This window comes from Salmonella sp. NW177 (genome assembly GCF_051811585.1).
In the GTDB taxonomy this organism is placed as follows: Bacteria; Pseudomonadota; Gammaproteobacteria; order Enterobacterales; family Enterobacteriaceae; genus Salmonella; species Salmonella enterica.
This window is the reverse complement of the sequence record NZ_JAMMZV010000001.1, coordinates 550,314-976,433: the sequence shown is the minus strand read 5'-3', so window position 1 is coordinate 976,433 and position 426,120 is coordinate 550,314. Positions and strand designations below refer to the sequence as shown.

Genomic DNA, 426,120 nt, shown 5'->3' with positions numbered 1-426,120 from the left:
CTGAACGTCGGAACGCATTGCATTTACGTCATTACTCAGTTGCTCAACTTTAGCGCTCAGCGTCTGTACATCGGAAGATAACTGATCGATTTTAGCGTTGCTGGAACAACCTGCCAGTAACGTGGAACTCAGAACTACTGCACCTAAGATCAGTTTGTTAGTACGGGTCATAATAATATCCTTATATTATGAGTGGTTATGTGGGTAAAGAAAAGGCGCACGATGTGCGCCATTTTATATCGTGCGTCAAATTACTTACGGACGTGGGATACTACTTTGTTGTCCAGACGCTGGTTCGCGCGAGCAGCATCGTCTTTAGCAGCCTGAACGTCGGAACGCATTGCATTTACGTCATTACTCAGTTGCTCAACTTTAGCGCTCAGCGTCTGTACATCGGAAGACAACTGATCGATTTTAGCGTTGCTGGAACAACCTGCCAGTAACGTGGAACCCAGAACTACTGCACCTAAGATCAGTTTGTTAGTGCGGTTCATAACAATAACCTTGTATTTTGTGTGGTTATATAGGTAAAAAAAATGGCGCACGATGTGCGCCATTTTTATTACGCAGGTACTATTACTTACGGTATTTAGTAGCCTGGTTGTCCAGACGCTGGTTAGCGCGAGCTGCGTCGTCTTTAGCAGCCTGAACGTCGGAACGCATTGCGTTCACGTCGTTGCTCAGCTGGTCAACTTTAGCGTTCAGAGTCTGAACGTCAGAAGACAGCTGATCGATTTTAGCGTTGCTGGAGCAACCAGCCAGCAGAGTAGAACCCAGGATTACCGCGCCCAGTACCAGTTTAGTACGATTCATTATTAATACCCTCTAGATTGAGTTAATCTCCATGTAGCGTTACAAGTATTACACAAACTTTTTTATGTTGAGAATATTTTTTTGATGGGAATGCACTTATTTTTGATCGTTCGCTCAAAGAAGCATCGAAATGCATGAAAGTCCCTAAAAAACCGAAAGAAAACAGGGGGCTTCCATCGGATTCTTCTTAGATAATCCGCAATTAGATAGTAAAATCCGATTTGATTTTTTTATTAATAGTGGCTATCGATTAAATAAAAAAAGCGCCGGAAGGGCGCTTTTTTAAACAAATTAATTCACACAACAATTATTACAGTACGTGAACAGAGGCGGTGTTAGTGGTGCCGCTTGGAACCAGCGCGCCGGAGACCATCACTACGACGTCGCCTTTCTGGGCGAGGCCGCTTTGCAGGGCGACATCTTTGCCCAGACGGTAGAAATCATCAGTAGAATTGATTTCTTTCACCAGCTGCGATACCACGCCTTTGCTCAGTACTAACTGACGGGCGGTCACTTCATTGGTGGTCAATGCCAGGATGGTGGCGTCCGGGAAGTATTTACGCACGGCGCGAGCGGATTTACCGCCCTGGGTCGCTACCACGATCAGCGGCGCTTCCAGTTTTTCGGCGGTTTCTACCGCGCCGCGGCATACTGCTTCCGTAATGCGCAGTTTACGGCTGTCGTTGTTGTAGTCCAGACGGCTGTTCATGACGCGGTCGGTACGTTCGCAGATGGTCGCCATGATAGAAACGGCTTCCAGCGGGTATTTCCCTTTTGCGGATTCGCCGGACAGCATAACCGCATCCGTACCGTCGAGGATGGCGTTCGCAACGTCGCCTGCTTCTGCGCGGGTCGGACGCGGGTTTTTGATCATAGAATCCAGCATCTGAGTCGCGGTGATCACGACTTTACGTGCGCGGATACATTTTTCGATCATCATTTTCTGCGCAAAAATCACTTCTTCAACCGGGATTTCTACGCCCAGGTCGCCACGCGCAACCATGATGCCGTCAGAAGCTTCGAGAATTTCATCGAAGTTGTTCAGGCCTTCCTGGTTTTCGATCTTAGAGATAATCTGGATGTTTTCGCCGCCGTGGGCTTTCAGATGCTCGCGAATTTCGACAACGTCAGAACGTTTACGGATAAAGGACGCCGCAACAAAGTCAACGCCCTGTTCGCAACCGAAGATCAGGTCCTGTTTGTCTTTTTCAGCCAGCGCCGGCAGAGCAATAGAAACGCCCGGCAGGTTAACGCCTTTGTTCTCGCCCAGATCGCCGTTGTTCAGCACCTTACAAATGACTTTATTGCCTTCGATGGCGGTCACTTCCATACCGATCAGACCATCGTCAACCAGGACGGTGTTGCCAACGCTCAGGTCGCTGGTGAAGCCTTCATAGGTGACGGCAACGATTTCATTATTACCGACCACGGATTTGTCGGTGGTAAAAGTAAAGGTTTGGCCCGCTTTCAGCGAAACGTCGTTACCGCCTTCCAGTTTAATGGTGCGGATTTCTGGTCCTTTAGTATCAAGCAGAATAGCGGCTTTTTTACCAGTTTTGCTCATCACGTTGCGCAAATTCTGGATACGCTGACCGTGTTCTGCATAATCGCCATGAGAGAAGTTCAGACGCATCACGTTCATGCCCGCGTCCAGCATTTTGCTTAACATCTCTTCGGATTCGGTTTTCGGACCGATAGTACAAACAATTTTCGTCTTTTTCATGACAGTCTTAGTCTTTAAGTTGAGGAGGATATGGAAATCTGGCTTCGGGCGCGCACGGCCCGGAAGCTAAGCCTGTGTTGCTAAAGTGATGATGCCTCGCTCTAAGGATAGGTGACATCGAAAGAGCGTGCAGAGGAATGTGTGCTCGCGTTTCAGCCCAACGGGAAGGGGATAATTTTAGTCGTTGAGTTTTACAGTCCAATGCGCTGAAACCATTCAAGAGACAATTGGCGCGCATTATACGCTGAAATTTACAAAAAAGGAAAATGAAAACCCTGTTTCAAAAGACATCTGTGCAGATCCACAACGGTTTGTTATTACGCTGTTTACGATGTCGCTGGCGATGACGCCGCCCGAACAGGGGCGGCGTTGCGCAACAGTGGGTGTTGTTGCGCATAACATCAATCGAGCAACTTTTTGCCTTCCAGGTCGATGGCGATGTTTTGGTTGTGTGCTTTTCGATAGCACAGAATCGCTATCCCGATCGCCGCCCAGCTAATTCCGAGTATCAGAGCGTGAATGTTCATGTTTAAACAGACGTAGCCGATGACGATCATCCCCATGATTGGCGAAATGACATGGGCGAAAATGCGCCGCTGGGCTTTCATCCGGAAATTGAACAGGATAAACACACACAGGTTCACGACAAAAAAAGCGAAAAGCGCGCCAAAGTTCACCAGCGTGGAGATAGATTCAATCTTGCCGGAAAACAGGTAGCTGAGCAGCAGGGTGACGCCGCCGGTAAACAGAATGGCATAATCCGGCGTTTTACGCGTGGTATGGACGTGAGCGAGGAAGGCGGGCAACATTCGGTCGCGCCCCATTGAAAATAGCACTCTGGACACCGCCGTTTGCGCGGTAATAATGTTGCCGACGGCGCACACAAACGCCACAATGATGGAAAATGCCACTTTGAGCCAGATACCGCCAACGTTGCCGGCAATGGTGAAAAATGCTTCATTCGTCGCATTACCTTCCGCGAAGCGGTCGACATTACCGGTGGCGAAAGCCGCAAACGCTACAACGATAATAAACAGTACCGTCGCCAAAACTAACGCCAACAGCGTTGCTTTACTGACGGCGCGTCCCCCGCCTTCGCTTTCTTCACTTAATGTACTGATAGCGTCAAAGCCGAGAAAGTTCAGCGCAGCCACCGAAATCGCCGTCGCGATGAGCCCTGGGGTGAACCACTGTGAATCGAAAAAAGGCCGGAAGGAAAGCGTTATCTGACTACTGTCCTGCATCATCAGACGGATAATGAGTAGCACGAAAATCGCCAGAATACCGAGTTGAATAAAGACCAGTAACTTATCGAATTTCGCCGTTTGCTGTATCCCGAGATAGTTGACTCCGGTGCCAATAGCCACATAAATCAACGGCCAGACCCAGACCGGGATTTGCGGTAAAATAGCGTGGACCGCGACACCGCCCAGCACCGCTACGAGCGTAGGGAACAAAAGATAATCCAGCAGTAATATCCATCCGGTCAGAAACCCTACGGCGGGATTAATGCATACGCCAGCATACGCATAGGCCGAACCCGACGAGGAGATATGCTGCGATAAGGTAGAGTAGCTGTACGCGGTAAAAAACATCGCGATCGCGCCAATAATATAAACCAGCGCAACCATACCGTGCGAAAGATTATAAACGACGCCATAAAGAGAGACTGGCGCGATAGGCACCATAAACACCAGACCATAAAGCACTAAATCGGTAAGAGACAATTTTTTGACTTTTTTCATGATAAATACCTTAATGGCTTTTTATGCCAGATCGCGTAAAAACGCGCTTACCGCTGCGAGGCAGGGCGCGATATTTTCTTCATGCGGGTTATGGCTGCTGCCGGGAATAGTGACCGCGCGGCAGTCTGAAATGTGAGAGAGCAGCGGAGAGACGACGCGCTCGGTTGCCTGATCGTTTTCGCCGCGTAGTACCAGAACAGGACAGCGTATCTGGCACAAATGGGGCGTAATATCCCAGTCGGCAAGTTTGCCATTTGCCGCCAGTTCATTGGTTCCCCATAAAATGTGATAACCCGTAGGGTCGGCGGCGAACTGCGCATTAGATCGCTGAACATGAACGGCTTCTTCCGCGAGGGTATAAACGTGTCTGGCATAATAAGCGACCAGCTGTTCCGGTGGGTTTTGATAAATGACGGCGGGCATAATGACGTTTTTGATATCGTCATCGGACATTGGCGTCAGAGCGTTAAAGAGCCGTATGGCTTCCTGTTGCCACAGGGCGATACTGGCCGGCGAACTGGCCAGTATCGCCCCGCGAAGCCCGGCAGGCTGTAAGCAGGCGTGCTCTGCGGCAAGCATTCCGCCCCAGGAATGTCCCAGTATCGAATACCCTTGTCCGATACCCAGGTGATTAATTAATTGGGTTAATTGACGGAGATAACGCGCAATAGTCCAGAAAGACGCGTCGGCATGAGGAAAATGCGTTGAACGACCGCAGCCATATTGATCGTAAAATATTACCATGCGCCCGTCATCAGCCAGATGGCGATAATTTAATAAATAATCAAAGCCGCCAGAAGGGCCGCCGTGAAGGATAATGAGCGGCGTGAGTAATGATTTTCTGTCTCCATAAATCCGATAGCTTGTCAATATGTTTTCAGAAAACATTTCGCCATAGAGATAAGTATCATTCATATTCTTAATGACTCAGTGTGTGGCAGGGCAGGCGAAATTTATATTCGCCTGGGTAATATTATTTTTTTATTGTGTGTAAAACATTACACCAGAAGGTGGCGTAATGTTCCCATTGCAGAAACTGCGGGCTTCCCCAGTGCGGTGAACAATCACTGGCAAAGCAACATACTTTCCCTTTATGGTAAGTACCCATAACTAACAGTGGATCGCCATTAATTTCAGCAAGGACCTGACTATTTTCTTTGGCGATAAGCTTGTTATAGCCCAATAGCGGCGGCCATTCGCTAAATGGCTGGGTAATAACATGCTCTACCGCAGTATTTACTGCTTTACATCCTTGCGGTAGTTCTACGCGGTCATCTACATCCAGCATATCAACCGGCAATACCTCCGCCAGAACCGTATTTTTATAATTGGCTTTTGCTTCTATTCCCGTAAAGGATAAATACCCGCCGATCATTAACAGACCGCCGCCCTCAGCAACATAATCGGCGATAAGTTGTAATGCATCAGGAATAATGTCCATATTATAAAAGGTTCTGTTTTGTAGCAGGAACGTATTGCTACCGATATCACTGATGACGATCGCATCATAGCAGGCTAATGCTTCGGCGGTTTGTGGAAAACGAGTTTGCACAATATGGGCAGGCATGTAGTCCACATCGATATTACCCTGGCGTAAGCAGGATAATAAATAGTCTGCGCCTTCTTCATATTTGCTCGATGTAAAGCTATCAAAACCTTTAGAGTGAATCATATGAATGTGCCAGGATTCGCCAATAAATAAAATTTTCATTATGTCACCTGTTAATTAATGTTAATGACTTTATTAGATTGGGTACGCATTCGATGTAAAACCTGCAAGTGCTGAGGCATACTCGACGCACCGACTTGTTCCACCGCCAGAGAAGCGAAAGCGGAGGCATATTGAATGGCTGCGACCATATCTGCTTGTCGCGCCAGCGCGGCGGCTAAGGCGCCATTAAAAGCGTCACCGGCTCCAGCGGCATCTTTTACCACGGCGCTCCATGCAGGAATATACAACGTGCGGGCGTGCTCACAGAGCAGAGAGCCACGGGCGCCAAGGGTAATGATGACTTTTTTCACCCCGGATTGCAGAATAATATTCCCGGCTTTTTTCGCATCATTAATATCAGTAATGGTTACGCCGGATAAAAAAGAGGCTTCAGTTTCATTCGGCGTGATGATGTCAATATCAGATAATAAATGCGTCACCTGTTTCGTATAGGGGGCAGGATTCAGCATGATCATTTTATTTTCTTGTTTGCCCAGGCGAATAAATTCAGTCAACGCTTCAATGTTCGTTTCGAGCTGCATTAACATAACGTCAGACTCGGCGATATAACGGTGTTGCTCGTTAATCTCTTGCGTGGTGAGCATCATATTGGCGCCAGGGTAGATGGCGATAATATTATCGCCATCCACGGCGGAGACATAGATCAATGCGCTACCGGTGGGCGCTTTATCTGTTTGATACGCGCTGTATGAGGTGATGCCTGATTGAATAATATGATTCATAGCAAATGCGCTGAACTGATCTTTACCCACTTTAAAAATAAAATGCGCCGCAGCGCCGGCATTGTTTGCCGCTAAAGCCTGGTTGGCTCCTTTACCGCCAGGATAGAATCCAAATTGACTGGCCAGAATGGATTCTCCGCTTTGTGGAAACCACGGCACGGTTGCTGAAACATCAATATTGAAGGAGCCTAAAACACACACCTTGCCTGCTTTTTTTGTGTTTTCCCGGCGCAGTTTTGCATCCTGATGGATTGGCGTGGCGATAGTGCTGGAGATATCAATCTTATTTTCAGTGATAAGCTTACTCAGCGCGTCACGGTTTAAAATCCCTCCGCCATAGCAACGCTGAAGCATACCTGATTTCTGGAAATAGCGTAGATCGGAACGAATAGTCTCCTGGCTAACCTTATAAAGGTCTGAAAGTTTACTGACGCTAACACTATTATCCTTTATCAGTAAATTAATGATGGCATGACGTCTTTCTTCTTTAAACATATTGCCTCCGGGTAGTGAGTTGAATTGTATTTATGGCAATGTTGTCATGCGGTGAATTCAATCACAGATTATGCGGTCAACCGGAAGTAACCCCAAATGAATGTCAATAATCAGAAGCGCAGTCAATGTGTTAAATATTAATTGCTTACAGAAGGGGAAAATAGTTTTGTGAGTGTTGTCATATATTTTCTATGTAATATGACGAGGTGAACGTAAAATAGTTGGGCTTGCACGATTCAGTGAGTATATGCAGCCGGACAGCGTTCGCTTATCAGTCGCTACCCTCGACGAAATAAGACGATATCGCTCTCCGGCCCTGGGGTTATATACGCTCGATTTTTGCCGGCAGCCCCTGACGTACCGCCGCGCCAGAAACCCAGTCGAGCCAGGTGTTGGTAATGGTTCTTGTCGGATCGGCAAAGCCCAGATCGTTAAGATTTATGCCTGCCCTGATTTGTGGATCATACGGCATAGGCACGCCGTCCAGAGAGTGCTGCGTTGCGCCCATCTCGCGGTGGCCATATCCGTGTTCGATGGCGATGACGCCTGGCATCACGCCATTTAACAAACTGATTTGCGCCACGACCTGACCGCCCGGCGTAATGATCCGTACCCGATCGCCATGTTGCAGTCCATAACGCTCGCCGTCTTGCGGATTCAGCGCCACCAGGTTTGCTGGCTTCACATGGTGTAAGCGCGGGATGACGGCTGTTGAGCTGGACATGGTATTTGATTTAAATGAAATCAGTTTCAGCGGCCATTGCCCAATGGGAAACTGGTCGTCAATCGCACGACCATCTGACAAACGCGCCGGATACCAGACCGGGCAACCGCTGAAACGCTCCCCGGTGATGGCGTGACGGTGGGCGGCGACATCTGCATTCCAGATCTGTAAGGGTTTTTTCCACGCGTTACCTAACCGTTGCTCCGTATAGCCGCTATCCTCGGGCGCAAACCGGCCGCCACGCGAGTAGATAAACGCCACGCGACCGACCTCATCAGCTTTAAGCGTGTGCTGAATTGCTGGCAGAATGCGGCTGACGCCGGTAAGCGAAATATCTTCCTGATTTGCCAGCGCGACCGGCGTCTTGCCCATAAAGGCGATATTAGCGGCTACGCGCAGATAGAAATCTTCCGCCCGGTTCAGTGGAAAAGTATTGCCCTGCGGATCGGTTATCGCCCGGTCGCCGAAGCCAGGCAGACGGAGCCGTTTTGCTACCGCAATACAAAATGCTTCCATTGAGACAGGTTGCCCGTCCGCCGTTCGGTGAGTGGCGGGGGCGACAACCGGCCAGCGGGCGGTAGTGGCTTTACTGGCTACGCCGCCCCAGGGTGCCGTAAAGCCCCAGCTCTCAAAATTGTGCGTATCCGGCACAATGTAATCCGCCAGCGCCGTCGTTTCATTCATAAAGGCGTCAATCGCGATAAAGAGCGGCAGTCGGCGAGGGTCTTTTAGCTTTTCTTCCGCCACGGCGCGTAGACCGGGAACACCGTAAAACGGGTTGCTCATATTGGAAATCCAGGCTTTAAGCGGATAAGGATAGCCTTCGAGCGCGGAGGTCAACAGTTCGGTAAGCTGGCCTGCCACAAAGGGATACCACGGCGCTTTGGCTGGATAAGGGGATTGCCCGCCGGCAATTTTGTCGCGGTATTCTTCCGATGCTTCATAAGCGGTTTTGCTACGGGCAATACTTAACCCTGACGGTTTCACTTTTCCGGCAAAACTGTTCATGTTGTAGCGGGGGCCGTCGCTAACGCCGTTGAATTTGCCGCCGCCGACAAAGACGCCGCCGGACAAGCTGAGGTTGCCGATCAGCGCGTTAAGCATCATGACCGACCAGGCGTTATAAAACCCATTGCCGGCCATCATGCCGCCGTGACTGATGACCGCAGCTTTACGTCCGTGACTGGTAAAGGTTTCCGCCAGCGCGATAATTTGCGCTTCCGGCACGCCGCACTGTTCGCTGTATTGCGCCAACGAGAGCTTTTCTGCCGCCTCTTTCAGGCGTTGCAACCCGCTCTTCACCGTGACCCGCTGGCCGTCGGCGAGCGTAACGTACTGCGTCACGAAAAGCCGTGCCTGTCGGCAAGTGGATGCATCGACCAACTCGCCGTCGGTATTCAGTACGACAGGGGTCTCTTTGCCATCGGGCGTAAGATGGCGCAGCGTCAGGTGTTGTCCGGCAAGCGTCGGCAGTTCATCCGCAATGACCAGGTGCGTGGCGTTGGTCCAACTTTGCTCGCCGGCCTGCTGCATCGCCTGTACGCCGGGAATCGCCAGATAATCAGCATTATAACGTTGATTATCCATGATCCAGCGGATCATCCCCATTGCCAGCGCCGAATCGCTGCCGGGCATGACCGGTTGCCAGCGACCGCGAGGATCGGCGAGCACCGTTGATAAGGGGAGGGCGGGGGCGACCACGACGTATTGAAAATTCTCACGCAGCCGGGCGCTCGCCAACTGACGCGCCTGGCGTTTAAAGGGATTACCGGACTGTGCCGGGGAGGTGCCCATAAAGAGCGCAAACTCCACGTTTTCCCAGTCGGGTTTGACATGCGGGTTTTTATCCAGATCGCCCATCAGCGCCCCGGAGCCGGCCCGGTAAGCCAGTCCACAGTAGGCGCCATGCGCGCCGAAATTCTTGCTGCCGAAGCTATTTAGCGCAAAACGACGCAGAAACGCATCGCGGCCTTCGTCGCTGGTATTCGTGACCAGTAACTGATTGGTTTTGGGCCCGAAACTGGGGTGCTTTGCGTCAATTGGCGTATCCGGCGCATGAATAGCGCGCAGTCCGTCCACATGACCTTCGCCAAACAGATCGCCGCCTTCCACGACTTCTTCAATAAGCTGCTCAAAGCTGATGCGCTGCCATTTCCCTTCGCCGCGTTTACCCACGCGTTTCATTGGTTCAAGCAGTCGCAGCGGACTGTACAGGCTTTCCAGCAGCGTGGCGCCGCGCGCGCAGGCGGTTGAGCGGGCGTCAAGACCGCTTTCTCCCGCCAGTTGCTCCATGGCTTCGCTAAAAGGGACGGACGAGTCAATCGGGTGTTCCTGCGACAAGGGGTGATAGGGATTGCCGGCGATGCGTATCACTTTGCCATCGGCATTAACCCGGGCGCGGATACCGCACTGTGTCCAACAGCCGAAGCATTGCGTCATGGCGATGGTTTGTTGTGGATTTTGCTGCCAGTGCGTTTGCGCCTGCGCCTCCGGAATTAACGCATTGCCAAAGATGCGGTCGCGCGTTACCTTGCCGGACGTCCCGTTTAACAGGCCATCAATTGCGCGTTTCGCCACATCACGGTAGCTCAGACCAAAAGTGACCATCCCACCGACGGCGAGACCGACTTTTAGCCACTGACGACGGGTTAAATTAGCCATGTTGTAATCTCCTGGTGAGTCCGTTCAGCGTTTCACGAATAATAATCAGTAGCGCTATCCACAGGCCAAAGGTGCCGAGAATAGCCAGCCAGCCATCCGTTCCGCCTGGTAACGAGTAAGGGTTAAATTGCGCGTTAAACTTGGGTACGGTTTGTACCTGAATCAACAATGTCCAGCGCATCAGCCAACATAGCGCCAGCGCGCTCAGAACCAGCAGGACGCGTCTTAGCTGCGATAACGGATGACGTAGCGCCAGGCTACAGAACAGTAGTGTGAATACCCACAGCGCTAGCCAGCCGACAGCGTAATATTTGGCTGACAGGGCGACAGTAATCCACTGACGGATTGCCGTGCCGGAAAGCGTATCGCCGCTAACCCACATGGCCACAACCAGCCCCAGCGCCGCCAGCGTCCAGAGTTGTCCCCACAATATTTTTGGCAGCCTTACCGAGTCGCGTCGGGCGGCGACAATCATCAGCGCGAAGAACGCCTGTAAGGCGCTAAGAAACATCGCCACGGGGAAGGCGTAGCTAAACCAGATTGGACGCGCCAGCACAACGGAGACTTCGCGGCCGGTATAAATCAACAGGCCCACCGCGCAAAGTGCGCTGGCTAACGCCAACCATTTAGTGACGTTGTAACTTTTATTGAGTAATCGTTTTATCTGCTGCGCCAGGAACCACAGAGCGAGAAACCCGGTAAACAGCGGCAGGAACAACGCTCCCCAGGGCATCCACGACCAGGGCGTCGGCCAGGCATAGAAATGCCAGACGCGGGCGGTCTGGTGCAGATCCGCCGTCAACGCCAGCGGTGCGGTAATCGCACAGGTAATGGCAATCAGTAATGCCCGATTTTCTTCTGTTGCGGCGTCTTTTTTCCGCCAGTGAAGATAACAGGCAAACAGTGCGGCGCAGGCGGCAATGCCAATAAAAAAGAAATATTGTACCGCCCACGGCAGCCAGCTAATGTCCTGCGGGTGAGCCAGCACTTCTTCAATGATGAGTGAATGCGTCATTCAGACCTCCTGCCAAAGCGCGGGCTGCGCACGGCCCATTAATGGGGTGACAAAGGCGTCGTCCAGACCCAGATAGAAAACATGGGGCGACGTGCCGTTTTCCGGCTTTAATACCTTGATAGCGTCGCGATGTTGATGAAGCATGGTGGCGATGCGGCTATGGGGATCTTTGATATCGCCAATAATACGCGCGCCGCCGACGCAGGACTCTACGCAAGCGGGTAACAGCCCGGCTTCCAGACGATGGACGCAAAACGTGCATTTATCGGCAGTTTGCGTTTCATGATTGATAAATCGAGCGTCGTAAGGACACGCCTGGACACAATAGGCGCAGCCGACGCAGCGTTTGTTATCCACCACCACAATGCCGTCTTCCCGCTGAAAGGTGGCTTGTACCGGGCAGACCGGCACACAGGGGGGGTTATCGCAATGGTTGCACAGACGCGGCAATAGCACATTCGTGACTTCCTGACTACCTTCACGCTGGACCTGGTATTGGTTCACCGTCGTACGAAATGCGCCCTGCGGCGTTTGGTTTTCAATAGTGCAACTTACGGTACAGGACTGACAGCCGATACAACGCCGCAGGTCGATAAGCATGGCGTAACGGTGTCGGGGAGAGCCTTCATGCCGCTCCGGCGAAAAAGGAAATTTCGCTTCAGCCAGCGGAACCAGCGAGGCGCCAGCGGTCAGGACGCCGAGTTGCTGGAGAAATAGCCGTTTACTGCTGTCCATATTGACTCCCGTCCACATTGCCAACAATGAAACATTTGTCACGATGTTGGTTCATGTGTAATGAATAAAAAATGTTGATGATTTACAGTGTAAAAATCGAGACGGGGTGCACTCTATTGTGGTTAACCACATACCCGGCTTGTTGTTGATCTAAAACAACATAATTGACAGGGATATTGGGGTGAGAGGTAAAACCGTAAGGCGCCTGGCGGTGTTGGCGGCAGTAGGGCTACTTTGTCATGGCGCGTGGGCAGGGACGTGGAATATCGGTATTTTGGCTATGCGCGGCGAGGCGTCTACGCGTAGCCACTGGCAACCGTTGGCAAAGACATTAAGCCAACAGCTTCCAGGCGAAACCTTTCACATCCAGCCGCTGGATCTGCATCAAATGCAGGAGGCCGTTAACCAGGGAACCGTGCAGTTTGTGATAACCAACCCGGCGCAATTTGTCCAACTGAACAGCCATGCGCCGCTGCGCTGGTTAGCTTCCCTGCGCTCCACGCGCGATGGGAAAGCGGTGAGTAATGTTATTGGCAGCGTGATTTTGACCCGGCGCGATAGCGGCATCACCACGGCGCATGATCTCATCGGTAAGACCGTCGGCGCGATTGATGCTCAGGCATTTGGCGGCTATTTATTAGGCTATAAAGCGCTCAGCGACGCGGGCTTACGCCCGGAGCGCGACTTTCATCTTCGTTTTACCGGATTTCCTGGCGATGCCTTAGTCTATATGCTGCGCGAAAAAGCGGTGCAGGCGGCAATTGTGCCAGTGTGTCTGTTAGAAAATATGGATCAGGAAGGATTGATTAATAAAAAGGACTTTATCGCGCTGCTTGCCCGACCGACGCCCCTGCCTTGCTTAACCAGTACGCCGTTATATCCTGACTGGTCGTTCGCGGCGCTACCTGCGGTAAGCGATGCGCTGGCGGATCGCGTAACGCGAGCGCTATTCAACGCGCCCGCCGCCGCGTCATTTCACTGGGGCGCGCCAGCGTCGACCAGTCAGGTGGAAGCGTTGCTGCGTGATGTTCGTCAGCACCCTCAGCAGCGTCGACTGTGGCTGGATGTCAAAAGTTGGTTAATCCAGCACCAGCTAATGGTCGGCGGCGTGATTCTGGCGTTCCTGTTGCTCACGCTCAATTATATTTGGGTCATGCTGCTGGTGCGTCGACGTGGAAAGCAACTGGAACGTAATAGCGTAGTTCTTCATCAGCATGAGCGGGCGCTGGAAACCGCCCGGCAAATGAGCGTGTTGGGTGAAATGACCTCCGGGTTTGCCCATGAGCTTAATCAGCCGCTTTCCGCGATTCGACATTATGCCCAGGGGTGCCTGATTCGACTGCGCGCTGCAGATGAACAGCATCCCTTGCTGCCGGCGCTGGAGCAGATTGACCAGCAGGCGCAACGCGGTGCGGATACTCTGCGTAACCTGCGTCACTGGGTCAGCCAGGCGCAGGGCAACCCGGTGCTAACCGAAGCGTGGAAGGCCATAGCCATTCGGGAGGCGATAGATCATGTTTGGCAATTGTTGCGTATGGCGCAACAGTTTCCGACAGTGACTCTGCATACCGAGGTTAGCGCTGCGCTGCGCGTAACGCTGCCGTCAGTGCTGCTGGAACAGGTGCTGGCGAATATCATTCTTAATGCGGCTCAGGCGGGCGCCACCCATTTATGGATCGTTGCTGAACGCACTGAAAACGGCATCAGCATCGTTTTACAGGATAACGCCGGGGGAATCGATGAGGCGCTATTACGTCAGGCGTTTCAGCCGTTTATGACCACCCGCAAAGAGGGGATGGGCTTAGGGCTGGCGATTTGCCAGCGGCTGGTGCGGTATGGGCGGGGCGATATCAGCATCAGGAACCAGACCGCGCCGGACGGTCTGTCGGGAACGGTGGTCACGATACATTTCTTACATGAACATGGGGGCAGGGATGGCGACAATTCATCTACTGGATGATGATACGGCGGTCACTAACGCGTGCGCGTTTTTACTGGAAAGTCTGGGGTATGACGTAAAATGCTGGACGCAGGGGGCGGATTTTTTGGCGCAGGCCAGTCTGTATCAGGCCGGAGTCGTATTACTGGATATGCGAATGCCGGTACTGGATGGGCAGGGCGTTCATGATGCGTTGCGCCAGTGCGGAAGTACCCTGGCGGTTGTTTTTCTTACCGGGCATGGCGATGTACCGATGGCCGTGGAGCAGATGAAACGCGGCGCCGTCGATTTTCTGCAAAAACCGGTATCGGTAAAACCGCTACAGGCGGCGCTGGAGCGTGCGCTGACGGTTTCATCGGCAGCGGTGGCGCGCCGTGAGATTATACTGTGTTACCAGCAGTTGACGCCGAAAGAGCGTGAGCTGGCCAGCCTGGTGGCAAAAGGATTTATGAACCGTGAAATTGCGGAAGCGATGAATATCGCGGTGCGTACCGTAGAGGTGCACCGCGCCAGAGTCATGGAAAAAATGCAGGCCGGTAGCCTGGCGGAACTGATTAGGCGTTTCGAAAAAATGGCCTCGCCAGAGACCAGAATACGAACAACGTATGAGCCATGAATAATAAACTGCGTTATTTCTTTGATTTGCATCAAATTTTGTTTAATTGAGAAGACTGTTATATTCTGTTGGTTTGAGCTGGCGACGAGTAAAACGTATGACAAAACCGACAAAAGATGACGAACTGTACCGCGAGATGTGCCGGGTGGTGGGCAAGGTCGTGCTGGAAATGCGCGATTTGGGGCAGGAGCCTAAATATATTGTTATTGCGGGCGTGTTAAGAACCGCGCTGGCGAATCAACGCATCCAACGTAGCGCGTTAGAAAAACAGGCTATGGAAACCGTGATTAACGCTCTGGCGCGGTCATAGCCGCTATCAGGGTGGAAACAGTCTGTTGGCAATAACGACATCGCCTTTGAATTGTCGCGATTGTCACCATGGCGGGCAGGTTGCCCGCCGTTAGCGATGCGCAGGGTTATCAGGTGATGGCTAAGCGCAGCCCTAATGTATCAGGGTACGGCTCAAAATAATTCTGGCTGCGTAGATAGTCATCCGGATGTTCCGCCAGATAGTGCTTCAGCAGCGTTAACGGTGCCAGGATAGGTAGTCGGCCCGCCCGGTAGCCGAGAATCACCTCGCGTAATTCCGCGCGTTGCCTGCTGTTCAACGCGCGGTGAAAATAGCCCTGGATATGCATCAGCACATTGGTGTGATTTTTACGTGAAGCGGGGTGGCGCAGGATAGCCATCAGTTTTTCTCTGTATCGGACAAAGAAGGCATCCAGATCGTCCCACTCATGCAGACGCGCGACGAAAGGGCCAATTTCGCGGTAGCCGGCCTGGTGGTGGGCGAGAAGCTGAAGTTTATATCGGCTATGAAACGCGAGCAAACTGTGACGACTCAAGCCCAGCGCGCGTAGCGCATTTAATTCATGTAGCGCGAAAATACGTGCGATGAAATTCTCGCGTAGTACCGGATCGTGCAGGCGACCATCTTCCTCTATCGGCAGCCAGGGATATTTGTCCATCATCGCAGCGGTAAACAGCCCCGTGCCAGCTTTGCGGCCCCTGTTACCCTTTTCATCATACAGGCGAACGCGCTCCATTCCGCAACTGGGCGATTTTGCACACACAATAAACCCCGCCAGTTCGCCTATTGTTGGCAGAAACCGATCGGCAAAGGCATTCATTCGCTCGGTAACGTCATCGTGCGGGGCATGGCTATAGCGCATCCGAATGTCGCCACAGGTCGTCTGGATAAGACGCAGCGCAGGGCGAGGAACGGGCAGGCCGATCGCCACCTCCGGACAGATCGGTTTGTAGGTCACCCACGGCGCCAGAGAGTTCATGACAAAATCCATACGCTTATGTCCGCCATCAAAGCGTACCGCGGCGCCAGTCAGACATCCGCTAATGCCGACTACGGGTTTGTTATTCATGATTCCCCCTTATTGAAAGTACGACGACTGACGCCGATGGCGCAAAATGTTATCTCACGCTGATCTAAAACTTACACAACTTTGTTTTTTTGTCTAAGTTTTCGCGGAGATTTTTTTTGACGTAGCTAAATATCAATAAGATAGAATGAGGGGAAGAAATCTATTTCAGCGCTTATAGTGTGATAACCTCCAGCGAAGCGACCACGTTGCGCCACTGGGCAAGCTGTTTTTTCTGCCCGGCAGTGAGCTTGCCGGTGGTCACCAGGAACCATTTTCTCTGGGCGAACAGCTCGGGCGCCAGAACGGCTGGTGGAGAGGGAAGCACATTGAGCCGCAGCTCTTGTCCGGTACGAGTCAACGCTTCCAGCCAGATTTCACAGTGATCCGAGAGATGCCATCCGCTAATAAAGGCATTGTTGCCAGGCGCTTTTCTGTCGCCTTCAAGGCAAAAAGAGGTGTAGGCAATAATGATGCCATCCAGTATTTCGCGCAGCGTCATCACGGCGGGAAGATGCGCGGACACTTTGCTGCGCAACGGACGCAATAAATGGGTCACCAGTTCTGCGCGGGGATATTCCCGGCCACAGTCATAAATCAACTGCCGCAGCGCGTCAATTCGCCCTTCGTGGAGATGTTGAAGCATCGTCTCCTGAATCGTTATCCAGTTATCGCCCAGGCGAATGACCGGACGCGACAGTAAGGGTTTGACCTGACTTATCGGTACGCCTTTTCTCACCCAGTCGAGGATGCTAAGCGCTTGTCGAATATCGTCATCGCTGTATAAGCGATGCCCGCCATCAGTACGCTGCGGTTTCAATAAACCATAGCGTCGCTGCCATGCCCTTAGCGTGGCGGCATTGATACCGCATAGTCTGGCAAATTCGCCGATAGAATACGACATGGTAAAGCCCGTTAAATAAGGGGATTCTACTATATCATGATTAAATGAAGACTAAGGTAGTGATAAATGGTGCGGCATACCAGGGCATCCGTATGGATTTTGTCGATGATGAGCAATACTGCGTGGCGTAAGGCTCATCAAAATATGACCAATGCTTAATACCATCGGATGCCCCTGGTTAATACTCTATTAACCTCATTCTTCGGGCGCAGTTAAGTAACTCTGTCACTTTATGAACCTGTAGCTTTCTCATCATATTCATCCGATGTGTTTCGACGGTTTTTATACTGATATGTAGTTTTTCGCTGATCCCATGATTGGTATACCCCTCGTCAATAAGTTTAAGAACCTGACGCTCGCGCAAAGTAAGCAGTTGATGATTGGTCGTGTCAGCCTTTAATTCAGCCAGGATAGCTTCCCGATTCAACGTCGGGTCAATGTAACGCTTGTTTACTGCTACTGTTTGCAATGCCGCTAACAGAACTTGCTGACTACTGCTTTTTAAAACATAGCCATTAGCACCTGCGGCTAAAGTTTTAATGGTCATATACTCTTGTTGGTATGCTGTGTAAACCAGAATATTCATTGCTGGCCAACGCTGATGTAATTGAGGAATGATATCCAGGCCATTGATGCCAGGTAAGCTAAGATCAAGGATAAGTATGTCAGGCTCGTATGCGCAACAGGCATTATAAACCTCAAGACCATTTTTAACATGCTCTACAATTTTAAAATGAGGCCAGGGTAATAAGGCATTCATAATGCCGTTAATGATGATTTCATGATCGTCTACTAATAAGATCTTATATTCTTTCATTTTGCTGCCCTCGCGAAAATTAAGATAATATTAAGTAATGGTGTAGTTTTTGAAGATCATACGTATTTTCTGGCGTAAGTCGGTTAGTTCCTCCAGCGCGATGATTTTCCCCATTTTTACGCGATTCTCAATGTCTATGACATAGCATACCAATTCAGTCTGCCCTATTTGACCTAAACAGCCTTTTAATGTGTGAATTAACTGATCGATTTTTTGTCCAGCCGATACGGCATTTTCAATATCAGCCAGCAAGAGGTCCAGTGATTGGAAAATCTTGCTATTAATGACCATATCATCTGTCGCCAGTAGCGCTGAGCAGCGACTTGGATCCTGCTCCTGTAGCTCTATATTTCGTAAAAGTTGGTATTCTGCGGCAATACTGATATAGCGAGCTAAGGTAGCCAATGTCACTGGTTTGGTAATGTAATGATGAATCCCATTTTTTTTACAACGATGAATATCTTCTGTCGCTACGCTAGCGGATAGCGCCACAAACATGCAGTCAGGATCTAAATTATTCGGCTCATCGTGCCATAATTGTACACATTCAATACCATCTATTTCTGGCATTCTAATGTCAATCAGTACTAAATCGAATCGCTGCTGTTGTGATAAAGTCAGAGCCTCGTTACTACTGGCGGCAATAGTGACGTGTTGGCCCAGGCTGACAAGCATTTTGCCGATGATATCCCGATTAATATCGGCATCATCAACCAAAAGAATCTGCAACTGCCAGGGAGGTAACAAATTATTTATTACTGGTATATTTGGTGTACACAATATTAACTGTTGCGCCAGGTCGTAGAGTTTTCCGGGGAAATACAAAAGCTCAGCGTTGAGAAGCGCATTTTGCTGGTGGGGTGGTTCACCGCGTATTCCCCAGCAAGCCAGTTGCCGATGCAGGCAGAAAGGCGCTGACAGCGTCCCTTTAATTGGTTGAGGCGGCTGGTATTCTTGTAAGGGTAATACTAGCGAGACACAGGTTCCAACCCCGGGGACACTTTTTAGTGTCAGATTACCGCCCATCATTTTAGCCAGGCTTGACGCAATAGTCAGTCCAATTCCTGTACCTTGCGAATTTGTGTCTGCTTGATAAAAAGCAGTAAAGATTTGAGACTGCTGCTGTATTTCAATCCCTTTACCGCTATCGCTAACCAGAAATATTAATTGTTCCTCATGACGCTTGACCGTCAGACGTATCCCTCCGGTTTCGGTAAATTTTACCGCGTTCCCGAGTAAATTAACCAAAATTTGCCGTAAACGGATACTGTCGGTATGAAAATAGAGAGGGACATGTTGACCGACAAAAGTACGTAATGACAGTTTTTTGCTTTGCGCCGGCCCCTGGATGGTTTGCATAGCCTGGTCCAGTAACGGCAGTAACGCTGTTTCTTCCATATGTAATGTGAAATGACCAGACTCGATGCGTGAAAAATCCAGCAGATTATTAATAATAGCTAACAAAGACAGTGTACAATTCCTGGCGGTATCAGCTAATCCTTGCTGCTCTATGTTTAAAGGGGTGGTTTGTAATAATTCAATCGCACCGAGTACGCCATTCATCGGAGTACGTAACTCATGACTTATTACCGTAAGATGAATGCTTTTACGTTTGTTAGCTTGCTCAGCGCGTTTTTTTGCTTCATTTAGCGCCTGGGTGCGCTCTGCGACTTTGTTTTCCAGATTGTCGTATTGGACTTGTAGAGTATCAAGCAGTTGGTTAAAAGCACCGGCAATACTATCTAATTCATCCAGTCGTTGTGCTGGTAAACGTGTGCTCAGCGGTGAAGTTGCGGTTTTATTAATGACATCGACAAAACGCCATAACGGTTTGGCCAGTGAGCGATGTAGTAACCAGCAAAAAGCCGACGTCATCAACACCAATGCTGTTAATGTAAAGGGGATTTGTTGAAGGATAATTTTTAAGATGCGATTATGTAGATTACCGTATGGGTACAGCGTAACCAGACTCCATCCGGGGCCATGCAAGGTTGTGCGTAATATCAGAAATCCGGGAATTTGCTGCCATCCATCATGCAGCGTTACATTTTCTAACTGTGTACGTATTTTTTGCGGGATGTATGAAAACGGCAATAAGTGGTTGTTTTGATCCAGCCATACTCGAATACTATCATCTAATGGTAGGTGGCTCTTGGTAATGAGATCGGGAAGTTTAACCGTCACCCCAAAAAATACGCCTTGCTGATCGGCAACCACAACGGAAGCGTGCCATCCTTTGCCGTTTATGTATTCTGGTTCACTCCAGTAAAACCCGGCATGGGTTGGGTATAAAGGAAAGCTTTTTCGCGTTAAAGGCTGTAGAGTTGAATAATCTGAAGGGTTATCAGTAGATAATAACGAAATCTCATTTTTATGGTTAAGAATAAAACTATCGCGACGAAAGCTTTTTTCATCGATATCAGAGGACTGCAGAAAGAGACGGTGCTTCTCTCCGTTTAGCGTCGGCGTGCAATTTGAAGGACCGACAGAAAGATGCCGGCTCACCTCAGGGAAAATATCGTTATGATGAATCTCAGTCGCTAATGAGCATTGATACATTAAATTTTTAGCGTCACGTTCAGCCTCTTCAAACCGTTGATTGCTTAGTACAATATTCATCTCGGATAGAACGGATAAGTCCTCTATTATATGCTGCCGTTTCTGAACCATTGATATATAAGCTGCGGTAAGCACAGATAGCAGCCAAATAATTATTGTTGTTAATAAAAATAAAAAAGTTAGCCTGATTACTAAAGATGTTTGCAGCGTATTCTTGAGATTGAGCAAATTCATAATGCTTTCCTCCAGTTGCCTGTTGCAAAATCTTTGGCACTTGATCACTATCGCAGTACATATAGTTTCATCAGAAGATTAATCGATGGTGTTATCATTAGGAAGATAAATTTCTTCATATATAACCCAGTCGATGACTACAATTACTTTTTAATAAGGTGGCGATGTAAAAACATCGTAACAGTTTATTTAATAAATAATTTTTCAAATTGTAATTTTTTATGTCAATGCTGAAAGTGTAATTGTGAATTTATCGGAAAATCCGAATGATAGAATCGCCTGTGACAAGGTATATGTAGACAGCATCCTGATATTGTACAAGAAGAGTATAGTCGAAATAAATGTGAATCAGGCTTTTTACGGATGTGGTTGTGAGCGAATTTGATAGAAACTCCCATTTATGTCTGAGGAGGGATTCATGCTGGCAGTTTTAAAAGGCATTCCATTAATTCAGGATATCAAGGCCGAAGGTAATAGCCGATCCTGGATAATGACTATTGATGGGCATCCTGCCAGAGGAGAAATTTTCTCAGAAGCATTTTCTATTTCTTTGTTCTTAAATGACCTGGAAAGCTTACCTAAGCCTTGTCTTGCCTATGTGACACTACTGCTTGCAGCACACCCGGACGTCCATGATTATGCTATACAGCTCACAGCGGATGGGGGATGGTTAAACGGTTATTATACCACAAGTAGTAGCTCTGAGCTTATTGCTATTGAGATAGAAAAACACCTGGCTTTAACTTGCATTTTAAAAAATGTAATACGCAATCACCATAAACTTTATTCGGGTGGGGTATAAAATGGTAGTAAATAAACGTTTAATCTTAATTTTACTATTTATACTCAATACAGCAAAGAGTGATGAGTTATCATGGAAAGGTAATGACTTCACCCTTTATGCCAGACAAATGCCATTAGCAGAGGTTTTACATCTGCTCTCAGAGAACTATGATACGGCTATTACTATTAGCCCATTGATAACAGCTACATTTAGTGGAAAAATTCCGCCTGGACCACCGGTCGATATTTTGAATAACCTGGCAGCACAATATGATTTGCTTACCTGGTTTGATGGCAGCATGTTATATGTATATCCTGCATCGTTATTAAAACATCAGGTTATCACTTTCAATATTTTATCTACTGGACGGTTCATTCATTACTTACGCAGCCAGAATATCCTTTCATCACCGGGATGTGAGGTTAAAGAAATTACCGGTACCAGAGCTGTGGAGGTGAGCGGTGTTCCCAGCTGTCTGACTCGTATTAGTCAATTAGCTTCAGTGCTGGATAATGCGTTAATCAAACGAAAAGACAGTGCGGTGAGTGTAAGTATATACACGCTTAAGTATGCCACTGCGATGGATACCCAATACCAATATCGCGATCAGTCCGTCGTGGTTCCAGGGGTCGTGAGTGTATTGCGTGAGATGAGTAAAACCAGCGTACCGGCGTCATCGACGACCAATGGTTCACCCGCTACACAGGCATTGCCCATGTTTGCTGCCGACCCACGCCAGAATGCAGTGATCGTTCGTGATTATGCGGCCAATATGGCCGGGTATCGGAAACTCATCACAGAATTAGATCAACGCCAGCAGATGATAGAGATTTCGGTGAAAATTATCGATGTTAATGCTGGAGATATTAACCAGTTAGGCATCGACTGGGGAACGGCAGTGTCGCTGGGTGGCAAGAAAATTGCGTTCAATACAGGTTTGAATGACGGCGGTGCTAGCGGTTTTTCAACGGTAATCAGCGATACCTCAAACTTTATGGTGCGTTTGAATGCCCTGGAAAAAAGCTCTCAGGCTTATGTACTTTCCCAGCCATCTGTGGTGACTTTAAATAATATCCAGGCTGTGCTGGATAAAAATATTACTTTCTATACCAAACTGCAGGGAGAAAAAGTGGCTAAACTTGAATCCATCACTACGGGTTCTTTGTTGCGCGTTACACCTCGCTTGTTAAATGACAATGGCACGCAAAAAATAATGCTTAATCTTAATATTCAGGATGGACAACAAAGTGATACGCAAAGCGAAACAGATCCGCTACCCGAAGTGCAAAATTCTGAAATTGCTTCGCAAGCCACATTATTAGCCGGACAAAGTCTATTGCTGGGAGGGTTTAAACAAGGTAAACAAATCCACTCGCAAAACAAAATCCCTTTATTGGGCGATATCCCTGTCGTAGGTCATTTGTTTCGCAATGATACGACTCAAGTACATAGTGTAATCAGGCTTTTTTTGATTAAAGCCTCAGTAGTAAATAATGGCATATCTCATGGTTAATCCAAAGAGTTCCTGGAAAATACGTTTTTTAGGTCACGTTTTACAAGGCCGGGAAGTATGGCTGAATGAAGGTAACCTGTCACTGGGGGAGAAAGGATGCGATATTTGTATTCCGCTTACTATAAATGAAAAAATTATTCTGAGAGAACAGGCAGATAGTTTATTTGTTGATGCCGGGAAAGCCAGAGTTAGAGTTAATGGCCGCAGATTTAATCCAAATAAGCCGCTACCATCCAGTGGGGTTTTGCAGGTTGCGGGAGTGGCTATCGCCTTTGGTAAACAGGATTGTGAACTTGCTGATTATCAAATACCCGTTTCCAGATCGGGGTACTGGTGGTTGGCTGGCGTATTCTTGATTTTCATCGGTGGAATGGGGGTCCTGTTAAGTATTGGCGGTCAGCCTGAAACGGTAAATGACTTACCTTTGCGGGTTAAGTTTTTATTAGACAAAAGCAATATTCATTATGTGCGGGCGCAATGGAAAGAAGATGGAAGCCTGCAGTTGTCCGGTTATTGCTCGTCAAGCGAACAGATGCAAAAGGTGAGAGCGACTCTCGAATCATGGGGGGTCATGTATCGGGATGATGTAATCTGTGATGACTTATTGATACGAGAAGTGCAGGATGTTTTGATAAAAATGGGTTACCCGCATGCTGAAGTATCCAGCGAAGGGCCGGGAAGCGTGTTAATTCATGATGATATACAAATGGATCAGCAATGGCGTAAGGTTCAACCATTACTTGCAGATATTCCCGGGTTATTGCACTGGCAGATTAGTCATTCTCATCAGTCTCAGGGGGATGATATTATTTCTGCGATAATAGAGAACGGTTTAGTGGGGCTTGTCAATGTTACGCCAATGCGGCGCTCTTTTGTTATCAGTGGTGTACTGGATGAATCTCATCAACGCATTTTGCAAGAAACGTTAGCAGCATTAAAGAAAAAGGACCCCGCTCTTTCTTTAATTTATCAGGATATTGCGCCTTCTCATGATGAAAGCAAGTATCTGCCTGCGCCAGTGGCTGGCTTTGTACAGAGTCGCCATGGTAATTACTTATTACTGACGAATAAAGAGCGTTTACGTGTAGGGGCATTGTTACCCAATGGGGGAGAAATTGTCCATCTGAGTGCCGATGTGGTAACGATTAAACATTATGATACTTTGATTAACTATCCATTAGATTTTAAGTGAGTGGAAAATGACAACTCTGACCCGGTTAGAAGATTTGCTGCTTCATTCGCGTGAAGAGGCCAAAGGCATAATTTTACAATTAAGGGCTGCCCGGAAACAGTTAGAAGAGAACAACGGTAGGTTACAGGATCCGCAGCAATATCAGCAAAACACCTTATTGCTTGAAGCGATCGAGCAGGCCGAAAATATCATCAACATTATTTATTATCGTTACCATAACAGCGCACTTGTAGTGAGTGAGCAAGAGTAAAGTAAAAATATCTTAGAGCCTATCCCACCAGGCGTTATTGGCGCAGCCAGCCTGGACACGGACAGCGCGCAAAAACCGGAGCGTACACGTAGCACGTGAGGTTTGACTCGCTACGCTCGCCCTTCGGGCCGCCGCAAGCGGCGTTCAAAACGCTAACGCGTTTTGGCGAGCACTGCCCAGGACCAAAATGGCAAGTAAAATAGCCCTAATGGGATAGGCTCTTAGTTAGCACGTTAATTATCTATCGTGTATATGGAGGGGAATGATGATAAAGAAAAAGGCTGCGTTTAGTGAATATCGTGATTTAGAGCAAAGTTACATGCAGCTAAATCACTGTCTTAAAAAATTTCACCAAATCCGGGCTAAGGTGAGTCAACAGCTTGCTGAAAGGGCAGAGAGCCCCAAAAAGAGCAGAGAGACAGAGAGTATTCTTCATAACCTATTTCCACAAGGCGTTGCCGGGGTTAACCAGGAGGCCGAGAAGGATTTAAAGAAAATAGTAAGTTTGTTTAAACAACTTGAAGTACGACTGAAACAACTTAATGCTCAAGCCCCGGTGGAGATACCGTCAGGAAAAACAAAAAGGTAAAGCATAATGTCTTCAGGAAACATCTTATGGGGAAATCAAAACCCTATTGTGTTTAAAAATAGCTTCGGCGTCAGTAACACTGATACCGGGGGGCAGGATGACTTATCCCAGCAAAATCCGTTTGCCGAAGGGTATGGTGTTTTGCTTATTCTCCTTATGGTTATTCAGGCTATCGCAAACGATAAATTTATTGAAGTCCAGCAGAACGCTGAACGTGCCAGAAATACCCAGGAAAAGTCAAATGAGATGGATGAGGTGATTGCTAAAGCAGCCAAGGGAGATGCTAAAACCAAAGAGGAGGTGCCTGAGGACGTAATTATATACATGCGTGAACACGGTATTCTCATCGATGGTCTGACCATTGATGAATATATGGCTAAATATGGCGATCATGGGAAGCTGGATAAAGGTGGTCTACAGGCGGTCAAAGCGGCTTTGGATAACGATGCCAACCGGAATACCGATCTTATGAGTCAGGGGCAGATAATAATTCAAAAAATGTCTCAGGAGCTTAACGCTGTCCTTACCCAACTGACGGGGCTTATCAGTAAGTGGGGGGAGATTTCCAGTATGATAGCGCAGAAAACGTACTCATGAAAAAAGACCCGACCCTACAACAGGCACATGACACGATGCGGTTTTTCCGGCGTGGCGGCTCGCTGCGTATGTTGTTGGATGACGATGTTACACAGCCGCTTAATACGCTGTATCGCTATGCCATGCAGCTTATGGAGGTAAAAGAGTTCGCCGGCGCAGCGCGACTTTTTCAATTGTTGACGATATATGATGCCTGGTCATTTGACTATTGGTTTCGGTTAGGGGAATGCTGCCAGGCTCAAAAACATTGGGGGGAAGCGATATACGCTTATGGACGCGCGGCACAAATTAAGATTGATGCGCCGCAGGCGCCATGGGCCGCAGCGGAATGCTACCTCGCGTGTGATAACGTTTGTTATGCAATAAAAGCGTTAAAGGCCGTGGTGCGTATTTGCGGCGAGGTCAGTGAACATCAAATCCTCCGATTGCGTGCAGAAAAGATGTTACAGCAACTTTCTGACAGGAGCTAAAAATGAATCGAATTCACAGTAATAGCGATAGCGCCGCAGGAGTAACCGCCTTAACACATCATCACTTAAGCAATGTCAGTTGCGTTTCCTCGGGTTCGCTGGGAAAGCGCCAGCATCGTGTGAATTCTACTTTTGGCGATGGCAACGCCACGTCTCTGCTATTAGGGAAAATTAGTCTTCAGGAGGCAAGCAATGCGTTGAAGCAACTGCTTGATGCCGTACCCGGAAATCATAAGCGTCCATCATTGCCTGACTTTTTGCATATCAATCCCACTGTTTTATCAATGATGATGACGACATTAATACTCAACGTCTTTGGTAATAACGCTCAATCGTTATGCCAACAGCTTGAGCGGGCAACTGAGGTGCAAAATGCATTACGTAATAAGCAGGTAAAGGAGTATCAGGAGCAGATCCAGAAAGCGATAGAGCAGGAGGATAAAGCGCGTAAAGCGGGCATTTTTGGCGCTATTTTTGACTGGATTACCGGCATATTTGAAACCGTGATTGGCGCCTTAAAAGTTGTGGAGGGTTTTCTGTCCGGTAATCCCGCAGAAATGGCTAGCGGCGTAGCTTATATGGCCGCAGGTTGTGCAGGAATGGTTAAAGCCGGAGCCGAAACGGCAATGATGTGCGGTGCTGACCACGATACCTGTCAGGCGATTATTGACGTGGCAAGTAAAATTCAAGTTGGTTGTGAAGTCGTCGCGATGGCACTGGATGTTTTCCAGATTGGTCGTGCTTTTATGGCGACGAGAGGCTTATCTGGCGCAGCTGAAAAAGTGCTTGGCTCCAGTTTAGGCGAAGAAATGGTTGAGCGTATGGTTGGTGCAGGGGAAGCAGAAATAGAGGAGTTGGCTGAAAAATTTGGCGAAGAGGTGAGCGAAAATTTTTCCAAACAATTTGAGGCGATTGAGCGTGAAATGGTTTCGCCGGGCGAGATGGAAGAGGAGTCTGCTGAGTTTTCTCGTAAGGTAGAAAATAATATGACGCGAAGCGCGGGAAAAAGCTTTACGAAAGAGGGGGTGAAAGCCATGGCAAAAGAAGCGGCAAAAGAAGCCCTGGAAAAATATGCGCAAGAAGGGGGAAAGTTTCTGTTAAAAAATTTTCGTAATAAAGTTCTCTGGAATATGTTCAAAAAAATCCTGTATGCCTTACTGAGGGATTGTTCATTTAAAGGCTTACAGGCTATCAGATGTGCAACCGAGGGCGCCAATCAGATGAATACTGGCATGGTTAACGCAGATAAAGCGAAGCTCGAAAAGAAAATAGAGCAATTAATAACTCAGCAACGGTTTCTGGATTTCATAATGCAACAAACGGAAGACCAAAAAAAGATAGAACAAAAACGCTTAGAGGAGCTTTATAAGAGTAGTGGTGCCGCGCTTAGAGATGCATTAGATACCATTGATCACTATAGTAGCGTTCAGGCGAGAATAGCTGGCTGTCGCGCTTAATCTGAGGATAAAAATATGGAAGCGAGTAACGTAGCACTGGTATTACCAGCGCCTTCCTTGTTAACGCCTTCTTCCACTCCATCTCCCTCCGGGGAGGGAATGGGTACTGAATCAATGCTTCTGTTATTTGATAATATCTGGATGAAGCTAATGGAGCTTGCCAAAAAGCTGCGCAATATCATGCGCGACTATAACGTAGTAAAACAACAGCTGGCCTGGGGGCTACAGGTCAATGTTTTACAGACGCAAATGAAAACAATTGATGAAGCGTTTAGAGCATCAATGATTACTGCGGGTGGCGCAATATTGTCGGGCGTGCTGACGATAGGATTAGGGGCCGTAGGCGGGGAAACCGGCCTTATAGCGGGTCAAGCCGTAGGCCACACTGCTGGAGGCGTCATGGGCCTGGGGGCCGGTGCAGCGCAACGTCAAAGTGATCAAGATAAAGCGATTGCCGACCTGCAACAAAATGGGGCCCAATCCTATAATAAATCCCTGACGGAAATTATGGAGAAAGCAGCTGAAATTATGCAACAAATCATGGGCGTGGGGTCGTCACTGGTCGCGGTTCTTGCTGAAATACTCCGGGCATTAACGAGGTAAACATGGTGCAAGAAATAGAGCAATGGTTGCGTCGGCATCAGGTGTTTACTGAGCCTGCATATTTAGGGGAGACCGCCATATTACTTGGGCAGCAGTTTATATTATCGCCTTACCTGGTGATCTATCGTATTGAGGCAAAAGAAATGATTATTTGTGAGTTCAGGCGCCTGACGCCCGGGCAACCTCGACCACAGCAATTGTTTCACTTACTGGGACTTTTACGCGGGATATTTGTGCATCACCCGCAGTTAACATGTTTAAAGATGTTGATAATCACCGACGTTCTGGATGAAAAAAAAGCCATGCTACGCAGGAAATTATTGCGCATCCTGACAGTAATGGGAGCGACCTTTACACAGCTTGATGGCGATAACTGGACAATTTTATCCGCCGAGCATCTTATCCAGCGACGTTTTTAAATGACCTTCCTGACGTAAATCATTATCACGTGAAAATAACAATCAATAGGTATGATGATGAAAGAAGATCAGAAAAATAAAATACCCGAAGACATTCTGAAACAGCTATTATCCGTTGATCCGGAAACCGTTTATGCCAGTGGTTACGCCTCATGGCAGGAGGGGGATTATTCGCGCGCCGTAATCGATTTTAGCTGGCTGGTGATGGCCCAGCCATGGAGTTGGCGTGCCCATATTGCATTGGCTGGCACCTGGATGATGCTTAAAGAATACACGACGGCCATTAATTTCTATGGACATGCCTTGATGCTGGATGCCAGCCATCCAGAACCGGTTTACCAAACGGGCGTCTGTCTCAAAATGATGGGGGAACCCGGGTTGGCGAGAGAGGCTTTTCAAACCGCAATCAAGATGAGTTATGCGGATGCCTCATGGAGTGAGATTCGCCAGAATGCGCAAATAATGGTTGATACTCTTATTGCTTAAATAACAGAACGAAATATGAAAATTCATATTCCGTCAGCGGCAAGCAATATAGTCGATGGTAATAGTCCTCCTTCCGATATACAAGCGAAGGAGGCATCGTTTCCTCCCCCTGAAATTCCAGCCCCTGGCACCCCCGCAGCCCCTGTGCTGCTTACGCCTGAACAAATAAGGCAGCAGAGGGATTATGCTATACATTTTATGCAATACACTATTCGTGCGCTGGGCGCGACAGTCGTGTTTGGATTATCGGTTGCTGCAGCGGTAATTTCTGGCGGGGCAGGATTACCCATTGCTATTCTTGCGGGGGCGGCGCTCGTGATTGCTATTGGGGATGCTTGCTGTGCGTATCATAATTATCAATTGATATGTCAGCAAAAGGAGCCGTTACAAACCGCCAGTGATAGCGTTGCTCTTGTGGTCAGTGCGCTGGCCTTAAAATGTGGGGCAAGTCTTAACTGCGCTAACACCCTTGCTAATTGTCTTTCATTATTAATACGTTCAGGAATCGCTATTTCTTCGTTGGTTATACAACTACAGTTTCCACTGCCCGCCGCTGAAAATATAGCGGCCTCTTTGGACATGGGGAGTGTAATTACCTCCGTTAGCCTGACGGCGATAGGTGCGGTACTGGATTATTGCCTTGCCCGCCCCTCTGGCGACGATCAGGAAAATTCTGTTGATGAACTTTATGCCGATCCCAGTGCGTTATTGGCGGAACAAATGGCATCGCTCTGTCAATCTGCTACTGCACCTGCATTAATGGACAGTTCTGGTCATACATCTCGGGGAGAACCATGAAACCTGTTAGCCCAAATGCTCAGGTAGCAGGGCAACGTCCTGTTAACGCGCCTGAGGAATCACCTCCATGTCCCTCATTGCCACATCCGGAAACCAATATGGAGAGTGGTAGAGTAGGTCCTCAACAAGGAAATGAGCGGTTATTGGCCGGACTTGCGAAACGAGTGATAGAGTGTTTTCCAAAAGAAATTTTTAGTTGGCAAACGGTCATTTTGGGCGGACAGATTTTATGCTGTTCCGCTGGAATAGCATTAACAGTGCTAAGTGGTGGAGGCGCACCGCTCTTAGCCCTGGCGGGAATTGGCCTTGCTATTGCCATCGCGGATGTCGCCTGTCTTATCTACCATCATAAACATCATTTACCTATGGCTCACGACAGTATAGGCAATGCCGTTTTTTATATTGCTAATTGTTTCGCCAATCAACGCAAAAGTATGGCGATTGCTAAAGCCGTCTCCCTGGGCGGTAGATTAGTCTTAACCGCGACGGTAATGACGCATTCATACTGGAGTGGTAGTTTGGGACTACAGCCTCATTTATTAGAGCGTCTTAATGATATTACCTACGGACTAATGGGTTTTACTCGCTTCGGTATGGATGGGATGGCAATGACCGGTATGCAGGTCAGCAGCCCATTATATCGTTTGCTGGCTCAGGTGACGCCAGAACAACGTGCGCCGGAGTAATCGTTTTCAGGTATATACCGGATGTTCATTGCTTTCTAAATTTTGCTATGTTGCCAGTATCCTTACGATGTTTTTATTTTAAGGAAAAGCATTATGGATATTGCACAATTAGTGGATATGCTCTCCCACCTGGCGCACCAGGCAGGTCAGGCCATTAATGACAAAATGAATGGTAATGATTTGCTCAACCCAGAATCGATGATTAAAGCGCAATTTGCCTTACAGCAGTATTCTACATTTATTAATTACGAAAGTTCACTGATCAAAATGATCAAGGATATGCTTAGTGGAATCATTGCTAAAATCTGAAGTTATTAGCGACGATGTTCGACGGTTGCTGCTGGAAATCATGTTTGCGGGCGTTAACCATAGCCTGATTTCCCAGGTACATGCGATGTTACCAGCGCTAACGGTTATTGTTCCGGATAAAAAATTACAGTTGGTATGTCTGGCATTATTATTGGCGGGTTTAAATGAGCCGCTAAAAGCCGCGAAAATTTTATCGGATATTGATTTGCCAGAGGCTATGGCGCTGCGTCTGTTATTTCCTGCACCAAATGAGGGGTTTGAAAATTGAATATTTCTGATATGAGCGTAGTGCCTGTAAGCACTCAATCTTATGTAAAGTCCTCTGCAGAACCGAGCCAGGAGCAAATTAACTTTTTTGAACAATTGCTGAAAGATGATGCATCCACCAGTAACGCCAGTGCTTTATTACCGCAGGTTATGTTGACCAGACAAATGGATTATATGCAGTTAACGGTAGGCGTCGATTATCTTGCCAGAATATCAGGCGCAGCATCGCAAGCGCTTAATAAGCTGGATAGCATGACATGAAGGTTCAGCGTATAGTATTTCTTACTGTCCTTACGTTCTTTCTTACGGCATGTGATGTGGATCTTTATCGCTCATTGCCAGAAGATGAGGCGAATCAAATGCTGGCATTACTTATGCAGCATCATATTGATGCGGAAAAAAAACAGGAAGAGGATGGTGTAACCTTACGTGTCGAGCAGTCGCAGTTTATTAATGCGGTTGAGCTACTTAGACTTAACGGTTATCCGCATAGGCAGTTTACAACGGCGGATAAGATGTTTCCGGCTAATCAGTTAGTGGTATCACCCCAGGAAGAACAGCAGAAGATTAATTTTTTAAAAGAACAAAGAATTGAAGGAATGCTGAGTCAGATGGAGGGCGTGATTAATGCAAAAGTGACCATTGCGCTACCGACTTATGATGAGGGAAGTAACGCTTCTCCGAGCTCAGTTGCCGTATTTATAAAATATTCACCTCAGGTCAATATGGAGGCCTTTCGGGTAAAAATTAAAGATTTAATAGAGATGTCAATCCCTGGGTTGCAATACAGTAAGATTAGTATCTTGATGCAGCCTGCTGAATTCAGAATGGTACCTGATGTACCCGCGAGACAAACATTCTGGATTATGGACGTGATCAACGCCAATAAAGGGAAGGTGGAGAAGTGGTTGATGAAATACCCTTATCAGTTGATGTTATCGTTGACAGGACTGTTATTAGGAGTGGGCATCCTGATCGGCTATTTTTGCCTGAGACGCCGTTTTTGAGCCGACCTGATCCCGAGGTGTTGCAACTTTATCGTTATTTCTGGCAACCTGCTCGTTACGCTGTACCGGAATGGCTGGATAAGCTGGGTTTTCATCCTTCAAACTGCTGGCGTTATGGCGATCGGCCCGAGTTGGATCGTCTTCTTGACAGAGCGTTAAATAGACTAAGAGGAAGCTCTGTTATTCCAGCCTGTTTAAATGACAGGCAAAAACGGCAGGTTCGTCTTGCGCCGCGTATATCGGCATTTGCCTTTGGGCTGGGATTATTCAAACTCAGGTGTAGTGACTATTTTATGCTACCAGAGTATCGGCAATTGCTTCTACAGTGGTTTAGCGAGGATGAGATCTGGCAGCTATATGGTTGGTTGGGGCAAAGAGATGGCAAATTACTTCCTCCGCAAGTGATGCAACAAACTGCATTGCAGATCGGTACCGCTATTCTTAATCGGGAAGCGCATGACGATGCGGTTTTACATGCGCTATTAGTATTATTACCCCCTCCGCAGCGTATACTTTGGCCGAAGACTTCTCTTACCGAGATTATCTTCATGGAGCATTTGCTATGAGTTTTACTTCACTTCCTCTGACGGAAATTAACCATAAGCTACCCGCTCGAAATATTATTGAGTCACCGTGGATAACATTACAATTAACTTTATTTGCACAAGAACAACAAGCTAAGAGAGTTTCACATGCTATTGTGAGCTCCGCTTACCGTAAAGCTGAAAAAATCATCCGAGACGCCTATCGTTATCAGCGTGAACAGAAAGTTGAGCAGCAACAAGAACTAGCGTGGTTGCGTAAAAATACGCTGGAAAAAATGGAAGTGGAATGGCTGGAACAGCATGTAAAACATTTACAAGAAGATGAAAATCAATTTCGTTCATTGGTCGATCAAGCAGCGCATCATATTAAAAATAGTATAGAACAGGTTTTGTTGGCCTGGTTCGACCAACAGTCGGTAGACAGTGTTATGTGCCATCGTCTGGCACGCCAGGCCACGGCTATGGCGGAAGAAGGAGCGCTTTATTTGCGTATTCATCCTGAAAAAGAGGCATTGATGCGTGAAACTTTTGGCAAGCGGTTTACGTTGATTATCGAGCCTGGTTTCTCTCCCGATCAGGCTGAACTTTCCTCAACACGATATGCCGTTGAATTTTCACTTTCTCGTCATTTCAACGCGTTACTGAAATGGTTACGTAATGGTGAAGATAAAAGAGGTAGTGATGAATATTAAAATTAATGAGATAAAAATGACGCCCCCTACAGCATTTATCCCTGGTCAGGTTATAGAGGAACAAGAGGTTATTTCGCCTTCAATGTTAGCTCTCCAGGAGTTACAGGAAACGACGGGGGCAGCGCTCTATGAGACGATGGAAGAAATAGGAATGGCGCTGAGTGGTAAACTGCGCGAAAGTTATAAATTCACGGATGCTGAGAAACTGGAGCGCAGACAGCAGGCTTTGCTGCGTTTGATAAAACAAATACAGGAGGATAATGGGGCAACGTTGCGTCCGCTTACTGAAGAGAATAGTGATCCTGATTTACAGAATGCGTATCAAATTATCGCTCTTGCAATGGCGCTTACTGCCGGCGGGTTGTCAAAAAAGAAAAAACGCGATTTGCAATCGCAACTGGATACGCTTACAGCGGAGGAGGGATGGGAACTTGCCGTTTTTAGTTTACTGGAACTTGGCGAAGTGGATACCGCTACGCTGTCCTCGCTGAAGCGTTTTATGCAACAAGCGATAGACAACGATGAAATGCCCTTATCGCAGTGGTTCAGACGCGTGGCAGACTGGCCGGATCGCTGTGAGCGGGTCCGTATTTTGCTAAGAGCAATAGCCTTTGAACTTAGCATATGCATCGAACCCTCGGAGCAAAGTCGTTTGGCCGCAGCATTAGTACGTTTGCGTCGTTTGTTGTTATTCCTTGGCCTTGAAAAAGAGTGCCAGCGTGAGGAGTGGATTTGCCAGTTGCCGCCTAATACATTACTGCCGCTACTACTCGATATCATTTGTGAGCGTTGGCTTTTCAGTGATTGGTTGCTTGATAGACTTACCGCTATAGTTTCTTCATCGAAGATGTTCAATCGGTTACTCCAACAACTTGATGCGCAGTTTATGCTGATACCCGATAACTGTTTTAACGACGAAGATCAACGTGAACAAATTCTCGAAACGCTTCGTGAAGTAAAGGTAAATCAGGTTTTATTCTGATACCTGGCTTTCAATATTTAGGTAAATTGGCGTTCTGGCTCATCATGAGGCGGCAGGATGGATTGGGATCTCATTACTGAACGTAATATTCAGCTTTTTATTCAATTAGCAGGATTAGCTCAACGGCCTTTAGCAACCAATATGTTCTGGCGGCAAGGACAATATGAAACCTATCTAAACTATCATAACGGTCGTATTCACTTATGTCAGATACTCAAGCAAACCTTCTTAGACGAAGATCTGCTTTTTAAAGCCTTAACTCACTGGAAACCTGCAGCGTTCCAGGGTATTCCTCAGCGATTATTTTTGTTGCGCGATGGGCTTGCAATGAGCTGTTCTCCTCCTCTTTCCAGCTCCGCCGAGCTCTGGTTACGATTACATCATCGACAAATAAAATTTCTGGAGTCGCAATGCGTTCATGGTTAGGTGAGGGAATCAGGGCGCAACAGTGGCTCAGTGTATGCGCGGGTCGGCAGGATATGGTTCTGGCGACGGTGTTATTAATCGCTATTGTGATGATGCTGTTACCTTTACCGACCTGGATGGTTGATATCCTGATTACTATCAACCTTATGTTTTCAGTGATCCTGCTCTTAATTGCTATTTATCTTAGTGACCCTCTCGATTTATCGGTATTTCCGTCTTTATTACTTATTACTACATTATATCGTTTGTCACTCACAATCAGCACATCACGGCTGGTACTGTTACAACATAATGCCGGTAATATTGTGGATGCTTTCGGTAAGTTTGTCGTAGGAGGAAATCTCACCGTTGGGTTGGTCGTATTTACCATCATTACTATCGTGCAGTTTATTGTCATTACAAAAGGTATCGAGAGGGTGGCGGAAGTTAGCGCACGTTTCTCGCTTGATGGGATGCCAGGCAAACAAATGAGTATCGATGGCGATTTGCGTGCCGGAGTTATCGATGCAGACCATGCCCGTACATTAAGACAGCACGTCCAGCAGGAAAGCCGCTTTCTCGGTGCGATGGACGGTGCGATGAAATTCGTTAAAGGCGATACGATTGCCGGTATTATTGTTGTTCTGGTGAACATTATCGGCGGTATCATTATCGCTATCGTGCAATATGATATGTCGATGAGTGAGGCTGTTCACACTTATAGCGTACTGTCAATCGGAGATGGTTTATGTGGGCAAATTCCATCGCTGCTGATTTCCCTTAGCGCGGGAATTATTGTCACCCGTGTTCCGGGTGAGAAACGCCAGAACCTGGCGACAGAGTTGAGTTCTCAAATTGCCAGACAACCTCAGTCGCTCATATTAACCGCTGTTGTTTTAATGCTCCTCGCTTTAATTCCTGGCTTTCCTTTTATCACTCTCGCTTTCTTTTCAGCGTTGTTAGCATTGCCAATTATCCTCATTCGCCGCAAAAAGTCTGTGGTTTCCGCAAATGGCGTCGAAGCACCGGAAAAAGATAGTATGGTTCCCGGCGCATGTCCTCTAATCTTACGTCTTACCCCGACGTTACATTCTGCCGACCTGATTCGTGATATTGACGCCATGAGATGGTTTTTATTTGAGGATACCGGCGTCCCTCTCCCTGAGGTGAATATTGAAGTTTTGCCTGAACCCACCGAAAAATTGACGGTACTGCTATATCAGGAACCCGTATTTAGTTTATCTATCCCCGCCCAGGCGGATTATTTATTGATAGGCGCGGACGCTAGTGTGGTGGGTGACAGCCAGACGTTACCGAACGGGATGGGGCAGATCTGTTGGCTTACAAAAGAGATGGCCCATAAGGCGCAAGGTTTTGGACTGGACGTTTTCGCGGGCAGCCAACGTATCTCTGCCTTATTAAAATGTGTCCTGCTTCGCCATATGGGAGAGTTTATTGGTGTTCAGGAAACGCGTTATCTAATGAATGCGATGGAAAAAAACTACTCTGAGCTGGTGAAAGAGCTTCAGCGCCAGTTACCCATTAATAAAATCGCTGAAACTTTGCAGCGGCTTGTATCAGAACGGGTTTCTATTAGAGATTTACGTCTTATTTTCGGCACCTTAATTGACTGGGCGCCACGTGAAAAAGATGTCCTGATGTTGACAGAATATGTCCGTATCGCGCTTCGCCGTCATATTCTGCGTCGTCTTAATCCGGAAGGAAAACCGCTGCCGATTTTGCGGATCGGCGAAGGTATTGAGAACCTCGTGCGTGAATCCATTCGCCAGACGGCAATGGGGACCTATACTGCGCTGTCGTCTCGTCATAAGACGCAGATTCTGCAACTTATCGAGCAGGCGCTGAAGCAGTCAACCAAATTATTCATTGTCACTTCTGTCGACACCCGACGTTTCTTGCGAAAAATTACAGAAGCCACCTTGTTCGACGTACCGATTTTGTCATGGCAGGAATTAGGAGAGGAGAGCCTTATACAAGTGGTAGAAAGTATTGACCTTAGCGAAGAGGAGTTGGCGGACAATGAAGAATGAATTGATGCAACGTCTGAGGATGAAATATCCGCCCCCCGATGGTTATTGTCGATGGGGCCGAATTCAGGATGTCAGCGCAACGTTGTTAAATGCGTGGTTGCCTGGGGTATTTATGGGCGAGTTGTGCTGTATAAAGCCTGGAGAAGAACTTGCTGAAGTCGTGGGGATTAATGGCAACAAAGCTTTGCTATCTCCTTTTACGAGTACTATCGGACTTCACTGCGGGCAGCAAGTGATGGCCTTAAGGCGACGCCATCAGGTTCCCGTGGGCGAAGCGTTATTAGGGCGAGTCATTGATGGCTTTGGTCGTCCCCTTGATGGCCGCGAACTGCCCGACGTCTGCTGGAAAGACTATGATGCAATGCCTCCTCCCGCAATGGTTCGACAGCCTATCACTCAACCATTAATGACGGGGATTCGCGCTATTGATAGCGTTGCGACCTGTGGTGAAGGGCAACGAGTGGGTATTTTTTCTGCTCCTGGCGTGGGGAAAAGCACGCTTCTGGCGATGCTGTGTAATGCGCCAGACGCAGACTGCAATGTTCTGGTGTTAATTGGTGAACGTGGACGAGAAGTCCGCGAGTTCATCGATTTTACACTGTCTGAAGAGACCCGAAAACGTTGTGTCATTGTTGTCGCAACCTCTGACAGACCCGCCTTAGAGCGCGTGAGGGCGCTGTTTGTGGCCACCACGATAGCAGAATTTTTTCGCGATAATGGAAAGCGAGTCGTCTTGCTTGCCGACTCACTGACGCGTTATGCCAGGGCCGCGCGGGAAATCGCTCTGGCCGCCGGAGAGACCGCAGTTTCTGGAGAATATCCGCCAGGCGTATTTAGTGCATTGCCACGACTTTTAGAACGTACAGGAATGGGAGAAAAAGGCAGTATTACCGCATTTTATACGGTACTGGTGGAAGGCGATGATATGAATGAGCCGTTGGCGGATGAAGTCCGTTCACTGCTTGACGGACATATTGTGCTATCCCGACGGCTTGCAGAGAGGGGGCATTATCCTGCCATTGACGTGTTGGCAACGCTCAGCCGCGTTTTTCCAGTCGTTACCAGCCATGAGCATCGTCAACTGGCGGCGATATTGCGACGGTGCCTGGCGCTTTACCAGGAGGTTGAACTATTAATACGCATTGGGGAATACCAGCGAGGAGTTGATACAGATACTGACAAAGCCATTGATACCTATCCGGATATTTGCACATTTTTGCGACAAAGTAAGGATGAAGTATGCGGACCCGAGCTACTCATAGAAAAATTACACCAAATACTCACCGAGTGATCATGGAAACTTTGCTGGAGATAATCGCGCGGCGTGAAAAGCAATTACGCGGCAAACTTACCGTACTTGATCAGCAGCAACAGGCGATTATTACTGAACAGCAGATTTGCCAGACGCGCGCTTTAGCAGTGTCTACCAGACTGAAAGAATTAATGGGCTGGCAAGGTACGTTATCTTGTCATTTATTGTTGGATAAGAAACAACAAATGGCCGGGTTATTCACTCAGGCGCAGAGCTTTTTGACGCAACGGCAGCAGTTAGAGAATCAGTATCAGCAGCTTGTCTCCCGGCGAAGCGAATTACAGAAGAATTTTAATGCGCTTATGAAAAAGAAAGAAAAAATTACTATGGTATTAAGCGATGCGTATTACCAAAGTTGAGGGAAGTCTTGGGTTGCCATGCCAGTCTTATCAGGATGATAACGAGGCGGAGGCGGAACGTATGGACTTTGAACAACTCATGCACCAGGCATTACCCATTGGTGAGAATAATCCTCCTGTAGCATTGAACAAGAACGTGGTTTTCACGCAACGTTATCGTGTTAGTGGTGGTTATCTTGACGGTGTAGAGTGTGAAGTATGTGAATCAGGGGGGCTAATCCAGTTAAGAGTCAATGTCCCTCATCATGAAATTTACCATTCGATGAAAGCGCTAAAGCAGTGGCTGGAGTCTCAGTTGCTGCATATGGGGTATATAATTTCCCTGGAGATATTCTATGTTAAGAATAGCGAATGAAGAGCGTCCGTGGATGGAGATGCTTCCAACGCAAGGCGCTACCATTGGTGAGCTGACATTGAGTATGCAACAATATCCAGTACAGCAAGGGACGTTATTTACCATACATTATCATAATGAGCTGGGTAGGGTGTGGATTGCAGAACAATGCTGGCAGCGCTGGTGTGAAGGGTTAATTGGTACCGCTAATCGATCGGTTATCGATCCTGAATTGCTATATGGAATAGCTGAATGGGGGCTGGCGCCGTTATTGCAAGCCAGTGATGCAACCCTCTGTCAGAACGAACCGCCAACATCCTGCAGTAATCTACCACATCAGCTAGCGTTGCATATTAAATGGACAGTTGAAGAACATGAGTTCCATAGCATTATTTTTACATGGCCAACGGGTTTTCTGCGCAATATAGTCGGAGAGCTTTCTGCTGAGCGTCAACAGATTTATCCTGCCCCTCCTGTGGTAGTCCCTGTATATTCAGGCTGGTGCCAGCTTACATTAATTGAACTTGAGTCTATCGAAATCGGCATGGGCGTTCGGATTCATTGCTTCGGCGACATCAGACTCGGTTTTTTTGCTATTCAACTACCTGGGGGAATCTACGCAAGGGTGTTGCTGACAGAGGATAACACGATGAAATTTGACGAATTAGTCCAGGATATCGAAACGCTACTTGCGTCAGGGAGCCCAATGTCAAAGAGTGACGGAACGTCTTCAGTCGAACTTGAGCAGATACCACAACAGGTGCTCTTTGAGATCGGACGTGCGAGTCTGGAAATTGGACAATTACGACAACTTAAAACGGGGGACGTTTTGCCTGTAGGTGGATGTTTTGCGCCAGAGGTGACGATAAGAGTAAATGACCGTATTATTGGGCAAGGTGAGTTGATTGCCTGTGGCAATGAATTTATGGTGCGTATTACACGTTGGTATCTTTCCAAAAATACAGCGTAAACCTGATAAGAAAAATAATATGCGAACAATATAATAGCGTTCCAGGTCGTGTCATGAGAGATACAGTATGTCTTTACCCGATTCGCCTTTGCAACTGATTGGTATATTGTTTCTGCTTTCAATACTGCCTCTCATTATCGTCATGGGAACCTCTTTCCTTAAACTGGCGGTGGTATTTTCGATTTTACGAAATGCTCTGGGTATTCAACAAGTTCCCCCAAATATCGCACTGTATGGCCTTGCGCTTGTACTTTCCTTATTCATTATGGGGCCGACGCTATTGGCTGTAAAAGAGCGCTGGCATCCGGTTCAGGTTGCTGGCGCTCCTTTCTGGACGTCTGAGTGGGACAGTAAAGCATTAGCGCCTTATCGACAGTTTTTGCAAAAAAACTCTGAAGAAAAGGAAGCCAATTATTTTCGGAATTTGATAAAACGAACCTGGCCTGAAGACATAAAAAGAAAGATAAAACCTGATTCTTTGCTCATATTAATTCCGGCATTTACGGTGAGTCAGTTGACGCAGGCATTTCGGATTGGATTACTTATTTATCTTCCCTTTCTGGCTATTGACCTGCTTATTTCAAATATACTGCTGGCTATGGGGATGATGATGGTGTCGCCGATGACCATTTCATTACCGTTTAAGCTGCTAATATTTTTACTGGCAGGCGGTTGGGATCTGACACTGGCGCAATTGGTACAGAGCTTTTCATGAATGATTCTGAATTGACGCAATTTGTAACGCAACTTTTATGGATCGTCCTTTTTACGTCTATGCCGGTAGTGTTGGTGGCATCGGTAGTTGGTGTCATCGTAAGCCTTGTTCAGGCCTTGACTCAAATACAGGACCAAACGCTACAGTTCATGATTAAATTATTGGCAATTGCAATAACCTTAATGGTCAGCTACCCATGGCTTAGCGGTATCCTGTTGAATTATACCCGGCAGATAATGTTACGAATTGGAGAGCATGGTTGAATGGCACAACAGGTAAATGAGTGGCTTATTTCATTGGCTGTGGCTTTTATTCGACCATTGAGCCTTTCTTTATTACTTCCCTTATTAAAAAGTGGCAGTTTAGGGGCCGCACTTTTACGTAATGGCGTGCTTATGTCACTTACCTTTCCGATATTACCAATCATTTACCAGCAGAAGATTATGATGCATATTGGTAAAGATTACAGTTGGTTAGGGTTAGTCACCGGAGAGGTGATTATTGGTTTTTTAATTGGGTTTTGTGCGGCGGTTCCCTTTTGGGCCGTTGATATGGCGGGGTTTCTGCTTGATACTTTACGTGGCGCGACAATGGGTACGATATTCAATTCTACAATGGAAGCTGAAACCTCACTTTTTGGCTTGCTTTTCAGCCAGTTTTTGTGTGTTATTTTCTTTATAAGCGGCGGCATGGAGTTTATATTAAATATTCTGTATGAGTCATATCAATATTTACCACCAGGGCGTACTTTATTATTTGACCGGCAATTTTTAAAATATATCCAGGCAGAGTGGAGAACGCTTTATCAATTATGTATCAGTTTCTCTGTTCCTGCCATAATATGTATGGTATTAGCCGATCTGGCTTTAGGTCTTTTAAATCGGTCGGCACAACAATTGAATGTGTTTTTCTTCTCAATGCCGCTCAAAAGTATATTAGTTCTACTCACGCTCCTGATCTCATTCCCTTATGCTCTTCATCACTATTTGGTTGAAAGTGATAAGTTTTATATTTATCTGAAAGACTGGTTCCCATCTGTATGAGCGAGAAAACAGAACAGCCTACAGAAAAGAAATTACGTGATGGTCGTAAGGAAGGGCAGGTCGTCAAAAGTATCGAAATAACATCATTATTTCAGCTGATTGCGCTTTATTTGTATTTTCATTTCTTTACTGAAAAGATGATTTTGATACTGATTGAGTCAATAACTTTCACATTACAATTAGTAAATAAACCATTTTCTTATGCATTAACGCAATTGAGTCATGCTTTAATAGAGTCATTGACTTCTGCACTGCTGTTTCTGGGCGCTGGGGTAATAGTTGCTACTGTGGGTAGCGTGTTTCTTCAGGTGGGGGTGGTTATTGCCAGCAAGGCCATTGGTTTTAAAAGCGAGCACATAAATCCGGTAAGTAATTTTAAGCAGATATTCTCTTTACATAGCGTAGTAGAATTATGTAAATCCAGCCTGAAAGTTATCATGTTATCTCTTATCTTTGCCTTTTTCTTTTATTATTATGCCAGTACTTTTCGGGCGCTACCGTACTGTGGGTTAGTCTGTGGTCTGCTTGTGGTTTCTTCTTTAATAAAATGGTTATGGGTAGGGGTAATGGCTTTTTATATCGTCGTTGGCATACTGGACTATTCTTTTCAATATTATAAGATTAGAAAAGATCTAAAAATGAGTAAAGATGACGTAAAACAGGAGCATAAAGATCTGGAGGGCGATCCTCAAATGAAGACACGGCGTCGGGAAATGCAGAGTGAAATACAGAGTGGGAGTTTAGCTCAATCTGTTAAACAATCTGTTGCGGTAGTGCGTAATCCAACGCATATTGCGGTTTGTCTCGGCTATCATCCCACCGATATGCCAATACCACGCGTTCTGGAAAAAGGCAGTGATGCTCAAGCTAACTATATCGTTAACATCGCTGAACGCAACTGCATCCCCGTTGTTGAAAATGTTGAGCTGGCCCGCTCATTATTTTTTGAAGTGGAACGCGGAGATAAAATTCCTGAAACGTTATTTGAACCCGTTGCAGCCTTGTTACGTATGGTGATGAAGATAGATTATGCGCATTCTACCGAAACACCATAAATGCCTTTGGTATGCTTCTTCAGGCCACTGCGAAGGTTAAGAGGGGTAATACAGTATAGAGCAGCGCTTGACGATAAAGATGAGAGACTGAAAATAATCGCTTTTAGCCTGGCACAAGCACCAGATAGCGTATTTTAAAATTAAACAAGATAATGGATTGGTGCGTCTGAATGGACTCGAACCATCGACCCCCACCATGTCAAGGTGGTGCTCTAACCAACTGAGCTACAGACGCATTAAAATGATGGTGCGTTCAATTGGACTCGAACCAACGACCCCCACCATGTCAAGGTGGTGCTCTAACCAACTGAGCTATGAACGCAACGTTGTAGGTGACAACGGGGACGAATATTAGCGTCACAACTGCAATGAGGCAAGAGGGAAATCGCAATTTTCTTCCTGAAATCACCTGATTGCGGTGGAAATATGCAACATGTCGAGAAAATAGCCGCCATGCGACGGCTATCGTCGTATTATCGCGCAGCGCGCTGCAAAATGATGGCGGACGGCTGACGTTGTAGATAGCGCATCCGTAGCATCATTAACACCGCCGCCGAGGTCAGGCCGATGATGAACCCCATCCAGAAGCCTGCCGGTCCCATACGATCCACCACCAGATCCGTTAACGCCAGGATATAACCGCTGGGTAAACCTAACACCCAGTAGGCGGTAAAGGTGATAAAAAAGATGGAACGCGTATCTTTATAACCGCGCAGAATACCGCTGCCGATAACCTGTATAGAGTCGGAAATCTGGTAAACCGCAGCGAGCAGCATTAATTGTGCGGCAAGCGCCACGACCTCGGGGTTGTCATTGTAGAGCAAAGCAATATGCTTACGCAGAGTCACGGTAAAGATCGCGGTAACCACAGCCATACAAATGCCGACGCCTAAACCGGTACGCGCTGCGGTTTGCGCATCCAGCGTTGAGCCCTGGCCCAGACGATAACCCACTCGAATTGTTACCGCCGCAGCCAGCGACATCGGCAGTACGAACATCAGCGAGCTAAAGTTAAGCGCAATCTGATGGCCCGCGACATCCACAATACCTAATGGCGAAACCAGCAGCGCAACGACCGCAAACAACGTCACTTCAAAGAACAGCGCCAGCGCAATCGGCAACCCCAGTTGAATCAGGCGCTTCATGACGACGCTATCAGGTTTGCCAAAGCCTTTTTCATTACGAATATCACGCATTGAACGCGCGTGTTTAATGTAAGAAAGCATGGCGATAAACATCACCCAATAGACCGCCGCAGTCGCAACGCCGCAGCCGATACCGCCGAGTTCCGGCATACCAAAATGGCCATAGATAAAAATATAGTTCACCGGAATATTCACCAGCAGGCCCAAAAATCCCATCACCATACCCGGTTTGGTTTTGGCCAGACCTTCGCACTGGTTTCGCGCTACCTGAAAGAAAAGGTATCCTGGCGCGCCCCACAGCAGCGCGCGAAGATAACCCACGGCTTTATCGGCCAGCGCCGGATCAATATTATGCATAGAGCGGATAATGTATCCGGCATTCCACAGGACGATCATCACCAGCACGGAGACAAAGCCCGCCAGCCAGAACCCTTGTCGAACCTGATGCGCGATACGCTCACGACGGCCGGAGCCATTGAGTTGCGCAATCACAGGCGTCAAGGCCAGCAGTAAGCCGTGACCAAACAAAATGGCGGGAAGCCAGATAGAGGTGCCGATAGCGACGGCAGCCATGTCCGTAGCGCTATAGCCTCCCGCCATGACGGTATCGACGAATCCCATTGCGGTCTGTGCCACTTGCGCAAGGATCACCGGTATCGCTAACGCTAATAACTGACGCGCTTCACTGGTATACTTCTGCACGTATTCACCTTTTATTTTGTTGTTATATGAAAGACTAAAAAGCCGCCGTAGTGGCAGCCAAAAGAAATAGCAGGGGAAATTTCAGTCTATTGTAGCGGGGTATTACTATTTCTCCAGCGAAAAAACAGTTGTTAACGGCGCATTGCTGGCAAGCTGTTTTTCCACCTGCTATTGTGCTGAACAGTTCTGCTTTTATTTATTTCAGGAGTTGAAGATATGTTTACGGGGATCGTACAGGGTACCGCGAAACTGGTATCGATTGATGAAAAACCCAACTTTCGCACCCATGTGGTGACGTTACCGGACTACATGCTGGAGGGGCTGGAGACGGGGGCGTCGGTAGCGCATAACGGATGCTGTTTGACGGTGACTGAAATAAACGGCAACCAGATAAGCTTTGATCTGATGAAAGAAACGTTGCGCATCACCAATCTGGGCGCGTTGAGGGTAGGTGATGAGGTCAACGTAGAGCGCGCCGCCAAATTCAGCGATGAAATCGGTGGACATCTGATGTCGGGGCATATTATTACGACGGCGGAGATCGCGAAAATCCTGACCTCCGAAAATAACCATCAGGTGTGGTTTAAAGTGCAGGATGCGTCCCTGATGAAGTATATCCTGTACAAAGGCTTTATCGGCGTCGACGGCATCAGTTTGACTGTCGGCGAGGTAACGCCAACGCGCTTCTGCGTGCATCTCATTCCGGAAACGCTGGAACGTACTACGCTTGGCAGAAAAAAACTGGGTGAGCGTGTGAATATCGAGATCGATCCGCAAACGCAGGCGGTTGTCGATACCGTAGAACGCGTACTGGCTGCGCGAGAAAATGCGGTCAGAAATCAGGCCAACATTGGCTAACGGAAAATAAGATTCCCCCGCATGAAATGCGGGGGTGATGATTAGCGAGGAACGCGCAGACCGTTTTCAACGCCGCGCGTAAATACCACCTGCCAAAGCTGGATATCACGCGCGCGAAACGCACCCGCGCAGGCATTGAGATAATAGCTGAACATACGTTTAAAGCGCTCGTTATAATTGCCCGCAATCTCTGGCCAGGCATTGATAAAGCGCTCATGCCACGCCATCAGCGTCGTGTCATAGTCGGCGCCAAAGTTATGCCAGTCTTCCATTACAAAGTGTGATTCGCTGGCCTCGGCGATTTGACGAACAGACGGCAAACAACCGTTGGGGAAAATATACTTATTGATCCACGGATCGACATTATGATCGGTTTTTTTAGAACCAATAGTATGGAGCAGGAAAAGACCATCCGGTTTTAAATTCCTGTCAACGACCTCAAAATAGGTGTTGTAGTTTTTTGGCCCGACATGTTCGAACATGCCGACAGAGACGATTCGGTCAAACTGATCGTTAAGGTCGCGATAATCTTCCAGGAGAATGGAGACATCCAGACCTTCGCAACGCGTCTGCGCCATTTTTTGTTGTTCAGCGGAGATCGTTACGCCCACCACGCTAACGCCATAATGGGTCGCCATATATTGCGACAGGCCGCCCCAGCCGCAGCCGATATCCAGCACACGCATCCCCGGTTGTAGCTGTAGCTTTTCGCAAATTAATTTCAGCTTGGCTTGCTGTGCCGCTTCCAGCGTATCGGCATCTTTCCAGTAGGCGCAAGAATATTGCATATAGGGATCGAGCATACGGGAAAAAAGGTCATTACCAAGATCGTAATGTTCCTTGCCGACAATCCAGGCGCGTTTTTTACTTTGTAGATTAATCAGACGCGCGCCGAGGATACGGAGCGTATCTTTAACATGGTGGGGGAGTTGATTTTCAAGACCGGCACGTAAGACTTTGCTGAAGAAAATATCCAGACGCTCGCATTCCCACCAGCCATCCATGTAACTCTCACCTAACCCCAACGATCCTTCCTGAAGGACGCGTTTAAAAAAATCGGGATTCTTAACACGAATGTCAGACGGGGCGGAACCATTAATTGTAATATCCGCACGACTTAACAATTCGTTGGCGATTCGGTACCAGTTATCATCCGGTACGCTGACTTCTTCTATACACGATGAACTCATAGTTTCTCCATCACTGGACGGTGATCAGAACCTTAAAACAGCGTAGACGCTTTTTTGGCTTTGTGAGAAATCCCACGGACAATTCCGTGAGCCAGTTATCCGACGTAGAACAGAGGAAGGGAGGAACCCTTGCCGAAAAGGCCATCCATGGTGAATCGGGAACGCTCCGGTTCCCGTTAATGCCTAATAATTATCGTAATATAAACAACCGTGAATCAGTATAGGCCGCAATTTTTGATGATTCAACCGAAAATTGTTAGCGTGCTAATTACCAGCGGTTAACAAGCTTTTAGTGAGACTTGTCGTGGGCGACATTGGCATGAGGAAACCCGGTCTCAGCGCAATCTGCATGAGACTGCATTTTGTAACCTAACGCCGCCAGAACAACGGTAGAGAGCATTACGCTGGTGGTGGTCAGCAGCGGCGTGCTGATGAGCCATGAAACCACCAGGCTTGCCAGGAAACATAACCCCAGTTGCAGCGTATTTTGTAGCGCCGCAGCGCGCCCCGTGGCTTGAGGGAAAGGGCGTAACGCTTGCGCGACGACGATAGGGTAGATGGCGCCATTAGCAATCGCCATTACGCAGAAAGGAATCAGGATCTCCACCAGTGAGGCATTATTCAGAAGGCCCGCTCCCCATGTGGCGATAACGCTCAGCGCATACAGCCCTAACAGCCACGGAAGCAATTGGTAGCCCTGCCATTTTTGTAGCGCCGCGCGGCAACCATATCCGCCAATCAGAAAAGCGATGGTTTGCGGAACATAGCTCAGGCCAATCACTGCCGGGCTGTAACCCATCGCGCTGAGAATAAACGGGGACCCTGTTAGCCACGCAAAAAAGCTGGCGGAACAGGCGGCATAAATCAGCACATTACCGCGATAGGTTTTAGAGCGTAACAACGTCGCGAAAGTGAGTTTATCCTGTCCTTCGGTACGCGCTTTTACCGATGGTTTTAAGCGCAGCGCCGGCAACATCAGCAACAACGTAATCACGAACAGGGTGGCGAAAATCGCCTGCCATGAGAAATGCGTCAGTATCCAGCTTCCCAGTAAGGGCGCAAGCGCCGGGGATAATCCCACCAGTGGCATGATAGTGGCGAAGATACGATTAATTTTTTGCGAAGGATAATAATCGGTCACCAGCGCTTGCCAGATTACCGTTGCCGCACAAACGCCGACGGCCTGCACAAAGCGCAGCGTCAGCAGTGCTGCCGCGCTTTCTACCCACAGCATCCCCAGACTTCCGAGTGCAAAGATAGATAACCCCAGCAGTAAAATCGGTTTACGGCCATAACGATCCGATAGCGGTCCCCAGAGGAGTTGCGCGACGGCAAAGCCAGCTAAAAACAGGCTGAGGCTGGCGCTGACCGCGGCGGCAGGCGTTTGTAAATCCGCCTGTATGGCGGCAAACGCGGGCAGGTACATGTCCGTAGCCAGAAATCCCAGCACGCTAAGACCGGCTAACCAGACTAAAAAACCTTTTCCAGGTTGCATATTTGTTTCTCTTTCTTATCAGACAGACATTGTCGCAGAGTGTAGGGAGTGAAATTACGGTTGTGAAACGTTAATATTTGTCCAGTGAATTCAAAATTTTTGTAGGCAAATTATGTGGTCGGAATACTCGCTTGAAGTGGTTGACGCCGTGGCGCGCAATGGCAGTTTTAGCGCGGCGGCGCAAGAACTGCACCGTGTACCTTCAGCAGTCAGTTACACCGTTCGTCAGTTAGAGGAGTGGCTGGCCGTACCGCTTTTTGTACGACGTCACCGTGATGTTGAACTAACGCCTGCTGGCATCTGGTTTTTAAAAGAAGGGCGTTCTGTTATCAAAAAAATGCAGATCACTCGCCAGCAGTGTCAGCAAATTGCTAATGGCTGGCGTGGGCAGTTAGCTATTGCGGTGGACAATATCGTCAGACCAGAACGTACCCGGCAGATGATCGTCGATTTCTATCGTCATTTTGACGATGTTGAACTGCTGGTTTTTCAGGAGGTGTTTAACGGCGTCTGGGACGCGCTCTCCGACGGGCGTGTCGAACTGGCGATTGGGGCGACGCAGGCGATTCCGGTAGGGGGGCGTTACGCTTTTCGGGATATGGGGACCCTGAGCTGGAGCTGCGTAGTGGCAAGCGATCACCCGCTGGCGTCGATGCCTGGGCCGTTAAGCGATGATACCCTGCGCAACTGGCCGTCGCTGGTCAGGGAAGACACTTCGCGAACCTTACCGAAACGGATTACCTGGCTGCTGGATAACCAAAAAAGGGTCGTCGTACCGGACTGGGAGTCATCGGCAACCTGCCTGTCGGCAGGACTATGCGTGGGAATGGTGCCGACGCATTTTGCCCGACAGTGGATAGACAGCGGAAAATGGGTGGCGCTGACGTTAGAGAATCCGTTTCCCGATGCGGCCTGTTGCGTGACGTGGCAGCAAAACGAAGCCTCGCCCGCGCTGGCATGGCTGCTGGACTATTTGGGCGATAGCGAAACGTTGAATCGGGAGTGGCTGCGGGAGCCAGAAGAGGCTCCCGACAGCGGGGATTAACGCCGATAGTCGCGAAACGGGCCGTCAGCGACCGAGCGACGCTCAACCAGGCGTGGATGAACTTCAATAGACTGTGACTCTTCACGCTTATTGACGATGCGATCCAATAGCATATTAAATGCGGTTTCGCCTAAAGAGTCTTTGGGCTGGTGAATCGTCGTCAGCGCCGGGGTAAAGTAACGGGCGTTACGCACATTGTCATAACCGATCACCGAAACGTCCTGCGGTACGCGAAGCCCCATTTCGTCAGCCGCGCAAAGCGCGCCCATCGCCATAATATCGCCGCCGCAGAAAACGGCGGTAGGGCGATGTGACTGCGATAAAATTTGCTGCATCGCGTGGTAACCGGATTCCGGCTCGAAGTCGCCCTGAACAATCCAGTTGTCCGGCACGTTGATCAGCGCCTCCTCCATGGCTTTCATAAAGCCTGCCAGCCGGCCCGCGCCGGTGTTGCGCTCCAGCGGGCCGGGAATAACGCCGATATCCCGGTGGCCGCGCTCAACCAGATAACGACCCGCCATATAGCCGCCTGCAAAGGCGTTATCAATCACCGTGTCGGTAAAATCGGCCTTCGCTTCACCCCAGTCCATCACCACCATCGGAATATGGCGATACTCTTCCAGCATGGAAAGCAGAGGTTCTGGATACTCAGAACACATCACCAGCAGGCCATCCACGCGCTTTTGCGCCATCATGGACAGGTAGGCGCGCTGTTTTTCCAGGTTATTCCAGGCGTTGCCTAAAATCAGCGTATAGCCTTTCTGGAAACAGTTTTTTTCAACTGCCTCGATAATTTCGGCAAAATAGGCCGCTTCGCTGCTGGTCGCCAGTAAGCCTATCGACTTGGTATGGTTAACCTTCAGGCTACGCGCGACGGCGCTGGGAGAGTAGTGCAGCTCTTTAATTGCCGCCCAGACCGCGTTACGCGTTTCTTCAGCGACAAAACGCGTTTTGTTGATTACGTGTGATACAGTTGTAGTGGAAACGTTTGCTCGTTTCGCTACATCTTTAATTGTTGCCATTACATTTCACTCCAGACCCTCGCTAAGCTCCTGAGAAACGCCAGGTAAACGTTTGCCTACACACACCCTAATCGCAACATCAGGGTTGCGGCACGCCGGAAAAACGACACGGAACGTCAGGAAGGGGTCAATGGCCGTTACGCTAATTCAGTAAGCCTGGAATTTTGTCTGATCTTGAGGAAAAGGGGAAGCGTTAAAAACAGTTATCAATATAAAACATGAGAGATTTTTGTGCGGGAATGTGCAAAAATGCGCTATATCACTTTTTGTGTGGGAATAAAAAGGAGAAAACTTGATGAGTACCGACCTGAAATTTTCGTTGATTACTACGCTGATTGTTCTGGGCGTGATTGTCGCAGGTGGATTAACGGCCGCTCTGCACTGATTTCCTCTCTTCTGAGGGTGGGCGTCTCCTCTATTCTATCCCTCTCTAAAACGCAGAAGGCGTACCTTCTGCGTACTCAGACTTATGCGGCGAGATTTTTCGCAACAAATTCCCAGTTAACCAGCGCCCAGAAATGCTCCAGATAGTTTGGACGGGCGTTGCGGTAGTCGATGTAATACGCGTGTTCCCACACATCAACCGTCAGCAACGGCGTTGCATCCGTAGTCAGCGGCGTACCGGCATTTGAGGTAGAAACGATAGCCAGTTTGCCATCAGCGCTTTTTACCAGCCATGTCCATCCGGAACCAAAGTTTTTGATAGCGGCATCGGTGAACTGCGCTTTAAATTCCGCGAAGCTGCCAAAAGATGCCGCGATAGCATCAGCCAGTTTCCCGGTCGGTTCGCCACCGGCGTTTGGCGCCAGGCAGTTCCAGTAGAAGGTGTGGTTCCACACCTGAGCGGCGTTATTAAAGATGCCGCCTTCGGAAGTGCGCACGATCTCTTCCAGCGATTTGCCTTCAAACGCCGTGCCTTTGATCAAATTGTTAAGATTGGTCACGTAAGTCTGATGATGTTTGCCATAGTGATATTCCAGCGTCTCAGCAGAAATATGCGGCGCCAGAGCATCTTTGGCATACGGTAATGCAGGTAATTCGAACGACATTGCTTCTCTCCTTATTATTAATATTGCGCACGCACAATAACCCTGGTGCGCGTAAGGATAGGGTAGCAAATTGAGAGGTGGCGCAAAAGAAGAAGTTATCCTGTCGTTAAACGACAGGATAAAATATTAGCGAATTGTTTTAGGCGTCATCACCCGGCGGGCGCCGACATAATGACGCTGCCAGTACTCTTCGTTCAGTGAGGTGATCTTAATTTCCTGACCGCTGCGCGGGGACTGAATAAACTTACCGTTGCCGACATAGACGCCAACGTGATCGGCGGTGCCGCGCCCCTGCGTACGAAAGAACACCAGATCGCCGTTTTTCAACTCGCTACGCTCAATGGGCGCCGCGTCACGCAGGTGATACATCTCATTCGCCGTTCGGGGGATACGGATCTTCACTAAATCTTTATAGGCATAATAAACCAGACCGCTGCAATCAAAACCGGTGCGCGGCGATGCGCCTCCCCAGTGATACGGTTTACCAATCTGATTCATGAGCTTGGACATCGCGGTTTTCGTCGCTTTTTGTACTTTTGCACGATGCGCATCGGCAATAGAGACCGGCAATGTTCCTTTCCCCTTCACGCAGTGCGGCTTACGGCCTTTACGCGTCGTGCATTTTTCCGTTACGTCGAGGGCGGCGATTGACGTGGGCGCGGTTCTGTTACGACGATGCGTCGTATGACGAGATTTTGTGGAGGCGGTGGTACGTTTTGGCGTAGAAGCGGAAGAAGAACGGCTGGTTTTTGAGGTTTTTTTTACGTTTTTTTTGCTGGTTTTACTGATCTTTTTCGTTGTGCTTTTCTTTTTATCTGCCGTTTTCGTGACATGAGAAACAGCAGGCGTCGCTTTGGCTTGCCTGGAAGCATGGGCCATTGGCGTAAAGGGGAGAGTAGTAAAAAGTAAAGCACAGAGCGTGATCGAGATTTTGTTTATCCGCGCCACTGAGCAATCCTCTGTTAAAGGCAGGCGATTCATGCCTGCGTATGATTTACAAAACCTGATAATTCTAATCTACAAAAGCACAGATTGGTAATTGCTTTTGGTTTCTGAAGCTGTGTTTCGTTAACAGATGTAAAAAAATAGCAATTAATGCTAAACACGAACGCGTTATCTACAAATCACTGCGCGGCAACCCGCTTAAAAGATATTTTGTATACAACTTATTCCCGCAGACGGTAAAATAATAAGGCATGATGAAAATGTTATTTTCCGTTGCCAGCCTGACCCGTTACAATGACAGGCTTCGGTCGTAAAAGTAGTTTAAGGAAGCGAGACAATGAGCACCACTATCGAAAAAATTCAGCGCCAGATCGCTGAAAACCCGATTCTCCTGTATATGAAAGGTTCACCGAAACTGCCAAGCTGTGGTTTCTCTGCGCAGGCCGTTCAGGCGCTTTCAGCCTGCGGGGAACGTTTTGCCTATGTTGATATCCTGCAAAACCCGGATATTCGCGCTGAATTACCGAAATACGCCAACTGGCCGACATTCCCACAACTGTGGGTGGACGGCGAGCTGGTCGGCGGGTGTGATATTGTGATTGAAATGTATCAGCGTGGTGAGTTGCAGCAGCTTATTAAAGAAACTGCGGCAAAATATAAAACTCAGGAGCCGGACGCAGAGTAATCTGTGAAAGGGGAAAGCGACCTGTAAAGGTCGCTTTTTTACCGCCATCGTGAGCAAGAGTGGCGTTGTTAGCCTCGTTATTTGTCCGTCGGCAAAGGTAACGGCCAGCCGCCCAGGCGCTTCCAGCGATTGACGATTTCACAAAACAGCACCGCTGTCCGCTCGGTATCATACAAAGCGGAATGTGCCTTTTCACCGTCAAACTCCATACCTGCCGCCAGGCACGCTTTTGATAACACCGTTTGTCCCAGCGCCAGTCCGCTCAATGCCGCAGTATCAAAGGTGACGAACGGATGAAACGGGTTACGTTTCAGCGAGGCGCGCTCTGCGGCGGCCATCATAAAACTGTGATCAAAAGTGGCGTTATGCGCGACCATAATGGCGCGGCTACAACCGCTGTCTTTGATACCTTTACGCACCATTTTGAAAATAGCGTGTAGCGCCTCATATTCACTCACCGCGCCGCGTAGCGGGTTAGAGGGATCGATACCGTTAAACGCAAGCGCTTCCGGCTGTAAGTTGGCTCCAGCGAACGGCTCCACATGGAAATGCAGCGTCGTGTCCGGCATCAGCCAGCCTTGTTCATCCATTTTCAGCGTGATGGCGGCGATTTCGAGCAGCGCATCGGTTTTAGCGTTAAATCCTGCAGTTTCAACGTCGATGACGACAGGATAAAAACCACGAAAACGGTCGCACAGACCGGAAAGTTGAGCGTTATCGGACATCTGAGTCTCTTAATACGAAAAAATGCAGCGCGTATTATGGCAAATTTTACGCCGGGATGCAGTAAAACAACGGGCGCAGTGACCTGCGCCCGGCGGGGGATCAGTTACCCAGACCGCGGCCTGCGTCTTTAGCTTCAATCAATTCGATTTTATAGCCATCCGGATCTTCAACGAAGGCGATGATGGTCGAACCGCCTTTTACCGGCCCCGCTTCACGGGTCACGTTGCCGCCGTTCTGACGAATACGTTCACAGGCTTCAGCGGCATTATCAACGCTCAGCGCGATGTGCCCGTACGCATTGCCCATGTCATAGCTCTCAACGCCCCAGTTATAGGTTAGTTCGATGACCGCTTCTTCCGTTTCCGGACCATATCCCACAAAGGCCAGCGAGTATTTGTATTCCGGATTCTCACTGGTACGCAGCAATTTCATGCCCAGAACGTTGGTGTAAAAAGCGATGGAACGCTGCAAATCGCCGACACGCAGCATAGTATGCAATAAACGCATTTTCGTTGTCCTTAAAATAGTCAAGATATTCAAAGTATAGCGGCGATGTGCGGCCGCTATCAATGAAATTACAGAGTAGGGTAGTCAGTGTAGCCTTCCGCGCCGCCGCCATAAAAACTTTCGGGACGCTGTGGATTAAGTTCCGCTTTACGTTGCAGACGCGCCACCAGATCCGGGTTAGCGATGTAATCGCGACCAAACGCCACGGCGTCAATCAGCCCTTTTTCGATCAGATCTTCCGCTTTTTCTGGCGTATAGGCGCCAGCGCCGATGATGGGACCGTGGAAACGCGCGCGCACTTTTTCACGGAACGCGTCGCTGTACGGTTCGCCGCCCGCCCAGTCTGGTTCAGACATATGCAGATAAGCGATGCCGCGTTTGCCTAACGCTTCAATCAGATAAAGGGCGTCAGCTTCTTCATTCGGGCCGTTATCGACATTCTGGAAAGTGCCGACAGGAGAAAGGCGGATGCCGATACGGTCCGCGCCCCATTCCTTAATGCCGGCATCAACCACCTCCAGCACCAGACGGGCGCGATTCTCTACGCTGCCGCCGTACTGATCGGTACGGTGATTAGAAGACGGTGAGAGGAACTGGTGCAGCAGATAACCGTGCGCGGAGTGCAGCTCCACCAGATCGAAGCCTGCCTCTCGGGCATTGGCGATAGCCTGGCGGAAATCGTTGACGATCCCGGGGATCTCGTGAGTATCCAGCGCGCGCGGCGTGGAAGTCTCTACGCGGATGGCCTGGCCGTTTTCGTCACGCAAAGAGGTGCGGGTTCCCGCATTGATAGCGGATGGCGCGACGGGCGCTTGTCCGCCTGGTTGCAGGCTGGCGTGTGAAATACGGCCCGTATGCCACAGTTGCACCGCCATATGGCCGCCCTGGGTATGGACTCCCTGAGTGATTTTTTTCCAGGCGGCGATCTGCTCATCGCTGTGTAATCCCGGTGCGCCGGCATAGCCTTTCGCCTGTGCGGAGATTTGTGTGGCTTCGCTGATGATCAATCCGGCGCTGGCGCGTTGACGGTAATATTCCGCCATTAACGGCGTAGGAATGTCGCCCGGTTCAATACTCCGCAAACGCGTCAAAGGCGCCATAAATACGCGATTTGTCGCCGTGATGGCACCCACCTTGAGGGGGGTAAACAGTTTTGCTGATGACATAGTGGCTCCTGATGTAAGTAGACCGGTCGTCTTGTAATAAAGGAAATAAAAACGCCTGTTACTGCTCAGGCGTTGCAATGATGGTCTTAACATGCGCCAACGCATTTTCCAGCGGCGCGGCGCTACGGGATATTTTGGCCTGCAAATTGGCGCCCAGCCACAGGGCATAAAGTACCTGCGCCTGTGGCAACGGCTGGCCGGTGAAATGTAAACAGTGGCTATTACGGCCATCTTCCAGCGCGCGTGCAAGCAGTGCCATGATCTCCTGCGCCCCTTTATCCATCGTAGAGCGCATATCCTCCGACAGATCGCAGACTTCCGCTGACAGTTTCACCGTCAGGCAACCGCTGATGGCGCCTTGCTGGCAAAACTGCTTTAACGTTTCCTGATACCAGGCGAGAAGACGATCGCGATGATTACCGGGACCGGAGGTGAAGTGCGCCATAAGACGCTGATGATAGCAGGCATAATGTCGCTCAAGCATGGCGACGCCGAAGGCTTCTTTCGAGCGAAAGTAGTGATAAAACGACCCTTTAGGCACCTGGGCGGTTTTGAGCAACTCGCTAAGCCCCATGCCGGTAAAACCCCGTTGCATACAAAGCTGCTCGCCGGTGGCCAGCAGATGTTCGCGGGTATCGTGTTCGGTTTGCTTATTCATAGCAGGCAGTATAGTAGACCAGTCGGTCTACTGCAAGCAGAGTTGCCATAATGTCAGTTAGCGTCTTCAATAGTCATAAGCGCCAAACGTTGAGGAGGGGATGTGGCCGAGCAGTTGGAGTTTTTTCCTGTAGCAAGCCCATGTCGCGGTATCTGCCAGTCTGATGAGCGTGGCTTTTGTCGGGGCTGTATGCGCAGCCGCGACGAACGGTTTAACTGGCAAAAAATGAGCGATGCCGAGAAACAAAATGTACTGCGGCTTTGTCGCCAGCGTTTCTTGCGTAAAATACGCGCAAACAAGCCTCTCCCATCGGAAGATCCTCAACAACCTTCACTCTTTTAAACGCGGAATTGCGTATACTCAACCTCATTATTCTCTATGAGGAATCTGTTATGGTTCAGCGTGTCACCATCGCTCCACAAGGCCCGGAGTTTTCGCGTTTTGTCATGGGTTACTGGCGTTTGATGGACTGGAATATGTCCGCGCGTCAGTTAGTGAGTTTTATCGAAGAACATCTGGATTTGGGCGTCACTACCGTTGACCATGCGGACATTTATGGCGGTTATCAATGCGAAGCGGCGTTTGGCGAGGCGCTAACGTTGGCGCCGCATTTGCGGGAAAAACTGCAAATCGTTACCAAATGCGGTATTGCGACCACCGCCAGAGCGGAAAATAGGCTCGGTCATTATATTACCGATCGCCGCCATATTATTCTGAGCGCCGAACAGTCATTAAAAAATCTGGCGACAGATTATCTGGATATGTTGTTAATTCACCGTCCCGATCCGTTAATGGATGCGGATGACGTCGCCGAGGCGTTTCAACATCTGCACCAAAGCGGCAAAGTGCGCCATTTTGGCGTTTCTAATTTTACGCCAGCGCAATTTACGTTACTGCAATCGCGCCTGCCGTTCACCCTGGCGACCAACCAGGTGGAGATCTCGCCGGTTCACCAGCCTTTGTTGCTGGACGGCACATTAGATCAATTACAGCAACTGCGTATTCGTCCGATGGCCTGGTCATGTCTTGGCGGCGGTCGTCTGTTTAATGATGAGGCTTATCAGCCGTTGCGCCAGGAACTTTCCGTTATCGCGCAAGAACTCAACGCCAGTTCTATTGAACAGGTGGTCTATGCCTGGATTTTACGTTTGCCGTCGCAGCCGCTGCCGATTATTGGCTCGGGTAAAATCGAACGCGTACGCGCCGCACTAGAAGCGGAAACGCTGTCATTGTCGCGTCAACAGTGGTTCCGAATCCGCAAGGCGGCACTGGGTTATGACGTGCCGTAATCGCCAACTCGTTGACTTTCCGTTCATGTTTTCGCCAGTGGTTTACACTTAACAGGCGACCACATGTAACGGAGGTTTTATGAAGCGATTAAGTTTAGCGATGGTGACGCTGTTGGCCTGTGCGGGTGCGCAGGCCGCCAGCGAGAAAGTAGAGATGAACCTGGTGACGGCGCAAGGCGTAGGACAGTCTATCGGCACCGTCGTCATCGATGAAACCGAAGGCGGCTTAAAATTTACCCCACACCTTAAAGCGTTGCCGCCGGGCGAGCATGGTTTTCACATTCATGCCAACGGTAGCTGCCAGCCCGCGATTAAAGACGGCAAAGCGGTTGCCGCAGAAGCCGCTGGTGGTCATCTGGACCCACAAAATACCGGCAAGCATGAAGGACCGGAAGGCCAGGGGCATCTGGGCGACCTCCCGGTGTTAGTCGTTAATAATGATGGTATCGCCACCGAACCGGTTACTGCGCCACGTCTGAAGTCTCTTGATGAAGTGAAAGATAAAGCGCTCATGATCCATGTGGGCGGCGATAACATGTCCGATCAGCCGAAACCGCTCGGCGGCGGCGGAATGCGTTACGCCTGCGGCGTCATTAAATAACCCGGAGACAGTGTTCCCTGCGCTGGAGCCTGTTCCAGCTGCGACAGCGAACAGTGTAAACGCCAGATAATCGCCGCCAGCTCATGCGCGGCGGGTTGATGATGATGTGCGAGCGTGTCGCAGATACGCTGTAGTTCCTGTAGCGTGACGGCAAGCGGGCGTTGCTGCACGCCGCGCTCGCTCATCACATCGCGCAGCAGGGATATACAAATATCCCGCACCCGGGAAAGCGGATCGGAACGCGACTCCCAGGCGCGCAGCTGCCATACCACATGCGAGCAGTTCAGCAGTACCACTCCCCAACGTAATAACCACCGGCGCGCCAGCGCATCCTGGCTATTGCTGAGCTGACTGACGTGATGATAGGTCAGCGATTCAAACTCGCTTTCGCTATGGGAAGGGTGACGGCTAAGCTGATCGACGAAATCCCGGCGTAGCGCGCGGATATGACGGCGGCTTTTTACGGCATCGGAACCGGGGCGCAAAATCGCAAACGCCAGCCAGGAAATCGCGACGCCGACGATCTTGGCGGTATTATCGTTAAGGAAGTCGGCGAAGTCGTACACCGGCGGATTGGTCACGGCGATGAATGAGCCCATAAAAACGATAAGCTGCCCCCACAGTCCCGCCAGCTTAGGCATCTGCAGTTTAAGCAGTTGCATCGTGACGAACAGCGGGAAAAGGAAAAGTAAGAATTGCCACAGATCGGTGATTTGCACCATCAGGCCAAATTTCACCACGAAGCTGAATAAGGACAGCAGCACTAAAGTACGCATCAATAAGGTGAGCGACTTAAACGGCGTGGCGACGATGGAGTAGAGGACGCAACTGATCGCCGCCAGGGTTAATGCCCCGGGCCCTGATTCCCATTGCGCGCCAATACTCCAGGCGCCAATTACCGTGAGCGTGCAAAAGGTACGCACGCCGCTCCAGATGGCCTCTGCGTTATCCGTATGCCGCGCAAGGCCGGGAGTGCGGCGGATATGGATTTGATCCACCGGCGCGCCGCTTTCGATCAGATATAACTGACGGCTGCTGCGCAGATATAAGTGGCAAAAATAGCGTAATCGCTGCCAGAACGCGAGGTGACGATAATCCTGTTCATCCTGCGGGCGTAGCGGCGCAATAATCCGCGCCACGGTGTAGCTGTCCGCGCGCGGTTTCGCTAGCGCGGCTAAGAGTTGTTCAATAACTTCGCGGCTGTTTTCCGGCGGCGTCGGCCAGTTTAAAAGCATTCTACGCAGACTGGAGATCACGCTGGTTAGCCGTAATTGCTGGTGTAACAATGCATTTAGCAATGCATTCTGGCGGCGAAAACGGTAGTGACTCCAGAAGGCCTGAATACGCAGCAGGTTCATGGTCAGGATTTGCCCAATGACGCCCTCATGCGCGGAGCGGATGGCGTCGGTAGTCTCCGGCTGCCACAGTAGACTGGCATGTTCCAGCAAGCGCGCATGCATGTTTTTCAACGCGGTGAGCAGGGCAGTGCCATCCGATGTGCTGGGCAGGATCATCATCATCATGCCGCCACAGAGGATGCCGACGATAACTTCACATACGCGCGTTTGGGCGATATCCCACAACTGCGTGATTTCTACAATATTAACCATCGGGAACGCGATGATCGCCGCCGTGTAGCCGGACAACTGGAAAGCATAAGCGGCATTATTGGTAAAATGCGCGCAGGCCCAGGTACAAAAACCGATCCAGGCGGCCATGCTAAACAAGAACAACCAGGGTTCATTCAGCGTATGGCCAGCAATAATTAACGCGGCGGTTGCGCCGAGTAAACTCCCGGCAATACGCCCCAGACTTTTACTGATTACGCCGCCTACGGTCGGAAAGCTCACCACTGCGGCTGAAGTCATCGCCCAGTAGGGCTCATCCAGATTGAGATAATAAGCGAATGTCAGCGCGAGACACATGGCAATGGTATTGCGCAACGCGTAACGCCATTGGCCGGAGGTCGCTTTAAACCAGGGCGTATTTCGCAGTGCCGGCAGGGAGAGTTTCATTACCGCTGCCCAATGGCTACGCTGCAGGTAGTGCCGGAGACGAGCGTGATATCCTGCGGCAAAGCGTCAAATTCGATACGTACCGGTACGCGTTGCGCCAGCCGTACCCACGGTACGTTGGGTTTGATATCGGGCACTAAACCGGAGTCACTTTCTACGCTTTGGTCGTAAATAGCGCGCCCGATACTGCCAACGTGACCCTGTAACTTAACATTGCCACTATACAGTGTTATTAATGCAGGCTCACCTTCGCGGATGTGGCGTAGTTTGGTTTCTTCGAAATATCCCATTACATAAAATGAATGGCTATCTACCAGGGCGAAAAGCGGCTTACCGGTACTGGCATAATCACCGGTACGCGTAGAAAGGTTGGTCACCCAGCCGGATACCGGCGCTTTTACTTCCGTCTGGCTAAGCTGCCACTGCGCCTGTTTTAACGTTGCCAGTGCGACATCTACGCTGGCCTGCATCGCTTTAACATTCAGATTGGCGCTATCCAGATCTTCAGCAGAGATGTAGTTACGCGATAAATGTCGACGTCGATCGGCTTCATTATTCGCTTTTGCCAGATCGGACTGCGCTTTGGCCAACTGCGCCTGCGCGTTAAGTTCTGCAATATGGAAGGGCGTTTTATCAATGACAAAGAGAACGTCCCCGGCGTTGACGAACTGATTATCTTTGATATTGAGTTGGGTAATGCTGCCAGAAACCTGCGGCGTTACGCTGACCTGTTCCGCGCGGATTTTACCATCGCGCGTCCAAGGCGATTGCATATAGTAATTCCATAACCACCACGCGGCCAGAACGGCGACGACGGCGACAATGAGAGTAGAAAAATATTTTATTGTTTTTAACGACATATTTACCACGCGATCAGTAAAACGAGGCCCAGACATACGCAAAGCGTAAAGAGGGAGAGATCCATTAACAGGGGATGCCAGATTTCATCAGAGTATATCCGGTCACGCAGGAGTCGGTGAATAAACAACCAGATAACGAACCCAAGCGCAAAGGCTTTAAAGAATGGCGGAAAGTAAACAGATGCTCCCAACATGAGATCTTGTAAGGGCAATCCTGTGGCGTTGAGTATACACTTCACAAGCAATGTTCCTTTGCGTCAGACGTTGATGCTTTAGTTTTAGCCAAAACTGAAGCTACAGGTGCCAGGTGCGCACTATGTCTGAAAAAATGTCTATTGGTAAGCAAATTTAGCAATACATTTGTTTTGAGAATACAAATACTGCACACTATTCTAAAATCAGCATAATAACTTAGCAAGCTAATTATAAGGAGATGAAATTGGAATCGCCACTAGGTTCTGATCTGGCACGGTTGGTGCGCATTTGGCGTGCTCTGATTGACCATCGCCTCAAGCCTCTGGAATTGACGCAGACACATTGGGTCACGTTGCACAATATTCATCAATTGCCGCCTGACCAGTCGCAGATTCAATTGGCTAAAGCGATAGGCATTGAGCAGCCATCGCTGGTACGCACGTTGGATCAACTTGAAGACAAGGGGCTAATTTCGCGGCAAACCTGCGCCAGCGATCGTCGCGCTAAGCGCATTAAACTGACCGAGAAAGCGGAGCCGCTGATCGCTGAGATGGAAGCGGTCATTCATAAAACGCGCGGTGAAATTTTGGCTGGGATTTCTTCAGAGGAGATTGAGCTTCTGATTAAACTTGTCGCTAAACTTGAACACAACATTATGGAATTGCACTCTCACGATTGAGGTGCAGGGGCATACGTGTGGCCATGTGACCACACGTAAAGCCTGGTTTAGCGTGGAGAGACAGTAACCTGGCTGCCGTTGCTGGCCAGTACGACACGCTGACCTGCCGAGAAACGCGTATTTCCTTGTTTCTGCACAACCATAATGGTGTTGCCATCGTCTTTACGAATTTCCAGTTCCACACCCTGGGTTTTATTCATTGCGCTCTGGACGCCCTGGCCCGCTACGCCACCAGCCACCGCGCCTGCCGCGGTCGCCAGTGAACGACCCGTACCGCCGCCGATAGTGTTGCCGAGGAATCCGCCCAACACCGCGCCGCCGATAGCGCCAATCACGTTAGAATCATCACCGCCCTGAATTTGAACCGGACGAACGTTAACGATAGTACCGTACGTTACATTCTGAACTTGTTTAGCCTCGGATGCGGTATAAACATCACCCGAAAGGCTATCATTGTTAACACACCCAGCTAAGGATAACCCCATCAGTGAAACGGCCAGTACACGTTTAATCATTTACCCATCTCCTGTTCTTCACGAAACGCTATTTCAGCATCCCTATAGCTAAATTATATGGCATTTATGCAGTTAAGGTCATATCTTCTGCCGAAAGAATGTAAAAATCATAATCAGAAGTTAATTAACTAATCTTAAACGAAGTGGGAAGCAAGAAAAGATAGGTTATTGATATCCGTGGACGGCACGGCAAAAAACGTGACGCGGGCATCGCATTGCAAAATACGTTATGCCGAGTGTTAAGGCTTAACCCAGCTTAATAAGGAAGAGGTATGAAATCGGGCCGTTTTATTGGCGTTATGTCCGGGACCAGCCTTGATGGCGTGGATGTTGTACTGGCGGCAATTGATGAAACCATGGTTGCGCAACAGGCAAGTCTCACCTGGCCCATTCCCGTTCATCTGAAAAAAGGCATTCTCGATATTTGCCAGGGACAACCGCTTACGCTCTCGCAACTCGGCCAGCTGGATACCCAGTTAGGCCGACTTTTTGCACAGGCGGTTAATGCGCTGTTAGCGCAACAACGTTTGCAGCCGCGGGATATCGTCGCCATTGGTTGTCATGGGCAAACGGTCTGGCATGAGCCGACCGGCGAGGCCCCGCATACGCTGCAAATTGGCGATAATAATCACATCGTCGCCCATACGGGGATTACAGTGGTCGGCGATTTTCGGCGGCGGGATATTGCGCTGGGCGGACAAGGCGCGCCGCTGGTGCCCGCTTTCCATCACGCGCTGTTGGGACATCCGACGGAAAAACGTATGGTCCTGAATATCGGCGGCATCGCCAATTTATCTCTGCTTTTCCCCGGACAGGCGGTGCGCGGGTACGACACGGGGCCGGGTAATATGTTGATGGATGCGTGGATTTGGCGACAATGCGCGCAGCCCTACGACAAAGACGCGGCATGGGCGAAAGAAGGTCAGGTTATTCTTCCATTGCTGCAAAAGATGTTGCGCGATCCGTACTTTGCTGCGTCGGCGCCCAAAAGTACAGGACGCGAATATTTCAACTATGGCTGGTTAGAGCGTCATCTTACGGCTTTCCCTGGCGCAGACGCGCGCGATGTACAGGCCACGCTGGCGGAGCTGACGGCGGTCTCCATCGCCCAACAGGTGCTGCTCAATGGCGGCTGCGAGCGGCTGATGGTCTGTGGCGGCGGAAGCCGGAATCCGTTAGTGATGGCCCGTCTGGCGGCGCTGTTGCCCGGTATCGAGGTTTCGACCACCGATAAGGCGGGGATCAGCGGCGATGATATGGAAGCGCTGGCCTTTGCATGGCTTGCCTGGCGAACGCTCGCGGGCCTGCCGGGAAATTTACCTTCCGTGACGGGGGCTACAGAAGCCAGTGTTTTAGGCGCTATTTACCCGGCTAACCCAATAACTCAGAGTTAACTGAATTTTTCCCGGACCCTATATCGGTAAACTAGCAAGGTCAGGAAGGGGCGTTTGCCTTCCAGAAGCAGGAGAGCTTTCGGGATATGCCTATGAAAAAGATCGCAATAATGTGTTTACCTGTGCTGCTGACCGGCTGTAGCGTTTATCAACAATTTGTTGAACGTATGCAAACGGATACGCTGGAATACCAGTGTGATGAGAAGCCGCTTACCGTTAAAGTCAATAACCCGCGTGAAGAGGTCAGTTTTGTTTATGACAATAAGCTGCTGACCCTGAAGCAAGGAATCTCGGCCTCGGGCGCGCGTTATACCGACGGGATTTATGTTTTCTGGTCGCAAGGCGAGAGCGCCACGGTCTATAAACGAGACAGAATTGTGCTTAATAACTGTCAGTTACAAAATCCGAAGCGTTGAGATTTTCAGTATGGGGGCGCACAATAGCGCCACCCACTGATTATTTCTGATCAACGCCATGTCTGATAACGACCAATTGCAGCAGATCGCGCATCTGCGCCGTGAATACACGAAAGGCGGCTTGCGTCGCCGCGATTTACCCGCTGAACCGTTAACCTTATTTGAGCGCTGGCTTGGGCAAGCGTGCGACGCCAGACTGGCCGATCCGACGGCAATGGTCGTGGCGACCGTAGATGACAAGGGGCAACCGTACCAGCGTATTGTATTGCTCAAGCATTATGATGAAAAAGGCCTGGTCTTTTATACCAACCTGGGAAGCCGCAAGGCGCATCAAATTGAGCACAATCCGCGTATCAGCCTGTTATTTCCCTGGCATATGCTTGAACGCCAGGTGATGGTGACAGGCAAAGCCGAGCGTCTCTCCACTCTTGAGGTGGTGAGGTATTTCCACAGCCGTCCGCGCGACAGCCAGATCGGCGCATGGGTCTCTAAACAATCCAGCCGCATTTCCGCGCGCGGTATCCTCGAAAGCAAATTCCTGGAGCTCAAGCAGAAGTTTCAACAGGGCGAAGTGCCGTTACCCAGCTTCTGGGGCGGTTTTCGCGTGAGTATCGAACAGATGGAGTTCTGGCAGGGCGGCGAACATCGTCTGCACGATCGCTTTTTATACCAACGCGACGACGGCGCATGGAAAATCGACCGTCTTGCGCCCTAAAGATGCAAAAATCTTGTTTTAAGCACTGGTGCGGATGAATCCGCCGTTTTATGCTATGTCTCTTTCGCGTCTGGCGAAAAGTCGTGTACCGGCAAAGGTGCAGTCGTTTTATACATGGAGATTTTGATGGCAAGCAGTAACTTGATTAAACAATTGCAAGAGCGGGGGCTGGTAGCCCAGGTGACGGACGAAGACGCGTTGGCAGAGCGACTGGCGCAAGGCCCGATCGCGCTCTATTGCGGCTTCGATCCTACCGCTGACAGCTTGCATTTGGGGCATCTGGTTCCATTGTTATGCCTGAAACGCTTCCAGCAGGCAGGGCACAAACCTGTTGCGCTGGTAGGCGGCGCGACCGGTCTGATTGGCGACCCGAGCTTCAAAGCCGCCGAGCGTAAACTGAACACTGAAGAGACCGTTCAGGAGTGGGTGGCGAAAATTCGTAAACAGGTTGCCCCATTCCTGGACTTTGATTGCGGCGAAAACTCCGCCATCGCGGCCAATAACTATGACTGGTTCGGCAGCATGAATGTGCTGACTTTCCTGCGCGATATCGGTAAACATTTTTCCGTTAATCAGATGATCAACAAAGAAGCGGTGAAGCAGCGTCTGAACCGTGACGATCAGGGTATCTCTTTCACGGAGTTCTCTTATAACCTGCTACAGGGGTACGACTTCGCTTGTCTGAATAAACTGCACGGCGTTGCCTTACAGATTGGCGGTTCTGACCAGTGGGGGAACATCACTTCCGGTATCGACCTGACCCGTCGCCTGCACCAGAATCAGGTATTTGGTTTGACCGTTCCGCTGATCACCAAAGCTGACGGCACGAAATTCGGTAAAACCGAAGGCGGCGCTGTCTGGCTGGATCCGAAGAAAACCAGTCCGTACAAATTCTACCAGTTCTGGATTAACACCGCAGATGCCGATGTTTATCGCTTCCTGAAATTCTTCACTTTTATGGATATTGAAGAGATCAATGCCCTGGAAGAAGAAGATAAAAACAGCGGTAAAGCGCCGCGCGCGCAGTATGTGCTGGCCGAGCAGGTGACGCGCCTGGTTCATGGTGAAGAGGGGCTGGTCGCGGCGAAACGGATCACTGAATGTCTGTTCAGCGGTTCACTGAGCGCGCTGAGCGAAGCTGACTTTGAGCAGTTGGCGCAGGACGGCGTACCGATGGTTGAAATGGAAAAAGGCGCCGACCTGATGCAGGCGCTGGTAGACGCCGAACTCCAGCCATCACGTGGTCAGGCGCGTAAGACTATCGCCTCCAACGCTGTCACTATCAATGGTGAAAAACAATCCGATCCTGAATACATCTTTAACGATGAGGACCGTCTGTTTGGCCGCTATACCTTATTACGTCGCGGCAAAAAGAACTATTGTCTGATTTGCTGGAAATAAGGCATTAAGTAACAGGGAGTGAGAAATCACTCCCTTATTTTTGATGTTCAGGTAAAAAAATGAAGAATATCCTCGCTATCCAGTCCCATGTTGTTTTCGGACATGCGGGCAACAGCGCCGCCGAATTTCCCATGCGCCGTCTTGGCGCGAATGTTTGGCCGCTGAATACCGTTCAGTTTTCTAACCACACGCAATATGGTAAATGGACTGGCTGTGTCATGCCGCCCAGCCATCTGACTGAGATTGTCCAGGGGATTGCGGACATTGGCCAGTTAGCGCACTGCGACGCCGTACTTAGCGGTTACCTGGGATCTGCCGAGCAGGGAGAACACATTCTCGGTATTGTGCGCCAGGTTAAAGCGGCAAATCCGCAGGCAAAATATTTCTGCGATCCCGTGATGGGGCATCCGGAAAAGGGCTGTATCGTGGCGCCTGGCGTCGCAGAGTTCCATGTGCGTTATGCGCTACCCGCCAGCGATATTATCGCGCCTAACCTGATTGAACTGGAAATTCTCAGCAAACATAGCGTGAATAGTGTGGATGACGCCGTGCAGGCGGCGCGCGAACTGATTGCTCAGGGGCCAGAAATTGTACTGGTAAAACATCTCGCCCGCGCCGGTTACAGTTCAGAACGCTTTGAAATGCTGCTGGTGACAGCGCAGGAAGCCTGGCATATTAGCCGTCCGCTGGTGGATTTCGGCTCACGTCAGCCGGTTGGCGTTGGCGATGTCACCAGTGGTTTATTGCTGGTCAAACTTTTGCAGGGCGCGACGTTGCAGCAGGCGCTGGAGCACGTTACGGCGGCAGTCTATGAGATTATGATCGCCACCAAAACGATGCAGGAGTACGAACTGCAGGTCGTGGCGGCCCAGGACAGGATCGCTAACCCTGAACATTACTTCAGCGCAACGCGGCTGTAAGCATTGCTGCTAAAAAGAGGCCGGATGGCGGTACAGCGAGCTATCCGGCAACATGACATTAATTCAGTCCTTCCGCTTTAAGCGCTGCCGCAACGGTCGGTCTTTTTGCGACACGCTGCATATAACTTTCAATATGCGTTAACCCGTCCATATTCAGTTTTACGCCATAGGCCCAACGCAATACGGTAAACAGATAAGCGTCTGCAATGGTAAAACGCTGGCCGCAAATCCACTGGTCGTCTGAAAGCGACTCATCCACATACTGCAATTTCTTTTCCAGACCGGCGCGAACGGCGGGTTTAAGTGTTTCCGGCGTGTCAGGGCGGAACAGCGGGGTAAAGCCTTTATGCAGTTCCGTTGCAATATAGTTGAGCCATTCCAGCGTATGATAGCGAGCAAGACTACTTACCGGCGCCAGAAGCTGGCGGTCGGGAACGCTGTCGGCGAGGTACTGCATAATGGCGACGCCTTCAGTCAACAGTGTGCCGTCATCCAGCAGCAGAGCCGGAACCTGTCCTTTAGGGTTGACTGCCAGGTAATCATCACCGTTTTCCAGGCGTTTTTTTGCGAGATCGACGCCATCAAGCGTAAAGTCTTTGCCAATTTCGCGCAGGGTAATATGGGAAGCAAGAGAGCAGGCACCCGGTTTGTAGAACAGTTTCATCGGTAACTCCTTTTTGCTGAGGTTTAAAGTATGGTAGTGCGGGGACGAGCAAAAAAAAAGCCGCTAACGCACAGTTAGCGGCCTGAATGTTGTTTCCCGGAAAATTAAACTGTAGCGGCTTTAGAGCCTTTTTCAGCGGTATCATCGTCCTGGGTCATACGGTTCAGCTTAGGCGCTGTCAGCAGCATCAGGACGGCGATAACGGCGGTTGCTATGCCAATCTGCATAAATACGCGACCATAGACTTCCAGGGACATCAGTGGGTCAGTCACGTCGCTCGGCACAGCCATCAGGTTGGCGACATAACCGCCGATGATGTTAGCGCCTGCCGTTGTCAGGAACCAGCTACCCATGATGAAGCCCATCAGACGCTGCGGAACCAACTGTGCGACCATTGCCAGTCCCAGACCGGAGATCATCAGCTCACCGATACTTTGCAGGCCGTAGCTTGCGATCAGCCAGTTTACGGATACGATGCCGGCATCGTTCGCAAATTTGGCGCCCAGCGGCAGAATCAGGAACGCGCCGGAACACAGCACCATACCAATGGCGAATTTCATCGGCATCGGCAGCGTATCGCCCATCCTGTTATAGATAGCGGCCAGAATCGGGCTGCCGATAATGATCCAGAATGGGTTCAGCGCCTGATACTGTTCCGGTTCGAACGCGATACCGAGAATAGAGTGCTCGACGTTACGAATGGCAAAGAAGTTCAGCGACGTCGGCATCTGGCTGTACAGTACGAAGAAGATAATCGCCTGCAGCATCAAAATAAAGGCGACGATCATTTTACGGCGAGCCGCGCCGTGCATGGAAAACGCTTCTTTACCGAAGATAATGACGATGCCAAGAGCGATTACGCCCAGCACCATACGCGCGATATCCTGGTTGTGCAGCAGCCAGGTGGCGACCGCAATCAGAACGACAATACCCACGATTGTCAGCAGCAGATTACGGAAGTTGATCGGTTCAAAGTCGGGTTTGGAACCGTAGCTTTTCACCCAGCGCTGGCAGAAAGCAAAGTTAACGACGGTTATCAGCATACCGACGACGCTAAGCGCAAACGCGGTGCTCCAGCCATAACGCGCCGCCAGCCACGGCGTCGCCAGCATAGAGAAGAAGGAGCCGATGTTGACGGACATATAATACATCGTAAATGCGCCGTCGAGACGCGGATCGTCCTTCGCGTAACAGGTAGACAGCAGGGAAGACGGGTTAGCTTTAAACAGACCGTTACCCACAGCGATAGCCGCCATGCCCATATAGACGATGCCAGCGTCATGACCAGACCATGCGACCAGCGCATAACCGATAGCCAGCACCACGGCACCCAGCATAATAACGCGTTTGGTGCCCAGAATTTTATCACCTAACCAACCGCCAATGGCGACCAGGCCGTACACCAGCGCACTGAAGGAAGAGAAAAGGGTGATGGAATCCGCTTCTGACATACCCAGTTGTTTTACCAGGTAGACGGCCATAATGCCTTGCAGGCCGTAATAACCAAAACGCTCCCATAACTCTATCGAGAAGATGAGATAGAACGCCTTCGGTTGTTTGAAAGCGTTCAAACTGACGCTTTCAGTTGGTTTTTTGTTTGCAGTAGACACTTTTACCTCTTTTTTACGCCCCGTATTAACAGGGATTGTCTGGCGCGTGATGAGTCAGACTCATCCGTCCGATTGTTATATTGGAGGGGAAACGGCAGGTAATGTTCACTATCTTTCCTCTCCAGACAAGAGCTTTGTAATAATCTGTTACATATAACTCTTCTGGTTGAATCGTCCGATGTCAGAAATGTTATCCAGCGTTAAATTTCTTCATTTGAAGAATGGCAGATTTTTACACTGCAAAAAGGCCATTAGTTTGGGTGAAAGGCGATATCTTCTGCTATTTAAGGTGAAAAGCAGTGATATAGGCCATTATCTGAAAAAATGGCAGAGTAATGTTTTGTAGTGAAAACGGGGCGTCAGTCTATCCGGTTGTAAATGTAACCTTAGGTGTCATTAAATTTTACATGAAGTTATCAAAGTGATCCTGATCACGGATAGATAGAAATTTTTGCGATTAAAAAAATGATTAACCTGACGTGAAGGGAAAACGAAAGCACATTACATCAGAAAAAGGACAGAGACTGGAATGATTGATGGCTAAAATAGATCCAGGCCGAAGGTGGGAGCGCGCTGGCGTGACGGACGCACTCCGACCATATCAAATATCGACTTTTTCTTTGTATTCGCAAAGGTCTTCAATGAGGCAGGAGCCGCAGCGGGGTTTTCGGGCGATACAGGTATAGCGGCCATGCAAAATTAACCAGTGATGGCAGTCCACTTTGAACTCATTCGGCACCACTTTCAGCAACTTCTCTTCTACCTGTTCGACATTTTTACCCGGCGCGAACTGTGTTCGGTTGCATACACGAAATATATGCGTATCAACGGCGATGGTCGGCCAGCCGAAGGCGGTATTTAGCACCACGTTAGCGGTTTTACGCCCCACGCCGGGAAGCGCTTCCAGCGCCGCCCGATCCTCCGGCACTTCGCCATTATGCTTGTCCAGTAAAATACGGCAGGTCTTAATCACGTTTTCCGCTTTACTGTTAAATAAGCCGATAGTTTTGATATAGGATTTCACGCCCTCTACGCCCAGCTCCAGCATCGCGGCTGGCGTATTGGCGACCGGGTAAAGTTTGGCGGTAGCCTTGTTCACGCTGACGTCGGTTGCCTGCGCGGAAAGCAACACGGCAATCAGCAACTCAAACGGCGACGTGAAATTGAGTTCCGTTGTGGGGTGCGGATTGTTGTCGCGCAGGCGCGTCAGAATTTCCAGCCTTTTTGCTTTGTTCATCAGACTTTCCCTGTTTCACCTGCCGGAACAGCGGAAGGCGCGGTTTCGGCGCGGCGTTTCTTCATTTTTTCATCAATAAGATATTTTACCGCCAGCATGAGCCCCAGGCCGATAAACGCGCCTGGCGGCAGCATCGCCAGCAGGAAAGGCGAGTCGGTGTGAAATATCTCGACCCGTAATACTTTTGCCCAGCCTCCCAGCAGGCTATCCGCGCCATCGAAAAGCGTACCATTCCCGAGGATCTCGCGCAGTGAGCCCAGCACGAACATTGCGCCTGTCGCGCCCATGCCGATGGAAAAACCGTCCAACGCGGAAAGCCACGGTCCTTTTTTCGCGGCAAACGCTTCGGCGCGACCAACAACAATGCAGTTCGTTACAATCAACGGAATAAAAATCCCTAAAGACTGATACAAACCGAACGCATACGCATTGATCAGCATCTGTACTGCGCTTACCACCGAAGCAATGATCATAACGTAAATTGGGATACGGATTTCTGCCGGCGTCCAGCGACGTAGTGCGGACACCGTAAGGTTGGTCAGCGTTAATACCAGCGTCGTGGCCAGACCCAGACCCAGAGCGTTGGTTGCCGTAGACGTCACCGCCAGTAAAGGGCACAGGCCAAGTAGCTGCACCAGAGCAGAGTTATTTTTCCATAACCCCTGAACAACAATGTCTTTTATTTCGCTCATGGTTATTCTCCACAGGCGGTTAAATGGGGGAGCTGAGCGGGCAGTGATTCGGCGTACAGCCCGGCGCGTTTAACCGCATTCACCACGGCGCGCGGCGTTATTGTCGCCCCGGTAAATTGATCAAAATCACCGCCATCTTTTTTCACCGCCCAGTGCGTATCATTTTCACCGCTGATGGTTTTACCGCTAAAGTGGGTAATCCAGTCAGACAAACGGCGCTCAATTTTATCACCTAACCCTGGCGTCTCATGATGTTCCGTCACGCGCGTCCCCAGGACGGTACCGCTGAAATCTGCGCCAACAATAAGCTGGATAGCGCCGGAATAGCCATCTGGCGCGGTGGCCTCAATGATGGCCGCTACGGGTTTATCATCCTTGCGAGCGATAAAAACACGGTGTGTGCCTTTGCCGAGGGCGGGCGCATCGACCAGATAACAACTCTCTTGCAGATTATTATTGTAACGATCTGGCGGCAATACCTGATCAAACAAGGCATGTTGTTGTTGCAGCGCTTGTTCGTGGATGGTTGATTTTGTCATCTGATTAATCACCGCGGTCAATCCCGTAGAGCCTGCGGCAAAAAGCGCCAGCGTAATACCGTGTTTACGAATCGTTTTCAGCATGGTTTATCCTTTGCGATGTCCATAGACGCGGGGGCGCGTGTAGTAGTCGATCAGAGGAACCGTGATATTCGCCAACAGGACAGCAAAAGCAACGCCGTCCGGGTAGCCGCCGAAGCTACGAATCAGCCACACTAATACCCCAGCCAGCGCGCCGAAAATTAAACGTCCACGGTTGGTCGTGGAGGCGGTAACCGGATCCGTTAAGATAAAAAATGCGCCCAGCATGGTGGCGCCTGACAGCAGATGAAGCTGCGGCGAGGCCAGCGTAGCGGGCGACAAAAGCCAACCTAACGCGGCGCATAGCGCCAGCGTGAGCAGAAAACTGACCGGGATATGCCAGCGGATGGCTTTTTGCCACAGCAGGAATACGCCGCCGACAAGCCAGGCGAGGTTAACCCACTGCCAGCCCACGCCAGCCAGCGCGCCGCTGTATATCGGGTACTGCATGATTTGCTCAACGGAGTGCCCGGCGCGCAAGGACGTTTTAAACGTATCCAGCGGCGTCGCCTGGCTGATACCGTCAATACCGATACGTAGCAGCGTCATATCGCCGCCGCTGGCGGTATGCCCGGTAAAAATCATCCGCAACGTGTCCAGCATATCGGGCGTTGTTGCGGCTATTTCATAAGGCGGCAACCAGCTTGTCATTTGCACCGGAAAGGAAATTAATAGCACCACGTAACCGATCATGGCCGGATTAAAGGGGTTTTGTCCCAGCCCGCCATATAACTGTTTAGCGATAATAATGGCGAATCCGGTTCCCAGCACGACCATCCACCAGGGCGCGAGCGGAGGGATGCTGACCGCCAGCAAAAGCCCCGTCAATAACGCGGAATAATCCTGCAGGTGACTGGCGACCGATTGTCTGCGCAGCCTGAGGACAATGGCTTCCGCGACGAGCGCCGTGATAGCAGCCAGAACGATCTGGAAAAGCGTTCCCCAACCAAAAAACCACGTCTGCGCGGCAATCCCCGGCAGAGCGGCGATTACTACCAGCAACATGATTCGCGATGTCTGACGCTGGTTATGGGTATAAGGCGAGCTTGCGATTCTGAATACCATTTAATCCTCGTTAACAACCTGCTGCTGTGCTGCTTTTTTTGCCTGAACGCGGGCGATAGCCGCAGCAACCGCGGCTTTACGCGGGTCGGCCGGTTCGGCAGGTTCGCTTCCGGCCTGCTGCTCCTGCTTACGGGCTTTGGCGCGGGCGATGGCCGCTTCCACCGCGGCTTTACGCGGGTCGACCGCTTCGGCAGGTTCGCCTCCGGCCTGCTGCTCCTGCTTGCGGGCTTTGGCGCGGGCGATAGCCGCTTCCACCGCGGCTTTGCGCGGGTCGACCGCTTCGGCAGGTTCGCTTCCGGCCTGCTGCTCCTGTTTGCGGGCTTTGGCGCGGGCGATGGCCGCCTCCACCGCGGCTTTGCGCGGATCGACCGGTTCGGCAGGTTCGCTTCCGGCCTGCTGCTCCTGTTTGCGGGCTTTGGCGCGAGCGATAGCCGCCTCCACTGCGGCTTTACGCGGGTCGTCGCCGGGTATCGCGCTGTCAGCCACCGGATGAGCGGCTTGTTTAGCGCGCGCTTGCGCTTTACGCGCTTCACGGGCCGCGATGACGGCGCTATTGTCTGGCAGACTACCCGCCTGAATAACCACCGGTTGCGTGGCCTGCGCCTGTTTCTCTTTTACCCGCGCCAGCGCAGCGGCAATGGCGTCCTGATCTTTTGCCGCTGGTTGTACCGCCGCGCTCTTATGACGTGCAAGGCGGGCGACTTTTTCGCGCTCCAGTCTTGCCTGACGAGCCTCAAAACGCGCTTTTGCTTCAGCGGCGCGTTTTTCTTCAAGCCTGATCGCATTAATCTCCGCTTTTTCCTGACGGAAATATTGGACGAGCGGAATATTACTCGGGCAGACCCAGGCGCAGGCGCCGCATTCTATACAATCAGCAATATGGTGAGCGGTAGCCTTGTCATGCTGCTGCCCTTTGCTGAACCAATAAAGCTGCTGCGGTAAAAGGTCGGCAGGGCAGGCGTCAGCGCAAGCGCTGCAACGAATACAGCTTTTCTCTTCCTGAGGCGCTCCCATTTCAGTCACGGATGGCGCCAGCAGGCAGTTAGTGATTTTTACGACCGGTACGTCAAGCCAGGGAAGGGTGAATCCCATCAACGGGCCGCCCATGATGACCATCTGGTCAGCGGAAGGGCAGAACCCGGCATCGTTAAGCAAATGACGAACGGGAGTGCCGAGCCGCGCCCAGACGTTACCCGGACGGCTTACCGCTTCACCCGTTAAGGTGACGACGCGTTCTGTGATCGGTTCGCCGTCAATCACGGCGCGTTTAACGGCATACGCCGTACCGACGTTTTGCATCAGCACGCCAATATCAGAGGAGCGCCCGCCGTGGGGAACCTGTTTTCCCGTCAGTATTTGGGTGAGCTGTTTTGCGCCGCCGGAAGGGTATTTGGTTGGGATAACACGTAACGAAATGTCGTGAGCGTCAGCCAGTACGGCGCGCAGCATGGAAATAGCCTGCGGTTTGTTATCTTCAATGCCGATTAATACCTCACGCGGTTGCAGAATATGCGCCAGGATGCGAATACCTTCCACAATCTGCGCGGCGCAGTCCTGCATCAAACGATCGTCCGCCGTAATGTAAGGTTCGCACTCTGCGGCATTGATAATAAGCGTGGTGATTTTATCGCCGCCACCCTGCAATTTAACGCCGGTGGGAAACCCTGCGCCGCCAAGCCCGGCAACGCCATACTGATGAATGCGTTCAATGAGCGCTTCACGGCTGTGGGCGCGGTAATCAGACCAGCCATCACGCTCAATCCAGCGGTCCTCGCCGTCGGCATCAATGATGACGCTTAACTCCGCCAGCGCCGAAGGATGTGCCGTCGAGTGGGGGGCAATAGCGATAACCGTCCCGGAGGTGGGCGCGTGTACCGGCAGCATTCTCCCACGTCCACGGGTAAGCGCCTGGCCGCGTAGCACGCGATCGCCGACGCTAACGCACAGCTCGCCCTCAGCGCCAATGTGCTGTTTTAAAGGGATAACAAAGCGCGGCGCCAAAGGCACCTGGCGCAGCGGCGTGCCGTTTGACTGGGACTTCATTTCGGGCGGATGAATACCACCGTCGAAATCCCAGATTTTATCTTTTCTGAAAGCGGAAAATAGTTTAAGCATGTTGTTCCACGGGAATGATGCGAACGGGAATGGTGTTCAAATCCCATTTCCAACTGTCGGGCGTCTCATTCACCGGACGTAATTTGATGCAGTGCGTCGGACACGGATCGACGCACAGATTACAGCCAGTACAGAGATCGCTCATGACCGTGTGCATGGCGCGCGTTGCGCCAACGATGGCGTCAACCGGGCAGGCCTGAATGCATTTTGTGCAGCCAATGCAGTTATTTTCATCAATAACTGCCAGCATACGTACTGGCGCAGCCTGCTGTTCTTCACCATCGCATGGTTGCGGCTCTACGTTTAGCAACTCTGCCATTTTCAGCATGACGGTTTCGCCGCCGGGCGCGCAACGATTGATTTTCTCGCCCTGAAGACCCACGGCTTCGGCGTAGGGGCGACAGCCGGGATAGCCGCACTGACCACACTGACTCTGCGGCAAAATCGCATCGATTTTTTCAACAACCGGATCATCTTCAACCGCGAATCGGCGGGAGGCATAACCCAGAATGGCGCCGAACACCAGGCCCAGAAGGGTCAGGGCGCCAACGGCAATCCAGATAGTATTCATTACAACTTCACCAAACCACTAAAGCCCATAAAGGCCAAAGACATTAATCCTGCGGTAATCAATGCTATCGCGTTACCACGAAAAGGGGCGGGCACATCCGCCACGGCAAGGCGTTCGCGGATGGCGGCAAACAGAACCATCACTAATGAAAAACCGACGGCGGCGGAAAATCCGTACAGCGCCGACTGAAGAAAGTGATGACCGAGATTAATATTCAGTAACGCTACGCCCAGAACCGCACAGTTAGTGGTAATCAGTGGTAAGAAGATGCCTAACAAGCGGTATAACGCCGGGCTGGTTTTCCGCACAACCATTTCGGTAAATTGCACGACCACAGCAATGACGAGGATAAAGGCTAGCGTCCGCAGATAAATCAGATCCAGCGGAATAAGTATCCAGGTGTCGATAAGCCAGGCGCATATCGACGCCAGCGTCATGACAAAGGTCGTCGCGAGGCCCATCCCCATGGCGGTTTCCAGTTTTTTGGATACGCCCATAAAGGGACAAAGGCCCAGGAATTTGACCAGTACAAAGTTATTGACCAGTACAGTTCCGACAAAGAGCAGCAGGTAATCAGTCATGTTTCGGCCTGAAATAAAAAAGCCGCCTATTATCTGTCAAACTACCACAGGCGACAACAGGTTAACTGTAGGGTTATTACGGATTAACAAACGTTGTTTTAACGCGCGTTGAACGTTTGAGATAAGGCACAATGAGCGCCGTCGCCAACAGTGGGAAGAGTAACTGACGCACGGCAAAGGCATCTGAGACGGGCGAAAAGGCAAATGCTTTAACCGCCAGTAACACCGACACCAGCAGCCAGATAATGTAATGCTTCGGCACGCAGCGTCTGCGTTTGAAGAATGCGATTGTCAACCACAGGGTATAGTACCACATGGCGATAGCGGTAATAAATGAAATGCCCCATAGCAGTAAATTACCGGTTTCCTGTCCGCTAAGCGTCTTGAACGTTTGCGGTGTGGCAAGCGCCATAACGTAGAGTAATAACGCCAGCGAGGCGCTCAACAACGCGACTAACAGCCAGGCTAACGGGCCAAGAAGCCAGCCTCCAATTCGTTGTGGCGGTGTTGTAGTCATATCTTCTCCGGGGTTACGCGCGTTAACGGTCATGCCGCTCATTTTGGGGCAAATATTATAAGGTTTTTGATGTTAAACGCTACTTTCTTTATTGCACATAGCGCCAGACGGATTGCGGAACCTGACCTACATCAAACAGGCGTCCTCCGGAAACCAGTTCGGCACGGCGGTGATCTGCAGCGCGATACATATTAACAATATCCATGTCATCAGTAAGGGTATAGTTAAGGTGGTCGAACAGTTTTTCCAGACTTTCGAGCGAACTAATTTTGCGGAATTTTAATAGATAATCCTGAACAGTCATATAAAGTTGATCCATATTAAATATAATGCCAACGGAGTAGTCACTGATAAAAAATAAACAAAACCGCACCAGTGAGAGGTCAGGGGTGCAGGTAAAAAGGGAATATTCTTACCGGTAAAGAGTCAGGCGCCACATGGCGCCTGGGGCGAAAGGTTAACGCGCTTTCCTACAACAGGCAATAAACGTCAGACCAGATAGGACATATTTCGTTTTTTTTGCCGGTTTTTGACTTTTCATTGCACCCCCGGGGCGCCGCTTACCGTACCACGCGAAAATGCCTTTACATTATCTGACGCTTACTTCTTCTGAACGGAAGCCGTGGGCTCTGGTGGTTGGTAATTGTCAATATGGTTGGCAATACCTAAAAGAATGACTGAGATAACGAGAACTATCCACCCAGTTAATTCAATAAGACGATTCATTATTGACGACATTTGCTTTGATTTATCCATAAACACAGGGGGTAAATGTTACTTTCCTGGCGAACGGTCGGCAAGAGGGAGGGAAACGTTTTCAGCCTCTGTTCTGTAACAAGTTAATCATTTGATGCTACGTTGATGGTCAGGACGCTATTGCGGCTAATCGCACGATGGTGTGGAATAGCGATATCTAAAACCGGAGGCAGTGAGATGAATGACAAAATCCGCGTTGGGTTAATCGGTTATGGCTACGCCAGTAAAACCTTTCATGCGCCATTAATTATGGGAACGCCAGGGCTAGAGCTTGCGGCGGTGTCCAGCAGCGATGAAACAAAAGTGAAAGCAGACTGGCCGGCGGTTTCCGTGGTCTCTGAGCCCCGACATTTATTTAACGATCCGCATATCGACCTGATCGTGATCCCGACGCCCAACGATACCCATTTCCCGCTGGCGAAAGCTGCGCTGGAAGCCGGTAAGCATGTGGTGGTTGATAAACCCTTTACCGTGACACTGTCACAGGCGCGAGAGTTGGATGCGCTTGCGCGGAGCACTGGCCGGGTACTTTCCGTCTTCCACAACCGACGCTGGGACAGCGATTTTTTGACGCTGAAGGCCTTGCTGGCGGATGGCGTGCTCGGCGAGGTGTCCTTGTTTGAATCCCACTTTGATCGTTTCCGTCCCCAGGTGCGCGACCGCTGGCGCGAGCAAGGCGGGCCAGGAAGTGGTATCTGGTACGATCTGGCGCCGCACTTGTTGGATCAGGCCATTCAACTTTTTGGCCTGCCGGTCAGCATGACGGTGGATTTAGCGCAACTGCGTCCGGGCGCGCAGTCTACAGATTATTTCCACGCGATTTTATCCTACCCCCAGCGCCGCGTGATTTTGCACGGTACGATGCTGGCCGCGGCGGAATCCGCGCGATACATCGTTCATGGTTCGCGCGGTAGCTATGTAAAATATGGCCTCGATCCCCAGGAAGAACGGTTAAAAAACGGCGAGCGTTTACCGCAGGAAGACTGGGGATACGACATGCGTGACGGCGTATTGACCCTGGTTGAGGGAGAGACGCGCAAAGAAGAAAACTGGCTTACGTTGCCGGGTAACTATCCGGCATATTATGCCGCCATCCGCGATGCGTTAAACGGTAACGGTGAAAATCCCGTGCCGGCAAGTCAGGCGATTCAAATTATGGAGTTGATTGAACTGGGCATGGAATCGGCAAAACATCGCGCGACGCTGTGTCTTGCCTGAGATGTCGCATTTCTCCGCCTGGGATAGCATTAAACCGCAGGCGGAGAGAGGGCGTTAGCATCAATAAAGCAATCTTACGCCGCGGCCACTTTTTCGCGCAGCGCACGTTTTTCGCTATCGCTCAGAAAGGCGATTTCCAGACCGTTAATCTGCGCCTGGCGAATCTGCTCGCGGCTCAATCCTGCCGCTGGCGCGGCGACATGATATTCATGGATAATATCTACGCCCTGAACAGCCGGATCGTCCGTATTAAGACTGGCGAGAACGCCATGCTCAAGGAAGGTTTTGAGCGGATGATCTGCCAGCGATGCGACGGTACTGGTCTGAATATTCGAGGTCAGACAGGATTCAATACCGATACGCTGCTGTGCAAGAAAATCCATTAACGCGCGATCTTCGACAGCTTTTACGCCATGTCCGATACGTTCGGCCCCCAGTTCGCGAATCGCCTGCCAGATACTTTCCGGCCCTGCGGCTTCGCCAGCGTGAACGGTAATATGCCAGCCCGCATCGCGCGCCCGATTAAAGTGCGACAAAAACAGACTGCCGGGAAAGCCCAGCTCATCACCGGCTAAATCCAGCGCGGTGATTTTCTCTCTGTGCGCCAGCAGCGCATCAAGCTCCTGTAAACATGCCGCCTCGCCGAAGGTACGGCTCATAATGCCAATGAGTCGTGCCTCGACGCCAAACGTGTTACAGCCGTCGCGTACACCGTCGATAACGGCTTCAACCACGCCTGCGATCGGTAACTGATGCGCCATCGCCATATAGCCGGGCGAAAAGCGAAGCTCGACGTAATGCAGGCCGTTACGTGCGGCATCTTCAATATTTTCAAAGGCCACACGGCGGCAGGCGTCAAGCGATGCCAGGACTTTTACCCCCCAATCGAGCTTCGTGAGAAAGCTTACTAAATCAGGTTCGGTTGAGGTGACCTGGACATGCGGAATCAGCGTTTCCAGCGTTTGGGCGGGAAGGGCGATGTTGAACTGCCGACCAAGATCCAGAATTGTTTGGGCGCGAATGTTGCCATCAAGGTGGCGGTGGATGTCAGTCAAAGGAAGCGTAATATCAATCATGGGCGCACTCAATTTTTAATAAAAGTGCGCACCATTATACTACAGATCGATAATGCTCTGGAAATTTTGCAAAAACGGAGTCATTACGTTGCAACTTCGCGAGAGCGCGGGAGAAATTTTGTATCATTCTCTTTAACGCGCCCCCGGTCAGCTCACGGGGGCCGTCTCTGTTATCGCCTCTCAGGATAAAGGGGCAACCCCCCGCCTGTAGACAGTATCAGTGAACGGTGCGGATAGCGTTAATCAATCCGTTGACGCCTTTTTCAAGTTTCAGGCGAGGGCATCCGGCATTCAGACGCACAAATCCCCGGCCTTCTGCGCCATAGGTATCGCCGGACATAATGGCGACTTTCTCCTGATGAATGAGCGTGTGCTGTAATTTTTGATCGTCAATGCCGAGTGGACGGAGATCAATCCATGCCAGATAGGTCGATGGCGGCGCTTGCCAGTTCAACGTCGGAAAGGCGCCATTCAGCGCCTGCTCAATATAGCGCATATTAGCCGCCAGCGAGGCGCGTAACGCATCCAGCCACGGCGCGCCGTGCTGATACGCGGCAATATGCGCCGTGAGCGAGAGCACCGCTGGCGAAGAAGAGCGCAGGCCGACGCACAAGGTATTCCTGTCGTGTTTGCGTCACGCGCCAGCTATCTTGATGATGCGGATACCGTTCGGCCTGACAACATGCAGGCGGCGCAACTCCTGACGGAGTACCTTATTCGTCAGGGCCATCAGCGCATCGCCTGGCTGGGAGGACAAAGCGCATCTTTAACCCGCGCGGAGCGCGTGGGCGGCTATTGCGCGACGTTGTTAAAATACGGTCTACCGTTTCACAGCGAGTGGATCGTGGAATGCGCTTCCAGTCAGAAATAGGCGGCAGAAAGCATTACCGCGCTGTTGCGATACAATCCGACCATTAGCGCTGTCGTTTGTTACAACGAAACCATTGCGATGGGGGCGTGGTTTGGCCTGCTGAGAGCCGGACGACAGAGTGGCGAGAGCGGTGTCGATCGTTATTTCGAGCAGCAGGTGTCGCTGGCGGCGTTTGCTGATGTGGCGGAGAACGCCCTCGACGACCTGCCGATTATCTGGGCCAGTACGCCGGCGCGAGAAATAGGCTATACCCTGGCCGAACGAATATTGCAGCGTATTGCTCACGACGAGCACCATGTGCGGAGTCAAACGATAGCCGCTCGCCTGGTAACGCAAAAGTAGAGGCTGCGCGTCGTTCGGCGCAGACCGGGTGCAGCGTCGCGACACCCGGCAAGGCGATTATTGTTGAGGCAGCGCCGGAACGTCCGGAACGGAAAGCGCCGGCATCCCAAACAGGCCGACAAAGTCTTCCAACGGCATTTTTTGTCCGTTGAGCGTGATCTGGCCATTGGCGTACTGCAAACTGGAGGCGATAGTATTATCCTTCAGCGTTGTCAGTCGGAACATCTGACCCATTGCGGACAGCCCCTGCACCTGCTGTTTTGCCAGTTTTTCCGCATCATCCTGCTGATAGCCTTCCAGCTTTGCTATCTGCGTCATAAACTCGACCGCCATGTCCATTGGAATTGCCAGTTTCGCATCCAGCGATTTCACGGAGCGGTCGACTTCCTGCGCCAGCGTTTGCGGTTGTGCCGTTGTGGTTGCCGGATCTTTGAGGAACAGCGACAGATTCAGCGTGGTTTCCCCTTTGGCGTTTTTCCAGCTAAGCGGCGCCAGGGTCAGTACCGGATCGCCTTTTAACAGCACGGGGAGAGCGCTAAAGAACGCTTCAGTGACTTTTTGCTGATAAAGCTCAGGATTCTGCGCCACGTCCGGCTGATTCAACAGCGCCTGCGTTTGCGCATGATATTGCTGACTAAACTGGTGCCAGGCTTCGCCGTCGATTTGACCGACTTTCAGCGTTAATTTACCGCTGCCCAAATCCTGATTCTGCACTTTCAGGCTGTTAAGCGAGTAATCCAACTGGCTGTTAATGGTTTTTCCGTCGTTGACGAGATCGGACTTGCCGGCAATTTCCATCCCTTCCAGCACCGCCATCTCTTTACCCTCAATGGCGATGGACAGTTTATCCAGCGTTAACTTTTGGTCGCCTACACGCTCGCCAAAGCTTGCCAGCTTACTGGTACCGTCGGTTTTCAAATTATTAAAGGTGAGTTGGACCTTCTGATTATATTCGTTAACGGCATCGACCAGGCCGCTCTGCGCTTCGCCCGACAGCGAAACCACATTACCGTCTTTATCGGCGTTAAGCTGGAACTCGCCGCCGCTAAAGGCGACCTTTTCACCGGCATTCTCGTAGTTTAACGGCTTGAGAGAGATATCGGAGCGGGTATCGCCGCCATAACCAATGCGGGTATTGATAACAAAGGGCGTGTCGCCTTTCGCGATATCAAAGAGGGGTTTTGCCGCATCGTTATTCACCAGGGTGGTTTTTACCGACGCCATAGAAGGGAGCAGATTGAGCGTTTTGAGCTGGGCGAGCGGGAAGGGACCATGTGAAACGGACTCGTCCAGCACAATGCTTTGCCCGGGTTTCAACCAGGTAGTGTCTGCGCCGGCAACCGGTTTGACAACCAGTTGCAGATGGCTACTGAACACGCCACGCTGGTAGTTTTGATAACTTAATTCGACACCGGCCTCCGGCGCAGTACGCTTGAGCTGTTCATTGGCCTGAGTCACCATTTCTGAAAGATGGTTCTCCAGCTTTTTCCCCGTATACCAGGCGCCGCCTGTCCAGACGATGCCAAGTGCAATTACTACACCTGCAGCTACCAGTGTTTTTTTCATATCAATTGTCCATAAAAATGAAACCAGGCGGATTAAACCGCCTGGAGGAGTTTTACGTCTGTTATAAGCTTAGCAAGAGTTGTTAAAAAATTCAGTACGTTGCTACAGCTTGTTATAAACACGCGCTAAACGGCCTGTGCCGCTGGCGTTAACCGGAGACTCATCCGCGCCGATAAAGGCAGATTCACCCGGCTTCAGTACCAGACGCTGTTCATCTTTACGTAACACCGCCTCACCCTCAACGCAGAACAGAATCGCGGCGCTGTGTTGGCCGATGCTCGTCTCCTGAAGCGCCAGGTCGTGCAGTGAAAAAGCAAAATCGTCAACCGGAATTGGGAAGTCCAGCTCCGCGCCGCTTTTTACCGGGGCAGTCAGCAACTCGCTGGCAGGCTTAGGTTCGAACTTCACGTTCGCGACCAGCTCAGGGATGTCGATATATTTTGGCGTAAGGCCAGCGCGCAGAACGTTATCGGAGTTCGCCATGACTTCCAGCGCAACGCCCTGCAGATAAGCATGAGGCGTTTCGGCAAACAGGAACATCGCCTCGCCGGGATTCAGTTTGACCACATTCAGCAACAAAGGAGAGAAAAGCCCGCTGTCGTCAGGATAATACTCTGAAATCACGCGGATCGTTTGCCACGGTTCGCCTTGCTGGCTGTTAAGCGCCGCTTTGAGTACGGCTAACGCGCGGGATTTTTCTTCGCCTTGCATATTCAACAGGCTGGCGAAAAGCTGGCTCAGACGTTCAGCATTCGGCGCCTGCAAAAAGTGGGCGATAGCGGAATGCGCGCCGGCGACAGGTTGCAGTAAAGAGACAATGTCAGAAAATTCGCGGAACGCGTTCATCGCCAGGAAAGGCGTCAGGGCAAAAACCAGCTCTGGTTTATGATTCGGATCTTTATAGTTCCGCTCTGCGGCATCCATGGGGATACCCGCCGCATTTTCTTTCGCGAAACCGATTTCGGAGTTGCGTTTATTCGGGTGCACCTGAATAGAGAGCGGCTGCGCGGCGCACAGTACTTTAAACAGAAACGGCAGTTCGCCGAAACGGTTGGCTACCGCTTCGCCCAGCATGGCGGTTTTATTCTTTTCGATGGCGTCACGCAGGGAGACGGTTTCGCCGTTGGCGGTGGTGATTCGCGAGCTGCTTTTGGGATGCGCGCCCATCCAGAGTTCAGCCATTGGCTGCTGCTGCGGATTGGCGATGCCATAAAGTTCTGTTAACGCAGTTTTACTTCCCCAGGCATAGTTTTGCACTGAGTTAATGAGTTTTTGCATTATCAAGCCCTGTTTCAATGTGGAGATCAATGGGAGGTATTAAACCAAGAAACCCGCATGAAGTAACCTCCGGGCGTAAAAAGTCGTACTTGTCTCAGTTTTTGTTAAAAAATTGTGTAGGATAGTGTTACTCGCTTTGAGTCGGGCAATGGAACACCTGCCCAGAGAATAACCATACCGAGCGGTAAGTGAGAGCACAATGTCAAACAAACCCTTCTTTTATCAAGACCCTTTTCCCCTCAAAAAGGACGATACCGAGTACTACTTGTTGACCAGCGAACATGTTTCCGTCGCCGAATTTGAAGGACAAGAGATCCTGAAAGTCGCGCCGGAAGCGCTAACGCTGTTGGCGCGTCAGGCCTTCCACGATGCGTCTTTTATGTTACGTCCCGCGCATCAGCAGCAGGTGGCGGATATTCTGCGCGATCCGCAGGCCAGTGAAAACGACAAATATGTCGCGCTGCAATTCCTGCGAAACTCCGATATTGCGGCCAAGGGCGTGTTGCCCACCTGCCAGGATACCGGTACGGCCATTATTGTCGGCAAAAAAGGCCAACGCGTCTGGACTGGCGGAGGTGATGAAGCGGCGCTGGCTCGCGGCGTATATAACACCTATATCGAAGATAACCTGCGCTATTCGCAAAACGCGGCGCTGGATATGTACAAAGAGGTCAATACCGGTACTAACCTGCCAGCGCAGATCGATCTCTACAGCGTCGATGGCGATGAATATAAATTCCTCTGTATCGCTAAAGGCGGCGGATCGGCGAATAAAACCTACCTCTATCAGGAGACAAAAGCGCTTCTGACGCCGGGTAAGCTCAAAAATTATCTCGTTGATAAAATGCGTACGCTGGGCACCGCCGCCTGTCCGCCGTATCACATTGCGTTTGTCATTGGCGGCACCTCGGCGGAAGCGAACCTGAAGACCGTTAAGCTGGCCTCGGCAAAATACTATGATGCGCTACCAACCGAAGGCAATGAACACGGGCAGGCCTTCCGCGATATTGAGCTGGAAAAAGAATTGTTGCTTGAGGCGCAAAATCTTGGCTTGGGCGCGCAGTTCGGCGGCAAATATTTCGCTCACGATATTCGTGTCATCCGATTGCCGCGCCACGGGGCATCGTGTCCGGTAGGTATGGGCGTGTCCTGCTCCGCGGATCGAAACATTAAAGCGAAGATCAACCGGGAAGGGATCTGGATCGAGAAGCTGGAGCGCAATCCCGGTAAATATATTCCAGAGGCGCTGCGCCAGGCGGGAGAGGGCGAGGCGGTGCGCGTTGATCTTAACCGTCCCATGAGCGAGATACTGCAACAACTGTCGCAGTATCCGGTATCAACGCGCCTGTCGCTGAACGGCACAATTATTGTGGGCCGCGACATCGCGCACGCTAAACTGAAAGAACGGATGGACAGCGGCGAAGGTTTGCCGCAGTACATCAAAGATCATCCTATCTATTATGCGGGGCCGGCAAAAACGCCGGAAGGGTACGCCTCCGGGTCGCTTGGGCCGACTACCGCAGGACGGATGGACTCTTATGTTGATCAGCTCCAGTCGCAGGGCGGCAGTATGATCATGTTGGCGAAAGGCAACCGCAGCCAGCAGGTGACCGATGCCTGTAAGAAACATGGCGGCTTCTACCTGGGCAGTATCGGCGGCCCGGCAGCCGTTCTGGCGCAGGGCAGTATCAAGCGCCTGGAGTGCGTGGAATATCCTGAACTGGGTATGGAGGCTATCTGGAAAATTGAAGTGGAGGATTTTCCGGCCTTTATTCTGGTGGATGATAAAGGCAACGATTTCTTCCAGCAGATTCAGTCATCGCAGTGCGCACGCTGCGTTAAGTAATGTCGCCGCCCTGCGGGGCGGTAACATGATTCGCTATTTTGCCGGAGAACGGCGCAAGCGCCTTATCCGGTCTACACCGTTGTGTTGTTATCGTTAATACTCATAAGACCGCAAACATGTGAGCAATGTCGACACATGATCTCATCAACTTGAGTAAGGAGCAGGTAATGGTAACGGTACGCCGCGAGAAAGATTCAATGGGCGCGATTGAAGTCCCGGCAGATAAACTGTGGGGGGCGCAGACTCAACGTTCGCTGGAGCATTTTCGGATTTCCACGGAGAAAATGCCCGTCTCGCTCATTCACGCTCTGGCGTTGACCAAGCGCGCCGCTGCGAAGGTCAACCAGGACTTAGGGTTGTTGGCGGCGGAAAAAGCCAGCGCGATTATCCAGGCGGCTGATGAAGTGCTGGCGGGAAAACATGCTGATGAGTTTCCGCTGGCGATTTGGCAGACCGGGTCCGGTACGCAAAGCAACATGAATATGAATGAGGTGTTAGCGAACCGCGCCAGTGAAATTTTGGGCGGCGTTCGCGGTATGGAACGCAAGGTGCATCCCAATGATGACGTCAATAAGAGTCAAAGCTCAAACGATGTGTTCCCAACCGCCATGCACGTGGCGGCGTTACTGGCGTTACGCGAACACCTCATCCCGCAATTATCCGCATTAACGGATACGCTTCGCGATAAATCCCACGCTTTCGCCGATATTGTCAAAATTGGCCGTACTCACCTGCAGGACGCGACGCCGCTCACCTTAGGCCAGGAGATTTCCGGTTGGGTAGCCATGCTGGAACATAACCTCAGACACATTGAGCACAGTTTACCGCACGTCGCGGAACTGGCGCTCGGCGGAACCGCAGTAGGGACAGGGCTTAATACCCACCCGGAATATGCCCGGCGCGTGGCCGAGGAACTGGCGACGATTACCGCGGCGCCGTTTGTTACCGCCCCGAATAAATTCGAAGCGCTGGCGACCTGTGACGCGTTGGTACAGGCGCATGGCGCATTAAAAGGACTGGCGGCCTCGCTGATGAAAATCGCCAACGATGTTCGCTGGCTGGCGTCCGGCCCGCGCTGCGGCATTGGCGAGATTGCTATCCCGGAGAATGAGCCAGGCAGTTCCATTATGCCTGGTAAAGTGAACCCGACCCAGTGTGAAGCGGTAACGATGCTATGTTGCCAGGTAATGGGTAACGATGTGGCCATCAATATGGGGGGCGCATCGGGCAACTTTGAGCTCAACGTCTATCGTCCGATGGTTATTCATAATTTTCTGCAAACGGTGCGCCTGCTGGCCGATGGCATGGAGAGTTTTAATAAACACTGTGCGTCAGGAATCGAGCCAAACCGCGAGCGTATTACGCAGTTGCTGAATGAGTCGCTGATGCTGGTCACTGCGCTGAATACGCACATCGGTTACGATAAAGCGGCGGAGATTGCGAAGAAGGCGCATAAAGAAGGGCTGACGCTCAAAGCCTCAGCCGTGGCATTAGGATACCTTAGCGACGAGGAGTTCGACGCCTGGGTACGTCCGGAGTTAATGGTTGGCAGTATGACGCCGGGACGTTAATCCGCCACATACAGGTGCAGTCGCGGAATAATCAGTCGCAGCGGCTGCGCCTGTGGTTTAAAACGGTGCTGAATATTATCGGCGTCATAGTTTTCCAGCCCGCCAATATCCGGCACGCCTGCGCCGTTGTCCGTGTTGATTAATGCGATAATCGGCGTGGGGCAGGCGTGTTGTACCTGTTTTTGCTGGCCTTTATACCAGATGCGGGCGATCGGCTGTACTTTAACCGGACGCTTAATCTTGAGTCGGGCCTGCTGCGGTAAGGCAGCGATATCCTGATATTCCCGTTCCAGCTTGAATTGCCATTGTTCGCGCGTCCACGGCGGGACGCTGCGCGGCGACGCGAGGCTTTTTTTCAACTGGCTCAGAACCTCATCCCGGCTTAAATTTTTAATAATATGTTTATTTGCCCAGCCGAAACGTATGGTAGCGGGGTTATTGATAAGCGTCAGCGTGCGGTAAGCGTTCAGCGTAATTAAGCCGGGTAGATGCCGATGCACCCACTCAAAACGTGCCGCTGAGGGAAGACCGGACTCTACCGTAACCATCTGCTCGAAGGTGGTTTTCAACTGGTTAATGCGCTGTATCTGATTTTCCAGATCTAACTGTGTCGCATTATCCACTTGATAGCATAAGACGCCAGGCAGGCGGACGGCGGCTTTACTGCTGCGGTTTTCGGACTGCTGTTGAATAAACAAATGGCGATAGTGACGTAGCGCCAGCGTTTCGGCCTCTTTCCCCAGATGTTGCGTTACCTCGATAGTATCCAGCGGCGCATGTTCCGCCTCTTTGGTCACCTGCGGCAGTGAAAAGACACGGGCGATAAGTAGCGAATGCTGCTGTAGATTATCCGTCAGCGCCGCCAGGTGTTGTTCTATCTGGCGAAAAGTGCCATTCAGGCGTTCAACGAGATCGTAGCGGGACATGGTATCACTCACTTTAGTTACAACATACTATCTGTATAGCACAGTTCCCGCCGCTCAACCAGCGTGCAAAATACGTCAGGCAGCGGTCACGTTGGGCATCGCGTGCCAGACCGGCCAGTGAAAGCTAAATTTTGCGCCGCCCAGTTCGCTCTCGTCACAGACGACGCTACCGCCCATCGCCAGGGCGATAGAGTGTACGATGGCGAGTCCAAGCCCGCAGCCGCCTGTCGCCCGGTCTCTACTGGGGTCGAGTCTGACAAAAGGTTCAAATATGCGCTCACGCGCATCCGCTTCAATGCCGGGGCCATCATCTTCGACTATCAACGCTGCCTGACTGCCGTCGAGTAACAGACTGACCTGAACGGTGGTACGACTGTAGCGCAACGCATTATTCAGCAGGTTATCCAGCACTCGCGACATTAACCGCATATCAAGCGCGCCATAATCGCCGATTACACATGTGAGAAGGTTTACGGCACGTTCCGGGGTCACGCTCTGCACATCCTGCAAATGCGCGAGCAACCAGGCGGGGAGGTCGGGTTCGGTCAACATCAGTTCATTTTGTGGTCGGTCAAGGCGCGCATAGGTGAGCAGTTCTTCAATCAGCGCTTCCAGCTGACCAATATCGCGATTGAGCGCCTGTGATTCCGGCGGTGTCAGATTTTCACTCATTTCAAGCCGATAGCGTAAACGTACCAGCGGCGTGCGAAGCTCATGGGCGATACCGTCAATCAGCTGTTTTTTACTGGCGATCAGAGCATTAATGTTATCCGCCATCTGGTTGAACGCGACGCCCAGACGTTCGAAACTGGAGCCATTATCGAAGTGCAGGCGTTCAGTCAAATGACCCTCGCCAAAGCGCTGCGCGGCGGATTCGAGCCTGAGCATTTCTTGCCAGTGCGGGCGCATCCAGATAAACACAGGAAAGGCGAGAGAAAAGGCAATGAGCGCCATTAAGGCGATATCCAGCAGTCGCATTTGATGCAGGAAATAGAGATAGGGAACCGGGCCAACCGCCAGGACGTAATGACTGCGCGGGATACGCTGAATAAAGGTGTATTGATCGTCAAGCGCGACAATATCGCCTTCACGCAGTCGCTGCGTGGTGGCGGCATCAAGCTTATAGTGATTTAACGGTTCAACGCGTAAATCGAAAGAGAGGTTCAGGTCCATCTCTTTTAACGTTTTCCCCCATTCACGCGGCGGAATTTCCCGCAGTTCGCTGCGCATCAGATAGAGCGAACTTTTCATCAGATCGTCGAGCGATTGTCTGCCCGCGCGTTCGGCGGTGAATTTGTACACCAGTCCGACCAATAAGGTCATGACCAGAAAACAGACGAACAGCAAAAGGTAAAACTGCACAAACAGCTTTTTCATCAACGCCCACCGGATATCAACACATTAACTCTATCGCGGCGCTGGCGGAAAAGATTTCTCGTCAGCGCCGCTGGTGGGTTATAAAAGCAGGCTTTGCGTCAACTGACAACCTCATTGTCCGGCGTTAAGGTCCGGACTTTCGTGAACAATGCGTCCATCGACAAGCGTCAAAACAGCGCGAATGGTATCAATTCTGTCTTCGGGCATCGTCATAAATGGCTGATTGAGTACCGCCAGATCGGCCTGTTTTCCGACGCTAAGCTGGCCCCGGTGTTGTTCGGCAAAGGCGAGCCAGGCGGCATGACGTGTATATAACGCTAGCGCTTCCAGACGCGTGAGCCGCTCGCTGGCGGGTTTACGCACGGAACCGCCTGACGCTATACCGGTGATATGATATTCGATAGCGTGCCAGACACCGGCAATGCCAATACGCGTCGAATCGGTGCCGCCAGCTACGACAAGCCCTTTATCCAGCGCCAGTCGAACCGGCGGCGAATTGTCCGTCGCGCCGGATGGATTGGCGTCACGGATGGCAAGCCCCTCAAAGTAAGGCCCCATTTGCACAGTGTATGCCAGACCCAGCTTACGCATTCGCTCAAGCGTCTGTGGCGAACCGGTATTCAGGTGCGCAATAGACCAGCGGAGAGGGCGCAGATCGTACTGCTGCGCTACCTGCTCAAAAATCGTCAATATCGCGTCGGCGCTGTCATCGGTATAGGCGTGGATCTCAAGCGGTATTCCCCGTTTTGCCGCAAGCGTCGCGACCTGGCGAAGCGCGGTTTTGTCTTGCTCTGAGGAAGAAAAACCTGGGGCCATCCGCACGCCGTCATTCATTCCGGCCACCAGGCTTTCCCCCAGACCCAGAAAAGCCAGTTGCCCGTCATCGGCACGCGCCGGGCGAAAGGCCATCAGGTTGCTGAACCACTGCGCTTCATGACCTTTCGCTTCTGGCTGTACCGGAATGCGATACCCCACGCGCAGCGGTAAATCCCCCTGGTTTCGCATTGCAAATAAAGGCTCATAAGCGGCGGCAGGCCCGGCAGAGGGGTCAATGATGCCGGTCACGCCGCGAGCGTTCATATCAGCGAAAAATTGTCGCAGACCGCCCTCGCGATCGGCGTTACTACTTATGCTGGCAAAAAGCTGGTTAAACGCGGCGATGTCACCAAATAATTTCCCCGTGGCGCTACCTTTTGCGTCGCGCTCTACGCGGATTCCCGCTAAATCAGGAGGAGGGGTGTTGTTAAGGCCAAGTACGTCTATACCGCGCTGATTCACTAACGCATAGTCGTAAAGATACTGAATATAAGCCGGATGATCGGGAAGGGCGTGGCTCAGTTCGGCTACCGTCGGCGCCCGGTTTTCTGCAAATTGCGCCGGTATCCACGATCCCACTACGGCTACCCATTGATCGTGGGGACGACGGTTAGCGTCGGCGCGTAATTTATCCAGCGCGTCTTTAAGCGAAGGGCTGTCGTACCAGTAGGTTTCGAATGTCCAGGTTTGTCCGCCGCGAATGGCGTGGATATGGGTATCGGTCAGACCGGGTATCACGGTTTTACCCTGTAAATCGATGGTACGGGTATGGTCGCCGCGCCATTCATCTGTCGCCGTATCATCGCCAATCGCCACAATCCGCGAGCCGGAAATCGCCAGCGCGCTGGCCTGCGGCTGGGCATCATTCAGAGTGATGATATTACCGTTATGCAAAATAATATCCGCTGCCGGGCGGGCGGCGGTGGCTGCGCCTGTGGCCGTGAGCAGAAAGAGAAGCGCGGTTCTGGAAAGCAGAGGCGGGACGAGACTGATCATTAGCATGTTCCTTTTGTCGGGCGATAAGCAAACCATAGAGAGCGAACAAGAATTGTTCAATCTGTGCCCAGGGAACAGTGCGTTCTGTTTTTAGAACGGTGGTGATAAAAAAAGAAAAGCCCGCCGAAACGGCGGGCTTGAGAAGAATTAATGAATAATTAGAACTGGTAAACCATACCCAGCGCGACGATATCATCAGTGCTGATACCGGCATCTTTATAGAACTGGTCGTCATCATCCAGCAGGTTGATTTTATAATCAACATAGGTGGAGAAGTTTTTGTTGAAATAGTAGGTAGCACCTACATCAGCATATTTAACCAGGTCTTTATCATCGCCATTAACGTTGTTATAGGTCAGATCTTTACCTTTAGACATCAGGAAAGAAACCGCCGGGCGCAGACCGAAATCAAATTGATATTGGGCTGTAACTTCGAAGTTTTGCGTTTTGTTTGCTACGCCGCCAGCATAACCCGCATCCGTTTTACCATAAGGCGTCATATTACGGGTTTCAGAATACATAGTCGCTAAATAGATGTTGTTGGCATCATATTTCAAGCCAGCTGTCCATGCATCCGCTTTGTCGCCGCCAGCAATCGTGCCGCCAGCATTGACTTGCTCATTAGTACGATCGGAAGTGGTATACGCAGCGCCTGCGCTGAAGCCCATGCCAATATCATAGGTAGTAGAAATACCGAAGCCATCACCGTTATCGTAACGAATATCGTCGCCATTATTACGGTTATTGGTACCGATATTTACATCGTCAGCGCTTTGGCTTTCATTTTTACCCTGATATTGCAACGCGAAGTTCAGACCGTCTACCAGACCGAAGAAATCAGTGTTACGGTAGGTGGCCACGCCGTTAGCACGACCGGTCATGTAGTTGTCAGCGTAAGTATAGGAGTCGCCGCCGAACTCAGGCAGCATATCGGTCCAGCCTTCCACGTCGTACAGGACGCCGTAGTTACGACCATAGTCGAATGAGCCGTAGTCGCCGAATTTCAGGCCGGCGAATGCCAGACGAGTCCAGGAATTAGCGCCTTCGCCTTCGGTAGTGTTAGCCTGAACGTTATATTCCCACTGGCCGTAACCGGTCAGTTGGTCGTTAATCTGTGTTTCGCCTTTAAAGCCGACACGCATATAGGTCTGATCGCCATCTTTAGAAGAGTCATCAGAGAAATAGTGCAGGCCGTCTACTTTCCCGTAAAGGTCCAGTTTGTTGCCGTCTTTGTTATAAATTTCAGCGGCGTGTGCTGCGCCAGCAGCCAGCAGAGCCGGGATGACAAGTGCCAATACTTTTCTTTTCATTTTTTTATCCTTAAAAACTTAACTTATTTGCAAAAGATTGAACTTCTACAGATTCGTTGAATCAAAGGCATCCTAATCTGAATAATATTATTTCAGCAAATGCTAACTTTTCTTATATGTTATTAATTAATACAAAAGTTACTATCGGAAACGCATATATTTATGGTGAATATATTTGTTATTATATATTCATGGTTGTGATTTGTTTTATTTCACAATTTGCGAAAAAAGATGGCAATATAGCGGCGGGCAGATATTCTGTTATCAATTTTGTGAACTGGCTTCGAGTTTTTTTAATTTAATTTTCTTGAGCGAAAAAGACGTAATGATGAACCACAACGCAGAGAAAACGGTAATAAAGGGGCTGTTCCGACTAATAAAAATAGCATCCATGTATGCAATGCCTGTTTTTTGAACAGTGGCGGTGATGAGCATCGCCACTATGACTTGATAAAGGCAGGTAAAATCTGTCGGCTAACTTATCCCGTCGTTTCGTCCCAGGCATGAGGGGCAAAAAGATAGCCTTTATTGCGAATGGTCTTTATACGATAGGGCTCAGCAGCGCTATCCAGCAGTTTCTTACGCAGGCGGGAAATCGCCACATCCACGCTGCGATCCAGACCATCATAATTGACGCCGCGCAGCGTTTTTAGCAACGCGTCGCGATCCATAATTTGTCCGGCGTGTGTCGCCAGTTCCCAGAGCAATTCAAAATCGGCGGTGGAGAGCGATATGAAATCGCCATTGAGCTGGACCGCCCGGTTAAGGGGATCGATGGTTAACGCGCCAAAACGCAGCGCTTTATGCGGCGTAAGCGCGCTCTCCTGAAGACTTTTTGCCTGTTGCGTTTGTTCGCTTTGCCGCAGGTGTAAGCGCAGACGCGCCAGCAAAACGGCCGGAGGCGTGGTTTTGAGGATGTAGTCGCAAGCGCCCATCTCCAGCGCCAGAATATGATTCATATCACTGTCCAGCGAGGTGAGCAGGACAATCGGGCCTTGCCAGCGGTGGCGCAGATCGCGGCATATCGTCATGCCATCTTTACCTGGAAGCATAATATCCAGTAAAACCAGATCGGGCTGAGTGGTGAGGATAAGATCCTCCGCCCGGTCACCACGCGGCTCAACAATGACATCAATATCATGTTTCGCCAGATAAGCGGCAATGAGAGAACCCACTTCAGCGTCGTCTTCAACAAATACAATGCGGTTCATATTATAAATGGAGAATAGAAAACGCCAACATACACCGCCTCTGTTTTCCCTTCCATAAATCTTTTCTAAACGAGAGCGGTTCCGTTATGCTACACGCTGTTGTTATTAGCATGTTAAGGCAAGGTAATGGGACTCGTGATTAAAGCTGCCCTGGGGGCGCTGGTCGTCGTATTGATTGGTCTGCTGTCAAAAACGAAAAATTATTATATCGCCGGATTAATTCCTCTGTTTCCAACGTTTGCGCTTATCGCGCACTATATCGTGGCCAGCGAGCGGGGCATCGACGCGATGCGTACCACCATCGTCTTTAGCATGTGGTCGATCATTCCTTATTTCATTTATCTTGCAACGCTATGGTATTTCAGCGGCGTGATGCGCCTGCCCGTCGCGCTTGGCGGTGCGGTGGTCTGCTGGGGGCTAAGCGCGTGGCTGCTGATTTTTTGCTGGATTAAATGGCATTAATATTGGCAAAGACCGTGGTTTCCCCATCGTAATGCAGACGGATATTACGATGGGGAGGTTGTTAACCCACCAGCATCCACGTAGCCGGAACCGCCGCGACCAGCAATAAACCAATCAGCACGACTTCCTGACGATTTAACACGTTGTCATGCTTGTGCGTCCGACGCGCATACAGGAAAACCAGTAATCCAGGCGCGTACAGCACGACGGACAGCAGCAGGTGCATGGGACCCGACGCATATAATAACCATAAGCCATAAATACAGGCTCCGATACCGACCGCCCGATGGAGGGGACGTGTTGCAATCTTCAGCAGAAATGCGCCGACCAGAAAGTAGGGCACCAGAATCATTTCTGACGCAATCGTCAATAGCGTGTTGTAGTCCGAACCGGTCAGCCAGATCAGCACCAGACAGATTTGCACACAGATATTGGTGAGCCATAACGATGCAGAAGGCGCGCCTTGCGCATTTTGTCGCGCGAAGATGCCCGGGAAGGATTTATAGGCTGCCGCCAGAAACGGCACCTCCGCCGCCATGATAGTCCAGCTTAGATAAGCCCCGCAGACAGACACAATCAGTCCCGCTGCAATAATAATTTCTCCCCACGGCCCCATCATTTTCACCATCAGACCGGCCATCGACGGGTTGCGCATCTCCGCCAGTTCCGGACGCGCAAGAACGCCAAGAGAAAGCAGCGTGACCAGGAGATATATTCCCAGCGCTGCGAGTACCGCCAGTAGCGTGGCGCGGCCTACATCGCGTTTATTTTTCGCTCGGGCCGAGACGACGACGGCGCCTTCAACGCCAATAAACACCCACAGCGTAATAAGCATGGTGTTCTTGACCTGTTCCCATACGGGAATACCGAGTTCAACACCGGTGAAGTCCAGTGTGAAGGTATCCAGTTTGAACATCATGATAGCCAGCACAATAAACGCGCCGAGCGGCAACAGTTTCGCCAGAGTCGCGACCAGATTGATGCTGGCTGCCGTTTGTACGCCGCGCAGGATGAGGAAATGGACAATCCAGAGCAGGACTGAAGCGCCGACAATAGCCTGCCAGGTATTACCGTCGCCAAACAGACGCAGCGCAGGCGTATCGGTAAAGAAACTTAGCGCTGAAAAGACGATAACCAAATAGGATACGTTGGCGATGACCGCGCACAGCCAATAGCCCCAGGCAGAACAAAAGCCAATCAGTTCGCCGAAGCCTTCGCGGGCGTAAGTAAAGATACCGCCGTCAAGCTCGGAGCGAATGCGTGTAAGGATTAACATGGCGAATGCCAGTAAGAGTATCCCCACGCCGGTAATGGCCCAGCCAATTAACAACGCAGCCGGACTGGCAACGGCGGCCATATTCTGGGGCAGACTGAAAACACCTGCGCCAAGCATTGAGCTTAAAACCAGCGCGGTCAGCGCGCTCAGTCCCAGTTTTTTTTCCATTGGTATCCAGCTATAAAAATGAAATTGGAAGAATAATTATTATGGCAAAACGCATAAAAATGGTGAAAGCCACTAAGGCGCGGGATTTTACGGAGAGAAGGGACCGCATGCAACGGCCTGGATAAGATTTATCGCCAAAAAAGCGAAAAGTGAGATTCATCGCGATATTTGACGGAACTGGCATCCCGCGAGAAAGTGCCGGATGGTGGCTTATCAGGCCTGCCGTTGAACGATCGTGTAGGCCTGATAAGGCAGGTATGCCGCCATCCGGCGAGAAAGCCTGATGGCGACGCGCGCCTTATTTATAGAGGTCGGCGCTGATGGTGATGTTATTGCCGCGCTCCTGCCACTGACGCGTAATATGATAATACTTAGCGCCTTTCTTCGCCGCGCGTTTGGCGACCTGATAGGAGATTTCTGTCATATTGCCGTAGTTGCCGGTGAACTTAACGCTGTCGAAAGGCACCATCATCGCAGCCGTCGCTTTATTCAGCTCCTCAACTTTTGTGCCATCCGGAAGTGTGACAGTGTAACGTCCGCCTTTGGAGGATTGCGTTTCGAAGAAACGGCCTACTTCGGCGCTCGGCGAGGCTGACGTGGCGACGCCTGGAATTTCGACTTTCTTCGCAGCTTCGCCGCCCTGAGCCAGCGCGGCGCGGCCAGCTTCAGAGTCTGCCGGAATAGCGTCCGGGCTCTGGACGATGCGTTTTTTCGCATCTTGTTTATAGATAAATGCAGTGATGCGCTGGTTTCCGCCCTGATTCGCATCTATCTGACGAACAATATAGAAAGCGTATGCGCCTTTTTGTTTCGCCGCTTTCGTAATGGCATCGTTAACTTCCGGCTGGCTACGGTAGAAGCCCTGAACGGTGACGGTGTCATACGGTTCTAATTGTACGGCCTGGTCTTTCGGTAATTCCACGATGCCATTAATGACACGATTTTTGGGCGCGTCGGCTTTCGGCGCGTCGGCTTTATACACGTCCGCCACAACACGCCAGTTACCACTGTTGCCGAACTCCGAGGTGTCGACAACATAGAAGGAGGCTGCGCCTTCTTTATCTGCGCGGCGGGACACGGCGGAGACCGCATCGCCAATAGCATTAAAACGACCGGTAATAACGATGCGGTCATAAGGTTTTAGTGCAGCCGCTTGCTCCGGCGTCAGTTCTGTTGCTGCATGGACAGAAAAAGCAGCCGCAGAAAGCAGAGCCGACGCCAGGAGAGTGTTCTTAAGCTTCATAAAAATAATCCTTCGCCTTGCGCAAACCAGGTACTGGTATTGTTATTGACTAGAAACGTGGCTGATTATTGCATTTAAACCATATGGATGTCTGCGGGATTTTTCACGCATCGTGTCATGTATCCTATCTTTGATGATAACATTTACCGATATGTCGAAAAAAACGGCGTCCGGGCGGCTAAGCTAATGAAGCGCATAAATTTAATAAGTTAATTTAATGTTAATTTCTTGATCTCGCCAGGGGTTTAATGATGTTTTGCTGTCAAATTTGAGCGAATTATCAGCCCTCGCAGGCCATTTTCAAGGCATTATGGCTGCTTAGCGGCTGAATCGTTCATGTTTTGCAAATTTGATAAAAAATTCTGTTTTTTGGCGCTAGATCACAGGCGTTATTTTCAGTAGGTTATAGAGAGTTTGTAACGGTTTTATTCTGCTGGGGTAACATTTACCTCAAACGCGGGCAGGCGTACGCTTCTCGCGCTTACTGACAAACCATCATCAAAAATACCGATGGAAGGGAACATTTATGCGAATTGGCATACCAAAAGAGCGGTTACCCAATGAAACCCGTGTCGCTGCGACGCCGAAAACGGTAGAGCAGCTACTGAAGCTGGGGTTTAGCGTCGCTATCGAAAGCGGGGCGGGTCAACTGGCAAGTTTTGACGACAAAGCGTTTGCGCAGGCTGGCGCGGATATTGTAGACGGCAATGCTATCTGGCAGTCGGAAATTATTCTCAAGGTTAATGCGCCTGAAGAAGAGGAAATCGCTTTACTGAACCCCGGGACTACGCTGGTCAGTTTTATCTGGCCTGCGCAAAATCCTGGGTTAATGGAGAAACTTGCCGAACGTAAGGTCACGGTGATGGCGATGGACTCCGTGCCGCGTATTTCCCGCGCGCAGTCGCTCGACGCGTTAAGCTCAATGGCGAATATCGCGGGTTATCGCGCCATTGTGGAGGCCGCGCATGAATTTGGGCGCTTCTTTACTGGGCAAATCACCGCCGCCGGGAAAGTGCCGCCGGCGAAGGTGATGGTGATTGGCGCGGGCGTTGCCGGTCTTGCGGCTATCGGCGCGGCAAACAGCCTGGGGGCGATTGTCCGCGCGTTTGACACTCGTCCTGAAGTCAAAGAGCAGGTCCAGAGTATGGGGGCTGAGTTCCTCGAACTGGATTTTAAAGAGGAAGCCGGTAGCGGCGATGGTTACGCCAAAGTGATGTCCGAGGCGTTTATCAAAGCGGAAATGGCGCTCTTTGCCGCCCAGGCCAAAGAGGTCGATATCATCGTTACCACCGCGTTGATTCCGGGCAAACCAGCGCCGAAGCTGATTACCCGCGATATGGTCGATTCTATGAAGGCCGGCAGCGTGATTGTCGACCTGGCCGCGCAGAATGGCGGTAACTGCGAATATACCGTCGCCAATCAGGTTGTGACGACGGACAATGGCGTGAAAGTAATTGGCTACACCGATCTACCGGGGCGTTTGCCGACGCAGTCATCCCAACTTTATGGCACCAACCTGGTTAATCTGCTGAAGCTGCTGTGCAAAGAGAAAGACGGCAATATTGACGTGGATTTTGACGATGTCGTGATCCGTGGCGTGACGGTTATTCGCGACGGCGACATTACCTGGCCTGCGCCGCCAATCCAGGTTTCCGCGCAGCCACAGGCCGCGCCTAAAGCAGCACCTGCGCCAAAAGAGCCGGAAAAGCCCGCTTCACCCTGGCGGAAGTATGCGTTAATGGCGCTGGCGATCATTCTTTTTGGCTGGCTGGCCGATGTCGCGCCAAAGGAGTTCCTCGGCCATTTTACCGTGTTTGCGCTCGCCTGCGTGGTTGGTTATTACGTGGTGTGGAACGTGTCTCATGCGCTTCATACGCCATTAATGTCGGTGACCAACGCAATTTCAGGGATTATTGTTGTCGGGGCATTATTGCAAATTGGTCAGGGCGGCTGGGTCAGCTTCCTGAGCTTTATCGCGGTGCTTATCGCCAGCATTAATATTTTCGGTGGCTTCACCGTGACTCAGCGTATGCTGAAAATGTTCCGGAAAAACTAAGGGGTAACACATGTCTGGAGGATTAGTTACAGCTGCATACATTGTTGCCGCGATCCTGTTTATTTTCAGTCTTGCCGGGCTTTCAAAGCATGAAACGTCCCGCCAGGGGAATAACTTCGGTATTGCCGGGATGGCGATCGCGTTGCTGGCGACCATTTTCGGGCCGGATACCGGCAACGTGGCATGGATTCTGGTCGCCATGATTATTGGCGGCGCGATTGGCATCCGCATGGCGAAAAAAGTTGAGATGACCGAGATGCCGGAGCTGGTCGCGATTCTGCACAGTTTCGTGGGCCTGGCGGCGGTACTGGTTGGCTTTAACAGCTATCTGTACCATGACGCCAGTTTGGCGCCGGTGCTGGTGAATATCCATCTGACCGAAGTCTTCCTCGGTATCTTTATTGGCGCAGTCACTTTCACTGGATCGATCGTAGCGTTTGGTAAACTGCGCGGCAAAATCTCTTCTAAGCCGTTGATGTTGCCTAACCGTCACAAAATGAACCTGGCGGCGCTGGTTGTTTCTTTCCTGTTGCTGCTGGTTTTTGTTCGTACCGAAAGCGTGGGTCTACAGGTTCTGGCGCTACTGCTGATGACCATTATCGCGCTGGCGTTTGGTTGGCATCTGGTCGCTTCTATCGGTGGGGCGGACATGCCGGTGGTTGTTTCAATGCTGAACTCCTATTCCGGTTGGGCTGCCGCGGCGGCTGGCTTCATGTTGAGCAACGATTTGCTGATTGTGACCGGCGCGCTGGTCGGTTCGTCAGGTGCGATCCTGTCTTACATTATGTGTAAAGCGATGAACCGCTCTTTCATCAGCGTTATTGCTGGTGGGTTCGGTACTGACGGCTCCTCAACGGGCGACGATCAGGAAGCTGGCGAACATCGCGAAATCACGGCGGAAGAGACCGCTGAGATGCTGAAAAACTCCCACTCCGTCATTATTACGCCGGGGTACGGGATGGCGGTGGCGCAGGCGCAGTATCCGGTGGCGGAAATCACCGAAAAACTGCGTGCGCGCGGTATCAACGTGCGTTTCGGCATTCATCCGGTGGCGGGTCGCCTGCCGGGGCATATGAACGTGCTGTTGGCGGAGGCGAAAGTGCCTTATGACATCGTGCTGGAAATGGACGAAATCAATGATGATTTCGCCGATACCGATACCGTGCTGGTGATTGGTGCGAACGATACGGTGAACCCGGCGGCGCAAGACGATCCCCGCAGCCCGATCGCCGGTATGCCGGTTCTCGAAGTGTGGAAAGCACAGAATGTCGTGGTCTTTAAGCGTTCAATGAATACTGGTTATGCTGGTGTGCAGAACCCGCTGTTCTTTAAAGAGAATACGCAAATGCTGTTTGGCGATGCCAAAGCCAGCGTGGATGCAATTCTGAAAGCGCTTTAATCTTTTAAACGTGCGGCGGCCTCTTCGGAGGCCGTTTTTATACACTTCATCCTTTAAGCTGCCTCTTTGTTGGCTGCGCTCAGAAAACCCGGTCACATCGTTATCTATGCTCCCGGGGATTTCTTCCCTTGCCGCCGCGAGGCATCTTGAATGATTTTGTGTATGTATTGCATTTTATCTTTTGTTTAAATCGCTAAGCAGAACGGCGATACTCTGCCCGCCGGTGGTCTGTTCGAGGGCGATTTTGACAATGATGGTTAACGGAACGGAGAGCAACATACCCACCGGACCTAATAGCCAGCCCCAGAAAATTAACGACAAAAATACCACTAAGGTTGAAAGGCCTAAACCACGTCCCATGATTCGTGGCTCAAGGATATTGCCGAAGACCAGATTAATCAGCAGATAGCCTGCCAGCACCAGCAGCGCATCATAAAACCCGTTAAATACCAGCACCTGAATAATGGGCGGCAGGGCAGCGAGCACCGATCCAATATTAGGAATATAGTTCAGCGCGAAGGCCAGTAGACCCCAGACAAAGGCGAAGCGGACATCCAGCGCGGCCAGCATGCCCCATGCGACCAGCCCCGTCACGATACTGATCGCTGTTTTTAACACCAGATAATGGGAAACGCTATCAAGCGCGCGTTGAATTGCCGCCATGCCTTCCACCGGACGGCTCATCATCTGCTGCAGTTTTTCAGGCAATTGTGGAACCTCCAGCAGCATAAATACCACGGTCAATAACAATAAAAAGATGGACGACATGGCATTGGACAGCTGGGTGAGCAGGTTCGTTACCAGAGTCATGGCGGCGTTTGGATCGATATATTTCGCCAGCTCATCAACCGACACGCCAATGCCTGCTCGCTGTAACCACGGTTCAATACGTTGCAACGGTATCACCAATGAGGAGCGATATTGCGGTAGGGTACGAGCCAGTTCATTTAATGATGTCCCCAAATAGGCCAGTAGCAGTACCATTAACATAACAATAATCACAATGAGCAATGATACGGCGATAACGCGCGGAATTCGGCATCGGGTCATCCGTTGCACAACGGGATTGAGAACGACTGCAATAAATAACGCCAAAATAAAGGGAACAATGATATCTGCGGCGAAGCGGATACCGCTCAGAATAACCACCAGCATTCCCAGCATAATGACGATTTTTAGACCATTGAGCGTGATGATCGGTTTTGCCATATCAGTCCCTGTTTTCTGATGCCGACACGAATAATAATGTGATGTCGGTCGACCTGTTCTGGTTAAAATCAAACACTTCAGGTAAAGAAGTGAAAATATTTTGAGTTAATTCCTGGCTTATGATACAAATCAGGCGTGTTCAACTACCGAGGACAATTATCATCCGCGATGACGAGAAGCAACACTGCGGATAATTGTAATATTATGGACAATATGTTCAGCGCTTTTTTCTCCACGCAAACGCATCTTCACTCTACCTCCTTTTTCCTGCTTATCGGCGAGCAGCACTGGCGTAACGCACTTTAGTCTCTCACTTCTGCCTGAGCTGGCGCAATGCGCTGTGCTAACTGATTTTATTTTTTAGTTTGCTGCGTGCAGCAGACTCGAAAGAGTATATTCTCATGCAGGAGAAGTGTCATGTTTTACTGGATTTTATTAGCTCTGGCTATCGCGACTGAAATTACCGGCACGCTCTCAATGAAATGGGCTAGCGTGGGTAATGGCAATGCGGGTTTTATTTTAATGCTGGTGATGATCACGCTGTCATATATATTTCTTTCTTTTGCGGTAAAAAAGATTGCCCTGGGTGTAGCGTATGCCTTATGGGAAGGGATCGGCATTTTATTTATTACCATTTTTAGCGTGCTGCTATTTGATGAAGCATTATCAACCATGAAGATTGCCGGCTTGCTGACGCTGGTCGCCGGCATCGTATTGATCAAATCAGGGACGCGTAAACCCGGCAAACCGGTGAAGGAGGCGGCTCGTGCAACAATTTGAATGGATACACGGCGCCTGGCTTGGGCTGGCAATAATGCTGGAAATCGCGGCTAACGTACTGTTGAAATTTTCGGACGGCTTTCGCCGTAAATGCTATGGCATCTTATCGCTTGCCGCTGTTCTGGCCGCCTTCAGCGCGCTTTCCCAGGCGGTAAAAGGGATAGACCTGTCGGTGGCGTATGCGTTATGGGGCGGTTTTGGTATTGCCGTCACGCTGGCGGCGGGCTGGGTGCTCTTCGGCCAGCGCTTAAACCCCAAAGGCTGGGTTGGCGTGATATTGCTGCTCGCCGGAATGGTCATGATCAAATTTGCCTGAGACGATCGCTGCCTGTCGGTTCAGGCAGCGATTCCCGCATTAATCCTGCGCCAGAGCTTTCAGCTTATCGCGAAAGCCGGTGACGGATATAGCGCGGTTATCGGCGCGCCAGCGATCTTTAGCCGCAGGGGCGGAGCTTTGTACGCCAATGAGCTGCCATCCGCTATCCGTGTGCAATAATAACGGCGAGCCGCTGTCGCCAGGTAACGTGTCGCACTGGTGTGAGAGTACGGCATTCTGCGCCCAGCCGGTCACGACGCAATCCTGATGGGAATAGAGCGCATTCAGATGATCTTCCGGATAACCGGACTGCGTGACTTTTCGGTCTGCGGCTTTCAACGCCGCAGTGAGCGCCGCTTTATCGCCGGTAAATAAAGGCACTGGCGTGATACCGGAAGGTGGGTAGCGCAATATTATCAGACCAAAATCCCAGCTTGCCGCGGCAGGCGGCACAATCCAGCCATCGCCATCCGCTTTCAGGCGTCGGCCCAGCGACGGTTCAACGCGGCCTTCAATGCCGTGGATTTCATAGCGCCATACTCCTTTTCGCGCCACAAAACGCAGCGCAACCGCCTTGTCTGGTTTTCCTTTCGGTGGCGTTAGCAGGCAGTGACCTGCTGTCAGGGCGATATGCGGGGAGATAAGCGTTGCCGTACACAAATTACCGCTGGCGGTCTCTAGTTGCCCGATGGCATCCCACGGCGATTGGGTAGGATCGGCGACGGGCACCCGATCGTCATGGTTAAAAAAAAGCGTTTTGACGTCGCTGGCATCCGTGGCGTCTGTTTCAGCCCCCCTGGCTTTCGCCATAACCGGTAAAAAACACACTATGCCCAGTAATACAGCAATGGTTTTATGCATATCACACTCTGGTGGGTAATTATGATTATTAACAACAAACCCTCAGTACTACTATAGACGTGACGGTAAGAAAGTGGGAGTAAAATCAGATAACTACACTCAGGAAAGATAGAAATGCGTGGCAATAACGGCGCATAAAATAAGCACGATAAGAATGAGCTCAAAGCGGTAGCGAGACACTTTTTTGCCCTCCCGGAAGGCGGCGCTAAACCAGAACAATTTAGCGCCGTAAAAACGGGCGCGGGGGCGCGCCGCAGCATGTTACGACTTACGCAGCCGGTTGAGTAGTTGGTTTTGACGTGGTTTTGGCTGGCGCTTTACCACCTTTTTTCTGGTGCTTTTTAGCTGCCTGCGCTTTTTGCTCAACGGTTTTTTTATGCTGTTTTTTGTGGTGCTGGGTGGTCTGGGTTGTTTTGGCAGGCGCTGCGGTTTTCGCAGGCGTTGCAGTCTCAGCCGCGAATGCTGCGGAAGAGAGACCCATTGCAGCGGCAACAACCAGAGCTAATACTTTTTTCATTTTGATACCCTCGATTTGGTTTTCATTCAACCCCACTGCGGGGCCGGTGAAATGACTATATCGCTGTTATCAAAAGGCTTCCGTGAGTGATTGGTTTCGGCATGTAACGCTATGTACAATCCCCCGGTAACGCGATGTAAGCCCCCACCATAATAGGTAGCTTTACGTTACCGGCCGTTATTTTTGGTCGCAGAGTCGGTAATATCCGCCCTCCAGAATAACAGGCACACCGTATATGAATCCGATAATCTGGGTGGTATTTACGCTTCTGGCGCTGGATGCAATCAGAGAAGTTATGGGCGTATCAAGCCTGACAGGTCTATGGTGAACAGTGAGTCGTGGCGTGAAACCAGCCCGGCGATAGCGCACGTTGCTATCGCCGGATTATTTCTTTTCAGGCGTGAAGACGATGATGTAACCGCGTCCCGACCAGGATGGCCAGCACCAGCATTAGCGCGATAAAACCGCCTACGCCGTTCCAGCCGTAGCTATGCCAGAATACGCCGCCTAGCGTCCCGGCGATACTGGACCCCAGATAATAGCTGAAAAGATAAAGTGACGAGGCCTGTCCCTTCGCCCGGCGCGCACGCGGGCCAATCCAACTACTGGCCACGGAGTGCGCGGCGAAAAAGCCGGCGGAAAAAAGCAGCATCCCGGCAAAAATCAGCCAAAGCGAGGTAAAAAGCGTCAGTAAAAGCCCGCCCAGCATTACTGCGGTAGAGAACAGCATCACCGGCCCCCGGCCATAGCGTGAGGTCATGGCGCCAGCTTTCGGCGAGCTCCATGTGCCGGTGAGATAGGCTACGGATAACAGTCCGACCACGGCCTGGCTTAATTCCCAGGGGGAGAGCATCAGGCGATAACCAATGTAGTTAAACAGGGTGACGAACGCGCCCATCAGTAAAAAACCTTCTGCAAACAGCAGAGGTAACCCCCGATCGCGCCAGTGGAGACGGAAATTAATAAATAGCGTTTTAGGCCGTAGCGACGTGGGACGGAAATGTTGCGAGGCGGGTAAAATCTTCCAGAACATCAGCGCGGACGCAAGCGCAAAGCATCCGATGGCCGCCAGCGCGATGCGCCAGTTAAAAAAGTCGGTCATGACGCCGCTTAATAAACGCCCGCTCATCCCGCCGATGGAATTACCGCTAATATAGAGCCCCATGGAGAAAGCGACAAAGCTGGGATGGATTTCTTCACTCAGGTAGGTCATTCCCACCGCGGCGACGCCGCTTAACGACAGACCGATCAGCGCACGCATAATCAGAATACCATGCCAGCTGGTCATCATGGTTGATAACAATGTGCAGCAGGAAGCTAATAACAACGCGGTGACCATCACCGGTTTACGGCCTATCGCATCAGAAAGCGGGCCGGTAAAAAGTAAGCCGATAGCCAGCATGGCGGTAGAAATAGAAAGTGAAACGCTGCTGCTGGCGGGGGAGACGCCAAACTCCTGGGAAAGTACCGGTAGTATAGGCTGAACGCAATAAAGGAGCGCGAAAGTCGCCAGGCCCGCGGAAAAAAGGGCCAGCGTGACGCGCATGAAAGGCGCTGTACCGCGTTTAATAAATTGAACCGGCTGAGAATGGCGTTGTTCGTCGATATCGCTCGCCGTGGCGTCATCGAGAATAGTTGTACGACTCACGTTAAATCCTTGCTTTACATCTCCGTCAACAGGAGACGGGTATAACCGACATGTAAAGCATAGAAAAAGCAAAATATTCTGTCTAATATATTAATTGTCTCAAATAAGACGTTAAAAATATGAATATCGAATTACGTCATTTACGTTACTTTGTGGCGGTAGCAGAAGAGCTGCATTTTGGTCGCGCCGCCGCGCGCCTCAATATCTCGCAGCCGCCGTTGAGTCAGCAGATACAAATTCTGGAGCAGCAGGTCGGCGCGCGATTACTGGCGCGGACCAACCGCAGCGTAGCGTTAACCGCCGCCGGGCGACAGTTTCTGGTGGATAGCCGACACATCCTGAGTCTGGTAAACGACGCCGCCGCTCGCGCCGAGCGGCTGCATCAGGGCGAAGCGGGAGAAATCCGTATTGGCTTTACGTCTTCAGCGCCTTTTATTCGGGCGGTATCGCATACCTTTTCGCTGTTCCGCCAGTCCTATCCGGGAGTGCATATGCAAACGCGTGAAATGAATACACGTGAGCAAATCGCGCCGCTCAACGAAGGCGTACTGGATATTGGCTTGCTGCGGAATACGCCGCTGCCCGACACACTTAATCGCGAGGTGATTTTGCATGAGCCGCTTATGGCCATGATCCCGCGCGAACATCGGCTGGCGCAAAAGCCGGTCGTCAGTCTGACAGAACTGGCGGAAGAACCTTTCGTCTTTTTCGATCCACATGTCGGGACGGGCCTCTACGACGATATTCTCGGCCTGATGCGGCGCTATAACCTGTCGCCGACCATCACGCAGGAGGTTGGCGAGGCAATGACTATTATCGGTCTGGTGGCGGCGGGACTGGGCGTCTCGATTCTGCCGGCATCCTTTAAGCGTGTACAGATGAGCGAGATGCGCTGGGTTCCCCTGGCAGAAGAGGACGCCGTATCTGAAATGTGGCTGGTATGGCCAAAGCATCATGAACAGAGTCATGCCGTACAGCGGTTTTGCCAACTGCTATTACTGGCTGCCCGACGGGATTAATTACGCTTAAAAAGGGTGAAAATGTGCAGTTAATCACACGGCTAAGCAAAAAGTTGACGGCGAGTATTGAAGTGTTTCACCATAGCACACAGATTATTTCGGAGCGCGAAAATAAAGGGAGTGAGCGGTGGTTGCTGATAGTCAGCCTGGGCATATCGATCAAATTAAGCAGACCAATGCTGGCGCAGTGTATCGCCTGATTGATCAGCTCGGACCGGTATCGCGAATTGACCTGTCTCGTCTGGCGCAGTTGGCGCCTGCCAGTATTACGAAAATTGTTCGCGAAATGCTGGAAGCGCATTTGGTTCAGGAACTTGAAATTAAAGAGGCGGGCAGTCGTGGACGTCCCGCCGTCGGGCTGATGGTGGAAACGGAAGCCTGGCACTATTTATCTATTCGTATTAGCCGTGGCGAAATTTTCCTTGCGCTACGCGATCTTAGCAGCAAACTGGTGGTAGAAGAGTGTCTGCCGCTGCCGTTAACCGAAGCCACGCCGTTGCTTGAGCGAATTATTACGCACGTTGATCGGTTTTTTACCCGCCATCAGCAGAAACTGGAGCGTCTGACCTCTATTGCCATTACGTTACCGGGCATTATCGATACCGAAAACGGCGTTGTGCACCGGATGCCGTATTACGAAGATGTCAAAGAGATGCCTTTGGGAGATGCGCTGGAGCGGCACACTGGCGTACCGGTTTACATTCAGCATGATATTAGCGCCTGGACGATGGCAGAGGCGCTTTTTGGCGCCTCACGCGGCGCGCGCGACGTTATCCAGGTGGTGATTGATCATAATGTGGGGGCGGGCGTTATCACCGACGGTCATTTGCTTCATGCGGGCAGTAGCAGTCTGGTAGAGATTGGGCATACCCAGGTCGATCCTTATGGTAAGCGCTGTTATTGCGGTAATCATGGCTGTCTGGAGACCATCGCCAGCGTCGATAGCGTGCTGGAACTTACGCAGCTTCGGCTTAATCAGTCGATGAGTTCAATGTTGCACGGCCAGCCGTTAACGGTTGATTCACTGTGTCAGGCGGCGATGCAGGGAGATCTATTAGCAAAAGATATTATTAGCGGCGTTGGCGCGCATGTCGGACGCATTCTGGCTATCATGGTGAATTTATTTAATCCGCAAAAAATTCTTATTGGTTCGCCGCTAAGTAAAGCGGCTGATATCCTTTTTCCGGCCATTGCTGACAGTATCCGTCAGCAGGCGCTGCCCGCCTACAGCAGGAATACGGTAGTGGAAAGCACGCAGTTTACCAACCAGGGCACGATGGCCGGGGCGGCGTTGGTAAAAGACGCGATGTATAACGGCTCTTTGTTGATTCGTCTATTACAGGGTTAACATTTTTTAACTGTTGTACAAAAATTTGCGCTAACTCAAGCTGATTGCCCTTGCCATATCTTAGACTTTCTCCACTGTATTATTTTCCTGGCTTATATTTTCGAAGCATAACGGTGGAGTTAGTGATGCTGAAGCGTTTCTTTATTACAGGTACAGACACTTCTGTTGGGAAGACGGTGGTTTCCCGCGCATTACTACAAGCGTTAGCGTCGAGTGGTAAGAGCGTTGCAGGGTATAAACCTGTCGCTAAAGGGAGCAAAGAGACTGCAGAAGGGATGCGCAACAAAGATGCGCTGGTATTGCAAAGCGTCTCTTCGCTGGAGTTGCCGTATGAGGCGATTAATCCGATCGCGTTAAGCGAAGAAGAAAGCAGCGTCGCGCATAGCTGTCCTATAAATTACACCTTGCTGTCCAACGGTCTGGCGAACCTGAGCGATAAAGTGGACCACGTGGTTGTGGAGGGCACTGGCGGCTGGCGTAGTTTGATGAATGATTTACGTCCATTGTCCGAATGGGTGGTACAGGAACAGTTACCGGTATTGATGGTGGTAGGGATTCAGGAGGGGTGCATTAATCATGCGCTACTGACTGCGCAAGCTGTCGCTAACGATGGACTGCCATTAATTGGCTGGGTGGCGAATCGTATCAATCCTGGGCTGGCGCATTATGCTGAAATTATTGATGTGCTTGGGAAAAAACTGCCAGCGCCGCTGATTGGCGAGTTACCGTACCTGCCGCGCGCCGAGCAGCGTGAGCTGGGGCAGTATATTCGTTTGTCAATGCTCGGCAGCGTGCTGGCGGTAGATAGAATCATGGCGTAACGTTCGCGAGAGCACTGACGCGACTACACAGGCAATCAGCAGACCGGGGAGTAACTGATACTCGCCGGTCATTTCACAAATCATCAGGGTGGACATTATCGGCGCATGGGTTGTCGCCGCCAGTAGCGTCGCCATACCCGCCAGCCCCAATAAAATCGCTATTTCATCCGAGCCTGGCAGCCAGAATCCCCATATCCGACCCAGAAACATTCCAATGGATAATCCGACAAATAATGTTGGCGTAAAGACGCCGCCCGGCGCGCCAGACCCGCTGCTGGCGAGCACCGCCAGGATTTTGCACGCAAAAATTCCGCCAATCAGCGAGAATAGCGGTGGGGAGAGCAGAAATGATTGTACGACGCTATAGCCGTTTCCCCATACCGTGGGCGTGAGTAACGACAGTAATCCGACAATAAGCCCGCCCAACGCTAGTTGCCAGGGCGGCGACAGTTTTAAACGTAAGAAACTATTATGGCTGGCTGTCATCAGCCACATCAGCAACGGGCCGCACAGACCGGCGACCAGGCCGGTACTGACTATCATGACGTACTCCCGCGCGTGGAGATCAACGGTCAGATGTACGGTATAGAGTAGTGAATCGCTACCGTTTAATACATGGGTGGTTAGCAGGGCGACGACGGCGGAAACGACAACCGGGCCGAGGGAAGCCAGCATTAAGGTACCGAACAGGATTTCCGCGATAAACACGCTGCCCGCCAGCGGCGCATGGTAAGCGCCCGCCATGCCCGCAGCGGCGCCGCTGGCGATCCATAATTTCCATTCCTCACGCGGCGTGAAGCGTCGGGCAAAGCTGGATGCCGCCAGCGCGGCGAGGAGGATCATTGCGCCTTCGCGACCAATTGCGCTGCCGCTGACCACGACCAGCAGCGAGGCCAGCGATTTCACCAGACTGGCGCCAACGTCAAATTGCCCGTCGGTTTGCAATGCTTCCATATAGTCAGTGGGCGCATGGGGGCGCTGTTGGTTCATTTTTTGCCACCCCCACAGCAACAGACCAGCGGCCAGGCCGCCAAGCGCCGGCGTAATCAGCCTTCGCCAGGGCGAAAGCCCCTCAGCCGCATTCACCAGACTGCCGGTGTCATTACTCAGGAAAATCCACTCCAGCAATTGCATCGCATGACGGAAGGCGGCGACAGCCAGCGCCGCGAGAATACCGATGAGCGTAGCGATCAGCAGGCGACGAAACATCGCGCGCAGATCCGGGTAAGCGTGTAAACGATGCATGAGCGGGTAAACAGGGAGTTTCAGGATAGCCTATTCTGCGGGGAAATGGCGTCAGACGCAAAAGCACTATGTGCGATATAATATTGCGTACAATAATGATACTGCCGGATAGCGAGAGGCCATCCGGCGGTAGCGTTAGCTGTTTTCGTGAATATTTAGCGCCCGACGCGTGCGGCCTGAGCTGAGATAGTCGGCGATGTAATCCTGAGAGATTTCACCATTATAGCGCCCGTCTTCATCAACGATCGGCATCCAGCTGGTATTACTTTCGTACAATCTGGACAGCACAATACGCAGATTATCTTCCGCTTTGCCCGTAATACGGAAAGGATGGGTGATATCGGCGCAGATTCCGCTGGCGTTCCGAGCCTCCCGGCGCTTCACAAATCCCAGTGGCTTACCGTCGTTGTCAATGACGGTAATGGCGCGAATATCGTGATCATCCATAATGCCGAACGCCTCGCTTAACGGCGTGGAAGGCCGCGCGGTAATGGTTGGCTGTTGGTCGGTAACATCGCCTGCGGAGACCAGTAGCAAACGCTTTAACGTTCTGTCCTGACCGACAAACGACCCGACAAACTCGTTAGCCGGTTTGGCCAGCAGTTCATCAGGACTGGCGCACTGTACAATTCGCCCCTGACGGAACACGGCGATACGGTCGCCGAGTTTTAGCGCTTCGTCGATATCATGGCTGACCAGCATCACGGTCTTTTTTAGCTTACGCTGCATATCCAGAAACTGGTTCTGGATCACTTCGCGGTTAATGGGGTCCACCGCGCCGAAGGGCTCATCCATCAGCAGTACCGGCGGATCGGCGGCCAGAGCGCGGATCACGCCAATACGCTGTTGCTGTCCCCCGGACATCTCCTTTGGATAGCGATGCAGAAATTTTCTGGCATCCAGCGCCACCATGTCCATCAACTCTTCGGCGCGTTGCTTGCAGCGCGCTTTGTCCCAACCCAACATGCGCGGCACAACGGTAATATTTTCTTCAATCGTCATATTAGGAAACAGGCCGATTTGTTGGATAACATACCCAATATTGCGGCGTAGCGTTACCGTATCCATATCGTTGGTATTCTCGCCGTTGATAAGAATATTACCGCTGCTGGGCGCGATCAGCCGATTGATCATCTTTAACGTGGTGGTTTTGCCGCAGCCGGAGGGACCGAGCAAGACGCACATTTCGCCTTCCGGCACGTTCAGGTTGACGTTGTCGACGGCTTTTAGCGGCTGACCCTTTTTCTGTACAAATTGTTTGGTGAGATTTTCCAGTTTTATCATTATCGTATCCCCTTAGGTGTCAGTACGACTTGCAGACGATGCAACAGCCAGTCAAGCACAATCGCTAGTAGACAGATCATCAGCGCGCCGGCAATTAACATGCGAATATCGCTGCCGCTAATGCCGTTTAACAGTAGCAGTCCCAGACCGCCGGCGCCGATCACCGCGGCAATCGCCATCACGCCGATATTCATCACTACCGCGGTGCGGATACCCCCGAAAATAACCGGTAGGGCCATTGGGATTTCGACCCAGCGCAGCCGTTGCCAGAAAGTCATACCGATGCCGCGTCCCGCTTCACGCAGACCGGGCGGCAAACTATCAAGCGCAGTATGGGTATTACGGACAATCGGCAGTAAAGAGTAGAGAAAAACGGCCGTCACAGCGGGCAGAACGCCAATACCATGTCCGATCAGCGAAAAGAGCGGGATCATTAATCCAAACAGCGCGATAGACGGAATGGTAAGAAGTAGCGTGGCGGCGCCCAATACCGGCGTTGCCAGCCATTTGTGGCGTACAATCAAAACGCCTAACGGTACGCCGATGATAATCGCCAGACCGACGGCCAGCGCGACCAGCCAGAGATGCTGAAAGGTAAGGCTGGCGAGATAGCCTGCGTTATCCAGCATATAATGTATCGTATCCATAGGCGCTCCTTACAGCAGACCTTTGTCCTGCAAAAATTGATGGGCTACCTGTTGCGGCGTGCGATGCTCGATATCGACCTGGGCGTTTAGGGTCGATATCACATCGTTATTGAGCAGGCCGGAAAGGGTGTTTAAGGCGTCATCAAGGCCAGGATTGGCCTCCAGCACCTCTTTACGCACCACGGGCGTGACAGCGTAACTTGGAAAGAAGCCTTTATCATCTTCCAGCACTTTCAGATCAAACCCTTTCACCCGTCCGTCGGTGGTATAGACCAGCCCGGCGTCAACCAGCCCATCCCGAACGGCGTTATAGACCAGCCCTGGGTCCATCTGTCGTATTTGCGGGCGATCGAGCTGCATTTGGTAGGCTTGCTGAAGGGGCTTCATCCCATCGCTGCGCCCGGCAAATTCCAGATCGAGACCGAGCATCCAGTTGTGGTCAGGATCGTTCTGCCGGACCTGTTCGATTTTTGCCACCATTTGCGAGATGGTGGTGATATTTTCCGACTCGGCGCGTTTGCGCTGCATCGCGAACGCGTAAGTATTGTTCATGTCAGCCGGTTTGAGCCATACCAGGCCCAGCTTCGCATCCAGGCGTTTTACCGTGTCGTAGGTTTCCTGTGGACTCATGCGCTTATCGATACGGTTGAAAATAATCAGCGATGTACCGGTGTATTCCCAGGTAATATCAATTTGTTTATTCACCATCGCATTACGTGAAATCACCGCGGCGATATTGGTTTGCGGCTGAACCTGAAAGCCTTTTTTCTGCAAATACTGAACGGTCATAGCGGAAAGAATATGCTGCTCGGTAAAGCTTTTGGTAGCGAGAACCAGCGGCGCGGCCTGCGTCTGGCTACTGAACAACAGCGTTGCGGCAAGCCATCCTAACAGGTGTTTTTTGAATCTCATTTAACGCTCCTTATTGTTATTTATGCGTTCAGACGGTATGAGGGCTAAGGCGTCGCCCAAACCAGGCAAGCAGAGTGTCAAGAATCAGCGCGAATAACGCCGTGGCCGTTGCGCCGAGGATCAACGTCGGAAAATCGTTGAGATAAATTCCCGGGAAAATCAGCTCGCCGTAGCTGCTGGCGCCAATCAGAAAGGCCAGCGGCGCGGTGCCGACATTGATGGCGGTCGCGATGCGAATACCGGACAGCATCACTGGCCACGCATTAGGTAGCTCTACCTGGCGAAGTCGCTGCCATTTTGTCATCCCAATCCCGTTCGCCGCTTCAATCAGTGAGGCGGGAACGGAACAGAGGCCCGCATAGGTATTGCGGACGATAGGCAGAAGGGAGGCCAGAAATAGCGCGACAATGGCGGGCGTATCGCCGATCCCGATAATCACCATCGCTAAGGCCAGGACGGCCAGCGGCGGCAAGGTATTACCAACATTAAAGATTTGCATGACATATTCAGCAAATCCCTTTGCCGCAGGACGGCTGAGTAAAATCCCACTCGGGATACCGACCAGTAAAGCAAAAAACATGGACGTAAATACCAGCATCAAATGCCGTTGTCCGAGATACAGCAGATCGACCTGACGCGCTTTCAGCGTCTCCAGACCGATTCCCCAGATAAACAGCGCCAGTAACAGCAAAATGACGATAGTGAACCCAAGTACACGTTTTAGGGTGAGGGTGTGCATTGCGGTGTGTCTCCCTGTTTGCATGTGTTATGGCGACGTTAAGAGTCGCGTGTTGTTATGCCATGTTCCGGCAGGGTGCTTTGAGCTATAGCAACAGGTTGGGAAGGATTCCAGCGAAGCGTGATGTTTAACACTATTAAACATCTATTAACAATTATGGTTTGCCCTTATGCGGCTTAGCGTGAACATTCACGATAAAGAATTATCTTAAAAATAGAAGCGTAGTGTGACGTTGTCACTTTTTGTAGATAAAAATAGGCCGCAATGGGAGAAAAGGCAGGTAAAATCCTGCCTTTTGTGGGGATTAACGGAATAACGGTTTTACAGCGACGGGAATAATGAGTTGAGCTTGCCATTGCGCCAGCGTCAGACGCGCCAGTTGCCCCAACGCCTGATAAAACGGATGCCCGGCATGATCGATAAATACGTCCAGAAAGCGGGACGACCACGGAAACAGATGCCAGGCCAGGAGTTGTTCGCATTCATGATGACGGTCGTTCTCGGCAAGCCAGGCCGCCAGTAGCAACAGCGACCCAAAATGATCTTCTGGCTCGTTTTGCTGCATTTCAAACTGAATTCCGTTTTCGCGCATCCACTGACGTAGCGCCAATGTAGAATCGCCAAATAATACGCTCTCACGATCCAGCCAGACGGAACCCCACGGCGGAGACGGCAGAGCGTAAGGGCCGATAAACAGACGCTGCCAGGCCTGTGGCAACGACTCTTCGCTGTGGGACTTAAACATAGCCGCCACAGGCGCAAGCGCCTCGGCATCAAGCGGCCACTGCGCCTGCCAGTCGTCGGTTAATAGCGCCTGAACCAGAGGAGCGGTTTCGTGGCTTTCCGGCGAATAATAAAACAACGCGCCGAGAACACGCGCCGTTACTGCAAAATCATCACGTTGTAAAAAAGTGGTCATTCAAACAATCCCGAAAGGTGCGGGTCGCCCCGCACGCATAAATTAACCTGCGACGGCCATACCTACAGTCATATGCAGGCCATAAAAAAGTCCGCGGCCAATAATTTCGCCTGCCAGCACCAGCACGACACCGAGCAGCAAACCAACGGTATGCGGTTCGCGGCGACGGATTAGCGGACATAGCCAGCAGCCTAATCCGGCAGCAAGCAAGACAATGCGCCAGACCTGTAGCATACCGTAATCCGGTGCGAGATGGCTGGCCTGTTGCACGGAACTGTGAATGGTTGAGAGAGACAGTCCTTGTAGTACGATGACCGTCACGCACACCACCAATGCCAGGCCGCTAATACTGGCAAACGTCACGCTGCAAAATGGGACGCGCGCGATGCGTAGCAGTAACGCCGCAAACACCGGGCCGCACAGGAATGCCGTGAGGAAAAAGGCCAGCGTGGTGTAGCCATTATACCAGGTTGGCACGGTATCTATCTGATAAACGAGCGTCATTGCCCAGATGAATGCAACGCCGAGCGCCATACTGATCAGCAGCCACACTTTACCCAGCACCGGGGGCATTTTACCGAGTACCGCCACCAGCCACCAGATGCCGCCTACGGCAAAGAACACCGATCCTGCGGCGATTTCATTACTCAGTGCGGAAGCGCCTACGCGGTTAAGCGAGTTAAACGCGCGCATCGGCGAGCCGAGATGCATAATCGACGCGAGGAATCCCAGTCCCATCACCAGCCACAGAAAAAACATGCTACGCACGATGCGCTGACGGGCGATGGTATCGTCTTTTGCCGTCAGCCAGCCCAGTCCGCTAACGATTAACGCGCCGACCACGCACTGACCAAAGACCGTGAAGATCATCAACGGCCATTCATGCCATCCACTTCCCATCTTATACTTCCTTCGGATTGGCCAGATAACCGGTAGTGTCCCCGGTCGGGCGGCTGTTGGCGTTGGGTTTAATCACAATATTCGGCTTCGTGAAATGCGCGCGCGGCAGCGGCGCGACGGCAGCCAGCTCACCGTGTTTTTTGCGCAGTTCGTCTATCGGGCCGAAATCCAGCGCCCGCAGCGGGCAGGATTCCACGCAAATTGGTTTCTTGCCTTCCGCCACCCGGTCATAACAGCCATCGCACTTGGTCATATGACCTTTGGCCGCGTTGTACTGCGGCGCGCCGTACGGGCAGGCCATGTGGCAGTAGCGGCAGCCGATACAGACCTCTTCGTTCACCACCACAAAACCGTCATCGCGCTTGTGCATCGCGCCGCTCGGGCAGACTTTGGTACAGGCCGGGTCTTCGCAGTGGTTACAGGAGATGGAGAGATAATAGGCAAAGACGTTCTGGTGCCAGACACCGTTATCCTCCTGCCAGTCACCGCCAGCGTATTCATAAATGCGGCGGAAGCTGACATCCGGGGTCAAATCTTTGTAGTCCTTGCAGGCCAGTTCGCAGGTTTTGCAACCGGTGCAACGACTGGAATCAATAAAAAATCCATACTGGGTTGTCATCGGTTACTCCTTACGCCTTTTCAACCTGAACAAGATTACTGTGTGACGGATTACCTTTCGCCAGTGGGGAAGGCCGGTGCGACGTCAGAATGTTAATGGAGCCGCCGCGATCGACTTTGTCGCCAAACATGTCGGCATTTAACCAGGCGCCCTGGCCGATAGCGGTGACGCCAGGCAATATGCGCGGCGTGACTTTTGCCGGAATGAGCATCTCTCCATTCTGGTTAAAGACCCGCACGGTGTCGCCGTGCTGAATGCCTCGCGCTTGCGCATCAATCGGGTTGATCCAGATCTCCTGCGGACACGCCTGTTGCAGGACGTCGATATTGCCGTAGCTGGAGTGGGTACGCGCTTTATAGTGGAAGCCGGTTAGCTGTAGCGGGTAGCGCTGACGAAGCGGATCGTCCCAACCGTCAAAGCCTGGCGTATAGGCGGGTAAAGGATGGATAATCTCATCTTTCTTCAGCTCCCACGTGTTGGCGAGGGTTGCCAGACGCTCGGAATAGATTTCGATTTTACCGGACGGCGTTTTCAGTGGGTTGGCGGCAGGGTCTTCGCGGAAGGCGCGGAAAGCGACGTAGTGCTCCTCCGGGCATTTTTTCTTGAAAATTCCTGTCTGTTTCATCTCTTCGTAATCCGGCATTTCCGGGTTACGCGCTTTGGTTTTTGCGTGCAGGTATTTGACCCACTCATGCTGCGTGCGGCCTTCTGTGAAGGTCTGGTATACGTCCGGACCAAGCCGTTTAGCCACTTCACTGAGCGTCCAGTAAATGGGCTTTCTTTCAAATTTCGGCGAGGTGGCGGGCTGACCAAGAATGACATAGCCCATATTGCCTGCGGATTCGTGGGAAATCAGATCTTCCTGCTCGGTCGGCATTAAATCAGGCAGCAGAATGTCGCAATATTTTGCCGACGCGGTCATAAAGTGCTCGATGCCGACGATCATTTCACATTTACTGTCGTCCTGAAGCACCTCGTGGGTGTGGGCGATGTCGCCATGCTGATTGATCAGCGTATTACTGGCGTAGCACCACAAAAATTTGATCGGCACGTCGAGCTTGTCTTTTCCCCGCACGCCGTCGCGTGTGGCGGTCATTTCCGCGCCATGATCGATAGCGTCGGTCCAGGTAAAGACCGAAATCTGGGTTTTTACCGGGTTCTCCAGCATAGAAAACCATTCGACGCCCAGATCCCAGGTGCCTTCGCGCACGCCGGAATTACCGCCATTTATGCCGACGTTACCGGTGAGTACAGACAGCATGGCGATTGCGCGTGCGGTCTGCTCCCCGTTAGAGTGGCGTTGCGGTCCCCAGCCCTGGCAAATGTAAGCCGGTTTCGCCGAGCCGATTTCCCGCGCCAGTTGAATGATTTTTTCCGCCGGAATACTGGTAATCTGCGCGGCCCATTGCGGCGTTTTAGCGATACCGTCGCCGCCCTGACCCAAAATATAGGCTTTATAGTGCGCGTTACGCGGGGCCGAGGCGGGCAGAGTGGTTTCGTCGTAGCCGATGCAGTATTTATCCAGAAACGGTTTATCAATAAGATCTTCGGTAATCAGCACCCAGCCGATTGCCGCCGCCAGCGCGCCATCGGTACCCGGGCGAATCGGCAGCCACTCGTCTTCGCGGCCGGCGGCAGTGTCGTTATAACGCGGGTCAATGACGATCATCCGGGCGTTGGAGCGTTCGCGCGCCTGTTCGACATAGTATGTCACGCCGCCGCCGCTCATACGTGTTTCCGCGGGGTTATTGCCAAACATCACCACCAGTTTTGTATTGGCGATATCATCCGGACTGTTGCCGTCGTTGCCGCCGAACATATAGCTCATGGCCGCGCTGATTTGGGCGGTGCTGTAGCTACCGTAACGGCTGAGATAGCCGCCGCAGGCGTTCATCAGGCGATACGGTACGTTAGAATTGGTAATATTGCCGCCGTCCACGCCGGTACCGTAAAGGACATGTACCGCTTCGTTGCCGTAATCCTTGAGGATACGTTTCAGGTTATCGCCGATGGTATCCAACGCTTCATCCCAACTGATACGTTCGAATTTGCCTTCTCCTCGTTTACCAACGCGTTTCATCGGATATTTCAGGCGATCGGGATGATTCATCCGGCGACGAATAGAACGACCGCGCAGGCAGGCGCGTACCTGATGGTTGCCATATTCATCGTTGCCCGTGGTATCTGATTCAACCCAATATACGGTGTCATCTTTTACGTGCAGGCGCAGCAGGCAGCGGCTGCCGCAGTTAACGGTACATGAACTCCAGACCGCTTTTTCTGCCACATTGCCAGATGCGAGGTCTGCTGCGGCGTGGGCGATGCGGGAGAACGGAAGGGTGAAAGCGCTACTGGCAAGCGCAAGGCTACCGATAGCGGAGGTTTTCACCAGGCTTCGTCGGCTGATACTGGCCGCCATTAATGCCTCAGGGTTGGTGATTTTCATAACAGCTCACTATGCTCATCCAAAAAAGAGTTTTAAATGTTGTTGTGTTCGCAAAACGGGGAGCTCCGGGCGCGTAAAAACGTCCCGGAGCAGGCGGCTTAGATTTTTTCGATTTCCACCAGATTTGTATGTTGAGGATTCCCTTTTGCCAGGGGGGAAGGACGCAGCGTCGTGAGCGTATTGATGCAGGCGCCGTGGTCAATTTTATCGCCAGCCATATCCGCATTATGCCATGCGCCCTGACCCATCGCGCTGACGCCCGGCAGAATACGCGGCGTGACCTTGGCGGGTAGACGCACCTCTCCACGATCGTTAAAGACGCGAACCCTATCGCCATTCGCGATACCGCGTTTTTGCGCATCGAGCGGATTTATCCACACCTCCTGGCGACAGGCGGCCTGCAGAACATCAATATTGCCGTAGCTTGAATGGGTACGGGATTTATAGTGAAAGCCAAACAGCTGTAGCGGGAAGGTGCTCCGCTTCGGATCGTCCCATCCTTCAAAAGTAGGGGTATAAATCGGCAGTGGGCTTATCACGTCGCCTTCCGCCAGCTCCCAGGTACTGGCGATGTGAGCGAGTTTGCTTGAGTAGATTTCGATTTTACCGGACGGCGTTTTTAACGGATTGGCCTGCGGATCTTCACGAAATTTTTTATAGGCGACAAAATGGCCGTTGGGATCTTTACGTTTATAGATGCCCATTTTTTTTAGCTCGTCATACGCGGGCAATGCCGGATCTCTTGCCTGCATTTTAGCGTACAGATATTGCAGCCATTGCGCCTGTGTACGGCCTTCGGTAAACCGCTGATACACATCGTCGCCGAGGCGTCTGGCGATTTCGCTGAGTACCCAGTAGATGGGCTTACGCTCGAACTTAGGCGTCGTCGCCGGTTGGATAAAAATCAGATATCCCATATTGCCGGCGTAATCATTGGGGATGATATCTTCCTGTTCGACGGTCATGAGATCCGGCAGTAAAATATCGGCGTACTTCGCGGAAGAGGTCATAAAATTGTCGATGACCACAATCATTTCGCATTTCGCTTCATCCTGAAGAATTTCATGGGTTTTATTAATATCCGAATGCTGATTAATCAGGGTGTTGCCAGCGTAGTTCCATAGAAATTTGATCGGGACATCCAGCTTATCTTTGCCGCGTACGCCGTCGCGCAGGGCGGTCATTTCCGGGCCGCGCGCAATGGCGTCCGTCCAGCTAAAGCAGGAGATGGCGGTTTTAACGGGATTCTCCAGGACCGGCAGACGTTCAATGGTAATGGTGTAAGTGGATTCGCGTGCGCCGCTATTACCGCCATGAATGCCGACGTTGCCGGTCAGAATCGGTAACATGGCGATGGCGCGAGCGGTTTGTTCGCCGTTCGCCTGACGCTGCGGTCCCCAACCCTGACAGATGTAGGTCGGCTTGACGCTGCCTATCTCGCGCGCCAGTTTGATAATTCGATCGGCGGGGATGCCGGTAATGTGTGACGCCCACTGCGGCGTTTTGGCGATACCGTCCTCGCCCTGGCCCAAAATATAAGCCTTATAATGGCCATTGGGGGGCGCGTCAGCCGGAAGGGTCTTTTCATCGTAGCCGATGCAATAGTTGTCGAGAAAAGGCTGGTCAACGAGATTTTCGTTAATCAATACCCAGGCAATTCCCGCCACCAGCGCGGCGTCGGTGCCGGGGCGAATAGGTATCCACTCGTCTTCACGTCCGGCAGCGGTATCGGTATAGCGCGGATCTATCACGATCATGCGCGCATTTGAGCGTTCACGCGCTTGCTCCAGAAACCAGGTAATGCCGCCGCCGCTCATGCGTGTTTCAGCCGGATTATTGCCGAACATGACCACCAGTTTACTGTTTTCGATATCAGACGTGCTGTTGCCGTCGTTGGAGCCATAGGTGTAGGGCATGGCGCAAGAAATTTGCGCGGTACTGTATGAGCCGTATTGATTCAACGAACCGCCGTAGCAGTTCATCAAACGCTTCACCGGCGAGGCGGCAGGCGACGAGCGGGTTATGTTGCCGCCTACGATGCCGGATGAATAGTGGATATAAACGGCTTCATTGCCGTAGGTCTCTACGGTCTTTTTCAGGCTGGCGCTAATGGTGTCCAGCGCTTCCTGCCAGCTAATGCGTTCAAATTTGCCTTCGCCGCGGCGGCCAACGCGTTTCATGGGATAGTTAAGGCGATCCGGATGGTTAATGCGCCGACGGATTGAACGGCCCCGCAGACAGGCGCGAACCTGATGATTGCCGTAGACATCGTCGCCAGTGTTATCAGTTTCAACCCACCAGACTTCATTATCTTTTACATGCAGACGCAGGGCGCAGCGACTGCCGCAGTTGACCGAACAGGCGCCCCAGACGATTTTATCTTCTTCGTTGCGCATAGCCTGCTGCACCGCCGCGGCCGCGGTACGCATCCCAAACGGTAAAGATACGCCTCCGGCAGCCAGCGCCAGTGAGCCAAGCGCCGCTGATTTCACTAACGTCCTGCGGCTAACGCCTGTTTGTTGCTTTTCTCCGGGCATCACTCACTCCATTGTCGTTATTATTTCGCTATATATTGATAACTATAACGAAATTATTAACATGCTAATGATGTAATGAGTTTACCCCTTTGGGAGTAAGGATTATTAATCCATGTCAAAGAGCGTTACCCTCCGGACCCGGAGGGCAGGAGGAGGTTATTGCGGTTCGGCGGATGAACCGTCCTGAGCGGGAGAGGTATTGGCTGGCGCATTGCCGCTGCTGGTGCGGGTATAAAGAATTTTATGCGTGTCGTTCGCGCAATGGCCCACCACCTGTGAGTCCGGCTGATCGGCCTGGTCGTTAGGAACGATAGTGAGCGTAAAATTATCCGCCGGCACGCCGTTATTGATGATACGTTGTTCAATATCGCTTTTTACTCTCTCGCACGATCCCGGTGCCGCCATTACTAGCGAGGGGGCGCTGACTAACGCCAGAGCGGCTATTGCAGTTGCGATTTTCATCATGAACTCCTGTGATTAATGACGATGTTCTAAGCTTAGCATTTTTCGTGTAAATAACTGTATTTGCTAATATGATGATAAATATCTTTTCATCCTGGTGATACGTGTGAAGAAACCCCTTTTACTGACGTTATTGTGCATGATACTGGCAGGTTGTGATAACCCGAAATCCCTTGAGTCTTTTACGCCGGAAATGGCCAGTTTTTCGAACGAATTTGATTTTGATCCATTACGTGGTCCGGTAAAGGATTTCAGCCAGACATTGATGAGTGAGAATGGCGAAGTGGCGAAGCAGGTCACCGGTACGCTTTCACAGGAAGGCTGCTTTGATACGCTTGAGTTACACGATCTGGAGAATAATACGGGGCTGGCGCTCGTGCTGGATGCCAATTATTACCGGGATGCTCAGACGCTGGAAAAAAAGGTGCAGTTACAGGGTAAGTGCCAGCTGGCGGCGTTGCCTTCGGCGGGCGTGACCTGGGAAACGGACGACAACGGTTTTGTGGTATCGGCGACGGGCAAAGAGATGAAAGTCGAGTATCGCTATGATAGCGAAGGTTATCCGCTAGGTAAGACAACCATAAACTCGCAGAATACGCTCTCTGTGACGGCAAAACCCTCCGCGGACCCGCGTAAAAAGCTGGATTACACGGCAGTCAGCCGGGTGGATGATCGACAGGTCGGCAACGTCACACAGAGCTGCGAATATGATGCGTACGCGAACCCTGTTGACTGCCGGCTTGTTATCGTCGATGAGAGCGTTAAGCCGGCAGTGTCCCACCATTACACCATTAAAAATCGTATCGATTACTACTAAACCGGGCGCGGTGCGACTCTCCGTGACTACCGCGCCGCGTTTACTGCGCGGTGGGTTTCAGGAGCGTAGAACCGGACGTTTTATGTTCATCCAGATACTGCTGCTGGAAGATACACATGCGGATGGTGTTACGGTATTCGCCGTTAATGAAGAACTCATGAATCAGCTCGCCTTCTACTCTAAACCCGAGTTTACGGTAGATGTGAATCGCTTTTTCATTCTCTTTATCGACGATCAAATACAATTTATAGAGATTGAGTACGGTAAATCCGTAATCCATCGCCAGTTTGGCCGCGCGTGACGCCAGGCCTTTTCCCTGGTACTCCGGCGAAATAATAATCTGAAATTCCGCCCGCCGATGCACATGGTTAATTTCCACCAGTTCTACCAGCCCGGCGTTTTCACCATCGCATTCGACGACAAAGCGCCGTTCGCTTTGGTCGTGGATGTGTTTGTCGTAGAGATCCGACAGTTCGACAAAAGCCTCATACGGCTCTTCAAACCAGTAACGCATAACGCTGGCATTATTATCAAGCTGGTGGACAAATCGTAAATCTTCACGCTCAAGCGGGCGCAGTCTGACCTTGTAGTCACTTGTCATACTGTATCTTTACACTTCCTTTTAGTTATCCTGCATCAGGGCGTAATAACGCGACCTGTACGACGATCCAGACACCGCAGCGTATTGGGTTCCCAATAGGCGTTGATGTTGGCGCTTTGCTCGCATTTATCGCGGTTATCAAAGGCGGCATCGGCTTTGTCCCACTCTTTTTCTGCGCGGGTATTCACTTTCTGACGCAGACTGCGAGTGTCGTTCCATTGTTCCTTTTCCATCGCCGCTTCCTGACGACTTTGTGCGCTATCTCCCGATTCAATCACCAGTTTACTGGTTTCAGCGAATGCGGAAGTAGTATATACAACGGCCGCCAACGTAAGCATTGCCGTCAGGCACAGGCGTTTGCTCAGCGTATTGTTCATCACAACATCCTTTCATTAGAGGGGAAAAAGCGGTAAACCACCTGTAAATTCTACACCAATCCTTATGCCTGGCATATACACAAGAATGGCCGGATAACTGTAACGATATTCTGTTGTATTATCACTTATCATTTCGTAACCAAATGAATCTCATGCTAAAGACGACTCTGCTTTTCTTTGTCACCGCCCTCTGTGAAATCATTGGATGTTTTCTTCCCTGGCTATGGATTAAGCGCGGCGCCAGCGTGTGGTGGCTTCTGCCTGCTGCCGCGTCACTCGCGTTATTCGTCTGGCTTTTGACCTTGCATCCGGCGGCGAGTGGGCGGGTTTATGCGGCTTACGGTGGGGTATATGTCTGTACTGCGCTCCTGTGGTTACGTGTTGTCGATGGCGTCCGGCTCACGGTTTATGACTGGTGCGGCGCGCTGATCGCGCTGTGTGGAATGCTGATTATCGTCGTCGGATGGGGACGTACGTAACATTGCCGCGCGACCAGAACATTTTGTGATCTGGCAGCGCTTTTTACATCAATATACTTGTATGGTAGTAGCTCAGTTGGGTAAATTTCCTGCATCCCATAATGCGATGTAAGGAATAAAAATGAAGATTGTAGGGGCTGAAGTTTTTGTTACGTGTCCAGGGCGTAACTTCGTCACCTTAAAGATAACCACGGAAGACGGGATCACCGGTCTGGGGGATGCCACCCTGAACGGACGCGAGCTCCCGGTGGCCTCGTACCTTACCGATCACCTGTGCCCACAGCTCATCGGGCGGGATGCTCGCCGCATCGAAGATATCTGGCAGTTCTTCTACAAAGGCGCGTACTGGCGCCGTGGCCCTGTCACCATGTCCGCCATTTCCGCGGTTGATATGGCGCTATGGGATATTAAAGCCAAAGCCGCCAATATGCCGTTGTATCAGTTACTCGGCGGCGCTTCGCGTGAAGGCGTCATGGTGTATTGCCATACCACAGGCCACACCATCGACGATGTGCTGGAAGACTACGCGCGTCATAAAGAGCAAGGGTTCAAAGCAATCCGCGTGCAGTGCGGCGTTCCGGGGATGAAAACCACCTACGGCATGGCGAAAGGCAAGGGGCTGGCCTATGAGCCCGCGACAAAAGGCCAGTGGCCGGAAGAACAATTGTGGTCAACGGAAAAGTATCTCGATTTTACGCCAAAGCTGTTTGACGCCGTGCGTAATACGTTCGGGTTTAATGAACATCTTCTGCACGATATGCATCACCGACTGACGCCTATTGAGGCTGCCCGCTTTGGCAAAAGTATTGAAGACTATCGTTTGTTCTGGATGGAAGACCCGACGCCGGCTGAAAATCAGGCGTGCTTCCGCCTCATCCGCCAGCATACGGTCACGCCGATTGCCGTAGGCGAAGTCTTTAACAGTATCTGGGATTGCAAACAGCTCATTGAAGAGCAATTGATTGACTATATCCGCACCACGCTTACCCATGCCGGTGGTATTACCGGGATGCGCCGCATTGCCGATTTTGCCTCGCTCTACCAGGTGCGTACCGGTTCGCATGGGCCGTCCGATCTGTCGCCGGTTTGTATGGCCGCTGCATTACATTTCGACCTGTGGGTGCCTAACTTTGGTGTGCAGGAGTTTATGGGCTACTCCGAACAGATGCTGGAGGTTTTCCCGCATAACTGGACGTTCGAGGGCGGCTATATGCATCCGGGCGACAAGCCAGGACTGGGCATTGAGTTCGATGAAAAACTGGCGGCGAAATATCCGTACGATCCAGCCTATTTGCCGGTGGCCCGCCTGGAAGACGGCACACTGTGGAACTGGTAAGGAGCGAAAAATGAAAAGCATCGTAATCGAAAAACCGAATACATTAACTATCGAAACGCGCGCGCTTCCGCAGCCTGCGCCGGGCGAAGTTCGTATTAAAGTGAAACTGGCGGGTATCTGCGGTTCCGACAGTCATATTTATCGGGGACATAATCCCTTTGCAAAATATCCCCGTGTCATAGGCCATGAATTTTTCGGTGTCATCGACGCGGTAGGCGACAACGTCAATCGCGACCGGATAGGAGAACGGGTATCCGTCGATCCGGTGATCAGTTGCGGGCATTGTTACCCTTGTTCAGTCGGTAAACCCAATGTGTGTACCTCGCTGGTGGTGCTGGGCGTGCATCGTGACGGCGGTTTCAGCGAGTATGCGGTGGCGCCGGCCCGTAATGCTCATCGCATACCGGACAACATCGCAGATCATCATGCCGTCATGGTTGAGCCGTTTACCATTGCGGCAAATGTGACGGGGCAGGTGAATCCAACCGAGCAGGACGTGGCGCTTATCTATGGCGCTGGCCCGATGGGACTGACGACCGTACAGGCGCTGAAGGGGGTTTATCAGGTTAAAACGGTCATAGCCGTTGATCGCATTGAAGAGCGTTTAGCGATGGCGAAGCAGAGCGGCGCTGACTGGACCCTCAATAATGGTCAACATTCACTGGCGGAATTTCTACAGCAGAAGGCGCTAAAGCCGACCTTGATTGTCGATGCCGCCTGTCATCCCGCTATCCTGCAAGAGGCGATTACACTTGCATCGCCTGCGGCACGCATTGTCCTGATGGGATTTTCCAGTGACCCGTGTGAGATTGTACAGCAGGGTATTACCGGAAAAGAGCTGGCTATTTATTCATCGCGTCTTAATGCCAATAAATTCCCGGTCGTGATTGACTGGCTGAATAAAGGGCTTATTGATCCGGATAAGCTGATAACGCATACATTTGATTATCAACATGTCACCGACGCGATTGAGCTTTTCGAGAAAGACCAGCGTCAATGCTGCAAAGTCTTACTCACGTTTGCGAAATAATATAAATAATTGCGAGTAAGTGGTACGCATCTTACCTCTTAGAGATTGCCTATATGACACAAATAAAGCATGAACGATCGACTCAGGATTTAGTGCGCGCTGCCGTATCTGGCTGGTTAGGCACCGCGCTTGAATTTATGGATTTTCAGTTATATTCACTAGGCGCGGCTCTGGTCTTCCATGAGATATTTTTCCCGGAACAGTCTGCCGCGATGGCGCTTATTCTGGCAATGGGCACCTATGGTGCAGGTTATATAGCCAGAATTATCGGCGCCTTTGTTTTTGGTAAAATGGGCGACCGCATCGGACGAAAAAAAGTATTGTTTATTACCATCACCATGATGGGGATCTGCACCACGCTGATTGGCGTACTGCCGACGTATGCGCAAATCGGCATTTTTGCGCCAGTATTACTGGTAACATTGCGAATTATACAGGGGCTGGGCGCCGGGGCGGAAATTTCCGGCGCGGGTACCATGCTGGCCGAGTATGCGCCGAAAGGAAAGCGTGGCATCATTTCCTCGCTGGTCGCGATGGGCACCAACTGCGGTACGTTGAGCGCGACGGCGATCTGGGCGGTGATGTTCTTTGCGCTTGAACGCGAACAACTGATCGCCTGGGGATGGCGTATTCCTTTCCTGGCGAGCGTCGTTGTCATGATATTCGCGATCTGGCTGCGAATGAATTTGAAAGAAAGTCCGGTATTCGAAAAAGTAAGCGAAGGCGAAAAATCGCCAGCGTTAACGCCTGCGTCAGAAAATACATTGGGCGCGATGTTTACCAGCAAATCTTTCTGGCTGGCCACCGGTTTACGTTTTGGGCAGGCGGGGAATTCTGGGCTTATTCAAACCTTCCTTGCCGGATATTTAGTTCAGACGTTATTATTTAACAAATCTATCCCAACCGATGCGTTAATGATAAGTTCCGTAATTGGTTTTATCACTATCCCACTCTTGGGGTGGTTGTCCGATAAATACGGTCGTCGGCTGCCGTATATAATATTGAATATCTCCGCGATTATTCTCGCCTGGCCGATGCTGTCTATTGTGGTAGATAAAACGTATAGCCCTGGCGTAATTATGGCGGCGCTCATTGTTATTCATAACTTTGCCGTGCTGGGATTATTTGCGCTGGAAAACATCACCATGGCGGAAATTTTCGGATCGCGTAATCGCTTCACCCGGATGGCGATTTCAAAAGAGGCAGGGGGGCTGGTGGCGGTCGGTTTTGGCCCCGTCCTCGCAGGGATCTTTTGTAACATGACCGATTCCTGGCTGCCCATCTTAATTATGCTGGTGCTCTACTCGTGTATTGGTCTGATTTCTGCGTTGTTGATGCCGGAGGTCAGAGATCGCGATCTGAGCTTGCCTGAGGATGCGGCGGAAGCGACAGCGGCAGAGAAGTTACGCCACTCCGCAACTCAGACGAGTTAAATCGTGTTGGCGGTATGGCCGGAACGCTAATGCGGTTTCGGCCATGCTGTCCGGTCACTTTTGTTTAATTAGCGTAAATCCAAATGCACCAGGGCAGGCGTTACTCTGCGACTGTTCCGCTTTCAGAATATAGAGGTTATAAAATGCAAAACAGGCTTTTATCGGCAAAGGCGACGCTTCCTGATTACGATCGCGCGGCGCTGGCGGCGCGGATGGTCCATCTCGGTTTTGGCGCGTTTCATCGCGCGCATCAGGGGGTTTATACAGATATTCTGGCTGCGGAGCAGCATAGCGACTGGGGCTATTATGAGGTTAATCTTATTGGCGGCGAACAGCAGATTGCCGATCTAAAGCAGCAGGATAACCTCTATACCGTGGCGGAGATGTCGGCGGATGCCTGGACGGCGCGTGTGGTGGGCGTCGTCAAAGCGGCGTTGCATGTTCAGGTTGATGGTCTGGAACGTGTGTTGGCGGCGATGTGCGAACCGCAAATAGCGATTGTGTCTCTGACCATTACCGAGAAAGGGTATTGTCATTCGCCAGCCACGGGCCAACTTCTGCTGGAACATCCCATGATTGCCGCCGACCTGCAAAATCCGCATCAACCGCTAACGGCACCGGGTATTATTGTCGAAGCGTTAGCGCGTCGTAAAGCCGCAGGCTTACCGGCATTTACCGTGATGTCCTGCGACAACATGCCGGAAAATGGGCATGTGACGCGTCAGGTTGTGACGGCTTACGCCCGGGAGGTGGATGCGGAACTGGCGATATGGATCGAGCAAAACGTGACATTTCCGTCAACCATGGTTGATCGGATTGTCCCTGCGGTCACGCCGGAGACGCTGGATAAAATCGAACAACTGACCGGCGTGCGCGATCCGGCGGGCGTCGCCTGCGAACCGTTTCGTCAGTGGGTGATAGAAGATACGTTTGTGGCGGGGCGTCCGCAGTGGGAAAACGCGGGCGCGACGTTGGTCGCCGACGTGGTTCCGTTTGAAGAGATGAAACTGCGAATGCTTAACGGCAGTCATTCATTCCTGGCTTATCTGGGGTATCTTGCCGGCTATCAGCATATTAATGACTGCATGGCTGACGACAACTATCGTCTGACCGCGCAGGCGTTAATGTTACGCGAGCAGGCGCCAACGCTGAAAGTCCAGGGGGTAGATTTACAGCGTTATGCCGATCAGTTGATTGCGCGTTACTGTAACCCGGCGCTGCGTCATCGTACCTGGCAGATTGCGATGGATGGTAGCCAGAAACTTCCGCAGCGTATGCTGGACTCCGTTCGCTGGCATCTTGCTAATCATAGCGATTTTGATTTGCTGGCGCTGGGCGTAGCGGGGTGGATGCGTTACGTTGGCGGCGTGGATGAGCAGGGTAAGGCGATCGACGTCAGCGATCCGCTATTACCGGTTATTCAGCGCGCCGTGGCAAACAGTGAAGAAGGCGCCAGTCGTGTTAAGGCGCTGCTGGGAATGGCTGAAATTTTCGGCAACGATTTGCCGCAGGCGGCGCGGTTTACGCAAAAAGTGCAAGAAGCCTATGACAGTTTACTGACATATGGCGCGAAAGCGAGCGTGGCGAAATATGCCGAGCGGTTGAAGTAGCGCAACAGAGACCCGGTAGCATTATGCTACCGGGAAGGCCGGAGCGGTTCTTAGCGGCCAGTGGTATCAGTTCATGCCAAGACGAATCAGTTCGACCGGCGCGAATTTACCTTCACAACCTTCGACAATCACCGTTTTGCCGCGGCGAATTTGACCTGCATCCAGACCTTCGCTCTCAATGGCTTTGATAATCCCGGTATGACCCGTGCCGCTTATCATGACCCGGCTACCGGTAGTGATTGCGTTACGGTTACGATCGTATGTCATCATGGTGTTTTCTCCTTTCAAACTTACAGCCAAAGCCCGCAGGTTTCCCCGCATGACGGGCGTCATATAAATACGCTTATCGTTGCGAATTTTTTTTGTTTTTGATCAAGCTCACGGCTTTTTAGGCGGGAATGTGCAGGGTGAGAAAGCGGAGAAGGCGTCTCACCCCGACGTTAAAGGGGGGTTAGTCTTCGCTAAACCAGCCGCTGTTTTCCTGACGGATAAGCTGGACGGATTCGCTAATTTCCTGCAAATGCTGGGTCATTGCGCTCTCAACCGCATTGCCGTCACGATTTTCCAGCGCGGAGAAAATATCATGGTGCTGGCGCAACAACATCTCCGGCGGAGAAACATGATCCAGACTCATATAGCGAACCCGGTCGATTGTCGCTTTGATATTTTCAATGGTATCCCACGCTAACTGGCAATCGGCGATCTGCGCCAGCTTTTGGTGGAAATCGTCATCAAGCTGGAAAAAATCATCAATCTGTTTGCGCTCGATGGCAATATGTTGCAGGTGCAGGTTTTGCGCCAGTTGATAGCACTGGTTGTCGGTGATCATCGCCGCAGCACGGCGGACCACCGCGCATTCGATCGCCTGCCGTACAAAACAGCCATTCTGTACCTGAGAAAGCGAAATCTTATTCACATAACTACCGCGCTGAGGGCGGATCTGAATCAACCCATTTTCCGCCAGCTTTATAAAAGCCTCGCGCACCGGTTGACGCGAAACGTTAAAACGGGTTGAGACCTCTTTTTCTGATAGCGGCGTGCCAGGCGGGATAAGACAATGCACGATATCACGCCGAAGAATACGGTAAATTTGCTGGTTGACAGGCTGTGTAGGGTTAAGCTGCGTTTCGACGGTCATTCATTCTTACTTTTTAGGCGGTTGACCCGGATACTCTACCACTTTTCCGTGGCGGTCTATACCGATCATGTTTCTGGTTGCAGATACGTTTGCCAGGGATTACCCGGCCCGCAGACCGGGTATAACCCCTTAGCTACGGTGGACGCTGAGCCCTGCGAAGGATTGGGTAACAGGCATCATTTCAACGGTATTAATATTCACATGCGCGGGGAGCGTGGCCACCCACCATACCGCTTCGGTAATGTCTTCTGGCGTGAGCGCGGTGGTATTTTCGTAAGTTTTACCCGCTTTCTCATCGTCGCCTTTGAAACGGACGCTGGAAAACTCGGTACCGCCAACCAGACCCGGTTCAATGTCGGTCACGCGAACCGCCGTGCCGTGTAAATCCGTGCGCAAATTCAGGCTAAACTGGCGCACAAAGGCTTTCGTCGCGCCATAGACGTTGCCACCAGCATAAGGCCAACTGCCGGCGGTTGAACCGATGTTAATGATATGACCGCGATTACGTTCGACCATTCCTGGCAGCACGGCGCGGGTCATATAAATTAAGCCTTTATTATTAGTATCGATCATAGTTTCCCAGTCTTCTACGCTGGCTTTATGCGCCGGTTCAAGACCCAGCGCCAGACCGGCGTTATTGACCAGCACATCAATATCGCGCCACTGCGCAGGCAGAGAGGCCATCATCTCTTCGATGGCCGCGCGGTTGCGCACGTCCAGTTGGGCGGTCAATACGTTCTCGCCAAGCTCATCTTTTAACGCTTGCAGGCGTTCATGACGACGTCCCGTGGCAATGACTTTATGTCCATTCTCAACAAAACGGCGTGCAATGCACTCGCCAAACCCTGCGGTTGCTCCAGTTACTAAAACGATCATCACACAGTTCCTCAACGCTTTTTGTGTTGTATTACCATAGCACGCGGCGTTTATGAAAGGGTAATCCTGGTTAACACGGTTGCGGTCAGCATAGGGGGAAGCTTACTCTTATGATCAACCTATTTTCAGGAGTGAAAAATGTCGACGAATCCTTTGTTAGACCAGAGTATGTTGCCCTATCAGGCACCGCGTTTTGATCGGATCAAAGATTGCCATTATCGTCCTGCTTTTGATGAGGGCGTGCGGCAAAAACGCGTGGAAATCGAGGCCATCGTCAATCATCCGGCGGCCCCTGACTTTACGAATACGCTTCTGGCGCTGGAGCAAAGCGGGGCGCTTCTGTCACGCGTCACCAGCGTTTTTTTCGCGATGACGGCCGCGCACACTAACGATGAACTCCAGCGGTTGGATGAGGCCTTTTCTGCCGAGCTGGCGGCGCTCTCCAACGATATTTATCTGAATAGCGCGTTATTCGCTCGCGTGGACGCCGTCTGGCAACAGCGTCACTCACTGGGGCTGGATGATGAGTCGCTACGGTTGGTCGATGTGATCCATCAGCGTTTTGTGTTGGCAGGCGCGCAGCTTGTCGAAGAGGATAAAGCGCGACTGAAGGTATTGAATACTGAATCCGCGACCTTAATGAGTCAGTTTAATCAGCGTCTGCTGGCGGCAAGTAAAGCGGGCGGGCTGGCGGTCGATGACGCGCATTGCCTGGCAGGATTAAGCCCGGAAGAAATGACCGTCGCTGCTGAAGCGGCGCGTGAAAAAGGCCTGGAGGAGCGCTGGTTCATTCCGCTCCTTAATACGACGCAACAGCCTGCGCTTGCTACGCTGCGCGATCGCCAGACCCGCGAAAATTTATTCGCAGCGTCATGGACTCGGGCGGAAAAAGGAGATGCCCACGATACCCGCGCTATCGTTCAGCGTCTGGTAGAGATTCGTCGCTGTCAGGCAAAACTGCTGGGTTTCCCCAATTATGCCGCATGGAAAATGGCCGATCAGATGGCGAAAACGCCGCAAGCCGCACTGAGCTTTATGCGTGGCATTGTGCCGCCAGCGCGTCAGCGTGTACTCAATGAACAGGCGGAAATTCAGAACGTCATTGATGGTGAGCAGGGCGGCTACACCGTTCAGGCCTGGGACTGGATGTTCTATGCCGAACAGGTACGGCGGGAAAAATATGCGTTAGATGAAGCGCAACTGAAGCCCTATTTTGCCTTAAATACGGTGTTGCAAGAGGGGGTTTTCTGGACCGCCAACCAGCTATTCGGCATCACCTTCGTCGAGCGTTTTGACATTCCGGTGTATCACCCTGATGTTCGGGTGTGGGAGATTTTCGATTCCGATGGTGTCGGCATGGCGTTATTTTATGGCGACTTCTTCGCGCGGGACTCGAAAAGCGGCGGCGCGTGGATGGGGAATTTTGTCGAGCAATCCACACTCAATGAAACCCGGCCCGTTATATACAATGTATGTAACTATCAGAAACCGGTTGATGGGCAGCCTGCATTACTGCTTTGGGACGACGTTATTACGCTCTTCCATGAGTTTGGTCATACGTTACATGGTTTGTTTGCCGTTCAGCGCTATGCTACGCTTTCAGGTACCAATACGCCCCGCGACTTTGTCGAGTTTCCCTCCCAGATTAATGAGCATTGGGCGAGCCATCCACGTGTGTTCGAACGCTACGCGCGTCATGTCGACAGCGGTGAAAAAATGCCTGCTGATTTACAGGAAAGAATGCGCAAGGCGAGTTTATTTAATAAAGGTTACGATATGACTGAATTGCTCGGCGCCGCATTGCTGGATATGCGCTGGCATATGCTGGAGGAGAGCGTAGCAGAGCAGTCTGTCGCTGAGTTCGAGCAGCAGGCGCTGGCCGCCGAGCATCTTGATTTACCGGCAGTGCCGCCCCGCTATCGCAGCAGTTATTTTGCCCATATCTTCGGCGGCGGCTACGCAGCGGGATACTACGCCTACCTGTGGACGCAAATGTTAGCGGATGACGGTTATCAATGGTTTGTAGAGCAGGGCGGCCTGACGCGTGAAAACGGGCAGCGTTTTCGTGATGCTATCCTTTCCCGGGGGAATAGTACTGATTTAGAAACGCTTTATTCAGCCTGGCGGGGACATGAACCGCATATTGACCCCATGTTGCAATATCGTGGGCTCGATCGCTAAGCTGATACGGTTGTTCGGCACTGTCGAACAACCGCCTGAAAATGAATCCTGCACTTCTGATGACAGCCAGTTAAATTTATGGGGTTAAATTGTCTGAATATAAAGAGGGCGTGCATTCGGATTTTTCTACTTATTTTCCCGTGGTGGCTTGATTGCCAAAGATTTATTACCGCTTCGCTGTTGATGTTTTCAAAAAATATATTTTCCGCCATGTATCGGCGTTATGTAAATAATGCAGAAATGAATTTGACACTGCGCACAGGGCGACTAGATTTAGAACTGTATCACATGATATGAGAAGACATATCATATTTAAAACGCAACATCATCATGAGGATTATATTATGGCAGAACATCGCGGCGGTTCCGGTAATTTTGCAGAAGATAAAGAGAAAGCCTCAGAAGCAGGTCGTAAAGGCGGCCAGCATAGCGGTGGGAACTTTAAAAACGACCCACAGCGTGCATCTGAAGCGGGTAAAAAAGGTGGCCAGAATAGCCACAGTGGCGGACGGAAATCCGGCAATTAATTTTACTGCTGATATTTCGTAAATATATTCTGAAATATTGCGCATACGATGCGGGCCATAGGCTCGCATTTTTTTATTCTGACCGGGAGTTATTCTGACCGGTCAGATGAAATTATTTTTTATGCTTTCTTCGTTAACAGAAAAAGCAATTCAGCGAGGGCGAAGCGTACGCATTTTTCCAATACTTCCTGACAATCTCCGTTGAAATGTTGTCGGCTTGTAAAAGTTGTATTGTTAATATTCCAGGCAAACCAAACTGTGCCCGCCGGCGTGCCATCTTCGCCGCCTTCCGGACCGCCATAGCCGCTGATTGCTATGCTGATATTGACCTCAGCCTGATCCTTAGCGCCCTGTGCCATTTCAGTAACGACCGCTTCGCTGACGGCGGTATGTTCGGCAAGACTGTGGCGTTGTACGCGTAAGATTTTTGCTTTGGCTTCATCAGTAAAGGTGACATAACCCACACCGTAAAATGAGGGCGTATCTTCTGCTGCGCACAATGCTGAAGCCAGTTTCCCGCCAGTGCAGGATTCTGCAGTGGTCAGACGGAGTTTCTGGTTAACCAGTAAATCACCAAGTTTTTTTGTCAGGCTATCGACGGATTCGGCTTCATCAAGGGTGACAATATCGTGCTGTTCTAATCTCATCGTTTATTTTTCCGTTACAGAGACAAATGAAATCTGTTCGTTCTTCTCAAGTATGGCATATTTATTTTATGACATTGTCAGTGAATGATTATTTTATCCAGTTACCAACAAACCCGCTGTTGCATAACTTGCTTACTTTCCTGCGGCGATGACTGTCATTGATTATGCGTAAGGCCATTATCCTCAAAAAATAAAGCCGATTATTCTGAATTGCTATCCAGACGTTGATGCATATGACTTCAGCGATGTGGCAAGTTAACTATTACGCCGTTACGCTTTCGCGCTCACCGGCGCTGATGTCGGTTGCATATTAATCCGGATGGGTTGATTTTATTGCTTAATATTCTGCGGGTAAATTCATGTTTGTAAAAATTAAAAATAGCGGCCAGACTTAATACGTCAAATAGACGTTATTAAGGAGAGAGCATGAAACTACAGGTGGCTGCATTTCTAAGTTTTCTGATAATGCCTTACGCGCTAGCGGATGATCAAGGGGGATTAAAAAAAGACGTGGCACCGCCGCCGCCTCATGCTATTGAGGATGGTTATCGCGGTACGGATGATGCAGAAAAAATGACCATCGAACAGGCAAAAACCCTGCATGATGGCGCGACCGTTTCGCTGCGCGGCAACCTTATTGATCATAAAGGCGACGATCGCTATGTATTTCGTGATAAATCCGGCGAGATTAACGTGATAATTCCTTCCGCCGTATTTGATGGGCGGGAAGTTCAGCCGGATCAAATGATCAACATTAACGGTAGTCTGGACAAGAAAGCGAAGGAACCGCTTGTTCGCGTGAATCGATTGCAAAAATAACGCGCGCTAACCGGCAATCTCCAGGTCAGCCATACGGGGCACGCGGCTGGCCTGATACCATGGGTCTTGTAAAAGCGCCTGGGGGACAAAAGGTCCCATAATGTCTTATTCAGGTCTGGTTGCGTATCGTTTAAGCTTCATTGATATTGACGGTGCTACAGTCGTTAGCGATCCGTTATCCTCGCAAGAATTTGCCCGGTAGCGTATAAGCAAAACACAAATCTATCCATGCAAGCATTTACCGCTGGTGAACCGGCGGTTTTTTTTGCCTGCCATCCAGACAAAAGCGGCCCCTTGCGCAACGATGCAGCAAGGGGCCGGCTCTGCGAGGGATTATCTCCGTTCATTAATCATCCCATTTGTGACTGAACCAGGCGGCCAGAAATCCGGAAAATAAAATAATTCCTAATACAACGATAAAAAGGTTAATACTGCCTAACATCTCGTTTCTCCTTATTTTAGCGTGCATCCTCTTTTTTAAAAAACCTCGTACAGACTATAGTACTAATTTATACTTAAGCAAAGTCTGAATTGCGTATTTATTTTACTGGAAGGGTAAAGCATTAGAATATTTTCGTCAGCGCCCAGGAATATTCCTGAATTACCGCAGTGACAGCAGATAATTAGCCTGCAATATATAGGGTTAACCCGGTGCGCCAGAAACTGCGCACATCACTGGCTGCAGATAATTAACAGGTGATAGCCTGTTGCGTAGGGGTAATCCGCATTCCTTTTAACATCAGTGCCCAGGCGAACACAATGGCGATTATCAGGACAACGAAAAGCGACCAGGCGGGAAGCGTCGTCAGGATGACGCCGCTGGCCAGCGGGTTTACCGCCGCACCCAGCCAGCCCAGCGATTGCGCTGAAAAATAGCTGGCTTTCATCCCGGCAGGCGCAATGTTGTCAATTAACATATATTCGCCGGGGGCATAAATAATTTCGCCAATCGTGAATACTGCCGCTGAAAGTCCCCAAAAAAACAGATTGTCGCCTGAAAAAATAAATCCGATGAGCCCGGCGATAAAAAAGACGGTGCCGGTCGTCATCATTGGTCGAATATTGACGGCGGTAAGTCGACGGCCCACGGCGTATTGCAAACTGACCACAATAACCGCATTAACCGGCAGGACGACGGCTACCACTTTTTCCGCGAAGCCGCTATCGGCAACGACCATAACGTACTGTGAAATACAGGACGCAAAGGCGCCCCCCACAAAGGAGGCCAGAAATGCCGAAAGCGTAAACCACAATAATGCTTTGTCGCGCAGCAGAACGGAGGGAGACCAGATAGCGGCATTTTTCCCCTCGCTGGCGGCAACCGAACGTGTCACCCATACCTGAATAAAGACCAGCGGAAATGCGGAGCAGATGGCGGCAAGCCAGAAGGGTAAATTGATGCTTTGCATCACCAGCAGCGTGCCGAGCGGCGGGCCAACCGTCCAGCCGATATTGAGTACGGTATAGTTGAGCGAAAAAATCCGTGTTTTTGTTGTCGCGGTGAGATTATCGGCGAACCAGGCCTTCAGGACGGTAGAAAAAACCGAATAGGCGCAGTTAATAAGCGCAAAAAGCAGGACAACCAGTACGACATTATGCACCATTGGGATGGCGATAAATCCACAGGCGAAGGCGATAATCGCGAGTAACATGTAGCGCTTTTTATCAAACTTGTCCGCCAGAATCCCAAAGCCAAGACTAAAGACGACGCCAATCGTTAACGCGCTGGTCAGCGCGTAGCCAATCAGATCCACGCCTAAACCGTACTGACGGTTAAGATAGATGGTCATAAAGGGGAGCGTGGCCCCGCGTCCAATTGTCAATAACAGCGATGAGGCGAGTAGAGCCAACGTCGAACGTCTCAATCCTGGATTCATTTTTCCTGCCTGAAATGGAGGTTACGTATCGGGACGTTTTAATCTACCGTGCCCGCAAAAGCATGATGTCTGTACGCTATAGCGTAGTCTTAACATACCATAACGCAGGATTTTGCCCATCGTGTGTTGTTCAATGCCATGCTCACGGTAAAAAGAAAAGTCCTGTTATGGCGCACTGATTTCCGATAACTTACCTTTTTACAAAATTTTAATAATGACAGGGGCCGATGATGTCGCGTAAAGACGGTTTTTTGGCGTTACTGGTGGTTGTCGTATGGGGGCTCAATTTTGTTGTCATTAAAGTAGGCCTGCACCATATGCCGCCATTATTGCTGGCAGGATTACGATTTTTACTGGTGGCGTTTCCGGCAATTTTCTTTGTCGCCCGGCCTAAAGTCCCGCTTACGCTGTTGCTGGGCTATGGGCTAACGATAAGCTTTGGGCAGTTCGCCTTTCTCTTTTGCGCGATAAAGTTTGGTATGCCCGCAGGACTGGCGTCGTTGGTATTACAGGCGCAGGCCTTTTTTACCATGGCATTGGGGGCGTTTGTTTTTAGCGAGCGGTTACAACGTAAGCAGTTGGCGGGGATCGCCCTGGCGATTATAGGTGTACTGGTATTGATTGAAGCCAGTCTCAACGGACAACATATAGCGATGTCGGGATTTATGCTGACTCTGGCGGCGGCATTTAGCTGGGCCTGCGGCAATATCTTTAATAAAAAAATTATGCAACATAGTCCGCGCCCGGCGGTGATGTCGCTGGTGGTCTGGAGCGCGCTGATCCCGATCCTGCCGTTCCTGCTGTCATCGCTGCTACTGGAGGGGGCGGATCACATTACGCAAAGCCTTATTACCATCGATATGACGACGATATTGTCGCTGCTTTATCTGGCTTTTGTCGCCACTATACTTGGCTACGGCATCTGGGGCACGTTACTGGGGCGCTATGAGACCTGGCGCGTGGCGCCGTTATCATTGCTGGTGCCGGTAGTCGGGCTGGCGAGCGCTGCGGTGTTACTCGGGGAAACGTTGACCGGGATGCAGCTTGCGGGCGCAGTACTGATTATGGCTGGACTCTATATCAATATGTTTGGATTTCGTGTGCGCCGTACTGCGCGCGTCAGGGGATGAGGCATTATGTTACTAAGAAGACAAACGCTAATTTCAGACCATGCCGCGAGGTAATAGCGGCGGACTTGTCATCGCCAGACAGTACTAAAAAAATGCCCCGCAAAACGGGGCAAAGAGGTTAAAGGTGTTGGTCGTTATAATAGGGCACGCCTAATTCATCTGACTTATCGCTGTTCACGCTCACGGGGTGAAGGTCATTTGGCGGATCGCCCACACAGGGCAGAAGCATCACATCGCGGCTATTTTGCGCCACAGGTAACAAAGTTTGTTCTGCAATGCCATATCCGGAGGCGATAAGTAACAGACCCGGCAGGGCGGGAAACAGCATTTTCATGGTGCTCTTCGCGTGGCGCATAAACAAACTAGTAGTTGCCATGGTTCAGCGGCAGCATATACCGTGATTCGCCATGCATATTGGTGATCCGGTATTTGTGTGGCGGCACATCAAAATAGTTTTTGAACGTCCGGGTCAATGTTTGCTGTGACTCAAAGCCATAGCGTTCCGCCAGATAGAGAATGGGCTCGTTGCTCTCTTTTAATTTTTGCGCGATTTCCGTCATCTTACGGCTGCGGATGTATTGACCTAATGAATGACCGGTCTCTTTTTTAAACATCCGTTGCAGGTGCCATTTGGAATATCCTGAACGCTCAGACACTTTTTCCAGTGAGAGCGGCGACTCCAGGTTATCCTCGATCCAGTCCAAAATGCTATGAATAGTAATAGCGTCAGTGTTGCGTCTGGACATCGTCATACCTCTTTTTTGTCTACGGCAGAATTTTCTTGAGCAAATACTCAAGCGTTGCCACTTCGTCCGCCGTTAAGTTTTTTGTTAATTCCTGATGCAGGTCTTGCCCTGGTCGTTGATGACATTGCTCACAAATTGCCGCGCCGTCCGGCGTTAGCTTCACCAGTACGCCGCGTTTGTCATTAGGATTCGGCAGTCTTTCGATCCAGCCTTTGCACAGCAGGCGGTCGAGCATCCGCGTCAATGCGCCGAGATCGACAGACAGCACTTTTTTAAGTTCAACCGGGGTAATACATCCCGCGCAGCGTATCGAGCACAGCACTTTAAACTGTGTTGCGGTGATATCCAGCGGGGATAAATAGTTATTTAACAGGCGATCTTTTTTTTGATTTACCATGTAGATCAAGCGACCCAGCGGAATGATTTCATTGAACAGATCACTGGTGCTTTTCAAAATGGTTGCCCCGGCAAGTAATTAATTTCGTCAGATACTATTGCCCAGGCAAGTATAAGTCAACTAAATGAATTGGCCGATGCCACGATTTGCTAAAAGGCGTCCGGAGTATTGTGCTGTGATAACTTGTAACTAATTGATAATTACAGGTTATAGGTTGTAGAGGATATTAATTTGCACACTGGCGAAATGGCGCGCCTGGGCAATTTCACTTTATACTTCCGGTTCATGAAACGCTGATGGGTAAGAGATAGTATTATGATGGATTTGTTTAAAGCGATTGGATTGGGGCTGGTCGTACTGCTCCCGTTAGCCAATCCGCTAACCACCGTGGCGCTGTTTCTTGGCCTTGCGGGCAATATGAATAGTGCGGAACGCAACCGGCAGTCCTATATGGCTTCGGTTTATGTCTTCGCTATTATGATGGTGGCGTACTACGCCGGGCAGTTAGTTATGAACACCTTCGGTATTTCGATTCCAGGGCTACGGATCGCCGGGGGGTTAATCGTGGCGTTTATCGGCTTCAGAATGCTTTTCCCGCAGCAGAAGGCGCATGAGTCGCCGGAAGCGAAAAGCAAATCGGAGGAGCTGGCAGACGAACCGACGGCCAATATTGCGTTTGTTCCACTGGCTATGCCAAGCACCGCAGGACCGGGGACCATCGCAATGATCATCAGTTCCGCTTCCACGGTGCGTCATGGCGGCGAGTTTCCCGACTGGGTCATTATGGTCGCGCCGCCGATTATTTTTCTTGCCGTGGCGGTGATCCTGTGGGGATGCTTACGCAGTTCTGGCGCTATTATGCGGCTGGTGGGTAAAGGGGGGATTGAAGCGATCTCCCGCTTAATGGGATTCCTGCTGGTGTGTATGGGCGTGCAATTTATTATCAACGGCGTGTTGGAAATTATTAAAACGTACCACTAAGGCGCATTGTCGTCTGCCGGAAACCTGTTCCCGGCAGACGAATGTCTTAATGCGGTTGTTCTTCCAGCGTCACTGGCCATTTGCGGAATATGAGCACAGCCCATACCAGCGCGGCACAGGCGGGTATGGCGCCAATATAGCCGATGGCCGACATTGACCAGTGCAAACTCACCTGATTACCTACCAGCGCGCCAGCGCCAATACCAATATTAAAGATGCCTGAAAATAGCGCCATTGCGACATCGGTCGCGTCCGGGGCCAGCGCCAGTACTTTCACCTGCATACCGAGCCCTATCACCATAATCGCGATGCCCCAGAAAATGCTCAGTATGGCCAGATGCGCTTCGCTATCCGCCGCAGGCAGCAGCAGAAGCAGACAGACAACCAGCAGGGCAATAGCGATACTGACGAGCGACGAGGCATGACGATTACCCAGTTTACCAAACACAAGGCTGCCGATGATCCCGGCGCCGCCGAGGATCAGTAACAGGACGGTAGCAAAATTCGCACTGAGCCCGGCGACATTCTGAACGAACGGTTCAATATAGCTATAAGCTGTGTAATGCGCAGTCACCACAACGACGGTCAGTACATAGAGGCTCATCAGCGCCGGGCGTCGGAATAGCAAAGGTAAACTTTTTAGTGAGCCGGAATGCTCGCTCGGCAATTTCGGTAGAAGCTTAATCAGACATAGCAGCGTAATTAATGCGCCCATGCCGATGGCAAAAAAGGTGGTGCGCCAGCCAAAATACTGACCAACAACGCGACCTATGGGCAGCCCAAGCACCATGGCCAACGCGGTGCCGGTCGCTATCAGACTTAATGCCTGCGCGCGTTTCCCGGCAGGGGCCAGGCGGATCGCCAGCGAGGCGGTTATCGACCAGAAAATAGCGTGGGCGAAAGCGATACCAATACGGCTAATGACCAGCACGGTAAAGTTCCATGCCAGAAAGGAGAGCACATGGCTGGCAATAAACAAAACAAACAGACAAATGAGTAGCTTACGGCGCTCCATTTGACTGGTAAGAAGCATAAAAGGCAGCGACATGACGGCAACTACCCAGGCGTAAATGGTTAGCATGATGCCGACCTGCGCGGTTTGCATATGAAAGCTTTCAGCAATGTCTGATAGCAAACCAACCGGCACAAATTCTGTGGTATTGAAAATAAAAGCGGCAATAGCAAGCGTAACTACCCGTAGCCACGCGACCTTGCGGGAAACTGGATTGATTGTCATAAAAATATTTCGGGTTAGTTGCGAGAAGGTGAGACCGCGATCTTAAAACGTTTACTGGCGAAAAGACAATCATTTTGTGACCTGCTTCTCATTTACTTCCCAGGCCGTTTCGTCTTCAGTCGACGCTCGCCAGTTGGGCGTTAAGTAACTCGATAAAGGCCTCAAGCTGACGCGTCATCGCCCCGCGCCGCCACATTAGCCATGTGTTAAGCCAGCGCCACTTCTCCGCCAACGGCCAGGCTTCCACCTGATGATGTCCTGGCATACTGTTGAGCATACTTGCTGGCATCAGCGCAATACCTGCGCCGGCAATTACGCACGCCAACATTCCATGATATGACTCCATTTCGTGAATCGTACCGGGGGTCGCGCCATCGGCATGAAACCAGCTTTCGAAATGCCGTCGGTAAGAACAGTTGGCGCGAAAAGCATAGATGTTATAACCATTCACCTCGCTGGCCCGCGAAACGACGGAATGGCCGTGTGGCGCGACGATCATCATCTCTTCCTGGTAAGCCGGTATACCTTCCAGCCCCGGATGCATTAGCGGGCCATCAATAAAGGCGGCGTTCAGCTTTCCTTCGAGCACGCCATCCAGCATGGCGCCGGAAGGACCGGTCGTTAACGCGAACTGAATTTTAGGGTAACGCTGGTTATAACCCGCCAGCAGCGCGGGGATACGTACGGCGGCAGTACTTTCTAACGCGCCGAGTGAAAACAGTCCTTGCGGTTCCTCTCCGGCAACCACCATGCGGGCTTCATCAACCAGCGCCAGGATCTGCTGGCTGTAACGTAAAAAGTTATGCCCGGCTGGTGACAGCCTGAGTCGCTGGTTTTCGCGAATAAACAGAGAGACGCCCAGGTCGGCTTCAAGCTGACGGATACGCGTGGTCAGGTTGGACGGAACGCGGTGCACTTTTGCCGCCGCCTGCGTAATGCTGCCCGTCAGAGCGACAGCGTTAAACATTTCCAGTTGCGTCAGGTCCATGGTTTTCTCAATTCGTGAATAGTCTGGTTAATATTATTCATTTTTCAGAAAGGGTAAAGGGCGTCATGATGGTACAACTCCCCTGATAACGAGAGAAAGAACATGACCATGATGACTGCAACACAGGCGTTATCCGTGAATCCTGCGACCGGCCAGACGCTGGCGGCAATGCCCTGGGCTAACGCGCAAGAGATTGAACATGCGCTGAGTCTGGCGGCGAGCGGTTTCAAAAAGTGGAAAATGACATCGGTAGCGCAACGGGCGCAAACATTACGCGATATTGGTCAGGCGCTTCGCGCTCATGCAGAAGAGATGGCGCAATGTATTACGCGTGAAATGGGTAAACCCATAAAGCAGGCGCGTGCGGAAGTGACGAAATCCGCCGCGTTATGCGACTGGTATGCGGAACATGGCCCGGCAATGCTGAATCCTGAGCCTACGCTGGTAGAAAATCAGCAGGCGGTGATTGAATACCGTCCGCTGGGCGTCATCCTGGCGATAATGCCGTGGAATTTTCCTTTATGGCAGGTGTTACGCGGGGCAGTGCCGATACTGTTGGCGGGGAATAGCTACTTGTTAAAACATGCGCCCAATGTCACGGGGTGCGCGCAGATGATAGCCCGAATCTTGACGGAAGCCGGTACTCCCGCTGGCGTCTATGGATGGGTGAACGCCAATAATGAGGGCGTGAGTCAGATGATTAACGATCCGCGAATCGCGGCGGTGACGGTGACCGGTAGCGTGCGCGCCGGCGCGGCGATTGGCGCTCAGGTTGGGGCGGCGCTGAAAAAGTGCGTACTGGAACTGGGTGGCTCGGATCCGTTTATTGTACTCAATGATGCCGATCTCGAACTGGCGGTAAAAGCCGCAGTTGCCGGACGCTATCAAAACACCGGACAAGTCTGCGCCGCCGCCAAACGTTTTATTGTCGAAGAGGGCATTGCGCAGGCGTTTACCGATCGTTTTGTGGCGGCTGCCGCAGCATTAAAGATGGGTGATCCTCTGGTTGAAGAGAATGACCTGGGGCCGATGGCGCGCTTTGATTTGCGTGATGAACTCCATCAACAGGTGCAGGCTTCCGTCGCCGAAGGCGCACGGCTACTGTTGGGCGGGGAGAAAATCGCCGGGGAGGGCAACTATTATGCCGCGACCGTTTTGGCGGATGTCACACCTGACATGACGGCATTTCGTCAGGAACTTTTTGGGCCTGTTGCCGCCATTACCGTTGCAAGAGATGCGGCGCACGCCCTCGCGCTGGCGAATGACAGTGAGTTTGGCCTGTCGGCGACGATCTTTACCGCCGACGATACGCTGGCCGCGGAGATGGCGGCGCGTCTTGAGTGCGGCGGGGTATTCATTAATGGGTACAGCGCCAGCGATGCGCGTGTGGCATTCGGCGGGGTGAAGAAAAGCGGCTTCGGTCGCGAGCTTTCGCACTTTGGTTTACACGAATTTTGTAATGTGCAGACCGTCTGGAAGAACCGCGTCTAATCGCCCTGACGTCGCGTGGCGCCCTCTGCTATACTCGCAGGCCTTTTCAGACCTGCGAGCAAGGAGCATGTTGTGGCCAGGGCCATGGATAATGCAATTTTAGAGACGATTTTACAGCGCGTTCGCCCCCTCATTGGCCAGGGCAAAGTCGCTGACTATATTCCGGCATTAGCGTCCGTCGAAGGTTCAAAGCTGGGGATAGCGATTTGTACCGTGGACGGGCAGCATTATCAGGCGGGCGATGCGCACGAACGCTTCTCTATTCAGTCTATTTCGAAAGTGCTCAGTCTGGTGGTGGCGATGCGTCATTATCCGGAAGAGGAGATCTGGCAGCGCGTCGGAAAAGATCCTTCCGGCTCGCCATTCAATTCGTTGGTTCAGTTAGAGATGGAACAAGGCATCCCGCGTAATCCATTTATTAATGCGGGCGCGCTGGTGGTATGCGACATGTTGCAAGGGCGGCTTAGCGCGCCGCGTCAGCGAATGCTGGAAGTTGTGCGCGCGCTTTGCGGCGTATCGGATATTACGTATGACGCTACGGTCGCGCGCTCTGAATTTGAGCATTCCGCCCGTAACGCCGCTATTGCCTGGCTGATGAAATCATTCGGTAATTTTCATCATGATGTGCCTACCGTGTTGCAAAATTACTTCCACTACTGTGCGTTGAAAATGAGCTGCATGGAACTGGCGAGGACGTTTGTCTTTCTGGCGAATCAGGGCGAGGCGTTTCATCTCGACGAGCCGGTAGTTACCCCCATGCAGGCCCGGCAGATTAATGCGCTAATGGCGACCAGCGGTATGTATCAGAATGCCGGAGAGTTTGCCTGGCGGGTGGGATTGCCCGCTAAATCCGGCGTGGGCGGCGGTATTGTCGCCATAGTGCCGCATGAAATGGCGATTGCCGTCTGGAGTCCGGAGCTGGATCCTGCGGGAAACTCTCTGGCAGGTATCGCCGCGCTTGAGCAATTAACACAAACGTTAGGACGTTCGGTATACTGATGAATGCGCTTGAACCGCTCTTTGCCCGCCTGGCGCGATCGACATTTCGTTCGCGTTTTCGTCTCGGGATAAAAGAAAGACAATATTGCTGGGATAAAGGCGCGGAGGTAATTGATAAACACGCCGCCGATTTTATCGCCCAGCGACTGGCTCCAGCTCACCCGGCGAATGATGGTAAGCAAACGCCGATGCGGGGCCATCCGGTATTTATCGCGCAACATGCGACGGCAACCTGCTGTCGCGGGTGCCTGGCGAAGTGGCACCAGATACCTCAGGGAGAACCGCTGAGCGAAGCGCAGCAACAGTATATTGTCAGCGTTATCCATTACTGGCTGGTCATACAAATGAATCAGCGGTAGAGCAGCGCGTCGTTGCTGACGCTTTCCCCGATAAATCACCCTATACCACTGATAGCAGCCGTTGACCGTCATATATCTCATGTGCTGAAGTGTCTTTTTAGTTACAACATACATTTGGTTGTTTTTTTTCAACGCCTGTCAGCACTGTGCAAAAAAATGTTCTACAGGGCAGGGGATCCGTGTATCACCAGAAGCTTGCAACCTTGATCTGGATCACGTTTAATGACAGTGCTTTTTTACCTGCTGAAGATAATCATGATCGTTAGACCACAACAGCACTGGATTCGCCTGATATTTGTCTGGCATGGTTCCGTGTTATCTAAAATCTTTTCACGACTGCTCCTTAACTTTCTTCTTTCTATCGCCGTTATTATCATGCTGCCCTGGTACACAATGCTGGGTATTAAGTTTACCCTTGCGCCGTTTAGCATACTGGGCGTCGCTATCGCCATTTTTCTGGGGTTTCGCAATAATGCCTGTTATGCGCGTTACGTCGAAGCGCGACATTTGTGGGGGCAGTTGATGATCGCTTCACGCTCAATACTGCGAGAGGTGAAAACAACCTTGCCTGATGAACGCGGTATCGAGGATTTTGTTCGGTTACAAATCGCTTTTGCCCACTGTTTGCGTATGACATTGCGTCGACAGCCTCAGGCGCAAGTTTTGGGCAACTATCTTGACCAGGACACGTTACAGAAAGTTGTCGCTTCCCATTCCCCCGCTAACCGTATCTTATTGCTGATGGGAGAGTGGCTGGCGATTCGCCGCCGCAGCGGAAAGCTTTCCGATATTTTATTTCATAGCCTCAACAACCGCTTAAATGATATGTCGTCAGTGTTGGCCGGCTGTGAACGCATCGCCAACACACCGGTGCCTTTTGCCTATACGTTAATTTTGCATCGTACGGTTTATCTTTTCTGCATTATGTTGCCGTTTGCACTGGTGGTTGATCTGCACTATATGACGCCGTTTATTTCGGTGCTGATTTCTTATACGTTTATCGCGCTGGATACGTTAGCAGAAGAGTTGGAAGATCCGTTCGGTACTGAAAATAATGATTTACCGCTGGATGCGATATGCAATGCGATAGAAATCGATTTACTGCAAATGAATGATGAAAGGGATATTCCGGCAAAACGGATACCAGATAAGCGCTATCAACTGACCTGAGATCGTCTTAACTGGCGCAGAATGTTCATCTGCGCCATAACCTGAAGAGCAAAGCTTAATAGCCTTCTCCAACGCCGGTTTTGGCTGGACCGGAGTAGTGGACATGAACGATTCGCCATCCTGTGTTTGGTATCTTCGCCCACACCTGGCTTTCGCGGCCTGCCGTGTGTTGAGTCTGCCCATTATCACGGCGTACCGCGGTAAAATGCCAGTCGAACTCTGCAACGGCGGCATTGCCATACACATGAATAGCAGGGGGAGCGTCCAGTTTTAATGTGCGTTTGCTGAAGGTTTTACCCATAGTGGTGCCATAAAAATTTTCAGCGATCTGCGACCATCCGCGTTCGTGACCGCGTGGATGAATAAAACTGGTTTCCGGTGAAACATAAAAGAGCTGCTTGCCTAACGTTGGGTCTGCCTTATCTATTGAATAAAGGTAGCGGTTAATACCTTCTGTAATTTCTTGTTTAACGGTCGACGTAGCTTCATTTTGTGCGGCGGTTGGCGTTGCCGCTGATGCCGATGACGCCATCAGAGTTAACGTTATCGCGGCGGCCGAAAACAATAGTGACGTTTTTTGCATAATAGTTATACCCATATGGTCTGTTTTTGAGACGCTTTATCTTTCCTGTTACGTTCACCTTTATACTAAAGGAGCATGGCTCACGAACAAAAAAAAACATCCTTCTATAAAATTACCCCGAAAAGGGAGTAGTGCAATTAAGAATATCGTATTTGTTTGTAACGGCATGACTCAAAATATCAACATTTAGAGTTTCAGTATTGTTGTTGTCCTTTGACTTATTTTTATGTTTATTACCACTGGTAAATAGTTAATCTTATGAATAGTGATACACAAATGACCGTTTGCGCTATGTGATAATTAACCATAGTAAAAATACACGAAGCGAAGAAGTGCTATTTCAGTAGTACTGATATTTTCATAACGCTAATTTAAAAATAAATGTAAACGTAACAAATTATACACAAAAATAAGAAGGGCTGTGGTCTCAACTGACTTGATTATGATTCCGTCTTAACGAATGTCAGCCGAGTGTTCAGTGCCATTCTCGCCCTGGCATCCCCGACCGTAAGCCAGTTCTCTAAGGGTAACCCCCTTGTTATTACAGCAGAAAACAGGGCATATCATTGATGTAGCTATGCTTAACTTGCATTTTAACATCACTAATATATAGCAAGCTAATATTACACTTTGAAACTTAACGCACGGTAATTGTTAGTGATATTGTCCTGGACAGTTCCGCGAGCAGGTTTTGCGGAAAGTCCAAAAATAAGACAAACAAGGCATATAAAATGAAAAAAGTAGTGGTGTTATCTGCGGTAGCCGCAGCCGTGATGATGGCTGGAGCCGCCAACGCAGCAGAAATCTATAACAAGGATGGCAATAAACTGGATTTGTATGGCAAGGTCGACGGCCTGCATTATTTTTCCAGTAATCATAGTACGGATGGCGATCAATCTTATATCCGTATGGGTATTAAAGGCGAGACTCAAATTACCGATCAACTAACCGGTTTTGGACAGTGGGAGTATCAGGTCAACGCCAATCGTCCGGAAGATGGTGACTCCAGTGGTTCCCCGCAAAGCTGGACGCGTCTCGGTTTTGCTGGTTTGGCATTTGCCGATATGGGGTCTGTTGATTATGGTCGTAACTATGGCGTGTTATACGACATTGGTTCATGGACTGACGTACTGCCTGAATTTGGTAATGATTCGTATGAAGCTTCCGATAATTTTATGACCGGACGCGCGAATGGCGTTCTGACTTATCGCAATAATGATTTCTTTGGTCTGGTTGATGGTCTGAATATTGCGTTGCAGTATCAGGGTAAAAATGACGGCCTGTCGAAAGAAGGCGATCCTTTAAGTAATAATGCCAGAAAAAGTATCGCGTACCAGAATGGCGATGGTTTCGGGGCATCAGCGACATATGATTTGGGCATGGGGGTGAGCCTGGGGGCAGCCTATACCAGTTCCAAACGCACGCTTGATCAGATGACGCAAGATAAATACGACAATGGCGACCGTGCTGAAGCCTGGACTGGCGGCGTGAAGTATGATGCCAATAATATTTACCTGGCGGCAAACTATACCCGTACTTATGATATGACCTATATGGGTGATACATTGGGCGGCTTTGCACATAAAACCGATAACTGGGAAATGGTAGGGCAATATCAATTTGATAATGGCTTACGCCCGTCACTGGCGTTCCTGCAATCCAGAGCCAATGATGTTAATGGACTGGGTTCGTTCGACCTTGTGAAATATATTGATGTGGGTTCCTATTACTACTTCAATAAAAATATGTCCGCGTATGTTGACTACAAAATCAATCTGCTAAAAGATGGCAACCCATCGAATCCTAATACAGACAACACCGTGGCGCTCGGCTTAGTCTACGAGTTTTGATAAAACTTGCTGATTAAGACAGTTTAGGGATACCCTCCTTTTCCCAAAACTGTGTCACTGCTTAACCTTTATTATTGTTAATTTATTCTTTTATTATTTCAGGACGCTTCTGGCGTCCTTTTTTATTGACTATTCGTTGACTATTCGACTTCGATCTCGCGAATGCGCATTCTGCTACTGTCATCTATCTGCACTTTGCCTGAATGACAAAAGGGACAACAGAGTGTGGATGTTTGAGAGGTGAAGGGTTGATTACAGGACAGACACCAACCTTGCGCCGGTGCGATAGTGATGTGGAAACGCGCATTGTCAGCAAGGGTATGACGAGCGGCGACGTCCAGGCCAAAATGCAGCGCCGGCACCTCAACACAGGCCATAACGCCAATCTCCAGCCAGACTTGCTTTACCTTGCTGAACTGGTGATTTACTGCCTGTTCCTCCAGCAATTCGATAATATTTTGCGCCAGGGCTAATTCATGCATGGGCCAGCTCCTTCATTCAACAATATTTACGGCGACACAAGGATCAATTACCTGTAACTGTTGCGACCACAATGAGAGCGGAATAGTGGCCAGTTCGCGAGCAATGACGCCGTCAGATTGGGCGTGACGTGTGGTAGGCGAGATAATACGGTAATCAAGAATATTGCCTGACGTCGTCAGTCTGGCCTGATGAACTAACCATCCTCGCGCGGTTTCCACTACCGCTATTTTCCATTCGCCATCATCAAAACGATTCCAGCGCAGGGTAGGAAGGGCGCTCAAACTTCGGGCGAGCGTAATGCAGCGGGCCAGCAGACGTAGCGCAGTCGTTTTTCCGCTAAGACAACAGGCTGACAGTAGCGGATATTCGATAGCCAGAGGCGAGACATCCAGGGGACCATGGGTTATTAACGTATGGTCCGGGGACGACGCCATCGGTAGTGTAGGTGTAATGATATTCTGTACTGCCGCCAGCCAGCGGGCGGTTTCAGAACGCTCTTGCAAAAACCAGGCTTCCCAGCCCTTTACGCCAGCGGCAAGCCAGGCCTGAGGATCATCGTCAAAAAAGATTGTGCTTGCCAGCGGGGATAACTCTCCGCGACGTAACAACGCCCATTCTTCAGCGGTTGCCTGTCGGTGGCTAAACAGGGGGAGCCAGTCGGTCAACGCGCGACGGAGCGTTTCTCGCGCCAGCTCTTGTTGTGCGGCCTGCATATCTGGCTTCTCTTCAGGAAACAACAGTAAAGCCGCCGCTGCGCTGTGCGCCTGAGCGCACAACGTAAACAAACGTGAAATAAGCGTTTTTGCGTATACCGGCGTTGCGCCCTGTAGCAAACGACCGATCGGCGCCTCCTGCCAGATAATCCGTAGCGGGTGAGAATAGACGGTCAATCTTTGCACGAATTATTACCTTCATCGATCACCATAAACCCGGACTTACTGGTTTCGCAAACCGGACAGCACCAGTAATCAGGTAACTGATTGAAGGGCACGCCGGGTGGAATTTGCCATACGTCATCGCCCAGCGCAGGGTCGTAAACCCACCAACATACTTTGCACTCCATGCGCACCACTGGCTCATTTTCTGTGACCGGGTATTCTTTCAACCATTCCAACGTATTTTTTAGCCCCGCGTAGGCATCTTCGATATCATCGATGCCTGCAACGGCGATATCAGGAATGTCCGCTATCTCAATCATATCTTGCAGTAATGTGTTCATATCATTGAAATAATTGACCCGCCATACGCCGGGAAAATGCGTGCTTACAATCCGGCATTTACCATATCCGCGTGAAAAAATAGCGCTACAGCCTTCGCCTAAAAAATGATCCAGATACTCGCGGTCGGCATCGTTTACTGGCAACAGCGTTAAATTAATGATGTGCGGCTCTTTTACCGGCTGTTTTACGCGCTCGGCTATTTCATGCGCGATAAAGGCGCCATTCATCAATCCCGCCGGTTGCGGCGGCAATTCTGGCGTAATCGGCGGCTGCGGATGCGTCTGCCAGATGCTCTCCGGGATCGGGCCAATGATAATTTCATCGGCAACCCGTTGCTGGTCAGCGTTATATTCACGCACACGCCAGACGCCCGTAAAAACCGTCTCCTGAATACGCTGTTCTTTTCCATCGGGTAATAGTACCCGGGCGGATATTTCACCTTCGCCGAGCAGTTGATCCAACAAACCGCTATTCTGTTGCTCAGTGGCATTCAGCTTATAGCTCAGGGGAAAGGGGAGCGTTGCCACCGGGTTATCCATATCGCGAATAAGCGTAGTCAGGATGTGTCTGGCAACACGAAGCTCAGCGGGCAGCACCTGTTCCGGTAAAACCGGCGTCAGTGGGAGATTAATGCCGGCGGGGATAGGAAGAAAGTTAAAGTCTTCCTCTTCTGGCTGCGAGCCTGGTCCGGCAATATTAACGACTGGAATAGTTCTGGAATGATTCACGTGTGTTACCTTTCATTCTATTGCGTGATAACGGGAATATCCTGACGATAGCCCGGTGTGGTCAGCAATGCGGCCACCCGCTGAGAGTATTCTTGCCAGCTATATAATCCCGCCAGACTGCCGACAAAACGGTGCTGGCGAAAGAAAAGCAGCGCCGGATATTTCAGAATGCGATACTCCCGGGCGATCAGTTCACTCTGTTCGCTATCCGCAAATGCCGCGGTATAAGACGTCGCCGGAAATTGCTTGAGGATCTCCGGGATAATGACCCAACTGTCGGCGACTTCCGGATGTTTGTTGGGGTCGCTTTGCAGCAAAACCAGCAGAGTCGGATGCGCATTAATCAACGACGGGAGCGTTTGCGCATCGGTAACCAGAAAGCCTTTATCCGCCAGTGGACAAACAGGATTTTGGGGTGAGATAGTCATTTTTTTAAATGCTCCGGTAATTCAGGCGAGCGAGACAATAAATCGGCAAAACCGGTCAGCGGATCGCTTTGCGTGAGCATGGCCTGTTCCAGCGAGTCCAGCGCCGCCAGTACCTCAACGGCTTCCGCTTCGTCCATTTCTCGTCGTGCTGCGCCGCCAAATGTCAGCAGCCATGCGCCTGCTAAGGGGGGAGCCACAAGCCGAATATCAACGTCGATAAGCTCGCCGTGTCGGTCGCGGCATTTGGCGAACCACTGACCGGGTGAAATAACCTGCACAGGAACGCCAATACACATTATGATTTCTCTCTCTGTAGCACCCGAATATCGCCGACCCGGCAAGCGCTTTGCGCATCTGGCCGTTCATCTTCGTAGCGTTCCATACACAGGCTGTAATGATTGAGTCTTTCAGTGGGCAAGGCCGCTGAAGAGGCGGTGATACCCCATTGCGCCAGCACTTCCTGCGCGAGATAGACCGCAGGCATCAGTTGCGCCTTTACCTGCGGCGTGAGACTTCCACCATAGTCATCCAGACATTCCGGCTGCACGCCAATCAGCACAATCTCCGATAACTGGCCGCCGGTTAATTGCAGCAATGCCAGCACTTCAGAAAAACTGGTCTGATGTAAACTGAGTTTTTTCGCCGTCAGATAGGCGGGAACCTGTTCATCACGAAACATCGCCAGCGAACCTGGCGCCATACCAAAATCGATAGCATCCATGATTAACAGTTTTTCGGTTTGTTGCAGCCAGGGCAGCAGCGCCAGCCCCTGCGTACCGCCATCAACAACGTCAACTTTCTCGTTATCGGCATACTGTTCAAACAGCTTTTCCGCCGCTCTGACGCCAAACCCTTCATCTGCCCAAAGCAGGTTGCCAAGCCCTAAGATTGTTACTTCTGCCATTGTTATCACCTGAACCAGCGCCAGCCGCTTATCATGACGGAAATCACGCTTTGTCGGCTCATAATGTCTTCACGGATAGCGGTATAAACATGCGCAATGACGAAGGCGATAATGAACCACATGCCCAGCCGGTGCCAGAAATGTAGCGCGAGGCTATCGTTGCCAGTCAGGCGAATCATCCAGCCAAACCATTGATACGCCCAACTGTCTGTTCCAAGTCCTTCGCCATAGAGCGCAAAGCCGCTACACACCATCAGTACGGACATCCAGAAATAGAACATTACCGCCAGTCCCGCTACCGGATTATGTCCATAGTAACGATGGGCCTCTTTTTCGAGGAAAAAATACCAGCGGATTTCGCTGATAACGCCTTTACGCCAGGCGCGGCGCCAGAACGGAACCAGAAACATCTCCCTGGCGTACTCATTGCCGACACATGCCCAGTAAATACGAAACAGCAGCGCGACAGTAAAAATATACGCCGTGGTAAAATGGATCAGTCGTATCCAGCCCATCCAAAACATAAAGGTCGCTTCACCTTGAATCGATGGCAGGGGGCGGCCAATGAAATATCCTGTAACAGCCAGGACGACAATGGATAACGCCGTGATCCAGTGCCATAAACGGACCGGCGCTTCATAGATATAGTACCCCTGCCTGGTTATTTCTTTGAGATGCATTGAGACCTCCGAATCGTCGTCATCGTACCTGAACCCTGACCAGCTCCCCTCCATGATTATCAATAACATGGGTGGAGCAGGCCAGGCAGGGATCGAAGCTGTGCAGAGTACGTAAAATCTCCAATGGTTGATCGGGAACGGCGAGTTTAGTCCCCATTAACGCCGCTTCGTACGCGCCAATTTGACCTTTATCGTCACGTGGCCCGGCATTCCAGGTTGTCGGTACCACACACTGATAGCTGTCGATTTTCTGATTTTCAATTTTTATCCAGTGCCCCAGCGCGCCACGCGGCGCCTCGCTGAAACCAACGCCTTTTGCCGATGTAGGCCAGGTATCGGGTTCCCAGAGCGTGACGTTTGCCGTCGCCGTATCGCCGGACTTGAGGTTACGCATCAGACGATCGAAGAAATATTGCAGCGTATTGCCTGCCCATACGGATTCCAGCGCACGCGCGGCAGTACGTCCTAATGTAGAAAAGAGCGCTTCTTTAGGCAGCTTTAATACACTCAGCAGTTGATCCACGGGCTCTTTAAATTCCGGTTTATTTTGATGATATCCAATCAGATAACGCGCCAGCGGACCTACCTCCATCGCATGTCCCTTCCAGCGCGGCGATTTAATCCATGAATATTTAGCGGACTCATCCACCTGTTCGATAAAAGTTTTTGTGCCTTTATAGTGTTCGCCCATGACCAGTTGCGGTTCGGTCAGACCATCCCAGGGATGCAGGCCCTTATCGTTATTGCCGTTACCATAGGTATACCAGGAGTGAGTGACAAACTCCTGAATCTCATCGGGGGCGGTTAAATCGACAGGATGAATTTCGTCGAAACGACCGTTAATGATAGCCCCACGCGGAAGCAGAAGATTACTGGCGGAATAATCGTTAGGGTTATCCGGAAACTCGCCATAAGCCAGCAGGTTCATGCTCGATAACCCGCCGCCGATTTTTGCCCAGTCTTTGTAATAACTGGCAATCAGCAAGACGTCCGGAAGATAAACCTGTTCGCAGAACTGGCGAGCTTTTTGGATGATGGAACTGACAAGGTTCAGGCGTTCCATATTCACTGCGCCGACCGCGCCCGTTTCGTCAAGGTTGATGGCGCAAGGAACGCCGCCCACCAGCCAGTTAGGATGCGGGTTTTTACCACCGAAAACGGTGTGAATTTTTACGATCTCTTTTTGAAAATCGAGCGCTTCAAGATAGTGGGCGACCGCCAGCAAATTGGCTTCCGGCGGAAGTTTCATCGCCGGATGTCCCCAGTAGCCATTACGGAAAGGGCCAAGTTGACCGGACTCGATAAACCGCTTCAGTCGATTTTGCAAATCGCGGAAATATCCCGGCGAGGATAGCGGCCATGCGGAAAGGCTTTGCGCGATGGCGGAGGTCTGATGCGGGTCGGCTTTCAGGGCCGCAACCACATCAACCCAGTCCAGCGCGTGCAGATGATAAAAATGCACCAGGTGATCGTGAACGTGTAGCGTAGCCTGCATCATATTACGGATACAGTTTGCGTTGTCAGGAATCGCGATTCCCAGCGCATTTTCTACGGCACGGATTGAGGTCAGAGCGTGTGTACCGGTGCAGACGCCGCAAATGCGTTCAACGAATGCCCAGGCGTCTCGCGGATCGCGACCTTTCAGGATAACCTCCAGGCCGCGCCACATGGTGCCGGTCGACACGGCGTTAGTAATAACATTATTACTGTCGATATTCACTTCGCAGCGCATATGCCCTTCGATGCGAGTAACCGGATCGACCACAATTCGCCGTCCGCTATTGTCCAGCGTAAAACCCTGAGTCTGATAAGGATATGCCATAATTATTTTTTCTCTTCCGGAGCGTTTTCTGATGACGTGTTGTTTTTATTGCGGGCATGTTTTATGGCGCTCACCGTGGCGTGAGCGATGGCGGCAGCGCCCGCGACGCCAGCAACGCCCAGTCCGATTTTATCGGCGGTAGCCTCAATGCCGGTTTGCGGAATGCCCGTTGCCCGGCTGTAAAAAGAACCGTAATCCCAGAATCCATCTTCCGAACATCCGAGGCATCCATGACCCGACTGGATAGGAAAAGACACGCCATCATTCCAGCGAACGGTTGAACAGGCGTTATAGGTGGTCGGGCCTTTACAGCCCATCTTGTACAGGCAATACCCTTTTCTGGCGCCTTCGTCATCCCACGCTTCCACAAACTGACCGGCATCGAAATGCGCGCGTCGGTAACATTTGTCATGAATTCGCTGGCCATAAAACATTTTTGGTCGTCCAAGACGATCAAGGGGAGGGATGCGATCAAATGCCAGCATATAGGTGATAACGGCGGACATCACTTCAGGTATAGGCGGGCAGCCTGGCACTTTAATAATGGGTTTATCGGTAATTAATTTGTGAACCGGCGTGGCTTTAGTTGGGTTGGGACGGGCTGCCTGCACGCAGCCCCATGATGCGCAGGACCCCCAGGCGATAATCGCTTTAGCATCCGCGCTGACGCGTTTTAACTTCTCCAGGAACGGCTCGCCAGCCAGTATGCAAAACATCCCATCTTCATTCAGCGGCGCGTTACCTTCCACGGCAACGATATAATTTCCTTTGTACTCACGCATCACATCCGCCAACGCCTGCTCGGCTTGTTGCCCTGCGGCGGCCATAATGGTGTCGTCATAATCCAGGGAAATGAGCGACAAAATGGCATCTTTTGCCAACGGGTGCGCAGAGCGAATGAAAGATTCGGTACAACAGGTACATTCAAGACCATGCAGCCATATCACTGGCGTACGCGGTTTATTCTCCAGGGCATAAGCTATTTGAGGAATCATCGAACTGCTCAGGCCTAAAGACGTTGCGGTAAGGCTGCAAAACTTGAGGAAGCTACGCCTTGTCACGCCGTGTCTACGCATAACTTGATAAAATGTATCTTGTGTTTGCATAACGTTTATCCCAAACCACTATAGTTAGTGTGGGCATCATATGTTGCATTTCTTGTCTTTCTCAACGTGTTTTAGTAGCAATTATGTTTCTAATTCGTAACAACCGATTACATGTGTGCTACTCACATTACTCAAAAACATAAATTAATTTAATGTTATTGGTGTTGTAGAGTAAATATAGCGTTGTGAAGATATCTCTTAATGTTGATAAGAAACCGTGTTTTTTATTTATAACATGGTGGGATTTTTTAAAATGGTCACACGAATAACGCGTTTCATGTTAGTTCGCTGTGTTTAACTCTCCTTTAAACCCGTCAGTTAAATTTATTAGCTTGTAAAATAAGATCACAATTAATTACGTGCCGCATAACCATTGATAGGTTTAATTTAATATATTCATCCAATCCATTTTACAAACAAGGAGAGCATGATGAAAAAAAGTAAAGCAATGTTATTTATCGCTCCGGCGCTGTTTTCATACGCCCTGGCTGCACAGGCCTGCACAACCCTTGCTATTCAGGATAAACAAGGCGATATTTTTCATGGGCGTACGCTGGAATATATGCAGGATTTACCCTCATGGTTAACGTATTACCCGGCGGGAACACAGTTTGATAAAAAAACGCCGGATGGCAGCCAGGGGATAAGCTATCAGGCGAAGTATCCGATACTGGCCATTACTTCCACCATTACTGATGGCGATAGCAGAGACATACTTGAAGGCATGAATAGCGCGGGATTGTCATTTAGTGAAAACATGATCATGAATGCGCAGTTGCCGCCATTGCCCGCGAGTGAATATAAACAGGCAATTCCTGTCACCTCGTTGGGAGAATGGGCGCTGGCCCGTTTTGCTACTGTCGGCGAGGTAAAACAGGCAATAAAAGAGGGCAAATTCTGGTCACCGGAACTGCATCGGTTTGGCGATCTGAAATCGCCATTTCATTATGCGTTTTACGACAAGAAAGGAGGAAGCATTGTCGTTGAAGTGGAAAATGGCAAATTCCATGTCTATGACAATCCCACTCGCGTGATGACAAATGGTCCCGCATTCCCCTGGCATCTGACAAATCTGAATAATTATACGCAATTAACCAATGTGGACCGCTCTTCAGGCACACTGGGCGGGATAAAAGTGATGCAGCCTGATAGCGGGATTGCTATTGCAGACTTGCCATCGTCCGATACGTCGGTTTCCCGTTTTATACGCGGCGTTTATTACACCACATATGCGCCGCAAGCGACATCTGCCCACGATGCAATGAATACGCTTGCGCATATTATGAGCCGTTTCGATCGTCCGAAAAATATTACGGTTGACTATATGGGGAGTGAAGGGGAAGGCAACGCCACCCGCAAACCGGTCTCAGAATATACGGTCTGGACAACGCTGTCTGACTTAACGCACGGTGAGATGATGGTGCGCGGCTACAATGATATCAACTATAAAACCTGGTCTCTTTCTCAGTTTAAGAACGCGACAGCGCCCGTGTTCGAGAAAATCAACGTCAAAGGATAAATAGCTCATCTCGGTTTAGTTTCCCCGGTAGTCTCGGCGAAGGTAATGGAGGCTACCGGCGGTTGCTTCTCTTTATCATGCACGGTAATTAATTATCACGATCACCAGCGCCAGGATGGTATGCTAAATCCATTCAAAATCCCCTGGATATGGATTGGAGGGCGCATGGTTATACCTGAGGTCAGGCAGGAGAGGCTCTATCAGAAGATAGCCAACCTCATCATTAAGCTGATCAATGATAATATTTTTCCACCGGGAACTTTTTTACCGCCAGAACGCGAACTGGCAAAACAGCTTGGCGTGAGCCGCGCCTCCTTGCGAGAAGCCCTTATTGTACTGGAGATCTCCGGATGGATCGTGATTCAGTCCGGTAATGGGGTTATCGTTTCAGATAAAAAACACCTTGCCAGCGACTATACCATCGAAGAAATTCTCTCTACTCGCGAGCTGGTCGATAGCCATTGTGCGCGCTTAGCCGCACAAAACGATAACGTTGACGTCATCAATCAAATAGAGGCGATTTATCATCGTATGGATCAAGCCATTAACGATAATAACGTCCACGGCTTTTACTCGCTGGATAAAGAGTTTCACCTTGCGATCTCTGAGGCCAGCCGTAACCGGGTGTTGTTCGATATGTCCCGTATGTTATGGGAACAACGGATTAATATCCCTTATGCCGGGCTCGATGAGCAGTCTGGAGACAGAAATGTTTTACTTAATCTCAACAAACAACATAAAGCGATAGTGGATGCGATGCGCCAGTCTGATGCTGACAGCGCCTATGAGGGATCTCTGGAACATTTACGCTATGTGAGAAAGATTGTCGGCGGCTAAGTTTGTCGGTAAATAACACCGCATGGCGGATATGCCATGCGGTAGAACTCGCCGTAAATCAATGGAAAACAGCATTAATCTTTAAGTAGCGCTCCGGATAGCGATCAAGTTCTTTAACTGCATCAGGGATCTCATCAAGATTGACGACCTTACTGACAATATCTTGCGGATTAATCTCCAGCGTTGACAGCATGCGTAATGCCTCATCAAATTCACCGGCACTGGTGCGGGAACCGCGTAAATCCAGTTCTTTGTAGGTGATCAGGTTCGTCGGCAGCGACGTTTCCTGTTTTGGCCATCCGGTAAACGAAATACGACCAGCAAACGATGCTAAATCAAGCGTATTTCGAATAGCGCTATTTGCGCCGGAGGCTTCTATCACGACCTGCGCCATGGTGCCGTGGGTGATATTTTTAATAGCGTCGATAACCTGATCGTCAGCGGCGTTCAGCACATAGGGAACGCCAAGCTTTTGCGCATAGCGTAACCTTTCTTCCACAATATCGATCAGAATAGGCGTTGCCTTGTAATGTCGCGCGCTTAATGCCGCCATAAGACCAATGGCCCCCGCGCCGATGATGGCAACATATTCCCCAGCCTTAACGTTTGCCCGGTGCAGCGCGTGCAGAGCGATGGTCAGCGGTTCTGCCAGCGGCGCCATTTCAGAAGGCACATTATCTGGTATTTTATGAATTAAATGTGCGGGATGAGTAACCACCTCCTGCATTGCGCCATCGACATGCACGCCAATGACGTTTAAATTTTCACAACAGTTAGTTCTGCCGACAGAGCAAGGGTAGCAGTGACCACAATAAATATAGGGGTCAACAATCACGCGGTCGCCTTTTTTAATATTGTCCGGCATTCCGGTACCTTCCTGAAGAACAATTCCGGTCACTTCATGCCCAATAATTCTTGGGTAAGTAACCAGTGGGTTCGTTCCACGAAAAGCCCCGATATCCGATCCGCAAATGCCTGCGGCATCAACCTTAATTAATACTTCATTTTCTTTCTTATGGGGATAATCCACCCAGCGGGTTTCAACTTCACCAGGCTTATTAATGAACACAGCTTTGACTTTCATTGGCTTTGAATCCTTTACTTTTTACAAACACGAAGACCAACAGGCTTGAAACGATAGCGATAGCACCAGCCAGATAGAACGCATAGTCATATTTACCGCTAAATTGAACGATAAAACCGGTGACAAGCGGACCGATAATGCCAGATATATTAGCCAGGCCATGCATGGCTCCGCCGACGCTCCCTACCTTATCTTTATGAACAACATCCTGAATAACCGCCCAATAAATTGGGCCCGTTAAATAGAGCAGGAAGAGTGAAACTGACATGAGCGTAATTGCGCTGCCGATAGTGCTAACAGTACCGGAAACGGCAACACATACCGCCGCGCCTGCCAGACATACGCCCAGAATAAGTCGACGTGAGAGCAGAGCATTACCGGTAATCCGATAAATTACATCAGAACAGACGCCGCCGAGCACCATACCAATGGCACCGATGACCCAGGGAATTACCGTGGCGATACTAATTTCTTTAATATCGAGATGTAACGAATGGTTCAGGTAACTTGGGAACCAGGTCAGGAAGAAAAAAAGAATATAGTTGTAGCTGAAAAAAGCCAGAGTTGTCGCCCATACCATTGGTTGTTTCATGTAATAGCCGAGTGAAGGCGTAGCCCGGCCATCATCAGATAAAATAACGTCCTCATGATTTTCAAAATCAATGCGTTCTTCCGGCGCCAGGCGTTTACTCATTGTTGGCTTATCGCTAACGATAAAGTACCACAGCAGTACCCAGACCAGGCCAAATAAGAAAATAATGCCAAATGCGGGGCGCCAGCCTAAGGATAACGCCAGCAGGCCCACTATCGGCCCGGACACCGCGCCGCCGAGCGGGGAACCGGCGCTAAAAATTCCGATCGCCGTGGCAGACTCCTTTCGGGAAATCCAGTTATTGATGATTTTATTTCCGGCAGCGCTGACCGGTCCTTCAGCCATACCGAAAAGAACGCGCACGATAAGCATTGTCCACAATCCGGTGACCAAACCAGTTAAGCCACAAAATACAGACCATAGTAACGCTGCGATGAGAAAAACCGTTTTTGGCCCAACTTTATCGCTGGCCCAGCCACCAATAAAATTAAACAGGGCGTATCCGATAAAAAATGCGCTGAAGATCATTCCCATCTCCGCGGCGTTAAATCCTAACTCCTTTTCGATCAAGGGGGCAGTTATCGACAATGCTGAACGATCCATATAGTTGAGCATGTAAACTATAAATAGAAGAAAAACGATAAGCCATCCCATTGTTTTTCTTTTCATGATTAATCCTCTTATTGTGGTCTAGCGGCCTGACCACAATATTTTAAGGTTATTTTCAAATCACCTCTCTTGTGGTTAGAACGTGATCAATATAACAAAAATTTATCGCAGAGGATTTTTATCCATCGCAAGCGTGATGGATAAAATTCTTTAAAATCAGACAATTACTTGAAAATTCAATCGGGGCTATCGTTTTCCCCTAATCCACGCCCCGGTAACGTTTGACATGCGGCGTTAACAGAAGGTGGCGCTGTCTGTGGGTATTTTTCATCGGGCGTAATATAAACCTGACTCGTGGCGACATAGCCATCATTAAAAGTGGCTTCGATATAGGTAGCTTCCCAACCTGTCTTCGGTTCATTTAACGTAATACTGATCTTATTGTTGGCGGGAATATCTATTGTAAGCGGCTGATAGCGGATGCCACAGGCATAACGGAAATCACGCGCATTTGGATTGTTGGCTGTCCAGCGAACGACTTTTACCGGCGCTTCTGAGAAATAGACCGTAAGAAGATGGTGGTGAATAAGGCCGATCAACTGTGGTAATGTTTTTTTACTTTGAAGCCTATTAATAAATGGAACGAGGCTTTCTTCAGCGAACTGGTTAATTGAGTAGTGGTTCATATTAGGCACTATACGTAATGATTTTACGCCAGGAAGTTTGCTATAATAAAAACGAGTATTATCTGGTACGAAAAAATCATCGCCACTTGCATTAATAATATATTTCGGTATTGCAAGGCGGGGTTGATAAATAGTGTTGAGATATCTTAGCGGATCTATTATTTGCCTTAGCTGGGTAAATGTGGGGGATTTTATTTTCTCATCTATGCCTTGCTGGTAGTAGGGGTAGAATGTAATGGGCCAATTTCCACCGTATGATTGATAAATATGCTCAAGTGAAGCATCAATATCAAGTAGATCAATGGCGAAGGGAACAATTGCTTCAACATCAGGATCGGCAATAGCTGACAACCAGGTGGTCCACCCACGCTTTGAAATACCTGTAATGATAAAGGAATTTATATTCCATTGCGTTAACTCCTTTTTTGCTAATCTCATCGCTTGCGATATGGCAGTGACCATAGGAATATTTAAAGGCATTAACTCACGTTGCTCCGGCGCTTCCATAAATAATGCCCAGCTTCGGGAAACGCTCTCGTCCTCTTTCAGTGGTTTTTTATCATCCTGAAAGGTTAAATATTGGTTAGGTATATCACTCACTGATATTACGATGGTATTCGTATCACGGGCGATGCTTGCCAGTGTTTCCTGAGGGAAATCACCGGGTTTACCAGTGATTTGTACGCCTTTATCATAATTAATTCCGTTGTTTACAACCACCAAAGCATGGTGCTCTTTTGCCGTTTCAGGGATATAAATATCAACGTTATGTCGCCATTGCGCAGGGGTTACCATGTCATCTGGCGACCAGTGTTGCGATAGTAATTCATAGTGTCTGACTACCACCTGTGCTAATGGAGTTGTATTAATCAAGGTATATTTTAGCGGTGTGCCTGAAATCTGCTCCCGGTAGTCGGGGAGAACATGAGACAAATCACACTCCGGGCTGTTTCGACAAAAGAAGATGTTGTTATGAAGTAGTGTATAAACTTTTGTAGAAATGAAAAACAGTACGATAACAACGAGATATATTTTTTTCATGCTTTCCCCGCGCGTTACAAGGGCAAATGCCAGCCAGCATAATTTCCATAAATACCTCCTAAACATTCAATATAAGCACAATACTTTTGATAAATAAGGGGAGAAGGGAGTAATAATATTTGTGACGTTGTCACATTATTTTGTTTCTGGTTTCACTATTAGCGGTGAACTTTTTGAAAGGTAAATCATTGCCGTCACCAGACCAATAATGGCGACAGCGATAGCTATACCGATCCAGACGCCATACAGGGCATAACCCAGGACCAATCCGCCCAATACGGGGGATATAAAATCAGCGATTGCGATTAATGCCTGTGCCGTTCCGATGACGATACCTTGTCGGGCAGGCGATACATGGACGGACAAGGCGGCAAGATAAGTGGGTTTGGCTAGCGCATCAGCGATGCTAATACAAACGATAGCAAAAATAAGCACTGGTATGGTCGTGGCGATACCCGCAGTGAGAAATCCAGTACAAAGAAGGGCGAAGATGAGGATAATTAGCTTTCGCTCCGAAAAATATTGGCTCACCCAACCTAACAGAAATAGCTGAACGAAAATATTAATAACCCCGTCCGCCATTAACAGGTAGCTTAACGCTTTTGGCCCAAAGGGAAGCCCATTCCAGATGAAGGTGTCAGAAAGAAAAACAGGTAATTGTGAAGAGTACATGCCATAGGCGAAGAAATGACAAAGCATTACGATGATTAAGACGCGAAGGACTGGCATCTTTAAAATAGCGCGGGCAGAGAACGACGCTATTTTATCTGTGGTACGTGATGTTGTGGAAGGGTCTTTTAACCCCCAAATCGCGACCAGGGCAGACCCAAGGACAAGTATAAAGGCGGCGTAGATCGGCGCGCTCAGACTGATACGCGATAGCCACCCGGAAACGCCTGCCCCGACAATACCGCCTAAACCAATGCAGCCTGTGAGGATACCGATTGCCTGGCGCCGATTTCTGACGTGCGTACAATCGGCAATATAGGCTGCGGCGGCTGACAAATTCCCGGCGCTAATGCCAAAAAGCGTGCGGGCGAGCAGGATAAACAGGATACATTGCGCGTTGGCGAGTAATAGTAGACTTATCGCCGCAATAGCCAGCGTGACAATCAGTATTCGCTTGCGGCCAACGCGATCGGAAAGGTGGCCAATCAGGGGCGCCGCACAAAATTGGCTAAAAGCTTCAGTGGCGATGATGATTCCAATGATAAGCGGCGAACCGCCCATCTCGCGGATATAAAAAGGCAGTACCGACATCACAGCCGCTGTACTGGCGGCGTAAAGGCCGACAAGCAGGAAAACAGGCAAAATATGACGCTTGTTGAGCGAGGTGATAGTTTCGCTGTCGGTGTTCTCATAGACATTAGTATTCATCTTTAATCCCTATGGCAAAACGAGAGAGATAATTTTCAATATCGTTGCTCTGTTTGCCGTGAAAGAATGCGCCGACATAGCCATCGGGTCGGATCAGCACGCATTGACCCGGGGCCAGATGATAGGACTCCCGGAAGTGCCCCAGGGTATCGATGAGCTCGTCCTGCTCGCCAATGTGATGAATACGCAGACCTCGCCGCGCATCGATGACCTTACCGTGGGTTTCGTAGGCCAACAGATTCCAGTCCGGACCCTGGAGTAACTGAAATAATCGTAATGATTGGCCGCCGGCGCCCAAAAGAGGAGCATCCGGAGCTCTTTCTCCCGCTTGTAACCCATGCTGACGTTCGGGCAACGTGTGGGCTAAGGGGGAGTTGGTATACTGGATGTCAAGTTGTTGAACGTCGCGTTCTCGTTTGATGCCACCCTGTTTTTGAGAGTCAAGTAATCGGGTAGAAAGGTGGAGCAGTGATTCGGCTACCGGGCGGCGTTCCTGTTCATAGCTATCGAGAAGCTCTTCTCCTGCGCCCCGCAGCGAGGCTGCCATTTTCCATCCCAGGTTATAGGCATCCTGGATGCTGGTATTTAACCCTTGCCCACCCGTCGGCGGATGCACATGAGCGGCATCACCGGCTAAAAATACCTTACCCACACGGTAATGTTCCGCTATGCGCGCATTCATCTGGTACTTCGATACCCAGGGAATCGAATGGATGCGAACATCCGTCCGCCCGATTCGCTCAGTAAGAAAAGCCGTGAGCACGTCGGCTGAGAAATTCTGCGAGTCGTCCGGGGCCAACAACGCCTGGATTTGAAAGAGCTGCGTGCCGGCGAGAGGGCAAATCGTTATCATCCGCGCCATATCGCCATCGTTAAAATGGTGCCATACATCCCGGTTCAGACCGGAAAGTGAAGCGTCAGCCACAAGCGCATGGATTCCCAACGTACGGCCGGGAAAGCTGACGCCTAATTTTTTTCTGACAAAGCTTCCGCCGCCATCCGCGCCTATCAAATAATGCGCGATGATGACCTCTTCTCCAGCCGGCCCGGCAACATACGCGGTGACCGTGCGTGGGGTTTGCGCAAAATGTCGTAACTCGCAGCCGAACTCCACCCGATGTCCCCATGCTTTTAATTGCTCCCGCATAATCGTTTCTGTCACGTTCTGTGGAACCATCAATGGCAGGTGGTAGGGTTCGGCGTGGGTCGGTTTTGTATGATGCGCAATATCTGAATCTACGTAGCTTCCGTCGTGACGGTAGGTTCGTAATCGGGGATAGAGCCCGCCGGCAGCGACCACTTTATTGAGTATCCCAAGATCCTCGAAGATTTCTTGCGTTCGCGGCTGAATACCTTTACCGCGGGAGCCGATAAAAGGCGTCGTTCTTTTCTCAATCAGGCGAAATGAGACCCCGTGACGCGCCAGTTCGATGGCTAAAGTAAGCCCGGTAACGCCAGCGCCGCAGATCAGTACATCTGTAGTGGTGTATCTTGTCATCGTCTCTCCGATATGTGTATTATGCACATAAGAGGAGACATGCTATGTCAGAAAATAAAAATGTGCAAGATACACATATTTCCGAGCAAATGAAGGCGCTTCACGGTGCGTTGATTCGCGTGGTGAGCGCGCTTAACCGGCCTCGTAATGATGAGAAATTAATTGCAGAGGCGGGGATTCAACTCGATCGCGCGCTATTTTCGATCCTTATTAGTATCGAACGTTTAGGGCCGATTGGCGTTGTTGAGTTAGCCGAACGTGCCGGTCGTGATTATACGACGGTAAGCCGACAGGTCGCCAAACTGGAGAAGCTGGGATTGATAATACGGCAGCATAATGCCATCGATCGTCGTATACGCGAGGCCGTTATCTCCCGGACAGGAAAGGCGATGACGGAGCGTATAGACGCTGCTCGAGAGCAAATGGGCAAAGTTGTTTTTAAAGACTGGCCTCAGGATGAACTTGATGTCTTTGTTCGGTTAATGCAAAAGTTTGCCGATGCAATGGATAGCGATGCTTCAATGCCGGAATAAGCAAAAGAAAAGGGCGGTCAAATCCGATCGTCCAGCTTAATATCGGTATCTGACATTGATTAAATAGCCAGCAAAGTAAATATAACAACAACATTTATTGAGTTAATTTTCACCCTTTGAAAGGCCAACGTATAATGCAGAATACGGCTATATAACAATCGCCGTATCAATGGTTTTTCAAAGGGTAAATATATGCTTACCGAAAAATATGATTTTCGCATTACCGATCAGATGACTATCCCACTCAGACCTCATTGGATAGCCAATGATTCATACAGGGAAAAGTGTAAAATGCTTGTCCTCAACCGGAGTAAAGGGGAAATTCATAAGGTAGACTTTAGTAAATTAACAGATTATATCAAAGAAGGTGATGTAATCTGTTTTAACGACAGTACTATAATAAACCATATGTTTATCTGTAAAACAAGACAGAATAGGTTAATTAAAATTGTTTTAGAGGGATTTTTACCAAATAATAGAGTAATTATTTCCGGACTTTTAAAAGAAAGGCTTAACGCGAATGATGTTTTCTATTTGGTTGATAATCCTGAAATTTCCATTAAGGTAGAGCAAAAGTTTAGCGAAGAGAGCCGGTACCGGGCCGTCGTAGAAAATCATGATGCCTTAATTTGCTATTTAGCCAGTCATGGTGAGCGTCTTGATGAGTATGTGGATTCCAGCTTATTTTATAAATATCCAGATGCTTACCGTTCCGTTTTTTCTAAAAAGTATGGCTCTTTGGAAATACCTTCTGCCGGCATTCATTTTACCTGGGATCTTATCCAAAGAATCAAAGATAAAGGTGGGTTAATATCCTTCATCACTTTACATGTTGCATCAACAGAAATGTTGTCCAATAGAAAAATACAAACAAAATGTGTAGAGGAAGTGACTATCAACGAAGAATACTACGAGGTTCCGCAAGCAACAGCGGATATCATTAATACTGCGAAGCAAAATGGCGGACGTATTTTTGCCGTAGGAACTACCGTTACACGATGTCTGGAATCCGCGTATTCGAGAGAGCACAATTGCCTAAAAGCAAGTTCTGGCTGGACTGCGCTTTATATACATCCAGGTTATCAACTGAAAGTGGTTGACTGCCTGCTAACGAACTTACATCAGCCAAAAACGACGCATATGGTGTTAACTGGTCAGTTTGCTGGGGTTGATCTACTCATGAAGGCCTATGCCTCAGAAGATATCCAGTCATGTCAGTTCGATATGTTTGGTGATTGCATGTTAATCATACAGGATGAAGGGCAGGGATGAATAAAATAAAACCGGTACAATGCTACCGGTTTTACCGAGAATAAGCATCAGGGGATTCGGGCAATAACCTTTATTTCGAAATCAAAGCCGGCCAGCCAGGTAACGCCAACAGCGGTCCAGTTAGGATAAGGGGGATGGGCAAATATCTCCTGTTTCACCGCCATCACGTCGTTAAGTTGTTGCTCTGGATCGGTATGGAAGGTGGTGACATCCACTATGTCATCGAATGTGCATCCTGCTGCAGTCAGTGTTGCTTTCAGGTTTTCAAAAGCAAGCCTCACTTGTTTTTGAAAATCAGGCTCCGGCGTTCCGTCTGTGTGACTGCCTACCTGGCCTGAAACAAACAGTAAATCACCAGAACGGATGGCTGCGGAATACCCATGTTCCTCATACAGAGAATGGCGGTCAGCAGGAAAAACCGCGATACGTTGCGTCATAATGTTATCCTCAGATAGCGTAAACACTTCGGGCGGGAATAAAATGAATGTCACATACACAACGTAGGCCATAGTTTCATATACGTGGCATATGTCAAGGTGCCGTCACATAAAAGAACTGAGCCTGTTTGTCGTATCGTTTGACGGGAAAGAGAGCATTTTCTGAGTGATTAGCTTCTGTGTCGTGTCATTTTGTAGACGGCATCATTTTCACGCTTTCCAACACCAATGACAGTTACCGTGATAATTTCATCTTCGACGCTGTACACCAGTCTGTATCCTGCACCACGCAGCTTAATTTTGTACTGATCCTTTCTTCCATGTAATTGAGAAGCCGGAACCCAAGGGTTTTCAAGCCGTTCCCTTAGCTTTTTTTTAAACTGTTCCTGTATGGTATGACCCAGTTTTTTCCACTCTTTTAGTGCTGATTCGTTAAATGCCAGCTTATAAGTCATCAATGTTGACCTCAATGACGCGTTCATTCGCACGCTCATCGATAATACGACCGAGTTCTTCATCCTCAAGAATATCCATAAGATGAGCATAAAGTGCCGGAGGCACACAGTAGAAAGCCGGTTCATTACGGTTAAGAATGGCAACTGGAGCGCCATCTCCGGCATTGAAAGTTCCCATTGGATCACGTTTCAGTTCTGTAATGCTTGCTGCAGTAGTCGTTAAAATTTGAAATGCCATAATTTACCTCCTGGTTGATGACTAAATATAGCACCTTTAATAGTACTAATAAAAGCATCCTTCACGAAGGGGATTCAGCTCCAGCCCGGTCAGTGATGCGGGCAGCTGACGGTTTTTTCAAGGCTAATTTCAGATGTCCAGAACCTCGCTTAGAGCGTCCACATTATGTGAGTAAGATCACACTCGGAAGTGACGGACAGAGATACCCAGGCGCAGCGCGGCCATCTGGGTGCTCAGGACACTGGTCGACAAACCTGGACAAAAATGGCTACAAATAGGCATTAGCATTGGGCCTCTACAATTTAAATGCGCATAATGTACGGCTGTTGAAAAGGCCGCTGCGAAAATCGGATCCCGCAACGGCCTTTTTAGCATAACGTCATTGGGCGAACCAATTGCTATTTTCCAATACCTAATCACCCCTAGAATGATAATAATAAAGATATGCCAATCCAACTGGAGCGATAAATATTGAAAATATCCAACATAAGCACATTGTGATGACCTTAGCCATTAACATCACTATCGCATTGATGAAGAAGACATTTTCACCCATTATGAACGAAACAACCTGCTCATATACGAATCTTGCATATGGATAAAGTAACGCATTGATAACAAAGAATATTACATTGCCCACCTTCATCCCAGAAGGATTCTGCATAGAGATGTAAATAAAGAATGTTGAAATTATCGCGCCAAAAATGAAATGGCGAATATAATAACTTGCTTTTAAACCCCCTAAAGTTTTTCGGAATAACTCCATATTTAATAAGCTCCCTTTTCCTTTGTGAGGATTAAAACACCTTCGGTATAAGAGTAACCATATCCGTAACCATATCCACCTCTGCCGGTTCCATTGTTGATAGACCCTGAGTCATATTTAAATCCCCAGTTTCCGGACGTTACTGGCGTTATGCTAATAACTTCAAATCCGTCTTGGTTGAGCTTATCTACTGTGCGTGTAATATCTTCATTCAATCTTTCACCATCAACCTGGCAATCTGACCATCCTTCCTGCACTACCTCTTTTTTGCGGATTTTTTCCTCAATATCAATAAATCCAAGAAATCGTTTTGTATTTCCGGTGGGAACTTTGACCGTTACCTCTTTGTAGATAGGTTGGAAGTAGCTTGGTACATACACGGTTTTGTTCATAATTTACCCTTTCCTTGTGTTTAAAAATCACCCAACCAAGAACATTCAGTGTTGGTAATACTGCACGTTTGTCTCATTCCTGAGGCTGTTAATTTTTTTACACCTCTCCAGACATCGCTTTTTTCATAAATCTTTTGTACTAGTGGTGTATGATTCTCGTGTATCAGGTGCAGATTTACCAATAGCAGCAGGATGATATAGTGAAGTGGCGAATATAATAACTTGTTTTTAAACTCCCTAAGGTTTTTCGGAAAAACTCCATGTTTAATAGTTATCTACTGCGCGTGTAATATCTTCATTCAATCTTTCGCCATCAACCTGGCAATCTGACCATTCATCCTCAATATCAATAAATCCAGGAAATCATTTCGTTGCCATCAAAACAGTTGAGCAGCAGGATATGGATATGAAGGCTCTTCGAAGCACTCGTCAGTTGATGGTGGAGCAGCGGACTGCACTGGCAAACTTCAGAGGAGTGCGGGGAGTGGGAGGGGGCTAACATTTAAGGCTGGTTCTGAACTCTTCAGGATTCACTGGCCCAGGATTAATGGTTCTCAATTACTTCTGAAACACCTTTGGCGTACAGAGACAAAATCTGGCTGTCCATCTGCGTAAATTGCATCGTCCTGACCAGGATCGGTATCAAAGTAGTCATACGTATGACGAAGACATGTTAAAAGATCCTTTTTTGCCTTTTTTGGTCCTGCCGTAAAAAGAGAGAAGAAGGGATAGGTAACACATATCCATATGTCCTGCAAACTGGGAAGCAATGCAAGTGCGTGTTGATCCTGTCTATCTGGACTTTTGCCAAAACATTTTATTGTCATCAGATGATGAACTAGTCCGCACCGGATTGATTACGCTATGCGATAAGCATCTTGAGTGGACTGATTTTCATAATAGCGATAAGCGTTGTTGCTTGACTGGCTATGAAATTCAGCGTCAGGATCTATTACTCTGGCCATTTGAATATCAGGCGGTAAAAAACTGGCGAGCACGTCAAGGGTTAAGTACACCAATGATTGAACATCCATTGATGAATAGTCCGATGACGACAGCGAATTGTCCTGACTTTTCGCAGTGGCAGCGTCCAGAGTGGTTCAATCCGTTAGTTGATTTTTTGGCGCAGCGCAGGCCTGAGCTGGCATTTTTACGACATCTCTTTATTTAAGTGAGCGATTATTGTCCCGTTTTCTCTGGACCTGGCGCGCAACTTCAAGCACATGACCCAGTCTTTTATTATCAATAATTGCGACGGGGTCCACCTCCGATAACAGGTCGAAGGTGGAATAGGGGAGCAGAACGTCATTCAGCCGCAGCTCCTTATGCTCGTCAGTATAATGCCAGACTTCGATATATTTACCGATGGCCCGGCGACTGTGCTCGCTGTCCTCAATCTGTGGATTCAGATTTCACAAACAGCAGGTGCATCAGGCGACTGGTGGCATCGTCAACATAGACAAGAGCAGTACAGGGTCGCCCCCGGTTTTCAAACCAGTGATGGTCACAGCCATCAATTTGTATCAGTTAGCCAGTACAAGACCGCCGGTAACGAGGCTGATGAATTTTCGGCGCACGTTGTCTGCGAGGGATCCAGATTCCGGCTTTTATCATGAGGCGTCGGATAGTTTCCTTGCCAAGAACCAGACCGTGAACTTCCTCCAGATTTTCCCGCGCCAGCGTGGGGTCAAAATCACGGTAGTGCTCCCGGATTATACGGAGTGCCTGATCTATCAGTGAAGTTGGCAACAGACGGTTACCAGCGCGGCCACGACTATGGTTGCTCATGCCAAGTGGTCCGAGTTGACGATAACGTTTCAGCAGCCGGCTGCAATGGCGTGGCGTAATGCCGGGCATCTCAGCAGCCTGACCGGGACGTAAATTGCGGTCGATGACATCCTGCAGGATTTTGAGGCGGTTGATTTCTTTCACTGGTGAACATCCCGGCGTCATGTATAGCCATAGAAAACGTCTCATCAGGAAAATGCGAGTCGTTGTTTAGATATACAGATCTGAGAACTATAGCCTGGACATTCCTATAAAATGAGCCACAAATAGACATTAGCATTGAGCCTCTACAAGATTAGTGCGCATAATGTATATTATGTTAAATGCACCAGAACATTTAAAAGACATGTTAAGGCGGCTGGATTCGTGCATGCCAAAAAACTTCTGGCCCATAAGTTTGCTCCCTTCCCTGCCGTGACGCTGCGCGAATTCTGTTGATTTGCACCCGCTATCCTGCACACGATTTCACGCAGCACACGCCGCGCAGGCATAAAAAAACCGGCCATTGTGACCGATTCGTCACTGTCAGTATGTCAGTCCAGGATGAAATCGTCGCGCAGCGTATCAGCGAGCGCGGTTGCAGATAACACGGCATCGCCTAGGACTCAACAGCCATTTCCGACAGTTCCCGTTTTAATGACGGGCTTTTTTCCAGATGACGGGCAATTTTCCTGCGCTGCGCTGACATGGACTAAAAAATCAATGGGAACCTCATTTCATGAGGTTTGATTATTCACTGTCTGCCATTGTCTTGCATTCATACTCGCCACCTACACTGGCGGCGGTCAAACATAATTCATCGGTTATCAGTTCGTATTTTAACGTCGCGCCTGGCATGACCTGCACATGCGTAACCGTATCGCCTGGCCTGTTTGTTTTTGTATACGACGCCGCCGAACATCCAAAAAAGTTGCGAAGAATTGGTAGCGATTCTACAAATGACATGTCTTACCTCAACCACCCGGTAAAAGTCATATATCGATAGCAGTATGTTACTCCAGATGAAACAATCGGTTCAGAAAGGGATATGTTCCAGCAGACAGGAATGTTATAAGGAGCTTCCCCCTTCGACACAAATAATGGTTGAGGACTGAGAACAGATGCAGCTGAATATGCTGGAAGCCATGAATATTTATGTCAATGTGGTAGAGCAAGGGAGCTTTATCCGCGCGGCGGAAGTGCTTGAGCTGCACCGCCCTGCTGTTACCCGCGCCGTTCAGAATCTGGAACATGATCTGGGCGTTAAGCTCCTGCACCGTACAACACGACAGGTCAGTATGACGGATGAAGGGGAAGAGTTTTACCAGCGTTGCCTGTCGCTCTTAAGCGAGCTGGACGACGTCCGGCGATTATTTTCCAGCACGCAACCGCCGAAAGGCCGCCTGCGCCTTGACGTCCCTATTACGCTCGCCCGGGCAGTCATCATTCCGGCTCTTGGAGATTTTCAGAACCGATACCCGGATATTGAGATTGTACTTGGCACGTCCGATCGCAAGATTGATTTGATTGCCGAGCGTGTGGACTGCGTCATACGACTTGGTGAGCTTAATGACTCCAGTTTTGTTGCCAGACGTCTGGGTACGGCAGCCATGGTGACTTGTGCTGCGCCATCTTATCTTGCGAAGCATGGCACGCCGCACTCTATCGATGAGCTGATGAAGTCCCACCGGGCTGTAAATTTTTTCAGTAATCACAGCCTGCAGATAATGGAGTGGAAATTCACGGTTGATGGCAGTATCGCGTCAATAAAAATTCCCTCCAGCATCCTGGTAGACAATTCAGAAGCGTTTCTTTCATGCGGGCTGGCGGGGTTGGGTGTTCTACACGGATTGCGTCCGTCTCTTGCACCCTTTATTGCCAGTGGAGAGCTGACAGAGATCCTCACTGATTTCCCGCCCCCGCCAAAACCGGTTTCACTGCTTTACCCGGATCGTCGGTATCTGGCACCTAAAGTCCGCGTATTCATCGACTGGCTGTGCGAGGTTTTTGGTCCGGATGCACATCTCTGATAACGCTCTTTCGTGCATATCCGACCTGACTATTGTTACTTTATCAGTAATTCTGTTTTAAAGATTGGATGGTTTTTCGTAACAATAAAGAGGCTTAAGATCTTCTTCAGATTAATTAACTACCACAGCTGCCTAAAAGGCTGGCTGAAAATTTGTTCGAAGGAGATCACGTCATGAAGTACAACCGTATCTGCCAGATCCTGGGTATCGAAAAACCTGTTATACAAGGCCCACTGTCCTGGCTTACCGATGCAAGACTGGTTGCAGCCGTAAGCAACGCCGGTGGTTTGGGTGTGCTTGGCCCAAATGCGGGCTTAACAGCGGAAACTGCTGTATCAACGCCTGAAGAAACAGCAGAAAAAATGCGTGAAGAAATTCGTAAAACCAAAAAACTTACCGAAAAACCATTCGGGGTGAACCTTATTCCAACCCCTGAAAACGACATCTGGACTCCGCCTATCCTACAGGTAATAAAGGAAGAGGGAGTAAAAGCTGTTGTTTATACCGGTTACGGAGAAGGAGCTATTATCACTTCGCTGTTTAATGAACTAAAAGAGTCGGGTATTGCAATTATTTACCGCGATATTAATCCGACACCTGAAAATACACGTTTAGCGGAAAAAGCCGGCGCCGACATTATTGTTGCAACAGGTTTTGATGAAGGTGGCACATTGCCTGGCACCGCGCTTGGCACCTTTTCGATCGTGCCGCTGATTGCGGACTCGGTGCAAAGTGTTCCCGTCATGGCTGCAGGCGGGATTGCCGATAGCCGTACCGCCCGTGCTGCCCATGCGCTGGGAGCAGAGGGTGTCTTTGCTGGTTCGGTGTTTATTGGGACAGAAGAAAGCCGTGTGCCGCAGTCAGTAAAGGATAAAATCATTAATGCTAACGGCCTGGATTTGCTGCTTTTCCGTACCCTGCCAGATTACTACCGCTCACTTCCTGGCAAGCTGGCTGACAAGCTCGTGTCGATGGATAAAGCTGGTGCAAGCAATGAAGAACTGGCCCAGACGATGGGAGGTTTACGAGGGTTGCGTATCGGCATGCTGGAAGGTAATACAGATGAAGGATACATTGCGCTGGGCACGGGCATTGGAAATATCCGCAGCATCAAGAGCGTAGCTGAGGTCGTGAACGAGCTGGCTATTTGTTAAGGGCAGTACTGACTGCAAAAGCAATCGAACTTTGCGAAACGGCCTGGCGCGCAGCGGCCCTCTGACACAAGATGTGGTAGTGTTTTCAGACATTGAAACGCCATAGGATGTATTCCTCCCCTACCCTGTGACTACCGGCTCACCACCGGACAAGCCGCTGTGCTTATCAGCAAAGCCGAAATGATTGTTTGAGTAACTTTACGACAATTGCTTCAAAAACTGACTTCCGCTACCAGACGGTATACACAGTATGACTATTTCTTTTTATATGCCCCATACAAAAGCGATACGGGTGTTTTTTCTAATATCTGGATTTCATTTTTATGTGCTTTATGTTCACTAAAAATATCTGCCAGACTTTTACCTCCAAAGGCCAGGCCAATTCCCGTTGCTGCTGCTGAAAGTAATGTCAATTGCGGCATGGCAAGTGAAGCTATACCTAACGTGGCTGTTCCTGCAAAAATTAATCCAGATGAGATCTTTTTTTTCTTTGAATTTTTAATGGCTGATTCATGCGACTTTCCATACTCTTCGACCACATTGATTAAATGTTTTGAAAAATTATTTGCCGCATCTTGCATTTGATCTGGTGTTTTTCCTTGCAAGTCATGCCTTGAGATTCTTAGTTCATGCCTTAAGGATTCCAGTTGACCTCTTTCTCTAATCTTTTTTAATTCCAGATCGGAAAGCGCAGTAAGGAATTTTACTTCCGCGGCTGAAAGACCCATTGTAATCGCTTGCTCTTCAGAAGAAAGAGGATTTAATTTACCATAATCCTTGACCAACTGCTCCGTAGTCCATTCATGTAAAAACATATGGTTACTATAAATAACCGGATCAATGCCTAATAGTGTTGCCGATAATTGAGTTGATCGTTGTGCATAAATTGCACCTTCAACCTTACCCAGTAAGGTTGCTATAGCTGACGGCAGATCGTAATCCAGAAGATCTACCTCTCTTGTTGTAAAACTCTTTAAATCTGTATCGTAAACCCAGACTTCTTTTTCGATGTTATTGAAATTATTAAGCAATGTTTTTAATAATTCTTTATTTGTTAGGATCTTCTGGAATGTTTCTTCATTTCTCCCAAAGTGCTCAAGAAACGCTAAATAAGTAGCGTAATCCATTTTTCTATCTTTAAAAAAGAGCTGGCTTAGAAAAGCGGCAGATTGTTCATGATTGCGTTCTTTATCAAAATCCAGTAATTCAGGAACGATTAGAAAAATTGGATAATCATCATCAATAGTCATAAACGGGATGGCGCGAAATAGATTAGAAACATGTTCAAGTAATACCAACCTGCGCATGCGGACATAACTATTATCTGGTGGCAATGACAAAAATGAATGCAGAGAGCTAAGAGAAGGAAAATGTAATGGATCAACCATTATGATGCTATCAAAATAAATTCCAAGAGATCTAAGATGATTAGATATGTTATAACCAAAGCGTTGAATCGGAAGTAATAATCGATAACTTTTAGACGCCCGAACTTCTGTTATAAGCGCCGCGGCGTGAGTATCCCAAAATTTATTTAGCAACACAATTAGGTTTGTAAGTTGATTATCTAACTCGGGAGAGCTAATTAGCTCTTTCAGGATGAATCTACGTAATTCTTTTAGTTCTAAATTTCTGAATGCATATTTATATTTTTCAGAAAAAGCGTTTTCCATCAATAAAACATATTCATTCTGTATGCTTTTTGTAATACTACTCATCATCTATCTCCGAACCACCACGCAACGATTTCCCAGTGTAGTGGTTCTTATCATGTGTATATTGTTAGTCATGTTATCGTAGAAAATTCAGTGGTCAATAACTCATTGAGGTAGCTACTAAAATTTGCAGTTACCAGGATTTAGGATGATTTTAAAAATGTTTATAAATTCAGGCTGCGCCGCAGTGATTGCACTGATTTCCACGTAACATGATAATCAATGGCTTTGATACCCTTTAAACGAACAAATATGAGCTTAACATGGCGACAATAAAGGATGTTGCATCTTTGGCCGGTGTATCAACCGCGACTGTATCACGTGTCATTAACCAGACCGCGTGGGTTGAACCCGTCACGCGCGAACGTGTAGAGAAAGCCATGCGCGATCTCAATTATCGCCGGAATGCCGCCGCTATCGCGCTGGCGAAACGTAGCGGCGATATGCTCGGATTGTTAACCGGCAATCTGGCTGATCCTTTTTTTGCCCACCTTGCTCGCGGCGTAGAAGATGTTTCTCGTAAGCAGCAGTATCGCTTGATGGTATGTAGCGGCGGCCACGACGAAGAAATGGAAAAAGCGGGACTGGATTTTCTGGTTAATCAAGGCTGTGAGGCTATTGTTGTACACGCCAGCCGATTACCGGATAAAGAGCTGCTGCGCTACGCAGCCCACTTTCCAGCGCTGGTTGTTGTTAATCGTTATATCGCCGGTATGGCCAACCGGTGTATCTGGCTGGAAAATCGCAGCGCCGCCAGGGAAGCGACCCGATATCTCCTGGCGAACGGGCATCGGCGCATTGCCTGTGTGACATCTGACTTGCCAATTATCGATCGTCAGGAACGCCTTGATGGTTACCGTGAGGCGCTGGAAGAATATGGTATTTCTCCAGACCCTCGCTGGGTGATTAGCGTTCCGTTTAACGAAGAAGGCGGCGAGCGGGCCGCGCATCAACTTATTAATAGCGGGCTTCCCCTTACGGCAGCGGTCACGTTTAACGATGTGATGGCCGCTGGCATTATGCGTATTCTTCATCAACGCGGCGTTCAGCTTCCGCAACAGCTCTCTATTGTCGGCTTTGATGATGTGGTGCTGGCCCGGTATCTTTATCCGGCGTTAACAACAATGCATTATCCGGTCGAACAAATGGCGCGTTGTGCCGCGCAACTGGCGATACAGTTATACCAGGGCATTACGCCGCCGCCCAGCAGCAATCATTTCAATGCCGAACTGGTGATCCGCGATTCTGTCGCGCCCTATTTTTCACGATGAATGCGTCGTCAACAGTAAAAACTGTGATGACTATCAAATTAACCCTTCTCATGTAATCGGTTACATGGACGAAAGTAATGGATCACAGTAGTGAGAAGCGTATCCCCCTACCCTTGAGCTACCTTACTGACCGGAGCTCCATTATGAGTGCATCACAAAACAAGAAGAAAACGCTGTCATTGGGTTTAGCGCTAATCCCAGTCATCTCCATGTTGTTATTGTTGATTATCGGTTACGGCATCATGGGGCTACGTATCGAACCGCTCCTTCTGTGCTCTGCGGCGGTAGCGGCAGGCATTGCATGGTGGCAAGGATACTGTTGGGAAGACATCATCAACTCAGTGGTGGATAAGCTGGCTAAAGCAATGCCGGTTATCATGATCCTGATCTGCGTGGGTGGTTTGATTGGCACCTGGATGTTTAGCGGCACCATTCCCTACATGGTGTACTGGGGGCTAAAACTCATAAGCCCGGAATATATTTTGATTGCAGCCTTCTTTTTAACCAGCGTGGTCTCCGTCTGTACCGGTACATCGTGGGGGTCCGCCGGGACGGTTGGCGTTGCGTTAATGGGGGTTGCCGCCGGGCTGGACGTGTCTCTTGCAGCAGCAGCTGGCGCCGTCGTTTCTGGCGCTTATTTCGGCGACAAAATCTCACCGTTGTCCGACTCGACTAACTTTGCCGCGATTGTCGCAGACACTACTCTGTTTGAGCATATTCAGCATTTACTTTGGACGACCCTGCCAAGTTTCCTGCTTGCCGCCGTGGTTTATCTTATCGCCGGACACAGTAATATGCTGGGCGAGGTGGCCACGCCGCAGCGCGTTACGGACATCATCCACTCGCTGGAGTCGCTATACCATTTTAATATTGTTCTTATTTTGCCGCCGGTGATCGTACTGTGGGGCGCAATTCGCAAGAAGCCTGTCATCCCATTAATGTTAAGCGCCTGCGTACTTGCCTTGTTCCTCGGCGTCATCATGCAGGGACTGAGCATCAAACAGGGACTGGACGCTTTCATTGATGGATTTGATATCGCCATGTTCCCACAAGGCGCAGAAGGTGTCGTGGCCGATGTTCCGCGCCTGCTAAACCGGGGCGGAATGTTCTCGATGATGGGAACAATACTGTTAGTTTTCTGCGCTTTTTCATTTGCCGGAGCGCTAACGTTAACCGGCGCGTTAACGATCATCATTAACCGACTGCTGACCATTATTCATAGCGTTGGTCAACTCATTGCCGCCACTATCGGCACCACAATTTTGGTCACAGGAGCGACCAGCGACGGTAAACTGGCATTGTTAGTTCCCGCCGAACTGTTTAAAGATGCCTATCGTCGTATGGGGCTGGATACTAAAAACCTTTCACGGACGATAGAAGATGCCGGTACCGTTATCGAACCTCTCCTGCCGTGGACCTCGGCTGGCGTCTACATGGCAACCACGCTGGGCGTTAGCACGCTTGATCTTCTGCCCTGGGCTATCCAGTGCTATGCGGCAATCTTCTTCGCATTAATTTATGGTTTTAGCGGAATTGGTATTGCCAGAACCGCCCCCGCCTCAGAAAAGTCGCCGCAATCGTCAGTGACGGAATAATAAGGAAACAAGATGGATTTTAACCAGATTATCAATCGCAACAATACTGGTTCGGTAAAGTGGGATTTTATTGAGCGCCACTTTGGCGACGGCGCTGGAAAACTGCTGCCGATGTGGGTTTCTGATTTCGATTTTGCCTGCCCGCCTGAGGTTCAGGCGGCATTACATCAGCGAATCGAGCACGGCGTATTTGGCTATAGCGAACGCGATGAGGCCTATTTTAACGCCCTGCTTCACTGGTTTTCGTCACGCCACCAGCTCACGTTAAAACAGGAATGGGTATGCAGCGTGGAAGGCGTCGTACCAGGGTTGGCGCTCTTAGTGCAAATGTTGACGCATCCAGGCGACGGCGTAGTGGTACAGGGGCCATACTATGGCTCCTTCGCCAAAGTAATCACGCTTAATGGTAGAAAACTGCTGGAGAATCCCCTTAGCGAGTCGCCGGACGACGGCTACCAGATGGATTTTTGCCAACTGGAAAGGCTGTTTCGCCATGAGCGCCCTCCGCTGATGATTTTGTGTAATCCACATAATCCAACCGGGCGTTGCTGGTCGGCCAACGAGCTGGAGCAACTGCTTTTATTATGTGAAGCTTATGATGTCACTCTCATCTCGGATGAAATATGGGCCGATCTATTGCTGCCCGGCGAAACCTTTACCTCGGTACTGCATTTAGGGGAGCGCTGGCATAAACGGGTCATCTCCGCCACTGCGGCCAGCAAAACGTTTGGCTTATCGTCGTTGCGAATTTCTAATTTTCTCATTCCCGAGCCTACGCTTCGCCAGCGTTTCCTGTCTCGTCTGGACGCTCATGGGTTGGACGTCTTTAACGCTCTCTCCGTTCAGGCGGCGACTACCGCATGGAATGAAAGCAGACAGTGGCTGGATTCGCTACTGGATTACCTGGCGGAAAACCGCCGCTGGTTTGTTGAACAGGCGACAGAGCACCTTCCCTGGGCAAGAATTGTCCCGGCGCAGGGAACCTATTTATTATGGATGGATTGTAAAAAACTGGGACTGGATGACGAACAGCTAAAATGGGTGATGGCGGATGTCGCGGGTATTGCTCCTTCAATGGGCAGCGGCTTTGGCCCGGCGGGCAGCGGTTTTATCCGTTTAAATCTGGGATGTCCACGTACCTACCTTGAAATGGCAATAGACGGCCTGAAGCGAATATCGGTGAAGACAATCAAAGGAATACCAACAGGCGGATGAATTTTTCGGGCGGTAAACTGACAACGGTGTTATTTCTGCGGCATGATATCGCCTGAGCGCCAGTAAAAAACCGGCCATCAAGGCCGGTTGGGTCCGGAGCGCGGTTTCACTATCAGGGGCGTCTGAATAACACGATGCTGCGCCCGGCCAGATCGAAATCCATTTCTTCGGTAATCCGCATTCCCTGCTGCGCGTTATCGGCAGTCGTCAGTTCAAGTACCCAGCCGCCTTCTCCCCACATCGGAATACGGAACGGTACGCTGCCTTCAAACGGATTGAAAAGCAGTAAGGCGTCATGCCAGATCCCCGCTTCCGGCTGGAGATCGGGACGACTAATGCATACGCCTATGGTCGATCCCTCATCCCATTGTTCGGATTGCTGCGCCCCTCCGCCGGCGTTAAACCAGCGGATCTCCAGACCGTCACGCCAGCTCTCCCGGCGCAGCAACGGTTGCGTGGCGCGCAGTTGAATCAGATGACGGGTAAACTCTCGTAGCGCATTGGCGGTTTCCGGCAAATTATCCCAGTGGACCCACGATATTTCACTGTCCTGACAGTAGCCATTATTATTGCCCATCTGACTGCGGCCAAACTCATCGCCCGCTAATAACATCGGCGTGCCGTGCGAGAAAAGCAAGGTGGTCAGGAAATTGCGTTTCTGTTGCTCGCGTATCGCATTGATGCCCTCGTCGTCGGTTGGCCCTTCTGCGCCATAGTTACAGGAGCGGTTATCATTATGCCCGTCATTATTATCTTCGCCATTGGCTTCATTATGTTTGTCGTTATAAGACACCAGATCGTTCAGCGTGAAGCCGTCATGGGCAGTAATAAAGTTAACGCTTGACCAGGGGCGACGGCCGCGCAAATCATAGAGATCGCCGGAACCCAGCAGGCGTGCGGCGAAATCATTTGTGACGTTGTCACCTTTCCAGTATTCGCGTACCGTATCGCGGTATTTATCATTCCATTCGCCCCACCCTGGTGGAAAGCCGCCAACCTGATAGCCGCCCGGTCCGATATCCCAGGGTTCGCCAATCAGTTTCAGTTTTGCCAGCACCGGGTCTTGCGTTACCGCATCAAAAAAGCCGCCTCTCTGATCAAAGCCTTCCGGCTCACGACCAAGAATGGTGCCCAAATCAAAACGAAAGCCGTCGACATGCATTGACTCCGCCCAATAGCGAAGGGAATCCATCACCATTTGCAGTACCCGTGGATGAGAGGTATTGACGGTATTACCTGTCCCTGTATCGTTAATGTAATAGCGATGCTGATCGGGCATCGTGCGATAGTAAGAGAAGTTATCGATACCTTTAAATGACAGCGTGGGGCCAAGTTCATTCCCTTCTGCCGTATGGTTATAGACCACGTCCAGTATCACTTCGATGCCGGCATCATGGAAAGCGCGCACCATATCGCGGAATCCCTGAATACCTTTTGGACCATAGTAGCGCGTCGCTGGCGCAAAAAAGCCCAGCGAGTTGTATCCCCAGAAATTTTTCAGCCCTTTATCGAGCAGATGCTGATCGTCCGGGAACCAGTGAACGGGTAAAAGCTCGACGGAGGTAATCCCCAGACTTTTAATGTAATCCACGCTGGCTTTATGCCCCATGCCCTCAAACGTACCGCGTAGAGGCTCAGGGATCGCGGAATTAAGCTGGGTAAAGCCTTTTACATGCGTTTCATAAATAATGGCGTTCGACCACGGTATGGAAGGCCGTTGTCTATCCTCCCAATTCGCCTCAGCCGGATCAATCACCCGGCATTTAGGCGTAAATGGCGCGCTATCCTGGTCATCAAAGGTCAAATCTTTATCGTCATGAAGTAATTGATACGCGAAATGCGCATCGTTCCACTGAATATCGCCCACCAGCTCACGGGCATAAGGGTCAATAAGCAGCTTGTTGGGGTTAAAACGATGACCATTTTCCGGGTCATAAGGACCGTAAACGCGGTACCCATACAGCGCGCCGGGCTGCAACTTCGGGACATAGCCGTGCCATATTTCGTCGGTATATTCCGGTAACTCCAGACGAGCGATTTCATGCTCCCCGCTCGGATCGTAAAGGCAAAGCTCGACGCGTTCCGCATGGGCGGAAAAAATAGCGAAATTCACGCCTTCGCCGTCATAATTTGCGCCAAGCGTATGGCTGTATCCTGATCTGATTTCAAAAGCCCTGTTTGTTGTCATTCTCTTTCTCCACCCACGGTAAACGTTGTCCTGTCACGGCACATCAACACATAAACTCAGTCGCTCATTAAAACCAGTACGCCGCCCTGATGTGAGGCCAACGACAGGCGTTCACCAGGCATTAACCTCTCCTGGGTAAGCACATTGCGATAATGATGCTGATTAAGCTGTCCGGGTATAATAATGTCGGTTCCTGCCCAGAAACCGCTATGCGATTGTGACAATAAGCCGTCACATTCGGCGAACACTAGTCGGGGCGCAACAACAATCAGCGCATCATCATGATTGACTCTGGCGTAAGCGATGACCTTGTCGGCACGCTGACCAACAGCCCGCAGCGGTATATAGTCGCCAAAACGGAAGAGCTCATGATTCTGCTGACGCAAACGCAGTAATGCAGCTGTGACATACTGATTCACCTGCCCGTTCAGCCAACTCTCTTCGCGCGAGAAAACTCCCGGCGTTAGTTGGTCTAACTGCTGCGCCAGCATGGCGAAATCCGGTTCGCGGCGGTTGTCGGGATCGACAAGACTAAAATTCAACGCCTCGCTCCCCTGATAGATATCAGGTACCCCCGGCGCGGTTAATTTGATAACGGTCTGCGTCAGGCTGTTAACCAGCCCTGCGCGGATGAAGGGTTGCAAGGAACGATAAAAATCCTGCAAAAATGTCTGATTATCCGGTGCCAGTAAATAACGGGCGTAATCAAGCATTGCCGTTTCGTAAGCCTCATTACTGTCCACCCAATCGGTACGCAGCTTCGCTTCGCGTAGCGCTTTCTCCACAAAGGCTTCAAAGCGTGTTTTCAGCGCGTTTAGGCCTGTTTCGTCCTGTGGTTGTAGCACCGGGGGCCAGACGCCGGTCAGCGCCTGATATAACATCCACGTATCCGCCGATTTTGGCGCAGTGCCATCATTCAAAAATTTGACATGGGTCTGGTTCATCTGCCGCCAGCGGGCAAGGCATTCGCTCCACTGCTCCGGCGCTTCGGTAAGCGTATACAGCCGTGCTCGCGCATCCTCGCCTCGCTTGGTATCGTGGGTCGACGTACCGGATAACGCATCAGGCTGTCGCGCCTGTCGGGTTTTCATCTCATGGTGAAAGCGTTCGATGGAGAAGTGATGCGTGACGGGCTCGGCGCCGACTTCATTTAACGCCAGTCCCATGTTTTGACGAAAGAAAAGCGTATCCTCTACCGATTTCGCCATCAGCGGACCGGTGAGTTGTTGGAATCGAACGCGAAACTGTGTCGCCTCCTCCTGGCTGGAGGCGGGAACATCGCCGGTAAGAAGGTGGCTCAGAAATGTAAGCGCTTCTGGCTGCGGAGGATTTTCAAGCGTCTTTACCCGTTCCACAATACGGTGTAACAGGCAAATATCGGTCGGCGGTAGCCCTTCTGCCGTGCCGTAAGTGCGATATACGGGAAAGGCAATTAATAACTCGCGTAACGCCTGCCGAACGACGCTCTCTTCCTGTGCGATCTGTAGCTCGCTGGCAATCGACAGCGCAAGCGCGAGCAGCCGGGTAAATTCCCCCTCGAAATTGCGATCGACCATCAGCAATTTAGCCGCCCGTAATTCCGCCCGCATATCCACTGGCGTGCCTTTAACGGTCTCGTAAGCCTGGCGCAGATTGTCTATCTGCTCATCGTCAACCAGCACCTCCGCCAGAGAGGCGATAAATTCATAGCCTGTGGTGCCGGAAACCGGCCAGTCATCAGGAAGTTGCTCGCCTTTAGCGAGAATTTTTTCCACGGTGATATAGCACGCCGGCCCCACTTCCTGACGTAAACGCGCAAGATAGGCTTTCGGATCGGCAAGGCCGTCGATATGATCGATACGTAAACCGTCAACCGCCCCTGTTCTGACCAGCTCCAGAATCAGCCGATGTGTATCGTCGAAAACGGTTTTATCTTCCACCCGCATTCCTACCAGCCCTGTGACCTCAAAGAAACGCCGATATGAAAGCGAGCGAGCGGCATCGCGCCAGGACATTAATTTCCACGGCTGGCGCTCATGCAAATCAGCAATAGCGGCTTTATCGGTAAGCGCCAGTATTTCGGCCTCGCGCCCCTGCCATGTCGCCGGCGCAAGCGGATAATAGTTATCATAATAGGCGAACGCGGGTTTACCCGTAGCGGGATCGGGCTTGATCGCAATTTCTCCGTTTTCCAGCACGGCGTCAAACGTGTCGCCTAAAAAAGGCAGCGTCAGTCGGCGCGACCAGTCAATATCGAAATGGCGCGCGTAACGGCTCTCCTTGCCATATTCAAGCACGTCGCGCCACCAGGCGTTTTCCAGCGAGCTGGCCATGTGATTAGGCACAATATCGATGATCAATCCCAGCCCTTGCGCTTTAAGTTCGGCCACCAGTCTTTCAAATCCTTCGCGCCCGCCAATAGAGGGCTCAATCTCATTCGCATCGGTGACATCATAACCATGCGTTGACGCTTTGGTGGCGGTAAAGATGGGTGAGGCATAAAGATGGCTGATACCCAGATTTTTAAGGTAAGGCACCAGCGCCGCAGCGCGGTCGAAGGTCATGCCATTGCGAAACTGAAGACGATACGTTGCAGTTGGGATCATGATGCAGACTCTCCCTGGGCTAAGCGGACAATAAGAGAATGTTGGGAAAGCGACCCGGTGGATTCATTCGGCCAGGCGAAGAGGGTCTTACCCGGTAAATCGGGCAGCAATACCGTCGTGGCGCTAATATTCAGCGCCAGTGACAGTGTTCCTCCCGGAAAACGCCAGCTAACGGCAATAAACCCGGGCGCGGTTTGCAATACCGTTCCTGAGCTCTCACGGGCAGCGGACAACAGCGGCACGATATGCTTCTGGCGCAAAAGCAGTAGTTCGCGGGTAAACGCCAGCCACGCTTTACCCTCTTCACTGTGCTGTTGCTTCCAGTTAAGTTTTGAGCGTTGAAAGGTCTCTGGCGCATTCGGGTCCGGAACATTTTCCCCTGCATGATCGGCAAACTCTTTTGCGCGACCTTCACGAACGGCGCGGGCTAAATCCCCATGGAAATCGGTAAAAAAAAGAAAAGGACGGCTTTCGCCATACTCTTCGCCCATAAAAAGCAGCGGAATATGCGGTGAAAGCAGCAACGTGGCGAGCAATACTTTTGTTCGTTCAGCGCCCGCCAGGGTTATCAGTCTGTCGCCCTGGGCGCGGTTACCGACCTGATCGTGGTTCTGAATAAAATCCACAAAGGCGACCGGGGGTTGTCCGGTACTTTTTACGCCGCGAGGTTCGCCGGTTTGCGGTGAAATTTCTCCCTGATAAGCGAATCCTTCGGCCAGCGCTCTTGCGAGGTGTTTTTCCGGGGCATCAGCAAAATCATTGTAGTAGGCCTGGGTCTCTCCGGTCGCAAAAACGTGGACGGCATTATGAAAATCGTCATTCCATTCGGCGGTAAACAGCGGCGCATTGCCATCCTGATCACGGGGATGCAGAGAAATAATATTGCGGCTATCTTCGGTAGTCAGATGAATGGGTCTGTCGGTAATGTCTTCCCGAATACGTTGTGCGATTTCAACCAGCACATGCCTGGCGCTACTGTCCTCAATCTGATCGATAGCGTCAAAGCGTAAGCCGTCGAGATGGTATTCTGTCAGCCAGTATAACGGCGCCTCGATGATATAGCGCCGCACGGCGTCGACATCATAGGCGATACCATTTCCCCACGGTGTCATGCGCTCTTTGTGGAAAAACGCCGGCGCCAATAGCGGTAAATAATTTCCCTCCGGGCCGAAATGGTTCAGCACAATATCCAGGACGACGGAAAGACCATACCCATGCGCGGCGTCAATAAACGCTTTGAAATCATCCGGCGTCCCATAGGCAGAATGCGGCGCGTAAAGCAGTACGCCGTCATAGCCCCAGCCGCGCTCGCCGCCAAATTGCGCAACGGGCATCACTTCAATAACGGTAACGCCGAGTTCAGCGAGATAAGGCAGCTTCGCTATTGCGGCGCGGAAGGTGCCTTCCGGAGTGAACGTGCCTGTATGCATCTCATACACCACGGCCTGCTCCCAACGGCTACCTTTCCACCCGGTGTTGCGCCACGCGTAGCTGCCTGGATCAACCACATATGACGGACCGTTGACGTCAGTTTTTTGGGCGCGGGAAGCCGGATCGGGGACCACCATGCCATCGCTGAGTACAAAGTTATACTCCGTACCTGGCGTCACCCCGGAGACGTCCAGCGTAAACCAGCCGTCACCACTCGCCTGCATTTCCTGGTCTTTACCCGCAAGCCTGAGCATAACCTTTTGCTGACCGGTGGCCCAAAGACGAAAGCGGACGACATCAGCGGCGATATATTCAGCTCCCCAGCTTTTGCAAAAAATTTTTGAACTCATTTGTCGCTCCGTTTAACCCATAACCTCTACAGCATCCGAAAAACAAGCATAGACTATGGGGCTAATTTTTACGTGACACTGTCACTTAACAGGCATTCTTTTTCCTATCTGCGTGTAAAACCGTGGAATTATTGTCGGGATTGCTCAGATGTACCGAAGTGCGCGGTATCGCCTCGCCCGTGTTCGCCAGAGCCCTGAACACGCTGTAGCTGGATAACCTCTCCCTGCTCCCAGGCGTTAGCCCCTTTAACAACGGGATGTTCAGGCAGATCCTGCCGCTCGCGTTTAATGGCCTGGGTATCAATTCCCAGACGGCGATCCCGATCGGCCAGCAGCGCGGGGTCAAGCTGCCCGTCGCCAGTAAAGCCCATCATCAGCGCAGGGATACCCATTGGCAGGGTTTTATCCCGGTCGGTATGCCAGGTGTGCCAGGTCTTGCCATAAGTATTAACAATCTTACTCATCAAGGCCTTATCAGCGACCTGCGGTAAGCCAGGCGCCACCAGGCTACCGGATTTCACCTCGTACTGGTGGCTGTGCCACAGTTTTTTCTCCTCGGGAGGAAGCGTTTTAAATAAACGTTCGCTGATAATGTACTCCACCCCCATCAGGCGCGCGTTTTTCGTGTTGCCGTCGTAAATCACCGCCTGCATGACATCTTCGTTCAGGACGGTAACGTAATGGTGCGCTTCCATCTGTCCGTTTTTATCACCGCTATAAAAATGGAACCCGTCAAGGTAGGTACTGATGGCATCGACAGGTGGTCTGGATTGAATAGCCGCCGCGCCTGTTTCCAGGGTACGTAATTTGGCAGAGGTTTTTTCCCCGGGAATAGGCGTTTGCGGCGGCGTATTATTGGCGCCGCATCCGGCCAGAAAAGGAATGATAAAGAGTGCCAGCGGTAAAATTTTCATTAGGTCTCCATATAGTGAAAGGGCTCTAATGAAAATAGTGCAATACCACGTGATTGGTAGAAGAAATGGAAGATGTTATTTGTGACGGTGTCACAAATAGTAAAACCCGACACACAGGCCGGGTTTTGATATCAGTTTACTCTTATTTTGAGAGTTCTTTCTTGATTTCGTCTTTTATTTTGCTTAATTCACTCTGCGGGTTTTTCTTACAAAGCTCAACGGCTAGCGGCACTGCTGTCGTCTCAGTTTCCTGGAAATCTACGTAGTCCCCGCCTTTAAAATCTTCATCTTCATTCAGCACCCAGAAAGCGACTGGCGCCATCGTCTGCGGATTGAGGTCAACAAACTCCTGGCAGCTCATACCTTTAGGCGTAACGTTTGTTTTAGTAGTATCTGTTGCCGCATTCACGCTAACACTGGTTACCAGCGCTGCCACGATAATACCTGCTGTAGCAAGGGAGAATTTATTCATTGTTGTTGCTCCAATAATTATATAAATAACCTCTACATCTGCGCGTTAACCCGTTAATGTAGAACGCAGAAAATAATACCCCTCCTCTCTCAGGAATAAAGATCACCCTCCGCGATATGGCTATTATTGATATTTACGTTGACTGATTTTGATGTTTGATGAATAAAGCAACATGGCGAGCAGATTTTAAGGCGAAAAAGTAGACCACGACAATAGCCACAGACGTGGTCTACGGCACGTTGAGGTGATAGAAATACGGCAGGATCTCAGATAGACCGGGAGCGAGCCCTCCGCCTGAAGGTATATTCATCAGCCCGATAAACAAGAGTCGTTACCGGGCTGGCGAGGTTATCAGGCGTTAAGCTGGTAGTCGAGGGTGATTTCCGCATTCAGAACCTGCGATACCGGGCACCCGGCTTTTGCTTTCTGGATGATTTGATCGAAAGTTGAAGCATCAATATCTGCTACCGCAACTTTGCTTTGTAGCGCAATTTTGGTAATGGCGAAGCCCGCCTCCACCTTATCAAGCGATACGTCGGCGGTTGTGTCAATGGATGTCGGCGTAAATCCAGCCTCTCCCAGCATGAGTGATAGCGCCATGGAGAAACAGGCCGCATGTGCGGCGCCAATTAGCTCTTCCGGGTTGGTTCCCTGCGCGCCTTCGAACCGGGTATTGAATCCATACGGTTGTTGATTAAGCACGCCGCTTTCTGTTGATACAGTACCTTTACCTCGTTTGATGTCGCCTTCCCAGTGTGCCTGACCTTTCTTATGGATTGTCATTTTTGCTCTCCTGTTGGCTCAAAAAATAAAGTATAGACCATGCTGCTAATCTGCGTTGTCCATGCCGATGGAGGTAGCATGTTGTCGATTACCCGTATTTCAGATATAGAAAATAGTTGTATGCTTTTTCAGTGATGAATATTAAACCAACAGGCCTCCCTTTCTTTAAAGAATATATCCTTCTTTTTATCCTTACTTTTTCTTTCGGAGGCGTATTCCATTATGTATATTTTTATTCAAATTAAGATTTGTCTTATCTCGTTGTAATAAAGGATAAAAATCGCAATAAGTAGCCTTTTAAATGTATATTAATTGACCGCCACTAGTATGAGGATATGTAATTGGCAAACGTAATATATTTTCTTGTGGGGTAAGCAATTAGAGTTCCGCCTTGCGTTAAAATAACTCCAGGACTAATCTTAACCACAGCCGCAAAAATATTTGCCATGCTGAATACGAATTAATTTTCTGCGAGCCGTACTAAATAAATACATGTTCACGGAGGCATTATATGTTTACTTATCACTCAGCAAATACCTCAGCAGCACAACCGGCCCTGGTCAACGCGATTGAACAAGGATTACGCGCGGAGTTAGGCGTTGTCACTGAAGATGATATTTTAATGGAGCTGACCAAATGGGTTGAGGCTTCCGACAATGACATCCTCAGTGACATCTACCAGCAGACCATCAACTATGTGGTAAGCGGGCAGCACCCGACTCTGTAAAACCTGCTATGCTGTATCGGCAACCTTAGGGGTTACGTTTCTTTCGCGTAAGCGAATTTGTCCTTAAAACTAGCAACAGGATTGAGGAGTTAACATGAAATCGAACCGTCAGGCTCGTCATATACTTGGACTGGATTACAGAATTTCCAACCAGCGTAAGGTTGTTACTGAAGGCGACACCAGCAGCGTGGTGAATAACCCAACCGGCAGAAAGCGCCGCGCCGACAGCCAAAAGTAATCGTACAGTCCTGAAATGACGTTAAACACCATTGCATCTGCAATGGTGTTTTTGTTTATAGGAATGACCTTAACGTCTCACAATGCTTTATACTCAGGGTCGGTTCCCTGGTGGAAGGCAATATATGATGATAAACGACGGTGCCAGGGACAGTTATTCGAAAAAGAGTGAGTAACATGGAAACTACAACCAAGAAAGCACGTTCCCTTTATATCCCTTACGCTGGCCCTGTATTGCTGGAATTCCCCCTGTTAAACAAAGGCAGCGCTTTTAGCGTAGAAGAGCGCCGCAACTTCAATTTGTCAGGGCTGCTGCCGGAGGTCGTCGAGTCGATTGAAGAACAGGCCGAACGCGCCTGGCTCCAGTATCAGGGGTTTAAAACAGAAATCGATAAGCATATTTACCTGCGTAACATCCAGGATACCAACGAAACGCTCTTTTATCGACTGGTGCAAAACCATCTTGAAGAGATGATGCCGGTTATCTATACCCCGACCGTGGGCGCGGCCTGTGAGCGCTTCTCTGAGATTTATCGCCGGGCGCGCGGCGTATTTATCTCTTATCCGAACCGTCACAATATGGACGACATTTTGCAGAATGTGCCTAACCACAACATTAAAGTTATTGTGGTGACGGATGGCGAACGGATTCTGGGGCTTGGCGATCAGGGCATCGGCGGGATGGGGATCCCTATCGGTAAGCTGTCATTATACACCGCCTGCGGCGGCATTAGTCCGGCCTATACCCTTCCCGTTGTGCTGGATGTCGGCACCAACAATCAACAGTTACTCAACGATCCGCTTTACATGGGCTGGCGTCATCCGCGCATTACCGACGATGAGTATTATGCGTTTGTCGATGAGTTTATTCAGGCCGTTAAGCAGCGCTGGCCAGATATCCTGCTACAGTTCGAAGATTTCGCGCAGAAAAACGCAATGCCGCTGTTGACGCGCTATCGTGATGAGATTTGCTCCTTTAACGATGATATTCAGGGCACCGCAGCCGTGACCGTCGGTACGTTGATCGCCGCCAGCCGCGCTGCCGGCAGTCAGCTTAGCGAGCAGAAAATCGTTTTCCTCGGCGCGGGTTCCGCCGGATGTGGGATTGCTGAACAAATCATCGCGCAGACTCAGCGTGAAGGTTTAAGCGAAGATGCCGCCCGACAGAACGTTTTTATGGTCGATCGCTTCGGCCTGTTGACGGACCGGATGCCTAATTTATTGCCGTTCCAGGCAAAACTGGTGCAGAAATGCGACAATCTCCAGCACTGGGATACCGAAAATGACGTGCTGTCGCTGCTGGATGTGGTGCGTAACGTGAAGCCGGATATTCTGATCGGGGTTTCCGGCCAGACCGGGCTCTTTACTGAAGAGATCATCCGCGAGATGCATAAGCATTGCCCTCGCCCGATCGTCATGCCGCTCTCTAATCCCACCTCTCGCGTGGAGGCCACGCCACAGGACATTATCGCCTGGACGGAAGGCAACGCGCTGGTGGCAACCGGCAGCCCATTCTCGCCGGTCATCTGGAAAGATAAGGTTTATCCGATCGCACAATGTAATAACGCCTATATTTTCCCCGGCATCGGACTTGGGGTTATCGCTTCCGGCGCATCGCGCATTACTGATGAAATGCTGATGTCAGCCAGTGAGACGCTGGCGAAACATTCTCCGCTGGTGAATAACGGCGAAGGATTAGTGTTGCCAGCGCTTAAAGACATCCAGGTCGTGTCGCGCGCTATCGCTTTTGCCGTAGGTAAAATGGCGCAGCAACAAGGCGTAGCGGTGAAAACCTCTGCGGAAGCGCTGCAACAGGCGATTGACGATAACTTCTGGAAACCGGAATACCGCGACTACCGTCGGACTTCCATTTAATACGTACCCGGCGGTGAATGCCGCCGGATATCACTTTCTTCTTTAGTTTTGGTGAGTCTGTCGACACACCTGAATTCCTTTCCCTGCTTATTTGTCAAGCTACTAATATTAGCCACCTTTATGTATTGAACGGGGATTTATCAGGATAATCCTGGCTAAACTATTACATTGTATTTCTGCCGCCTTGCATAACTCATCAGAAATATTAATCCTAAAGAGGTAATAGCGCCTTACCTGCTATTACTTACCTGCTATGCAGTTCACTATTAATAAAAGGAGAAGGTTATGAAAGCTGCTGTTGTCACACAAGATCATCAGGTTGATGTTACTGAGAAAACGCTGCGTCCCCTTCGCCACGGTGAAGCTTTGCTAAAAATGGAGTGCTGCGGCGTATGCCATACCGATCTACACGTGAAAAACGGCGATTTCGGTGACAAAACCGGCGTTATTCTGGGACACGAAGGCATTGGCGTCGTGGCGGAAGTCGGTCCTGGTGTCACCTCGCTGAAACCCGGCGATCGCGCGAGTGTCGCGTGGTTTTATGAAGGATGCGGACACTGTGAGTATTGCAATACGGGCAATGAAACCTTATGCCGCAACGTGAAAAATGCCGGTTACACGGTAGATGGCGGCATGGCCGAAGAGTGTATTGTCGTCGCGGATTATGCGGTGAAAGTACCGGAAGGTCTGGACTCTGCAGCGGCAAGTAGTATTACCTGCGCGGGCGTTACCACCTATAAAGCGGTGAAGATTTCTCATATTAAACCTGGCCAGTGGATTGCCATCTACGGTCTGGGCGGTCTGGGTAATCTGGCCTTGCAGTACGCGAAAAACGTCTTCAATGCGAAAGTGATCGCCATTGATGTCAATGATGGACAACTGAAACTGGCCGAGGAAATGGGCGCAGATCTGACCATTAATTCACGCACGGAAGATGCGGCTAAAATTGTGCAGGAAAAAACCGGTGGCGCGCACGCAGCGGTGGTTACCGCGGTCGCTAAGGCGGCGTTTAATTCCGCAGTAGATGCCGTTCGCGCCGGAGGTCGCGTGGTGGCAGTCGGGCTGCCGCCAGAAGCCATGAACCTTGATATCCCTCGCCTGGTACTGGATGGCATTCAGGTTGTCGGTTCGTTGGTGGGGACACGTCAGGATCTGACCGAAGCCTTCCAGTTCGCGGCGGAAGGAAAAGTCGTACCAAAAGTCGCTCTACGTCCGCTTGAAGATATCAACGTTATTTTTAAAGAGATGGAACAGGGACAAATTCGTGGCCGTATGGTCATCGATTTCCGTCGTTAAACGATTTGCTGTGGTCGTCTGAGTATACAGACAGCAGATGAAAACAAGGCGCTACCAGGATAGCGCCTTGTTTATCAGATCGCGAAAGAATTACTGAATACCTTTTTCGCTCTCTTTTTTTGCTTCCGCCTTCTCGATTTCACGATACCAGCGTGGATGATGTTTCTTCGCCCAGCGACGGCTGACCTTCCCTTCGATCATGCCTTTAATCGAGCCTTTCACCCAAAATGCCATATACATATGGATGAGGATCGCGTGCATTAAAATAATGCCCGCCGCCGCATGAATTAACAGGCTATAACGCACCACCTGCATGGGGAAATACTGCGCGAAATACGGACGCCAGATAATCACGCCAGTCACCAGCAGCACAAAAATCATGCTCATAATGGACCAGAACATCATCTTCTGTCCGGCATTGTATTTGCCGACATCCGCCACCTTATGCTCATTGCCTTTCAATACTTCGACAATATTTTTCAGCCACGGAATGTCTTTTTTATCCGGGATGTTGTGGTGGACGAAACGCACGAACATAAACATCAGCGCGATGAAAATGGCAATACCGAAGAACGGGTGCAAAATACGTCCCATCTGCGGCGTGCCGAAGGTTTGCGTCAGCCATTGTAGCGTCGGGAAGAAAAACGAAATCCCCGACAGCGCTACCAGGAAGAAACAGATCACCACCGTCCAGTGACAGGCGCGGTCGACAAATTTCGTGCGCACAATCATTTTCGACTTACTCATGATGATCCTCCTCATCGTCGTCCGTTTCTTTATTCGGGCCAATACCGATGTAGTGGTAAATCAGACCGGCGAAAGTGGCGATAAAGCCCGCTGCGGCCAGCGGTTTTAGCGCCCCTTTCCACAGATTGATTGAGGTATCGATCTGCGGATCTTTCGGCAAGCCGTGGTACAACTCCGGCTGATTGGCATGGTGCAGCACATACATGACGTGCGTACCGCCGACGCCCTGCGGGTTGTAGATACCGGCATGTTCAAAGCCGCGCGCTTTTAACTTCTCCACGCGTTGCTCACCCAGTTCCAGCATCTCTTTTTTGGTGCCGAAGTGAATAGCCCCGGTCGGACAAGTTTTGACGCAGGCCGGTTCCTGGCCCACGCTGACGCGATCGACGCAGAGCGTACATTTATAAACGCGGTTGTCCTCTTTGTTGAGGCGCGGAATATTAAACGGACACCCGGCGATACAGTAACCACAGCCGATACAGTGTTCAGATTGAAAATCAACAATCCCGTTCGCGTACTGGATGATAGCCCCGGCAGATGGACAGGCTTTAAGACAGCCTGGATCTTCACAGTGCATACAACCATCTTTACGAATCAGCCACTCCAGCTTGCCGTTCTGCTCGGTTTCGGTAAAGCGCATCACCGTCCAGGACTTGGCGCTGAGATCGGCAGGGTTATCGTACACCCCGACACAATGACCAACGTTATCGCGAATATCGTTCCATTCAGAACAGGCTACCTGGCAGGCTTTACAGCCGACACAGGAGGAGACGTCGATCAGTTTTGCGACTTCGGCTTTGTAATCACGCGCCTGCGGAGGCGGCGTGATGGCGTTTGTTGCGGACCGTTTAATAATGTCCTGCGTTTCCATAGACATATGTTCGCCTCCCTTACGCCTTCTCGATGTTAACTAAAAACGCTTTGTATTCCGGCGTTTGCGAGTTGGCATCACCGACATTTGGCGTCAGAGTATTGGCGATATAGCCTTTGCGCGCGACACCCTCAAAGCCCCAGTGAATCGGGATCCCCACCGTTTCAACCTGCTGACCGTTGACATGCAGGGTGCGAAGACGACGAGTTACCACCGCGACCGCGCGAATAAACCCGCGTTTACTGCTCACCTTCACATAGTCGCCGTTAGCAATACCTTTCGCTGCCGCCAGCGTCTCACTGATCTCCACAAACTGTTCCGGCTGAGCGATAGCGTTAAGTAGCGCATGTTTGGTCCAGGTATGGAAATGCTCTGTGAGACGGTAAGTCGTGCCCACGTACGGAAACTGCTCCTTCTTACCCATGCGCAGCGCATCTTCTTCATACAGACGCGCCGCCGGGTTCGAGACCACATTCGGGTGCAGCGGGTTAGTGCCCAGCGGCGTTTCCATCGGCTCGTAGTGTTCAGGGAACGGCCCTTCCGCCATTTTATCAATAGCAAACAGACGTCCCAGCCCTTCCGGCTGCATGATAAACGGATTGGTCCCGCTCCCCGGCGCCGCGTTGTTAAAGTCCGGAATATCGTTCCCTGTCCACTTCGCGCCGTTCCACTGGATCAGCATCCGTTTTGGATCCCACGGTTTACCCTGCGGATCCGCCGAAGCGCGGTTATACAATACGCGACGGTTTAGCGGCCACGCCCACGCCCAACCCAGTGTATTGCCAAGCCCTGACGGGTCGGCGTTATCACGTCTGGACATCTGGTTGCCCTGCTCCGTCCAGCTACCGGTATAAATCCAGCAGGAGGAGGATGTCGTACCGTCATCGCGCAGTAATGCAAAACTGCTCAACAACTGGCCTTTCCTGGCAAGCAGTGTACCGTTGGCGTCATAGAGATCTTCCAGCGCATAGCCGTTGTTCTCTTTCGCCACTTCTTCCGAATGCGGTTCATCCGGCTGCTTGTAGTTCCAGCTCATCTTCAATAGTGGTTCGGCGCCTTTACCGCCTTCTGCGCGATACATTTCACGCAGACGATGGTAAATACCGGCCAGAATCTCGCCGTCGTTACGCGCTTCGCCCGGCGCGTCCTGACCTTTCCAGTGCCACTGTAACCAGCGACCGGAGTTAGCGATAGAGCCATCCTCTTCCGCAAAACAGGTAGACGGCAGACGGAAGACTTCGGTCTGAATCGTTGTCGGATCAACATCATTAGATTCGCCGTGGTTCTGCCAGAACGTTGACGTTTCAGTCACCAGCGGATCGATAACGACCAGATACTTCAGTTTGCTTAAGCTTTGCACCACTTTGTTTTTGTCCGGGAAGGACGCCACCGGGTTAAAGCCCTGACAGAAATAGCCGGTGACTTTCCCGCTATCCATCATGTTGAAATATTTGATCACGTCATAGGACTGATCCCACTTAGGCAGCCAGGCAAAGCCCCAGTCATTCTCTTTCTGCGCCGCATCGCCATAGAAAGATTTCATCAGGCTGACGAAGAACTTAGGATAATTACCCCAGTAGTTGACCTGATCGGCCAGCGTCGCTTTGGGGGTATTCGCGGCCAGATAAGTTTGCAGATCGGCCTGTTTTTCCGATGGCAGCGTCAGGTAGCCCGGCAGGCTGGTGGAGAGCAGTCCTAAATCCGTTAAGCCCTGAATATTAGAGTGGCCGCGCAAGGCGTTCACACCGCCGCCAGCCATCCCCATATTGCCGAGCAGCAACTGGATCATCGCCATAGTACGGATGTTCTGCGCCCCGACGGTATGTTGCGTCCAGCCCAGCGCATACAGGAAGGTGGTAGTGCGATCCGGAACGCTGGTAGAGGCCAACACCTCACACACCTTCAGGAAGTCTGCTTTCGGCGTACCGCAAATGTTTTCCACGACGTCCGGCGTATAGCGCGAAACGTGCTGCTTCAGCAGATTCCACACACAGCGTGGGTGCGTCAACGTTTCATCACGTTTGGCATAGCCGTTTTCATCGAACTGGTAGTTCCAGGAGGATTTATCGTACTGACGCTTTTGGGCGTCATAGCCGCTGAAAAGACCGTCATCAAAGGCAAAATCATCCCGCACCAGCAGGCTGGCGTTGGTGTAATGCTTAACGTATTCAGCGTTGATTTTGTTATTTTCGATCAGGTACAGCAAAACGCCGGACAGAAAGGTAATGTCTGTACCGGAACGTATTGGCGCATAGATATCCGCCACCGACGCCGTACGCGTAAAGCGTGGATCAACGACAATCAGCGTCGCATCGTTATTGTTTTTCGCTTCCATCGCCCAGCGGAAACCCACCGGATGCGCTTCTGCGGCATTGCCGCCCATCACCATCACGACGTTGGCGTTTTTAATATCCACCCAGTGGTTGGTCATCGCACCGCGACCAAATGTTGGAGCAAGACTTGCTACCGTTGGTCCGTGTCAGACGCGCGCCTGGTTATCTACCGCCAGCATACCGAGAGAACGCGCAAACTTCTGCGTCAGCATACCCGTTTCATTGCTGGCCGCCGAGGCGCACAGCATTCCGGTAGAGAGCCAGCGGTTAACCGTGACGCCCTGCTCATTCTTTTCAATAAAGTTGGCGTCGCGGTCGGCTTTCATTAATTTAGCAATACGAGTGAAAGCGTCATCCCAGCTAATGCGCTGCCACTTGTCGGAACCCGGCGCGCGGTATTCCGGATAGCGTAGGCGATCTTCACTGTGAACATAGTCCAGCAAACCGGCCCCTTTCGGGCACAGCGCGCCACGGCTTACCGGATGATCCGGGTCGCCTTCAATATGGTAAATCGCTTCTTTCGCGTTTTTTGCCCCATCTCCCAGGCTATACATTAATAGCCCGCAACCTACGGAACAGTATGTGCAGGAGTTACGGATCTCTTTTGCGCGCAACAGCTTATAGTTTCGCGCCTGAGCCAGGGCCATTTTAGGGGTAAAACCCAGTGCGGCCACCGTTGTTCCCGCCATACCGCCCGCGCAGATTTTAAAAAATTGTCTGCGGCTGACGTCCATTGCTTTCCTCTTTTTTCCACGGATGCACGCCTCCTTCGAACTGCAGCAAAACCTCAGTCCAGGATGCGTGTATAACTTCGCGAGGAAACTAACAGCAAAATCGATAACTTTTTTGCGTCAAATCAATATTGAAACGGTTCCGCTACTAAATAGCCCTATTTTTAAACTGCAATAACTCCAGGGAGGTACTAAAAAATGACACTGCATGGCATCGCCCTCGGAAAAAGTGCTATAAGTGGCAGTTTATTTTGCGCGGTATTCAGGACAGTCACAAAGCATGACATCACAAAAAGCAACGCTAATAGGGCTTGTTGCCATCGTTCTGTGGAGCACGATGGTTGGGTTAATTCGCGGCGTCAGCGAAGGTCTCGGACCGGTAGGCGGCGCAGCCATGATCTATTCATTAAGCGGCCTGCTGCTGATTTTTACCGTCGGATTACCTGATATCCGTCGTTTCCCGGGGCGATACCTCATCGCAGGCAGCGTACTGTTTGTCAGTTATGAAATATGCCTGGCGCTTTCTCTCGGTTATGCCGCCACTCGCCATCAGGCTATCGAAGTCGGCATGGTTAACTATTTATGGCCCAGCCTGACCATTCTGTTTGCCATTCTTTTTAACGGGCAAAAAACTAACTGGCTTATTGTTCCTGGATTGCTTATTGCACTTACTGGCGTTTGCTGGGTTCTGGGGGGCGAGAATGGTCTTAATGCCGGAGAAATTATCAACAATGTCGCCACCAGTCCGCTAAGTTATTTACTGGCATTTCTTGGGGCGTTTATATGGGCGACATACTGCACCGTCACAAATAAATATGCGCGTGGTTTTAACGGTATCACCGTCTTTGTGTTACTCACCGCCGTGGCGCTGTGGTTCCACTATTTTCTTACACCGCAACCTGCCATGATATTTAGCCTACCGGTGATTGCTAAACTTTTTACCGCGGCATTAACGTTGGGGTTTGCCTACGCCGCATGGAATGTAGGCATACTTCATGGCAATGTGACTATCATGGCCGTAGGGTCTTATTTTACACCCGTCATGTCCTCTGCTCTGGCAGCGCTGTTACTCAGCTCGCCACTGTCATTCTCCTTCTGGCAAGGCGCAGTCATGGTTTGCGTAGGCTCGCTACTTTGTTGGCTGGCAACGCGGCGGCGCTAATAGCGACGGGCGGGCCGATGTTGATATTAAATCGACCCGCTGCACCTTGACACTCTTCATAACACAACTACGCTTTTATCTATCGCCTGTGTGTATTTGACGATTTTCCATTTTCACGTGCTCCTCCTGCGCCATACCAGGATTGCGCTGGTAAAAATGAATTTTATAAAACCGTTAAATATGTTAATGCAATGATGCAATTATATTAATAAATATATAATTAACGTTAGCTCGCAACTGTTATTAGTGCATATAATAATCAGTAGTTACTACCAAAAATAAAACCATAAACAGCCCAATAGTCCCCTCTGAAAATATATCTTATTAGACAGTCCCTATTTGAATTAATACTCTCAAATGTATTAAGGAGATCTCGATCACACAAATTAAAATAATTTGTAATCTTATGAAACTTATTATTGAACTTATGCCACTCCGTCATTTAAAAATAGTCTGCCATTGACAAACGCCTCGTTTAACAATGGTTGAGGAAACACGCTAAGAAAATTATAAGGATTATTAAAATGAAACTTAAGTTAGTGGCAGTGGCAGTGACTTCCCTGTTGGCAGCAGGCGTTGTAAATGCAGCCGAGGTATATAACAAAGACGGCAATAAACTGGATCTGTACGGTAAAGTTCACGCTCAGCATTATTTCTCTGATGATAACGGAAGTGATGGTGACAAAACTTACGCGCGTCTGGGCTTTAAAGGCGAAACGCAGATCAATGACCAACTGGTTGGTTTTGGCCAGTGGGAATATGAATTCAAAGGCAACCGTACTGAATCTGAAGGTTCCGACAAAGACAAAACCCGTCTGGCATTCGCTGGTCTGAAATTCGCTGAATACGGTTCTTTCGACTACGGTCGTAACTACGGCGTTGCTTACGACATCGGCGCATGGACCGACGTTCTGCCAGAGTTCGGTGGCGATACCTGGACCCAGACTGACGTATTCATGACCCAGCGTGCTACCGGCGTTGCCACCTACCGTAACACCGATTTCTTCGGTCTGGTTGAAGGTCTGAACTTTGCCGCGCAGTATCAGGGCAAAAACGATCGTGACAATGAAGTAGAAGCAAACGGCGACGGTTTCGGTCTGTCCGCAACGTATGAGTACGAAGGTTTTGGCGTGGGTGCGGCCTATGCGAAGTCTGACCGTACTGACCGTCAGGTGCGCAACGGCACCAATGGCCTGTATGCTTCTGGCCAGAATGCGGAAGTGTGGGCTGCTGGTCTGAAATATGATGCGAACAATATCTATCTGGCGACCACCTACTCCGAAACGCTGAATATGACCACATTCGGTAAAATCGACGGTATTGCTAACAAAACTCAGAACTTTGAAGCTGTTGCTCAGTACCAGTTCGACTTCGGTCTGCGTCCGTCCATTGCTTACCTGAAATCCAAAGGTAAAGATCTGGGTGCTTACGGCGACCAGGATCTGGTTGAGTACATCGATGTCGGTGCTACCTACTACTTCAACAAAAACATGTCCACCTTCGTTGATTACAAAATCAACCTGCTGGATGACACCAACTTCACTAAAAATGTTGCGCAGATCAGCACTGACAACATCGTTGCTGTTGGTCTGAACTACCAGTTCTAATTTTGTTGTAGTCTGAATACAAAGCCAGTCCTTTCAGGGCTGGCTTTTTCTCTTGATGTAGACTCGGTCATAAGGAGTATGCCGTGCAGACGTTCACTGGTCGTTGTCTTTGCGGACAGAGCCATTTTACCGTTGACGTCGAAATGCTGGATGTCTATGCCTGCCATTGTACGCTGTGTCAAAAATGGTCGGGTGGAATAGCCATGTATCTGGAAGCCTGCGGGCAACCACAGCTAGCCCCCCTTTCCCCGGAACCGCCATACTTTTCATCCTCTTCGCGCGGCGAACGCTACTTCTGTTCCGGCTGCGGGTGTCCGCTGTGGTTTCGGCTTACCGATACCGATCGCTATTTTATTCCCTGGACCTTACTGGAACTGAACGAAGTTGATCGCCGTCGGCTGATTCTGGCTGCGGAAATCTATACCGAAACCCAGCCTGCCTTCTGGCGACTGACGGGGCAATACGCACGCCTCAGCGGTAAAGAGGTTGAGGAAATGGACTCCCCCTGCCAGCTAGCGCATTAAGCGCTTATCTCACCAGGCGTTATGTTATCGGCGTTGGGCTTTTGCCAGGCTGAACCACATCCCTACCGCCAGCAAAAGAAGCATACTCCCGGCGCTGCTTAACGCCACGCTATGCGACCAGATAAAGGCATGTCTGGCGGCGTCCAGTATTGCCTGCCCCTGCGTGGGCGGTAGGCTATTCGCCAACTGCACGGCTTCTCCCATTGAAGATGACGCTCTGGCAATCTCTTGCGCCTCAAGCCCGGCAGGCAGACGGATAGACGCGGAGAAGCTACGGCTTAACAACAGACCGAAAATGGCAATGCCCAGTCCCGCGCCCAGTTCATAAGCCATCGTTTCTATCGCGCCGGCCGCCGCCGCTTTTTCTGCCGGCGCAGCGGCCATAATTGCCGACGTGGAAGCCAGCAATGCGCTGGCGGCGCTAAATCCCAGCAGCGCCATCAGCCCCCAGGCCTGCCATTGTTGGGTGCTGAAATCCGTCATCGCCAGGCCATAAAAACTCAGCGAGCTTAACGCCATGCCGCCCGTCGCGACCAGCCGTAGTCCCAGACGCGAGACCAGCACGCCCGCAATCGGCCCGCTGAATCCACTGGCGACCATCACCGGCAGCATAAATACCCCGGCCTCATAAGGTGATAGCCCGTGAACAAACTGTAGCTCTTGCGCCATCAGCAGCTCAAAGCCCACCAGAGTGATCATCGCGGTCATCGCCATCACGACGCCGCTCAGGATAATGCGATGGGTAAATAGTCGCATATCAATCATCGGACGCGATGTCGCAAGCTGTGTGCGGATAAAGAGTCCCAGGAGCAGCGCGCCGGTAAGCAGGGTAAGCGAGATGACCCACAGCGACAGATGCCCTTTCAGCGCGGTTTTAGCGCTATAGACCAACAGCAAAATGGCAATAATCAGCATCACCGCATGGCCAAGATTGAGCGGTTGATCGCGACGGCCCGCCTGGCGAGGAACATAGCGGGCGGTTAAGCCCATGACGACCAGCACAATCGGCACGTTGATCAGGAAAACCGATCCCCAGTAAAAATGCTCTAATAATATGCCGCCGATGAGCGGCCCAAACGCCGCTCCGCCCGAACCTACCGCTGCCCAGACGCCCAGCGCCATGTTGCGATGCTTCTCTTCACAAAAGGTGGCGCGTATCCCGGCCAGCGTCGCCGGTACAATCATCGCCGCGCCAATAGCCAGTAATACCCTGGTGGCGATAAGCCAACTGGCGGTATGCGAAAACGCCGCCGCCAGTGACGCCAGGCCAAAGAGCGTCCCGCCCAGCATCAGCAGGCGTTTAAAACCGATACGATCGCCAAGCGCGCCCATCGGCAACACCATGCCAGCCATGACCAAAGAATAAATATCAATGATCCACAGCAGCTCGTTGCCGCTGGCCCCCAGTGTCATACTCAGTGTCGGCGCGGCGACATGCAAGACCGTGGCATCAATGGCGACAGGAATATAGACCAGCACAATAATGACTAACGTTAACCACTGACGAAACATAACTCTCCCTTCAAAAACTCAAATTTGGACGCTTGTCCAGCTTCAGGATCCTACGGTAAGTTGAACGAATGTCCAGCTTTTTGTTACACTGCGCGCATTGGCTAATGTGGGGAAAATATGAGTTACCTTAACCGGGATGAACGCCGCGAAGTGATCCTGCAAGCGGCGATGCGCGTGGCGCTGGCAGAGGGGTTTGCCGCCATGACGGTGCGACGAATCGCATCAGAAGCCGATGTCGCCGCCGGCCAGGTGCATCACCACTTCAGCTCGGCGGGCGAGCTCAAAGCGCTGGCCTTTGTCCATTTGATCCGCACCCTGCTTGATGCCGGGCAAGTTCCGCCGCCCGCCACCTGGCGTGCACGGCTTCACGCTATGTTGGGTAGCGAAGACGGCGGCTTTGAGCCTTACATAAAATTGTGGCGAGAGGCGCAAATTCTGGCCGATCGGGATCCGCACATCAGAGATGCTTATCTCCTCACGATGCAGATGTGGCATGAGGAAACGGTCACAATTATCGAGCAGGGCAAACAGGCAGGAGAATTTACGTTTACTGCTAACGCCACGGATATCGCCTGGCGGCTTATCGCACTGGTGTGCGGGCTGGACGGTATGTATGTGCTGGGTATTCCGGAAATGGCCGATCCCGCGTTTAAATACCATCTGGATCGTATGATTACGCTTGAACTCTTTGCGTAAAGTTACAAATAATTTAATAAAAATCACTTTTAATTTACAAATAGTAACAATTAAGAAACATCATATCTCCTCATCGCGCCGCGCTGGCCTGGTTTTTTATCTATTCTTTCACTCAATATTCTAAAAAAACTTCAATAAGTTCTCAAAAGAGCGCGTGACGCTCTGTCTCTTTTTTGTGTTTTTCTTCAAATGATATGCGCATGTGAGGGGTAAAATGACACGACAAAACGAGAATTATAACCGTTATCTCTTGAGTGACTGGCGACCCGAAAATCCAGCCTTCTGGGAGAATAAAGGGAAAAGCATCGCCAGAAGAAACTTATGGATTTCAGTAAGTTGTTTGCTCCTGGCATTTTGCGTCTGGATGTTGTTTAGCGCTGTTGCCGTCAACCTCAATAAAATTGGATTTAATTTTACCACCGACCAACTCTTTTTATTAACCGCATTACCTTCTCTTTCCGGCGCAATATTACGCGTCCCCTACTCCTTTATGGTGCCACTGTTTGGTGGCCGTAAATGGACCGTATTAAGTACCGTAATATTGATTATTCCCTGCGCCTGGCTGGGATTCGCCGTGCAAAATCCCGCCACCCCTTTCGGGGTATTTATGCTCATCGCTCTGTTGTGCGGTTTTGCGGGGGCAAACTTCGCGTCCAGTATGGGCAACATCAGTTTTTTCTTTCCAAAAGCCAGACAAGGTAGCGCGTTGGGTATTAACGGCGGCCTGGGAAATCTTGGCGTCAGTGTGATGCAGTTGATTGCGCCGCTGGTTATTTTTCTGCCGATATTTACTTTTTTAGGCGTCCAGGGCGTGCCGCAACCTGATGGCTCCCTGCTCGCCCTCACTAACGCCGCCTGGATCTGGGTGCCGTTACTGGCTGTCGCGACGCTTGCCGCCTGGTTTGGTATGAACGATATCGGCAGTTCAAAAGCGTCTGTCGCTTCGCAATTGCCGGTGCTAAAACGTCTGCACCTGTGGCTGCTTAGCCTGCTGTACCTGGCGACATTCGGGTCATTCATCGGCTTTTCCGCAGGTTTCGCCATGCTCGCCAAAACGCAATTTCCCGACGTAAACATTCTGCAACTGGCGTTCTTTGGCCCTTTTATCGGCGCGCTGGCGCGATCGGCAGGCGGCGTGATCTCCGATAAATTCGGCGGCGTTCGCGTAACGCTCATTAATTTTATCTTTATGGCGCTGTTTACCGCCCTGCTATTCCTCACGCTGCCAGGCTCCGGCGCAGGCAGCTTTAGCGCGTTCTATCTTGTTTTTATGGGCCTGTTTTTGACAGCGGGTCTCGGCAGCGGTTCTACCTTCCAGATGATTGCGGTGATCTTCCGTCAGATCACGCTCTACAACGTCAAACTGCGCGGCGGGAGCGATGAGCAGGCGCAGCGCGAAGCGGTGACGGATACCGCCGCCGCACTCGGTTTTATCTCCGCTATTGGCGCTGTGGGCGGCTTCTTTATTCCAAAAGCGTTTGGCACCTCTTTGGCCTTGACCGGCTCGCCGGTGGGCGCCATGAAAATCTTTTTGCTGTTTTACATCGCTTGCGTCCTGCTGACCTGGCTGGTCTACGGGCGTCGTAAGCCTAAACAACAATAACAACATACGCACCTGTAGGACGGCCATCCGGCAATGGTTTAACGCCAAATCGACAGGATGGCGGAAAATTTATCGAAGCAGGAGAAATGTCATGAGTAAACTGTTGGATCGCTTTCGTTACTTTAAACAAAAAGGCGATACCTTTGCCGACGGCCATGGTCAGGTGATGCATACCAACCGCGACTGGGAAGACAGTTATCGCCAGCGCTGGCAGTTTGATAAGATCGTGCGCTCAACCCACGGCGTCAACTGCACGGGCTCCTGTAGTTGGAAAATTTATGTCAAAAACGGTCTGGTGACGTGGGAAACCCAGCAAACCGACTACCCGCGCACGCGTCCCGATTTACCGAACCATGAACCGCGCGGCTGCCCGCGCGGCGCCAGCTACTCCTGGTATCTCTATAGCGCCAATCGTTTGAAATACCCTCTGGTACGTAAGCGGCTGATAGAACTGTGGCGCGAGGCCCTTTCCCGGCACAGCGATCCGGTGCTGGCATGGGAATCTATAATGAACGACCCGCAAAAATGCCAAAGTTACAAACAGGTGCGCGGACATGGCGGCTTTATTCGTTCGAACTGGAAAGAGCTGAATCAGCTCATTGCCGCTGCTAACGTCTGGACAATCAAAACCTATGGTCCGGATCGTGTGGCGGGGTTTTCACCTATTCCGGCAATGTCGATGGTTTCTTACGCCGCCGGAACACGTTATCTGTCATTGCTTGGCGGTACTTGTCTGAGCTTCTATGACTGGTATTGCGATCTTCCACCCGCGTCGCCAATGACCTGGGGCGAGCAGACTGACGTGCCGGAGTCCGCCGACTGGTATAACTCAGCCTACATTATTGCCTGGGGCTCTAACGTGCCGCAGACGCGTACCCCGGACGCCCACTTCTTTACCGAAGTGCGCTACAAAGGCACTAAGACGATCGCCATCACCCCGGACTATTCCGAAGTCGCTAAACTGTGCGATCAGTGGCTGGCGCCAAAGCAAGGTACCGACAGCGCGCTGGCGATGGCCATGGGTCACGTTATTTTAAAAGAGTTTCATCTCGATAATCCCAGCGACTATTTTCTTAACTATTGCCGCCGTTATACCGACATGCCAATGCTGGTCCTGTTGGATGAGCGCGCAGACGGTAGTTATGTACCGGGGCGTATGATGCGCGCGTCGGATCTGGTGGATGGACTGGGAGAAGCCAATAATCCGGAATGGAAAACCGTCGCGTTCAACAGTACGGGCGAACTGGTCGCGCCCAACGGTTCTATCGGTTTTCGCTGGGGAGAAAAGGGAAAATGGAACCTGGAACCGGTGGCGGCAGGCGTCGAAACTGAACTGTCGCTCTCTTTACTTGGTCAGCATGATGACGTGGCGGGTGTCGCCTTCCCCTATTTTGGCGGTAACGGAAACCCACATTTCCGCAGCGTGCGGCAGGAACCGGTGCTGGTACGTCAGTTACCGGTGAAACGCCTGGCTCTGGCGGACGGTAGCGAGCGGATGGTCGTCAGCGTTTACGATCTGGTGCTGGCTAATTATGGGCTGGATCGTGGTCTGGATAACTGCCATAGCGCCAATAATTATAACGACGTAAAAGCCTACACGCCGGCCTGGGGCGAACAGATTACCGGCGTGCCGCGTCGACATATCGAAACTATTGCGCGTGAATTTGCCGAGACCGCCCATAAAACTCACGGTCGCTCGATGATCATCCTCGGCGCGGGAGTGAATCACTGGTATCACATGGATATGAATTACCGTGGGATGATTAACATGCTGGTGTTCTGCGGCTGTGTTGGACAAACCGGCGGCGGCTGGGCGCACTATGTCGGCCAGGAGAAGCTGCGGCCGCAAACCGGCTGGCTGCCGCTGGCCTTCGCGCTGGACTGGAATCGCCCGCCGCGTCAGATGAACAGTACCTCGTTTTTCTACAACCATGCCAGCCAGTGGCGCTATGAAAAACTGACTGCGCAAGAGTTGCTGTCGCCGCTGGCCGATCCGGCTAAATTTTCCGGACACCTGATCGATTTCAACGTGCGCGCGGAACGTATGGGCTGGCTACCCTCGGCGCCGCAGCTTAATCTTAACCCGCTCAGCGTGAAAGCGAGCGCCGATAAAGCCGGGCTGTCTGTGGCGGATTATACCGTGCAGGCGTTGAAATCAGGCGCTATCCGTTTTGCCTGCGAACAGCCTGACAGTGGTCATAATCACCCGCGAAATTTATTTGTCTGGCGCTCTAACCTGCTCGGCTCCTCCGGGAAAGGTCATGAGTACATGCTCAAATATCTGCTGGGCACCGACAGCGGTATCCAGGGCGAAGCGCTGGGTTCCAGCGAAGGAATTAAGCCTGAAGAGGTGGAATGGCAGTCCGCCGCGATTGAGGGCAAGCTCGATCTGTTGGTCACGCTTGATTTCCGTATGTCCAGTACCTGTCTGTTTTCCGATATCGTTTTGCCGACCGCCACCTGGTATGAAAAAGACGATATGAATACCTCGGATATGCATCCGTTTATCCACCCCCTTTCCGCTGCGGTCGATCCTGCCTGGGAATCCAAAAGCGACTGGGAGATCTACAAAGGTATCGCCAGCGTCTTTTCTGAAGTGTGTGTCGGACACCTCGGACAGGAAACCGATGTGGTGCTACACCCGCTCCAGCATGATTCCCCGGCGGAACTGGCGCAGCCATTTGATATTCTTGACTGGCGTAAAGGCGAGTGCGAACTTATTCCGGGCAAAACCGCCCCCAATATCGTCGTGGTTGAACGCGATTATCCGGCCACCTATGAACGTTTTACCTCGCTGGGTCCCCTGCTGGATAAATTAGGCAACGGCGGTAAGGGGATTGCCTGGAATACGCAAGATGAAGTCGATTTCCTCGGTAAGCTCAATTACACCAAACACGATGGCCCGGCGAAAGGACGTCCGCGAATAGACACCGCGCTGGATGCTTCGGAAGTGATTCTTGCCTTAGCGCCGGAAACTAACGGTCAGGTGGCGGTGAAAGCCTGGCAGGCGTTGGGCGAGATGACCGGGCGCGAGCACACCCATCTGGCCATCAATAAAGAAGATGAGAAAATTCGCTTTCGTGATATCCAGGCGCAACCGCGCAAAATTATCTCCAGCCCGACCTGGTCAGGGCTGGAAAGCGAGCATGTCTCTTATAACGCCGGCTATACCAACGTACATGAACTGATCCCGTGGCGCACGTTGTCGGGGCGGCAACAACTCTATCAGGATCATGCGTGGATGCGCGCTTTTGGCGAAAGCCTGGTGGCATATCGTCCGCCGATTGATACCCGCAGCGTCAGCGAAATGCGAGAAATTCCGCCCAACGGTTTCCCGGAAAAAGCGCTTAACTTCCTGACGCCGCACCAGAAATGGGGAATTCACTCCACCTACAGCGAAAACCTGCTGATGCTGACCTTGTCGCGCGGCGGGCCGATTGTCTGGATCAGCGAAGCCGATGCCCGTGAATTGGGTATTGAAGATAACGACTGGATTGAAGCCTTCAACGCTAATGGCGCCCTTACCGCTCGTGCGGTGGTCAGCCAGCGCGTTCCGCCGGGTATGACCATGATGTACCACGCCCAGGAGCGAATTATGAATATTCCGGGCTCGGAAGTGACCGGGATGCGCGGCGGGATCCATAACTCCGTGACCCGGGTCTGTCCAAAACCGACGCATATGATCGGCGGCTATGCGCAACTGGCTTACGGCTTCAACTATTACGGAACCGTGGGTTCGAATCGCGATGAATTCATCATGATCAGGAAAATGAAAAACATTAACTGGCTGGATGATGAGGGCCGGGATCAGGTACAGGAGGCGAAAAAATGAAAATACGCTCACAGGTTGGGATGGTACTGAATCTCGATAAATGTATTGGCTGTCACACCTGCTCCGTCACCTGTAAAAACGTCTGGACCGGACGTGAAGGGATGGAATACGCATGGTTCAATAACGTCGAAACTAAACCGGGCATCGGCTATCCCAAAAACTGGGAAGACCAGCAGGAGTGGCAAGGCGGTTGGGTTCGTGATGTTAATGGCAAGATAAGGCCCCGTCTGGGCGGCAAAATGGGGGTAATTAGCAAAATTTTCGCCAACCCGGTGATTCCGCAAATCGATGATTACTATGAACCCTTTACCTTCGATTATCAGCATTTACATCATGCGCCGGAGAGTAAGCATCAGCCCACTGCCCGCCCTCGTTCACTGATTGACGGAAAACGGATGGACAAGGTGATCTGGGGGCCAAACTGGGAAGAGCTGCTCGGCGGCGAGTTTGAAAAACGCGCCCGCGACCGTAACTTCGACAACATACAAAAGGAGATGTACGGTCAGTTCGAAAACACCTTCATGATGTACCTGCCGCGTCTGTGCGAACACTGCCTGAACCCCAGTTGTGTTGCCACCTGCCCAAGTGGCGCTATTTATAAGCGTGAAGAAGACGGCATCGTGCTAATCGACCAGGATAAATGCCGGGGCTGGCGTTTGTGTATCAGCGGCTGCCCGTACAAAAAAATCTACTTTAACTGGAAGAGCGGCAAGTCTGAGAAATGCATATTTTGCTATCCGCGTATTGAATCCGGCCAGCCGACCGTTTGCTCGGAAACCTGCGTCGGGCGCATCCGTTATCTTGGCGTTCTGCTCTACGACGCCGACAGGATTGAAGACGCGGCCAGTACCGAACACGAAACAGATTTGTATGAACGTCAGTGCGATGTGTTTCTCAATCCGCACGATCCGGCGGTCATCGAAGAGGCGCTTAAACAGGGCATCCCGCAAAACGTCATCGACGCCGCCCAACGGTCGCCGGTGTACAAAATGGCGATGGACTGGAAGCTGGCGCTTCCGCTGCACCCGGAATACCGTACCCTGCCGATGGTCTGGTACGTACCGCCGCTATCGCCCATCCAGTCATACGCCGACGCGGGCGGGTTGCCGCACAATGGCAATATTCTGCCGGCGGTGGAGACGCTGCGTATTCCGGTCCAGTACCTGGCCAATATGCTCAGCGCGGGCGATACCGGTCCGGTCATTCGGGCTCTAAAGCGGATGATGGCGATGCGCCACTACATGCGCTCGCAGACGGTTGAAGGCGTGACGGATACCCGCGCCATTGAGGAAGTCGGTCTGAGCGTACAACAGGTTGAAGAGATGTATCGCTACCTGGCGATTGCCAATTATGAAGATCGTTTTGTCATTCCCACCAGCCACCGGGAAATGGCGCGCGATGCCTTTCCGGAGCGCAACGGCTGCGGCTTTACTTTTGGCGACGGTTGCCACGGGTCGGATACCAAATTCAACCTGTTCAACAGTAGCCGTATTGATGCCATCAATATCACCGAAGTACGTGATAAAGCGGAGGGGGAATAATGCAAATCCTCAAAGCGATTGGCCTGTTGATGGAATATCCGGACGACGAGTTGTGGGAATGTCGGGATGAAGCGCTTGCCCTTATCCAACACGATGCGCCAATGCTGGCCGACTTCACTCGCGAGCTGCTTTATGCGCCGTTACTGGATAAACAAGCAGAATGGTGTGAAGTGTTTGACCGAGGGCGCGCCACTTCATTGCTGTTATTCGAGCATGTTCATGCGGAGTCCCGCGATCGCGGCCAGGCGATGGTCAATTTGTTAAGCCAGTATGAAACCGTGGGCCTCCAGCTCAACTGCCGCGAACTGCCGGATCACCTGCCGCTCTATCTGGAGTACTTAAGCGTGTTGCCGGAAGTGGAAGCTCGCGAGGGATTACAGAATATTGCCCCTATTCTGGCGCTGCTGGGCGGTCGTCTGAAACAGCGAGGAGCGCCGTGGTATCAACTGTTTGACGCCCTGCTGACGCTGGCGGGTAGTACGCTTACAAGTGACAGTGTCACCAAGCAAATTATTCAGGAATCGCGGGATGATACCCGTCAGGCACTGGATGCCGTCTGGGAAGAAGAACAGGTGAAGTTTATCGAAGATAACGCCACGACCTGTGACAGTTCACCGTTACACCATTATCAACGACGCTTTAGCCAGGACGCGGCGCCGCAGTACGTCGACGTCAGCGCGGGAGGCCCGAAATGATACAGTACCTGAACGTCTTTTTTTACGACATCTACCCCTATATTTGCGCCACGGTATTCTTCCTTGGCAGTTGGCTGCGCTATGACTACGGACAATATACCTGGCGCGCGTCGTCCAGCCAGATGCTGGATAAGCGTGGGATGGTGATATGGTCGAATCTGTTCCATATTGGCATTCTGGGGATCTTTTTTGGCCATCTGTTCGGGATGCTGACGCCACACTGGATGTATGCCTGGTTCCTGCCGATTGCGGTAAAACAGCAGATGGCGATGATCCTCGGCGGCGTGTGCGGCGTATTAACGTTGATCGGCGGCGCGGGATTACTGTGGCGTCGTCTGACCAATCAGCGTGTGCGGGCGACATCCACTACACCAGATATTATCATCATGAGCATTTTGCTGATTCAGTGCCTGCTTGGCCTGAGCACCATTCCGTTTTCGGCGCAATATCCGGATGGCAGCGAAATGATGAAGTTGGTGGGCTGGGCGCAAAGTATTGTCACCTTCCGCGGCGGGTCTTCGGAAATGCTGAGCGGTGTGGCGTTTGTTTTCCGCGTTCATCTGGTGCTGGGAATGACTATTTTCCTGCTCTTCCCGTTCACCCGTCTGGTTCATGTCTGGAGCGCGCCGTTTGAGTATTTCACCCGTCGCTACCAGATTGTTCGTACCCGCCGCTAATTCTCTTTGCCCGGGGGTACGCTTACCGGGCAAAGAAAAACGCCTGGGCGTCGTCATTCGGCAACGCACAGGCTATGATGATTCTTCAGTCAAAGGAGAACATCAATGAAACCGCAGATTTACCATGTTGACGCCTTCACCAGCGAACCCTTTCGCGGCAACTCTGCTGGCGTTGTCTTACATGCGGATACGCTAAGCGACGCGCAGATGCAGCTGATTGCCCGTGAACTTCGTCACTCGGAAACCGCCTTTTTGCTAAAAAGCGAAGAGAGTGATGTGCGCATACGCTATTTTACACCGACAGTAGAAGTCCCCATCTGTGGTCATGCCACCGTGGCCGCGCATTATGTTCGGGCAACGGTACTGGGGTTGGGAAACACCACCGTCTGGCAAACCTCGTTAGCGGGCCGTCATCGCGTTGAAATTCATGCCGAACACAACGACTATCGCATCACGCTGGAACAAGGTCAGCCCTCTTTTGAACCACCGCTAGTCGGAGAAATTCGGGCTGCCATCATCACCGCGTTGAACCTGACTGAAGATGATATCGTGCCGGGAGCGCCAATTCAGGTGGCTTCAACAGGACATGCAAAAGTGATGATCCTACTCAAACCAGACGTTGATATTGATGCCCTTTCTCCGAATCTGGCAGCCCTGACGGCAATCAGCCAGCAAATTGGCTGTAACGGCTTTTTTCCTTTCCAGATTCGTCCGGGAAAAAACGAAACCGATGGGCGAATGTTTTCTCCGGCGATAGGGATTGTGGAAGATCCGGTAACGGGAAACGCCAATGGCCCGATGGGTGCATGGCTCGTCCATCATGGTCTGATGGCGCATGACGGTAAAACGCTGCAGATTCAAGGCCATCAGGGGCGCGCTTTAGGCAAAGAAGGTACTGTTGATGTTACCGTCACCATTCGCGATAACCAGCCGGAAAACGTCACCATCTCCGGCCAAGCGGTCATTCTGTTTCATGCCGAATGGGCCATTACTTTTTAATCTTTGTCAGGCCCGCAAATCCTCGCGGCAAAAAATTATTTTCCCGCCTCCGGATGGGTATCAAATGCAGCCATTACCGCGGCCAGCTCCGCCTCGGTAAAACCGTGCTTTACATCATTTACGCCGAGACCAAACTGCTGCTGAAGTAACTGATACAACGACGGTACATCCGGTACATTGACCTGTTCAACGGCATGTCCCTGGTGGTAACGCGTGAAGTGGAAATTCGTTAATGTCAGCTTGCCGCCATCAGGCAAATGGCGGCACATCAACAAATGATGACGAAAATGGGATTGCGGCCAGTGAGCCGACCAGAAATTGCCCATCACATGATCGCTCTGCTGCTGCACCCCCAGATCAAAACAGTACATCGACTGCCAGTGCTCATGGTGGCGGAATTGTAAAATCCATGTGCTCCCCTCCTGCATCAGGCGGTATTCGCCATGCGGCGTTTGCTGAGCAATTTCAGCCTGCAGACGAAGCGGCGCGGTTAGCGTTTGGCCGCCAAACCCCACGTCAGCGATCCACTGCTCATCCTCAACATCAACCAGCAGCAAACGGTGCGTGCGTGGCGGTAAACTGGCGGGATGAGACAGAATGACCCGCCCCAATAAGCTTCGGACGTTAAAACCGATGTCGCGTAACGCACGTTCAAACAGGCCATTCAGTTCAAAACAGTATCCACCGCGTCGGGCATAAAGCAGTTTCTCCTCTAATGCCGTCTCATCGAGCTGTATTTCACGAGGCAGTAGCACATCCAGATTTTCAAAAGGAATCGCGCAGTTGTGCGCTAAGTGAAGCGTTCTGAGCGCTTCAACCGTAGGAACCCCCAACGGCTGACAATGTAATCGCGTAAAATAAGCATGTAAAAAAGGGGTCATCTGAGGCTTCCATTAACATTAATGCTTGCGTTCGGCACACAGGCTGAGGCGGATATCGCTGCGCAACAGGATACCCTATCCGTGGAATAGCGTTGGATACTTTTGAAAAAAATAAGACAGGCCAGCTACAGCGCCGGAGGTACGTGGGATTTTGGCCTACAAACGGAAATCGGTTCTGAGAATCTCTTTGCGGCACGCCGCCAAAATAGCGGCGTGTTAAAATTTTTAACGCCAGCTCAGCGAATCTGATTTCTAACAAAACTGGCTAAACATAAACGCTTTTTAATACTTGTCCAAATAGTTATGGTAACGATCTTTTATGTCGGCCGCCCATTGCACTTTCGCCTCCTGCATGTCGCTGGCCCGAGCGATATAATGTTCTAAACTCGGAATGGCGCCTAATGCCTGAGGTAAGGCATTATATTCTGCTATTCGCTCTCTGACGGTTTTATATTTTTCATCAATATCATAATGATAGTACGCTGGCGCTTCAAAAAAGCCCTCTTCCAGTCTCATACAGATCTCTTCAAAGGACCCCTTAACCTCAACGGTATGTTCGCCATCCGATATCCTGACGATTGGCTCACGTCCAGCCATCAGCGAGAGTTGTTCGAATGTTAACATCCGACCATCAGAAAGCTCGACATCTATAATAAATTGTTCATCACGTACAGCATCTGCAAGGTGATTATGGATAGTCCCTGCATTGGCACAGAACTCCGCAACTTTAGGCGTAACATTGCAATAATGTTCAATTACTCTTGTAAATCCGTAGGCTAATCCTGCTGTAAGCACATACAAGATGCCTTTCATGATTTTTGTTGATAATTTATTTTCGTAATCTCCTGCAGCAACATGAGGTAGCTTATTTCCTGATAAAGCTCTGGCATAGGTAGAAACTGATGTATGTGGCATATCCTGCTCCTTCAAATTTTGCTCAATAGCTTTATATGTCCTACTCCTCTCTCATTATGTCGATATGTCAATCAACAAAATTGCTCAAAAGCATACATTTTCAGGAGAAAATGAGAATAACAGGCGCAACGGCCTGATCTTATGCTGCTTCAATATCGTCAGGTGGTTTATCGTTCGAGGTCATATCTATGACCATAAATCCCTGCAGGGATTAACCCTGATTAATTATTGCGCAACGCAATCACTGCGGATTTGTGCTGAAAGCTTATCTGGCTGAATCGTGACCACACCGCACCACATCTGACCGCACAAATAAACACGACATCCTCATTTTCTTCTTTCCGTATGTTTTGCGTCATTTAACAATTGCAGGTAGGATGCTCCGCCGGCGGTTTTATCCCTGTCACAGAATCAGGGAAAAGCGGCATTCGCCATTGCAGGCAATCGATTGGTGAGCGCCCGTCGCGGCATAAGGAATTTTTCTGTCAGGACAGGCTATAACAGGTAACGTAATGAAAACACAGACTACGCACGCCGCAGAACAACATGCGGCGAAACGACGCTGGCTGAACGCCCATGAAGAGGGGTATCACAAAGCGATGGGGAATCGTCAGGTTCAGATGATTGCTATCGGCGGCGCGATTGGCACCGGTTTATTTTTAGGTGCAGGCGCCCGATTGCAAATGGCCGGACCGGCACTGGCGCTGGTCTATCTGATATGCGGCATTTTTTCTTTTTTCATTTTACGCGCGCTGGGCGAACTGGTATTGCATCGCCCTTCCAGCGGGAGTTTCGTCTCCTACGCCCGTGAATTTTTGGGTGAAAAAGCGGCCTACGTCGCAGGCTGGATGTACTTTATTAACTGGGCGATGACCGGGATCGTCGATATCACCGCAGTGGCGTTATATATGCACTACTGGGGCGCATTTGGCGACGTTCCGCAATGGGTGTTCGCGCTCGGCGCGTTAACCATTGTCGGTACCATGAACATGATCGGCGTAAAATGGTTTGCCGAAATGGAGTTCTGGTTCGCGCTGATAAAAGTACTCGCCATTGTTATCTTCCTGGTGGTAGGCACGATTTTTCTCGGTACCGGTCAACCGCTTGAGGGTAATGCCACCGGTTTTCACCTGATTACAGATAATGGCGGCTTTTTCCCGCACGGCCTGTTGCCCGCGCTGGTACTGATTCAGGGCGTGGTGTTCGCTTTTGCGTCGATTGAACTGGTCGGTACCGCCGCTGGGGAGTGCAAAGATCCACAGACGATGGTGCCAAAAGCCATCAATAGCGTGATCTGGCGTATTGGTCTTTTCTATGTAGGATCGGTCGTATTGCTGGTTTTGCTGCTGCCGTGGAACGCCTACCAGGCGGGGCAAAGTCCGTTTGTCACCTTCTTTTCTAAACTTGGCGTGCCTTATATCGGCAGTATTATGAATATCGTGGTGTTAACCGCCGCGCTTTCCAGCCTGAACTCCGGGCTTTACTGTACGGGGAGAATTTTACGTTCAATGTCGATGGGGGGTTCCGCGCCGAAATTCATGGCGAAAATGAGCCGTCAGCATGTGCCCTATGCGGGTATTCTGGCGACTCTGGTGGTTTACGTGGTCGGCGTGTTCCTGAATTACCTGGTCCCCTCCCGCGTGTTTGAGATCGTTCTTAATTTTGCCTCGCTCGGCATTATCGCGTCGTGGGCGTTTATCATGGTGTGCCAAATGCGTTTACGCCAGGCGATAAAAGAAGGCAAAGCCGCAGACGTCAGTTTTAAACTGCCCGGCGCGCCTTTTACCTCCTGGCTAACGCTGCTGTTTTTACTAAGCGTGCTGGTACTCATGGCGTTTGACTACCCGAATGGAACTTACACTATCGCCTCGTTGCCGCTGATCGCCATTCTGCTGGTCGCCGGCTGGTTTGGCGTGCGACGTCGTGTGGCGGAGATCCATCGCACTGCGCCAGTGACGGCGGATTCGACAGAGAGTGTCGTATTGAAAGAAGAAGCAGCGACATAACATTCCCCTTCCCCGGCAGCCCCAGGCCTGCCGGGTTTAATGCGCGTTGCCGCCAACACCGCATCGCGCCCAATACTTAGTCAGCCTTAATCAACTGCGCCACATCATTGCTGTTAATTTCCCGCTGGTTGCCTTCCTGATCGGTATAACTGGTCATCCCCGTCTCTTTATCTAACTGCGGCTTACCCTGAGTTACGATCGTTTGCCCATTCTTCGTCGTCATCACATAGTTGGTTGTACAACCCGCAAGCATAAAAAACATCATGCCCAAACCTGAGCATATAAATAACTTTTTCATATTTTCCTCGTGAATATAATGAGTTAACTACAGCAAAAAGGCAGTGTAATTCTCACAGAATCATCAGGCTATCGGCGGGGTGTAACGAGGCGTATCGGTGCGTTTAAAGAGATGACTGGAGGGGTTTCCCCCTCCATACCCTATTTACAGAGCAATGCGAATAACATCATCCGGCTGCGTCGCTTCCTGTTCACGTGTCGATTTCTGCTTCACGCTGACGTAGAGCGTTTTACCGTCTGCCGATAGCGCCAGGCTATTCGGGTACGTCGGCGTATCGAACGTTTTAACAACGTTATAGGTCTTCGCATCGATCACGCTGACCTGACCTGCCTGACGATGTGTCACATACGCCTCGTTACGTGTCGGGTTAAACAGGACGGCCAAAGAAGCAGGCGCCGCGATTTTGGCAAGAATATTGCCATTACGGGTATCGACAACCAGAACCTCAGTCGCCTTCGAGTCGGTGATAAACGCGCGATGACCTGCGGTATCGAGACTCAGGTTAATAAAGAAGTGTTCTTTACCGTCATCCAGCAACTTCTTACGACTGAGAATTTTATTGCTGGCGGTATCGATGGTGATAAATTCGCCATCCGCATTGGTGGTGTACAGGCGTTGCGCTTTACTGTCGAGCGCCAGACCCGTACTCATTTTGCCGGTATTTTCGATCGTCGTTTTCAGTTTGATGGTTTCGCCATCCACTACCCAAATAGCACTCTCTTTACCAACACCGCTAATGTAGATCGTGTTGGTAGACGCATCGGCAACCAGCTCACGGGGCTGTAACGGACGAACCTCTTCAGTACGTTTGCGCGCATCAAGTACCAGACGACCTTTTACATCACCCGTTTTGGCATCAATCGCGGTAACAGCGCTGTTAATGGTATTGCCAAACCACAGCGTTTGGGTCGCGGCATTGATGGTGGCGCCGAACGGCTTGAGATCGTTATGAATCGCTTGCGTGATTTCCAGCGTCACCGGGTCGAGACGATAAACTACGCCGCCTTTATCCAGTTTACGGCTTTGCGATGTAGCCAGCCAGAGCGCGTTTTCTTGCTGACTCCAGGCCATCTCATAAGCGCCTTTGCCTACCGCTTTACGCAGCATGTCTTCCGCCGCCAGCGTGCTAAATGAGGATGCGACGAGGAGCGAACCTAACAATAAAGAACCACGCAGGCGCGGCGAAAAAAGATGACGTAAGTGCATGACGACTCCCTTTGATAAAAACGTGTATAGCTGCTTCACACTACTTCACTGCGCGGGATCTTCGTTCCGCACTTATTATAAGTTGAGAATAATAATCATTATTTATCAGAAAGTGGAGCTTTTCCTCGCCTGCGAATGTCATGGCTCTTAAATAACGCACATTTTCTTAACTTAATGTGCGATTAAAATTTCAAAACTTTACATATTGACTACCCTTAATGTCACGTTTTCCGTTGATACGCTTACAATTATCCGGCATTTTCATGAAAATTATTTCCGTTAGACTGCGACTTTATCCCGCCCTCTTATTGCCTCTGACCTTCTCCCCGGTCCTTCAGGCCGCCAGCGCGTCCAATGAACAAACCATGATAGTCACCGCAACGCCGCAAACCGTATCCGAACTGGATACACCTGCCGCCGTTAGCGTCATTGAGGGAGAAGACATGCGTCTGGCGACGCCGCGCGTCAATTTATCTGAGTCTTTAACCAGCGTCCCGGGATTGCAGGTGCAGAACCGGCAGAACTACGCGCAGGATCTGCAAATCTCTATCCGTGGATTTGGCTCGCGTTCCGCCTTTGGCGTGCGCGGCATTCGTCTGTATGTTGATGGCATTCCCGCCACCATGCCGGATGGACAAGGCCAGATTTCGAATATTGATATTAACAGCATACAAGACGTTGAAGTGTTACGCGGCCCCTTCTCAGCGCTATACGGCAATGCTTCCGGCGGCGTGATAAATGTCACCACCGAAACCGGGAGACAGCCGCCCACCCTTGAGGCCAGCAGCTACTACGGCAGTTATGGAAGCTGGCGCTATGGGCTAAAAGCCACGGGCGCGATGGGTGACGGCACACAGCCAGGCGACGTGGATTACACGGTATCGACTACCCGTTTCACCACCCACGGCTACCGCGATCACAGCGGCGCGCGAAAAAATCTGGCTAATGCCAAACTGGGCGTGCGCCTTGACGATGTCAGTAAACTCTCGCTGATTTTTAATAGTGTGGACATTAAGGCGGACGATCCCGGCGGACTTACCGAATCTGAATGGAAAGCCGATCCGCAACAGGCGCCCCGCGCTGAACAGTACAATACGCGTAAAACCATCAAACAAACTCAGGCAGGATTGCGTTATGAACGTCAGCTCAGCGCGCAGGATGATATCAGCGTGATGGCCTACGCCGGAGAGCGGGAAACCACGCAATACCAGTCTATTCCCCTGGTGGCACAGCTAAAACCTGCTCAGGCTGGCGGCGTAATTACACTGCAACGCCACTATCAGGGCATTGATTCCCGCTGGACTCACCGGGGAGAATTAGGTGTGCCGGTCACCTTCACTGGCGGAGTAAACTATGAAAATATGAGCGAAAACCGCAAGGGTTACAATAATTTCCGTCTCAACAACGGCACCCCTGAGTTTGGGCATAAAGGCGATTTACGGCGGGATGAGCGTAACCTGATGTGGAATGTCGATCCTTATCTGCAAACCCAGTGGCAGCTTACGCAAAAACTCTCGCTGGATGCTGGCGTGCGCTACAGTTCCGTGTGGTTCGATTCTAACGATCACTATATCGCGCCCGGCAATGGCGATGACAGCGGCGACGCCAGCTATCACCACTGGCTACCCGCCGGATCGCTAAAATATGCGTTAACTGACGCCTGGAATCTCTATCTTGCTGCCGGTCGCGGATTTGAAACTCCCACTATCAATGAGCTTTCTTATCGCGCTGACGGCCAAAGTGGGTTCAACTTTGACCTCCAACCGTCGACCAATGATACGGTGGAAGTCGGCAGTAAAACGCGGATTGGCAATGGCTTGTTGACCGCCGCGTTATTTCAAACCGATACCGATGATGAAATTGTTGTCGCCAGTAGTATGGGAGGACGCACTACCTACAAAAACGCGGGCAAAACGCGCCGCCAGGGCGCAGAACTCTCGTTGGACCAGCGCTTCGCCGGCGACTGGCGGGTGAAAGCATCATGGACCTGGCTGGATGCGACCTATCGCAGTAACGTTTGTCAGGGGCAAAACTGTGATGGAAACCGGATGCCCGGCATCGCCCGTAATATGGGATTCGCCTCATTAGGTTTTATCCCGGATGAGGGGTGGTACGCCGGAACAGACGTTCGGTATATGGGCGATATCATGGCCAATGATGAAAATACCGCCAAAGCGCCTTCGTATACCGTTGTTGGACTAAATACAGGGTATAAATTTAATTACAGCCAGCTTACCGTCGATATTTTTGGGCGGGTAGATAATCTATTTGATAAAGAATATATCGGTTCGGTGATCGTTAATGAATCTAATGGCCGATATTATGAGCCAGCGCCAGGGCGTAACTATGGCGTGGGGATTAATCTGGCATGGCAATTTGAATAAATATCCGGCAAATATCCGGCAATAGCGGGGAATCCCCGCTATTGATAAGTCATAGTTTCATGAAGGTTACATGAAGTACTGATTTTTAATCGTCGCTACGTTTTGTTGCAAAACGTTCTGTAGGCAGTGGCGACTGGCTTCTTTATCACCAGTCACTAACGCATTAAGCAATTTTCTGTACAGATTAACGCCGTTTTGATAATCATCAAGTTTAAAATTATCATATAAAAAATGCAGGCTTGGCCCCAGGCGTACCCATAATTGCTCGATCATGGCATACAGCGTTGGCATATCCGCGTAGTGGTAGATCTCAAAGCGGAATGCGCGGTTGGCCAAAAGAATTTTCTCCATAACGCCACTTTCCAGCGCCTGTTGAAATTCATCTAATAGCGCATTCAGCGTCTGCTCGCGATCCGGGGTAATCTTACCCGCAGCGGCGACCACCGCCATCTCCTCCAGGGCAGTACGAATCGTATTAATTTCCAGCAAACTTTCCAGCGAGATCTCCGGCACCATAAACGCCTGTGCTGGCGCCACCGCCAAAGCACTGGAAGAGACCAGCCTTAACAGGGCCTCACGCACCGGCGTAATACTGACGCCTAACTCTTGAGCGATATTTTTAGTGATAAGCCTTGCGCCTGGTTTTAATGCGCCAATAGACAATTGATGCTTTAACCGATTTTCAACCTGTGTGGTCAGGCTTATATGTTGTGTTTTTTCCGTACCCGGCATTTTCCTTCCTTCACCTCTTGGCAGAACAACATCGCAATCGAGTCCCGAAGAAGTTTCGAAACTTAATTGTAAAAAAGATAATCCAGGCCTGAACGGCCAAATAAATAAAAGTGATAATTTACTTGCGTGATATTCTCATCTTTTACAACAATACAGGTTTCTTTATGGCAACCGTTTTATCTCCGTCATTCCTTCATGTATCGAGATTTTTGACCGGTTCAGGCCGCTGAGGAAGATAAGCTGCCCCACCGCGATCTGAATGATGAATATAAGTAAAGCCGCAATTTTAAAATTTGCACATTTTTATGGCGACATAATGCCGCCATTTTTTCTTTACGCATCGTCCGCTAAACGTATCACGACTTTGCCAAAGTTCTTCCCCGCCAGCAGCCCCATAAACGCTTCTGGCGCATTTTCCAGCCCATCAGTAATCTGCTCCCGGTAATGTATTTTCCCTTCTTTGATCCAACGCCCCATTTCTTGCTGAAACTCATGTATCCGGTGACCATAGTCCTGGTTGATGATAAAGCCTTGCAGACGAATACGCTTTTTAAGTAATGTCGCCATCAGCAGAGGCAGTCTGTCTGGACCGTCCGGCAACGCTGTCGCATTGTAGCCGCTGACCAGACCGCAGAGCGGAATCCGCGCCGATGTATTCAGTAGCGGTAAGACGGCGTCAAAGACTTTACCGCCGACATTCTCATAATAGATATCGATTCCCTGCGGGCAGGCCTGCGCAAGCTGTTGTGGGAAATTATCAGCGTGATGATCAAGGCACAGATCAAATCCCAAAACGTCTGTCGCATGACGGCATTTTTCCGCGCCGCCGGCAATACCCACGACCCGGCAGCCCTTCAGCTTGCCAATTTGTCCAACCGTTGCGCCTACGGGGCCAGTGGCGGCGGCGACAACCAGCGTTTCGCCCTCTTTCGGCTGGCCGATATCCAGTAACCCCATATAGGCGGTAAACCCCGGCATTCCTAAAATCCCCAACGACCAGGAAGGATGTTGCGGATTATCACCCAGCTTTACCAACCCTTCGCCATCTGAAATGTCATAATCCTGCCAACCATTGTAACTCAATACCCATTCGTCTGGTCGGTAATCAGGATGGTTTGACGCGACAACGCGACTGACCGTACCGCCAACCATAACGCAGCCAGGTTCAACAGGCGGCGCATAAGAGGGTTCATCGCTCATGCGGCCACGCATATAAGGGTCGAGTGATAAAAAAACGGTACGCAATAGCACCTGCCCTTCACCGGGCGTCGCGACGTCATCTTCTTCGAGGCGGAAGTTATCCATCTGCGGCGCGCCGTGGGGACGCGAGGCCAAAACCCAACGACGATTTCGGTTGGTCTGTTGCTTCATTCTATTCTCCTCATGCCTGGCATAATCCATCAATAATAGTCGAACATTCGCTATCTGAGGGAGTTAAACACTCTCAGATATCAGGCTGTGCGCTTTTATGAACGACTTTCTTTCCCCTCTCGCTAAATATGAATTCTTGCGCTAATTCGTTGATTTATGCCGCCTTCAATAGTATTTCTAACACTATCGTAAACATTCCCTGGGGTTCCCTATGACGATTCGCTTTGCCGATAAAGCAGACTGCGCCGCGATTACCGAAATCTATAACCATGCGGTATTACATACTGCGGCCATCTGGAACGATCGGACGGTCGATACGGATAATCGCCTTGCCTGGTATGAGGCCCGTCAATTACTGGGCTATCCGGTGCTGGTAAGCGAAGAAAATGGCGTGGTGACTGGCTATGCATCATTTGGCGATTGGCGCAGTTTCGACGGTTTTCGCTATACCGTCGAGCACTCGGTTTATGTTCATCCGGCGCACCAGGGGAAAGGACTGGGGCGAAAGCTGCTCAGCAGACTGATCGACGAAGCCCGACGCTGCGGCAAGCATGTGATGGTGGCCGGTATTGAGTCACAGAATGCCGCCTCGATACGCCTGCATCATTCGCTGGGATTTACCGTTACCGCGCAAATGCCGCAGGTCGGCGTAAAATTTGGCCGTTGGTTAGATCTTACGTTTATGCAGCTCCAGCTTGATGAACACGCCGCGCCGGACGCCTGCTGATGAACCAGTCTTTGACGCTTATCTTTTTGATCGCCGCCGGCGTCGGGCTGGTGGTACAAAACAGTATTATGGTGCGTATTACGCAGACATCATCGACGATTCTGATCGCTATGCTGTTGAACTCGCTGGTAGGGATCGTTTTATTTGTGACGATATTGTGGTTTAAGCAAGGCGCTGCGGGTTTCGGCGAGCTGGTCGCCAGCGTTCGCTGGTGGACATTGATCCCCGGTCTGCTGGGGTCATTTTTTGTATTTGCCAGCATTAGCGGGTATCAGAACGTTGGCGCCGCGACGACTATCGCGGTACTGGTCGCCAGCCAGTTAATCGGCGGACTGGCGCTGGATATCGCGCGTAGCCACGGCGTCACGTTACGCGCAATGGTCGGGCCGGCGTTTGGCGCGCTGTTGCTGGTCATTGGCGCATGGCTGATTGCGAAGCGCCAGTTTTAATGGGTTACAGGATCGTGCCGCCTTTGGTGAGCTGCTCGCGGCGCGCGTCCCGATCTTCTTGATATTGTCTGCCGTGATGCGCGATAGCCGTGCGCAAACGCTGCTGCTGCACATAACGATCTTCACGACGTAATTCAGCGTCATCGCTCAAGGCAATCAGCAATTCATTCATATGGGCAATTACGCTCTCCGCGATGGCGGCATCCACGCGGGCGCTCACTTCCTCCAGGTGCGACATAAGCTCTCCTACTCTTTATTCTGTAATAGCATGATTCGCCTATTATACGCGTTATTGTCGCCCGATGCGGTCATTCGCCGCCGCCATCCTGATTTAACTTACGTCAAGTGAAAACACGGGGCTTAATAGACCGAGAATTCGCGCCTTTTTGCCTTTCTTCCGCCGTTTGCTTGCGTATAGACCCCGTAAAGTAGACGCGTGAAGAAGTCTAAGGGATAACAACGTGGCAAAATCTCTCTTGCGCAGCGGCAATCTGGATGATTATCAGGCCGTGGGCGGCGGCGGTCAGGCCGTATTTGAATCAGCATTGCAAATTCGCGAAACGCTTCGTCTGCGTAAACAGCAGGCGATGGTTGACTGTCTGGCGATTCCGCAACTTAACGATAATGGCGATCGGGTTGACTGGTATTCGCCGATTGAAGGTCAGGCGATAGCGTGGAAAGCGGCTGACGAAGAGACACGTTCTCGGGCTTTACGTTATTTAGCCAGCACTTTTGAAAGCGCGGCTGCACTCAGTCGCAAAAGTCTGCAATCCGGTAAAACAGCGCTCCAGCTATTTGGGTCGCTACTTGAGAAAGCGACGCAATTTCCCGGCGAAAATCATGTTTTCCTGGTTAACGGCAAACCGGTTATCACCTTCTGGGGATTCGTTAATCTCAACGAAAATACACGCGATGATGTGCTGGACTGCCTGCGGGTAACCGAGGCGATCCCCAACATCCCTCTGGTCGAGCCGGAGCCGGAGCCCGAAGAAAAGCCGCTGGTAGAGGCGGCATTTAGTCAGGCGGATGAACCTTTGTTAACGTCTGTCATTGAGCCGCCGAAAATGCCGGAGGAACCTGCTGCGCCGCCCGTTATCGTTAGCGAGCCGAAGCCTGCCGCACCTATCCCGGTTGCTGAGGCGAAAAGAGCTCGCCGTCTACCGCTGTGGAGCTTACCTGTCGCTGCCGTGGTTATCGCCGCCGTCGCCACGCCTTTTTTCTGGCCATCTTCATCCGTTGACGGGGCCTCTCCTGTTCGCGCCGCGCCTGTCGCTACCGCGAAAACTGACGTTACCCCCTTGCCTGAACTCACCGCGCATTTGCCGCTGCATCGCGCTGAGGTGACGCCCGCCCCCAAAGCGGCGCCGCTGCCGGAAGCGCCTGTTATCATTGCCGCTATCCCCAAAGACGCGCTGGTGATGGACAGTACGCAGATGAAGCTTGGAACCACGCGCTTTTTAAACGGTAGCTGGCGGGTCAGCGTGGATGTCAAAGATCCGATTACCGGCAAGCCGCCCTCTCTGCGTTATCAGATCCAAAATAACAAAGGTATCGCGCGCGTAGTACATGGCGATAACGTGGTTTGTCGGGCGGAAATTTTCTCTGGTCTGCATCAAACGGGCGAGCTGATGATTAAAAGTCGCGGCAATGCGCGCTGCACCGACGGCTCACGTTATCCGATGCCGGAAATTACCTGTAAAGCTGGCGTCAATGACGTCGCAACCTGTACCGCCCGTTATGGCGACCACGCGGCAATTCCGTTGACGTTTAAAAAGATAGGTGCCTGATTTTATGTTGGTCAATCTGTGTGATTACAAACAGAGCGTCACGCTCATTGCAAACAGCGGCGTCCAGTTTCTTGATTTTGGCTTAACGCCGCAAGAGTCGGCCCACTACGGACGTTTTGTGCGCAAAACGGCAAACGGCCCGCTACTGCGCCTCGATTTTGATCTGACCAGCGGGCGCTACACGTTGCCTGGACGTGCTGGCGGCCAACCCGAAGTCGTGAAACCGGAAAGCACTCAGACTCTGCACTATTCTCTGGATGTACTCGACGGAATCTGGCTCCCCCTGCCGTTCCTGCGTTTTAATCCGCCGCGTACCTTTATTGACGGGCCGGATAACTGGGCGCGCATTCAGGTACGTAAACTCAGCGAGCCAGATAGCGCCGGAAACACACACCGCATCACCCTCGCCTTCGACAGTCAACTGGCCAAAAATATGCCTGCGGCGTTGGCGCCTTGCGAAAACGATCTGCTCAATGGCACACGTTTTGCGCTCGCCTGGCGCGATGAAGAAGTTGCCGATTTTCTTGACCAGACATGGATTGACGGCTGGCTGCGCGAGTCGTTTCTTCAGTATGCCTCACAGGTGGAAAACCGTCCGGAACAGGCCATACAACAAGCGCTGCGTAGCTTTGAGTATCAGGCGCACTGGTTGAATTTACTGACGCTGTTAGGCGAACAGCTTACGGTGCCGGAAGTGAAGTTTGTGACACATACGTTAAGCACGCCCGCAATCCCGGTCGATCTGATTCTGGATGTCGGCAATACGCATACCTGCGGCGTCTTGATCGAGGATCATGGCGATGCGAATGACGGGTTACGCCAGACGGCAGAGCTTCAGGTACGTTCTTTAAGCGAGCCGCAGTATCTGAACGATCCTTTATTTACCAGCCGGGTAGAATTCTCGGAAGCGCGCTTTGGCAAGCAGCACTTTTCTGTCGAAAGCGGACGAGACGACGCTTTTGTCTGGCCTTCCATTGTGCGTGTGGGCGACGAGGCTCGCGCCCTTGCTATGCAGCGTGTGGGCACCGAAGGCAGCAGCGGTATCTCCAGCCCGCGCCGCTACCTGTGGGATGAAACCCCCGCCTTGCAAGACTGGCGTTTTAGCCAGATCCACGGTAAAACGCAGCGCGAACCGCTTGCCACCGCGTTTCCGCTGATGAATCTGATGAACGATGACGGACAGCCGTTATTCCGCCTGCCGCATGAAGAAAGGCTACCGGTTTTTTCGCCGCAATACAGTCGTAGCACCTTGATGACGCATATGTTGTGCGAAATTCTGGCTCAGGCGCTGGGGCAAATTAACAGCGTCGCCACCCGGCTGCGGCTCGGCTTTCCCGCCTCGCCGCGCCAGCTACGCACCCTGATTTTAACGCTGCCTTCCGCCATGCCGAAACAGGAGCGAGAAATTTTCCGCCAGCGAATGTTTGAAGCGCTGGCGCTGGTCTGGAAAGCCATGGGCTGGCATCCGCAGGATGAGGATTTCACCACGCCTAAGCAACGTGAAAAAAGCGTGGTGCCGGTACCAGAAATACAGATGGAATGGGACGAAGCAAGTTGCGGCCAACTGGTATGGCTTTATAACGAAGCCATTTCGCATTACGCCGGGCGTACCGAATCCTTTTTTAATGCGCTGGCCAGACCGGATCGCCAGCCTGAACCCGGCGTCGTCCCCGGGCGCGCGTTGCGCGTGGCATCGATTGATATCGGCGGCGGCACGACGGATATGGCGATCGTTCACTATCAGTTAGATGACGGCGTGGGGGCCAATGTAAAAATTACGCCTCATCTCCTGTTTCGCGAAGGTTTTAAAGTCGCCGGGGACGATCTGCTATTGGATATCATTCAGCGCTGTGTACTCCCTTCCCTGCAAACGGCGTTGCAACGGGCAGGCGTTACGGATGCCGCCGCCCTGCTGGCGACCTTATTTGGCGATTCGGGACGAATTGATACTCAGGCCATTTTGCGCCAGCAAACGGCGCTGCAATTATTTATGCCGCTGGGCCATGCGGTACTTTCCGCCTGGGAGCAAAGCGACATTAACGATCCGTTTGCTGGTTTACATGCAACATTTGGCGATCTGCTGATCCGCCGCCCAACGAGCAACGTGATGAACTATATCCAGCAGGCGATCGATCATGCCTTACCGTCTGGTTCGCCGACATTTGATATATTCAATGTGCCGTTGCAAATCCAGTTTAGCCAGCTTCAGGAGGCTCTGCTGGCCGGTCAGTTTACGCTGACAACGCCGCTTCATGCGGTCTGCGAAGCGATATCCCACTATCACTGCGATATCTTGCTGGTGACGGGGAGACCGACCTGCTTACCCGGCGTACAGGCGCTCATCCGGCACTTACAACCGGTGCCGGTTAATCGCATTGTGTGGATGGATAAGTATCAGGTACATGAATGGTATCCCTTCAGTCAACAAGGGCGTATCGGTAATCCAAAATCCACTGCCGCGGTGGGCGCGATGTTATGCAGCCTGGCGCTGGACTTACGTCTACCGCGTTTCAATTTTAAAGCGGCTGATATCGGCGCGTATTCGACTGTGCGTTATCTTGGCGTACTGGATAATACCGTTAATACCCTTCGCGATGAAAACATCTGGTATCACGAGATCGATTTGGATAAACCCGGCGCGACGCTGGACGCTCGCCTGCATTTTCCGCTACGCGGCAACGTGACGTTGGGCTTTCGTCAACTGGCGAACAGTCGCTGGCCGGCAACCCCACTCTATTGCCTGAGCATTAATTCCGCCGAACTGGCGAAAACCATCGCTGGCGACGGCGTACTGAATGTGCGACTGAAATTACGCGGCAGTAGTAAAGATAGCGCCCCGGAATCGTTCATATTAAGTGATGCCTGGCTCCAGGACGGGACGCCGGTCGCCGCCGATGCGCTGACATTAAAATTGAATACGCTGGCTGACCGTCGCCACAGCGGCAGCCACTACTGGATAGATAGCGGGAGTGTATACCTGAAATGACAAAACCGTTAAACGCCACCCAGGCTGTTATCGAGTGGGTTAACAACACGCGCCGTTACGCAACGCGACTGGATGACGAAGCCGACGCTCTGCTGGCGCAACTTACGCTTGCCGCGGCGGATGAGTCAGCGCTCAACGCCGCCTGCGCATCACATGGCTGCGTCGGTCTGTACGGGTATGCGCAATCCGCAAAAGCGCATCTGTTAACGACGCTATGCGGTAACGAGAATGGCAAGCTGGAAATTATCACGCCGGACCGTGACTATGATTATTTCAGCCACATCAATCCGGGTCATGCGCCAGCGAATATGGCTATTCGCTTTACGCGCGACATTTTTTCAAACGAGAGCGGCTGGCCGTTGCGCCTGCGCTTGATCAGTGAAGCCGAACTGGTGCAGATCTTTATTGCCTGGACCAGCTCGTCCCCCGTTTGTCGCCAGGTCGAAAAATCCATTATCACATCACGCCTGGAGAAATGGCAATCGCTTCGCCAACCGCAGCCCGTCCCCGGCGTTACCGCTGAAGAGGTAGCGACCATCGCGAGTTTCTGGCGCTCTTGTCTTCCGTCCGCCAGACAACATATTGATGATGCGACATGGCAACACTTTGCCTCGCTCTTGCCTGCGCTGGATCTCACGACACGGGCGCACGCCTGGGCATTACTGTGGGGAGAGCAGCCGGAGATCACCCAGCAATGGCTGGCGCTGGCGCATATGTTGCAACAAACCGGCCATGCCGGGGAACTGGCGGCGCCGCTCAGCCTGCTGGTCGATCATTTTGGCTTACCGGCGGAAAACTTCCTGACGCAAATGGCGCTAACCGCCAGCGATACGCAAAGCGATGTGGTGGTGCATCCGGTTAAGGAAGGCCGACTGCTCAATGCGGTCAGCCTTTCGCTTGATTCTCTGGCGCTGCTTACCCGCGAACTGGTGCTAACCGTTGAAAACAGCGTACTGGATAACGTTGATTTACTGGATATTCCGGTCGCGCCAGACAGTCATCCTCATCCGTTATGGCGGGCGAAATTAGGCTGGATGCTGGCCCATTACCGTCAGCAGGTACAGCCCGATGTTCTGGTGATTTGCAATGCTCTGGCATCTCGCTCGCAAACATCCGCCGCCGCCCGTCACTTACTGGAGTGGGTTAACGCCACGCAGCCGCAGCATGAATCAGCGTTACCCGGCGTCGTCTGGGCTATTACTCCACAGGATGCCCGTTTTGCCACCCAGCAAAATCTGGATGAAGCCGTCCAGCAGTTGATGGGTAAACCTGGCGTGCATTGGGGAACGTTGCAGGCGCTGGATAAACACAGTATGCAGCGTTTGGTGGAGTGGTTATCGCAGGCGACATCGGCACCACAGCGACAGGCGCGCTTACAGGCGTTACGCGAACAACTGCGAGGCCGCGTGCGCGATCTGTTACCGATGTTTGATGACGCGCGGCTACCGGTTGAAACCGTGATCCGGCGTCTTCAGGCCCAGGCCGCCAGACATGGCGACCTGCTGGCCGGGCTGTTACCGCCGGTACAGAATTTCGAAGCGTTGCTGCGCACCCGACAGTCGCGAGAAGAACAGGTCAGCGGTTTATTTAATGACGCGATCGATCTCTTTGCCGACGAACCAACGCGCGCTTCAGCGTCAGAAGGTCATGAAACAGGCTACCAGGCGCACAAAATGTGGATCAATCATCTGCGCCAGTGGGCCCACTGCCGGGATAATGCGCAGCGTCTGGGACTGGAACCGCAGATGCTCAACGCCGTGGCGGAGATTTTAATTACCGCCAGCTATCGCCTCGGTTTACCTCAGCAGTTACAGAAAACCATGCAGCGCGAGGAGGTTAGCGGCGCGCAGCTTCATGCCATCATTGGTAACTTCATCGCCTGGCTCGGCTACGCCAATATCGAGGAGGCCCAACGCCCGGCCAGCCGCGTTCAGAAAGGCGCAGCCATTTTCGCCGCAACACCGCGTTCGACAATGTTGCGTCTAACAAAGCTTGACGAACAGCCCGTTCACGCCGCCAGCCGCTATGTCTATGACTGGCTTGTTGCGCTGTATACCCTGGCCAATGAGAACGCAGGATATCGGCATCCGCAGGACGTTACCGACGTAGACAGAGCGCAATTAATTGCCCTGATAGCCTGACCTGGCGGAAAAACCATGCCCGGTAACCTGTATCGGGCTTGAGGTCAGAAAAGCGAAAACAGCAATGCGACGGGGAAACTTATCGGCCATGTCGCGCCAACCAAAAAGGCGCTCAGGAAACGAATTCGTTTTTTGTCATGAGTCAAAAACCAGGTGATCAGGGATGATATCACCGCCATGACGGCGTAAAAAATTAATATCTTTTGAAAGAGGGTCATATCAGGCATCCGCGCCAACCAGAGGAAAAAACGCGCGCAATATGCTCTTTTTATTTGACACACATCAAGGTTTATCAGCCTTGACAGCAAAACGTTCTCAATGCACGGCTCCGCTCACAGAATATCCTGTTTACGTATTATTGCGGATCTCGCCAACCCGTACTATACCCATAGGGGTTATGATGAAAGGTGGCGAAAATGAATGTTTCCAGTAAAACCGTCGTGCTGATTAATGTCTTTGCTGCTGCAGGACTTTTGGGTCTGATCTCGTTGAGATTCGGCTGGTTTGCTTGAGGTGTTCAACCTTTGAGTACTTGCTGCGCATGTTGGCGGGGAGGTCCCCCTCTCCGCCGACACCCGCCTATTTTTTCACGATTTTTCTGAACAGTAAATGATCCTTAATGCTTAACCATGATGTGGCGGACAAGGGTGTAGTCTTCCAGACCATACAATGACATATCTTTGCCGTATCCCGACTGTTTTTGCCCTCCATGCGGCATTTCGCTAACCAACATGAAATGGGTATTAATCCAGGTACAGCCATACTGCAATCTGGCGCTAAGCCGGTGCGCCCGCCCGACGTCCTGAGTCCAGACGGAGGATGCCAGACCATAGCGAGAATCGTTGGCCCACCTCAGAACCTGATCTTCATCATCAAAGACGGTTATACTGACCACCGGGCCGAACACCTCGCGTTGCACGATGGCATCTTCCTGTTTTGCGTCTGCCAGCAACGTCGGAGCGAAATAGTAACCTTTACCTTCCGTTTGACTTCCACCAGTAATCACACGGATATGGCTGAGGGCCTTCGCCTCCTCTACAGCCGCTGTGACGCGCTTCAGGTGCGCCAGCGAACTTAACGGCCCCAGCTCTGTCGACTCATCCTCCGGCGCGCCCATTTTCAGGTTGCTCACCGCGTTCCCCAGCTTTTCGACCAGCGCATCATAGATACCGCGCTGCGCGTATATACGGCACGCCGCAGTACAATCCTGTCCGGCATTATAGAAACCAAAAGTCCGGACGCCCTGCGCCACCGCATCCAGATCGGCGTCATCAAAAACAATCACCGGGGCTTTACCACCGAGTTCCATATGCGTACGTTTTATCGCTGGCGCAGTATGGCGCAGAATATGCTCCCCGGTCACGATAGAACCGGTTAAAGAGACCATGCGTACTTTTTCATGACCGGTCAATACATCGCCAACAGTCTGCCCTCGTCCGAACAGGACATTGAGCACCCCCGGCGGAAAGATATCCTTCGCCAGCGCGGCAAGTTTAAGCGCCGTCAGCGGCGTGATTTCAGAAGGCTTAATCACCACGCAGTTACCTGCCGCCAGCGCTGGCGCCAGCTTCCAGGCCGCCATCATGAGCGGATAATTCCACGGCGCGATAGAGGCAACCACGCCAATCGGGTCCCGGCGGATCATCGACGTATGTCCTTCCAGATATTCGCCCGCCGCCAGCCCACTCAAACAACGGGCCGCGCCGGCAAAAAAGCGAAAGACATCCACGATTGCCGGAATTTCATCATTAATTACGCAGTGCAAAGGCTTACCGCAGTTTTGCGATTCAAGCCGGGCGAACTCAAGGGCGTTTTGCTCGATGCTGTCCGCCAGTTTTAACAGACATTCCGCCCGTGCTTTGGGTGTGGTCTGCCCCCATTCGGCAAACGCGCTATCGGCGGCCAGCACTGCGGCGTCAACCTGCGCGGGCGACGCTTCCGCAATCTCAAGTATGACCTCGCCTGTCGCCGGGTTATAAACAGACTGCCTTTCTCCCTCGCCGTCCACCAGCACGCCATTAATCAGTAATTGATATTGCATAGCATTTTCCCATATCGTCATTAATCGATTTCCGGCGAACGGGCCGCCGCTTTCCTAAAAATAGACGGCGCGCCAGATGCTCACCCGGCACACTCGGGAAATTTAGTCAGGTTGTGAGCTGACACGCATTCCACCTCACACAAGGCTTTTAGCGCTCAGCATCTCGCGAATCAGGCTGCCAAGCTGTTTTACGGCCTGTTCTTCCCGTTCTCCCCAATGCCATGCGGTGTTAAAACGAAAGAAACGCGTCCAGGCGCCGGACGTTGAAAACATTTTCCCCGGCGCGATACTGATAAGGTGTTCAAGCGCTTTGGCGCTAAGTTCACCGGCATCAAGCTGCTCAGGTAGCTCCAGCCAAAGAAAATAACCGCTATCGTTATGGTGAATTTTTACTTCCGCCGGGAGATGGCGCAAAAGGGTTTGCCAGGCTTGCTGTTTACGTTCGGCAAGCTGCCTTCGCAATCGGCGCAGATGCGCGTCATATCTACGTGTCGAGAGATAATCCACTAACGCCAATTGCATGGGGGAACTGGTGGATAATGTGCTCATTAACTGCAAACGCTGAATTTGTCTGGCATGGCTTCCTCCCGCAACCCAGCCAATGCGAAAACCGGGAACCAGACATTTGGAAAAAGACGAACAATGCAACACGGTATCGTCGCGGTCCCATGCTTTGGCGGGCAGTGGTTTCTCGCGGCCAAAGTAGAGTTCGCTATAAACATCGTCTTCAATTAGCGTCACGTTATGGTGCGTGAGTAACGCGACCAGCCGCGCTTTTTTCTCAGCACTCAGCGTGAACCCTAACGGATTCTGGCTGTTGGTCATTAACCAGCACGCTTTCACCGGATATTCCTGTAACGCTTGTTCCAGCGCCATAAGATCGATACCTTCTTTGACATCGGTGGGTATCGACAACGCTTTCAGGCGCAATCGCTCCAGGGCCTGTAGCGCACCGTAGAAACAGGGGTTCTCCACCACCACCCAGTCTCCCGGCGCCGTCACCGCCTGTAAACTAAGATTCAACGCTTCCAGCGCGCCAGCGGTAATGACAATCTCGTCAGGAGAAACGGTAATCCCCTGCTGCGCGTAACGGCGTGCTATCGCATAGCGCAATTCTGCATTACCTGGCGGCAAGTTTTCGATGACGCTCATTGCCGTCGCGGTTTTACTGACCTGCGCCAGAGAGCGATTCAATTGCGGCAAGGGAAACAGGCGCGGATCGGGAAACGCTGAAGCAAAGGGCACCACTGAGGTATCACGGCTGGCCTGCAGCATCTCAAAAATATAGGTATTGATATCTACGGCTTCATCCCGAATAACGTGCGCTGCCGTCGCGACTGACCGACAAACCGGATGCGGCGCGACATAATAACCGGATTGCGGACGGGCGATAATCCGTCCCTGACTTTCCAGCAACTGGTACGCATGACCGACAGTCATAAAACTCATGCCGCTACTGGCGACCTGCTCCCTCAGCGAGGGTAATCGATCGCCGGGCTGCCAAACGCCAGAGGCGATTTGTTCTCTAATTTGCTCCGCCAGACGTTGATATTTTTTCATTATTCGTTCTCATTGAGCGCTGCTTGCAGGTGGCAACCGCAGTGTATATCAGTTGTTAAAATTAACAATGATTTGCTAACTGTTATGGTGCTTTCCAACAGGCGTAATGATTAGATTTCGCAACAAAACGCCGTTTCAGGGTCTCTGCTTAACGGGAAAGTCAAACCAGGTGTTCGGGTATGGTTCATGAGTAAGGGAGAAGTGCCACCATTCAGTATCCAGTGGCGTAAAGCCCGCATCACGCATCAATGTTTGTAATAACAACCTATTTGCGCGTTGCTGAGCGGTAAGCATGGCATTATCGGGATGGGATAACGGACTAAAACAGTCAAAGCCGGTACCAAAATCCAGACTATTATCTGGCGAACGTTGCGCCGCGGACGCAGTACAATTCACCAGTGGTCGTCCGGGATGGTATATCGGTATTTTACTGTCGAGTGGAACAATTGTTAGATCAAGCGTACTTCCCCGACTGTGGCCGGATCTGGCGGCAAGATAACCTTCCTCAAACAGACGATTTTTCTCTACCTGCGGATAAAATTCGTTTTTCATTTGGTTTTGAGAAGGATCTTTGGCCCACGCGATAAAGTCGTTCACTGCGCTTTGCGGACGGTAGCAATCATATATTTTCAAGGTAAGTCCGAAGGGGCGTAAACGATCGGCGACCTGCTTCACTGCGTTCGCGGCTGGTTGTGTTAACAGGCAAACAGGCGCGTTATAGCCTTTAATGGGGCGACCAATAAAGTTATGGGAAGTGAAGTATCGCATGTCTACCTGTACGTCGGGGGCGACCGTAGTAATATCGACAAAGTCTTTTGGCTGGTGGAGATCAATATGGTTTTCAGCTGACATTGCCTGAACGGACAACAGGCTGAACAGGAGGAAAGAAGATACGCATTTTACCATATGTTACACCTCGCGAGAGTCACAGGGGTGATTATGTATTTGAGCAGGTAAAGATTAGCGGACAGCGCTTAAACAGATGGTTAAAATAAACATCATTCCCCCCTGTAATCTGTGCCTTATCACAAACGGAGAGGTTATATTTTGCTTATACGACCATGACGCCGCCTGTTCTATACCCAAAATAATTCGAGTTGCTTAAAGGCGGCAAGGGAGTGAGTCCCAGGAGCACAGATAACGATGTGTTTTCACAAAGGCGAGTCTACCTGACCAGAAAGGTCATTTGATAATCAGTAGTACAGTTGTTGTCGCCTTCCATAACTAAATAACATTGTTTTGTCAAAGATAAGACCACTATATAGTCAGGAAGGCAATTAGTGAGGAACGCGTCAATTGTCGGCGATAATGCATCTGAAATTACGATTCACCGCAGTTGTGCAAACACATAGAATCCCCCTCGAACCGAGATAATTCGGTCTGCTGATCATAGCCATTATTCAGTAAGAACGCAGGTTGCAGCGGCGGATCACGGGCGTGAAGAAAAATCCTGCGCCCCAAACTTTTTGGACAAGCGCTGAACCTGCCGTATACTTTTACTTAACGTACACTCCGCCATAAAAATAAACCCTGCGATGATACCGTAATGCCACAGGCATAACTTAAGGATATGCCATAAATCAAGCGAAGCATGATTTAACTTCTCAGTGATTGCGATAGTCTGTACAAATATTATGGGATGAAATAATAATACGCCTAACAAAAATATCCCTGCCACAATCATGGCGAGTAACTGAAAAAAAGCCCATCCGATAACGAAGCGGTAAAGTAACAGCAATAATAGCCGTCCACATTTTTTTAGCCATTCTGACTGCAAAATGCCCCAGGATGCTGTCTTTTCGTGAATTTCACCATCTGATTTCTTCATTTTGAGCCTCCTCGCAGGTTTTTATAGTCTTATCACCCAACTGGAAATAAACCCGTCAGCTAATCGTTACAACAAATATAATTAAGACAAAAACTAAAGAGTAAGGTATTTATATCATAAGTGCTATCAGTATTGGCCTTCTGCCCTGCCGCTAAATATCTCATTGTTGTTAGCCTAATAATACTTTTAGTTTAACTTCTTATAAGACAATTTCTACACGGTTGAGCAACTATTTACTTTCTCTAAAAATAATATAGCGCGTAATTAATCATTACTCATGGTACATGATGATGTGAGAATTAATAAAACCGTTTTACTTTCATTCGTTTTACCTGACATATTTCATGGCCAGGAGGCGTGGGCATAACTAAATCTACGGGTCGATTTGAACAATTGAACAATAATGTTGACGGTTCAGGACAAAGCAAAAATCAGGTGTTTCACCGATAGGCAAACCGATGGCAACATGGGATAATATTTCGAATACCACCTATTCCAGTAATGAAGTCTCATATAATCACTTGTGGTCTACATTATGCCAATTACTATCGGGAGAGGGTTTCTAAAAAGTGAGATGTTTTCCCAAAGTGCCATCTCTCAACGCTCCTTCTTTACGTTACTATGGGAAAAGATTAAAGATTTTTTTTGTGACACGCAAAGATCCACTGCCGATCAATATATAAAGGAATTATGTGATGTTGCCTCTCCGCCTGACGCGCAACGTTTATTTGATTTATTTTGTGCGTTATATGAATTATCATCGCCGTCATGCAGAGGAAATTTCCATTTTCAGCACTATAAAGATGCTGAGTGTCAATATACAAATCTCTGTATTAAAGATGGCGAAGATATTCCGTTATGCATTATGATACGTCAGGATCACTACTATTATGAGATAATGAATAGAACAGTTCTCTGTGTTGATACTCAGTCTGCCCACCTGAAAAGATATTCTGATATTAATATAAAAGCTAGCACTTATGTTTGTGAACCGCTATGTTGCTTGTTCCCTGAACGGTTACTACTCTCGCTATCCGGCGGTATAACATTTCCCGTTGACCTAAAAAATATAGAAGAGACGCTTATCGCCATGGCAGAAAAGGGTAATTTATGTGACTGGAAGGAACAGGAAAGAAAAGCCGCTATCTCCTCCAGGATTAATCTGGGCATCGCCCAGGCAGGTGTAACAGCTATTGACGACGCTATCAAAAATAAAATAGCCGCAAAGGTTATTGAGAATACTAACTTAACGAACGCAATATTTGAGCCAAATCATACACAAAGTTCAGTTACTCAACTAGTTTATTCATGTTTGTTTAAGAATGAGATATTAATGAATATGCTTGAGGAAAATTCCTCTCATGACCTGCTATGTTTAAACGATCTTGCTGAATATGTAGCGCTACAAGTTCATAACAGCCTTTTTTCTGAAGATTTATCTTCACTCGTTGAAACAACAAAAAATGAGGCTCATCACCAGAGTTGACCACACCATAAATTATTATGGCTTACAATCCCCTGGCAATACCAAAACCATCTAATACAATACCTTTAAAATATACTTCCAGGAAATAATGAATTTCGCATGGAACGAATTGGCTCGTTATTTTTATAATTGAGATACTGATTATAAGTATATTTTCTCATACAACTTATCGCACTTATTGACAAACCGTTTTCGCTAATTTGAAGTGTTGAATAATAACTCAAAGAAATTATTGGCATCATAGCCTCACGACGTAACTGGAAGGTGGCATGATGCTTACAAAAACGTTATCAGTAGTTTTACTGACCTGTGCGCTGTTTTCAGGCCAGTTACTGGCGAAACAGCAAGACCACGCATTCGTATGGTTTGCGACGGGAGGGCACCAGCTTAGACACGAACCCGACAGTGATGAATTACGGGCGGCAGCGGAAGAATCCGCGGAAGGCTTGCGCGAGCACCACAACTGGCAGAAATCGCGCAAACCAGAGAGCTATTTTCGTTAATTAAACGCCCCTACGCTTCGGCAGCGTTTTCATCAGCGCTTCAGGGCTCACTGAAGCGACAACGCTGCCGGGCTGGGGCATTTTTAAGATGTGGTTTTTAATTTTGCCAATGACATGCATTTCGCAAGGGCGGCAGTCGAATTTTAGCGTCAGTACTTCATCGCCATGCACCAACTGCATCGGCGTGGCTTTCCAGCTCTTAATATTTCCTTTCGCCTGCTTAGGACAAAGGTTGAACGCAAAACGCAGGCAGTGTTTGGTGATCATGACCGGTACCTCGCCCTTCTCCTGATGCGCCTCATAGGCCGCATCAATCAATTGTACGCCGTAACGGTGATAAAATTCCCGCGCTTTGTGGTTGTAGACATTAGCGAGAAAGCTGAGATGCGTTTGCGGATAGACCGGCGCAGGCTGCGCCACGGGTTTCCGACGACCTCGTTGATAATGGGCCAGCCGCGCCGCGTCAAGCATATCAATCGCCTCCCGACGGAACTGATTGAGCAGGCTATTTGGCACGAACAACGCCGCCGGTAATGTCACCTGCATATCACGCGCGTAGTAAGGCGTCTGTCCCAGCTTCGCCAGTCCGGCTGTTAGGTTATTCAACGCTTTTTCAGAGTTATTGGCTTCCTCAAATACCCCGTCAAGCGTATGCGTGATGCAGACACCGTCTTCACTGGTCAGCGTCAGAATAAGCTGTTCCTGCCAGCCGCCCAGCATGATATCAACCGCCACACGGCGCGCACTGGAGGTTTTTGTCAGCGCTTGCTGCCAGTTATGGTCCAGATTACGATTCAACGGATGATGCGGACGGACTTTATGCAGGTCGGCAGGCATATCATTTGGCCAAACGCGGTAGCGGTTATGACCGGTTTTCTCCACCGTATTGGCGCGAAAACCTACCACTTCACGCTTAATCAACACGTTCAGACCATCGCCATTCGCCAACGGCTCCGTAGCTTCTACGTCAAGATAATCCTTCGCCACATTCAGCACCTCGCCTACCGGCAAGCCAATAAATTTTGGTGAATCAAATGCGCCAATATCACCTTTACGCGCGTTAACAAAATAGTCGGTGCTGCCGCGATGGAAGGTTTTCTCCGTGGAGGGAACAAAAAAATGCTCGGTCCGACCAACCGATGCACGCGCCAGATCGCCACGTTGCTCGATAATCGCGTCCAGCATCTGACGATAATGCGCGGTGATGTTTTTGACATAGCTCATGTCTTTGTAGCGCCCTTCAATCTTGAAGGAACGTACGCCTGCATCGATCAACGCGCCGAGGTTAGCCGTTTGGTCGTTATCTTTCATCGATAGCAAATGTTTTTCGTAAGAGACCACCCGCCCCTGATCGTCTTTTAACGTATACGGTAAACGACAGGCCTGCGAACAGTCGCCCCGATTGGCGCTGCGCCCGGTTTGCGCATGAGAGATATAACACTGTCCAGAATAAGCGACACACAGCGCGCCATGAATGAAGAACTCAATCGTGGCGTCAGTAGCCTGATGAATAGCCGCTATCTGACTCAAATTAAGCTCGCGCGCCAGTACAATCTGTGAAAAACCGACATCGGCAAGAAACTTCGCTTTTTCCACGCTGCGAATATCACACTGTGTACTGGCGTGAAGCTCAATCGGCGGGATATCCAGTTCCAGAATGCCCATATCCTGCACAATCAGCGCATCCACCCCGGTGTTGTACAAATCGGTGATTAACCGCTGCGCGGGCTCCAGCTCATCATCATGCAGAATAGTATTCAGCGTGACAAAAATCCTGGCGCCGTAACGGTGAGCAAACGGGACCAGATCGGCGATATCGCGCAGACTGTTACTGGCGTTATGACGTGCGCCAAAACCGGGTCCGCCGATGTAGACGGCATCTGCGCCATGCAAAATCGCTTCGCGAGCAATTGCGGCGTCACGGGCCGGACTTAACAATTCGAGATAGTGAGGTTGCTGGCGCATACAGTCTTTCTTATCCAATAGCAGCGAAATGGCGGCTATTGTAGTCAGAAGCGCAAACTAACGAAATAGTTTTCCCGCTTAATCACGCGGGTAATGGATCAGCGAGTGAAAATGAACCGTCTGGTCACTGCTGTTGCGATAGGTATGCGCCGTATCGCCGGCAAAACGCAAACCTTTACCGGCGTCTATGGTTTGCCATACCCCACCAGTACACATGTCCAGCCGACCCTGAATCACCACCACATGTTCGATAACGCCGGCTTTATGCGGCGCTGATTCGCTGACCGCGCCAGGCGCCAGCAATAGGGAAAAATAGTCAAAACAGAGTTCAGGGTCCCACGGAAACAGCGGTGTAATTACCATCGCTTGCTGCTGGGGATCGAAGGTTGGCGGAAATTCGGCCTGCGGCGGCGAAATAAACATTGAGAATGGAACGTTCAGGCCCGTCGCAATTTTCCACAGCGTTGCGACTGTCGGGCTGGATTCATTACGCTCTATCTGCCCCAACATGGCTTTTGAGACGCCGGAGATCTCTGCCAGACGCGATAAACTCCAGCCTCGCTGATGGCGTAACGTTCTTAACGTGGTCGCCAGATAGTGTGTCAGGTTATCCATTTTCCCCCCCTGTAAGACCATAGCGTATCACTTGTACGCTATAACGCACAATGCTACATTGACTGACCGTTATAACGCACAAGAGGCGATCATGCGTCTGTTATCACTCCCGTTACCTACTGTATTATCTGGTCTGGTCGCCGTTCTGGTCGGCTATGCGAGTTCCGCCGCCATTATCTGGCAGGCGGCGCTTGCCGCTGGCGCAACACCCGCAGAGATCGCCGGCTGGATGACCGCCCTCGGTATAGCCATGGGCATAAGCACACTAACGTTAACCTTGTGGTATCGTGCGCCGGTTTTAACCGCCTGGTCAACGCCTGGCGCCGCCCTTTTGGTGACAGGGCTTCAGGGATTATCGTTGCCAGATGCCGTGGGCATATTCATTGTCGCCAATGCCCTGATTGTGCTGTGCGGCGTCACGGGATTGTTTGCGCGTTTGATGCGGATAATCCCCCATTCTCTTGCCGCCGCAATGCTGGCGGGAATACTGCTACGCTTCGGCCTGCAGGCGTTCGGGACACTCAATGGAGAATTTGTCATGTGCGGCGGTATGCTATTGGCGTGGCTACTCTTTAAAGTATTCGCGCCCCGCTATGCCGTTATTGCTGCCATGGTGATGGGAATAACGGTGGCGCTCATCCAGGGTAAGGTGGCGATGAGCGGTATTCATTTCGCGCCGGTGTGGCCCACCGTCGTTCCCCCCCACTTTTCATTCGCTCAAAGCCTGAGCGTCGCGGTACCGCTCTTCCTGGTGACGATGGCATCGCAAAACGCCCCCGGCGTCGCCACAATGAAGGCGTCTGGCTATCAGCTTCCTGTCTCTCCGTTAATGATTTTTACCGGATTGCTGGCGCTGCTGCTTTCGCCATTTGGCGTTTATTCTATCTGCATTGCCGCCATTACAGCCGCCATTTGTCAAAGCCCGGACGCGCACCCCGATCCAACGCGTCGCTGGTTAGCGGCCGCCGCCGCAGGCGTTTTTTATTTACTTGCCGGGTGGTTTGGCGGTTCGATAACCGCGCTGATGGTCGCCCTGCCGGTTAGCTGGGTGCAAATGCTGGCTGGTCTGGCACTGTTAAGTACGATTAGCGGTAGCCTGTATCAGGCGCTTACTCACGAAAGTGAGCGTGACGCGGCAGTTATCGCATTTCTCGTCACCGCCAGCGGGCTAACGCTGATGGGCATCGGATCGGCATTCTGGGGGTTGATCGCTGGCGGGATAGGCTACGCAGTATTAACGAGAACGCGCCGCCCATCGTTGTCTGGCTGATGGCGACCGCTAATCTGCCGGGGTTTGCGCCATCTTGCGATGGCGCCGGAGAATTATTTTTTGTTAACGTCAAACATAGAGGTATCCGTCGCCATATCATCCACGACCTGTTTCAACGTCTCAAACGCCATTGGCGTACTGGAATTGCTCAGGTCTTTACCTTCACCCTGACGTACTACCTTGACGACCGGCTTGTTGGTCGCGGCATCTATCAGCTCACCCTCAAAATAGAGGTGGGTATCCATGGTCCGGTGGCCTGTCGCCATTTGCGTGCCCGCCACAATCAGCGCTACAGGGATCACCTCATAGAATTGCAGCCCTTCTTTGCTGGTATCCACGCCCGTAATCGCCCCGCGGAAAATCAAACTGCGCGGCCCTGGCGTCGTGACCAGCGGTTTGCGCTGTTCAATTGCTGATTTTACTTTAGTGTTCGTATAAGCCAGCAGTTTATCAAGAACTTGCTGCCCGACCTGGGTCGTTGGTTTGGGGACGGGATAGTATGTTATCGGATTGTAAACAATACTGTCATAGTTAGAGTCATTGAAATGTGGATCTACCCAGCGCAACACCGGTTTCCCCGTGGCGGAGGTAGTTTCCTGCAGGTCCGAATAATTTTTTAAGAATCCAGAATACTTATCCGGCTGTGTGACTTTAGACGCACAGCCGGATAACGCCAGCAAGCCAGTAAGCACTGCAACTTTAAATAAAGTATGAGTACGCATGAAACGATCCCTTTAGTCTTCGCAATGATGCAAAGGAAATAATAGCAAAACGAAATCATTCTGGATGCACTAAAAATGGTAACGACAGCACAATTTGAACGCGGCGCCCGACAAAAAAATGCCGAACGCTGCGAGACTTACAGAACTTGCATCGCTCAGGCCGTTTTTCTCGCCAGCATCGTAGAAAAGCGCAGTTTGATACGGTTGCCGTTTTCGTCCGTGCGGTGAAGCTCGCCGACATCTTCGTTGTATTTCAGCATGTCCCATCCTTCGTAATAGCGGCGTAATTCGCCTTCTTTAAAAGCGAACGGGAATCCCACCGTACAGGGAAAGTCCAGCGTATCCATTGCCGCAACAATCAAATTATACCCGCCGGGTTTTGTGCAGCGTTGCATATTGGCAATTAAACCGGGAATGGTTTGCGCCTCAAGAAACATCATAACCACCGTCGAGAGAATAAAATCGTACTCGCCGTCAAAGGTCAATGTATTCAGATCGACCAGGTCGGTTTGCAGATTATCCAGCCCCTCTGCCGCTTTAATACGCTCAAGGTTAGCCATACTGGCCGGATTTTTATCCCACGCGGTAACGTCATAACCGTTCGCGGCCAGATACAGACTATTGCGGCCATTGCCACATCCCAAATCCAGCGTTCGGCCCGGCGCGACAACCTTTGCCGCCGCCAGCACATCCGAATGCGTGCGGGTTAATCCGTATTTCTCAGTAAAATAATTTTCGTCACGAACGGTCATTTTTTTCCTCCGTTTTCAACAGTGCAGCGCGCTCAGTGCGAATAAGCAACGTCCCCTGCACCAGCAATAGAAATGTACGAACCAGCAATAAGGCGATAATAGCGTTAGTGAAAATAAACAGCGGGACGGCCAGAATATGGAAAAGCCCTGATTCACTACCGTGACCAAGATGTAACCCCGTGGTCGCCAGCGCGGAAACGCCGAACGAAAAACTCCAGAAGGAAGCATTAAACGGTTGTGATAAATACCAGGGCATTAATCGCAGCATAAATAAAAGCTGTAACAGACCGTAGCCGAATAGCATTTTCGCCAGCGTGTCGCCCTCCCCGCCATTGACGCTCAGCCAGGCGCTACAGGCGACCAGCGCGGGCGCCAGTTGGATACCCAGCGACGTACGCAGCACCGCCGGTAATTCGCCGCAGCTACGCAGTCGCTGCAAAATAACCGGCTCCAGACTTAACCACGAAAAGACGCCTGCGCCTAAAAACACCAGTCCGGCATCATTGTAACCGAGCGCTCCACAGGCCATAGCGCTGATAAAATTATTCGCTACCGTGGGCAGATAAAGTCCTGGGGTTGTCGCTTCTTCCGGATGCGCTCCGCGCCAAAGTCCCGCCGTCTGCCAGGCGGCATACGCCAGTTGTATGACGACCCCCACGCTGAATAGCGCAACGGCCAACGGGCGATACCAGGGAACGAAACCGATCGCGACCAGCATCGTGGTGGCGGGAAACAGGCTGACAAAACTGCTCATTACCGGATGTCGCACTTCAGCCATCACGCTATGGGGAAAGCGCACCAGACGGCTAAGGAACGCCAGGGTCAAGAGTGCCCAAATAATCATCGCCAGGATCACCATGATGTCGCCGGGCCAGTGGCTTATTCCCCATATCTGGCTGGCATAACGCCAGGCGAATCCCATACCGATAGTGCCAAGGACGATGCCAAAATAGCCCGCAGGCAGATTGAGCACGCGATCGCTCTGCTTGTGATTACGCATTTTGTTTAATTTATAAAGTATATTTGAAATGCATTTTATGGAATTTCTGGTTGTTTCGCCAGTACCTTTGCTACGGTTATCTTAATCGTTCACACGGAATTTCCCTATGATCAAATATCGACTGAGTGAAGAACCTCGTGCTTTTACTTATCAGGTAGACGGTGAGAAGAAAAGCGTCTTATTACGACAAGTTATTGCCGTAACGGATTTTAACGATGTTAAAGCCGGAACCTCCGGCGGCTGGGTTGATGCCGATAATGTGCTGTCACAACAGGGGGATTGCTGGATTTATGATGAAAACGCGATGGCCTTTGCGGGCACGGAAATTACGGGTAACGCGCGTATCACGCAGCCGTGCACGCTCTACAATAACGTGCGAATAGGCGATAACGTCTGGATTGATCGCGCTGATATCAGCGATGGTGCGCGGATAAGTGACAACGTCACCATTCAGTCCTCTTCCGTGCGCGGAGGGTGTGCGATTTATGGCGATGCCCGCGTGTTAAACCAGTCAGAAATTCTCGCCGTTCAGGGACTAACGCATGAACATGCGCAGATTTTACAAATTTACGATCGCGCCACTGTGAACCATTCGCGGATTGTCCATCAGGTACAGCTTTATGGCGACGCCACTATCACACACGCTTTTATTGAGCACCGGGCGGAGGTCTTTGATTTCGCGCTCATCGAAGGCAACAAAGACAATAATGTCTGGATCTGTGACTGCGCCAAAGTCTATGGCCATGCGCGGGTTATCGCCGGTACAGAGGAAGATGCGATCCCTACCCTTCGCTACAGCTCGCAGGTAGCGGAACATGCGTTAATCGAAGGCAACTGTGTGTTAAAACATCATGTGCTGGTAGGCGGACATGCTGAGGTACGCGGAGGCCCGATTTTACTGGACGACCGCGTGCTGATTGAAGGCCATGCCTGTATACAGGGCGAAATTCTGATTGAGCGCCAGGTCGAGATTAGCGGACGGGCGGCGGTGATAGCCTTTGACGACAATACTATTCACCTGCGCGGCCCAAAAGTGATCAATGGCGAGGATCGTATTACGCGTACCCCCTTAGTCGGTTCCCTTTAATTCGCATCAATAATGCGGGCATACATATTAACGTCGTGATAGTCGCCGTTAAGATACTCTGCCTGTTTCATACAGCCCTCCAGCGTAAAATGGTTGCGCCGTGCGACTGCGTTACTGGCCTGATTATCAACGCGGCATTTAATGACGAAGCGCCGAATATCGCCGCGCCGGGCATAATGTGTCATCAGCGCCTGTAATGATTGCGACATTATCCCTTGTCCCTGGAGGGACTCATCCAGCCAGTAACCGATATAGGCGGCTTTGTTTATCGGTTCGATGGCATTAAATGAGAGTACGCCCGCCATCTCATTCTGGCAGAAAATCAGGTACATTTTGGCGTAACCACGCTGGTGCAACAGTATATTACCCTGCACATGCTTACGCGTTTCCTCCTGCGACGTGACATATTGCGGCCAGTCGAGCGACTGTTGTAGCCACGCTTTGTTTTTGAGTACCAGTTGGTGCAGCGCCGGAACATGACTTTCATCTGCCGCTTGTAGTTCCAGCGTCGTGCTAACAGGAATAATTTCCACCATCGCGTTGCCCTTCTTCGTTGTTGGTCGTGATCACATAAATAGCCTGATTTACCGATAACCCGCAGGTGATATGAGCGTTTTTATTGTATCGCCATCACATTATTTTTTATTGGCCATATTTAGCGTATTTCCGCGTGACACATTTCACACTTATCCAACCATTCTCCGCCTATAAAACGCTCAACGACTGATTGTTTTATCACCACGGAGACGCCAATGACCTTTTCTGTGCAGGAAACGCTTTTTTCTTTACTGCGGCTAAACGGGATTTCAGGACATGAAAGCAGTATTGCAAACGTTATGCAGCACGCGTTTGAACAGCAGGCCAAAGACGTCTGGCGGGATCGCCTGGGCAATGTCGTCGCCCGTTATGGCAGCGACAAATCCGACGCGCTTCGCCTGATGATTTTTGCGCATATGGATGAAGTGGGTTTTATGGTACGCAAGATCGAACCCTCCGGTTTTTTACGTTTTGAACGCGTGGGCGGTCCGGCGCAAATTACTATGCCCGGTTCGGTTGTGACGCTTGCCGGACGTTCAGGCGATATCATGGGCTGTATCGGTATTAAAGCATATCACTTCGCGAAGGGTGACGAGCGAACCCAACCTCCCGCGCTCGATAAACTCTGGATTGATATCGGCGCAAAAGATAAAGCGGATGCCGAACGAATGGGTATTCAGGTGGGGACGCCAGTAACCCTTTACAACCCGCCGCACTGTCTGGGCAACGATCTGGTATGCAGTAAGGCGCTGGATGACAGGCTGGGGTGTACGGCGCTACTGGGCGTCGCCGAGGCCCTCGCCTCCACACCGCTCGATATCGCGGTATTCCTGGTCGCGTCGGTACAGGAAGAGTTCAATATTCGCGGCATTATTCCCGTTTTACGACGCGTGCGCCCCGACCTGGCGATTGGTATTGATATCACCCCATCCTGCGACACGCCTGACCTGCAGGATTACTCAGATGTGCGGGTCAACCACGGCGTCGGCATCACCTGTCTGAACTATCACGGACGCGGTACGTTGGCGGGACTGATTACGCCGCCGCGTTTGCTGCGGATGCTGGAGACCACCGCGCACGAAAATAATATTCCCGTACAGCGAGAAGTCGCGCCAGGCGTCATCACCGAAACCGGCTACATTCAGGTTGAACTGGACGGTATTCCCTGCGCCAGTCTTTCTATTCCCTGCCGCTATACCCATTCGCCAGCCGAAGTCGCCAGCCTGCGCGACCTGGCTGATTGTATCCGTTTACTGACTGCGCTGGCCAATATGTCGCCAGAACAGTTTCCCATTGAGCCTGAAACAGGCGCTACACAAGAGGCACGACCATGATGAAAAAGATCCTTGTGGCATGTGGTACCGGCATGTCGACATCAACCATGATTGCACAAAAACTGCAGAACTTTCTTGCGGAGCAAGGCATTGCGGCAACCACGGCGCAATGTTGTCTGAATGAGATCCCGTTGAACTGTAACGGTATGGATCTCATCGTAACGTCCATGCGTACGCACAGTGACTATGGCATCCCGACGCTCAACGGCGCCGCCCTGCTGACAGGCATCAACGACGACGCATTAAAACAAGAAATCAAGGCGCTGTTAACACAATAAAGGGGGCATTATGTTTGATTACATCCTGTCTCTCGGCGGCACCGTTTTTGTGCCCATCATTATGATTATCATCGGCTTAATCTTTCGTATTCCCTGGCTGCAGGCGGTGAAAGCCGGGGTGACGGTCGGCATCGGTTTTGTCGGCATGGGGTTAGTGATCGTCATGGCGATCGACAGTCTCAGTCCGCCGATTAAAGTGATGATTGAGCGTTTTGGCCTGACGCTGCATGTGTTTGACGTCGGCGCCGGGCCCGCATCCGGCGTCGGCTATGCGACGGCCATCGGCGCGATGATCATTCCCGTTATCTTTCTGCTCAACGTCGGTATGCTGGTGACTCGTCTGACCAAAACCATGAACGTTGATATTTATAACTACTGGCACTACGCCATTACCGGAACGGTCGTCCAGTTGATGACCGGCAGTCTGATTTATGGCGTACTGGGCGCGATTTGCCACGCCGCCTTGTCGTTGAAAATGGCCGACTGGACGGCGAAACGAGTACAGAACATTGTGGGTCTGGAAGGGATTTCTATTCCGCAAGGGTATGGCTCCAGTTCCGTGCCGTTGTTCGTATTACTGGATGCGATATATGAAAAAATACCGTTTATGAAAGGACGCAATATTGATGCTCAGGAGATCCAAAAACGGTATGGGATGGTCGGCGACCCGGTGATCATTGGCGTTGTTCTCGGGCTGATCTTCGGACTTGCCGCAGGCGAAGGCTTTAAAGGGTGCGCAACCTTAATGATTACCGTGGCGGCGATTATGGTGCTGTTTCCGCGCATGATTCGCCTTATCGTTGAGGGATTAATGCCCATTTCCGACGGCGCGCGTAAGTTCTTCCAGAAACACTTTAAAGGGCGCGAAGTCTTTATCGGTCTGGATACCGCAGTGACGTTAGGCCACCCGACCACCATCGCGGTTGGACTGCTGTTAATTCCCATCATGTTAATTCTGGCGAGCATACTGCCGGGCAATAAAGTCCTGCCGCTGGCTGATTTACCGGTTGCGCCGTTTTTTATCTGCATGGCCACGGTTATTCATCGCGGCGATCTGATTCGTACTCTGCTCAGCGGCATCATTGTCATGATTACCGTTTTGCTGATCGCCACCCAGTTCGCGCCGTACTTTACCGATATGGCGCTCAAAGGCGGCTTTAGCTTCGCCGCTGAAAACGCGCAAATTACTGCGCTGTCGGTGGGAAATATGTTTGGCTGGTCAATATCTGAATTGATGTCGCTGGGCATGATTGGCGTGGTTATTGTGGTCGGCATTGTCGCCAGCATCATACTTGTCTTACGTAAACGTGAACTACCGGAATAAGGAGCAACCCAGAATGAGTTGGCTAAAAGAGGTAATAGGAACAGAAAAAGCCGTTATCGCCATGTGCCATTTACGGGCGTTGCCGGGCGATCCCGGGTTCGATACCAGGAAAGGCATGAACTGGGTAATTGACCGCGCCCATGACGATTTAATGGCGCTACAAAATGGCGGCGTGGATGCGGTGATGTTCTCCAACGAATTTAGTCTGCCTTATTTAACGAAAGTCAGACCGGAAACGACCGCCGCGATGGCAAGAATCATCGGTCAGTTAATGAGTGAAATCCGCGTACCGTTTGGAGTAAACGTGTTGTGGGACCCTGTGGCCTCGTTTGATTTGGCGATGGCGACCGACGCAAAATTTATCCGCGAAATTTTCACCGGCGCTTACGCCAGCGATTTTGGCGTCTGGGATACGAATGTCGGCGAAACCATTCGCCATCAGCATCGCATCGGCGCAGGCCACGTGAAAACGCTGTTTAACATCGTGCCGGAAGCGGCGGTGTATCTGGGAAACCGCGATGTCTGTTCAATTGCGAAATCGACCGTATTTAACAATAACCCCGATGCCCTGTGCGTCTCGGGGCTGACGGCGGGCGCTCGCACGGATAGCGCCATACTGAAGCGGGTAAAAGAGACCGTCCCCGACACGGTCGTGCTGGCGAATACCGGGGTGTGTCTGGAAAACGTCGAGGAGCAGCTCTGCATTGCCGACGGATGCGTAACGGCAACCACGTTTAAAAAAGACGGCGTCTTCGCCAACTTTGTCGACCAGGCGCGCGTGGCGAAGTTTATGGAGAAAGTACGCCATATCCGACAATAAAATGGGGATAAGCAAAACGCTTATCCCCTGCAGAGAGCGATAACTCTTCTGCCGATCTCCGTCGCCTTCGCCAAAAGACACGCCGGGGATCGGTTTCAGAGTAACCCGAACCGGCAAGGAGTCAACGATCGATGATTAATGATGTTAAGTGGGTTCAGGCGCAACGCCATGCCAGCGACTGGCGACACGCGCTGGATATCGCCGTTCGTCCGCTGATTACCTTCGGCGCGGCGGCCCCCTGCTACCTGGATGGTATTATTGAGAACACCCTTAAATGGGGGCCATATTATCTTATCGCGCCGGGGATTGCGCTGCCCCATGCCAGACCAGAGCAAGGCGCCAACCATAATCAAATCAGCGTCACTACGCTATCAACGCCGGTCGCTTTCGGCAATGCGGATTGCGATCCCATCTGGCTGTTGCTTTGCGCCAGCGCCACGGATGCCGAAGCACATATTCGCACCATTCAACGCATCAGCCAGTGGCTCGACTCGCCGGAAAGCGTCGCGATGCTGCAAGATGCGCCAAATGACGCCGCGCTTTTCGCGCAATTAACCGCATTGCGCTGATGGAGGTTTCGATGATCCTGCACCCTTCACTGGCCTCCGCCGATCCGCTGCGCTATGCCGAGGCGTTGACCGCTTTACACGATACGCCTCTCGGCTCACTGCATCTGGATATCGAAGATACCAGTTTCATCAACAATATTACCTTCGGTATGAAAACCATTCAGGCAGTCGCACAACACACTCGCCATCCGCTCTCATTGCACCTGATGGTCTCATCACCGCAACGCTGGTTACCCTGGCTTGCAGCTATCCGCCCCGGCTGGATTTTCATTCATGCCGAAAGCGTGCAAAACCCCCCGGAGATTCTGGCGGATATTCGCGCTATCGGGGCGAAAGCAGGACTGGCGCTTAACCCGGCAACGCCGCTATTGCCTTATCGTTATCTGGCATTGCAACTGGATGCGCTGATGATCATGACCAGCGAACCCGACGGGCGCGGACAGCAATTTATCGCCGCGATGTGTGAAAAAGTGAGCCAGAGCAGAGAGCATTTCCCTGCTGCGGAATGCTGGGCGGACGGCGGTATTACACTTCGCGCCGCACGGCTGCTTACCGCCGCAGGCGCACAGCATCTGGTGATTGGCCGGGCGTTGTTCACGACGGCGAACTATGATGTGACGTTGTCACAATTCACCGCGCTATAAAGGAGTCATATGCTGATGAGCCAACAGCGCCCCGACCGTATCAAGCAGATGTTGCATTACCTTTGGCAACACAGGCACCTCTCAACACAGCAAGCTATTGAGCTTTTTGGCTATGCAGAGGCAACCGTGCGCCGGGATTTTCACTATATTGCCAGCCGTTATCCCGGTATGGTTCGCGGCCATGGTTGTATTGACTTCGACGACAGTACGGAAGATAAAGAATATGTTTTCGACGTTAAGCGAACGTTACAAAGTGAGGCGAAACGCGAAATCGCCGCCCTCGCCCGCACGTTCATCAAGGATGGAGACTGCTTTTTTATCGACTCCGGCTCCACCTGTCTGGAACTGGCAAAATGTCTGGTCGACGCCAAAGTAAAAGTCATTTGCAATGACATCAAAATCGCTAATGAACTGGGTGGCTTCCCACACGTAGAGAGTTACATTATCGGCGGACTGATTCGCCCCGGTTACTTTTCGGTGGGCGAGAGTCTGGCGCTGGAGATGATTAACGCCTTTGCCGTTGAACGCGCCTTTATCTCCTGCGATGCGCTGTCGATAGAAACGGGTATCACCAACGCTACCATGTTTGAAGTGGGCGTTAAAACGCGCATTATTCAGCGCTCACGCGAGGTCATATTGATGGCCGATCACTCAAAGTTTGATACTGTAGAACCCCATGCGGTGGCGACGCTGTCCTGTATTACTACCATTCTTAGCGACAGTGCGCTCCCGTCTGCTATCGCCCGACGTTATCAGCAGGCGGGATGCCGTCTCATCATGTCAGACCCCTCATCAGGAGCGCGCTAATGGACATCAGGCAAATGAACAGAACCCATCTGGAGCACTGGCGCGGATTGCGAAAACAGCTCTGGCCTGGTCACCCGGATGACGCCCATCTGGCGGACGGCGAAGAAATTCTGCAAGCCGATCATCTGGCATCATTTATTGCGATGGCAGACGGGGTGGCGATTGGCTTTGCGGATGCCTCAATCCGCCACGATTATGTCAATGGCTGTGACAGTTCGCCCGTGGTTTTCCTTGAAGGTATTTTTGTTCTCCCCTCGTTCCGTCAACGCGGCGTAGCGAAACAATTGATTGCAGCGGTGCAACGATGGGGAGCGAATAAAGGGTGTCGGGAAATGGCTTCCGATACCTCGCCGGAAAATACAATTTCCCAGAAAGTTCACCAGGCGTTAGGATTTGAGGAAACAGAGCGCGTCATTTTCTACCGAAAGCGTTGTTGAGGGAAATCATACAGGAAAAGGTCGGGTATAGTACCCGACCTTTATATTACTGGGGCAGATCTTTTTCAGTTAACAAGCGTGTCGTTTTCACTTGTTCAATATTTCTGGCGCCACCCAACATCATGTTAATTGTCAGCTCTTTGTTTAGCTGTTCAATCACTGATGCCACACCCTGAGCGCCGCCAAGATTAAGACCGTATAATACAGGCCGGCCAACCGCCACAATATCCGCCCCGCTGGCTAACGCTTTGAATACGTGCGAACCACGGCGTACTCCACTGTCAAAAATAACAGGCACTCGCTTGTTGACGACTTTTGCAATCGCAGGAAGCATATCGAATGAGGACGGCCCGCTGTCTAATTGACGGCCACCATGGTTAGAAACCCATATTCCTGCGGCCCCGGCCTGGATAGCAATTTCAGCATCCTCCGGCGACTGAATGCCTTTTACGATAACCGGCAGACCGGAAATACGATGTACATAGGCAATATCCTCCGGCGTAAAGGCTTGTTTAGCCTGCGCGTAAATTTCACTTATCCCTGCCCCTTTGCCGGTTTTTGAACCATCGTCATTTTTTCTGGCGAACATTTCCAGGTTTGCAAAGCCCAACGGGAACTGGAAGTTATTTTTAATATCTTCTTCCCGATAACCACCGACAGGCGAATCTACGGTCAGAATAATCGCTTTAGCGCCATGCTTTACCGCTTGTGCAAGAATAAATTCGTTAAATTGATTATTCTTACTCATATAAAGCTGGAAGAAGAACGGATTTTTCCCGGAAACGTTAGCCACCTCTTCGATGGTCTTGTTGCCATAAGTGCTCAACGAGAAAATCGAACCGACCTGCGCCATGCCTTTCGCCGTCGCCAACTCTCCGGAGGCGTGGGCCAGGCCCTGTGCTGCCATCGGTGCCTGGATTATAGGCGTTTTAAGCGGAATACCCAGTAGCTGCGTTGATAAATCGATCTCTTTTAACTCAATGCCCTGTAATACGCGCGGCATAATATATTTTTTGTCAAAGCTTTCGGTGTTGCTGCGAAGGTTATTCTCATCTTCGGCTCCACCGCGAATATAACCAAATGCCCCTTTCTCCATTCTGGCTTGAACGCGCGCTTCCAGAGAGGCTACGTTCGTCATTTTTATTGCTTTTTCGTCCGTGCTGGCTTTGTACTCTTCTGCATAAGCCAGGCCTGACGTTGCCAACATCGCCAGCGAGGCTACTACCCGAATGAGGTGATGAGTTTTCATCATTATTCCCTTTATTGCTTAACCGCTTCTGCCTGGATTTTTATATCGACAACTTTCGTCATCCCCATATCGACCAGATAATCTACACCCCACTGGGTGCGATCTATTTGCGTGACAAAATCACCACCGCAAACCTGCGCCTTGAATATCGGGCTCATATAACAGCCAAACTTGGTGGTGGTTAAGGTAACGGGCTTAGTTACTCCCTTCATTGTTAGCAAACCGTCAATAGAAACTGGTTTATTATCGTCAAAATGCCATTTTGTTGATTTAAATACTATTTTTGGATATTTTTCCGCATCCAGAATATCACTACTGCGGATATGGTTATCAAACGCATCCACCCCGGTATTTAAGGCGCTCACGGGAATCGTCACACGCATCTCTGCGACTTGCTTTTCCGGCTGATATTTCAGTTCGCCGCTAATAGTATAAAACCCGCCATGATTGGTTGAGGTCTGGAAATGATCGATATTAAATACCGCATTGGTATGCGTATTATCAAATTTATATACATCTGCATGAGCAGCACTTAATAAACCCAGAGACAGGACAGCACCAAGAAAACTCTTTTTCATTATATTCACTTTATATCTTAAATAAGGTGAAGCTATCTTAATGTTCCCTGTCCGTAGGATCGAGAGGGATAAACAGGAAGGACTGTTGCAAAAATAGAACGATGAAAAGGCCGCGTCACAAAAACAGCAGCTCACGAATGAGTTTATGCCAGGGCAATTTCCGCAACCTGTACCGCCTTTGTGGCGGTACAGAAGGCAAACTGACTAACGCATGATACGATCGTCGACATAACGGCGCTTATCCGGCGCGGGCGGGAAATACTGATACAGCCAGGTTTCGCTGATAGCCTCCCCCTGGCAGCGCAGGAACATTCGCATATCCACCGGTGCCGTAGAATCCGAGGTCGGATACCAGTCAAACTGGATACGATAACCGTCGAAAGGCTCTACGTAGAGGATCTCAATCTGCTTCGCCTCGCCACTGGAGAGTGTAATTACCGGCTCAATGCCTTTTGGCGCGGCCGCTTTCAGATCGCCGCCGACAAAATCAATAGCAAAACGGCGCGCCCATTTATCCGGGTAATGTTCGCCCGGCGCCCAACCTTCGGGAAATCCGCCCATCCCTGTACGGGTCGCCATGACCCGCGCAAGCGGCGATCGTACCGGCGGCTGCGCGCTCCAGTACAAACGATAATTGAATGCCAGCGTATCCCCGGCTTTGATCGCTTTTTCCGGCTGCCAGAAACAGACCACATTATCCAGAGTTTCACCAGTGGTTGGGATCTCCATCAGGCTAACTGCACCTTTCCCCCACTTACTGCGTGGCTCCACCCACAGGCTCGGACGTTTGTTGTACCAGCCCATCACATCCTGATAATGCGAGAAATCGCGATCGAGTTGCAGCAGGCCGAACCCTTTTGGGTTATCGTCCATATATGCATTGAACTGCAATTTCTGCGGATTATTCAGCGGGCGGCAAATCCACTCGCCGTTACCCCGCCACATCGCCAGCCGATCGGAATCGTGAATTTGCGGATGAATGGTGTCGCATACCCGGCGTTCATTATTCCCACAGCTAAACATACTGGTCATCGGCGCAATGCCAAGTTGCTTTATATCTTTACGGGCGTAGAGATAGTTTTCTACATCCATGATCACCTGCGTTTTTTCGCAATGGATCACAAACTTATACGCGCCCGTCACGCTGGCGCTGTCCAGCAGAGCGTAAACGGTAAACGTAGTATCGCCCGGCTTCGCGGTGTCAAACCAGAAGGCGGTGAAGTCAGGGAACTCTTCCTGACCGTCAGTATAGGTATCTATCGCCAGCCCGCGAGCCGACAGGCCATACTGATAAGTATCATCTACCGCCCGGAAATAACTGGCGCCCAGGAAGGAGACAACATCGCGCCGCGCCAGTTCCGGCGCTTTAAAGACACGGAAACCGGCGAAACCGAGATCGCTCTGCCCTTCCAGTTGCGTCGTGTCGACGCCGGCATCGTTGTATTTAAACAGTTCCGGGCGAAAATGGATCTCGCGAGCAAGATGCGTCGTCGTATCAACGGAAAACATGCGTACGCGACGACGGAAGCCCATCCCTACGTGGAAAAACTGAATATCGAGCTGCCGGTTGGCAACACCGTTCCAGAGTGAATGCGCCGCGTCATACTGAATGCTGTTATAGGCCTGCGGCGTCAGATTGGCGAGCGTATCCGGCAAGGGTCCCGGCGCGCCACCCCAGGGCTTTTTCGCTAACGCCTGGGCCATTGATTGCAGACCAGCAAAATCAAAACGGACAATTTTACCATCCGCAATATCGGATTCCGCGGCAAACGCCGCCTGAGAAAAGAGTGAAGCAATACCGCTGGAACCGCACACGGCGGCCATTGCCATTGAACCTTTAATAAATCGTCTACGATTCATACCTGAAAATGAGTCCTTCTGGTCTTGTGAATGGTCCCGCGCTGGTTTTTTCAGCAGCAAGAATGTGCCCGTTTCTGACCGCTCACTCTAGACAAAATTCATTAATAATCCAATTGTTGGTCGCCTGGAAACTGTGCAAAAGCGTAAATATTTTATGTCGATAAGAACCGACCGAATCGGATGTAAACCTCACGCAGCATTCTTCAGGTTATGAAAAGTTTATTCCAGACTAACGTGATGTTTCATGACTCGTTTAAACAGCGCCAGACGCGCACGCATAAAGCGGTTTTCCACTTTAAAACCGGCAAGTTTGTTCAGCCCAATCCGCAACAGACGATCTCGCCCCCGAATGCTGGCGGGCCAGCGAACCGGGCCGTGCAGCACGTCGCGCGTGCGGCTGGCATGACGAGCGAAATTCACCCAGTAATCCGCCACCTGCGAGGCAAAGGCCAGGTCATTCTCATTCACATAATGGCATGTGGGCTCAGCCCGCGTTAACGTATCGAATACATACGGTATTTCATTGCCATGACAGGCGCCATTCGCGTAGGTGTTATGCTCCGCTTCGGCGACATAATCAAACCAGTAACGCCAGCACGGTTCGCCGATCCGCTGCTGCGCTTGCATGACGACATAACCCAACGTGGTAAATACCATATCCCGACAGACCTGCCGCCCTAGCGCTTCGTCGCCTTTCACTCCAGGATAAAGCAGCCGGATTAACCCCAGGCCAACACGCCGCTCACGGCGCATTTTTTGAATTTGACCGGCAATATCGACGCCAAAAACTGCCAATACGCTGGCTTCATCGCTATTCGAGCCGATCATCACCGGTATCGGATGCTGTTTCGCCGCAAAGAAGGTTTCCAGCATCGGATGCGGCAGCACGACGTCGCCGGAAATCGGCGTCGGCGCAATTTTAAAAGGCGCGTCCAGCGGCCAAAACGTCTCTGCCGGTAAAGCGCGTAGCTGTTCGGCAGTGGCATGGGCTAAGCCAAGATGTTCTGCCAGCGCAACGCCTTTTTTTAGCGCCACCTCGCGGGGCGTATCCGGCAGCGTATAACCACTCTGAATAATCGCTTTATGAAAAAGCCCCTTCGCCAACGGCGAAGCCATCAACGACAGCACGCTGCGGGCGCCGGCGGATTCGCCAAATAACGTCACATTCTGCGTATCGCCGCCAAACGCGGCAATATTGTCCTGCACCCAACGCAGCGCAGCGATTTGATCGAGTAAAGCGAAATTATGAATACACTCCGCCCCTTCGCCTTCCAGCGCCGGATGCGCGAAAAAGCCCAGATGGCCAAGCCGATAATTGACCGTCACCACGATCGCGCCGCGCTTCGCCAGCGCTTGACCGTCATAGGGCGGCAAACTTCCCGCGCCAATAGTGTAACCGCCGCCGTGTAGCCAGACCATGACCGGCAACGGTTCATGACGTACGGCGGGAGCCCAGACGTTCAGGTAGAGACAGTCTTCGGAAAAATTTCCCGGATCGCCGCCGCCGAGTTCGCGACACCAGGTAATATCCTGCCAACTGGCGCAGGAGAAACAATCCGCCTGGCGCACATCCTGCCAGGGCGTAACAGGCTGCGGCGCACGCCAGCGTAGCTCCCCTGTTGGCGGCGCGGCATAAGGTATACCGCGCCAGATATGGATTTCTTCCTGTACGACGCCCACGATTTTACCGTGACGCGTCGCCACCAGCGGGATGGAGGGATTCAACATAACGCCTTCCTTTTACAGTATCCTCACAGCCTGTGAAGCTTACCGCTTTTAAAGCAGACCGCAACGGCGTTTACTGCGTTCTTCCGCTTCCTGATATAACGAAAATTCATCCCGTACAGCACATCCCAGCGCCTGTTCAAAGGCGTCGCGGCTGGCATTGCCGTGGCTTCTGGCCAGCGTTTCATTTCCCAAATTCGACTGAAAAATGCCGGCTGCGCTGACCGGAAGAAAATCTTCATAGGTAATCGGCTGCGCGATCACCCAACCGCGCTCAATAAGCGGCTGCGGATCGTCGCCAGGATGGATCGCCTGACGATGCGCCTCGCCGGATGGCGTTAAGCGATAGCGGAACCAGGCAAGCCCCTGCTGGCGAAGCAGAAATTCGCTATCCGGAAAGGCGTTAAAGACCTCCCGCAAATGGAGTTGATGCGTGAAGTTATCCTTACCCGTTCCCGCCTTGTGCAACAGTTCGTCATATAATCGACGACCTTTTGGCGTCAGCGCGACGCCACGTTGCTCAATTTCGCCGAAGCGCGCCGTGTGCGTACCCTGCTTTTCATCAACGAAGAGCACCTGCTCTTCCAGGGCTTTGAAACTGGTTTGCCGCAACAGAATAGGCACTTCGCGGCGAGGCGGACCTTCGATAAGAGTTTTAGGCGTAATGCCGCACTCCGGCATCATGGCCTGTACCCGGTCGATATCCAGAGTACGCGGCGTCAGATGGTTAATGTGACATCCCGGGAAACAGACCACGTCGGCAATTAAACGATGCTCACGATGCAGGCTGCGGTACGTTTCTTCATCAACGGTAGCCTGACGATGCCAGCGAAAAGTCTCCAGCGTTTCACGGACGAACTCTTCGGCCTGAGCAGCACTAAAACCGCCCTGCTCGTCGTACTCATCCAGCAATTGTCGGCAGCGCGATGTAAAAATATCCCGCTGCGATAAGATTTCCGCCGCCCGCTGGCGTAATGCCGCGTTTTCAATGAGCTCCAGGCGTAATAACGAAGTGAACATGCGAAAGGGATTACGCGAGAGCGAAGCCTCGTCAATGGGACGAAATGCCGTGGAGTGCACAGGCACGCCCGCCTGAGAGAGATCGTAATAACTTACTGGGTACATCCCCATGATGGCGAATATCCGACGCAAGGTAGAAAGTTCTTCTGCGGTGCCAACACGAATGGCGCCATGTCGTTCCACGTTCAATCGCGCCAGTTCATCGGCATTAGCCAACTGCTCATGCAGTTTGGGATTATTTTCCAGCACCGCCAGATTCACGTCAGCCACAAGTTCCAGTAACGTACCGTACTGCGGAACTTCCTGCTGGTACATTGCCGACATTGCCTGCGAAAAGTGTTCCCGAATCTCATCTGCCGTGATGGTGTTCGCCATAATGTCATGCCTCCAGTGAATGTTACCTGGAGTGTAGAAAACCTCATCCATTCCGGGGAGAAGAATTTATAAAGTGTGATCCGACCTGAATTCATTATGCAGAACGGATTGACATGAGCTGCATATCCCCGACCAGATCGCGGCTTAACACGCTTAACGGCAGTTGAATCATCAGTAAAATAAAACAGTTGTAACTTGAAATGGTAAAATGTTAATAATATTTTGCTATCAGGTTATCAAAAACAAACAACTTTACTTGTCACCCGCACGGCTCTGTTTTTAACATCGCTTATGGAAAAAAATGGTCTGTTTAGTCAGCGCATTCGGTTGCGCCACCTTCATACATTTGTCGCCGTTGCACAACAGGGAACTCTGGGGCGCGCGGCTGAAACCCTTAACCTGAGCCAGCCAGCGCTTTCTAAAACGCTGAACGAACTGGAACAACTCACCGGAACCCGTCTGTTCGAACGCGGGCGACTGGGCGCGCAATTAACGGTTCCTGGCGAACAATTTTTGACTCATGCGGTAAAAGTATTAGATGCATTGAATACCGCCGGGCAGGCGCTGAATCGCAAAGAGGACGCCAGCGCCGATGTGGTGCGTGTTGGCGCGCTCCCCACCGCTGCGCTGGGTATACTCCCGGCGGCTATTGGGCGGTTCCATCAACAGCAAAAATCGACCTCGTTACAGGTCGCGACCATGAACAATACGATGTTGCTTGCAGGTCTGAAATCAGGCGAGATCGATCTGGGTATTGGCCGCATGTCAGACCCGGAATTAATGGGCGGTTTAAATTACGAACTGCTGTTTTTAGAATCGCTTAAATTAGTGGTACGCCCCGGTCATCCCCTGTTACAGGAGACGATCACGCTCAGTCGGGTTATGGAGTGGCCGGTAGTCGTCTCGCCAAAAGGCACGGTACCGCGCCAGAATGCGGAAGCCCTGTTGCAAAGCCAGGGGTGTAAAATGCCTGCCGGATGTATCGAAACGCTATCCGCATCGTTATCACGACAACTGACCGTAGATTACGATTACGTCTGGTTCGTCCCCTCTGGCGCGGTTAAAGAAGATCTTCGCCAGGCGACGCTGGTCTCATTACCCGTGCCGACCCAGAGCGCAGGCGAACCGATAGGTATTCTTACGCGAGTTGATATCCCGCTCTCAACCGGGGCGCAAATGCTGATTGCGGCAATCCGTAAATCGATGCCGCTGTGATAGCGGCTGTCGGACATTAAACGCGCCCGCGGCTAAAATAGCCCGCTGGCGCGACGCTTATTAAAGGAAGGATGATCGCATCGTCGCGCCAGTATCCTGTAAATGAAACGCATCAACGGCTTGCGTCAAGCGGGCGGCCTGTTCTTCAAGCGAAGCCGCCGCCGCGGACGCCTCTTCGACCAGCGACGCGTTTTGTTGCGTAACCTTGTCCATCTCAGAAATCGCCTGACTGACCTGAACAATACCGCGACTTTGCTCATCAGAGGCTGCCGCGATATCGAGCATAATATCGGTGACGCGTTTGACGGCATCCACAATCTCATTCATGGTGCTCCCCGCAGCGATAACCTCTTCAGATCCTTGTTCAATCAGGCTGACCGATGCGCCGATCAAGCCTTCAATCTCTTTTGCCGCCTGCGCGCTGCGACTGGCGAGGGTACGAACCTCACTGGCGACCACCGCAAAACCGCGTCCTTGTTCCCCGGCGCGTGCCGCCTCGACCGCCGCGTTTAGCGCCAGGATGTTGGTCTGGAAAGCGATACTGTTAATGACGGCGGTAATTTCCGAGATTTTTTTCGAGCTGGTGGAAATATTCCCCATCGTTTGTACGACCCCGGAAACCATCTGGCCTCCGCGACTGGCTTTACCGGAAGCATCTTCCGCCAGTTTGCTGGCGTGATGCGCATTATCCGCATTCTGTTTAACGGTTGCCGTCAACTGTTCCATACTGGCCGCAGTTTGTTCAATGGCGGCAGCCTGCTGTTCAGTACGAGAAGATAAATCCGTATTACCAGCAGTAATTTCGCTGGTGCCTCGATAAATTTCCTCCGCCCCCTGACGCACCGCCCCTACCGTTTGTTGCAACGCATGCTGCATCTGCTGAAGATGATGACTCAGGCGACCAATTTCACTGCGTCCTGTGGGCTCGTCAGCCATGGTCAGATCGCCCGCCGCAATGCGTTCGATACGTGACGCAGACTGCTGCAAGGGTTGTATCACCGTGCGACGCAGCACCATGAAGGTCATTAACGTCAATACCAGCGCCAACGTAAATGCGCCAATCATAAACATCACACCGAGCCGGGTACGTTGGTAAGCCTGTTCGCTAAGTAGTCTTGCCCGCTCGGTGCGCAGTTCAATCGCTTTCAACAGGACATGGTTATATGCGGCATCCAGTTGTTTTGCCTGCTCGTTTTCATGATTAATGATCGCTTCGAACATGCCATTTTTGGCAAATTTCAGCATCGGTTGCAGGCCGTTGATATAGGCGGTGTAGCGGGCGTTTAACTCGTTATCCAATGCGTCATCGGCGGGTGTTTTCACCGCTCTGGACATATAAGCGTTAAAGCCGTCCTGAGACTGCTTGATCCGCGTTTCCGCAGCGGCAATATTGGCTTTCATTTCATCCATTTCAGCAATCCGGCTCGCCGCGCCAGCGTGGATCATATTGATACGTGCGGTACGTAAGTGGTTAGCGCTGTTGGATAATCCCATCCGTACCTGAATCTCGTCCGTGACATCACGCTGATCGCGATCGGCCTGTAACAGAAAATAGCCTGCCAGCCCGGCGCTCAAAGCAAAAAGAAGAAGGATGCCACCGAGAATGGAGGAAAACAGCGGAACCAGCCGAATATGATGCAGGAAGCCCAGTTTATGCGAGGCTTGCATCGAGAATGTGTTGCCCATGACCGTCGACTCTCTTGTAGGTTTTATGCGTAAAACACGCCCGTTAGATAGTCATCGGCACTTCGTGACGTTTGCTTACCGCGAAAAGCATCGCCTTCGTCACATTTTCACAACATTCATTCCAGAAAATTCAGAAAAGCGCCAGCGGAAAATCCGCTGGCGGATGAATCAGTTATCGCTAAAGTGGATAACAGTACGGATGGATTTACCCTGATGCATCAGTTCAAAGGCATCGTTAATCTGCTCCAGCGGCAGGCGGTGAGTAATAAAAGGATCTAAATGGATTTTACCGTTCATCGCATCTTCTACCATCCCTGGCAGCTGCGTGCGCCCTTTCACGCCGCCAAAGGCGGAGCCACGCCAGACGCGACCGGTCACTAGCTGGAAGGGACGGGTTTTGATTTCCTGCCCTGCCCCCGCTACGCCAATAATAATGCTTTCGCCCCAGCCTTTATGACAACATTCCAGCGCTGCTCGCATCACGTTAACGTTGCCGATACATTCAAAACTGAAATCTACGCCGCCATCAGTAAGCTCAACAATAACGTCCTGGATCGGTTTGTCGTAATCATTCGGATTAATAAAGTCCGTGGCCCCCATTTCGCCCGCCAGCGTAAATTTTTCCGGATTCGTGTCGACAGCTAAAATACGCCCGGCTTTAGCCTGAACCGCGCCCTGAATAACCGCCAGCCCAATACCGCCTAAACCAAAAACGGCAACGGTGTCGCCCGCTTTCACTTTAGCGGTGTTATGGACGGCGCCAATACCCGTCGTCACGCCGCAGCCCAACAAACACACTTTATCCAGCGGCGCCTGCGGGTTCACTTTCGCCAGAGAAATTTCCGCGCAAACAGTATATTCGCTGAACGTGCTGGTTCCCATATAGTGATAAACGGGTTCGCCGTTATAAGAAAAGCGGGTAGTGCCATCCGGCATCAGCCCTTTTCCCTGAGTGGCGCGTACGGCCTGACAAAGGTTAGTTTTACCGGACTTACAGAACTTACACTCGCCGCATTCCGCCGTGTACAGTGGAATAACATGGTCGCCGGGTTTCAGGCTGGTGACCCCCTCGCCGACCTCGACTACCACGCCGCCGCCTTCGTGCCCCAGGACTGCCGGGAATACGCCTTCCGGATCATCGCCGGAAAGAGTAAATGCATCGGTATGGCAAACGCCGGTATGGGTGATTTTGACCAGAACTTCGCCTTTTTTCGGCGGCGCAACGTCAATCTCGACAATTTTTAGCGGCTGACCGGGACCAAAAGCAACTGCTGCACGTGATTTCATATATCTCTTCCTGTTACGGTGAGGGAAATTGTTATTTTAGATAAGCGCGAAGAAGATGGCCGATTTCCGCCATCCGAACCGCGCGCTGATCTGGCGTAGTCTCCCCGCTGACCAGCTCATCTTTCAGATGGATCTCAACCATTTCACTCATCAGGCCATTAGACGCGCCGCGCACGGCGGCAATCTGTTGCAGAATCGCCAGACAAGGTTCGTCAGACTCAAGCGCCCGCTCCAGCGCTTCGACCTGCCCGCGTATGCGACGAACACGGGTAAGGATACGTTTTTTATCTTCAGGTGAATGCGGCATTCGACCTCCATATACTATAGGGGGGTATACTATCAGAATTTTTACGTAATTGTAAAACTAAACACACTATAAAAATCAACCTCTTATAACTTGTCGGCATAGGCCATCAAAAATCAGTTCACATTCAGCATATCCAGCTCACGGGAACTTTTTCTGGCCATAGACAATAAACGCCAAAGCTTCCTTTCTTAGCTGCAATGTTCTGCCCGACTGGGGCATCGAGGTAATGCCGTGTGAATCCAGTCCCATTACCCAGAAGTAAATATTTGCTCAATAGTTTTTACTTACTCACCAGGTGGTAATGAATAAAGGTTATGATATGCAGATGTCAGTCTTGTAAGAACGTAACATCACAACTGCGATACACCGCCGACGGGTAGCAGAAATATCTCAACCCTGTGTCTTTCCAGGCTTAGTCAATGTGGACAAAAAATCAAATGAGCGTTATTTGAAAGATTTTTAATACCCAAAAGCGTCATCATTATTGTTAATTTGAAATCAATCTCAGGTAATAATCCATGCCTATTTCGATTTGTAAACATGGTGCTCCTTTTGTTGTTCAACATGAAAATCGGTACGGTTCCGGGGCAAGTCAGTCATCATTACTTTCAAAATCAATCCACCATATTAGCAACTCTCATGAGGCAATAAACTTTATAAGTTGCTATAGTGCAAATGGAAGCTGTTTTTCCAATGCACAGATGCTAGCCAATGCCTCAGGAAGCCCTGTTATAGGTTACTATGGGAAGGTAAATAAGTTAACAGCCAGTCTGGCTAATAGCGGTCGTATATTTCGCCCACAGCATAAGCTTGCGGCCAATATTTGTTATGTAGGTAATCGGCTTCTGAGCGGTCCAATTCAACTTGGGTTTGGCCTGAAACATCTGCTAACCTGTCACTCAAATGGTAATGTCAGATAAAGTGTCATGCCATGCCCTTCCCGGCATTGCTATTCCACAGCTTACAGATATGGGCGCTCAGTTCTTTCCTCAATCGCTGCTATGGGAAGCTCTGGCGTCATTTCACGCTCTTGCCAACCAGTATTTTATTAAAGCCTGACTTTTACCAGAGTAATCTCATAAGAGTGCCCATCTTCTGGTCTAAAAATAATAAATCTATTGTTATTTTTAGTAAAGGATTTCGACAAAATAAAACTATCATGATATCTGGCCAGGACGTAGTACCAGCCTCCATCATACAATATCATTTCGTATTCTTTCTTTAATTGTGGCTTATAGATCCCAACAAAAAAAGAAAATATAAAAAAATATATAATAAAACCAAGCATAACTATAGTGAAACAATGCCTTCGCACCCAACTGAGTTGCGTAAAACAAATCACTGGCATCAATTTACTATAAAAACGCATCCCCACCGATAGGCATAAAGCCACCAGTAAAATGATAAAAAAAAGCTCCCACAAAAACGATTCTGTTAAGAGAGAAAACTCGATAACAATTGGAATAAAGAACAAAACCGCTGCCAAAAAAAGGCGTAAGAAGCTAAGGTCGTGGATACGTGCTTTTTGCTTTACTAGAAAAAACAATAGAATACCCACTCCCCATGCTATTATGAATATAGCCATCAGACTAATCGCATGGAATAGACTTCGGGCAATGTTGTCAGGGCCGACGCCTACATACCACCACGGGAAACCATAGTACGCGGAGACGCCCCAGCCATAAAAATAGGCGCTCCCCCATCCCAGACCACCTAAATAGGCCAAAAGCATTGAAGAGTTTTTAATAATTGAATCATCACTCATTATAGTTAACTCACTTAAGAAATATTTAATATGAAAATAGAAATCAACACGTTATATAAAACACCAACCCCTTGGAAATAATAGTTGGATGATAAGTTCACCTAATTTTCCTGAATATCAAGCCAGCTCATACCCACGCCAGCACACTAAAATCAGGAGTGGCTACTTTTTTTAGAGGTTTGCCTTAGCCAGGCGCATGCTCAATAATGATAGCAGTCAGATAATATGTATCCGACATTAACTTCACGTTGTTGATGATATATTTACTTAGTTGAAAAATAATAAACATTGTATATATTTTATTGACGGTGACAAACTGTTAAAGAAACGCCATTCTATATACACCATTTACCTGATTACTTTTCTTGCTAATATTTGCTAATTAATGCTTTGCTAAAGCGCGTTTAATAGAGTAAGGAGGACACTATGCCATTGAATGTTGGACAGGGGTATTTCACATCATCTATCAGTGCTGAAAGATTTAATGTGATAAAAGAAAGCGCACGCCCTCCGGAATTAAGTTTATGGGAGAAAATCAAAGCATATTTTTTCACCACCTACCATGCAGAAGCGCTCGAATGTATCTTTAAACTTTACCACTATCAGGAACTGAATCTAACACCGGTACAAGTTCGCGGAGCCTACATCAAACTTCGAGCCTTAGCGTCTCAGGGATGTAAAGAACAATTTATTATAGAATCACAGGAACAGGCCGATAAGTTGATTATTAAAGATGATAATGGTGAAAATATTTTATCTATTGAGGTTGAATGTCATCCGGAAGCTTTTGGTCTTGCCAAAGAAATCAATAAATTACATCCCAAGCCAAAAAATATTTCTTTAGGTGATATTACCAGACTGGTATTTTTTGGCGACAGTTTATCTGACTCCATGGGGCGTATGTTTGAAAAAACACATCATATTTTACCTTCCTATGGTCAATACTTTGGCGGAAGGTTTACTAATGGATTTACCTGGACTGAGTTTTTATCATCTCCACACTTCTTAGGTAAAGAGATGCTTAATTTTGCTGAAGGGGGAAGTACATCGGCAAGCTATTCCTGCTTTAATTGCCTCGGTGACTTTGTATCAAATACGGACAGACAAGTCGCATCTTACACCCCTTCTCACCAGGACCTGGCGATATTTTTATTGGGGGCTAATGACTATATGACACTACACAAAGATAATGTAATGATGGTCGTTGAGCAACAAATTGATGATATTGAAAAAATAATTTCCGGTGGAGTTAATAATATTTTAGTCATGGGGATTCCCGATTTGTCTTTGACGCCCTATGGCAAATATTCTGATGAAAAAAGAAAACTTAAGGATGAAAGCACCGCTCACAATGCCCTGCTAAAAACTAATGTTGAAGAATTAAAAGAAAAATACCCCCAGCACAAAATATGCTATTTCGAGACTGCCGATGCATTTAAGATGATAATGGAGGTGGCCAGTAACATTGGTTATGATACGGAAAACCCTTATACTCACCACGGCTATGTACATCTTCCCGGGGCTAAAGACCCTCAACTGGATATATGTCCGCAATACGTCTTCAATGACTTTGTCCATCCAACCCAGGAAGTCCATCATTGTTTTGCCACAATGTTAGAAAGTTTTATAGCTCATCATTATTCCACTGAATAATGTTCCATCGGCTGCGGTATGCCTTGAGCAAAACACCGCTCAATATCATAGTGCCGGTGGCATGAAAATATGAGGTTGTCTTTGCTGCCGGTTGGTCAATAAGTGATCCATACTCTATGTTCAGTAGGACAAAAATGGATAGAGTCGATAGATCGCCACCGTAACTACGGTACTCACTATCACACTGACGATAAAGTATGTTTTGAATGGCTGCTTTTGCGTTTTATGACGGAAAAGTTGTTGACCAACAATCGCACCAGGCCACCCACCGACAACCCCAAACACCAACAAAGTGGATTCCGGCACTCTGCGCCAGGTTTTACGTGCCGCCGTTTTATCTACACCGTAGATCGCCAGCGTTAGCACATTGGCGAGCAGGAACCACATCGCGACGGGATGCGATGTAAAAATGCTTCCGACCGCAGCGGAGATCAGGAGTAAATAACAAAAGCGGTTAAGATACATATTATTATGTCATAGCAATGATTAGGGTCATCGGAGCCCATTATACGCGATACATGCGCCTATGTGATGCAGAATTTTCTTTTCATTCAGCCAACGAGTCATCGAGTCATCGAGTCATCGAGTCATCGAGTCATCGAGGATTCATTTTTAATTACCATGGTAATCATAAGGTAATTAACGTGTTGTGAACACGATTAAAATGGGTAAAGCCACCAAAAATGTTACCACCTTAACCATTGCCAGGATAACTTAATGGAGAGCCCTCTTTATTGCTGTTTGTTATCCGGTTGGCAGTCTCAGTTTTGGATTTATTTATCGTATTTATATTTATTACATAAGATGTACGATGTTAATTTGAGAATTTTATCTCGACAACCGCATATATTAAGATATTTCTGAATTAAGATTATTATCGATTAAAACAAGTTAACGTTTTGATAAACATAACAACATCGTCAGAACTCCTGATCTGTTGTCGTTTGTTCATAGGATAAATAATTTATATGCTTGCAAATATAGATAGCACGCAAATCAACTTAGCTCAGAAAATGTATTTGACAAGCAAAGATAAGTCTTTATATTGGCCCTGGATAGAGTGGTAAGATGATACTTAGAGACATTAAATACACCGTCACTGAAGCATTTATCTGCTTATCATGTAAATATGTATGCGTAAATGGAGCATAAACTATGTCCAGTATACTAATGTCTATGGTATCTTTACATTGTCACCTTTCATGGGGCCGCTGCACTCATATCCAGTTGATATCTCATGGTATATTCAATCCATTCCCTTTGATGATTCCTGTCAAACCTCCTGATTAAATTAGTTAACAGCGATGGAATACATAACGTTAAGTACTTTACGCCTGCAAATGTCAGGTTCACGCCCTAATGCTTAATTTATAATACGCATTACCTTACCACAGGAAATAGATAGCATGTTATCCAAAAAAATTGGCTTATCGATGATAGTGTTGGGAATAATGTCGTCTTCAGCTTTTGCTGATAGCATCGTTGAAGGGAGAACACTCAATGTCGCAGTATCACCGGCCTCTCCCCCTATGTTATTTAAAAGTGCTGATGGCAAATTGCAGGGGATAGATCTGGAGCTTTTTTCGTCTTACTGTCAGTCACGGCATTGTAAGCTAAACATCACCGAATATGCCTGGGATGGAATGCTTGGCGCAGTGGCGAGTGGTCAAGCAGATGTCGCATTTTCGGGAATTTCAATCACAGATAAACGTAAGAAAGTTATTGATTTTTCTGAACCTTATTACATCAACTCTTTTTATCTGGTCAGTATGGCCAATCATAAAATAACGCTCAATAACCTCAATGAATTAAATCAATATTCTATTGGATACCCTCGAGGAATGGCTTACTCCGACCTTATCAAAAACGATCTGGAGCCCAAAGGATACTACTCGTTAAGTAAAGTAAAATTGTATCCAACCTATAATGAGACGATGGCTGATCTAAAAAATGGCAATCTTGATCTGGCTTTTATAGAAGAGCCGGTTTATTTTACCTTCAAAAATAAGAAAAAGATGCCGATAGAAAGCCGTTATGTTTTCAAGAATGTTGATCAGCTTGGCATTGCCTTTAAGAAAGGCTCGCCCGTGCGCGATGATTTCAACTTATGGCTTAAAGAGCAAGGGCCACAAAAAATATCTGACATCGTCGATAACTGGATGAAATAGTAAGCTATGTCATCAGGTAATATGCTGGCTATCTTTTATTTCCTATTGGAAGGGATTGGTAATACGCTGCTTGTAACCTTTACCTGTTTTCTCTCAGCGTTTTGGTTCGGGCTTACAGTCGCCGTATTACGGCGACTATCCCCCCTTCCACTACAGAAGATGCTCGACGTACTGGTTTTTATTCTTCGGGGAATTCCAATACTTATTGCTGTTTTTCTTGTTTATTTTGGATTGCCATCGATTGGCATATATGTTTCACCTCTGGTGGCCATGAACCTCAGCGTCGGCTTAATCAGTGGGAGCTATCTTGCCGAGGTGTTCAGAGGGGCGCTTAAATTAGTTGAGCCATACGAAATTACGGTAGCGAAAGTAGCAGGAATGCGTCAATTACAGGTTATAATAAATATTGAACTGCCACAGATGTTGCGATTTTCTGTGCCCGGTATTATCAACGAGTTTTCTTCTGTATTAAAAGCGACGCCCTTTGCTTATACTGTAGGTATCGCTGAAATAACGAAGCAGGCAATGTCACTGACAGCCATCACGCTGAACGGGTTACAGATCTATACTCTTGCCGGGGTATTATATTTCATTATTTATAAAGTTTTTACTCTTCTGGCCGGAGTGTTTGAGAAAAAATATCGCATCAGTTGAAGCATAAAAATAGAGGTGATACTCATGGCTTTACTGACACTAAAAGAGATAAGTAAGGAATATTCAGGAAAAAAGGTTCTTGATACGGTTAGTCTGAAAATTCAATCGGGAGACATGAAAGTAGTCATGGGGCCATCGGGTTGTGGAAAAACGACGCTTTTACGCTGTCTGCTTCGATTAGAAGAGCCTGATTATGGTGATATTTATTTTCACGGGAGAAATATTTATGACAAGGAATTTACTATTCTTGAGTTCAGAAAAAAAGTCGGTTGTGTCTTCCAGAATTACGCTTTGTATCGCCATCTTAACGTCATGGATAACATTACCCTTGCCCTATGTAAAGTGTTTGGCATGCCGGGACAACTAGCTCGGGAGAAAGCCTTACATGAGCTACAAAAACTTGATATGGTCTCGCATAGCGCGAAGTACCCTTCGCAATTATCGGGCGGCCAGCAACAGCGCGTCGCCCTGGCCCGTACAATGGTCACCGACCCAGAACTCATTATTTTTGATGAGCCGACGTCTGCGCTTGATCCGCTCATGACTCGTGAAGTCGGAATGTTGATTAAGCAACTTCACGACAATGGCGTCACTATATTATGCGTCACTCATGATATTCGCCTCGCCAGATTACTAAGCGATAACGTAACGTTTCTTAATCATGGCAAGATTCGTGCAGAAGGCGCTTTTACCGATCTTGCCTTACGAGAAACGGATCCAGATATCCACTGTTTTTTTAGCGAGGCACAACGATGATCGCTGGCTGGTCTCTCTTCTTTAATGACCTGACTGAACAACTACCACTTGTTGTGGACGGTATTAAAGAAACCTGTAAACTTGCGCTGATTGTTTCCATCACCGGTTTTTTGTGGGGAATTATTATTTTCTTTCTGAGCCTGAGCCATCGCCCCGTGGTAAAAGCCATAACTCGGCTGTACATGGATTTTTTTATCGGTACGCCACTCATTCTTATTCTGTTTGTTATCTATTATGGTTTACCTCAATCTGGCATTCACCTGTCCTCTTTTACCGTGGCGGTTACAGGGTTTACCTTAAATGTCGGCGCATATAATGCCGCGTACATGACAACGGCCTATAACGCATTGAATAAATATGAAACGGAGGCAGCAGTCGTTCAGGGGTTGAACAAACGGCAGGTCTTTTTGTGGATTATACTGCCTCAGGTATTGCTGTCTTCCATTCCAGCCTTAACGAATCAGGTGATTAATAACCTTAAAGACAGCACCATCGTTTTTCTTATCCAATATACTGAGTTTTTCGCGCGAATTCAGGAGGTTGCTGCAACTAGCTTTAAATTCTTCCATGCTTACCTTTTTGCCGCCATAGTGTATCTTATTGGCGTTACCTTTATCGTCGGTTTGACCCGGTTTTTAGAGCATAGACTGCTTCGCCATTACGGTCAGGATGACTGAGTTGCACTACACTATTCTGATTAATTCACCGCTGACATTATCAAAGTTATTTTTATTTAGTGTTGGTTAAGATTTTAACCTTCATTATTGCGTTAGGTGTCCATTCGGGTCTAAGTCTTACTCCATTGAGGATATTATGGCGCTACCACAACTATCAATATGGCAGCCCGGCGATGGGTTAAGAAAAATAAAGTATAAATATCATGTTTGTCTCATTGTTATATTCTCCGTCCTTATACGGTTGCTGTTTTTAACTGACCGCTACCTTTGGTGTGACGAAGCGTCCAGCGTGCTGATTAGTCGACATAGCGTAGATAATCTGCTCTTCCATGCCGCTTTTGACGTGCATCCCCCGCTTTATTATCTGTTACTGCATGACTGGATGATATTATGGGGTGATAGCATTGCAGCGGTACGCTCTCTCAGTCTACTCTTTGGGATCCTGACAGTTGTGCTGGTTATCGCGCTTACGCGATGGTTGGCAAATGAACGTACAGCCTTATTGGCGGGATGGTTTGCCGCCCTGATGCCGATGGCAGTTCATTACAGTCAAGAAACGCGCATGTACGCGTTAATGGGAATGCTAACGCTCGCTGCCGCGTTAGCATTGATGATGTGGATAAAAACACCCACCCATAATCGCTATCTTGTCGCGTATGCTTTACTTATGACGTTCAGCTTTTATACCCATTATTTCACCCTATTTGCACTTATTGCCCACTGGATCGCAGTAACAATATTATCCTGCCAAAGCCATAAAACGGCCTGCTACCTTAAACTTCCTGGCTGGTGGTTTGCTAACCTGGCAATTGCTGTCGCTTATCTCCCCTGGTTACCCGTATTGTTTAATTTACTGACTCATCTGGCGCAGTTGAGAGCCGGTAATGATATCGGTTGGATTCCCCCTGTAACCTGGCGTGATCTGCCTGTAATGTACTGGCATTTCTTTACCGGAAACAACGGACAGAGTTTTCCGTCGATCATTCTGTGGCTGGCTGTGGGAAGTTTTATCGGTACTGTAGGGCGAATATCTTTATGCAACGGAGAATATGAAAGATATCAGCTGATATTATTTTGTAATCTGGTCATCCCTGTAATGCTGGTCTTCATCATTTCCTGGTGGATGCCGTTATTTATCGATCGTTATTTCTTCTTCTCATCGCTGAGCATTCCTCCCCTGCTCGCGGTATTACTTACCCGCGCAAAAAAAGCGGTTTGTGGCTTCGGTTTTATCTTATTCACCTTATTATTCGGCTATGGTTCATATCATAATAATCCTGAGCACATAGACGAGTTTAAACCATTGGTAAACTATATTAATACCCGTCACCAGCCTAATGATGCCGTGGTAGTCAGTAAAATGTTCGATTATTTAAGTTATGTGTATTATAATAAGCGAGATTATCGTGCGTTTCTTTATACACCACCTAACGCACACGGAACATCAGGCAGACCGAATGCCTATGGCTTTGGTTCACTGTTTTATGCGCAAGCCGATCAGACATATATTGATACTCTGGCAACGCTTTCAAAAAGTTACCATCGTGTCTGGTTGGTAAGCGGCGGTAACTTCAGTCAGGATTATCCCTTGCCGTCAGAATGGCAAAATATCGCAAACTTCAGAAGTGGTAGATTTCAGGTACAATTATTTGTAATACCAACTCAACAGGCGTGTCAAATGCAATGATTACCGTTTTCTATCCAGTGCAGTGATAAACAGTACTGCCACTGCCAGACTGCCTAAAAGTAAGGTCCAGCCAAACGCTTCAAAAACCTCAATCATATCGCCTCCAGGTAGGTGATATTAAATAAAGATGGCTATCTCAGCGTAACATTTAAAATATCAATTAATGTGCAATAATCGCTTTATGTGTATGAATAAATATTGTTCCTCATGCATTTAATTACATTGCTATTATCATAAGGCTTAATATATTTATATTAACGATTATTAATTATCAGCTTATAACAATATGACTGTCCAATTCATTTATCAGCTATTATTATCCTCTATCTTCTTTAAGATAACCGCTTAATTCATAATATCGCCTTTATTCGTCGCATTAAATTACTCACTTACCTGATTAATGCTTGCCTAACGATTGCTTCGTTGTTTTAATTCCAGCGCGAAATTATTTAGTGAGAGAACAATGAAGCATACACAACAATCAAGCGCAAAAGTCTATAACCCATTCACGCTTAGCTTATATGACTGGTGGGTACTCAATATCTCAAACAAATATGCCTGGAAGTGTCCTACTGATACGCGACTACTTCCTTTCTTCCTGCATCACATGGGCGAGACTCACCTGGATATTGGCGTAGGTACAGGTTATTACCTGAAACATGCACCTGCGACTCATGCCATTTCGCTGATGGATTTAAATCCGGATAGCCTGAAAATAGCCGCCAGCCGAGTGGGTAATACGAAAATCCGCGCCACACTACAACACGATGTTTTCGACACGTTCCCGGCGGACTGGCACGGGCGCTTCGATTCCGTTTCGATGTACTATCTTCTGCACTGCTTACCTGGTGAGATGACAACAAAAGCGAAGGCAATTAAAAATGCCGGTATGGCGCTTAAACCCGGCGGCACACTTTTTGGCGCCACGATTCTGGGCAAAGAGGTTCCTCACAATGCTTTTGGTAAGAAATTAATGGCTGTTTATAACAAGAAAGGAATATTCAGTAATACCAATGATTCAGCCGATACGTTACGCAGCGTGTTGGACGAACATTTCGCTAAGGTGACTTTGGATCAACATGGCGCCGTTGCGCTATTTTCCGCCACTACGCCACGCTCATCGTAAGTACAGGCACTTCCGAGCGGTCGGCAGCGCGATCATGTGGGTTTAACCCGTTGATTAAACATTGGATTACGGAATAGCAATTGCTTATTTTATTTGTCATACAAATAAGTATAATACCCGCTTCCGATGTAGACCCGTCCTCCTTCGCCTGCGTCACGGGTCCTGGTTAGACGCAGGCGTTTTCTGTATGGAATACGCAATCCCCTCTGATAGATGCCTTGTTTACCTGAAGCAGTTAACCCCACCTGCGACAAACGTCATGCAGGACGGTCAGTCACGCTTACGCGGCATCATCCGTAACAGCGTATTGTCTTTCCAGAAATAGTGATGCATCAAAGCAGCGATGGCATGAAGTCCAATAACAAAATAGCCCAGATTCGCCAGCGTGACGTGCCAGGATTTCAGCATATCTACGCGTTCAAAGTTAGCTTCGGCGGCATGTGGCATAGTAATGCCAAATGCGACCCAGGGATTGCCGCGGTTATACATCATGACCAGACCAATAACAGGCAGCGCGATAAATAACAGGTAAATCACCAGATGTCCCAAATGCGCCATTCCGGTCATCATCGGTTTTGGACGAGGAACAATGGGCGGCGTGGGATATTTCAGCCGAATAATCAAGCGCGCCACCATTAAAAGCAAAATAGTGATGCCACATGAAACATGCGTCATATTAAACCAGGGCCGATAACTACGCGGCGCAAAACCGCGTAGCTCCATCGCGGCGTAAGCCACAATAACCAGAAAAAAGACTAACCAGTGAATACCAATTTGCAGGCCGGAATACTTATTGCCCATAGCGCGTCCTGAATGAAAACCGTAAAGCGACAACATAACCAGCTTTTATAAATAATTCATCAAATTTATGAAATGGTGGTCGCACTTGCCCGTTCACCCTCGCAAACGGGCGATTTTTAGCGTAAAGCTCTCTGTTCTAACGCACTGCGCAGCGTCGTATCTGCCTGCAATACCTGCCATGCCTTTTCAATATCGCGTGGGATATCAACGTGAATGATAAAATCTTTACCACGCGGTCCATACCCTGTTTCATCGTCACGCAAACGTGGCAGCTCGCCGGCAATCAGAGACAGATAACGCTCCACCGTCCAGATGCCCTCTTCAACGTTGGCAAAACGTGTACCGCCGTTAAGGTGGCGCAGTACCGGAACAAAACCAGGAAAACTCAGCCAGCGCGGCGCATCGGTGTCGTCGTTTGTCACGCGCCGAAACGCCGCGATAGTGCGCCGCTGCATGGTGGGGTCTTGCACAACGATAGCCGTGTTAATGTTTTCTTTCGCCTGACGGATCAGTACGCAGGAGAAACGGGCATTTTCGCCGCAATTAGTTGACCGATCTTCCAGCCAAATTTTCTCAGCCGGAATATGCCAGAACTGGTTCGCGATATCCGCGAGGATAGCGGCTTCAGCGCGTCCGGTTGTGCGAATAGTATGGTAGCGCGGATGCCGGGCAATCACGGCGTACAAAAACGGCGTCGAATGACCTATACCGCCGCTAATCAGTAAAGGAACGCCTTGCGCTTTGGCGATGCGACAGGCCGCGTCGATAGTGGGGATCACCGCATTGCCCGCCAGGACGACGCAATCCGACGAATAAGGTTGTTCGCCGGAAAAATCATTTTGCGCCAGCCACTGTCCGACGGTATTCACCGCCAGCAATGTTTCCGCAGAGAGCGCCGGAAATGGCGTTGTATTCATAATTCCTCCTTTTTGTTCCGAACTTGTACCGGATCGCTTTGAAAGACATCGTCGCCTGGCTTTTTAGGCCGTAATCTGATCCATGGCCTGTAAAATACGCTTATCGGAAATAGGATAAGGCGTACCGAGCTGTTGGGCGAAATAACTGACACGCAGTTCTTCAATCATCCAACGGATCTCTTTAACATCATCATCTTCGCGACGCGCTGGAGGCAATTTATTTATCCATTGTTGCCACGCCTGCTGGACGCTTTCGACTTTCAGCATTTGCGCCCGATCGCGGTGCGGATCGACAGCCAGTTTCTCCAGCCGCTTTTCAATTGCCTGCAGATAACGCAGCGTATCGCCGAGACGTTTAAAGCCGTTGCCAGTCACAAAACCACGGTATACCAGACCGCTCATCTGCGCCTTGATATCGGAAAGCCCCAACGCCATGCTCATATCCACCCGCCCTTTCAGACGCTTATTGATATTGAATACGGTCGTCAGGATGCGCTCAACCTGCTTCGCGATATCCACCACAGTATCATTCAGCTCGGCGCGTACCTTTTCGTGCAGCGCGGTGAAACCTGCTTCGCTCCACACCGGTCCGCCGTTGGCATCTATCAGCTTATCTACCCCGCAGGCGATACAGTCATCAATCAACTCCAGTACTTTGCCGTACGGGTTAAAGTACAGTCCCAGCTTGGCTTTATTCGGCAATTTCTCATGCAGATACTTAATCGGTGAAGGAATATTGAGCAACAGCAGACGGCGTAAACCGCACCACATCGCCTGTTGTTGTTCCAGCGGATTATCAAACAATTTGATAGCGACGCTGTCACGCTCATCCACTAACGCCGGCCACGCCTTCACTTTATAATTACCGCGTTTCTGTTCGTAGCTTTCCGGCAGCTCGCCGAAACTCCAGATATGCAGCCCGCTCTGCTCGATGCCGTCATCCGCCACCGCCGAGAGCGTCTCCTGCACTTTGCCTTTCAGCGCATTTTTAAGCTCGGCGAGCGAACGCCCTTCCTGCAGTTTCTTGTTTTTGTCATTCACCACGCGAAACGTGATTTTCAGATGCTCGGGCACCTGATCCCAATGCCAGTCTTCCCGATCGACCGTGACGCCGGTCATCCGGCGCAGTTCACGCTCCAGAGCGTCCAGCAGCGGCAGCTCCAGCGGCGTTACGCGACCTAAAAAAGCTTCAGCATAGTTTGGCGCCGGAACAAAGTTGCGACGTACCGGTTTTGGCAACGATTTAATCAGCGCAATCACTAATTCACGGCGCAGCCCTGGGATCTGCCATTCAAAACCGCTCTCGTCAACCTGGTTAAGTAGCGGCAACGGAATATGGACGGTCACGCCGTCAGCATCCGCGCCCGGTTCAAACTGATAGCTCAAACGCAGCTTGAGATTGCCCTGGTGCCAGAAATTCGGGTAATCCAGTTTGCTGATTTTTTCCGCGCCTTCTTTAATCAGCATACTTTTTTCAAAGTTGAGCAGATCCGGCGTCTCGCGGCTGATTTTTTTCCACCAACTATCAAAGTGGCGGGCGGAAATAACGTCATGGCTAATACGCTGGTCATAAAACTCAAACAGGGTATCGTCATCCACCAGGATATCGCGGCGGCGAGATTTGTGCTCAAGTTCCTCGACTTCCGCACGCAATTTTAGATTCTCACGGAAGAAGGCGTGACGGGTTTGCCAGTCCCCCTCCACCAGCGCATGGCGGATGAACAACTCGCGACACAACGCCGGGTCAATCTGGCTGTAATTCACCTTGCGCGCGGCGACAATCGGCAGACCGTAGACAGTAACCTTTTCCGTCGCCATCACCGCGCCTTGCGCCCGCTCCCAGTGCGGTTCGCTATATGAACGTTTAATCAGGTGCTGGGCTACCGGTTCCACCCATTCTGGCTCAATGCGGGCAGCGATGCGCCCCCACAGGCGGCTGGTCTCCACCAGTTCGGCGACCATTGTCCATTTCGGCGGTTTTTTGAATAAACCGGATCCGGGGAAAATAGAGAATCGGGCGTTACGCGCGCCGGTGTACTCTTGTTTATCGGCATCTTTCATCCCGATATGCGACAACAGCCCCGTTAACAACGCAACGTGAATTTCCCGGTATTCTGCGGGTTCGCTGTTTACCGGAATCCCCAGTTCTTTTACCACCTGACGCAGTTGGGTATAGATATCCTGCCACTCACGCACGCGTAAATAGTTCAGATAGTCGGTGCGACACAGACGGCGGAATTGATTCGACGACAGGGCCTTTTGTTGCTCGCCGAGGTAATTCCACAGGTTAACAAACGCCAGAAAATCGGACTCCTTATCATGGAAGCGCCGGTGTTTCTCATCGGAAGCCTGCTGCTTATCCACTGGGCGCTCGCGCGGATCCTGAATAGAGAGTGCGGAAGTAATGATCATCGCTTCGCGCACACAGCCATGTTTTTGCGCTTCCAGAACCATACGCGCCAGGCGCGGGTCGACCGGCAGCTGGGATAATTGTCGGCCCAGCGGCGTCAGCTTATATGCCGTTTGCTGTTCGTCGGCAGTAATCGCCCCCAGCTCTTCCAACAAACGTACGCCATCCTGAATATTGCGCTTATCCGGCGCTTCGACAAACGGGAAGGCGGCGATGTCACCCAGCCCCAGGGCGGTCATCTGCAAAATAACCGACGCCAGGTTGGTACGTAGAATTTCCGGGTCGGTAAATTCCGGACGTGACAAAAAGTCATCTTCCGAATACAGACGAATGCAAATCCCTTCCGATACGCGCCCGCAACGCCCTTTACGCTGGTTGGCGGAAGCCTGTGAGATCGGTTCAATCGGCAGGCGCTGCACTTTAGTGCGGTAGCTGTAGCGGCTGATGCGCGCAGTGCCAGGATCGATCACATACTTGATACCCGGCACCGTCAGCGACGTTTCCGCCACGTTAGTCGCCAGCACGATACGGCGTCCGCTGTGCGACTGGAAAACGCGGTTCTGTTCGCTGTTCGACAAGCGTGCATACAGCGGCAACACTTCGGTATGCCGTAAGTTCAGCTTGTTCAGGGCGTCGGCGGTATCGCGGATTTCCCGCTCTCCGCTCATAAAAATCAGGATATCGCCGGGACTTTCACGCCCCAGTTCATCAACAGCGTCGAAAATTGCCTGTAGCTGATCGCGTTCAGTGTCGTCAGCCTCTTCCACAATGGGGCGATAACGAACTTCTACGGGATACGTTCGGCCAGAGACTTCGATAATCGGCGCGTTATTAAAGTGGCGCGAGAAGCGTTCCGGGTCGATGGTCGCAGAGGTAATAATCACTTTCAGATCGGGGCGACGCGGCAGAAGCTCTTTCAGATAGCCGAGCAAGAAGTCAATATTCAGGCTGCGTTCATGCGCTTCATCAATAATGATGGTGTCATACTGCATCAATAGCCTGTCCTGCTGGATTTCCGCCAGCAGGATACCGTCCGTCATCAGTTTGACCATGGTGTTGCTACTGACATGATCGCTGAAACGAACTTTATAGCCGATGCAGCCGCCAGGCTCCGTTTGCAACTCTTCGGCAATACGGTTAGCGACGGTGCGCGCCGCCAGGCGACGCGGCTGAGTATGTCCAATAAGTCCTTTAATTCCGCGTCCCAGTTCCATACAAATTTTCGGCAACTGGGTGGTTTTACCGGAACCGGTTTCCCCTGCCACGATCACTACCTGATGATCGCGGATCGCTTCCAGAATGTCCTGTTTCTTCTGGCTAACAGGCAGATTTTGCGGATAAGTGATTGAGGGGCGCGCCGCTTCGCGGAGGGCGACCTGCGCCGCAGCCTGTTCAATTTCTTTCGCCATCGTCTGGAAAATGGCCTGTTGCGCATCAGGATTTTTTACTTTCTTTACGCCATGCAGGCGGCGCGAAAAGCGCTGTTTGTCGCGCAGCATCAGTGCATCCAGCCGCTGCTGTAACACCTGAAGCGTCAACGTAGATTGTTCAGTCATAAAGCTCTTGGGCAGCATTCTGCCTGTTTAAAATCGTTTTAAATGATAGGTATAGAGTACCACATTGGGGCTTTTTTTGTGTTGTTCAATAATTTCGAACAAAGGGTTCGATATATTGCGCTATCCCTGCGACATATTTGTGAATAAAGTGTCAACAAGCAACGGGGCACGCCCCTTCAAACACATAAAAGGAAACACCCATGAGCAAGGTATTAGTTCTTAAATCCAGTATTCTGGCAGGGTACTCTCAGTCTGGTCAGTTGACTGACTATTTTATTGAACAATGGCGCGAAAAACACGTCGCAGATGAAATTACTGTCCGCGATCTGGCGGCCAACCCTGTTCCGGTGCTGGATGGCGAGCTGGTGGGCGCGATGCGTCCGGGCGATGCGCCTTTAACGCCACGTCAACAGGACGCTCTGGCGCTGTCTGATGAACTCATTGCTGAACTGAAAGCCCACGACATCATCGTTATTGCGGCGCCGATGTACAATTTCAATATCCCGACGCAGCTGAAAAACTACTTTGATCTGATTGCCCGCGCCGGTATCACTTTCCGCTATACCGAAAAAGGCCCGGAAGGTCTGGTAACCGGTAAACGCGCGGTGGTTCTCTCCAGCCGCGGCGGTATCCATAAAGACACCCCGACGGATTTGATTGCGCCTTACCTGAAAGTGTTCCTTGGTTTTATCGGTATTACCGACCTGAATTTTGTCTTTGCCGAAGGCATCGCCTACGGGCCGGAAGTGGCGGCTAAAGCCCAGGCCGATGCAAAAGCCGCGATTGACAGCGTAGTGGCTGCCTGATAGCTCAAACTGCCCCGAAAGTTGGCTCTCAGCGAGTAGGGGTCGTGTCTCGCGATAATCAAAGAGCAAGCGCGAATAGCCATATCCCCCAAAGCGCGACTATCGTAACCAGCGTGCGGCGAAATTGTTTGAGCGCCCCCTGCTGACGTTCGCTTAGTGTTAGCGTTTGCACTCTTTCGCGCCGCCAGATAATAAAAAGCCCTTCCCCAGCTTGCTGGTTATTCTCATGCGTAATCAGCACAAAATAGCGCTTATCTAACCAGATCCGCCAACAGCCGAAACAGGCCGTGCCGCACAACAATGCGATAACCACGCGCAGCGCCCCTGGCGGGGAGATAAATATCACCCATACACCAGGAAGGAGAGTAAAAAGTAGAAAAAATCGCCAACTCGCTAACGTCTGCGACAATAACTCGCGCTGAAGTATATCTCCATTTGTTACAGTGTCATTTTTTATTGCCATTGCCGCAGTTCGTCCAGATGTTCATCCGTTAGCACAATTTGTAACCGACACGCACGAATATATGCTACCGCCTGTTCTACCGTTGCGGCATGGCCATAGCATAATAGCCATGCCGCAACCACCATCGCGCTACGAGACAACCCCAGCGAGCAATGTACCAACACCGTTTCCTGTTCCTCACGCAGCGCCTCCAGCATAGCCACCGCCTGCCGTAACTGCGCATCGTCCGGCGTAACCAGATCCAACATCGGTACGCAATAATAGGTCTTCAACCTTGTTGCCTGGCCACGAGGAAACTCGCAGGTTACATCCAGCACCGCGTTTTGCATGGGGGTGTGGCGCGGATAACTACCAAGATAAACGCCGGCGGCGATGTGATTGACCGGGGGCAGACGATGCGTAAACCAACGCATCGATAACCACATCACACAGCGCCACGGAAGCGTTAGCCAATAGACGGAAGGCGATAACCGCCCCTCTTTGTCTTTACACAACGCTGCAGCGCCGAATCCGCCATAGCCGCGTCCCACAATCAACAAGGATAATGCTGGCCAGCACAGACACACCGACGGCCAGAATGACCATGGCGCCAGCAATACCCCCACAATAATGCATAAGGACATCCCGAATACGTAACGCCGCACCAACCGGAACCGAACCGCGTTGGGTGCCTGCCAGTGCCAACGACTCTGGGCCGGCACCATCCAGTCGATCAACATCCCCACCATCAGACCGGTAATAATATCAATAAAATGATGTTGCCAGGTTGTCAAAACCGAAATGGCAATCAGCAGGAACCAGCCATCGCACAGCCTGCGCCAACCACCGGAAAGATGGCGGCTGAAATGCCTCCACAGCAGCCAACAAAGAATAATATGTAGCGACGGCGACTGGTTATATGGCAAGTCGAACTGTTCAAGTTGCGTAAACAACCACCCCGCAACGCCGGAAACAGGCGGACGCGTAAAACTAAACTGTAAAGGGAAAAGTAGAAATCCAACGCAGGCTATAACTGACGCCAGTACCAGACGGCGCACCAGCCGACATTGTTCAAAGCTTGTCGCGCAGATAAATAGTGACAGCCCATAGAGCAAATCCAGACTCCAGTAAGGAACAATACTCCACGGAATAAAGGGAATGGCAGATTCCCAGCCAAGTACCACGCTCCCAATATCATGGGATTGGGTATCTCGCCAGGCGGTAAATTGATTTACTTTTGCGTAGGTGACAAAGAAAAACGGCGCCAGTAGCAGCAGCCAACCAGCACCCTGTATGAATACCTTGCGACGCTCAGTTTCCACGGCGCACCGCCATCGAAACGGTAAAAATCCCGAATTCATCAATTAGCTGCGCGCATTTATCAAATCCCGCCTCATGCACTAAAGCATCCATCTCACCCTGCGTGCGTATACGCATAACCCATGCTTTATTATCTTTGTGGCTCGTAAGCGACCAGGCGATAGTTTTCAACTGAGGATGCCAGGGTTGTCCGGTATATAACAACATGCCCCCAGGTTCGATAGCGGCAGCCAGCCCAGCAAGCGAACGTCGAACCAAAGCGTTATCCGGAAAAAGTTCATAAAGACCAGAGACAATACCTAATGTCGGACGTGGTTTCAGCGCCGCCAGTTCGTCATTATTGAAGGCGTCACCGCGTTCAAAACGCACTCTGCTGGACATTCCTCGGCTCGCAATCATCTCCTGCCCTCGTGCGACGTTTAATTCGCTGAAATCACGCAATAATATATCGCTAACCGTCACCTCATCTTCCAGCGCATCAAGGATGTAACGCCCGTGTCCTGCGGCAATATCTACTACCCGGACCGGTTTTCCCTGCTCTATCAGCTTTTGAACCGCCTGACGGATAAGGTTTTGCAAATGAATCTTACGCTGACGAATACCTTTCCAGCCGACACTATTAAGATAATTTTTATCGATTAAACGTCCCACTATATTGCCTCCCTGCGGCTGATTACGGTAGACATAATCCAGCGTACTACCGGAATCAAATCCCGTCTCAAACCCCAGGCGTATACCCGCCGATTGAGCGCCCCATCTTTTCATTACATAACGCAAACTACGATAAGCGATATCATCCCATGAACAGGGAGCAGCCCCTCCACTGAGTACACGCCAGGTATCCGCGCCCGGACTCCAGCGGTCTTTATGCTGGTAGTCAAAACGCTGCGGCGGCAAGTTATACAGCGTCTCAATAAAACAACGCATTTTCTCAAATGCCAGATGTCTGTTTTTTTCGCCAAGCGTATCGTGAAAAAAACCTGCAAAAACATGAAGCTCTTTCAGTCGACTACGTAGCCCCTGATAAAAATCCACCTGCGGCTGGCGGTGAACGACATAATCCTTACCGGATACCAGTAGCAGTGTGGGTAAAGTAATCGCACTGGCATCGGCGATAATACGTACCGATGTTTTATACAAATCAAGGAGGATATTCACCGCAATAGCGCGGGTAATCTGTGGATCATGATTAAAACTTGTCACGCGTTCAGGGTCATGCGTCAGATATTTACCTTTTACATAGGAATTAACGTAGAACAGACCTCGCAAACGATGCCACAAGGCTAACCCTGCCCGTGCAAACGGTACATACAGTTTCACTTTAAATGCCGGAGAAGCCAGTATCAGACCACGAATGTTTGGCGCGTAATCATGCGCCCAGGTTGCCGCTAACACCGCGCCGACGCTCTGCGCCACTACAACGATATTTTCCAACGGAGTCTGGCTATCAGCGGCGACAAAACGAATAAACTCGTCCATATCTTGTACCGAGCGGGCGAGCGACGGGCTATAGCCGCGTTGGCCAGGAGAATATCCATGTCCTCTGGCATCCCATGCGTAAAATATCATCTCTGGCATCGCCAGCTCATCGACAATATGTTGCAGGCGCCCCGAATGTTCATGGCCGCGATGAAATAAAACAATAACTTTCGGCGTTGTGCTTACCGACATTGCAGGCCAGTGACGGTAGAAGAGTTCAGTGTTGTCACTCGTCAAAAAACACCGTTTATTCGGCGTGCGAAGGTGAGGCATGAGTAATATTCCCTGACGTCTGTTGCTGAAGCTCAAGCAGTCTGTGCCTGAGATCGTCCATAAATTGCTTTTTTTCGGGGTGTGAATGCAACGCATCGCCAATCGTGACATCAATAAAGAGCGGGAGCGGGATGCGGTTCCCCTTCGCCATGATTCGCTCTGTGCCGCATAGCCAGACGGGGACCACGCTCGCCTCCGGCACGCGCTGGCTCAAATGCCAGATTCCTGATTTCAGCGGCGATAATATTCCCGGTTCGCCGCGCGTTCCTTCGGGAAAAAAAATCAGGATTTTATTATCACGCAACGCTTGCTCGCACCGCGTCAGCGGGTTTGCCTCTCCGCCTTTGCGGGTTACAGGAACAATATTAAGAATGTTAATCGCAAACCAGCCCATCCACTTGTTACGCAAAAAATAGTCAGCGGCAGCGACCGGATGAACATAACCCTGTTGACGTAGTGAAAACAGCGACAAAAGCGCAAACACATCCATGTGGCTATTATGATTGGCCACCACGATCAGCGGGCCGCGATGGGGAAGTCGCTCCCGGTGCTTCACCCGCAGCCCAAGCCACAACCGGATTACGGGCCAGACAAGACACAACGTAAATAAGGTGCGAAGAAATCGGTTCATAACGGTTCAGTAGCAAAAATAACGAATAAAATGAAAAAACACCGGCGCGGTAAAGATTAGGGAGTCAAGCCGATCAAGCAAGCCGCCGTGACCGGGTAACAACGTACCGCTGTCTTTTACGCCGACATCACGTTTTACGGCGGACATCACCACATCGCCGCAAAACCCGGTGCCGCCAATCATTAACCCGGCCAGTATTGACATTGGCGCATTTAGTGGGGTGAGTAACGGTCCCAATGCCAGTCCCGCCAGCGCCGTTGTCATCACGCCCCCCGCCAACCCGGCCAGGGTTTTATTCGGGCTTACGGTCGGCGTCACTTTGATGCGCCCGAATGATTTACCCCATAAATACTGCGCAATGTCGTTAAACTCAGTCAGCCCGACCAGAAACAATACCAGTAGCGCGCCGGTTTGTTTGCCGTCCGCAGGCAGCACCAACAAAAAAGCGACATGGCTAAAGGCAAAAACCGTGGTCATCAGACTCCAGTGAAGCTGCGACGCGGTGCGTAAAAACCCCTGCGTATCACCCGCGATCACCATACGCGCCGGTAAAAATAAGAAGACATAAACCGGAATAAACACCACGAACATGCCGTACCAGCCAATTCCAATCAGCCAATAATTGATGGGAATCGCGATAAACATCCACAACAGCGGCATTCGGTCAGAATGACGGGAGGGAACCAGCGTCAGGAATTCTTTTAGCGCCATAAAGCTGAGTAAGGCGAAAAAGGTCAATGCCAGCCAGGTCGGACTCAATAGCGCCAGCGAAAACAGAATGATGATTAGCCACCAGGTCCGAATGCGTAGCGCCAATTCGCGCCAGTCCTTATCAGGACGACGCCACACCAGAATTCGATTTACCAGAGTGGCCACCAGCAAAAGCGCAAAAATGACGAGCAGGGATTTTTCGAGCAGCATCATTTGACATCCACCGCAATTAATGCGCTTCGACAACGGTTTACTGTCGTCCAAAGCAGCAATACGAGAGCAATGCTCCAGACTATATTGCTCCACTGCGCCACCTGAGGCCAAAAGGTCAGCGCCAGCCCCCCTGCGCCAAACACCAGCGCTCTGTCGCTTTTGCCAAACGGTCCGGCATAACTACGTACGCCGTTGATCGTTTGCGCTAATATTCCGCAAAACTCAGTCATCACCATCGCCAGGAGCATGGCGAGCACCAATGGCGCGCTGCTGTCGGCCAGAAAAAGAAACGGTAGGTAAAGCGCGATGTCTGAAATCACATCGCCCGTTTCATTCAGAATGGCGCCTAAACGAGATTGCTGGCGGCATTCGCGCGCTAACATACCATCCAGCGCGTTGAGCGCCATGCGCGCAAATAACACGATGGGCAACAGAAAATACAGGGGCACTACAATCAATATCAGGCCGGTCGCAATAGAGAGAGCCATAGCGGAAAGGGTGATCTGATTGGCTGTAATATGATGCCGATATAGCCATGCCATTACGGGGCGAAGCAGCGCCTGAAAAGCAGGTTTAATTTGATAAAGCGTCATCGGTATTCTCTGAAAAACGACTCAACGCGAGACACTCCATCAGAGATGACGCCGCACGGCTATCCTAATTTCGGCGCAAACGGCTAAATTCAGAAATTACCCATATAAAAATGCATTTTGCGGTAAAAAAATTGTCGGAAAGCGGTTATTTACGCATCCATTTGCCATTAATTCCCTGGACATATTCTCCCGGCCTGGCGCGCTCAACTAGTTTTTGCCCTGCCATCTTCGCCACCTCGTCCACGGGAAGATGATTGCTATCCGCTAACTGCTGATAACTGGCGCGGCGGGCATGATTAATATCAAGCACCAGTTTCTGGGTTTCGGCATCATTCTTTAAGGCCACCAGATAGCCATTCAGCGTTTCCCCGACCCGGCCCTGCGTGCGCGCTTCGTCCAGGGTTAAGGCCCACACAGAAGGTGTGAGCAAGCTCAGCGTCAGCACCCATAGTATTAAATACTTTTTCATTATGGCCTCAAAATAGATCGCTGCGTGATTTCAGGAGTTCTTCAACATCTTTATCGACTTTGATATGTATTTCATGCTCGATCTTTACATTCATGTTGATGGTAATCGGCTGTTCCGGCGCGGCGACTTCAATACGTGGCGTGCAGCCCACCACGATAAATGACGCAAGCGCTGACAGCATGGCAATACTCATTTTCATTATTTATCCTCACAGTCCTTGTCTTTCCGGCAAGGAGGTTGCGGCAACGCTGTATTTTGTTCAAGCCATGCCTGTAAATTGTCGCCAAAACGCAAACTGCGCCACAGCGTAAACACATTTTCTTCATGGGTATAGTTCAAGTTAACGATCGCGGTTTTACCATCTACCCGGCTTTTGCCGGTAATGGCCGCCTGCATCGTTAGTACGCCCAGGTTATCAACGTTAATTTTCGTCCACGAATGCGTAATCTCCATATAACGTAGCCAGTTGATCGCCGAGCCTGCCGTGACATTATCCTTCACCACCGCATCCGCAGTATCTTTATCGATGCGCAACGTCATTGGCCCGGGATTCGTAAGCCAGCCATCTTTGATTATCCATTTTTCATTGTTCAGCCACAGCGGCAGCGCGCCGCTGACCGGACCAGACATGGCGAATTGCTTTGGATTTATGGCGCTAATCAATTCGCTGGATGAAATATTTTGCACCCGCAAAAGCGCCGGGTCGTGCTGCGGCATTCGCAACTGTTTCATAATGATTTGACCGCCCAGCACGTCTACGCTGACATCGCTTAGCAGTAATGGATTCGACTCGCTCCAGGGATAACCGCCCTGTAAATCAGCGGTGATATTTTTCGCCGTGACCTGGTTAACTATCCCGGCAATACGCAGCGAGACAGGCCCGCGCGTCCCCAATTGCCACGCGCCGTTGTGGAAGCGAAATGGCAGAATGAAATCGACGCCGTTGATTTTGTTATCCGGCATCCAGGCGCTACCGCCTTTTAACACGCCGTGTCCACCTGCTTCAAACCCCTGCCCCTGTGCGGCGGAAAAAGCCACCTGCGCATACAGTGAGCCTTCGCGCAGCGTCATTTTCCAGTCCGGTGGAAGCAACGGCTGAAAAACGATAAGCGACTGCTTCGGCCACCAGGCCTGTCCGCGAAGGCGTTCGCCATCCCAGCGCCCATTCAGCCGTACCGGCCCTATCGCCCCCGCCCGAAGGTCGCCTTTAAACTGGAACAGAGTTGGCTCGCGCCCTTCAACGCTAAAATTAATGGTAGAAGGCGGCAGCACGCTCCCGCTGGTAAATACGGTTTTTCCCGCCTCCAGAGACAGCGCGCCCTGTAGCGACGGCGTTGTGGCGTCGCGAACCCAGACAATAGGTTTATTCAGCGCCAGTCTTGGCGATGTGACGGTCATTGCGCCATAGTGCAACTGATCAAAACCGGTGGACAAACTGGTCAACCTGATGGTGTTATCATGCCATTCGCCCTGTCCGGCAATATCCCAGCGGGCGCGCATTGGCGTAAAGCTTCCTTGCCCCCAATAGCGCCACCGCCAGCGACCAGCATCAGGGAGAAAATCATTCGCCAGGCCATCAAGATGAAGAACGAAATCGCCCATCTCATTTTCGTGCGCCCGTAAAATAGCCTGTAATCGACCATCAACGCCGCGCGGCGTCACCTTGACGCCCGCCAGCGGCCAACGAATTTCATCAATATCTAACGCATCAATCACCCGTCCGCGCGAGCGTAGCAATGCGCCAGGTGCAAAGGTGAGCTGCGGATCGGCCAGACTGCCGCGGAACATAGCGGGCAATACGGCATAAAAGATTAAATCCTTCTGTTTAGCCTCGCCGGTAAGCTGTAGAGGCATCTCACTGCTATCCATGCTGAGTTTTCCCGGGCCGATAGTCAGTACAGCGTTCGCTTTACCGGCATCGCCCTGGGTCAGAATATTCAGGCGTCCGCTGACTCGCGCATTATCCGGCCCGGCTTGCCAGTTATCGATATTAAAAGCCAGACGTCCGCTCAAGGGGAATCCCTGATATGGCCAGTTCCAGCGGCCATCGCTGATGGTAAGCCGCTGACGCGTTACCGCCCAGGGGAGATCGAGAATCGGGTCAGGATTACCTCGCGCCATCACGATGAGCTGTCCGGCGTTATCACGCCACTCCAGTTCCGCATCCACCAGCAACGGTTCCTGCGGCAGACGCAAGGTCGCTGCCGCATGACCGCTGACCGGCAGGCCATCCGGTACCAGCGGCAACATAAACTCCCCCGCCAGGCTAACGGGAGGCTGGTTGGCCAGCGCGGCGATCTCCAGTTGGCTCACAGTCAATGCCTGACCGCGTAGCTGCCCTTGAAATTTTACTTTTTCGCCCTGATAACGTATCTGCTGAATGACCGGCGTCATGGAGATCGCCAGCTTGCCCTGCCATTCCGGCCAGGGCGCGAGAATAACATTATCGATGTTAATCCAGGTATTGGGCAGCATTGACTGCCACTGCGCCAGCGTACGCGGCGCGGCGGGAGAAGCTTCCGTAGCGGGCAGTTTCGCCAGGCACGCGGCATCCAGTTTGAGGCTTTTAATATTCAGCAACCAACGGCTGGGATGCGTCAGTTCCGCCTGGGTAATATGCGCTAACGAACAATCATTGACCAGATAGCGAAGATCGGGAATCACTAACCCATGACGTGTCAGGCGTGGACTTTGTTCCAGAGCGATACGGGTACCGACGGGTAGCCAAATTCCCGCCAGAGTGGGAACCCACAGCCCGAGGGTCATCAGTAGCGTCAGAGGGACAAGAATCAGCAGTAACAGTAGCGCAAGGGCGGCTTTATATTTACCCTTCATGGGCCATTAATTTCCTGATTTAACGAAAAATTCAGTCGGCTATCTCTTTATTTTGGCATGATTGCCCGTACATAGCCTAATAGTTCATGTTGCAGGGGCGCCCTCCGGCTATTTGAGGCGTTGTGGAGAATGATAACCTAAAATTATTCATTATATGTATGACTATCAATTATTTTTGATTTTTTGTAAGATAATTTTAAGCATATTTGTGTGATTCAAACATCACTGGAGAAGGTCATATGAAACTCGCCGTCTATAGTACCAAACAGTATGACAAGAAATATCTACAGCAAGTGAACGAAGCGTTCGGTTTCGAACTGGAGTTTTTTGATTTTCTGCTGACCGAGAAAACGGCGAAAACCGCCAATGGATGTGAAGCAGTTTGTATCTTCGTGAATGACGACGGGAGCCGACCGGTACTGGAAGAGCTGAAAAAACACGGCGTGAAATACATCGCGCTGCGTTGCGCCGGATTTAATAATGTCGACCTGGATGCCGCTAAAGAGCTCGGTTTGCAGGTGGTGCGCGTACCGGCTTATTCTCCGGAAGCCGTCGCTGAACATGCGATTGGCATGATGATGACATTGAACCGCCGTATTCACCGCGCTTATCAACGCACCCGCGACGCTAACTTTTCCCTTGAGGGACTGACCGGCTTTACCATGCACGGAAAAACCGCTGGCGTCATTGGTACCGGTAAAATCGGCGTCGCCGCGCTGCGTATCCTGAAAGGCTTCGGAATGCGTTTACTGGCGTTTGATCCCTATCCCAGCACCGCCGCGCTTGACCTCGGCGTCGAGTATGTGGATCTGCAAACGTTGTTTGCCGAATCGGATGTCATTTCTCTGCACTGCCCGCTCACGCCGGAAAACTACCATTTACTGAACCATGCGGCATTCGACCAAATGAAAAATGGCGTTATGGTCATTAATACCAGTCGTGGCGCGCTGATTGATTCCCAGGCGGCTATCGAAGCTCTGAAGAATCAGAAAATCGGCTCGCTGGGGATGGATGTGTATGAAAACGAACGCGACCTGTTCTTTGAAGATAAGTCAAACGATGTTATCCAGGATGATGTTTTCCGCCGTCTGTCGGCCTGCCATAACGTACTGTTTACGGGGCACCAGGCATTCCTGACCGCAGAAGCGCTGATCAGCATCTCTGAAACCACGTTACAAAACTTAAGCCAGCTTGAGAAGGGCGAAGCCTGCCCGAACGCGCTGTTCTAATCCTGTCGCTCCCCTGCGCTCAGGGGAGCATTTTCGGATAACCCCTGAAGATCTATCCGGTCATATCATTACTATAGTCAGTGTTAACTATCAGATTACAGAGAATATCAATGAAGAAAATCGTCACGCTGGTCGCCCTGAGCATCATAATCACAGGGTGCGTGAGCAGTGGAAAAGTGTCCGTCAAACGCGAGCAACTGGAGCACCACCGCTTTGTTCTGGAAAGCGTAAACGGTAAAACGGTCACCGGCCCGGAGCTCAGCTTTGGCGAGGACATGACGGTATCCGGCAAAATGTGCAATCAATTCACCGGCGAAGGAAAACTGTCGGACGGCGAATTAAAAGTGAAAAATTTAGCGATGACCCGAATGATGTGCGCAGATCCGCAGCTTAATGCGCTGGACGGCACCCTCAGCGAGCTCTTCAGCAAAGGCGCGCAGGTCGATTTAACCGCGAACCAATTAACGCTGGCGACGGCAGAAACAACGCTAATGTATAAACTGGCGGATTTAGCGCACTAAGCCATTAAGTGAAAAGTTATACGCGTCAGGCGAAACGCCGCGCTTAATAACTCCCGCAATTTCCGGCGGCAAGCGACTGTTCGCTACAACGTTTGCCGTTGGGTAGCGCGCACATACCAATTACTGAACCATCAAGCTGCCGGGCCGCTGAAAGCGAACCGCCAATCATAGCGCAATTCGCTTCGCCGGCGCTGGACATCGCCGCTTTCATCCCTGGCGAAACATGCGCCGCGGTTGCCTGCTGAACAGGTTCGCTACTGCAAGCCGACAATAATAACGCGGCACATCCCACCCAAAACGCTGCGCGCATTTCTCTCCCCTCTGTTTATTCATCCAAACGACACCGCCCTAAATAATAGGCAGCAGAAACTGACGCGTCGAGAGGCAAAGCGCGCATTTATGCGCTTCATTAACATTTATTGGCAATTTTTTACGTCTTTTCGGCAAGAAATCGCCATTCTCCTCCCGCCAGGGACACAAAAGCGAAAATGGGGCTTGAAGGGCTTTGCTAAAATAAAAGGATAACTACAGGATGCGCTCACGATTATGCGTGTCCCTCTTTTTTGCGCAATGTAAGGGTGTCATATGCAAACAATTGACGGTAATGGCGCGGTAGCGTCGGTGGCGTTCCGTACCAGCGAGGTTATCGCCATTTACCCGATTACGCCCAGTTCAACAATGGCTGAACAAGCGGATGCCTGGGCCGGTAATGGGCTTAAAAATGTCTGGGGCGATACGCCGCGTGTGGTAGAGATGCAGTCGGAAGGCGGCGCGATCGCCGCCGTTCACGGTGCGTTACAAACCGGTTCGCTTTCTACGTCATTTACATCATCGCAGGGGCTGCTGCTGATGATTCCAACGCTGTATAAACTGGCGGGGCAGCTCACGCCGTTTGTACTGCACGTTGCCGCACGCACCGTCGCCACACACGCGCTTTCTATTTTTGGCGACCATTCCGATGTGATGGCGGTCCGCCAGACAGGCTGCGCGATGTTATGCGCCGCCAGCGTTCAGGAAGCGCAGGATTTTGCGCTGATCGCGCACAGAGCTACGCTGAAAAGCCGCGTTCCGTTTATTCATTTTTTTGATGGCTTCCGCACATCGCATGAAATCAACAAAATTATACCGCTAACGGATGAAACCATTCTGAACCTGATGCCGCAGGCGGAGATCGACGCTCACCGCGCCCGCGCGCTGAATCCGGAACATCCGGTGATTCGTGGAACTTCAGCGAATCCGGATACCTACTTCCAGTCTCGCGAAGCGACCAACCCGTGGTACAACGCCGTTTATGATCATGTTGAAGAGGCGATGAAGGCATTTGGCGACGCTACGGGCCGTCAGTACCAGCCATTTGAATATTATGGCCATCCCCAGGCTGAACGCGTCATCATAATGATGGGCTCCGCCCTCGGCACCTGCGAAGAGGTCGTGGACGAGCTACTGATACGCGGAGAAAAGGTCGGCGTTCTGAAAGTCCGTCTGTTCCGCCCCTTCTCCGCCAAACATTTGTTACAGGCATTACCGGAAACCGTTCGCGCTATCGCCGTACTCGATCGCACTAAAGAGCCTGGCGCGCAGGCCGAGCCGCTTTATCTGGACGTGATGACCGCACTGGCGGAAGCCTTTAATAATGGCGAGCGCGAAACGTTGCCGCGCACCATTGGCGGCCGTTATGGACTATCATCCAAAGAGTTCGGCCCGGCGTGTGTACTGGCGGTCTTTAATGAACTCAGCCGTGCGAAACCCAAGCCACGGTTTACGGTGGGCATTTATGATGACGTTACTAACCTCTCGCTGCCATTACCGGAAAATACCCTGCCCGGCAGCGCTAAACTGGAAGCGTTATTTTACGGTCTGGGAAGCGACGGCAGCGTATCCGCCACGAAAAATAATATTAAAATTATCGGTAATTCTACGCCGTGGTATGCGCAAGGTTATTTCGTTTATGACTCTAAAAAAGCTGGCGGGCTCACGGTATCGCACCTGCGCGTCAGCGAAAAACCCATTCGTTCCGCTTACTTAATTGCTCAGGCGGATTTTGTCGGCTGCCATCAATTACAGTTTATCGATAAATATCAGATGGCGGAGCGTCTGAAGCCCGGCGGTATCTTTCTGCTTAATACGCCGTACAGCGCCGACGAGGTCTGGTCGCGTCTGCCGCAAGAAGTTCAGGCGGTATTGAATCAGAAAAAGGCGCGTTTTTACGTGGTTAACGCGGCGAAAATCGCCCGCGAATGTGGACTTGGCGCCCGCATCAATACCGTCATGCAAATGGCTTTCTTCCACCTGACGCATATTCTTCCGGGCGATAGCGCCCTGGTTGAGCTGCAGGGCGCGATTGCCAAAAGCTATAGCAGCAAAGGTCAGGATCTGGTTGAGCGTAACTGGCAGGCATTGGCTCTGGCGCAGGAATCGCTGGCGGAAGTGCCGTTGCAGGCGGTTAATCCGCACAGCGCGCATCGCCCGCCGGTTGTCTCCGACGCCGCGCCGGATTTCGTGAAAACCGTTACCGCCGCCATGTTGGCGGGCCTCGGCGACGCACTGCCTGTTTCCGCCCTGCCGCCGGACGGAACATGGCCGATGGGCACCACCCGCTGGGAAAAACGCAATATCGCCGAAGAGATTCCTGTCTGGAAAGAGGAACTGTGTACACAATGTAATCACTGCGTCGCTGCCTGCCCTCACTCGGCAATTCGTGCGAAAGTCGTTTCCCCGCAGGCGATGGAGAACGCGCCAGCCAGTCTGCATTCGCTGGACGTGAAGTCCCGCGATATGCGCGGCCAGAAATATGTGCTGCAGGTCGCGCCGGAAGACTGTACTGGCTGTAATTTATGCGTAGAGGTCTGCCCGGCTAAAGATCGGCAAAATCCGCAGATCAAGGCGATTAACATGATGTCGCGCCTTGAGCATGTGGAAGAAGAGAAAGTGAATTATGACTTCTTCCTCGACTTACCGGAAATCGATCGAAACAAACTGGAACGAATTGATATCCGCACATCGCAGCTTATTACGCCGCTGTTTGAATATTCCGGCGCCTGTTCCGGCTGCGGTGAAACGCCGTATATTAAACTGCTGACTCAGTTATATGGCGACAGAATGTTAATCGCTAACGCCACGGGGTGTTCCTCTATTTACGGCGGTAACTTACCCTCTACACCTTATACCACCGATGCCCACGGACGCGGCCCGGCATGGGCGAATTCGTTATTTGAAGATAACGCGGAATTTGGCCTCGGTTTCCGTCTGAGCGTGGATCAGCACCGGGCGCGCGTCATGCGTTTACTGGCGCAATTCGCCGATCGCATTCCGGCGGAATTAAACGATGCGCTGCATGCCGAAGCAACGCCTGACGTTCGGCGTGAGCAGGTCGCCGCATTACGCCAACATCTGAAATCGGTTGCGGGCGCAGAGGAACTGTTAAAGGATGCTGATGCGCTGGTAGAAAAATCAATCTGGCTGATTGGCGGCGATGGTTGGGCATACGACATCGGCTTTGGCGGTTTAGACCATGTGTTAAGCCTGACGGAGAATGTCAATATTCTGGTTCTGGATACGCAGTGTTACTCCAATACTGGCGGCCAGGCGTCGAAGGCGACGCCGCTTGGCGCCGTCACTAAGTTTGGCGAACATGGCAAGCGTAAAGCCCGTAAAGATCTTGGTGTCAGCATGATGATGTATGGTCATGTTTATGTCGCGCAAATCTCGCTGGGCGCGCAGTTAAACCAGACGGTGAAAGCCATCCAGGAGGCCGAAGCCTGGCCAGGACCGTCGCTGATCATTGCCTATAGCCCCTGTGAAGAACATGGCTACGATCTGGCGCTAAGCCATGACCAGATGCGCCAGTTAACGGCGACCGGTTTCTGGCCGTTATACCGCTTTGATCCCCGCCGTGCGGATGAAGGCAAGCCGCCGCTGGCGCTGGACTCTCGGCCACCGTCTGATGCCCTGGCGGAAACGCTGCTTAATGAACAGCGTTTCCGTCGCCTGAATGCGCAACAGCCTGAAGTAGCTGAACAATTATGGCGAGATGCCGCATTGGATTTGCAAAAACGCTATGACTTTCTTGCCTTGCTGGCAGGAAAAGCGGAAAAATCCGGCGCAGATTAAAAAATATTCTAAGGATTAACCTGGAAACAAAAAAAGCCCGAACATCCGTTCGGGCTTGTCAATTTATACGCTGGAAAGCAAAGGTTAACGCAATGGCCCAGCGACAAAATGAATATGTGACAATAAAGGCATATAACAGGCGTAGAATATCGTAACCGAATGATATTGTATAATTTTTATTTCGTATAATACTCCCAAAAGCATTCGTATAAATTATATCTATTTCACTGCGAATTATTTCATTAATTATTGAATTAAACGGTAACATCTCTTTTTAGGTCTTTCCTGACAAGGCAGAAATAACGTTTTAACGTCAACTCGCTGATTATTTACGGGGAATGCGCTTAATATTACGCCGTCCTCCCCTGTTGGTAGTCCCCGCAGAGTATCGTGGAGCAGCACCTAAAATGTGACGTATGTCATTGTACATAAAGTGCCTTTAGGGAGTAGAATTTCAGTGGATACTTAAACAGGAGGTTTTATGAACAGAACGATTCTTGTACCCATCGATATTTCAGATTCAGAATTAACTCAACGCGTGATTTCACATGTTGAAGCCGAAGCAAAGATTGACGACGCTAAAGTGCACTTTTTGACTGTAATCCCGTCTTTGCCCTATTACGCTTCACTGGGACTGGCTTATTCAGCAGAGCTCCCCGCAATGGACGATTTGAAAGCCGAAGCCAAATCTCAACTGGAAGCGATTATCAAGAAATTCAACCTTCCCGCGGACCGCGTGCAGGCGCACGTTGCAGAAGGCTCTCCTAAAGATAAGATTCTGGAAATGGCAAAAAAATTACCGGCCGATATGGTGATTATCGCCTCGCATCGTCCGGATATTACTACCTATCTGTTGGGTTCCAACGCCGCAGCCGTTGTGCGTCATGCGGAATGCTCCGTACTGGTGGTGCGCTAAATACCCGAGCCCGCATAAGAGAGTGCGGGCTCAAATCAACCATCATCATCGCCTAGTGACTGACGCTTTTTGAAAACAGATTGATTACGATTACACCGCAGATGATAAGCAACATGCCAATAATAGCCGGCACATCCAGTTTTTGGCCAAGAAACAACCATCCTATCAATCCAATAAGAACAATCCCTACCCCAGACCAAATGGCATAAATGATACCCGCAGGGATGGTTCGCATTGGGATGGTAAGGCACCAGAACGCGATACAATATCCGATGATGGTAACGATGCTCGGTACCAGACGCGTAAAACTATCCGATAATTTTAATGAGATCGTGGAGATAACTTCTACCACGATGGCGATAAATAGAAAGATTACAGCTTCTTTAGTCATACATCTCTTCGTTCCGATATTTTTCGGGTCATGGTGACATCTTAATTAATACGGATGACAGAATAAAGACGCTTTTGACCCGTTGCGTATCTCGCCATAACATACTTCAGGTTGCATGTGCTGCGGCTGCGTTCCCTTACCCCAGTCACTTACTTGAGTAAGCTCCTGGGGATTCGCTCGCTTGCCGCCTTCCTGCAACTCGAATTATTTAAAGTATAAAAGCAATCTTTCATACACGAGAGATAAAAACAATAAACTTGTTCAGGATTTATGATTACTTAGAAGCGTTTGCCTGCCCCGTATTTTCTGCTTTACCATATGTCCTGTCAATTATACCAACAGGGTCCACTGGTGTTTTTTTTGGCATAACCCAGCCGCTTTCACTGACACTACCTCGTGTAAGATATCTGACTTTTACCTTAACGATAATAAGAAAATGCTCCCTGCTGAACCTGTCTGCAACACTAAGTTCCGTGGTATATTCAGGTACGATTCTTCCACTTCTAACCTGCTCTTTGGCTATTTCAGCAGAGACAGGCAATACCTCTACATCGCCCCCCTCAATACCGCCTGCTGTTTTAAAACTAACAATATTTTCAGCCTGCGGACCTATTGTACCTCGGCATAATACAACTTCGGTCTCCCCTGCTGCTACATCCCCACTCCGGTATTTCTTATAAATACTTTGTACATTTTCTTCTGATGTAGGGTATAAATCTTCTGACAGGGAGGCCAGTATATCTTCCAGTAAGGGGGAATCATCCGTTATATCCAGCAGTTCTTCATCATAACCCGCGTCTCCTTCTCTTAACTCTGAATAAGGCTTATCAATATGGCGAATAAGCCCCCCACCTTTCAGCCCTGACGCTTGATAAAATCTTCCATCAGAAGATCGGTAAAATGTCATGGCTGAATTTTTTCCGCTATCCGAATAGGTTGCCTGATACGTTTCTGAATTTGGTTCTTTAGTTAAAACGAGCTCTCTGTCGCCATATTTTATCGTATTAGGCGCTTCCGATGACAGCGGTGGATATGAGGCTTGCTTTCTGTAAAAGCCTTCTCCTGACGGTTTGTAATAACCATACGTTTGTTTATCAAAACCGGTAGCGCGATAGAGCCCATCGTTTCCCGCTGGACCTAACTCAAGAACTTTCTGATTACTTTTTTGATAAATAAAATCTGTATTTTCTATTGACTCTATAGTTTTATAATTACTCCCCTTTTGAATCGGCGCTCGTACTACACCTCTTTGTATTTTATTTTCAACAAATCGGAGGCCCGTATACTTTGCATTTGCCGCTCTTTCTGTGAACTTCGCTCCAGCAACAGGAACAGCCTCCATACCGATACGTATAATATCCTGTACGTAACCGCACACATCCGCAGAGTTATCCACAACAGCCCGGTTAAGAATACTGCTGGTACCAGCCAGAGCGTTAAAACCAGGGACAAGACCCATTACAATATTCCAGACCGTTCCTAAGAGGTGAAGTCCTGCCCTTGCAGCCGGACTTAATGAGGAAGTTGTGCGATGATGTATAGTATCATCAAGATCAAAGCTCAGCTCAATTAATCCTCCCAACCCCTCCTGAATAATCTTATTAAATGCATAAACGAATTCTTGCCCGCCATTCATGGAGGAAAGCTTCTCCTTGAACGATTCGAGAGCCTGAGCCTGTCTCTCATGTTGTTCTTCTAATGTCAGCCAACTGCTTTGCGCAATATCACTGATCTCGTGAATAAGCCCAACAACGGCCTCTTGCACCATTTTGTTGATATCCATTAGTCCTAAGATATCACACTCCTGCATATGTTCCTTCATATGAGTCTCTGCTCGATAATATTTCTCCGCCCAGTCTAGCTGTTTATTGATCGCAGCTTTCATTAACAATATTAAAGGATCGTTACTTTTGGGAAGTGTTGATTTAACACCTTTGGTAAATTTATTATTAACCACAATTTTTCTTGCTATTGTGTCTATTTTTTCATCATTAATTGGCCCCGTTATATTTGCACACCAAAAAATAATATTACGCATAATAATAAAATTATTTTTTATGCCTTCAGGGCTAAGCAATACTCTATCACCACCATTGCTGGATAAATGGTGTATTACTAATTGAATCAGCTTAAAAAGATGATTCATCCTTTTTTTATTAAAAGCGCTCTTTCCTCTTTCCTGTCTATTGAAAGATACTATTTCTAATGCTGTAATAATAGCATCCTTACCATAGAAAACGTCAAAGCTTGAACCAGAAATAGCAGGAAACTTTTCATACAGGACTTTCGCATAGTGGCTTTCCCTTGTCCATAAAGGCCTGTCTATCATGAGTGGTTCAGGCTCAGTACTGAAATGCATAGGATGAACCAGCATATCACGCGCCATTAGCTCATATATTTTATATTGATGTTGAATATTTTCTCTTACAAAAGATAGAACAGAAATGAAACTTCCCTCACCGAGAACAATGAGACGATCACTTAAATGAACTAAAAGACCTTTGAACATATATTCAGCGGCAATAGCTCTTCCATCATGCGTCCACTGCCCAGTTTGAGAAAACGCAAGTAATTCATGATAGCCTCTTTTATAACTATTTGCCTCTTGTTCTTTTACCAGTAGTTTGAGTATTGAGATAAGGCGTCCTCCCGCCATAGATGTAAAGTGTTCAAATAGGCCATCTAACACCTTACCTGCCAGGTTAGGCTCCGTAGTTGGGGCAGGATGATCCTCCGGGAGAGCCCTTTCATATCTCTGTAATTCTTTAACGGGTAAAAAATTATTCTCACCTTCTGAATTACCATTTTTTATCCTATAATCACCAGATGTTACTGCTAATCTTGATGATAATAACAAACCAGTTACTGCAATGTTTTTAATACTCCTGTCCATTTTATGAATGGTTACTGGCTGAAGATGATTGCTGCTATGGGAAGATAAGAAAATTTGCCTTTGAATTTCCTTTCCCTCAGATATAATTTGCTCAGTACTTTTAGGTGGAACAGTTACGCTATCTACATTAAATAGCTCATGTTCACCACTCATCGTTACCTGAGAAAAACACGACGATGTATGTGCAATTGCAGCAGGATCAATCTCTTTATAAATAACATTGGCGTAAACGTTTGTAACTTCACCGTTTGCATTTAAATGATCGTGCAAAATATGTTTTAGAAATAGATCTAACAACAATTTTTCTGATGTGATTCCATTCACACAGTTGTGAAAGTCAGGGGGAATTGGATAGCCGTTTTGATCAAATGGAAGCGATAAATATCCTCGCCCCCCATCAATATTTTCGTAACTGTAATTTAGAGATATCTTTACCTCGCATTTATTGGTATCTACATCGTCATTGATACTGCGCTCTACTTTATAATTAACCAGCCTACGGAAGGTTGCGCTATTTGAATAATAAAAATCCAATGTTGACTTAATATCTTCATATATAATTTCATGTGTTGGCTCAAAGAAGAAGTCGTAAATATTTAATCTGTTCTTTTCTTCATCTTTGGCCATCTCATCCAGCTTAATATATTCTCCTGGTAAATTAGACACTTGCTCATGAAAGATATCGTCCTGATAAAGTCCATCCAACATTGAAAGGTACGGTATGGTATCCCAACTTCTGATAGCTTGTATCTGTACCGTCTGCTGTGATTCTCTGGTTGATATATCACTTACTGTTATACGCATTACGTTCTCCAGCCAGAATTATGGTATGCTTCATAAGGTGTAGATATCAGGTAGCAATTCTCATCGCAAATAATTTGTCTGAACTGTACATATGATACAGGCTATTTTTAATTCAATACGACCACCAGAATAAACAAGAAAATTTTAAATAGTATACGGTAAAATGATCTTACCCAACGATAATTAAACACTCTGCACTATCTTATTAGATAATAAAATACTGATACGTTATTTTATATCACCAATAAAAGAGCAAAAAGGGTGTGCCGAATATCATTTTACACCAGTCCCGGTTCACTCCACGAAACCACTTGAAACGTACCATCATCAGGACGCAGCAGCGCCTGAATTTCAGTTGAGCCCGTCACTTCTTAACGGACCTGGCTGCATGATGTATACAGTTGACAATATCCGAAGGTACTATCTCTATTAAAACGTGCTGGTATTCGCCGCCGTAATCCGTACCATACGCGACATACTTTTGCCTGCTGGCTGTTGACGGCAGGAGCGAACCCGGCATTTATCGCCAGCCAAATGGGGCATGAAACTGCGCAGATGGTGTATGAAATTTACGGTATGTGGATTGATGACATGAACGACGAACAGGTAGCGATGTTGAATGCGCGGTTATCGTAGCTGCAAAGTTTGCCCCCAATTTGCCCCATTTAGTACCAGAGAACTGAAATAATGCAAGAAATTCAAAAGAATACAAAAAAAGAGCAATACAACCTCAACAAGTTGCAAAAGCGCCTGCGCCGTAACGTTGGCGAAGCGATTGCCGATTTTAATATGATTGAAGAAGGCGATCGCATTATGGTTTGCCTTTCTGGCGGCAAAGATAGCTATACGATGCTGGAAATTTTACGTAATTTGCAGCAAAGCGCCCCGATCAATTTTTCACTGGTCGCCGTCAACCTCGATCAAAAGCAGCCAGGTTTCCCGGAACATATCCTGCCAGCCTACCTTGAGCAGCTGGGCGTAGAATATAAAATCGTCGAAGAAAACACCTACGGCATTGTGAAGGAGAAGATTCCGGAAGGAAAAACCACCTGCTCGCTGTGCTCGCGTTTGCGTCGGGGTATCCTGTATCGTACGGCGACTGAACTGGGCGCGACTAAAATCGCCCTGGGCCACCATCGCGACGATATTCTGCAAACCCTGTTTCTGAATATGTTCTATGGCGGAAAAATGAAAGGGATGCCGCCGAAGCTGATGAGCGATGACGGCAAACATATCGTGATCCGCCCGCTGGCTTACTGCCGCGAGAAAGATATTATCCGTTTTGCTGAGGCCAAAGCCTTCCCTATCATTCCTTGTAATCTGTGCGGTTCGCAACCTAACCTGCAACGCCAGGTGATTGCCGACATGCTACGCGACTGGGATAAGCGCTATCCTGGACGGATCGAGACGATGTTTAGCGCCATGCAGAATGTCGTGCCGTCTCACCTTTGTGACACTAACCTGTTCGATTTCAAAGGAATCACTCATGGTTCCGAGGTCGTCGACGGCGGCGATTTAGCGTTCGATCGTGAAGAGATTCCCTTGCAGCCCGCTGGCTGGCAGCCGGAAGAAGATGACACCGCCTTAGAGGCGTTGCGGCTTGATGTTATCGAAGTGAAATAATCTGCAGGCGTCCCAGCACTCCGCTGAGACGCCATGCTATCAATCATTTTAATAGCCGTACCCGGCATGACTTGCCTTTGATCTTCCCGTTTTGCAACTGCTTCCAGGCTTTTTGCGCTACTGCTTGACGTACGGCGACGTAAACGTGCATTGGATGCACATTAATTTTGCCGATATCCGCCCCGTCTAATCCAATATCGCCGGTCAGCGCGCCTAAAATATCTCCCGGACGCATTTTCGCTTTTTTGCCGCCGTCAATACATAGGGTAGCCATCTCTGCGGCCAGAGGAAGCAACGACTGCCGGGCGGGCGCATTCAGCCAGTTCAACTTGAGTTGCAGCATTTCTGAAAGAATATTTGCCCGCTGCGCCTCTTCCGGCGCGCAGAAACTGATCGCCAGGCCGCTGCTTCCCGCGCGCGCCGTACGGCCAATACGATGGACATGCACCTCCGGGTCCCAGGCCAGTTCATAGTTAACCACCAGTTCGAGCGATTTAATGTCTAACCCTCGCGCGGCAACGTCGGTGGCAACCAGAACGCGCGCGCTGCCATTTGCAAAACGCACCAACGTCTGGTCGCGGTCGCGTTGTTCCAGATCGCCGTGGAGCGCCAACGCGCTTTGTCCTACCGCATTAAGCGCATCACAAACGGCCTGACAATCTTTTTTGGTATTGCAAAACACCACGCAGGACGCTGGCTGATGCTGGCTAAGCAACGTTTGTAGCAGCGAAATTTTTTCATGCGCAGACGTTTCGAAGAACTGTTGTTCGATAGCCGGTAGCGCATCTACCGTATCGATTTCAATACGTATTGGCTGCTGCTGTACACGACCGCTAATCGCCGCGATGGCCTCAGGCCAGGTTGCTGAAAACAACAACGTCTGGCGCGTCGCAGGCGCAAAGCGAATCACCTCATCAATGGCGTCACTGAATCCCATGTCCAGCATTCGGTCTGCTTCATCCATTACCAGAATGTGCAGCGCATCCAGCGATACGGTTTCTTTTTGTAAATGATCCAGCAGGCGCCCCGGCGTCGCGACAATGATATGCGGAGCGTGCTGAAGCGAGTCGCGCTGTGCGCCAAAGGGTTGCCCGCCACACAAGGTCAGAATCTTGGTATTTGGCAGAAAACGGGCCAGGCGACGTAACTCCCCGGCTACCTGATCCGCCAGCTCCCGCGTCGGACACAGCACTAATGCCTGTGTCTGGAACAGAGTGACATCAATTCGATGCAAGAGCCCAAGACCAAACGCCGCCGTTTTGCCGCTACCGGTCCTGGCCTGCACACGCACATCATTTCCCGCCAGAATGACGGGTAATGCTGCGGCCTGAACAGGTGTCATCTCAAGATAGCCCAGCTCAGTAAGGTTATTGAGCTGGGCGGCGGGCAAAACATTCAGGGTTGAAAAAGCGGTCACAATTTACTCTCGCGGTAACGACTCATAGTCAGCAGGCGCGTATCCTCGCAGATCCGGGCGTTTGATGCGACATTTTAATCGGTTCTTCGTCCGGCGGCGGGTCGGGCATCGGCTGAGGACGGGGAAGCGGCTCAGGAATGGGAACAGGGTCAGTGGGAATCGGGTCCGACAAGGACGAGTGTAGATATAATAAGGTCAAAAGACAGCTCATATTACCCTCCAGAATGTCATTCAGACTCTTAAAGGGTAGACGCAGATAGTCTACAGGCAAAAAAAAGCCGACTAATCTAAGTCGGCGTCGTACGAATCAATTGTGCTATGCAGTAATTCAAAAAAGGAAGTAAGACAATATGGAGCGCAACGCCCATCGCTTGACGTTGCATTCACCTGCGAGAGAGATATTGCCCCGAATAGGTAGATGGTTTATTGACTTCGCTCAAATTTCTCGGCGTTTTTTCACCCGAAATGGTCTGAAAAGCGCTTTTGTTACAACCATTTACTGCGATGCAACCATAAAGTAACACCACCGATCAGGACAACTAACAGAATACAAAACAGAGAAAAGCCGAACCGCCATCCGCCGCCGGGAATACCGCCCAGGTTAACGCCAAATAACCCTGTTAAAAAAGTGCTGGGCAGAAAAACCATCGCCATAAGCGACATGGTATAAGTTCTGCGCGCCAGAGACTCCTGCATCACCTGGGCAATTTCATCCGCCATGATGCCAGTACGCGCGATACAAGCGTCAATCTCATCCAACCCCCTTCCCAGCCTGTCGGCGATATCCTGCATTCTGCGCCGGTGATCGTCGCTCATCCACGGCAACCGTTCGCTCGCAAGCCGGGCATAGACGTCGCGCTGCGGCGCCATATAGCGACGCATAACAATTAGCTGTTTACGTAGCAATGCGAGGAAACCGCGCGGTGGGATTTGCTGGTCGAGAAGATTATCTTCCAGATCGATAATTTTATCGTGTAGCTCTTCAATAAATTCACTGGCGTGATCGGTTAACGCATCGCACACATCCACTAACCAGCCGCCGCAATCTACGGGCCCGGTGCCCTCCTGCAAATCACTGACCACATCGTCCAGCGCCAGAACCTTTCGCTGACGGGTAGACACAATGAATCGCTCGTCCATATATAAACGCATTGCCACTAATTGATCCGGGCGTTCGTCAGTACTGCCATTAATACAGCGCAGCGTAATGAGCGTCCCTTCCCCCAAACGACTTACGCGCGGGCGCGAGCTTTCACCAGCCAGCGCATCACGCACGTTATTGGGGAGTAAAGGCGTTGAAGCCAACCAGCGGGCGCTGTCCGGGTGGGTATAATTAAGATGTAGCCAACAGGGATGCTGACTATCGATCACATCATTATCTTCGAGCGGTTTTACTCCACCACGACCATCCAGTAGCCATGCGAAAACGGCATCCGGCACGTTCACATCCGATCCCTTAATGGCTTCCACAGCGCCTCCACGTTACAACTCTGATGCCGTTAGTCTAGCTTTCGGGAAAGGTTAAGCAATCTCTCATTTTCTCATTGCGCAAAAAGAATGACGGGAACGTGCGAAAAAAGCGCCTTAGCAACAGGCGCTTACCAAACATGTATTATCAGGCCTGGCCGCGCCTGGTGATGGTCGAAAGAGGTGATACATGAGAGCGCGACAGCGCATGTTCACTGTAACCCGGCAGGCTTAAACGAAATTTGTCGGTTTTAGTCTGTAACTCGATCACCTGCGCCTTTAAAACATCCGAAGAAGCAGATAACGCTTCAACCATTAAAACATTGCTATGGGTTGCGCTTTCCAGATCGCTCAACGCCAGGGTTATCTGGTTAATGCCTTTTTCCTGCTCCCGCGTGGTGGTGGAAATTTCACTCATCAGCACGTTTAATTGCCCGGAGCCGCCAACAATCTCCTGCATATTTTTTTCAGCCTCCTGCACTATGGCGGCCCCCTGCCGCACATTGTCATGCGTAACGTCGATCAGCGCCTTGATATTTTTTGCCGCCTCGGCGCTACGATGCGCCAGATTACGCACTTCCCCGGCCACCACGGAGAAACCTTTTCCATGATCGCCCGCCCGCGCAGCCTCTACCGCCGCGTTAAGCGCCAGAATATTAGTCTGGAATGCGATACCGTCAATCAATGATATAATCTCCGTCATCTGCGAGGCACAGTCGGTAATAGAACGCATATTTTCTGTAACCCGCACCATTAATTCACCGCCTTTACGGGCGCATTGGGTTGCACAATCCGCCTGTATGCTCGCCATTCGGGTATTATCCGCATTGTTTTTGGTACTCGCCGCCATTTCATCCATACTGGCGGCAGTTTGAATTAGCGAGGCCGACTGCTGTTCCGTCTTTACGGATAGCGACAGACTGCGCGCCGCCAGTTGTTCGGAAAGGGTCATTGCCGTTTGCGAAGAGGATCTGATTTCACGTACCAGCGCGGAAATATTCTCCGACAGGCTATTAATCCCGGGGATGAGTCGCCCGGCGCAATTATTGCCAAATTCGGAGATATGAATAGACAAGTTTCCTGCTGCGACCTCTTCAATACTTTTCTTCACGGTATTAATCGGCACTACCAGATAGCAGGTCATATACCACCAAAGCAGTAATGCCGAGATCAGATAAATGATATTACACGTAATTAAAATAGGGAGATCGTGCAGAAAAGCTATTTGTAAAGTATCCACCAAAAGAAACGTACATACCATGAATAGAATAATGCATGTCCTGACGCTGATATTTCTCAACATTTTTGTACGGCCTACAACCAGGATAGGAGACAGGTTTTATTTTTATAGCATTTCAGATAGCTATTGCCATTCGTTTCTTTGACATTCTCCATATTCAATACCAGACCATCGCCATTTCCCTTAGTGCAACAGATAAAATCACCTATATTCGCTATGCCAGGATATTCATCCATCCATATTGACAAGTGATGTACTTATCACCATTTTCTGCTTAATAGTTAAGTCGAAAGCCAGTATATTTTAATAGACGCTTAAATAAGCGAATGACTGTTTCTCCGTGTTATTACCGTGGACAGCGTTATCGCCCGTTCTCTTGCAGAATCCTGAGCATCAGGCATAAAATCGGGTTCGCGCGAGCTTGCGCTGGCGGTCCTGTCCGCCAGCGGTAACGATTTACCGACTACGCTTCGCATGGCGCTCCCAGTTATCCTGTTTAGCCTGCACCGTTTTACGTAACGCGACATAACATGCCCCGCCGCCGCCATGGTGCGGCAGCGCCGAACAATAAGCCTGTACATCTTCAAACTCTGTCAACCAGCGGGCCACATAGCTTCGGACGATATTGGCATGCGACTTCGCCTCTCGCCCTTTACCATGAATGATCAGGACATTACGCAACCCCTCTTTCTGCGCCTCCAGGATAAAACGAAACAGCATTTTTCGGCACGTTTCGACCGGCTGGCGTAACAAATTGAGGCTGGCCTGCTGAGGGTATTTCCCACTGCGTAACTTGTCGATGACACCCTGCTGCAATCCTTCCCGACGAAATTCCAGCGGTTCATTCAGCGGCAGAATATCCAGAAAGCCCGTCGTCAGGAAATTATCAAGCTGAAGCGTGTCGATACGCTGGGGCGTTTTAAGATTACGCGTTGGCTGCCAGTGTACATCAGTATGGCGTTTCAGCGGCTGGACATCCTCCATGGCGTCAAGAAACAGCGCTTTATCGTCAAGGTTCATGGTTCATCCTCCAGCGTTTTTGCGACTGCCGTTATCATAACCGTGCCCTGTTATACCGACAACGGTTTACAGTTATTTCCAATAACAGCGACAATGTCAGGCAATTAACCGCCTCGCCCGGCTCCCTTTTTCTCCACCAACGATATTACTGTCGCTAAATGTGTTATCCCTGACTATCTTTTAAGGAGTATGGTTGCGGGTATTCCTGGCATGATATCTTGTCTCTTACGTTAGATTAAGACGATGTGAGAGAACGGATGCTGAGATTACTTGAAGAGAAGATAGCCACGCCATTAGGTCCGTTATGGGTGGTTTGCGATGAGCAGTTTCGACTGCGGGCCATTGAGTGGGAACAGTACCGCGATCGTATGGAACAACTGCTAAATATCCACTACCGTCACGAAGGCTATGAACGCGTTTCTGCGACTAACCCCGGTGGACTCAGCGATAAGCTTGCAGATTATTTTGCAGGCAATCTCGCCGTAATTGATACCCTGGAAACCGCCACGGGGGGTACACCTTTTCAACGGGAAGTATGGCAGGCGTTGCGCGCTATCCCCTGCGGGCAGGTGATGCACTATGGTCAGCTGGCGGCGCAACTGGGACGACCGGGCGCCGCACGCGCAGTCGGTGCTGCGAATGGCGCTAACCCCATCAGTATTGTTGTTCCCTGCCATCGCGTCATTGGGCGTAACGGCACTCTGACCGGATACGCAGGCGGCGTGCAGCGAAAAGAGTGGCTATTACGCCATGAAGGCTATCTTTTATTATGAAAATACAGGCAAAAAGTGCCTTATCGGTCACACTTTTATGTAAAGCAACAACAAATAAATTACGTGTTTTCAAATAGATAAAAGTATTCATCAAACTTATACTTGAATTATTCCTTCTCCGGGATAGCTCAGACTTACGCGCTCACCAAAAAGATGTTAAAATTGACAAATATCAATTACGGCTTGAGCAGACCTATGATCCCGGAAAAGCGAATTATACGGCGCATTCAGTCTGGCGGTTGTGCTATCCATTGCCAGGATTGCAGTATCAGCCAGCTTTGCATCCCGTTCACACTTAACGAGCATGAGCTTGATCAGCTTGATAATATCATCGAGCGCAAAAAGCCCATTCAGAAAGGGCAAACTCTGTTTAAAGCAGGTGATGAATTGAAATCGCTCTATGCTATCCGCTCCGGAACGATTAAGAGCTACACCATTACCGAGCAAGGCGATGAGCAGATTACTGGATTCCATTTAGCAGGCGACCTGGTGGGTTTTGACGCCATTGGCAGCGGTCATCATCCGAGCTTTGCACAGGCGCTGGAAACCTCAATGGTATGTGAAATACCCTTTGAGACACTGGATGACCTGTCCGGCAAAATGCCTAACCTGCGTCAGCAAATGATGCGTCTGATGAGCGGTGAAATTAAAGGCGATCAGGATATGATCCTGTTATTGTCGAAGAAAAACGCCGAAGAACGTCTGGCTGCGTTTATTTACAACCTGTCCCGCCGCTTTGCGCAGCGTGGTTTTTCACCGCGTGAATTCCGCCTGACGATGACCCGTGGCGATATCGGCAACTATCTGGGCTTAACGGTCGAAACCATTAGCCGTCTGCTGGGGCGTTTCCAGAAAAGCGGTATGCTGGCGGTGAAAGGTAAGTATATTACTATTGAAAACAGCGATGCGCTGGCGGCCCTCGCCGGTCATACCCGCAACGTCGCTTAAACGTCAGCTAAACCATTGATGTTATCTTCTGCCATATCGTTAAATTTTTCTCATTTATTGATCTGGCAGAAGCGCTTCCTCTGTTTCATTCACCATATTTGAGTTACTCTTTAGTTACAAACTGCGATGACAGTTGTAAGGAGACCCTGTATGGCTATGTATCAAAATATGCTGGTGGTCATCGATCCCAATCAGGACGACCAACCCGCATTACGGCGAGCAGTTTATTTGCATCAACGGATTGGCGGCAAAATTAAAGCTTTCCTGCCTATTTACGATTTCTCGTATGAGATGACCACCCTGCTTTCTCCTGACGAACGCACCGCAATGCGTCAGGGCGTAATAAGTCAACGCACAGCCTGGATACGTGAGCAGGCGAAATATTATCTTGAAGCCGGTGTCCCCATTGAAATTAAAGTGGTCTGGCACAATCGTCCCTTTGAGGCCATCATCCAGGAGGTTATCGCCGGCAGTCACGATCTGGTGTTGAAAATGGCGCATCAGCACGATCGACTGGAAGCGGTCATTTTTACCCCTACCGACTGGCATTTGCTGCGTAAATGCCCAAGCCCCGTGTGGATGGTCAAAGATCAGCCGTGGCCAGAAGGCGGCAAAGCACTGGTCGCCGTGAACCTGGCAAGCGAAGAGCCCTATCACAATGCTCTCAACGAAAAGCTGGTAAAAGAGACCTTACAATTGGCGGAGCAGGTTAATCATACCGAAGTACACCTGGTCGGCGCCTACCCCGTTACGCCAATCAATATCGCCATTGAGCTGCCGGAATTTGATCCCAGCGTGTATAACGACGCCATCAGAGGCCAGCATTTACTGGCGATGAAAGCGCTGCGCCAGAAATTCAGCATTGATGAAAAAGTTACGCATGTAGAAAAAGGCTTGCCGGAAGAAGTTATCCCGGATCTTGCCGAACACCTCCAGGCGGGGATCGTTGTGCTTGGCACCGTTGGACGTACCGGACTCTCGGCCGCGTTTCTAGGGAACACGGCCGAACAGGTCATTGACCATCTGCGCTGCGACCTGTTAGTCATTAAGCCTGATGAGTATCAAACACCGGTGGAACTGGACGACGAGGACGATTAATCCCTCTTGCGTCCTGCCGGATGGCGCTGCCATCCGGCCAATACCCTATTCCTGTTACTCATCTCCACCGAGGAAATAGATCCCCAAAGGAATCGCCAGCAGAATAGTGAACACCAGACTGTAAACGAAAATCATTGCCGACTGAATGGCATACATAGAGCTTGTCCACTCGGACAGTGGAATATGATACTGCTCAATCACACCGCCGATAGTCGCGCGCGTTACCACCGATGCCGCAACGATAAACACTGCCAGCAGGCATAACAGAAATTTTTTCCCCTTCGCCGATTTCAGCTTCATCATGATCATAGTATTGTCCTTTACAGATGACTTTGTTACCTGATAGCAACAATACCATGACAATCACGCGATGTCTGCTCCATAAAACGTGACAATGTATTTACATAAAAAGTAAACCGCTGAGATTAAAGCTGATAGCACTATTTCTTCTTTTTACTTATCGATGATCTACGCGTTTATCCTGGGTAAAATACCTGTTAATCAGGTCATTCTGAACTGTTATCGTAGGAAGGAGCGGAAAACAATAATGTTCACTGAATTTTTTCTCAAAAACGCATTTAATCTGGCGATACTTTTCAGTTGCGGTATGGCGTTGCTGGTCGTGAGATTTTGGCTCAGCCGTAACGTACAGTGGAAGAAAGGATTCACGTTCCATGCGGCACAGTTTTTTATTTATGCGATTATTATTGGGACCATCGGGAGCATCCTGAATAATGCTATTGAAGATTATAATTTGCGTTTTATCTCTTCCGGGGTCATTGATTTTATCTGCACCTCACTCATTGCGCTTATTCTGACGATAAAACTTTTCCTGATTATTAACCAATTTGAAAAAGCACAGGTCAATAAAGGTAGAGATGTGACCAGTACCCGTATTCTGGCACGGGTCATAAAAATAACCATTATTGTCGCGATTGTCTTACTGTATGGCGAACATTTTGGCATGAGTCTGTCCGGTCTGCTGACCTTTGGCGGTATCGGCGGTATCGCTGTTGGTATGGCGGGCAAAGATGTCCTGAGCAATTTTTTCTCCGGTATTATGCTCTATTTCGATCGCCCCTTCAGTATCGGAGACTGGATTCGTTCTCCTGACAGAAATATCGAAGGTACGGTCGCCGAAATCGGCTGGCGAATTACGCGAATTAACACATTCGACCACCGCCCGTTGTACGTGCCTAATTCCGTCTTTTCATCCATTAGCGTTGAGAATCCAGGACGGATGACCAATCGTCGAATAAAAACGGTTATTGGATTACGTTACGAAGATGCCGACAAAATTGGCCTCATTGTTGACGCTATCAGAAACATGTTGCAGGCGCACAGCGATATCGATCAGAAACAGACGCTGTTGGTCTATTTTAATGAATTCGCCGACTCTTCGCTGAATATTATGGTGTATTGCTTTACCAAAACAACAGTATGGCAGGAATGGCTTGCCGTACAGCAGGATGTTTACCTGAAAATTATTGCGATTGTCCAGGAAAACGGCGCTGACTTCGCCTTCCCAAGCCAGACGCTCTATATCGATGACCCGGAGGCCGCGCCTGCGACAAAATAAAAGATAGCCGGTGCCCGATAACGCTTATCGGGCACCGAGGCTTCCCTGTCCGGATGACGGGTTGTTAGCGCCTTACGGTGATCAACGGCTCTTTTCATTCACCGTCATGGTAAATTCAAGCACCTCATTAGTGTCGTTAACGTAGGCATGAGGCATGTCGGTTCTGGCTACAGCGGAGCAGCCCTCCCGAATAATAAAGCGTCTACCATTGACTGTTAATGTCAGTGTTCCCTGATTAACAAACAGTAATTCACAGGTGTCTGCCGGATGCCCTGCCGATTCAAACTGTTCACCAGGATGCATTATCCATTGCCAGAGTTCCAGCATATCCGGCCCGCTGGTTCCCGCCATCAGTTTTGCGCTGCCGCCTTTCTCGCCGCGCCACAACACCGGAATAGCATCCCGGTCGATAAGATGGACCATCGGCTCGCTGGCGACGTTGACAACATCCGCCACGGACACTCCCATTGCCGCCGCGATCTTACATAACAGCGCAATGCTTGGATTGGCTTTACAGCCTTCAATTTCCACCAGCATTCCTTTACTGACGCCGGAACGCCGCGCAAGCTCATCCAGCGACATCTTTTTTTGGCTACGAAATTGTTTGATACGTTGGGAAACAGCTTCATTTATTGTGCTGACGTCGGCGCCCGCCGTGGTCGATAAGTTGACTTTTTTGGTCATTGGTCGATATCATAGAATAAAATAGTCATTACAGGATTATGCGATGTCTTCTATGTTACCGTCAATCAGCCCGGAACTGGCCCGTATCGCTCCCGGCTTTCGTGCATTAAGTATTAATGTCATTGCCGCTCCGATTCGCGATGCGCAGGTCGGAGAAATCGCGCTAAAAGAGGCCTGTCAGGCCGTAATTAACGGCCAACCGACGTGGGCACAGGCGCATATAGACGCCTGGAATGCGGTGTTTAAAGCATTCGGCGCAAAACCAAAGCGCACCCCCTGCTCGGCTGAAGCGCTACGAAAACGCGTGTTGAAGGATGGAACAATGGCGGCGCTGGACCCGGTCGTTGATCTTTATAACGCCGTGAGCCTGCGCTATGCCGTACCGGTAGGCGGCGAAAATAGCGCGGCTTATTGTGGATCGCCGCGGCTGGTTTTCGCAGACGGAAGTGAAACATTTGATACCCTGAAAGAAGGACAACCTGTCACCGAGTCGCCAGAACCGGGCGAAGTTATCTGGCGCGATGACAGAGGCGTCACCTGTCGGCGCTGGAACTGGCGTCAGGGAGTACGTACCCGACTAAGCGCTTCAGATAAAGCGATGTGGTTTATCCTTGAAAGCTTGCCGGAAATGCCGGTTGATGAATTGTACGCGGCAGGAAACATGCTGACTGACGGCCTTGAAAAAATGATGCCAGGTTTACGTTTTGAATCCACGTTGATGGGTGTTTGATTGATATTGCGTAACAGGAGAAATACCATGTCGCTGTTTCTGACAAGTTTTATTTTCGAAAAAAAAGAGTACGACGAAGAGTTTTATCAACTGGATGGCTGGATTGAGCGCTATACACAGTCTATTGATGGCTATATTGGGATGGAAAGCTATACCGATGCCGCCAGCGGAAGAATGGTTAATAATTATTACTGGCAGACCCGCGAATCAATGGAGCTATTGATAAATAATTTACAGCACCAGCAGGCCAAATCACAAAGTCATAAGTGGCTTTCCGGTTACCAGACGATTATTGCAGAAATTCAGGGGTGCCATAACGTTAACCTGCCCCATCCGCTGGCATCATTTTCAGTTCCTTATGCGTGATGCAATAGCATATGTATTAAATGTGGGGCACACAAGAGAATGCCTGCGCCCCTGCATTGCCGGTTATTCGGTTCTCTGTGCAGGGACGGTGCTGATATAAGTGATTAGTAAACAGGAAGATGAGTGATATCTCGTGGTACAATAACACGCGTAACCACATTATTTTCATCGCACTCTATCAACGCTCTGGCAAAAATACTGAGCTCATTAATTTTCAGCCCGGAATTATCCAAAAACTGGCGGCAAGCGTAGTCAGAAACAAAGGTTATGCCGGGATGAATATCATGTTCCCGAATAAAACGGGCCTGAGCAAATGGCGTATCCATACTCAGCACATATACCGCCCGGTTTGAGTGGCTACCCGCTGATTTAAGGCGGTCACTATAGTCTTTTACCTGCCATTCACAAACTGGCGTATCCAGTGACGGAACGACAATAATCTGCTTTTTTATCCCCGGGATACAGTAACCCGGTAATAAATTATGGCTCACCAGCCCCTTTGTGCAGGGTAATGGTTCGCCTTCAGCCAGTACACCGGGTTTGAGGGTCAGCTGCGTTTTGCCAAAGGTGACAGCGTGTTCCTGACCCAATGAGATATAATCCTGTGTTGTTGTTGGCGTCATAAAAACTTCTCCTTTTAACGTTTGTATTATTTTAGCCATAATAATTATTTAGCAATCCGCTAAAAAACCAGGTGAACATCCATAATAAGATGATGGTGATAAAAAGAATTATATTAGACATAATAATTAATATAGTTTTATAGTCTTCCTCTGATGGAAATTTCTTTCGTGAAACTCATTGCATATTTAAAAGATATGTCAATACGTTCATTACTATGCCCACGATAGGTTATAACTTGTGTATATTTACCTGGAACATTTTCTTTCTTAAGAGGGCCATAATCCCATAAACCTTTTAAATTTTCACGCGCTACAGTCTTATTAATGTGAACTTCATTTACAGGATTCCCGTCGATATCCTTAACAATAGTTGTGATGGTGGCACTTTCACCCGGCGATAATACAGACTTATCTATACTCATAACTGTTAAATCTGGGCTTGGCGTATTAGATATAGTTTCTGTTTCAATATACTGGAACTCAGATACCGATGGCACAGGCGTGTACCCTGACGCTGAAGCCATATCCGTTTCATTATAAATTTCTAGTTTAATCTTTGAACCCCGATGTTCCTTTTGGATATTAAATTTATGCTCACATGGCTTTTCACGTTTAAGTATATGCTGAGAGTTATCTTTATTGATCTGATAATACGTACATACTGTAGTAAAAGTTTCCGCAGACTGATAGTTATTATCCGGGTCTCTGATGCCTACATTTCTGGCATTCCTCGCAATAGTCATTCCCGGAAAAGGTGTATACTTTTCAATAGAAAAGCCAAGTCCATTAAACTGCAATTCGTAGGTATCACGAGGTGTTCCAGGCCTGTGCCCAACGCTCGGCGCCGTAGGAGGAGAAAACATCCCGACGGTTGCCGCGGACGTTGTCGACGAATCCGCCAAGACGCTTGGCGGCACAGCCGCCAGAAGCAGGCTATAGATAATAAGATTATGTTTCGACATACGCACTGTTGATCCTTTTTAAAACATTAATTCGCATCAGATGCTGCGGTAGAACTCTTGGCATTTTCCTTATCAGAAATAATTCTGACCCGGATATATTTATTCTGTAGCGATTCCCCATTAAGACTATAAGGAAGAAGCCAGGTGGCTTTTGTCGCCCCCGGTACGGATTGCCAGGATTTCATTTCATCCGAGATTTCCCACTGATAATTAAACGCATCAGTACAGTCCGTGTTATTTACACAAAGCGTTCTGGCTCGCATTTCTGTTCCGACGACTGGCGCAGTAACGCTTCCGTTGGCTTCTTCAGTACCCGGCGTAAAAAGCACCTCCACAGAAGTGACCTTCTGCGCAATACTGTCTGACTGCGCTTGTAGTAGTACGGTACCCTTCACCGGATGTTTATCGTCTGGTCCGCTTGCTTCAATATGTAATTTGAGCGAGCGGGCATCATCGCCGATATGGGTCACCAGAACCCGTTCAACCCAATGGCCGTCACGCTCTGTACCGCCGAGCGCTTTAAATGCCAGACCCGGCGTATCTGATTGATACTTAATATTACGTGGTTTGAGCGACGCCCACTCCTCTTCAGAACGCTCGCGCACGTAGTGCCACTCAATAACCTTCCCCTCTTCTCCGGCAGGAAGCGGCGTACTGATAACAAAGTTGCCGTCCTCAACCTGAACATCGTCATTGATAACATTTATCCAGGAACGGAAACTGGTCTCATCCTGTGTCACCCTTACCGGGATACGCTCGGAGGTCACGCGAGTACCCCGGCTGTCAGTCACCGTTAAATAAAGGCTATACTCCTGACCGTCGGTCGCCGTCAGCGGAAGTTGTGGAAGGATAAGGCCGCTGCCCAGACTCCCCTGAAGCTGAAGTCCGGCGAGAAGCTCCGCATCACCCGACCACTCAACCTTCTCAATCGGGTAACGGCTATCTACCGTCGCCATTAATGTCACCAGCGTCCCGGACAGGCCTGACACCGGCATTGCCGTAATGCGGATTTTACTGGCCTGCTCCCGATACGCCATGACGATATCGTAATTACGATCGACAAAGGCACGCCGGTTAGTCGTATTCGACGGCGCACCAACGTTGCGGTAATCAAGCTGTTCATGTAACGGCGTACCGAAGGAATAGTTGACTCTCAGACCGCCCTCTGCCTGCGATCCGCCGTTACCGGCGTCCCGATATCCTGCTCTGATCTCAAGCAAGGGGACAGGATTCCAGACCAGCGCCGCACCTGCGGCGCGGGGATTCCGGCTTAATGTACCGTTACCCAATAGATCAACTTTATCCCCGTAATACTGTTCATATGTCAGCTCGCCACTGAACCAGGGAAAATCGGGGAGCATGCCTTTTGTTCGCAGATCAAAGCCATATGCCGGACGCTCATCATGTAACTCATGCGCTGCTGACGTTTTCCAGCCGGTGAGAGGGAAATAATAGTTGCCGGAAAAGGCCAGACTGTCTTTATAGACTTCCCCGCCAATGCCGCCACGTAAGTGGGAATAACGGATGTCGGCATCCAGAAACGTATTGACGCCGAGCAGCCATCCATTGACCTCCTGGCGGTAACCCATACCAACGTTAACATAGGTGCGGCCATCGAAACTGCTGCTGTCGTGGTCGCGAAAGCCAAGCTGGCCAAAGAGTAAAGACGATGTTGTTTCCTGGACGGGAATAAACATATCGAACTCTGATGAGCGATATTTCGCGCCATCTTCAAGATTGACGCCACCACGGAAAATAATCTCCGGAAAAGCGCTCTTCATCCCCTCGTTCACCAGATGATTAGCGGCTTGCCCTGGTAATGCCTTTATTTTTCCTTTGGCATAATCCTCCAGCGTCCCCTCCTGCAGGTGCGGAGAAATAGACGATGCCGTCCCCGCAATCCACGACTGAATTTCATTATCGCTATCAGCGATGACCGGGAGTGAAAGCTGACTGCTAACAATGGCCCAGGTTATATATTTAGTAATAGGTTTTTTAGAAAAAACCACTTTATTGCCTCCTGCTATACCCACCTGCCTGGCAGAGGGAGTATTTAAATAAGATGTTTATTTAGCGATAACCATCAGCGACGGATAGCGCGTTTATTCTCCGGCGTGGCTTTCGTCGTTTTAGGCGTAACGTGGACACGGAACAGTTTATTCTGCTCAGTTCCCTTAATAATATATTTATGCTTTTCAGCGTTGGTATTATTCAGATCGGTGAACTTATCTGGTGTCCCGGCATCCGCCATCTGCCAGGTAAAGTTATAATTACTGACCTCACACTCAGCCGCCGCTGTGGCGGCACATTCCAGTACCGCTTCAAGGGTGCCGCCTACCACTGGAGTGTTGGCGTCATTGGTACCGTTGAGTTTATCAGTCGGTTTACCACTTTCATTCACCACATTGATAGTGACAGAACGTAGCTTATTAGAAATTGTACCGTCTGCGGCGGAGTCGCCGCTCACCCCAGAAGATGCAGCAGTTAATAAGACAGTGGCAGGCAAGAATGCACTATCCGGCGTCCCCGTTGCCGTCTTAATTCGGTAAACGATTTTAATTTTTTTACCGCCTGCATCAGCAGGAATGGTAAAAGCCGTCCCAGTTGCCGCCGGGATTCCAGAAGGATCGGCGGCCTCATTATCCACCAGATACCATTTAATATCGTCGGCATTATTCATTTTATCCAGCGATAAGAGATCCCCATCCTCATCCTCAATAAAAACATCCGCTATCTGGAGGGTTGAACCGGTCGTCAGTTCCCCAGACACTTCTATCTTTTTTGCATTAGTAGTTGCCACAGGACGGTGACCAACAGAAGCAGGCGTAGCAGAAGAAGCCATATCATTGGCTCTGATATTCGCCACCGCCTCTACTGAGACCACGGATGCACAAATCGCTAACGCTAATAAAGATCTTTTGAAGTACAAAACAATTCCCTTTTATTCATTAGAAATAATTACGAGATTTATAATCTCACGGGCTAAAAATTCAGGGTTATTCAATCATTTTAACCGCCTGTGAAATTATGCCCTTCGCCATGCTAATTACTTAGCTTTACTGGCAAAAGCCGATCTCCAAGTGTAAAGTTTATTCAGAAACGTCAAGCAATTTAAATCTTTCTTGTTTTGCCAGAAAAGCTAACAACCACCCACCAGTTTAATAACACAGTATGTCAAACACCTTAAATGTTTATATTTTCGACTTCAATAAAGAGGAATAATGATGAAAAAAGCCATAATAATCTCAGTATTAGAGCAAATAGAAAAAAATCTTGAAGAGAGGATTGATATTGAAAAGCTGGTTGTTATAACAGGTTATTCGCGAAGGAGTTTGCAGGATTTTTTTAAAGAAAAGTGTGGCGTCTCTATCGGAAAATATATCAGACAACGCAAGTTGAGCAGAAGCGCCACTCTGCTAAAGCTGACCTCTCAGTCGGTCACAGATATCGCGTTCAGAATGGGGTTTGATTCAGTGCAGTCCTATAGTCGAGAGTTCAAAAAAACATTTGGCGTCAATCCCAATAACTATCGCAAGGCTGATTTCTGGGATCTCAGAAACCTACGGCCTCCTTACTGGCTTGACTGTGATGAGCATTATCAGTTCGAAATTTGTCAGCTTACGTCAAAAGAAATTTTCGGATTTCAAACATCTCATCAGATCGCAACAAATGACCTTCCTAAAAAAGCGTCGCCTATAAAATGGAAAATCATTCATGAGACGCTCAGGACGTGGGGCGAAAATGTGTATTGTCTCTCGTCTTTTAAGCCGGATAATACCAAAGACCAGGTCATCGCCGTAAGCAGTTTTTTTGGTATGGAACATAATTCCGTCGATGGAGGAAAAATACCCATGTCGAGGGTAATAAAATGTGGTAAATATGCAAAATTCCATTTCGTTGGTCATAAGGAACAATATCAACAATTTTCCAATACAATATATATGTGTATATTGCCAAAACTGAATCTTATCAGGAGAGAAGGAGAAGATATTGAATACTTCCATTTGGCATCCGTCCAAAAGCAACAGAATAATGAATCCATTGTCGATCTTTATTATTACATCCCTGTACTGTAATGACTTCGTACCATCCACGTATTTCATCTGAAAAGCCTTCTCTTTTCAGAGCGGTAATAAAACTCTCAGTATTGATTCTGATAAAATAAGTGACTATTAATATAGTTAACGTTTTGAAAGGATTGAAAAAAAATAAATTGCGTGCACGCGACACCGGAGACAGATTTCTGACAGTACTGTACGGTGTAGTGATCAGGTAATATTGGCTACAGTTTACGGTAAAAGCAAAGTCCATACTTTAACTATTAATGGGAGTATGCTGGCCGGGCGGCTTACGGGGCCTTCATGCTCCCACATTTACAATGTTGGTATGATTACATTCTCTCTATACTTTACTGTGCTAACCTTTTATCTCGTTGAGATAACGTTTAATTAAAATGCTCTCTTTTTGATGTACATTATAAGAGGAGACATTATTCATATTTTCGAAATCAGGGCAGACGATATGTATACAACCATCAGAAACACAGCGCTAGCAATGGTAGCTTGTTTTTCGTATATCGCACATGCCAGTACCCACCCTCCTCTTATTATCACCAGGGGAGCCGGAGGAGACGCCTCCGGAGCCACAGTCATTCATGATAATTGGCGGCATGGCACTCCTGACCTGGTCAATCTTACCGATATCCCCATAGATAAAATCAGACCAGAAAAATACAGTTGCGTACTGATTATTGGGCAAGGAGCTATAAAAGAGATGCTTCTTGCGAACAATGCCTCAGCAATACTTTCCGGAAAAACTGTTGGTCTGTACAGTCATCTGATCGATCAGAACACGCTCAGATTACTTCGGCAATTGCAGAACAAAGTGAGATTCAATCTCTTTTTTACCCGCTCACAGATAACTCTACTAAAACTAAGGAACATTTCAGAATATAATTTTTTGAGTTCTAAAGTAAATAATGTCTGGGGACAAGACTCACTAGCAATTGAAACAGTGGCACCTGACAGGGGTAATATACCGGAAAAAGCCCTTCCCCTCAAAACAACGGATTATGTGATCTGGCTGGGTGGAAACTATACTACCTCTTCTGGTACGCAGCGTATCTTCACAAACGATCAGATTATTGTAGCCCTGAAACCACTACATAATGTTATTTCACCAAATGCATCGATTGCTATTATGCTTTCACCACGTTTTTTTGATAATAGCATGAGTAAAGAAGCAAAAGTTAAACGACTGAAGGCAGTGCTTAACACCTTTTCGCGAAACAGGGTCACATTTTATATGAATAAGGAGATGCTTGCTAATCTGAAAGAATTTGATTTGCCTGTTCAACTATCCCCTTCTTACGCAGAGCTGATGCGAATGCCCTGGGCCAGCGCTACCCGGCATTTTGCCTCTGTGGATCAATATAACCTCTTTGCTGATCTCATACCTAAAGTCACGCCGTTTCTTCTTGAACCGAATGATGCCGATCAAGCTCTCTATGCGACGGATTATCTTAATACCCGGCGTGTAAGTCTGACCCAAAATATTCTTAACCACGGTTGTGACTAAATAAAACGCGCAGAATCCGGGATAGTTAGCAATCCAAAACAGACCGTTAGCCATGAGTACTGTTTATCTTCACTATACAGGGGACAACCAAATAACTGACAACACAAATCAAGCCGATACCCGGAATTCGGCTATACAGGCGCTCTATTCAATTCAGGCCCAGAAACAGTCCGGTACCCATACTGGACACGGCCTCCCAACTGCTTTAGCGCATTACCAGTCCAGCTTCGATGCGCCTTCTGTCGTCTGCACTATTTCACTGGTTTTAATGACGCGATGATAACCATAAGCATCAGCGTATTTCGTCATTCCGGTTGCGGTGTCAACCTCCGGCTTACCCTGCGTTTCAATAATCTCTCCCGTCCGGGTCGTCATGGTATAGGTCGTTGTACATCCGGCTAGCATCAACACTGATAAGCTAAGTACCGTAATAAGACTACATTTTTGCATCTCTCGTTTCCCTGACACCTCTATTTTTGATGTACTTTACCGAATACCGCAACGGCAAGATGGATGATTAGGGCTATTGCTCCCTGTTTGCCCGTATCTGATTGGCTCAGGTTTTTTGATGCGCTGCGTTAATCCGGCAGTAATCGCTCCAGCACATCCCCAGCCAGAAGCACGCTCTCCTGAAGACGCTCCAGGCTATACCCCGCTCGCGCCTTGGCGGAAAGTCCCGCCATTAGCGTCCCCATAAAGTCCGTCGTCCGGTCAGCCTCTTGCGGATACCGCATGGCGACATAAGTGCGAATCAGGTTTTCAGCAGCGATATAAAACTCGCAGGCGGCCTCTCGTGCCGGTTTATCGTTACAATGTGCGCCCTCCAGAACCAGACATCCAGTGGCATCAGGATCGGCAGCGTAACGTCTTGCCGCTTCCATCAGCACATCGATAAGACACTTCGCGGTCGGGCGATCGTGACGCAGAAGCGCCCCGAGCGGAATCGCGTCGGTCATCCTGTAACGCTTTAATACGCGAGTATACAGCCCCAACTTGCTACCAAACGCCGCATAGAAACTGGGAGGATTGATCCCGAACGCTTTTGTCAGATCCGCTACGCTCACCGCGTCGTAGCCGCGCGAATGAAATAAGTGTTGAGCGGTTTCAATGGCTTGCTCCGGATCGAACTGGCGAGGACGACCCGGCGTTCGGCTATGTTTTGTAGTCATTACTACATAACTCCTTGACGGCATGATTTCATTACGCATATTGTAGTGACTACTACAATATCATAAAGGACATCCTGATGATGCTATTTCGCAACAAATCTGTACTGGTTTTAGGGGGAAGTCGTGGTATCGGCGCGGCTATTGTACGACGCTTTAGCGCTGACGGCGCATCGGTCGTTTTCAGCTACGCCGGATCGCGTGAAGCCGCCGAAAAACTGGCAGCGGAAACCGGAAGCACCGCCATCCAGACGGATAGCGCCGATCGGGATGCCGTCATCAGCCTCGTGCGTGAGTACGGACCGCTGGATATTCTGGTCGTCAATGCGGGCGTGGCTCTCTTCGGCGATGCGCTGGAACAAGATAGCGATGCGATAGATCGTTTGTTCCGTATTAATATCCATGCGCCTTACCATGCGTCAGTCGAAGCAGCCCGCAACATGCCGGAAGGTGGACGCATTATTATTATCGGTTCCGTGAATGGCGATCGGATGCCCGTACCGGGAATGGCCGCGTACGCCGCCAGTAAATCAGCCCTGCAAGGGCTGGCTCGCGGCTTAGCTCGTGATTTTGGCCCCCGCGGGATTACGATAAATGTGGTGCAGCCAGGCCCCATTGATACCGACATCAATCCGGAAGATGGCCCCATGAAAGAGCTGATGCACAGTTTCATGGCAATCAAACGACACGGAAGACCTGAAGAAGTGGCTGGAATGGTGGCATGGCTTGCCGGCCCGGAAGCCTCTTTCGTCACCGGCGCGATGCACACCATCGATGGTGCCTTCGGCGCCTGACGGCCAGGCGAATATCACACGGTTGCCGTCTACGCTCCGGCAACCGTGTTCGAAGCTGTTCATGCGAGAAAACATCCGCAAGCGCCGGGATCAATCGTGGATTTTAACGCCAAGACAACCGCGAACAAATTCAGGATTAAAATGCTTCACCGCTTCGCCAACGTAGCCTAAATCAAGGGCGTTGATTTGAGCCATTTCATTATCCGTTAGTGAGAAATCCCAGATGGCAAAGTTCTCTTCAATACGTTCCTGTCGAGTGGATTTAGGAATAACCGTGACGCCACGCTGCACGTTCCAACGCAGGACAACCTGCGCGATGGTTTTTTGATGGGCATCGGCAATCCTTTGAAGCATGACATTTTCATACGGTTTATGTCTCCCGCCGCCTAACGGCGCCCACGCTTCAGGCTGAACGTTATAATGTTTCATGGTTTCCAGCGCGGCGGGTTGTGCAAAGTATGGATGCAATTCGACCTGGTTTACCATTGGCGTAATTCTGACGGTTTCACAGAAGTTGGCTAACACATGCGCATAGAAGTTGGACACGCCAATGGCTTTTAGTTTACCGGCTTCATAGGCGTCTTCCAGCGCGCGCCACGCGCTAAAATAATCGCCCATTGCCTGATGCAATAAATAGAGATCAAAATAATCTAACCCGGATTTTTTCAGCGACGCTTCAATACCTGCTTTGGCCAGATCGTAGTTAGCCATATCTTGCACCCACAGTTTAGAAGTAATAAATAACTCCTCACGGGTACACAGACCTGTCGCGATGGCTTCACGAACAGCGTCACCAACGGCATCTTCATTGCCGTATACCGCAGCGGTATCGATAAGGCGATAACCGCTGCGAATAGCGCTTAACACTGACTGCTGACATTCTTCTTTGTCGGTTACCTTAAAAACGCCAAAACCCACCATAGGCATTTTAAGGTTGTTACTTAATATTGAATATTCCACGCTAAAGCACCCTTTCGTCGTAAAGACGCCATGATAAGAGCAAAATACAGGTACAATGAGTATTGTTAAATCCGATTATATTTATACAAAAAGTTCATTAATAACAGTTGTACAGATTTTTTATTGCATCCAAACGTTCAGTGCTTGCTATATCCTCGCCGTGTAGCACCTGTTTGATAATGCCTTTTACTTATGCGTCAAAAACCAGTACCGTCATTTTGACCGTCTGTGAAAAAGTTTTCTGAACAGGCAATGCGATATCCGGAATAATATTTTTTAGCGAAGAGGCGCCGGCTGGCTCAGCGCCGTTTTGCACCAGTCATAAAAAGCGCGTACCGCAGGCGGCAGAAACCTGTTTTGCGGATAGACCAGCGCAAGCGGCAAATCATAAGAATGGTTGCCCATGCAGGTCACCAGCGCCCCGCTGCGCAGATACGGCGCAACCAGATAGCTGGCGACGCGAATTAACCCCAGCCCCTGTATTCCGGCCTGAATATAAGCGTCCGTATCATCGACAACCAGCGTCTCCTGCACCCGCATCGCGTAATCCTCCCCCTCACGCGTAAAAAACCAGTCGGTGGTACGCCCGGTGCGGTGGTTCAGGTAGCCGACCGCATGGTGTTTTTGCAGATCATCTAAATTTTCAGGGCTACCGTAACGCTCAATGTAAGTGGGCGATGCTGCTATCACCCAGTTAAAACTGGCGAGCGGACGGGCAACCAGCGTGGTGGAATCATCGATCCTGCCGGCCCGAATCACGCAGTCATACCCTTGCAGGATAATATCCTCCACGCTATCGCTGGAACAAAGTATCAGCTCCAGCTCCGGATACTGGCGCAAAAAGGCCGGGAGCGTGGGAATAATGCAATGCCGGGCGAGAGATTGCGGCATCCCCACTTTAAAACGCCCTTTGGGTTGTGCCGCCCGGCCGGGAAATGACGACTCCATGGCCGCGATATCTGCCAGCACTCTTTTGCACTCTTCGTAGTAACGCCGCCCCTCTGCGGTCACGCTAAGTTTGCGGGTTGTACGTTGCAAAAGTTGAATCTTAAGCCAGGATTCCAGTTCTTTAACCACCCGCGATACCGTTGAGCGCGGCACGCCCAGCACTTCGGCGGCTCTGATAAAACTATGGGTATCCACTACGCAAACATAGACCTGCATCGCTTCCAGCTTGTCCATTTTCCCCCCGCCAATTATCCCATTTATCAGAACAGTCTAACCCGTCTTCGGCGTCTTATCGAACGCAGATCCCTGACGTAATCTCTATCTACAGGTGAATCAACACAGAGAGGTGCAAATGAAACAATCCAATAATCAGGTGGGTGAAAAAGTATTGGTGCTGGGCGCGGGACAACTGGGGGCGTCAGTGCTGGCGTCGTTGGTTCCGGCGGTCACACAGCGTAATGGTTCCGTTTGCGTTATTGTGTCAGGGCGATCCAGGGATAAACAGAGCAAACGACGTTCCAGCATTCATCAACAACTGGCGGATGCCGGTGCGCGGTTTATCCCGGTCGACATCGCAGGCAGTTCGGTTGCAGCGTTAAAAGATCAATTCCACGGTTTTGATACGATCATCAATTGTATGGGGTTTGTCGCCGGTGCGGGTACCCAGATAAAAATCACCCGCGCGGTACTGGAGGCGGGCGTTAAGCGCTATTTCCCCTGGCAGTTTGGCGTGAATTACGATGTGGTCGGCAAAGGCAGCGGCCAGCCGGTGTGGGACGAACAGTATGACGTCAGGACGCTTTTGCGCGAGCAAAACGTCACAGAGTGGGTGATTGTTTCAACCGGTTTATTTACCTCTTTTCTCTTCGAACCGGCCTTTGATGTGGTCAACTTAGACCAAAAAACCATCAATCCCCTCGGCGGATGGGAAATGCAGGTCACCGTCACGTCGCCTGCGGATATTGGTCGCCTGACCACTGAAATTTATCTGCATCAGCCGCGTATCACTAACGAAGTCGTCTTTGTCGCGGGGGAAACGACCTCTTATGCAAAACTGGCGGAAACGGTCGAACGCGTGACGCAGCAAACTTTTACCCGAGGCGTATTGACGCTACCTGACTTACAGGAGCAGCTCCGTTTACATCCGCATGACCCAATGCTGCGCTATCGCGTTGCCTTCGCGCGTGGTGACGGTATGTGGTGGCCGATGAGTGACACCTGGAATGCACAACATCATCTGCCGACACAGGATATTGCCGCCTGGCTGAAAACACAGCAATGAGAACGGCGGCATCAGGCGCTCGCTTAATCCCCATGCCTTCTGCCAGCATCAGGCGGCGGGCATGGCTACCTTACGTTAACAAGAAACCAGTACGCATCAGTACCTGGTTATGTGCTCCTGCTGTAACACCATGTCTGATAATGCTTTTTTCTTATCTGCAAAAACTGATGCCGACATTTTTACCGTAGGGAAAATAGTTTTCCGTTTTGTGATCTAACTAATGCGCTCATCGTTAACCTCTTAAATAATTGATTACTGCTTTTATGTGAACTAATGATGGCTTCAACGACGAGGACTGACGAATCAGAAGATTTTGCTGGCCGCTAAAGAAAATCTATCTCGTAGCGTTTTATTGACAGGGACGATTTTCGGAGTGTCAAAGTTAACCTATCATTCCCAGACTAATCATTTTGACAAATAGATGACTCAGCCGGAAAGCAAGCAGAACGGAGGAGAGTAATGTGGATATCTCCTCCATGAATTTAAATTAGCATATAACCTGATTTAAACGCTCAAAGCCTTCTATTAGATCACACTTAAGGTCTTCGATATCTTCCAGACCAATTTGTAGTCTTAACGTTAACCCACCAGGATTCCATTCTGTTGCAGTACGATATTCTGTACAATCAAATGGTATGATCAAACTTTCATAACCTCCCCAGGAAAATCCCATAGAGAAAAGTGACATATGATCCAGCATATTAGCTAAATTACTTTTATTAAATTTAGGGTCTAAAACAATGGAAAATAATCCAGATGAACCGGTAAAATCTCGTTTCCAATATTCATGTCCAGGACATTCAGGAAATGCAGGATGTAACACTCTGAGGACTTCCGGCCTATTTTTGAGCCATTTTGCCATTTCAATACCTTTCCTCTCAGCTTCTTTCAGGCGTAAATGCATGGTACGTAATCCACGAAGCGCCAGGAAACAATCTTCTGGTCCAGGAAGCATTGCCATACTGCTGTACATTTTCCTGAGATCAGGCCATGTCTCCTGGTTTGCTGAGATCAGTCCCATCAAGAGGTCTGAATGGCCACTTAGATATTTAGTACCAGCTTCAAGTGATAAATCTATACCATGCTTATGTGCCTGAAAAAATATTGGCGTTGCCCAAGTATTATCTAAAATAGTCTTGATATTATGTTTTTTGGCAACTGATACAATTGCCGGAATATCCTGAACTTCGAAAGTCTGTGAACCTGGCGCTTCAAGAAATATAGTAGAGGTGTTTGATTTAATTAGCCCCTCTATATCCGAACCTATGAGAGGATTATAATATGTTGTTTCAACACCAAATTTAGCCAAGGTGTTCAGACAAAAATTACGCGATGGCCGATAGGCACTATCTGGCATTAATAAATGGTCACCACTCTTCGTTGTCGTTAAGAGCGCAAGTGCGATGGCGCCTAAACCGGATGGAGATAAAACTGTGCCTGCTGCTCCAGTTAAATGCGTCCATGCAGATTCAAGGTTCTCAATAGTTGGCGAGCCCGCTGTTCCATAATCATAACGTGCATTTCTGTTTTCTATATCGCTTACGGAATTATATATAATAGTAGAACCACGGTAGATTGGACCATTTACAAAACCATACTGTTTGTTTGGGTCGCGGCCAAACTGGAGTATTTCCGTACTAGGTTTAAATTTTTTCACAGAGTTGTTCATTTATTTTTCCTTGTTGATATCAGAAATTAATCAAATAATATAAATAATGGTGAGAAACATAGCATCAATCCAATACCAATAATATAGTATACAGCCATTCCTTTAAGGTCATGCAGTAAGGAAACTTTATATATCAAATACCCTGGAATTAAACACCCAACAATACCATAGAGAGGAGCACTAAGTTGATTAAGAAGTATAATTGACATTCGGGTCATGACCAGACACCATAAACTTATAACTGAAAAGGCACAAACAAAAACAGAAAGAAAACGTTCATTTATTTTCTCTACTGGAATAAACCGAGAAACAATATTTCTAACAATCCCTTTCAAAGCATCCTGAAAACCAAGATAAATCCCTAAAAAGGCAGTCAATATAGCAAAAATGTTGAGCAGGACAGTCATGATTTTGATAAGTGAACCAGGTAAAACTTTTGCTGCCAATGCCAACGCAGTAATGTTTTGCTTATAAGCCAGCATTGCCTGCTCATGGTTTAAGGTGAAAGTAAATGAAAAAGCAAAGAAGAGAATACTTATAGCCAAAATTGCATAAGCTATACGGTTGACTCGTATAGCACGATATGTTGCAATGCGTCGATTTGACTCAATCTTACGATAAGCAATATTCACCGGGCTTAGTATTTGCATAAAAAGGATTGAGAATAACGTAAATGGCATTGTTAGAAAAAGATCGCGAATAAAGGACCCCATATTTGGTAAAGCAGATATATTTGAAAAATTCCAGTGCGGTATCATTGCAATACCAATTAACAGGACAATACCTAACTTCACCAGAACCATAGGAGTTGAAATTTTAAAAATTAATTTTTCACCCTGTGACGCAAGGGCAACCAGAACTGATATAACAAGCAATCCCCACCAAAAATGGTCTGACATGAGTCCGTCGGTAATACCAAATGTTTGTAGAAATGAAGCGCTATCAAATGTTACAGCAAGTGAATAGTTAAATATTCCCTTAAATAACATCAAAAAATATATGATACTCATGAAAATAGCCCAGTTAGGGCCTAAATATTGAGAAATAATGCTTGTATAGTCCTTTGCATCTTCTGTCCTCGACAAAGTTTTCAAATAAATATCCTGAAGGAGATAAATACCAGGATAAACGATTATGATAGACACTATAAAAACCCAGATGCCTTTTATTCCAATCTGGATAGGTAAAAAAACAATACCAACACCTATTGCCATTCCAATACATAAAATGACCCACCCAGCATCATATAACGTGAATGGTATTCTTTTTATATCATCTTTAGTTAAGGTACATTCAGACATAATTCATCTCCTATAATTCTTATAAAGTACTTTCACTACGTTATCGAACAATTAAATTATAAATAGAAAAGAATGTTGTGATAATTATTTATTTTCAAAAGCAATAGCTTCAATCTCTACCAAAGCATCTTTAGGAATTTTTTCAACCTGTATGCATGAACGAGCTGGTCCGTTAATTTTACCAAAAAAGGTTTCGTATACTTCATTGAACGCGTTGAAATCATCCATATTCTTAAGGAAACAAGTTGTTTTAAGAACGGTTTCAAGCGAAGCTCCCCCCATTTCAAGAACAAACTTTAAGTTAAGCAATGCTTGCCATGTTTGTTCTTTAATTCCTCCTTCTGTTAAATTCATTGTTTTAGGATATAACGGCAATTGTCCTGAAGTGAACACGAGACCATTAAATATGAAACCTTGCGAGTAAGGTCCTATGGCAGATGGTGCTTTGTCAGTGTTAATAATAACTTTCATTTTTATTTCCATTATATAAATGAAGCAATAATCTTTCTGCGTTTTTTAAGGGGGTATATCTTTAAAATATAAAAAATTACCCACCGAGCTTTATTAACTCTTTTAGTAGAAGCCTATTACCGATGACTAAATTTATAAGAATAAGCATTCCATAGTGCGATTCACGATGCCAGTGAATATTAGAAAAATCAGTTTTTATTTTTTTTCACAATCTTTGGTGATTAAGAACCACATACCAACATTGTGGAGTAACAATCTCAAATGCCATATCACATAAATACATCATATTATGTGATTGAGTACAAATTTTAATATAATTAAAACTTCAATTTATTTATTGTTTCTTCCCATTTTTTCCATGGCTGGTGATCTTCAAGGAGAAAATCAATAAACGATCTTACTTTTGGATTTTTATACTTGCTTGGAAAGTACAGTGCATAAAGACTGTGAGTCGGATAAACACACTTTCCATCCATGGTTAAAGGAATCAACTCGCCATCTTCAATATGAGAACTGACAAGATATGAAGGTAGCCAGGCAATCCCCTGACTTGCAAGAGCGGCTTTTAGTAAAAGTAAACTGCTATTGACTGATAACGGAATTTTAGGCCTATGGTTACAACTGTTACTACTTGAGCCAGGTGCAGAAAAACGCAGAGAAGGTGTAATCCCCTGATAGACCAAACATTGATGGTTAATGAGGTCGTCTAATTTTTTAGGGGCCCCCATTTTCTCAAGGTATGCAGGTGAAGCACAATACATCCAACTTACCTCCGCCAGCTTGCGCGTTGCGTAATTTTGTGGCGGTGTTGATGTGATCCTTAGGGCAATGTCAACATCATTTTCGTTGAGATTAACAATGTGATCATCAAGTTCAAGAATGAGTTCGACATCTTTATTCAGTTCCCTGTATTTATCAAAAATCTCAACCAGATGTGCGTAGCCAAAAGCAACAGAACTTGTGACTTTCAATAGACCATGGGGATAATTTATATATTCACATGTGCTATTTATAACATCATCAAATTCTTCTAATAATTTTGATGCTCTCGCAACAAAAAATTCTCCTGCTTCAGTAAGCTGAAAATTTCTGGTTGTTCGCTTAATAAGAGCAACACCTAAGTTTTCTTCTAAGGCAGCAAGTCCTTTACTGATAGCAGATGGCGAAAGGTTAAGTAACCGAGCAGCTTCTGAGAGACCTTTGCTTTCACTTGCTTTAACCAGCATTTCTATTTGCTTGATTGTCAAAGGAATTGTCATCATTTTCATCCCTGTAACTAATAAACGTTAAATAGTTTTATATAACAGCATAAAGCTATTCTAAATAATAATTTTTTACTTAATCGCATACAAAGTAGAAAAAATTTATCGGCATGATAGTTTTTGTACCTTGCTGAAAACACGCAATCTGCTTTATGCAGTAAATGTGCAAGAATATGCTTTATTAATTTGAGGAAGAAATTCTATCTCGATCACGTATACTAGTTCCATCGTATGAGATGGAGAATAAAATGCGTTCGCTTAATCGCTTGAAATGGCTGCACGCTTTTGAAGCAACTGCGCGTCATGGTAGCTTCACAGGTGCAGCCAAAGAGCTAGGCGTCACCCCGGCAGCCGTAGGACAACTGGTTCGGGCACTTGAAGACTGGGTAGGCCACCCCCTTTTACACCGGACACGTTCTGGTAAAGAAAGGCTCACGCTCGTGACTGAGGCTCAGGATGCGCTAAAAGAGATCACTCAAGGGCTCGATAGCCTTGAGTCAGGACTTAATAAACTGCGCGGTCGTCAGGCTCGATCCGTCGTCATTCTCACGGCCTCACAAGTTCTGGTGATGAACTGGTTAATGGAAAAATTAAATCGTTTTTCCGAAACGCATCAAAATATCGAGCTACGCCTGAATGTGACGGAAAAACTCATGGATGTGGCTCACGGAGAGGCAGATATTGGTGTTCGTTGTGGCAAAGGAGACTGGTCGGGGGTAAATAAGACATGGTTAATGGATGAGGAAGCTGTTCTGGTATGCAGCCCACGCATTGTACCGCCTGAGAAAATTACGTGCGGCGAATGGCTGGCAGAACAAAAACTCATCCATGATGATACCCTGCACCCTGGTGCAAATTTTCCTTCATGGGAAGAAGTCTTAGCCGCAACGCAAGCTCCAGCTACGCGTTATACAGGATTGCATATTAACTCTACCTCAGCGGTTATTATGGCTACGCTTAGCGGCCAGGGAGTGGCAATTGTCCGCCGTGCGTTGGTTGAACAGTTAATTGCCACAGGACAACTGATACAACTTCATCCAAATATACGCTGGCCGCTAACATGGTCCTATTACATTGTTACACCACAAAAAGCAGTGATGCGTCCTGAAGTAAAAGTTTTTCATGACTGGTTAATTAATGATATTTTGATTAGAAATAGCCCAACCTCCTGAATTTCAGGAGGTCATCCTTTTTATCTGGCTTTGGGAAAACTGGCGAGTTTAACACTGGCAAAGTGGCAAACCATGTTATCAATCAATACTAAAAACCTACCTCTCCACCGCTAATATTGCCTATACAGGGGGCTTTATTCAAAACAAATATTCTAATGAGGCCTCCATATTCCAGACTCACCCAGATGAATTAAGTCCTCGTCAGGACAATACACAACATAGAAAATCTTCTCCGCCACACAAGAATATGTGATTTGTTAGATCAGACGGTCATGTTGATAATTCCCCTACTGTCATTCGTCAATGACTGTGAATACTTTGCTTATCTCGGTCCCTTTTGAAGGAGAATACTATGGCTTACTTACAAATCACCCTGAATATCAGCAACCACAACCGCCCTGCCGCAGCAAATGTTTATCAAAAATATAAAGCGCCATTTTTAAATACCATTGCCGGAGCGACCTCAAAAGAATTGCTTATTCGGGATGAAGACGTGCAAGTTTTACATGGCTTTGAAACTACTGCTCAAGCGCAGGCGTATCTTACCAGTGAATTATTTACAAAAGACGTTGTGGAAGAATTGAAGCCTTTTCTGAACCAGGCACCAGATATTCGCATTTATTATGTGATCTGAATACACAATCCTCTAATATAAAACAGGAACAGATATGCTTTCAAACTGGAATGAGTATCGTAGTGGCCTGCTGGCTGCCATTGGTAAATTTGCCACATTGCAGCCGGAGTTCATGAAAGGCTTTCAGCAAATGGACAAGGGGACTTTAGAAAATGGGCATCTGGATCCCAAAACACAGGAATTGATTGCGCTGGCCGTGGCGGTTACTACCCGTTGCGATGGTTGTCTGGCAGTGCACGTCGATGCGGCCGTGAAACATGGCGCAACCCGGGAAGAGATTTCTGAAGCATTGTCCGTGGCTATAAAAATGAACACTGGGGCAGCCCTCACCTACACAGCACACGCACTGGATGTGTACGACAACCTGCCGAATAAATAACGGTATCTCTGCTCTAAGCTACCGCCATTTTAGGGGAAATGGATGGTACTATCCGTAATTTAGTGCAACCGTTTTTCCTTGAATACGCCAGTAATACTGTCAGGAAAGTACAGTTTCAACTTTAGCAGGAGATGATCAGAAGAAGAAACTGGCGCTGCAAGCCGCGCCAGTTCTGAGTTTGGCAGTGGTTACCTTTCATCAAAAGGTAACCAGTACGCATCAGTGCTTCACGATATACATTGTACGGCTATAGGCCACATCTTCCGGGTTAGTAATGGGGTATCCCTTTACCCACGGTTTAATTAACCGGCCATTGGTATACTGATAAATAGGCGCTATAGGCGCTTGTTCCGTTAAAATTTTCTCCGCTGCATTGTAATCCGCGTTACGCGCTTCGGCGGTATTTTCCATCGTCGCTTGCGTCAGGATTTTGTCATAAGTCGGATTAGTAAAGCGTGAAATATTCCCCGTATGCGTGGACGTTAATAAGGATAAGAAAGTCGACGGTTCGTTGTAATCACCCACCCAGGAGGCGCGAATAACATCAAAATTACCGGTATTACGGCTGTCGATATACGTTTTCCACTCCTGGTTTTGCAATTTCACATCCACCCCCAGATTTTTCTTCCACATTGACGCCACCGCAATCGCGATTTTCTGATGGTTTTCTGAGGTATTGTAAAGCAGAGTTAATTTAAGCGGCTTCTGCGATCCGTAGCCTGCTGCACGCAGCAATGTTTTCGCCTGGGCGTTAAGTTCTTCCTGGCTCATTTGTTCAAACGGTGAAGGATCGGGCTTAAATCCTGCCGTGACATCCGGTGTAAAATGCCAGGCCGGTTTTTCACCGGTACCTAAGACTTTTTCCGCCATCAAACGGCGATCAATGGTCATACTTAGCGCCAGACGAACGCGGGAATCCGCCGTCGGCCCTTTCTGCGTGTTAAACGCATAATAATAAGTCCCTAATTGCGGCGGCGTATAAACTTGCCCTGGAATATCCTTTAATAATTTCTGGTACATATTTTTAGGGAAAGATTCGGTGATATCAATATCACCGGCAAGATAACGTTTCGTCGCAGCCGATTCCTGGTTAATGGGTAAAAATGTCACTTTTTGCAGTACCGTTTTCGCGTTATCCCAGTAATGCGTATTAGGCACGACCACCAGTTTTTCATTTACCACGCGCTCTTTAAGCACATACGCGCCATTGCCGATCAGTTTTCCCGGCTTCATCCAGTCTTTGCCGCTTTCGACATTCGCTTTTTGGACCGGATAAAAGGCAAAACTGGCGGTCAGACTGGCAAACCAGGGCAACGGCTTGTCAAGCTGAACACGCAAAGTGTGCGCGTCCACGGCACTGACGCCAAGCTGATCCGGCGTGACTTTACCGTCGATAATGGCTTGCGCATTAGTGATGCCAGCCAGAGCGGCAAACCAGGCGAAGGGGGAAAGCGTTTTGGGATCAACGAGGCGTTGCCAGCTATAGACAAAATCCTGGGCGGTCACCGGCGTTCCATCGGCCCATTGCGCATTATCCCGCAACGTAAACGTCCAGATACGATTATCATTGCTCTTCCACTGGCTGGCGACGCCAGGGATAATTTCACCCTTTTCGTTCTGGTTAACCAGCCCTTCAAACAGATCGCGGATCACCTGAATTTCAGGCAGCCCAACGGCTTTCGCTGGATCTAACGAAGCGGGCTCATCTTTGATATGACGCACCAGTTCTTGTTTCTCTGCCAGTACCGTTCCGCCGGGAACATCCGCAGCATATGCCAGGGAAAAGCTGCTAACCAACAGCGCACAACAGGTTACTGAAACAGAATGCCTCATAGAAGTTCCTCAAAGATGAGTTAAATGACAACGTAATTATTTGTTTCAGCAGAAAGAAATGCAATTATCTTCCGCCAGAAAGTTGATATCGCGCCATACAAGAGGGTAAATAGAAACCATTTGATAATCGGCGGGTTTTACACAACACTACGATGATTACCCTACTGGTCTCAGCTTCGGGAAACGCGTATGACTGTCACCCGCCCCCGTGCCGAGCGCGGCGCATTTCCGCCAGGCACTGAACATTATGGACGTTCGCTACTAGGCGCGCCGCTAATCTGGTTTCCGGCGCCTGCCGCCAATCGCGAAAGCGGTCTGATACTGGCTGGCACCCACGGGGATGAAACCTCATCCGTGGTGACGCTCTCCTGTGCGTTACGCACCTTAAATCCAACCCTTCGCCGTCATCATGTCGTACTTGCCGTTAATCCTGATGGCTGTCAACTGGGGTTAAGGGCAAATGCGAATGGCATTGATCTAAACCGTAACTTTCCCGCCGCCAACTGGAAAGCGGGTGAGACAGTTTATCGCTGGAATAGCCGCGCGCAAGAGCGTGATGTCGTGCTGCTAACCGGCGACCATCCCGGCTCAGAACCGGAAACTCAGGCGCTTTGCCAGTTAATTCATCGACTCCAACCCGCCTGGGTCGTCTCTTTTCACGATCCGCTAGCCTGCATTGAAGATCCACGTCGCAGCGAGCTAGGCGAGTGGCTGGCCGATGCGTTTGCGTTGCCGCTGGTGACCAGCGTAGGTTACGAAACGCCCGGTTCGTTTGGCAGCTGGTGCGCCGACCTCAACCTGCACTGCATTACCGCCGAGTTTCCCCCTGTTTCCGCCGATGAAGCCAGCGAAAAATACTTGCTGGCGATGTCGAATCTGCTCCGCTGGCATCCTAAAGATGGAGTTGACCCGTCGTAAAGCGTAGCGCGGGCTCAACATCAACCGCCAGCCATGTTGGGCCATCAAGATCGGCGAAGCTCACCTGCGGCATAAGCGGCAGCGCGGCGCTAATCGCTCTTGATGTACAGAGCATACAGCCCAGCATCAGGCCGAATCCTTGCTCCCTCGCCTCCGTTGCCAGCGCCAGCGCTTCGGTCAGACCGCCGGTTTTATCCAGCTTAATGTTGATCATATCGTAGCGCCCCGTCAGGGCTTTCAGACTACTGCGAGTATGGCAGCTCTCATCTGCACAGATGGGCAACGGATGAATAAAATTTTCCAGGGCGGCGTCATCCTGCGCGGGCAGCGGTTGCTCCAGCATCGCGACATTCAGATCCGCCAGTAACTGGCAACGCGCCGCCAGCCCCTCCGGACGCCACGATTCATTGGCGTCCACAATGAGCGTCGCCTCCGGCACCGCCGAGCGGATCGCCACCATACGTTCGCTAATCAGACGAGCATCGAGTTTAATTTTCAGCAACGTCGCCCCTTTTTCCCATAGTGCCGCCGCACTGGCAGCCATCTGTTCCGGCGTGCCTATCACTACCGTTTGCGCGGTAGTAAAAACCGGGGACAGCGTCACGCCGAGCAGCCCGGCAAGGCTTTGCTGCCGCTGGCGGGCCTGCAAATCCCATAAGGCGCTATCCACCGCGTTGCGCGCCGCGCCTGCCGGCAACAGTTTCTGCAATGCTTCGCGAGTCAGCCCGTTTTCCAACTGAGGCACAATACTCATGATTTGCGCCATGACCGAGGCATCACTTTCACCATAACGTGGATATGGCGTACATTCCCCGATGCCTTTTACGTCCTCTTCTTCCAGTTCGACAACGACAACATGCGCTTCGCTTCGGCTACCACGCGCAATAACGAAAGGCGTATGTAACGGCCAGGTTTCCTCATATACCTTAACAGATCTCATCTCTTCCCCTCTGATAGCGCCGGACGCGGCTTGCTACAAATAGTATTTGCCGTGTTAATGAATAATGACTTAAACTGGATTTCGACGTTAACTATAAGTAAATAGGAACATAATTATGTCACAGACTGTACATTTCCAGGGTAACCCGGTCACCGTTGCCAACGTTATTCCGCAGGCTGGTAGCAAAGCACAGGCTTTTACTCTTGTCGCAAAAGATTTGTCTGACGTTTCCCTCAGCCAATATGCAGGCAAACGCAAAGTGCTGAATATTTTCCCAAGCATTGATACTGGCGTATGCGCCGCATCAGTTCGTAAGTTTAATCAACTGGCCACAGAAGTGGAGAATACCGTCGTATTGTGCGTTTCTGCTGACCTGCCTTTTGCACAGTCGCGTTTTTGCGGCGCGGAAGGCCTGAGCAACGTTATTACGCTTTCCACTCTGCGTAATAACGAGTTTCTGAAAAACTACGGCGTCGAAATCGTTGACGGCCCGCTGAAAGGTTTGGCGGCGCGCGCAGTCATCGTGCTTGACGAAAACGACAACGTTATTTTCAGCCAGTTGGTGGATGAAATCACCCACGAGCCGGATTACGACGCCGCGCTTAATGTCCTGAAGGCATAAGCCAGCGCCTGCTGGCGCTACGTTTGTCAGTGCTACAGGCGGTGCTCTTTTGTCACAAGAAGGCCTCTATCCGGAGGCCTTCTTTTTTTCTACTCTTCACCCTTCTTCTGGCTCAGACCATATTCACGCAGCTTATTGGCAATCGCGGTATGCGATACCCCCAACCGTTTCGCCAGTTTACGCGTACTCGGATAGCTACGATAAAGCTGAGTAAGGACAGAACGTTCAAAACGACTGGTAATGTCATCCAGCGAACCTTCCATCGCATCCTCGCCGACTGCCACCGTCGCGGCATCGTAGTCAGGCAGCAGGATATCCTGCGGACGCAGCTCATACCCTTCCAGTTGCGTCAGCGCCCGGTATATCGCATTTTTAAGCTGGCGAACGTTACCCGGCCAGCCGTAACGAGTGAGGACCGTACTCAGATCGGCAGACAGTTTCGGTCGCGGAACGCCCTGTTCGTCGGCAAAACGCGCCACGAACAGTTCGGTCAACGGCATAATATCCTGCGGGCAATCGCGCAACGGCGGCAAATTAAGCGTCAGAACGTTAAGTCGATAATAGAGATCTTCGCGGAACAGTCCTTTTTGCACCAGCTCCACCAGATTTTTCTGCGTGGCGCAGATAACGCGGACATCAACATGAATTTCGTGATCTTCGCCGACGCGACGGAACGTACCATCATTGAGAAAACGTAGCAGCTTCGCCTGCATACGCGGCGACATTTCGCCAATTTCATCCAGCAGCACCGAACCGCCATTCGCCTGTTCAAAAAAGCCTTTTTTACCTTCCGGCGCATGGCCAAATAGTTCGCTTTCTACCGCATCTTCCGGGATTGAAGCGCAGTTGAGCGCCAGATACGGTTTCGCTGAACGAGGGCTTGCCTGATGACAGGCATAGGCGAAAAGATCTTTGCCGGTTCCCGTATCGCCGGTAATCAGCAGCGGCGCGCTGAGCATCGCCAGTTTGCGCGCCTGCTCAACGACGTGCTTCATCTTTGCGCTCACGGCAATAATCTGACTAAACGCGCTCAGATCCTGCGTGGACAAATTCTGTAGCTGCTGCCCCATACGAATCGTGGAACGCAACATCACTACCGCGCCGGTCAACACGTATTCGTCATTTTCGTTTTGTAAATGTACCGGCGTAATCTCCATCAGGAAGTTTTGCCCGTTGATCACGACATGTTCGTTATGGGAGCTTTGCGGGTTACCGTCCAGCCAGCGCTGAAAATTGAAGCCATTGATTAATTGTGCGGCGGTATGGTGCCGCATTCGCTCCTGGCTCTGGGCAAAAAGCTGACAACTCGCCGGGTTCGCCATCTCCACTTTACTCTTCATATCCAATGAGAGCACCGGCTCCGGCAACGCCTCAAGCAGCGCGCTCAGGGCCAGATGTTCACGTTCGGACGGCATCCAGGGAACGGTACGGACATCCGTTACGCCGGAAATACGGCGGATTTCGGCCATCAGGCTGCTGAAGTCGGTGAATTCCAGCTCAGCAAAATTAAGATAAATTCGCCCAATGGGATCAATCTCGATTCCGCGTAAATCAATGCTACGTAACACCAGTAAATCAAGTAATTCGCGGGTCAGACCAAGTCGGTCTTCACAAAAGACTTCCAGACGCATGGGAACCTTCACCTGAATAATGAACCATTAAATAGATGATAAGCCACTATTCGGCTGGCAGGAAGGATTCTGTCAACAAATATTGACAGCATGGCGGAAAAACGGGCGCTGCGGCGTAAAGCCAGGCAATCAGCGCCCTGTGGAAGGTCATTTCTCAGGCGACGGCTTACTCTTTTGCAGCGTCTCTTTTAGCTGACCGATAAGCTGACGACGAAAATCACCGAGACGTGGTTTATCGTTATCGATCCACGGCAATGGTCGACATAGCTCCATCGCTTTTATTCCCAGTCGAGCGGTAAGGAGACCTGCGCCAATCCCCTGCGCCGCGCGCGTGGACAGGCGTGCGGCCAGATCCTGAGACATCCAGTCCATACCAACTTCACGCACCAGCTCACTGGCCCCCGCGAACGCGATATTCAGCAACACCAGACGGAACAGACGAAGGCGGCTGTAATAACCAAGTTCAATGCCATACAGAGTTGCGATACGGTTAATCAGGCGTAAATTACGCCAGGCAATAAACGCCATATCCACCAACGCTAACGGGCTGACGGCGATCATCAGAGTCGATTCCGCGGCGAAACGGCTAATCTCACGTCGCGCCTGCGCGTCAAGTACCGGCTGTACCAGATTCGCATACAAACCGACGATTTCCCTGTCGTTTTGCGTTTCGTGAATAGCGGCATACCAACGTTGTAATGCCGGATGTGATTGATCAATCCCCGCCTGCTGCGCCAGTTTTTCGCAAAATGCGCGACCTTTCCCGACGCTATGACTATGTAACAGTTCACGCGCTTCATCGCGTTCATGCGCCCGCTGGCGCAAGCGCCATAATCGCCGCCACTCCGTGACCACCGATCCCACGCCAGCGCCAATGATCAGCGCGCCTGCGGCACAGCCGCCTAAAGCGACCCAGTCCTGAGTTTGCCAGGCATTCATTGTCCACTGTACGCCTTGCCCGACCACGCTCGCGCCAAACAGCGCCAGCCCTCCCATCACCATTTTACGCCACAGACTGCGTTTGGGACGCAGCGCAGCATCGACCGCCGCTTCTGCCACGCCTTCGTCTTCCGGGGGCTCATCGATAGCTGCAGGTGCAAATGTACGCGACTCCGCTTCGCTGAAAGTTTGCTGCGCTTTGAAGGCCGACGTAGGTTCCTCCTTTAGCGGTTCTGCAAAATCAATACGCGGTTTTAACGGTTCGCTCATCGCAGCTTATCTCCTATTAAAAACTCCAGCGCAGCGTCCAGACGAATATGCGGTAACGGTTTATCAACATCCATCACCTGCGGACGAAAAGCTTCGAACTGAAAACCCTGACTATCCCAAAACGCTTGCCCCGGCAAACGCGAAGGCACTTCGCCGGGGTACACGGTTAACGGCGCGCCGTCACTCAAACGGTTTCCACGTAAAGCCGGGATTTTTTCGCCGTTGACCTCAATCACGCCGCTGGTGGTCGCCTGTACCGACGCCAGCCCCAGGCAATCCATACTAATGCCTTCAAACGCGGCATTTTGCCAGGCATCCTGAATAAGCTGCTGGAGCAAGGCCACCATATTGGCATGTTGGTCGAGGGTGACATGGTCGGCTTTCGTCGCGGCGAACAGCAATTTATCAATCACCGGCGAAAACAAACGGCGAAACAGAGTTCGCTGGCCATAGTGAAAACTTTGCATCAACTGCGTTAAGGCGAGACGCATATCATTAAACGCCTGCGGCCCGCTATTAAGCGGTTGCAGACAGTCGACCAGCACAATCTGACGATCAAAGCGTAGAAAATGATTTTTGTAGAACCCTTTGACCACTTTTTCGCAATAGTAGTTAAAGCGTTCGCGCAGCATTCCAGCGTTGGTCTGCTTATCCGCCTGCGCCAGTTTTGACTCGCCGAAGGCGTCCACATCCGGCCACGGGAAAAACTGCAACGCTGGCGCACCCGCCATATCGCCCGGCAAAACAAACCGTCCAGGCTGAATAAAATGCAATCCCTGCGATTTACACTGATGCAAATAATCCGTCCAGGCGGCGGCAATCTCCGCCAGCCGGTTTTCATCGGCGGGCGCCAGCGGATCGAGCCCGTCGCAAAGTTGCCGCCATTTTGCGGCCCACTCAGCGCGTTGCCCTTGTAACAAGCCGTTCATCTGACGGGACCAGCTTAAATAATCCTGAGCCAGCATGGGCAGATCGAGTAACCATTCCCCTGGATAGTCCACAATCTCCAGATACAATGTCGAGGTATCTTTAAAATGGCGCAGCAGCGAGTCGTTTGAGCGATAGCGCAACGCCAGCCGAATCTCACTCACGCCGCGCGTCGGTGTGGGCCAGGCGGGAGGATTGCCATAAAGCTGAAGTATCCCCTCGTCGTAGGTAAAACGGGGAATACCAAAATCACGTTGAGGCACGCGCTTTACGCCAAGCAGGCGTTCTTCGCGTACCGCGCTGAGCAACGGTAAGCGCGCGCCCGCGTGGACATTAAGCAACTGGTTAACCATCGCCGTGATAAACGCTGTTTTACCGCTGCGGCTCAACCCGGTTACGGCAAGACGCAAATGCCTGTCTACCCCACGATTGACCAGCGCGTTGAGTTCAGTTTTAAGTCGCTTCATTGACATCCTGTTGAGCCTGAAGAGAAGAAAAAATAATAACGAGCCTGCGTTATAGATATGTGCAAAAACGTTATTATCAACTACCCGGAGAGATCAACAACGGCGCATTAAGCGCCGCGGTTAGTATGAGTATTGAGCAATAGATTATCTATTTTTTTACTTTCGGCATATCAAGACGACTGATGCCGCCCATATTCATCGCGTGCGTATACCCCATATCAAGCAACATTTGTTTTGCCATGCCCGACTGTCGTCCGGAGTTGCAATATAACTTTACCGTATCGTTCCTGTCTGGAACTACCGTTTCGATATGAGATTTAATCTCCTTCAATGGGATATTAATCGCGCCCTGAATATGCTCACGCTGATATTGTTCCGGAATGCGGACATCTATCCAGTATTCTGCGGCATAAAGCGGCATGGCTACGAATAACGCTAACGCAAATATTCCTTTTTTCAACATACTTCCGTCCTGACACGTAATGTATTTCGCACACACTATACGCCAGAGCTTAACGAAATATTATGACCAGACTCGCTATTTGTAACGCTGCGAAATTTTATTCGCCGCCTTACGAAGTACTGGCTCCAGCGCAAACGCCAGCAACATTTTTAGCGGACGACGGGCGACGGATTTTACCGCCCATCCCGCCACGCCGGCAGGCCCGTAGCGTAACGCGGTCAACAGAACCAGCTTACCTGCTATTTTGAAGCCGGGCTTCACTTTCTGCCCGACGCGTTGCCAGCGAGTATTCATCTTCACCTTCCCGATATATCACTTAAAGTTGACGGAAACGACTACGCAGTGTGAACGTATCTGACGTGACGTAGCGTTCCATTTCTCGCAAACGCTTTTCGCCTGCGGCAAGCTCTCTGTCTACGGTATCCAGCAGTTCGCCGCTGGTCGGCTGCGGTTTGCCTGCGGCCAGATTATCCGGCATAGGGTCCAGTACAAAAGACAGAACGATATAGGCCACTACGGTAAAAAACGCCAGCCCAAAGAAAATCGACAGCACGACCAGAATACGCACCAGTTTTACCGGTACATCAAGGTAGTCGGCGATCCCGGCGCAAACGCCACGCACCATGCCCTTTTGCGGCATACGCCATAGTTTTTTATTCAGATTGATTCCACCCATTAGCGCTCTCTCCAGTTCGGATGCTCTGCATCAAGAATGTCTTCCAGCGCCTGAATGCGCTCGCGCATACGTTGCGCGTCGTCTGTGAGTTGCAGTAAGCGTTGCTGCTCGCTTTGCGACAGTTCTCCCCGACCGGCGCGGTTGCTGTAATGCAGCCACAGCCAAATCGGTAACACAAACAACACAAAAATGGTTAACGGGATGGCCAGAAATAGCGCGCTCATGCGTTCTCCTTACACCTAAAGCTGATGAGCGACGGCGCGTACCGGCGCCGCCATTGTCATTATTGATTATCTTGCTTCATTTTGGCTTTCAACTGCGCCAGCTGCTCGCTGATTTCATCATCGGCTTTCAGGTTGGCAAACTGTTGGTCCAGCGATTGCTGCTTACCAAAACGATGGCTTTCCGCTTCCGCTTCCATTTGATCGATACGACGTTCAAAGGATTCAAACCGCGCCATGGCTTCATCCAGTTTGCCGCTGTCAAGCTGACGACGGACATCACGGGAAGAACTCGCCGCCTGATGACGCAGCATCAGCGCCTGCTGGCGAGCGCGTGTTTCGCTGAGTTTGTTTTCCAGCTCGCCAATCTCTTTCTTCATGCGCGCCAGCGTGTCATCCACCAGCGTGACTTCCTGTTCAAGCGTAGTAATTAAATCGGTCAGCTTTTGTTTTTCAATCAATGCGGCGCGCGCCAGATCGTCTTTATCTTTGCGCAGAGCCAGTTCCGCTTTTTCCTGCCACTCGGTCTGCTGAGTCGTGGCCTGTTCAATACGACGGGATAACTGTTTCTTTTCCGCTAAAGCACGCGCGGAGTTCGAGCGAACCTCCACCAGCGTATCTTCCATCTCCTGAATCATCAGGCGCACCAGCTTCTGCGGATCTTCCGCTTTTTCCAACAACGCATTGATATTGGCGTTCACGATGTCGGCAAAACGAGAAAAAATACCCATAATTCAATCCTCACATAATGTTCTGATAACGGGCGATGCCCTGCTACATGATTAATACAATTTGCGTGCCAACTTTTCATATCACTGATAATAAAGAAATTGTTTCGTTTTACCTCGCCAGCAAAAAAGGATAAAGTGGTGAAAAACACTAACAAGTGGCGATTTTCATCATGGCTGAATTTAAAGATAACCTGCTCGGCGAGGCAAACCGTTTTCTTGAAGTACTGGAACAAGTCTCCCGGCTCGCGCCGCTGGATAAGCCAGTGCTGATTATTGGCGAACGCGGTACGGGTAAAGAACTTATCGCCAATCGCCTGCACTATCTCTCTTCACGCTGGCAGGGGCCGCTTATCTCGCTTAACTGCGCGGCGCTTAACGAAAACCTGCTGGACTCCGAACTGTTTGGCCATGAAGCGGGCGCTTTTACCGGGGCGCAAAAACGCCATCCCGGTCGCTTTGAACGCGCCGATGGCGGCACGCTGTTTTTGGATGAACTGGCGACAGCGCCGATGCTGGTACAGGAAAAGCTGCTGCGGGTGATTGAATATGGCGAGCTAGAGCGCGTCGGCGGCAGCCAGCCGTTACAGGTTAATGTGCGATTAGTATGCGCCACTAATGCCGATTTACCCGCCATGGTGAAGGAAGGGACATTTCGTGCCGATCTGCTCGACAGGCTGGCTTTTGATGTTGTACAACTGCCGCCGCTGCGCGAACGCCAGAGCGATATCATGCTGATGGCCGAGCATTTTGCTATTCAGATGTGTCGTGAACTACGTCTGCCCTTATTTCCCGGTTTTACCGATCGGGCAAAAGAAACGTTGTTGCATTACGCCTGGCCGGGTAATGTCCGCGAGCTGAAAAACGTAGTCGAACGTTCAGTGTATCGCCACGGCAGCAGTGAACATCCTTTGGATGAAATTGTTATCGATCCTTTTCAACGCCATCCCGCTGAACCGCCCGCGCCCGCCCTGCCAGCGGCATCCGTCACGCCTGACCTGCCGCTCAAATTACGTGAGTTTCAACTGCAACAGGAAAAAGTGCTGCTGCAACGTAGCTTACAGCAGGCGAAATTTAACCAGAAACGAGCCGCCGATTTGCTGGCGCTCACCTACCACCAGTTTCGCGCCTTGCTTAAAAAGCATCAGCTTTAGCTATTTCTCCGGCTAATTGACGACATTTACGCCAGTTATCCACCGACATTTTTACGTGGCGGGCCGAAGTGCGATACACTTTGCAAATTGAACTTCAAAAACTTAACTATTATGCGCCTGGTTTTATCGTCTCTGATCGTGATAGCGGGTCTACTGAGTAGTCAGGCTACGGCTGCGACTGCGCCCGAACAAACTGCGAGTGCAGATATTCGCGATAGCGGCTTTGTGTATTGTGTCAGCGGGCAGGTCAACACCTTTAATCCGCAAAAAGCGAGCAGCGGCCTCATCGTCGATACCCTGGCCGCCCAGTTATATGATCGCCTGTTGGATGTCGATCCCTATACTTATCGTTTAGTCCCAGAGCTGGCAGAAAGCTGGGAAGTGCTGGATAACGGGGCAACGTACCGTTTTCACCTGCGCCGCGACGTTTCCTTTCAAAAAACCGCCTGGTTTACGCCGACCCGAAAACTCAATGCTGATGATGTCGTCTTTACCTTTCAGCGGATTTTTGATCGTCGGCATCCGTGGCATAACATCAACGGCAGTAGCTTCCCCTACTTTGATAGCCTACAGTTCGCCGACAATGTAAAAAGCGTGCGTAAGCTGGACAATAACACCGTTGAGTTTCGCCTGACGCAGCCAGACGCCTCCTTTTTATGGCATCTGGCTACACACTACGCTTCCGTCATGTCCGCTGAGTACGCCGCGCAGCTTAGCCGAAAAGATCGTCAGGAACTGCTAGACCGCCAACCGGTCGGCACCGGTCCCTTCCAGCTTTCGGAGTACCGTGCCGGGCAGTTTATTCGTCTCCAGCGCCACGATGGGTTTTGGCGCGGCAAACCGCTGATGCCGCAAGTGGTGGTGGATTTAGGCTCCGGCGGTACCGGGCGTTTATCGAAATTACTGACCGGTGAATGCGATGTTCTGGCCTGGCCCGCCGCCAGCCAGCTAACTATTTTACGCGACGATCCGCGTTTACGTCTGACGTTGCGCCCGGGGATGAATATCGCCTATCTGGCCTTTAACACCGATAAGCCGCCGTTGAATAATCCCGCAGTGCGCCATGCGCTGGCCTTATCGATCAACAACCAGCGTCTGATGCAGTCGATTTATTACGGCACGGCGGAAACCGCAGCCTCCATTTTACCGAGAGCCTCATGGGCTTACGATAACGATGCCAAAATTACGGAGTACAATCCGGAAAAATCGCGCGAACAGCTAAAAGCGCTGGGCATTGAGAATCTTACGCTGCATCTCTGGGTGCCGACCAGTTCTCAGGCCTGGAACCCAAGTCCGCTAAAAACGGCGGAGCTTATTCAGGCGGATATGGCGCAGGTTGGCGTAAAAGTGGTCATTGTGCCGGTTGAAGGTCGTTTTCAGGAGGCGCGCCTGATGGATATGAATCACGATCTGACCTTATCCGGCTGGGCCACGGACAGCAACGATCCGGATAGCTTTTTCAGACCACTGTTAAGCTGTGCGGCCATCAATTCGCAAACCAATTTCGCCCACTGGTGTAACCCTGAATTTGACAGCGTGCTGCGTAAAGCACTGTCGTCGCAGCAGTTGGCTTCGCGCATAGAAGCATATGAGGAAGCGCAGAATATCCTGGAGAAAGAGCTGCCGATACTGCCGCTGGCATCATCACTACGCCTGCAGGCTTACCGCTACGATATTAAAGGGCTGGTGTTAAGCCCGTTCGGCAATGCGTCTTTTGCCGGCGTCTCCCGCGAAAAACACGAAGAGGTGAAAAAACCATGATTATCTTCACCCTGCGTCGGTTATTGCTGTTGCTGGTGACGCTATTCTTCCTGACCTTTATCGGCTTTAGCCTGAGCTATTTTACGCCGCACGCGCCGCTACAAGGCGCATCATTATGGAATGCCTGGGTTTTCTGGTTCAACGGTCTGCTGCACTGGGACTTTGGCGTGTCCAGCATTAACGGCCAGCTGATCTCCGAACAGCTTAAAGAGGTGTTTCCCGCCACGATGGAGCTGTGCATTCTCGCCTTTGGTTTTGCGCTGATGGTCGGCATCCCGGTCGGGATGCTGGCTGGCGTGACGCGTAGCAAATGGCCGGATCGTTTTATCAGCGCGCTGGCGCTATTAGGTTTCTCAATTCCGGTTTTCTGGCTGGCCCTTCTGCTCACACTGTTCTTTTCGCTCACGCTGGGGTGGCTGCCGGTATCCGGGCGATTTGACCTGCTTTATGAAGTTAAACCGGTTACCGGTTTCGCCATCATTGACGCCTGGATTTCAGATTCGCCGTGGCGCGATGAAATGGTGATGAGCGCCATACGGCATATGGTTTTACCGGTGCTCACGCTCTCCGTCGCGCCGACCACAGAAGTGATCCGCCTGATGCGAATCAGCACTATTGAGGTCTACGATCAGAACTACGTTAAAGCGGCGGCCACGCGCGGCTTGTCGCGCTTTACGATTTTACGCCGTCACGTGTTGCATAATGCGCTGCCGCCGGTCATTCCCCGTCTTGGCCTGCAGTTTTCAACCATGTTAACGCTGGCGATGATTACCGAAATGGTTTTCAGCTGGCCAGGACTGGGACGATGGTTAATTCACGCCATTCGTCAGCAGGACTATGCCGCTATTTCCGCTGGCGTGATGGTCATTGGGTCGCTGGTTATTGTGGTCAATGTGATTTCCGATATTTTGGGTGCTATGGCTAACCCTCTGAAACATAAGGAATGGTATGCCTTACGATAGCGTATACAGCGAAAAGCGCCCGCCAGGCACCCTGCGCACTGCCTGGCGTAAATTTTATAGCGACGCGCCTGCGATGGTGGGCCTGTATGGATGCGCCGGTCTGGCGTTGCTGTGTATTTTTGGCGGCTGGATCGCGCCCTATGGTATCGATCAGCAATTTCTGGGCTATCAGCTACTGCCGCCCTCCTGGTCACGCTATGGCGAAGTCTCCTTTTTTCTGGGGACTGACGATCTGGGGCGCGATGTGCTGAGCCGCCTGTTAAGCGGCGCGGCGCCCACGGTCGGCGGCGCGTTTATCGTAACGCTGGCGGCTACGCTATGTGGATTAGTCCTCGGCGTAGTGGCAGGCGCGACGCACGGTTTACGCTCTGCCGTACTGAACCATATTCTGGACACGCTGCTTTCCATCCCTTCGCTCTTGCTGGCGATTATCGTCGTGGCATTTGCCGGCCCACATCTGTCACACGCGATGTTTGCCGTCTGGCTGGCCCTGTTGCCGCGAATGGTACGTTCCGTCTATAGCATGGTGCATGATGAACTGGAAAAAGAGTACGTCATTGCTGCCCGTCTGGATGGCGCGACAACGCTGAATATTCTGTGGTTCGCCATTTTACCGAATATTACCGCCGGTCTGGTCACCGAAATTACCCGGGCGCTGTCGATGGCGATTCTGGACATCGCCGCGCTGGGATTTTTAGATCTCGGCGCGCAGCTTCCCTCTCCTGAATGGGGCGCCATGTTGGGAGATGCGCTGGAGCTAATCTATGTCGCGCCGTGGACCGTTATGCTACCCGGCGCGGCGATAACGCTCAGTGTTTTACTGGTAAACCTGCTCGGAGATGGGATTCGTCGTGCGATTATTGCGGGGGTGGAATAATGCCGTTACTGGATATCCGCAATCTCACCATTGAATTTAAAACCAGCGAAGGTTGGGTAAAAGCGGTCGATCGCGTCAGTATGACATTAAGCGAAGGCGAAATTCGCGGCCTGGTAGGTGAATCGGGTTCCGGAAAGAGCTTGATTGCTAAAGCTATTTGCGGCGTCGCGAAAGACAACTGGCGAGTCACTGCCGACCGTATGCGTTTTGATGATATCGATCTGCTGCGCCTCTCCTCTCGTGAACGGCGTAAGCTGGTCGGGCATAATGTGTCGATGATCTTCCAGGAGCCGCAGTCGTGCCTTGATCCTTCCGAACGCGTCGGCCGCCAGTTAATGCAAAATATTCCCGCCTGGACCTATAAAGGCCGCTGGTGGCAGCGTTTAGGCTGGCGTAAACGGCGTGCAATTGAATTACTGCACCGGGTGGGAATTAAAGATCATAAAGACGCGATGCGCAGTTTTCCCTATGAACTGACCGATGGCGAGTGTCAGAAAGTCATGATCGCTATCGCGCTGGCGAATCAACCGCGACTCCTGATCGCTGATGAACCCACCAACTCAATGGAACCGACGACGCAGGCGCAAATTTTTCGCCTGTTGACCCGACTGAATCAAAACAGTAATACCACCATTCTGTTGATTAGCCACGACCTGCAAATGCTGAGTCAGTGGGCTGACAAAATCAACGTCTTATACTGCGGCCAGACGGTAGAAACCGCGCCAAGTAAAGATCTGGTGACGACGCCACATCATCCTTATACGCAGGCGCTTATCCGCGCGATTCCGGATTTTGGCAGCGCGATGCCGCATAAAAGCCGTCTCAATACGCTGCCGGGCGCGATCCCGCTACTGGAGCAGTTACCGATAGGTTGTCGTCTGGGGCCGCGCTGCCCTTACGCGCAACGAGAATGTATTATCACGCCACGCTTAACCGGCGCGAAAAATCATCTCTATGCCTGTCATTTTCCGCTGAATATGGAGAGAGAGTGATATGGTGGAAACTCTGCTTGAAGTGCGCAACCTGAGTAAAACCTTTCGCTACCGGACAGGATGGTTTCGCCGCCAGACCGTCGACGCCGTGAAACCATTAAGCTTTACGCTTCGTGAGCGTCAGACTCTGGCCATTATCGGCGAAAACGGTTCCGGCAAATCCACGCTGGCAAAGATGCTGGCCGGCATGATTGAACCCACCAGCGGCGAGCTTCTTATTGACGATCATCCCCTGCATTACGGCGACTATTCGTTTCGAAGCCAACGTATTCGAATGATTTTTCAGGACCCCTCAACGTCACTGAATCCACGTCAACGTATTTCACAGATTCTTGACTTCCCCCTGCGCCTTAATACCGATCTGGAGCCGGAACAGCGGCGCAAACAGATTGTCGAGACGATGCGTATGGTGGGGCTATTGCCCGATCACGTGAGCTACTACCCGCATATGCTGGCGCCGGGGCAGAAACAGCGTCTGGGCCTGGCCCGCGCGCTGATTTTACGCCCTAAAGTCATTATCGCGGACGAAGCGCTGGCTTCGCTTGATATGTCCATGCGCTCGCAGCTCATCAATCTGATGCTTGAATTGCAGGAAAAACAAGGCATCTCCTATATCTATGTCACGCAGCATATCGGCATGATGAAACATATTAGCGATCAGGTATTAGTGATGCATCAGGGGGAAGTGGTTGAACGCGGCAGCACCGCCGATGTGCTCGCCTCTCCGCTACATGAGCTTACCCGCCGTTTAATCGCAGGCCATTTTGGCGAGGCGCTGACCGCTGACGCATGGCGAAAGGATCGCTAAGCGAAACAAATACCCTCAGTTCGATTCTCTGAGGGTGTTCATGCGACTGCCCAACAGCAATGTTTCAACCTCTTCTAACGCAACGGAAGGAAATAACGTGCCCTGGGTTGCCCAAATGCCTGCCGTTTTTAACGCCGGCAAATAGCGTGTGTTTTCCTGGCCACCCACCACGATCTTGTCACAATAACGCCGGATATGTTTGACGAGCAGCGGAAACGTCATTTTTTCAATTTGTGAGATAAAAAAGCTGCGATCAAGTTTTACGCCGCTAAAACACCCGCAAACTAATGGCGCAGCGGTTGCGTTCCCTACGCCCAGGTCGCCCAGCCATAATAGATTAGGTTGCTTATGAAGCGCGTGTATTAAAGGATCGATTAAGGCGTTATTTTGACATGAAAAATGTTCAGCGACCTGCAGCTCCACAAATAGCATGGCGTGTAGTAATGCGCGAATATCTTTGTCCTGAAGGACAAGCTGCGCCATACCCCGATCGATATTAACGATACAGAACAGGCCGTGGCGTAGAAACCAGCCATGTTTGGCCGCGATTGTCCGCAACAGATCAAGCAGAAAACGGCGCTTCTGCGAATTGTCCCATGACGAGATAACAAACTCAGGGTGTAGCGGACGAGCTGGCGACGATGCAAAATGGGTAATAATTTCGACACCCAGTAAATCCCCCTCCATTGCCCTTATCGGCTCTGCCATAAAAAAATAGCGCATGTGACCACTCCACTTGATCTTAACTCCCTGATAATGCGCTTTTAACGCAAATCAATCAATAAAAACGATCAATATATAAAAAATGATCGAAAAAAACAATATATGTTAACTTCATGATAACTTGCTAATTTTATGTTTTGAGAATGTTCTTCTATTGCTATAAGGAAATTTACATACTACGCCGAACAACGCTAATACGACGGCATGAGACCATCCGTAAAGCCAGGTTTTTCTTGTCAGGCAGAGGGGAAAAATCAAGGCGAGTTAATGGTGTTGCACCATCGCGTGGCATTTCACCCACTATGGCAGCGCGGCATCGCCAACCCTAATGGCGAGTTGCATCTCCGCTACAGGCTGTCCAGATCCCCCGAACGACCTTTAAGCGAATAGCAACTCTCAATAATTGATCGGCAAATCTGTAGCGAATGAGCCCCCGGCGATTCGCAGAAAAGAACTGAACTAAATGCTATTTTTTTAATTCATTCTTTAATACCTTAGCCACAAGAGTCCCTTCCTCAGGCGCGGCTAGTTTAAAACGTCTTCCTGGCGCAGGTGTCTGTTCTTCCTCTCCGATTAACGCATCAAGATCCGCAATAAGTGACTTATAATATTCAATATCTTCAGTATTTTCTTCGGTCTCTGCCCGCTTTAATTTTATCAGGTGATGGGCCTTAATTTGCTCTTCCAGTTGCCTTGTTGCAAGAGAAACGCTTCGCTGTTGCCGGGATTCTTGTGACAACACGATTTGATCGCCATCCACAAAGAAAAGAACCCCTTCTTTAATCAGAATATTACCTAAGATATTTATATCATGCATATAAACCCCCCGGGATTTAAGAAGCGCCTCCGCCATTCGATAGTTATCTTCATCTTCAACATCTAACTCCCGACCTTGAATATATTTTGAAACTAAAACCGTAACGTCTTTACCATTAATATTCATGATGGCCGAACGAGAAAAATTCTTGTCGCCATTGGCCATATTCAAATACTTACTGACACGATCAGGATGACAATTACGATGTTCCTGAGAGTTGACATCCACTTTTATTCCCCGCTCATTAATTGGAATTTTAACAACAAAGTCTTCATGTAACCGATAGACTGTCCCATAACTTCCGCTACCTATTTTATTTTTTTCAATATCACGCATGCGAATATTTTTCTGAAACTCCGGCGAGTTAATAAACGCCTCTATTGCCGCTGGTTGTGATGCATCCGTCTGATCAGTAGCGCAGCTCTCATCACCAGACGCCGTGGCGGGCGTGGTCAGGAAGTCTATCAAACGATGCTCAAAAGCCTCATAGATCCCATTACTACCTGCTTCGCTCGGCGTCAGGTTATCATTATCCAAAGCGGCAAGCGTAATTTCCCCGGTATTATAATTAAACATCGTTTCTTTTAAAAAATCGACGCAACGCTCAGAGCACTCCGTCTCGGTCACTAATACTCCATCGTAAAACATCTGTAGTAGTAACATATTTTCTTGATACGCTAATACTTCTACAGTGTATTTATCTCTTGTTTCAGGCCTGGAGGCATCAATAAGTTTAATATATCCAAGAAGGGGGCGCCATCGTGTACAGTCTTCATCTCGCTTCGAAAATGGTCCTGGAGAGAAAGGCCCTTTAATATCGGGATGCTCTTTTTTTTGGCACAGTAGATTATATATTTCTCTATAGTCAGAAATTAAACTTCGCCTGGTGAATATATTCCTGAAAAAATCTATAAATTTCTCACACGTTGAAAAAACATGCTCTCTTTTATTATCGATGATATCTCTTAAATACCTTTCTGATATCTGGCAACTATGATTTCCGATCTGAAATGTAAACGGCATATGTCTCATCCTCTGAAAATTTATTATAATATACATGCAAACATATAAAAACCTGATTTGTAACTACTGTAATCACCTGATTTCCAAAATTTTTCATATTCAGTATTACTCTGCATCAATAAATAGAGAAAACCTTCAGCGCCTAAAAAAGAAATTATTTTTGTTAAGCATTTGCTGGTTAAAATTACATGTCTATACCCAAAATAATTCGAGTTGCTTACAGGCGGCAAGGGAGTGAGTCCCCAGGAGCATAGATAACGATGTGACTGGGGTGAGCGAGTGTAGCCAACACATAAGCAACTTGAAGTATGAAGGGTATATAACATCGCTAATAGGTGAGGTAAACCATTCGGATGAATATTCAGGCTTCCTACAGAACCTTTATTTGTCTGGTGGAAGGCGCATCGCTATCGTACTTGCTATCCGTCCCGGTGTCTCTGGTTGGATGAGGCGAACCTTACACCAGCTGGTATACTGCACCGTAGAGCACATTCCATTAGACTCTTTGATTTGCCAGTTTGGCCCTGGGGAGTGCTCAAAATCTTCAGGGACTTCGTTACCGTGTGGTTTTAGAACGTCACCTGCCGGAGATAGCGGCGGAAAAATAGCGTGACACACGGGGCCAGGAGTGGGATATAATTTCAGACTAATTTCGAATAATGTTGAAAAGTTGCTGTTAACCATTGTTCGTAAAAGCAAAAAATAAGCAATGACTATAAGGATTAAAGCTATGGGTTTTCTTTCCGGTAAGCGCATTCTGGTCACTGGCGTGGCCAGTAAACTGTCCATCGCCTACGGTATCGCACAGGCGATGCACCGCGAAGGAGCTGAACTGGCGTTCACCTACCAGAACGACAAACTGAAAGGCCGCGTAGAAGAATTTGCTGCCCAGCTGGGTTCCAGCATCGTTTTACCGTGTGATGTCGCTGAAGATGCCAGCATTGACGCTATGTTTGCGGAGCTGGGTAACGTTTGGCCGAAATTTGACGGTTTTGTACACTCGATCGGTTTCGCGCCTGGCGATCAGCTGGACGGCGATTATGTTAATGCGGTTACCCGCGAAGGCTTTAAAATCGCTCACGATATTAGCTCTTACAGCTTTGTTGCCATGGCGAAAGCCTGCCGCACCATGCTGAATCCGGGTTCTGCGCTGTTGACCTTGTCTTATCTGGGAGCGGAGCGCGCCATCCCGAACTACAATGTCATGGGTCTGGCGAAAGCCTCTCTGGAAGCCAACGTGCGTTATATGGCAAATGCAATGGGGCCGGAAGGCGTTCGCGTCAACGCCATCTCTGCGGGTCCAATCCGCACGCTGGCGGCGTCCGGTATTAAAGACTTCCGTAAAATGCTGGCGCATTGTGAAGCCGTTACGCCAATTCGTCGCACCGTGACCATTGAAGATGTGGGTAACTCAGCGGCGTTTCTGTGTTCCGATCTCTCGGCAGGCATTTCTGGCGAAGTCGTCCATGTTGACGGCGGGTTCAGCATTGCGGCAATGAATGAACTGGAACTGAAGTAAGCGCATTAAGTTTATTAGCGGGCGGCACGGCTGTGCTGCCCCCATTCCCCTCACTCACCACTCATCTCGTTATATAGCGTTCTGATATTTGTTATCACCTAACAATCTTTCATCCCTTTCCCGCATACGCCAGGATAATCCAGCATAAACGATCCGACGCCGAATCATTATCAATCGCCATTTCATCCTCGGGAAACCCTATGGAACAATGCCGAAAAGCGGGTAAAAGCCACTGGTATCATGAAACACAATCCACTATGTCGTCACAAACCCCGCTTTCGCTAATGCCGGAAGCCGCGTATGTTAACGATCGATTTTTACTGGATTTAGCGGTAGCAGAAACCGCGTTGACGCCTTTTGAATCATGGTTAAAGCCCGCTCGCCAGTTGGCGGATGTCTTATTTCCCCGCACGGTTCTCAACGACCGGCTTCATACGTTTAGCGCCTATGAACGTATGAGCACCGCGCTGACCGCCGCTCAGGTATTTGGGGTTCAGCGTTTGTGCCGCCATTATGCCGCGCGTCTGGCGCCGCTACCTGGCCCTGACGCCTCAAGAGAGAGCAATCAACGGCTGGCGCAAATTACGCAATACGCTCGTCAGCTTGCCGGCTCCCCCTCCGTTATCAATACGCAGGCCCGCGAACAGCTTGCAGAGGTGGGATTAACCGCCCGGGATACCGTACTCATCAATCAGATCATTGGGTTTATCGGTTTTCAGGCGCGGGTAGCGGCGATATTTCAGGCGTTTTGCCGTCTGCCCGTGCGCGAACTGCCCGGCCAGGAGATGCAGCGCTTTGCCAGGGCCGCGCGGTTTCAAAACCCCCAGACGATATGGCGGCCCGCCGCCAGTCTGGTAGAATATCCTCCAGCCCATACCAAAATTCGGCGGCAATATTCGTCTTCACAATGCCAAATGATGGCGCCGGTACTCATCCGCGATCCGTCTTCATTCGCGTTACTCGAACGCATACTGACCAGCACATTACACACTGCGTCGCCCCCTTCTTTACTTCCACTTATCACGCTCCTCACATCACGTATCAACGGCAGCGCCGCCTGCTTTAACGAACAGGCAACCCAACCTGACGCGTGGCGTCGCGCTGTCATCACGTTACGCCAGGAAGACGACGACATCGCTCGTTGGGAACTTGAGCCTGCGCTGACACAGGCGATACAATGGCTCACCAGAGCGCCCGATCGCTTTAGCGCCGCGCATTTTTTCCCGCTACTCACCAGGGGAGTTTCATCGGAGCAGGCCATTAATATGTTAGGCTGGTGCGGCGTGTGCGGATGGTTAAATCGTTTAAAAATCGCGTTGGGCGAAACCTATTAACTCATCCATTACTGAAAGAGCGCTTGCTGCGCCAGGCAGAATCGCGTAAAACTGTCAGCCGCTCTTTTGGCTACGAAAATAGACGAATATGTTTCAGGACAACCCGCTGCTAGCGCAGCTTAAACAGCAACTGCATTCCCAGACGCCACGCGCTGAAGGGGTCGTAAAAGCCACGGAAAAAGGCTTTGGCTTCCTTGAGGTTGACGCGCAAAAAAGCTATTTCATTCCTCCGCCGCAGATGAAAAAAGTGATGCATGGCGATCGTATCGTCGCGGTCATCCACACGGAAAAAGAACGTGAGTCTGCCGAGCCGGAAGAACTGATCGAACCGTTCCTGACGCGTTTTGTGGGAAAAGTTCAGGGTAAAAATGACCGCCTGTCCATCGTGCCGGATCATCCGTTGCTGAAAGACGCGATTCCCTGCCGCGCCGCGCGCGGCGTTCAGCATGAGTTCAAAGAAGGTGACTGGGCGGTTGCCGAAATGCGCCGCCATCCGCTTAAAGGCGACCGTTCGTTTTACGCCGATTTAACGCAGTACATCACCTTTGCCGACGATCACTTTGTTCCCTGGTGGGTTACGCTTGCCCGCCACAACCTGGAAAAAGAAGCGCCGAACGGCGTAGCGACGGAGATGCTGGACGAAGGGCTGGAGCGTCAGGATCTTACCGCGCTGAATTTCGTCACTATCGATAGCGCCAGCACTGAAGATATGGATGACGCGCTTTATGCTGAGGAATTAGCGGACGGCAGACTCCAGCTTACGGTGGCTATCGCCGATCCTACCGCCTGGATTGCCGAAGGTAGTAAGCTGGATAACGCCGCGAAAATTCGCGCCTTCACCAACTACCTGCCGGGCTTCAATATTCCTATGCTGCCACGTGAGCTGTCTGACGATCTGTGCTCACTGCGCGCCAACGAAGTGCGTCCGGCGCTCGCCTGTCGCATGATAATCGCCGCAGACGGCACCATTGACGATGATATCGCCTTTTTTGCGGCCACCATCGAATCGAAGGCCAAGCTGGCGTACGACAATGTCTCCGACTGGCTGGAAAATAACGGCACCTGGCAGCCGGATAACGAAGGCATTGCCCAGCAGATTCGTCTGTTGCACCGTATTTGTCTAAGCCGCAGTGAGTGGCGTCATCATCATGCGTTAGTCTTTAAAGACCGCCCGGATTACCGCTTTGTGCTTGGCGAAAAAGGCGAAGTACTGGATATTGTGGCGGAACCGCGCCGTATCGCTAACCGTATCGTAGAAGAGTCGATGATCGCCGCTAACCTTTGCGCCGCGCGCGTACTGCGCGATAAGCTCGGTTTCGGTATTTACAACGTACATACGGGCTTCGATCCCGCGAATGCCGACGCGCTGGCCGCGTTGCTTAAAACGCATGGTCTGCATGTCGATGCCGAAGAGGTGCTGACGCTGGAAGGCTTCTGTAAACTGCGTCGCGAACTGGATGCGCAGCCCTCCGGTTTCCTTGACAGCCGCATTCGTCGCTTCCAGTCTTTTGCGGAAATCAGCACCGAGCCGGGGCCGCATTTCGGTCTTGGTCTTGAGGCTTACGCCACCTGGACCTCTCCCATCCGTAAGTATGGCGATATGATTAACCATCGCCTGCTGAAAGCGGTCATCAAGGGGGAAGCTATTGCGCGTCCGCAGGAAGATATCACCCAGCAAATGGCGGAACGCCGTCGCCTGAACCGTATGGCGGAGCGCGATGTCGGCGACTGGTTATATGCACGCTTCCTTAACGATAAGGCGGGGACAAATACCCGTTTCGCGGCAGAAATTATTGACGTCAGCCGCGGTGGTATGCGTGTGCGACTGGTCGATAACGGCGCTATCGCCTTTATCCCTGCCCCGTTCCTGCACGCCGTTCGCGATGAACTGGTATGCAGCCAGGAAAACGGTACGGTACAGATTAAAGGTGAGACGGTTTATAAAGTGACGGATGTCATTGATGTCACTATTGCGGAAGTTCGCATGGAAACCCGCAGCATTATTGCCCGACCGGCAGCGTAACCACGCTTAGCTCGCTCAACGGCCTTTGCTGAGAAGGCAAAGGCCGTTTCTTTTCTTCTTCTCCCTTCCGTCATGCTCTAAGTTTAATCTTATTCAAGCGCCCCATTTCTTGTTATTTTTAGCTGGCGACTATGCTTTTTCCAGAATCTGGATTACATATGAATACATAGATAAAACAATACGTTCAGCCATAATTACCCTTATTTATAACATGGCTAACCTTTCTTTTCGGGCACCTGGCGCTTAAATGGGATGGTACGCATGATGAAACAGATTCAGGAACAAACGGCGCTAAATCCCCTTCACTCTCACTGGCGTCTGGCTGATGACCGCAACGTGCTGTATCTCTCCCCGACAGGTGAAACGGATGCAGAAAAAACGGTCGAGCTATCGCCGGAGCAAGCCGGGCGTATCCGGGAAATAACGGCGATTACGTCCAGTCTGCTGATAACGTTGTTGATAGAAAAACAGGTTACCGCAGTGCACCTGGTAGGCCGTAAGATTAATAACCGTGAATGGGCTGGCAGCCTGGCAACCTGGCCTGATACGCCTGCCATCGCGCCAACGCAGGCGCAGGAGCTCTCTTTTGCCGAACAAATCGTATCAGAAGCCAACTCAGTCATTGCGATACTGGATAGTCGGGGAAAAATCTGTCGATTTAATCGGTTATGCGAAGAGTACACGGGCTTAAAAGAGCGAGATGTAATTGGTCAAAGCGTCTTTAAATTATTTATGAGTCGCCGGGAGGCGGTTGCCTCCCGGCACTACATTGAGAATTTTTTTCGCAATGGCAATGCCTATGAAATCGAACGCTGGATAAAGACTCGTAAAGGCCAACGCCTGTTCTTATTTCGTAATAAATTTGTCCATAACGGTAGCGGAAAAAACGAAATTTTCCTGATCTGCGCAGGCACGGATATCACCGAAGAAAGGCGGACTCAGGAGCGTTTACGCATACTGGCGAATACAGACACCGTCACCGGCCTGCCCAATCGCAATGCTATTCATGAATTTATTAATCATGCTATTGCCTCGGCTGGCGAGTCTCAGGTGGGTATCGTTTATCTCGATCTGGATAACTTCAAGAAAATTAATGACGCCTATGGGCATATGTTTGGCGATCAGCTCTTACAGGCCGTTTCGCTGGCGCTGTTGAGTTGTCTGGAGGAAGATCAATTGCTGGCCAGACTGGGGGGAGATGAATTCATTGTCCTCGCTGCCCATACGTCTCAGGCCGCGCTGGAAGCAGTAGCCTCACGAATCCTTACCCGTCTGCGGCAACCGTTTCGTATTGGACTCATTGAAGTTTACACGGGATGCGCCATTGGCATTTCGTTGGCCCCCCGGCACGGACAGGACAGCGAAAGTCTCATTCGCACTGCCGATACCGCAATGTATAACGCCAAAGAAGGCGGCCGCGGTCAGTTCTGCGTTTTTTCGCCGGAAATGAATCAGCGCGTATTTGACTATCACTGGCTGGATACAAACCTGCGAAAAGCGCTGGAAAACGACCAGTTACTTATTCACTATCAGCCCAAAATTACCTGGCGCGGCGAAGTACGTAGCCTGGAAGCGCTGGTACGCTGGCAATCGCCGGAACGCGGATTAATTCCGCCGCTGGAGTTCATCTCATACGCCGAAGAGTCAGGACTCATCGTCCCGCTGGGCCGCTGGGTGATTCTGGATGTGGTTCGCCAGATTGCGAAATGGCGCGATAAGGGGATTAACTTGCGCGTAGCCGTTAACTTTTCGGCGCGACAACTGGCCGACCAGACGCTTTTTACTGCGCTTAAACAGGCTTTGTACGATCTGAATTTTGAGTATTGCCCGATCGATGTCGAGCTAACGGAAAGCTGCCTGATTGAAAACGACACGCTGGCGCTATCGGTTATCCAGCAATTTAGTCAGCTCGGCGCTCAGATTCATCTGGATGATTTTGGCACCGGGTATTCTTCGCTTTCTCAACTCGCCCGGTTCCCTATTGATGCCGTTAAACTGGATCAGGCTTTCGTCAGAGATATCCATAAACAACCGCTGTCGCAATCTCTGGTTCGGGCGATTGTCGCGGTGGCTCAGGCGCTAAATTTACAAGTGATTGCCGAAGGCGTAGAAAATGCTAAAGAAGATGCCTTCCTGACAAAAAACGGCGTCAATGAACGACAGGGCTTTTTATTCGCCAAACCTATGCCCGCCGTTTCTTTTGAACGCTGGTACAAACGTTATCAGACGAGAAAAATGCGTTAATGGCGGCGATAATAGGGAGAACAGCCTGTGCAGACAGGTATAGCCCTATTTTTCCCTTCTCTTTTCAGATTAATTTCTGCATCATGAATTGAAACCTTTTCTGACATTAAGGATGACAAACATGTCTGATATCGAAGCACAACGAATTGCCGCACGCATTGATACCGTGCTGGATATCCTTGTTGCTGGCGATTACCACTCGGCCATCAATAACCTTGAAATATTGAGAGCAGAGCTGTTAGATCAGGTTAAAGACGGTATCTCGCCATCCCAGGCTCCCGGGTCGCCCTGGGAAATCTGATAGCGATTATTTGTCCGGGATGGCCGTTAGCCCTTCCCGGCTCTCTGACTGTCTGTTGACTCCTCTTAACGTGTAAAATTAATACTATGAACTCCCGACAACAATCAATTTTGCAAATGGTGGTTGATAAAGGCCAGATGAGCGTTGCTGAACTGGCGAAAATTACCGGCGTATCTGAAGTCACGATTCGTCAGGATCTGAATACCCTGGAAAAACAGAGCTATTTACGCCGTGCGCACGGTTTCGCCGTTTCGCTTGAGAGCGATGACGTAGAGACTCGCATGATGACGAACTACACGTTAAAACGCCGACTGGCGGAGTTCGCCGCCTCGCTGGTCAGTCCAGGGGAATCCGTTTTTATTGAAAATGGCAGTAGCAATGCGCTATTGGCCCGGACGCTGGCGGAACAAAAAGATGTCACGATCATCACCGTGAGCAGTTATATCGCGCACCTGCTCAAAGAGACCCCTTGCGAAGTCATTCTCCTCGGTGGAATCTATCAGAAAAAAAGTGAAAGCATGGTAGGGCCGTTGACGCGACAGTTTATCCATCAAGTGCATTTCAGCAAAGCATTTATCGGTATTGATGGCTGGCAGGCTGATACCGGCTTTACCGGACGCGATATGATGCGATCGGATGTGGTTAACGCTGTTCTGGAAAAAGGCTCAGAAGCGATTGTCCTCACCGACAGCTCCAAATTTGGCTGTGTGCATCCCTATCCCCTGGGCCCGCTCTCTCGCTTCCATCGTGTCATTACGGATTCCAAAATTTCCGCCAGCGATCAAATGCAGTTAGAACATGCGGGGCTGCTAGTCAATGTTATTGGCTCATCCGTTTAAAATATTTCCCGATGGTTTGCCCTATGGCAAATCATCCTCTCTCTAAGACTTTTCTGACATCCCAATTAAGACTATTTACCTGTTGTAACGAGCGTAACGTCGTAAAATTAATATTAGCGAAATAACAGGAAGTGACTATCACCTGCGTGATATACCCCTGCGCAATCAGGTTTTACGGAAAATCTCTTAACAGGTTTTATTTTAACTATAGTTATAGTGAGCTTAATTCCGTGAATCGTTAATTCAGGAGAGAGTATTATGTTTATGACGAGCAAAAAAATGGCCGCTGCTGTGCTGGCAATCACCGTAGCAATGTCTCTGAGCGCCTGCTCAAACTGGTCCAAGCGCGATCGCAACACGGCTATTGGCGCAGGTGCGGGGGCGTTAGGCGGCGCAGTGTTAACGGACGGCAGTACATTAGGCACCCTGGGCGGCGCGGCGGTCGGCGGCGTGATTGGTCACCAGGTTGGAAAATAATCCAGACGTTTAAATATTGAACGGCTCAAAATAATACGTTTATTCTTTTCAGGTCTGGATTACAAAAATAGACAAAGTTGACTTTTACGCCACGGTAATTTACAACCGTGGCGTTTTCATTAGCCGCCAGCTAATTTTACTTTCATTCCTTTAGCTTCCAGCAATGATTTTATCAAGTCGCGTTTATCACCCTGAATTTCAATAATCCCTTCTTTTACTGCCCCGCCACAGCCGCATTTTTTCTTCAGTTCAGCCGCCAGTTTGGTTAATTCCGCATCATTCATCTCGATACCGGTAATCAAACATACGCCTTTACCCTTACGGCCACTGGTTTGACGCTGAATGCGAACGATACCATCCCCTTTGGGACGAACCGGCGCCGTTTTAGGTTCTTCAATGCGCCCCGTCTGTGTTGAATAAACCAGACGACTATTGGAATCGCTCATTATGCCTCCCGTTTCAGTGACGCGTTAATATCCTTCAGCGTTTGCGCCGGATCTACCGATTGCGTAACCGGGCGGCCAATCACCATATAGTCGACGCCGGCGGATAATGCCTGTTCGGGCGTCATAATGCGTCGCTGGTCGCCTGCCTCGCTGCCTGCGGGCCGAATGCCCGGCGTCACCAGCTTAAATGCAGCGCCAAAGGCCTGTTTAAATCTGACAGCTTCCTGAGCGGAACAGACCACGCCATCCAGCCCGCATTGCTGCGTCAGGAGCGCCAGCCGCTCCGCATGTTCCGCCGGTGACAACGTCACGCCCAGATCGTGTAGATCGCTGGTTTCCATACTGGTCAACACGGTCACGGCAATGAGCAACGGCGCATCTTTACCGAATGGCGCCAGCGCGTCGCGCGCTGCGGCCATCATTCTCGCCCCACCAGACGCGTGAACGTTTACCATCCAGACGCCCAGGTCTGCCGCTGCGGCGACTGCCCGGGCCGTGGTGTTGGGAATATCATGAAATTTTAGATCAAGAAAGACATCAAACCCACGTTGCTGGAGATCCCGAACGAGTTGTGGACCAAACAGCGTGAACATCTCTTTGCCCACTTTTAAGCGACAATCGCGAGGATCGATTTTGTCGACAAACGCCAGGGCTTTATCGCGTTCATGGTAATCCAACGCCACAACGACAGGCGATTCAGTAATAGCGCAGGAAGAAGATGAAGCAGTAAACGTCATGACCAGACCTTCTTGATGATGGGCACCGGAAGTGGCGCAAATTGGATAAACGGCGTGCATTCTACCTGCGGCGCAGGGAAATTAACAGGTTCGATTGACAACCTGATAAGCCCTGGCCGCCGATGCCAGCGTCGTTTCTAGCTTTACGTCATCAAGTATGTTGTAACTAAATTGAAGCTTTTTTTATATACTACTGCCCATCAAGTCCGCGAATAGGTTTAATGGTCGACCATGCCCGGCAGGACGGACAGTGCCAGTACAAGGTATAGGCGGTAAAACCGCATTTCTGACAACGATACCGCGGTTTACTGCGCACCTGCTCGCCAACCATATCACGCAGTACCATCAGGCTTTCTTTCGCTCGCCCTTCTTCCGCCTCGTTGAGATGGTAATCCATCAGCTTATGGAACACCCGCATGGTAGGATGTCGCTGTAGCTGACGCGTGATATAGACTTGAGCTGCGTCACTACCTTCACGTGCTTCCAGAATATCGGCAAGCATTAACTCAGCGCCAGCACCGGTATTCTCCTCAACGGCGCGACGTAAAAACTCCGCCCACTCGGCATTTTTACCGAGCTGTTGATAACAGGTTTGCAGCATCTCCAGCGTTTCGCTGACCAGCTCTTTATCCTGAACGATCACACGTTGCAGGCTTTCGACCGCTTTGGCGTAATCCCCTCTCGCCATATAAACGCGCCCCATCATGATAGACACCCGGGCGCTATTTTTATCTGCGGCGGCACCTTTTTTCAGCAACGCCATCGCGCGATCCATGTCGTCGTTGCCCATCTGCTGTAACGCTAACTCACAGTAAAAATGGGCGATTTCGATACGCTGTTTATCTTTGCCCAGTTTCACCAGCCGTTCTGCTACTTCGATCGCCTTTTGCCAGTCGCTGGTTAGCTGATAGATTTGCAAGAGCTGCTGTAACGCGCCTACGCGAAATTCCGTTTCGTCGGTAAGTTGGTTAAACATATCTTCCGCGCGGTCATATAAACCGGCGGCCATATAGTCGCGCCCCAGTTGCTGAACAGCCAGTAAACGCTGTTCATAGGTCAATGAAGCGCTTTCCATGAGCGTTTGATGAATACGGATGGCGCGATCGACTTCGCCGCGAGAGCGAAACAGATTACCGAGAGTGAGATGAGCCTCAACGGTGCCCGTATCCTCTTTAAGCATATCGAGGAACAGATCCACCGCTTTATCTTGTTGGTTACTCAGCAGGAAGTTAACCCCTGCGACATAATCGCGCGACAGGCGGTTAGCTTCATCCTGTTTTGTTTGTTGCGCACTTCTGCGACCCATATACCACCCATAGGCAGCGGCTACAGGCAACAGCAGAAATAACAACTCCAACATAAATGATTATTCCTTTACAACCGACGAATCGGCAGGGACCGCAACGTCGGTTGCTGGCGAAAGCTTGTTTTCCAGTCGTTTAATTTTACGTTCAGCACGGGCAAGGGAAACGCGGACCCGCAGCCAGAACAGGCCGCAAATCAGCCAGCCAATCGCAAAACCGACGGCGAACAGCACAGCAAGCAACGTGGAGATACGATACTCCCCTTGCGCCAGCAGGTAGTTAAACGTCACCTGTTGATCATTCTGCGCGCCCAGCGTCACCGAAATAACAAAAATCGCCAATACCAGTAAGAAAATGAGTAAATATTTCACATTACTTCCCGTTATGTGGTTTGCGCGAATAAATCGTGTCCAACTTACCGCATCCAGCCTTCTAAATTACCATTTTCCCGCCTCGCGCGAAATGGAAATGCGCCCGCCATCAGATGATTTAAGGGCAATAGTCAGAAAATCAACCGTTGTCAGCTTTCCTGCTCGCGTTCAGCAATTTCTTGCGCTTCTTCACGAGGCGGCATAAGCGGCCCGCAAATTCGCTGCGCCAGCCAGGTCGCCAGGGTAACTAATAGCCAGGAGATGAGCGTGGCGACCACTAAATCTCGCGGCCAGTGCATTCCCAGAAGCAAACGGCTGCCCATTACGCCGGTCGCCCAGACTAACAAAAACGCGATGGTGAAAGTCCGTCTGCGCGGCCATAACAGACCCACGGCCAAAAGCGCCCAGCTCGCTGCAAACATGGTGTGTCCGGAGGGAAACGCAAAGCCCGTCTCTTTTTGCCAGTGCTGACGCAGGAAAACGGGGATGTTCTGTTGCCCGGCCAACTGCTCTTTCACTAAATGTCCGCGTTCTGTACGCTTTAAAGTGTAGAACTCATCGACGGGAATATGGTGCGTTTTTTCAAGCCAGACCACAAATGGCCGCGGCTCCTGTACGCGCTCCTTTACCCATGACTTCACGCCCTGCCCGACGATAATCGCCCCGCCGAGAATCGCAAACAGCATAATGGCGGCGCGCAGGCGAAATCGCAGGCACCATAAGAACCATCCACAAAGAATCACATGCGTGATAACGCCCCAAGGTTTGGTCACGGTTTCCGTTACCCAGAATAGCGTTTTTAGCCACCAGACCTGATGTCCTGGCTGCCACTGCCAGCCTGATACCCATACGGCAAGCGGCATGATAAGCAACAGGGCGGCGCCTGCCGCGGTGCGCCTCGCAATTGAAAGCATGGATGCTCCTTTTATAAGTAAGTATCACAATCATAACTGAAAATTCTCGCCGGACTGGAAAATTGACAAATTTGTGCCATTCCTGAGCAATTACGTGGTAGTGATTAGGTGATGTCCGCCGCCTTATGGCAAAATAGCGGGATACAAGCCAACAGGCGACGACACCGCAGGCGTCAGCATAATCTGGAGAAATACATGCAGCTTAAACGTGTGGCAGAAGCCAAACTGCCAACCCCATTGGGTGACTTTCTGATGGTGGGATTTGAAGAACTGGCAACCGGACACGACCATGCCGCGCTGGTTTTTGGCGATATTTCAGGTAAAACGCCGGTACTGGCTCGCGTTCATTCCGAATGTCTTACCGGGGACGCGCTTTTTAGTCTGCGCTGTGATTGTGGTTTTCAACTGGAAGCCGCGCTGACGCATATTGCGGAAGAAGGACGCGGTATTCTGATTTACCACCGTCAGGAAGGCCGCAATATCGGCCTGCTTAATAAAATTCGCGCTTATGCGTTACAGGATCAAGGCTATGACACGGTGGAGGCCAATCATCAGCTCGGCTTTGCCGCCGATGAGCGTGATTTCACCCTGTGCGCGGATATGTTCAAATTACTGGGCGTAGATGAAGTTCGCCTGCTGACCAATAATCCGAAGAAAGTCGAAATACTGACCGAGGCGGGAATTAATATCGTCGAACGCGTTCCGCTCATTGTGGGTCGTAATCCAAATAATGAGCATTATCTCGATACTAAAGCGGCCAAAATGGGCCACCTACTAAGCAAGTAAGCCACCGGTATTAAAGCGCGGGCCTGCCTGTTTACGGCAGGCCCGATAAACGGCTTTAGTTCAGCATATTTCTAATGACATAGTGCAATATGCCGTCATTCTGGTAGTAAGTCAGCTCGGTGGCGGTATCAATGCGACAGCGACAAGGCACAGTTTCTTTGCTGCCGTCCGATCTCGTTAACGTCACCGGAATGGTCGCGCCAGGGCGCAGGTTTTGCAGATCCGCGACATCAATCACCTCTTCCCCGGTCAGTCCCAGCGTTTTACGCGTTACGCCCTGTGGAAACTCCAGCGGCAGGATCCCCATCCCAATCAGGTTTGAGCGGTGGATACGTTCGAACGACTCGGCGATCACCACGCGAATACCTAACAGCCGCGGACCTTTTGCCGCCCAGTCACGGCTCGATCCCGACCCATACTCTTTCCCGGCAATTACCGCCAGCGGCGTTTTTTCCTGCTGGTAGAGCATCGCGGCATCATAAATCGACATCGCTTCCGTGCCCGGCAAATGCCGCGTCATCCCACCTTCGACGCCGGGCAGCATTTCGTTGCGAATACGAATATTGGCGAACGTACCGCGCATCATCACTTCATGGTTGCCGCGCCGTGATCCATAAGAGTTAAAATCCTTCCGCTCAACGCCGTGGTTTTGCAGATAGCGTCCGGCGGGACTGTCCGGCTTGATACTGCCGGCCGGAGAAATATGGTCGGTCGTTACCGAATCCCCCAGCATCGCCAGGATACGCGCGCCGTGGATATCTTTGACTGGCGCAGGCTGGGCCTGCATTTCATCAAAGAAAGGCGACAGGCGAATATAGGTTGAATCCGACTGCCAGCCGTAGGTATCGGACGATTCAACCTGAATCGATTTCCATTCTTCCGTGCCCTCAAACACTTCCGCATACTCTTTACGGAACATATCTGATGATACCAGTTCAACGGCGCGGGCAATTTCCTGCGCTGAAGGCCAGATATCCTTCAGGTATACCGGATCGCCTTTACGATCATACCCCAGCGGGTCTGTCGCGAGGTTAATATTCATGTTTCCGGCCAGCGCATACGCGACCACCAGCGGCGGCGACGCCAGCCAGTTCGTTTTCACCAGCGGATGGATACGCCCTTCAAAATTTCGGTTACCGGAAAGCACGGCCCCTACCGTCAGATCGCCTTTTTTAATCGCGGTCTCAATAGGCTCCGGCAACGGACCAGAGTTCCCGATACAGGTCGTACAGCCATAACCGACCAGGTTAAAACCGAGCTCATCCAGATAAGGCGTAAGTTTGGCCTGCGCCAGATAGTCAGATACCACTTTTGACCCCGGCGCCAGAGAAGCCTTGACCCACGGTTGACGCTTCAACCCCAGCGTTACTGCTTTTTTCGCCAGTAATCCCGCCGCCATCAGCACGCTGGGATTCGAGGTATTCGTGCAGGAGGTGATGGCGGCAATGACGACAGCGCCATCCGGAAGCTGATATGGCTGTCCGTTCATCGTATAGTCAACCGGCTGGCGATCTCTTTGCGCGGTATTCAGCTCCAGCTCGGCGCTGGCGGCAAAGGCTTTCGGCACATCGCCTAACGCCACGCGATCCTGCGGGCGTTTCGGCCCAGCCAGACTGGCCTCGACATCGCCCATATCCAGTTCCAGCGTACTGGTAAATACCGGTTCGTCACCGGGATTACGCCACATTCCCTGCGCCTTCGCGTAGGTTTCAACCAGCTCGACCAGATCGTCGCTACGCCCGCTTAATCGCATATATTCCAGGGTGATGGCGTCAATGGGGAAAAAACCACAGGTGGCGCCATATTCCGGCGACATATTAGCGATGGTCGCGCGATCCGCCAACGGCAGCGAATCCAGACCATCACCATAAAATTCAACAAATTTACCCACGACGCCATGCTTACGCAGCATTTGCGTGACGGTGAGCACCAGGTCAGTGGCGGTGATCCCCTCCCGAAGCTTACCGGTTAACTTAAAGCCGACGACATCCGGGATAAGCATCGACACGGGTTGACCAAGCATCGCCGCTTCCGCTTCAATACCGCCCACGCCCCACCCCAATACGCCCAGACCATTAATCATGGTCGTATGGGAGTCAGTCCCCACCAGCGAGTCCGGGTAAGCAATCCACTCCCCGTCCTGTAATTCGCTCCAGACGGCTTTACCCAGGTATTCCAGGTTAACCTGATGGCAAATGCCGGTGCCGGGCGGCACCACGCTGAAACGGCTGAATGCCTGCTTTCCCCATTTCAGGAACATATAACGCTCATGGTTACGTTCCATTTCCAGCCGCACGTTTTCTTCAAACGCATCGTCATCGCCGAAATGATCGACCGTCACAGAGTGGTCAATAACCAGATCAACCGGCGATAACGGGTTCACTTTCGACGTATCGCCGCCGAGGCGTTTAACGGCTTCACGCATCGCCGCCAGGTCGACAACGGCAGGCACGCCGGTAAAGTCCTGCATCAGGACACGGGCGGGCCGCCAGGCAATTTCACGATCGGCATGGGCATTTTTAAGCCAACCGGCCAGCGCCTGAATATCTTCATCAGTCACAGACTCGCCGTCCTGCCAGCGCAACAGGTTTTCCAGTAACACTTTAAGTGATTTGGGCAAACGGGCGATATCGCCCAGGGATTTGGCAGCCAGCGGCAGACTGTAGTAATGATACGTTTTATCTTTGGCCTGCAATGTATCCTTACTGGCTTCTCGTAGGGTTGACGACATAGCTCCTCCTTAAATGACAGGGTTGCGTTACCCTGATTCTCCACAGGGTTGTATTAAAGATAACACAAACAAAATGTAACGTTTTGATAACAACCCAAATTGCTAAAAGAGGAGAAACCTAACAGGCGAGGAGCGAAGATGAAAAAGCCCGATAAATAACGCATTATCGGGCTTTGACGAGATTAGACGGCAATCCAGATTAACTCGGCCCAGAACAGTAGCGATAATATAAACGCGCCAGTCCATGACCAATACTTTATATTTGACGTTAACATAGGCGACACCAACTGTGTTTAATCAATACTGAGAGGCGCTCAGCACACGGTTGCTGCGGTGTAATAAGACAGCGTTAATAAAACAATAACGCCAATAAAAAGACGGATATTATTTTTGTGACACCTCATCAGCAAAAGCATCAATAAATGCCCGCTGCTGCGGTGTGAGCGTCCAGTGTTGCGGAACAGACCGAAAAACGGTCGTATCCGGGGTGTTATCATCGTCACCAGATTGAATCGGGGGCGCGACCACGCGCTCGCGTTCCGACGTAATGCTCACTTAGCCCCACCAATGCCAGATAACAAGCGCTACCACTACCCAGAACAGCGCAGAACCCACAAAAACCGCCAGCCATGCTTTACGTTTGAGCTCAGGGTCGCGGCGCGGTTCCTGGTTTTCAGAAGGCATTACTAACCTCATGCTATCGGTATCACTTATCATTTCAGCACCAAACAATCGGTACAATTAATCATCAGATGAGACAAATCCTAAATAAACTTTAGTCAAAAATCCAGTCAATTTACGAATCGTTGCCAGTGAATAAATCAATCTTTTGACTCAAGATAACTATTTGGAAAAAGAAACTGGCGGGACGGGTAATTCAACACTATTTTGCTGATCATTACCCGTAATACTTCGAGGGATATTGCAAAAGGCGGCTTTGTCTGCCATGCCACTACGGCGCAAACCGACGGTGATATTACTTTTCAGGTAGCTTTATATCCTGAAACATCGCTTCAATTTCTTCATTAGAACGCAACGCCACCGCCGTATCCACCACATCACGCGTCAGATGCGGCGCAAAACGCTGGATAAAATCATACATATAGCTGCGTAAAAAAGTACTACGACGAAAACCAATTTTTGTGGTGCTGTGGCTAAAAATATCGTGCGCGTCAATCCGCACTAAATCAGGATCGGCAAGCGGATCGACCGCCATGCTGGCAATGACGCCAACGCCCAGTCCCAACCTGACATACGTTTTAATCACATCCGCATCGGTTGCAGTAAAGACGATCCGCGGCGTTAATCCTGCGCGATTAAAAGCGGTATCCAGTTCGGAACGCCCGGTAAAGCCGAAGGTATACGTCACCAGCGGATACTGCGCCAGCGCTTCAATCGTTACGGAAGACGTTGCCGCCAATGGATGATCCGGCGTCACCACTATCGAACGGTTCCAGTGGTAGCATGGCAACATCACCAGATCGTCATATAAATGCAGCGCTTCCGTGGCAATCGCGAAATCGGCGTTCCCTTTCGATACCGCTTCCGCAATCTGCGTTGGCGACCCCTGGTGCATATGCAGCGAAACGCGCGGGTAACGCTCGATGAAGCCTTTAATCACGCCTGGCAATGCGTAACGCGCCTGAGTATGAGTAGTGGCAATATAGAGCGAGCCTTTATCCGGCCAGGTGTGCTCGCCGGCGACCGACTTAATGGCATCGACTTTGGAAAGCACCTCACGCGCAATACGAATAATCTCCTGACCTGCGGGCGTCACCTGAGTCAGATGCTTACCGCTGCGGGCGAAAATCTGGATGCCAAGCTCATCTTCCAGCATCCTAACCTGCTTGCTGATCCCCGGCTGGGAAGTATACAACCCCTCAGCGGTAGAGGAGACGTTAAGGTTATGATTAACCACTTCAACAATGTAACGAAGCTGCTGCAATTTCATAATACATCATCCAGATTAGCGCCATCAGGCCATCGTTTATCTGCAGACTTAATCGGGCTGCTAATACGATTTAATAATAAAAAAGGTGTTAACTATAACCACTATATCATTTATATCTGAACTGTATAGCCAGCGCGATAAAATAATAAGCCCGCTATACCCAAAATAATTCGAGTGATTAAAGGCGGCAAGAGAGTGAGTCCCCAGGAGCATAAGGTGACTGGGATGAGCGACAAATCTGCCGGGAGCAGATTTGAACGTCGCGTGCGACGGCCCGTCAGGGCGAGGCCCATGGATGGGCCGAGTAATCCGTAGCCAACACATAAGCCACTTGAAATATGAAGGGGATATAAAAAAGGGCCGCTTACGCGGCCCGCTTGACTACAGTGGCGACAGGCCGGGGTTATTTCTTACCTTCAACCCACTTGCCGTCGACGAAGAACGCTGACCATCCCGTCGCCTTCCCGTCTTTTTCCGCCGCAACGTACTGCTGTTTTGTTTTGCGGCTAAAGCGAACAACGGTTTTATTGCCTTCTGGATCCTGCTGCGGCGCATCCGCCAGATAACGCAGTTTTTCCGGCAGGCGATCGCGGAACCGGTAAAGCTCCTCGACTAATGGCGCGCGCGTTTCGCGTGATTTCGGGAACGTATTGGCCGCCAGGAATATCCCTGCGGCGCCGTCGCGTAGCACAAAGTACGCGTCCGATTTTTCACACGGCAGTTCCGGTAATGGAACAGGATCTTCCTTCGGCGGCGCAACTTCGCCGTTACGCAAGATCTTACGGGTATTTTTACATTCGTCGTTAGTACAGGCCATGTACTTACCAAAACGTCCCATTTTCAGGTGCATTTCGGAACCACATTTCTCACACTCAACGATCGGGCCGTCATACCCTTTGATGCGGAACTCGCCTTCTTCAATCTCGTAGCCGTCACAGGTCGGGTTATTACCACACACATGCAATTTACGCTTCGGATCGATCAGATAGCTGTCCATCGCCGTACCGCACTTCTGACAGCGACGCTTGGCGCGCAGGGCGTTGGTTTCGGCGTCGTCGCCTTCCAGCACGTTCAGAACTTCATTTTCCGGCACCAGGTTAATGGTTGTTTTACAACGCTCTTTCGGCGAAAGCGCATAACCTGAACACCCAAGGAAAACCCCCGTACTGGCAGTACGAATTCCCATTTTACGGCCACAGGTTGGACAGTCGATGCTGGTCAGCACCATCTGGTTAGGACGCATCCCCCCTTCTTCCGGATCTTTCTCGGCTTTATCGAGCTGCTGAGTGAAATCGCTGAAGAAGTTATCCAGTACCGCTTTCCACTCGGCCTGGTGATTTGCAACCTGATCCAGACTATCTTCCATCTGCGCGGTAAAATCGTAGTTCATCAATTCGCGGAAGTTTTCTTCCAGCCGATCGGTGACGATTTCACCCATTTTTTCCGCATAGAAGCGACGGTTTTCAACGCGAACATAGCCGCGATCCTGAATGGTCGAGATAATCGACGCATAGGTAGACGGACGACCAATACCGCGCTTCTCAAGCTCTTTAACCAGAGAAGCCTCGCTAAACCGGGCTGGCGGTTTAGTAAAGTGCTGAGCAGGCGTCAATTCAAGTAGCGTCAGCGCATCGCCCTTATTCACGGCAGGCAATGTGCGATCTTCATCGCCTTTACGCAGCGCCGGCATCACTTTTGTCCAGCCGTCAAAGCGCAAAATACGCCCACGCGCTTTCAGACGGAATTCGCCTGCGCCAACGGTAAGCGTAGTGGAGTCATATTGTGCTGGCGTCATCTGACAGGCGACAAACTGACGCCAAATTAGCTGATACAACTTCTGCGCGTCAGCCTCCATGTCTTTCAGCGACTCCGCCATGACAGCAACGTCGGAAGGACGGATCGCTTCGTGCGCTTCCTGAGAGTTTTCTTTGCTGGCGTACTGGTTCGGGTTATCCGGCAGGTATTTCTTGCCGAAATTATCGCCAATATAGCCGCGCACCATGTTGACCGCATCCTGACTCAGGTTGGTGGAGTCGGTACGCATATAGGTGATGTAGCCCGCCTCATACAGACGCTGCGCCATCATCATGGTTTTCTTCACGCCAAAGCCCAGCCGGGTGCTGGCCGCCTGTTGTAGCGTGGAGGTGATAAACGGCGCGCCAGGTTTGCTGCTGGTCGGTTTGTCTTCACGCTCCAGTACGCTATAGCGCGCTTTTTCCAGCAAGCTGACGGCGGCAAGCGTCTGCTCGCGATTTACCGGCCGGAATGGCTTGTCGTTCTGATGCGTCACCTGTAGCGGTAGCGCCTCGCCAGACGGCGTCGTCGTATTGGCGTCAATTTCCCAGAACTCTTCCGGAACAAACGCTTTAATCTCGCGCTCGCGTTCAACGACCAGACGGACCGCGACAGACTGAACGCGACCTGCCGACAAACCACGGGCGATCTTTTTCCACAGCAGCGGCGAGACCATATAGCCTACCACGCGATCCATAAAGCGGCGCGCTTGCTGGGCGTTGACCCTGTTAATGTTCAGCTCGCCCGGCTGTTCAAACGCCTGGCGAATGGCATTTTTGGTTATTTCGTTAAAGACTACGCGACTGTAGCGCGCGTCATCGCCGCCGATCACTTCCCGCAGGTGCCATGCAATGGCTTCCCCTTCGCGGTCAAGGTCGGTTGCGAGATAGATGTGGTCGGCTTTTTCCGCCAACTGTTTCAGTTCAGAGACGACCTTCTCTTTACCGGGCAGCACTTCATAGTGCGCATCCCAGTTGTGCCACGGGTCAACCCCCATACGGTTGACGAGAGCGCCACGTTCATCCTTTTTGGGCTTTTTAGCCGTTTTGGTGGAGGTAGAGTCGGCGCTCTTTTTAGCTGCTGAGCCACTGGTCGGCAAATCACGGATATGACCCACGCTGGATTTCACCACGTAGTCATTACCCAGATACTTGTTGATCGTTTTGGCTTTTGCCGGGGACTCAACGATGACAAGAGCTTTACCCATATTCACCTTTACCTAAGTTGATTCTTCCAGGAATGCGTCGCACGTTGATTCACCTTCCACTGGCGACGAGACAACGATATATGGTCTCTGCGTCTGCGGATATCAACCCCTTGTACTGGCTTTGTGTACGAAATGTAACCCTCAGGTGACTGAGTTAACAGGCTTTTTTGCACACACGCGCTATAGCACGACGGAATTTTGGTCGAATGTCAAGCAATTCTGTTGCCAGATTGACGAAAGCGTCACACTGTACCTGATAAAATTCGATACGCAACTTTATTAGCATGCAAAAACAAATCTTGCCAGTGAACGCAACATGACAAATCCATCAATTTGCTGTGAGAATATTTGCCCATCAGAAGTGCTCAGCGTAGACTAATCTCCTTGTTTAAGGAGTAAAAAATGCATAAAGAGACGCAACCTATCGATCGCGAAACACTGTTGCTTGAAGCCAACAAAATTATTCGGGAACATGAAGACACGATGGCAGGTATTGTCGCCACCGGCGTAACGCAGAGAAATGGCGTGCTGGTTTTCAGCGGCGATTACTTTTTAGACGAGCAAGGGTTACCGACCCCTAAAAGCACCGCGGTGTTTAACATGTTTAAACACCTGGCGCATGTGCTGTCTGAGAAGTATCACCTGGTGGATTAATCCATGCCGGATGGCGCTGAATGCCATCCGGCAATAGCGGTTTACATCAACGGTTTTTGTCCACGCTGCCACCAGCGCAGCAGCAGCCGATCCGCGCTTTCCGCCGCGCTGCCGGTAACACGATCGATCAGTTTTTTACGCTGCATATAGCGCACATTCAGCACCTCACGCCCTTCCATCAGGCCGAGGATAACCTCATCGCTGGTGTTAATCTCATCAACCAGTCCTTTCTCCAGCGCCTGCTGACCGTACCAGTGTTCGCCCGTGGCGACCTGTTCAATGTCCAGAGCCGGACGCATCCGCTGCACAAACTCTTTGAACAGATGGTGCGTTTCGTTGAGATCTTCACGAAACTTCTGCCGCCCTTCTTCCGTATTCTCGCCTAACAAGGTCAGGGTACGTTTGTACTGCCCTGCGGTATGCAGTTCAATATCAATGTCTTTACTTTTGAGAAAGCGGTTAAAGTTCGGGATTTGCGCGACAACACCAATTGACCCCACAATAGCGAACGGCGCCGCGATAATTTTTTCCGCCACGCAGGCCATCATGTAGCCTCCGCTTGCCGCGACTTTATCCACCGTCACGGTCAGCGGAATATTTTTATCGCGCAGGCGCTGCAATTGCGATGCCGCCAGGCCATAGCCATGCACAACGCCACCGGGGCTTTCCAGACGCACAACCGCCCGATCGCCGGGTTTCGCCACTGCCAGCACCGCCGTGACCTCTTCGCGTAACGCATTAACTTCGTGAGCATCCATACTGCCTTTGAAATCTATCACCCATACACGCGGTTTGTCCGATGTCGCAATGTCCCCCAGCTTCGCTTTTGCTTTGGCGGCTTTAGCCTCCTGCTTATGCTTTTTTTTCTGCGCTTTATGCCACAGTTTTTGCTGATGGCCATCCATCAACGCCGCAGCAAGGTCATCCTTCATCTCCTGATACTGCTCGCTCAAATTGGTCACGCGCAGCTCGCCGCGCTGACGTTTGCGTTGCGTAGCATTCACGATCAGCAGCACAATGACGGCAATGGCCACCACAACGGTGACGATTTTTGCCAAAAATAAGCCATATTCAGACAACAATTCCACGACTCCCACCTTGATTAAATAACGCGACTTGCGCTCAGTGTACAACAGGCATCGAAGTCAGTCTCTCTTCATCCGTATGCCTGTTGAGGAAGAAAAAGTATGACAAGACGTTCATTTTACGGCGTTATCGCCCCTGTCTGATTGAAAAAAAAGGCGCTTTCAGGCATAAACCCGAAAAGTTAACGCGAAGATAAGACAACCTGGCAGGACGGTGCACCACACCGTTGAGGAGTAGCCATGCATTACCAACCGAAACAAGATCTATTGCAAAACCGCATTATTCTGGTCACTGGCGCCAGCGATGGCATTGGGCGGGAAGCCGCGCTCACGTATGCGCGTTACGGCGCAACGGTGATTCTGCTGGGACGCAACGAAGAGAAACTGCGTCGGGTCGCGCAGCACATTGCTGACGAGCAACATGTTCAACCACAGTGGTTTACGCTCGATCTGCTGACCTGCACCGCTGAAGAGTGCCGGCAAGTGGCCGACCGCATCGCCGCGCACTATCCCCGCCTGGATGGCGTCCTGCACAATGCCGGGTTACTGGGGGAAATCGGCCCAATGAGCGAACAAGATCCGCAGATCTGGCAGGATGTCATGCAGGTAAACGTTAACGCCACCTTTATGCTCACCCAGGCGCTGTTACCGTTATTATTGAAGTCCGATGCCGGCTCGCTGGTCTTTACGTCATCAAGCGTTGGCCGTCAGGGACGCGCCAACTGGGGCGCCTATGCCACCTCGAAGTTTGCTACTGAAGGAATGATGCAGGTGCTGGCGGACGAATATCAGAACCGTTCTCTGCGTGTTAACTGCATTAACCCGGGCGGTACGCGCACCAGTATGCGCGCCAGCGCCTTTCCAACGGAAGATCCACAGAAATTAAAAACGCCTGCCGATATTATGCCGCTTTACCTGTGGCTTATGGGCGACGACAGTCGCCGTAAAACCGGCATGACCTTTGACGCCCAACCGGGCCGTAAACCAGGAATCGCCCAATGAGTGATGAACGTTATCAGCAGCGCCAGCAGAAGGTAAAAGATCGGGTTGACGCCCGTGTCGCCCAGGCACAGGAAGAGCGCGGTATTATTATCGTGTTTACTGGCAATGGTAAGGGCAAAACCACGGCGGCTTTCGGGACTGCCGCCCGCGCCGTAGGACACGGTAAAAACGTAGGCGTGGTGCAATTTATTAAGGGCACCTGGCCCAACGGCGAGCGTAATCTGCTGGAACCGCATGGCGTCGAATTTCAGGTGATGGCAACGGGATTTACCTGGGAGACGCAAAATCGCGAGGCAGACACTGCAGCATGTATGGCCGTTTGGCAGCATGGGAAACGGATGCTGGCCGATCCGCTGCTTGATATGGTGGTACTGGATGAGCTGACCTATATGGTGGCGTATGACTATTTGCCGCTGGAAGAGGTCATAAGCGCGCTAAACGCGCGCCCTGGTCACCAGACGGTGATTATTACAGGTCGCGGCTGTCACCGGGATATTCTTGATCTTGCGGATACCGTCAGCGAACTGCGTCCGGTTAAACATGCTTTCGACGCGGGCGTAAAAGCCCAGATGGGAATTGATTATTAACCGTAGGCCGGATTAAGGCGTTTGCGCCGCCATCCGGCACAAACCCTCTTGTCTGATGATTCTCGGCCTATAGACCGCGGTAGAGATTACCCGTTGTTATTACGCCCACCGGAGCGGCGTCCGCCAGCTATCTGGCTGTGGCGTTTTACCGCCCGACGGATCTGGTTCGCTTTCATACGACGACGGTCTTTTTCGACGGCAACCTTCGACGAGGTTTCCGGCGGGAGCTCTACCAGACCACGCAGATAGTTCGTTTGCGCGAGGTCGAGCTCAGTCCAGCCGCCGCGCGGCAGGCCTTTCGGCAGCGGGATATCGCCGTAACGAACGCGGATCAGACGGCTGACCTGAACGCCTACCGCTTCCCACAGTCGGCGAACTTCGCGGTTGCGCCCTTCCGTCAGCGTCACGTTATACCACTGGTTAATGCCTTCGCCGCCGCTGAATTTAATGGTCTTAAATGCCGCCGGGCCATCTTCCAACTGTACGCCACGGCTTAAATCACGCAGTTTCGATTCATCCACCTGACCGAACACGCGCACGGCATATTCACGTTCAACTTCACGACTAGGGTGCATCAGGCGGTTCGCCAGTTCACCGTCGGTGGTAAACAACAATAGCCCGCAGGTGTTGACATCCAGACGTCCTACCGCAATCCACCGCGCGCCGCGCAGTTTCGGTAAGCGATCAAAAACGGTTGGCCGCCCTTCAGGGTCATTGCGGGTACACAGTTCACCTTCTGGTTTGTAATAGGCCAGAACGCGGCAAATTTGTTCCGCCGACTCTTTCACCGAAATCAGGTGACCGTCGATACGGATTTTCAAACCGGGAGTGACTTCAACACGATCGCCAAGCGTGGCGATTTTACCGTCAACGCTGACACGTCCCGCTTCAATAATGGATTCGATTTCACGGCGAGAGCCGTGGCCAGCGCGCGCCAGCACTTTTTGTAACTTTTCGCTCATAGAGCTTCCTTCAGGTGTCGCCTTCACAGGCGTCGAACAGGAGAATGAACGGCGCGTTGCCGCGCCATTTTAAGGCCGCGTAGTATACAGGCTTACGCCCTTATAAGAAAGGTGTAACGTCGCCGACGCCTTCGCGCAGCACCACCGGGGAGTCATTGGTCAAATCGATTACCGTGGTAGGCTGTTGACCGAGGTAACCGCCGTGGATGATCAGATCCACCTGCTTCTCCAGCCGATCTTTAATCTCCTCCGGGTCCGACTCGGTAAAATCGCTGCCAGGCAGCATCAACGACGTCGAGAGCATCGGTTCGCCCAGCGTATCCAATAACGCCAGCGCAATCGGGTTTGACGGTACGCGCAGGCCGATAGTTTTACGCTTTTCCTGCAACAGACGGCGCGGCACCTCTTTTGTCCCCTTCAGGATAAAGGTGTAGTTACCCGGCGTATTGTTTTTCATCAGACGAAATGCCACGTTGTCGACGTAGGAGTAGGTCGACAACTCGGACAAATCGCGGCACATCAGCGTGAAGTTGTGGCCGTCCGGCAGATGACGGATGCGGCAAATGCGCTCCATTGCGCCTTTGTCTTCAATTTTACAACCAAGGGCATAGCCGGAATCGGTTGGATAAACAATAACACCGCCTTTACGCACAATGTCGACGGCCTGATTAATCAGCCGTTGCTGTGGGTTATCCGGATGGATATAAAAAAACTGGCTCATACTTCCCTCACTGTGATATTTGCGGCTGTTCCCATGTCTGCCATACGCCTTCAACGCCAGCGGGCAGCCAGAGTTTACGCCCCAACTCAATCCACGGGCAGGGCTGATGGAAATCAGATCCAAGCGATGCCCATAAATGATGCTGACGCGCAAGCGTCGCCAGTTGGGTGCGTTCATTGGGCGATTGTTGGCACTGCGCCACTTCCATCGCGTCGCCGTGATGGTCGGCAAAATGCGCCACTAATCTTTTCAGCCACTTAGCGCTAAGATCGTAGCGTCCCGGATGGGCCAACACCGCCTTACCGCCAGAATGATGAATGACATCAATAGCTTGTTCTATTGTACACCACTGCGGCGGAACGTAACCGGTTTTCCCACGCGCGAGATATTTTTTAAAAACATCCGCCATGGTCGCGGCTTTGCCGCACTCCACCAGAAAGCGGGCGAAGTGGCCGCGCGTCACCGCGCCGCCATTGGCCAGTCTCAATGCCCCTTCCCACGCGCCGGGAATATGGGCTTTTTCCAGACGCTCCGCAATGAGCCGACCACGCGCCTGACGCCGCTGTGTCTGCTGCGCCAGAAAATCGCGCATTGCCGGGTGCGCAATATCAATATTCAGACCCACAATGTGAATCTCATGATTCTCCCAGACCGTTGAAATCTCCACGCCGGGAATAAGATTCAGGGCCAGCCCGCAACGTGAAATTTCTTCTCTTGCCGCAGGGATCGCGGCTGTGGTGTCATGATCGGTAATCGCCAGCGTGCCGACTCGCATCTCTACCGCACGGTGTACTAATGTTTCTGGCGTCAACAGTCCATCGGACGCCGTGGTATGACTGTGCAGATCGTAAATCACTGCGTAATTCGTGTCGCTCAAGGCGGCTCCCATAGAGATAAAGTTATGTCATGTACATCATAACGGTTCCGGCAAATATACTGAAATAGGTGTTGACATTATTCCATCGAACTAGTTAACTAGTACGAAAGTTCACATGAAGAGGGTATCTAAAATGGCAGCGACATTTGCATTACACGGTTGGTGGCGCACTTCCTGATAGCGGGCGGTGTATGAACAGCTGTAATCAGCCAAACGATACCCGGCCCGCCTGTTAAGCGGGCTTTTTTTTGAACAAAATAATGAGAATAACCATGCAAACACCAAAACCCACGCTCGAACTATTGACCTGCGATGCCGCCTACCGGGAAAACCCAACGGCGCTTTTTCATCAGGTCTGCGGCGATCGCCCGGCAACGCTGCTGCTGGAATCCGCGGATATCGACAGTAAAGACGATTTAAAAAGCCTGCTGCTGGTAGATAGCGCGCTGCGCATTACCGCTTTAGGTGACACTGTCACCATTCAGGCGTTATCTGATAATGGCGCCTCGTTATTGCCGCTACTGGATACCGCCCTGCCCGCTGGCGTGGAGAACGAAGTCCTGCCTGCCGGTCGCGTTCTACGCTTCCCGCCCGTCAGCCCATTATTAGATGAAGACGCCCGTTTATGCTCTCTGTCGGTATTTGATGCGTTCCGCCTGTTACAGGGAGTGGTGAACATACCGACGCACGAGCGGGAGGCTATGTTTTTCGGCGGTCTGTTTGCCTACGACCTGGTCGCTGGCTTTGAAGCGCTGCCACACCTTGAGGCTGGCAATAACTGCCCGGACTACTGCTTTTATTTAGCGGAAACGCTGATGGTGATAGACCATCAGAAAAAAAGCACCCGTATTCAGGCCAGTCTGTTCACCGCCAGCGACCGGGAAAAACAGCGCCTGAACGCCCGCCTGGCGTACCTTAGCCAACAGTTAACCCAGCCTGCGCCGCCGTTGCCGGTCACGCCGGTGCCGGACATGCGCTGCGAATGCAATCAGAGCGATGACGCGTTCGGCGCGGTGGTACGCCAGTTGCAAAAAGCCATCCGCGCGGGGGAGATATTTCAGGTGGTGCCGTCGCGCCGCTTTTCACTGCCCTGCCCGTCGCCGTTGGCTGCCTACTACGTGCTGAAAAAGAGCAATCCCAGCCCGTATATGTTCTTTATGCAGGATAATGATTTCACGCTTTTCGGCGCGTCGCCGGAAAGCTCGCTGAAATATGACGCCGCCAGCCGTCAGATTGAGATTTATCCCATCGCGGGTACCCGTCCACGCGGTCGCCGCGCCGATGGTACGCTGGACAGAGATCTCGACAGCCGTATTGAGCTGGATATGCGTACCGACCATAAAGAGCTTTCCGAACATCTGATGCTGGTCGATCTGGCGCGCAATGACCTGGCGCGCATCTGTACGCCGGGCAGTCGCTACGTTGCCGATCTGACCAAAGTTGACCGCTATTCGTACGTGATGCATCTGGTTTCCCGGGTGGTGGGCGAACTGCGTCACGATCTCGACGCGCTGCACGCCTATCGCGCCTGCATGAACATGGGCACCCTGAGCGGCGCGCCGAAAGTACGCGCCATGCAGTTGATTGCCGATGCGGAAGGACAGCGCCGCGGCAGCTATGGCGGCGCGGTCGGTTACTTCACCGCCCACGGCGATCTGGACACCTGTATTGTTATCCGCTCCGCGCTGGTGGAGAACGGTATCGCCACCGTACAGGCGGGCGCCGGAATCGTGCTGGACTCTGTTCCGCAGTCTGAAGCCGATGAAACCCGTAATAAAGCGCGCGCCGTATTGCGTGCTATCGCCACCGCGCATCATGCACAGGAGACCTTCTGATGGCTGATATTCTGCTGCTCGATAACATCGACTCGTTTACCTGGAACCTGGCAGATCAGCTACGGACCAACGGTCATAACGTGGTGATTTACCGTAACCATATTCCGGCACAGACGCTTATCGATCGCCTGGCGACAATGAAAAATCCGGTGCTAATGCTCTCCCCCGGTCCGGGCGTTCCCAGCGAGGCAGGCTGTATGCCGGAGCTGCTGACCCGACTACGCGGCAAGTTACCGATCATCGGCATTTGTCTGGGGCATCAGGCGATTGTCGAAGCTTACGGCGGTTATGTCGGTCAGGCGGGAGAAATCCTGCATGGCAAAGCCTCCAGCATTGAACATGACGGTCAGGCGATGTTCGCCGGGCTGGCGAATCCGCTACCGGTCGCGCGTTATCATTCGCTGGTCGGCAGTAATGTTCCTGCCGGGCTAACCATTAACGCCCATTTCAACGGCATGGTGATGGCGGTACGTCATGATGCGGATCGCGTTTGCGGTTTTCAATTTCATCCTGAGTCCATCCTGACGACACAGGGTGCGCGTCTACTGGAGCAAACATTAGCCTGGGCGCAGCAAAAGCTGGAACCGACCAACACCCTACAGCCAATTCTGGAGAAACTCTATCAGGCGCAAACTCTGACGCAACAAGAGAGCCATCAGTTGTTTTCGGCGGTCGTCCGCGGCGAACTTAAGCCTGAACAGCTCGCCGCCGCGCTGGTGAGCATGAAAATTCGCGGCGAGCATCCCAATGAAATTGCCGGCGCCGCCACTGCGTTGCTGGAAAATGCCGCCCCGTTCCCGCGCCCGGACTACCTGTTTGCGGATATCGTTGGTACCGGCGGCGATGGCAGTAACAGTATCAATATCTCTACCGCCAGCGCCTTTGTCGCAGCGGCCTGTGGACTGAAAGTGGCGAAACACGGCAACCGTAGCGTGTCCAGCAAATCGGGGTCATCCGATCTGCTGGCGGCGTTCGGTATTAATCTGGATATGAACGCCGATAAATCACGTCAGGCGTTAGATGAACTGGGCGTCTGTTTCCTGTTCGCGCCGAAATATCACACCGGATTCCGTCACGCGATGCCGGTTCGCCAACAGTTAAAAACGCGAACCCTGTTCAACGTACTCGGCCCGCTGATCAACCCGGCGCATCCGCCGCTGGCATTGATTGGCGTCTATAGCCCGGAACTGGTGCTGCCGATTGCGGAAACCTTACGGGTACTGGGCTATCAGCGCGCGGCGGTGGTACATAGCGGCGGCATGGATGAGGTTTCGCTCCATGCGCCGACGATTGTCGCGGAGCTGCATGACGGCGAAATTAAAAGCTATCAACTTACGGCGGAGGATTTTGGCCTGACGCCTTACCATCAGGATCAGTTGGCTGGCGGCACGCCGGAAGAAAACCGTGACATTCTGACGCGGTTATTACAAGGTAAAGGCGATGCCGCGCATGAGGCCGCCGTCGCCGCCAACGTGGCGATGCTGATGCGTCTGCATGGTCAGGAAGATCTCAAGGCCAACGCGCAAACCGTGCTTGATGTTCTGCGCAACGGCACCGCATATGACAGAGTCACCGCACTGGCGGCAAGAGGGTAAATAATGCAAACCGTTTTAGCGAAAATCGTCGCAGACAAGGCGATTTGGGTAGAAGCCCGCAAACAGCAACAGCCGCTGGCCAGCTTTCAAAATGAGATCCAGCCAAGTACACGCCATTTTTATGATGCGCTCCAGGGCGCGCGTACCGCCTTTATTCTGGAGTGTAAGAAAGCATCGCCATCAAAAGGCGTGATTCGCGACGATTTCGATCCGGCGCGTATTGCCAGTATTTATCAACATTACGCCTCGGCGATCTCGGTGCTCACCGACGAAAAATATTTTCAGGGGAGCTTCGATTTTCTGCCGGTCGTTAGCCAAAGCGCGCCGCAGCCGATTCTGTGTAAGGATTTTATTATCGATCCCTATCAGATCTACCTTGCCCGTTACTATCAGGCCGATGCCTGTTTACTGATGCTCTCGGTTCTGGATGACGAACAGTATCGCCAACTCTCCGCCGTCGCGCACAGTCTGAAAATGGGCGTGCTCACGGAGGTCAGTAATGACGAAGAACGGGAGCGCGCGATAGCGTTAGGCGCAAAAGTGGTAGGTATCAACAATCGCGATCTGCGCGATCTGTCGATTGATTTGAATCGCACCCGCCAGCTGGCGCCAAAACTGGGCCACGGCGTGACTGTCATCAGCGAGTCCGGGATTAACACCTATGGTCAGGTACGCGAACTGAGCCACTTCGCCAACGGTTTTTTAATTGGCTCCGCGTTAATGGCGCATGACGATCTTAACGCCGCCGTCCGTCGCGTGCTGTTTGGCGAGAATAAAGTCTGCGGCCTGACCCGCGCCCAGGACGCTAAAGCGGCCTGTGACGCTGGCGCAATATATGGCGGGTTGATTTTTGTGCCCTCATCTCCACGCGCGGTGAGCGTTGAGCAGGCGCGAGAAGTGATAAGCGGCGCACCATTGCAGTATGTCGGCGTTTTCCAGGACGCTGATATCGCCGATGTTTGCCAGAAAGCTGCCGTCCTGTCGCTTTCTGCCGTACAGCTACATGGCAGCGAAGACCAGGCGTATGTCAACGCGCTGCGCGAGGCGTTGCCGAGCAATGTGCAAATCTGGAAGGCGCTGAGCGTTAGCGATGCCCTTCCCGCACGCGATTATCACCATGTCGATAAATACATTTTCGACAATGGGCAAGGCGGCAGCGGGCAGCGCTTCGACTGGTCACTGCTACAGGGGCAACCGCTGGATAATGTATTACTGGCGGGCGGGCTGGCGGCCGATAACTGCGTCCAGGCGGCGCAAGTCGGCTGTGCCGGTCTCGATTTTAATTCAGGTGTGGAGTCACAGCCGGGCATCAAAGATGCTCGTCTTCTGGCCTCAGTTTTTCAGACACTGCGCGCATATTAAGGAAAAAACATGACAACACTTCTCAATCCCTACTTTGGTGAATTCGGCGGCATGTATGTGCCGCAGATCCTGATGCCTGCGCTGAACCAGCTTGAAGAGGCCTTCGTCAGCGCGCAAAAAGATCCTGAATTTCAGGCGCAATTCGCCGATCTGCTAAAAAACTACGCGGGACGCCCCACCGCGCTGACGAAATGCCAGAACATTACCGCCGGTACGCGTACCACGTTGTATTTAAAGCGCGAAGATTTACTGCACGGCGGCGCACACAAAACCAATCAGGTACTGGGTCAGGCGCTGCTGGCCAAACGGATGGGTAAAAGCGAGATTATCGCTGAAACCGGCGCCGGTCAGCACGGCGTCGCCTCTGCGCTCGCCAGCGCCCTGCTGGGTCTGAAATGCCGTATCTATATGGGCGCCAAAGACGTTGAGCGCCAGTCGCCGAACGTCTTCCGTATGCGTCTGATGGGCGCTGAGGTTATCCCGGTTCATAGCGGCTCCGCTACGCTAAAAGATGCCTGTAACGAGGCGCTGCGCGACTGGTCCGGTAGTTACGAAACCGCGCACTATATGCTCGGCACGGCGGCAGGACCGCATCCCTATCCCACCATCGTTCGCGAGTTCCAACGCATGATTGGCGAAGAGACGAAAGCGCAAATCCTCGACAAAGAGGGCCGTCTGCCAGATGCCGTTATCGCTTGCGTCGGCGGCGGCTCAAACGCTATCGGGATGTTTGCGGATTTTATTAATGATACCGACGTCGGGCTAATAGGCGTTGAACCTGGCGGTCACGGTATTGAAACCGGCGAGCATGGCGCGCCGCTTAAACATGGTCGCGTTGGCATCTATTTCGGGATGAAAGCGCCGATGATGCAAACAGCGGACGGGCAAATTGAAGAGTCCTATTCCATTTCCGCCGGGCTCGATTTCCCATCCGTTGGGCCGCAACATGCGTACCTGAACAGCATCGGACGCGCGGATTATGTCTCCATTACCGATGATGAGGCGCTGGAAGCCTTCAAAACGTTGTGCCGCCATGAGGGAATTATCCCGGCGCTGGAATCCTCCCACGCGTTGGCGCACGCTCTGAAAATGATGCGCCAGCAGCCGGAAAAAGAGCAACTGCTGGTGGTCAATCTCTCTGGCCGCGGTGATAAAGACATCTTTACCGTACACGATATCCTGAAAGCGCGAGGGGAAATCTGATGGAACGCTACGAAAATTTATTTGCACAGCTCAACGATCGCCGGGAAGGCGCTTTTGTCCCCTTCGTAACTCTGGGCGACCCTGGCATTGAACAGTCACTGAAAATTATCGACACACTGATTGACGCTGGCGCCGACGCTCTGGAACTGGGGGTTCCCTTCTCCGATCCGCTGGCCGATGGCCCTACCATCCAGAATGCGAACTTACGCGCCTTCGCCGCTGGCGTCACGCCGGCTCAGTGTTTTGAAATGCTGGCGCTGATTCGTGAAAAACACCCGACCATTCCGATTGGCCTGCTAATGTACGCGAATCTGGTGTTCAATAACGGCATAGATGCGTTCTATGCCCGTTGTGAACAGGTTGGCGTAGATTCCGTGCTGGTCGCAGATGTCCCGGTTGAAGAGTCGGCCCCCTTCCGCCAGGCGGCGTTACGGCATAATATCGCGCCGATCTTCATCTGCCCGCCAAATGCGGATGACGATCTTCTGCGCCAGGTCGCATCTTACGGCCGCGGTTATACCTACCTGCTTTCGCGTTCGGGCGTCACCGGCGCGGAAAACCGTGGCGCATTGCCGTTGCATCATCTCATTGAGAAGCTTAAAGAGTACCATGCCGCGCCTGCGTTACAGGGCTTCGGTATCTCCTCTCCGGAACAGGTGTCTGCGGCCGTGCGTGCCGGGGCGGCTGGCGCTATCTCCGGCTCAGCCATTGTCAACATTATCGAGAAAAACCACGCGCCTCCCGAACAGATGTTGGCGGAGCTCAGGTCCTTTGTCTCAGCGATGAAAGCCGCCAGCCGCGCATAACGGGTTAAGCCGTCAGCATAACGCTGGCGGCTTAATGAGAGCTTGGCGCCGAACCAGAATCACGATTCAGACGCAGATCATCAATCTTTTTGGTGTTGTTCCCTGTCCAGCTTTCAAAAAGTCTGAAGTCAATTTTTGCTAAGAAAACTCCTAATCACGCCGAAAAATTTAGCGTTTTCACGTCAATTTCCCCCGCCTTTATGTAAAGAAATGTCAATAAACAATGCATTAACGTTTCTATGGCCGCAGATAGTGACGCTTGTTATTAATAGCAATGCAAAGCATTTTCTGTTAAATCGCTTATTCTAAAAGAAAATATAGAATATATTATCTCTAAACCATTTTTTGTGCGTTATTTACGCGGTAAATCACAACTATTTCCGTCAATTTGACTAATCGGTTTAACCAACTAATTTTAATAGGGTGTCGACACGGTTAAAACCGATTTTTTCAGCAAGCAACGAGACAGGAGAAATAATATGGCCGAACATCGTGGTGGTTCAGGAAATTTCGCCGAGAATCGTGAAAAAGCATCTGAAGCGGGCCGCAAAGGCGGTCAGCATAGCGGCGGGAATTTCAAAAACGATCCGCAACGAGCTTCTGAAGCCGGTAAAAAAGGTGGTCAGAATAGTCACGGCGGACGTAAATCCGATAATTCCTGATTTACTGTAATGTAAATATAACACATGCTTTTATCAAGCAATCTGCGAGTCTTCTGGCTCGCAGTATTTTGCCCAGGAGAATTAGATTTATGAATATCAAAACCGTTGAAGACCTTTTTATCCATCTACTTTCAGATACCTATAGTGCAGAAAAACAATTAACCAAGGCTCTTCCTAAACTTGCCAGAGCCACGTCCAATGAAAAATTAAGCCAGGCCTTTCAATCTCATCTTGAAGAAACCCAGGGTCAGATTGAACGTATTGATCAGATCGTCGAATCTGAATCTGGCATTAAACTGAAAAGAATGAAATGCGTCGCTATGGAAGGGCTGATTGAAGAAGCCAATGAAGTCATCGAAAGTACGGAGAAAAACGAAGTACGCGATGCAGCGCTTATCGCCGCGGCGCAAAAAGTCGAGCATTACGAAATCGCCAGCTACGGCACGCTAGCCACCCTGGCCGAGCAGCTCGGCTATAACAAAGCATTAAAACTGCTTAAAGAAACCCTCGACGAGGAAAAACAAACTGATTTAAAACTTACCGATTTAGCAGTCAGCAATGTTAATAAAAGTGCTGAACGCAAATCGAAATAATATTTTTAATTATCAGCTTGCATGATTCCGATTTTATTATCGGAGCAGATTATCACGCATTGAGGAATGTAAAATGAATTATACTGAACATTATCATGACTGGCTTCGTGACGCCCATGCCATGGAAAAACAGGCAGAATCGATGCTTGAATCTATGGCCAGCCGTATTGAAAATTACCCTGATATAAAAGCCAGAATTGAACAACATATTAGTGAAACCAAACATCAAATTACCATGCTCGAGGAAGTGTTGGACCGTAATGGCATTTCCCGTTCGGTGTTGAAAGACTCCATGAGTAAAATGGCAGCAATGGGGCAATCTATCGGTGGCATGTTCCCTTCCGATGAAATTGTCAAAGGCTCAATTAGCGGTTATGTTTTCGAACAGTTCGAAATTGCTTGTTATACCTCCCTGCTGGCGGCGGCAAAAAAAGCTGGCGACACTGCCTCAATTCCGACGATTGAAGCCATTCTGAAAGAAGAAATGCAAATGGCTGACTGGCTTATCAAACATATTCCGCAGACAACGGAACAATTTTTGCTGCGATCTGAAGCAGATGGCGTTGAAGCCAAAAAATAAATAATAAGCAGGAGGCAATATGTTTCGACACGTAAAACAACTTCAATATACTGTGCGAGTGAGCGAACCTAATCCTGGATTAGCGAACCTGCTGCTGGAACAGTTTGGCGGCCCGCAGGGCGAACTGGCGGCCGCCTGCCGCTACTTCACGCAAGGTTTAAGCGATGATGATGCCGGTCGTAGAGAGATGTTAATGGACATCGCCACCGAGGAGCTGAGTCATCTGGAAATTATCGGCTCACTGGTAGGAATGCTTAATAAAGGCGCTAAAGGCGAGCTGGCGGAAGGCACCGAAAGCGAAGCGGAACTTTATCGCTCGCTGACGCAGAATGGTAATGACAGCCATATCACCTCTCTGCTGTATGGCGGCGGCCCGGCGTTGACGAACTCCGGCGGCGTACCGTGGACCGCGGCTTATATTGATACTATCGGCGAAGTCACAGCCGATCTACGCTCAAACATCGCGGCAGAGGCGCGAGCGAAGATCATTTATGAACGCCTGATTAATTTGACCGACGATCCTGGCGTAAAAGACACGCTCAGTTTCTTAATGACCCGTGAAGTCGCGCACCAGCTCTCTTTTGAAAAGGCGCTGTATTCGATTCGTAACAACTTCCCGCCGGGTAAATTACCGCCGGTAGAACAGTATACCGACGTGTACTACAACATGTCGCAAGGCGACGATCCGCGAGGTAGCTGGAATAGCGATGAGAACTTCAACTATGTCGCAGAACCGATGCCTGCTGTTGATGGCGGCGATGGCCTGGCGACAGTGAAATTGCCGCGCGAGCAGATGGCGCTGCTCAAAGCGATGGCAGAAAGAACGAAATCGGACCCCACCGTTGATCCTCTCACTGGCGCAGAACTAGGCTGCGGCGAACCGAAAGAAGACAAGTGAGTTCCGACAAGTAAAATCCGTGTGTCATGTCCTTTTTTGACCCCGCCTGGCGGGGTCTTTTTTCGTCACAACATCACGCGATTAGAAACGATAGCCTGCCGAGAACATAAATACCCATGGGTCCAGACGCACGCTGTCATGCTGCTGCACGCCGCCCATTTTATAATTGGCGGTAGTATCAATATCCATGTACCAGACAGAGGCGCCAATTAACCAGTCGCGGTTAATCAGGTAATCTACCCCAACTTGCCCGGCCGCGCCCCAGGAATCCTTAAAGCTCAGATCGGACAGCCCGGTCTTTTTACCATTATCGTTAAAGTCGTTATCGAAGAAGGTGGTGTAGTTCACCCCCACGCCGACATAAGGACGCACTTTGCTGCTGGAATCGCCGAAATACCACTGCGCCATTAACGTTGGCGGTAACAGGTGGACCGTGGCGATATCACCCGTCGCGCCCGTACCCACCTTATGGCGGAACGGCGTGGCCGCCAGCAATTCAACCCCGATATTGTCCGTCGCCATGTAAGTGAATGTCAGGCCGAGTTGCGTGTTATTACTCACATCAAACCCGTTTAAATGCCCCAGCGTACCACCCGCCCCTTCTGTAGGTCTGACGGTTGCCGGACCTGCACGCATAAAGAATTCTCCGGCTTCGTGCGCGAACGCGCTGCCTGAGAGAAGAGTTGTTAACGCCAGTGCCGCCACTGTAAATTTTTTCATACCCGCTCCATCGTTATGGTTATAAAAGCGTGATGAATATACCCACAATGAAGTAATAAGTGATCTAACACAGATCACATTTGTTCTTATAATTTAACATTTATTGATCCAGATTAATTTAGAACTTGTATTGAAAATCCTGGTTATAGGAGTTCAGATCAATTTTGACATATTCACGCTATGCAAATATTTGTCTGCTCTGTTGCCCTGGCGATAAAGGCTGGCTAAGGTAATCAATGTCCCGCAATGGCGCGTGGCGTTAAGATTCGCGAACACTGCGGGACAGATTAATTTCCGTTGTAATCTATTGATACGTGAGTTTTTGCAGGTGAATCATGAGCGTTCTTAACCCATGCATGACATGCGGTGCCTGTTGTGCCTATTTTCGTGTCTCCTTTTATTGGGCTGAAGGCGACGATGCCAGCGGATGCGTTCCGGCGTCATTAACCGAGCCCGTTACCCCTTTTTTACGTTGTATGGCCGGTACCAACCAAAAACAGCCGCACTGTAAAGCGCTAATTGGCACGCCGGGTGAAAACGTCAGTTGCGCTATTTATGAAAACCGCCCTTCAACCTGTCGCGAATTTTCGATATCGGGCGAAGGAGGCGAAGTGAATGAGGCGTGCAATCGCGCCCGCGCGCGATACGGATTACCGCCGCTTTACAAAGATATGCTTTTCCATACAACTGCTGATGCTGCCACTGTAGAGTTATCCAGGGTACAATTGCCCGCAAATTAACACCTGCAAAACTCAAGGAGAGTGCATGTCTATCACGGCGAAGTCCGTTTACCGTGACGCCGGAAATTTTTTCCGAAATCAATTTATTACTATCTTGCTGGTTTCGTTGCTGTGCGCATTTATCACGGTGGTCTTAGGTCATGCCTTTTCACCCAGCGATGCGCAAATCGCGCAACTCAGTGAAGGAGAACATCTGGCAGGCAGCGCTGGCCTGTTTGAGCTGGTACAAAATATGACGCCGGAGCAGCAGCAGATCCTGTTGCGCGCCTCTGCCGCCTCGACGTTTTCCGGGCTTATCGGCAATGCTATTCTGGCCGGCGGTATCATCCTGATGATTCAGTTAGTTTCAGCAGGACATCGGGTTAGCGCGCTGCGCGCTATCGGCGCCAGCGCCCCTGCATTGCCTAAACTGTTTATTCTTATTTTTCTGACTACCCTGTTAGTGCAAATCGGTATAATGCTGATTGTCGTTCCGGGGATTATTATGGCCATTGTGCTGGCGCTTGCGCCAGTGATGTTGGTTGAAGAGAAAATGGGCGTGTTTGCCGCAATGCGCAGCAGTATGCGTTTAGCCTGGGCTAACATGAGACTGGTCGCGCCCGCGGTGATAGGCTGGTTACTGGCTAAAACATTGCTATTGCTGTTCGCGCCCAGCTTCGCTGTACTGACCCCAAATGTAGGCGCTGTACTGGCGAATACGTTGAGCAATCTGATTTCCGCAGTATTGCTTATCTACTTATTCCGCCTGTATATGTTGATTCGCCAATAATCCGCAATGCGCCGTTACGCGGCGCATTCGACGCTCGTTGATGATGGAATCGAAGAATGAAGCAGTTTCTGGATTTTTTACCGCTGGTTGTCTTTTTTGCGTTTTATAAACTTTATGACATCTATGCGGCGACCTCCGCACTGATTGTCGCGACGGCAATCGTGCTGATTTATAGCTGGGTGCGCTATCGGAAAATAGAGAAGATGGCGCTGATTACCTTTGTTCTGGTTGCCGTCTTCGGCGGTCTGACGCTCTTCTTCCATAACGATGAATTTATTAAATGGAAGGTGACGGTTATTTATGCGCTGTTCGCCGGCGCGCTGTTAATAAGCCAGTGGGTGATGAAAAAACCGTTAATCCAACGTATGTTAGGTAAAGAACTGGCGTTGCCGCAGCAGGTCTGGTCAAAGCTGAACCTGGCGTGGGCGCTGTTTTTTATTGCGTGCGGTCTGGCTAACATTTATATCGCCTTCTGGTTGCCGCAAAATATCTGGGTCAACTTTAAGGTCTTTGGACTCACGGCGCTGACGCTCATTTTTACCCTGCTGAGCGGCGTCTATATCTATCGGCATCTGCCACAGGAAGATAAATCATAACCCTCCCGTGACTTATCATCGCCAGACTGCGAACGCCTGGCGATATTTTCTCCACCTTTACGCCCTGCGCTTTCCCGTCAGTACCTTTATTCCCTCTATTCTCCACACAAAATTCATAGTAGCATCGCGGCTGTAATTTTTTCTGATAGTCGGTTTTACAATGACAACAATGGATAATACTCCTCAGGGCGAGCTGGTTTTACGTACATTGGCCATGCCTGCCGATACCAATGCGAACGGCGATATTTTTGGCGGCTGGCTGATGTCGCAAATGGATATTGGCGGCGCGATACTGGCCAAAGAGATCGCGCACGGTCGGGTTGTAACCGTACGCGTGGAAGGAATGACATTTCTGCGCCCCGTCGCGGTTGGCGATGTCGTATGCTGCTACGCGCGCTGCGTTAAACGCGGTACGACGTCTATTAGCATCAATATTGAAGTCTGGGTGAAAAAAGTCGCGTCAGAACCGATTGGACAGCGCTACAAGGCCACCGAGGCGCTGTTTATTTATGTTGCCGTCGATCCGGACGGTAAACCCCGCCCGCTCCCGGTTCAGGGTTAAGTATACCCGCTTACGCCGCCAGCAGGTGATGGTATATTCCTGGCTGGCGGCGCCAGAGATTACTCAATCTGCGCCGTACCGTTCAGACGGAAGATAATATTGACCACCAGCCCGGAACCCGGCTTGCCTGCTTCATAGCGCCATTTTCGCATCGCATTCTTAACTTCACGCTCAAACATATTGGCTGGCTGCGCGGACAGAATCTGTACATTTTCCACTCGCCCAGCAGAGGTCACGTCAAACTTCACCTTTACGCGGCCTTCAATACGTAACGCCTGTGCTCGCGCCGGATATTGCGGCTGGTTACGGCTCAGAGCGCGAGGTCCAGTGGGCACGCTCACCGCCGGCTTGCTGGTCGCCGATGCGGTGCTGCTTGTTGGCCGCGCCGGGGCGCTATTTTCAAACGGTGAGGCAGGACGCGGCGCAGCCGGTTTGACTTCGCGCTTCGGCTGCTCTTCAACCTTTTTCACCGGTTCCGGTTTCGGTTTTGGCTTGGGTTTTGGCTTAGGTTTGGGTTTCTCAATCACCACGGGCGCTTCTTTAGGCGGTTCAGGGATCGGCTCTGGCTCCGGTTCGGGTTCAACCACCGGCTCCGGCGGCGGCTGAACCGCCTGGGGCGGCTCCAGGTCAGCGGGTGAAACCATTGTCACCGTGATAGGCTGCGCTGGCGCAGGCAATTCAATAACCTGATGTACCGAGGTATAGAGCAAACCTGCCACTACAGCACCATGAATGCCTACGGAAAGGAGTGTCGGCCAGGGAAAGCGACGAGGTAAATCAAGGGTCATTGTATTGTAGCTATTCGGCATTGTAGCATTAGCCATAACGTTTATAAGTTCATCTTTAAATGATAATCAATTGCATGGGAGTTTATCACCGTGAGAACCGTAATAACATACCTTCGGTTCAGTTCAGCTATACAAGGCGCTGAAGGTGCAGATTCAACCAGACGACAAAATGACCTGTTCAAGCAATGGTTGAAGAAGAATAGCGATGCTCAAGTAGTAGCGTCTTTCAGTGATGAGGGTCTATCCGGTTACAAAGGTAAGCATCTTACTGGTCAGTTTGGTGACATGTTAGCCCGTATTGAGTCTGGGGAGTTTCCAGAAGGTACAATTCTGCTAGTCGAAGCTATCGACCGCATAGGCCGCCTTGAACATCTTGAAACAGAAGCCTTGATGAATCGCATTATTGCTCATGGTATCGAGATTCACACTCTACAGGATGGGCTAATCTACACAAGGGATGCTCTATCCGATGATTTAGGAATCTCAATCATCCAGCGCGTTAAAAGCTACGTAGCTCATCAAGAGTCTAAGCAGAAGTCTTTCCGTGTTAGCCAGAAGTGGAAACAACGTGCAAAGCTTGCCCTTGCTGGTGAACAACGTCTTACAAAGATGGTTCCCGGATGGATTGACCCCGATACTTTCAAGTGCAATGAACACGCTGAGACTGTAAGACTGATTTTCAAGCTGCTGCTAGATGGTGAAAGTCTGCATAACATCGCCCGTCACCTACAGGCTAATAACATTAGTTCATTCTCACGGCGTAAAGATGCTAATGGTTTTAGCGTTCATTCTGTGCGTACTATCTTAAGGTCAGAGACAACGAGAGGTACACTACCAGCATCACAGCGCAATGACCGCCCCGCTATACCGAACTACTACGAAGCCGCTATAGATGCTGCAACGTTCAATAAAGCTCAAGAGATTCTCGACAAGAATCGTAAAGGCCGCACACCTGCAAGTGATAACCCATTAACGATTAACATCTTCAAGGGATTATTCCGGTGTCAGTGTGGGGCTAGTGTTCACCCTACAGGGACTAAGAATAAGTATGCAGGGGTTTACAGGTGCAATAACAATCCTGACGGTCGCTGTGATGTTCCACCGTTGAAGCGTAAACCGTTTGATAAGTGGATGATTGATAATTTTCTGGGGATGATTGACGTGGGGAATGATGGAGAAGCAGAGGGGAAGATTGCATCTCTACAGCATGAGGTTGAAATTGTCACAGCCAGAATCAAGAAAGCTACCGCCCTACTTCTTGAGATGGATGATATTGATGAACTAAAAATTCAGCTTAAGGAACTGAACCAGAAGCGCACAGAACTACAGACCATGATTGATAACATGAGGCGTAAGGCTTCACTCACTGATAAGGAACTACCCCAGCTTAAAGATATTGACCTTATGACTAAAGCGGGTCGTGTCGAGTGTCAGTTGATTTTGTCCAAGCATCTAAAAGGGCTTACATTGGGTAAGGATTCGGTAACTGTAACGCTACAGAACGACACTGAAATAATTGTTCCTACAGACCCGCTACCTCTAAATGATGGAACATCTATCTTTGAAATTGCTGAAAAAGAGCTACTAGAAATAGACGCTTATCAACTGTAGCAATCAGGGGCTATGAAGCCCCTTTTTATGTCTCAATAAGTGCCCTTCTTGTTAGGATTCACACTAAATTTCCGTAAAGCATTACCCGACTTAAGCACCTTTGCAGCACCTGAATTAGCTGAGGCTGTGAAGGTGCTTACACCATCTTTCACCGTGACATTTTTAGAGCAATTACTACGGGCTTTTAATGCTTCATCAGATAGCTCAGACGCTGAGTAACTGTACAGTTCCTGACACATCAGCATAGGTGCGTTATTGCGTTCAGTAGTCACGTTACCCGCATTCTTTTTGCTGGTAGCGCCACCATCATTTGTAGTAGCTGTCTTTCCAGTAGCAGCAGAAATATCAGTCTGACCAACAATGGCTTTGAAGTTAATTTCCTGAAAAGTTAGCTGGATTCTAAGACCGTTAGAGATAGTAACATCTTTAGATGCTTTAAAACTCGTAATAATGGAATCATCAATCTTAATACCGTCTTTACAGATGACCGAAATAATTTGCTTCTGGTCACGCCAGTTTTCTAGAGTGTCGATGAAGTTTTCTACTAATTGACCCTGACGAGTTAATAATAAGCTTCCTTCATAGCCAACTACAACGACACCACTAATAGTGATTGTTCTGGGTGCTCTTTGCACATTATCTGTGACAGTTTGCCCTGATTGCATGTTCTGTGTAGTCACCTGCATAGGGCTGTCAAATTCCATGTTTTCAGTTGCTGATAAGGTTAAGAAGGCATCTACATTATCTCTTAAGTGGAAATAGATGCCATCTTTGCCACTGTAGCGGATTTGATTGCTAAAAATCATTAAATTCTCCTTTGATTTCAAAGGCTTAGTGTATTTTTAATCATTTTTAACCAAGCCTTTGATATTTAAGTGTTTTATCTGTTAAGCGTGAGCTACGTGAAATCTAATTTTTGATGTTGGTATCTGTTCAGAAGAAATCACGTAGCATTCGACTATTCATAGTTGAATCGTCATACTAGATAAAGATTAATAGATTGCCATGTGTGGCAATAAATATTAGTAGTTCTAACATTGTTTATTCCTCTGGGTAAGCTGAGCTAATCAAGGTATCTTCCTGCATACGATTAATATGCGATGTGGTTCTTTCATCAATAACCTTTCCATCAAGTACCGTCTGAGTTGTGATATTGATTGTCTGAGGCTGAATATTTACTGACGGCTTGATAACCTTTAAATCTTGTGTGAATGTTTCCACTCGACCTTTCAGATTATTTAATGCTTCAGGTGAAAACTGTGGAACATCCTTTGATTTGCCCTGAACCATAGCCCATAAAACAGCAGCTAAAGAGTTCATGTCACCAGTCAATGCTTGGTCTGTGGGTTCCACCTTTGACCTTACAACTTTGTCAATTGGATTATCTGACTTACTCATCTGACGTTCATAGAACGGTTTAACAATGGAGTTAATCACATCAGTTGCCATACCGACAATCATTACTTTGGTAATTGCATCAGCTACAGATAATTTTCCTTTACCACCTTCAACACTACCAGTACCAGAACGTGAATTGATTCTTCCCGCTGCTGTATTTGCGACATTTCCAAGCGTGGAAATAGCCCTAATTAAGTTCCAGATACCACCTACAGCACCAATACCAGACCTTACAGCGACAATACCAGCAAGTCCCTTTAATGCACTTAACAGGCCATTTGCGATACCATCAGCTACAGCTTTTTGAGTGTCATTTAATTCTCTGTAAGCAAGGGTCACTCTGTCAAAGAATCCCTGCACTCGGTAGCTAATCGTGGTTAAATCATCAATACCGTTTGACATGCTTTTCATCAAGTCGCCAAAATGTTCACCAAGATTTTTAGATTGACCACCTAGTGAATTAAGTAAATTAGTCAGTGACCTTGTAAAATCTACCAGACCTTCCTGTGAACCATCGAACATTAAGGCCAGATTATTATTCCATGAATTAGAAAGGCGGCCTAACTGCGTCTGAGTAGAGTTAATAATCTTTTCCCATCCACCAGCTTTATCAATCATCCTTCCCATTTCAGCGGATACTTTAGGAAGAACATCTTTAGAAAGAACTTTACCGTTCTTCATAGCTGCATCTAGTTGCTCGGTAGTCATCCCAAGGCTTCTGGCAAATAACTGGAAAGCACCTGCCATTCTGTCACCTAGCTGACCGCGTAACTCTTCAGCTTGAATCTTGCCCTTGCTCGCCATCTGCTCAAAAGCTTTTAAAATCCCGTTAATTTCATCGGTGCTTAGCCCCATTAGTCGGGATGTACCAATCACATTACTAAATAAGGATTCTTTCTGGTCTGTGTTCATATCACCAGCACCAGCGGAAAACTTAGCAAAACTGCTTAATGTTTCAATCTGGTCAACACCACTACTATCAGCAAGATTCTTCACAAATTCTGTAGCTCGTTTAGCACCTTCATCACCTAAAACGAATTGTGCCGCTCGTTGTGATGCTTCTTTTTTCAGACCAACCTCCATAATCTTCTTGTAAGCTTCTAAGGCTGTCTGAAAACTATAAATGGCTGTACCTGCTTTGATTGCACTTGTAGCTAATACATCCAGACTATTCGAAGCATTTTCACTGTGATTATTTTTGCTGGTGGATGTATGGCCTCTGGCTTTAGCAATTGCTTCTCGGACTGAAGCATTCAACTGAGCCAACTTCTCATTGAATTTTGAATTATCCATCTGACCAGCTTTAGCAGATAGCCCGTAAAACTGAGATTTAATGTATTTCTGCAAAATAGGGTCAAAGCCTTTTAGCTTAGACATATTAGCTGAATAAGCTGCTGTGATTGCTCTGTTGCCGCTAATTCGTGGCTGTCTTGGCTGTCTAAGTGGCTTTAAAGTATCCTCAATTTCCGTTTTAATCTTAAACGCTTTAGTGTTTTTAAGACGCTGCTCAATCTTGGAAACAGTTTTATCGACATTTCTTTCCATGACCTTGAGAGAATCATTTAAAGGCGTAGGATTAACTTTAAAAGCTTTATTCAGTCGTTTTTCAATTCTTGATGCGATTTGCATCGTTTGTTTCTCGGCTTTTTCCAAGCCTTTTAAAACTTTCTGAGAGCTAAAGCTTAACTCAATCAGGAAGTCATCAACTTTAAATTGTGCCATTACATATTTTTCACCTCTTATCTTTTAAATACAAAAAAGGGAAAGACCAACCAATCAAGGCTAATCTCTCCCCTTTGTGATTTTTAATGAAGGATATAAGTGTAAGAACCAGACTCACCAATTAATTGAGCATCAGCAGGAACACGGTCAATACACCATGAAGGAATCCTTCTAACCTTTGGTTTATGCGAGGTGATAATTTGGCGCTTACTCTTAATTCGTAGCTTTGGCTTGTTTGGTTGCAGCTTCAAACTTTCACAAACAGATTTAATAACCTCGTAACGCTGCTGTAAATCAATCATTCATCACCTCACACCATATCAAATAGCCTTTGCATATTTGCTAGAAATCTTAGTTAGTTGCTCAATATCGGCTTGCATAGCAATCTTCTTCTGCGTTTCATAGTCACTGATTAGTTGCTTCATAGCTCTAAGCTGGTTAGCAAGCTCTTGCTTAAATCTGTTTAATTTTTTGCTATGACGCTCAAGTAGATTCTTTTCAGCTAACTGACAAATCTCTTCATCTGTTTTATCAGACAGTAAAATATATGAACCTGTACCGCGTGAAGCTGGTCTAACATCAATTAAACGGAATCCTTCAGGGATGTTTTGAAGAACTTTTGAGATATTCTCTCTTGCTGTACCAAAACCATCATTATCCTCAACTGAGTAATATACGAATGGGTTTTGTCTAATTTCCACTTCAATATCAAAATCAGTTGGCTTCTCAGTCTCTTCAAAGTTCTTCACATTGTCGTAAGCAATATCAAGCTTAATACGCTGTGCTTTTAGCAGTGGATAATATTTCTTTTCAAGCTCAAGTAATGATTCAGTTTTGCAAACATCAGGCATCTCCTGAGGTTCAGGATACACAAAGATGGTTGTTTTTGGTGACATCTTTAGCGATTGCTCAAGCTTAATTCTTTCATCGTGTTCTTTACGCTGAATAGCGATAGCTGGATGTTCAATCTGTGGCGACCAGTCACCGAAGCTATCAATCTTTTTACCGTTAATATATAGATTTTCCATTTCATTCCTCTTCTAAGCTAAAGTATTTCAGTTTTTAAAAAGCACACCTGACATCCTACGAACTTAGAAGAGGCTTAAAAGGCGGTTTGCCAAGTATGCTTTTTAAAAGCTGAAAAAGCCCTAGATAACTAAAACGCTATAAAGGGCTAAGGTGAAGAAATTAAAACATCTAAAGGATTCAATAACGAATGAACAAAGACTTTTCGAGATGACCTCTCAGACTAACCTGAAAGGCCATGTAGCGAAAAGCATTGCACCTTTCCAATTCAGAATATCCATCCATCGGATTATTGAAAATATGATTTTAGGAAAAATTGCTCTTCCTATAGACTTCGGATAGAAGACTATCCTCATATATACAATTATGTCATGCTCAAGGTTATTTGTCAACAGCTTTTTAACAGATTGGTAACATCAATTCTTATTTACTGTGTTACCTACCCAGCAACCAACAAATAAACCCAAAGCTGTCCAAGCAATTATTAAGCCCATTAATGCACCACCTTCGAATCCGTCACCAAAATATTGTCAGCGTACAAAATTGCTATAGCTGCCTTGAGATATCTTTCAGGGCTAACGCTGTATTTGTTCGTTTGCTCGATAACCAATCTTTTCATGCTGCTGTCTGTAATTGGTAGCATCATTCGAGGCTCGTTAAACTCCACCGACTGAATAAAGTCTTCAATTGTTTCTGAGTTATCAGCCATTAGCTTTAACAGCCTGTCAAAATCAATGCTAATACCTGCATCAGTGAAGCTTTGCACCATCGTAGCGGTGTCGCTATCAACAAAAATCTGTAGTGGGAAGTTTAATTCTCTCATTTCTTAAAATCTCCTTTTTACCAGACCTCCTCAATCGCTCTGTAACGAGCTAAACAGTCTTTTTCAGGGGTAGCCTGTACAGTGGTATTACCCACCCTAAAATAAGGTAGTTTTTTGCGTTAGAATGCGATTGAGAGCGTCTGAGAAGCTGTTTTTCTAATTTCTCTTAAAGTCTCGGACTTGCATAAGATTTTTTGGTCTGGTATCGGCTCTGTTACCATTTCGATGGATAATTTGCTTGTTGGATTGATAGCCATGATAAAGGAACCAGACAACATATTTCACGTAGAAAGTATATCGGCCTATATTAAATGTTTTGTTGCCGTAGTCGTCGGTATTTATCGTGACTGACTCTCCATCAGACCAGCACAGGGAATCACTGGATTCATCATAGATAAGGTGTTCTGTAAAATATCGTCTAACATCTTCATGCCAAGGTTTCATAAAACCTCCTCACCCCAATAACCTAATTCAATCTTGTGACGCTCAAACCATTCCGGTTTAACTGCTGTTTTCAGTACTTCATTTGGGCCAATGGCTTTAATGAAAATATCTTTTGAGTTATGGATGTCACCGAATCCGTTTCCCTTAATCAGGAGGTCGGAGATGTGGCGAATCATTTTATCCGTGTGGTATTCAAAGGTAACGCATAGCATTAAACCTCCATCGCTAACTTGTGAATCTTAAGACTCAATAGACGGGCAATATCAATCTTAAAGCCGTTAAGCGCCTTCAAAGTAGCTAAAGCGTCCTGACTAATTCGGATGTGTTTACGACCTTTAGAGACTGGATATTTCAGTAAATCCGACTCAGTAACCTCTTTAGCAATTGCAAGCTGCATAACAGTTTGATGAGGGAGGTTAGTTGTCTGTTTAATTCTGGTAAGCTCGTTAAAAGCTTCTTCTGAAATTCGTGTGAGTGTGTGTCTGTTCATTTAAAATTCCTCCAAAATATACGGGTCAAACTCGAAATCTGGTTGCTCGTTTTCCATTGGCTCAATATTCCCAACGGCAATATGATGTTCAACAATACCAATTAGCTTTGCACACATTACAGCAAGCAATGCACAATATTTATCGCTTGGTAATTCATAACTAAGTCTGGTTGCTTGTCTTTGAAGATGGCTCGTCACTGTGCTTGAGCTAATTTCGTCAAGATTCTTTAGAAGATAAAATAGTTTTTTGTTGTATTTCGGGTGACCTTCGCTTCTACAGAATCCGATAATTACATCTTCAATTTTTGCTGGCAGTTGCTCGTAGCTGTCGAAGTTATTCAAATAATTTTTGATGCTGTTCTTCGTGCTCTTTCTGGTTGACATATAACGACTCCTCGGTGTAATTGCCCGAATTACTTCGTCAATGCCTTTGCGTTCTGCTCTGGTGAACTTGGGTAATTCGTGTCTGGTGGGGGAGCTTGTGTAAGCGTAGGAGTTGTGCTTGTTACGTTGTCTCGATGCCTGAAGCATCGCTCTAAATTCTGCGTCTCTCATTCATGTTCCGACCCTCATAAGATGTTATTATTCTGTTAACTTATATACAATACTAGCATTTTCAAAGACTAATGTCAAGTATTTTTTAACATTTTATTAACATCTGTGGTATAATGGTTCTATGGGGAGAGTAAAATATGAGGCGTGGCTATGAGGTTTATTCGATAGGGATTGGTACAAGCCCAACTAACCGAATCAACTATGAGAGTGGTCACATGGTTATTGCATTGCACACAGACCTCTTCAATCGCTCTGTAACGAGTTAAATGGCCTCTTCAGGTCAACTATAAGGTCAGGTACTTTTTTGTGTCAGAATGCGATTGAGAGCGTCTTACAAGGAAATTGAATGGTAAATCTCCCTCCTGAGCTGGGGTCACCTGATGTATGGGCTGGTGGAGGTATTGGGCTGATTGCAGGTCTTCTGCTCCGCTATTTCATCGTTCGGGTGTTTATCGTGTTCAGATTGTTTGGTCGTGAATGGTCATTTGACCTCAAGGACAGGACTCGAACAGATAACCGTTAAACTCCCTTCAAAACCCCCTGTACGAGATGGTATAGGGGTATCTTTAGCATTTTGTGCTATCTATTAAAAAATAGCTTGACAGAACCGGAAAGCTGTATCTATCAAGCATTCACCTCTCTGACAGTAATTTCTAAAAGTTCTTATTTTTCAATAAGTTGTAATTAGCCATATATAGAGAACTGACAAGTCTCTTCACAGTTAACTCTGTAACCTTAACAGTAACTTCTAAAAATACTTATTTTTCAATGAGTTGTAATCACCCAATATATAAGACTGTCCAGTACCTTCACAGATAACTTCAAGCCTTCTTAACCGCCCCACTAATCGGGAGAAGAGCGATAACCCCAGAAAGGGGAAATCACCTCTTTAACATTCTCATAATCAGTGCTCTATATGAGAATTTTAGCTCAACCTTTGAACAATCCTGTAAGTGGTGCTTAGAGGCATTCTTAGCGATTCTGCGATGCTCTTGACGGATTGCCCTTGGTCATGCATTTTAATCAACCTGTCAAGCGTCTGTGCATCGTGTATATGAGGTCTTCCACGTAAACCACCCCTATTAACCACGGCAAGTAAAAGCATTGTGTCGCCACAATAGATTGTCTGGGTAATTTCAACCTTCGGTTTACGGGGTGTGTTCCTGTATATCAAAACGCAACTTGCAAACGGTGAACGCACTACAGCACCTTTTTTTCCTGCTGGTGGGAGGTATTTGACTGCTCGGTGTAACGTTCGAATCTCATGCAGAAAGGGGTTTGTATATACACACCGAAGCCAGTAAGTTGTCTTTGACCTGTGCGGAACCAGACATACACACACATCAGCTTCAGGGGCTTTTAGGAGGAACTGTTCAGCCATGCTAAACGGCGGGTTACAGAAGACCCGTTCACCAACCCATGATTGATTGTGAATATCATCGGTGAACCGTGGCAACAATGCGTCATGCTCAGTTGCAGCACCATCTAGACTGAAGCTATACTCATGATGCAGGTTACGAAATAAACGATACGGTGTACGCCAGTCATCAGAACCACCATGATGACGACCGATATTGATTATTGGATGTGACACAAGCGAAGCGCCCCTCTAAAAGATTTTTTAGCTATTTTGTTTAAAAACATATCAAACGATACATTTTATTGATTTAGGTCAAAGACAAAAGCATTGACAAAATGGTATGATTGTTCACATAGCCCTCTCTTAACAGACTTTTTAAGAGCTTTTGAGAAGTTTGTTAAACAGACACTCTTTCTGGAGTGTTGTCTTTTACTTAAGAGGCTTGTTTAGGTAACTCTCAAGACATTTCTTAAGACTTCACTGTTAAGATAGAACCTACCTTCGGTTTCATGGTTCTCTTCCTCCCGTTAAACACTCCTTCCTAACAACTTCATAGTTATCTGTCAAGTACCTTTGAAGATTCTATCAAGACCTCTAAATCTGACCTGATATAGATGCTGTGAAGGCATGTTCTCTAGGTCTGTGTAGTTCCATTGGTGGGAATAGATGCTCCTACAATAAGAGCATCATTAATCTATATAGTCCTCTTCCGAGAACTTAATAGTTTTTTGATGTATATCAATCATTATCTAAAATATGATATGAAGTTTCTTGGTAGTATTACATCAACAAGTTAATTGAAATAAGGAATATTATGGTGACTAGGTATACCAAGGCATGGCCTGAAGAAGTTATAAGATACATCAATGAAAATATTACAGCAGATTTTGAATCTGGAACATTATTTAGAAATGGTGTAAAAATCGAGGGTTCACTTGTAAATCCTAAACCAAGACAGCATCTGGCTTTTGGTTGTCGGATTAATGGTAAGTTCAGAATACTTAAGGTGCATCAGGTTATTTTCTATCTATATCATGGTAAACAAGCTAAACTATGGATTGACCATATAGATGGTGACCCGCTAAATAATGCTATTAGCAATCTTCGCGAGGTTACCAAAGAGCAGAATCAGGCAAACATGATACCCAGAAAGAAAACAAAATCAGGTTACAAGGGAGTACACCCAAGAGTGGATAACAAGGGGTTCTGGGCTACAATACGCTGTAATGGAAAATCTCATTATCTGGGTCAGTTTAATACAGCAGAAGAAGCTGCAAAAGCCTATGATGCTGCATCACTGGAATTGCATGGTAAATATGGACACAGGAATTTTAGCTGATAGTTAATAAAGACCTGACATAAACTTGTCGATAGGTCTGATTAAAGTTTATACAGTGATTTTTCATCTTCTAATTTTTTTATAAAAATCGTAGTACCACCTCTACATTCCCCTTCACCGATAATCTTAAAAAATATCTACACAGTTGATTCGGTAGAATCTACCTCATGATTGATGGCTGTTAAGTACCCCAGATTCACGATATAGCACCCCCTTTGCAAAAGCAGTTAAAATATCTATAACCAATTATTGACTTTCTTCATAGCATCTGTTAACTCCACCTCAAGAAACCTTCATCACACTTCACGGCATCTATCAAGAAGATTTAACCTATCAATAGCTGTAACATTTTATAGTTCTGTGAAGTCCTATCCAGTTTTCTCTGTAACAGACACAAACTTCTGTGACCTTATGTATCAATGACTTAGAATACATGCTCTCAAGGTTCTGTATAGTCTCTTATCATCCAATACACAAAACCCTTATAAATCAGTACTGATATAAACACAGTATGGTTTTAACATAATCACTGTTTTGCGCACTAATCGTGTTCTACATGAAATCTGTATAGATATTAAGGTGTCTGTAAGTGATTTTTTAAGAATGGACTACGAAGATTTGACAAGGTAACTATGAGGTTGATTCCTAGAACAACCGAATCAACTATAACCATCACTTTTCAATATTCACGCAGGATATCGTTAAGTTTCTTGATAGTTACACCATGTGACCAACTGCATGAATAGCGTTATATAGTCCTGTATATAGCACTTTTCTAAGGGTCGAGAGAGGAACGACTAACACGATACAGTTTACCCTGAAAAGAGACTTCACAGATTCTCTATATATTTCAATGAGTTAGGGTAAAAAGAGACTATACCGATACTGCATAGAATCTGTGTGAAACTGCTTAGATACTTGGAAAACTACTATTAAATTGCATAGTCATAGGGGTTGGAACAAGCCCAACTACACCTGATATTGTCCTGTAATTAACAGGTCTCTTAGAAAACCGAATAGACTTCATTCAAGGGTCATTGAAGTCATAATCGTTTCAGTTGAAAAACCAGAGCTGAATTTTAAATGCAAATAGCAATCATATTCAATAAGGCATTGCCGATAGCGGCATTTAAAAGATGATATCGCGCAAAAATACCACACAAAATGTGCATGTTTAACAAAGTCGGTATCTTTACATTGCAGTTAAATGCCCTTTCCAATAACGTAATCAGCAACTTTTACCGATTAAGGAGCTCTACCCGTGCTGTATGTTATTTACGCTCAGGATAATGCCAACTCGCTTGAAAAACGCCTCTCGGTACGGCCCGCGCATCTGGCGCGCCTGCAACTTCTGCATGATGAAGGGCGATTATTAACTGCCGGGCCGATGCCCGCAGTGGACAGTAACGATCCTGGGGTAGCCGGATTTACCGGGTCAACGGTGATTGCTGAATTTGAATCTTTAGAAGCGGCGCAATCCTGGGCTGATGCGGACCCCTACGTCGCAGCGGGCGTCTATGCGCAGGTTTCGGTCAAACCGTATAAGAAGATCTTTTGAAAAGGATGGCCTGTTGGGCACCGCATACGGTGCCCTTTCTGGCTCACACACCGTGAATCGCAAAGAGTAATGAATTACGCTGACGATTAAAGATGCATTTCCTGATGGTATGGATACGCATATTACGGCGTGATTGCCCTTCAAGCCAACGCGCTTTACGGCGGCTCGCCTGACGTAGCATTCGCCAGCGCCCCACTTCCGTTCTACTACGCTTCATGTTTACGACTCTCACTGTAACAGAAGCGCCATTATACCCCCTCGCCGGATGCAGACCAGCGCTTTTCCCGTGTTTTTATTTGCCATGTGAATCCTGACGCGTAAACTCTTAACAACACGCTTTCTAAAGGATTTTTAAAGTTATGACAACCTTCTACACCGTGGTGAGTTGGCTGGTCATTTTGGGATACTGGGTTCTCATTGCCGGCGTCACATTACGTATTCTAATGAAACGGCGCGCAGTTCCCTCCGCAATGGCCTGGTTGTTAATCATCTATATCCTTCCGCTGGTCGGGATCATCGCCTATTTGTCCGTGGGCGAATTGCATTTAGGCAAACGTCGCGCCGAGCGTGCCCGCGCCATGTGGCCGTCTACCGCCAAATGGTTGAATGACCTCAAAGCCTGCAAACACATTTTCGCGCAAGAAAACAGTAGCGTCGCATCGTCCTTGTTTAAGCTGTGCGAACGACGTCAGGGGATTGCGGGCGTCAAAGGCAACCAGTTGCAATTGCTTACCGACTCCGATGATGTCATGCAGGCGCTTATTCGCGATATCCAACTGGCGCGGCATAATATCGAAATGGTGTTTTACATCTGGCAGCCAGGCGGCATGGCGGATCAGGTCGCTGAATCGTTAATGGCCGCCGCCCGCCGCGGCATCCACTGCCGGCTTATGCTGGATTCCGCGGGTAGCGTCGCTTTCTTCCGCAGCCCCTGGGCGGCCATGATGCGTAACGCTGGCATTGAAGTCGTAGAGGCGCTGAAGGTGAATCTGATGCGCGTCTTTTTACGCCGTATGGATCTTCGCCAGCACCGTAAAATGGTGATGATTGACAATTACATCGCCTATACCGGCAGTATGAATATGGTGGATCCGCGTTTTTTCAAACAGGATGCCGGCGTTGGGCAATGGGTCGATTTGATGGCGCGGATGGAGGGGCCCGTGGCGACAGCAATGGGGATTGTTTACTCCTGCGATTGGGAAATCGAGACGGGTAAACGCATTCTGCCTCCCCCGCCGGATGTGAATATTATGCCGTTTGAGCAGGCCAGCGGGCATACCATTCATACCATTGCTTCCGGTCCTGGTTTTCCGGAAGACCTCATTCACCAGGCACTATTAACCGCCACCTATGCTGCGCGCGAATATTTAATTATGACCACGCCATATTTCGTCCCCAGCGACGATCTGCTGCACGCTATTTGTACCGCTGCGCAGCGCGGCGTGGATGTCAGTATTATCCTGCCCCGTAAAAATGATTCACTGCTCGTCGGCTGGGCCAGTCGCGCCTTTTTCAGCGAGTTACTGGCGGCGGGCGTGAAAATCTATCAGTTCGAAGGCGGGCTGTTGCATACCAAAAGCGTGCTGGTCGATGGCGAACTGAGCCTGGTCGGTACCGTGAATCTCGACATGCGTAGCCTGTGGCTTAATTTCGAGATTACGCTGGTCATTGATGATACGGGTTTCGGCGCCGATCTGGCTGCGGTACAGGACGATTATATTTCGCGCTCCCGCCTGTTAGATGCGCGTTTGTGGGTAAAACGTCCGTTATGGCAGCGTATTACCGAGCGATTGTTTTACTTCTTTAGTCCATTGCTGTAAAACGTGACCAACATGAGTAAACAGGTAGTCACTATGGAAATGGATCTGAACAATCGCCTGACTGAAGACGAAACGCTTGAGCAGGCTTACGATATTTTTCTTGAGCTGGCGGCGGATAATCTTGATCCGGCTGATATCATTCTGTTCAATTTGCAATTCGAGGAGCGCGGCGGCGCGGAGTTGTTTGATCCCGCTGAAGACTGGCAAGAGCACGTCGATTTTGACCTGAATCCAGACTTTTTTGCCGAGGTGGTAATTGGCCTGGCGGATACCGAAGACGGCGAAATTAACGACATTTTCGCCCGCGTTCTGCTGTGCCGGGAAAAGGACCACAAGCTGTGCCATATTCTCTGGCGCGAATAAGCGGTTCAGGCCGGATGGCGTCTGATTGCGCCCTCCGGCAAGCCTGTTTAATCCGGTAGCTTACTGCCGCATCGGTTACAATATTGCGCGCTATGTTCATGCTGGCTTTGCTGGCACTGCGGACATTTTCGCTGCCAGTGACGTTTTTGAAACGCGCTGCTCATGTGCGTGGTAATCAGTCCTGTAGGAATCGCAATCACCGAATAACCAATCAAAATAAGCACCGACGCGACAATACGTCCCAGCGGCGTATGCGGCGTAATATCACCGTACCCCACGGTTGTGACTGTCACTATCGCCCAATACACCGAGGCATTAAGCGTCGTGAAGCCATATTTCGGTCCTTCAATAAGATACATCAGGGCACCGAAAATAATCATCACGATCGCAATAAATGAATAGAACAGAATAAGCTGATGACGCGCGCTAATAATGGCGCTCCAGAATACGCGCAGGGATGGCATAAAGCGTAGCAGTTTAAGAATACGCAGCACGCGAATCGCTCGCATAGCGCGCCAGGCAAACATATAGTTCAGGCTAATTTCCGGCCATAGCCACATGACGTACAGCGGCAAAATCGTCACCAGATCAATAAATCCCCAGAAACTAAAAACGTATTTTGCCGGTTCGGGCCAGCTAAACAGTCTGAGCAAGTATTCACCGGTAAATATCAGGGTAACGCAGAGCTCCAGCCAGACAAAAATATGCCATTCATCAAATGTCAGGTGATATTCCGTTCCTACGCCTGATTCAACAAAAATGACCAGTACGCTAAGCAGCGCAAACAGCGCGCATAACCCTTCAAAACGGCGACCTGAGCGCGTAGTCAAATCGAACAGATTATGATAAAGACGACGGCGAACCGACGACAAAAAAAGTGACACGGTAACCTCACCTAAAAGAAGGGCTGACGAATTGTCAGCCCTTGCGATTATAACGGGTCTACTTTAAGGCAGGAAACGGCATGGCGAAAACTCCCTTCCAGCACCGGTCGCGTTTGCGCGCATTCTGGCCCGGCTAGCGGACAGCGTGTACGGAACACGCAGCCGGAAGGCGGGTTAATGGGCGAAGGTAATTCGCCCTCCAGCAATTGTATCTTCTTATTTCGCTCCAGATCGGGATCGGGAATCGGTACCGCCGACATCAGCGCTTTGGTATAAGGATGCAGTGGATTATGGTACACCTCATCATAGGTGCCCAATTCTACCGCATGACCGAGATACATCACCAGGACACGATCGGATATGTGCTTTACGACCGCCAGATCGTGCGCAATAAAAATCAACGACAGCCCCATCTCTCGCTGTAACTGCTGGAGCAAATTCACCACCTGCGCCTGAATAGAAACGTCCAGCGCCGACACCGGCTCATCGCAAATAATAAGCTTAGGTTCCAGGATCAACGCCCGGGCGATACCGATGCGCTGGCACTGCCCCCCGGAAAATTCATGGGGATAACGGTTGATGAGATTCGGCAGCAGCCCCACTTTCAGCATCATGGCTTTCACGCGGTCACGCACGTCCTGGCGCGAAAGTTTAGGATGATAAGTGCGCAGCGGTTCAGCGATAATTTCGCCAATCGTCATTCGCGGGTTGAGTGACGCCAGCGGGTCCTGGAAAATCATCTGGATATCGCTGCGCACTTCGCGCCACTCATCCGCTTTCATGCCCAGCAGATCTTTTCCCAGCCAGGCAACTTTACCGTCTGTCGCCTTCACCAGACCAATAATGGCGCGCGCAAACGTCGACTTGCCGCAGCCGGATTCGCCCACCACGCCCAGCGTTTCGCCTTCATACAGGCGTAGCGTAACGCCGTCCACCGCTTTCAGGGTTTTCGGCGGTTGCCAGAACCACTGCTTCCCTTCTTTGATATCAAAATGTACTTTCAGATCGGCGATTTCGAGGAGAACTTTACGTTGTTCAATCACAGCATTCATAGCAGTTCCTCCACCGGTTTAAAACAGGCGCGCAAGCGACCAGGACTGAACGCTTCAAGTGGCGGCGCATTATTGCAGATCTCCATCGCATGAGGACAACGCGGCTGGAATGGACACCCTTTAGGCAAACGCAATAAATTGGGAGGATTGCCCGGAATCGTCAGCATTTCCGCCCCCTCGCTATCCAGACGCGGCACCGCATTAAGCAGGCCTATCGAATACGGATGAACGGGCTGATAAAAGACATCGCGCGCCTTACCGTATTCCATGGTACGCCCGGCATACATTACCAGGACCTTATCGCAAATACCCGCGACCACGCCCAGATCGTGGGTAATCATGATAATGGCGGTATTAAATTCGCGCTTTAGCTCATTAAGCAAGGTCATAATCTGCGCCTGCACGGTAACATCAAGCGCGGTGGTAGGCTCATCGGCAATAAGCAGTTTCGGCCTGCACAACAGCGCCATCGCAATCATCACACGTTGACGCATTCCGCCGGAAAATTCGTGCGGGTACATTTTCATCCGTTTGCGCGCTTCCGGCATTTTTACGGCATCCAGCATTCTGACGGACTCTTCAAAAGCTTCCGCTTTGCTCATCCCTTTATGCAGCATCAGGACTTCCATTAACTGCTCCCCAACGCGCATATAAGGATTTAGCGAGGTCATCGGGTCCTGAAAAATCATCGAAATCTGTTCTGCGCGCAGCGTATTCAGTTCGCGCTCAGGTAGATTAAGAATTTCACGTCCGTTAAAGGTCGCGGAACCGCCGATTCGACCATTCGTCGCCAGCAGTCCCATTAATGCGAACGCCGTTTGCGATTTCCCCGATCCAGACTCGCCAACAATACCTAACGTTTCTCCAGCGCGAAGCGTAAAGTTCAGATCGTTGACCGCCGTCACATCGCCATCAGGCGTAGCGAACGTAACACGAAGATCGTTTACCTCCAGCAGTACATTCGCCTGTTGCGGTGCCTGAGTTGCGGTTTCTGATAAGCTCATGGCTGTACTCCTTAACGATCTTTCGGGTCGAGGGCATCACGCAGGCCATCGCCAATAAAGTTAAAACAGAATAACGTCACCACGAGAAAGCCAGCCGGAAACAGCAGCAGCCACGGTGAGACTTCCATTGAATTTGCGCCATCGCTCAACAACGCTCCCCAACTGCTTAACGGTTCCTGCGTCCCAAGCCCCAGGAAACTGAGGAAAGACTCAAACAGAATCATGCTGGGCACCAGCAACGATGCATACACTACCACTACGCCCAGGACGTTAGGCACAATATGGCGGATCACAATGCTGGCGGTCGACACACCTCCCACCTGCGCGGCTTCGATGAACTCTTTACGTTTAAGACTTAGGGTTTGGCCACGCACGATACGCGCCATATCAAGCCAGGAGACCATGCCGATGGCGACGAAAATCAACAGAATGTTCTGCCCAAAAAACGTCACCAGCAAAATCACAAAGAACATAAACGGGAACGAGTTGAGGATCTCCAACAACCGCATCATCACAGAATCAATTTTGCCGCCCAGATAGCCGGACAGCGAGCCATACAGCGTTCCGACAATGACCGCCACCAGCGCGGCGGCAATCCCGACCATTAATGAGATACGCCCGCCGATGGCAACGCGCACCAACAGATCGCGCCCGGAAGAGTCAGTGCCGAAATAGTGACCGGACGCCATATCCGGCGCGCTGGACATCATGCCCCAGTCGGTATCGAAATAGGTAAATTGCGACAGCATAGGCGCCACTGTCACGAACAGGGCTATCAGAAACAGGACAATAAGACTGGCCACCGCCGCACGGTTATGCATAAAGCGTCGGCGGGCATCTTGCCAAAGGCTGCGACCTTCCACCTCCAGCTTTTCACTGAAATTTTCCAGCGTCTCGCTGTTTTTCTTACTTAACATCATCGCGAGCTCCAGTATCAATAGCGAATTTTCGGGTCGATAACGGCATAGAGCACATCGACAATGGCGTTAAACAATATGGTCAGCGCCCCAACTAAAATGGTCAAACTTAACACCAGCGAGTAATCGCGGTTGAGCGCGCCATTAACGAAAAGCTGCCCAATGCCCGGTAAGCCATAAATCGTTTCAATCACCATTGAGCCGGTAATAATGCCGACAAAGGCTGGCCCCATATAGGATAAAACCGGCAGCAGCGCAGGTTTTAACGCATGGCGGAAGATGATTCTGCGCATCGGTAATCCTTTTGCCCGCGCGGTACGAATAAAGTTCGAATGCAGAACTTCAATCATTGAGCCGCGCGTAATACGAGCGATGCTGGCAATATAGGCCAGTGAAAGCGCGACCATCGGCAGGATCATAAATTTTAACGCCCCGCCGTTCCAGCCGCCGCCAGGCAGCCATTGCAAGGTTATTGCAAAGACCATCACCAGTAGCGGCGCTACCACAAAACTGGGGATAACGACGCCGGTCATGGCAAATCCCATCACCGTATAATCCCATCGCGTATTTTGCTTTAGCGCGGCAATCACGCCAGCGCTGACTCCAATAATGACCGCCAGCAAAAAAGCGGCGGCGCCAAGTTTCGCCGAAACGGGGAAGCTGGCGGCAACCAGATCGTTGACCGTGTAATCTTTATATTTAAACGATGGTCCAAAATCGCCATGCGCCAGCTGCTTCAGGTAGCTGAAGTACTGCGTCATGATGGGATCGTTCAGATGATATTTTGCTTCAATATTGGCCAGCACTTCCGGCGGCAATGCGCGCTCGCCGGTAAAAGGACTCCCCGGCGCGAGGCGCATCATAAAGAAAGAGATGGTAATAAGAATAAACAGCGTCGGAATCGCTTCCAGACAGCGGCGTAAAATAAATTTCAACATTGCCCGTACCTTCTGGCCTGTGCCTTTACTTCCCGGACGTGACAAAAGATCCGCCAGGGAAAGTTATAGTGCGATGAAAAAAGACACCATGGGACAACCGCAGTTGTCCCATGTCTTGCCATTAATGTTTGATAATATATAAGTTTTTCACATAAATATTATCCAGCGGGTCTTTACCGGTATACCCGCCCACCCAAGGTTTCACCAGGCGCGCGTTAACGTAGTAATACACCGGCACAATAGCCGAGTCTTTATCTAACTGCTGCTCCGCTTTAGCGTAGAGTTCGCTGCGCTGCGTATCGTCCGCCACTTTCAGCGTGTCGGCAATCAGCTTATCAAACGCCGGGCTCTTATAATGCGCGGTGTTATTTGAACTGTCGGACAACATGGTATTCAGGAACGAGGTCGGTTCATTATAATCTGCGCACCACCCGGCTCTGGCGACATCAAAGGTGCCCTGATGACGGGTATCCAGGAAGGTTTTCCATTCCTGATTCTCCAGATTCACATTGACGCCCAGATTTTTCTTCCAGATAGACGCCACGGCAATAGCCAGTTTTTTATGCAGATCGGAGGTGTTATACAGCAGGTCGAATGTTAAGGGCTTATCCGCCGTAAAGCCGGCTTCAGCCAACAATTTCTTCGCTTCTTCATTACGCTTTTGCTGGGACCATTTGAACCACTCAGGCTCTACCAGTTTTGCGCCATCGGTATACGGCGGCGTGTAGCTATAAGCGGGTAAATCGCCCTGATTTTTAACCTTATTAACAATAATGTCGCGATCTAACGCCAGTTTCAGCGCGGTACGCACGCGGACATCGTTAAACGGCGCTTTTTGATTATTAATTTCGTAATAATAGGTACACAAATAAGGGTCTACGCGGACTTCATTCGGGATCTCTTTCTTCAGTTTCTGGAATAATTCGATCGGCATATTGTTATAAGTCATATCGATCTCGCCGCTGCGGTAGCGGTTAACATCCGTCACCTCCGAAGAGATAGGCAAATAAGTTACCTGATTGATGACGGTTTTGTCGTTATCCCAGTATTGCGGGTTACGCTCCAGCACGATACGTTCGTTCACCACCCAATTTTTTAACTTATAAGCGCCGTTAGTGACAATATTGGCTGGTTGCGTCCATTTATCGCCAAATTTTTCGACCGCCGATTTCGGTACAGGAGACACTGAAGGGTGGACCAACAATTTGTAGAAATAAGGCACCGGCTCACTTAAGGTCACTTCAAAGGTGTGATCATCAAGCGCTTTTACCCCCAGATCGGTGGCGGGTTTTTTACCGGCGATAATGTCATCGATATTAGCAATATGACCGTATTGCAGATAGCTGGCGTACGGCGATGCCGTATTAGGATCGGCCAGGCGTTGCCAGCTATAAACGAAATCATGGGCGGTGACGGGCGTACCATCTGACCATTTCGCATTTTCACGTAGATGGAATGTCCAGACTTTAAAATCTTTATTTTCCCATTTTTCCGCGACGCCCGGTGAAGGATGCCCCTCGACATCACTAATTAATAAGCCTTCGAAGAGGTCACGGCTGACGTTCGATTCCGGCACGCCTTCAATTTTATGCGGGTCGAGAGACTGCACTTCTGATCCGTTATTACGTACCAACGTTTGCTTGTCGGCTAACTGAACGCCGGCGGGCACGTCTGCCGCAGTCGCGGCGCTGGCGGCGATGAGCGCAGTGAGTATTCCCGCTGCAATCAAACTTTTTTTCGTGATGTTAGACATTGTGTTTGTACTCCACTCATTATAATTACTGGTTTTTACCAGCCTGTTTAATCCCGTCAGGGTTCCTGTACAGCACTGGTGGTGTACTGCCAGGTCTGTCACTGCTTTTGCTATCACCGACTTTATTTATTCTGACGATTCGTTCGATCGCCTTTCGTCGATTCGGTATACGACGTACCTGCCCACGTCGCACGTTATTTCTGACGACCATGTAAATGAAAATAGTTATCAACAATGTGAAATCTTCTGCAAAATGTTTGGCCGAAAAGTATCAAATGCGTTTCTGAACCGCCAATTCATTTTACAATTTTGTTAACCAATTCTCTTTTATGGAAAATTTCCTGCTCAGAAAAACAGTTAAAGAATGTTAAAAATATTTGATTTATTCTTTATAATCAATAAGTTGAAATAAAATCACCTCGCTGTCACATCGTAGGTTATGCCTTCGCCATAAAACACACACAAATTTAACAAATGCTCATTATTTAGCACATTCATCTACGATGGAGCTGAAACAACTAATAACATTTCAATAATCCTTCATCAAGCCCCAGAGTATGGTGTGAATAAAATAACAGACCTGCCGCTTCTCACGGACTCAGTAATGTTGATAATAGTTTGATTAATAAAAATAAATATCGTTAGATTATATTAGTATTTTTTATCATTAAAACGCTGAATGCTTATCAAAGTAAGAAGTGTTACGTGGGAATGTCACAAGGCGGCCCCCTTAGGGCGCCGCCTGTAAATCAACAGGTGGGAGTTTAGTTGAGCAAGCCGGGGAAAATGCCTTTTATTCCTGTGACAATAAATTCGATGCCGAGCGCCATTAACAACAACCCCATGATTCGGGTAATAACGTTGATACCGGTTTGCCCCAGCAAACGAACCAGCCACGGCGCCATACGGAACACGCCCCAGCAGCAAAGCGCAAAAAGCGCAATGGCAACTGAAAAACCAAGCAAATGCGCGATGCTGTGATAACGCGTCCCCCAGACGATAGTGGAGCTAATCGCCCCTGGCCCCGCCATTAACGGCAGCGCTAACGGCACAACGCCAATGCTCTCGCGTATGGCCGTCTCTGACTTTTCTTGCTTGTTTTGTTTATCTTCCCCCAGCTTCCCGCTGATCATCGACATTGCAATGGTGACAACCAGGATACCGCCCGCAATTCTGAACGAATCAATAGAAATACCAAACAGCTGCAGGATGCCATCGCCGAGGAATAAGGAACTCCACAAGATAATCGCGACCGACAGATTCGCGGTGAGGTTAGTTTTATTACGCGCCGTGGCCGTCTGGTAGCTGGTCATGCTGATGAAAACGGGGATAATCCCCACCGGGTTAACCAGCGCAAAGAGCCCGATAAAGAACTTAAAGTAAACAGGAAAATCAAAAAGCGGTTGAATCACGGTTAGCTCCGAAGCGTTAGCCGGATGAAGTCAATGTTCGTTAATGATCAAAACGCGCAGAAGATACGCCTTTTATTCGCATAGTTCACCTCTTATCTACACCTAATTTCATCCATTCATCGCTGTTATTTATATGTACTCGTTATGCTAATCCACTTACTCTTCATGACAACGATTTCTTAACAATTTACATAAAAGGCTAAAATGGCCTGCTGAAAGGTGTCAGCTTTGCGTAATCTTGATTTAGATCACACAATCGCTACTCAGAAGTGAGTAATCTTGCTTACGCCACCTGGACGTAACGCGTTAGAGTTAAATGATACTAACGCAGAAGCTCTTTTAGTAAATCAGAGCGAAACGGACGTTAAGTAACCACCTGAATTTCAGGCATTTATACAAAGTATCGTCGATCTGTCTATACTCACGTATCGCGCAGATGATTTACTAAAAAAGTTTAACATTATCAGGAGAGCATTATGGCTGTTACTAATGTCGCTGAACTTAACGCACTCGTAGAGCGTGTAAAAAAAGCCCAGCGTGAATATGCCAGTTTCACTCAAGAACAGGTCGACAAAATCTTCCGCGCCGCCGCTCTGGCTGCCGCTGATGCCCGCATTCCGCTGGCCAAAATGGCCGTCGCCGAATCCGGTATGGGTATCGTGGAAGACAAAGTGATTAAAAACCACTTCGCTTCTGAATATATTTACAACGCCTATAAAGATGAAAAAACCTGCGGTGTGCTGTCTGAAGACGACACCTTCGGGACCATCACCATTGCTGAACCTATCGGCATTATTTGCGGTATCGTTCCAACTACTAACCCGACCTCTACCGCGATCTTCAAATCGCTGATTAGCCTGAAGACCCGTAACGCCATCATCTTTTCTCCGCATCCGCGCGCTAAAGAAGCAACCAACAAAGCGGCAGACATCGTTCTGCAAGCGGCTATCGCTGCCGGCGCGCCGAAAGATCTGATTGGCTGGATCGATCAACCTTCCGTAGAACTGTCTAACGCGCTGATGCACCACCCGGATATTAACCTGATCCTCGCCACTGGCGGTCCAGGCATGGTTAAAGCTGCATACAGCTCCGGTAAACCGGCAATCGGCGTAGGCGCAGGCAACACCCCGGTTGTCATTGATGAAACCGCTGATATCAAACGCGCTGTGGCGTCTGTTCTGATGTCTAAAACCTTCGATAACGGCGTAATCTGTGCTTCTGAACAGTCTGTTGTCGTTGTTGATTCCGTCTATGATGCCGTTCGCGAACGTTTCGCCAGCCACGGCGGCTACATGCTGCAGGGCCAGGAGCTGAAAGCGGTTCAAAACGTTATCCTGAAAAATGGCGCTCTGAACGCCGCTATCGTCGGTCAGCCAGCCTACAAAATTGCTGAACTGGCAGGCTTCTCCGTACCAGAAACCACCAAGATTCTGATCGGTGAAGTTACGGTCGTTGACGAAAGCGAACCGTTCGCACACGAAAAACTGTCTCCGACTCTGGCGATGTATCGTGCGAAAGATTTCGAAGAAGCGGTAGAAAAAGCAGAAAAACTGGTCGCTATGGGTGGTATCGGTCACACCTCCTGCCTGTACACTGACCAGGATAACCAGCCAGAACGCGTTGCTTACTTCGGTCAGATGATGAAAACCGCGCGTATCCTGATCAACACCCCGGCCTCTCAGGGTGGTATCGGTGACCTGTACAACTTCAAACTCGCACCTTCCCTGACGTTGGGTTGTGGTTCCTGGGGTGGTAACTCCATCTCTGAAAACGTTGGTCCGAAACACCTGATCAACAAGAAAACCGTTGCTAAGCGAGCTGAAAACATGTTGTGGCACAAACTTCCGAAATCTATCTACTTCCGCCGTGGCTCTCTGCCCATCGCGCTGGATGAAGTGATTACTGATGGCCACAAACGTGCGCTCATCGTGACTGACCGCTTCCTGTTCAACAACGGCTACGCAGACCAGATCACCTCTGTGCTGAAAGCGGCTGGCGTTGAAACTGAAGTCTTCTTCGAAGTTGAAGCCGACCCGACGCTTTCCGTTGTTCGCAAAGGCGCTGAGCTGGCTAACTCCTTCAAACCAGACGTGATCATCGCGCTGGGCGGCGGTTCCCCGATGGACGCCGCGAAAATCATGTGGGTCATGTACGAACACCCGGAAACTCACTTCGAAGAACTGGCGCTGCGCTTTATGGACATCCGTAAACGTATCTACAAGTTCCCGAAAATGGGCGTGAAAGCGAAAATGATCGCCGTCACCACCACTTCCGGTACCGGTTCTGAAGTCACACCGTTTGCGGTTGTAACCGACGATGCAACCGGTCAGAAATATCCGCTGGCTGACTATGCCCTGACCCCGGATATGGCGATTGTCGACGCCAACCTGGTGATGGATATGCCGAAGTCCCTGTGTGCGTTCGGTGGTCTGGATGCGGTAACTCACGCCTTGGAAGCTTATGTTTCCGTACTGGCTTCTGAGTTCTCTGACGGTCAGGCTCTGCAGGCCCTGAAACTGCTGAAAGAAAACCTGCCGGCGTCTTACCACGAAGGGTCTAAAAACCCGGTTGCGCGTGAACGTGTTCACAGTGCAGCGACTATCGCCGGTATCGCGTTTGCCAACGCCTTCCTCGGTGTATGTCACTCCATGGCGCACAAACTGGGCTCTCAGTTCCACATTCCGCACGGTCTGGCGAACGCCCTGCTGATTTGTAACGTTATCCGCTACAACGCGAATGACAACCCGACCAAGCAGACCGCTTTCAGCCAGTACGATCGTCCGCAGGCACGCCGTCGTTACGCTGAAATTGCTGACCACCTGGGCCTGAGCGCGCCGGGCGACCGTACCGCCGCTAAGATTGAAAAACTGCTGGCATGGCTGGAAAGCATTAAAGCTGAGCTGGGCATTCCTAAGTCTATCCGTGAAGCAGGCGTGCAGGAAGCTGACTTCCTGGCACACGTTGACAAACTGTCTGAAGATGCCTTCGATGACCAGTGCACCGGCGCTAACCCGCGTTATCCGCTGATCTCCGAACTGAAACAGATTCTGCTGGATACCTACTACGGTCGTGATTTCACCGAAGGTGAAGTTGCAGCGAAGAAAGACGTCGTTGCCGCACCGAAAGCAGAGAAAAAAGCGAAAAAATCCGCTTAATTCGTTATCTGCTTTAGCATGACAATAACGGCCTCAATTGAGGCCGTTTTTTTGTTTTACCTGTTTATCTGATGCCTGAAGGCGCTATGCTGATCATCTGGCCTACGTGTTCACGGCACGCCCTTCGTCAGGAGGCCTGAATAATGACCTCCAAAGCGCTACAGGGCGTTTTATAAGCCGATCGTTACCTCGGTATCATATGTGCCGATGACGCTCCTGAATCGCCGTCAGTGAGCCCTCCTCCAGCGCGTCCTTATAATGCTTACGGCAAACTGAAACGTAGCGTTCATTCCCGCCAATAACCACCTGTTCGCCTTCGTTATAAGGCCTGCCGTCCTGATCAAGGCGCAGCACCATACTGGCTTTACGACCGCAGAAACAGATAGTTTTTAATTCCACCAGCTTATCTGACCATGCCAGCAAGTATTGGCTGCCGACAAAGAGCTCCCCACGAAAGTCTGTTCGTAGCCCATAGCAGAGTACTGGAATATCTAATTTGTCGACAACCTCGGATAATTGATAAACCTGCTGGCGAGTCAAAAACTGGCTTTCGTCGACTAACACGCAATGTATTGTCTGCCGCTCGCTCTCGGCACGAATCTCTTCAAACAAGGATGTATTTTGGTTAAACAATTTTGCCGGCGACGACAAACCGATACGAGAGCTGACTTTGCCTGCGCCAAAACGATCGTCGATTTCCGCCGTATATACGACGGTACGCATCCCGCGTTCCTGATAATTGTATGAAGATTGCAGCAGTGCAGTCGACTTACCCGCATTCATTGCCGAATAGTAGAAATATAGCTGTGCCATTGGTCGCAGGACCTCACCTGAGTGAAATAAAGATTGGCGGGATTGTACCATAATTTACCGACGCGACGGCGCGGCTCGCGCTCCGGTGAGTATTAAGAATTGTACAAACATCGCTCACTATACCCAAAATAATTCGAGTTGCTTAAAGGCGGCAAGGGAGTGAGTCCCCAGGAGCATAGATAACTATGTGGCTGGGGTGAGCGAGCGTAGCCAACACATAAGCAACTTGAAGTATGAAGGGTATATACACATTCCTTCACAAATTATGCCGTTAAAATTCATCAACAATGCTTATCATCACCCGCCAATATGAAAACCTTGTACTTATTGTTACCGTTACTCATACCCGGTGCAAAGTAATAGGGTTTTCTTGTAAGGAAAGCTAATACAAGAGATTGATATCTCTGCAATGAGATCGTATTTCATCATGATAAAATGTGACCTGACTCCTAAATTTTTAGCGACAGACGGTGAGTATCCCCCCTGCCAATAAGCTCTTTTTTGTGCGGCGCCTCAAGGAAAATTTAAGTTGAGATAATTAAAACGTGTGCTTAATAAAGCGTAATTTTGAATTCCTTACATTCCTGGCTATTGCACAACTGAATTTATCGCTCTATTATTAGCTCAACAAACCACCCCAATATAAGTTTGAGATTACTACAATGAGCGAAGCACTTAAAATTCTGAACAACATCCGTACTCTTCGTGCGCAGGCAAGAGAATGTACTCTGGAAACGCTTGAAGAAATGCTGGAAAAATTAGAAGTTGTCGTTAATGAGCGTCGTGAAGAAGAAAGCGCTGCTGCTGCTGAAGTGGAAGAACGCACTCGTAAACTGCAACAGTATCGTGAAATGTTAATTGCCGACGGCATTGACCCGAATGAACTGCTGAATAGCATGGCTGCCGCTAAATCCGGTACCAAAGCTAAACGCGCAGCTCGTCCGGCTAAATATAGCTATGTTGACGAAAACGGTGAAACTAAAACCTGGACTGGCCAGGGTCGTACACCGGCTGTAATCAAAAAAGCAATGGAAGAACAAGGTAAGCAACTGGAAGATTTCCTGATCAAGGAATAATTTACTTCCTGGATGCTTAAAATCCCGCCGCTGGCGGGATTTTTTTTGCCTGAGTTCTCCGCTGACGACCCCAGGCATAAAAAAAGCGCCGGATTTACCAGCGCTTCTGTTAAAAAATTTATAACGTATCGTTACTTCTTAATACCCATTTCTTCTTCAAGCCAGGCTTTAAATTCAGCACCCAGCGAATTATGACGGATGCCATATTCAACGAATGCCTGCATATATCCTAACTTATTACCACAGTCATGGCTTTTACCCTTCATGTGGTAGGCTTCAACCGTTTCTTTTTCGATCAGCATATCGATAGCATCGGTCAACTGAATTTCATCCCCGGCGCCCGGAGGGGTTTTCGCCAGCAACGCCCAGATATCCGCGCTCAACACATAACGCCCGACAATCGCAAGGTTAGACGGCGCGACATCCGCTTTTGGTTTTTCAACCACGCCAACCATCGGCACACTTTCGCCCGGCGCCAGCTCAACGCCTTTGCAATCGACCACGCCGTATGCAGTCACATCTTCTACTGGCTCAACCATAATCTGGCTATTGCCGGTTTCGTCGAAACGGCGGATCATTTCAGCCAGGTTATCCTGAGACAGGTCGGACTCATATTCGTCAAGAATAACGTCTGGCAGAATAACAGCGACAGGTTCGTTTCCGACAACGGGATGCGCGCACAATACGGCATGGCCCAGGCCTTTTGCCAGCCCTTGACGTACCTGCATAATAGTGACATGCGGAGGGCAAATAGACTGAACCTCCTCCAGAAGCTGACGCTTAACGCGTTTTTCCAGCATCGCTTCCAACTCAAAACTGGTATCAAAGTGGTTTTCAATAGAGTTTTTAGACGAGTGCGTAACAAGCACGATTTCAGTAATGCCAGCAGCGATACATTCGTTCACGACGTACTGAATTAATGGCTTATCAACCAGCGGCAGCATCTCTTTCGGGATAGCTTTGGTCGCTGGCAGCATCCTGGTTCCCAATCCCGCGACCGGGATAACGGCTTTTTTGACTTTCGAATTAAGGGCAGCCATTTAAAATTCTCCTGGACTGTTCATGTATTGAACGTGTTCATTAATCTGTATCGTGTTCCAGTATATCAGTACCAGAACAAGCCTCAGGTCCAAAAAGGACTTATATTGGTATAATTAAGACAAATACTTATAAATCTGCCGCAGATAGTAACACTCGTCGGGAAAGGCCGGTAAAGCAATTTCCGCTCACTCTTCCGTTTGGTCATTCCGCAGACAACATCAATCGCAGACGCCCTCCTGCGCCCCATATTTGACACTGCCACGAGTCGCAACGCTGGCTTAATTGGTTAAGGTAGGCGTTACCCAATGTTCCTAGCGGCACGCCGCTGCTAATTTGAACCTGATGAGCGCCCGTATTTAAGGTGGCGTTCAATCCGGCGGAGACGAGAATCAAATTTTTGAGCTCACTGTGATAGTAGCCGACAAATAGCGGGAATTGCCCAGGTAAATTGGCTTGTCTGAGCAGATGATTTACCTGTTTTAATAGCGCGCCTAACTCCGGTAAACGGTGCTTTTGTTGGCCGAGCTGATCCTGCAATAAGCCGTTAAATAGCGCCCGCAGCAACAATGCGGCTAACACGCCGTTATCGCCCGCCCGGGTGACATCCAGGCAATAAAATGCCAGTTCGTTATCAGATAGCGGCGCAATATCCAGCACCAGTCCAGGCTGATCGGCGGAGACGAGCTGCCGATAATTAATGCGGCAATGGGAAATCACCTGCTGTACCGGGGGCTGCAATTCCTGCAACAATTGTGCTGCGGCGGTTGGATTACTCACCATTGCATCCCAGTCACGAAACAGGCGTTCTTCTTCTTCAACCCGCGAGTTAAACATATTAGGGTATAAGCAAGCGAATACGGTTTCCCGCAAGCGGTTGAGATCTTTTACCGGCTTCAGCAGGACATCTTCAACCCCAAGGCGTAACGCTTTGGCGATATCCGCCATATTTTCTGTTGCGGAAATAACCAGAATAGGCGTCTGGTCTCCGCGATTACGTAAGTTTTCTACCAGTTTGAGACCGTTCATTCTCGGCATCGCGATATCACATATCATGAGATCAGGGGTAAAACGCCCCATCAACTCCAGGGCATCCACCCCGTCGCCTGCCAATGCCGTTGTCGCTCCCAAAGAGGAAAACCACGAATCCAGAAGCGAGCGAAATACAGGCTCGTCTTCAACAATAAGAATCTGTTTTCCGACCAATGGCTGCGTCATGTTCTCTCCCCTGACTGGCTTTAATCAATAGTGGCATGGTATTGCCGCTTGCGCCTGTCAGAATTTGCTTAAGTGATCGTAAAAGGTACATTAAACGTCGGTACGCACCAAGGGTATAAGTTCGTCCATCTTTTTCTCTACGGCTAACTGACCCGCCGCAATAGCGGCATGGGCGCGATGAAAATCCAGCGTAGAGATTTGCGGACAGAATGGTTGAATGAGAATATCAGGCGGATCGCCAGCCATACGGTTACGTTTAAGACGATTTTCCAACACCTGAATGGAGGTTGTCATGATTTCCATTGCCCCAGGCGAACTCACGCCACGGCGTGAAGTCAGGCTACTGAAACGTTCTTTTAAACGCTTATGCCAGGGCAGCGCATCATCGCTCTCTTCATTGATATTCCCGACATTTACAGAGAGTAAATCTTGCTGCATGAGGTGGGCATCATGTTGCAGGTCTACCGCAATAACGATATCGGCCCCCAGCGCCCTGGTTAACGAAACAGGTACCGGATTAACGACTGCGCCATCTACCAGCCAGTAACCGTTATGCTCAACCGGAGACATCAGCCCTGGCATACTGCACGACGCGCGTACAGCAAGGTGTAGATCGCCTTCAGTAAACCATAGCTCTCGTCCAGTGCTAAGATTCGTCGCGACCGCGCCAAAACGTCTTGAACAGTGGTCAAAATCCGTGACGGGCATAATATCCCGATAGTGATTAAATACGCGTTCGCCGCGAAGCAACCCTCCTCTGCCCCAGGATACATCCATCAGGCGTAAAACATCCCAGTAGCGGAATGAACATACCCACTGTTCAAGCGCCGATAATTTATTACAGGCATACGCGGCGCCGACCAGTGAACCTATTGAGCATCCTGCAACGATATCAATATCAATGCCTGTTTGCTTGAGGGCTTTGATGACCCCAATATGAGACCATCCTCTCGCTGCGCCAGATCCCAGCGCCAGCCCTATTTTCATTTTTCTCATCGTACTTAACGACTTCCCCTGGCTTCAAGACGTAGCAACATCGCCACTGCTCAGTTAACATAATGCCACCCTGGCGTTCAACGCCGTTTTTTATATTCAGGGAGATTATTGTGTCTCAGCCTTGTCCCTGTGGTAGCGCTGACGAGTATAGCCTATGTTGTGGTCGTATTGTGTCCGGAGAACGAGTAGCACCCGATCCGTCACATCTCATGCGCTCTCGTTACTGCGCTTTTGTGATGAAAGACGCAGATTACTTAATTAAGAGCTGGCATCCAACCTGCAATGCGGCCGCGTTTCGTGATGATATCATCGCTGGATTTGCCAATACCAGGTGGCTCGGCCTGACTATTTTTGAACATACCTGGTCAGAAGCAGAAAATACAGGGTATGTTAGTTTTATCGCGCGTTTTTCCGAACAAGGGAAAAACGGGGCGATTATCGAACGTTCTCGTTTTATCAAAGAAAACGGTCAGTGGTATTATATTGACGGTACCCGCCCGCAGTTGGGTCGAAATGATCCCTGCCCGTGCGGTTCAGGCAAAAAATTTAAAAAGTGCTGCGGCCAGTGACGCCTGACAGTATCGATACAGCAAACACTCTCAACAGGATTTTTCCGGCAATGCAATCACTACAACGTAAAGTTCTGCGTACTATTTGTCCCGATCAAAAAGGCCTTATCGCGCGGATTACCAACATTTGCTATAAGCACGAGCTTAATATTGTGCAAAACAATGAATTTGTGGACCATCGCACCGGTCGCTTTTTTATGCGGACCGAGCTGGAAGGCATCTTCAATGATTCCACTCTTCTGGCCGATCTGGACAGCGCCTTACCGGAAGGCTCTGTTCGTGAACTCAATCCCGCCGGACGCCGTCGGGTAGTGATTCTGGTTACCAAAGAGGCGCATTGTCTGGGCGACCTGCTGATGAAAGCCAACTATGGCGGGCTGGATGTTGAAATCGCCGCGGTCATTGGCAACCATGAAACGTTACGCTCGCTGGTTGAACGTTTTGAGATCCCTTTCGAACTGGTCAGCCATGAGGGATTAACGCGTGAAGAGCATGACACGAAGATGGCGGACGCCATTGATGCCCATCAACCGGACTATGTGGTGCTGGCCAAGTATATGCGTGTTTTGACGCCAGGTTTTGTGGCGCGCTTCCCGAACAAAATTATCAATATCCACCACTCATTCCTGCCGGCATTTATCGGCGCGCGCCCTTATCATCAGGCCTATGAGCGCGGCGTGAAAATCATCGGCGCTACCGCGCACTATGTGAATGATAATCTGGATGAAGGCCCAATCATTATGCAGGACGTGATTCACGTCGATCACACCTACACCGCAGAAGATATGATGCGTGCCGGGCGCGACGTTGAGAAAAACGTATTAAGCCGCGCGCTGTATCAGGTTCTGGCGCAGCGGGTCTTTGTTTACGGCAATCGGACGATTATTCTTTAATCGTCAGTAATATGAATTGATTAGCTTTAATCCGTTACGGATGAAAAGTACGCAAACAGTTCATTTCAGGCAAAGGAATGCTTTACAGCGGCGTGTCATTTGATATGATGCGCCCCGCTTCCCAAAAGGAAGCGGGCCAGTATTAAGCATTACCCCGTGGTGGGGTTCCCGAGCGGCCAAAGGGAGCAGACTGTAAATCTGCCGTCATCGACTTCGAAGGTTCGAATCCTTCCCCCACCACCATTATTCACTACAGCGATGTAGTTAACTCGATGAGCAATGCAGAAGTTTGCACTTGTCGGGGAAGGGTGAGAACCTTCGATTAAGGTTCGACTCGAGCGAAAGCGAGAGAACGTTGCCAACGGCAACGGCCCGTAGGGTGAGGAGCGAAGCGACGAATAATCCTTCCCCCACCACCATCTTCAAGCTTTACCTACAATTTGAATTACCCCTGGTGGGGTTCCCGAGCGGCCAAAGGGAGCAGACTGTAAATCTGCCGTCATCGACTTCGAAGGTTCGAATCCTTCCCCCACCACCATCACTTCCGTCGCGTATCTTATCCCCGCTAAGCACAGTGCCTTATATCTCTCTGTACGGGAAGGATGAGAAGCTTCGACTAAGGTTCGATTCGAGCGCAGCGAGAAAGCGTTGCCGCAGGCAACGACCCGAAGGGCGAAGCGCGCAGCGCTGAGTAATCCTTCCCCCACCACCATCACTTCCGTCGCGTATCTTATCCCCGCTAAGCACAGTGCCTTATATCTCTCTGTACGGG

Annotated in this window: 414 protein-coding genes, 4 tRNA genes, 2 other RNA genes, 8 pseudogenes and 1 other annotated feature; of the genes and pseudogenes, 199 read left to right on the top strand and 229 right to left on the bottom strand. The window is 50.0% G+C overall.

From position 1 onward, the window contains the following. The 12 genes from NA986_RS05050 to ttrB form a co-directional block, all read right to left on the bottom strand. Nucleotides 1-171, bottom strand: a 171-nt coding sequence (locus NA986_RS05050) for a major outer membrane lipoprotein (protein ID WP_439039721.1), incomplete at its 3' end; no start/stop codon positions are given. 80 nt (nt 172-251) lie between these two features. Then, a complete protein-coding gene (locus NA986_RS05045) occupies nt 252-494 on the bottom strand; it encodes a major outer membrane lipoprotein (RefSeq protein WP_001082328.1) in 243 nt (80 codons plus the stop codon). 82 nt (nt 495-576) lie between these two features. After that, the gene (gene lpp / locus NA986_RS05040) at nt 577-813 is read right to left on the bottom strand and encodes a murein lipoprotein Lpp (protein WP_001082307.1); all 237 of its coding nucleotides are present in this window, start codon (nt 811-813) and stop codon (nt 577-579) included. A gap of 310 nt (nt 814-1,123) precedes the next feature. Beyond that, nucleotides 1,124-2,536, bottom strand: coding sequence for a pyruvate kinase PykF (pykF, locus tag NA986_RS05035; RefSeq protein WP_000751447.1), 1,413 nt, complete (start codon nt 2,534-2,536; stop codon nt 1,124-1,126). 7 nt (nt 2,537-2,543) lie between these two features. Then, nucleotides 2,544-2,774: a protein YnhH gene (gene ynhH / locus NA986_RS05030; protein WP_418143684.1), complete on the bottom strand. Its 231-nt coding sequence runs from the start codon at nt 2,772-2,774 to the stop codon at nt 2,544-2,546. A gap of 163 nt (nt 2,775-2,937) precedes the next feature. Next, nucleotides 2,938-4,281 (bottom strand): APC family permease, encoded by a 1,344-nt coding sequence (locus NA986_RS05025; RefSeq protein WP_000756080.1) that lies wholly within the window; start codon nt 4,279-4,281, stop codon nt 2,938-2,940. 21 nt (nt 4,282-4,302) lie between these two features. Beyond that, nucleotides 4,303-5,196, bottom strand: coding sequence for a proline iminopeptidase-family hydrolase (locus tag NA986_RS05020; protein WP_001000505.1), 894 nt, complete (start codon nt 5,194-5,196; stop codon nt 4,303-4,305). A gap of 58 nt (nt 5,197-5,254) precedes the next feature. Further along, entirely contained in the window at nt 5,255-5,992 is a 738-nt protein-coding gene (locus NA986_RS05015) for a glutamine amidotransferase (RefSeq protein WP_000697187.1), read from the bottom strand. An 11-nt stretch (nt 5,993-6,003) separates the two neighbouring features. Further along, nucleotides 6,004-7,230 (bottom strand): PfkB family carbohydrate kinase, encoded by a 1,227-nt coding sequence (locus tag NA986_RS05010; RefSeq protein WP_000471823.1) that lies wholly within the window; start codon nt 7,228-7,230, stop codon nt 6,004-6,006. A 322-nt stretch (nt 7,231-7,552) separates the two neighbouring features. Continuing rightward, nucleotides 7,553-10,615, bottom strand: a complete 3,063-nt coding sequence (gene ttrA / locus NA986_RS05005; protein WP_070793851.1) for a tetrathionate reductase subunit TtrA — start codon at nt 10,613-10,615, stop codon at nt 7,553-7,555. After that, complete coding sequence (ttrC, locus tag NA986_RS05000) at nt 10,608-11,630, bottom strand: tetrathionate reductase subunit TtrC (RefSeq protein WP_023216616.1); 1,023 nt, start codon at nt 11,628-11,630, stop codon at nt 10,608-10,610. The genes ttrA and ttrC overlap by 8 nt, the downstream gene beginning before the upstream one ends. Beyond that, nucleotides 11,631-12,365 carry a tetrathionate reductase subunit TtrB gene (gene ttrB, locus NA986_RS04995; protein ID WP_023216615.1) on the bottom strand — a complete coding sequence of 245 codons (735 nt, stop codon included), beginning with the start codon at nt 12,363-12,365 and terminating at the stop codon, nt 11,631-11,633. Between the two features lie 181 nt (nt 12,366-12,546). On the opposite strand from ttrB, the gene ttrS reads away from it, so the two are divergent. The 3 genes from ttrS to fumD all read left to right on the top strand — a co-directional run bounded on the left by ttrS (nt 12,547) and on the right by fumD (nt 15,230). Beyond that, nucleotides 12,547-14,325, top strand: coding sequence for a tetrathionate respiration histidine kinase TtrS (gene ttrS, locus NA986_RS04990; protein ID WP_001214406.1), 1,779 nt, complete (start codon nt 12,547-12,549; stop codon nt 14,323-14,325). Next, on the top strand, nt 14,300-14,920 hold the full coding sequence (ttrR, locus tag NA986_RS04985) for a tetrathionate respiration response regulator TtrR (protein ID WP_000190927.1): 621 nt from the start codon (nt 14,300-14,302) through the stop codon (nt 14,918-14,920). The genes ttrS and ttrR overlap by 26 nt, the downstream gene beginning before the upstream one ends. A gap of 97 nt (nt 14,921-15,017) precedes the next feature. Then, nucleotides 15,018-15,230 (top strand): fumarate hydratase FumD, encoded by a 213-nt coding sequence (gene fumD / locus NA986_RS04980; protein WP_000165779.1) that lies wholly within the window; start codon nt 15,018-15,020, stop codon nt 15,228-15,230. 109 nt (nt 15,231-15,339) lie between these two features. Here the strand turns inward: fumD and mlrB are convergent, their stop codons facing one another. The 4 genes from mlrB to NA986_RS04960 form a co-directional block, all read right to left on the bottom strand. Beyond that, on the bottom strand, nt 15,340-16,299 hold the full coding sequence (gene mlrB / locus NA986_RS04975) for a transcriptional regulator MlrB (RefSeq protein WP_023216614.1): 960 nt from the start codon (nt 16,297-16,299) through the stop codon (nt 15,340-15,342). Nucleotides 16,300-16,471: 172 nt separating this feature from the next. Beyond that, nucleotides 16,472-17,200 carry a MerR family transcriptional regulator gene (locus NA986_RS04970; RefSeq protein ID WP_000122320.1) on the bottom strand — a complete coding sequence of 243 codons (729 nt, stop codon included), beginning with the start codon at nt 17,198-17,200 and terminating at the stop codon, nt 16,472-16,474. Between the two features lie 178 nt (nt 17,201-17,378). Then, complete coding sequence (locus tag NA986_RS04965) at nt 17,379-18,017, bottom strand: two component system response regulator (RefSeq protein WP_000666334.1); 639 nt, start codon at nt 18,015-18,017, stop codon at nt 17,379-17,381. 30 nt (nt 18,018-18,047) lie between these two features. Then, nucleotides 18,048-20,810: a two component system sensor kinase gene (locus tag NA986_RS04960; RefSeq protein WP_023195244.1), complete on the bottom strand. Its 2,763-nt coding sequence runs from the start codon at nt 20,808-20,810 to the stop codon at nt 18,048-18,050. 400 nt (nt 20,811-21,210) lie between these two features. Between NA986_RS04960 and spiC the strand changes: the two genes are divergently transcribed. From spiC to ssaU, 30 genes are all read left to right on the top strand, one after another. Then, on the top strand, nt 21,211-21,612 hold the full coding sequence (gene spiC, locus NA986_RS04955; protein WP_001562740.1) for an SPI-2 type III secretion system protein SpiC: 402 nt from the start codon (nt 21,211-21,213) through the stop codon (nt 21,610-21,612). A gap of 1 nt (nt 21,613) precedes the next feature. Further along, nucleotides 21,614-23,107 carry an SPI-2 type III secretion system protein SpiA gene (spiA, locus tag NA986_RS04950; protein ID WP_000261287.1) on the top strand — a complete coding sequence of 498 codons (1,494 nt, stop codon included), beginning with the start codon at nt 21,614-21,616 and terminating at the stop codon, nt 23,105-23,107. Continuing rightward, nucleotides 23,088-24,299: a SctD family type III secretion system inner membrane ring subunit SsaD gene (gene ssaD / locus NA986_RS04945; protein WP_023216916.1), complete on the top strand. Its 1,212-nt coding sequence runs from the start codon at nt 23,088-23,090 to the stop codon at nt 24,297-24,299. The genes spiA and ssaD overlap by 20 nt, the downstream gene beginning before the upstream one ends. Nucleotides 24,300-24,306: 7 nt before the next feature. Beyond that, a complete protein-coding gene (gene ssaE / locus NA986_RS04940) occupies nt 24,307-24,549 on the top strand; it encodes a YscE family type III secretion system co-chaperone SsaE (protein ID WP_000210204.1) in 243 nt (80 codons plus the stop codon). A gap of 262 nt (nt 24,550-24,811) precedes the next feature. Next, nucleotides 24,812-25,138, top strand: a complete 327-nt coding sequence (sseA, locus tag NA986_RS04935) for an SPI-2 type III secretion system chaperone SseA (RefSeq protein ID WP_000972855.1) — start codon at nt 24,812-24,814, stop codon at nt 25,136-25,138. 6 nt (nt 25,139-25,144) lie between these two features. Continuing rightward, nucleotides 25,145-25,735, top strand: a complete 591-nt coding sequence (gene sseB, locus NA986_RS04930; protein ID WP_000094420.1) for an SPI-2 type III secretion system translocon protein SseB — start codon at nt 25,145-25,147, stop codon at nt 25,733-25,735. After that, nucleotides 25,732-26,205 carry a SycD/LcrH family type III secretion system chaperone SscA gene (gene sscA, locus NA986_RS04925; RefSeq protein ID WP_000711023.1) on the top strand — a complete coding sequence of 158 codons (474 nt, stop codon included), beginning with the start codon at nt 25,732-25,734 and terminating at the stop codon, nt 26,203-26,205. The genes sseB and sscA overlap by 4 nt, the downstream gene beginning before the upstream one ends. A gap of 2 nt (nt 26,206-26,207) precedes the next feature. After that, complete coding sequence (locus tag NA986_RS04920; protein ID WP_198889109.1) at nt 26,208-27,662, top strand: type III secretion system translocon protein; 1,455 nt, start codon at nt 26,208-26,210, stop codon at nt 27,660-27,662. Nucleotides 27,663-27,677: 15 nt separating this feature from the next. Then, the gene (gene sseD, locus NA986_RS04915) at nt 27,678-28,265 is read left to right on the top strand and encodes an SPI-2 type III secretion system translocon protein SseD (protein ID WP_023216917.1); all 588 of its coding nucleotides are present in this window, start codon (nt 27,678-27,680) and stop codon (nt 28,263-28,265) included. Nucleotides 28,266-28,267: 2 nt separating this feature from the next. Further along, entirely contained in the window at nt 28,268-28,684 is a 417-nt protein-coding gene (gene sseE, locus NA986_RS04910; RefSeq protein ID WP_000249605.1) for an LcrR family type III secretion system chaperone SseE, read from the top strand. Between the two features lie 51 nt (nt 28,685-28,735). Next, nucleotides 28,736-29,170 carry a SycD/LcrH family type III secretion system chaperone SscB gene (gene sscB, locus NA986_RS04905; protein WP_000979963.1) on the top strand — a complete coding sequence of 145 codons (435 nt, stop codon included), beginning with the start codon at nt 28,736-28,738 and terminating at the stop codon, nt 29,168-29,170. 15 nt (nt 29,171-29,185) lie between these two features. Next, on the top strand, nt 29,186-29,968 hold the full coding sequence (gene sseF, locus NA986_RS04900) for a type III secretion systems effector SseF (RefSeq protein ID WP_023216918.1): 783 nt from the start codon (nt 29,186-29,188) through the stop codon (nt 29,966-29,968). After that, nucleotides 29,965-30,654 (top strand): pathogenicity island 2 effector protein SseG, encoded by a 690-nt coding sequence (gene sseG, locus NA986_RS04895; RefSeq protein WP_023216919.1) that lies wholly within the window; start codon nt 29,965-29,967, stop codon nt 30,652-30,654. The genes sseF and sseG overlap by 4 nt, the downstream gene beginning before the upstream one ends. 93 nt (nt 30,655-30,747) lie before the next feature. Beyond that, nucleotides 30,748-30,963, top strand: coding sequence for a type III secretion system needle filament protein SsaG (ssaG, locus tag NA986_RS04890; protein WP_023216920.1), 216 nt, complete (start codon nt 30,748-30,750; stop codon nt 30,961-30,963). Beyond that, a complete protein-coding gene (locus NA986_RS04885) occupies nt 30,941-31,231 on the top strand; it encodes an EscG/YscG/SsaH family type III secretion system needle protein co-chaperone (RefSeq protein ID WP_000444713.1) in 291 nt (96 codons plus the stop codon). Before ssaG ends, NA986_RS04885 begins: the two co-directional genes overlap by 23 nt. An 11-nt stretch (nt 31,232-31,242) precedes the next feature. Further along, nucleotides 31,243-31,491: a SctI family type III secretion system inner rod subunit SsaI gene (ssaI, locus tag NA986_RS04880; RefSeq protein WP_001562742.1), complete on the top strand. Its 249-nt coding sequence runs from the start codon at nt 31,243-31,245 to the stop codon at nt 31,489-31,491. Beyond that, nucleotides 31,488-32,237 (top strand): SPI-2 type III secretion system apparatus lipoprotein SsaJ, encoded by a 750-nt coding sequence (gene ssaJ / locus NA986_RS04875; protein ID WP_070793850.1) that lies wholly within the window; start codon nt 31,488-31,490, stop codon nt 32,235-32,237. The genes ssaI and ssaJ overlap by 4 nt, the downstream gene beginning before the upstream one ends. 17 nt (nt 32,238-32,254) lie before the next feature. Then, nucleotides 32,255-32,803, top strand: coding sequence for a type III secretion system domain-containing protein (locus NA986_RS04870; protein ID WP_001531605.1), 549 nt, complete (start codon nt 32,255-32,257; stop codon nt 32,801-32,803). Next, entirely contained in the window at nt 32,800-33,474 is a 675-nt protein-coding gene (gene ssaK / locus NA986_RS04865; RefSeq protein WP_000011191.1) for an SPI-2 type III secretion system apparatus protein SsaK, read from the top strand. Before NA986_RS04870 ends, ssaK begins: the two co-directional genes overlap by 4 nt. Then, nucleotides 33,440-34,456, top strand: a complete 1,017-nt coding sequence (gene ssaL / locus NA986_RS04860) for an SPI-2 type III secretion system apparatus protein SsaL (RefSeq protein ID WP_077949367.1) — start codon at nt 33,440-33,442, stop codon at nt 34,454-34,456. Before ssaK ends, ssaL begins: the two co-directional genes overlap by 35 nt. A gap of 57 nt (nt 34,457-34,513) precedes the next feature. Then, complete coding sequence (ssaM, locus tag NA986_RS04855; RefSeq protein WP_000383706.1) at nt 34,514-34,882, top strand: SPI-2 type III secretion system apparatus protein SsaM; 369 nt, start codon at nt 34,514-34,516, stop codon at nt 34,880-34,882. Then, nucleotides 34,867-36,912, top strand: coding sequence for an SPI-2 type III secretion system apparatus protein SsaV (ssaV, locus tag NA986_RS04850; RefSeq protein WP_020898731.1), 2,046 nt, complete (start codon nt 34,867-34,869; stop codon nt 36,910-36,912). The genes ssaM and ssaV overlap by 16 nt, the downstream gene beginning before the upstream one ends. Next, nucleotides 36,902-38,203, top strand: a complete 1,302-nt coding sequence (ssaN, locus tag NA986_RS04845; protein ID WP_023216898.1) for a SctN family type III secretion system ATPase SsaN — start codon at nt 36,902-36,904, stop codon at nt 38,201-38,203. Before ssaV ends, ssaN begins: the two co-directional genes overlap by 11 nt. 2 nt (nt 38,204-38,205) lie before the next feature. Further along, a complete protein-coding gene (gene ssaO / locus NA986_RS04840) occupies nt 38,206-38,583 on the top strand; it encodes an SPI-2 type III secretion system apparatus protein SsaO (protein ID WP_000449089.1) in 378 nt (125 codons plus the stop codon). Then, the gene (ssaP, locus tag NA986_RS04835) at nt 38,564-38,938 is read left to right on the top strand and encodes an SPI-2 type III secretion system apparatus protein SsaP (RefSeq protein WP_023216899.1); all 375 of its coding nucleotides are present in this window, start codon (nt 38,564-38,566) and stop codon (nt 38,936-38,938) included. The genes ssaO and ssaP overlap by 20 nt, the downstream gene beginning before the upstream one ends. Then, nucleotides 38,919-39,887, top strand: coding sequence for an SPI-2 type III secretion system cytoplasmic ring protein SsaQ (ssaQ, locus tag NA986_RS04830; RefSeq protein ID WP_023216900.1), 969 nt, complete (start codon nt 38,919-38,921; stop codon nt 39,885-39,887). Before ssaP ends, ssaQ begins: the two co-directional genes overlap by 20 nt. A gap of 67 nt (nt 39,888-39,954) precedes the next feature. Beyond that, entirely contained in the window at nt 39,955-40,602 is a 648-nt protein-coding gene (ssaR, locus tag NA986_RS04825) for an SPI-2 type III secretion system export apparatus protein SsaR (protein ID WP_000056367.1), read from the top strand. Further along, the gene (ssas, locus tag NA986_RS04820; protein ID WP_000999982.1) at nt 40,599-40,865 is read left to right on the top strand and encodes an SPI-2 type III secretion system apparatus protein SsaS; all 267 of its coding nucleotides are present in this window, start codon (nt 40,599-40,601) and stop codon (nt 40,863-40,865) included. The genes ssaR and ssas overlap by 4 nt, the downstream gene beginning before the upstream one ends. Then, a complete protein-coding gene (ssaT, locus tag NA986_RS04815; protein ID WP_023216901.1) occupies nt 40,866-41,645 on the top strand; it encodes an SPI-2 type III secretion system apparatus protein SsaT in 780 nt (259 codons plus the stop codon). Next, on the top strand, nt 41,642-42,700 hold the full coding sequence (gene ssaU / locus NA986_RS04810; RefSeq protein ID WP_001291718.1) for an SPI-2 type III secretion system apparatus protein SsaU: 1,059 nt from the start codon (nt 41,642-41,644) through the stop codon (nt 42,698-42,700). The genes ssaT and ssaU overlap by 4 nt, the downstream gene beginning before the upstream one ends. A gap of 158 nt (nt 42,701-42,858) precedes the next feature. On the opposite strand, the gene NA986_RS04805 is transcribed toward ssaU, so the two are convergent. The 3 genes from NA986_RS04805 to mdtK form a co-directional block, all read right to left on the bottom strand. Beyond that, nucleotides 42,859-42,935, bottom strand: a tRNA-Val gene (locus NA986_RS04805). Between the two features lie 10 nt (nt 42,936-42,945). Further along, a tRNA-Val gene (locus NA986_RS04800) sits at nt 42,946-43,022 on the bottom strand. A gap of 151 nt (nt 43,023-43,173) precedes the next feature. Beyond that, nucleotides 43,174-44,547: a multidrug efflux MATE transporter MdtK gene (mdtK, locus tag NA986_RS04795; protein ID WP_001175077.1), complete on the bottom strand. Its 1,374-nt coding sequence runs from the start codon at nt 44,545-44,547 to the stop codon at nt 43,174-43,176. Between the two features lie 216 nt (nt 44,548-44,763). Between mdtK and NA986_RS04790 the strand changes: the two genes are divergently transcribed. Then, a complete protein-coding gene (locus tag NA986_RS04790; protein ID WP_023216902.1) occupies nt 44,764-45,405 on the top strand; it encodes a riboflavin synthase in 642 nt (213 codons plus the stop codon). Nucleotides 45,406-45,446: 41 nt separating this feature from the next. Here the strand turns inward: NA986_RS04790 and cfa are convergent, their stop codons facing one another. Together cfa and punC are read right to left on the bottom strand one after the other, a co-directional pair. Beyond that, nucleotides 45,447-46,595 carry a cyclopropane fatty acyl phospholipid synthase gene (gene cfa / locus NA986_RS04785; protein ID WP_000098879.1) on the bottom strand — a complete coding sequence of 383 codons (1,149 nt, stop codon included), beginning with the start codon at nt 46,593-46,595 and terminating at the stop codon, nt 45,447-45,449. Between the two features lie 289 nt (nt 46,596-46,884). Then, nucleotides 46,885-48,090, bottom strand: coding sequence for a purine nucleoside transporter PunC (gene punC / locus NA986_RS04780; RefSeq protein WP_001182316.1), 1,206 nt, complete (start codon nt 48,088-48,090; stop codon nt 46,885-46,887). A gap of 112 nt (nt 48,091-48,202) precedes the next feature. Here punC and punR point away from each other — a divergent pair, with 112 nt between their 5' ends. Continuing rightward, nucleotides 48,203-49,135 carry a DNA-binding transcriptional activator PunR gene (gene punR / locus NA986_RS04775; protein WP_000269513.1) on the top strand — a complete coding sequence of 311 codons (933 nt, stop codon included), beginning with the start codon at nt 48,203-48,205 and terminating at the stop codon, nt 49,133-49,135. Here the strand turns inward: punR and purR are convergent. Next, nucleotides 49,132-50,157, bottom strand: coding sequence for an HTH-type transcriptional repressor PurR (gene purR / locus NA986_RS04770; RefSeq protein WP_000190993.1), 1,026 nt, complete (start codon nt 50,155-50,157; stop codon nt 49,132-49,134). The genes punR and purR overlap by 4 nt on opposite strands. A 295-nt stretch (nt 50,158-50,452) precedes the next feature. Between purR and cydH the strand changes: the two genes are divergently transcribed. Continuing rightward, entirely contained in the window at nt 50,453-50,542 is a 90-nt protein-coding gene (gene cydH / locus NA986_RS04765) for a cytochrome bd-I oxidase subunit CydH (RefSeq protein WP_000102277.1), read from the top strand. An 82-nt stretch (nt 50,543-50,624) separates the two neighbouring features. Here cydH and sodB read toward each other — a convergent pair whose 3' ends face one another. Together sodB and NA986_RS04755 are read right to left on the bottom strand one after the other, a co-directional pair. Then, the gene (gene sodB / locus NA986_RS04760; protein WP_000007299.1) at nt 50,625-51,206 is read right to left on the bottom strand and encodes a superoxide dismutase [Fe]; all 582 of its coding nucleotides are present in this window, start codon (nt 51,204-51,206) and stop codon (nt 50,625-50,627) included. Nucleotides 51,207-51,332: 126 nt separating this feature from the next. Next, on the bottom strand, nt 51,333-52,154 hold the full coding sequence (locus tag NA986_RS04755) for a C40 family peptidase (RefSeq protein WP_001520344.1): 822 nt from the start codon (nt 52,152-52,154) through the stop codon (nt 51,333-51,335). Between the two features lie 334 nt (nt 52,155-52,488). On the opposite strand from NA986_RS04755, the gene grxD reads away from it, so the two are divergent. After that, a complete protein-coding gene (grxD, locus tag NA986_RS04750) occupies nt 52,489-52,836 on the top strand; it encodes a monothiol glutaredoxin 4 (protein WP_000108176.1) in 348 nt (115 codons plus the stop codon). Nucleotides 52,837-52,913: 77 nt separating this feature from the next. Here grxD and rnt read toward each other — a convergent pair whose 3' ends face one another. The 4 genes from rnt to NA986_RS04730 form a co-directional block, all read right to left on the bottom strand. Then, a complete protein-coding gene (gene rnt, locus NA986_RS04745; RefSeq protein WP_001282272.1) occupies nt 52,914-53,561 on the bottom strand; it encodes a ribonuclease T in 648 nt (215 codons plus the stop codon). 100 nt (nt 53,562-53,661) lie between these two features. Continuing rightward, a complete protein-coding gene (gloA, locus tag NA986_RS04740) occupies nt 53,662-54,069 on the bottom strand; it encodes a lactoylglutathione lyase (RefSeq protein WP_001237787.1) in 408 nt (135 codons plus the stop codon). A 68-nt stretch (nt 54,070-54,137) separates the two neighbouring features. Continuing rightward, nucleotides 54,138-55,235 carry an alkene reductase gene (locus NA986_RS04735; protein WP_000092944.1) on the bottom strand — a complete coding sequence of 366 codons (1,098 nt, stop codon included), beginning with the start codon at nt 55,233-55,235 and terminating at the stop codon, nt 54,138-54,140. A 58-nt stretch (nt 55,236-55,293) separates the two neighbouring features. Beyond that, complete coding sequence (locus NA986_RS04730; protein ID WP_001660120.1) at nt 55,294-55,893, bottom strand: TetR/AcrR family transcriptional regulator; 600 nt, start codon at nt 55,891-55,893, stop codon at nt 55,294-55,296. A 102-nt stretch (nt 55,894-55,995) separates the two neighbouring features. On the opposite strand from NA986_RS04730, the gene NA986_RS04725 reads away from it, so the two are divergent. From NA986_RS04725 to sodC2, 3 genes are all read left to right on the top strand, one after another. Next, nucleotides 55,996-56,235 carry a DUF1289 domain-containing protein gene (locus NA986_RS04725; protein WP_001538148.1) on the top strand — a complete coding sequence of 80 codons (240 nt, stop codon included), beginning with the start codon at nt 55,996-55,998 and terminating at the stop codon, nt 56,233-56,235. Nucleotides 56,236-56,285: 50 nt separating this feature from the next. Next, complete coding sequence (locus NA986_RS04720; RefSeq protein ID WP_000250721.1) at nt 56,286-57,182, top strand: aldo/keto reductase; 897 nt, start codon at nt 56,286-56,288, stop codon at nt 57,180-57,182. A gap of 79 nt (nt 57,183-57,261) precedes the next feature. Further along, on the top strand, nt 57,262-57,783 hold the full coding sequence (gene sodC2 / locus NA986_RS04715) for a superoxide dismutase [Cu-Zn] SodC2 (protein ID WP_000826820.1): 522 nt from the start codon (nt 57,262-57,264) through the stop codon (nt 57,781-57,783). Here the strand turns inward: sodC2 and NA986_RS04710 are convergent. The 3 genes from NA986_RS04710 to NA986_RS04700 are packed head-to-tail and all read right to left on the bottom strand — an operon-like array spanning nt 57,759 to nt 60,897. Continuing rightward, the gene (locus NA986_RS04710) at nt 57,759-59,798 is read right to left on the bottom strand and encodes an FUSC family protein (RefSeq protein ID WP_023216757.1); all 2,040 of its coding nucleotides are present in this window, start codon (nt 59,796-59,798) and stop codon (nt 57,759-57,761) included. The two genes, sodC2 and NA986_RS04710, sit on opposite strands and share 25 nt — an antisense overlap. After that, entirely contained in the window at nt 59,798-60,658 is an 861-nt protein-coding gene (locus NA986_RS04705) for an efflux RND transporter periplasmic adaptor subunit (RefSeq protein WP_001538147.1), read from the bottom strand. Before NA986_RS04705 ends, NA986_RS04710 begins: the two co-directional genes overlap by 1 nt. Nucleotides 60,659-60,660: 2 nt before the next feature. Continuing rightward, on the bottom strand, nt 60,661-60,897 hold the full coding sequence (locus NA986_RS04700) for a DUF1656 domain-containing protein (protein ID WP_000649755.1): 237 nt from the start codon (nt 60,895-60,897) through the stop codon (nt 60,661-60,663). Between the two features lie 194 nt (nt 60,898-61,091). Between NA986_RS04700 and slyA the strand changes: the two genes are divergently transcribed. Beyond that, nucleotides 61,092-61,532, top strand: coding sequence for a transcriptional regulator SlyA (slyA, locus tag NA986_RS04695; RefSeq protein ID WP_000764552.1), 441 nt, complete (start codon nt 61,092-61,094; stop codon nt 61,530-61,532). A gap of 47 nt (nt 61,533-61,579) precedes the next feature. On the opposite strand, the gene slyB is transcribed toward slyA, so the two are convergent. Continuing rightward, nucleotides 61,580-62,047 (bottom strand): outer membrane lipoprotein SlyB, encoded by a 468-nt coding sequence (gene slyB, locus NA986_RS04690; protein WP_000597179.1) that lies wholly within the window; start codon nt 62,045-62,047, stop codon nt 61,580-61,582. 272 nt (nt 62,048-62,319) lie between these two features. Here slyB and anmK point away from each other — a divergent pair, with 272 nt between their 5' ends. From anmK to pdxY, 5 genes are all read left to right on the top strand, one after another. Next, nucleotides 62,320-63,441, top strand: a complete 1,122-nt coding sequence (anmK, locus tag NA986_RS04685) for an anhydro-N-acetylmuramic acid kinase (RefSeq protein ID WP_000835021.1) — start codon at nt 62,320-62,322, stop codon at nt 63,439-63,441. Nucleotides 63,442-63,527: 86 nt separating this feature from the next. Further along, the gene (mliC, locus tag NA986_RS04680; protein WP_001132086.1) at nt 63,528-63,857 is read left to right on the top strand and encodes a C-type lysozyme inhibitor; all 330 of its coding nucleotides are present in this window, start codon (nt 63,528-63,530) and stop codon (nt 63,855-63,857) included. A gap of 58 nt (nt 63,858-63,915) precedes the next feature. After that, nucleotides 63,916-64,572 (top strand): pyridoxamine 5'-phosphate oxidase, encoded by a 657-nt coding sequence (pdxH, locus tag NA986_RS04675; RefSeq protein ID WP_001282334.1) that lies wholly within the window; start codon nt 63,916-63,918, stop codon nt 64,570-64,572. 126 nt (nt 64,573-64,698) lie between these two features. Beyond that, complete coding sequence (tyrS, locus tag NA986_RS04670; RefSeq protein WP_000168626.1) at nt 64,699-65,973, top strand: tyrosine--tRNA ligase; 1,275 nt, start codon at nt 64,699-64,701, stop codon at nt 65,971-65,973. Nucleotides 65,974-66,032: 59 nt separating this feature from the next. Further along, the gene (pdxY, locus tag NA986_RS04665) at nt 66,033-66,893 is read left to right on the top strand and encodes a pyridoxal kinase PdxY (protein ID WP_000789740.1); all 861 of its coding nucleotides are present in this window, start codon (nt 66,033-66,035) and stop codon (nt 66,891-66,893) included. Nucleotides 66,894-66,951: 58 nt separating this feature from the next. Here the strand turns inward: pdxY and gstA are convergent, their stop codons facing one another. The 12 genes from gstA to blr all read right to left on the bottom strand — a co-directional run bounded on the left by gstA (nt 66,952) and on the right by blr (nt 77,291). Beyond that, on the bottom strand, nt 66,952-67,557 hold the full coding sequence (gstA, locus tag NA986_RS04660; RefSeq protein WP_000765727.1) for a glutathione transferase GstA: 606 nt from the start codon (nt 67,555-67,557) through the stop codon (nt 66,952-66,954). A gap of 104 nt (nt 67,558-67,661) precedes the next feature. Further along, entirely contained in the window at nt 67,662-69,167 is a 1,506-nt protein-coding gene (dtpA, locus tag NA986_RS04655) for a dipeptide/tripeptide permease DtpA (RefSeq protein ID WP_000100911.1), read from the bottom strand. 601 nt (nt 69,168-69,768) lie between these two features. Then, nucleotides 69,769-70,404 carry an endonuclease III gene (nth, locus tag NA986_RS04650; protein ID WP_001030318.1) on the bottom strand — a complete coding sequence of 212 codons (636 nt, stop codon included), beginning with the start codon at nt 70,402-70,404 and terminating at the stop codon, nt 69,769-69,771. After that, nucleotides 70,404-71,096: an electron transport complex subunit E gene (locus tag NA986_RS04645; RefSeq protein WP_001289628.1), complete on the bottom strand. Its 693-nt coding sequence runs from the start codon at nt 71,094-71,096 to the stop codon at nt 70,404-70,406. Before NA986_RS04645 ends, nth begins: the two co-directional genes overlap by 1 nt. A gap of 2 nt (nt 71,097-71,098) precedes the next feature. After that, on the bottom strand, nt 71,099-71,719 hold the full coding sequence (gene rsxG, locus NA986_RS04640) for an electron transport complex subunit RsxG (protein WP_000920823.1): 621 nt from the start codon (nt 71,717-71,719) through the stop codon (nt 71,099-71,101). A gap of 3 nt (nt 71,720-71,722) precedes the next feature. Continuing rightward, nucleotides 71,723-72,781 (bottom strand): electron transport complex subunit RsxD, encoded by a 1,059-nt coding sequence (gene rsxD / locus NA986_RS04635; protein ID WP_070793847.1) that lies wholly within the window; start codon nt 72,779-72,781, stop codon nt 71,723-71,725. Then, on the bottom strand, nt 72,782-74,896 hold the full coding sequence (gene rsxC, locus NA986_RS04630; RefSeq protein ID WP_197397683.1) for an electron transport complex subunit RsxC: 2,115 nt from the start codon (nt 74,894-74,896) through the stop codon (nt 72,782-72,784). It abuts the gene before it with no gap. Continuing rightward, nucleotides 74,889-75,467: an electron transport complex subunit RsxB gene (gene rsxB, locus NA986_RS04625; RefSeq protein ID WP_023216754.1), complete on the bottom strand. Its 579-nt coding sequence runs from the start codon at nt 75,465-75,467 to the stop codon at nt 74,889-74,891. Before rsxB ends, rsxC begins: the two co-directional genes overlap by 8 nt. Continuing rightward, nucleotides 75,467-76,048 carry an electron transport complex subunit RsxA gene (gene rsxA, locus NA986_RS04620; protein WP_000133179.1) on the bottom strand — a complete coding sequence of 194 codons (582 nt, stop codon included), beginning with the start codon at nt 76,046-76,048 and terminating at the stop codon, nt 75,467-75,469. Before rsxA ends, rsxB begins: the two co-directional genes overlap by 1 nt. Before the next feature lie 76 nt (nt 76,049-76,124). Further along, entirely contained in the window at nt 76,125-76,565 is a 441-nt protein-coding gene (locus tag NA986_RS04615) for a DUF2569 domain-containing protein (RefSeq protein ID WP_058114451.1), read from the bottom strand. Between the two features lie 88 nt (nt 76,566-76,653). Next, nucleotides 76,654-76,869, bottom strand: a complete 216-nt coding sequence (gene ydgT / locus NA986_RS04610; RefSeq protein WP_000217946.1) for a transcription modulator YdgT — start codon at nt 76,867-76,869, stop codon at nt 76,654-76,656. 296 nt (nt 76,870-77,165) lie between these two features. Next, nucleotides 77,166-77,291, bottom strand: a complete 126-nt coding sequence (gene blr, locus NA986_RS04605; protein WP_001708800.1) for a division septum protein Blr — start codon at nt 77,289-77,291, stop codon at nt 77,166-77,168. A gap of 207 nt (nt 77,292-77,498) precedes the next feature. Here blr and NA986_RS04600 point away from each other — a divergent pair, with 207 nt between their 5' ends. Continuing rightward, a complete protein-coding gene (locus NA986_RS04600) occupies nt 77,499-78,539 on the top strand; it encodes an oxidoreductase (protein WP_000998242.1) in 1,041 nt (346 codons plus the stop codon). A gap of 74 nt (nt 78,540-78,613) precedes the next feature. On the opposite strand, the gene add is transcribed toward NA986_RS04600, so the two are convergent. Further along, complete coding sequence (add, locus tag NA986_RS04595) at nt 78,614-79,615, bottom strand: adenosine deaminase (RefSeq protein WP_000565566.1); 1,002 nt, start codon at nt 79,613-79,615, stop codon at nt 78,614-78,616. Between the two features lie 217 nt (nt 79,616-79,832). Further along, nucleotides 79,833-80,207: pseudogene (locus tag NA986_RS04590) on the bottom strand (aminotransferase class I/II-fold pyridoxal phosphate-dependent enzyme); the annotation flags it as partial. Between the two features lie 18 nt (nt 80,208-80,225). Between NA986_RS04590 and malI the strand changes: the two are divergent. Continuing rightward, nucleotides 80,226-80,828 (top strand): annotated as a pseudogene (malI, locus tag NA986_RS04585) (Mal regulon transcriptional regulator MalI); the annotation flags it as partial. Nucleotides 80,829-80,885: 57 nt separating this feature from the next. Here malI and NA986_RS04580 read toward each other — a convergent pair. Together NA986_RS04580 and manA are read right to left on the bottom strand one after the other, a co-directional pair. Then, nucleotides 80,886-82,394, bottom strand: a complete 1,509-nt coding sequence (locus NA986_RS04580) for a YdgA family protein (protein WP_070793844.1) — start codon at nt 82,392-82,394, stop codon at nt 80,886-80,888. Nucleotides 82,395-82,496: 102 nt separating this feature from the next. Then, entirely contained in the window at nt 82,497-83,672 is a 1,176-nt protein-coding gene (gene manA / locus NA986_RS04575; RefSeq protein WP_001170625.1) for a mannose-6-phosphate isomerase, read from the bottom strand. 199 nt (nt 83,673-83,871) lie between these two features. Between manA and fumB the strand changes: the two genes are divergently transcribed. Both fumB and fumC read left to right on the top strand, forming a co-directional pair. Next, nucleotides 83,872-85,518 carry a class I fumarate hydratase gene (gene fumB / locus NA986_RS04570; RefSeq protein ID WP_000066611.1) on the top strand — a complete coding sequence of 549 codons (1,647 nt, stop codon included), beginning with the start codon at nt 83,872-83,874 and terminating at the stop codon, nt 85,516-85,518. 167 nt (nt 85,519-85,685) lie between these two features. Continuing rightward, nucleotides 85,686-87,089 (top strand): class II fumarate hydratase, encoded by a 1,404-nt coding sequence (gene fumC, locus NA986_RS04565; protein WP_000259121.1) that lies wholly within the window; start codon nt 85,686-85,688, stop codon nt 87,087-87,089. Here the strand turns inward: fumC and tus are convergent. The 5 genes from tus to rstA form a co-directional block, all read right to left on the bottom strand. After that, entirely contained in the window at nt 87,086-88,015 is a 930-nt protein-coding gene (gene tus / locus NA986_RS04560; protein WP_000092495.1) for a DNA replication terminus site-binding protein, read from the bottom strand. The two genes, fumC and tus, sit on opposite strands and share 4 nt — an antisense overlap. A 75-nt stretch (nt 88,016-88,090) precedes the next feature. Then, entirely contained in the window at nt 88,091-89,392 is a 1,302-nt protein-coding gene (gene rstB / locus NA986_RS04555; RefSeq protein WP_023217024.1) for a two-component system sensor histidine kinase RstB, read from the bottom strand. Nucleotides 89,393-89,503: 111 nt separating this feature from the next. Next, nucleotides 89,504-91,210, bottom strand: a complete 1,707-nt coding sequence (locus NA986_RS04550; protein ID WP_077957201.1) for an amidohydrolase — start codon at nt 91,208-91,210, stop codon at nt 89,504-89,506. A 152-nt stretch (nt 91,211-91,362) separates the two neighbouring features. After that, entirely contained in the window at nt 91,363-92,514 is a 1,152-nt protein-coding gene (gene ompS2, locus NA986_RS04545; RefSeq protein WP_000824320.1) for a porin OmpS2, read from the bottom strand. Between the two features lie 479 nt (nt 92,515-92,993). Next, nucleotides 92,994-93,725 (bottom strand): two-component system response regulator RstA, encoded by a 732-nt coding sequence (gene rstA / locus NA986_RS04540; RefSeq protein ID WP_001080048.1) that lies wholly within the window; start codon nt 93,723-93,725, stop codon nt 92,994-92,996. A 126-nt stretch (nt 93,726-93,851) separates the two neighbouring features. On the opposite strand from rstA, the gene NA986_RS04535 reads away from it, so the two are divergent. Continuing rightward, a complete protein-coding gene (locus NA986_RS04535) occupies nt 93,852-94,187 on the top strand; it encodes a GlpM family protein (protein ID WP_000524877.1) in 336 nt (111 codons plus the stop codon). A 61-nt stretch (nt 94,188-94,248) separates the two neighbouring features. Here the strand turns inward: NA986_RS04535 and NA986_RS04530 are convergent, their stop codons facing one another. Together NA986_RS04530 and ydgH are read right to left on the bottom strand one after the other, a co-directional pair. Then, nucleotides 94,249-95,631 carry an amino acid permease gene (locus NA986_RS04530; RefSeq protein WP_000412353.1) on the bottom strand — a complete coding sequence of 461 codons (1,383 nt, stop codon included), beginning with the start codon at nt 95,629-95,631 and terminating at the stop codon, nt 94,249-94,251. Between the two features lie 298 nt (nt 95,632-95,929). Next, a complete protein-coding gene (gene ydgH / locus NA986_RS04525) occupies nt 95,930-96,874 on the bottom strand; it encodes a DUF1471 family protein YdgH (RefSeq protein WP_000769294.1) in 945 nt (314 codons plus the stop codon). A gap of 526 nt (nt 96,875-97,400) precedes the next feature. Here ydgH and pntA point away from each other — a divergent pair. Continuing rightward, nucleotides 97,401-98,930: a Re/Si-specific NAD(P)(+) transhydrogenase subunit alpha gene (pntA, locus tag NA986_RS04520; RefSeq protein WP_001219360.1), complete on the top strand. Its 1,530-nt coding sequence runs from the start codon at nt 97,401-97,403 to the stop codon at nt 98,928-98,930. Nucleotides 98,931-98,940: 10 nt separating this feature from the next. Beyond that, entirely contained in the window at nt 98,941-100,329 is a 1,389-nt protein-coding gene (pntB, locus tag NA986_RS04515; RefSeq protein WP_000014056.1) for a Re/Si-specific NAD(P)(+) transhydrogenase subunit beta, read from the top strand. Between the two features lie 174 nt (nt 100,330-100,503). On the opposite strand, the gene NA986_RS04510 is transcribed toward pntB, so the two are convergent. Further along, nucleotides 100,504-101,538: an AI-2E family transporter gene (locus NA986_RS04510; protein WP_001118268.1), complete on the bottom strand. Its 1,035-nt coding sequence runs from the start codon at nt 101,536-101,538 to the stop codon at nt 100,504-100,506. 135 nt (nt 101,539-101,673) lie between these two features. Here NA986_RS04510 and NA986_RS04505 point away from each other — a divergent pair, with 135 nt between their 5' ends. From NA986_RS04505 to mdtI, 3 genes are all read left to right on the top strand, one after another. Next, nucleotides 101,674-101,844: a protein YdgV gene (locus tag NA986_RS04505; protein WP_001539987.1), complete on the top strand. Its 171-nt coding sequence runs from the start codon at nt 101,674-101,676 to the stop codon at nt 101,842-101,844. Nucleotides 101,845-101,955: 111 nt separating this feature from the next. Then, nucleotides 101,956-102,318 carry a multidrug/spermidine efflux SMR transporter subunit MdtJ gene (mdtJ, locus tag NA986_RS04500; RefSeq protein WP_000500277.1) on the top strand — a complete coding sequence of 121 codons (363 nt, stop codon included), beginning with the start codon at nt 101,956-101,958 and terminating at the stop codon, nt 102,316-102,318. Further along, nucleotides 102,305-102,634 (top strand): multidrug/spermidine efflux SMR transporter subunit MdtI, encoded by a 330-nt coding sequence (mdtI, locus tag NA986_RS04495; RefSeq protein ID WP_023216944.1) that lies wholly within the window; start codon nt 102,305-102,307, stop codon nt 102,632-102,634. Before mdtJ ends, mdtI begins: the two co-directional genes overlap by 14 nt. 39 nt (nt 102,635-102,673) lie before the next feature. Here the strand turns inward: mdtI and NA986_RS04490 are convergent, their stop codons facing one another. Both NA986_RS04490 and asr read right to left on the bottom strand, forming a co-directional pair. Continuing rightward, nucleotides 102,674-103,495 (bottom strand): trypsin-like serine peptidase, encoded by an 822-nt coding sequence (locus NA986_RS04490; protein ID WP_000549647.1) that lies wholly within the window; start codon nt 103,493-103,495, stop codon nt 102,674-102,676. Between the two features lie 268 nt (nt 103,496-103,763). Continuing rightward, nucleotides 103,764-104,012, bottom strand: a complete 249-nt coding sequence (gene asr, locus NA986_RS04485) for an acid resistance repetitive basic protein Asr (protein ID WP_000756314.1) — start codon at nt 104,010-104,012, stop codon at nt 103,764-103,766. A gap of 235 nt (nt 104,013-104,247) precedes the next feature. Between asr and NA986_RS04480 the strand changes: the two genes are divergently transcribed. After that, on the top strand, nt 104,248-104,340 hold the full coding sequence (locus NA986_RS04480; RefSeq protein ID WP_001068154.1) for a KPN_01571 family protein: 93 nt from the start codon (nt 104,248-104,250) through the stop codon (nt 104,338-104,340). Between the two features lie 66 nt (nt 104,341-104,406). Here the strand turns inward: NA986_RS04480 and NA986_RS04475 are convergent, their stop codons facing one another. Next, nucleotides 104,407-105,660 (bottom strand): MFS transporter, encoded by a 1,254-nt coding sequence (locus NA986_RS04475; protein ID WP_000091796.1) that lies wholly within the window; start codon nt 105,658-105,660, stop codon nt 104,407-104,409. A 119-nt stretch (nt 105,661-105,779) separates the two neighbouring features. Here NA986_RS04475 and NA986_RS04470 point away from each other — a divergent pair, with 119 nt between their 5' ends. From NA986_RS04470 to bioD, 3 genes are all read left to right on the top strand, one after another. Beyond that, entirely contained in the window at nt 105,780-106,679 is a 900-nt protein-coding gene (locus NA986_RS04470; protein WP_001019577.1) for a LysR family transcriptional regulator, read from the top strand. A 127-nt stretch (nt 106,680-106,806) separates the two neighbouring features. Beyond that, nucleotides 106,807-108,027 (top strand): sugar metabolism global transcriptional regulator Mlc, encoded by a 1,221-nt coding sequence (gene mlc, locus NA986_RS04465; RefSeq protein ID WP_000225094.1) that lies wholly within the window; start codon nt 106,807-106,809, stop codon nt 108,025-108,027. Nucleotides 108,028-108,152: 125 nt separating this feature from the next. Continuing rightward, a complete protein-coding gene (gene bioD, locus NA986_RS04460; RefSeq protein WP_000919232.1) occupies nt 108,153-108,848 on the top strand; it encodes a dethiobiotin synthase in 696 nt (231 codons plus the stop codon). Here the strand turns inward: bioD and clcB are convergent. From clcB to NA986_RS04405, 11 genes are all read right to left on the bottom strand, one after another. Then, nucleotides 108,804-110,093 carry a voltage-gated ClC-type chloride channel ClcB gene (gene clcB, locus NA986_RS04455; RefSeq protein ID WP_038806702.1) on the bottom strand — a complete coding sequence of 430 codons (1,290 nt, stop codon included), beginning with the start codon at nt 110,091-110,093 and terminating at the stop codon, nt 108,804-108,806. The genes bioD and clcB overlap by 45 nt on opposite strands. A gap of 135 nt (nt 110,094-110,228) precedes the next feature. After that, entirely contained in the window at nt 110,229-111,377 is a 1,149-nt protein-coding gene (gene osmV, locus NA986_RS04450; RefSeq protein WP_000593092.1) for an osmoprotectant ABC transporter ATP-binding protein OsmV, read from the bottom strand. Beyond that, a complete protein-coding gene (gene osmW / locus NA986_RS04445; protein ID WP_000379677.1) occupies nt 111,377-112,024 on the bottom strand; it encodes an osmoprotectant ABC transporter permease OsmW in 648 nt (215 codons plus the stop codon). Before osmW ends, osmV begins: the two co-directional genes overlap by 1 nt. Nucleotides 112,025-112,033: 9 nt before the next feature. After that, nucleotides 112,034-112,936 carry an osmoprotectant ABC transporter substrate-binding protein OsmX gene (gene osmX, locus NA986_RS04440; protein WP_001211193.1) on the bottom strand — a complete coding sequence of 301 codons (903 nt, stop codon included), beginning with the start codon at nt 112,934-112,936 and terminating at the stop codon, nt 112,034-112,036. 28 nt (nt 112,937-112,964) lie between these two features. Continuing rightward, a complete protein-coding gene (gene osmY / locus NA986_RS04435; RefSeq protein ID WP_000557304.1) occupies nt 112,965-113,675 on the bottom strand; it encodes an osmoprotectant ABC transporter permease OsmY in 711 nt (236 codons plus the stop codon). A 304-nt stretch (nt 113,676-113,979) separates the two neighbouring features. Continuing rightward, nucleotides 113,980-114,594 carry a Tat proofreading chaperone DmsD gene (dmsD, locus tag NA986_RS04430; protein ID WP_000206564.1) on the bottom strand — a complete coding sequence of 205 codons (615 nt, stop codon included), beginning with the start codon at nt 114,592-114,594 and terminating at the stop codon, nt 113,980-113,982. A 42-nt stretch (nt 114,595-114,636) separates the two neighbouring features. Then, nucleotides 114,637-115,494 carry a dimethyl sulfoxide reductase anchor subunit family protein gene (locus tag NA986_RS04425; protein ID WP_017465699.1) on the bottom strand — a complete coding sequence of 286 codons (858 nt, stop codon included), beginning with the start codon at nt 115,492-115,494 and terminating at the stop codon, nt 114,637-114,639. Nucleotide 115,495: 1 nt separating this feature from the next. Then, on the bottom strand, nt 115,496-116,113 hold the full coding sequence (dmsB, locus tag NA986_RS04420) for a dimethylsulfoxide reductase iron-sulfur subunit DmsB (RefSeq protein WP_000213069.1): 618 nt from the start codon (nt 116,111-116,113) through the stop codon (nt 115,496-115,498). A gap of 10 nt (nt 116,114-116,123) precedes the next feature. After that, a complete protein-coding gene (gene ynfF, locus NA986_RS04415) occupies nt 116,124-118,559 on the bottom strand; it encodes a selenate/tellurate reductase subunit YnfF (protein ID WP_070794024.1) in 2,436 nt (811 codons plus the stop codon). Between the two features lie 98 nt (nt 118,560-118,657). Further along, nucleotides 118,658-121,096, bottom strand: a complete 2,439-nt coding sequence (gene ynfE / locus NA986_RS04410; protein ID WP_070794022.1) for a selenate/tellurate reductase subunit YnfE — start codon at nt 121,094-121,096, stop codon at nt 118,658-118,660. 156 nt (nt 121,097-121,252) lie between these two features. After that, entirely contained in the window at nt 121,253-121,561 is a 309-nt protein-coding gene (locus tag NA986_RS04405; protein ID WP_000975516.1) for a DUF1161 domain-containing protein, read from the bottom strand. 103 nt (nt 121,562-121,664) lie between these two features. On the opposite strand from NA986_RS04405, the gene NA986_RS04400 reads away from it, so the two are divergent. Next, on the top strand, nt 121,665-122,375 hold the full coding sequence (locus NA986_RS04400) for a YnfC family lipoprotein (RefSeq protein WP_000743122.1): 711 nt from the start codon (nt 121,665-121,667) through the stop codon (nt 122,373-122,375). A gap of 40 nt (nt 122,376-122,415) precedes the next feature. On the opposite strand, the gene speG is transcribed toward NA986_RS04400, so the two are convergent. After that, nucleotides 122,416-122,976, bottom strand: a complete 561-nt coding sequence (gene speG, locus NA986_RS04395; RefSeq protein WP_000199997.1) for a spermidine N1-acetyltransferase — start codon at nt 122,974-122,976, stop codon at nt 122,416-122,418. Nucleotides 122,977-123,011: 35 nt separating this feature from the next. Next, complete coding sequence (locus tag NA986_RS04390; RefSeq protein ID WP_001066440.1) at nt 123,012-123,353, bottom strand: DUF1283 family protein; 342 nt, start codon at nt 123,351-123,353, stop codon at nt 123,012-123,014. A gap of 152 nt (nt 123,354-123,505) precedes the next feature. Between NA986_RS04390 and NA986_RS04385 the strand changes: the two genes are divergently transcribed. The 5 genes from NA986_RS04385 to NA986_RS04365 all read left to right on the top strand — a co-directional run bounded on the left by NA986_RS04385 (nt 123,506) and on the right by NA986_RS04365 (nt 129,241). After that, nucleotides 123,506-123,832: a YnfA family protein gene (locus NA986_RS04385; RefSeq protein ID WP_000921382.1), complete on the top strand. Its 327-nt coding sequence runs from the start codon at nt 123,506-123,508 to the stop codon at nt 123,830-123,832. Nucleotides 123,833-123,953: 121 nt separating this feature from the next. Continuing rightward, nucleotides 123,954-125,168, top strand: coding sequence for a starvation-sensing protein RspA (rspA, locus tag NA986_RS04380; protein ID WP_000706269.1), 1,215 nt, complete (start codon nt 123,954-123,956; stop codon nt 125,166-125,168). A gap of 10 nt (nt 125,169-125,178) precedes the next feature. Next, nucleotides 125,179-126,198, top strand: coding sequence for a Zn-dependent oxidoreductase (locus NA986_RS04375; protein ID WP_023215881.1), 1,020 nt, complete (start codon nt 125,179-125,181; stop codon nt 126,196-126,198). A gap of 53 nt (nt 126,199-126,251) precedes the next feature. Continuing rightward, a complete protein-coding gene (locus NA986_RS04370) occupies nt 126,252-127,631 on the top strand; it encodes an MFS transporter (protein WP_000192118.1) in 1,380 nt (459 codons plus the stop codon). 143 nt (nt 127,632-127,774) lie between these two features. After that, nucleotides 127,775-129,241 carry a mannitol dehydrogenase family protein gene (locus NA986_RS04365; RefSeq protein ID WP_023215884.1) on the top strand — a complete coding sequence of 489 codons (1,467 nt, stop codon included), beginning with the start codon at nt 127,775-127,777 and terminating at the stop codon, nt 129,239-129,241. Between the two features lie 66 nt (nt 129,242-129,307). Here NA986_RS04365 and ydfZ read toward each other — a convergent pair whose 3' ends face one another. The 3 genes from ydfZ to ydfG form a co-directional block, all read right to left on the bottom strand. After that, complete coding sequence (gene ydfZ / locus NA986_RS04360) at nt 129,308-129,511, bottom strand: putative selenium delivery protein YdfZ (RefSeq protein ID WP_000989267.1); 204 nt, start codon at nt 129,509-129,511, stop codon at nt 129,308-129,310. Between the two features lie 181 nt (nt 129,512-129,692). Beyond that, complete coding sequence (locus NA986_RS04355; RefSeq protein ID WP_000215562.1) at nt 129,693-130,379, bottom strand: GntR family transcriptional regulator; 687 nt, start codon at nt 130,377-130,379, stop codon at nt 129,693-129,695. Between the two features lie 129 nt (nt 130,380-130,508). Then, the gene (ydfG, locus tag NA986_RS04350; protein ID WP_000636564.1) at nt 130,509-131,255 is read right to left on the bottom strand and encodes a bifunctional NADP-dependent 3-hydroxy acid dehydrogenase/3-hydroxypropionate dehydrogenase YdfG; all 747 of its coding nucleotides are present in this window, start codon (nt 131,253-131,255) and stop codon (nt 130,509-130,511) included. A 138-nt stretch (nt 131,256-131,393) separates the two neighbouring features. On the opposite strand from ydfG, the gene dcp reads away from it, so the two are divergent. Beyond that, a complete protein-coding gene (dcp, locus tag NA986_RS04345; RefSeq protein ID WP_023216433.1) occupies nt 131,394-133,436 on the top strand; it encodes a peptidyl-dipeptidase Dcp in 2,043 nt (680 codons plus the stop codon). 344 nt (nt 133,437-133,780) lie between these two features. Beyond that, on the top strand, nt 133,781-133,963 hold the full coding sequence (locus tag NA986_RS04340) for a general stress protein (RefSeq protein ID WP_000807642.1): 183 nt from the start codon (nt 133,781-133,783) through the stop codon (nt 133,961-133,963). Nucleotides 133,964-134,082: 119 nt separating this feature from the next. Here NA986_RS04340 and NA986_RS04335 read toward each other — a convergent pair whose 3' ends face one another. Then, on the bottom strand, nt 134,083-134,610 hold the full coding sequence (locus NA986_RS04335; RefSeq protein WP_001235357.1) for a 2-oxo-tetronate isomerase: 528 nt from the start codon (nt 134,608-134,610) through the stop codon (nt 134,083-134,085). 426 nt (nt 134,611-135,036) lie between these two features. On the opposite strand from NA986_RS04335, the gene NA986_RS04330 reads away from it, so the two are divergent. After that, nucleotides 135,037-135,429: a YdeI family stress tolerance OB fold protein gene (locus NA986_RS04330; protein ID WP_000776348.1), complete on the top strand. Its 393-nt coding sequence runs from the start codon at nt 135,037-135,039 to the stop codon at nt 135,427-135,429. A 346-nt stretch (nt 135,430-135,775) separates the two neighbouring features. Here NA986_RS04330 and mgtS read toward each other — a convergent pair whose 3' ends face one another. Further along, nucleotides 135,776-135,871, bottom strand: a complete 96-nt coding sequence (gene mgtS, locus NA986_RS04325) for a protein MgtS (protein WP_000901531.1) — start codon at nt 135,869-135,871, stop codon at nt 135,776-135,778. Nucleotides 135,872-136,118: 247 nt separating this feature from the next. Next, nucleotides 136,119-137,306: an efflux MFS transporter YdeE gene (gene ydeE / locus NA986_RS04320; protein ID WP_001068056.1), complete on the bottom strand. Its 1,188-nt coding sequence runs from the start codon at nt 137,304-137,306 to the stop codon at nt 136,119-136,121. A 227-nt stretch (nt 137,307-137,533) separates the two neighbouring features. Between ydeE and eamA the strand changes: the two genes are divergently transcribed. Further along, nucleotides 137,534-138,436 (top strand): O-acetylserine/cysteine exporter, encoded by a 903-nt coding sequence (gene eamA, locus NA986_RS04315; protein ID WP_023216431.1) that lies wholly within the window; start codon nt 137,534-137,536, stop codon nt 138,434-138,436. A gap of 118 nt (nt 138,437-138,554) precedes the next feature. Here the strand turns inward: eamA and marB are convergent, their stop codons facing one another. From marB to marR, 3 genes are read right to left on the bottom strand one after another with little or no spacing between them, the layout of a single operon-like run. Continuing rightward, complete coding sequence (gene marB / locus NA986_RS04310; protein ID WP_000783049.1) at nt 138,555-138,770, bottom strand: multiple antibiotic resistance protein MarB; 216 nt, start codon at nt 138,768-138,770, stop codon at nt 138,555-138,557. Nucleotides 138,771-138,798: 28 nt separating this feature from the next. Next, nucleotides 138,799-139,182: an MDR efflux pump AcrAB transcriptional activator MarA gene (gene marA / locus NA986_RS04305; RefSeq protein ID WP_000091194.1), complete on the bottom strand. Its 384-nt coding sequence runs from the start codon at nt 139,180-139,182 to the stop codon at nt 138,799-138,801. Nucleotides 139,183-139,201: 19 nt separating this feature from the next. Continuing rightward, nucleotides 139,202-139,636 (bottom strand): multiple antibiotic resistance transcriptional regulator MarR, encoded by a 435-nt coding sequence (gene marR, locus NA986_RS04300; RefSeq protein ID WP_000843434.1) that lies wholly within the window; start codon nt 139,634-139,636, stop codon nt 139,202-139,204. Between the two features lie 258 nt (nt 139,637-139,894). Between marR and NA986_RS04295 the strand changes: the two genes are divergently transcribed. After that, nucleotides 139,895-140,560, top strand: coding sequence for a MarC family NAAT transporter (locus NA986_RS04295; RefSeq protein ID WP_000968968.1), 666 nt, complete (start codon nt 139,895-139,897; stop codon nt 140,558-140,560). A gap of 46 nt (nt 140,561-140,606) precedes the next feature. Here the strand turns inward: NA986_RS04295 and NA986_RS04290 are convergent, their stop codons facing one another. Then, a complete protein-coding gene (locus NA986_RS04290) occupies nt 140,607-141,797 on the bottom strand; it encodes a sugar transporter (RefSeq protein ID WP_000154617.1) in 1,191 nt (396 codons plus the stop codon). 115 nt (nt 141,798-141,912) lie between these two features. Then, the gene (gene ptrR / locus NA986_RS04285) at nt 141,913-142,785 is read right to left on the bottom strand and encodes a putrescine utilization regulator PtrR (protein ID WP_000366539.1); all 873 of its coding nucleotides are present in this window, start codon (nt 142,783-142,785) and stop codon (nt 141,913-141,915) included. Between the two features lie 102 nt (nt 142,786-142,887). On the opposite strand from ptrR, the gene sad reads away from it, so the two are divergent. The 4 genes from sad (at nt 142,888) to NA986_RS04265 (ending at nt 146,804) form a co-directional block, all read left to right on the top strand. Further along, a complete protein-coding gene (gene sad, locus NA986_RS04280; protein WP_023216430.1) occupies nt 142,888-144,276 on the top strand; it encodes a succinate-semialdehyde dehydrogenase in 1,389 nt (462 codons plus the stop codon). 72 nt (nt 144,277-144,348) lie between these two features. Then, nucleotides 144,349-145,275 carry a glutaminase B gene (gene glsB, locus NA986_RS04275; protein ID WP_000090081.1) on the top strand — a complete coding sequence of 309 codons (927 nt, stop codon included), beginning with the start codon at nt 144,349-144,351 and terminating at the stop codon, nt 145,273-145,275. Then, nucleotides 145,275-145,634 (top strand): DUF4186 domain-containing protein, encoded by a 360-nt coding sequence (locus tag NA986_RS04270; RefSeq protein WP_000992449.1) that lies wholly within the window; start codon nt 145,275-145,277, stop codon nt 145,632-145,634. Before glsB ends, NA986_RS04270 begins: the two co-directional genes overlap by 1 nt. A 255-nt stretch (nt 145,635-145,889) precedes the next feature. Then, on the top strand, nt 145,890-146,804 hold the full coding sequence (locus NA986_RS04265) for a bestrophin family protein (protein WP_023216429.1): 915 nt from the start codon (nt 145,890-145,892) through the stop codon (nt 146,802-146,804). A gap of 55 nt (nt 146,805-146,859) precedes the next feature. Here the strand turns inward: NA986_RS04265 and NA986_RS04260 are convergent, their stop codons facing one another. Continuing rightward, a complete protein-coding gene (locus NA986_RS04260) occupies nt 146,860-147,402 on the bottom strand; it encodes a YybH family protein (RefSeq protein ID WP_000513120.1) in 543 nt (180 codons plus the stop codon). Between the two features lie 716 nt (nt 147,403-148,118). On the opposite strand from NA986_RS04260, the gene ompC reads away from it, so the two are divergent. After that, nucleotides 148,119-149,237, top strand: a complete 1,119-nt coding sequence (ompC, locus tag NA986_RS04255; protein WP_000758336.1) for a porin OmpC — start codon at nt 148,119-148,121, stop codon at nt 149,235-149,237. A gap of 140 nt (nt 149,238-149,377) precedes the next feature. Here ompC and hypA read toward each other — a convergent pair whose 3' ends face one another. Genes hypA through NA986_RS04210 form a run of 9 tightly spaced genes read right to left on the bottom strand, consistent with a single transcriptional unit; the run spans nt 149,378 to nt 156,608 of the window. After that, nucleotides 149,378-149,719: a hydrogenase maturation nickel metallochaperone HypA gene (hypA, locus tag NA986_RS04250; RefSeq protein WP_000544772.1), complete on the bottom strand. Its 342-nt coding sequence runs from the start codon at nt 149,717-149,719 to the stop codon at nt 149,378-149,380. A gap of 12 nt (nt 149,720-149,731) precedes the next feature. Next, nucleotides 149,732-150,619 carry an ATP/GTP-binding protein gene (locus tag NA986_RS04245; protein ID WP_001189391.1) on the bottom strand — a complete coding sequence of 296 codons (888 nt, stop codon included), beginning with the start codon at nt 150,617-150,619 and terminating at the stop codon, nt 149,732-149,734. Beyond that, complete coding sequence (locus NA986_RS04240; protein ID WP_023216428.1) at nt 150,607-151,668, bottom strand: hydrogenase expression/formation C-terminal domain-containing protein; 1,062 nt, start codon at nt 151,666-151,668, stop codon at nt 150,607-150,609. Before NA986_RS04240 ends, NA986_RS04245 begins: the two co-directional genes overlap by 13 nt. Nucleotides 151,669-151,685: 17 nt before the next feature. After that, a complete protein-coding gene (locus NA986_RS04235; protein WP_000155978.1) occupies nt 151,686-152,096 on the bottom strand; it encodes a hydrogenase in 411 nt (136 codons plus the stop codon). Beyond that, entirely contained in the window at nt 152,093-152,392 is a 300-nt protein-coding gene (gene hypC, locus NA986_RS04230; RefSeq protein ID WP_000334906.1) for a HypC/HybG/HupF family hydrogenase formation chaperone, read from the bottom strand. The genes NA986_RS04235 and hypC overlap by 4 nt, the downstream gene beginning before the upstream one ends. Continuing rightward, nucleotides 152,392-153,000 (bottom strand): HyaD/HybD family hydrogenase maturation endopeptidase, encoded by a 609-nt coding sequence (hybD, locus tag NA986_RS04225; protein ID WP_000852664.1) that lies wholly within the window; start codon nt 152,998-153,000, stop codon nt 152,392-152,394. Before hybD ends, hypC begins: the two co-directional genes overlap by 1 nt. Nucleotides 153,001-153,005: 5 nt before the next feature. Then, nucleotides 153,006-153,749 (bottom strand): Ni/Fe-hydrogenase, b-type cytochrome subunit, encoded by a 744-nt coding sequence (gene cybH / locus NA986_RS04220; protein WP_023216427.1) that lies wholly within the window; start codon nt 153,747-153,749, stop codon nt 153,006-153,008. Further along, a complete protein-coding gene (locus tag NA986_RS04215) occupies nt 153,700-155,502 on the bottom strand; it encodes a nickel-dependent hydrogenase large subunit (RefSeq protein ID WP_000331200.1) in 1,803 nt (600 codons plus the stop codon). Before NA986_RS04215 ends, cybH begins: the two co-directional genes overlap by 50 nt. A 2-nt stretch (nt 155,503-155,504) precedes the next feature. Next, the gene (locus NA986_RS04210; protein ID WP_001194448.1) at nt 155,505-156,608 is read right to left on the bottom strand and encodes a hydrogenase small subunit; all 1,104 of its coding nucleotides are present in this window, start codon (nt 156,606-156,608) and stop codon (nt 155,505-155,507) included. Nucleotides 156,609-157,035: 427 nt separating this feature from the next. Here NA986_RS04210 and NA986_RS04205 point away from each other — a divergent pair, with 427 nt between their 5' ends. Continuing rightward, on the top strand, nt 157,036-158,127 hold the full coding sequence (locus NA986_RS04205) for a choloylglycine hydrolase family protein (protein ID WP_000976500.1): 1,092 nt from the start codon (nt 157,036-157,038) through the stop codon (nt 158,125-158,127). 45 nt (nt 158,128-158,172) lie between these two features. Next, on the top strand, nt 158,173-158,964 hold the full coding sequence (locus NA986_RS04200) for a FadR/GntR family transcriptional regulator (RefSeq protein WP_000388417.1): 792 nt from the start codon (nt 158,173-158,175) through the stop codon (nt 158,962-158,964). 58 nt (nt 158,965-159,022) lie between these two features. Here NA986_RS04200 and NA986_RS04195 read toward each other — a convergent pair whose 3' ends face one another. The 5 genes from NA986_RS04195 to NA986_RS04175 form a co-directional block, all read right to left on the bottom strand. Next, on the bottom strand, nt 159,023-160,048 hold the full coding sequence (locus tag NA986_RS04195) for a zinc-binding alcohol dehydrogenase family protein (protein WP_023216425.1): 1,026 nt from the start codon (nt 160,046-160,048) through the stop codon (nt 159,023-159,025). Further along, nucleotides 160,023-161,309, bottom strand: a complete 1,287-nt coding sequence (locus tag NA986_RS04190) for an MFS transporter (RefSeq protein WP_000824240.1) — start codon at nt 161,307-161,309, stop codon at nt 160,023-160,025. Before NA986_RS04190 ends, NA986_RS04195 begins: the two co-directional genes overlap by 26 nt. Nucleotides 161,310-161,485: 176 nt before the next feature. Further along, nucleotides 161,486-163,042 (bottom strand): PhoPQ-activated pathogenicity-related family protein, encoded by a 1,557-nt coding sequence (locus NA986_RS04185; protein WP_072319978.1) that lies wholly within the window; start codon nt 163,040-163,042, stop codon nt 161,486-161,488. A gap of 69 nt (nt 163,043-163,111) precedes the next feature. Next, nucleotides 163,112-164,353 carry an MFS transporter gene (locus tag NA986_RS04180; protein WP_079940873.1) on the bottom strand — a complete coding sequence of 414 codons (1,242 nt, stop codon included), beginning with the start codon at nt 164,351-164,353 and terminating at the stop codon, nt 163,112-163,114. Further along, nucleotides 164,343-165,851: an FAD-dependent oxidoreductase gene (locus NA986_RS04175; protein WP_000199412.1), complete on the bottom strand. Its 1,509-nt coding sequence runs from the start codon at nt 165,849-165,851 to the stop codon at nt 164,343-164,345. Before NA986_RS04175 ends, NA986_RS04180 begins: the two co-directional genes overlap by 11 nt. A gap of 44 nt (nt 165,852-165,895) precedes the next feature. On the opposite strand from NA986_RS04175, the gene NA986_RS04170 reads away from it, so the two are divergent. Continuing rightward, nucleotides 165,896-166,384, top strand: coding sequence for a MarR family winged helix-turn-helix transcriptional regulator (locus tag NA986_RS04170; RefSeq protein WP_001293634.1), 489 nt, complete (start codon nt 165,896-165,898; stop codon nt 166,382-166,384). A gap of 192 nt (nt 166,385-166,576) precedes the next feature. Further along, nucleotides 166,577-167,656: an S-adenosylmethionine:tRNA ribosyltransferase-isomerase gene (locus tag NA986_RS04165; RefSeq protein ID WP_023216423.1), complete on the top strand. Its 1,080-nt coding sequence runs from the start codon at nt 166,577-166,579 to the stop codon at nt 167,654-167,656. 47 nt (nt 167,657-167,703) lie between these two features. Here NA986_RS04165 and NA986_RS04160 read toward each other — a convergent pair whose 3' ends face one another. The 5 genes from NA986_RS04160 to NA986_RS04140 form a co-directional block, all read right to left on the bottom strand. Next, nucleotides 167,704-168,093, bottom strand: coding sequence for a RidA family protein (locus tag NA986_RS04160; RefSeq protein WP_000194089.1), 390 nt, complete (start codon nt 168,091-168,093; stop codon nt 167,704-167,706). A gap of 170 nt (nt 168,094-168,263) precedes the next feature. After that, complete coding sequence (locus tag NA986_RS04155; protein WP_023216422.1) at nt 168,264-168,548, bottom strand: type II toxin-antitoxin system RelE family toxin; 285 nt, start codon at nt 168,546-168,548, stop codon at nt 168,264-168,266. Beyond that, on the bottom strand, nt 168,538-168,786 hold the full coding sequence (locus NA986_RS04150) for a type II toxin-antitoxin system Phd/YefM family antitoxin (protein WP_000885424.1): 249 nt from the start codon (nt 168,784-168,786) through the stop codon (nt 168,538-168,540). Before NA986_RS04150 ends, NA986_RS04155 begins: the two co-directional genes overlap by 11 nt. A 412-nt stretch (nt 168,787-169,198) precedes the next feature. Next, nucleotides 169,199-169,552: a hypothetical protein gene (locus tag NA986_RS04145; RefSeq protein WP_000418733.1), complete on the bottom strand. Its 354-nt coding sequence runs from the start codon at nt 169,550-169,552 to the stop codon at nt 169,199-169,201. 2 nt (nt 169,553-169,554) lie between these two features. Next, the gene (locus NA986_RS04140; RefSeq protein ID WP_023216421.1) at nt 169,555-169,944 is read right to left on the bottom strand and encodes a hypothetical protein; all 390 of its coding nucleotides are present in this window, start codon (nt 169,942-169,944) and stop codon (nt 169,555-169,557) included. 355 nt (nt 169,945-170,299) lie between these two features. Here NA986_RS04140 and NA986_RS04135 point away from each other — a divergent pair. Next, nucleotides 170,300-170,410 (top strand): annotated as a pseudogene (locus NA986_RS04135) (IS110 family transposase); the annotation flags it as partial. 291 nt (nt 170,411-170,701) lie between these two features. Continuing rightward, nucleotides 170,702-171,115: pseudogene (locus NA986_RS04130) on the top strand (hypothetical protein); the annotation flags it as partial. Between the two features lies 1 nt (nt 171,116). Here NA986_RS04130 and NA986_RS04125 read toward each other — a convergent pair. Continuing rightward, nucleotides 171,117-171,897 (bottom strand): annotated as a pseudogene (locus tag NA986_RS04125) (hypothetical protein); the annotation flags it as partial. A gap of 935 nt (nt 171,898-172,832) precedes the next feature. Here NA986_RS04125 and NA986_RS04120 point away from each other — a divergent pair. Continuing rightward, nucleotides 172,833-173,741, top strand: coding sequence for a LysR family transcriptional regulator (locus tag NA986_RS04120; protein WP_001176641.1), 909 nt, complete (start codon nt 172,833-172,835; stop codon nt 173,739-173,741). Nucleotides 173,742-173,914: 173 nt separating this feature from the next. Next, a complete protein-coding gene (locus NA986_RS04115) occupies nt 173,915-174,895 on the top strand; it encodes an NAD(P)H-dependent flavin oxidoreductase (RefSeq protein ID WP_017441349.1) in 981 nt (326 codons plus the stop codon). A gap of 254 nt (nt 174,896-175,149) precedes the next feature. Here the strand turns inward: NA986_RS04115 and NA986_RS04110 are convergent, their stop codons facing one another. Continuing rightward, a complete protein-coding gene (locus NA986_RS04110) occupies nt 175,150-176,616 on the bottom strand; it encodes a hypothetical protein (RefSeq protein ID WP_000987828.1) in 1,467 nt (488 codons plus the stop codon). A gap of 257 nt (nt 176,617-176,873) precedes the next feature. On the opposite strand from NA986_RS04110, the gene NA986_RS04105 reads away from it, so the two are divergent. From NA986_RS04105 to NA986_RS04095, 3 genes are all read left to right on the top strand, one after another. Then, nucleotides 176,874-177,881: a LacI family DNA-binding transcriptional regulator gene (locus NA986_RS04105; RefSeq protein WP_000201071.1), complete on the top strand. Its 1,008-nt coding sequence runs from the start codon at nt 176,874-176,876 to the stop codon at nt 177,879-177,881. Nucleotides 177,882-178,024: 143 nt separating this feature from the next. Continuing rightward, nucleotides 178,025-179,476, top strand: coding sequence for a Na+/H+ antiporter NhaC (gene nhaC, locus NA986_RS04100; RefSeq protein WP_001276629.1), 1,452 nt, complete (start codon nt 178,025-178,027; stop codon nt 179,474-179,476). Between the two features lie 12 nt (nt 179,477-179,488). Then, on the top strand, nt 179,489-180,691 hold the full coding sequence (locus NA986_RS04095; protein ID WP_070794015.1) for a MalY/PatB family protein: 1,203 nt from the start codon (nt 179,489-179,491) through the stop codon (nt 180,689-180,691). Between the two features lie 112 nt (nt 180,692-180,803). On the opposite strand, the gene glgX is transcribed toward NA986_RS04095, so the two are convergent. From glgX to NA986_RS04065, 6 genes are all read right to left on the bottom strand, one after another. Further along, the gene (glgX, locus tag NA986_RS04090) at nt 180,804-182,879 is read right to left on the bottom strand and encodes a glycogen debranching protein GlgX (protein WP_001527713.1); all 2,076 of its coding nucleotides are present in this window, start codon (nt 182,877-182,879) and stop codon (nt 180,804-180,806) included. Nucleotides 182,880-182,935: 56 nt separating this feature from the next. Then, nucleotides 182,936-185,464, bottom strand: a complete 2,529-nt coding sequence (treY, locus tag NA986_RS04085; RefSeq protein ID WP_198889110.1) for a malto-oligosyltrehalose synthase — start codon at nt 185,462-185,464, stop codon at nt 182,936-182,938. Next, nucleotides 185,461-187,245, bottom strand: coding sequence for a malto-oligosyltrehalose trehalohydrolase (gene treZ, locus NA986_RS04080; protein WP_023244365.1), 1,785 nt, complete (start codon nt 187,243-187,245; stop codon nt 185,461-185,463). The genes treY and treZ overlap by 4 nt, the downstream gene beginning before the upstream one ends. 128 nt (nt 187,246-187,373) lie before the next feature. Then, entirely contained in the window at nt 187,374-188,159 is a 786-nt protein-coding gene (locus NA986_RS04075; protein ID WP_000698598.1) for an OBAP family protein, read from the bottom strand. Between the two features lie 142 nt (nt 188,160-188,301). Next, nucleotides 188,302-188,631 carry an acid-activated periplasmic chaperone HdeB gene (gene hdeB, locus NA986_RS04070; RefSeq protein ID WP_001032161.1) on the bottom strand — a complete coding sequence of 110 codons (330 nt, stop codon included), beginning with the start codon at nt 188,629-188,631 and terminating at the stop codon, nt 188,302-188,304. A 351-nt stretch (nt 188,632-188,982) separates the two neighbouring features. Beyond that, nucleotides 188,983-189,414, bottom strand: a complete 432-nt coding sequence (locus tag NA986_RS04065; RefSeq protein ID WP_000152297.1) for an OsmC family protein — start codon at nt 189,412-189,414, stop codon at nt 188,983-188,985. 511 nt (nt 189,415-189,925) lie between these two features. On the opposite strand from NA986_RS04065, the gene bdm reads away from it, so the two are divergent. The 4 genes from bdm (at nt 189,926) to adhP (ending at nt 193,549) form a co-directional block, all read left to right on the top strand. Continuing rightward, a complete protein-coding gene (gene bdm / locus NA986_RS04060) occupies nt 189,926-190,141 on the top strand; it encodes a biofilm-dependent modulation protein (RefSeq protein ID WP_000495700.1) in 216 nt (71 codons plus the stop codon). A 94-nt stretch (nt 190,142-190,235) separates the two neighbouring features. Then, the gene (gene sra, locus NA986_RS04055; protein WP_000841559.1) at nt 190,236-190,379 is read left to right on the top strand and encodes a stationary-phase-induced ribosome-associated protein; all 144 of its coding nucleotides are present in this window, start codon (nt 190,236-190,238) and stop codon (nt 190,377-190,379) included. 176 nt (nt 190,380-190,555) lie between these two features. Further along, nucleotides 190,556-192,253 (top strand): NAD-dependent malic enzyme, encoded by a 1,698-nt coding sequence (locus tag NA986_RS04050; RefSeq protein WP_000450511.1) that lies wholly within the window; start codon nt 190,556-190,558, stop codon nt 192,251-192,253. Between the two features lie 285 nt (nt 192,254-192,538). Further along, complete coding sequence (gene adhP, locus NA986_RS04045) at nt 192,539-193,549, top strand: alcohol dehydrogenase AdhP (RefSeq protein ID WP_000642447.1); 1,011 nt, start codon at nt 192,539-192,541, stop codon at nt 193,547-193,549. A 90-nt stretch (nt 193,550-193,639) separates the two neighbouring features. On the opposite strand, the gene fdnI is transcribed toward adhP, so the two are convergent. From fdnI to fdnG, 3 genes are read right to left on the bottom strand one after another with little or no spacing between them, the layout of a single operon-like run. Next, nucleotides 193,640-194,296, bottom strand: coding sequence for a formate dehydrogenase-N subunit gamma (fdnI, locus tag NA986_RS04040; protein WP_000045658.1), 657 nt, complete (start codon nt 194,294-194,296; stop codon nt 193,640-193,642). Continuing rightward, entirely contained in the window at nt 194,289-195,173 is an 885-nt protein-coding gene (gene fdxH, locus NA986_RS04035; protein WP_000061599.1) for a formate dehydrogenase subunit beta, read from the bottom strand. The genes fdnI and fdxH overlap by 8 nt, the downstream gene beginning before the upstream one ends. A 13-nt stretch (nt 195,174-195,186) precedes the next feature. Beyond that, the gene (fdnG, locus tag NA986_RS04030; RefSeq protein WP_077684034.1) at nt 195,187-198,234 is read right to left on the bottom strand and encodes a formate dehydrogenase-N subunit alpha; all 3,048 of its coding nucleotides are present in this window, start codon (nt 198,232-198,234) and stop codon (nt 195,187-195,189) included. Between the two features lie 277 nt (nt 198,235-198,511). On the opposite strand from fdnG, the gene yddG reads away from it, so the two are divergent. The 3 genes from yddG to NA986_RS04015 all read left to right on the top strand — a co-directional run bounded on the left by yddG (nt 198,512) and on the right by NA986_RS04015 (nt 201,524). Further along, complete coding sequence (yddG, locus tag NA986_RS04025; protein WP_000203786.1) at nt 198,512-199,393, top strand: aromatic amino acid efflux DMT transporter YddG; 882 nt, start codon at nt 198,512-198,514, stop codon at nt 199,391-199,393. A gap of 524 nt (nt 199,394-199,917) precedes the next feature. Beyond that, nucleotides 199,918-201,000 carry a porin OmpD gene (gene ompD, locus NA986_RS04020; RefSeq protein ID WP_000769043.1) on the top strand — a complete coding sequence of 361 codons (1,083 nt, stop codon included), beginning with the start codon at nt 199,918-199,920 and terminating at the stop codon, nt 200,998-201,000. A gap of 143 nt (nt 201,001-201,143) precedes the next feature. Then, nucleotides 201,144-201,524 (top strand): GFA family protein, encoded by a 381-nt coding sequence (locus NA986_RS04015; protein WP_014343841.1) that lies wholly within the window; start codon nt 201,144-201,146, stop codon nt 201,522-201,524. A gap of 24 nt (nt 201,525-201,548) precedes the next feature. Here NA986_RS04015 and smvA read toward each other — a convergent pair whose 3' ends face one another. Continuing rightward, nucleotides 201,549-203,036 carry a methyl viologen efflux MFS transporter SmvA gene (gene smvA, locus NA986_RS04010; protein ID WP_023216520.1) on the bottom strand — a complete coding sequence of 496 codons (1,488 nt, stop codon included), beginning with the start codon at nt 203,034-203,036 and terminating at the stop codon, nt 201,549-201,551. A 117-nt stretch (nt 203,037-203,153) separates the two neighbouring features. On the opposite strand from smvA, the gene NA986_RS04005 reads away from it, so the two are divergent. From NA986_RS04005 to NA986_RS03975, 7 genes are all read left to right on the top strand, one after another. Further along, a complete protein-coding gene (locus NA986_RS04005; RefSeq protein ID WP_000121044.1) occupies nt 203,154-203,732 on the top strand; it encodes a TetR family transcriptional regulator in 579 nt (192 codons plus the stop codon). A gap of 214 nt (nt 203,733-203,946) precedes the next feature. Continuing rightward, a complete protein-coding gene (locus NA986_RS04000; RefSeq protein ID WP_023216521.1) occupies nt 203,947-205,335 on the top strand; it encodes a NarK family nitrate/nitrite MFS transporter in 1,389 nt (462 codons plus the stop codon). Nucleotides 205,336-205,426: 91 nt separating this feature from the next. Next, nucleotides 205,427-209,167 carry a nitrate reductase subunit alpha gene (locus NA986_RS03995; RefSeq protein WP_023216522.1) on the top strand — a complete coding sequence of 1,247 codons (3,741 nt, stop codon included), beginning with the start codon at nt 205,427-205,429 and terminating at the stop codon, nt 209,165-209,167. Further along, nucleotides 209,164-210,708 carry a nitrate reductase subunit beta gene (gene narH, locus NA986_RS03990; RefSeq protein WP_023213286.1) on the top strand — a complete coding sequence of 515 codons (1,545 nt, stop codon included), beginning with the start codon at nt 209,164-209,166 and terminating at the stop codon, nt 210,706-210,708. Before NA986_RS03995 ends, narH begins: the two co-directional genes overlap by 4 nt. After that, nucleotides 210,708-211,403: a nitrate reductase molybdenum cofactor assembly chaperone gene (gene narW, locus NA986_RS03985; RefSeq protein ID WP_023216523.1), complete on the top strand. Its 696-nt coding sequence runs from the start codon at nt 210,708-210,710 to the stop codon at nt 211,401-211,403. Before narH ends, narW begins: the two co-directional genes overlap by 1 nt. Next, the gene (gene narI / locus NA986_RS03980; protein WP_000617106.1) at nt 211,400-212,080 is read left to right on the top strand and encodes a respiratory nitrate reductase subunit gamma; all 681 of its coding nucleotides are present in this window, start codon (nt 211,400-211,402) and stop codon (nt 212,078-212,080) included. The genes narW and narI overlap by 4 nt, the downstream gene beginning before the upstream one ends. Before the next feature lie 105 nt (nt 212,081-212,185). Next, on the top strand, nt 212,186-213,079 hold the full coding sequence (locus NA986_RS03975) for a PhzF family isomerase (protein WP_000804298.1): 894 nt from the start codon (nt 212,186-212,188) through the stop codon (nt 213,077-213,079). 35 nt (nt 213,080-213,114) lie between these two features. Here the strand turns inward: NA986_RS03975 and nhoA are convergent, their stop codons facing one another. Both nhoA and steA read right to left on the bottom strand, forming a co-directional pair. Continuing rightward, nucleotides 213,115-213,960, bottom strand: coding sequence for an N-hydroxyarylamine O-acetyltransferase (gene nhoA / locus NA986_RS03970; RefSeq protein WP_023216524.1), 846 nt, complete (start codon nt 213,958-213,960; stop codon nt 213,115-213,117). A 282-nt stretch (nt 213,961-214,242) separates the two neighbouring features. Next, nucleotides 214,243-214,875: a type III secretion system effector SteA gene (gene steA / locus NA986_RS03965; protein ID WP_023216525.1), complete on the bottom strand. Its 633-nt coding sequence runs from the start codon at nt 214,873-214,875 to the stop codon at nt 214,243-214,245. 512 nt (nt 214,876-215,387) lie between these two features. Here steA and ansP point away from each other — a divergent pair. Then, nucleotides 215,388-216,881, top strand: a complete 1,494-nt coding sequence (ansP, locus tag NA986_RS03960) for an L-asparagine permease (protein ID WP_000857112.1) — start codon at nt 215,388-215,390, stop codon at nt 216,879-216,881. A 76-nt stretch (nt 216,882-216,957) separates the two neighbouring features. Here the strand turns inward: ansP and NA986_RS03955 are convergent, their stop codons facing one another. Both NA986_RS03955 and NA986_RS03950 read right to left on the bottom strand, forming a co-directional pair. Then, nucleotides 216,958-217,179: a YgdI/YgdR family lipoprotein gene (locus NA986_RS03955; RefSeq protein ID WP_000732362.1), complete on the bottom strand. Its 222-nt coding sequence runs from the start codon at nt 217,177-217,179 to the stop codon at nt 216,958-216,960. A 144-nt stretch (nt 217,180-217,323) separates the two neighbouring features. Further along, nucleotides 217,324-218,385 (bottom strand): YncE family protein, encoded by a 1,062-nt coding sequence (locus NA986_RS03950; RefSeq protein WP_000550641.1) that lies wholly within the window; start codon nt 218,383-218,385, stop codon nt 217,324-217,326. 263 nt (nt 218,386-218,648) lie between these two features. Between NA986_RS03950 and pqqU the strand changes: the two genes are divergently transcribed. After that, nucleotides 218,649-220,769, top strand: coding sequence for a TonB-dependent receptor PqqU (pqqU, locus tag NA986_RS03945; protein ID WP_023215862.1), 2,121 nt, complete (start codon nt 218,649-218,651; stop codon nt 220,767-220,769). 66 nt (nt 220,770-220,835) lie between these two features. Here the strand turns inward: pqqU and mcbR are convergent, their stop codons facing one another. Then, the gene (gene mcbR, locus NA986_RS03940; protein ID WP_001119592.1) at nt 220,836-221,501 is read right to left on the bottom strand and encodes a colanic acid/biofilm transcriptional regulator McbR; all 666 of its coding nucleotides are present in this window, start codon (nt 221,499-221,501) and stop codon (nt 220,836-220,838) included. 333 nt (nt 221,502-221,834) lie between these two features. Further along, nucleotides 221,835-222,872 carry an NADP-dependent oxidoreductase gene (locus tag NA986_RS03935; RefSeq protein WP_001517827.1) on the bottom strand — a complete coding sequence of 346 codons (1,038 nt, stop codon included), beginning with the start codon at nt 222,870-222,872 and terminating at the stop codon, nt 221,835-221,837. 211 nt (nt 222,873-223,083) lie between these two features. Between NA986_RS03935 and mddA the strand changes: the two genes are divergently transcribed. Both mddA and NA986_RS03925 read left to right on the top strand, forming a co-directional pair. Continuing rightward, the gene (gene mddA, locus NA986_RS03930; RefSeq protein WP_000155373.1) at nt 223,084-223,599 is read left to right on the top strand and encodes an L-methionine sulfoximine/L-methionine sulfone acetyltransferase; all 516 of its coding nucleotides are present in this window, start codon (nt 223,084-223,086) and stop codon (nt 223,597-223,599) included. Then, complete coding sequence (locus NA986_RS03925; protein WP_001076565.1) at nt 223,599-224,048, top strand: DMT family transporter; 450 nt, start codon at nt 223,599-223,601, stop codon at nt 224,046-224,048. The genes mddA and NA986_RS03925 overlap by 1 nt, the downstream gene beginning before the upstream one ends. Before the next feature lie 4 nt (nt 224,049-224,052). Here NA986_RS03925 and NA986_RS03920 read toward each other — a convergent pair whose 3' ends face one another. Next, nucleotides 224,053-224,286: a YdcY family protein gene (locus NA986_RS03920; RefSeq protein WP_000018720.1), complete on the bottom strand. Its 234-nt coding sequence runs from the start codon at nt 224,284-224,286 to the stop codon at nt 224,053-224,055. Nucleotides 224,287-224,509: 223 nt separating this feature from the next. Here NA986_RS03920 and srfA point away from each other — a divergent pair, with 223 nt between their 5' ends. The 3 genes from srfA to srfC are packed head-to-tail and all read left to right on the top strand — an operon-like array spanning nt 224,510 to nt 230,962. After that, complete coding sequence (gene srfA, locus NA986_RS03915) at nt 224,510-225,835, top strand: virulence-associated effector SrfA (protein WP_001129963.1); 1,326 nt, start codon at nt 224,510-224,512, stop codon at nt 225,833-225,835. 4 nt (nt 225,836-225,839) lie between these two features. Further along, nucleotides 225,840-228,821, top strand: coding sequence for a virulence factor SrfB (locus NA986_RS03910; protein ID WP_000960825.1), 2,982 nt, complete (start codon nt 225,840-225,842; stop codon nt 228,819-228,821). Next, the gene (srfC, locus tag NA986_RS03905; RefSeq protein WP_000165632.1) at nt 228,818-230,962 is read left to right on the top strand and encodes a virulence-associated effector SrfC; all 2,145 of its coding nucleotides are present in this window, start codon (nt 228,818-228,820) and stop codon (nt 230,960-230,962) included. Before NA986_RS03910 ends, srfC begins: the two co-directional genes overlap by 4 nt. Before the next feature lie 44 nt (nt 230,963-231,006). On the opposite strand, the gene NA986_RS03900 is transcribed toward srfC, so the two are convergent. Further along, nucleotides 231,007-231,180: a GhoT/OrtT family toxin gene (locus tag NA986_RS03900; protein WP_000171943.1), complete on the bottom strand. Its 174-nt coding sequence runs from the start codon at nt 231,178-231,180 to the stop codon at nt 231,007-231,009. A gap of 198 nt (nt 231,181-231,378) precedes the next feature. On the opposite strand from NA986_RS03900, the gene yncL reads away from it, so the two are divergent. Continuing rightward, the gene (yncL, locus tag NA986_RS03895) at nt 231,379-231,474 is read left to right on the top strand and encodes a stress response membrane protein YncL (protein ID WP_001103198.1); all 96 of its coding nucleotides are present in this window, start codon (nt 231,379-231,381) and stop codon (nt 231,472-231,474) included. A 104-nt stretch (nt 231,475-231,578) separates the two neighbouring features. On the opposite strand, the gene patD is transcribed toward yncL, so the two are convergent. The 5 genes and pseudogenes from patD to ugtL all read right to left on the bottom strand — a co-directional run bounded on the left by patD (nt 231,579) and on the right by ugtL (nt 236,391). Beyond that, on the bottom strand, nt 231,579-233,024 hold the full coding sequence (gene patD / locus NA986_RS03890; protein WP_024147236.1) for an aminobutyraldehyde dehydrogenase: 1,446 nt from the start codon (nt 233,022-233,024) through the stop codon (nt 231,579-231,581). 114 nt (nt 233,025-233,138) lie between these two features. Then, nucleotides 233,139-234,563: a GntR family transcriptional regulator YdcR gene (ycdR, locus tag NA986_RS03885; protein ID WP_000760692.1), complete on the bottom strand. Its 1,425-nt coding sequence runs from the start codon at nt 234,561-234,563 to the stop codon at nt 233,139-233,141. A 135-nt stretch (nt 234,564-234,698) separates the two neighbouring features. Further along, nucleotides 234,699-235,469: a M15 family metallopeptidase gene (locus tag NA986_RS03880; RefSeq protein WP_023216858.1), complete on the bottom strand. Its 771-nt coding sequence runs from the start codon at nt 235,467-235,469 to the stop codon at nt 234,699-234,701. A gap of 259 nt (nt 235,470-235,728) precedes the next feature. After that, a pseudogene (locus NA986_RS03875) lies at nt 235,729-235,960 on the bottom strand (hypothetical protein). A 32-nt stretch (nt 235,961-235,992) separates the two neighbouring features. Next, entirely contained in the window at nt 235,993-236,391 is a 399-nt protein-coding gene (ugtL, locus tag NA986_RS03870; protein WP_023216859.1) for a regulatory protein UgtL, read from the bottom strand. Between the two features lie 535 nt (nt 236,392-236,926). Between ugtL and sifB the strand changes: the two genes are divergently transcribed. Together sifB and NA986_RS03860 are read left to right on the top strand one after the other, a co-directional pair. Continuing rightward, nucleotides 236,927-237,877 carry an SPI-2 type III secretion system effector SifB gene (gene sifB / locus NA986_RS03865; RefSeq protein ID WP_001122921.1) on the top strand — a complete coding sequence of 317 codons (951 nt, stop codon included), beginning with the start codon at nt 236,927-236,929 and terminating at the stop codon, nt 237,875-237,877. Nucleotides 237,878-238,149: 272 nt separating this feature from the next. Beyond that, complete coding sequence (locus NA986_RS03860; protein ID WP_023216861.1) at nt 238,150-238,380, top strand: YncJ family protein; 231 nt, start codon at nt 238,150-238,152, stop codon at nt 238,378-238,380. Here the strand turns inward: NA986_RS03860 and NA986_RS03855 are convergent, their stop codons facing one another. Continuing rightward, a complete protein-coding gene (locus NA986_RS03855; RefSeq protein ID WP_198910070.1) occupies nt 238,381-240,345 on the bottom strand; it encodes a peptidase U32 family protein in 1,965 nt (654 codons plus the stop codon). It abuts the gene before it with no gap. Nucleotides 240,346-240,423: 78 nt separating this feature from the next. Further along, nucleotides 240,424-240,960, bottom strand: a complete 537-nt coding sequence (locus NA986_RS03850) for a helix-turn-helix domain-containing protein (RefSeq protein WP_000369544.1) — start codon at nt 240,958-240,960, stop codon at nt 240,424-240,426. A 91-nt stretch (nt 240,961-241,051) separates the two neighbouring features. Here NA986_RS03850 and NA986_RS03845 point away from each other — a divergent pair, with 91 nt between their 5' ends. Continuing rightward, nucleotides 241,052-242,230, top strand: a complete 1,179-nt coding sequence (locus NA986_RS03845) for a benzoate/H(+) symporter BenE family transporter (RefSeq protein ID WP_023216862.1) — start codon at nt 241,052-241,054, stop codon at nt 242,228-242,230. A gap of 53 nt (nt 242,231-242,283) precedes the next feature. On the opposite strand, the gene NA986_RS03840 is transcribed toward NA986_RS03845, so the two are convergent. The 3 genes from NA986_RS03840 to tehA form a co-directional block, all read right to left on the bottom strand. Next, nucleotides 242,284-242,952 (bottom strand): DUF3313 domain-containing protein, encoded by a 669-nt coding sequence (locus tag NA986_RS03840; protein ID WP_001259025.1) that lies wholly within the window; start codon nt 242,950-242,952, stop codon nt 242,284-242,286. A gap of 155 nt (nt 242,953-243,107) precedes the next feature. Further along, nucleotides 243,108-243,704, bottom strand: a complete 597-nt coding sequence (gene tehB, locus NA986_RS03835; RefSeq protein WP_023216863.1) for a tellurite resistance methyltransferase TehB — start codon at nt 243,702-243,704, stop codon at nt 243,108-243,110. Then, nucleotides 243,691-244,704: a dicarboxylate transporter/tellurite-resistance protein TehA gene (tehA, locus tag NA986_RS03830; protein ID WP_001244002.1), complete on the bottom strand. Its 1,014-nt coding sequence runs from the start codon at nt 244,702-244,704 to the stop codon at nt 243,691-243,693. The genes tehB and tehA overlap by 14 nt, the downstream gene beginning before the upstream one ends. A 106-nt stretch (nt 244,705-244,810) precedes the next feature. Between tehA and ydcK the strand changes: the two genes are divergently transcribed. Next, nucleotides 244,811-245,791 (top strand): YdcK family protein, encoded by a 981-nt coding sequence (gene ydcK, locus NA986_RS03825; RefSeq protein ID WP_023216864.1) that lies wholly within the window; start codon nt 244,811-244,813, stop codon nt 245,789-245,791. Here ydcK and rimL read toward each other — a convergent pair. Next, complete coding sequence (gene rimL, locus NA986_RS03820; RefSeq protein WP_023216865.1) at nt 245,788-246,327, bottom strand: 50S ribosomal protein L7/L12-serine acetyltransferase; 540 nt, start codon at nt 246,325-246,327, stop codon at nt 245,788-245,790. The genes ydcK and rimL overlap by 4 nt on opposite strands. A gap of 216 nt (nt 246,328-246,543) precedes the next feature. Between rimL and NA986_RS03815 the strand changes: the two genes are divergently transcribed. From NA986_RS03815 to aac(6'), 8 genes are all read left to right on the top strand, one after another. Then, nucleotides 246,544-247,662 (top strand): M42 family metallopeptidase, encoded by a 1,119-nt coding sequence (locus tag NA986_RS03815; protein WP_000144626.1) that lies wholly within the window; start codon nt 246,544-246,546, stop codon nt 247,660-247,662. Further along, complete coding sequence (sgcB, locus tag NA986_RS03810) at nt 247,659-247,940, top strand: PTS sugar transporter subunit IIB SgcB (protein ID WP_000976134.1); 282 nt, start codon at nt 247,659-247,661, stop codon at nt 247,938-247,940. Before NA986_RS03815 ends, sgcB begins: the two co-directional genes overlap by 4 nt. Nucleotides 247,941-247,950: 10 nt before the next feature. After that, on the top strand, nt 247,951-249,264 hold the full coding sequence (sgcC, locus tag NA986_RS03805) for a PTS sugar transporter subunit IIC SgcC (protein WP_000460835.1): 1,314 nt from the start codon (nt 247,951-247,953) through the stop codon (nt 249,262-249,264). Nucleotides 249,265-249,277: 13 nt separating this feature from the next. Next, nucleotides 249,278-250,084, top strand: coding sequence for a BtpA family protein SgcQ (gene sgcQ, locus NA986_RS03800; protein WP_000118615.1), 807 nt, complete (start codon nt 249,278-249,280; stop codon nt 250,082-250,084). Between the two features lie 131 nt (nt 250,085-250,215). Continuing rightward, complete coding sequence (gene sgcA / locus NA986_RS03795) at nt 250,216-250,653, top strand: SgcA family PTS sugar transporter subunit IIA (RefSeq protein ID WP_000606458.1); 438 nt, start codon at nt 250,216-250,218, stop codon at nt 250,651-250,653. An 11-nt stretch (nt 250,654-250,664) separates the two neighbouring features. Then, nucleotides 250,665-251,297 carry a ribulose-phosphate 3 epimerase family protein gene (locus NA986_RS03790; RefSeq protein ID WP_023216866.1) on the top strand — a complete coding sequence of 211 codons (633 nt, stop codon included), beginning with the start codon at nt 250,665-250,667 and terminating at the stop codon, nt 251,295-251,297. Between the two features lie 15 nt (nt 251,298-251,312). After that, on the top strand, nt 251,313-252,104 hold the full coding sequence (locus NA986_RS03785) for a DeoR/GlpR family DNA-binding transcription regulator (RefSeq protein WP_070794026.1): 792 nt from the start codon (nt 251,313-251,315) through the stop codon (nt 252,102-252,104). Further along, entirely contained in the window at nt 252,104-252,541 is a 438-nt protein-coding gene (aac(6'), locus tag NA986_RS03780; protein ID WP_023215744.1) for a cryptic aminoglycoside N-acetyltransferase AAC(6')-Iy/Iaa, read from the top strand. Before NA986_RS03785 ends, aac(6') begins: the two co-directional genes overlap by 1 nt. A 46-nt stretch (nt 252,542-252,587) precedes the next feature. Here aac(6') and NA986_RS03775 read toward each other — a convergent pair whose 3' ends face one another. The 5 genes from NA986_RS03775 to hglS all read right to left on the bottom strand — a co-directional run bounded on the left by NA986_RS03775 (nt 252,588) and on the right by hglS (nt 259,348). Further along, a complete protein-coding gene (locus NA986_RS03775) occupies nt 252,588-253,790 on the bottom strand; it encodes a lactate oxidase (protein ID WP_000848084.1) in 1,203 nt (400 codons plus the stop codon). 11 nt (nt 253,791-253,801) lie between these two features. After that, on the bottom strand, nt 253,802-254,377 hold the full coding sequence (locus NA986_RS03770; RefSeq protein ID WP_023215743.1) for a YceI family protein: 576 nt from the start codon (nt 254,375-254,377) through the stop codon (nt 253,802-253,804). Between the two features lie 195 nt (nt 254,378-254,572). Next, nucleotides 254,573-256,228, bottom strand: coding sequence for a glucan biosynthesis protein D (locus tag NA986_RS03765; RefSeq protein ID WP_023215742.1), 1,656 nt, complete (start codon nt 256,226-256,228; stop codon nt 254,573-254,575). 219 nt (nt 256,229-256,447) lie between these two features. Continuing rightward, nucleotides 256,448-257,956, bottom strand: coding sequence for a carboxylesterase/lipase family protein (locus NA986_RS03760; RefSeq protein WP_000933983.1), 1,509 nt, complete (start codon nt 257,954-257,956; stop codon nt 256,448-256,450). A gap of 48 nt (nt 257,957-258,004) precedes the next feature. Further along, the gene (gene hglS, locus NA986_RS03755) at nt 258,005-259,348 is read right to left on the bottom strand and encodes a 2-oxoadipate dioxygenase/decarboxylase HglS (protein ID WP_000024100.1); all 1,344 of its coding nucleotides are present in this window, start codon (nt 259,346-259,348) and stop codon (nt 258,005-258,007) included. Nucleotides 259,349-259,639: 291 nt separating this feature from the next. On the opposite strand from hglS, the gene NA986_RS03750 reads away from it, so the two are divergent. Next, nucleotides 259,640-260,563 carry a LysR substrate-binding domain-containing protein gene (locus tag NA986_RS03750; RefSeq protein WP_000414259.1) on the top strand — a complete coding sequence of 308 codons (924 nt, stop codon included), beginning with the start codon at nt 259,640-259,642 and terminating at the stop codon, nt 260,561-260,563. Nucleotides 260,564-260,623: 60 nt separating this feature from the next. Here the strand turns inward: NA986_RS03750 and NA986_RS03745 are convergent, their stop codons facing one another. The 3 genes from NA986_RS03745 to NA986_RS03735 form a co-directional block, all read right to left on the bottom strand. Beyond that, nucleotides 260,624-262,249 (bottom strand): methyl-accepting chemotaxis protein, encoded by a 1,626-nt coding sequence (locus tag NA986_RS03745; protein WP_070794010.1) that lies wholly within the window; start codon nt 262,247-262,249, stop codon nt 260,624-260,626. A gap of 168 nt (nt 262,250-262,417) precedes the next feature. Then, entirely contained in the window at nt 262,418-263,536 is a 1,119-nt protein-coding gene (locus NA986_RS03740; RefSeq protein ID WP_017441318.1) for an S-(hydroxymethyl)glutathione dehydrogenase/class III alcohol dehydrogenase, read from the bottom strand. Nucleotides 263,537-263,567: 31 nt separating this feature from the next. After that, nucleotides 263,568-263,843, bottom strand: coding sequence for a metal/formaldehyde-sensitive transcriptional repressor (locus NA986_RS03735; RefSeq protein WP_070794007.1), 276 nt, complete (start codon nt 263,841-263,843; stop codon nt 263,568-263,570). Between the two features lie 518 nt (nt 263,844-264,361). Here NA986_RS03735 and NA986_RS03730 point away from each other — a divergent pair. Beyond that, the gene (locus NA986_RS03730) at nt 264,362-264,763 is read left to right on the top strand and encodes a hypothetical protein (RefSeq protein WP_023888773.1); all 402 of its coding nucleotides are present in this window, start codon (nt 264,362-264,364) and stop codon (nt 264,761-264,763) included. Between the two features lie 128 nt (nt 264,764-264,891). Here the strand turns inward: NA986_RS03730 and NA986_RS03725 are convergent, their stop codons facing one another. Beyond that, a complete protein-coding gene (locus tag NA986_RS03725; RefSeq protein ID WP_001588428.1) occupies nt 264,892-265,608 on the bottom strand; it encodes a hypothetical protein in 717 nt (238 codons plus the stop codon). Nucleotides 265,609-266,034: 426 nt separating this feature from the next. Between NA986_RS03725 and sseJ the strand changes: the two genes are divergently transcribed. After that, entirely contained in the window at nt 266,035-267,261 is a 1,227-nt protein-coding gene (sseJ, locus tag NA986_RS03720) for an SPI-2 type III secretion system effector SseJ (RefSeq protein ID WP_070794004.1), read from the top strand. Nucleotides 267,262-267,381: 120 nt separating this feature from the next. On the opposite strand, the gene NA986_RS03715 is transcribed toward sseJ, so the two are convergent. Next, nucleotides 267,382-267,726, bottom strand: coding sequence for a DUF1294 domain-containing protein (locus tag NA986_RS03715; protein ID WP_017441316.1), 345 nt, complete (start codon nt 267,724-267,726; stop codon nt 267,382-267,384). 941 nt (nt 267,727-268,667) lie between these two features. On the opposite strand from NA986_RS03715, the gene NA986_RS03710 reads away from it, so the two are divergent. The 6 genes from NA986_RS03710 to NA986_RS03685 all read left to right on the top strand — a co-directional run bounded on the left by NA986_RS03710 (nt 268,668) and on the right by NA986_RS03685 (nt 274,329). Continuing rightward, on the top strand, nt 268,668-269,429 hold the full coding sequence (locus NA986_RS03710) for a transporter substrate-binding domain-containing protein (RefSeq protein ID WP_000949379.1): 762 nt from the start codon (nt 268,668-268,670) through the stop codon (nt 269,427-269,429). A 6-nt stretch (nt 269,430-269,435) separates the two neighbouring features. Further along, nucleotides 269,436-270,083 carry an amino acid ABC transporter permease gene (locus NA986_RS03705; protein WP_023215813.1) on the top strand — a complete coding sequence of 216 codons (648 nt, stop codon included), beginning with the start codon at nt 269,436-269,438 and terminating at the stop codon, nt 270,081-270,083. Between the two features lie 24 nt (nt 270,084-270,107). Then, nucleotides 270,108-270,839 (top strand): amino acid ABC transporter ATP-binding protein, encoded by a 732-nt coding sequence (locus tag NA986_RS03700; protein WP_070794003.1) that lies wholly within the window; start codon nt 270,108-270,110, stop codon nt 270,837-270,839. Then, nucleotides 270,836-271,516 carry an amino acid ABC transporter permease gene (locus NA986_RS03695; protein WP_000560164.1) on the top strand — a complete coding sequence of 227 codons (681 nt, stop codon included), beginning with the start codon at nt 270,836-270,838 and terminating at the stop codon, nt 271,514-271,516. Before NA986_RS03700 ends, NA986_RS03695 begins: the two co-directional genes overlap by 4 nt. Before the next feature lie 136 nt (nt 271,517-271,652). Continuing rightward, the gene (locus tag NA986_RS03690) at nt 271,653-273,203 is read left to right on the top strand and encodes a glycosyltransferase family 39 protein (RefSeq protein ID WP_023215815.1); all 1,551 of its coding nucleotides are present in this window, start codon (nt 271,653-271,655) and stop codon (nt 273,201-273,203) included. A gap of 463 nt (nt 273,204-273,666) precedes the next feature. Beyond that, on the top strand, nt 273,667-274,329 hold the full coding sequence (locus NA986_RS03685) for a class I SAM-dependent methyltransferase (RefSeq protein ID WP_023215859.1): 663 nt from the start codon (nt 273,667-273,669) through the stop codon (nt 274,327-274,329). Nucleotides 274,330-274,599: 270 nt separating this feature from the next. On the opposite strand, the gene cybB is transcribed toward NA986_RS03685, so the two are convergent. The 3 genes from cybB to hrpA form a co-directional block, all read right to left on the bottom strand. Further along, complete coding sequence (cybB, locus tag NA986_RS03680; RefSeq protein ID WP_000527277.1) at nt 274,600-275,130, bottom strand: cytochrome b561; 531 nt, start codon at nt 275,128-275,130, stop codon at nt 274,600-274,602. A gap of 116 nt (nt 275,131-275,246) precedes the next feature. Beyond that, nucleotides 275,247-276,047: a YdcF family protein gene (locus tag NA986_RS03675; protein WP_023215858.1), complete on the bottom strand. Its 801-nt coding sequence runs from the start codon at nt 276,045-276,047 to the stop codon at nt 275,247-275,249. A 63-nt stretch (nt 276,048-276,110) separates the two neighbouring features. Next, a complete protein-coding gene (gene hrpA / locus NA986_RS03670; RefSeq protein WP_064000600.1) occupies nt 276,111-280,013 on the bottom strand; it encodes an ATP-dependent RNA helicase HrpA in 3,903 nt (1,300 codons plus the stop codon). A 200-nt stretch (nt 280,014-280,213) separates the two neighbouring features. Between hrpA and azoR the strand changes: the two genes are divergently transcribed. Continuing rightward, nucleotides 280,214-280,819: an FMN-dependent NADH-azoreductase gene (gene azoR, locus NA986_RS03665; protein WP_023216913.1), complete on the top strand. Its 606-nt coding sequence runs from the start codon at nt 280,214-280,216 to the stop codon at nt 280,817-280,819. A 58-nt stretch (nt 280,820-280,877) separates the two neighbouring features. On the opposite strand, the gene NA986_RS03660 is transcribed toward azoR, so the two are convergent. From NA986_RS03660 to NA986_RS03620, 9 genes are all read right to left on the bottom strand, one after another. After that, the gene (locus NA986_RS03660; RefSeq protein WP_077957198.1) at nt 280,878-281,165 is read right to left on the bottom strand and encodes a hypothetical protein; all 288 of its coding nucleotides are present in this window, start codon (nt 281,163-281,165) and stop codon (nt 280,878-280,880) included. Between the two features lie 107 nt (nt 281,166-281,272). Further along, complete coding sequence (locus tag NA986_RS03655; RefSeq protein WP_023137904.1) at nt 281,273-282,583, bottom strand: phosphatase PAP2/dual specificity phosphatase family protein; 1,311 nt, start codon at nt 282,581-282,583, stop codon at nt 281,273-281,275. Beyond that, a complete protein-coding gene (locus tag NA986_RS03650; RefSeq protein ID WP_070793999.1) occupies nt 282,573-284,333 on the bottom strand; it encodes a bifunctional alpha/beta hydrolase/class I SAM-dependent methyltransferase in 1,761 nt (586 codons plus the stop codon). The genes NA986_RS03655 and NA986_RS03650 overlap by 11 nt, the downstream gene beginning before the upstream one ends. Further along, nucleotides 284,308-284,964, bottom strand: coding sequence for a lysophospholipid acyltransferase family protein (locus NA986_RS03645; protein ID WP_024147229.1), 657 nt, complete (start codon nt 284,962-284,964; stop codon nt 284,308-284,310). Before NA986_RS03645 ends, NA986_RS03650 begins: the two co-directional genes overlap by 26 nt. A 6-nt stretch (nt 284,965-284,970) precedes the next feature. Further along, nucleotides 284,971-285,888 carry a phosphatidate cytidylyltransferase gene (locus tag NA986_RS03640; RefSeq protein ID WP_023137901.1) on the bottom strand — a complete coding sequence of 306 codons (918 nt, stop codon included), beginning with the start codon at nt 285,886-285,888 and terminating at the stop codon, nt 284,971-284,973. Further along, complete coding sequence (locus NA986_RS03635) at nt 285,885-286,481, bottom strand: CDP-alcohol phosphatidyltransferase family protein (RefSeq protein WP_010835226.1); 597 nt, start codon at nt 286,479-286,481, stop codon at nt 285,885-285,887. Before NA986_RS03635 ends, NA986_RS03640 begins: the two co-directional genes overlap by 4 nt. A gap of 145 nt (nt 286,482-286,626) precedes the next feature. Next, nucleotides 286,627-286,950, bottom strand: a complete 324-nt coding sequence (locus NA986_RS03630) for a YdbL family protein (RefSeq protein WP_000760345.1) — start codon at nt 286,948-286,950, stop codon at nt 286,627-286,629. A 7-nt stretch (nt 286,951-286,957) separates the two neighbouring features. Beyond that, the gene (locus NA986_RS03625; protein ID WP_000784063.1) at nt 286,958-287,149 is read right to left on the bottom strand and encodes a YnbE family lipoprotein; all 192 of its coding nucleotides are present in this window, start codon (nt 287,147-287,149) and stop codon (nt 286,958-286,960) included. Beyond that, nucleotides 287,149-289,785 carry a YdbH family protein gene (locus NA986_RS03620; protein WP_023216905.1) on the bottom strand — a complete coding sequence of 879 codons (2,637 nt, stop codon included), beginning with the start codon at nt 289,783-289,785 and terminating at the stop codon, nt 287,149-287,151. Before NA986_RS03620 ends, NA986_RS03625 begins: the two co-directional genes overlap by 1 nt. A gap of 239 nt (nt 289,786-290,024) precedes the next feature. Between NA986_RS03620 and ldhA the strand changes: the two genes are divergently transcribed. Then, a complete protein-coding gene (ldhA, locus tag NA986_RS03615; RefSeq protein WP_000762206.1) occupies nt 290,025-291,014 on the top strand; it encodes a D-lactate dehydrogenase in 990 nt (329 codons plus the stop codon). A 110-nt stretch (nt 291,015-291,124) separates the two neighbouring features. Continuing rightward, a complete protein-coding gene (gene hslJ, locus NA986_RS03610; protein ID WP_000725238.1) occupies nt 291,125-291,535 on the top strand; it encodes a heat shock protein HslJ in 411 nt (136 codons plus the stop codon). Between the two features lie 43 nt (nt 291,536-291,578). On the opposite strand, the gene NA986_RS03605 is transcribed toward hslJ, so the two are convergent. Further along, a complete protein-coding gene (locus NA986_RS03605; protein WP_001200679.1) occupies nt 291,579-291,845 on the bottom strand; it encodes a putative hemolysin in 267 nt (88 codons plus the stop codon). Between NA986_RS03605 and NA986_RS03600 the strand changes: the two genes are divergently transcribed. From NA986_RS03600 to uspF, 3 genes are all read left to right on the top strand, one after another. Continuing rightward, nucleotides 291,749-292,060 carry a hypothetical protein gene (locus tag NA986_RS03600; protein WP_031601775.1) on the top strand — a complete coding sequence of 104 codons (312 nt, stop codon included), beginning with the start codon at nt 291,749-291,751 and terminating at the stop codon, nt 292,058-292,060. The genes NA986_RS03605 and NA986_RS03600 overlap by 97 nt on opposite strands. A gap of 60 nt (nt 292,061-292,120) precedes the next feature. Then, nucleotides 292,121-295,645 (top strand): pyruvate:ferredoxin (flavodoxin) oxidoreductase, encoded by a 3,525-nt coding sequence (gene nifJ / locus NA986_RS03595; protein ID WP_070793997.1) that lies wholly within the window; start codon nt 292,121-292,123, stop codon nt 295,643-295,645. A gap of 481 nt (nt 295,646-296,126) precedes the next feature. Beyond that, nucleotides 296,127-296,561: a universal stress protein UspF gene (uspF, locus tag NA986_RS03590; RefSeq protein WP_001082296.1), complete on the top strand. Its 435-nt coding sequence runs from the start codon at nt 296,127-296,129 to the stop codon at nt 296,559-296,561. A gap of 52 nt (nt 296,562-296,613) precedes the next feature. Here the strand turns inward: uspF and NA986_RS03585 are convergent, their stop codons facing one another. Both NA986_RS03585 and NA986_RS03580 read right to left on the bottom strand, forming a co-directional pair. Continuing rightward, the gene (locus NA986_RS03585; protein ID WP_023215975.1) at nt 296,614-296,952 is read right to left on the bottom strand and encodes an SMR family transporter; all 339 of its coding nucleotides are present in this window, start codon (nt 296,950-296,952) and stop codon (nt 296,614-296,616) included. A gap of 274 nt (nt 296,953-297,226) precedes the next feature. Beyond that, a complete protein-coding gene (locus tag NA986_RS03580; protein WP_070793996.1) occupies nt 297,227-300,649 on the bottom strand; it encodes a DUF4765 family protein in 3,423 nt (1,140 codons plus the stop codon). A gap of 429 nt (nt 300,650-301,078) precedes the next feature. Between NA986_RS03580 and NA986_RS03575 the strand changes: the two are divergent. Continuing rightward, a pseudogene (locus NA986_RS03575) lies at nt 301,079-301,285 on the top strand (tyrosine-type recombinase/integrase); the annotation flags it as partial. Between the two features lie 51 nt (nt 301,286-301,336). Continuing rightward, nucleotides 301,337-302,272, top strand: coding sequence for a tRNA 2-thiocytidine(32) synthetase TtcA (ttcA, locus tag NA986_RS03570; RefSeq protein ID WP_001156208.1), 936 nt, complete (start codon nt 301,337-301,339; stop codon nt 302,270-302,272). Nucleotides 302,273-302,315: 43 nt separating this feature from the next. On the opposite strand, the gene dbpA is transcribed toward ttcA, so the two are convergent. From dbpA to smrA, 5 genes are all read right to left on the bottom strand, one after another. Further along, nucleotides 302,316-303,689, bottom strand: coding sequence for an ATP-dependent RNA helicase DbpA (gene dbpA, locus NA986_RS03565; RefSeq protein ID WP_024156938.1), 1,374 nt, complete (start codon nt 303,687-303,689; stop codon nt 302,316-302,318). A gap of 28 nt (nt 303,690-303,717) precedes the next feature. Continuing rightward, nucleotides 303,718-303,900: a proline-rich small protein YnaL gene (gene ynaL / locus NA986_RS03560; protein ID WP_001670836.1), complete on the bottom strand. Its 183-nt coding sequence runs from the start codon at nt 303,898-303,900 to the stop codon at nt 303,718-303,720. A gap of 275 nt (nt 303,901-304,175) precedes the next feature. Continuing rightward, the gene (zntB, locus tag NA986_RS03555; RefSeq protein WP_000387370.1) at nt 304,176-305,159 is read right to left on the bottom strand and encodes a zinc transporter ZntB; all 984 of its coding nucleotides are present in this window, start codon (nt 305,157-305,159) and stop codon (nt 304,176-304,178) included. A gap of 145 nt (nt 305,160-305,304) precedes the next feature. Next, nucleotides 305,305-306,459, bottom strand: a complete 1,155-nt coding sequence (locus tag NA986_RS03550; protein WP_031607546.1) for a methyl-accepting chemotaxis protein — start codon at nt 306,457-306,459, stop codon at nt 305,305-305,307. Between the two features lie 393 nt (nt 306,460-306,852). Then, nucleotides 306,853-307,416: a DNA endonuclease SmrA gene (gene smrA / locus NA986_RS03545; protein ID WP_001046799.1), complete on the bottom strand. Its 564-nt coding sequence runs from the start codon at nt 307,414-307,416 to the stop codon at nt 306,853-306,855. Between the two features lie 257 nt (nt 307,417-307,673). Between smrA and ogt the strand changes: the two genes are divergently transcribed. From ogt to uspE, 3 genes are all read left to right on the top strand, one after another. After that, complete coding sequence (gene ogt, locus NA986_RS03540; RefSeq protein WP_000945036.1) at nt 307,674-308,189, top strand: methylated-DNA--[protein]-cysteine S-methyltransferase; 516 nt, start codon at nt 307,674-307,676, stop codon at nt 308,187-308,189. 195 nt (nt 308,190-308,384) lie between these two features. After that, nucleotides 308,385-309,137: a fumarate/nitrate reduction transcriptional regulator Fnr gene (gene fnr, locus NA986_RS03535; protein WP_000611914.1), complete on the top strand. Its 753-nt coding sequence runs from the start codon at nt 308,385-308,387 to the stop codon at nt 309,135-309,137. 150 nt (nt 309,138-309,287) lie between these two features. Then, nucleotides 309,288-310,235 (top strand): universal stress protein UspE, encoded by a 948-nt coding sequence (gene uspE / locus NA986_RS03530; protein ID WP_001262138.1) that lies wholly within the window; start codon nt 309,288-309,290, stop codon nt 310,233-310,235. 54 nt (nt 310,236-310,289) lie between these two features. Here uspE and NA986_RS03525 read toward each other — a convergent pair whose 3' ends face one another. Further along, complete coding sequence (locus NA986_RS03525) at nt 310,290-310,544, bottom strand: DUF2534 family protein (RefSeq protein WP_000605645.1); 255 nt, start codon at nt 310,542-310,544, stop codon at nt 310,290-310,292. A gap of 238 nt (nt 310,545-310,782) precedes the next feature. On the opposite strand from NA986_RS03525, the gene NA986_RS03520 reads away from it, so the two are divergent. Further along, on the top strand, nt 310,783-311,814 hold the full coding sequence (locus NA986_RS03520; protein ID WP_000493671.1) for a mechanosensitive ion channel family protein: 1,032 nt from the start codon (nt 310,783-310,785) through the stop codon (nt 311,812-311,814). 81 nt (nt 311,815-311,895) lie between these two features. Here the strand turns inward: NA986_RS03520 and NA986_RS03515 are convergent, their stop codons facing one another. Continuing rightward, nucleotides 311,896-312,498: a helix-turn-helix domain-containing protein gene (locus tag NA986_RS03515; RefSeq protein ID WP_000163372.1), complete on the bottom strand. Its 603-nt coding sequence runs from the start codon at nt 312,496-312,498 to the stop codon at nt 311,896-311,898. A gap of 43 nt (nt 312,499-312,541) precedes the next feature. On the opposite strand from NA986_RS03515, the gene NA986_RS03510 reads away from it, so the two are divergent. Continuing rightward, nucleotides 312,542-313,228 (top strand): B3/B4 domain-containing protein, encoded by a 687-nt coding sequence (locus NA986_RS03510; RefSeq protein ID WP_000097255.1) that lies wholly within the window; start codon nt 312,542-312,544, stop codon nt 313,226-313,228. Nucleotides 313,229-313,255: 27 nt separating this feature from the next. Continuing rightward, nucleotides 313,256-313,594: an antibiotic biosynthesis monooxygenase family protein gene (locus tag NA986_RS03505; protein WP_000051812.1), complete on the top strand. Its 339-nt coding sequence runs from the start codon at nt 313,256-313,258 to the stop codon at nt 313,592-313,594. Nucleotides 313,595-313,698: 104 nt separating this feature from the next. Here NA986_RS03505 and NA986_RS03500 read toward each other — a convergent pair whose 3' ends face one another. From NA986_RS03500 to zirU, 4 genes are all read right to left on the bottom strand, one after another. After that, nucleotides 313,699-314,256 carry a redoxin family protein gene (locus tag NA986_RS03500; RefSeq protein ID WP_023215739.1) on the bottom strand — a complete coding sequence of 186 codons (558 nt, stop codon included), beginning with the start codon at nt 314,254-314,256 and terminating at the stop codon, nt 313,699-313,701. 98 nt (nt 314,257-314,354) lie between these two features. Next, nucleotides 314,355-315,185 carry a two-partner-like secretion system exoprotein ZirS gene (zirS, locus tag NA986_RS03495; protein ID WP_077957197.1) on the bottom strand — a complete coding sequence of 277 codons (831 nt, stop codon included), beginning with the start codon at nt 315,183-315,185 and terminating at the stop codon, nt 314,355-314,357. A 20-nt stretch (nt 315,186-315,205) separates the two neighbouring features. Beyond that, a complete protein-coding gene (gene zirT / locus NA986_RS03490) occupies nt 315,206-317,188 on the bottom strand; it encodes a two-partner secretion translocator ZirT (protein ID WP_023215737.1) in 1,983 nt (660 codons plus the stop codon). 74 nt (nt 317,189-317,262) lie between these two features. After that, nucleotides 317,263-318,108, bottom strand: a complete 846-nt coding sequence (gene zirU / locus NA986_RS03485; RefSeq protein WP_023182211.1) for a two-partner-like secretion system exoprotein ZirU — start codon at nt 318,106-318,108, stop codon at nt 317,263-317,265. Nucleotides 318,109-318,397: 289 nt separating this feature from the next. On the opposite strand from zirU, the gene NA986_RS03480 reads away from it, so the two are divergent. Both NA986_RS03480 and NA986_RS03475 read left to right on the top strand, forming a co-directional pair. Continuing rightward, the gene (locus NA986_RS03480; protein WP_010989022.1) at nt 318,398-319,255 is read left to right on the top strand and encodes a GyrI-like domain-containing protein; all 858 of its coding nucleotides are present in this window, start codon (nt 318,398-318,400) and stop codon (nt 319,253-319,255) included. A gap of 391 nt (nt 319,256-319,646) precedes the next feature. Continuing rightward, complete coding sequence (locus NA986_RS03475; protein WP_023215736.1) at nt 319,647-320,756, top strand: hypothetical protein; 1,110 nt, start codon at nt 319,647-319,649, stop codon at nt 320,754-320,756. A 213-nt stretch (nt 320,757-320,969) separates the two neighbouring features. Here NA986_RS03475 and NA986_RS03470 read toward each other — a convergent pair whose 3' ends face one another. Together NA986_RS03470 and NA986_RS03465 are read right to left on the bottom strand one after the other, a co-directional pair. After that, nucleotides 320,970-321,206: a YgdI/YgdR family lipoprotein gene (locus NA986_RS03470; protein WP_001168016.1), complete on the bottom strand. Its 237-nt coding sequence runs from the start codon at nt 321,204-321,206 to the stop codon at nt 320,970-320,972. A gap of 128 nt (nt 321,207-321,334) precedes the next feature. Further along, nucleotides 321,335-321,925: a TetR/AcrR family transcriptional regulator gene (locus NA986_RS03465; RefSeq protein WP_000208474.1), complete on the bottom strand. Its 591-nt coding sequence runs from the start codon at nt 321,923-321,925 to the stop codon at nt 321,335-321,337. A gap of 77 nt (nt 321,926-322,002) precedes the next feature. Between NA986_RS03465 and bdcA the strand changes: the two genes are divergently transcribed. After that, nucleotides 322,003-322,716 (top strand): SDR family oxidoreductase, encoded by a 714-nt coding sequence (gene bdcA, locus NA986_RS03460; protein ID WP_000979084.1) that lies wholly within the window; start codon nt 322,003-322,005, stop codon nt 322,714-322,716. Between the two features lie 90 nt (nt 322,717-322,806). Here the strand turns inward: bdcA and NA986_RS03455 are convergent, their stop codons facing one another. Beyond that, entirely contained in the window at nt 322,807-323,676 is an 870-nt protein-coding gene (locus NA986_RS03455; RefSeq protein ID WP_000456775.1) for an aldo/keto reductase, read from the bottom strand. 276 nt (nt 323,677-323,952) lie between these two features. After that, nucleotides 323,953-324,858: a LysR family transcriptional regulator gene (locus NA986_RS03450; protein ID WP_023215932.1), complete on the bottom strand. Its 906-nt coding sequence runs from the start codon at nt 324,856-324,858 to the stop codon at nt 323,953-323,955. A gap of 118 nt (nt 324,859-324,976) precedes the next feature. On the opposite strand from NA986_RS03450, the gene NA986_RS03445 reads away from it, so the two are divergent. Further along, entirely contained in the window at nt 324,977-325,906 is a 930-nt protein-coding gene (locus NA986_RS03445) for an aromatic alcohol reductase (protein ID WP_023215933.1), read from the top strand. 487 nt (nt 325,907-326,393) lie between these two features. Here NA986_RS03445 and metC read toward each other — a convergent pair whose 3' ends face one another. The 4 genes from metC to NA986_RS03425 form a co-directional block, all read right to left on the bottom strand. Further along, the gene (gene metC, locus NA986_RS03440; RefSeq protein ID WP_001066156.1) at nt 326,394-327,575 is read right to left on the bottom strand and encodes a cystathionine beta-lyase; all 1,182 of its coding nucleotides are present in this window, start codon (nt 327,573-327,575) and stop codon (nt 326,394-326,396) included. 26 nt (nt 327,576-327,601) lie between these two features. Beyond that, the gene (locus tag NA986_RS03435; RefSeq protein ID WP_198889112.1) at nt 327,602-328,876 is read right to left on the bottom strand and encodes an amino acid permease; all 1,275 of its coding nucleotides are present in this window, start codon (nt 328,874-328,876) and stop codon (nt 327,602-327,604) included. Between the two features lie 84 nt (nt 328,877-328,960). Further along, nucleotides 328,961-329,347, bottom strand: a complete 387-nt coding sequence (locus NA986_RS03430; RefSeq protein ID WP_000864437.1) for a RidA family protein — start codon at nt 329,345-329,347, stop codon at nt 328,961-328,963. A 317-nt stretch (nt 329,348-329,664) separates the two neighbouring features. Beyond that, nucleotides 329,665-330,606 carry a LysR family transcriptional regulator gene (locus NA986_RS03425; RefSeq protein ID WP_001537910.1) on the bottom strand — a complete coding sequence of 314 codons (942 nt, stop codon included), beginning with the start codon at nt 330,604-330,606 and terminating at the stop codon, nt 329,665-329,667. 251 nt (nt 330,607-330,857) lie between these two features. Between NA986_RS03425 and NA986_RS03420 the strand changes: the two genes are divergently transcribed. The 3 genes from NA986_RS03420 to NA986_RS03410 all read left to right on the top strand — a co-directional run bounded on the left by NA986_RS03420 (nt 330,858) and on the right by NA986_RS03410 (nt 332,794). Then, entirely contained in the window at nt 330,858-331,781 is a 924-nt protein-coding gene (locus tag NA986_RS03420) for a LysR substrate-binding domain-containing protein (protein ID WP_070793994.1), read from the top strand. Between the two features lie 352 nt (nt 331,782-332,133). Continuing rightward, on the top strand, nt 332,134-332,415 hold the full coding sequence (locus NA986_RS03415; RefSeq protein WP_000323820.1) for a hypothetical protein: 282 nt from the start codon (nt 332,134-332,136) through the stop codon (nt 332,413-332,415). 34 nt (nt 332,416-332,449) lie between these two features. Next, entirely contained in the window at nt 332,450-332,794 is a 345-nt protein-coding gene (locus NA986_RS03410; RefSeq protein WP_000950635.1) for a carboxymuconolactone decarboxylase family protein, read from the top strand. Between the two features lie 219 nt (nt 332,795-333,013). Here NA986_RS03410 and NA986_RS03405 read toward each other — a convergent pair whose 3' ends face one another. Further along, nucleotides 333,014-334,627 (bottom strand): peptide ABC transporter substrate-binding protein, encoded by a 1,614-nt coding sequence (locus NA986_RS03405; protein ID WP_001216563.1) that lies wholly within the window; start codon nt 334,625-334,627, stop codon nt 333,014-333,016. A 189-nt stretch (nt 334,628-334,816) separates the two neighbouring features. On the opposite strand from NA986_RS03405, the gene mpaA reads away from it, so the two are divergent. Beyond that, complete coding sequence (mpaA, locus tag NA986_RS03400; RefSeq protein ID WP_000219108.1) at nt 334,817-335,545, top strand: murein tripeptide amidase MpaA; 729 nt, start codon at nt 334,817-334,819, stop codon at nt 335,543-335,545. Here mpaA and ycjG read toward each other — a convergent pair. Next, nucleotides 335,520-336,485 (bottom strand): L-Ala-D/L-Glu epimerase, encoded by a 966-nt coding sequence (gene ycjG, locus NA986_RS03395; protein WP_001258064.1) that lies wholly within the window; start codon nt 336,483-336,485, stop codon nt 335,520-335,522. The two genes, mpaA and ycjG, sit on opposite strands and share 26 nt — an antisense overlap. Nucleotides 336,486-336,600: 115 nt before the next feature. On the opposite strand from ycjG, the gene tpx reads away from it, so the two are divergent. Then, nucleotides 336,601-337,107 carry a thiol peroxidase gene (gene tpx / locus NA986_RS03390; protein ID WP_000084401.1) on the top strand — a complete coding sequence of 169 codons (507 nt, stop codon included), beginning with the start codon at nt 336,601-336,603 and terminating at the stop codon, nt 337,105-337,107. A gap of 89 nt (nt 337,108-337,196) precedes the next feature. Here tpx and tyrR read toward each other — a convergent pair whose 3' ends face one another. The 8 genes from tyrR to pspA form a co-directional block, all read right to left on the bottom strand. Beyond that, nucleotides 337,197-338,738 (bottom strand): transcriptional regulator TyrR, encoded by a 1,542-nt coding sequence (gene tyrR, locus NA986_RS03385; RefSeq protein ID WP_001235493.1) that lies wholly within the window; start codon nt 338,736-338,738, stop codon nt 337,197-337,199. A 147-nt stretch (nt 338,739-338,885) separates the two neighbouring features. Beyond that, nucleotides 338,886-339,947: a YcjF family protein gene (locus tag NA986_RS03380; protein ID WP_023216551.1), complete on the bottom strand. Its 1,062-nt coding sequence runs from the start codon at nt 339,945-339,947 to the stop codon at nt 338,886-338,888. Continuing rightward, entirely contained in the window at nt 339,944-341,341 is a 1,398-nt protein-coding gene (locus NA986_RS03375) for a YcjX family protein (protein WP_000825860.1), read from the bottom strand. The genes NA986_RS03380 and NA986_RS03375 overlap by 4 nt, the downstream gene beginning before the upstream one ends. A gap of 148 nt (nt 341,342-341,489) precedes the next feature. Continuing rightward, the gene (gene pspE, locus NA986_RS03370; RefSeq protein WP_000913432.1) at nt 341,490-341,804 is read right to left on the bottom strand and encodes a thiosulfate sulfurtransferase PspE; all 315 of its coding nucleotides are present in this window, start codon (nt 341,802-341,804) and stop codon (nt 341,490-341,492) included. A 75-nt stretch (nt 341,805-341,879) separates the two neighbouring features. Then, nucleotides 341,880-342,098, bottom strand: coding sequence for a phage shock protein PspD (gene pspD / locus NA986_RS03365; RefSeq protein ID WP_001097610.1), 219 nt, complete (start codon nt 342,096-342,098; stop codon nt 341,880-341,882). Between the two features lie 22 nt (nt 342,099-342,120). Continuing rightward, entirely contained in the window at nt 342,121-342,480 is a 360-nt protein-coding gene (gene pspC / locus NA986_RS03360) for an envelope stress response membrane protein PspC (RefSeq protein ID WP_000508938.1), read from the bottom strand. After that, entirely contained in the window at nt 342,480-342,704 is a 225-nt protein-coding gene (pspB, locus tag NA986_RS03355) for an envelope stress response membrane protein PspB (RefSeq protein WP_001274953.1), read from the bottom strand. Before pspB ends, pspC begins: the two co-directional genes overlap by 1 nt. Before the next feature lie 59 nt (nt 342,705-342,763). Further along, complete coding sequence (gene pspA / locus NA986_RS03350; protein WP_023216549.1) at nt 342,764-343,432, bottom strand: phage shock protein PspA; 669 nt, start codon at nt 343,430-343,432, stop codon at nt 342,764-342,766. A gap of 170 nt (nt 343,433-343,602) precedes the next feature. On the opposite strand from pspA, the gene pspF reads away from it, so the two are divergent. The 6 genes from pspF to sapF all read left to right on the top strand — a co-directional run bounded on the left by pspF (nt 343,603) and on the right by sapF (nt 349,983). Beyond that, nucleotides 343,603-344,583, top strand: a complete 981-nt coding sequence (pspF, locus tag NA986_RS03345) for a phage shock protein operon transcriptional activator (protein WP_023216548.1) — start codon at nt 343,603-343,605, stop codon at nt 344,581-344,583. Nucleotides 344,584-344,694: 111 nt separating this feature from the next. Continuing rightward, nucleotides 344,695-346,344, top strand: a complete 1,650-nt coding sequence (gene sapA / locus NA986_RS03340) for a peptide ABC transporter substrate-binding protein SapA (RefSeq protein ID WP_001241628.1) — start codon at nt 344,695-344,697, stop codon at nt 346,342-346,344. Continuing rightward, a complete protein-coding gene (sapB, locus tag NA986_RS03335; protein ID WP_000583298.1) occupies nt 346,341-347,306 on the top strand; it encodes a peptide ABC transporter permease SapB in 966 nt (321 codons plus the stop codon). Before sapA ends, sapB begins: the two co-directional genes overlap by 4 nt. Next, a complete protein-coding gene (sapC, locus tag NA986_RS03330) occupies nt 347,293-348,183 on the top strand; it encodes a peptide ABC transporter permease SapC (RefSeq protein WP_001146150.1) in 891 nt (296 codons plus the stop codon). The genes sapB and sapC overlap by 14 nt, the downstream gene beginning before the upstream one ends. Beyond that, entirely contained in the window at nt 348,183-349,175 is a 993-nt protein-coding gene (gene sapD / locus NA986_RS03325; RefSeq protein WP_001128869.1) for a peptide ABC transporter ATP-binding protein SapD, read from the top strand. The genes sapC and sapD overlap by 1 nt, the downstream gene beginning before the upstream one ends. A gap of 1 nt (nt 349,176) precedes the next feature. Then, complete coding sequence (sapF, locus tag NA986_RS03320; RefSeq protein ID WP_000230462.1) at nt 349,177-349,983, top strand: peptide ABC transporter ATP-binding protein SapF; 807 nt, start codon at nt 349,177-349,179, stop codon at nt 349,981-349,983. Nucleotides 349,984-349,998: 15 nt separating this feature from the next. On the opposite strand, the gene NA986_RS03315 is transcribed toward sapF, so the two are convergent. After that, complete coding sequence (locus tag NA986_RS03315) at nt 349,999-350,706, bottom strand: EAL domain-containing protein (RefSeq protein WP_070793991.1); 708 nt, start codon at nt 350,704-350,706, stop codon at nt 349,999-350,001. A 466-nt stretch (nt 350,707-351,172) separates the two neighbouring features. Continuing rightward, nucleotides 351,173-352,546: an SPI-2 type III secretion system effector kinase SteC gene (gene steC, locus NA986_RS03310; RefSeq protein WP_024147202.1), complete on the bottom strand. Its 1,374-nt coding sequence runs from the start codon at nt 352,544-352,546 to the stop codon at nt 351,173-351,175. 34 nt (nt 352,547-352,580) lie between these two features. On the opposite strand from steC, the gene NA986_RS03305 reads away from it, so the two are divergent. The 9 genes and pseudogenes from NA986_RS03305 (at nt 352,581) to osmB (ending at nt 361,283) form a co-directional block, all read left to right on the top strand. Then, a complete protein-coding gene (locus NA986_RS03305; RefSeq protein WP_001518100.1) occupies nt 352,581-352,784 on the top strand; it encodes a hypothetical protein in 204 nt (67 codons plus the stop codon). Nucleotides 352,785-352,865: 81 nt separating this feature from the next. Beyond that, nucleotides 352,866-353,159: a hypothetical protein gene (locus NA986_RS03300; protein WP_031617683.1), complete on the top strand. Its 294-nt coding sequence runs from the start codon at nt 352,866-352,868 to the stop codon at nt 353,157-353,159. A 117-nt stretch (nt 353,160-353,276) separates the two neighbouring features. Beyond that, complete coding sequence (gene fabI / locus NA986_RS03295) at nt 353,277-354,065, top strand: enoyl-ACP reductase FabI (RefSeq protein WP_000506501.1); 789 nt, start codon at nt 353,277-353,279, stop codon at nt 354,063-354,065. A gap of 200 nt (nt 354,066-354,265) precedes the next feature. After that, a pseudogene (locus NA986_RS03290) lies at nt 354,266-355,243 on the top strand (carboxymuconolactone decarboxylase family protein); the annotation flags it as partial. A gap of 244 nt (nt 355,244-355,487) precedes the next feature. Beyond that, complete coding sequence (locus tag NA986_RS03285; protein ID WP_000485041.1) at nt 355,488-357,422, top strand: exoribonuclease II; 1,935 nt, start codon at nt 355,488-355,490, stop codon at nt 357,420-357,422. Nucleotides 357,423-357,683: 261 nt separating this feature from the next. After that, nucleotides 357,684-359,666 (top strand): cyclic di-GMP phosphodiesterase, encoded by a 1,983-nt coding sequence (gene pdeR / locus NA986_RS03280; protein WP_024147201.1) that lies wholly within the window; start codon nt 357,684-357,686, stop codon nt 359,664-359,666. A gap of 121 nt (nt 359,667-359,787) precedes the next feature. Further along, complete coding sequence (locus NA986_RS03275; protein WP_001279854.1) at nt 359,788-359,967, top strand: YciZ family protein; 180 nt, start codon at nt 359,788-359,790, stop codon at nt 359,965-359,967. Nucleotides 359,968-360,053: 86 nt separating this feature from the next. After that, the gene (gene yciT / locus NA986_RS03270; protein ID WP_001088593.1) at nt 360,054-360,806 is read left to right on the top strand and encodes a DNA-binding transcriptional regulator YciT; all 753 of its coding nucleotides are present in this window, start codon (nt 360,054-360,056) and stop codon (nt 360,804-360,806) included. Between the two features lie 258 nt (nt 360,807-361,064). Continuing rightward, nucleotides 361,065-361,283: an osmotically-inducible lipoprotein OsmB gene (gene osmB / locus NA986_RS03265; RefSeq protein WP_000481166.1), complete on the top strand. Its 219-nt coding sequence runs from the start codon at nt 361,065-361,067 to the stop codon at nt 361,281-361,283. Nucleotides 361,284-361,402: 119 nt separating this feature from the next. Here the strand turns inward: osmB and yciH are convergent, their stop codons facing one another. The 5 genes from yciH to pgpB all read right to left on the bottom strand — a co-directional run bounded on the left by yciH (nt 361,403) and on the right by pgpB (nt 365,055). Then, nucleotides 361,403-361,729, bottom strand: a complete 327-nt coding sequence (gene yciH / locus NA986_RS03260) for a stress response translation initiation inhibitor YciH (RefSeq protein ID WP_001285199.1) — start codon at nt 361,727-361,729, stop codon at nt 361,403-361,405. Further along, the gene (gene pyrF, locus NA986_RS03255) at nt 361,729-362,466 is read right to left on the bottom strand and encodes an orotidine-5'-phosphate decarboxylase (protein WP_023216541.1); all 738 of its coding nucleotides are present in this window, start codon (nt 362,464-362,466) and stop codon (nt 361,729-361,731) included. The genes yciH and pyrF overlap by 1 nt, the downstream gene beginning before the upstream one ends. Nucleotides 362,467-362,656: 190 nt before the next feature. Beyond that, nucleotides 362,657-363,826: a lipopolysaccharide assembly protein LapB gene (gene lapB / locus NA986_RS03250; RefSeq protein ID WP_000891378.1), complete on the bottom strand. Its 1,170-nt coding sequence runs from the start codon at nt 363,824-363,826 to the stop codon at nt 362,657-362,659. Nucleotides 363,827-363,832: 6 nt separating this feature from the next. Continuing rightward, the gene (locus NA986_RS03245; RefSeq protein ID WP_000876301.1) at nt 363,833-364,141 is read right to left on the bottom strand and encodes a LapA family protein; all 309 of its coding nucleotides are present in this window, start codon (nt 364,139-364,141) and stop codon (nt 363,833-363,835) included. A 149-nt stretch (nt 364,142-364,290) separates the two neighbouring features. Continuing rightward, entirely contained in the window at nt 364,291-365,055 is a 765-nt protein-coding gene (gene pgpB / locus NA986_RS03240; RefSeq protein ID WP_023216540.1) for a phosphatidylglycerophosphatase B, read from the bottom strand. A gap of 195 nt (nt 365,056-365,250) precedes the next feature. Between pgpB and ribA the strand changes: the two genes are divergently transcribed. Continuing rightward, nucleotides 365,251-365,841, top strand: coding sequence for a GTP cyclohydrolase II (gene ribA, locus NA986_RS03235; protein ID WP_001176284.1), 591 nt, complete (start codon nt 365,251-365,253; stop codon nt 365,839-365,841). Nucleotides 365,842-365,896: 55 nt separating this feature from the next. Here the strand turns inward: ribA and acnA are convergent, their stop codons facing one another. The 6 genes from acnA to topA all read right to left on the bottom strand — a co-directional run bounded on the left by acnA (nt 365,897) and on the right by topA (nt 373,524). Further along, on the bottom strand, nt 365,897-368,572 hold the full coding sequence (acnA, locus tag NA986_RS03230) for an aconitate hydratase AcnA (RefSeq protein WP_023205521.1): 2,676 nt from the start codon (nt 368,570-368,572) through the stop codon (nt 365,897-365,899). A 182-nt stretch (nt 368,573-368,754) separates the two neighbouring features. Beyond that, nucleotides 368,755-368,847 (bottom strand): small membrane protein YmiC, encoded by a 93-nt coding sequence (gene ymiC / locus NA986_RS03225; RefSeq protein ID WP_223148964.1) that lies wholly within the window; start codon nt 368,845-368,847, stop codon nt 368,755-368,757. 109 nt (nt 368,848-368,956) lie between these two features. Beyond that, nucleotides 368,957-369,127, bottom strand: a complete 171-nt coding sequence (locus NA986_RS03220; RefSeq protein ID WP_000029027.1) for a hypothetical protein — start codon at nt 369,125-369,127, stop codon at nt 368,957-368,959. Continuing rightward, nucleotides 369,128-369,268, bottom strand: coding sequence for a YmiA family putative membrane protein (locus tag NA986_RS03215; RefSeq protein ID WP_213083417.1), 141 nt, complete (start codon nt 369,266-369,268; stop codon nt 369,128-369,130). 280 nt (nt 369,269-369,548) lie between these two features. Further along, nucleotides 369,549-370,523: an HTH-type transcriptional regulator CysB gene (cysB, locus tag NA986_RS03210; RefSeq protein WP_000776233.1), complete on the bottom strand. Its 975-nt coding sequence runs from the start codon at nt 370,521-370,523 to the stop codon at nt 369,549-369,551. A 403-nt stretch (nt 370,524-370,926) separates the two neighbouring features. Further along, nucleotides 370,927-373,524, bottom strand: a complete 2,598-nt coding sequence (gene topA, locus NA986_RS03205; RefSeq protein ID WP_000513593.1) for a type I DNA topoisomerase — start codon at nt 373,522-373,524, stop codon at nt 370,927-370,929. 402 nt (nt 373,525-373,926) lie between these two features. On the opposite strand from topA, the gene NA986_RS03200 reads away from it, so the two are divergent. Continuing rightward, nucleotides 373,927-374,178, top strand: coding sequence for a YciN family protein (locus NA986_RS03200; RefSeq protein WP_000548616.1), 252 nt, complete (start codon nt 373,927-373,929; stop codon nt 374,176-374,178). A 41-nt stretch (nt 374,179-374,219) separates the two neighbouring features. Here NA986_RS03200 and sohB read toward each other — a convergent pair whose 3' ends face one another. Next, nucleotides 374,220-375,266 carry a protease SohB gene (gene sohB / locus NA986_RS03195; RefSeq protein ID WP_000422082.1) on the bottom strand — a complete coding sequence of 349 codons (1,047 nt, stop codon included), beginning with the start codon at nt 375,264-375,266 and terminating at the stop codon, nt 374,220-374,222. Between the two features lie 237 nt (nt 375,267-375,503). Here sohB and NA986_RS03190 point away from each other — a divergent pair, with 237 nt between their 5' ends. Continuing rightward, nucleotides 375,504-376,265 (top strand): YciK family oxidoreductase, encoded by a 762-nt coding sequence (locus NA986_RS03190; RefSeq protein ID WP_000559310.1) that lies wholly within the window; start codon nt 375,504-375,506, stop codon nt 376,263-376,265. Further along, entirely contained in the window at nt 376,262-376,852 is a 591-nt protein-coding gene (gene cobO, locus NA986_RS03185) for a cob(I)yrinic acid a,c-diamide adenosyltransferase (RefSeq protein ID WP_001278856.1), read from the top strand. Before NA986_RS03190 ends, cobO begins: the two co-directional genes overlap by 4 nt. Before the next feature lie 86 nt (nt 376,853-376,938). Here the strand turns inward: cobO and rluB are convergent, their stop codons facing one another. The 3 genes from rluB to rnm form a co-directional block, all read right to left on the bottom strand. Then, nucleotides 376,939-377,814: a 23S rRNA pseudouridine(2605) synthase RluB gene (gene rluB / locus NA986_RS03180; protein ID WP_001291233.1), complete on the bottom strand. Its 876-nt coding sequence runs from the start codon at nt 377,812-377,814 to the stop codon at nt 376,939-376,941. 100 nt (nt 377,815-377,914) lie between these two features. Continuing rightward, complete coding sequence (locus NA986_RS03175) at nt 377,915-378,535, bottom strand: L-threonylcarbamoyladenylate synthase (protein WP_000077250.1); 621 nt, start codon at nt 378,533-378,535, stop codon at nt 377,915-377,917. A gap of 7 nt (nt 378,536-378,542) precedes the next feature. Then, the gene (rnm, locus tag NA986_RS03170) at nt 378,543-379,424 is read right to left on the bottom strand and encodes an RNase RNM (RefSeq protein WP_000500435.1); all 882 of its coding nucleotides are present in this window, start codon (nt 379,422-379,424) and stop codon (nt 378,543-378,545) included. Nucleotides 379,425-379,545: 121 nt separating this feature from the next. Here rnm and trpL point away from each other — a divergent pair, with 121 nt between their 5' ends. From trpL to NA986_RS03120, 10 genes are all read left to right on the top strand, one after another. Then, nucleotides 379,546-379,590, top strand: coding sequence for a trp operon leader peptide (gene trpL, locus NA986_RS03165; RefSeq protein ID WP_010989026.1), 45 nt, complete (start codon nt 379,546-379,548; stop codon nt 379,588-379,590). Further along, nucleotides 379,567-379,662 (top strand) — a sequence feature (Trp leader region). It overlaps the preceding gene by 24 nt. 22 nt (nt 379,663-379,684) lie before the next feature. Continuing rightward, nucleotides 379,685-381,247, top strand: coding sequence for an anthranilate synthase component I (gene trpE / locus NA986_RS03160; RefSeq protein ID WP_001194383.1), 1,563 nt, complete (start codon nt 379,685-379,687; stop codon nt 381,245-381,247). Beyond that, entirely contained in the window at nt 381,247-382,842 is a 1,596-nt protein-coding gene (gene trpD, locus NA986_RS03155) for a bifunctional anthranilate synthase glutamate amidotransferase component TrpG/anthranilate phosphoribosyltransferase TrpD (protein ID WP_000763489.1), read from the top strand. Before trpE ends, trpD begins: the two co-directional genes overlap by 1 nt. A gap of 3 nt (nt 382,843-382,845) precedes the next feature. Further along, a complete protein-coding gene (gene trpCF, locus NA986_RS03150; protein ID WP_023216972.1) occupies nt 382,846-384,204 on the top strand; it encodes a bifunctional indole-3-glycerol-phosphate synthase TrpC/phosphoribosylanthranilate isomerase TrpF in 1,359 nt (452 codons plus the stop codon). 9 nt (nt 384,205-384,213) lie between these two features. Next, on the top strand, nt 384,214-385,407 hold the full coding sequence (gene trpB, locus NA986_RS03145) for a tryptophan synthase subunit beta (protein ID WP_070793990.1): 1,194 nt from the start codon (nt 384,214-384,216) through the stop codon (nt 385,405-385,407). Further along, complete coding sequence (gene trpA, locus NA986_RS03140) at nt 385,407-386,213, top strand: tryptophan synthase subunit alpha (protein ID WP_023216974.1); 807 nt, start codon at nt 385,407-385,409, stop codon at nt 386,211-386,213. The genes trpB and trpA overlap by 1 nt, the downstream gene beginning before the upstream one ends. A 479-nt stretch (nt 386,214-386,692) precedes the next feature. Beyond that, nucleotides 386,693-386,875, top strand: coding sequence for a general stress protein (locus NA986_RS03135; protein WP_000807657.1), 183 nt, complete (start codon nt 386,693-386,695; stop codon nt 386,873-386,875). 89 nt (nt 386,876-386,964) lie between these two features. Next, nucleotides 386,965-387,468 (top strand): YciE/YciF ferroxidase family protein, encoded by a 504-nt coding sequence (locus NA986_RS03130; RefSeq protein WP_023203186.1) that lies wholly within the window; start codon nt 386,965-386,967, stop codon nt 387,466-387,468. A 73-nt stretch (nt 387,469-387,541) separates the two neighbouring features. After that, complete coding sequence (locus NA986_RS03125; protein WP_001109977.1) at nt 387,542-388,048, top strand: ferritin-like domain-containing protein; 507 nt, start codon at nt 387,542-387,544, stop codon at nt 388,046-388,048. Between the two features lie 19 nt (nt 388,049-388,067). Continuing rightward, nucleotides 388,068-388,946 carry a manganese catalase family protein gene (locus NA986_RS03120; RefSeq protein ID WP_000488354.1) on the top strand — a complete coding sequence of 293 codons (879 nt, stop codon included), beginning with the start codon at nt 388,068-388,070 and terminating at the stop codon, nt 388,944-388,946. 81 nt (nt 388,947-389,027) lie between these two features. Here NA986_RS03120 and ompW read toward each other — a convergent pair whose 3' ends face one another. Then, nucleotides 389,028-389,666 (bottom strand): outer membrane protein OmpW, encoded by a 639-nt coding sequence (ompW, locus tag NA986_RS03115; RefSeq protein WP_000714798.1) that lies wholly within the window; start codon nt 389,664-389,666, stop codon nt 389,028-389,030. A 335-nt stretch (nt 389,667-390,001) separates the two neighbouring features. Between ompW and NA986_RS03110 the strand changes: the two genes are divergently transcribed. The 4 genes from NA986_RS03110 to yciA all read left to right on the top strand — a co-directional run bounded on the left by NA986_RS03110 (nt 390,002) and on the right by yciA (nt 392,333). Next, a complete protein-coding gene (locus NA986_RS03110) occupies nt 390,002-390,406 on the top strand; it encodes a YkgJ family cysteine cluster protein (RefSeq protein ID WP_000114954.1) in 405 nt (134 codons plus the stop codon). A 25-nt stretch (nt 390,407-390,431) separates the two neighbouring features. Beyond that, a complete protein-coding gene (locus NA986_RS03105) occupies nt 390,432-391,175 on the top strand; it encodes a YciC family protein (protein WP_000028507.1) in 744 nt (247 codons plus the stop codon). A 56-nt stretch (nt 391,176-391,231) separates the two neighbouring features. Beyond that, complete coding sequence (locus NA986_RS03100) at nt 391,232-391,771, top strand: septation protein A (RefSeq protein WP_000808682.1); 540 nt, start codon at nt 391,232-391,234, stop codon at nt 391,769-391,771. Nucleotides 391,772-391,931: 160 nt separating this feature from the next. Beyond that, nucleotides 391,932-392,333, top strand: a complete 402-nt coding sequence (gene yciA / locus NA986_RS03095; RefSeq protein ID WP_000210317.1) for an acyl-CoA thioester hydrolase YciA — start codon at nt 391,932-391,934, stop codon at nt 392,331-392,333. A 59-nt stretch (nt 392,334-392,392) separates the two neighbouring features. Here yciA and tonB read toward each other — a convergent pair whose 3' ends face one another. Next, entirely contained in the window at nt 392,393-393,121 is a 729-nt protein-coding gene (tonB, locus tag NA986_RS03090; RefSeq protein ID WP_001525247.1) for a TonB system transport protein TonB, read from the bottom strand. A 90-nt stretch (nt 393,122-393,211) separates the two neighbouring features. On the opposite strand from tonB, the gene NA986_RS03085 reads away from it, so the two are divergent. Continuing rightward, complete coding sequence (locus NA986_RS03085) at nt 393,212-394,732, top strand: recombinase family protein (RefSeq protein WP_106699126.1); 1,521 nt, start codon at nt 393,212-393,214, stop codon at nt 394,730-394,732. 32 nt (nt 394,733-394,764) lie between these two features. On the opposite strand, the gene NA986_RS03080 is transcribed toward NA986_RS03085, so the two are convergent. The 10 genes from NA986_RS03080 to NA986_RS03035 all read right to left on the bottom strand — a co-directional run bounded on the left by NA986_RS03080 (nt 394,765) and on the right by NA986_RS03035 (nt 402,784). Then, a complete protein-coding gene (locus NA986_RS03080; protein ID WP_439039720.1) occupies nt 394,765-395,538 on the bottom strand; it encodes a phage baseplate protein in 774 nt (257 codons plus the stop codon). A gap of 235 nt (nt 395,539-395,773) precedes the next feature. Continuing rightward, nucleotides 395,774-397,852, bottom strand: coding sequence for a tape measure protein (locus NA986_RS03075; protein WP_439039719.1), 2,079 nt, complete (start codon nt 397,850-397,852; stop codon nt 395,774-395,776). 83 nt (nt 397,853-397,935) lie between these two features. After that, a complete protein-coding gene (locus tag NA986_RS03070) occupies nt 397,936-398,154 on the bottom strand; it encodes a hypothetical protein (protein ID WP_001502265.1) in 219 nt (72 codons plus the stop codon). 18 nt (nt 398,155-398,172) lie between these two features. Continuing rightward, entirely contained in the window at nt 398,173-398,880 is a 708-nt protein-coding gene (locus NA986_RS03065) for a transposase (protein WP_439039718.1), read from the bottom strand. A 491-nt stretch (nt 398,881-399,371) separates the two neighbouring features. Beyond that, the gene (locus NA986_RS03060) at nt 399,372-399,701 is read right to left on the bottom strand and encodes a hypothetical protein (RefSeq protein ID WP_198899158.1); all 330 of its coding nucleotides are present in this window, start codon (nt 399,699-399,701) and stop codon (nt 399,372-399,374) included. 156 nt (nt 399,702-399,857) lie between these two features. Next, nucleotides 399,858-400,145 carry an HNH endonuclease gene (locus tag NA986_RS03055; protein WP_000805963.1) on the bottom strand — a complete coding sequence of 96 codons (288 nt, stop codon included), beginning with the start codon at nt 400,143-400,145 and terminating at the stop codon, nt 399,858-399,860. Then, a complete protein-coding gene (locus NA986_RS03050; protein ID WP_001681135.1) occupies nt 400,142-400,357 on the bottom strand; it encodes a hypothetical protein in 216 nt (71 codons plus the stop codon). The genes NA986_RS03055 and NA986_RS03050 overlap by 4 nt, the downstream gene beginning before the upstream one ends. Then, nucleotides 400,357-400,635 (bottom strand): hypothetical protein, encoded by a 279-nt coding sequence (locus NA986_RS03045; protein WP_439039717.1) that lies wholly within the window; start codon nt 400,633-400,635, stop codon nt 400,357-400,359. The genes NA986_RS03050 and NA986_RS03045 overlap by 1 nt, the downstream gene beginning before the upstream one ends. Further along, on the bottom strand, nt 400,636-401,190 hold the full coding sequence (locus NA986_RS03040; RefSeq protein WP_439039716.1) for a hypothetical protein: 555 nt from the start codon (nt 401,188-401,190) through the stop codon (nt 400,636-400,638). Nucleotides 401,191-402,115: 925 nt separating this feature from the next. After that, a complete protein-coding gene (locus tag NA986_RS03035) occupies nt 402,116-402,784 on the bottom strand; it encodes a DNA N-6-adenine-methyltransferase (RefSeq protein ID WP_225090905.1) in 669 nt (222 codons plus the stop codon). A 580-nt stretch (nt 402,785-403,364) separates the two neighbouring features. On the opposite strand from NA986_RS03035, the gene NA986_RS03030 reads away from it, so the two are divergent. Together NA986_RS03030 and NA986_RS03025 are read left to right on the top strand one after the other, a co-directional pair. Further along, entirely contained in the window at nt 403,365-403,889 is a 525-nt protein-coding gene (locus NA986_RS03030) for an AP2/ERF family transcription factor (RefSeq protein WP_439039715.1), read from the top strand. Nucleotides 403,890-405,150: 1,261 nt separating this feature from the next. Then, nucleotides 405,151-405,447, top strand: coding sequence for a YciI family protein (locus NA986_RS03025; RefSeq protein WP_000967605.1), 297 nt, complete (start codon nt 405,151-405,153; stop codon nt 405,445-405,447). A 43-nt stretch (nt 405,448-405,490) separates the two neighbouring features. Here the strand turns inward: NA986_RS03025 and NA986_RS03020 are convergent, their stop codons facing one another. Continuing rightward, on the bottom strand, nt 405,491-405,664 hold the full coding sequence (locus tag NA986_RS03020) for a YciY family protein (protein WP_001531561.1): 174 nt from the start codon (nt 405,662-405,664) through the stop codon (nt 405,491-405,493). Between the two features lie 142 nt (nt 405,665-405,806). Here NA986_RS03020 and cls point away from each other — a divergent pair, with 142 nt between their 5' ends. Together cls and NA986_RS03010 are read left to right on the top strand one after the other, a co-directional pair. Continuing rightward, nucleotides 405,807-407,267 carry a cardiolipin synthase gene (gene cls / locus NA986_RS03015; RefSeq protein WP_000206886.1) on the top strand — a complete coding sequence of 487 codons (1,461 nt, stop codon included), beginning with the start codon at nt 405,807-405,809 and terminating at the stop codon, nt 407,265-407,267. Between the two features lie 33 nt (nt 407,268-407,300). Continuing rightward, on the top strand, nt 407,301-407,630 hold the full coding sequence (locus NA986_RS03010; protein ID WP_000425070.1) for an HI1450 family dsDNA-mimic protein: 330 nt from the start codon (nt 407,301-407,303) through the stop codon (nt 407,628-407,630). A gap of 47 nt (nt 407,631-407,677) precedes the next feature. On the opposite strand, the gene NA986_RS03005 is transcribed toward NA986_RS03010, so the two are convergent. The 7 genes from NA986_RS03005 to NA986_RS02975 all read right to left on the bottom strand — a co-directional run bounded on the left by NA986_RS03005 (nt 407,678) and on the right by NA986_RS02975 (nt 415,590). Continuing rightward, nucleotides 407,678-408,514 (bottom strand): ion transporter, encoded by an 837-nt coding sequence (locus tag NA986_RS03005; RefSeq protein WP_023217052.1) that lies wholly within the window; start codon nt 408,512-408,514, stop codon nt 407,678-407,680. A gap of 47 nt (nt 408,515-408,561) precedes the next feature. Continuing rightward, nucleotides 408,562-409,566, bottom strand: coding sequence for a murein tripeptide/oligopeptide ABC transporter ATP-binding protein OppF (gene oppF / locus NA986_RS03000; protein ID WP_000994698.1), 1,005 nt, complete (start codon nt 409,564-409,566; stop codon nt 408,562-408,564). Beyond that, nucleotides 409,563-410,570, bottom strand: coding sequence for an ABC transporter ATP-binding protein (locus NA986_RS02995; protein WP_023217053.1), 1,008 nt, complete (start codon nt 410,568-410,570; stop codon nt 409,563-409,565). Before NA986_RS02995 ends, oppF begins: the two co-directional genes overlap by 4 nt. An 11-nt stretch (nt 410,571-410,581) precedes the next feature. Next, nucleotides 410,582-411,490, bottom strand: a complete 909-nt coding sequence (gene oppC / locus NA986_RS02990) for an oligopeptide ABC transporter permease OppC (RefSeq protein ID WP_000979653.1) — start codon at nt 411,488-411,490, stop codon at nt 410,582-410,584. Between the two features lie 14 nt (nt 411,491-411,504). Next, nucleotides 411,505-412,425 (bottom strand): oligopeptide ABC transporter permease OppB, encoded by a 921-nt coding sequence (gene oppB / locus NA986_RS02985; protein WP_000911097.1) that lies wholly within the window; start codon nt 412,423-412,425, stop codon nt 411,505-411,507. Nucleotides 412,426-412,546: 121 nt separating this feature from the next. After that, nucleotides 412,547-414,178: an oligopeptide ABC transporter substrate-binding protein OppA gene (gene oppA / locus NA986_RS02980; RefSeq protein ID WP_001527794.1), complete on the bottom strand. Its 1,632-nt coding sequence runs from the start codon at nt 414,176-414,178 to the stop codon at nt 412,547-412,549. 764 nt (nt 414,179-414,942) lie between these two features. Beyond that, nucleotides 414,943-415,590 carry a YchE family NAAT transporter gene (locus NA986_RS02975; RefSeq protein ID WP_000615840.1) on the bottom strand — a complete coding sequence of 216 codons (648 nt, stop codon included), beginning with the start codon at nt 415,588-415,590 and terminating at the stop codon, nt 414,943-414,945. Nucleotides 415,591-416,066: 476 nt separating this feature from the next. Between NA986_RS02975 and adhE the strand changes: the two genes are divergently transcribed. Beyond that, nucleotides 416,067-418,745, top strand: coding sequence for a bifunctional acetaldehyde-CoA/alcohol dehydrogenase (adhE, locus tag NA986_RS02970; RefSeq protein ID WP_000301678.1), 2,679 nt, complete (start codon nt 416,067-416,069; stop codon nt 418,743-418,745). A gap of 195 nt (nt 418,746-418,940) precedes the next feature. Here the strand turns inward: adhE and tdk are convergent, their stop codons facing one another. Next, nucleotides 418,941-419,558, bottom strand: a complete 618-nt coding sequence (gene tdk / locus NA986_RS02965; protein WP_000068100.1) for a thymidine kinase — start codon at nt 419,556-419,558, stop codon at nt 418,941-418,943. A 662-nt stretch (nt 419,559-420,220) separates the two neighbouring features. Here tdk and hns point away from each other — a divergent pair. Next, nucleotides 420,221-420,634, top strand: a complete 414-nt coding sequence (hns, locus tag NA986_RS02960) for a histone-like nucleoid-structuring protein H-NS (RefSeq protein WP_001287383.1) — start codon at nt 420,221-420,223, stop codon at nt 420,632-420,634. Nucleotides 420,635-420,765: 131 nt separating this feature from the next. Here the strand turns inward: hns and galU are convergent, their stop codons facing one another. The 3 genes from galU to rssA form a co-directional block, all read right to left on the bottom strand. Continuing rightward, on the bottom strand, nt 420,766-421,674 hold the full coding sequence (galU, locus tag NA986_RS02955; protein ID WP_000729450.1) for a UTP--glucose-1-phosphate uridylyltransferase GalU: 909 nt from the start codon (nt 421,672-421,674) through the stop codon (nt 420,766-420,768). 202 nt (nt 421,675-421,876) lie between these two features. Next, nucleotides 421,877-422,890, bottom strand: a complete 1,014-nt coding sequence (rssB, locus tag NA986_RS02950) for a two-component system response regulator RssB (RefSeq protein ID WP_000193432.1) — start codon at nt 422,888-422,890, stop codon at nt 421,877-421,879. A 90-nt stretch (nt 422,891-422,980) separates the two neighbouring features. Then, entirely contained in the window at nt 422,981-423,886 is a 906-nt protein-coding gene (gene rssA, locus NA986_RS02945) for a patatin-like phospholipase RssA (RefSeq protein WP_001230575.1), read from the bottom strand. Nucleotides 423,887-423,996: 110 nt separating this feature from the next. Between rssA and NA986_RS02940 the strand changes: the two genes are divergently transcribed. The 6 genes from NA986_RS02940 to NA986_RS02915 all read left to right on the top strand — a co-directional run bounded on the left by NA986_RS02940 (nt 423,997) and on the right by NA986_RS02915 (nt 426,060). Beyond that, nucleotides 423,997-424,455, top strand: a complete 459-nt coding sequence (locus tag NA986_RS02940; RefSeq protein WP_001682412.1) for a YchJ family protein — start codon at nt 423,997-423,999, stop codon at nt 424,453-424,455. A 50-nt stretch (nt 424,456-424,505) separates the two neighbouring features. Beyond that, nucleotides 424,506-425,348: a formyltetrahydrofolate deformylase gene (gene purU / locus NA986_RS02935; RefSeq protein WP_001191156.1), complete on the top strand. Its 843-nt coding sequence runs from the start codon at nt 424,506-424,508 to the stop codon at nt 425,346-425,348. Between the two features lie 158 nt (nt 425,349-425,506). After that, a tRNA-Tyr gene (locus NA986_RS02930) sits at nt 425,507-425,591 on the top strand. Between the two features lie 44 nt (nt 425,592-425,635). After that, nucleotides 425,636-425,767, top strand: a non-coding RNA gene (locus NA986_RS02925) — RtT sRNA. Nucleotides 425,768-425,801: 34 nt separating this feature from the next. After that, nucleotides 425,802-425,886, top strand: a tRNA-Tyr gene (locus NA986_RS02920). Between the two features lie 43 nt (nt 425,887-425,929). Next, nucleotides 425,930-426,060: non-coding RNA, RtT sRNA (locus NA986_RS02915), on the top strand. The last annotated feature ends 60 nt before the right edge of the window (nt 426,061-426,120 follow it).

Coding starts and splice junctions, on each gene's coding strand:
- NA986_RS05045 (WP_001082328.1), bottom strand. CDS start 494: ATGAACCGCACTAACAAACTGATCTTAGGTGCAGTAGTTCTGGGTTCC.
- lpp (WP_001082307.1), bottom strand. CDS start 813: ATGAATCGTACTAAACTGGTACTGGGCGCGGTAATCCTGGGTTCTACT.
- pykF (WP_000751447.1), bottom strand. CDS start 2,536: ATGAAAAAGACGAAAATTGTTTGTACTATCGGTCCGAAAACCGAATCC.
- ynhH (WP_418143684.1), bottom strand. CDS start 2,774: ATGCGCGCCAATTGTCTCTTGAATGGTTTCAGCGCATTGGACTGTAAA.
- NA986_RS05025 (WP_000756080.1), bottom strand. CDS start 4,281: ATGAAAAAAGTCAAAAAATTGTCTCTTACCGATTTAGTGCTTTATGGT.
- NA986_RS05020 (WP_001000505.1), bottom strand. CDS start 5,196: ATGAATGATACTTATCTCTATGGCGAAATGTTTTCTGAAAACATATTG.
- NA986_RS05015 (WP_000697187.1), bottom strand. CDS start 5,992: ATGAAAATTTTATTTATTGGCGAATCCTGGCACATTCATATGATTCAC.
- NA986_RS05010 (WP_000471823.1), bottom strand. CDS start 7,230: ATGTTTAAAGAAGAAAGACGTCATGCCATCATTAATTTACTGATAAAG.
- ttrA (WP_070793851.1), bottom strand. CDS start 10,615: ATGGCTAATTTAACCCGTCGTCAGTGGCTAAAAGTCGGTCTCGCCGTC.
- ttrC (WP_023216616.1), bottom strand. CDS start 11,630: ATGACGCATTCACTCATCATTGAAGAAGTGCTGGCTCACCCGCAGGAC.
- ttrB (WP_023216615.1), bottom strand. CDS start 12,365: ATGGACAGCAGTAAACGGCTATTTCTCCAGCAACTCGGCGTCCTGACC.
- ttrR (WP_000190927.1), top strand. CDS start 14,300: ATGGCGACAATTCATCTACTGGATGATGATACGGCGGTCACTAACGCG.
- fumD (WP_000165779.1), top strand. CDS start 15,018: ATGACAAAACCGACAAAAGATGACGAACTGTACCGCGAGATGTGCCGG.
- mlrB (WP_023216614.1), bottom strand. CDS start 16,299: ATGAATAACAAACCCGTAGTCGGCATTAGCGGATGTCTGACTGGCGCC.
- NA986_RS04970 (WP_000122320.1), bottom strand. CDS start 17,200: ATGTCGTATTCTATCGGCGAATTTGCCAGACTATGCGGTATCAATGCC.
- NA986_RS04965 (WP_000666334.1), bottom strand. CDS start 18,017: ATGAAAGAATATAAGATCTTATTAGTAGACGATCATGAAATCATCATT.
- NA986_RS04960 (WP_023195244.1), bottom strand. CDS start 20,810: ATGAATTTGCTCAATCTCAAGAATACGCTGCAAACATCTTTAGTAATC.
- spiC (WP_001562740.1), top strand. CDS start 21,211: ATGTCTGAGGAGGGATTCATGCTGGCAGTTTTAAAAGGCATTCCATTA.
- spiA (WP_000261287.1), top strand. CDS start 21,614: ATGGTAGTAAATAAACGTTTAATCTTAATTTTACTATTTATACTCAAT.
- ssaD (WP_023216916.1), top strand. CDS start 23,088: ATGGCATATCTCATGGTTAATCCAAAGAGTTCCTGGAAAATACGTTTT.
- ssaE (WP_000210204.1), top strand. CDS start 24,307: ATGACAACTCTGACCCGGTTAGAAGATTTGCTGCTTCATTCGCGTGAA.
- sseA (WP_000972855.1), top strand. CDS start 24,812: ATGATGATAAAGAAAAAGGCTGCGTTTAGTGAATATCGTGATTTAGAG.
- sseB (WP_000094420.1), top strand. CDS start 25,145: ATGTCTTCAGGAAACATCTTATGGGGAAATCAAAACCCTATTGTGTTT.
- sscA (WP_000711023.1), top strand. CDS start 25,732: ATGAAAAAAGACCCGACCCTACAACAGGCACATGACACGATGCGGTTT.
- NA986_RS04920 (WP_198889109.1), top strand. CDS start 26,208: ATGAATCGAATTCACAGTAATAGCGATAGCGCCGCAGGAGTAACCGCC.
- sseD (WP_023216917.1), top strand. CDS start 27,678: ATGGAAGCGAGTAACGTAGCACTGGTATTACCAGCGCCTTCCTTGTTA.
- sseE (WP_000249605.1), top strand. CDS start 28,268: ATGGTGCAAGAAATAGAGCAATGGTTGCGTCGGCATCAGGTGTTTACT.
- sscB (WP_000979963.1), top strand. CDS start 28,736: ATGATGATGAAAGAAGATCAGAAAAATAAAATACCCGAAGACATTCTG.
- sseF (WP_023216918.1), top strand. CDS start 29,186: ATGAAAATTCATATTCCGTCAGCGGCAAGCAATATAGTCGATGGTAAT.
- sseG (WP_023216919.1), top strand. CDS start 29,965: ATGAAACCTGTTAGCCCAAATGCTCAGGTAGCAGGGCAACGTCCTGTT.
- ssaG (WP_023216920.1), top strand. CDS start 30,748: ATGGATATTGCACAATTAGTGGATATGCTCTCCCACCTGGCGCACCAG.
- ssaI (WP_001562742.1), top strand. CDS start 31,243: ATGAGCGTAGTGCCTGTAAGCACTCAATCTTATGTAAAGTCCTCTGCA.
- ssaJ (WP_070793850.1), top strand. CDS start 31,488: ATGAAGGTTCAGCGTATAGTATTTCTTACTGTCCTTACGTTCTTTCTT.
- ssaK (WP_000011191.1), top strand. CDS start 32,800: ATGAGTTTTACTTCACTTCCTCTGACGGAAATTAACCATAAGCTACCC.
- ssaL (WP_077949367.1), top strand. CDS start 33,440: ATGGTGAAGATAAAAGAGGTAGTGATGAATATTAAAATTAATGAGATA.
- ssaM (WP_000383706.1), top strand. CDS start 34,514: ATGGATTGGGATCTCATTACTGAACGTAATATTCAGCTTTTTATTCAA.
- ssaV (WP_020898731.1), top strand. CDS start 34,867: ATGCGTTCATGGTTAGGTGAGGGAATCAGGGCGCAACAGTGGCTCAGT.
- ssaN (WP_023216898.1), top strand. CDS start 36,902: ATGAAGAATGAATTGATGCAACGTCTGAGGATGAAATATCCGCCCCCC.
- ssaO (WP_000449089.1), top strand. CDS start 38,206: ATGGAAACTTTGCTGGAGATAATCGCGCGGCGTGAAAAGCAATTACGC.
- ssaP (WP_023216899.1), top strand. CDS start 38,564: ATGCGTATTACCAAAGTTGAGGGAAGTCTTGGGTTGCCATGCCAGTCT.
- ssaQ (WP_023216900.1), top strand. CDS start 38,919: ATGTTAAGAATAGCGAATGAAGAGCGTCCGTGGATGGAGATGCTTCCA.
- ssaR (WP_000056367.1), top strand. CDS start 39,955: ATGTCTTTACCCGATTCGCCTTTGCAACTGATTGGTATATTGTTTCTG.
- ssas (WP_000999982.1), top strand. CDS start 40,599: ATGAATGATTCTGAATTGACGCAATTTGTAACGCAACTTTTATGGATC.
- ssaT (WP_023216901.1), top strand. CDS start 40,866: ATGGCACAACAGGTAAATGAGTGGCTTATTTCATTGGCTGTGGCTTTT.
- ssaU (WP_001291718.1), top strand. CDS start 41,642: ATGAGCGAGAAAACAGAACAGCCTACAGAAAAGAAATTACGTGATGGT.
- NA986_RS04790 (WP_023216902.1), top strand. CDS start 44,764: ATGTTTACGGGGATCGTACAGGGTACCGCGAAACTGGTATCGATTGAT.
- cfa (WP_000098879.1), bottom strand. CDS start 46,595: ATGAGTTCATCGTGTATAGAAGAAGTCAGCGTACCGGATGATAACTGG.
- punC (WP_001182316.1), bottom strand. CDS start 48,090: ATGCAACCTGGAAAAGGTTTTTTAGTCTGGTTAGCCGGTCTTAGCGTG.
- punR (WP_000269513.1), top strand. CDS start 48,203: ATGTGGTCGGAATACTCGCTTGAAGTGGTTGACGCCGTGGCGCGCAAT.
- purR (WP_000190993.1), bottom strand. CDS start 50,157: ATGGCAACAATTAAAGATGTAGCGAAACGAGCAAACGTTTCCACTACA.
- cydH (WP_000102277.1), top strand. CDS start 50,453: ATGAGTACCGACCTGAAATTTTCGTTGATTACTACGCTGATTGTTCTG.
- sodB (WP_000007299.1), bottom strand. CDS start 51,206: ATGTCGTTCGAATTACCTGCATTACCGTATGCCAAAGATGCTCTGGCG.
- grxD (WP_000108176.1), top strand. CDS start 52,489: ATGAGCACCACTATCGAAAAAATTCAGCGCCAGATCGCTGAAAACCCG.
- rnt (WP_001282272.1), bottom strand. CDS start 53,561: ATGTCCGATAACGCTCAACTTTCCGGTCTGTGCGACCGTTTTCGTGGT.
- gloA (WP_001237787.1), bottom strand. CDS start 54,069: ATGCGTTTATTGCATACTATGCTGCGTGTCGGCGATTTGCAGCGTTCC.
- NA986_RS04735 (WP_000092944.1), bottom strand. CDS start 55,235: ATGTCATCAGCAAAACTGTTTACCCCCCTCAAGGTGGGTGCCATCACG.
- NA986_RS04730 (WP_001660120.1), bottom strand. CDS start 55,893: ATGAATAAGCAAACCGAACACGATACCCGCGAACATCTGCTGGCCACC.
- NA986_RS04720 (WP_000250721.1), top strand. CDS start 56,286: ATGGTTCAGCGTGTCACCATCGCTCCACAAGGCCCGGAGTTTTCGCGT.
- sodC2 (WP_000826820.1), top strand. CDS start 57,262: ATGAAGCGATTAAGTTTAGCGATGGTGACGCTGTTGGCCTGTGCGGGT.
- NA986_RS04710 (WP_023216757.1), bottom strand. CDS start 59,798: ATGAAACTCTCCCTGCCGGCACTGCGAAATACGCCCTGGTTTAAAGCG.
- NA986_RS04705 (WP_001538147.1), bottom strand. CDS start 60,658: ATGTCGTTAAAAACAATAAAATATTTTTCTACTCTCATTGTCGCCGTC.
- slyA (WP_000764552.1), top strand. CDS start 61,092: ATGAAATTGGAATCGCCACTAGGTTCTGATCTGGCACGGTTGGTGCGC.
- slyB (WP_000597179.1), bottom strand. CDS start 62,047: ATGATTAAACGTGTACTGGCCGTTTCACTGATGGGGTTATCCTTAGCT.
- anmK (WP_000835021.1), top strand. CDS start 62,320: ATGAAATCGGGCCGTTTTATTGGCGTTATGTCCGGGACCAGCCTTGAT.
- mliC (WP_001132086.1), top strand. CDS start 63,528: ATGCCTATGAAAAAGATCGCAATAATGTGTTTACCTGTGCTGCTGACC.
- pdxH (WP_001282334.1), top strand. CDS start 63,916: ATGTCTGATAACGACCAATTGCAGCAGATCGCGCATCTGCGCCGTGAA.
- tyrS (WP_000168626.1), top strand. CDS start 64,699: ATGGCAAGCAGTAACTTGATTAAACAATTGCAAGAGCGGGGGCTGGTA.
- pdxY (WP_000789740.1), top strand. CDS start 66,033: ATGAAGAATATCCTCGCTATCCAGTCCCATGTTGTTTTCGGACATGCG.
- gstA (WP_000765727.1), bottom strand. CDS start 67,557: ATGAAACTGTTCTACAAACCGGGTGCCTGCTCTCTTGCTTCCCATATT.
- nth (WP_001030318.1), bottom strand. CDS start 70,404: ATGAACAAAGCAAAAAGGCTGGAAATTCTGACGCGCCTGCGCGACAAC.
- NA986_RS04645 (WP_001289628.1), bottom strand. CDS start 71,096: ATGAGCGAAATAAAAGACATTGTTGTTCAGGGGTTATGGAAAAATAAC.
- rsxG (WP_000920823.1), bottom strand. CDS start 71,719: ATGCTGAAAACGATTCGTAAACACGGTATTACGCTGGCGCTTTTTGCC.
- rsxD (WP_070793847.1), bottom strand. CDS start 72,781: ATGGTATTCAGAATCGCAAGCTCGCCTTATACCCATAACCAGCGTCAG.
- rsxC (WP_197397683.1), bottom strand. CDS start 74,896: ATGCTTAAACTATTTTCCGCTTTCAGAAAAGATAAAATCTGGGATTTC.
- rsxB (WP_023216754.1), bottom strand. CDS start 75,467: ATGAATACTATCTGGATTGCCGTTGGCGCCCTGACCCTTCTGGGCCTG.
- rsxA (WP_000133179.1), bottom strand. CDS start 76,048: ATGACTGATTACCTGCTGCTCTTTGTCGGAACTGTACTGGTCAATAAC.
- NA986_RS04615 (WP_058114451.1), bottom strand. CDS start 76,565: ATGACTACAACACCGCCACAACGAATTGGAGGCTGGCTTCTTGGCCCG.
- ydgT (WP_000217946.1), bottom strand. CDS start 76,869: ATGACTGTTCAGGATTATCTATTAAAATTCCGCAAAATTAGTTCGCTC.
- blr (WP_001708800.1), bottom strand. CDS start 77,291: ATGAATCGTCTTATTGAATTAACTGGGTGGATAGTTCTCGTTATCTCA.
- NA986_RS04600 (WP_000998242.1), top strand. CDS start 77,499: ATGAATGACAAAATCCGCGTTGGGTTAATCGGTTATGGCTACGCCAGT.
- add (WP_000565566.1), bottom strand. CDS start 79,615: ATGATTGATATTACGCTTCCTTTGACTGACATCCACCGCCACCTTGAT.
- NA986_RS04580 (WP_070793844.1), bottom strand. CDS start 82,394: ATGAAAAAAACACTGGTAGCTGCAGGTGTAGTAATTGCACTTGGCATC.
- manA (WP_001170625.1), bottom strand. CDS start 83,672: ATGCAAAAACTCATTAACTCAGTGCAAAACTATGCCTGGGGAAGTAAA.
- fumB (WP_000066611.1), top strand. CDS start 83,872: ATGTCAAACAAACCCTTCTTTTATCAAGACCCTTTTCCCCTCAAAAAG.
- fumC (WP_000259121.1), top strand. CDS start 85,686: ATGGTAACGGTACGCCGCGAGAAAGATTCAATGGGCGCGATTGAAGTC.
- tus (WP_000092495.1), bottom strand. CDS start 88,015: ATGTCCCGCTACGATCTCGTTGAACGCCTGAATGGCACTTTTCGCCAG.
- rstB (WP_023217024.1), bottom strand. CDS start 89,392: ATGAAAAAGCTGTTTGTGCAGTTTTACCTTTTGCTGTTCGTCTGTTTT.
- NA986_RS04550 (WP_077957201.1), bottom strand. CDS start 91,210: ATGCTAATGATCAGTCTCGTCCCGCCTCTGCTTTCCAGAACCGCGCTT.
- ompS2 (WP_000824320.1), bottom strand. CDS start 92,514: ATGAAAAGAAAAGTATTGGCACTTGTCATCCCGGCTCTGCTGGCTGCT.
- rstA (WP_001080048.1), bottom strand. CDS start 93,725: ATGAACCGCATTGTATTTGTTGAAGACGACGCTGAAGTGGGTTCTCTC.
- NA986_RS04535 (WP_000524877.1), top strand. CDS start 93,852: ATGGGACTCGTGATTAAAGCTGCCCTGGGGGCGCTGGTCGTCGTATTG.
- NA986_RS04530 (WP_000412353.1), bottom strand. CDS start 95,631: ATGGAAAAAAAACTGGGACTGAGCGCGCTGACCGCGCTGGTTTTAAGC.
- ydgH (WP_000769294.1), bottom strand. CDS start 96,874: ATGAAGCTTAAGAACACTCTCCTGGCGTCGGCTCTGCTTTCTGCGGCT.
- pntA (WP_001219360.1), top strand. CDS start 97,401: ATGCGAATTGGCATACCAAAAGAGCGGTTACCCAATGAAACCCGTGTC.
- pntB (WP_000014056.1), top strand. CDS start 98,941: ATGTCTGGAGGATTAGTTACAGCTGCATACATTGTTGCCGCGATCCTG.
- NA986_RS04510 (WP_001118268.1), bottom strand. CDS start 101,538: ATGGCAAAACCGATCATCACGCTCAATGGTCTAAAAATCGTCATTATG.
- mdtJ (WP_000500277.1), top strand. CDS start 101,956: ATGTTTTACTGGATTTTATTAGCTCTGGCTATCGCGACTGAAATTACC.
- NA986_RS04490 (WP_000549647.1), bottom strand. CDS start 103,495: ATGCATAAAACCATTGCTGTATTACTGGGCATAGTGTGTTTTTTACCG.
- asr (WP_000756314.1), bottom strand. CDS start 104,012: ATGAAAAAAGTATTAGCTCTGGTTGTTGCCGCTGCAATGGGTCTCTCT.
- NA986_RS04480 (WP_001068154.1), top strand. CDS start 104,248: ATGAATCCGATAATCTGGGTGGTATTTACGCTTCTGGCGCTGGATGCA.
- NA986_RS04470 (WP_001019577.1), top strand. CDS start 105,780: ATGAATATCGAATTACGTCATTTACGTTACTTTGTGGCGGTAGCAGAA.
- bioD (WP_000919232.1), top strand. CDS start 108,153: ATGCTGAAGCGTTTCTTTATTACAGGTACAGACACTTCTGTTGGGAAG.
- clcB (WP_038806702.1), bottom strand. CDS start 110,093: ATGCATCGTTTACACGCTTACCCGGATCTGCGCGCGATGTTTCGTCGC.
- osmV (WP_000593092.1), bottom strand. CDS start 111,377: ATGATAAAACTGGAAAATCTCACCAAACAATTTGTACAGAAAAAGGGT.
- osmW (WP_000379677.1), bottom strand. CDS start 112,024: ATGGATACGATACATTATATGCTGGATAACGCAGGCTATCTCGCCAGC.
- osmX (WP_001211193.1), bottom strand. CDS start 112,936: ATGAGATTCAAAAAACACCTGTTAGGATGGCTTGCCGCAACGCTGTTG.
- osmY (WP_000557304.1), bottom strand. CDS start 113,675: ATGCACACCCTCACCCTAAAACGTGTACTTGGGTTCACTATCGTCATT.
- dmsD (WP_000206564.1), bottom strand. CDS start 114,594: ATGACCACTTTTTTACAACGTGATGATTTTGCAGTAACGGCGCGTGTT.
- NA986_RS04425 (WP_017465699.1), bottom strand. CDS start 115,494: ATGGGAAGTGGATGGCATGAATGGCCGTTGATGATCTTCACGGTCTTT.
- dmsB (WP_000213069.1), bottom strand. CDS start 116,113: ATGACAACCCAGTATGGATTTTTTATTGATTCCAGTCGTTGCACCGGT.
- ynfF (WP_070794024.1), bottom strand. CDS start 118,559: ATGAAAATCACCAACCCTGAGGCATTAATGGCGGCCAGTATCAGCCGA.
- ynfE (WP_070794022.1), bottom strand. CDS start 121,096: ATGCCCGGAGAAAAGCAACAAACAGGCGTTAGCCGCAGGACGTTAGTG.
- NA986_RS04405 (WP_000975516.1), bottom strand. CDS start 121,561: ATGATGAAAATCGCAACTGCAATAGCCGCTCTGGCGTTAGTCAGCGCC.
- speG (WP_000199997.1), bottom strand. CDS start 122,976: ATGACAAGTGACTACAAGGTCAGACTGCGCCCGCTTGAGCGTGAAGAT.
- NA986_RS04390 (WP_001066440.1), bottom strand. CDS start 123,353: ATGAACAATACGCTGAGCAAACGCCTGTGCCTGACGGCAATGCTTACG.
- NA986_RS04385 (WP_000921382.1), top strand. CDS start 123,506: ATGCTAAAGACGACTCTGCTTTTCTTTGTCACCGCCCTCTGTGAAATC.
- rspA (WP_000706269.1), top strand. CDS start 123,954: ATGAAGATTGTAGGGGCTGAAGTTTTTGTTACGTGTCCAGGGCGTAAC.
- NA986_RS04375 (WP_023215881.1), top strand. CDS start 125,179: ATGAAAAGCATCGTAATCGAAAAACCGAATACATTAACTATCGAAACG.
- NA986_RS04370 (WP_000192118.1), top strand. CDS start 126,252: ATGACACAAATAAAGCATGAACGATCGACTCAGGATTTAGTGCGCGCT.
- NA986_RS04365 (WP_023215884.1), top strand. CDS start 127,775: ATGCAAAACAGGCTTTTATCGGCAAAGGCGACGCTTCCTGATTACGAT.
- ydfZ (WP_000989267.1), bottom strand. CDS start 129,511: ATGATGACATACGATCGTAACCGTAACGCAATCACTACCGGTAGCCGG.
- NA986_RS04355 (WP_000215562.1), bottom strand. CDS start 130,379: ATGACCGTCGAAACGCAGCTTAACCCTACACAGCCTGTCAACCAGCAA.
- ydfG (WP_000636564.1), bottom strand. CDS start 131,255: ATGATCGTTTTAGTAACTGGAGCAACCGCAGGGTTTGGCGAGTGCATT.
- dcp (WP_023216433.1), top strand. CDS start 131,394: ATGTCGACGAATCCTTTGTTAGACCAGAGTATGTTGCCCTATCAGGCA.
- NA986_RS04340 (WP_000807642.1), top strand. CDS start 133,781: ATGGCAGAACATCGCGGCGGTTCCGGTAATTTTGCAGAAGATAAAGAG.
- NA986_RS04335 (WP_001235357.1), bottom strand. CDS start 134,610: ATGAGATTAGAACAGCACGATATTGTCACCCTTGATGAAGCCGAATCC.
- NA986_RS04330 (WP_000776348.1), top strand. CDS start 135,037: ATGAAACTACAGGTGGCTGCATTTCTAAGTTTTCTGATAATGCCTTAC.
- mgtS (WP_000901531.1), bottom strand. CDS start 135,871: ATGTTAGGCAGTATTAACCTTTTTATCGTTGTATTAGGAATTATTTTA.
- ydeE (WP_001068056.1), bottom strand. CDS start 137,306: ATGAATCCAGGATTGAGACGTTCGACGTTGGCTCTACTCGCCTCATCG.
- eamA (WP_023216431.1), top strand. CDS start 137,534: ATGATGTCGCGTAAAGACGGTTTTTTGGCGTTACTGGTGGTTGTCGTA.
- marB (WP_000783049.1), bottom strand. CDS start 138,770: ATGAAAATGCTGTTTCCCGCCCTGCCGGGTCTGTTACTTATCGCCTCC.
- marA (WP_000091194.1), bottom strand. CDS start 139,182: ATGTCCAGACGCAACACTGACGCTATTACTATTCATAGCATTTTGGAC.
- NA986_RS04295 (WP_000968968.1), top strand. CDS start 139,895: ATGATGGATTTGTTTAAAGCGATTGGATTGGGGCTGGTCGTACTGCTC.
- NA986_RS04290 (WP_000154617.1), bottom strand. CDS start 141,797: ATGACAATCAATCCAGTTTCCCGCAAGGTCGCGTGGCTACGGGTAGTT.
- ptrR (WP_000366539.1), bottom strand. CDS start 142,785: ATGGACCTGACGCAACTGGAAATGTTTAACGCTGTCGCTCTGACGGGC.
- sad (WP_023216430.1), top strand. CDS start 142,888: ATGACCATGATGACTGCAACACAGGCGTTATCCGTGAATCCTGCGACC.
- NA986_RS04270 (WP_000992449.1), top strand. CDS start 145,275: ATGAATGCGCTTGAACCGCTCTTTGCCCGCCTGGCGCGATCGACATTT.
- NA986_RS04265 (WP_023216429.1), top strand. CDS start 145,890: ATGATCGTTAGACCACAACAGCACTGGATTCGCCTGATATTTGTCTGG.
- NA986_RS04260 (WP_000513120.1), bottom strand. CDS start 147,402: ATGGGTATAACTATTATGCAAAAAACGTCACTATTGTTTTCGGCCGCC.
- ompC (WP_000758336.1), top strand. CDS start 148,119: ATGAAAAAAGTAGTGGTGTTATCTGCGGTAGCCGCAGCCGTGATGATG.
- hypA (WP_000544772.1), bottom strand. CDS start 149,719: ATGCATGAATTAGCCCTGGCGCAAAATATTATCGAATTGCTGGAGGAA.
- NA986_RS04235 (WP_000155978.1), bottom strand. CDS start 152,096: ATGACTATCTCACCCCAAAATCCTGTTTGTCCACTGGCGGATAAAGGC.
- hypC (WP_000334906.1), bottom strand. CDS start 152,392: ATGTGTATTGGCGTTCCTGTGCAGGTTATTTCACCCGGTCAGTGGTTC.
- hybD (WP_000852664.1), bottom strand. CDS start 153,000: ATGGCAGAAGTAACAATCTTAGGGCTTGGCAACCTGCTTTGGGCAGAT.
- cybH (WP_023216427.1), bottom strand. CDS start 153,749: ATGTTATTGATAATCATGGAGGGGAGCTGGTCAGGGTTCAGGTACGAT.
- NA986_RS04215 (WP_000331200.1), bottom strand. CDS start 155,502: ATGGCATATCCTTATCAGACTCAGGGTTTTACGCTGGACAATAGCGGA.
- NA986_RS04210 (WP_001194448.1), bottom strand. CDS start 156,608: ATGCAAACACAAGATACATTTTATCAAGTTATGCGTAGACACGGCGTG.
- NA986_RS04205 (WP_000976500.1), top strand. CDS start 157,036: ATGATGAAAAAAAGTAAAGCAATGTTATTTATCGCTCCGGCGCTGTTT.
- NA986_RS04200 (WP_000388417.1), top strand. CDS start 158,173: ATGGAGGCTACCGGCGGTTGCTTCTCTTTATCATGCACGGTAATTAAT.
- NA986_RS04195 (WP_023216425.1), bottom strand. CDS start 160,048: ATGAAAGTCAAAGCTGTGTTCATTAATAAGCCTGGTGAAGTTGAAACC.
- NA986_RS04190 (WP_000824240.1), bottom strand. CDS start 161,309: ATGAAAAGAAAAACAATGGGATGGCTTATCGTTTTTCTTCTATTTATA.
- NA986_RS04185 (WP_072319978.1), bottom strand. CDS start 163,042: ATGTTTAGGAGGTATTTATGGAAATTATGCTGGCTGGCATTTGCCCTT.
- NA986_RS04180 (WP_079940873.1), bottom strand. CDS start 164,353: ATGAATACTAATGTCTATGAGAACACCGACAGCGAAACTATCACCTCG.
- NA986_RS04175 (WP_000199412.1), bottom strand. CDS start 165,851: ATGACAAGATACACCACTACAGATGTACTGATCTGCGGCGCTGGCGTT.
- NA986_RS04170 (WP_001293634.1), top strand. CDS start 165,896: ATGTCAGAAAATAAAAATGTGCAAGATACACATATTTCCGAGCAAATG.
- NA986_RS04165 (WP_023216423.1), top strand. CDS start 166,577: ATGCTTACCGAAAAATATGATTTTCGCATTACCGATCAGATGACTATC.
- NA986_RS04160 (WP_000194089.1), bottom strand. CDS start 168,093: ATGACGCAACGTATCGCGGTTTTTCCTGCTGACCGCCATTCTCTGTAT.
- NA986_RS04155 (WP_023216422.1), bottom strand. CDS start 168,548: ATGACTTATAAGCTGGCATTTAACGAATCAGCACTAAAAGAGTGGAAA.
- NA986_RS04150 (WP_000885424.1), bottom strand. CDS start 168,786: ATGGCATTTCAAATTTTAACGACTACTGCAGCAAGCATTACAGAACTG.
- NA986_RS04145 (WP_000418733.1), bottom strand. CDS start 169,552: ATGGAGTTATTCCGAAAAACTTTAGGGGGTTTAAAAGCAAGTTATTAT.
- NA986_RS04140 (WP_023216421.1), bottom strand. CDS start 169,944: ATGAACAAAACCGTGTATGTACCAAGCTACTTCCAACCTATCTACAAA.
- NA986_RS04120 (WP_001176641.1), top strand. CDS start 172,833: ATGCAGCTGAATATGCTGGAAGCCATGAATATTTATGTCAATGTGGTA.
- NA986_RS04115 (WP_017441349.1), top strand. CDS start 173,915: ATGAAGTACAACCGTATCTGCCAGATCCTGGGTATCGAAAAACCTGTT.
- NA986_RS04110 (WP_000987828.1), bottom strand. CDS start 176,616: ATGATGAGTAGTATTACAAAAAGCATACAGAATGAATATGTTTTATTG.
- NA986_RS04105 (WP_000201071.1), top strand. CDS start 176,874: ATGGCGACAATAAAGGATGTTGCATCTTTGGCCGGTGTATCAACCGCG.
- nhaC (WP_001276629.1), top strand. CDS start 178,025: ATGAGTGCATCACAAAACAAGAAGAAAACGCTGTCATTGGGTTTAGCG.
- NA986_RS04095 (WP_070794015.1), top strand. CDS start 179,489: ATGGATTTTAACCAGATTATCAATCGCAACAATACTGGTTCGGTAAAG.
- glgX (WP_001527713.1), bottom strand. CDS start 182,879: ATGACAACAAACAGGGCTTTTGAAATCAGATCAGGATACAGCCATACG.
- treY (WP_198889110.1), bottom strand. CDS start 185,464: ATGATCCCAACTGCAACGTATCGTCTTCAGTTTCGCAATGGCATGACC.
- treZ (WP_023244365.1), bottom strand. CDS start 187,245: ATGAGTTCAAAAATTTTTTGCAAAAGCTGGGGAGCTGAATATATCGCC.
- NA986_RS04075 (WP_000698598.1), bottom strand. CDS start 188,159: ATGAAAATTTTACCGCTGGCACTCTTTATCATTCCTTTTCTGGCCGGA.
- hdeB (WP_001032161.1), bottom strand. CDS start 188,631: ATGAATAAATTCTCCCTTGCTACAGCAGGTATTATCGTGGCAGCGCTG.
- NA986_RS04065 (WP_000152297.1), bottom strand. CDS start 189,414: ATGACAATCCATAAGAAAGGTCAGGCACACTGGGAAGGCGACATCAAA.
- bdm (WP_000495700.1), top strand. CDS start 189,926: ATGTTTACTTATCACTCAGCAAATACCTCAGCAGCACAACCGGCCCTG.
- sra (WP_000841559.1), top strand. CDS start 190,236: ATGAAATCGAACCGTCAGGCTCGTCATATACTTGGACTGGATTACAGA.
- NA986_RS04050 (WP_000450511.1), top strand. CDS start 190,556: ATGGAAACTACAACCAAGAAAGCACGTTCCCTTTATATCCCTTACGCT.
- adhP (WP_000642447.1), top strand. CDS start 192,539: ATGAAAGCTGCTGTTGTCACACAAGATCATCAGGTTGATGTTACTGAG.
- fdnI (WP_000045658.1), bottom strand. CDS start 194,296: ATGAGTAAGTCGAAAATGATTGTGCGCACGAAATTTGTCGACCGCGCC.
- fdxH (WP_000061599.1), bottom strand. CDS start 195,173: ATGTCTATGGAAACGCAGGACATTATTAAACGGTCCGCAACAAACGCC.
- yddG (WP_000203786.1), top strand. CDS start 198,512: ATGACATCACAAAAAGCAACGCTAATAGGGCTTGTTGCCATCGTTCTG.
- ompD (WP_000769043.1), top strand. CDS start 199,918: ATGAAACTTAAGTTAGTGGCAGTGGCAGTGACTTCCCTGTTGGCAGCA.
- NA986_RS04015 (WP_014343841.1), top strand. CDS start 201,144: ATGCTGGATGTCTATGCCTGCCATTGTACGCTGTGTCAAAAATGGTCG.
- smvA (WP_023216520.1), bottom strand. CDS start 203,036: ATGTTTCGTCAGTGGTTAACGTTAGTCATTATTGTGCTGGTCTATATT.
- NA986_RS04005 (WP_000121044.1), top strand. CDS start 203,154: ATGAGTTACCTTAACCGGGATGAACGCCGCGAAGTGATCCTGCAAGCG.
- NA986_RS04000 (WP_023216521.1), top strand. CDS start 203,947: ATGACACGACAAAACGAGAATTATAACCGTTATCTCTTGAGTGACTGG.
- NA986_RS03995 (WP_023216522.1), top strand. CDS start 205,427: ATGAGTAAACTGTTGGATCGCTTTCGTTACTTTAAACAAAAAGGCGAT.
- narH (WP_023213286.1), top strand. CDS start 209,164: ATGAAAATACGCTCACAGGTTGGGATGGTACTGAATCTCGATAAATGT.
- narW (WP_023216523.1), top strand. CDS start 210,708: ATGCAAATCCTCAAAGCGATTGGCCTGTTGATGGAATATCCGGACGAC.
- narI (WP_000617106.1), top strand. CDS start 211,400: ATGATACAGTACCTGAACGTCTTTTTTTACGACATCTACCCCTATATT.
- NA986_RS03975 (WP_000804298.1), top strand. CDS start 212,186: ATGAAACCGCAGATTTACCATGTTGACGCCTTCACCAGCGAACCCTTT.
- nhoA (WP_023216524.1), bottom strand. CDS start 213,960: ATGACCCCTTTTTTACATGCTTATTTTACGCGATTACATTGTCAGCCG.
- steA (WP_023216525.1), bottom strand. CDS start 214,875: ATGCCACATACATCAGTTTCTACCTATGCCAGAGCTTTATCAGGAAAT.
- ansP (WP_000857112.1), top strand. CDS start 215,388: ATGAAAACACAGACTACGCACGCCGCAGAACAACATGCGGCGAAACGA.
- NA986_RS03955 (WP_000732362.1), bottom strand. CDS start 217,179: ATGAAAAAGTTATTTATATGCTCAGGTTTGGGCATGATGTTTTTTATG.
- NA986_RS03950 (WP_000550641.1), bottom strand. CDS start 218,385: ATGCACTTACGTCATCTTTTTTCGCCGCGCCTGCGTGGTTCTTTATTG.
- pqqU (WP_023215862.1), top strand. CDS start 218,649: ATGAAAATTATTTCCGTTAGACTGCGACTTTATCCCGCCCTCTTATTG.
- mcbR (WP_001119592.1), bottom strand. CDS start 221,501: ATGCCGGGTACGGAAAAAACACAACATATAAGCCTGACCACACAGGTT.
- NA986_RS03935 (WP_001517827.1), bottom strand. CDS start 222,872: ATGAAGCAACAGACCAACCGAAATCGTCGTTGGGTTTTGGCCTCGCGT.
- mddA (WP_000155373.1), top strand. CDS start 223,084: ATGACGATTCGCTTTGCCGATAAAGCAGACTGCGCCGCGATTACCGAA.
- NA986_RS03925 (WP_001076565.1), top strand. CDS start 223,599: ATGAACCAGTCTTTGACGCTTATCTTTTTGATCGCCGCCGGCGTCGGG.
- NA986_RS03920 (WP_000018720.1), bottom strand. CDS start 224,286: ATGTCGCACCTGGAGGAAGTGAGCGCCCGCGTGGATGCCGCCATCGCG.
- NA986_RS03910 (WP_000960825.1), top strand. CDS start 225,840: ATGTTGGTCAATCTGTGTGATTACAAACAGAGCGTCACGCTCATTGCA.
- srfC (WP_000165632.1), top strand. CDS start 228,818: ATGACAAAACCGTTAAACGCCACCCAGGCTGTTATCGAGTGGGTTAAC.
- NA986_RS03900 (WP_000171943.1), bottom strand. CDS start 231,180: ATGACCCTCTTTCAAAAGATATTAATTTTTTACGCCGTCATGGCGGTG.
- yncL (WP_001103198.1), top strand. CDS start 231,379: ATGAATGTTTCCAGTAAAACCGTCGTGCTGATTAATGTCTTTGCTGCT.
- patD (WP_024147236.1), bottom strand. CDS start 233,024: ATGACGATATGGGAAAATGCTATGCAATATCAATTACTGATTAATGGC.
- ycdR (WP_000760692.1), bottom strand. CDS start 234,563: ATGAAAAAATATCAACGTCTGGCGGAGCAAATTAGAGAACAAATCGCC.
- NA986_RS03880 (WP_023216858.1), bottom strand. CDS start 235,469: ATGGTAAAATGCGTATCTTCTTTCCTCCTGTTCAGCCTGTTGTCCGTT.
- ugtL (WP_023216859.1), bottom strand. CDS start 236,391: ATGAAGAAATCAGATGGTGAAATTCACGAAAAGACAGCATCCTGGGGC.
- sifB (WP_001122921.1), top strand. CDS start 236,927: ATGCCAATTACTATCGGGAGAGGGTTTCTAAAAAGTGAGATGTTTTCC.
- NA986_RS03860 (WP_023216861.1), top strand. CDS start 238,150: ATGCTTACAAAAACGTTATCAGTAGTTTTACTGACCTGTGCGCTGTTT.
- NA986_RS03855 (WP_198910070.1), bottom strand. CDS start 240,345: ATGCGCCAGCAACCTCACTATCTCGAATTGTTAAGTCCGGCCCGTGAC.
- NA986_RS03850 (WP_000369544.1), bottom strand. CDS start 240,960: ATGGATAACCTGACACACTATCTGGCGACCACGTTAAGAACGTTACGC.
- NA986_RS03845 (WP_023216862.1), top strand. CDS start 241,052: ATGCGTCTGTTATCACTCCCGTTACCTACTGTATTATCTGGTCTGGTC.
- NA986_RS03840 (WP_001259025.1), bottom strand. CDS start 242,952: ATGCGTACTCATACTTTATTTAAAGTTGCAGTGCTTACTGGCTTGCTG.
- tehB (WP_023216863.1), bottom strand. CDS start 243,704: ATGACCGTTCGTGACGAAAATTATTTTACTGAGAAATACGGATTAACC.
- tehA (WP_001244002.1), bottom strand. CDS start 244,704: ATGCGTAATCACAAGCAGAGCGATCGCGTGCTCAATCTGCCTGCGGGC.
- ydcK (WP_023216864.1), top strand. CDS start 244,811: ATGATCAAATATCGACTGAGTGAAGAACCTCGTGCTTTTACTTATCAG.
- rimL (WP_023216865.1), bottom strand. CDS start 246,327: ATGGTGGAAATTATTCCTGTTAGCACGACGCTGGAACTACAAGCGGCA.
- NA986_RS03815 (WP_000144626.1), top strand. CDS start 246,544: ATGACCTTTTCTGTGCAGGAAACGCTTTTTTCTTTACTGCGGCTAAAC.
- sgcB (WP_000976134.1), top strand. CDS start 247,659: ATGATGAAAAAGATCCTTGTGGCATGTGGTACCGGCATGTCGACATCA.
- sgcC (WP_000460835.1), top strand. CDS start 247,951: ATGTTTGATTACATCCTGTCTCTCGGCGGCACCGTTTTTGTGCCCATC.
- sgcQ (WP_000118615.1), top strand. CDS start 249,278: ATGAGTTGGCTAAAAGAGGTAATAGGAACAGAAAAAGCCGTTATCGCC.
- sgcA (WP_000606458.1), top strand. CDS start 250,216: ATGATTAATGATGTTAAGTGGGTTCAGGCGCAACGCCATGCCAGCGAC.
- NA986_RS03790 (WP_023216866.1), top strand. CDS start 250,665: ATGATCCTGCACCCTTCACTGGCCTCCGCCGATCCGCTGCGCTATGCC.
- NA986_RS03785 (WP_070794026.1), top strand. CDS start 251,313: ATGAGCCAACAGCGCCCCGACCGTATCAAGCAGATGTTGCATTACCTT.
- NA986_RS03775 (WP_000848084.1), bottom strand. CDS start 253,790: ATGAAAACTCATCACCTCATTCGGGTAGTAGCCTCGCTGGCGATGTTG.
- NA986_RS03765 (WP_023215742.1), bottom strand. CDS start 256,228: ATGAATCGTAGACGATTTATTAAAGGTTCAATGGCAATGGCCGCCGTG.
- NA986_RS03760 (WP_000933983.1), bottom strand. CDS start 257,956: ATGTTGAATCCCTCCATCCCGCTGGTGGCGACGCGTCACGGTAAAATC.
- hglS (WP_000024100.1), bottom strand. CDS start 259,348: ATGGCGAACACCATCACGGCAGATGAGATTCGGGAACACTTTTCGCAG.
- NA986_RS03750 (WP_000414259.1), top strand. CDS start 259,640: ATGGAAAAAAATGGTCTGTTTAGTCAGCGCATTCGGTTGCGCCACCTT.
- NA986_RS03745 (WP_070794010.1), bottom strand. CDS start 262,249: ATGGGCAACACATTCTCGATGCAAGCCTCGCATAAACTGGGCTTCCTG.
- NA986_RS03740 (WP_017441318.1), bottom strand. CDS start 263,536: ATGAAATCACGTGCAGCAGTTGCTTTTGGTCCCGGTCAGCCGCTAAAA.
- NA986_RS03735 (WP_070794007.1), bottom strand. CDS start 263,843: ATGCCGCATTCACCTGAAGATAAAAAACGTATCCTTACCCGTGTTCGT.
- NA986_RS03730 (WP_023888773.1), top strand. CDS start 264,362: ATGCCTATTTCGATTTGTAAACATGGTGCTCCTTTTGTTGTTCAACAT.
- NA986_RS03725 (WP_001588428.1), bottom strand. CDS start 265,608: ATGAGTGATGATTCAATTATTAAAAACTCTTCAATGCTTTTGGCCTAT.
- sseJ (WP_070794004.1), top strand. CDS start 266,035: ATGCCATTGAATGTTGGACAGGGGTATTTCACATCATCTATCAGTGCT.
- NA986_RS03715 (WP_017441316.1), bottom strand. CDS start 267,726: ATGTATCTTAACCGCTTTTGTTATTTACTCCTGATCTCCGCTGCGGTC.
- NA986_RS03710 (WP_000949379.1), top strand. CDS start 268,668: ATGTTATCCAAAAAAATTGGCTTATCGATGATAGTGTTGGGAATAATG.
- NA986_RS03705 (WP_023215813.1), top strand. CDS start 269,436: ATGTCATCAGGTAATATGCTGGCTATCTTTTATTTCCTATTGGAAGGG.
- NA986_RS03700 (WP_070794003.1), top strand. CDS start 270,108: ATGGCTTTACTGACACTAAAAGAGATAAGTAAGGAATATTCAGGAAAA.
- NA986_RS03695 (WP_000560164.1), top strand. CDS start 270,836: ATGATCGCTGGCTGGTCTCTCTTCTTTAATGACCTGACTGAACAACTA.
- NA986_RS03690 (WP_023215815.1), top strand. CDS start 271,653: ATGGCGCTACCACAACTATCAATATGGCAGCCCGGCGATGGGTTAAGA.
- NA986_RS03685 (WP_023215859.1), top strand. CDS start 273,667: ATGAAGCATACACAACAATCAAGCGCAAAAGTCTATAACCCATTCACG.
- cybB (WP_000527277.1), bottom strand. CDS start 275,130: ATGGGCAATAAGTATTCCGGCCTGCAAATTGGTATTCACTGGTTAGTC.
- NA986_RS03675 (WP_023215858.1), bottom strand. CDS start 276,047: ATGAATACAACGCCATTTCCGGCGCTCTCTGCGGAAACATTGCTGGCG.
- hrpA (WP_064000600.1), bottom strand. CDS start 280,013: ATGACTGAACAATCTACGTTGACGCTTCAGGTGTTACAGCAGCGGCTG.
- azoR (WP_023216913.1), top strand. CDS start 280,214: ATGAGCAAGGTATTAGTTCTTAAATCCAGTATTCTGGCAGGGTACTCT.
- NA986_RS03650 (WP_070793999.1), bottom strand. CDS start 284,333: ATGCCTCACCTTCGCACGCCGAATAAACGGTGTTTTTTGACGAGTGAC.
- NA986_RS03645 (WP_024147229.1), bottom strand. CDS start 284,964: ATGAACCGATTTCTTCGCACCTTATTTACGTTGTGTCTTGTCTGGCCC.
- NA986_RS03640 (WP_023137901.1), bottom strand. CDS start 285,888: ATGATGCTGCTCGAAAAATCCCTGCTCGTCATTTTTGCGCTTTTGCTG.
- NA986_RS03635 (WP_010835226.1), bottom strand. CDS start 286,481: ATGACGCTTTATCAAATTAAACCTGCTTTTCAGGCGCTGCTTCGCCCC.
- NA986_RS03630 (WP_000760345.1), bottom strand. CDS start 286,950: ATGAAAAAGTATTTAATACTATGGGTGCTGACGCTGAGCTTGCTCACA.
- NA986_RS03625 (WP_000784063.1), bottom strand. CDS start 287,149: ATGAAAATGAGTATTGCCATGCTGTCAGCGCTTGCGTCATTTATCGTG.
- NA986_RS03620 (WP_023216905.1), bottom strand. CDS start 289,785: ATGAAGGGTAAATATAAAGCCGCCCTTGCGCTACTGTTACTGCTGATT.
- ldhA (WP_000762206.1), top strand. CDS start 290,025: ATGAAACTCGCCGTCTATAGTACCAAACAGTATGACAAGAAATATCTA.
- hslJ (WP_000725238.1), top strand. CDS start 291,125: ATGAAGAAAATCGTCACGCTGGTCGCCCTGAGCATCATAATCACAGGG.
- NA986_RS03605 (WP_001200679.1), bottom strand. CDS start 291,845: ATGCGCGCAGCGTTTTGGGTGGGATGTGCCGCGTTATTATTGTCGGCT.
- nifJ (WP_070793997.1), top strand. CDS start 292,121: ATGCAAACAATTGACGGTAATGGCGCGGTAGCGTCGGTGGCGTTCCGT.
- uspF (WP_001082296.1), top strand. CDS start 296,127: ATGAACAGAACGATTCTTGTACCCATCGATATTTCAGATTCAGAATTA.
- NA986_RS03585 (WP_023215975.1), bottom strand. CDS start 296,952: ATGACTAAAGAAGCTGTAATCTTTCTATTTATCGCCATCGTGGTAGAA.
- NA986_RS03580 (WP_070793996.1), bottom strand. CDS start 300,649: ATGCGTATAACAGTAAGTGATATATCAACCAGAGAATCACAGCAGACG.
- ttcA (WP_001156208.1), top strand. CDS start 301,337: ATGCAAGAAATTCAAAAGAATACAAAAAAAGAGCAATACAACCTCAAC.
- ynaL (WP_001670836.1), bottom strand. CDS start 303,900: ATGAGCTGTCTTTTGACCTTATTATATCTACACTCGTCCTTGTCGGAC.
- NA986_RS03550 (WP_031607546.1), bottom strand. CDS start 306,459: ATGTTGAGAAATATCAGCGTCAGGACATGCATTATTCTATTCATGGTA.
- smrA (WP_001046799.1), bottom strand. CDS start 307,416: ATGAACCTTGACGATAAAGCGCTGTTTCTTGACGCCATGGAGGATGTC.
- ogt (WP_000945036.1), top strand. CDS start 307,674: ATGCTGAGATTACTTGAAGAGAAGATAGCCACGCCATTAGGTCCGTTA.
- fnr (WP_000611914.1), top strand. CDS start 308,385: ATGATCCCGGAAAAGCGAATTATACGGCGCATTCAGTCTGGCGGTTGT.
- uspE (WP_001262138.1), top strand. CDS start 309,288: ATGGCTATGTATCAAAATATGCTGGTGGTCATCGATCCCAATCAGGAC.
- NA986_RS03525 (WP_000605645.1), bottom strand. CDS start 310,544: ATGATCATGATGAAGCTGAAATCGGCGAAGGGGAAAAAATTTCTGTTA.
- NA986_RS03520 (WP_000493671.1), top strand. CDS start 310,783: ATGTTCACTGAATTTTTTCTCAAAAACGCATTTAATCTGGCGATACTT.
- NA986_RS03515 (WP_000163372.1), bottom strand. CDS start 312,498: ATGACCAAAAAAGTCAACTTATCGACCACGGCGGGCGCCGACGTCAGC.
- NA986_RS03510 (WP_000097255.1), top strand. CDS start 312,542: ATGTCTTCTATGTTACCGTCAATCAGCCCGGAACTGGCCCGTATCGCT.
- NA986_RS03505 (WP_000051812.1), top strand. CDS start 313,256: ATGTCGCTGTTTCTGACAAGTTTTATTTTCGAAAAAAAAGAGTACGAC.
- NA986_RS03500 (WP_023215739.1), bottom strand. CDS start 314,256: ATGGCTAAAATAATACAAACGTTAAAAGGAGAAGTTTTTATGACGCCA.
- NA986_RS03475 (WP_023215736.1), top strand. CDS start 319,647: ATGTACATTATAAGAGGAGACATTATTCATATTTTCGAAATCAGGGCA.
- NA986_RS03470 (WP_001168016.1), bottom strand. CDS start 321,206: ATGCAAAAATGTAGTCTTATTACGGTACTTAGCTTATCAGTGTTGATG.
- NA986_RS03465 (WP_000208474.1), bottom strand. CDS start 321,925: ATGACTACAAAACATAGCCGAACGCCGGGTCGTCCTCGCCAGTTCGAT.
- bdcA (WP_000979084.1), top strand. CDS start 322,003: ATGATGCTATTTCGCAACAAATCTGTACTGGTTTTAGGGGGAAGTCGT.
- NA986_RS03450 (WP_023215932.1), bottom strand. CDS start 324,858: ATGGACAAGCTGGAAGCGATGCAGGTCTATGTTTGCGTAGTGGATACC.
- NA986_RS03445 (WP_023215933.1), top strand. CDS start 324,977: ATGAAACAATCCAATAATCAGGTGGGTGAAAAAGTATTGGTGCTGGGC.
- metC (WP_001066156.1), bottom strand. CDS start 327,575: ATGAACAACTCTGTGAAAAAATTTAAACCTAGTACGGAAATACTCCAG.
- NA986_RS03435 (WP_198889112.1), bottom strand. CDS start 328,876: ATGTCTGAATGTACCTTAACTAAAGATGATATAAAAAGAATACCATTC.
- NA986_RS03430 (WP_000864437.1), bottom strand. CDS start 329,347: ATGAAAGTTATTATTAACACTGACAAAGCACCATCTGCCATAGGACCT.
- NA986_RS03425 (WP_001537910.1), bottom strand. CDS start 330,606: ATGACAATTCCTTTGACAATCAAGCAAATAGAAATGCTGGTTAAAGCA.
- NA986_RS03420 (WP_070793994.1), top strand. CDS start 330,858: ATGCGTTCGCTTAATCGCTTGAAATGGCTGCACGCTTTTGAAGCAACT.
- NA986_RS03415 (WP_000323820.1), top strand. CDS start 332,134: ATGGCTTACTTACAAATCACCCTGAATATCAGCAACCACAACCGCCCT.
- NA986_RS03410 (WP_000950635.1), top strand. CDS start 332,450: ATGCTTTCAAACTGGAATGAGTATCGTAGTGGCCTGCTGGCTGCCATT.
- NA986_RS03405 (WP_001216563.1), bottom strand. CDS start 334,627: ATGAGGCATTCTGTTTCAGTAACCTGTTGTGCGCTGTTGGTTAGCAGC.
- mpaA (WP_000219108.1), top strand. CDS start 334,817: ATGACTGTCACCCGCCCCCGTGCCGAGCGCGGCGCATTTCCGCCAGGC.
- ycjG (WP_001258064.1), bottom strand. CDS start 336,485: ATGAGATCTGTTAAGGTATATGAGGAAACCTGGCCGTTACATACGCCT.
- tpx (WP_000084401.1), top strand. CDS start 336,601: ATGTCACAGACTGTACATTTCCAGGGTAACCCGGTCACCGTTGCCAAC.
- tyrR (WP_001235493.1), bottom strand. CDS start 338,738: ATGCGTCTGGAAGTCTTTTGTGAAGACCGACTTGGTCTGACCCGCGAA.
- NA986_RS03380 (WP_023216551.1), bottom strand. CDS start 339,947: ATGAGCGAACCGTTAAAACCGCGTATTGATTTTGCAGAACCGCTAAAG.
- NA986_RS03375 (WP_000825860.1), bottom strand. CDS start 341,341: ATGAAGCGACTTAAAACTGAACTCAACGCGCTGGTCAATCGTGGGGTA.
- pspE (WP_000913432.1), bottom strand. CDS start 341,804: ATGTTGAAAAAAGGAATATTTGCGTTAGCGTTATTCGTAGCCATGCCG.
- pspD (WP_001097610.1), bottom strand. CDS start 342,098: ATGAATACTCGCTGGCAACGCGTCGGGCAGAAAGTGAAGCCCGGCTTC.
- pspC (WP_000508938.1), bottom strand. CDS start 342,480: ATGGGTGGAATCAATCTGAATAAAAAACTATGGCGTATGCCGCAAAAG.
- pspB (WP_001274953.1), bottom strand. CDS start 342,704: ATGAGCGCGCTATTTCTGGCCATCCCGTTAACCATTTTTGTGTTGTTT.
- pspA (WP_023216549.1), bottom strand. CDS start 343,432: ATGGGTATTTTTTCTCGTTTTGCCGACATCGTGAACGCCAATATCAAT.
- pspF (WP_023216548.1), top strand. CDS start 343,603: ATGGCTGAATTTAAAGATAACCTGCTCGGCGAGGCAAACCGTTTTCTT.
- sapA (WP_001241628.1), top strand. CDS start 344,695: ATGCGCCTGGTTTTATCGTCTCTGATCGTGATAGCGGGTCTACTGAGT.
- sapB (WP_000583298.1), top strand. CDS start 346,341: ATGATTATCTTCACCCTGCGTCGGTTATTGCTGTTGCTGGTGACGCTA.
- sapC (WP_001146150.1), top strand. CDS start 347,293: ATGCCTTACGATAGCGTATACAGCGAAAAGCGCCCGCCAGGCACCCTG.
- sapD (WP_001128869.1), top strand. CDS start 348,183: ATGCCGTTACTGGATATCCGCAATCTCACCATTGAATTTAAAACCAGC.
- sapF (WP_000230462.1), top strand. CDS start 349,177: ATGGTGGAAACTCTGCTTGAAGTGCGCAACCTGAGTAAAACCTTTCGC.
- NA986_RS03315 (WP_070793991.1), bottom strand. CDS start 350,706: ATGCGCTATTTTTTTATGGCAGAGCCGATAAGGGCAATGGAGGGGGAT.
- steC (WP_024147202.1), bottom strand. CDS start 352,546: ATGCCGTTTACATTTCAGATCGGAAATCATAGTTGCCAGATATCAGAA.
- NA986_RS03305 (WP_001518100.1), top strand. CDS start 352,581: ATGCAAACATATAAAAACCTGATTTGTAACTACTGTAATCACCTGATT.
- fabI (WP_000506501.1), top strand. CDS start 353,277: ATGGGTTTTCTTTCCGGTAAGCGCATTCTGGTCACTGGCGTGGCCAGT.
- NA986_RS03285 (WP_000485041.1), top strand. CDS start 355,488: ATGTTTCAGGACAACCCGCTGCTAGCGCAGCTTAAACAGCAACTGCAT.
- pdeR (WP_024147201.1), top strand. CDS start 357,684: ATGATGAAACAGATTCAGGAACAAACGGCGCTAAATCCCCTTCACTCT.
- NA986_RS03275 (WP_001279854.1), top strand. CDS start 359,788: ATGTCTGATATCGAAGCACAACGAATTGCCGCACGCATTGATACCGTG.
- yciT (WP_001088593.1), top strand. CDS start 360,054: ATGAACTCCCGACAACAATCAATTTTGCAAATGGTGGTTGATAAAGGC.
- osmB (WP_000481166.1), top strand. CDS start 361,065: ATGTTTATGACGAGCAAAAAAATGGCCGCTGCTGTGCTGGCAATCACC.
- yciH (WP_001285199.1), bottom strand. CDS start 361,729: ATGAGCGATTCCAATAGTCGTCTGGTTTATTCAACACAGACGGGGCGC.
- pyrF (WP_023216541.1), bottom strand. CDS start 362,466: ATGACGTTTACTGCTTCATCTTCTTCCTGCGCTATTACTGAATCGCCT.
- lapB (WP_000891378.1), bottom strand. CDS start 363,826: ATGTTGGAGTTGTTATTTCTGCTGTTGCCTGTAGCCGCTGCCTATGGG.
- pgpB (WP_023216540.1), bottom strand. CDS start 365,055: ATGCTTTCAATTGCGAGGCGCACCGCGGCAGGCGCCGCCCTGTTGCTT.
- ribA (WP_001176284.1), top strand. CDS start 365,251: ATGCAGCTTAAACGTGTGGCAGAAGCCAAACTGCCAACCCCATTGGGT.
- acnA (WP_023205521.1), bottom strand. CDS start 368,572: ATGTCGTCAACCCTACGAGAAGCCAGTAAGGATACATTGCAGGCCAAA.
- ymiC (WP_223148964.1), bottom strand. CDS start 368,847: ATGTTAACGTCAAATATAAAGTATTGGTCATGGACTGGCGCGTTTATA.
- NA986_RS03215 (WP_213083417.1), bottom strand. CDS start 369,268: ATGAGGTTAGTAATGCCTTCTGAAAACCAGGAACCGCGCCGCGACCCT.
- cysB (WP_000776233.1), bottom strand. CDS start 370,523: ATGAAATTGCAGCAGCTTCGTTACATTGTTGAAGTGGTTAATCATAAC.
- topA (WP_000513593.1), bottom strand. CDS start 373,524: ATGGGTAAAGCTCTTGTCATCGTTGAGTCCCCGGCAAAAGCCAAAACG.
- NA986_RS03200 (WP_000548616.1), top strand. CDS start 373,927: ATGCATAAAGAGACGCAACCTATCGATCGCGAAACACTGTTGCTTGAA.
- NA986_RS03190 (WP_000559310.1), top strand. CDS start 375,504: ATGCATTACCAACCGAAACAAGATCTATTGCAAAACCGCATTATTCTG.
- cobO (WP_001278856.1), top strand. CDS start 376,262: ATGAGTGATGAACGTTATCAGCAGCGCCAGCAGAAGGTAAAAGATCGG.
- rluB (WP_001291233.1), bottom strand. CDS start 377,814: ATGAGCGAAAAGTTACAAAAAGTGCTGGCGCGCGCTGGCCACGGCTCT.
- NA986_RS03175 (WP_000077250.1), bottom strand. CDS start 378,535: ATGAGCCAGTTTTTTTATATCCATCCGGATAACCCACAGCAACGGCTG.
- rnm (WP_000500435.1), bottom strand. CDS start 379,424: ATGGGAGCCGCCTTGAGCGACACGAATTACGCAGTGATTTACGATCTG.
- trpE (WP_001194383.1), top strand. CDS start 379,685: ATGCAAACACCAAAACCCACGCTCGAACTATTGACCTGCGATGCCGCC.
- trpD (WP_000763489.1), top strand. CDS start 381,247: ATGGCTGATATTCTGCTGCTCGATAACATCGACTCGTTTACCTGGAAC.
- trpCF (WP_023216972.1), top strand. CDS start 382,846: ATGCAAACCGTTTTAGCGAAAATCGTCGCAGACAAGGCGATTTGGGTA.
- trpB (WP_070793990.1), top strand. CDS start 384,214: ATGACAACACTTCTCAATCCCTACTTTGGTGAATTCGGCGGCATGTAT.
- trpA (WP_023216974.1), top strand. CDS start 385,407: ATGGAACGCTACGAAAATTTATTTGCACAGCTCAACGATCGCCGGGAA.
- NA986_RS03135 (WP_000807657.1), top strand. CDS start 386,693: ATGGCCGAACATCGTGGTGGTTCAGGAAATTTCGCCGAGAATCGTGAA.
- NA986_RS03130 (WP_023203186.1), top strand. CDS start 386,965: ATGAATATCAAAACCGTTGAAGACCTTTTTATCCATCTACTTTCAGAT.
- NA986_RS03125 (WP_001109977.1), top strand. CDS start 387,542: ATGAATTATACTGAACATTATCATGACTGGCTTCGTGACGCCCATGCC.
- NA986_RS03120 (WP_000488354.1), top strand. CDS start 388,068: ATGTTTCGACACGTAAAACAACTTCAATATACTGTGCGAGTGAGCGAA.
- ompW (WP_000714798.1), bottom strand. CDS start 389,666: ATGAAAAAATTTACAGTGGCGGCACTGGCGTTAACAACTCTTCTCTCA.
- NA986_RS03110 (WP_000114954.1), top strand. CDS start 390,002: ATGAGCGTTCTTAACCCATGCATGACATGCGGTGCCTGTTGTGCCTAT.
- NA986_RS03105 (WP_000028507.1), top strand. CDS start 390,432: ATGTCTATCACGGCGAAGTCCGTTTACCGTGACGCCGGAAATTTTTTC.
- NA986_RS03100 (WP_000808682.1), top strand. CDS start 391,232: ATGAAGCAGTTTCTGGATTTTTTACCGCTGGTTGTCTTTTTTGCGTTT.
- yciA (WP_000210317.1), top strand. CDS start 391,932: ATGACAACAATGGATAATACTCCTCAGGGCGAGCTGGTTTTACGTACA.
- tonB (WP_001525247.1), bottom strand. CDS start 393,121: ATGACCCTTGATTTACCTCGTCGCTTTCCCTGGCCGACACTCCTTTCC.
- NA986_RS03080 (WP_439039720.1), bottom strand. CDS start 395,538: ATGATTTTTAGCAATCAAATCCGCTACAGTGGCAAAGATGGCATCTAT.
- NA986_RS03075 (WP_439039719.1), bottom strand. CDS start 397,852: ATGGCACAATTTAAAGTTGATGACTTCCTGATTGAGTTAAGCTTTAGC.
- NA986_RS03070 (WP_001502265.1), bottom strand. CDS start 398,154: ATGATTGATTTACAGCAGCGTTACGAGGTTATTAAATCTGTTTGTGAA.
- NA986_RS03065 (WP_439039718.1), bottom strand. CDS start 398,880: ATGGAAAATCTATATATTAACGGTAAAAAGATTGATAGCTTCGGTGAC.
- NA986_RS03060 (WP_198899158.1), bottom strand. CDS start 399,701: ATGAGAGAATTAAACTTCCCACTACAGATTTTTGTTGATAGCGACACC.
- NA986_RS03055 (WP_000805963.1), bottom strand. CDS start 400,145: ATGAAACCTTGGCATGAAGATGTTAGACGATATTTTACAGAACACCTT.
- NA986_RS03050 (WP_001681135.1), bottom strand. CDS start 400,357: ATGCTATGCGTTACCTTTGAATACCACACGGATAAAATGATTCGCCAC.
- NA986_RS03045 (WP_439039717.1), bottom strand. CDS start 400,635: ATGAACAGACACACACTCACACGAATTTCAGAAGAAGCTTTTAACGAG.
- NA986_RS03040 (WP_439039716.1), bottom strand. CDS start 401,190: ATGAGAGACGCAGAATTTAGAGCGATGCTTCAGGCATCGAGACAACGT.
- NA986_RS03030 (WP_439039715.1), top strand. CDS start 403,365: ATGGTGACTAGGTATACCAAGGCATGGCCTGAAGAAGTTATAAGATAC.
- NA986_RS03020 (WP_001531561.1), bottom strand. CDS start 405,664: ATGAAGCGTAGTAGAACGGAAGTGGGGCGCTGGCGAATGCTACGTCAG.
- cls (WP_000206886.1), top strand. CDS start 405,807: ATGACAACCTTCTACACCGTGGTGAGTTGGCTGGTCATTTTGGGATAC.
- NA986_RS03010 (WP_000425070.1), top strand. CDS start 407,301: ATGGAAATGGATCTGAACAATCGCCTGACTGAAGACGAAACGCTTGAG.
- oppF (WP_000994698.1), bottom strand. CDS start 409,566: ATGAATGCTGTGATTGAACAACGTAAAGTTCTCCTCGAAATCGCCGAT.
- NA986_RS02995 (WP_023217053.1), bottom strand. CDS start 410,570: ATGAGCTTATCAGAAACCGCAACTCAGGCACCGCAACAGGCGAATGTA.
- oppC (WP_000979653.1), bottom strand. CDS start 411,490: ATGATGTTAAGTAAGAAAAACAGCGAGACGCTGGAAAATTTCAGTGAA.
- oppB (WP_000911097.1), bottom strand. CDS start 412,425: ATGTTGAAATTTATTTTACGCCGCTGTCTGGAAGCGATTCCGACGCTG.
- oppA (WP_001527794.1), bottom strand. CDS start 414,178: ATGTCTAACATCACGAAAAAAAGTTTGATTGCAGCGGGAATACTCACT.
- adhE (WP_000301678.1), top strand. CDS start 416,067: ATGGCTGTTACTAATGTCGCTGAACTTAACGCACTCGTAGAGCGTGTA.
- tdk (WP_000068100.1), bottom strand. CDS start 419,558: ATGGCACAGCTATATTTCTACTATTCGGCAATGAATGCGGGTAAGTCG.
- hns (WP_001287383.1), top strand. CDS start 420,221: ATGAGCGAAGCACTTAAAATTCTGAACAACATCCGTACTCTTCGTGCG.
- galU (WP_000729450.1), bottom strand. CDS start 421,674: ATGGCTGCCCTTAATTCGAAAGTCAAAAAAGCCGTTATCCCGGTCGCG.
- rssB (WP_000193432.1), bottom strand. CDS start 422,890: ATGACGCAGCCATTGGTCGGAAAACAGATTCTTATTGTTGAAGACGAG.
- rssA (WP_001230575.1), bottom strand. CDS start 423,886: ATGAGAAAAATGAAAATAGGGCTGGCGCTGGGATCTGGCGCAGCGAGA.
- purU (WP_001191156.1), top strand. CDS start 424,506: ATGCAATCACTACAACGTAAAGTTCTGCGTACTATTTGTCCCGATCAA.